The 357049-nt window shown below is 44.2% G+C and carries 344 protein-coding genes, 7 pseudogenes, 1 riboswitch and 3 other annotated features; of the genes and pseudogenes, 65 read left to right on the forward strand and 286 right to left on the reverse strand.

The window, feature by feature from the left end; all coding sequences use genetic code 11:
• Nucleotides 1–138 precede the first annotated feature (138 nt).
• The 8 genes from FJU10_RS02460 to FJU10_RS02500 form a co-directional block, all read right to left on the reverse strand.
• Nucleotides 139–813: an HAD family hydrolase gene (locus FJU10_RS02460; RefSeq protein WP_140965090.1), complete on the reverse strand. Its 675-nt coding sequence runs from the start codon at nucleotides 811–813 to the stop codon at nucleotides 139–141.
• Between the two features lie 46 nt (nucleotides 814–859).
• Nucleotides 860–1660: a pyrroline-5-carboxylate reductase gene (gene proC / locus FJU10_RS02465; RefSeq protein ID WP_140965091.1), complete on the reverse strand. Its 801-nt coding sequence runs from the start codon at nucleotides 1658–1660 to the stop codon at nucleotides 860–862.
• A gap of 61 nt (nucleotides 1661–1721) precedes the next feature.
• A complete protein-coding gene (locus tag FJU10_RS02470) occupies nucleotides 1722–2423 on the reverse strand; it encodes a GntR family transcriptional regulator (RefSeq protein ID WP_005232219.1) in 702 nt (233 codons plus the stop codon).
• Between the two features lie 41 nt (nucleotides 2424–2464).
• Nucleotides 2465–4837: an FtsK/SpoIIIE family DNA translocase gene (locus tag FJU10_RS02475; protein WP_140965092.1), complete on the reverse strand. Its 2373-nt coding sequence runs from the start codon at nucleotides 4835–4837 to the stop codon at nucleotides 2465–2467.
• A gap of 231 nt (nucleotides 4838–5068) precedes the next feature.
• Nucleotides 5069–5872, reverse strand: a complete 804-nt coding sequence (locus FJU10_RS02480) for an amino acid ABC transporter substrate-binding protein (RefSeq protein ID WP_140965093.1) — start codon at nucleotides 5870–5872, stop codon at nucleotides 5069–5071.
• 13 nt (nucleotides 5873–5885) lie between these two features.
• Nucleotides 5886–6518 (reverse strand): amino acid ABC transporter ATP-binding protein, encoded by a 633-nt coding sequence (locus tag FJU10_RS02485; protein ID WP_140965094.1) that lies wholly within the window; start codon nucleotides 6516–6518, stop codon nucleotides 5886–5888.
• Between the two features lie 12 nt (nucleotides 6519–6530).
• Complete coding sequence (locus tag FJU10_RS02490) at nucleotides 6531–7175, reverse strand: amino acid ABC transporter permease (protein ID WP_010748717.1); 645 nt, start codon at nucleotides 7173–7175, stop codon at nucleotides 6531–6533.
• 306 nt (nucleotides 7176–7481) lie between these two features.
• Nucleotides 7482–7716, reverse strand: a binding site (T-box leader).
• Nucleotides 7717–7842: 126 nt separating this feature from the next.
• Nucleotides 7843–8997: a cobalamin-independent methionine synthase II family protein gene (locus FJU10_RS02500; protein WP_189372220.1), complete on the reverse strand. Its 1155-nt coding sequence runs from the start codon at nucleotides 8995–8997 to the stop codon at nucleotides 7843–7845.
• Between the two features lie 126 nt (nucleotides 8998–9123).
• On the opposite strand from FJU10_RS02500, the gene FJU10_RS02505 reads away from it, so the two are divergent.
• Nucleotides 9124–10044: a LysR family transcriptional regulator gene (locus FJU10_RS02505; protein WP_005227268.1), complete on the forward strand. Its 921-nt coding sequence runs from the start codon at nucleotides 9124–9126 to the stop codon at nucleotides 10042–10044.
• Between the two features lie 128 nt (nucleotides 10045–10172).
• Here FJU10_RS02505 and FJU10_RS02510 read toward each other — a convergent pair whose 3' ends face one another.
• The 5 genes from FJU10_RS02510 to FJU10_RS02530 form a co-directional block, all read right to left on the reverse strand.
• A complete protein-coding gene (locus tag FJU10_RS02510) occupies nucleotides 10173–12539 on the reverse strand; it encodes a phosphoketolase (protein WP_008376128.1) in 2367 nt (788 codons plus the stop codon).
• A 196-nt stretch (nucleotides 12540–12735) separates the two neighbouring features.
• Nucleotides 12736–14160, reverse strand: coding sequence for an L-arabinose isomerase (araA, locus tag FJU10_RS02515; RefSeq protein ID WP_034878099.1), 1425 nt, complete (start codon nucleotides 14158–14160; stop codon nucleotides 12736–12738).
• 19 nt (nucleotides 14161–14179) lie between these two features.
• Nucleotides 14180–14875 (reverse strand): L-ribulose-5-phosphate 4-epimerase, encoded by a 696-nt coding sequence (locus tag FJU10_RS02520; RefSeq protein ID WP_140965096.1) that lies wholly within the window; start codon nucleotides 14873–14875, stop codon nucleotides 14180–14182.
• Nucleotides 14876–14894: 19 nt separating this feature from the next.
• Nucleotides 14895–16490 (reverse strand): xylulokinase, encoded by a 1596-nt coding sequence (locus tag FJU10_RS02525; RefSeq protein ID WP_086299039.1) that lies wholly within the window; start codon nucleotides 16488–16490, stop codon nucleotides 14895–14897.
• A 4-nt stretch (nucleotides 16491–16494) separates the two neighbouring features.
• The gene (locus FJU10_RS02530; protein ID WP_005232233.1) at nucleotides 16495–17601 is read right to left on the reverse strand and encodes a GntR family transcriptional regulator; all 1107 of its coding nucleotides are present in this window, start codon (nucleotides 17599–17601) and stop codon (nucleotides 16495–16497) included.
• Nucleotides 17602–17766: 165 nt separating this feature from the next.
• On the opposite strand from FJU10_RS02530, the gene FJU10_RS02535 reads away from it, so the two are divergent.
• The 3 genes from FJU10_RS02535 (at nucleotide 17767) to FJU10_RS02545 (ending at nucleotide 20857) form a co-directional block, all read left to right on the forward strand.
• Entirely contained in the window at nucleotides 17767–18606 is an 840-nt protein-coding gene (locus tag FJU10_RS02535) for an SHOCT domain-containing protein (protein ID WP_061053689.1), read from the forward strand.
• Nucleotides 18607–18935: 329 nt separating this feature from the next.
• Nucleotides 18936–19640, forward strand: coding sequence for a helix-turn-helix domain-containing protein (locus FJU10_RS02540; protein ID WP_223272959.1), 705 nt, complete (start codon nucleotides 18936–18938; stop codon nucleotides 19638–19640).
• Nucleotides 19641–19747: 107 nt separating this feature from the next.
• Nucleotides 19748–20857: an ABC transporter ATP-binding protein gene (locus FJU10_RS02545; RefSeq protein WP_008376142.1), complete on the forward strand. Its 1110-nt coding sequence runs from the start codon at nucleotides 19748–19750 to the stop codon at nucleotides 20855–20857.
• 129 nt (nucleotides 20858–20986) lie between these two features.
• Here FJU10_RS02545 and FJU10_RS02550 read toward each other — a convergent pair whose 3' ends face one another.
• The 5 genes from FJU10_RS02550 to chvE all read right to left on the reverse strand — a co-directional run bounded on the left by FJU10_RS02550 (nucleotide 20987) and on the right by chvE (nucleotide 27048).
• Complete coding sequence (locus FJU10_RS02550; RefSeq protein ID WP_223272960.1) at nucleotides 20987–22444, reverse strand: alpha-L-fucosidase; 1458 nt, start codon at nucleotides 22442–22444, stop codon at nucleotides 20987–20989.
• Between the two features lie 281 nt (nucleotides 22445–22725).
• Nucleotides 22726–23061: a PTS sugar transporter subunit IIB gene (locus FJU10_RS02555; RefSeq protein WP_140965097.1), complete on the reverse strand. Its 336-nt coding sequence runs from the start codon at nucleotides 23059–23061 to the stop codon at nucleotides 22726–22728.
• Between the two features lie 12 nt (nucleotides 23062–23073).
• Entirely contained in the window at nucleotides 23074–24270 is a 1197-nt protein-coding gene (gene mmsB, locus FJU10_RS02560) for a multiple monosaccharide ABC transporter permease (protein WP_140965098.1), read from the reverse strand.
• A 1-nt stretch (nucleotide 24271) separates the two neighbouring features.
• Entirely contained in the window at nucleotides 24272–25801 is a 1530-nt protein-coding gene (gene mmsA, locus FJU10_RS02565; protein WP_140965099.1) for a multiple monosaccharide ABC transporter ATP-binding protein, read from the reverse strand.
• 146 nt (nucleotides 25802–25947) lie between these two features.
• Nucleotides 25948–27048, reverse strand: coding sequence for a multiple monosaccharide ABC transporter substrate-binding protein (chvE, locus tag FJU10_RS02570; protein ID WP_140965100.1), 1101 nt, complete (start codon nucleotides 27046–27048; stop codon nucleotides 25948–25950).
• 231 nt (nucleotides 27049–27279) lie between these two features.
• Here chvE and FJU10_RS02575 point away from each other — a divergent pair.
• The 3 genes and pseudogenes from FJU10_RS02575 (at nucleotide 27280) to FJU10_RS02585 (ending at nucleotide 31273) form a co-directional block, all read left to right on the forward strand.
• Nucleotides 27280–28283 (forward strand): annotated as a pseudogene (locus FJU10_RS02575) (ABC transporter substrate-binding protein).
• Between the two features lie 10 nt (nucleotides 28284–28293).
• Nucleotides 28294–29742, forward strand: a complete 1449-nt coding sequence (locus tag FJU10_RS02580; RefSeq protein WP_140965101.1) for a sensor histidine kinase — start codon at nucleotides 28294–28296, stop codon at nucleotides 29740–29742.
• Nucleotides 29720–31273, forward strand: coding sequence for a response regulator (locus FJU10_RS02585; protein ID WP_140965102.1), 1554 nt, complete (start codon nucleotides 29720–29722; stop codon nucleotides 31271–31273). The genes FJU10_RS02580 and FJU10_RS02585 overlap by 23 nt, the downstream gene beginning before the upstream one ends.
• An 80-nt stretch (nucleotides 31274–31353) precedes the next feature.
• On the opposite strand, the gene FJU10_RS02590 is transcribed toward FJU10_RS02585, so the two are convergent.
• On the reverse strand, nucleotides 31354–33426 hold the full coding sequence (locus FJU10_RS02590; RefSeq protein WP_140965103.1) for a DNA topoisomerase III: 2073 nt from the start codon (nucleotides 33424–33426) through the stop codon (nucleotides 31354–31356).
• Entirely contained in the window at nucleotides 33359–33736 is a 378-nt protein-coding gene (locus tag FJU10_RS02595; RefSeq protein ID WP_005227251.1) for a DUF1033 family protein, read from the reverse strand. The genes FJU10_RS02590 and FJU10_RS02595 overlap by 68 nt, the downstream gene beginning before the upstream one ends.
• Before the next feature lie 312 nt (nucleotides 33737–34048).
• On the opposite strand from FJU10_RS02595, the gene FJU10_RS02600 reads away from it, so the two are divergent.
• The gene (locus FJU10_RS02600) at nucleotides 34049–34909 is read left to right on the forward strand and encodes an AAA family ATPase (protein WP_140965104.1); all 861 of its coding nucleotides are present in this window, start codon (nucleotides 34049–34051) and stop codon (nucleotides 34907–34909) included.
• A complete protein-coding gene (locus FJU10_RS18970) occupies nucleotides 34906–35178 on the forward strand; it encodes a hypothetical protein (protein WP_189372222.1) in 273 nt (90 codons plus the stop codon). Before FJU10_RS02600 ends, FJU10_RS18970 begins: the two co-directional genes overlap by 4 nt.
• Before the next feature lie 227 nt (nucleotides 35179–35405).
• On the opposite strand, the gene FJU10_RS02610 is transcribed toward FJU10_RS18970, so the two are convergent.
• The 5 genes from FJU10_RS02610 to FJU10_RS02630 are packed head-to-tail and all read right to left on the reverse strand — an operon-like array spanning nucleotide 35406 to nucleotide 38665.
• On the reverse strand, nucleotides 35406–36158 hold the full coding sequence (locus FJU10_RS02610) for a class II aldolase/adducin family protein (protein ID WP_010748701.1): 753 nt from the start codon (nucleotides 36156–36158) through the stop codon (nucleotides 35406–35408).
• Nucleotides 36159–36175: 17 nt separating this feature from the next.
• Nucleotides 36176–36427: a hypothetical protein gene (locus tag FJU10_RS02615; protein WP_008376154.1), complete on the reverse strand. Its 252-nt coding sequence runs from the start codon at nucleotides 36425–36427 to the stop codon at nucleotides 36176–36178.
• Between the two features lie 28 nt (nucleotides 36428–36455).
• On the reverse strand, nucleotides 36456–37847 hold the full coding sequence (locus FJU10_RS02620) for a PTS galactitol transporter subunit IIC (protein ID WP_140965105.1): 1392 nt from the start codon (nucleotides 37845–37847) through the stop codon (nucleotides 36456–36458).
• 36 nt (nucleotides 37848–37883) lie between these two features.
• Nucleotides 37884–38183 carry a PTS sugar transporter subunit IIB gene (locus tag FJU10_RS02625; RefSeq protein WP_005227245.1) on the reverse strand — a complete coding sequence of 100 codons (300 nt, stop codon included), beginning with the start codon at nucleotides 38181–38183 and terminating at the stop codon, nucleotides 37884–37886.
• 20 nt (nucleotides 38184–38203) lie between these two features.
• Nucleotides 38204–38665 (reverse strand): PTS sugar transporter subunit IIA, encoded by a 462-nt coding sequence (locus FJU10_RS02630; protein ID WP_140965106.1) that lies wholly within the window; start codon nucleotides 38663–38665, stop codon nucleotides 38204–38206.
• A 281-nt stretch (nucleotides 38666–38946) separates the two neighbouring features.
• Between FJU10_RS02630 and FJU10_RS02635 the strand changes: the two genes are divergently transcribed.
• Entirely contained in the window at nucleotides 38947–39708 is a 762-nt protein-coding gene (locus FJU10_RS02635; protein ID WP_008376158.1) for a DeoR/GlpR family DNA-binding transcription regulator, read from the forward strand.
• Nucleotides 39705–40661: a 1-phosphofructokinase family hexose kinase gene (locus FJU10_RS02640; RefSeq protein ID WP_140965107.1), complete on the forward strand. Its 957-nt coding sequence runs from the start codon at nucleotides 39705–39707 to the stop codon at nucleotides 40659–40661. The genes FJU10_RS02635 and FJU10_RS02640 overlap by 4 nt, the downstream gene beginning before the upstream one ends.
• A gap of 122 nt (nucleotides 40662–40783) precedes the next feature.
• Here FJU10_RS02640 and mnmA read toward each other — a convergent pair whose 3' ends face one another.
• Nucleotides 40784–41902 (reverse strand): tRNA 2-thiouridine(34) synthase MnmA, encoded by a 1119-nt coding sequence (gene mnmA, locus FJU10_RS02645; RefSeq protein WP_077453943.1) that lies wholly within the window; start codon nucleotides 41900–41902, stop codon nucleotides 40784–40786.
• Nucleotides 41903–42270: 368 nt separating this feature from the next.
• Between mnmA and FJU10_RS02650 the strand changes: the two genes are divergently transcribed.
• Nucleotides 42271–42984, forward strand: a complete 714-nt coding sequence (locus FJU10_RS02650) for a C39 family peptidase (RefSeq protein WP_140965108.1) — start codon at nucleotides 42271–42273, stop codon at nucleotides 42982–42984.
• Nucleotides 42985–43070: 86 nt separating this feature from the next.
• On the opposite strand, the gene FJU10_RS02655 is transcribed toward FJU10_RS02650, so the two are convergent.
• The 25 genes from FJU10_RS02655 to FJU10_RS02780 form a co-directional block, all read right to left on the reverse strand.
• Nucleotides 43071–43589 (reverse strand): Asp23/Gls24 family envelope stress response protein, encoded by a 519-nt coding sequence (locus FJU10_RS02655; protein ID WP_005232258.1) that lies wholly within the window; start codon nucleotides 43587–43589, stop codon nucleotides 43071–43073.
• A 56-nt stretch (nucleotides 43590–43645) separates the two neighbouring features.
• Nucleotides 43646–43840, reverse strand: a complete 195-nt coding sequence (locus tag FJU10_RS02660) for a DUF2273 domain-containing protein (RefSeq protein ID WP_005232259.1) — start codon at nucleotides 43838–43840, stop codon at nucleotides 43646–43648.
• Between the two features lie 11 nt (nucleotides 43841–43851).
• Nucleotides 43852–44415: an alkaline shock response membrane anchor protein AmaP gene (gene amaP / locus FJU10_RS02665; RefSeq protein ID WP_005232260.1), complete on the reverse strand. Its 564-nt coding sequence runs from the start codon at nucleotides 44413–44415 to the stop codon at nucleotides 43852–43854.
• 205 nt (nucleotides 44416–44620) lie between these two features.
• Entirely contained in the window at nucleotides 44621–45226 is a 606-nt protein-coding gene (locus FJU10_RS02675; protein ID WP_081118289.1) for a metallophosphoesterase, read from the reverse strand.
• Between the two features lie 41 nt (nucleotides 45227–45267).
• The gene (locus FJU10_RS02680; protein WP_081118288.1) at nucleotides 45268–46113 is read right to left on the reverse strand and encodes an aldo/keto reductase; all 846 of its coding nucleotides are present in this window, start codon (nucleotides 46111–46113) and stop codon (nucleotides 45268–45270) included.
• Nucleotides 46114–46290: 177 nt separating this feature from the next.
• The gene (locus FJU10_RS02685; RefSeq protein ID WP_005232263.1) at nucleotides 46291–46632 is read right to left on the reverse strand and encodes a DUF1831 domain-containing protein; all 342 of its coding nucleotides are present in this window, start codon (nucleotides 46630–46632) and stop codon (nucleotides 46291–46293) included.
• A 68-nt stretch (nucleotides 46633–46700) separates the two neighbouring features.
• Entirely contained in the window at nucleotides 46701–47840 is a 1140-nt protein-coding gene (locus tag FJU10_RS02690; RefSeq protein ID WP_140965109.1) for a cysteine desulfurase family protein, read from the reverse strand.
• Nucleotides 47841–48039: 199 nt separating this feature from the next.
• The gene (gene manA / locus FJU10_RS02695; protein WP_189372230.1) at nucleotides 48040–48993 is read right to left on the reverse strand and encodes a mannose-6-phosphate isomerase, class I; all 954 of its coding nucleotides are present in this window, start codon (nucleotides 48991–48993) and stop codon (nucleotides 48040–48042) included.
• Between the two features lie 45 nt (nucleotides 48994–49038).
• Nucleotides 49039–50055: a serine hydrolase domain-containing protein gene (locus FJU10_RS02700; RefSeq protein ID WP_140965111.1), complete on the reverse strand. Its 1017-nt coding sequence runs from the start codon at nucleotides 50053–50055 to the stop codon at nucleotides 49039–49041.
• Between the two features lie 119 nt (nucleotides 50056–50174).
• Complete coding sequence (locus FJU10_RS02705) at nucleotides 50175–50876, reverse strand: YesL family protein (RefSeq protein WP_140965112.1); 702 nt, start codon at nucleotides 50874–50876, stop codon at nucleotides 50175–50177.
• 37 nt (nucleotides 50877–50913) lie between these two features.
• A complete protein-coding gene (locus FJU10_RS02710; protein ID WP_096742161.1) occupies nucleotides 50914–52545 on the reverse strand; it encodes an extracellular solute-binding protein in 1632 nt (543 codons plus the stop codon).
• Nucleotides 52546–52607: 62 nt separating this feature from the next.
• Nucleotides 52608–53501 (reverse strand): carbohydrate ABC transporter permease, encoded by an 894-nt coding sequence (locus FJU10_RS02715; protein WP_140965113.1) that lies wholly within the window; start codon nucleotides 53499–53501, stop codon nucleotides 52608–52610.
• A 22-nt stretch (nucleotides 53502–53523) separates the two neighbouring features.
• Nucleotides 53524–54438 (reverse strand): ABC transporter permease, encoded by a 915-nt coding sequence (locus FJU10_RS02720; protein ID WP_005232278.1) that lies wholly within the window; start codon nucleotides 54436–54438, stop codon nucleotides 53524–53526.
• A gap of 412 nt (nucleotides 54439–54850) precedes the next feature.
• A complete protein-coding gene (locus tag FJU10_RS02725) occupies nucleotides 54851–55672 on the reverse strand; it encodes a VOC family protein (protein WP_008376185.1) in 822 nt (273 codons plus the stop codon).
• A gap of 175 nt (nucleotides 55673–55847) precedes the next feature.
• Nucleotides 55848–56609, reverse strand: a complete 762-nt coding sequence (gene argB / locus FJU10_RS02730; protein ID WP_005232286.1) for an acetylglutamate kinase — start codon at nucleotides 56607–56609, stop codon at nucleotides 55848–55850.
• Nucleotides 56610–56644: 35 nt separating this feature from the next.
• A complete protein-coding gene (gene argJ / locus FJU10_RS02735) occupies nucleotides 56645–57835 on the reverse strand; it encodes a bifunctional glutamate N-acetyltransferase/amino-acid acetyltransferase ArgJ (RefSeq protein WP_034878112.1) in 1191 nt (396 codons plus the stop codon).
• 78 nt (nucleotides 57836–57913) lie between these two features.
• Nucleotides 57914–58936: an N-acetyl-gamma-glutamyl-phosphate reductase gene (gene argC / locus FJU10_RS02740; RefSeq protein ID WP_101698788.1), complete on the reverse strand. Its 1023-nt coding sequence runs from the start codon at nucleotides 58934–58936 to the stop codon at nucleotides 57914–57916.
• Nucleotides 58937–59082: 146 nt separating this feature from the next.
• Nucleotides 59083–60228: an acetylornithine transaminase gene (locus FJU10_RS02745; protein WP_140965114.1), complete on the reverse strand. Its 1146-nt coding sequence runs from the start codon at nucleotides 60226–60228 to the stop codon at nucleotides 59083–59085.
• Nucleotides 60229–60431: 203 nt separating this feature from the next.
• Nucleotides 60432–62312: an ABC transporter ATP-binding protein gene (locus FJU10_RS02750; protein ID WP_061053672.1), complete on the reverse strand. Its 1881-nt coding sequence runs from the start codon at nucleotides 62310–62312 to the stop codon at nucleotides 60432–60434.
• Nucleotides 62309–64036 carry an ABC transporter ATP-binding protein gene (locus FJU10_RS02755; protein WP_140965115.1) on the reverse strand — a complete coding sequence of 576 codons (1728 nt, stop codon included), beginning with the start codon at nucleotides 64034–64036 and terminating at the stop codon, nucleotides 62309–62311. Before FJU10_RS02755 ends, FJU10_RS02750 begins: the two co-directional genes overlap by 4 nt.
• Nucleotides 64029–64697: a TetR/AcrR family transcriptional regulator gene (locus FJU10_RS02760; protein ID WP_077453958.1), complete on the reverse strand. Its 669-nt coding sequence runs from the start codon at nucleotides 64695–64697 to the stop codon at nucleotides 64029–64031. Before FJU10_RS02760 ends, FJU10_RS02755 begins: the two co-directional genes overlap by 8 nt.
• A gap of 265 nt (nucleotides 64698–64962) precedes the next feature.
• On the reverse strand, nucleotides 64963–65994 hold the full coding sequence (locus FJU10_RS02765) for an LPXTG cell wall anchor domain-containing protein (RefSeq protein WP_081118274.1): 1032 nt from the start codon (nucleotides 65992–65994) through the stop codon (nucleotides 64963–64965).
• 128 nt (nucleotides 65995–66122) lie between these two features.
• Entirely contained in the window at nucleotides 66123–68138 is a 2016-nt protein-coding gene (locus FJU10_RS02770) for a glucose PTS transporter subunit IIA (RefSeq protein WP_140965116.1), read from the reverse strand.
• Nucleotides 68138–69046, reverse strand: a complete 909-nt coding sequence (gene murQ / locus FJU10_RS02775) for an N-acetylmuramic acid 6-phosphate etherase (RefSeq protein ID WP_140965117.1) — start codon at nucleotides 69044–69046, stop codon at nucleotides 68138–68140. Before murQ ends, FJU10_RS02770 begins: the two co-directional genes overlap by 1 nt.
• On the reverse strand, nucleotides 69039–70103 hold the full coding sequence (locus FJU10_RS02780) for a DUF871 domain-containing protein (protein WP_189372224.1): 1065 nt from the start codon (nucleotides 70101–70103) through the stop codon (nucleotides 69039–69041). The genes murQ and FJU10_RS02780 overlap by 8 nt, the downstream gene beginning before the upstream one ends.
• A 246-nt stretch (nucleotides 70104–70349) precedes the next feature.
• On the opposite strand from FJU10_RS02780, the gene def reads away from it, so the two are divergent.
• A complete protein-coding gene (gene def, locus FJU10_RS02785) occupies nucleotides 70350–70913 on the forward strand; it encodes a peptide deformylase (protein ID WP_005227211.1) in 564 nt (187 codons plus the stop codon).
• Nucleotides 70914–71006: 93 nt separating this feature from the next.
• On the opposite strand, the gene FJU10_RS02790 is transcribed toward def, so the two are convergent.
• The 7 genes from FJU10_RS02790 to FJU10_RS02820 form a co-directional block, all read right to left on the reverse strand.
• Entirely contained in the window at nucleotides 71007–72215 is a 1209-nt protein-coding gene (locus FJU10_RS02790; RefSeq protein ID WP_081118270.1) for a M20 family metallopeptidase, read from the reverse strand.
• Between the two features lie 59 nt (nucleotides 72216–72274).
• On the reverse strand, nucleotides 72275–73114 hold the full coding sequence (locus FJU10_RS02795; protein ID WP_081118269.1) for a MetQ/NlpA family ABC transporter substrate-binding protein: 840 nt from the start codon (nucleotides 73112–73114) through the stop codon (nucleotides 72275–72277).
• Nucleotides 73115–73166: 52 nt separating this feature from the next.
• Nucleotides 73167–73847, reverse strand: a complete 681-nt coding sequence (locus tag FJU10_RS02800) for a methionine ABC transporter permease (RefSeq protein ID WP_010748680.1) — start codon at nucleotides 73845–73847, stop codon at nucleotides 73167–73169.
• Nucleotides 73848–74924, reverse strand: coding sequence for a methionine ABC transporter ATP-binding protein (locus FJU10_RS02805; RefSeq protein WP_086293864.1), 1077 nt, complete (start codon nucleotides 74922–74924; stop codon nucleotides 73848–73850).
• Between the two features lie 67 nt (nucleotides 74925–74991).
• Nucleotides 74992–75232, reverse strand: a binding site (T-box leader).
• Nucleotides 75233–75281: 49 nt separating this feature from the next.
• Nucleotides 75282–75520 (reverse strand) — a binding site (T-box leader).
• Between the two features lie 119 nt (nucleotides 75521–75639).
• Complete coding sequence (locus FJU10_RS02810) at nucleotides 75640–76164, reverse strand: transcription repressor NadR (protein ID WP_081118267.1); 525 nt, start codon at nucleotides 76162–76164, stop codon at nucleotides 75640–75642.
• On the reverse strand, nucleotides 76161–77009 hold the full coding sequence (locus FJU10_RS02815) for a chorismate mutase (RefSeq protein ID WP_140965119.1): 849 nt from the start codon (nucleotides 77007–77009) through the stop codon (nucleotides 76161–76163). Before FJU10_RS02815 ends, FJU10_RS02810 begins: the two co-directional genes overlap by 4 nt.
• A 13-nt stretch (nucleotides 77010–77022) precedes the next feature.
• Nucleotides 77023–77715, reverse strand: a complete 693-nt coding sequence (locus FJU10_RS02820; protein WP_140965120.1) for an NAD-dependent protein deacylase — start codon at nucleotides 77713–77715, stop codon at nucleotides 77023–77025.
• A gap of 157 nt (nucleotides 77716–77872) precedes the next feature.
• Here FJU10_RS02820 and FJU10_RS02825 point away from each other — a divergent pair, with 157 nt between their 5' ends.
• Nucleotides 77873–78403 (forward strand): response regulator transcription factor, encoded by a 531-nt coding sequence (locus FJU10_RS02825; RefSeq protein WP_140965121.1) that lies wholly within the window; start codon nucleotides 77873–77875, stop codon nucleotides 78401–78403.
• Here the strand turns inward: FJU10_RS02825 and FJU10_RS02830 are convergent.
• Nucleotides 78401–78694: pseudogene (locus FJU10_RS02830) on the reverse strand (ATP-binding cassette domain-containing protein); the annotation flags it as partial. The gene FJU10_RS02825 and the pseudogene FJU10_RS02830 sit on opposite strands and share 3 nt — an antisense overlap.
• A 318-nt stretch (nucleotides 78695–79012) precedes the next feature.
• Between FJU10_RS02830 and FJU10_RS02835 the strand changes: the two are divergent.
• The 6 genes from FJU10_RS02835 (at nucleotide 79013) to FJU10_RS02865 (ending at nucleotide 85988) form a co-directional block, all read left to right on the forward strand.
• The gene (locus FJU10_RS02835; protein ID WP_005227198.1) at nucleotides 79013–79315 is read left to right on the forward strand and encodes a hypothetical protein; all 303 of its coding nucleotides are present in this window, start codon (nucleotides 79013–79015) and stop codon (nucleotides 79313–79315) included.
• Between the two features lie 147 nt (nucleotides 79316–79462).
• Nucleotides 79463–79636: riboswitch (Lysine riboswitch) on the forward strand.
• 115 nt (nucleotides 79637–79751) lie between these two features.
• Nucleotides 79752–81341, forward strand: coding sequence for an ABC transporter permease subunit (locus FJU10_RS02845; protein WP_077453979.1), 1590 nt, complete (start codon nucleotides 79752–79754; stop codon nucleotides 81339–81341).
• 11 nt (nucleotides 81342–81352) lie between these two features.
• Nucleotides 81353–82087 carry an amino acid ABC transporter ATP-binding protein gene (locus tag FJU10_RS02850; RefSeq protein WP_005227196.1) on the forward strand — a complete coding sequence of 245 codons (735 nt, stop codon included), beginning with the start codon at nucleotides 81353–81355 and terminating at the stop codon, nucleotides 82085–82087.
• A 204-nt stretch (nucleotides 82088–82291) separates the two neighbouring features.
• The gene (gene brnQ, locus FJU10_RS02855) at nucleotides 82292–83644 is read left to right on the forward strand and encodes a branched-chain amino acid transport system II carrier protein (protein ID WP_140965122.1); all 1353 of its coding nucleotides are present in this window, start codon (nucleotides 82292–82294) and stop codon (nucleotides 83642–83644) included.
• Nucleotides 83645–83762: 118 nt separating this feature from the next.
• A complete protein-coding gene (locus FJU10_RS02860) occupies nucleotides 83763–85268 on the forward strand; it encodes a helix-turn-helix domain-containing protein (protein WP_140965123.1) in 1506 nt (501 codons plus the stop codon).
• A gap of 360 nt (nucleotides 85269–85628) precedes the next feature.
• Nucleotides 85629–85988 (forward strand): iron chaperone, encoded by a 360-nt coding sequence (locus tag FJU10_RS02865; RefSeq protein ID WP_140965124.1) that lies wholly within the window; start codon nucleotides 85629–85631, stop codon nucleotides 85986–85988.
• A gap of 64 nt (nucleotides 85989–86052) precedes the next feature.
• Here FJU10_RS02865 and FJU10_RS02870 read toward each other — a convergent pair whose 3' ends face one another.
• From FJU10_RS02870 to FJU10_RS02930, 13 genes are all read right to left on the reverse strand, one after another.
• Nucleotides 86053–86406: a hypothetical protein gene (locus tag FJU10_RS02870; RefSeq protein ID WP_077453983.1), complete on the reverse strand. Its 354-nt coding sequence runs from the start codon at nucleotides 86404–86406 to the stop codon at nucleotides 86053–86055.
• A gap of 106 nt (nucleotides 86407–86512) precedes the next feature.
• A complete protein-coding gene (locus FJU10_RS02875; protein WP_140965125.1) occupies nucleotides 86513–86971 on the reverse strand; it encodes a low molecular weight protein-tyrosine-phosphatase in 459 nt (152 codons plus the stop codon).
• Between the two features lie 3 nt (nucleotides 86972–86974).
• Nucleotides 86975–87544, reverse strand: coding sequence for a TetR/AcrR family transcriptional regulator (locus FJU10_RS02880; RefSeq protein ID WP_005227190.1), 570 nt, complete (start codon nucleotides 87542–87544; stop codon nucleotides 86975–86977).
• Nucleotides 87545–87754: 210 nt separating this feature from the next.
• The gene (locus FJU10_RS02885) at nucleotides 87755–89215 is read right to left on the reverse strand and encodes a helix-turn-helix domain-containing protein (RefSeq protein WP_140965126.1); all 1461 of its coding nucleotides are present in this window, start codon (nucleotides 89213–89215) and stop codon (nucleotides 87755–87757) included.
• A complete protein-coding gene (locus tag FJU10_RS02890) occupies nucleotides 89193–89684 on the reverse strand; it encodes a hypothetical protein (protein ID WP_140965127.1) in 492 nt (163 codons plus the stop codon). The genes FJU10_RS02885 and FJU10_RS02890 overlap by 23 nt, the downstream gene beginning before the upstream one ends.
• 43 nt (nucleotides 89685–89727) lie before the next feature.
• On the reverse strand, nucleotides 89728–90522 hold the full coding sequence (locus tag FJU10_RS02895) for a class A sortase (RefSeq protein WP_140965238.1): 795 nt from the start codon (nucleotides 90520–90522) through the stop codon (nucleotides 89728–89730).
• Entirely contained in the window at nucleotides 90512–91594 is a 1083-nt protein-coding gene (locus tag FJU10_RS02900) for a DUF916 and DUF3324 domain-containing protein (protein ID WP_081118261.1), read from the reverse strand. Before FJU10_RS02900 ends, FJU10_RS02895 begins: the two co-directional genes overlap by 11 nt.
• 67 nt (nucleotides 91595–91661) lie before the next feature.
• Nucleotides 91662–92402: a WxL domain-containing protein gene (locus FJU10_RS02905; protein WP_077453989.1), complete on the reverse strand. Its 741-nt coding sequence runs from the start codon at nucleotides 92400–92402 to the stop codon at nucleotides 91662–91664.
• Nucleotides 92403–92413: 11 nt separating this feature from the next.
• Nucleotides 92414–93214, reverse strand: coding sequence for a WxL domain-containing protein (locus FJU10_RS02910; protein WP_096742140.1), 801 nt, complete (start codon nucleotides 93212–93214; stop codon nucleotides 92414–92416).
• A gap of 37 nt (nucleotides 93215–93251) precedes the next feature.
• Nucleotides 93252–93974, reverse strand: a complete 723-nt coding sequence (locus FJU10_RS02915; RefSeq protein WP_223079608.1) for a WxL domain-containing protein — start codon at nucleotides 93972–93974, stop codon at nucleotides 93252–93254.
• Nucleotides 93907–94275, reverse strand: coding sequence for an LPXTG cell wall anchor domain-containing protein (locus FJU10_RS02920; RefSeq protein WP_096742139.1), 369 nt, complete (start codon nucleotides 94273–94275; stop codon nucleotides 93907–93909). Before FJU10_RS02920 ends, FJU10_RS02915 begins: the two co-directional genes overlap by 68 nt.
• 14 nt (nucleotides 94276–94289) lie before the next feature.
• Complete coding sequence (locus FJU10_RS02925; protein WP_223272961.1) at nucleotides 94290–99173, reverse strand: hypothetical protein; 4884 nt, start codon at nucleotides 99171–99173, stop codon at nucleotides 94290–94292.
• Nucleotides 99174–100199: 1026 nt separating this feature from the next.
• Nucleotides 100200–100589, reverse strand: a complete 390-nt coding sequence (locus FJU10_RS02930; protein WP_140965128.1) for a hypothetical protein — start codon at nucleotides 100587–100589, stop codon at nucleotides 100200–100202.
• Nucleotides 100590–101053: 464 nt separating this feature from the next.
• Between FJU10_RS02930 and FJU10_RS02935 the strand changes: the two genes are divergently transcribed.
• Nucleotides 101054–101947: a hypothetical protein gene (locus tag FJU10_RS02935; protein ID WP_140965129.1), complete on the forward strand. Its 894-nt coding sequence runs from the start codon at nucleotides 101054–101056 to the stop codon at nucleotides 101945–101947.
• A gap of 24 nt (nucleotides 101948–101971) precedes the next feature.
• Here FJU10_RS02935 and FJU10_RS02940 read toward each other — a convergent pair whose 3' ends face one another.
• The 24 genes from FJU10_RS02940 to FJU10_RS03050 form a co-directional block, all read right to left on the reverse strand.
• Nucleotides 101972–102229, reverse strand: coding sequence for a hypothetical protein (locus FJU10_RS02940; RefSeq protein WP_008376271.1), 258 nt, complete (start codon nucleotides 102227–102229; stop codon nucleotides 101972–101974).
• Nucleotides 102230–102686: 457 nt separating this feature from the next.
• Complete coding sequence (locus tag FJU10_RS02945) at nucleotides 102687–103646, reverse strand: LacI family DNA-binding transcriptional regulator (protein WP_081118872.1); 960 nt, start codon at nucleotides 103644–103646, stop codon at nucleotides 102687–102689.
• Between the two features lie 13 nt (nucleotides 103647–103659).
• On the reverse strand, nucleotides 103660–106950 hold the full coding sequence (locus FJU10_RS02950; protein ID WP_140965130.1) for a GH36-type glycosyl hydrolase domain-containing protein: 3291 nt from the start codon (nucleotides 106948–106950) through the stop codon (nucleotides 103660–103662).
• A 15-nt stretch (nucleotides 106951–106965) separates the two neighbouring features.
• Nucleotides 106966–109116 (reverse strand): glycoside hydrolase family 3 N-terminal domain-containing protein, encoded by a 2151-nt coding sequence (locus FJU10_RS02955; RefSeq protein WP_140965131.1) that lies wholly within the window; start codon nucleotides 109114–109116, stop codon nucleotides 106966–106968.
• A 6-nt stretch (nucleotides 109117–109122) separates the two neighbouring features.
• Entirely contained in the window at nucleotides 109123–109902 is a 780-nt protein-coding gene (locus FJU10_RS02960) for an endonuclease/exonuclease/phosphatase family protein (protein WP_016611458.1), read from the reverse strand.
• Nucleotides 109899–110813 carry an acetylxylan esterase gene (locus FJU10_RS02965; RefSeq protein WP_140965132.1) on the reverse strand — a complete coding sequence of 305 codons (915 nt, stop codon included), beginning with the start codon at nucleotides 110811–110813 and terminating at the stop codon, nucleotides 109899–109901. The genes FJU10_RS02960 and FJU10_RS02965 overlap by 4 nt, the downstream gene beginning before the upstream one ends.
• Complete coding sequence (locus FJU10_RS02970) at nucleotides 110806–111408, reverse strand: DUF624 domain-containing protein (RefSeq protein ID WP_140965133.1); 603 nt, start codon at nucleotides 111406–111408, stop codon at nucleotides 110806–110808. Before FJU10_RS02970 ends, FJU10_RS02965 begins: the two co-directional genes overlap by 8 nt.
• Before the next feature lie 13 nt (nucleotides 111409–111421).
• Complete coding sequence (locus FJU10_RS18975; RefSeq protein WP_189372226.1) at nucleotides 111422–111565, reverse strand: hypothetical protein; 144 nt, start codon at nucleotides 111563–111565, stop codon at nucleotides 111422–111424.
• A 213-nt stretch (nucleotides 111566–111778) separates the two neighbouring features.
• Nucleotides 111779–113380 (reverse strand): sugar ABC transporter substrate-binding protein, encoded by a 1602-nt coding sequence (locus FJU10_RS02975; protein ID WP_005227174.1) that lies wholly within the window; start codon nucleotides 113378–113380, stop codon nucleotides 111779–111781.
• Between the two features lie 14 nt (nucleotides 113381–113394).
• The gene (locus FJU10_RS02980) at nucleotides 113395–114276 is read right to left on the reverse strand and encodes a carbohydrate ABC transporter permease (RefSeq protein ID WP_005227173.1); all 882 of its coding nucleotides are present in this window, start codon (nucleotides 114274–114276) and stop codon (nucleotides 113395–113397) included.
• A gap of 11 nt (nucleotides 114277–114287) precedes the next feature.
• Nucleotides 114288–115199 (reverse strand): ABC transporter permease, encoded by a 912-nt coding sequence (locus FJU10_RS02985; RefSeq protein ID WP_005232388.1) that lies wholly within the window; start codon nucleotides 115197–115199, stop codon nucleotides 114288–114290.
• Between the two features lie 352 nt (nucleotides 115200–115551).
• The gene (ruvB, locus tag FJU10_RS02990; RefSeq protein WP_005227171.1) at nucleotides 115552–116553 is read right to left on the reverse strand and encodes a Holliday junction branch migration DNA helicase RuvB; all 1002 of its coding nucleotides are present in this window, start codon (nucleotides 116551–116553) and stop codon (nucleotides 115552–115554) included.
• 14 nt (nucleotides 116554–116567) lie between these two features.
• Nucleotides 116568–117158 carry a Holliday junction branch migration protein RuvA gene (gene ruvA, locus FJU10_RS02995; protein ID WP_005232405.1) on the reverse strand — a complete coding sequence of 197 codons (591 nt, stop codon included), beginning with the start codon at nucleotides 117156–117158 and terminating at the stop codon, nucleotides 116568–116570.
• A 181-nt stretch (nucleotides 117159–117339) separates the two neighbouring features.
• Nucleotides 117340–117771, reverse strand: coding sequence for a peptide-methionine (R)-S-oxide reductase MsrB (gene msrB / locus FJU10_RS03000; protein ID WP_008376288.1), 432 nt, complete (start codon nucleotides 117769–117771; stop codon nucleotides 117340–117342).
• Between the two features lie 88 nt (nucleotides 117772–117859).
• Entirely contained in the window at nucleotides 117860–118258 is a 399-nt protein-coding gene (locus FJU10_RS03005) for a GFA family protein (protein WP_086293818.1), read from the reverse strand.
• Between the two features lie 2 nt (nucleotides 118259–118260).
• Nucleotides 118261–118821 carry a Maf family protein gene (locus tag FJU10_RS03010; protein ID WP_077453872.1) on the reverse strand — a complete coding sequence of 187 codons (561 nt, stop codon included), beginning with the start codon at nucleotides 118819–118821 and terminating at the stop codon, nucleotides 118261–118263.
• Nucleotides 118818–120926 carry a DNA mismatch repair endonuclease MutL gene (gene mutL / locus FJU10_RS03015; RefSeq protein WP_096742127.1) on the reverse strand — a complete coding sequence of 703 codons (2109 nt, stop codon included), beginning with the start codon at nucleotides 120924–120926 and terminating at the stop codon, nucleotides 118818–118820. Before mutL ends, FJU10_RS03010 begins: the two co-directional genes overlap by 4 nt.
• 15 nt (nucleotides 120927–120941) lie before the next feature.
• Complete coding sequence (gene mutS, locus FJU10_RS03020) at nucleotides 120942–123494, reverse strand: DNA mismatch repair protein MutS (protein ID WP_077453874.1); 2553 nt, start codon at nucleotides 123492–123494, stop codon at nucleotides 120942–120944.
• Nucleotides 123478–123867, reverse strand: a complete 390-nt coding sequence (locus FJU10_RS03025) for a YlbF family regulator (protein ID WP_010748643.1) — start codon at nucleotides 123865–123867, stop codon at nucleotides 123478–123480. Before FJU10_RS03025 ends, mutS begins: the two co-directional genes overlap by 17 nt.
• A gap of 7 nt (nucleotides 123868–123874) precedes the next feature.
• On the reverse strand, nucleotides 123875–124672 hold the full coding sequence (locus tag FJU10_RS03030) for a TIGR00282 family metallophosphoesterase (protein ID WP_005227163.1): 798 nt from the start codon (nucleotides 124670–124672) through the stop codon (nucleotides 123875–123877).
• A 151-nt stretch (nucleotides 124673–124823) separates the two neighbouring features.
• The gene (gene pepT / locus FJU10_RS03035) at nucleotides 124824–126059 is read right to left on the reverse strand and encodes a peptidase T (RefSeq protein ID WP_140965134.1); all 1236 of its coding nucleotides are present in this window, start codon (nucleotides 126057–126059) and stop codon (nucleotides 124824–124826) included.
• A 37-nt stretch (nucleotides 126060–126096) separates the two neighbouring features.
• The gene (locus FJU10_RS03040) at nucleotides 126097–126519 is read right to left on the reverse strand and encodes a methylglyoxal synthase (protein WP_008376307.1); all 423 of its coding nucleotides are present in this window, start codon (nucleotides 126517–126519) and stop codon (nucleotides 126097–126099) included.
• 118 nt (nucleotides 126520–126637) lie between these two features.
• Nucleotides 126638–127414, reverse strand: a complete 777-nt coding sequence (locus FJU10_RS03045; RefSeq protein ID WP_005227160.1) for a Cof-type HAD-IIB family hydrolase — start codon at nucleotides 127412–127414, stop codon at nucleotides 126638–126640.
• 216 nt (nucleotides 127415–127630) lie between these two features.
• Nucleotides 127631–128428, reverse strand: a complete 798-nt coding sequence (locus FJU10_RS03050; protein ID WP_077453877.1) for a formate/nitrite transporter family protein — start codon at nucleotides 128426–128428, stop codon at nucleotides 127631–127633.
• Between the two features lie 368 nt (nucleotides 128429–128796).
• Here FJU10_RS03050 and rpsD point away from each other — a divergent pair, with 368 nt between their 5' ends.
• A complete protein-coding gene (rpsD, locus tag FJU10_RS03055) occupies nucleotides 128797–129408 on the forward strand; it encodes a 30S ribosomal protein S4 (protein ID WP_005227158.1) in 612 nt (203 codons plus the stop codon).
• Between the two features lie 154 nt (nucleotides 129409–129562).
• Here the strand turns inward: rpsD and spx are convergent.
• From spx to FJU10_RS03075, 4 genes and pseudogenes are all read right to left on the reverse strand, one after another.
• Nucleotides 129563–130011, reverse strand: a pseudogene (gene spx, locus FJU10_RS03060) (transcriptional regulator Spx).
• A 50-nt stretch (nucleotides 130012–130061) separates the two neighbouring features.
• A complete protein-coding gene (locus FJU10_RS03065; RefSeq protein WP_140965135.1) occupies nucleotides 130062–130463 on the reverse strand; it encodes an Asp23/Gls24 family envelope stress response protein in 402 nt (133 codons plus the stop codon).
• A 286-nt stretch (nucleotides 130464–130749) separates the two neighbouring features.
• On the reverse strand, nucleotides 130750–132192 hold the full coding sequence (locus tag FJU10_RS03070) for a peptidoglycan DD-metalloendopeptidase family protein (RefSeq protein WP_140965136.1): 1443 nt from the start codon (nucleotides 132190–132192) through the stop codon (nucleotides 130750–130752).
• 253 nt (nucleotides 132193–132445) lie between these two features.
• The gene (locus FJU10_RS03075) at nucleotides 132446–133807 is read right to left on the reverse strand and encodes a citrate/2-methylcitrate synthase (RefSeq protein WP_140965137.1); all 1362 of its coding nucleotides are present in this window, start codon (nucleotides 133805–133807) and stop codon (nucleotides 132446–132448) included.
• Nucleotides 133808–134041: 234 nt separating this feature from the next.
• Here FJU10_RS03075 and acnA point away from each other — a divergent pair, with 234 nt between their 5' ends.
• The 4 genes from acnA to FJU10_RS03095 all read left to right on the forward strand — a co-directional run bounded on the left by acnA (nucleotide 134042) and on the right by FJU10_RS03095 (nucleotide 139586).
• Nucleotides 134042–136738 carry an aconitate hydratase AcnA gene (gene acnA / locus FJU10_RS03080; RefSeq protein WP_140965138.1) on the forward strand — a complete coding sequence of 899 codons (2697 nt, stop codon included), beginning with the start codon at nucleotides 134042–134044 and terminating at the stop codon, nucleotides 136736–136738.
• On the forward strand, nucleotides 136731–137981 hold the full coding sequence (icd, locus tag FJU10_RS03085; RefSeq protein ID WP_140965139.1) for an NADP-dependent isocitrate dehydrogenase: 1251 nt from the start codon (nucleotides 136731–136733) through the stop codon (nucleotides 137979–137981). The genes acnA and icd overlap by 8 nt, the downstream gene beginning before the upstream one ends.
• A 104-nt stretch (nucleotides 137982–138085) precedes the next feature.
• Nucleotides 138086–138940, forward strand: a complete 855-nt coding sequence (locus FJU10_RS03090; protein WP_140965140.1) for a helix-turn-helix domain-containing protein — start codon at nucleotides 138086–138088, stop codon at nucleotides 138938–138940.
• Between the two features lie 106 nt (nucleotides 138941–139046).
• A complete protein-coding gene (locus FJU10_RS03095) occupies nucleotides 139047–139586 on the forward strand; it encodes a biotin transporter BioY (RefSeq protein WP_140965141.1) in 540 nt (179 codons plus the stop codon).
• Between the two features lie 92 nt (nucleotides 139587–139678).
• Here the strand turns inward: FJU10_RS03095 and FJU10_RS03100 are convergent, their stop codons facing one another.
• The 6 genes from FJU10_RS03100 to FJU10_RS03125 form a co-directional block, all read right to left on the reverse strand.
• The gene (locus tag FJU10_RS03100) at nucleotides 139679–140245 is read right to left on the reverse strand and encodes a nucleotidyltransferase family protein (protein WP_140965142.1); all 567 of its coding nucleotides are present in this window, start codon (nucleotides 140243–140245) and stop codon (nucleotides 139679–139681) included.
• Between the two features lie 30 nt (nucleotides 140246–140275).
• Nucleotides 140276–141025, reverse strand: coding sequence for a 3-oxoacyl-ACP reductase (locus FJU10_RS03105; RefSeq protein WP_140965143.1), 750 nt, complete (start codon nucleotides 141023–141025; stop codon nucleotides 140276–140278).
• Nucleotides 141022–141243 carry a DUF2829 domain-containing protein gene (locus FJU10_RS03110; protein ID WP_005227147.1) on the reverse strand — a complete coding sequence of 74 codons (222 nt, stop codon included), beginning with the start codon at nucleotides 141241–141243 and terminating at the stop codon, nucleotides 141022–141024. The genes FJU10_RS03105 and FJU10_RS03110 overlap by 4 nt, the downstream gene beginning before the upstream one ends.
• 84 nt (nucleotides 141244–141327) lie before the next feature.
• Complete coding sequence (locus FJU10_RS03115) at nucleotides 141328–142221, reverse strand: metallophosphoesterase (protein WP_140965144.1); 894 nt, start codon at nucleotides 142219–142221, stop codon at nucleotides 141328–141330.
• A gap of 1 nt (nucleotide 142222) precedes the next feature.
• Complete coding sequence (locus FJU10_RS03120) at nucleotides 142223–142600, reverse strand: iron-sulfur cluster biosynthesis family protein (protein ID WP_005227145.1); 378 nt, start codon at nucleotides 142598–142600, stop codon at nucleotides 142223–142225.
• 15 nt (nucleotides 142601–142615) lie between these two features.
• On the reverse strand, nucleotides 142616–143185 hold the full coding sequence (locus FJU10_RS03125) for a GNAT family N-acetyltransferase (protein ID WP_140965145.1): 570 nt from the start codon (nucleotides 143183–143185) through the stop codon (nucleotides 142616–142618).
• 107 nt (nucleotides 143186–143292) lie between these two features.
• On the opposite strand from FJU10_RS03125, the gene FJU10_RS03130 reads away from it, so the two are divergent.
• Nucleotides 143293–143745: a YueI family protein gene (locus tag FJU10_RS03130; protein ID WP_086293789.1), complete on the forward strand. Its 453-nt coding sequence runs from the start codon at nucleotides 143293–143295 to the stop codon at nucleotides 143743–143745.
• 14 nt (nucleotides 143746–143759) lie between these two features.
• Nucleotides 143760–144179: a hypothetical protein gene (locus tag FJU10_RS03135; protein WP_005232469.1), complete on the forward strand. Its 420-nt coding sequence runs from the start codon at nucleotides 143760–143762 to the stop codon at nucleotides 144177–144179.
• Between the two features lie 71 nt (nucleotides 144180–144250).
• Here the strand turns inward: FJU10_RS03135 and gshAB are convergent, their stop codons facing one another.
• The gene (gene gshAB / locus FJU10_RS03140; protein WP_140965146.1) at nucleotides 144251–146515 is read right to left on the reverse strand and encodes a bifunctional glutamate--cysteine ligase GshA/glutathione synthetase GshB; all 2265 of its coding nucleotides are present in this window, start codon (nucleotides 146513–146515) and stop codon (nucleotides 144251–144253) included.
• A 246-nt stretch (nucleotides 146516–146761) separates the two neighbouring features.
• On the opposite strand from gshAB, the gene FJU10_RS03150 reads away from it, so the two are divergent.
• A complete protein-coding gene (locus FJU10_RS03150; protein ID WP_077453891.1) occupies nucleotides 146762–147130 on the forward strand; it encodes a BlaI/MecI/CopY family transcriptional regulator in 369 nt (122 codons plus the stop codon).
• 281 nt (nucleotides 147131–147411) lie between these two features.
• Here FJU10_RS03150 and ftsY read toward each other — a convergent pair whose 3' ends face one another.
• The 14 genes from ftsY to FJU10_RS03225 all read right to left on the reverse strand — a co-directional run bounded on the left by ftsY (nucleotide 147412) and on the right by FJU10_RS03225 (nucleotide 165657).
• Complete coding sequence (ftsY, locus tag FJU10_RS03155) at nucleotides 147412–148704, reverse strand: signal recognition particle-docking protein FtsY (RefSeq protein WP_140965147.1); 1293 nt, start codon at nucleotides 148702–148704, stop codon at nucleotides 147412–147414.
• Between the two features lies 1 nt (nucleotide 148705).
• Complete coding sequence (locus FJU10_RS03160) at nucleotides 148706–149524, reverse strand: Cof-type HAD-IIB family hydrolase (RefSeq protein WP_005227138.1); 819 nt, start codon at nucleotides 149522–149524, stop codon at nucleotides 148706–148708.
• Nucleotides 149525–149536: 12 nt separating this feature from the next.
• A complete protein-coding gene (smc, locus tag FJU10_RS03165; RefSeq protein ID WP_140965148.1) occupies nucleotides 149537–153115 on the reverse strand; it encodes a chromosome segregation protein SMC in 3579 nt (1192 codons plus the stop codon).
• A gap of 15 nt (nucleotides 153116–153130) precedes the next feature.
• Nucleotides 153131–153823 (reverse strand): ribonuclease III, encoded by a 693-nt coding sequence (gene rnc / locus FJU10_RS03170; protein WP_005227136.1) that lies wholly within the window; start codon nucleotides 153821–153823, stop codon nucleotides 153131–153133.
• Between the two features lie 213 nt (nucleotides 153824–154036).
• Nucleotides 154037–155824, reverse strand: coding sequence for an oligopeptide ABC transporter substrate-binding protein (locus FJU10_RS03180; protein ID WP_140965149.1), 1788 nt, complete (start codon nucleotides 155822–155824; stop codon nucleotides 154037–154039).
• 16 nt (nucleotides 155825–155840) lie between these two features.
• A complete protein-coding gene (locus tag FJU10_RS03185; protein WP_153883525.1) occupies nucleotides 155841–156710 on the reverse strand; it encodes an ABC transporter permease in 870 nt (289 codons plus the stop codon).
• Nucleotides 156711–156773: 63 nt separating this feature from the next.
• Nucleotides 156774–157730 carry an oligopeptide ABC transporter permease gene (opp4B, locus tag FJU10_RS03190; RefSeq protein WP_086293775.1) on the reverse strand — a complete coding sequence of 319 codons (957 nt, stop codon included), beginning with the start codon at nucleotides 157728–157730 and terminating at the stop codon, nucleotides 156774–156776.
• Entirely contained in the window at nucleotides 157730–158674 is a 945-nt protein-coding gene (locus FJU10_RS03195; protein WP_077453896.1) for an ABC transporter ATP-binding protein, read from the reverse strand. The genes opp4B and FJU10_RS03195 overlap by 1 nt, the downstream gene beginning before the upstream one ends.
• On the reverse strand, nucleotides 158675–159682 hold the full coding sequence (locus FJU10_RS03200; protein WP_060791587.1) for an ABC transporter ATP-binding protein: 1008 nt from the start codon (nucleotides 159680–159682) through the stop codon (nucleotides 158675–158677).
• A gap of 323 nt (nucleotides 159683–160005) precedes the next feature.
• A complete protein-coding gene (gene acpP / locus FJU10_RS03205) occupies nucleotides 160006–160248 on the reverse strand; it encodes an acyl carrier protein (RefSeq protein WP_005227129.1) in 243 nt (80 codons plus the stop codon).
• A gap of 110 nt (nucleotides 160249–160358) precedes the next feature.
• Complete coding sequence (gene plsX / locus FJU10_RS03210) at nucleotides 160359–161378, reverse strand: phosphate acyltransferase PlsX (protein WP_077453897.1); 1020 nt, start codon at nucleotides 161376–161378, stop codon at nucleotides 160359–160361.
• Nucleotides 161379–161423: 45 nt separating this feature from the next.
• Nucleotides 161424–163454, reverse strand: coding sequence for an ATP-dependent DNA helicase RecG (gene recG, locus FJU10_RS03215; RefSeq protein WP_140965150.1), 2031 nt, complete (start codon nucleotides 163452–163454; stop codon nucleotides 161424–161426).
• Between the two features lie 111 nt (nucleotides 163455–163565).
• Nucleotides 163566–165248 (reverse strand): DAK2 domain-containing protein, encoded by a 1683-nt coding sequence (locus FJU10_RS03220; RefSeq protein WP_140965151.1) that lies wholly within the window; start codon nucleotides 165246–165248, stop codon nucleotides 163566–163568.
• Between the two features lie 46 nt (nucleotides 165249–165294).
• Nucleotides 165295–165657, reverse strand: a complete 363-nt coding sequence (locus FJU10_RS03225; protein WP_005227125.1) for an Asp23/Gls24 family envelope stress response protein — start codon at nucleotides 165655–165657, stop codon at nucleotides 165295–165297.
• 266 nt (nucleotides 165658–165923) lie between these two features.
• Here FJU10_RS03225 and rpmB point away from each other — a divergent pair, with 266 nt between their 5' ends.
• The gene (gene rpmB, locus FJU10_RS03230; RefSeq protein WP_003128045.1) at nucleotides 165924–166112 is read left to right on the forward strand and encodes a 50S ribosomal protein L28; all 189 of its coding nucleotides are present in this window, start codon (nucleotides 165924–165926) and stop codon (nucleotides 166110–166112) included.
• Nucleotides 166113–166274: 162 nt separating this feature from the next.
• A complete protein-coding gene (locus tag FJU10_RS03240; protein WP_140965152.1) occupies nucleotides 166275–168923 on the forward strand; it encodes a YfhO family protein in 2649 nt (882 codons plus the stop codon).
• Nucleotides 168924–169124: 201 nt separating this feature from the next.
• On the opposite strand, the gene FJU10_RS03245 is transcribed toward FJU10_RS03240, so the two are convergent.
• A complete protein-coding gene (locus tag FJU10_RS03245; RefSeq protein WP_140965153.1) occupies nucleotides 169125–170111 on the reverse strand; it encodes an Rgg/GadR/MutR family transcriptional regulator in 987 nt (328 codons plus the stop codon).
• 287 nt (nucleotides 170112–170398) lie between these two features.
• On the opposite strand from FJU10_RS03245, the gene FJU10_RS03250 reads away from it, so the two are divergent.
• Complete coding sequence (locus FJU10_RS03250) at nucleotides 170399–171712, forward strand: MFS transporter (RefSeq protein ID WP_140965154.1); 1314 nt, start codon at nucleotides 170399–170401, stop codon at nucleotides 171710–171712.
• A gap of 58 nt (nucleotides 171713–171770) precedes the next feature.
• Here the strand turns inward: FJU10_RS03250 and truA are convergent, their stop codons facing one another.
• The 34 genes and pseudogenes from truA to thiD all read right to left on the reverse strand — a co-directional run bounded on the left by truA (nucleotide 171771) and on the right by thiD (nucleotide 190595).
• Nucleotides 171771–172517, reverse strand: coding sequence for a tRNA pseudouridine(38-40) synthase TruA (truA, locus tag FJU10_RS03255; protein ID WP_140965155.1), 747 nt, complete (start codon nucleotides 172515–172517; stop codon nucleotides 171771–171773).
• A gap of 155 nt (nucleotides 172518–172672) precedes the next feature.
• Nucleotides 172673–173470, reverse strand: a complete 798-nt coding sequence (locus tag FJU10_RS03260; protein WP_086293759.1) for an energy-coupling factor transporter transmembrane component T family protein — start codon at nucleotides 173468–173470, stop codon at nucleotides 172673–172675.
• Nucleotides 173460–174326: an energy-coupling factor ABC transporter ATP-binding protein gene (locus FJU10_RS03265; RefSeq protein WP_005232516.1), complete on the reverse strand. Its 867-nt coding sequence runs from the start codon at nucleotides 174324–174326 to the stop codon at nucleotides 173460–173462. The genes FJU10_RS03260 and FJU10_RS03265 overlap by 11 nt, the downstream gene beginning before the upstream one ends.
• Nucleotides 174302–175138, reverse strand: a complete 837-nt coding sequence (locus tag FJU10_RS03270; RefSeq protein ID WP_005227109.1) for an energy-coupling factor ABC transporter ATP-binding protein — start codon at nucleotides 175136–175138, stop codon at nucleotides 174302–174304. The genes FJU10_RS03265 and FJU10_RS03270 overlap by 25 nt, the downstream gene beginning before the upstream one ends.
• Nucleotides 175139–175409: 271 nt before the next feature.
• The gene (gene rplQ / locus FJU10_RS03275) at nucleotides 175410–175790 is read right to left on the reverse strand and encodes a 50S ribosomal protein L17 (protein ID WP_003128038.1); all 381 of its coding nucleotides are present in this window, start codon (nucleotides 175788–175790) and stop codon (nucleotides 175410–175412) included.
• A 70-nt stretch (nucleotides 175791–175860) separates the two neighbouring features.
• Nucleotides 175861–176799: a DNA-directed RNA polymerase subunit alpha gene (locus FJU10_RS03280; protein WP_008376367.1), complete on the reverse strand. Its 939-nt coding sequence runs from the start codon at nucleotides 176797–176799 to the stop codon at nucleotides 175861–175863.
• A gap of 79 nt (nucleotides 176800–176878) precedes the next feature.
• Nucleotides 176879–177268: a 30S ribosomal protein S11 gene (gene rpsK, locus FJU10_RS03285; RefSeq protein ID WP_005227104.1), complete on the reverse strand. Its 390-nt coding sequence runs from the start codon at nucleotides 177266–177268 to the stop codon at nucleotides 176879–176881.
• A gap of 27 nt (nucleotides 177269–177295) precedes the next feature.
• A complete protein-coding gene (rpsM, locus tag FJU10_RS03290) occupies nucleotides 177296–177661 on the reverse strand; it encodes a 30S ribosomal protein S13 (protein WP_005227102.1) in 366 nt (121 codons plus the stop codon).
• 17 nt (nucleotides 177662–177678) lie between these two features.
• Nucleotides 177679–177795 (reverse strand): 50S ribosomal protein L36, encoded by a 117-nt coding sequence (gene rpmJ / locus FJU10_RS03295; protein ID WP_002288710.1) that lies wholly within the window; start codon nucleotides 177793–177795, stop codon nucleotides 177679–177681.
• 32 nt (nucleotides 177796–177827) lie between these two features.
• Nucleotides 177828–178046, reverse strand: a complete 219-nt coding sequence (gene infA / locus FJU10_RS03300) for a translation initiation factor IF-1 (RefSeq protein WP_002288695.1) — start codon at nucleotides 178044–178046, stop codon at nucleotides 177828–177830.
• 188 nt (nucleotides 178047–178234) lie between these two features.
• Nucleotides 178235–178879 carry an adenylate kinase gene (locus tag FJU10_RS03305; protein ID WP_005227100.1) on the reverse strand — a complete coding sequence of 215 codons (645 nt, stop codon included), beginning with the start codon at nucleotides 178877–178879 and terminating at the stop codon, nucleotides 178235–178237.
• 60 nt (nucleotides 178880–178939) lie between these two features.
• A complete protein-coding gene (gene secY / locus FJU10_RS03310) occupies nucleotides 178940–180235 on the reverse strand; it encodes a preprotein translocase subunit SecY (RefSeq protein ID WP_005227099.1) in 1296 nt (431 codons plus the stop codon).
• The gene (rplO, locus tag FJU10_RS03315; protein WP_003128016.1) at nucleotides 180235–180675 is read right to left on the reverse strand and encodes a 50S ribosomal protein L15; all 441 of its coding nucleotides are present in this window, start codon (nucleotides 180673–180675) and stop codon (nucleotides 180235–180237) included. The genes secY and rplO overlap by 1 nt, the downstream gene beginning before the upstream one ends.
• Before the next feature lie 40 nt (nucleotides 180676–180715).
• Nucleotides 180716–180895 (reverse strand): 50S ribosomal protein L30, encoded by a 180-nt coding sequence (rpmD, locus tag FJU10_RS03320; protein ID WP_003128015.1) that lies wholly within the window; start codon nucleotides 180893–180895, stop codon nucleotides 180716–180718.
• A gap of 13 nt (nucleotides 180896–180908) precedes the next feature.
• Nucleotides 180909–181409, reverse strand: a complete 501-nt coding sequence (rpsE, locus tag FJU10_RS03325; protein WP_003128014.1) for a 30S ribosomal protein S5 — start codon at nucleotides 181407–181409, stop codon at nucleotides 180909–180911.
• Between the two features lie 20 nt (nucleotides 181410–181429).
• A complete protein-coding gene (gene rplR / locus FJU10_RS03330) occupies nucleotides 181430–181786 on the reverse strand; it encodes a 50S ribosomal protein L18 (protein WP_005227097.1) in 357 nt (118 codons plus the stop codon).
• A gap of 57 nt (nucleotides 181787–181843) precedes the next feature.
• Nucleotides 181844–182380 (reverse strand): 50S ribosomal protein L6, encoded by a 537-nt coding sequence (gene rplF, locus FJU10_RS03335; RefSeq protein ID WP_005227095.1) that lies wholly within the window; start codon nucleotides 182378–182380, stop codon nucleotides 181844–181846.
• A 31-nt stretch (nucleotides 182381–182411) separates the two neighbouring features.
• Entirely contained in the window at nucleotides 182412–182810 is a 399-nt protein-coding gene (gene rpsH / locus FJU10_RS03340) for a 30S ribosomal protein S8 (RefSeq protein WP_005227093.1), read from the reverse strand.
• Nucleotides 182811–182842: 32 nt separating this feature from the next.
• Nucleotides 182843–183028 carry a type Z 30S ribosomal protein S14 gene (locus FJU10_RS03345; protein WP_003128010.1) on the reverse strand — a complete coding sequence of 62 codons (186 nt, stop codon included), beginning with the start codon at nucleotides 183026–183028 and terminating at the stop codon, nucleotides 182843–182845.
• A gap of 18 nt (nucleotides 183029–183046) precedes the next feature.
• Nucleotides 183047–183586 (reverse strand): 50S ribosomal protein L5, encoded by a 540-nt coding sequence (gene rplE, locus FJU10_RS03350; RefSeq protein WP_005227088.1) that lies wholly within the window; start codon nucleotides 183584–183586, stop codon nucleotides 183047–183049.
• 27 nt (nucleotides 183587–183613) lie between these two features.
• On the reverse strand, nucleotides 183614–183925 hold the full coding sequence (rplX, locus tag FJU10_RS03355; RefSeq protein ID WP_003128007.1) for a 50S ribosomal protein L24: 312 nt from the start codon (nucleotides 183923–183925) through the stop codon (nucleotides 183614–183616).
• 35 nt (nucleotides 183926–183960) lie between these two features.
• Nucleotides 183961–184329, reverse strand: a complete 369-nt coding sequence (gene rplN, locus FJU10_RS03360) for a 50S ribosomal protein L14 (protein WP_003128006.1) — start codon at nucleotides 184327–184329, stop codon at nucleotides 183961–183963.
• Between the two features lie 60 nt (nucleotides 184330–184389).
• Nucleotides 184390–184656 carry a 30S ribosomal protein S17 gene (rpsQ, locus tag FJU10_RS03365; protein WP_003128005.1) on the reverse strand — a complete coding sequence of 89 codons (267 nt, stop codon included), beginning with the start codon at nucleotides 184654–184656 and terminating at the stop codon, nucleotides 184390–184392.
• A gap of 24 nt (nucleotides 184657–184680) precedes the next feature.
• Nucleotides 184681–184869: a 50S ribosomal protein L29 gene (gene rpmC, locus FJU10_RS03370; RefSeq protein WP_002288664.1), complete on the reverse strand. Its 189-nt coding sequence runs from the start codon at nucleotides 184867–184869 to the stop codon at nucleotides 184681–184683.
• Complete coding sequence (rplP, locus tag FJU10_RS03375) at nucleotides 184859–185293, reverse strand: 50S ribosomal protein L16 (RefSeq protein WP_005226918.1); 435 nt, start codon at nucleotides 185291–185293, stop codon at nucleotides 184859–184861. Before rplP ends, rpmC begins: the two co-directional genes overlap by 11 nt.
• 2 nt (nucleotides 185294–185295) lie before the next feature.
• A complete protein-coding gene (rpsC, locus tag FJU10_RS03380) occupies nucleotides 185296–185952 on the reverse strand; it encodes a 30S ribosomal protein S3 (RefSeq protein WP_005226916.1) in 657 nt (218 codons plus the stop codon).
• 13 nt (nucleotides 185953–185965) lie between these two features.
• Nucleotides 185966–186313: a 50S ribosomal protein L22 gene (rplV, locus tag FJU10_RS03385; RefSeq protein ID WP_003127973.1), complete on the reverse strand. Its 348-nt coding sequence runs from the start codon at nucleotides 186311–186313 to the stop codon at nucleotides 185966–185968.
• A 23-nt stretch (nucleotides 186314–186336) separates the two neighbouring features.
• Nucleotides 186337–186615 (reverse strand): 30S ribosomal protein S19, encoded by a 279-nt coding sequence (gene rpsS, locus FJU10_RS03390; protein WP_005226914.1) that lies wholly within the window; start codon nucleotides 186613–186615, stop codon nucleotides 186337–186339.
• A gap of 42 nt (nucleotides 186616–186657) precedes the next feature.
• Complete coding sequence (rplB, locus tag FJU10_RS03395; RefSeq protein ID WP_005226912.1) at nucleotides 186658–187491, reverse strand: 50S ribosomal protein L2; 834 nt, start codon at nucleotides 187489–187491, stop codon at nucleotides 186658–186660.
• A 39-nt stretch (nucleotides 187492–187530) separates the two neighbouring features.
• Nucleotides 187531–187825, reverse strand: a pseudogene (locus FJU10_RS03400) (50S ribosomal protein L23).
• Nucleotides 187825–188448: a 50S ribosomal protein L4 gene (gene rplD / locus FJU10_RS03405; protein WP_005226910.1), complete on the reverse strand. Its 624-nt coding sequence runs from the start codon at nucleotides 188446–188448 to the stop codon at nucleotides 187825–187827. Before rplD ends, FJU10_RS03400 begins: the two are co-directional and overlap by 1 nt.
• 29 nt (nucleotides 188449–188477) lie before the next feature.
• Complete coding sequence (gene rplC, locus FJU10_RS03410; RefSeq protein WP_003127967.1) at nucleotides 188478–189107, reverse strand: 50S ribosomal protein L3; 630 nt, start codon at nucleotides 189105–189107, stop codon at nucleotides 188478–188480.
• A gap of 22 nt (nucleotides 189108–189129) precedes the next feature.
• On the reverse strand, nucleotides 189130–189438 hold the full coding sequence (rpsJ, locus tag FJU10_RS03415) for a 30S ribosomal protein S10 (RefSeq protein WP_003127966.1): 309 nt from the start codon (nucleotides 189436–189438) through the stop codon (nucleotides 189130–189132).
• Nucleotides 189439–189764: 326 nt separating this feature from the next.
• A complete protein-coding gene (gene thiD, locus FJU10_RS03420) occupies nucleotides 189765–190595 on the reverse strand; it encodes a bifunctional hydroxymethylpyrimidine kinase/phosphomethylpyrimidine kinase (protein WP_140965156.1) in 831 nt (276 codons plus the stop codon).
• 107 nt (nucleotides 190596–190702) lie between these two features.
• Here thiD and FJU10_RS03425 point away from each other — a divergent pair, with 107 nt between their 5' ends.
• A complete protein-coding gene (locus FJU10_RS03425) occupies nucleotides 190703–192148 on the forward strand; it encodes a PLP-dependent aminotransferase family protein (protein WP_140965157.1) in 1446 nt (481 codons plus the stop codon).
• A complete protein-coding gene (locus tag FJU10_RS03430) occupies nucleotides 192132–192857 on the forward strand; it encodes a nitroreductase family protein (RefSeq protein ID WP_140965158.1) in 726 nt (241 codons plus the stop codon). Before FJU10_RS03425 ends, FJU10_RS03430 begins: the two co-directional genes overlap by 17 nt.
• Nucleotides 192858–192990: 133 nt before the next feature.
• On the opposite strand, the pseudogene tuf reads toward FJU10_RS03430, so the two are convergent.
• From tuf to rpsL, 4 genes and pseudogenes are all read right to left on the reverse strand, one after another.
• Nucleotides 192991–194179: pseudogene (tuf, locus tag FJU10_RS03435) on the reverse strand (elongation factor Tu).
• A gap of 148 nt (nucleotides 194180–194327) precedes the next feature.
• Nucleotides 194328–196412, reverse strand: coding sequence for an elongation factor G (gene fusA / locus FJU10_RS03440; RefSeq protein WP_005226900.1), 2085 nt, complete (start codon nucleotides 196410–196412; stop codon nucleotides 194328–194330).
• Nucleotides 196413–196492: 80 nt separating this feature from the next.
• Nucleotides 196493–196963, reverse strand: a complete 471-nt coding sequence (gene rpsG / locus FJU10_RS03445; RefSeq protein WP_003127957.1) for a 30S ribosomal protein S7 — start codon at nucleotides 196961–196963, stop codon at nucleotides 196493–196495.
• A gap of 70 nt (nucleotides 196964–197033) precedes the next feature.
• Nucleotides 197034–197447, reverse strand: coding sequence for a 30S ribosomal protein S12 (rpsL, locus tag FJU10_RS03450; protein ID WP_003127956.1), 414 nt, complete (start codon nucleotides 197445–197447; stop codon nucleotides 197034–197036).
• A 303-nt stretch (nucleotides 197448–197750) separates the two neighbouring features.
• Between rpsL and rpiA the strand changes: the two genes are divergently transcribed.
• The 4 genes from rpiA (at nucleotide 197751) to FJU10_RS03470 (ending at nucleotide 200786) form a co-directional block, all read left to right on the forward strand.
• Nucleotides 197751–198425 (forward strand): ribose-5-phosphate isomerase RpiA, encoded by a 675-nt coding sequence (rpiA, locus tag FJU10_RS03455; RefSeq protein WP_140965159.1) that lies wholly within the window; start codon nucleotides 197751–197753, stop codon nucleotides 198423–198425.
• A gap of 151 nt (nucleotides 198426–198576) precedes the next feature.
• On the forward strand, nucleotides 198577–199158 hold the full coding sequence (locus tag FJU10_RS03460; protein WP_077453912.1) for a recombinase family protein: 582 nt from the start codon (nucleotides 198577–198579) through the stop codon (nucleotides 199156–199158).
• A gap of 192 nt (nucleotides 199159–199350) precedes the next feature.
• Complete coding sequence (gene gpmA / locus FJU10_RS03465) at nucleotides 199351–200037, forward strand: 2,3-diphosphoglycerate-dependent phosphoglycerate mutase (RefSeq protein WP_005226871.1); 687 nt, start codon at nucleotides 199351–199353, stop codon at nucleotides 200035–200037.
• A gap of 101 nt (nucleotides 200038–200138) precedes the next feature.
• Nucleotides 200139–200786: an SGNH/GDSL hydrolase family protein gene (locus tag FJU10_RS03470; RefSeq protein ID WP_077453913.1), complete on the forward strand. Its 648-nt coding sequence runs from the start codon at nucleotides 200139–200141 to the stop codon at nucleotides 200784–200786.
• A 52-nt stretch (nucleotides 200787–200838) separates the two neighbouring features.
• On the opposite strand, the gene FJU10_RS03475 is transcribed toward FJU10_RS03470, so the two are convergent.
• From FJU10_RS03475 to FJU10_RS03535, 13 genes are all read right to left on the reverse strand, one after another.
• On the reverse strand, nucleotides 200839–202026 hold the full coding sequence (locus FJU10_RS03475) for an iron-containing alcohol dehydrogenase (protein WP_140965160.1): 1188 nt from the start codon (nucleotides 202024–202026) through the stop codon (nucleotides 200839–200841).
• A 198-nt stretch (nucleotides 202027–202224) separates the two neighbouring features.
• Nucleotides 202225–202929 carry a purine-nucleoside phosphorylase gene (gene deoD / locus FJU10_RS03480; protein WP_005226852.1) on the reverse strand — a complete coding sequence of 235 codons (705 nt, stop codon included), beginning with the start codon at nucleotides 202927–202929 and terminating at the stop codon, nucleotides 202225–202227.
• Between the two features lie 25 nt (nucleotides 202930–202954).
• On the reverse strand, nucleotides 202955–203773 hold the full coding sequence (locus FJU10_RS03485; RefSeq protein ID WP_008376402.1) for a purine-nucleoside phosphorylase: 819 nt from the start codon (nucleotides 203771–203773) through the stop codon (nucleotides 202955–202957).
• 10 nt (nucleotides 203774–203783) lie between these two features.
• Nucleotides 203784–204950 (reverse strand): phosphopentomutase, encoded by a 1167-nt coding sequence (gene deoB / locus FJU10_RS03490; RefSeq protein ID WP_015508806.1) that lies wholly within the window; start codon nucleotides 204948–204950, stop codon nucleotides 203784–203786.
• A gap of 194 nt (nucleotides 204951–205144) precedes the next feature.
• Nucleotides 205145–206098: an ABC transporter permease gene (locus FJU10_RS03495; RefSeq protein ID WP_005232556.1), complete on the reverse strand. Its 954-nt coding sequence runs from the start codon at nucleotides 206096–206098 to the stop codon at nucleotides 205145–205147.
• The gene (locus FJU10_RS03500) at nucleotides 206098–207249 is read right to left on the reverse strand and encodes an ABC transporter permease (protein ID WP_005226844.1); all 1152 of its coding nucleotides are present in this window, start codon (nucleotides 207247–207249) and stop codon (nucleotides 206098–206100) included. The genes FJU10_RS03495 and FJU10_RS03500 overlap by 1 nt, the downstream gene beginning before the upstream one ends.
• Nucleotides 207242–208783 carry an ABC transporter ATP-binding protein gene (locus FJU10_RS03505; RefSeq protein WP_411268834.1) on the reverse strand — a complete coding sequence of 514 codons (1542 nt, stop codon included), beginning with the start codon at nucleotides 208781–208783 and terminating at the stop codon, nucleotides 207242–207244. The genes FJU10_RS03500 and FJU10_RS03505 overlap by 8 nt, the downstream gene beginning before the upstream one ends.
• Before the next feature lie 206 nt (nucleotides 208784–208989).
• Nucleotides 208990–210108, reverse strand: coding sequence for a BMP family lipoprotein (locus FJU10_RS03510; protein WP_077453918.1), 1119 nt, complete (start codon nucleotides 210106–210108; stop codon nucleotides 208990–208992).
• 64 nt (nucleotides 210109–210172) lie between these two features.
• Nucleotides 210173–210571, reverse strand: coding sequence for a cytidine deaminase (locus FJU10_RS03515; RefSeq protein WP_005226837.1), 399 nt, complete (start codon nucleotides 210569–210571; stop codon nucleotides 210173–210175).
• 54 nt (nucleotides 210572–210625) lie between these two features.
• The gene (deoC, locus tag FJU10_RS03520) at nucleotides 210626–211288 is read right to left on the reverse strand and encodes a deoxyribose-phosphate aldolase (RefSeq protein ID WP_140965162.1); all 663 of its coding nucleotides are present in this window, start codon (nucleotides 211286–211288) and stop codon (nucleotides 210626–210628) included.
• 13 nt (nucleotides 211289–211301) lie between these two features.
• A complete protein-coding gene (locus tag FJU10_RS03525) occupies nucleotides 211302–212603 on the reverse strand; it encodes a pyrimidine-nucleoside phosphorylase (RefSeq protein ID WP_121260287.1) in 1302 nt (433 codons plus the stop codon).
• A 123-nt stretch (nucleotides 212604–212726) separates the two neighbouring features.
• A complete protein-coding gene (locus FJU10_RS03530) occupies nucleotides 212727–213746 on the reverse strand; it encodes a LacI family DNA-binding transcriptional regulator (RefSeq protein ID WP_005226832.1) in 1020 nt (339 codons plus the stop codon).
• Between the two features lie 249 nt (nucleotides 213747–213995).
• Nucleotides 213996–214601 (reverse strand): class I SAM-dependent methyltransferase, encoded by a 606-nt coding sequence (locus tag FJU10_RS03535; protein ID WP_140965163.1) that lies wholly within the window; start codon nucleotides 214599–214601, stop codon nucleotides 213996–213998.
• A gap of 337 nt (nucleotides 214602–214938) precedes the next feature.
• Between FJU10_RS03535 and coaA the strand changes: the two genes are divergently transcribed.
• The 4 genes and pseudogenes from coaA (at nucleotide 214939) to FJU10_RS03565 (ending at nucleotide 219691) form a co-directional block, all read left to right on the forward strand.
• Complete coding sequence (coaA, locus tag FJU10_RS03545) at nucleotides 214939–215862, forward strand: type I pantothenate kinase (protein ID WP_005226828.1); 924 nt, start codon at nucleotides 214939–214941, stop codon at nucleotides 215860–215862.
• Between the two features lie 80 nt (nucleotides 215863–215942).
• A pseudogene (gene guaA, locus FJU10_RS03550) lies at nucleotides 215943–217507 on the forward strand (glutamine-hydrolyzing GMP synthase).
• 334 nt (nucleotides 217508–217841) lie between these two features.
• Nucleotides 217842–218717, forward strand: coding sequence for a glycosyltransferase (locus FJU10_RS03560; protein ID WP_140965164.1), 876 nt, complete (start codon nucleotides 217842–217844; stop codon nucleotides 218715–218717).
• On the forward strand, nucleotides 218714–219691 hold the full coding sequence (locus FJU10_RS03565) for a matrixin family metalloprotease (protein WP_140965165.1): 978 nt from the start codon (nucleotides 218714–218716) through the stop codon (nucleotides 219689–219691). The genes FJU10_RS03560 and FJU10_RS03565 overlap by 4 nt, the downstream gene beginning before the upstream one ends.
• A gap of 325 nt (nucleotides 219692–220016) precedes the next feature.
• Here the strand turns inward: FJU10_RS03565 and FJU10_RS19755 are convergent.
• The 4 genes and pseudogenes from FJU10_RS19755 to FJU10_RS03585 form a co-directional block, all read right to left on the reverse strand.
• Nucleotides 220017–223033: pseudogene (locus tag FJU10_RS19755) on the reverse strand (polysaccharide lyase 8 family protein).
• Between the two features lie 203 nt (nucleotides 223034–223236).
• Nucleotides 223237–224046 carry a PTS system mannose/fructose/sorbose family transporter subunit IID gene (locus tag FJU10_RS03575; RefSeq protein WP_005226799.1) on the reverse strand — a complete coding sequence of 270 codons (810 nt, stop codon included), beginning with the start codon at nucleotides 224044–224046 and terminating at the stop codon, nucleotides 223237–223239.
• A complete protein-coding gene (locus FJU10_RS03580; RefSeq protein ID WP_005226797.1) occupies nucleotides 224030–224818 on the reverse strand; it encodes a PTS mannose/fructose/sorbose/N-acetylgalactosamine transporter subunit IIC in 789 nt (262 codons plus the stop codon). The genes FJU10_RS03575 and FJU10_RS03580 overlap by 17 nt, the downstream gene beginning before the upstream one ends.
• Nucleotides 224819–224958: 140 nt before the next feature.
• Nucleotides 224959–225921: a PTS mannose/fructose/sorbose transporter subunit IIAB gene (locus FJU10_RS03585; protein WP_189372228.1), complete on the reverse strand. Its 963-nt coding sequence runs from the start codon at nucleotides 225919–225921 to the stop codon at nucleotides 224959–224961.
• Nucleotides 225922–226111: 190 nt separating this feature from the next.
• Here FJU10_RS03585 and FJU10_RS03590 point away from each other — a divergent pair, with 190 nt between their 5' ends.
• Nucleotides 226112–226819: a GntR family transcriptional regulator gene (locus FJU10_RS03590; RefSeq protein WP_060791605.1), complete on the forward strand. Its 708-nt coding sequence runs from the start codon at nucleotides 226112–226114 to the stop codon at nucleotides 226817–226819.
• 24 nt (nucleotides 226820–226843) lie between these two features.
• Here the strand turns inward: FJU10_RS03590 and FJU10_RS03595 are convergent, their stop codons facing one another.
• The 4 genes from FJU10_RS03595 to FJU10_RS03610 form a co-directional block, all read right to left on the reverse strand.
• The gene (locus FJU10_RS03595; RefSeq protein ID WP_140965167.1) at nucleotides 226844–228619 is read right to left on the reverse strand and encodes a glycoside hydrolase family 35 protein; all 1776 of its coding nucleotides are present in this window, start codon (nucleotides 228617–228619) and stop codon (nucleotides 226844–226846) included.
• 13 nt (nucleotides 228620–228632) lie between these two features.
• On the reverse strand, nucleotides 228633–229796 hold the full coding sequence (locus tag FJU10_RS03600; protein WP_140965168.1) for a glycoside hydrolase family 88 protein: 1164 nt from the start codon (nucleotides 229794–229796) through the stop codon (nucleotides 228633–228635).
• 150 nt (nucleotides 229797–229946) lie between these two features.
• Nucleotides 229947–230774: a hypothetical protein gene (locus FJU10_RS03605; RefSeq protein WP_140965169.1), complete on the reverse strand. Its 828-nt coding sequence runs from the start codon at nucleotides 230772–230774 to the stop codon at nucleotides 229947–229949.
• Nucleotides 230749–232515, reverse strand: coding sequence for a DUF2264 domain-containing protein (locus FJU10_RS03610; RefSeq protein ID WP_140965170.1), 1767 nt, complete (start codon nucleotides 232513–232515; stop codon nucleotides 230749–230751). The genes FJU10_RS03605 and FJU10_RS03610 overlap by 26 nt, the downstream gene beginning before the upstream one ends.
• Before the next feature lie 455 nt (nucleotides 232516–232970).
• On the opposite strand from FJU10_RS03610, the gene FJU10_RS03615 reads away from it, so the two are divergent.
• Nucleotides 232971–233918 (forward strand): HNH endonuclease, encoded by a 948-nt coding sequence (locus FJU10_RS03615; RefSeq protein ID WP_140965171.1) that lies wholly within the window; start codon nucleotides 232971–232973, stop codon nucleotides 233916–233918.
• 170 nt (nucleotides 233919–234088) lie between these two features.
• Here the strand turns inward: FJU10_RS03615 and FJU10_RS03620 are convergent, their stop codons facing one another.
• The 25 genes from FJU10_RS03620 to FJU10_RS19640 form a co-directional block, all read right to left on the reverse strand.
• A complete protein-coding gene (locus FJU10_RS03620; protein WP_140965172.1) occupies nucleotides 234089–234577 on the reverse strand; it encodes a GNAT family N-acetyltransferase in 489 nt (162 codons plus the stop codon).
• 277 nt (nucleotides 234578–234854) lie between these two features.
• Nucleotides 234855–235850 (reverse strand): tagatose-bisphosphate aldolase, encoded by a 996-nt coding sequence (lacD, locus tag FJU10_RS03625; protein ID WP_317615656.1) that lies wholly within the window; start codon nucleotides 235848–235850, stop codon nucleotides 234855–234857.
• A 179-nt stretch (nucleotides 235851–236029) separates the two neighbouring features.
• Nucleotides 236030–237205 (reverse strand): SIS domain-containing protein, encoded by a 1176-nt coding sequence (locus FJU10_RS03630; RefSeq protein WP_140965174.1) that lies wholly within the window; start codon nucleotides 237203–237205, stop codon nucleotides 236030–236032.
• Nucleotides 237206–237384: 179 nt separating this feature from the next.
• Complete coding sequence (locus FJU10_RS03635) at nucleotides 237385–238119, reverse strand: GntR family transcriptional regulator (protein ID WP_005226773.1); 735 nt, start codon at nucleotides 238117–238119, stop codon at nucleotides 237385–237387.
• Nucleotides 238120–238333: 214 nt separating this feature from the next.
• Nucleotides 238334–239362 carry a PTS system mannose/fructose/sorbose family transporter subunit IID gene (locus FJU10_RS03645; RefSeq protein ID WP_077453025.1) on the reverse strand — a complete coding sequence of 343 codons (1029 nt, stop codon included), beginning with the start codon at nucleotides 239360–239362 and terminating at the stop codon, nucleotides 238334–238336.
• Nucleotides 239352–240158 (reverse strand): PTS mannose/fructose/sorbose/N-acetylgalactosamine transporter subunit IIC, encoded by an 807-nt coding sequence (locus FJU10_RS03650; RefSeq protein ID WP_005226770.1) that lies wholly within the window; start codon nucleotides 240156–240158, stop codon nucleotides 239352–239354. The genes FJU10_RS03645 and FJU10_RS03650 overlap by 11 nt, the downstream gene beginning before the upstream one ends.
• A gap of 26 nt (nucleotides 240159–240184) precedes the next feature.
• The gene (gene agaV / locus FJU10_RS03655) at nucleotides 240185–240667 is read right to left on the reverse strand and encodes a PTS N-acetylgalactosamine transporter subunit IIB (protein ID WP_077453027.1); all 483 of its coding nucleotides are present in this window, start codon (nucleotides 240665–240667) and stop codon (nucleotides 240185–240187) included.
• Nucleotides 240668–240686: 19 nt separating this feature from the next.
• Nucleotides 240687–240962, reverse strand: a complete 276-nt coding sequence (gene yajC / locus FJU10_RS03660) for a preprotein translocase subunit YajC (RefSeq protein WP_086294404.1) — start codon at nucleotides 240960–240962, stop codon at nucleotides 240687–240689.
• A 2-nt stretch (nucleotides 240963–240964) separates the two neighbouring features.
• Nucleotides 240965–241396 carry a PTS sugar transporter subunit IIA gene (locus FJU10_RS03665; protein WP_140965175.1) on the reverse strand — a complete coding sequence of 144 codons (432 nt, stop codon included), beginning with the start codon at nucleotides 241394–241396 and terminating at the stop codon, nucleotides 240965–240967.
• Between the two features lie 457 nt (nucleotides 241397–241853).
• Entirely contained in the window at nucleotides 241854–242606 is a 753-nt protein-coding gene (locus FJU10_RS03670) for a DeoR/GlpR family DNA-binding transcription regulator (RefSeq protein WP_005226765.1), read from the reverse strand.
• A 159-nt stretch (nucleotides 242607–242765) separates the two neighbouring features.
• On the reverse strand, nucleotides 242766–243206 hold the full coding sequence (rpiB, locus tag FJU10_RS03675) for a ribose 5-phosphate isomerase B (RefSeq protein WP_016611535.1): 441 nt from the start codon (nucleotides 243204–243206) through the stop codon (nucleotides 242766–242768).
• Nucleotides 243203–243865, reverse strand: coding sequence for a ribulose-phosphate 3-epimerase (locus FJU10_RS03680; protein WP_140965176.1), 663 nt, complete (start codon nucleotides 243863–243865; stop codon nucleotides 243203–243205). Before FJU10_RS03680 ends, rpiB begins: the two co-directional genes overlap by 4 nt.
• A gap of 27 nt (nucleotides 243866–243892) precedes the next feature.
• Entirely contained in the window at nucleotides 243893–244357 is a 465-nt protein-coding gene (locus FJU10_RS03685; protein WP_140965177.1) for a PTS glucose transporter subunit IIA, read from the reverse strand.
• A gap of 14 nt (nucleotides 244358–244371) precedes the next feature.
• Nucleotides 244372–245745, reverse strand: a complete 1374-nt coding sequence (locus FJU10_RS03690; RefSeq protein WP_140965178.1) for a PTS transporter subunit EIIC — start codon at nucleotides 245743–245745, stop codon at nucleotides 244372–244374.
• Between the two features lie 14 nt (nucleotides 245746–245759).
• Entirely contained in the window at nucleotides 245760–246704 is a 945-nt protein-coding gene (locus FJU10_RS03695) for a sugar phosphate isomerase/epimerase family protein (RefSeq protein ID WP_140965179.1), read from the reverse strand.
• 420 nt (nucleotides 246705–247124) lie between these two features.
• Nucleotides 247125–247721: an alpha/beta hydrolase gene (locus FJU10_RS03700; RefSeq protein WP_140965180.1), complete on the reverse strand. Its 597-nt coding sequence runs from the start codon at nucleotides 247719–247721 to the stop codon at nucleotides 247125–247127.
• A gap of 13 nt (nucleotides 247722–247734) precedes the next feature.
• The gene (locus FJU10_RS03705) at nucleotides 247735–248343 is read right to left on the reverse strand and encodes a flavin reductase family protein (RefSeq protein WP_140965181.1); all 609 of its coding nucleotides are present in this window, start codon (nucleotides 248341–248343) and stop codon (nucleotides 247735–247737) included.
• 15 nt (nucleotides 248344–248358) lie between these two features.
• A complete protein-coding gene (locus FJU10_RS03710) occupies nucleotides 248359–249252 on the reverse strand; it encodes a VOC family protein (protein WP_140965182.1) in 894 nt (297 codons plus the stop codon).
• A 13-nt stretch (nucleotides 249253–249265) separates the two neighbouring features.
• Nucleotides 249266–250228, reverse strand: a complete 963-nt coding sequence (locus FJU10_RS03715) for a ring-cleaving dioxygenase (RefSeq protein WP_140965183.1) — start codon at nucleotides 250226–250228, stop codon at nucleotides 249266–249268.
• Nucleotides 250229–250238: 10 nt separating this feature from the next.
• Nucleotides 250239–250667: a MarR family winged helix-turn-helix transcriptional regulator gene (locus FJU10_RS03720; protein WP_010748593.1), complete on the reverse strand. Its 429-nt coding sequence runs from the start codon at nucleotides 250665–250667 to the stop codon at nucleotides 250239–250241.
• A gap of 227 nt (nucleotides 250668–250894) precedes the next feature.
• Nucleotides 250895–252148, reverse strand: a complete 1254-nt coding sequence (locus FJU10_RS03725) for a hypothetical protein (protein WP_140965184.1) — start codon at nucleotides 252146–252148, stop codon at nucleotides 250895–250897.
• Nucleotides 252141–253382 (reverse strand): neutral/alkaline non-lysosomal ceramidase N-terminal domain-containing protein, encoded by a 1242-nt coding sequence (locus tag FJU10_RS03730; RefSeq protein ID WP_140965185.1) that lies wholly within the window; start codon nucleotides 253380–253382, stop codon nucleotides 252141–252143. Before FJU10_RS03730 ends, FJU10_RS03725 begins: the two co-directional genes overlap by 8 nt.
• Before the next feature lie 57 nt (nucleotides 253383–253439).
• Nucleotides 253440–254720, reverse strand: coding sequence for a PTS sugar transporter subunit IIC (locus FJU10_RS03735; protein WP_123833531.1), 1281 nt, complete (start codon nucleotides 254718–254720; stop codon nucleotides 253440–253442).
• Between the two features lies 1 nt (nucleotide 254721).
• Nucleotides 254722–255246 carry an amidohydrolase family protein gene (locus FJU10_RS19635; protein ID WP_262984547.1) on the reverse strand — a complete coding sequence of 175 codons (525 nt, stop codon included), beginning with the start codon at nucleotides 255244–255246 and terminating at the stop codon, nucleotides 254722–254724.
• 5 nt (nucleotides 255247–255251) lie between these two features.
• Complete coding sequence (locus FJU10_RS19640; RefSeq protein ID WP_262984548.1) at nucleotides 255252–255758, reverse strand: amidohydrolase family protein; 507 nt, start codon at nucleotides 255756–255758, stop codon at nucleotides 255252–255254.
• Nucleotides 255759–255889: 131 nt separating this feature from the next.
• Between FJU10_RS19640 and FJU10_RS03745 the strand changes: the two genes are divergently transcribed.
• The gene (locus tag FJU10_RS03745; protein WP_140965186.1) at nucleotides 255890–256780 is read left to right on the forward strand and encodes a LysR family transcriptional regulator; all 891 of its coding nucleotides are present in this window, start codon (nucleotides 255890–255892) and stop codon (nucleotides 256778–256780) included.
• A gap of 226 nt (nucleotides 256781–257006) precedes the next feature.
• On the opposite strand, the gene FJU10_RS03750 is transcribed toward FJU10_RS03745, so the two are convergent.
• From FJU10_RS03750 to FJU10_RS03770, 4 genes are all read right to left on the reverse strand, one after another.
• Complete coding sequence (locus FJU10_RS03750) at nucleotides 257007–258071, reverse strand: bifunctional transcriptional activator/DNA repair enzyme AdaA (RefSeq protein ID WP_140965187.1); 1065 nt, start codon at nucleotides 258069–258071, stop codon at nucleotides 257007–257009.
• 295 nt (nucleotides 258072–258366) lie between these two features.
• Nucleotides 258367–258879 carry a glycosyl-4,4'-diaponeurosporenoate acyltransferase gene (locus FJU10_RS03760; protein WP_223272962.1) on the reverse strand — a complete coding sequence of 171 codons (513 nt, stop codon included), beginning with the start codon at nucleotides 258877–258879 and terminating at the stop codon, nucleotides 258367–258369.
• 12 nt (nucleotides 258880–258891) lie between these two features.
• Entirely contained in the window at nucleotides 258892–259998 is a 1107-nt protein-coding gene (locus tag FJU10_RS03765; protein WP_140965190.1) for a glycosyltransferase, read from the reverse strand.
• Nucleotides 259999–260009: 11 nt separating this feature from the next.
• Nucleotides 260010–261497 carry a phytoene desaturase family protein gene (locus FJU10_RS03770; protein WP_140965191.1) on the reverse strand — a complete coding sequence of 496 codons (1488 nt, stop codon included), beginning with the start codon at nucleotides 261495–261497 and terminating at the stop codon, nucleotides 260010–260012.
• 310 nt (nucleotides 261498–261807) lie between these two features.
• Here FJU10_RS03770 and FJU10_RS03775 point away from each other — a divergent pair, with 310 nt between their 5' ends.
• The 5 genes from FJU10_RS03775 (at nucleotide 261808) to FJU10_RS03795 (ending at nucleotide 266594) form a co-directional block, all read left to right on the forward strand.
• Nucleotides 261808–263214: an ABC transporter permease gene (locus FJU10_RS03775; RefSeq protein WP_140965192.1), complete on the forward strand. Its 1407-nt coding sequence runs from the start codon at nucleotides 261808–261810 to the stop codon at nucleotides 263212–263214.
• A gap of 82 nt (nucleotides 263215–263296) precedes the next feature.
• Complete coding sequence (locus FJU10_RS03780) at nucleotides 263297–263926, forward strand: ATP-binding cassette domain-containing protein (RefSeq protein ID WP_185938618.1); 630 nt, start codon at nucleotides 263297–263299, stop codon at nucleotides 263924–263926.
• Between the two features lie 19 nt (nucleotides 263927–263945).
• Nucleotides 263946–264614 (forward strand): response regulator transcription factor, encoded by a 669-nt coding sequence (locus tag FJU10_RS03785; RefSeq protein ID WP_140965194.1) that lies wholly within the window; start codon nucleotides 263946–263948, stop codon nucleotides 264612–264614.
• Entirely contained in the window at nucleotides 264595–265920 is a 1326-nt protein-coding gene (locus FJU10_RS03790) for a sensor histidine kinase (RefSeq protein WP_140965195.1), read from the forward strand. The genes FJU10_RS03785 and FJU10_RS03790 overlap by 20 nt, the downstream gene beginning before the upstream one ends.
• 296 nt (nucleotides 265921–266216) lie before the next feature.
• Nucleotides 266217–266594, forward strand: coding sequence for a DUF7006 family protein (locus FJU10_RS03795; RefSeq protein WP_096742070.1), 378 nt, complete (start codon nucleotides 266217–266219; stop codon nucleotides 266592–266594).
• A 234-nt stretch (nucleotides 266595–266828) separates the two neighbouring features.
• On the opposite strand, the gene FJU10_RS03800 is transcribed toward FJU10_RS03795, so the two are convergent.
• Entirely contained in the window at nucleotides 266829–268322 is a 1494-nt protein-coding gene (locus FJU10_RS03800) for a helix-turn-helix domain-containing protein (RefSeq protein WP_140965196.1), read from the reverse strand.
• 452 nt (nucleotides 268323–268774) lie between these two features.
• Between FJU10_RS03800 and FJU10_RS03805 the strand changes: the two genes are divergently transcribed.
• Complete coding sequence (locus tag FJU10_RS03805; protein ID WP_140965197.1) at nucleotides 268775–270262, forward strand: helix-turn-helix domain-containing protein; 1488 nt, start codon at nucleotides 268775–268777, stop codon at nucleotides 270260–270262.
• A gap of 143 nt (nucleotides 270263–270405) precedes the next feature.
• Here the strand turns inward: FJU10_RS03805 and budA are convergent, their stop codons facing one another.
• The 3 genes from budA to FJU10_RS03820 all read right to left on the reverse strand — a co-directional run bounded on the left by budA (nucleotide 270406) and on the right by FJU10_RS03820 (nucleotide 274006).
• Nucleotides 270406–271122, reverse strand: coding sequence for an acetolactate decarboxylase (gene budA, locus FJU10_RS03810; RefSeq protein ID WP_140965198.1), 717 nt, complete (start codon nucleotides 271120–271122; stop codon nucleotides 270406–270408).
• 18 nt (nucleotides 271123–271140) lie between these two features.
• Nucleotides 271141–272793, reverse strand: coding sequence for an acetolactate synthase AlsS (alsS, locus tag FJU10_RS03815; protein WP_086293660.1), 1653 nt, complete (start codon nucleotides 272791–272793; stop codon nucleotides 271141–271143).
• Between the two features lie 253 nt (nucleotides 272794–273046).
• A complete protein-coding gene (locus FJU10_RS03820; protein WP_086293658.1) occupies nucleotides 273047–274006 on the reverse strand; it encodes an alpha/beta hydrolase in 960 nt (319 codons plus the stop codon).
• A 218-nt stretch (nucleotides 274007–274224) separates the two neighbouring features.
• On the opposite strand from FJU10_RS03820, the gene FJU10_RS03825 reads away from it, so the two are divergent.
• Nucleotides 274225–275154 carry a methyl-accepting chemotaxis protein gene (locus tag FJU10_RS03825; protein ID WP_140965199.1) on the forward strand — a complete coding sequence of 310 codons (930 nt, stop codon included), beginning with the start codon at nucleotides 274225–274227 and terminating at the stop codon, nucleotides 275152–275154.
• A gap of 81 nt (nucleotides 275155–275235) precedes the next feature.
• Here the strand turns inward: FJU10_RS03825 and FJU10_RS03830 are convergent, their stop codons facing one another.
• A complete protein-coding gene (locus FJU10_RS03830; protein ID WP_185932298.1) occupies nucleotides 275236–275988 on the reverse strand; it encodes a hypothetical protein in 753 nt (250 codons plus the stop codon).
• A 25-nt stretch (nucleotides 275989–276013) separates the two neighbouring features.
• Nucleotides 276014–277378, reverse strand: a complete 1365-nt coding sequence (locus tag FJU10_RS03835; protein ID WP_140965200.1) for a hypothetical protein — start codon at nucleotides 277376–277378, stop codon at nucleotides 276014–276016.
• A 421-nt stretch (nucleotides 277379–277799) separates the two neighbouring features.
• Between FJU10_RS03835 and FJU10_RS03840 the strand changes: the two genes are divergently transcribed.
• Nucleotides 277800–278936 carry a serine protease gene (locus FJU10_RS03840; protein WP_140965241.1) on the forward strand — a complete coding sequence of 379 codons (1137 nt, stop codon included), beginning with the start codon at nucleotides 277800–277802 and terminating at the stop codon, nucleotides 278934–278936.
• 108 nt (nucleotides 278937–279044) lie between these two features.
• Here the strand turns inward: FJU10_RS03840 and FJU10_RS03845 are convergent, their stop codons facing one another.
• The 9 genes from FJU10_RS03845 to FJU10_RS03885 form a co-directional block, all read right to left on the reverse strand.
• On the reverse strand, nucleotides 279045–279545 hold the full coding sequence (locus tag FJU10_RS03845; RefSeq protein ID WP_140965201.1) for a hypothetical protein: 501 nt from the start codon (nucleotides 279543–279545) through the stop codon (nucleotides 279045–279047).
• A 244-nt stretch (nucleotides 279546–279789) separates the two neighbouring features.
• Complete coding sequence (locus FJU10_RS03850; RefSeq protein ID WP_086293648.1) at nucleotides 279790–280218, reverse strand: DUF1761 domain-containing protein; 429 nt, start codon at nucleotides 280216–280218, stop codon at nucleotides 279790–279792.
• A gap of 107 nt (nucleotides 280219–280325) precedes the next feature.
• Nucleotides 280326–281672: an amino acid permease gene (locus FJU10_RS03855; protein WP_140965202.1), complete on the reverse strand. Its 1347-nt coding sequence runs from the start codon at nucleotides 281670–281672 to the stop codon at nucleotides 280326–280328.
• A gap of 296 nt (nucleotides 281673–281968) precedes the next feature.
• The gene (locus FJU10_RS03860; protein WP_140965242.1) at nucleotides 281969–282337 is read right to left on the reverse strand and encodes a YxeA family protein; all 369 of its coding nucleotides are present in this window, start codon (nucleotides 282335–282337) and stop codon (nucleotides 281969–281971) included.
• 188 nt (nucleotides 282338–282525) lie between these two features.
• A complete protein-coding gene (locus FJU10_RS03865; RefSeq protein WP_140965203.1) occupies nucleotides 282526–283242 on the reverse strand; it encodes a tyrosine-protein phosphatase in 717 nt (238 codons plus the stop codon).
• A 14-nt stretch (nucleotides 283243–283256) separates the two neighbouring features.
• The gene (locus FJU10_RS03870) at nucleotides 283257–284042 is read right to left on the reverse strand and encodes a PhnE/PtxC family ABC transporter permease (RefSeq protein WP_140965204.1); all 786 of its coding nucleotides are present in this window, start codon (nucleotides 284040–284042) and stop codon (nucleotides 283257–283259) included.
• A gap of 15 nt (nucleotides 284043–284057) precedes the next feature.
• A complete protein-coding gene (gene phnE, locus FJU10_RS03875; protein ID WP_140965205.1) occupies nucleotides 284058–284852 on the reverse strand; it encodes a phosphonate ABC transporter, permease protein PhnE in 795 nt (264 codons plus the stop codon).
• Nucleotides 284839–285657 (reverse strand): phosphonate ABC transporter ATP-binding protein, encoded by an 819-nt coding sequence (gene phnC, locus FJU10_RS03880; RefSeq protein WP_140965206.1) that lies wholly within the window; start codon nucleotides 285655–285657, stop codon nucleotides 284839–284841. The genes phnE and phnC overlap by 14 nt, the downstream gene beginning before the upstream one ends.
• A gap of 2 nt (nucleotides 285658–285659) precedes the next feature.
• Nucleotides 285660–286580, reverse strand: a complete 921-nt coding sequence (locus tag FJU10_RS03885) for a phosphate/phosphite/phosphonate ABC transporter substrate-binding protein (protein WP_128488790.1) — start codon at nucleotides 286578–286580, stop codon at nucleotides 285660–285662.
• 142 nt (nucleotides 286581–286722) lie between these two features.
• Between FJU10_RS03885 and FJU10_RS03890 the strand changes: the two genes are divergently transcribed.
• The 7 genes from FJU10_RS03890 to FJU10_RS03920 all read left to right on the forward strand — a co-directional run bounded on the left by FJU10_RS03890 (nucleotide 286723) and on the right by FJU10_RS03920 (nucleotide 293559).
• Nucleotides 286723–287376, forward strand: a complete 654-nt coding sequence (locus FJU10_RS03890) for a GntR family transcriptional regulator (protein WP_140965207.1) — start codon at nucleotides 286723–286725, stop codon at nucleotides 287374–287376.
• Nucleotides 287377–287537: 161 nt separating this feature from the next.
• Nucleotides 287538–288089: a GNAT family N-acetyltransferase gene (locus tag FJU10_RS03895; protein WP_140965208.1), complete on the forward strand. Its 552-nt coding sequence runs from the start codon at nucleotides 287538–287540 to the stop codon at nucleotides 288087–288089.
• Nucleotides 288090–288164: 75 nt separating this feature from the next.
• Complete coding sequence (locus FJU10_RS03900; RefSeq protein WP_140965209.1) at nucleotides 288165–289091, forward strand: ROK family protein; 927 nt, start codon at nucleotides 288165–288167, stop codon at nucleotides 289089–289091.
• Between the two features lie 57 nt (nucleotides 289092–289148).
• Nucleotides 289149–289907, forward strand: coding sequence for a MurR/RpiR family transcriptional regulator (locus FJU10_RS03905; protein WP_081117684.1), 759 nt, complete (start codon nucleotides 289149–289151; stop codon nucleotides 289905–289907).
• 158 nt (nucleotides 289908–290065) lie between these two features.
• Nucleotides 290066–291376 carry a PTS sugar transporter subunit IIC gene (locus tag FJU10_RS03910; RefSeq protein WP_140965210.1) on the forward strand — a complete coding sequence of 437 codons (1311 nt, stop codon included), beginning with the start codon at nucleotides 290066–290068 and terminating at the stop codon, nucleotides 291374–291376.
• Nucleotides 291377–291408: 32 nt separating this feature from the next.
• A complete protein-coding gene (locus FJU10_RS03915) occupies nucleotides 291409–292848 on the forward strand; it encodes a 6-phospho-beta-glucosidase (RefSeq protein WP_140965211.1) in 1440 nt (479 codons plus the stop codon).
• 207 nt (nucleotides 292849–293055) lie between these two features.
• Nucleotides 293056–293559, forward strand: a complete 504-nt coding sequence (locus FJU10_RS03920) for a GNAT family N-acetyltransferase (RefSeq protein ID WP_140965212.1) — start codon at nucleotides 293056–293058, stop codon at nucleotides 293557–293559.
• A gap of 46 nt (nucleotides 293560–293605) precedes the next feature.
• Here FJU10_RS03920 and araD read toward each other — a convergent pair whose 3' ends face one another.
• The 7 genes from araD to ulaG are packed head-to-tail and all read right to left on the reverse strand — an operon-like array spanning nucleotide 293606 to nucleotide 299231.
• Complete coding sequence (araD, locus tag FJU10_RS03925) at nucleotides 293606–294289, reverse strand: L-ribulose-5-phosphate 4-epimerase AraD (protein WP_140965243.1); 684 nt, start codon at nucleotides 294287–294289, stop codon at nucleotides 293606–293608.
• A complete protein-coding gene (locus FJU10_RS03930) occupies nucleotides 294261–295160 on the reverse strand; it encodes an L-ribulose-5-phosphate 3-epimerase (protein ID WP_140965213.1) in 900 nt (299 codons plus the stop codon). The genes araD and FJU10_RS03930 overlap by 29 nt, the downstream gene beginning before the upstream one ends.
• A gap of 6 nt (nucleotides 295161–295166) precedes the next feature.
• Entirely contained in the window at nucleotides 295167–295805 is a 639-nt protein-coding gene (locus FJU10_RS03935) for a 3-keto-L-gulonate-6-phosphate decarboxylase UlaD (protein WP_010748564.1), read from the reverse strand.
• 56 nt (nucleotides 295806–295861) lie between these two features.
• The gene (locus FJU10_RS03940; RefSeq protein ID WP_008376531.1) at nucleotides 295862–296155 is read right to left on the reverse strand and encodes a PTS sugar transporter subunit IIB; all 294 of its coding nucleotides are present in this window, start codon (nucleotides 296153–296155) and stop codon (nucleotides 295862–295864) included.
• A gap of 23 nt (nucleotides 296156–296178) precedes the next feature.
• Nucleotides 296179–297645, reverse strand: coding sequence for a PTS ascorbate transporter subunit IIC (locus FJU10_RS03945; RefSeq protein ID WP_140965214.1), 1467 nt, complete (start codon nucleotides 297643–297645; stop codon nucleotides 296179–296181).
• A complete protein-coding gene (locus FJU10_RS03950) occupies nucleotides 297646–298119 on the reverse strand; it encodes a PTS sugar transporter subunit IIA (RefSeq protein WP_081117734.1) in 474 nt (157 codons plus the stop codon). It abuts the gene before it with no gap.
• A 47-nt stretch (nucleotides 298120–298166) separates the two neighbouring features.
• Nucleotides 298167–299231 (reverse strand): L-ascorbate 6-phosphate lactonase, encoded by a 1065-nt coding sequence (gene ulaG / locus FJU10_RS03955; protein WP_074934297.1) that lies wholly within the window; start codon nucleotides 299229–299231, stop codon nucleotides 298167–298169.
• 329 nt (nucleotides 299232–299560) lie between these two features.
• Here ulaG and FJU10_RS03960 point away from each other — a divergent pair, with 329 nt between their 5' ends.
• The gene (locus FJU10_RS03960) at nucleotides 299561–300328 is read left to right on the forward strand and encodes a DeoR/GlpR family DNA-binding transcription regulator (protein WP_081117676.1); all 768 of its coding nucleotides are present in this window, start codon (nucleotides 299561–299563) and stop codon (nucleotides 300326–300328) included.
• A 165-nt stretch (nucleotides 300329–300493) separates the two neighbouring features.
• On the opposite strand, the gene FJU10_RS03965 is transcribed toward FJU10_RS03960, so the two are convergent.
• Entirely contained in the window at nucleotides 300494–301516 is a 1023-nt protein-coding gene (locus tag FJU10_RS03965) for a YeiH family protein (protein ID WP_060791641.1), read from the reverse strand.
• A gap of 65 nt (nucleotides 301517–301581) precedes the next feature.
• Between FJU10_RS03965 and FJU10_RS03970 the strand changes: the two genes are divergently transcribed.
• Both FJU10_RS03970 and uvrC read left to right on the forward strand, forming a co-directional pair.
• Complete coding sequence (locus FJU10_RS03970) at nucleotides 301582–302433, forward strand: LysR family transcriptional regulator (RefSeq protein ID WP_140965215.1); 852 nt, start codon at nucleotides 301582–301584, stop codon at nucleotides 302431–302433.
• Between the two features lie 233 nt (nucleotides 302434–302666).
• The gene (uvrC, locus tag FJU10_RS03975; protein WP_140965216.1) at nucleotides 302667–304457 is read left to right on the forward strand and encodes an excinuclease ABC subunit UvrC; all 1791 of its coding nucleotides are present in this window, start codon (nucleotides 302667–302669) and stop codon (nucleotides 304455–304457) included.
• Between the two features lie 74 nt (nucleotides 304458–304531).
• On the opposite strand, the gene FJU10_RS03980 is transcribed toward uvrC, so the two are convergent.
• From FJU10_RS03980 to FJU10_RS03990, 3 genes are all read right to left on the reverse strand, one after another.
• Complete coding sequence (locus FJU10_RS03980; protein ID WP_008376546.1) at nucleotides 304532–305272, reverse strand: GntR family transcriptional regulator; 741 nt, start codon at nucleotides 305270–305272, stop codon at nucleotides 304532–304534.
• A 191-nt stretch (nucleotides 305273–305463) separates the two neighbouring features.
• Complete coding sequence (locus FJU10_RS03985; protein ID WP_061053571.1) at nucleotides 305464–306744, reverse strand: PTS sugar transporter subunit IIC; 1281 nt, start codon at nucleotides 306742–306744, stop codon at nucleotides 305464–305466.
• A gap of 246 nt (nucleotides 306745–306990) precedes the next feature.
• Complete coding sequence (locus tag FJU10_RS03990) at nucleotides 306991–308379, reverse strand: glycoside hydrolase family 1 protein (protein ID WP_411268833.1); 1389 nt, start codon at nucleotides 308377–308379, stop codon at nucleotides 306991–306993.
• A 159-nt stretch (nucleotides 308380–308538) separates the two neighbouring features.
• Here FJU10_RS03990 and celB point away from each other — a divergent pair, with 159 nt between their 5' ends.
• Nucleotides 308539–309810, forward strand: coding sequence for a PTS cellobiose transporter subunit IIC (celB, locus tag FJU10_RS03995; protein WP_005226670.1), 1272 nt, complete (start codon nucleotides 308539–308541; stop codon nucleotides 309808–309810).
• 108 nt (nucleotides 309811–309918) lie between these two features.
• Nucleotides 309919–310635, forward strand: a complete 717-nt coding sequence (locus FJU10_RS04000; RefSeq protein ID WP_140965218.1) for a GntR family transcriptional regulator — start codon at nucleotides 309919–309921, stop codon at nucleotides 310633–310635.
• 73 nt (nucleotides 310636–310708) lie between these two features.
• Here the strand turns inward: FJU10_RS04000 and FJU10_RS04005 are convergent, their stop codons facing one another.
• The 50 genes from FJU10_RS04005 to flgB all read right to left on the reverse strand — a co-directional run bounded on the left by FJU10_RS04005 (nucleotide 310709) and on the right by flgB (nucleotide 356543).
• Nucleotides 310709–313171, reverse strand: a complete 2463-nt coding sequence (locus FJU10_RS04005) for a heavy metal translocating P-type ATPase (protein ID WP_140965219.1) — start codon at nucleotides 313169–313171, stop codon at nucleotides 310709–310711.
• A 262-nt stretch (nucleotides 313172–313433) separates the two neighbouring features.
• On the reverse strand, nucleotides 313434–314870 hold the full coding sequence (locus FJU10_RS04010; RefSeq protein WP_140965220.1) for a glycoside hydrolase family 1 protein: 1437 nt from the start codon (nucleotides 314868–314870) through the stop codon (nucleotides 313434–313436).
• Between the two features lie 167 nt (nucleotides 314871–315037).
• Nucleotides 315038–316804 (reverse strand): ABC transporter ATP-binding protein, encoded by a 1767-nt coding sequence (locus FJU10_RS04015; RefSeq protein ID WP_140965221.1) that lies wholly within the window; start codon nucleotides 316802–316804, stop codon nucleotides 315038–315040.
• Nucleotides 316770–318512 carry an ABC transporter ATP-binding protein gene (locus FJU10_RS04020; protein ID WP_140965222.1) on the reverse strand — a complete coding sequence of 581 codons (1743 nt, stop codon included), beginning with the start codon at nucleotides 318510–318512 and terminating at the stop codon, nucleotides 316770–316772. Before FJU10_RS04020 ends, FJU10_RS04015 begins: the two co-directional genes overlap by 35 nt.
• Complete coding sequence (locus tag FJU10_RS04025) at nucleotides 318509–318949, reverse strand: MarR family winged helix-turn-helix transcriptional regulator (RefSeq protein WP_140965223.1); 441 nt, start codon at nucleotides 318947–318949, stop codon at nucleotides 318509–318511. Before FJU10_RS04025 ends, FJU10_RS04020 begins: the two co-directional genes overlap by 4 nt.
• Nucleotides 318950–319115: 166 nt before the next feature.
• Nucleotides 319116–320867 carry a hypothetical protein gene (locus FJU10_RS04030; protein ID WP_140965224.1) on the reverse strand — a complete coding sequence of 584 codons (1752 nt, stop codon included), beginning with the start codon at nucleotides 320865–320867 and terminating at the stop codon, nucleotides 319116–319118.
• Between the two features lie 166 nt (nucleotides 320868–321033).
• Nucleotides 321034–321402, reverse strand: coding sequence for a flagellar export chaperone FliS (gene fliS / locus FJU10_RS04035; protein WP_008376567.1), 369 nt, complete (start codon nucleotides 321400–321402; stop codon nucleotides 321034–321036).
• Nucleotides 321403–321415: 13 nt separating this feature from the next.
• A complete protein-coding gene (locus FJU10_RS04040) occupies nucleotides 321416–321745 on the reverse strand; it encodes a hypothetical protein (RefSeq protein ID WP_081117664.1) in 330 nt (109 codons plus the stop codon).
• Nucleotides 321746–321820: 75 nt separating this feature from the next.
• A complete protein-coding gene (gene fliD / locus FJU10_RS04045) occupies nucleotides 321821–323242 on the reverse strand; it encodes a flagellar filament capping protein FliD (RefSeq protein ID WP_140965225.1) in 1422 nt (473 codons plus the stop codon).
• 4 nt (nucleotides 323243–323246) lie between these two features.
• Nucleotides 323247–323660 carry a flagellar protein FlaG gene (locus tag FJU10_RS04050; protein ID WP_140965226.1) on the reverse strand — a complete coding sequence of 138 codons (414 nt, stop codon included), beginning with the start codon at nucleotides 323658–323660 and terminating at the stop codon, nucleotides 323247–323249.
• Nucleotides 323661–323762: 102 nt separating this feature from the next.
• Nucleotides 323763–324845 carry a flagellin gene (locus FJU10_RS04055; protein ID WP_005226642.1) on the reverse strand — a complete coding sequence of 361 codons (1083 nt, stop codon included), beginning with the start codon at nucleotides 324843–324845 and terminating at the stop codon, nucleotides 323763–323765.
• A gap of 137 nt (nucleotides 324846–324982) precedes the next feature.
• Nucleotides 324983–325903 carry a flagellar hook-associated protein FlgL gene (gene flgL, locus FJU10_RS04060; protein ID WP_016619541.1) on the reverse strand — a complete coding sequence of 307 codons (921 nt, stop codon included), beginning with the start codon at nucleotides 325901–325903 and terminating at the stop codon, nucleotides 324983–324985.
• A gap of 3 nt (nucleotides 325904–325906) precedes the next feature.
• The gene (flgK, locus tag FJU10_RS04065; protein ID WP_016609030.1) at nucleotides 325907–327430 is read right to left on the reverse strand and encodes a flagellar hook-associated protein FlgK; all 1524 of its coding nucleotides are present in this window, start codon (nucleotides 327428–327430) and stop codon (nucleotides 325907–325909) included.
• Nucleotides 327431–327441: 11 nt separating this feature from the next.
• Nucleotides 327442–327798 (reverse strand): hypothetical protein, encoded by a 357-nt coding sequence (locus FJU10_RS04070; protein ID WP_008376582.1) that lies wholly within the window; start codon nucleotides 327796–327798, stop codon nucleotides 327442–327444.
• Nucleotides 327799–328074 (reverse strand): flagellar biosynthesis anti-sigma factor FlgM, encoded by a 276-nt coding sequence (flgM, locus tag FJU10_RS04075; protein WP_005232754.1) that lies wholly within the window; start codon nucleotides 328072–328074, stop codon nucleotides 327799–327801.
• Nucleotides 328075–328169: 95 nt separating this feature from the next.
• Nucleotides 328170–329228: a flagellar motor switch phosphatase FliY gene (gene fliY / locus FJU10_RS04080; RefSeq protein WP_081116145.1), complete on the reverse strand. Its 1059-nt coding sequence runs from the start codon at nucleotides 329226–329228 to the stop codon at nucleotides 328170–328172.
• On the reverse strand, nucleotides 329225–330235 hold the full coding sequence (gene fliM, locus FJU10_RS04085; RefSeq protein ID WP_005232756.1) for a flagellar motor switch protein FliM: 1011 nt from the start codon (nucleotides 330233–330235) through the stop codon (nucleotides 329225–329227). The genes fliY and fliM overlap by 4 nt, the downstream gene beginning before the upstream one ends.
• Entirely contained in the window at nucleotides 330220–330639 is a 420-nt protein-coding gene (locus FJU10_RS04090) for a chemotaxis protein CheW (RefSeq protein ID WP_140965227.1), read from the reverse strand. The genes fliM and FJU10_RS04090 overlap by 16 nt, the downstream gene beginning before the upstream one ends.
• A 19-nt stretch (nucleotides 330640–330658) precedes the next feature.
• Nucleotides 330659–331021 (reverse strand): response regulator, encoded by a 363-nt coding sequence (locus FJU10_RS04095; protein WP_003129084.1) that lies wholly within the window; start codon nucleotides 331019–331021, stop codon nucleotides 330659–330661.
• A 14-nt stretch (nucleotides 331022–331035) separates the two neighbouring features.
• The gene (locus FJU10_RS04100) at nucleotides 331036–331623 is read right to left on the reverse strand and encodes a chemotaxis protein CheC (RefSeq protein WP_005226634.1); all 588 of its coding nucleotides are present in this window, start codon (nucleotides 331621–331623) and stop codon (nucleotides 331036–331038) included.
• Complete coding sequence (locus FJU10_RS04105) at nucleotides 331620–333671, reverse strand: chemotaxis protein CheA (protein WP_140965228.1); 2052 nt, start codon at nucleotides 333669–333671, stop codon at nucleotides 331620–331622. The genes FJU10_RS04100 and FJU10_RS04105 overlap by 4 nt, the downstream gene beginning before the upstream one ends.
• A gap of 21 nt (nucleotides 333672–333692) precedes the next feature.
• The gene (locus tag FJU10_RS04110; RefSeq protein WP_034878173.1) at nucleotides 333693–334466 is read right to left on the reverse strand and encodes a CheR family methyltransferase; all 774 of its coding nucleotides are present in this window, start codon (nucleotides 334464–334466) and stop codon (nucleotides 333693–333695) included.
• Nucleotides 334467–334471: 5 nt separating this feature from the next.
• Nucleotides 334472–335482 (reverse strand): chemotaxis-specific protein-glutamate methyltransferase CheB, encoded by a 1011-nt coding sequence (gene cheB, locus FJU10_RS04115; RefSeq protein ID WP_140965229.1) that lies wholly within the window; start codon nucleotides 335480–335482, stop codon nucleotides 334472–334474.
• A gap of 15 nt (nucleotides 335483–335497) precedes the next feature.
• Complete coding sequence (locus tag FJU10_RS04120; protein WP_005226629.1) at nucleotides 335498–336007, reverse strand: chemotaxis protein CheD; 510 nt, start codon at nucleotides 336005–336007, stop codon at nucleotides 335498–335500.
• Complete coding sequence (locus FJU10_RS04125) at nucleotides 335979–336482, reverse strand: chemotaxis protein CheW (protein ID WP_140965230.1); 504 nt, start codon at nucleotides 336480–336482, stop codon at nucleotides 335979–335981. Before FJU10_RS04125 ends, FJU10_RS04120 begins: the two co-directional genes overlap by 29 nt.
• Before the next feature lie 18 nt (nucleotides 336483–336500).
• Nucleotides 336501–337796 (reverse strand): methyl-accepting chemotaxis protein, encoded by a 1296-nt coding sequence (locus FJU10_RS04130; RefSeq protein ID WP_005226627.1) that lies wholly within the window; start codon nucleotides 337794–337796, stop codon nucleotides 336501–336503.
• Nucleotides 337797–337950: 154 nt separating this feature from the next.
• Nucleotides 337951–338661: a cell division ATP-binding protein FtsE gene (locus FJU10_RS04135; protein WP_005226626.1), complete on the reverse strand. Its 711-nt coding sequence runs from the start codon at nucleotides 338659–338661 to the stop codon at nucleotides 337951–337953.
• Between the two features lie 12 nt (nucleotides 338662–338673).
• Nucleotides 338674–339456 carry a flagellar hook-basal body protein gene (locus FJU10_RS19645; protein ID WP_140965231.1) on the reverse strand — a complete coding sequence of 261 codons (783 nt, stop codon included), beginning with the start codon at nucleotides 339454–339456 and terminating at the stop codon, nucleotides 338674–338676.
• Nucleotides 339457–339466: 10 nt separating this feature from the next.
• Complete coding sequence (locus FJU10_RS04145; protein ID WP_140965232.1) at nucleotides 339467–340168, reverse strand: flagellar hook-basal body protein; 702 nt, start codon at nucleotides 340166–340168, stop codon at nucleotides 339467–339469.
• On the reverse strand, nucleotides 340165–340872 hold the full coding sequence (locus tag FJU10_RS04150; protein ID WP_140965233.1) for a sigma-70 family RNA polymerase sigma factor: 708 nt from the start codon (nucleotides 340870–340872) through the stop codon (nucleotides 340165–340167). Before FJU10_RS04150 ends, FJU10_RS04145 begins: the two co-directional genes overlap by 4 nt.
• Before the next feature lie 30 nt (nucleotides 340873–340902).
• Nucleotides 340903–342978 carry a flagellar biosynthesis protein FlhA gene (flhA, locus tag FJU10_RS04155; RefSeq protein ID WP_140965234.1) on the reverse strand — a complete coding sequence of 692 codons (2076 nt, stop codon included), beginning with the start codon at nucleotides 342976–342978 and terminating at the stop codon, nucleotides 340903–340905.
• A 19-nt stretch (nucleotides 342979–342997) separates the two neighbouring features.
• The gene (locus tag FJU10_RS04160; protein WP_140965235.1) at nucleotides 342998–344065 is read right to left on the reverse strand and encodes a flagellar biosynthesis protein FlhB; all 1068 of its coding nucleotides are present in this window, start codon (nucleotides 344063–344065) and stop codon (nucleotides 342998–343000) included.
• A 30-nt stretch (nucleotides 344066–344095) separates the two neighbouring features.
• Nucleotides 344096–344845 (reverse strand): flagellar biosynthetic protein FliR, encoded by a 750-nt coding sequence (gene fliR, locus FJU10_RS04165; RefSeq protein WP_005232781.1) that lies wholly within the window; start codon nucleotides 344843–344845, stop codon nucleotides 344096–344098.
• A 12-nt stretch (nucleotides 344846–344857) separates the two neighbouring features.
• On the reverse strand, nucleotides 344858–345121 hold the full coding sequence (gene fliQ / locus FJU10_RS04170) for a flagellar biosynthesis protein FliQ (protein ID WP_077453123.1): 264 nt from the start codon (nucleotides 345119–345121) through the stop codon (nucleotides 344858–344860).
• Nucleotides 345122–345146: 25 nt separating this feature from the next.
• On the reverse strand, nucleotides 345147–345911 hold the full coding sequence (gene fliP / locus FJU10_RS04175) for a flagellar type III secretion system pore protein FliP (protein WP_140965236.1): 765 nt from the start codon (nucleotides 345909–345911) through the stop codon (nucleotides 345147–345149).
• Nucleotides 345908–346273, reverse strand: a complete 366-nt coding sequence (locus FJU10_RS04180) for a flagellar biosynthetic protein FliO (protein ID WP_005231716.1) — start codon at nucleotides 346271–346273, stop codon at nucleotides 345908–345910. The genes fliP and FJU10_RS04180 overlap by 4 nt, the downstream gene beginning before the upstream one ends.
• 14 nt (nucleotides 346274–346287) lie before the next feature.
• A complete protein-coding gene (gene fliL, locus FJU10_RS04185; RefSeq protein ID WP_005472968.1) occupies nucleotides 346288–346791 on the reverse strand; it encodes a flagellar basal body-associated protein FliL in 504 nt (167 codons plus the stop codon).
• Between the two features lie 11 nt (nucleotides 346792–346802).
• Nucleotides 346803–347000 (reverse strand): flagellar FlbD family protein, encoded by a 198-nt coding sequence (locus tag FJU10_RS04190; RefSeq protein ID WP_005226609.1) that lies wholly within the window; start codon nucleotides 346998–347000, stop codon nucleotides 346803–346805.
• Nucleotides 347001–347035: 35 nt separating this feature from the next.
• Entirely contained in the window at nucleotides 347036–347932 is an 897-nt protein-coding gene (locus FJU10_RS04195; protein ID WP_010748537.1) for a flagellar hook-basal body complex protein, read from the reverse strand.
• Between the two features lie 78 nt (nucleotides 347933–348010).
• Nucleotides 348011–348373, reverse strand: a complete 363-nt coding sequence (locus FJU10_RS04200; RefSeq protein WP_015508733.1) for a flagellar protein — start codon at nucleotides 348371–348373, stop codon at nucleotides 348011–348013.
• On the reverse strand, nucleotides 348370–348801 hold the full coding sequence (locus FJU10_RS04205; protein WP_003129052.1) for a flagellar hook capping FlgD N-terminal domain-containing protein: 432 nt from the start codon (nucleotides 348799–348801) through the stop codon (nucleotides 348370–348372). Before FJU10_RS04205 ends, FJU10_RS04200 begins: the two co-directional genes overlap by 4 nt.
• Nucleotides 348802–348813: 12 nt before the next feature.
• Nucleotides 348814–350151: a flagellar hook-length control protein FliK gene (locus FJU10_RS04210; RefSeq protein WP_140965237.1), complete on the reverse strand. Its 1338-nt coding sequence runs from the start codon at nucleotides 350149–350151 to the stop codon at nucleotides 348814–348816.
• 65 nt (nucleotides 350152–350216) lie between these two features.
• Nucleotides 350217–350636 (reverse strand): flagellar export protein FliJ, encoded by a 420-nt coding sequence (fliJ, locus tag FJU10_RS04215; protein WP_005226592.1) that lies wholly within the window; start codon nucleotides 350634–350636, stop codon nucleotides 350217–350219.
• 22 nt (nucleotides 350637–350658) lie between these two features.
• A complete protein-coding gene (gene fliI / locus FJU10_RS04220; RefSeq protein WP_077453131.1) occupies nucleotides 350659–352011 on the reverse strand; it encodes a flagellar protein export ATPase FliI in 1353 nt (450 codons plus the stop codon).
• Nucleotides 352008–352766, reverse strand: coding sequence for a hypothetical protein (locus FJU10_RS04225; RefSeq protein ID WP_081117649.1), 759 nt, complete (start codon nucleotides 352764–352766; stop codon nucleotides 352008–352010). The genes fliI and FJU10_RS04225 overlap by 4 nt, the downstream gene beginning before the upstream one ends.
• The gene (gene fliG, locus FJU10_RS04230) at nucleotides 352750–353754 is read right to left on the reverse strand and encodes a flagellar motor switch protein FliG (RefSeq protein ID WP_005226586.1); all 1005 of its coding nucleotides are present in this window, start codon (nucleotides 353752–353754) and stop codon (nucleotides 352750–352752) included. Before fliG ends, FJU10_RS04225 begins: the two co-directional genes overlap by 17 nt.
• Nucleotides 353755–353764: 10 nt before the next feature.
• Nucleotides 353765–355387: a flagellar basal-body MS-ring/collar protein FliF gene (fliF, locus tag FJU10_RS04235; RefSeq protein WP_176257033.1), complete on the reverse strand. Its 1623-nt coding sequence runs from the start codon at nucleotides 355385–355387 to the stop codon at nucleotides 353765–353767.
• Between the two features lie 27 nt (nucleotides 355388–355414).
• Entirely contained in the window at nucleotides 355415–355738 is a 324-nt protein-coding gene (fliE, locus tag FJU10_RS04240; RefSeq protein ID WP_081117647.1) for a flagellar hook-basal body complex protein FliE, read from the reverse strand.
• A 7-nt stretch (nucleotides 355739–355745) separates the two neighbouring features.
• A complete protein-coding gene (gene flgC / locus FJU10_RS04245) occupies nucleotides 355746–356162 on the reverse strand; it encodes a flagellar basal body rod protein FlgC (protein ID WP_003129038.1) in 417 nt (138 codons plus the stop codon).
• 21 nt (nucleotides 356163–356183) lie between these two features.
• Nucleotides 356184–356543, reverse strand: coding sequence for a flagellar basal body rod protein FlgB (flgB, locus tag FJU10_RS04250; protein ID WP_017144455.1), 360 nt, complete (start codon nucleotides 356541–356543; stop codon nucleotides 356184–356186).
• Nucleotides 356544–357049: the final 506 nt, after the last annotated feature.

Genomic DNA, 357049 nt, shown 5'->3' on the forward strand with positions numbered 1-357049 from the left:
TTGTTAAACTTTCTTTAACTTTACCATGATGGCGAAAAACAAACCACTCATATCCTTTGAACTGTTTTTTTATCAGGCCTTTCTTATACAAAAAAAGCTTCCTTTTTCTTGCAACGAAAAAGGAAGCTTTTTTAGGTATTATTTCAGTTGATCCTTTGCCAATAACTCATACACATACTTCAATGAGGTAGCTTCGCCATATAACTGAAGTCCGGCCTTCTCTTCTGGGGAATAGACTTGATCAAAGCTTTGATCGGGAATCAGCACAACATCGATCTCCGCACGTGTCGCAGCTGTTGCTCCCACAAGAGAATCTTCCATGACTAATGCTTTTTCTGCTGCGACTTGCGCTTTTTCTAAAGTCAGCAAGTAAGGTGCGGGATCAGGTTTATGGGCGGAGACATCATCGCCAAAGGTCTGATAGTCAAAGGCCTGCAACAAATCGAAATGCGCCAACAATTCAGAGGCTCTTTTTTTCATCGTCGAGGTGGCTAGTGCCGTTTGGAAGCCTTTCTCCCGAGCCAATGCAATGGTTTCTTTCGCATAGGGTTTAGTTTTGAAGGTGCCATCGGTTATTTGCTGGGCAATATAGACTTCCCGTTCTGCTCGTAATTCCTGCACCCGCTGCTGACCACCTACGAGGTCGGCTAATTTAGTGGCAGTCTGTTGCCAACTTTGACCACGCCAACCAAAAATATCAGCGGCTGTAATCGGAAGCTGATACTTTTTAAATAGAGCCAACCACCCATCAAAATAGACTCTTTCGGTATCGACTAACAATCCATCAAAATCAAAAATCAAAAGTTCTTTCATAAACGCTCCTTCGTTTTGCTAAGATTTTTTCCTCACTCACTGGGGATCAAGACATCTCCCGACTTTTGTCAGCAGCTGCTTGCACTGCTTTGATGACAGCCGCACGAAAGCCATTTTCCTCTAATGTTTTGACTGCTTGGATCGTTGTGCCTCCAGGCGAGCTGACACGATCCTTTAAAACACCTGGGTGTTCCTTCGTCTCTAGTACCATCTTCGCTGCGCCTAATACCGCTTGAGCAGCAAATTCATACGCCATCGGCCGCGGCATTCCTTCTGCCACTGCTCCATCTGCTAAAGCTTCGATGAACAAATACGTGTAGGCTGGCGAAGAACCGCTGACACCAATGACTGCATCGATCATGCTTTCTGGTACTTGCTCGGCTTTCCCAAGGCTTTCAAAAAGCTGTTTGACTTCGTTGGCTTCGGCTTCCGTTACTTGGCCGTTGGGGCTGATAGAAGACATGCCTTCGCCAACAAGTGCGGGGGTATTTGGCATGACCCGCACGATTTTGTGCGCATCGATGATTTCTTCCATTTGCGCGATCGTCACGCCCGCGGCAATGGATACTAGTAAATGTTCCTCAGTCAATCCTGCTTTTAAATCAGCAAGCAAGCGGGGAAAGACAAAAGGTTTGACTGCTAAGACGAAGATTTCTGCTTTTTCTGTGACATCCGCTAGCTTTGTTGTCCCAGTGATCCCGGTTTCTTTTTCTAATTGTGCCAAAGTCGGCTCGTAGCGATGATTATAAACCAAGATCTCTGCTGGTTCATACAGCTTTGCTGCAATCAAGCCATTAATGATAGCTTTTGCCATGTTACCGGCTCCTAAAAAGGCGATTTTTCTCATGTATTTCACGCTCCACTTCTGATTTTGGTACCACTTTTTGCTAAAAAAGCCTAATCAATGACTAGGCTTCAAATTCGATCATATACGGATGCAATGCAGTGTTATAGATCCCTTCTGTATATTCTACCACTTCTCCTTGTAGATCATACGAATAACGGGTTCGTTTCAAGGCAGCGACCTCCGGCGTGATCATAAACTTCTGTTGCTCTTCAGTCAACGTCGTTGCCACAAACGCATCTTGAAAGCGATCGATGATCATTCGATGTTCATCCAATAGGCGATACAATGATTTTTCTTCAAAGACCTCGATGGAGGTTCCCTTTAGTTGCTTTGGCAAATGGTACTCATAGTAAATAAAGGGTTGGTGGTCAAAATAGTACATGCGACGTAAACGCATGACTTCTTTGCCCATCAAAGAATACGCAGGGTGTTCAGGCGCAAGTTCGACTAATTCATAGCTGAGGTTTTTCTTTGTGTATTCCTTGCCGGTCTTTTCAAGCAATTGGCTAAACGTCGTGCCTTTTGACAGCTTGTTGTAGGGGCGATTGCTTAAAACCGTCGTCCCACGTCCGCTGCGTTTTTCCACATACTCATCTGCCGCTAACAATTCGATGGCTTTGCGGACAGTGATCTTGCTGACATTGAAGGTAGCTTCCAATTCTGTTTCCGTCGGTAAAAACGAACCAATCGGGTAGCGACCCGACATGATGTCTTCTTTGAGCTTATCGGCAACATCACGGTAAAGAATGTGTTTGCGTTTCATTGCTATCTCGCCTTTCTCTCATTGGATTGGTCTTGTTCTCCTTATTCATCAAAGGTAGGAATGTCTTCTGGTTGCGGCTCGATCAAGACTTTCCGTGGCTTGCTGCCTTCAGAAGGGCCAACGACGCCTTGATCTTCTAATTCATCCACTAACCGAGCCGCTCGGTTATAGCCGATGCGAAAACGTCGCTGCAAGAGAGAAACGCTGGCGGTCTGCATTTCCACCACAAGAGCTTTGGCATCTTCGAATAGCTCATCTTGCGGTTGTCCGCTGCTGCCAGCACTCGTTTCTTCCTCAGTGACCATCATTTTTTCTTCATAATTGGCTTCTTGCTGATCGGTCACGAATTCAACCACTCGTTCGACTTCTTGGTCGGAAATAAAGGCCCCTTGGACCCGAATCGGTTTGTTCTCACCCATCGGCAGATACAGCATGTCGCCGCGTCCCAGCAGTTTTTCGGCCCCGTTCCCATCAATGATGGTCCGCGAATCGACACCGCTGGAAACAGCAAAGGCCATCCGTGATGGAACATTGGCTTTGATGATCCCTGTAATGACATCCACACTTGGTCGTTGCGTTGCCAGGATCATATGGATACCCGCTGCCCGCGCCATTTGTGCCAAACGAATGATGGCATCTTCGACTTCGTTGCTGGCAACCATCATCAAGTCAGCTAACTCATCGACGATCACCACAATGAATGGCAAGATCGGACGATTTTCGCCATCTTCTAAATTCTTATTGATCACTAAATCGTTGTAGCCAGTAATATTTCGGACCCCAGTTGCCGCAAATTTTTCGTAGCGTTCTTCCATTTCTTTGACCACTTTTTGCAACGCTTGCGCCGCTTTGCGGGGATTGGTCACGACAGGTGTCAAGAGATGGGGAATTCCATTGTAAACATTTAATTCAACCATTTTCGGGTCGATCATCATCAATTTGACTTCATGGGGTTTTGCCCGCATCAAAATACTGGTGATGATACCGTTGATGGCTACGGACTTCCCGCTCCCAGTCGATCCGGCAATCAAGAGATGGGGCATTTTCGTTAAGTCTGCCGTTTGGACACGGCCAGAAATATCGCGTCCTAAAGGTACTTCTAATAGTTTATCTGGATGATCTGGTTGGGCTTCGATCACTTCTCGGAATGAAACCATGCTGACTGCACTGTTTGGAACTTCGATCCCAATCAATGATTTCCCTGGGATCGGCGCTTCCATCCGCACATCTTTGGCAGCTAAGGCCAAGGCGATATCGTCGGTCAACCCGACGATTTTGCTGACTTTGACCCCTACTGCTGGTTGAACTTCGAATTTGGTTACTGCTGGTCCTAAGCTGGCTTTGACGACTTTTGCGTCAACACCGAAGCTTTGGAAGGTAGTTTCTAACACACCGATATTTTGTTCGATCTTTTTGTACTCGCTGCTTTGATCCGTTGAAGGGATCGAATCGAGTAATTGCGCTGAAGGCAATTCATAATCACGATTTTCAGCTTCTTCCGAAATCTCAAATTCCAATACTTCACCATCATCATCGAGGATCTCCCCGTCTTCATTGACCTTTTTGCTTGGTCCCGGTTTGTTTCCTGCTGGATGTGGTGCTTGAGCGGCCTCTGGTCCCGCCGCTTGCGGCAATTCCTGGAAGTGATCGATGGGTACAAAGCTCAGCTGCTCTGGTTCAAAATCAGCTGGGGCTTGCATCTGCTGTTCTTTTGCTGATTTTTCGTCTTCTGTCATTGGTCGGACTTGATTCTTTTCTTTGATCTCCGCCATGACTGCTGCTCGCTCGGCTTCTTTTTTGGCTTCTTTCGCCGCTTGTTTCTCTGCTGCTCGTTCCGCTTTGCGGGCTTCTCGTTCGGCTTGCTTTTCTGGAGAGCCTTCTAACAACCGCTGCAGCTTGTCACCAGCTGCTTGCAGGTGCTCGACTAACTCGTGGCTGCTCATTTGGCTGAACAAGAACGCCCCGATCAGCATGAGTAAAACAGCGATAATGTAGCTGCCGATCTGGGAAACAAGAAAATAGGTTGCCCCATAAAGCATGGCGCCAATCATTCCGCCCCCGACATTTTGGGTCACTTGGCTGCGCCGGATATCGCCTAACAGCGTCATCCACGTCGTTTGGAAGATATTGGCTTGTTCTCCCACCACATTACTAAAGATTTGCGCATGGAGGATGATCAGTAAACCAAAATACACCAATACACAGCCAATCACTCGCCGAATACTCTTAAATCGAGCATCGGTCGTTTTGATCGCTAACCAGACACCATAAGCGGCTAGGGCAACACTCAAAAATTGGTACGTGTTTCCGCCAACGATCCGAAACCCGTTGGCAATCAAGGTTCCTAAAAAACCTAAATGGAAAAAGCCAAATATCGAAAACAAGACAAAGAGCAGGCCGACGCCGACCAGCATTAATTTCTCTTGCTGTTTTTGTTGTTTTTTTGTTTTGCGTTTTCTTTGCGCGTTTTTTTTGCGCCATTTCTATCCCTCTTTTCATCTTTCCCTATTATAACGAAAAAAGAAGGCGAACAAAAGTTTTCCTGTGAGAAATTTTGGTTAGGTGCTGGAATTTACGCGAAAATTTCTTAAATGATGAAAAAAACACCAGCCGCTAAGCAGCCAGTGCCTCTTGTTGACTTGTTTTTAGTTTGGTGTGACGTCTTCGCCAAACCACTTTTCAGAGATTTCAGCAAAGGTACCATTGTCTTGCAATTCTTTCAAACCATCATTGATTTTATCTGCCATGGCTTGATCGTCTTTCCGCACACCTACAGCAAAATCTTCTGCTTCAAAAGGACTTTCGATTTCGTTGAAGTCATCGGTTTTGCCTGTTTGAGTCAAATAATATTCTGCGTAGACGCGGTCGATCAAAAGACCGTCGATCCGACCGTTTTCTAGATCGATAAAGGCTTCATTAAAGCTGGCATACAAGGTTGCGTCATTGCCGTCTACGAGATCCTTCAAAACTTCCGGTTGGTTATTGAAGGTCTCATAACCAGAAGAACCTTCTTGGGCACCTAAGACTTTGCCCTCCATATCATCAAAGCTAGTAATGCCGCTTGATTTCGCTGTGACTAAGACTTGTTTATTTTCCATATAAGTATCTGTAAACAATACTTTTTCTTCACGAGCTGAGGTTTTGGTATACCCGTTCCAGATCATATCGATGGTGCCATTGCTTAGTTCGGTTTCTTTCATGGACCAATCGATTGGTTGAAATTTGACTTTGGTTCCTGTTAGATCCAAAATCGCTGTGGCTAAATCCACATCAAACCCAACAATGTTGCCTTGGTCGTCTTTAAAGCCCATCGGTACGAAGGTATCGTCTAGGCCGACGATCACTTCTTCTTTGTCAGCGGCACTGGTTGTGGTGTCATTGCTGCTGCCACACGCCCCTAATAAAAATACACTTGCTGCTGCGATTCCCGTCAATAGTAATTTTTTCATTTTGTTCTCCCCCTTATTCTCCTGCTACTTTTAATAATTGATCGCCGATATTTTCGGCAAAAACCAAATCATGGGTCACCACGATCTGGGTCACTCCTTCTTTTTTCAGATCCAAGATCAGCCGTTCGACTTGCTGTCTCAAGCCTGGATCTAAGGCACTGGTAGGCTCGTCATAGGCCAACACTTTGGGATTCATCGCCATTGCTCGTGCGATAGCCACTCGTTGCCGCTGTCCCCCGGACAATTGGAAGGGATATTGGGCTAATAGGTCACTTAACCCTAGTTTTTCTGCCAACTGTTCGGCTTTTGCTGTATACGCGGCTTTGTCTTGTTTTAGCACCATTTTTGGTGCCAAAGTGATGTTTTCAAAAACCGACAAGTGGGGAAACAATTGGAAGTCTTGGAAGACGACACCGACGACTTGTTCTTGTTCTTTTGTGTCGGTGGGATCAAAGGCTTTGCCATCTAGTAAAAAGCTCCCAGAATCGATCGTTTCTAACCCTGCTAGTGTCCGAAGCAAGGTGGTTTTCCCGCCACCGGAAGGACCGACCACTGCTAAGATACTGCCGTCTTCGATCGTCAAGTCTAGCTGATCGATGACTTTTTTGGCGCCAAATGATTTTGATACTTGTTTTAGTTCTAACATACGTGGTTCCTCCTAACGGTAATAGTCCAGTTTGGTCTCGATTTGTTTTAACAATAACGTGAAGACGCCCGTCATCACCAAGTAGATCAAGCCGACCCCAACTAACGGAAGTAAGGTACTGTCTCGCTCCATGGCGATTTTCCCGATTCGCATCACGTCTGACAAGCCTAAGATGTAAACGAGGGATGTGTCTTTGACAAGATTGATGACTTCATTGCCGACAGATGGCAGGGTGATCTTGACGACTTGTGGGATGATGATTTTTTGGATCGTTTGGATCGGGGACAAACGCAAGACTTTCGCGGCTTCGTACTGTCCGGCTGGAATCGATTGGATCCCCCCACGGAAAATCTCAGCAAAATAAGCAGCGTAATTGATAATAAAGGCGATCAAGGCTGCTTCAAAGCGGTCAAAGACGATCCCTAAGATCGGCAGACCGTAGAATACGAAGATCAACTGTAGCAATAAAGGCGTTCCTCGCATCAACCAAACGTAGACTTGCACGATCAATTTCAAAATACGCAGGCGACTGGCTAAAACAAAGGCCAACAAAATGCCTAAGGGAATGGACCCGATTAAGGTCAGTGCGAACAATTTAACGGTGATTCCAGTTCCTGAAATCAGTTGGGGCATAACATTGACTAAATACTCAAACATGGTGACTTCCTCCTTGATAGGTTTCAATTTCGATTAGCAGCGATACAGCTTAGCGACGGCTTCTCCGACGCTTATGTGGCGCTGTGCGTTGGCTGGTGAGGGGCAACTGGCAAGTTTCATTTTTCTAAAAAAGAAACAAAAAAAGCGCACACTGGCATTTGCCAGAGGACGCTTGATACGTGGTTCCACCTCAATTTGCCTTTCCTTCGCAGGAAAAGGCCTCGTGCAGTCCTTGTGATCCTTCCACTTTCGGTTTTCGGTGAGCCGCAAAAAAAGAGAAAAAAAAACGTCCCCTAGCCATTACAGCTAAAGGACGTTATCAACGCGGTTCCACCTTTGTTTATCAGTGCTTCACAGCAACTGAACTCAGAAAGTCATCAATCAATGACTGCTGCTGTAACGGGCAAACCCGGTCTCTCCTACTTTTCTTTCGGAAAAACGACTCCAAGATGTGTTTCACAACCATGCGTTATCTCTTTGCACCAACCAGAGACTCTCTTCAAACAGCAAGCCTTGCTACTCTTCTTTTCGATGTCTGTTTCATTAAGTTGTGTCTTACTTTACTCGCTCTTAAAGAAAATGTCAAACATTTTTTCTGAAATTTTCGAAACTTTGTCGCATGCACCGATTTCGAGGGGAAGATTCAGGGAAAAGAAGACGCAACTGCTTAACCGAAGTATGCTTCAGCTAAGGCTTGCCCTTGCTTGATTTTTGCCCATTGTTGCTCAGTCGAAAGCTCATTGCCGCAGTCACAAGAGGCAAAGCCACATTGATGAGAAAGATAAAGCCGATCCTTAGGAATGATTTGACTAGCTTTGTCTAATAAGGCGATCACTCGCTCTTCATCGTCTAATGTGGCGGTTTTGCTGGATAATAAGCCTAAGACAACTTCCACTTCTGGACGATCTTTCAGCGCTTCTAAAGCCGAGATATCACCGGCACGGTCATCGTCCCACTCTAGGAAAAAGCGGTCATAATGCTGATCACGCAAGAATTTTTCGGCGATCGCTTTGTAAGTACCGCTGGCTGCCGCGCGGCTTTGGTAATTGCCACGACAATTGTGGGTCCAGACTTTTAATCCTAATTCGTGGGCGTAATCAGCGACTTCGTTGTTGATCGCCACGAATTCATCGGCTAACGCTTCTAAGCCGTCATTGCCTTGGGTGAAGAAGCTCTTGTCATTGTCTTCGGCAAATAATTCCCATAAACAATCATCGAACTGAACGATCTCACCACCGGCTTCTCGGTATTCCTGCAAGAATTCCTTGTAGGCGCTAAGCAGCCCTTCCCGCAAAGCTTCTTTCGTTGGATACACCTGACCTTCACCAACGAGGTCGTTAAAGACAGTCAGCTCGGTAAAGGCGTGGGCAGCCCCCCAGACGGTGATTTTGACTGGCAGGTCGCCAGCTTGGAGTTTGGTTTCTTTAAACAATGTCAAGTAATGATGGTTTTTGCCAGATAATGGTTCTGTGATTCGGATGCCGATGTCTTTACGCGTCTCAAAATGTCCACCGTCCAAATCTTCAAAGGCATATCCATGATCGGAGATATAGCGCTCAACGCCTTTTAATCCCCAGAGAAAATCCAGATGCCACATCGAGCGACCGTGTTCGCCGTCTGTGATGACTGTGATGCCGTGTTCTTTTTGCGCTGTAATGATGTCAGCGATCGCTTTTGCTTCCGTTTCTTGGTAGCCAGGAAACGCATCATAAAACGGGTAGTGGATATCCTCCCGATGCTCGATTTGATTTTTGTAGTCCAATAAATCTTGTGGTCGTAATAATGACCCCACAAGTTGAAATTTGTCTGTTGCCATATCCATTCCTCCTATACAAAGTTTTCAAAATTGTTAGATTTATTCTAGCAAACATCTTATACTATAGATAATACTTATAAACTTATATATTCCATAGGCAATACCTATAACACAAAAAGGAGGTTGCTTCCCATGCGTATCCAGCAGCTTGAATATTTGGAAAAAATCGTAGAGACCGGCTCTTTCAACGAAGCCGCCAAACAGCTTTTCATCAGTCAGCCCTCCCTCTCTCAAGCCATGAAAGAGTTGGAAAAAGAGTATGATCTGCAGCTGTTTTACCGCAGTAAATTAGGGGTGACCTTGACCGATGATGGCCGTTCCTTTCTCAACTATGCTCGAAATGTTTTAGACCAAGTCAATCTCTTGGACGAACGCTTTCGCAAAGACAGCCATCGCAAGCACGTTTTCAGTGTTTCTGCGCAGCACTATGCCTTCGTCGTCCACGCCTTCGTGGAGCTGGTCAAACAGTTAGGGGAAGATGAATTTCAATTCACCTTGCGGGAGACACAAACACAAAATGTATTGGATGATATCCAGACGTTTAAGAGCGAATTAGGGGTCATTTATCTGAATGATTTTAACACGACGGTCCTCACCCGTTTGATCCACGAAAAAGACCTGCAATTCATTCCTTTATTTGAAGCCAAACCCCACGTCTTCATCGGCCGAGAAAATCCACTGACTCAGAAAAAAAGCATCACATTAGCTGATTTGGAACCTTATACCTATTTGTCGTACGAACAAGGGGAAACCAATTCTTTCTATTTTTCTGAAGAGATTTTAAGCACTTTACAACGCAAAAAACACATTCGCATCAGCGATCGTGCCACGATTTTCAATTTGATGGTGGGTCTCAACGGCTATACCATCAGCTCTGGGATCATCAGCAGTGAGCTGAATGATGAAAAAATCGTTGCGATTCCTTTGGAAGTCGATGATGCGATGACCCTAGGTTACCTCAAACACAAGAAAATGGAACTGAGCGAGATGGCTTTGGACTATCTCGCCTTGTTGAAACAGCATATCAAAAATTACGGTTTCGACGTCTTTTAAAAAAACGATCCGCAGACAGTCGGTCGGGCTTCCTTGGTAAGGCGTCCCGACCCTGTTGCGGATCGTTTTGTACTGTTTGGTCTTCTTCTGTTCTTAAATTATCTTTCGCTGATGTTGTGGAGAAAAAATCAACGCAATGGTTTCCATTCCCACTCTTCGACTTCGGCGATATCATAGCCGTTTTCTCGAATAAAGTCATGGTGATACGCAACGGTGTCTGCCATTTTTTTGGCAAAGTCCGTTGCTTTTTCTCCATAGACCCATTCGGCGGCGTCTTTGGCTAAGTGGAAGCGATCCAATTCAGAAAGGATCCGCATATCAAACGGTGTCGTGATGTCGCCATTTTCTCGGTACCCATGAATATGAAGCTGTTGGTTGCGACGGCCAAAGAAGATGTCGCGAATCAGTCCTTCATACCCGTGGAAAGCAAACACGATCGGTTTGTCTTTCGTAAAGTAGGCTTCGAATGCTTCATCGCTCAACCCCCGAGGATCGACTTCTGGACGACGCAATTTCAATAGATCGACCACATTGATGAAGCGGACTTTCAACTCTGGGAAGGCTTCAATCAGCAACGAAACAGCAGCTAAAGCTTCCAAATTTGGTTCCGTCCCGGCAGCTGCGATCACAATGTCCGGTTCTTGTCCTTCATCCGTCGATGCCCAGTCGATGACTTTCAAGCCATCTTTGACAAGCACTTTCGCTTCATCCGCCGAATAAAACTGCGGACGTGGGTGTTTCGAAGAGACCACTAGATTGATCTTTTCTTCAGAAGCGAGCGTTTCTGCCATGACAGCCATCAAGCTATTGGCATCGGCTGGCAAGTAGACCCGCACAAAGTCGGCTTTTTTCTCTGCAATATGGGTCATGATCCCTGGATCTTGGTGGGTGTACCCATTATGGTCTTGTTGGAAGACCGTTGATGAAGCGATCAAATTCAATGAGGGGTACGGGTTGCGCCAGTCAAGATCATGGGCTTTTCGTAACCATTTGAAGTGCTGCGTGATCATAGAATCAACGACTCTTAGGAATGACTCGTAGCTGGCAAAGAAGCCATGACGCCCCGTCAGCACATAGCCTTCCAAGAAGCCTTCTGCTTGATGTTCTGATAATTGTGAATCAATCACACGGCCCACTGAAGACAGCCATTCATCATAATCAGGATGTTTTGGCTCCAACCATTGGCGGTCCGTGACTTCGAACACATGGTTCAACCGATTGGATTTGGCTTCATCTGGGCCAAAAATGCGGAAGTTGTCAGGATTTTCTTTGATGATGTCACGGGCAAATTTCCCAAAGACCATCATATCTTGGGCCGTCGTTTCCCCTGGTGTCTCAATCGCAATGGCATGTGCTTGCCAATCTGGCAAGCGTAGCGGTTGCGGATCGATCCCCCCGTTGGTGATTGGGTTGACAGCCATCCGTTGCTCCCCTTTTGGCGCCAATTCTTGAATCTCAGCGTTGATGCGGCCGTTTTCGTCAAAAAGCTCTTCTGGACGATAAGACTGCAGCCAATCCGTCAAAGCATCCACGTGTTCCATATGTTTCGCATTGACAGGGATCGGCACTTGGTGGGCACGGAAGCCCCCTTCAATCGGCTCGCCATCCCAGACTTTCGGTCCAGTCCACCCTTTTGGTGTGCGAACGATTAAAACAGGCCAATGAGGCATAGCGGCTTCTTCCGCAGAACCTTTGCGGGCTTCTGCTTGGATCGCGTGGATCTGTTCGATGGCTTGATCCATCTTCTGTGCCAATTGCGGATGAACGGCTTCTGGATCGTCCCCTTCTACGAAATAAGGGGTCCAACCCATGCCTTCAAAATATTTCGTGAGATCTTGGTCACTTTTACGAGCCAAAATCGTTGGATTGGCAATCTTGGCGCCATTCAAATGCAAGATAGGCAAAATTGCGCCATCATTGACTGGGTTGATAAAGGTATTTGAAAACCAGCTGCCCGCTAATGGTCCGGTTTCGGCTTCACCATCACCGACCACTACTGCTGCAATGACATCGGGATTGTCTAAAATAGCTCCGGTAGCGTGGGCGATGGAATAGCCTAGCTCGCCGCCTTCATGGATCGAACCTGGCGTTTCAGGTGCCGCATGAGAAGCGATCCCACCTGGGAAAGAGAAGGTTTTGAATAGATGTTTCATCCCTACTTCGTCTTGGGTGGCTTTTGGATAGATCTCGCTGTAGCTGCCGTCTAAATAAGCATTCGCAACCATGACTTGTCCGCCATGGCCTGGTCCTTCGATATAAAACATGTTTAAGTCGTACTTATTGATGACGCGATTGAGATGGGTGTAAATAAAATTTTGTCCTGCGATCGTTCCCCAGTGACCAATTGGATTCACTTTTAAATCTTTTTCTTCGATGGGGCGGCGCAATAAGGGATTGTCTTTCAAATAGATCTGACCAACGGAAAGGTAGTTGGCTGCTCGCCACCAAGCGTTCATTTTCTGATAATACTCTGGTGTATCGTAGGTTGTCTTCATTGTGCTCCTCCTTTTAGTCCATTGTTCCACTCTTACATAAAAGTCTATGCCCCCTATATTTAAAAGTCAATTTTGCTGATTGCTGGTGCTTTCAAGGGTTTGCTTGCCCGCACTTTACAGCCAGAAGGCAAGAAAGCTTAAGAAAAACGCAAAGAAACCGCCGGCATCGCCAACGGTTCCTTTTGTGATTGGGTACTTATTTGATCGTTACGTATTCTAATCCTACAAGTTTCGCCCATGTTTCGATCTGATCAGAATTTAGGACAAGTGAGACAACGGTGTGATGGCCACCGCCTGTTTCGATCCACTGTTTGACGCCATCGTGGAAGTTTGGTTTTGGCGTCCACATTACTCGTGCAACCGGTAGTTTTGGTGCTTCTTCAGTTGGCTCAAAGGCATCGACTTCATTGATCAATAATTTGTAGTGAGTGCCAAAGTCGGCCATCGAAACCACGACACCTTCGCCGCCTTGGCCGTCAAACACGAGCCGGGCTGGGTCTTCACGATCCCCCATCGACAATGGCGAAACCACGATTTTTGGTTTGCTGGCTGCTAATACCGGATCGACTTCCATCATGTGGGATTGCAAGATGGCTTCTTTTCCTGGTGTCAGCTCATAGGTGTAGTCTTCCATAAAGCCAGTCGCTTTATTGTGAGCCATGATTTTCATCAAGCGGTCAATAGCGGCTGTTTTCCAGTCCCCTTCACCGGCAAACCCATAGCCTTCTGCCATCAAGCGTTGTACAGCTAAACCAGGCAACTGCTGCATACCATACAAGTCTTCAAAGTTCGTGGTAAATGCCGTATAGCCGCCTGCTTCAAGGAAGCGGCGCAGACCGATTTCTTGTTTGGCTTGTGCTTTGACATGACGTGCCCACTCTTCTTTGTCGTAATCGCCATAATCGAAATCATACAGCTGGCTGTATTCTTCAAAGAGTGCATCGATTTCTTCGTCAGTCACCGCATCGACAACTTGTACCAAATCGCCGATCCCAAAATAATCAACGGTCCAACCAAATTGGATCTGTGCTTCGACTTTGTCGCCTTCCGTCACCCCAACGTTACGCATGTTGTCGCCAAAACGAGCGACTTTAATTTGGAAGCTTTCATTGTAGCCGACTGCCACGTCCATCCAAGCAGCAATTTCTTTTTGGATGGCTTCATTTTTCCAATAACCGACAACGATTTTATTTTGCTTTTTCAAACGGGCATTGATAAATCCGTATTCTCGGTCACCATGAGCCGCTTGGTTCAAGTTCATAAAGTCCATATCGATGGTTTCCCATGGAATTTGTTCATTGTATTGAGTGGCAAGGTGCAGCAATGGTTTTTGTAATAATTTCGTGCCGCGAATCCACATTTTTGCTGGTGAGAAGGTGTGCATCCAGGTGATCACCCCAGCGACTTCATCCCGATAGTTGACTTCTTTCATGATTTTCGTAATCGTATCGGCAGTAACAGCGAGTTCTTGTAAAACAACTGGATAAGGCAGCTTTGAGCTGTCATTTAAGCTTTTGACCATTTCTTCTGCATGGTCCCGTACTTCTTGTAATGCTTCTTCTCCATATAAGTGCTGTGATCCTACGACGAACCAAAATTCTTTTTTCCCGATTTCTAACATTCTACTTGCTCCTTTTTCGTTATTTTTGCCCGTAATAGGCATTTTCTCCATGTTTGCGTAAATAATGTTTGTCTAAGACCCGCTGCGGCAATTCGGGTGCGTAACTGTTGAGCTGGCGCGTGATAAAATTCATCTTAGCGACTTCTTCTAAGACCACTGCGTTCATCACCGCCGCATCCGCCGTTTTGCCCCAGGTAAACGGTCCATGACCGTGAAGCAAGACACCAGGAATTTCTTCTGGCGTGATGTCGCGTTCCTTAAAGGTTTCGACGATCACCTGTCCTGTTTGTGCTTCATAGCCTTCATCGATCTCGGCTTGCGTCAAAAAGCGGGCACAGGGGACTGCTCCATAAAACGTATCGGCATGGGTCGTGCCCATCGCTGGCAGATCGAGTCCTGCCTGAGCCCAGCTCGTCGCCCAAGTAGAATGGGTATGGACGATCCCACCAATTTCTGGAAATGCTTTGTATAAAACGGCATGCGTCGGCATATCGGAGGAAGGATTTTTTGCTCCTTCCACTACGTTGCCCTCAAAATCACAAACCACCATATCACTGGCTTGCATGGTTTCATAGTCAACACCGCTAGGTTTGATGACAAACAACTGCTGTTGGCGATCCACTGCTGACACATTGCCCCAGGTGTATTTGATCAATCCTTGCTTCGGCAATGCCAAATTGGCTTGAAAGACTTCTTCTTTTAATCCTTCTAACACAAAATTCCCTTCTTTCTTTTTAAATCAACGCATCGATTGCCGCTTGCTCGATCGGCAACCCTGCTTGGTAACGTTGGGTAAAGACGGTAAATCCCTGAATGTCCGCTTCCGTTGGGGCTAACGTCACGCCGTGATCATTTTTAAACACTTGATCTGCTAAAAATGCGGCCAAGGATTGTTCTGGCGTGTGGCGGCGAAGGTATGCTGCTAAAAGGGCGATCCCCCAGGCGCCGCCTTCACCAGCCGTTTCCAGGACCGTAACTGGCGCTTCCATGACAGCTGCCAAGACACGCTGGGCAACTTCTGGCGTCTTGAAGATCCCACCGTGACCAACGATTCGATCAATGGCGACGTCTTCGGCTTCCAGAATCTTCATCCCGATCTTCATCGCACCAAAGGCACTAAACAGATGTAAGCGCATGAAATTTGCTAAAGTAAAAGAACTCTCTGGCGATCGGACGAAAAGCGGCCGTCCTTCAGGGATCTTAGTGATATTTTCACCAGAATAATAGCCATAAGAAAGCATCCCGCCACATTCTGAATCCCCTTTCAATGCTTCGTTGAATAAGGTCGCAAACAATTCTTCCGTGGAAAGTTTCATTCCAGCTGCGTCGGCAAATTCGCGGAAAAGTTTGACCCAGGCATTGATCTCCGAGGTACAGTTATTCGTATGGACCATCCCCACCAAATCACCAGAAGGCGTCGTGACCAAATCGATCTCTGGATACACTTGCGTTAAGGGTTCTTCTAAGACGATCATGGCAAAAGCCGACGTCCCGGCTGAAACATTCCCGCTTCGCTGTGCCACACTATTCGTGGCAACCATGCCAGTGCCCGCATCGCCTTCTGGCGGACATAACGGGATGCCGGCTTGCAAGGTACCGGTTGGGTCGAGTTTTTTTGCGCCTTCTGCCGTCAATGTGCCGGCTGGTTCGCCTGCTGTCAACACTTGTGGCAAAAGGTCTTTGATCTGCCAAGGATACCCCTGACTGCTGATTTGTGCATCAAATTGCTGCAGCATATTCGCATCATAGTTTTTTGTCGTACTGTCGATTGGGAACATCCCAGATGCATCGCCGATTCCGATAACTTTTTCCCCTGTCAGCTGCCAATGCACATAGCCGGCTAAGGTAGTGAAAAAAGCGACCTCTGGTACGTGAGCTTCTTGATTCAAAATCGCTTGATACAAGTGCGCGATACTCCAACGCTGCGGGATGTTGTATTGGAACAATGCCGTCAAAGCTTTTTCTGCTTCTTCCGTGATCGCATTTCGCCATGTCCGAAAAGGGACCAACAGCGTGCCTTGCTGATCAAAGGCCATATAGCCGTGCATCATTGCAGAAAAACCGATACTGCCGATCGTCGTCAAAGGTACCTCGAATTGCTGCTGGATATTGTGCGCCAACTCTTGGTAGCTGGCTTGCAGTCCTTGCCAAATCGCTTCTAGCGAGTAGGTCCAAATCCCTTGCTCCAATTGATTTTCCCATTCAAAGCTGCCGGAAGCGATCGTCTGAAACTGTTCATCGATCAAGACGGCTTTGATCCGTGTCGAGCCTAGCTCGATCCCAAGAGACGTGCGCCCGTCAATAATTGCTTGCCTTACTTGTTGCGTCATCTTCTTACTCTCCTTTTTGGTTATTGACTGAACCGCGAACGATCAGCTCTGGTTCAAAATAAAAGTGTTGTGCTTCTGTTGCCTTCCCTGTAGTGATCCATTGTGCTGCCAATTCCCCCATCGCTTCTTTCGGGTGAGTCAGTGTGGTGATCGTCGGTGTGGACAAGGTGCTAAGGGGCGAGTCATCGTTTCCTACGATCGAAAAATCAGTAGGAACGTTCTTCCCAGCAGCCGTCAATGCTTGAATCAAACGATGCGCGATCTCATCGTTGTAACAAACGATGCCTGTGACTTGATTATCGGCAGCCGTCAAGCGCTGGATCGCTTGTTCAATAACGGCTTCTTTCGTCTCCGTCGTATACGTCAAGACGTCTTCTGCTGCAAACGTCCGCTTGGCTTGGGTCAACGCTTTGACAAACCCTTTCATCCGATATTTCCCTTGTAAGTCATCGATTTTCGTGATCATCATCAACTGCTGATGCTGTTGTTCTAATAGATAATTGGTTGCTAAAAAACCAGAACGTGTATCGTTGACACAAATATGCGGCAAGTCTAGTTCTTCGTAATAGGCATTGATCATGACGAGAGGAATCCCAGCTTCTTGGAGGGCGACATAATAGGCAAGATTCGGGTTGTACTGGCTGCTCTTCGTTGGTTCAACGATCAACCCGTCTACCCCTTGATCCATCATTTGCTGCAAGCACGCTCTTTCTTGCTCATGGTCATTGTTGGTTGAGCCTAAAAGCAGTGAGTAGCCTTGCTCCCGCAATGTCTGCTCCACGCCACGCATGATCGATGGGAAAATATAATCAGACAAATAGGTCATGATGATCCCAATCGTTTTGCGGTTTTTATGATTGACAGTCTCAGGTTTTGAAACGTAGGTACCTGAGCCCCGTTCTTTTCTTAAATAACCTTCATTGACCAAAACAGCGATCGCTTGGCGCACCGTGTGGCGGCTATAATGAAATTCTTCCTGTAAGGTTGCTTCTGAAGGGATCGCATCGCCTTCTTGATAGGTGCCTAAGCGGATCTTTTCTCTTAAGATATCCGCTAGTTGTTCGTACTTATTCGCCATTTTCATCCCATCTTTCAAAAGTTGTCCGTACATCTAAGATACCAAGAAACCGCTTCCTTGTCAATTGCTGCTATACTAATTTTTCTGAAAAAGTAATAGAGAAAAAATTCCAAACGATCATTCACCTAAATTTTACTCATAATAAAAATAAATAAGATTATATTTGTTGTATAATTGAATAAATAGTTAGTTATTTCTATGAAGGAGGCAAACACTTTGACGAGAAATATGAATGAAAATCGTGAGGCGCCAATCATTCTTTATTCAAAAAAATATCGAGAGAATCGCAAACACGAGGCTAGTTGTCGCTGGTTTATTACCAGTAAAGGTGTTTTGATAAACCATACCCATCCAAAAATCCCGGATGAAAAGATTCCCATGGCAAAAATTGCCGATGTGGAATTACATATAGGCAAAGGTCTCTTAGTGGACTACCTCCGACTGCAGGTACCAGGTAATTCTCATCTGCTTTATTTCACCAATCGAATCGATGCCCAAAAAGCCTATGAATTTTTAACGGATCATTTGGCAGCACTTGGCGGACAATCAGCCAAAAGTTACGTGGATGAAGAGGCTGGTAAAATCAAATTACTGTCTTATCATTATCGTGATGCTTGGATCATCGCAGAAGATACCCTCACGATCATCGACTACAAAAAGAAAGAAAAGCAGGTTTTGCAGATTCCCCAGATCACCAGTGTCAGTCTGAAAGAAGTTGCCGAATCTGGTCTTTGGAAAGGCAATGGCTTCTTGGAACTGTATATTGGCGGCGGGGCAATCAGAGAAACCCATTCTCGCAGAAGGACGGAACCAAACCACTCCCTTTGCTTTGCCGAAAAAGACCTGCTGATTGCTCGGATCATACAGCGCTATCTCACTAACTTCCCCCGTAAGCATGCGATACTGCCCCCGCGACCAACTGTAACCCCGACGGAACAGGTCATTGCTGATCTTCGCGAACTGAAAATGTTGGTCGATGAAGGAATTTTGACTGAAGAAGAATTTGCCTTAAAGAAAAAACAACTGTTAGGATTATAGAAGCCATCGCTTCGGGAAAAAAGCAGTCCTCCTGCCATGCAAAGGCAGAGATTTCGGTGAAGGGCTGTGCTTTTTTCTGGGAAAATTTTGAACGGTTTTTTTAGAACATGCTATACTAAATGAAGAATACGTAGAGTATCTCAAAGGAGGTCTTTCTCATTTTTTCTTTTAATGACATCAAAGCGCGTTTCCCCCAGGCAACGCTGCATGACAAAGTATCCACAACGAAGGACATCGAATCCATCGCTTTCGGCAAAAAATATATTTGGCTGCCAACTGACCAATTAAGTGACAGTGAAAAACTGCTGATCCAACTGGGAAACGGCTCTTTGCAACCAGAAATCGATAACCGAAACCATCCATGGTATCCGATTTTATTTGAACATCAGCCCGTTCAAGACCAAACGTGGGTCCGAATGCTGCAAGTTCATTTCACCCGAACCATTGACTCCTTGCAATCCGAATGGCTCGCAGAGATCCAGCAAATGCTCCCTAGCGTGGTGGATCTTTTTTTCCTCACCGAAGACCATGCGGTGATCGTAGAAAAACAAGACGACACTAATTTACCCATCGAAGATCTCGACGGCTTATTCGTGGCTTTGGATATGGATTTCGACTGCTATTCCCAGCTGTTCGTTGGCCCCTTCCATCACCCACGCCACGACTTCACTACCTTATGGACGAGTGAATCTACCCTGTTTAAAAATGAGTTAAAAACGAAAACTACCAGTAAAAGTATGGATCTGCCCAAAGTGGTCTTCGCTCTTTTTCGCAATGGCTTTTCCGAGTATATTTCCTTGTTTCGTACCTTGTATCTAGATTGGTTTGAAGAAGAGACCGAAACGATCATTCAATCACTGTGGCGCAATCAAGGCAATGCGAGTTCCACTGCCAAAGAACTGTTTATGCATCGGAATTCTCTCCTATATAAGATCGATAAGTTTCAAACACTGACACGTTTAAATTTAAAAAATATGGATGATCTGCTGCTTTGCTATTTACTAATCGATCAGTTCACCCATCAGAGCAATTAAACAACCTGCACAAGAAAACGTTTTTTTCTTGTGCAGGTTTCCGTTGCGCATTCGAAGCGTTTTCATTTATGCTATTCATGTAAACTAAATGGAAAGAGGTAATCCCAATGGTAGAAATGGCCTTAAAAAATATCCACAAAAAATATGACAATAATGATGCGTATTCGGTAACTGATTTTAATTTAGATATCGCGGATCGCGAATTTATCGTTTTCGTTGGACCTTCTGGTTGCGGAAAATCAACAACCCTTCGAATGATCGCTGGTTTAGAAGATATTTCTGAAGGCGAATTGAGCATCGGTGGAAAAGTAATGAACGATGTAGCACCAAAAGACCGCGACATCGCGATGGTTTTCCAGAACTACGCATTGTATCCCCATATGACTGTTTTCAACAACATGGCATTTGGTTTGAAATTGCGTAAATACGACAAAGAAGAAATCAAAAAACGCGTAGAAAATGCCGCTGAGATCTTAGGTTTGACAGAATACTTAGATCGTAAACCTGCTGCCCTTTCAGGTGGTCAGCGTCAACGGGTTGCCTTAGGCCGTGCCATCGTTCGTGATGCCAAAGTCTTCTTGATGGATGAGCCGTTGTCAAACTTAGATGCGAAATTGCGGGTTGCCATGCGTGCGGAAATCGCAAAATTACACCAACGTTTAGAAACAACGACGATCTATGTAACCCATGACCAAACAGAAGCGATGACCATGGCTGACCGGATCGTTATCATGAAAGATGGTTTCATTCAACAAATCGGTTCACCAAAAGAAGTCTACAACACACCGAAAAACATTTTCGTTGCCGGCTTTATCGGTTCACCAGCAATGAACTTCTTCAATGTTACGTTGAATAACGGTATGATCTCTGATGGTCAAAGTTTGAATTTACGTATTCCTGAAGGCAAGAATAAGATTCTTGTTGAAAAAGGCTACGAAGGCAAACAATTAGTCTTTGGTATTCGTCCAGAAGATATCCACAGTGAACAAATCGCATTGGAAGCTTCTCCTGAAGCAACTGTACGTGCTGAAGTGGTCGTATCTGAACTATTAGGTGCAGAAACAATGCTTTATACACGTGTAGGTGCGACTGAATTTATCTCGAAAGTTGATGCCCGCGACTTCCACCGTCCAGGTGAAACAGTTGATTTAGCTTTCAACATCAACAAAGCGCATTTCTTCGACAAAGATTCAGAAAATGTCATCACACTTCCTTAATTTGTAGTTACCATGCACTGTTCTCGGATTTGCCCCCTAGGCAGTCGCATTTAACTAATATCCACTTTTATTCCTTATTTGTATCCCTCAAAAACAGACAGTCAGCCGACTGTCTGTTTTTGGGTTACTTTATTCTTCCTGAGGCACATAGCGCGCGGCCATGGTTTGAATGATCGGTGTTTGCCGAACTTGAGTAAAAACTATTTTGACAGCAGACACGCCGACCGCTTCAAAGCTGATGATTTTTTGATAGCCGATCGTCACTATTTCGGTCAGTAACTGTGGTCCTGCTACAGTTTGCAGAAAAATTTTTGCTTTTTCTACCCGTTGCCCATATTGAATCGCTTCCTTCAATACAAGTGAATTGATGACGACCGGTTCTGCAAAATGTAGGGTCAGCCATGGCCGTTTGTCTTCCAAGTCCGGTTTCCAATACTGGCCAAACGCTTGAGATAGTTGGAGCTTATCCATTCTGCTGGACACACTGGTTGAAGAGCTCGCAAACGTGCCGTTCCTTTCAGTCGTCACCTCTTTCAATTGTTTAATCGAGTGACCTAATTGCTGCAATGCCTTTTGATCCGTTGGATGGATCATACCATCCGGCATCGGCGGCACATTAAGTAGAAAAGAACTATTGCCCCCAACGATCTGCTTGTAAAAAGACCAGAGCTCAGCGCCGCTTTTTACGTGTTGGTCTTCTGATGGATGATAAAACCAGCCGGGGCGAATTGATAAGTTGACCTCAGCAGGGTACCAAGCCAATTCAGCAGCTTCTTTAATGCCGTACTTTTTCAGCGCTTGTCGGCTTCCTAAATCCATTTCCATACTGGAGATCGATTGCCGAAACGCTGCGCTATCGGCTTTTTGCGAATGACTCGCTGTTTTTTCAGCATCCTTTAATGCTGCTGGCACCACACTCCATTCTTGAAGTCTGGTTTGCCCCGCTTCGTTTCCTACCCAGCGGACATCCGGTCCGCAAACCGCAATCACCGCATTGGGTTGCAGCTCTCGAATCACTTGATAATACCGTTCCCAATCATAGTTTTGGCGTTTTCCATTGGGCCCTTCACCATTGGCGCCATCTAACCATATTTCGAATATATCACCATAATTGGTTAAAAGTTCTGTCAACTGCGCTGTATAAAAATCATCATAGGCTTGCCCCATTCCATAACAAGCTTCATGCTGATCCCAAGGCGATAAATAAATGCCGAATTTCAGGTCTGCTTGACGGCAAGCATCAGAAAGTTCTTTCACTAAATCACCTTGACCATTGCGCCAGGGCGTTGAAGCGACTGTGAAAGCAGTGTGCTGGCTTGGCCATAAGCAAAAGCCGTCATGGTGTTTGCAGGTCAAAATGATTCCCTGCATACCGCTTTGCTTCATTGTGGAAACCCATTGATGACAGTCTAAATTTTGCGGGTCAAATACCGTTGGCGACTCATTGCCGAGCCCCCATTCACGATTGGTCATCGTATTGAGACCAAAGTGGATAAAGCCATAAAATTCCAACTGCTGCCACTGTAGTTGTCGTTTACTGGGGCGAATCTGGGTAAGGTCTGCTGGTTTGATAATCTGTTCCTCCATTCTATGAGTTGTTTGCTGCTTAAGGAAACAGATACAAGATCGATTCTTGACTATTTCCTTATTGGAAAAGATCCGCCGCCTTTACTGTACTTTTGCCACCTGTCCACTCACTGGCAAACGAAGCACAGGAACTGACCGAAGCAGCATTCAATCGACGGTTCTTCCCTATCAGGTGATCAAACTACTTTACGATAAAAAGAGTAGTGCTTGCTTGGGGGATTCGCAAGGCACTACTCTAAACAACATATTCAAACGCTGAAACACATAGCTCTTTTTTGAGCCTAGCGATCGTTTTGTAAGAGGGTCAGGCTGTCTTCAAGGACAGCTTCGCCATCTAACAGCTCATAATCTGTTTCTTTGATTAATTTATATGGTACCGCTTTGACCATGAGAAAGTCTTTTAATCGATTGACTTCGTACTTCGACTGCGGACCGATCAGCAAGGCATCGACTGTTTGTTGCTGCAGGATCTGTTCAGCAATGATGGCTGGTGCCGAATAGATATGCACAGCTAGCCCTTTTTCATCTGCGGCCCGCTGCATATTTTTTACTAAGAGTCCCGTAGTGATGCCGGCGGTACAAATCAATAAAATCGTCTTTTGTGCTTGGTCCTCCATAAACAGGCCCTCCTACGAAATTTTCTTTTTCTTATTGTAGATATCCAACACGACAGCCAGCAGCAAAATCAACCCTTTGATGGCTTGCTGCCAATCGACACCGACTCCTAAGATCGACATCCCATTGTTTAAGACACCCATCACGAGACCACCAACGATCGCACCCATCACGGTACCAATACCGCCTGAGGTGGAAGCACCGCCGAAATACACTGCGGCCATTGCATCTAATTCCATTGACGTTCCTGCTTGCGGGGTGGCTGCGTTCAACCGAGCGGCTAAAACCAAGCCCGCCAAAGCTGCCATCATCCCCATGTTCACGAAGACCCAGAAGGTGATTTTCTTCGTCTTGATTCCCGAAAGTTCGGCTGCTTTTTTGTTGCCGCCGGTTGCATAGATTTGACGACCAGCGACGGTTTTGTTAGTCAAAAAGCCATAGGCAGCCACGATCACTCCTAAGACGATCAAAATGATCGGATACCCTTGATAAGAGGCAAAGATATAGGTAGCACCGAGAAATACGACCGCAGTAAAGACGGCTTTAAAGGCAAAGGCTGCCATTGATTCCACTTCAAAAAGATTTTTTTTGCGACGCTCACGGGTCCGCCATTGGCCTAAAATCAGGACGCCCGTGATCACTACACCTAAAATCATGGAAAGTAAATGGATCTGACCGCCTGCAATATCTGGCAAATACCCAGTAGAAATTTGTTGGAATGCCTTGGGAAACGGCGCCAAGGATTGACCGCCTAAGACGACTTGGGTCAGTCCTCGAAACATCAGTAAACCAGACAAGGTCACAATAAATGCTGGGATACCGACATACGCGACCCAGAAGCCTTGCCAGGCACCGATCACTGCCCCCATCAGTAAGCAAAGAGGCACTGCCAGCCAAGGACTGATGCCGTTATTGACCATTAAAACGCCTGCAATCGCACCGACAAACGCCATCACGGACCCTACGGATAGATCGACGTGTCCTAACAAGACGACCAAAAGCATACCAGCTGCCAAAACGAGAATATGACTGTTTTGCAACACGAGGTTGGTGATATTCAGCGGCCGCCAAAAAATCCCATCGGTCATGAGCTGAAAGGCCACCAATAATACTGCTAAGATAATGATCATACTGTATTTACTAAAGATTTCCAGTGCCTTTTCTTTCAGCGAATCGCTGCGTTCTTTTTTTAATTTATTGGTTGTTTCCATCTCAAACCCCACTCTCTTCTAATGTCATTAGATTCATCAATCGTTCTTGATCCGCCTCTTCCCGCAGGACCTCGCCAGTGAAGCGTCCTTCGTTCATCGTATAGATTCGGTCACACATGCCTAATAGTTCTGGCAGCTCCGAGGAGATGATGCAAATGGCTTTGCCAGCTGCTGCCATCTCTTCGATGATCGTATAGATTTCGTATTTCGCCCCGACATCGATCCCACGGGTCGGTTCATCTAAAAATAAGATGTCTGGTGTGGTCATCAGCCATTTTGCCAAAACAACTTTTTGCTGATTCCCGCCACTCAAGCTGCCGACGTTTTGATAGATTGAATTGGTTTTGGTCCGCATTTTTTTGCGGAATTCTTCTGCCATCGTGACTTCTTTTTCTTTATCGATGACCCCTTGGCTGCTGATTTTGGCAAGACTAGCAATGGTGGTATTCTCGCGAATATCCATCAGCAGATTCAAGCCCAGCGCTTTTCTGTCTTCCGACACATAGGCTAACCCATTTTTGATGGCGGTTGGCACGTCTTTGACAGAAATCGGTTGGCCGTCTTTATAGACTTCCCCAGAAATCGAACTGCCGTAGGAATGACCGAAGACGCTCATGGCAAACTCAGTCCGTCCCGCACCCATCAAACCGGCGATACCGATGATCTCTCCTTTGCGGATCATCAAGTTCAAATTTTCATTCACCACACGGGTATGGTCGATTGGATGATGGACCGTCCAATTTTTGACTTCAAAAAACGGTTCACCAATAGTGGGGTTCCGCTCTGGGTAGCGATTGGTCAAGTCTCGCCCAACCATGCCGCGAATGATGCGCTCTTCAGAGATTTCGGCCCCGCTCAGCGTCTCGATCGTTTGCCCGTCTCGTAAAATCGTGATCCGATCCGCCACATTGACGATTTCATTCAGCTTGTGGGAGATGATGATGGAAGTGATCCCTTGGTTGCGAAACTCTTTGATCAGCTCTAACAGATTGGCACTTTCTTCTTCATTCAACGCCGCGGTTGGTTCATCTAAAATCAACAATCGGACGGATTTTGAAAATGCTTTGGCAATTTCCACCAGCTGTTGATGCCCGACACCGATTTGTGAAACCAGCGTATTCGGGTCTAATTTCAAGCCGACGATCTTTAAGAGGTTGTCTGTTTTCTTTTCGGTCAGATCCCAATCAATGATGCCGTGTTTGGCTTGTTCATTTCCTAGAAAGATATTTTCTTTGATCGACAGGTAAGGACTTAAGGCTAACTCTTGATGAATAATAACGATTCCTTTGTCCTCACTGTCCCGCAAATCTTTGAACTTGCATAACTCCCCTTCAAAATAGATCTCTCCGTCATAGCTGCCGTAAGGATAGAGTCCGCTTAAGACATTCATCAGCGTGGACTTGCCGGCGCCATTTTCTCCACACAGTGCGTGGATCTCTCCTCGCTCGATCGAGAGGTTGACGTTATCAAGGGCGCGAACCCCTGAAAACTCTTTGACGATGCCTTTCATCATCAAAATATTATCTGCCATGTTCTTTCACCCTTTTCCTTTTTATGTAAAAGTGAAGCGATCCGTTTGTAAGAAAAGCGGAAAGAACGAATACGGGGGATGATTCGTTCTTCCCTGCTGCTTTCGGGGAAACTAGCATCTTTTCTCGCTGGATCTGTACTTCTTGCTTAAATGCCTAGCTCTTCTTCTGTATAGTAATCGGTATCGATCAATTCTTCTTTGTAGTTGTCGCTATCCACAGAAACGGGATTTGACAAATAGGTTGGTACGACTTTGACGCCATTGTCATAGGTTTCCGTATCGTTGACCGGCACTTCCTCGCCATTGGTGATGGCTTCGATCATTTCGATCGTGTTTTTCGCTAACACCCGTGTATCTTTGAAAATCGTTTGGGTTTGTTCACCCGCGATGATTGATTTCACTCCTGCCACCGTCGCATCTTGACCGGTGATCACAGGCAGTGGTTTATCGGAGGAACCATAGCCAACGCCTTTAAGCGATGAAATGATTCCTAGGCTGATTGGATCATAAGGTGAAAGAACAGCATCCAATGTTTGATCCGTATAGTTGGCACTCAACAAGTTGTCCATCCGAGCTTGTGCAGTCGAACCATCCCAACGCAAGGTAGCGATTTGGTTGAAGTTGGTTTGACCAGAAGGAACGACTAGCTGTCCGCTGTCAAAGTATTGTTGGAAGACCGAAAGGACCCCATTATAATTGATCAGTGCATTGTTATCATCTGGAGAGCCGCCGAATAATTCAATATTAAATGGTCCTTCACCGTCTTTGAGACCTAATTTGTCTTCAATATAAGACGCTTGCAGCACGCCGACTCCAAAATTATCAAAGGTGGCATAATAATCGACGTATTCCGAGTTCATCAGTAAACGGTCATAGGCGATGACTGTGATGTCTTCGTTATGGGCTTTTTCCAACACGTCCGTCAGTGCCGACCCATCGATCGAGGCGATCACTAAAGTATCAACGCCTTTGGTGATCATGTTCTCAATTTGTGCCACTTGGTTTTCTACTTTGTCTTCTCCATATTGCAGGTCAGTTTTATAGCCAAGCTTCTCTAATTCCTCTACCATATTGTCGCCATCTGCGATCCATCGTTCTGCCGATTTGGTCGGCATCGCAATCCCAACAAATCCTTTGTCTCCGTCACCGTTTGCCCCGCTATCTGATCCATTCCCACAAGCTGCTAACAATCCACCAACCAATAAGGTGGATGCTAGGACGACCAATTTACCAAAAGAACCTTTCATTGTGATCCCTCCATGTCTTTTTCTTACATATTCAGTATAGCTAGTTAAGGAATCGCTTACATTTAGATTTTTTCGAGGTTTCTTGGATTTCTTAAAAAAAACGGCCCAGTTGCCCCCTTTTCTCTTTGGAATCTTGGATTTTTTAAGATTCCCTTGGTTTTTATTTGATTTGATATTTTGTGTAAAGCGCTTCCGTATTTTTTAGTAGAATAGACTATAGAGGTGAAAAAAATGAGGAATATAAAAATTGGGTTGTTCGTCTGTTTGTTTCTAGCTTGCTTGGCTGGTTGCCAAGCAAACAAAGAAACAACCACTGAAACATCGGAAGAAAGTATTGTGATCGGTTTTTCCCAGTCGGGAACAGAAAGCAGCTGGCGTAAGCGTCACACCGAATCGATCCGCACTGAATTAGAGAAGGAAGGCTATGAAGTGCTCTATCGTAACGGCTATATGAATCAAGAACGTCAGATTCAAGATATCCGCAGTTTTATCGTGTATCAAGTCGATGCCATCGTCTTTACCCCGATTCAGGAAAACAATTGGGAACCGATTTTGGAAGAAGCGGCGCAAGCGGGGATTCCCGTTTTCGTGGTAGATCGTCATGTCAATGTCAGTGACCCCTCTTTATTTTTGACCCATATCGGGCCAAGCTTCAAAGCCGAGGGCAATCGTGCGGGTCTCTACGTCAGCAATTATTATAAAGAACATCAAAATGAAACGATCAATGTTTTAGAATTGACGGGACTGGATGCTACGTCTCCGACGTATTTGCGCTCAGAAGGGTTCCGAGAAACCATCAAGCGTGATTATGCCCACAACAATGTAACGATCCAAGTCAAAGATGAGCTAATGGTGACTTCATTCGCCGCAAAGGCAAAGAAGTCATTGAACAATACATCGCAGAAGGCAAAATGGAGCAGATCGATGTCTTGTTCAGTCACAATGACGAGATGACTCTCGGTGCTCTTGAAGCCCTCGAAAAAACCGATATTGAGCCAGGGAAGGATTTGGTGATCGTATCGATCGATGCCCAAAAAGAAATGATCGATAAATTGAAGCAAGGAGTGGTCAATTGTGTCGTTGAATGCAACCCAGATGCTGGTGTGTTCGTCAAAAATGCCATCTCGCGCTACTTGGCTCGCGGCGCCGATGCCATTCCTCGTGAAATCTATGTCCATGAAACGGTTTTTTCCAGTGACATGGATTTCGATCAGATTCCGCCGAGAAATTATTGAGGGAATGAAGATGAAAACAAAAAGTATCAAGGGCATCTTTCAACAGACGAATAAACTGATGATCCTCGTCGCCTTTATTCCACTCGTAGTAAGCAGTGTCTTTTACTCGCGGCAGATTTTCATTTACCAAAACACCATCAACAATATTGAAGAAGCCAATCAACTATCGGAAAAAGTCGATGCCATTGTCTTGGAAGAAATGTGGGATTTAGTCTTTGGTCAAAAAACCGTCGCACAAGTACAAGAAACCAATGTGATCGATGAACTAAGGAGCGATCTGCAACACATCCAAGAAAATACCAGCACTGCCAAAGAGCTCAATATTTTAGCGGTCGCCTTTCGGACGCTTGATTCTTTAGAAACCTATCAGCAACAGTTGATCGACAATATTCTCCAGGATGAGCCGGTGGAAAAAAACCAATACGTCATGATCCAAGTGGATTCGGTGATCGATTTGCTATCCGATATTTTGCAGCAATTCGTCGGGGTAGAGATCAGCTTAGCCAGCCAAACCAATCACGAACTAGTCCAATCCGTGTTGCTGCTGATCCTTTTTCAAGTCGTGTTGCTTTTGATCATCTTTGCGATCATCAATAAAAACCGGCGCTTTGTTCGAGATAATTTGCAATACCCGCTGGATCGGTTGTTAGACCTTTCCAATGAACTATCCCAAGGACATTTGAGCTACCGAGCAGAACTGCCCGAGACCCCAGAGCTGCGGACTCTGACGAGTAGCTTGAATCGAATGGCAGATGACTTGACTCGGCTCTTGGAAGAAAATGCCTTGAAGCAGTATCACTTAGCCCAAAGTGAGGTGCGGGTCTTACAAGCCCAGATTACCCCACATTTCATCTATAATAGTTTAGATGCGATCGTTTCTTTGATCGAAGCTGCCCGTTACGAGCAAGCAACGGAAATGACCTATGCGCTGTCGGATTTTTTCCGCATCTCACTAAGCAAAGGGCAAGACTGGATTCCGCTGGAAAAAGAATTGCGGCATGTGGACGATTACTTGAAGATTTTACAGATCCGCTATGGCAGGATGCTGTCTTACACCATTGAAGATCAAACCGTCAGTCCAGAACTACAGGTCCTGAAAATGGTCTTGCAGCCCCTTGTTGAAAACGCCGTTTATCATGGCACCAAGTTTGTCCGCCGTGTCGGTATGATTCGAATCACAGTGTCAGAACTGCCCCACCAGATTCAAATGACCATCAGTGACAACGGCGTTGGGATCGACCCTGACCGTTTGCAGGAGATTCGTCGTAACCTTAAGGAAACCACCGACCCCGACTCTGAGAACGGTTATGGCCTTTACAACGTCTATCGCCGCCTCCAGCTGAACTACGGCAGCGAAGCGCAACTGACGATCCACAGTCAATACCAAGAAGGCACCACGATTACTGTCACAGTACCAAAAAGGGAGGAACCCAACCATGTACAAAGTGTTCATAGTTGAAGATGAACATCTGATTCGCGATAGTTTGCGTCACCAAATCATGACTCTTGCCAAACAATACCCGATCGTTTATAGCGATGAAGCCGCCGATGGCGAATTGGCGCTGGCTTCGATCCTTGATCTGCGTCCGGATATTATTATCAGCGATATCAAAATGCCGTTTATGGATGGTTTGGTCTTTGCGAAAGAAGCCAAAAAATTATTGCCGCAAGTTCGCATTATTTTTGTTAGCGGCTTTGATGATTTTGACTATGCAAAAACGGCACTGCAGTTGCAAGCAGATGATTACTTGCTCAAGCCCATCAAAAACGAAGAATTAGAACAAGCCATCAAAACCGTCGTTCAACACTTAGATGAACAACAAACCACTCATCAGCAATTATCCAAAGAAGACGATTTATTCGAAATGGAAATCAAAAAAAATCACTTTCTGAATCACCTCTTTAAACAAAAGATCACGATCTCAGAAGCCTTTTTGCAAGCAGAAGAACTGGGCCGGCGCTTTTCAGGCAAACAGTTTTGTGTGCTGTTAGCAAAAACCCCCTTCAATCAAAGCTTTTCTGACTACACTCGCTTTAGCCAGCAGCTGACCAAAGCCTATGAGCAAGATGATGCCGTCTTGTTCTCCAGTGTGTCCAGTCGCTTCATCAAGTTTTTACTTTTTGACCACGACCGAGAACAAGTTTTAGAAAAAGCCTATCAGATCGCTCAAAGCCTCGTTCATGGTTCTGGGGAAGAAGTAGCAGTGGCGATCGGACCGGTAGCAGATCGCTTCTCAGGCATCCCTCTTTCTTATCAGAAAGCTCGCGACATGCTAAAAACCTATGGCAGCATCCGCAAGGAAAAAATCATCAGCTATGAAGACGACATTCGCGAAGGGGAACTGTCCCCCACCAATCCCTTCAAAACCGACCTTGCTTCACGGCTGGCAAGTGCTGGGAAACAGACGATCCCTGAGCTGATCGCTGAATTGATGGCGCCTCAAGGAACCGTTGAGCGAACGCAAATGTACCGTTTGTTCGTCTTAGTCGAACTGCTAGCATTGTTGAAGAAAAAAGGCAGTCATTCGCTGCCCCAGATCGTTCAGCACGCCCATGACTTAGATTATCTAGCGGCATTGACCCATGAGCCAGAGAACTATCAAACGACTCTGGCAGAACTGTTGCCATTATTGACCAAACAACCCATCAATACTGCAATGGCGAAATATCAAAGCGTCATCAATCAAGCCAAAGCCTTTATCAGTGAGCACTTTTCTGATCCCAATATTTCCTTAAATGTAGTTGCTGAAAAAGTTCATTTGAGTCCAGCACATTTTAGCACCATCTTCTCGCAAGCCACTGATTCTACGTTTATCGAATACTTGACCGAGCAACGGTTGACCTTAGCTAAGGAACTGCTGTTAACGTCCAATCTGCGGCTATCTGAGATCGCCTTTGATGTTGGCTACAATGACCCAAATTATTTTTCCTTTTTGTTCAAAAAGAAAGAAAAAATCTCACCGAAAGAATACCGTCAAAAAAATGCCTAGATGAGTGAATGGATGGATGCAAAAAAGAGCGAGGAACAGCAAAATCGTCCTCACTCTTTTTTATTTTCTACCTCATTCAGTTATTTCTTCTCCATAGCAGCTTTTAAAGCAGCTGCTAATGGGCTTTCTTGCGGTTCTTCTTGATTGATTTTGTTCATCAAGCGGCGTTCTTCGTGTTTCGACAGCTTTTTGCTGCGCTCTTTTTTATGCGCCATTTTTTCGGTGATCCCATCGAATTTACAGCGGAAATAGGCGCCATTTTTGCCCTCAATGATCTCCATCTTTCGGTGACATTGCGGGCAACGTCGGTTCGAAACTTTCGGGTCTTTCCGACGACGGTACTTGCAGGTGCCACTGGAGCAAACATAGATCTTGCCATCACGGGTATTTTTCTCCCGCAATGGTTCGCCACATTCTGGACAACGTTTTTGGGTCAATGAGAAATCTTGATACTTGCTTTCACTTTGCTTGATTTCTTTGACCAGTTGTTTTGTGTCTGCTTCGATTTGTGCGAGGAAGGTTTGGGCAGAATAGGTGCCTTTCGCGATGGCTTCCAGTTCCTTCTCCCATTTTTCCGTCAATTCTGGTGTCACCAAGGATGGATTGACTAAGACTAACAGCTGCTTGCCTTTTGGTGATACTTGCAAGCCGCTTGGGGTCCGCTCCATCAGCTCAGATTTGATCAGCTTTTCAATGATCTCCGCACGGGTTGCCGGCGTACCAAGACTGTGTTTTTCCATTTTGCCTAAAAGAGTTCCTTCATTCAACGGTTTCGGTGGTGTAGTCAACTCTTTCTGGATGGTAAAATCAGGCTTGACGGTACTGCCTTTTTGCCAAGCCACATCACTGGTTTCTTCTTCGGAAGTCGTTTTCCATCCCGCTTCTAACACGGTATTGCGGTTGAACACAAAGGTCTCAGAACCAAAGGTCACGGTCACTTTCTGCTGCTGCTTTTTATGGGGTTTCGCAAAGAGCATCAAGAAACGACTAACGATCATTTGATAGATCCGTTGTTCATCGGTAGTTAATTTTTCATACCGTGCCCGCTGTTCCGTTGGCAACAAGGCATGGTGATCGGTAACTTTTTTATCATTGAAGACAGCTTGCTGCACCACTTGTCCACCATTTTTCAAGTATCCTTTGACTTCTGGGGCAAAATCCGCAACTGCCTGCAGGCGTTCCTTCATGGTTGCCTTCATATCATTGGTCAAATACTTGGAATCCGTCCTTGGATAAGTGACGATCTTGTGGGTTTCATACAAGCTTTGAACAAGCGACAAGGTCTTCTTGGCTGAAAACCCATAACGCTGATTGGCTTCTCGTTGGATCTCGGTCAAATCGTAGGGCAGTGGTGCACTTTCTGTTTTGACCTTTTCTTCGATCGCTGTCACGCGACCATTTTGTTGACTCATCTGTTTGACCAATGCTTCGGCATCGCTGCGTTCTTTTAATTGATAAGGATTTTTTTGCTGCAGGCGAGCCTTGGCATCGCCTACGTTTAGGGTAATCACATGATAGGTTTGCGGACGGAAACTTTCGATCTGCATTTCCTGACTGCGCACCAAAGCTAAGGTAGGGGTTTGGACCCGACCCGCACTAAGATTGTCTTGATATTTGACCGTCAATGCCCGCGTGACATTCAATCCTACCAGCCAGTCGGCTTTTGCCCGCGCAAGGGCGGAGTAGTAAAGATTGTCGTAGTGCTTGGCTGACTGCAATTTTGCAAAACCTTCTTTGATGGCTTTGGGGGTTTGCGAAGAAATCCACAAACGTTTGACTGGTTTGTCAAAACGAACCCACTCCAAAATCCAGCGAGCGACTAGCTCCCCTTCTCTTCCCGCATCAGTAGCGATCACAACTTCCCCGACATCTTTTCTTTGAGCCAATTGTTTGATGGCTTTTAGTTGATGACCGGTTTTTGGCAACGGCTTGATCCCAATGGACTTAGGGATCATCGGTAATGTTTCCATCTGCCATGATGCCCAGTCTTTATTTAGATCTTCAGGCATTTTCAAGCCCAATAAATGACCAAGGGCCCAAGTAACGATCGCCTTGGGTCCTTCGTAATAATTTTTATGTTTTTGCTCACAGCCCAAAACTTTGCTGAGGTCTTTGGCAACGCTTGGCTTTTCCGCTAGAATTAGTTGTTTCATAAAAATCTTTCCTGCTTTCATCGACGACTTGCTGATATTCTTTAAGCAATGCCAGTCCAATATATTGTTGGAGGTAATCGTCGCATTCTTCGCACCAGCGTTCGTCTTCTTCATTCCAAAAAGCCGTCATAAAGTTTGATTTTGCATTTATGTACGAATACTCTTCTCTGATTTCTTGCCATTTTTGTTCATAAAATGACTGCGCCTCGCTGAAAGTTGCAAATGTGAACGCCTCTTGAATATCTGACTGCCATCCCTCAAAAAACCACCACGGTTCATTGTCCCCATACATGACTACTACTTGATACATTCCATTGCTCCTTTCACGATTCCTTCCTCATATTAGTCACTTTTACTTAAACTTGCAAGGAATAAGTTTCAGCATTTAAACATCGCTTAAAGAATTCATTAAACCTTCGTTTTTTTGTACGTTTTATCAGTTGCTTAAGATTACATCATTTCTATGCCCTTATAGTCTAGCACAGAAGTTTCCTGTTGTGAATATAACAGGAAAAGATTAAAAAAATAGCAAACAAGATTTATTTTAACCTCGCAAAAAAATTTTTATCTGTGATGGATATGCTACAATAATGGCAACCACGAAACTGCCAGGAGGTGCCCCATGTATCTCGAACAAATCACTTTTCCCGATCAAGAAACCGAGTTTGATTTTTTCCTTTCTATCCAACGGACTGTCTATGATTCTTACTACCCTTTTCAGATTCTCAGTGCCCGCCGTTTTCAGCAGATCGATTTTGAACCAATCACGATTTTATATGGCGGTAATGGTTCTGGCAAAACCACTGCATTGAACGTGATTGCCGAAAAGATCCACGCGCAGCGCTTTGCTGCGTATAATCGGTCGAATTTTTTCGAGGACTATTTATCCTACTGTACTGCTCGTAGCAACGACGAACCGCAAGAAAAAGTGCTTTTGACCAGCGATGACGTCTTTGACTTCATGCTGGATATTCGAAACTTAAATCAAGGGATCGATCATCGCCGAGAAGAAGTGTTTCAAGAATACTACCAAGCAAAGTATGCGGACTTTCGTTTCACAGGTTTTGACGATTACCATGAATTGAAGAAAATCAATCTCGCACGATCCAACACACAGTCCAAATTCACCCGCAAGCACTTGATCGACAACGTCCGAGAATATTCCAATGGTGAAAGTGCCTTTCGCTTCTTTCAAGAAAAAATTCGTCCCAACAGTCTTTACTTATTAGATGAACCAGAAAATTCCCTTTCTGCTGATCGTCAGTTGGAACTAGTGCAGTTACTGGAAGATTTCGTCCGCTATGAACAGTGCCAATTCATTATTGCTACCCATAGTCCTTTCGTTTTATCTTTAAAGGAAGCCAAAATCTATGATTTGGATCAAACGCCCGTCGATGTGCGGAAGTGGACGCAGTTAGCTAGTGTCCAGCAGTATTACCATTTTTTTCAAGCACATCAAGCCGAATTTGATGATCGATCATGACCAAAGTAAACCATTTTCCGCCAAAGATTTCTTTTGGTGGCTTTTTTCCGTCGCACTCACACAAAGACCAAAATCAAATTGATCAGCGCAATAAAGAAGGCGACACCCCCCGCAATTTTGTCCCACTTGACTTCTGCTTGGTTATACTGATCGGAATGCCCCGCAATCTGAGAGGACAAAAAGTAGAACTTTTTACAACAATCAAATACCCGGCTAAACCAAATAGTACGGCTAAGGCAAGTTGGTTGATTTGGCTTGAAATGACCTGATTCTGATGAAGCATTACCACCCCTACGACACTAACGTCCCTCATTTCATGAGGTTGGATCTTGTACGATTCATGCACCTCCCCCTTTCTTTTAAAAATGCCAATACATCAAAAACATTCATTTTCTGACTAAATTATAGCATATTTTGAATAAAAAAATAAAATCCAAGAACTCGTAAACGAATGTTCTTGGATTTTTATCAATCAAAAAAGATGATTACTTGCTGGCTAATCACCACCAGCAAAAATTTCTTCTTTATTATAAATCGGTGTATGTTTTTTCAAGTCTTCAAGGGTTCCTACTTGTCTCCCTTTGGAGTAAAAACCATCTAACAAGCCTAAAGATTGAAAAATCGTTTGCTTATAGGCAATTTCCGCATTCCATTCCGTGGTATCTAGTATTTGCAAAGCTTTATGGATTGCTTCGATGCCAGATGCTCCTGGCGCACTGATCAGTACCCCATGACTGTTGAGGAGTAACATATTCGGTAAGGCGAGTTGTTCTTTTTTCATATAATCAGAAACTAATTCTGCTAATTCTGGTGAGCAATTAGGTTCAAAGTCTAGTACAGGAATATAGCCAATTTTTTGGGTCGCTTCCGTTAAGTTAGGCATATCCAATCCGGCGGTTGCCCAAAACATCGAGTGAGGAGAATGGGCATGTAAGACTGCTTTTATCGCTGGATTCGTATCATAAACCGCTTCGTGTAAGTTGATTTCTCGTGTCAGCTGACCTACCCCATCAATCACCTTTCTCGTATGAGGCTCAACAACTAAAATCTGGGCTGGTGAGACTTCTCCTAAATAGGCTTCTGACATCATAGTTGGTGTCATAATAATGTATTCTTTTCCAGTTTCATCGGTTGTTTTAAAAGAAAAATTACCGCCTGCAACATTTGTATTCTTCCTGGTAAAAATCAATTTTACGATTCGTGCTAAATCTTCCCGTTCTCTTTCAAAAATCATCCGTCCATCTGACATATTCAAGACCACCTTTTTTATTTTTCAAACGTTTTGTTGCGTAAGATTGTTTGAACAGCTTCTCTTACTTTGGCTGCTTCTTCCTCTTTTTTCTTTTTCCGTTCATCGTATTCTTTAAAAAGTACTGGACTGCCATATTTATACACACAGACTGCTAGACCAATCGCTACGACATTAAATAGGTACTGTTGTGTCACCAAAGCTAAGAGATAGCAGCCAATTGCTAGAAAAAGAAGCAATTGCCATTTTATTTTTTCGCTCTTTCCCATTCCTGTCGCCCTTTCCTTTTTGAAAATATTAGCCATTCGTCGCACGCACTTGCGTCGATTGGGTCCCTTGTTCTTCATATCTTTGACTTGGTACTTTTACCTTGCTCATATATTTATACAACCAGACAAACATTGCGATAAACACAACGGAACCGACGATACCCAAGATATTTCCTTTAAACGCTTCTGCAAATAAAATTCGAAATTCTGGTCCTTCGATCGAAGACCAAGTGATTTGCTGCCCTTTTTGTATTCCTTCTACTGCGCCGGTTCGATCTGCTAAGCCCGTTAAGATCGGCGTCAAATACGTAGCTGCATATAGATAGATTGGCATCGAAATAACCCCCATGATCAGCATACGAACCAAGTTTCCGCCAGTAAGCAATAATCCACCTACTGCGATCGAATAGTTAATGATTCCTGCTAAAGGCAACACAGCATTTCCTGGCAAGATGATGGCATAGCCAATAAAGACAGGTACCAACAAGATAGCAGTGACCCAAATCTCAGAGCGACCAGCTAATACAGGCCAATCTAACCCAATGTAAACTTCCCGATCTTTAAAGCGTTTTTTCATCATTTCCGACATTGCATCAGCAAGTGGTGAAAGGGACTGCATAAACATTTTTGAGATCATTGGGAACAAAGCCATTGCAGTCGCGATTTGAATAGCTAAGTTCAGTGAGCCTGACACGCCATAAGCTGCAGCTAATCCCAAGCCCAAACCAATGAGAAAGCCCATCACCGAATTTTCAGAGAAGATACCGATTTTCTTTTTTAAGGCTTTGGTATCTGCCCGTCGATTAAAGAAAGGAATTTTATCCATAATCACATTGATCGGTAATAAAAGCACTGCTGAAATATTCATCAAGTGGGTCACTGTTACTAAAGGAATACCAGTCAAATCCTCAATGTGGCGTTGGAACATATCCCCCATTTTAAGTTCCAAGATAACCTGTACGATGGCGGTGATAAACCCAGCAAGTAAACTTCCACTGATAAAGTAGACCAGATAGGCAGTCAGCGCTTTGCCCCATACATTCCACATATCGACATTCAACGTCTTGGTCCAGTTCAAAATCAACATGACAAAATTCACACCAAGAACGACAGCAAAGAAAACAAATGCATAGGACCATGACCAGGTGATACTTGCCGCTCCTGTCCACCCTAAATCTAGCGCAGGCAAGTTCAAGCCAGTATTTTTTGCCAATGCTTCGGAAGCTGGACTAACTGCATTTGACATAAAACCAATGACCATCGACATCCCAGTAAAAGCAATACCTAACGTGATTGCAGACATAAAGGCTTTTTTGAATTTCATCCCTGCAACCAAGCCTAGGATTAAAATGATTAGCGGCACAAAAATAGCGGAACCTAAACCTAAGATATAATTGATAATGTCTTGAAATACTTGCATTTTTTTCACTTCTTTCTTTTGATAGGATGTTTTGTACTAGCCAATCAATTCTTTGATTTCTTCATAAATCGTATCCATACCCATACCGGTAAGAAACGGAATCCCAGCAAAAACGTGTACACCTAGCTCAGCGGCTTTTTCCAATACTTCATCATCTGGCTGAGCAACATACACATAAATTCCTGTCGACGGCAATTCATTTTGGATCGACTTGTAATCAACAGCTTCAACGGGGAAATCGATTCCGTCATCTTCAAGCATTCCAGCAATTTTACTTGCGATCGTTTGACTTGTTGCAACGCCACTTCCACATGCTACGATCAATCTTCTTTTCATCTTAAATTCCTCCAAAAATTTTATTTTGTATACTGAGTAACTAGCTGATAAATTCCCTGCACTTCTTGTGTTTCAATGAATGCCTTTACAAATCCTTCATCCATAAATAATGCCATTAACGATTGCAGTAAGCCGACTTGCTCTTTTGGTTCTTTGATCCCTAGAAAAAAGAGATCCTTGACCTGCATTTCTTGACTGTCCCCCATTTGCTTCATCTTCACCTCGTTTTTCAGACGCACGATCGCAATAAAAGGCTTTTCGACATACGCTGGTTCTGAATGAGGCAAGCCAATATTCAAATACTGTGTAATTAGTCCAGTTGGAAAGGCTTGTTCTCTTGCTAGTAATCCTTCTAGATACTGTTCATTCACAAAACCTTGTTGCTGTAATCGTTTGGCTATTTCTTCAAATAGTTCTTTCAACTCCTCTCCTTCCACATCGAGAAAAATTAGCCTTTCATCAAACATGCTCGTATAGCCCACCTATTCTTCCTCCTTGTTCAACTCAAATGATAAATATTGTTAAAGTTTGTTACAATTTGTTTTACAATGTAAATATACAATAGTTGATTTTTCTTGTCAACGCTTTCTTTTGGTATTTTTTTCAAACTAATTCCTTTCACCAATACACGAAACTATCAAACTTTAACAAATATGAACATTTTTCCTTGCTTTTTCCAAAAGTAAATGCTATTAATTAATGTATAAAGAACACCGATAAAAAAGAAACTTAAAAAAATCGTTAATCAACCAGAGGTGAAACTATGTTAAAGAAAGAACGGCAAGAAAAAATTCTAGCGCTAGTGAATCAGCACGATTACTTATCCATTGCAGAAATAGCCAAAACATTAGACGTTTCCGATATGACCATTCGTAGAGATATTACAGAGTTAGCGAATCAATCTTTATTGGTAAAAATCTATGGTGGCGCCCAAAAACTCGAAAAAATCGAACACGAGCTTTCTACTCAAGAAAAAATCGATACGAACGTTGCCGAAAAGAAATTCATCGGAAAAGTAATGAACAGTATCATATCAGACAACGATACTATCTATATCGGTGCGGGAACTACGATGCTCCACGCTTTACCTGAACTAAAAAAAGCAAACTTATTCGTGATCACAAATAGTTTACTTGCTTTTAATTATTTGATTTACAACACAGACTATCGTGTCTTATTGACCGGTGGAGAATTTTCCCGCACGACGGAAGAATTTTATGGGGAAACAGCAGAGAAGAGTTTTGAAAATTTAAATATCGATATCGCTTTTGCTGCTACAAATGGGATCTTTGAAAATAATATCACCACTGCAAATCTTGTTGAAGGTTCGATTCAACGAGTCGCATTCAAACATTCCCGCAAAAAATGCATCGTTGCAGATAGTTCCAAGTTTAATCGCTCTGACGTTTATACCTTCTACTCGCTTTCAGATATCGACTATTTGATCACTGATGATAAACTTTCTGAGACTACTTTTGACTATTATCGTTCCTTTACAGAGATCCTCAAGGAGGAACAAAAATGATTTTAACCATCACAATGAACCCTTCCATGGACTACAACTATCTTGTTCCTTCGCTAAAATTGGATCAAGTAAATCGGGTAGATAACCCACATACATCAATTGGAGGAAAAGGCATCAATGCTGGCAGAGTCATCGCACAATCTGGGGAAGCCGTTTTATTGACAGGTATTTTAGGTGGACCTGTAGGCAAAACGATCCTTGATTCTTTACTAGCTGAAGAACGTTATGTATTGGATTTCCTCACCATCGACGGCAATTCTCGCAATGCGATCACGATCATGCATGACGGTAACACTCATACTGAGCTAGTAGAAAAAGGACTTTATCTGTCGGAGGAAAACGAACAACTTTTTTACCAACACCTTGCAGCAATAATTAAACAACACCCCATCACGGTCGTCTGTATTTCTGGATCAGTAAATTCTGATAATGGACACTTTCACGATCAGTTGCTTCAATTCATCCGTCAATCATTAGGTGAACAAGTCCCGATCCTCATGGATATAGCTGGGGAACAACTAAAAAATTGTTTGACTCAAACGAATGCTCGTCCGAATTTTATTAAACCAAATCAACAGGAATTAGAAGAACTAATGGGTCAAAAATTGCATTCATCGCAAGACATTTTCTCTGTCTTAGAGAGCACTCTTTTCGAAGGGATCGACACCGTCATGGTTTCTCAAGGCGGCGATGGGGCAATCGTTAAACACCAGTCGACTTTTTTTAAGATCGAGATCCCTAAAATCGCCATCGTTAATACGACTGGCTGTGGCGATTCAACCGTTGGTGGTATGGCTGTTGCAATGAATAAACAGTATTCAATGGAACAAGCATTGACCTATTCGATGGCTTGTGGCATGTCTAATGCGCTTTCGAAAACAAACGGTACGATCGATCCTGCACAAGTCGCTACATTTAGCGAACAGATCCACCTTTTCAAGATCAAAGAATAATCGGCTACCTATTTTTGGTTCTCTTGATTACGCAAAACATTCGTTGGTACAAATAAAAAAAGCCCTAGCTAAGTGCAACTGATTGGTTCAGTGTTCTTAGCTAGGACTGATTGTGTTAGTGGTTAAACATATTGTAATTCTTTGGCTTCTTTGTAGGCTGCATCGATCAAACCGCCGCCCAAGCATTCCATGCCGTCATAAAAAACGACTGCTTGTCCAGGAGTGATGGCGCGCACTGGTTCGTCAAAAATCACTTCTGCCCGATCTCCATCTAATAGACGCACCGTTACTGGTACATCTTGTTGACGGTAGCGGAATTTTGCTGTGCATGAAAATTCCGTTCCGCGATCTTGGTCTGTGGTAAAGTGGATTTGGCTTGCTTCCAAGCGATCTGCATACAATGCGGGGTGATGGAATCCTTGCCCCACATACAAAGTGTTGGTTGCTAAGTCTTTTCCAACTACAAACCATGGTTCTTGAGTGGCACCGCCGCCGCCAATGCCTAAGCCTTGACGTTGTCCGATGGTATAGTACATCAAGCCATCGTGTTGTCCTTTGACTTCGCCATCTAATGTAACCATGTTGCCTTTTTTCGCTGGCAAGTAATTACTCAAAAATTGTTTGAAATTCTTTTCTCCGATAAAGCAAACACCAGTGGAATCTTTTTTCTTGGCTGTTGCTAGACCGGCCCGTTCAGCGATCGCTCGTACTTCTGATTTTTCCATACCGCCTAGTGGGAACATGGTTTTGCTCAATTGTTCTTGTGACAATTGGCTTAAGAAATACGTTTGATCTTTGTTGTTATCCACGCCTCGCAACATATGGGTCACGCCGTTTTCATCAACGGTCACTTGCGCATAATGGCCGGTTGCTACATAATCGGCACCAAGATCCATCGCATAATCCAAAAAGGCTTTGAACTTGATTTCCTTGTTACACATGACATCTGGATTAGGTGTCCGTCCGGCACGGTATTCTGCAAGGAAATATTCAAATACACGGTCCCAATATTCTTTTTCGAAATTCACTGAATAATAAGGAATCCCGATTTGCGCAGCCACTTTGGCTACGTCTTTGTAGTCTTCTGTTGCGGTACAAACACCGTTTTCATCGGTATCATCCCAATTTTTCATAAAGATCCCGACAACATCATACCCTTGTTCTTTCAGCAAAAGTGCTGTTACTGACGAGTCTACCCCGCCACTCATTCCAACCACCACCCGGGTGTTTTCGTTAGACATGATTGTTTCACCATCATTTCAATTATAGATTCTGAAATCATCTACGATTTGAAGGTCGCAACTTTTCAGTAATTTGCATTATACAACAAAACACAAAAAACTTCACTGTTTGCTGTCTTTTCTTAAAAATTCCTTTTTTAGAAAAGACATCTGGAGAGAAGTGGCTGTTCGTTATTCCACCCACTCAGCCAAATAGAGGAAGCGCTGCTTTTGTGTCTGTCATCGACAGCTGTCCAAACAGCAAAAACTTACTTTTCAAATGGTGGTTGTCATAAAATCGTATGAAATTCTTCAGGAAATGCAGAAATGCTCTTATTAGAAAAAGACTATACTTCTCTTAGATACTACTTTACGAGGAGGGGCATTTCATGCGATCGCACACAAGGACATCAAAAACTAGGAGAAACGATGGGAAGAAAAAGAAGAGCCTTGCACTGCTGCTTTTTCTCATCGGTGGTGTGTTTGTCATTCATTACGTGATTGATCAGGTCAGGGATGCTACGTTTGATCAGACAGCGCTTGTCTCAAAACAGTTCACTCGCCAAGCCAATCAAGCGATTCAACAAGCGATGGCAGACACGCAGCAACTGCCGTTGATTGTACAAACCGATCAACGCTGGGGTAATAGCCCATATGGATATGGAGAAGAGCAAAATACGTTTGCGGCAAACGGGTGCGCTATTGCTTCTTTAGCCATGATCGATGCTTTTTGGACGGATCATCCGCCGAATCCTGACAAACTATTAAAGTGGGCTGGCGATCAATTTTATCTTCCCAAACAAGGAACCAGTTGGCAAATCTTTCCTCAGTTTGCCGAAGCTTTTGGTTACCAATTTGCCGATTTAGGGGATTCATTTGAGGCTGCCTATGAGAAAATGACACAAGGCATCCCCGTTGTGGTCTCGGTTCAAGCAGGAACCTTTACGACATCCGGACATATCATGGTATTGGCTTTGAACAAAGAAGGAAATATCCAAGTATTCGATCCTAATGATTCCCCCGAAAAAGCCCATTATGAGAAAAGCTATCCTAACGATGTCTTTCAAGCAGAAGGAATCCATTATTGGAGCTTTTGGCTTTGATGTTCTGATCGGCTGAAGCTGCAAAAATACACCTTTTGTGGGACAAAAAAAGACTAGCCGAAGCTAGTCTTTTGCTTATCTTGCTATTATTGAACGCGTGGTTCGTTGTTTTCTTGAATACGCGTCGTTGTCCGGTTGAAGGCACCTTTGGCTTTACGTGTTTGTTTTGACGCAAAGTCGCCAGTTGTTTCTGCCGCACTGCTTACTTTGTCTTGAACTGTTTCAGAGTCTTTTTCGAATTGTTCACGTGTTTTGACATCTGCTACATTCACGTTTACTTCGATGACTTCTAAATTCGTCATTTTGTTGACTTGTGTTGAAACAACCTCTTTGATTTGGTCGTAGATCGTGGTCATGTCGCTGCCATATTCTGCAACGATATCAAGATCGACTGCCACTTGTTTTTTCCCAACTTCAACGTTGATCCCTGAAGTCACATCATCGGTGTTGACTAATTTACCTGCAATATTTGAGAAGAAACCGCCATCGACTGTTAAGAGTCCGTCTACAGATTCTAATGCAATGCCTACGATTTTTTGAATCACTTTATCTTCGTAAGTTAATTCTCCTTTAACACCTGTTGTTGGTTTTGTTTGGTTTTCCATCGTACATTCCTCCTACTATAATCTTGATATAAATTAAACTAATAATGTTACCAAAGTTAACGGCGCGGTCTTTGAAATTGTTCAAAGAATCCGACTTCTTTGAGATAAAATCCCAGATACGTACCTAGTGCCGTAAACAGCACCAGCAGTATGGTTTTCAAAAAGCCGATCGTTAGAAACAGGATCGCTAGGATCAAACCGAAACCTGCAAAGATAAGCGGGATCTTATAGTGGTAGAACCATTCACTCATACCTGTTCCTCCTAAACTACACGCGGTTGGTCATGGGCTGCTGGCGTTTCTTGCGTATCTTTTAAAACAACTTCCGTTTGGATATTGCTTTCGATACCGAAAAGCTGCTGCAGACTGCTGCTGATCTCACCAACCAAAGCTTCTTGTTTTTGCGGGATGGCTGCTGTTTGTTTCATTTCTCCATCGATTTTTACCGCTACTTTATTCTTGACGATTTTGATTTTTACCGATGGCTGATGGATGAAATCTGCTTGTTTCACCCGCTCGAGCACAAAATGCTCTAAGGCCTTCTTCTGAATCACTAAATCGCCTGTCTTATGGGGAATGATCAAGCGGTCTGAGCGTTTTGGATAAAACAAAACGACAAAGAGTGCGATCACTGTAAAAATAGCAAAGCCAACAGATAACCAAAAGAGCAGCATACTCATGGAAGATCCGACCCAAGGATATTCATCCAAAGGAATCAAGTAAACAGGCAATGAAGCCGCTTGCTGATTGGCGATGATCCCAAAATAAAAGACAAGTAAGAGTAAAAGTAATCCGATGATAAAAATCACTTTAGAAATCTTACGCATTGGCAACCTCCTTTACTGCTTTCTACTTAAAGCATACACATTTCTTAAATATCCATCAAATAATAACTCTTGGAATCGATTATTTTTTACATATAAAGTTTATTTTTATCAAAAAAATTTCCTTAATCAAAGCTTGCTGTCAAAGTCATCACAAAAAAAGCAAACCGTCCGACGTTGTCTTGACGCTTGCTTTTCTTGTTATCTGTTAACGAGCTAGCTTGGCAAGTTCTTGTTGTTTGGCATGATACAGCACCGCCAGTTCATTTTCGGAAACTGGTCGACCGAAGGGACGCGGCTGCGGCAGAAACGCCAATTCCGGCGCATCGACTCCTACGTTGAGATTCTCAGCGATTGGTACACTGTGATGATGGATATGCCCATGCAGATTGCGGCTGTTTTTGGTGATCCCCAGCAGCATAGGATAATGGGTCAGTATAAATTGCTGATGAGCAAACTTCAGCAAGACACCGACATCTTCAAACGCATACTTTTGGGCTCCCAAACAACCAGGATCATGCTTGCGCAAGTACGCAAAGAAAGCCCGGGTATCATGATTGCCTTTGATAAAAACGATTTTGCCCTGCAGCTGTGCTAACAGCGCCGCAATTTCTGGAAAGCCCGCTTCGTAATCAGGGTGCATCGCGACATCCCCTAAATGATAGACGACATCTTTATCCGCAACGACCTCATTCCAGCTGGCGATCATCGTTTCATGCATTTGCGTCACTGTCTCAAAGGGGCGTGGGGCAAAGTCATTGTCCCCGAGCAAGGCTGCATGAAAATAGTGGGTATCAGACGTAAAAAATTTCATAGTCGCTCCTTACCTTGGTGCTTTTTCTGTGATCAGCGTCTTTAAATCATCGCTAACGGCTGCTTTTTCGTCGGTGCAGGAAAACGCGCATCGATTGCTGCCAATTCGCTTTTGGAAAAAATGATTTTGGCAGCTTCAATGTTCTGCAGCATATGTAGCGAGTCGCTGGTTTGGGGGATCGCTAAGACGTGGGGTTGTCGAAGGGTCCATGCCAAAAGCAGCTGAAAAATCGTGCAGCCTTTGGCTTCTGCCAGCTCTTTCAACACTTCATCATTTTTGAAGTGATGCCCTAGCCGATCGCCTTGAGCAATGGGTGAGTAGGCAATCACCGGAATCTCAGCCTCTGCCTGCCAAGGCAAAAGATCGTATTCGATCCCCCGGGCACCTAAATTATAGAGTACTTGGTTGGCGGCACATTGATCGCCGTTTTCTAACCGCAACAGCTCCTCCATATCTGCCACGTCAAAATTAGAGACGCCCCATGCACGAATCTTTCCAGAGGCTTTGGCAGCTTCTAGTGCGTCAACTGTTTCTGCTAACGGCACATCTCCTCGCCAGTGGAGCAGATACAGATCAAGATAGTCGGTGCCTAAACGCGCTAAGCTACGGTCTAAAGCTTTCGGCAATTCATCTGCGGAGGCATTCCAGGGATAAACTTTTGAAATCAAATAAAGATTCCCTCGGGTAAAGGGTTGGATCGCCTTGCCAACTAGCGTTTCTGCGTTTCCCTCGCCGTACATTTCTGCGGTATCGATGACAGCCGCTCCAGCTTTGATGCCCGCTTGCAACGCATCGATCTCGGCTTTTTCCTTGGCTGGGTCATCCCCCATATGCCAAGTCCCCATGCCGACGGCTAGCACTGATTGCTTGTTTAAGGTTCGTTTCATCTGGATTCCTTCTTTCTCGTCTCAACGTATCCACTTTCTGAGAACGGCTTAGGTTTGTTTTCTTTAGTATAAAAAGAAACCAGCAAAGATACAAAAGAAGTGTATCAATCCCTTGCCTGTTTGGCGGAGTGACACACTTCTTGCCCTTTGAACGGTATAGCTGCTTTTGACAAAAGCTTACGCTTTGACAAACAACCCGCGGCTGATAAAACCATCCATTAAAAAGTAAAATTTTTCTTGCAGCATTTTGTGCTGTTCATCTTTGAAAATATTGACTGCTTTTAATCCATTGGCTGTCGTGATGGACATCTTGAAGGTTTGCAGATCTTTTGCAACAGTGATTTTTAATTTAAAGCCTTCTTTGCTTTGGGGTGTTGCTTCAAGGCCACGAATCAATTGGAAGTTGCCGCCGTTCGTTTCTGTAAAGCCATTGTCCCGCAACGTATATTTTTTTGCTTCAGGAGCAATGCGGTATTGGGTTGCTGCGCCTAAAACGGTTGCTGTTGTTTCAAATGCCATGTTCTTCACCTCTTTAACATCATTTCTTTCATTATAAATAGTTTTCAGCGAGATTGCTAGCTGTTCTCCTACTTTTTCGTGGCTAAGACAGTTTCTGCTAATAGCTGAGCAAATGCTTCGATTTCCGCCAATGTGTTGCCATAGCCAAAGCTGACTCTGACCGATTCCCGGATAGCTGGATGCTCTTTGCCCACCATCGCTTCGAGCACATGGGAGGGTTCCACATTGCCCGCCGTACAAGCGCTACCTGTGGAGATGGCGGCCCCTTTTAAGTCCAATTTCATCAGCAGCAAGTCACTGCTGACACCTGGGAAACGCAGATTCAAAATATGCGGCAATTTGTGTGCTGGGTCACCATTCAACTGAACATCGACGCCTTGTGCTGCTAAGGTATCCATCAGTACATCGGCAAACGTTTGATATTGTTCTGCCGCTGCTTGCTGCGCTTCGGGGGTATGCAAAGAAGCTGCTTTGGCCATTCCCATGATGGCTGCCAAGTTTTCCGTCCCTGCTCGCCGTTTTTCTTCTTGTTCGCCACCATGGAGTAGCGAAGGTAGCGACAAGCCATCTCGTTTATACAAAAAGCCGATCCCTTTTGGTCCGTTGATTTTGTGAGCCGAAATGCTTAGGAGATCAATGCTGTTTTCATTGATTTCAAGCGGGATCTTGCCATAAGCTTGCACGGCATCGGTATGAAAAACGGCGGGATGCTCCCGTAAAAGGGCCCCAATTTCTGCAATCGGCAACAAATTGCCCGTTTCATTGTTTGCCGTCATTATGGATACTAAAATCGTATCGGGACGTAAGGCAGCCTCAACTTCACTGACGGCCAATTGCCCCTTTTGATCTACGGGCAAATAGGTCACCTCAAAGCCTAAGCCTTCTAAATAGCGCATACTCTCAATGACCGCCGGATGTTCGATCTGGGTCGTAATGATATGTTTGCCTTGTGCTTGTTTGCTAAGGGCTGTACCGATGATTGCTGTATTATCACTTTCGGTACCACCACTATTAAAAATGATCTCATGTTCTTTGACTCCTAGCTGCTGAGCGATCGCTTGACGAGCCAATTCTAATTGGGTGTGGGCGTCTCGACCATAATGATGAATGCTTGATGGATTGCCAAAAAATGTCTGCATCGTTTCACTCATCACTTTGATCACTTCTGGATGCAGCGGTGTCGTTGCTGCATGATCTAAGTAAACCATTCTTTTCACCTATCCTTCATTACTGCCATTATAACAAATCTTCCTCAGACGTCTATCGTGAGTGTCCATACGAAAAAACCTGTCAGTCAAAAGCGGAAAAATCGCCAATGATGACAGGCAGCTGAACGCGTTCAGCCTTACGAAAAATCAGGAACGTGTGCTGTTTTGCTTGTACGAATCACGTCACTTACTGATCGTTTTATTTTTTTCCAGGTTCAGAGGCAATGACAGTCATTTCACCAACCAATTCCCATTTCTTGATCGGGTTTGGCAAAATGCAGCTTGTGCCCATTTTTAGTTCATAGGAATGACCGTCGATCATCAAATGCCCATACCCATCAATCACGGTCATCAAGGTATAATCGGCCTTTTGTGCCAAAGATAATTTTCCACGTACTTCCCATTCATACACATTGAAAAATGGCGTTTCAAGATAGGTAACGACTGCTGATTGTCCTTGTTTGACTTCACGGATCGATAATTCTGGCGTCCGTGCAGGAATCGTCGTCACATCGATTGATTGTTGGATATGCAGCTCCCGTGTTTGTCCTTGATCATCAGTACGATCATAGTCGTACACCCGATAAGTCGTATCCGAGCTTTGTTGGGTTTCTAAGATCATGATCCCTTTCCCAATGGCATGGATCGTTCCACTTGGCACGTAGAAGAAATCGCCTTTTTTCACAGGGACTTTTGTTAACAAATCATCCCAACGACCCGCTTCGATCATTTCCGCAAGTTCTTCTTTGGTTTGTGCGTGGTGGCCATAAATGATTTCCGCATCTGGTTCGGCATCAATAATGTACCAGCATTCCGTTTTCCCTAATTCCCCTTCATGGGCTAGCCCATACGTGTCATCAGGATGGACCTGAACGGATAGATCATCTTCCGCATCTAGAATTTTAATTAATAATGGAAAGACTGGTTCGTCTGAATGTCCAAACAGTTCTTGATGGTCTTGCCAAAGTTCCGCCAATGTTTTGCCTTTAAACGGACCATTTTCAATGACGCTCACCCCATGAGGATGCGCACTGATCGCCCAATCTTCACCGATTTTGTCACTCGGTAAATCAAAACCAAAAACAGAATGCAGGCGACTGCCGCCCCAAATTTTTTCTTGAAAAACAGGTTTCATAAACAATGGTTCCATAATTGTTCCCCTCTCTAGTTGTTCGTGCATATTATAGCATGAATCCGCTTATTCGGCAGATTCTTTTAAGTAACATTGCAGGATTTCGTCACGATGACCCAAGTAGCTTTCTCGATGATCCACTGGATGGACCCGATTCGATAAGAAAATAAACGCTTTTTTGTTAGGGATATCTACTGCGAGAAACGTGCCTGTATAGCCTGTATGAAGTAATTGGTATGGTGCACCCAATAAGTCCCAGCCATAGGTGCGGGGCTTTGTGCTTTCAGGCGTCTGCCTCTGAGCCAGCGCCTGCATCACTTTTTCTGAGAAAAACGGCGCCCCTTGCTGCTGACCATTTGCCAGTAACAGTTGAACGAACAGCGTCAAATCATCCACGGTAGAAAACAACCCGGCGTTGCCGGCATGGTTTCCCAGCACTCGTGCTTTTGGGTCATGGGTGATTCCTCTAAGGATATTGCCGTCTGGCTGCTGCTGGGTAGGCACGATCAATGGCAGCTGTGAAGGAGGAAAAGGCGGAAAGCCGCTGTTCTTCATGCCTAAAGGCGTCAAGACTTCTTCTTGAAAAATCTTGGTCACTGGTTTTTGATACAGCTCCTCCAATAAAAAGCCCAGCAAAATCGTACCAGTATCCGTGTAGTTGACCGTTTGACCGATCGTATCACTGCTTTCAAGCTGCAAATACGCCTTACGCAAGGCAGCAGCACCCAACTGGTCTCGATGAGGAATCCACGTGTTGATGGCTGCCGTATGCGTCAGCAAGTGCTTGATCGTTACCCGATCGTCTTTAAACGCTGGCAACCAACGAGTAATCGGCGCCTCCATCTCGATTTTCCCTTGATCCCAAAGTCTTAGCAGGACGGTGGTTGTACAAATGACTTTCGTCAATGAGGCTAAATCAAACAAATGATCTTTCGTCATAGGTTCGGTTTTAGGAAGAAGTGCTGCCTGTCCGAATACATGGGTCTCTTGGGTTTCCCCGGCGATAAAACGCAGCACCGCTCCTGGGAAAACGGTCGGCATTTTTTCTTGTATGAGCTGTACTGTTTCTGGGTACATTGTCATCGTTCCATACTCGCTCCTTTCAGGCTTGTCTTGCTTCTAACTTTAGCACTTTTCGCCAATGAAAAAAACTACCCATTAAGGATAGTTTTCAGATTTTTTTCTAATCAGTATTACATAGATTACTCATCGGCTGATGCAGCTTTTGCTTGCGCCTTTTGAATAATTCTCAAATAACTGTAACAAGCACATTGGCTGCCTAGTCCCCCTACGATCAATCCAGCGAGTAAGGGATGTATCAAGACAAGCAGTAAAGCGAGTCCACTCAACATTCCTAACAACATCAGCGTCTGGAACGGTGCCCAAAAGATGATGAAAAAGCTTTTGATCAACGCAGTCCGCAAGGGTGCCGCCAAATGCACACTGTCGCAGATAAAATACAGTAACCACAGGAGCAAGATGATACTTAAAAACAAATAGCCGACAGCCAATAAGGGGAGCTGAAAGGAATCGATTTGCCGAAAAGAACCTAACAGCAGCAAAGCGAGACTACCGAAAAAGAGGCCTGCGGCAACACTGCGCCGATAATTTTCCCGATAGAGCCGCCAAAAGGTCCCTCCGATGGCCTGTTGTGTTTCTTGATAGTACAACCAGCGCCGCATGACGCCAAATAAAGCAAAGGTCGCTGGCAAAAGAATGCTAGGAAAACTAATGATCAAACCAATCAAAGAGAAAAGAAACTGACGAGGAGAGCTGGGGAAAATCAGCCCCAAAGCTAGCAATAGAACGGGCAGATTGAACAGTAACCAGTAGCCATTCACAAGCAACATACTAGCTATCGCTTGACTGGCACCATACCAACGATACCATCGTTCATTTCCCATCAGTCCGGCTCCTTTCTCTAATCAGCTGATTTATCCTCTAGCGGGCTAAGTTTTGTAGATTTTGCTGCCATTTCGCAGTTTGATAATCCAGCAATTCTTGATAACCGGCTGCTTGCGCTTGTTCTTCTGCCTCAGCAAAGATCGCTCGCACTTCTTCATCGCTATCAGCAAAGATCGCTGAAGCATTGGCTTCTTCAAAAATATCATTGATCCGTTGCTGAATAATTCCTTCTGGTGAGTCTGGCATCGGGTTGATCGCCGCAAATTCTGTGTCATCTTTTTGCGTGTCCCAAGTAATGGCATGCTGCCATTTCGTTGCCCAGTTCATTTGATCTTCGGGAAGATTTAATTCAAATTTTGTTTTAGTATTGTCTAAAAAGGCGGAGTTGCCGTTCCATTGGAAACTTGATGTTGCTTGCTCGATTTCTGAAACACCGGCAGCATCTTCTGCGTAGGCATCTGTGAACTTTGTATAACCTTCTTCATCGAAGCCATCCCAATACTGCCCTTCTGGTCCAAACATCAGGATCGACTGACCCAATGGCCCTGTTAACCAATCTAAGAAGGCAAAGACTTTTTCTGGGTCTTCTGCATTTCTAGTAATGACACTGACATTCCACCCTAGCATTTCATAGGAACCTGGGAAGATATTGTCAGGATCCAGTCCTGGTTTAGCAATTGGTTCGATATAGAAATACCCCGCATCTGGGTTTTGCTCTTGCAAGATGTAGTGGGCATCGCGGGCATGATTCGATGGACTGGCAGCAGCATAAACTGCTACGCGACCGCTGGTTACTTTTTCTGCCACCATATCTGCATCTTGCGTTAAGGTATCTTGGGTCATTAAGCGCTCACGGTACAATCTTGACGCATATTCAATCGATTCTACGTAGTTTTCATTGGCAAAGATCGAGGTCAAAGCATCGCCTTGAGGGACAGCCCGAATGCGGATATCTGCTGGTGAACGCCCTTCCGCAAAGGCAGAGTACAAGACATTGATCCCTTGTCCGCTGACATCTGTTTCAAATGGAATGACATCAGGAAACTCTGTTTGAACTTCTTTCAAATACTCATAAAGATCATCGGTTGTTTTCAATTCTGGCGCTCCTAAAGCATCATGAATCTCTTTATTGACGACATAACCCGCATTGCCAAAAGGCTCAGAGCTATACCAGTTTGGAAATTGATAAAGCTTACCATCTTCTGAACGCAACATGTTGAGGATTTCTTCGCCGGCCCATTCTTTCAAGTTCGGGTATTTATCCAAGTAATCATCAAACGGTACTAAGGCCCCCGCTTCTCGCAACCGTTCCACATCTGACCCACGATCAAGCCAGATAAAATCAGGCAGATCATCACCGGCGATCATTGTACTTAGCCGCTGTGCCGCATTCCCGCCGCCGTCGATCGCCCGGATATCCACATTGGTCAGCTCTTTGATAGCAGCAGTTGCAGGATCATCTCCCCAGCGATCCATCGTATACCAATCATAATTACCAAACATCGTGATTTCTAGCGGTTCACTACCAAGCTCAAATACTTCCGAGCTGTCACGTTCGCTCGGTGCCGCTGCATCACTTTCTCTTGTTCCGGACTCGTTGCCGCAAGCTGCCAGCAAAAGACTCATTGCGGTCACTGACAGTACTCCTTTTAATAGCCTTGCTTTCATTCTTTTATCCCCTTTCAACTCTTACTGCTCTCCCCTTCTATCAAAAGGGGCCACCTGCTATGCTAATCTTTCAATGAACCAATCAAAACACCTTTTACAAAATACTTTTGAACAAACGGATAAACCATTACGATCGGCAAAGTCGCCACCATCATAATTGCCATTGATAAGGATTTTCCGGTAACACCAGTCATATCTGCCAAACGAGCAGCTGAGCCAGAATCGATTTGACTCATTTGCGAACTCACCGTGTTCGAATTCAAGACTCGCTGCAAAAACGTCTGCAAGGGAATCAGATGATCCGAAGTGATGTAGATACTTGGCATAAACCAATCATTCCAGTGTCCAACTGCGGTAAACAGCGAGAGTGTGGCAATAACTGGACCTGATAGTGGCAAAATGATCCGGAAAAATGTCCCCCAATACCCGCAACCATCAATTTTCGCTGAATCTTCCAACCCTTTCGGTAATTGCTGGAAAAACGTTCGGAAGATGATCATATTCCAAACACTGATCAATCCAGGAATGATCATTACCCAAAAAGAATCCATTAATCCTAGTGAACGTACCACTAAAAAGGTTGGGATCAAGCCGCCACTGAAGAACATCGTGAGGATGAAGAAGATCGTAATGTATTTCCGACCAATCAATTCTCTTTTTGACATCCCATAAGCCGCCATCGCTGTCAGCATGATCGATGAAAACGTCCCGATCACTGTCCGTAAAACACTGATGAAAAAGGCATTCATCAAGCGCTGATCTTGAAAGACGATCTGATAGTTTTCCAACGTAAATTCTCTTGGCCAAAACGTGATCCCACCGGTCACCGTGTCACGTCCAGAATTAAAGGAAATCACCAGTGAATTCCAGAAGGGATAAAATGTCAAGAATGCAAGCGTTATCAAGAAAAGGTAGATAAAAATCATCATCGCTTGGTCGCCCCAATTTTTCTTCATTGTTCATTTCCTCCTCTGCTGATCACCATAAGCTGTGACCCACTTTGCGTGCGAAAAAGTTTGCTCCGCTCAAAAGAGTGACACTAATGACTGCTTTGAACAAACCAACAGCTGTTGCGTATGAATATTGAGAGTTGCTGATCCCTACCCGATACACATAGGTATCAATGACATCCGCCACATTTCTAAGAGCTGGATTGCTCCCCAGTAAAAGCAAATCTTCAAAGCCCGCATTCAATAAGTTGCCGATCTCCAAAATGAGAAAAATCGTAATGATTGGAACGATCGAAGGCAGAGTGATCAAAAAGACTTGCTGAAATTTCGTTGCGCCATCTAGTGATGCTGCTTCGTACAGTTGCGGATCGATCCCAGCAATGGCTGCCATATAGACGATCGAGCCAAAGCCAATCGATTTCCAAAGATTTGTCGTAACGATGATCGTCCAGAAATAGCGAGGGATCGATAAAAAGTTGATTGGTTCATCGATCAGGTTTAAACTCTCCAAAGCAATATTTAAGCTACCGTTATCCATCGATAAAATCGACATCGTAAACCCCGCCACGATCACCCATGATAAAAAGTGTGGGAGATAAGTAATCGTCTGCACCACACGTTTGAATGCAACGTTCTTGACCTCGTTAAGCATCAACGCCAGCAAAATCGGTGCTGGAAAACAAATAGCAATCTTTAGCACACTGATCATAATGGTATTCCGTAAAATTTCCCAAAAACGTGGTTCACTAAAAAAGCGCCGAAAATTATCAAAGCCGATCCATGGACTGCCTGTCATACCTTCAAAAATATTGTACTGTTGAAATGCCATCAAAATCCCGTACATTGGGATATAGCTAAAAATGCCTACCAGTAAGATCGCCGGCAGTACCATCATCTGCAGATCCCACTGAGCAAAATATCGGTGTATCCACTTTTTTTCCATCACATCTACTCCTTGTCTTCCCGTTACTGCTCAACACCATAAGAAACCGCATACATTAATAACAACAAATAACCTCTGCGTCCAGAGCCATCGAATCTCGATTCTTTTTTATTATAAATTAAGAATAACCACAATTCAATATAATGTTTGCGATTTTTGAATCATAATGGCTATTATATTAAGTTTTAAGACAAGCGTTTCAAATATTAAATAACTAAATAAGAAATTCAAAATAGATTGGACCTGTTCTACTAATGCAGATAAACTACCGTTTTTTCAATGATTGGTCTTCGAATCGATGTAACAGGTTTTTGCACTCTTTCGTGCGAAATAAAAACAAAAGTTTCTTTTTTTGACAAAAAAAAAGAAAAAGACAGAGAATAGTCCTCTCTGCTTTTTCTTTCAAAACACTTTATTTTTTAACGATAAACCACCATTCGATACCGATCGCATCGTAGGTCGTCAACAATTGCCGTTTTTTGTCGATGAAAAACTCTTGGTTCTTCTCAGACAAGTGTTTTTCCAATGTATCGATATCTTCTTGACTGATGGAGATTTTCAAGAAGTCTAAGCCAAGCACCTCGTGGCTCGGTAAGTCGATCGTACCACCTTGTGCTTCAGTCAAGCCAACTTGGAAGTCACCATCATTGAGGATAAATTCCTTTGTTTCGGCTTCTTTTGTTTTCAATCCTAAGCTTTCTTCTAAGAAAAGCTGCTCTTTGGCTAAATCACTGACGTTTAAATACAGCTTGCCAAAATGAGCCTCTTTTGATAAGCCAGCCGCTTTTGCAGGTGCCGCTTTGATCAATTCTGCTTCGTCTTTTGGTACCACAGTTCCTGCGGGTGCTGTAAATAAGACTTCGATTTTGTTTCCTTCTGGATCAGCTATCAGGAAGCCTAATTGATTCGCTTCATAACGAGCTTCTTCGAAAGCAATCGCTTTTTGTTGGGCATTGCTCGCGATAGTTGCCGCTTCTTCTAGCGAGGATACGGCTAAAACGATGCGCTGCATCTTTTTGATCTCACCGAAATGGTCGTTGGCACGCGGGCTTTCTTCCAACCATAAAACTTCTCTATCTAATCCTTTTAGACCAAAGATGGCCAACTCATTTTCTTCTCTTTTCAGCTCAAAGCCAAGTACATCGCGATAAAAGGCAATCGCTTGATCGCGGTCTTTTACCCGAATTGCAACAGTCAGCAACTTCGTACTGCTCCCCAATAAGAAATCTGTCATTGTTTCTCCCCCTACTTACATATGTACTCATTGTACTGATAAAACGAAATTCTAGCAAATGAAATCCCTATCTCTTTTATTCTTTTTTTAGAGAAAATAAGAAGAAACGCACAGAAAAGTCAGAATTTTGCATTTTTATGAGTAGAGAGGAGGCGCTTGGGTGTCGCTAATGGCTTCAACTACAGCCAGCTGCTGCTGGACTTGCCGCGAGGATCTGGGTTCCTAAACGATCGATCCGATCGGTGATACAAACGGCAGCTACCCCTGCTTTTAAGGCTTTCTGAGCACTTTTTAGTTTTGGCAGCATGCCGCCCGTGACTACTTCTTCGGTGATCAAGCGGGGGATCTCTTCAAAAGAAACAGCGGATAACCACTTACTTTCTTGCTTGATCCCAGGGACATCCGTCAACAAATACAGTTTTTCGGCTTGTAAGCTGGCTGCGACCTGACAAGCCACTTCATCCGCGTTGATGTTCAACCATTGCCCCTCTGGCGTAATTCCTAGTGGGGCCAAGATCGGGACATGTTTTTTCTCTGTCAAGAGCTGCAAGAAGGCGGCGTTGATTCGCTGAACTTTCCCTACTTGCCCTAATTTCTCCTCATCGATAACTTCTCCTTGGATCAGCTGATCACAGCCAGCATTCAGTCCCACGGCATGGAAGCCAGCTTGCTGGAAAGCAGTCGTAATCAGCGGTTGAACTTGTCCCAAAAGGACCATTCTAGTCACTTCAAGCGTCTGGGGATCGGTCACCCGCAAGCCGTCTTTGATTTTGACTGTCAACGCCATTTTCTCCATCATTTCTGAGATGTAGTGACCACCGCCATGGACGATGACCACTTTTTTGCCCGCAGCTTGCCAATCTGCTATCGTCTCAAAGAATGACGGGGTTAAATTTTCTGAGGCGACACCGCCGATTTTTACTACGATCGTTTCCATCTACTCGCTCCTTTTTGTCTAGTACCTGATTTGTTTCAGGTATGATATAGTGCGTTGATTTTCACATAGTCATACGTCAGATCACAGCCCCAAGCGGTGCCAACACCTGCCCCTTCTTTCAGCTCAACAGCGACTTTGACTTCATTTTCCGCCAACTGTTCTTGCATGATGGTTTCGTCAAAAGCTACCGGCGTCCCTTGGACAAAGACGGGAATGTCGGCTAATGCGATCGATACCGTTGCTGGATCGATGGGTTGCCCACTATAACCCACTGCACATAAGATACGCCCCCAGTTTGGGTCTTTGCCAAAGAGGGCTGTTTTGACCAGCGGCGAACCGACGATGGTTTTGCTGATCATGCGGGCTGCTTCATCGGTCACAGCTCCACTCGTGTGAGCTTCGATCAATTTGCTGGCGCCTTCTCCGTCCTTCGCAATTGCTTTGGCTAAGGCGGTCAGAACTGCTTTAAGCATCCCTTTAAACTCATGATAAGCTGGCGTATCGGCTTCGATCGTTGGATTTTTGGCTAACCCGTTGGCTAAAACTAACACCATATCATTGGTAGATGTATCGCCATCGACCGTGATTTGATTGAAAGTAACGTCGGTTAATTCTTTCAGCAGTGCTTGCAAGAGTGCTGGAGCGATCGCCGCATCTGTCGTAACAAAGGCCAGCATCGTGGCCATATTGGGATGGATCATACCGGACCCTTTGGCACAGCCCGCAACAGTCACCGTTTTGTCAGCGATTGTTGATTGGATGACACTGCTTTTTTCAGTCAGATCCGTCGTCAAAATCGCTCTTTGGAATTGGTGGGCATCCCCTTGCCTGTTTAGTTGCTGAATCCCTGCAGTGATTTTTTCCATCGGTAAGCTCTTGCCAATGATTCCGGTGGAGGCTACCGCAAAGGCTTCGGGACTCGTATGCAGCTGGTCTGCTGCCAATTCTGCCATCTCTTGTGCATCTTTTAAACCTTGCTCCCCGGTACAAGCATTGGCATTGCCCGCATTGACGATCACGCCTTGCAAGGTGCCTGCTTGCATTTTTTCCTTTGTAACGAGAATGGGTGCCGCTTGTACTTGATTGGTGGTAAAGACTGCCGCAGCACTGGCTGGCACTTCAGAGACGATCCAACCAAGATCGACTTTCTCTTTCTTCAGACCGCAATGCAGACCGTCGGCAAAAAAACCTTTTGGGGTTGCGATCGTTCCTTCGATTTCTTTCATTTTCTTTCCTCCTACTGCCACCTTTTTGCGGATTGTCCACTGGCTGACACGAGTATTCTCACGTGTCTGTTGGCTATTTTATGGGTATAACGGAGCTTGCATAAGACCGGTCGTTTCTGGTATCCCTGCCCATCGATTGAAGTTTTGGATTGCTTGGCCAGCAGCCCCTTTGCCTAAATTATCGATCACTGCGACAACGGTCAACACTTGGGTCAGCGGATTGAAACATAGGCCAATGTCACAAAAATTCGTTCCCGTCACTTGCCGTAGCTCGGGCAGCTTTCCTAACGGTTGGACTCGGACAAACGGATGGTCTTGATATGTTTTTACGTACTGCTCATAGATGTCCTCTTGCGAAATCGTGTCTTTGAGAGGCGCATAAAGCGTCATAAAGATCCCTCTTTTGACAGGCAGTAAGCTGGTAGAAAATTGGATCGGCGGCATTGCCTGATCCCATTGTTGAAACTGTTGCATGATCTCGGGAATATGCTGATGCTGATTTGGCTTATACATCGTCATGTTATCCGCAGCGGTTGCAAAGTGACTGCTGTCGGTCAATTTCTTACCAGCACCCGATAAGCCCGACTTGCCATCAAAAATCAACGTGCCGCTGAATAGTTTTTGCTGAACCAACGGCGCAGCCACTAAAATGGCAGCAGTCGCATAACAGCCTGGATTGGCGATCAAATTGCCAGGAGTCGTTGCAAACTCAGGCAGCGAATAGGTCGCGTGTGCCAACAACTCGGCAGGGGCAGCTTCTTGGTGATACCATTTTTGATAGCTATCCCGATCCTTCAATCGCAGATCACCAGAAAGGTCAATCACTGGAAAGTCATTTGCGACAAAAGTCGCTGCGAGTTCTTTGCTGATTCCAGCAGGAGTCGCAAAAAACACGAGTTGATTTTCCTTTTGGATTTTTTCTGCATCAAAAGGTTCGATCAGCTTCTCTGTCAGCCCAACTAGATGAGGATACAAAACTGATGAATTTTCATGCATAGAATGACTATGCAAGGTGCCCACCTCCAATTGGGGATGTTGCTGGATCAAACGAATCAATTCAATTCCGGTATACCCTGTTACACCAACGATTGCTGCCTTCAAACACGTCACTCCTCAAAAGAATTTACTTAAGATTATAAGAAACTCCCATTGCTCTGTCAATGATTATTTATAAAACTATTCAAAATAAATTCACTGTTACTCGGTTTTTATAAGAAAAAATGCCCGAAAAATCTATTTTTATACAATTATGCTAAGATCGCTTGTAAAATCGCCAAGGATGCTTTCGTTTCCTCTTGCGAGATCGTTAAGGGTGGCAGCAAGCGCAAAACCTTGGTTCCCGCCTTTAATGCGAGGAGGCCTTGGTTCCGCAGTTGGGTCAACACGGATTGCAAGCTTTCCGAATCTGCTAATTCGATACCGATCATCAATCCTTTCCCACGAATCGCCTGCACTTTAGATAATCCTTGCAATCCGTCGAAAAACTGCTGCTGGCGCAATTGAACATTGACTTGAATGTCCTCTTCTTGCAACACACTGCATACGGCACTAGCAGCGGCCATCGCTAATTTATTGCCACCAAAGGTCGAACCGTGACTACCGGGTCCAAAAGCCGTTTGCAAATGACTTTTGCCTAGCATTGCACCGACAGGGATCCCGTTACCAAGCCCTTTTGCTACGGTAAAAAGATCAGGTTCAATGCCATATCCTTCAAAAGCAAACAGTGTTCCTGTCCGTCCCATCCCGGTTTGGATCTCATCCACCACCAGCAGTGCTCCCTGCTCCTGACAAAGGGCTGCCACCCCTTGGACCCACGCCACCTCGGCAGGGATCACGCCGCCTTCGCCTTGGATCAATTCTAAAAACACGGCTGCCGTCTGCTCATCTAAAACGGCTTGCAATGCCTCAAGGTCATTAAACGGTACATAAACCATCTCTGGTACCAGCGGACCAAACCCATCGTGAATACTGCTTTGCCCAGTCAAAGACATCGCGCCAAAGGTCCGACCGTGGAAAGATTGTTCAAAACTGATGACTTTGCTACGGCCAGTCGCTTTGCGAGCCAGCTTTAAAGCTGCTTCGTTCGCCTCAGCGCCGCTATTACAAAAATAGGCCAGATACGGCTCGTCTGATACGTTCTTTTGGTTTTGGGTCAGCTTTTGGGCAACTTCTTCTTGTAGTTGGCTGTCATATAAATTCGGCACATGCCAAATCTGCTCTGCTTGGGTCATCAAAGCGGCTTGCACTTTGGGATGTCCATAACCGAGATTGACAACCCCGATACCGCTCGTTAAATCTAAATATTGGTTCCCTTGCGAATCTACGACATAGCTCCCGCTGCCTTGCTGGATATCGATGGGCAAACGGCTGTAATTAGGAAAAAGATGACTCATTGGTTTCACTCCTTGTCTTGGATCATTCGAGATTATGTATTAATATACATTTTCATCTAGATAATTGCAATAAATATTTAAATTAAAGCGATAAAAATTCATAAAAAAAGAAAGCAGTGACAATCACTGCTTTCTTTCAGTCAACCTTTGGCGGTCTGTTTATCATCATTTGGGGAAGAATTTCTTTCATTACAAACAGTGGATCACGCCACTTCTTCTGAAAATTGACTGTTATAAAGGTCTGCATAGAAACCGTTTTGCGCCATCAATTCCTCATGGTTTCCAGTTTCAACAATAGATCCGTGATTCATCACGATGATATTGTCAGCATCACGAATCGTAGAGAGACGGTGAGCAACCACAAAGCTGGTCCGATTTTCTAACAAACGTCCCATTGCTTTCTGGATCAAGATCTCAGTCCGCGTATCGACACTAGAAGTTGCTTCATCCAAAATCAAGACGTCTGGATCCGCTAAGAAGGCGCGGGCGATCGTGATCAGCTGACGTTGACCTTGGGAGATGTTGCTGGCTTCTTCATTCAAGACCGTATCATAGCCTTCTGGCAATTTGCGAACAAAATCATCCACATGGGCAGCCTTCGCCGCAGCAATCACTTGTTCTTTGGTCGCTTTTTCATTTCCATAATGAATGTTGTCATAGATGGAGCCGGTAAACAACCACGTATCTTGCAGCACCATCGAGATATTACTACGCAATTCATCACGAGTCAAGTCTCGGGTATCTCTGCCATCATAACGAATGCTACCGCCAGAAACATCATAAAAACGTTCCAAGAGATTGATCAGCGTGGTTTTCCCAGCGCCGGTTGGTCCTACGATAGCCACCATCTCACCAGCTTTGACATCCAGATTAAAATCGGTCATCAATAATTTGTCTGGGGCATAACCAAATTGAACATGATCGAAACGAACTTTGTATTCACTGTCTTCCACTGGTAAACCAGAAGGCTCATCATTCATTTCTTCTTCATCCAAGACTTCAAAGACCCGTTCGGCAGATGCAACGGTTGATTGGATGGTGTTTAGTAAGCTAGCGATTTGAGTGATTGGTTGAGAGAATTGATTGGTGTATTGCAAGAATGCTTGCACATCCCCTAACGTCATGTTCCCATTCGCCACTTTGATCCCACCAAGGACAGCCACGAAGACATAGCCTAAGTTTTTAATGAAGTTCATCAAGGGCATAATGATCGCTGAAATAAATTGGGCTTTCCAACCAGCGGAATACAGACGGTCATTTTCTTCTTCAAAAACGACTTGATCGGCAGCTTCATGGTTGAAGGTTTTGACTACTGTATGACCGCCGTAAGTTTCTTCGACTTGGTCATTGAGCAATCCTAAACTTTTTTGTTGGGCCGCAAAGAATTTTTGCGATTTTGGTGCGACGATCATCACGACGATCAAGCTTAAAGGAACCGTTGCTAAAGCAATCAAAGTCAGTTGCCAACTGATCGTCAGCATCATCCACAAAACCCCGATAAAGGTCACGACACTCGTAATAAATTGGGTCAAGTTTTGTTGCAGGGTACTTGCGATATTATCCATATCATTGATTGCCCGTGACATGATATCCCCATTTGAGTGAGTATCATAGTAAGAGATCGGCAAGCGGTTCATTTTTTCATCTAAGTCTCGACGCAGCTCATAAACCGTTCGTTGAGAGACACGGGTCATAATAAACTGTTGTAGAAAGTTGAAGACGGCTGAAATCACATACATGCCGATCGCGATCAAAATGATTTGACCAACTTTCTCAAAATCGATAGGAAATTCTGTCACCTGTTGGCCGGCTTGCATCTGCTGTGTACCGATCATGACCCCTTTAAAAATTTCAGTGGTCGCTTCCCCTAAAATTTTCGGTGTTTGGATTTGGAAGATCACGGCTGCGATCGCTAAAACGAAGACGGCAATGATAGCGATGGAGCGTTTCGACATGTACCCGAAAAGCCGTTTGACCGTCCCCCAAAAGTTTTTTGGTTTTGGTCCTTTGGCACCGATGTTACGGCCCGGGCCGCCACCCATTGGTCCGCCACGGTGTTGTGTTGTTGTTTTCTTTTCACTCATGCAAGATCCTCCTCTCTCAATTGTGAAGAAACGATTTCTTGATAGGTTTCATTGTCTGCCATTAATGATTCATGGGTCCCTTTCCCTACGAGTTGTCCTTCATCTAATACTAAGATCGTATCGGCATCCATGACGGTGCTGACCCGTTGGGCAACCACGACCATGATGCTGTCTTGCATGTCGCGTTTCAGCGCTGCTCGTAAGTTTGCATCGGTTTTGAAGTCCAATGCGGAGAAGGAATCATCAAAGACATAGACATCTGCTTGTTTCACTAACGCACGAGCAATCGCTAAACGTTGACGTTGTCCACCAGAGAAGTTGCCGCCGCCTTGTTCTACACGGCTATCTAAGCCATCTGCCAGTTCGGAGACAAAATCTTTGGCTTGGGCGATCTCTAATGCTTGCCAGATTTCTTCGTCTGTCGCATCAGGTTTTCCATATTTCATATTTTCACGAATGGTACCGGAAAACAGTACCGCTTTTTGCGGAACAAAGCCCACGACTTCTCGTAGATTATGCTGGGTGATTTCTGCAATATTGATCCCATTGATTTTGATTGCACCAGACTCCACATCGTACAAACGAGGCAAGAGATTGACTAGTGTCGTTTTCCCTGAGCCCGTCCCACCGATGATGGCAACAAAATCACCAGATTTTGCTTGGAAGTCGATATCTTCCAACGCCAATTTCTCAGCGCCTTGGTAGCGATACGCCACATGGTCAAAAGTCAAGGTTGCTTGATCCCCTTGTAAGCTCAATGTCGCTGGTGTTTTTGGATCGAGAATTTCATCTTCTTCATTTAAGACTTCGTTGATCCGGTCAGCTGATGCTTGGGCTCTTGGCACCATCACGAAGATCATGGACAGCATCATAAAGCTGATCAAAATTTGCATCGCATAAGTCATAAACGCAATCAAGTTTCCGACTTCTAAGGTCATTTCTGCAATATAATGACCGCCAAACCACGTGATGGCAATGTTCGTCCCACTCATGATCAACGTCATCAATGGCATCATCAAGGCCACGATGGTATTTACTTTAATCGCGGTGTGGGTGTAATCTTTGTTGGCTTCATCAAAGCGGTTTGCTTCATAATCCGTTTTGTCAAATGCCCGAATGACCCGGACCCCCGTCAAGCCTTCACGAAAGACTAAGTTCAAACGGTCGGTTTTCTTTTGCATACTTTTGAATAAAGGAACGGCAAAATACATAATACCGCCGACCAATACCAGCATGATAGGAATAACGACTAAAAAGATTCTCGTTAATTGGGCATCTTTTTGATAGGCCAAGAAGCTCGCCCCAATCAGTGTGATCGGTGCATTGATCATCATACGTAAAAACATTTGCGTCACCATTTGAATTTGGTTGACGTCGTTGGTGGTCCGTGTGATCAATGATGCGGTCCCGAATTTATCGAAAGAACGAGAAGAAAAATTCTCAACTTTTTGGTAAATGTCCGAACGTAGTTTTTGTCCTAATTTTTGTGATTCTCTTGTTGCGAAATACGTATTTCCTAAAGCGGCGATGATACTGATCAATGAAAAGCCGATCATGTAAAAGCCGGTTTTCCAAATGTAATCAATGTCGCCTGTCGCCACACCATTGTTGATAATGTTGGAAGTCAATGTCGGTAGATACAAATCAGAAACGACTTGGATCACCATAAACACCACTGCCATGATGATGGAAATGACGGATACGCGTTTTATCAGCTTAATCATAGGTTTCCCCTCTTTCTTTTTTTGCGCCCTCTCTTAACCAGCGGACTTTACTGTTGAAATCAGCGATCGCTTCGGCAGGATCATAGTCTGGATCAAACGCTGATTGGCGATAGGCTTCGGCAATCGTCGAAAAGACGGTATGCATCAGCAGCTGGATCAACATTTTCAACTCATGGTCGTCTTTGACTTTCAATAAATCTTTGTCGATTTCTGACAAAAAGATGGCTTGCTGCTTCTGCCGATCGGCTTTGTGTTCTTGATGCATCTTGTGCTGCATCTCTGGCACGACTTTATGGAAGGAACGATAATCCATACTCATAAATAAATTGCGGTAAAAGTTTGCATTTTTGCCTTTAAAAACCTCGGCGATCATCCGTGAAAAGTACCATTCGAACCCCGCAAATAGATCCCCATTTTCATGTTGGATCGATTTCAGCAGGTCTCGCTGACTATTTTTTTTCAACGTATGGAAATAATAGTAGTAAAGATCTTCTTTGTTTTCGAAGTATTGGTAAAAACTCCCCCGAGGAATTTCGGCATCTTTGATGATGTTGGCGATCGAGGCGTCTTTCAAAGGCAGCCTGGAAAATTCTTTTTTCGCCGCATTTAAAATGCGCTTTTGTTTTTCCGGCGGCAAGTGAAAAAATGTATCTGTCGGCATCACAAGCATCTCCTTTCTAATTAAAATAAATCACAGCTCTCAATATGACACGATGTCATATGACACTGTGTCATTATACACCCTTCACCAGAGAATGCAAGAATTTAAATTTGACTTTTTTATGAAGGAATCGATTCTGGTCTTTTTATAAAAGGCGTTATTTGAAAAGAAATCATAAATGAAATTTCTGAAAACAAAAAACCTTCGTTTCCCTGATGGAAAACGAAGGTTGCTATTTTTTCATTCTGCCTATTATAAATAACGTTCATTTTTTCTTTCGGCGCCATAAAATCAAGAAAACGATCAGCAGCAGGATGATCCCTGCGATCAATAAGGTATAGCTTGGCGCTTCATTGGTTTTAGGTAATGTTTTTTCGCCATCGGCAGTAGCGTTGGCCTCTTTCGAAGAAGTCGTTGTCGCTGTTTCTTGAGCGGTCGTCGATGTTGCGGTCGCTTCTTCAGTCGTACTCGTTTGCGTGCCTGTAGGCAGATACATGGAATCATTTGCCGCTTGAATGATATAAGAGATCCGTCCTGGAACAAAGGCACCTGGATCGACTTGCATCTCTTGTTCCATCTGATTCAAATTGGTTAAAATCGAAATCATCCATTCGTTGGAAACGGCTTGATTCAAATGTAAAAAGACTCCGTCTGCTGGATAGACGACCCGTAAATATTCCTGCAACTGATCCACGACAGGAATCAAGTCAGCAAAACTGGCGTAGCTATTCGCATCAAAAGCCAGTTGTGGCTCAATGGCTTCCCAGGATAACGTCTGATCGACAAACAAGGCACCGATGATTTTTGCCAAGTAAGCAATATCAAAGCCCATCGCATCACTAGAATAACGTAGTGCTAGGCGATTGCCATTGGTCAATTCTTCATCTGTCAACTGGTCCAACTGTTCTTGGGTAAATGCGGTCACACTGCCTTCAGTGATCCCTTGAGTTAAGGCACTACGTAGCGAACTAGGTTCATCAGCTAACGTGTTGATCTCATTGACGTTTTGCGTCCCTGTCTCTGCTTGGATCGAGGCAATAACGGCTTCGGAATCGACTGGCTCTTGATTCTCGTCAGCTGTAGTTTCTGAAGTAGCGGATTGATCCGTTTCTTGGTCTTCCGCTGTACTTTCTTGGGCAGAATTTTGGATCTGCTCACTATCTGTTTGCCCTTCTGATGAAAGCGTCTCGCTAACGGCAACCGGATTGTCACTTCCACTCGTAGCCGTTTCATCTGCATGAACCATCAATGGTGAAAATGCCAGCGTCATTAGTCCGAACCAAATTATTTTTTTCATCGTCATTGCCTCCTCGAATGGGATTTCTCCCTTTGTAACGAAACTGTAACATAAAGACCTCGTTTCCGCAATCAATTTAGTAACTTCTTAAAAAAAACCTCTATCTTTATCAGATAGAGGTTTTACCATTATTTTATCGTTGCCACATGCATGACTGCTTGACCTGCTTTTGTTTCCGCGATCGGTAACAGTTCAACGTTGGCTGCTTGGTCCATATTGGTGATAATCACGAGCATCTCAGTAGCTTTGCCTTTGGCTGTCAACTGCGCCAAATCGACTTGGGCAACTTGGGTGGCTGGTGTCACGGCTTGGCCTTCCTCCACCAGGATCTCAAAAGGTGCTCCTTGCAATTCGACGGTGTCGACCCCCATGTGCAGCAAAATCTCTAGCCCACTGGCAGTCTTGATCCCCAATGCATGTTTCGTTGGAAAAATCGTCGTGATCGTTCCTGCTGCTGGTGCAAAGATCGCCCCATTGTCTGGCAAGACAAAATACCCGTCGCCCATCATTTTTTGCGAAAATACCGGATCACTTGATGCACTGATCGCTTTTGTCGTACCTGTTGCTACTGCGTATAAGGGGGTATCGATCGTTGTTGCTGATGAATTTGCTGCCGTTTCCTTTGCCGCCGTTTCACTCGTTTCTTTTGGTTGCGATTGCACGGAAGTGACGGTTGCAGCTGATTTTGCCTCCTCTGCCTCGCTTTCTTTGACTGCTTCTAAGCGATCTTTCGGAATCCCAAAGAAGTAGGTGGCAACGAAGCCGCCAGCATAGCCTGCTAACAAGCCGAAAATATAGCCCATCCAACGGCCGTTGGCAATCAATGGAATCAAAGCTAACCCTGATGGTCCAATCGCCGTTGCGCCGATATTTGTCAAAGCGCCAATGACCGCACCACCGATCCCACCACCAATACAAGCAGTGATAAATGGTCGACCTAATGGCAATGTCACTCCGTAGATCAATGGTTCGCCGATGCCTAAGATCCCAACTGGCAATGCACCTTTGATCATTTCAGAAAGCTCTTTGTCTTTACGTAGTCGTACCCATAAGGCTAAAGCTGCTCCGACTTGACCGGCACCAGCCATGGCTAAAATCGGTAATAATTGCGTGCTGCCTGTTGCCTCGATCATTTGGATGTGGATCGGGGTCAAAATTTGATGCAAACCAAACATGACCATTGGTAGGAAGGCCGCCCCTAAGACAAACCCAGAAAAAGCACCGCCCACATTCAAGACCCAAGTGATCGAACCGACTAAGCTGTCAGAGATCAGACCGGCCAATGGCATGATCAAGAAAATCTCCGTCAAACCGATAATCAACAAACACAACGTCGGGGTCACGATAATATCGATCGCTTCGGGAATCACTCGATGCAGCACTGCCTCTAATTTCGCCAAAAGCCATACTGCGAAGATCACACCGATGATCCCTCCTTGGTTGGCAGCTAACGCTTCGCCAGTGAACAAGTTTTGGATCGGGGCTTCTGGGTTCATACCTGTCAGCAAGATGATCGAACCGATCACTCCACCAAGGGTTGGATTGGCTTTAAAGACCTGCGCAGCATTGACCCCAGTAAAGATCGCTAAATAGGTGAACATCCCATTTCTGAGGACGTTTAAAATCATGACATAATAATTCCAAGTGTCTCCATCTAATCGGCCAGCCGTGATCATGTTGGTCAGAACGGAGGCGATCCCTGCAATGAGTCCTGCACCAACGAAGGCTGGAATCATTGGAACAAAAATATTTGAAATGTCTTTCAGCAGCGACTTCAATGGCGATGATTTTTGTTTGGCTTTTTGGGCTGCTTTCATCTCTGCCGTTTTTTCTGATAACGCCTCTTTGCCTGATTTTTGCTGCGGGATCTCTTGCCCTAAATCAACACCGGCTTTTGCCACCATTGCGTTAGCTACTTTGTTGACTTTCCCTGGTCCGATAATGACTTGCAGCTGCTCGTCATTGACGACCCCCATCACACCGGGAATCTCTTTTAACCCTTGTTGATCGACCTTGTCGTGGTCGCGGACGGTCATTCGTACGCGAGTCATACAGTGATTGACTGTTTCTACGTTGTCCATTCCGCCGGCTTCTTGAAAAATCTTCTCCGCTAACTCTTCTACCGTCAGTGTTTCTTTTGCCATTACTTTTCTCCTCCTAGCGCCGTTTTGACAAACCCTTGTGCCGTGGCAAGTTTTGCTTGTGCTTCGTCTTTCGTGCTATCCGTCAACAGCATCACGATCGCCAATTTGACATTCTGATCTGCTTCTTCAAATGCCACGGCGGCTGTTTCATAATCAGCTTCAGTTGCCTGCATGATGATCCGTTTTGAGCGTTCCACCAATTTTTCGTTGGTCGCTTTCACGTCGACCATCAAATTATTGTAGACTTTGCCGATCCCTACCATTGATAACGTCGAGATCATATTCAAAATCAATTTTTGGGCCGTCCCAGATTTCAAACGAGTCGAACCCGTCAAAAACTCTGGGCCACAATCGACTTCAATTGGAAAGCTGGCATGCTGAGAGATCTCCGCGTCTTTGTTACAAGCGATCGTAGCTGTTGTGGCACCGAGCTCATTGGCATAGTCAAGGGCCCCAATCACGTATGGGGTTCTGCCACTGGCAGCGATCCCGATCACCATATCATTTGAGTTCAACTTCAGATCGACAAGGTCTTGTTTCCCTAGCGTTAAGGAGTCTTCTGCTCCTTCGACAGCGACCGTCATCGCTTCTTCGCCACCGGCGATCAGACCAACCACCATCTCAGGTGATACCCCAAAGGTTGGGACACATTCGGCCGCATCCAAGACGCCTAATCGACCACTCGTACCAGCGCCAAGATAAATCAAGCGTCCGCCTTTTTTAAAAGCAGCGATAGTTTGTTCAATGACTTTTTCAATACTAGGAATTTCTTTTTCCACTGCATAGGCAACTTTTTGATCTTCTTGGTTCATTTTTTGGCACGCTTCTAAAATCGTCATTTCATCTAAATTGCTCGTTTCGCTATTGCGTCGTTCAGTCGTTAATTTGTCTAAATTGATTTTATTCATTGGAATCATCTCTTTCTAATTTAAATCGCATCCCTGCTTTGATTTGTTGGATCAAAGGCAGATCGGCTGGTATCACCTGAGCGGCGAGGTTGACTTTTGGGTCTGCTGGCAAAGGACGTTTGCACACCTGGATCTCTCCCATATAGCGCAAGTACTCTTGGTTATCGATCGTCACAGCACCCACTGGCCGCTCTTGACTAAGTTCAGGTTTGACTTCTGGAATGGCATTGAAACGGGCATCGGCGCTACGCAAGACATCTCGAGCTTCATCGTAACGATTTTGGTGATTCCCTAGTACGTGTTCAAAGTAAGTCGAACCAAGATCTTTGACCCGCAAAACGATCCGCGCTTCTTGCAGATACGTCGCAAACTGCTGGGCACTTTTTGTAGAAACCATCCCATCACCAATATAAACAGCATCAACTGAGCCGGTAGCCAACAAGTCGATCGCTGCGGCAAACGGCGACCAGTTGCGGTGTCTTTCCAGTGTGGGTAATCCTTGAAATAACGGTCCGCGTTTCTTGGCATCTCCTGGAACAAAGGCTTGGACAAAAAAGCCTTGTGCTTTCAACCAGCGGTTCTTCTCCTGAAACCAGTCAGCATCTAGTCCTGTTTCTGGCCGAGGGTAATAATTGTGCCAAGCTTCCAAACGAGTAAAATCGGCTCCATACGTCTGCAGCTCTCGAATGTCTTTTTCCGTTAATGTACTGGCATTCAAACTGATGGTCATTTCTTTTGAAAAAGCAGCGATTTGTTGATTGTCGATGGCATAGTCCATTCGTAAACCAGTGACACCGATCTCCCTTAGTTCCGCCAGCTTGTCGATGGAAAAGCCCGCTTCTGCTAAGGCGTTTCCAGAAATATCTACCATTAAAGACAGCTGATGGTCTTTTGCGAAACCTCCCAAGTCCGTCAAACGCTGCCGATAAGTACTGCGATCATCTTCTGGTATGTGCATGGAGGTGAAAATCCCTTTAAAGCCTGATGCCATCGCAGTCATCTGCTCAAGTTCTGCTGCCGTCAAGTCTTCGTTCATAAATACAGAAAAGCCGAACATCTCTTTGCCTCCTTGGTGGGTCACTTTCGTGATACCGTTTTCTATAAAAGCATTATAACTGATTCTTTTCTCGTTCGCAACTATATTTCATAATTAAATCTTATATATAGAAATATCGTTTCATTTAATAAGAAAGCTTTACCCTTTAAACTTTCTTATGCCCTTCTTTCTGCACTTGTGGTACACTTTATTAGGAACGAAACTTGCTTTCGTCATTTTTACATAGTAGGAGGAATCACATCATCAATGATTACAATGGATGATATTATTCGCGAAGGCAATCCAACCTTGCGTGAAGTAGCAAAAGAAGTACCTTTTCCTTTAAGCGAAGAAGATATCGCACTGGGAAAAGAAATGATGACCTTTTTAGAAAACAGCCAAGACCCAGTCAAGGCAGAAGAACTTGAATTAAGAGGCGGCGTTGGTCTAGCAGCTCCTCAATTAGATATTTCAAAACGAATCACAGCGGTCCTCGTCCCTAGCAGCGACCCAGAAAAAACTGAACCTGATTTTAAAGATGTTCTATACAATCCCAAAATTTTAAGTCATTCCGTGCAAGAAGCTTGTCTGGGTGAAGGCGAGGGCTGTCTGTCCGTGGACCGTGAAGTGCCCGGCTACGTGGTGCGCCATGCCCGGATCACGATCAGCTATTACGACATTAACGGCAAAAAGAAAAAAGTTCGTTTGAAGAACTATCCTGCGATCGTCGTTCAGCATGAGATCGATCATTTGAACGGGGTCATGTTCTACGATCATATCAATCAGCAAAATCCTTTTTCATTAAAAGAAGGCATTTTAGTCATCGACTAACAAAAAAAGTCTCTACCGACATTTTGCGGCAGAGACTTTTTTTCTTCTATATTATTGAGTATCCTCTGGATATCTTCTTTCACGATTTTGGCATTAATTGCCTTTCGCTAAACTTTCTTGATGATCGGCTTTGATTTTTTCTAATAACGCCGGTTGTTCAAAAAGATCTAACGCGGTCAGGGCTAAAAGTTCAGCCGCGATAGCGATCGACTGCAAGCCTTTTTCACTCTTAGCAGCGGCTTTGAATTCTTCCGAATGCCCCGCAATGTAGTCATCTGAAATCGAAACGGTGGGTTGGATCGTCGGGATCACTTGACTGACATTGCCGACATCAGAAGAACCAAGACTTGCTTTTGCTTCCGTATCGATCTCATCGGCAGGTACGCCCGCTTCTTGGGCATGGGCGAAGAAAATCTCATCAAAACTTGGTGTCACGATCACATCATCGACGGAGTTTTGGAACAAGCCGAATTCATAGGTCGCTCCCGTGGCTAAAGCGGCTCCTTTGACGATGTTTTCGACTTTCTCGTAGACATCATTCAAGGTTGCTCGATTGGCTGCTCGTAAATAAAAACGACCGGCTGCATATTCTGGCACGACATTGGCTGCCACGCCGCCATCGGTGATCACACCATGAATATTGACGTCTTTTGGTAAATGCAGGCGCAACCCATTGATCCCGTTAAAGACTTGCAACAATGCTTCTAACGCGTTGATGCCTTTTTCTGGTGCTGCTGCCGCATGGGAAGCTCGACCATAGAACTTGATATCCACTGGATCATTGGCTAATGACGCTGTCGTTTTGCCATAGCGATGGGCTGGATGGACACAAAGAGCGGCATCGACATCATTGAAGAACCCTTCACGGACAAAACTACCTTTAGCGGAACCATTTTCTCCACCTTCTTCTCCTGGCGTCCCATAGACTCGAATCTCCCCGCCTAGCTCATCGATGAAAGGTTGTAGAGCACTGGCAGCTAAGACGGAATAAGTCCCGAAGAGATTGTGTCCGCAGGCATGACCGATGCCAGGTAACGCATCATACTCGGCTAAAAAGGCAATCGTTGGGCCCGGTTTCCCACTGACATAGCGGGCATCAAAGCCGGTGCGATGGCCTGCCACATCCTTTTTGACAGCAAAGCCTTCTTTTTCTAATTGGGCGATCAGGGCATCGGCTGAGTAAAACTCATAGTTGCTGACTTCTGGGTGATTATGGATATCTAATGCCAAGGCTTGATAAGCGGCTAAACGCTCTTGGATAAATGGTTTAATCGTTGCTTTTGTAATAGTTGCTGTTGTCATAATCAAATCTCTCCTTTTTTATACATGTTTTTTCAATTTTATATCAAATTACGTGGTACTTATTTTGCCCCAAAGGTTTCCCAAGCAGGAACACTTGATCCTTTTGACGTTTCCTCGATAACTTTTTTCGTATCCTCTGTTTGGTAAGCAGCGACCACTTTTTGGTAAACTTCATTGTCTTCATCTTCTTTACGGGCGGCAATGATGTTGACATAAGGACGGGCCGTTTCATCAACAGGCTCTAAAAAGATCGCATCTTCGGTTGGTACAAATCCTGCATCTACCGCCATGCCGCTATTGATGACCGAAACATCGACATCGGAAAGTGCCCGAGCGGTTTGCGCTGCATCAAGTTCTGAAATTTCTAAGTTCAAACGGTTTTCTGTAATATCCGCGACCGTTGGTGTTTGTCCGGCTGCTTCATCCACTTTGATCAATCCAGCTGATTGTAACAAAAGCAATGCCCGACCACCATTGGTCACATCATTAGGGATCGCAACTTTAGCTCCTTCAGCCAAGTCGTTGACATCCGTCACTTTGTCGGAATAAATACCTAATGGCGCATTGACTGTATTGCCGATCGATACGAGATCAGTACCAAATTCTTCATTATAGTTGTCCAAGAAAAATTGGTGTTGGAATGAATTGAGGTCGATGGAACCATCAGCCAAAGCTGCATTGGGTTGGTTGTAATCAGAAAATTGAACATATTCTAAATTGATGCCTTCGTCTTTCAAACGATCTTTGACATCATCCCAGACATCGGTGTCTGCACCAATCACCCCTAATTTCACCGTGACTTCTTCTTGATCATTGGCTGCGGCACTGCCATTGTTTCCGCATCCTGTAATAAATAATAATGCTGCCCCTAAGACGATTGATTGTACGAATTTTTTCATTTTTTCTTCCTCCATAGACTTGCTTGTTTTTTTATTTGTACATAAGTGGTGGTCAGTGTGATACTCGTTTAATGAGTAGGTTGCTGACAAATTGACTGATAAAAACGAATACTAAGATGATCAAGGTCGCCATGATCGTGACATCGGTCTGGAATCGGTTGTACCCGCGGGTGATGGCTAAGTTGCCTAAACCGCCAGCGCCAACAGCTCCTGCCATGGCGGTCAATCCGATCACATTGATCACGGTCAATGCAGAGACCCGAATGATTCCCGCCACGCCTTCTGGTAAATAGACCCGAAAAATAATACCGAAAGGACTGGTGCCCATCGCTTCAGCGGCTTCTACGACACCGGGGTCAACTTCTAGCAAGGCAATCTCGATCTGCCGAGCAAAGAAAGGAATTATCCCAGCAATCAGAGGAACCAATGCTGCTGTTTCACCGATGGTCGTTCCCACAAGAAATCGGGTAAAGGTTCCTAGTAACGTCAATAAGATAATGAAAGGGATCGAGCGCACCACATTGATGACTTTATCGAGAAATTCAAAGAGCGGTCGATTTTCTAAAATCCCATTCGGTCGAGTCACTACCAAAACGATCCCTAACAAGATGCCTAAGATGCCCGCGATCAAAGAGGTCCAAAAAACCATATACAAGGTTTGGATCGTTGCTGTCACAAATTCATCTTGGATCGCAACAACATTGGGAAAATATCTTTCTAATAAGGCAGCCATCTAAAATCCTCCTTTAATTACATTGTTTAATGGTTCTGCATGATTTTCTTTTAAAATATTGGTGTAAACCCCTTGAGACTTCAAATATTCTAAGGCATGTTTACGCTGTTGGTATTCGCCGGATAAGCTAACGACTAAGCTGCCGATCGGCACTTCTTGCAAGATCTCCACGTTGCCGTAAAGAATATTGGTGGTCACTTTGTAGCGGCTGTACAATTGGGCGATCAGTGGTTCATTGGTTTGATCCCCCACATAGGACAGCTCCACCAGCCATTCGTTCGGTGCCAAGGAAGAAAATTTCGAACTGCCAAGGATCGTTTCTAAGGCTTGGTCGATGTGTGTCGCCGTTCGGATGAAATCTTTGGTCAAAGGTTTTTCTGGTTGGCTGAAAATCTGAACGCTTGAGCCTTGCTCGATGACTTCGCCGTCTTCCATCACTGCCACTTTGTTGCAGATTTCTTTGACGACCTGCATTTCATGGGTAATGATCACGATGGTCAAACCGAGAGTCCGATTTAATTTTTTCAACAAAGCCAATATCTGTAAGGTCGTTTTCGGATCAAGGGCGCTAGTTGCCTCATCACACAACAAGATCTCTGGATCATTTGCCAAAGCTCTGGCGATGGCGACCCGCTGTTTTTGTCCTCCAGATAGTTGGCTAGGAAACGCTTGGGCTTTTTCTTCCAATCCAACAAGCGCCAGCAGCTCGGTAACTTTTTGATGACGTTCCTGTTTGGACCGTCCCCCATATTTCAAGGAAAAATCCACGTTATCAAAAACATTGCGACTGTCCATCAAGTTGAAGTGCTGAAAGATCATTCCGATCGTTTTCCGTTTTTCTCGCAGAGCTTTTGCCGAAAGCGTGGTCAGCTCCGTGCCATTGACGACGACGCTGCCGCTGCTTGGTCGCTGCAATAAGTTGATTACACGGACGAGTGTACTTTTCCCGGCGCCTGAGTAACCCACGATGCCGTACACGTCCCCTTTGTCGATCTCGATCGATACGTTTTTGACCGCTTGGATCGCGGGTTTCTTTGGTTGATTGAATGTTACTGATATGTCTTTTAATGAAATCATCGTCTTCCCCCTAGTTCTTGTCTTTTTCAATAAAAAAGGCATCCTCAAACAAGTCACCTGTGACTTGTTTGAGGACGCCTTTTTGCGTGTTACCACCTCAGTTTAAGCTGCACTCGCATACAGCTCCTTTTCGAGTACGATCATACTCTAGCCAGATAACGGTCGCTACCGTCGTCGCCTTGCAAACTACTGCTCGGAACGAATCACTCCTTGGCCATTTTCTAAAAGTCGTTTGATGCTTCTTTTCAGCTACCGAAGCTCTCTGTTGAAAAAACGTGCTTTTGTACTTACCAATTCTTCGTATGTGGTGCTATTTGATTTTTGGTATAAAAAAGTCCTTTTACCAGCGTTTGCTAGTAAAAGGACGAATACTCGTGTTACCACCTTTTGTTTAGAAGGTTTCCCTTCCCTCAACCCAACGTCTAGCCGTGCTAGAGATTGGTGCACTTTGTAACGGTAGTGCGCATCCGTGATTGCCTACTTATCGACAATCAATCCTCCAAGGCCATTTTTCATCGCTTCTGACTTGACTCTTTCCACCAACCAGAGTCTCTCTTTAAAGTATCCGCGGTTACTTTCCTTCTCAACAGATTCATTATTCTTGTTGAGTTGTACTTTACTGGAAAATGAACGTCTTGTCAACAAAAAATCACAATTTTTTCATCAAGTGTTCCCCAAGTCAGCCGATAGCGTCCTTGCCAGAATGGTTTACGCCTCAATTTTGATAGAGCATGCCTTTTTCTGCTAACTGTTGTTTGGCTTTTTCCAGAGCCGCAGGATCGGTGTAGCGCAACGTATGCAAGTGTACCCCGTTGGTTAAATCTGAGAGCAAGCGGGCCTCTGCATGTTTGGTTTTGTTGATGAAATCAGTCACGTCTTGGTCTGTTTGGATCTGCAAATTGCCAGTGATCTCTCCATAGATCTCATGCTCAACGATGACATCGACCACTTCCACGCCACAAGCGACAAAGATTCGCAATTCTTCTTCCGTTTGTTCAGGCCGATGCTGCACCGCGAGCTTACTCACATGTCCCGCCTCATCCAACAGCGCTTGCAAACGATAACCGCGAGCCGTAGCCACGATCGCTTCACCAGCTGCTCGCAATAAGGCAATGTCCCCAACGATGATTTGCCGGCTGACTCCGAGGGATTCTGCCAGTTTGCTGGCACTGATCGCTTTGTCCGCTTGCTTCAATGCCGCTAAAATATTTTCTCGCCGTGTTGCTCCATCCATACTCATTCCTCCAATTGATTCTCTTGATAGGTTTTTGAGTGGTTCATAATTGATTGAAACATAGCCAAAATCGTTTCTTCGTAGGCTCGATTAGATATCGCCTGCCGAATGTTTTCCAGCACTTTCTCTTCACGATTTTCATCTAATACCGGCAGTTGACTGCTTTTCTTCAATTGCACGATTTCGTTGACCGTGCTCATACGTTTTTCCAAAAGATGCGTGAGTTGCCAATCAATGTCATCGATCGCTGCCCGCTGAACAGCCAAAGGATCTTGCTGATTGTTTTCTTCTTCCAAGTCGATCGTCTTGATGACCCGTGCCGGATTTCCCGCCAGCACAACATTGTCTGGGAATGATTTTGTAACGACACTGCCAGCCCCCACCACGACATTGTTGCCTAAGCGGACCCCTGGCAAAATCGTGGCCGCACCACCGATCCATGCGTTATCGCCAATCACGATCGGGGCCCCTAATTCTAAGCCGCTGTTTCGTTTGACCGGATGTAATGGATGCGTCGCCGTAAACAACCGAACATTGGGTGCCAGCATACAGTTGTCGCCAAAGGTAATGGGACAAACATCTAATAGCACACAGTCGTAGTTAGCATAGAAGTTTTTGCCCACAGAAATATTGTAGCCATAATCAAAGCGGACATTCGGTTCGATATAGATTCGTCCAGTCACAGAGCCGAAAGTTTCTTTTAGTAACTGCTCTTTGATTGTTGTATCAGTTTCTTGGTTGATCAGGTTCATTTGTTCACGGGCATACTTTCGATCTGCCACCAATTCTGGATCTGGGGAAAAGTACAATTCGCCAGCAATCATTTTCTCTTTTTCGGTACGTTGTGTCATATCATAAACTCCTTCATTCAATTTTCTGGAAAAACGTTTCGGCTGCTGCGGTCAACATGCCATATTCATTCGGGATCGCCAATGGTTCCTTATTAATGACCAACACCTGCTGGCTGTAATCGACTAACCCTGCAAAAGGATAGACTTGCAGCGAAGTCCCCACGACCATCGTCAGGTCGGCTTGAGCAACGGCTTGAATGGCTCCTTCAATGGTTTCATCCGTAAATCCTTCCCCGTAAAGCACGATCGCTGGCCGAATCTGACCGCCACATCCTGCATGGTGCCAATCCTGCAAATATGCTTGCCAAGGTACCGGATTGCCGCATTTTCGGCAATAACAGTTGTACAAGGAGCCGTGAAAATCGATTCTTTGGTGACTGCCTGCTTTTTCATGCAAGCCATCGATGTTTTGCGAAACGACCCAGACGGTTTTCTTCGCTTGCAGCTCAGCCATTTTTTGATGAATAATATTAGGCTGTGCTTGAGGATGGTAGAGGTGCTTGACGAACTGATAAAATGTTTCCGGTTCGTTTTCTAAACAGTCATGGCTTAACAAATACTCTGGCTGGGCCACTCCTTGATAGACCCCTTTTAAGGAACGGTAATCAGGAATGCCCGATGGGGTCGAAACACCGGCACCCGTCAAAAAGGTCACCGATGATGCGGCGGTGACCGCTGCGATTGCTTGCTCAATAGATACCTTCATCGTTCTAACTTCCTTTATGGCTTTTCTCTTATTCTAACCGAAAAAGAACCGTTTTTGCGAAAAATCAGCCATTTTCTTTTTTAAAAGCAACTAATGCTTTTTCTTGCGGAATTGCTTATAATAGATGCAATAAATGCAAGGAGACTGGGAAAACCAAATGAAAATTTTGATTATCGAAGACAACAATGAGATCAGCGAAATGTTGGCTACTATTTTAGCAGCTGACTATACCGTCCAGCAAGCCTATTCAGGCACGGAAGGTCTGCTGCTTTTTCAGCAAGATGCTTTCGACTTGATTTTGCTAGATCGAATGCTCCCCGGTAAAGATGGGACAGAAGTCTTGCAAGAAATTCGCCAAACCTCCACGATCCCCGTCATTATCTTGACTGCCTTAGATGAACCAGCCGATGTTTCCACCCTTTTGCTGGCGGGTGCCAATGATTACTTGACCAAACCCTTCAATGTCGAAGAATTAAAGGCCCGTATCATTGTTCAGTTGCGCACAAATAAACAAACCCCTCCAGTTGCCAGCAGCCACTCGTATAAAAACATTCAACTGTTGCCTGACTCGTTTCAGCTGCAACGAGAAGAAGCAACGGTTCAGTTAAAGAAAAAGGAGTTTGAGATTTTTTCCCTGCTCTTAACCAACCCCAAAAAAGTGTATACGAAAGCAATGCTCTATGAATAGATTTTGTTTAGCGGTCAATTGGTCGTAAGCGACTGGAGTCTCAATCACGTTGCCAACGCGTTTCAGCATCTGGGTGTATGCTTTGCCGCCTTCGACACCAAACAACTGCAGACTGCCACCAGTGGGTTGGATCAACTGAACGATTGCTTTTAATAAGGTCGTCTTCCCAGCACCATTTCTCCCCACCAATCCATAAATATCTCCTTTCGCGATCGTTAGATCGACATCATGCAGCGCCTGCTGTTTGCCGTAACGTTTGTTTAATCCTTTGATTGTTAGAACATTTTCCATTTTTACTTCCTCCTTGCTTGCTTCTGTGATCATTCTAGCAAGCAGATCTAAATCAGCTATTAACTAATTATTAATTGATTCTTAACTCGTAGTTTTCTGCAAAAAAAACAGTTTATTTCTATTATACACAGCTAAAAATGAACCAATCTAGAAAAATCGTCCCTTTTTCAGCAAACCCACCAATAGCAAATGTAGCAGACGATCTTTTCATTACTGCTTTTGCGCTTTGTTTTTTGCCTCACAAAGAAAGAGATTCCTTCATGACAAGGAACAAAAAACGTGGTAAACTAGTCACGAATCAAAGTGAGGTGAAATACATTGGTAGCAGCTATTATTTATTGGGCAATGATCATTATCAGTTTCGGTTGGTTGGCAGTCAGCTTATATTTCTCTATCTTCTATTTAGCACGTAAAGAAAATGGCAATCTATGGGCATTTGGCTTTTTAAATGTCATCACAGCAATCATTCAAGCCATCGTCCTTGTGGTGTACCGTACCTTAGGACAAGATTGGGGCGTTACACAATACTCAAGCCTCATCTATCTAGCACTTGGCTTATTGCTTGGTTTGACAGTCATCCAAGCTGTTTTAGGCCGTGAACCAAAAGCGAAAGTCGCTTAAGGGTTCCAATAGACACTCGTAAAAACGATCCGCTTTCTCTTTGATAAAAATAGGGAAATGGTCGTTTTTTTGTTAAAAAGAATTGACATTTGGGTGCTTTTCTTCTAAACTCTGAGAAGAATCAAATTAAATACGAGTACCCTTTAACATTTAGGTAGAGGTCGCGAGGTTCATTAATCCTGCTGAGTGAAGCAACACGTTTACAGCAGAGCTAGGGAACATCGCCGAAACAAGATCGGTTTTGCTTGCATCGATTTTGTTGGGCCGCAAATGAACAATTTGCGGACTGTCTTAGCTTGTCTAAGTTGCGCTATGTTTTGTGAAAGGTTTGTCGACGATGACTTGTCAACAGCCGTTTTCCAATCATGGAGTACGGCTGTTTTTTTGCTTTTTCATCCTTACCTGCTTGTCCAACTCGTGAAAGGAAAGAGAAAAAATGAAAAAAAATAATTGGATCTGGGCGGTCTTCGCCCTCTGTCTAACCCTCATTCAGCTGCCCTTAACTGTGCAAGCGGATGACCAAACACCTGCAGAACAATTCCGTGTCGGCATGGAGGCGGGTTATGCGCCATTTAACTGGACGCAAACCACTGACGCCAATGGTGCCGTGCCAATTTCTGGGGAAGAAGGATCGGCATTTGCCGGCGGTTACGATGTCCAGATCGCCAAACGAATCGCTGAAGGCTTAGGCAAGGAATTAGTGATCGTTAAAACCCAATGGGACGGCCTGCCGCCAGCTTTACAAGCGGGGACTATCGATGCCGTGATCGCCGGAATGTCACCAACTGCCGAACGTCGCGAGCAAATCGATTTTACCGATCCTTACTATGAATCAGATTTGGTGGTAGTGGTTCGTAAAGATGGCGAGTACGCAGATGCCAAAAGTCTCGCTGATCTTGCTGGAGCGAAAATCACTGCTCAGCTGAATACTTTCCATTATACCGTCATTGATCAAATCCCTGAGGTCCAAAAAGAACAAGCCATGCGAGACTTCTCCTCCATGCGCGTTGCTTTAGCTTCGGGAATCATTGATGGCTACGTCAGTGAACGACCAGAAGGCGTCACTGCCGTCGGTGCAAATCCTGATTTGAAGATGGTCGAGTTCGATGAAGGGGCCGGTTTTGAAACCAATCCAGAAGACGTCCAAGTAGCAGTTGGGATGCGCAAAGGCGATCCGGATGTGGAAAAAGTCAATGAGATCCTTGCAGGAATCTCTGAAGAAGAACGGGTTTCCCTGATGGATCAAGCAGTCTTGGATCAGCCTGCAGATGCCAGCGGAGAAACAGCGGATCAAGGTCTGATCGCTGATTTCAAAAAAATCATTGATGATTACGGCATGCTCTTTTTGCGAGGTGCTGGCTTGACCTTATTCATCGCGATCCTTTCAACGATCATCGGATTGATCATTGGTCTCTTAGTCGGTATCTTCCGAACATTGCCGCTTTCAGAAAATCCAGTAGGACGTTTCCTCCAACGGATCGTTAATGGCTTACTAACCATCTATATCGAAGTTTTCCGCGGGACCCCAATGATGGTTCAAGCAATGGTTATTTTCTACGGAACCGCTTTGGCTTTTGGCGTCTCAATGAATCGAACGCTGGCAGCCGTGCTGATCGTTTCTATCAATACCGGCGCCTACATGTCTGAGATCGTTCGTGGTGGGATCTTTGCTGTAGATGATGGTCAATTTGAAGCAGCTCAAGCCATCGGTATGACCCATTGGCAAACCATGATCAAAGTCGTGTTGCCGCAAGTGATGCGCAACATTTTACCTGCTACCGGGAATGAGATCATTATCAATATCAAAGATACTGCCGTCTTAAGTGTTATCAGTGTTGCGGACCTCTTTTTCCAAGGTACATCAGCCGCTGGAACGAACTTCCAATACTTCCAAACATTTGCGATCATCGGTGTGATCTACTTAGTCTTGACCATCAGTGCTACCCAGATCTTGCGCTTTGTTGAACGCAAAATGGATGGTCCCAGTGCGTATGTCAAATTAGAAGACATCAACCCGAACGAATAAGGAGGAAGAACATGTCAGCAATCATTGAAATTGACCATTTAAAAAAGAGTTTTGGCGACAACGAAGTCTTAAAAGACATCAGTTTGTCTGTTAATAAAGGAGAAGTTGTCACGATCATCGGTTCTTCTGGTTCAGGAAAATCCACACTTCTTCGCTGCATCAACTTATTAGAAAAACCAACCAGTGGACAAATCATCTACTTAGGTGAAAATGTGCTAGAAAAAGGCTATGACTTGCCGAAATACCGGACACATCTAGGGATGGTTTTCCAATCCTTTAACTTGTTCAACAATATGAATGTATTAGAAAACTGCGTGACTGGACAAGTCACTGTTTTAAAACGCGATCGCAAAGAAGCGGAAGCGACTGCCAAAGAAAATCTGGAGCAAGTCGGTATGGCTCAATATGCCAATGCCAAGCCTTCCCAGCTTTCAGGTGGACAAAAACAACGGGTAGCCATTGCCCGTGCCTTATCGATGAATCCAGATGTCATGTTGTTTGATGAGCCGACTTCTGCGCTAGATCCAGAAATGGTCGGTGAAGTGTTGAAGACCATGAATACCTTAGCTCATACTGGCTTGACGATGGTGATTGTTACCCACGAAATGGGCTTTGCCAAAGAAGTGTCTGATCGGGTCATCTTTATGGATCAAGGCGTCATTGCCGAGCAAGGAACACCAGAAGATATCTTTATTCATCCAAAAGAGCAGCGCACCAAAGAATTCCTTTCCCGTGTGTTGAATTAATTCTCTGTCTTGAAGCACTTAGTGTTCTTCTTCCGAGCTTTTTATCCTTTTTTCAGTAAGCTTGGAAGAATTCAATGCTAAGTGTTTTTTTATTACGGGAAACAGAATCGTCAGAATTTACCAAAAAATAACAAAAAAACATTGCTATTTGTCGGAAAATTTGTTATTTTTTTAAAAACTAAGGAATTATAGGAGCTTTCACTTATGGAAAAAAAGTTACAGTTTAAGGATTATATGTATGTTGGATCAATGCTTTTCGGTCTGTTCTTTGGTGCCGGAAATCTAATCTTCCCCGTTCACATGGGACAAGAAGCTGGTGCGAATGTCGGCTTAGCCAATCTTGGCTTTTTAGTGACCGGAATCGGATTGCCGTTTTTAGGAGTAATCGCCATTGGGGTATCCCAAAGTAGCGGAGTTTTTGAATTAGCTTCTCGGATCAATCGACGCTATGCAATGATATTTACGATTTTGCTTTACTTAGTGATTGGGCCTTTCTTTGCTCTGCCCCGTTTGGCCACTACTTCTTATGAGATCGGGATCGCTCCCCACGTTTCATCAGATATGCAAACTTGGTTATTGGCCTTGTTTTCTGCCCTATTTTTTGGAGCTGCCTGGTGGTTTTCACGCAAACCGAGCAAAATTCTTGATTATGTCGGGAAGTTTTTAAATCCCTTGTTTCTGGTCTTACTAGGTGTTCTGCTATTTTTCGCCTTTTGGCAACCCCTAGGAACGATCAGCGATGCGCCGATCTATCCTAGCTATCAAAACGATGCCTTCTTCACTGGTTTCACCAATGGTTACAATACCCTTGATGCATTGGCATCCTTAGCATTTGGGATCATCATCGTCTCAACGATTCGCAATATGGGGGTTGAGAAACCTACGACAGTCGCAAAAGATACGATTCTTTCTGGTTCTGTCAGTATCGTGTTGATGGGGATCATCTATACCTTACTTTCTTATATGGGAACCAAAAGTTTAGGCCAGTTTCCCATCAGCGAAAACGGTGGGATCGCTTTGGCACAAATCGCCAACCACTACCTTGGCACTATCGGCAGTCTATTATTGGCATTGATCGTCATCTCTGCCTGCTTAAAAACCGCCATCGGTTTGATCACAGCCTTTTCTGAGACCTTTGCTGGGTTGTTTCCAAAACAAAGCTACGGTTTCTTTATCGCATTGACAAGTATCTTACCAGCGATCTTCGCCAACGTTGGCTTGACCAATATCATTGAATTCTCCATTCCAGTCTTGATGTTTATCTATCCACTGGCGATCACCTTGATTTTGTTGGCGATCATCAGTCCATTATTTAACCATCGCGCCAGTGTCTATCGAATGACGACGTATTTCACGTTGATCGCTGCAATCATCGACGGCTTAAATGCAAGTCCCGCACTGATTACCAACAACGCTTTCGTGCAAGGAATCTTATCTTTTGCGTCAGATTATCTGCCCTTCTTCCAAATCGGGATGGGGTGGGTCGTACCAGCGGCGATCGGATTTTTGATCGGTTTGCTATGGTCATGGTTCAAAAAAGATCCTATTTCGGCCTAAATTAGTTAAAAAGACGAAAATAACCTACCTTTTTTTAAAAGGTAGGCTATTTTTTTGATTAAAAAGACTGACAGTTTCGTAAAAAAAAGATACAATAGAGCCACAAAGGAGGATACCTATGTTTTATGAAGAACTTATGATGGACCCGCAAACATTAATTAAATTTAAAATATTCCGGCGTATGCTAACTCTGCAAAATCCTAGCCACCCAATCGCACAATTGGCAAAGGAAATGGAGTTGAGCTACCAACAAGCTTTTATCGAGTTGACTGAGATCGACCAAGATCTAGCTGAGTTGACTCCGGATCATATGTCGATACTCGGTCGTGGCGGTAAATTACAGCCTCAGAATATCGCGGTAACGATCGATGAATACCGCTTCTATTTATTGAATAAAAGCGTTCCGTTCTTATATGTTCTTTACATGCTGAATGAAGACAATCCAACGATCACGGATTTTTGTGCAAAATACGATGTCAGTCGTTCAACGGTGTCTCGCAAATTTGAACATCTAAAAAAACATTTGAAACAATTCCAGCTTCGCTTTACTTACACTGAATCAAACTTAGTAGGCGATGAGCGTCTTGTGCGGCTCTCCTTATTCAACATTATTTGGTTAGGTACCCGTGGCATTGAATGGCCTTTTGCAATCGCGGAAAGCGAAGCAGAAAAAGTAGTGGATCGTTTCACGGAATACTTCCCAATGACTCACTCTTATCTTGGTCGACTAGAGTTGAAGTATTTTGCTGCCCTGATCCTTTTACGAATCAAAAAAGAAAATTTTGCCAAATACGACAAACGGTACAATTTCTTGATGAAAAATAATCCATACTTCGATTTTGAGCGTTTGACGCAAGTCGTTGATCCTGAAGTTTCAATGACGGACAAACAACTGAAAGGTGAATCTGGCTTTATTTATTTGATGGCGCAAATCTTCCCATTCTATTTAAGTCCGGAAGAAGAAGCCTTACAACAAACGATCCATTTCTTCTCAAACAAACAAAATCCGGTCTATCCGCTTGTGGCAGACCTTTTAGCAGAAATGAAAGCAACATTTTTTGCTTCACAACCTGGCCTGTTAGACGAGCCATTAGTTGTGGGGAATTTGATTAATGTGACCTTCGGCAACTATGTTTTTCGTCAGCCATTTCCTAACATCTATCGCTTGCTGACACCATCGATCAATCGCGGATCTGCTGAAGAACAGTTACAACAAAAAATCGACGATTTCTTGACTAGCTACCGTGAAGAATCAGCAGTAGATTATATCAATGATGAAAATCAAGAGCAGATGGCAACGATGTATACTCATGCCCTCTTGCCATTTTATGATCAAATCCGTTACTCGAATCGTCTACGGGTTGGGGTTGCCTTAGAAGATAATTTCTTAGTTGTTCAAGGTTTAAATCAATTCTTGCATGACTTGACCTTCGTGGCAGCAGAGCCTTATGATCTGAATCAGCAAGAAAATTATGATGTTATCGTTAGTTCCAACCAGTTGATGAAAAAGCTTAAACCAGAAAAAATGAGTTATATTTGGGATTATGCGGCAGATGATCGGCAATACATTGATTTGTACCGTACCTTAAAAAATCGTTTTGATGAAAAGAATCTTTCCTTGTAATCAAACCGTTACGGTTTCTTAAGAACTTCCGAAAAGATTTGTCACAGAATATTCATATTTATCTCGTATACTCTATGTATACCAACAAACAACCCTAACTAACACTTTTTCATTTTTAACTCCTTCCCGTCGGCCACCCACCGACGGGTCTTTTTTGGGGTATTTTCTTAGGTAGTAAACTTAAACACTTTCCAATCTTTTCTCCACAAAAAATTCATATTTGGGCAGTATAGTATACATAACCCAACAAACAACCCTAACTAACACTTTTCATTTTTACTCCTTGCCTGTCAGCCACCCACTGACAGGCTCCTTTTTTTCTTACGGAGTTTACCGTATACTAAAGGCAGGAGGTGTCCTATGACAAAAGACATTACGACAGTTGACCAATACATTGCAGCAGCTCCAGCAGAACGACAAGTGATTTTAAAAACTGTCCGCCAAACGATTAAAGCTGTCTTGCCAGAAGCGGTTGAAAAAATCAGTTACCAAATGCCCACCTATCATCAGGGAGAAACTATCGTGCATTTTGCCTGCGCCAAACAGCATCTCGGCTTTTATCCTACGCCTTCTGCGATCACGGCCTTCCAAGAGGCTCTACAACCCTACAAGACTAGTAAAGGGGCGGTCCAGTTCCCTTTTGCACAACCGATCCCTTATGAACTGATCGCTATGATGACTGCTTGGCGACTCGCTGAAGTCAAAAACAAGCACGCTTAATTAGCAATTAAAAAAACCGCTATGTCTAATGACCCAGCGGTTTTTTTGCTATGCATAGGCTTGATTACAAGCCGGGTTTTGTATTCAATGTGCTGACTTTTAGCACATGATTCAGGGGAATAATTCGCAGCTGCTGACGGTCACTTTGTAATTTCAAGACAACTTGTTCTTTTGCTACCGTTTTACCGACGATCCACCCGGTAACGGTTTCAAAACCACCCAATTTCTCTGTCTTTACTTGCAACACCACCAGATGCTTCGCAGCAGCTGCTTCTTGCAGCGTTCGCTGGATCTCTTTCACTTTTTCAGACTGATTCTTCTTGTCAGCATCATCACTGAAAAAGGTATCTAGCAAGGTTGTGGATGTCATCACAATGAGTTTACCCAACTGTTTAATGGGCGATGGTTTCTTTTCCATTGGACATTCCTTTCTGCGCGTTACAGCAGTTTATAAAACCACACATACGTTCGCATTTCATAATCCTATTTTAGCAAATTTTTGATAAAATACAAGCGAACACGTCTTATTTCTCCGAAGAAATACTCTCTAGCCAATAAGGAATTCCTTCTTGTAGCAGTTGGTAGGTCTCTTCAAAATCCACTGTATAATAAGGATCTGGCACTTCCTCAGTCTCTTTGCCGGGAACGACACTCATATACGAACGGATCTTGGCTGTCGTATTGGCTGGTGCCAGCCCATGCAGGTTTTCAACATTGCTCTCATCCATGCCAATGATCCAATCAAATTTTGTAAAATCTGCCTCTGTGATCTGGCGGGAGATAAGACCTTCGCTTGATAAACCCACTTGACGGAGCTTTTTCTGAGTTCCTGGATGAGCTGAGTGTCCGACTTCCCAAGAGCTAGTCGCTGCCGAATCGATCTGCCAATCCAATTTGCGTTTTGCTATTTCTGCTCTATAAATGGCTTCTGCCATGGGGGAACGGCAGATATTACCTAAACAAACAAATAAAACTTTCGTCATCGCTCACTGCTCCTCTTTTTCATAGATTTGGTGGCCAAAAAATTCTACATCCTTCGCCAAACGAAACAATTGCGTTGCAATCTCTAATGGCGTCTCTGGAAAGTCGTTGTGAATCCAATTTTCCAAAATGCCTCCGCAGCCGTAGGAAAAGAACCGGCTATAGAATAGAATGTCTTGTTTCGTCAATTGCTGCTCTTGATCGACCTCCAAGAATAAGCGCTGAAAAAGCGGTTCTGTGATCTGTAAAAAACCGTTCATTAAGATCTCGCGGTCATAAGCCAGTGATTTGCGGTAAAAGGCCGGCGCTTGTTTCATTGCTTTCAGCATGCGTAAGGCGGCCTCTTCCCAATTATCAAGGGAGACATCTTCAGTCGTCAAAAAAATCAGCGCATCTTGCCGATAGATCCATTGGATCAGGGCTTTCTTATCAGGAAAATGATAGTAAAACGTCTGCCGATTGACCTGCGCTTTTTCGGCGATCTCCTGCACGCTGATCTTATTCACTTCTTTGGTCTCACAAAGGGTGATCAATGTCTGGCCAATCACAGCCTTCGTTTGTTTCCCATCCATCATAGGGCACCTCTTTTTCTTCTCTTTCTATCATACCAAATTTTCTAGCAAAAAAAAATCCTATCAAATGTTCCTTTTTCACAACCAATAAGTGATACATTACAAAGATGACCGATTCATGATTGTTCTTTTGGCAATGTGATTCTCTGCAAAAAAAAACGCCTGCCTCCTTGAGAGGACAGACGACGCTTTATTATTAAAACGGCGAGATGCTCATTGTGCCGTTTTGTTTTGAAACTGTTCCCTGCGGATCGCGCTGACTTTTTCTGTGAAATTGGCCCAATCAATAGGTCTAGGAGGGGCCAACCATAAGATATGGTCGATTCCTAAGGCACCATAAAAGGGGAGGTTTGAAAGAATCAAATGCGTTTGATCATCTGGGTAACTCTGGAATTGCACATTCAAATCGAGAATTTTTTCGATATTCTTTTGGATCATCTGATTATAAGAATCACCAAAAGAAAAATCAACGCAGACATACAAGGGAACCAAAATCTCTTTTAAAGGAATCGTAGAAACTAATAAAATCAGGTATCTGAAAAACAAAAATTCCTTGTTGTTCCATAAGATTGGGCGATTGCGGTTTTCTTCTAAATAGTTGCGACAAAAGGCTGCATATTCGGGGTACGTCTCAAGAAAATACGTCACATCCATATATTGGTATTCATAGCGGGAACTAAAGGAAAACGATAAGAGCTGGTAATGGATCGTGGTCGTCTCGGTCTGAAGGAGTGTCAATGTTTCAGCCGTTAATGAGAACTGCTGTTGGACCGATTGAATAAAATCCGTGTTTAATTGCTGAATATAGATTTGTTCTTGATCAATGTAACTGTTATTGTCGATCAACCACCCTTCAACGATCAAAAAGCGTAAAATATCCCGTGCCTCACATTCTAGCACTTCTTGATCTGTGATGGCTAAAATCTCTTGTAACCAGCTTTTCAACTCATCAATAATCACCAAGTGCTTCGGCATGATCAGATCATTTTCTAGTGTATTTTGCATGTAATGCCCTTTATCCATGCGGGACAAAATAATGCCTAAATAGTGTTTCTTGCGAATTCGCATGCGAGCAGACTGTTCGTGATTAAGCCAATTACTCTCATTGAATCGCGCAAAAGACTTTTCTTTTTCGAGGATCTCTTTTGGAAAGGGAGAATGATCCAAATAATATTCCTTCATAAAAAAGAGAAAAATAAATTCTCTGATTTCACTTTCCTCCCCCACCAGCTGAAACTCTTTCGTCACATCAATGTCGTATTCCTTCAAAATCAGTTTAAACTGTTTAAATTCTTTATAGACAGGATTGTGACTCAAATAATGATTGGTGGCAAATTCATATAGCGAAGACAATTGTTCAAAAAAACATTCTTTCAACATGGAAAATTTTAACGCTTGATCCAAATAATAAGTCAATAGCGTATCGGAAGTTGCCAGCCCGGACGCATTGAGTTTAATGACCGTCCCATCGGTCACGATCTCAAATTCCTCATTCAACCCTAGTTCATAAAAATCAAGATTCAATTCTTGAACAGTTTTGTTGATTAGAAATTCCGACATGGTCAATTGATCCATCAAGGTTTCTTTCGTTTCAGAAAGAGCGATGGCGTTTTCCAAATATTGTAACAGGACCAATTTTCGTTTGTCCGCTTTATTCAAAAATGTCACAAACATGCGTTTTCAAGCCTCCATTATTTTTTTGGCCATAAAGAACGTTTCCTGAAAATAAATAGCAGAGACTGGCAAGATACGAAGGGTTATCATCCCCATCGCCATCCGTATTATTTCCTGGGAGTGCTACATCCACTTTTAAACTATCCGATACGAAAACATCTTCTAGCATGACTCGTTGTCCAAAGTGTTTCTGTTTGTCCAAAAAATTACTTTCTGGAGATATGGATTGCTCCTGCTCTTTCTTCGGAACCGTTTCCGGTTCAGGAGCTGGTTGCTCTTCTGGTTCTTTTTTTTCAGCAGGTGGTTCATTCACTTTTTCTGGTACTTCTTCCGGAGGATCTGTCGGAACGATTTCTTCTGAGGGGTCCAGCGGATTATAGATGGTGGCAAAAACGACTTGTTCTGTAACAAGATCAATCAATCCAATAAACATGCAGGCACCAATGACAAAGCCAAATCTGCGTTTCATTTCTTCACCTTCCTTATCATCCGCGCACTTTCTGATGATCTTTCTATGACGCTGAACGTTCCAACAGTTTGTGAACGCTTAGCAGGCATCCACTAATTATAAATAAAATAACAAATAAAAGAAACCAATTTTTTTTAGATTGTTGTTTCCATTGCTTTTCTTGTTTTTCAATCAGCCCATCCGATGATTGTGGCGTACTGCTCGACGATTTTTGCGACTGCTGGGCAGTTGTCTGCTCAACAGGAATCGCTGTCAGCACTAAGCGTTCGTCCGTTCGCGTTGGTGTTGGACAAGTGATCAAGGTCAGCCTTGGCCCTTGGTCATCCGCTAAAACCGACAAGTCTGTTTCCTCCACGATTTTTTTATCGATGATGATATACTGTTGATTTTCCTCGAGATAGCTCACTGACACTTCCATCCCCACCTGTGCTTCTAGCAATTGACCAAATAACAAACTTTGTCTACCGAGATGATGCCCTAAAACGACAAAATTGCTATTTTTTAACAAACGCTGAGGAAACATCACGACACCGCCTTTCAGTAGCTGATGATTGGTTATCCCCACCAATAGCGGCTGCTGGAACTCGATCGCTTCAATTGCAACAAAGCCGTACCCGGTGATCGTTGCTGGCTGTGGCGCTAAGACGTCCTCCAGAGTCGGTATCTGAATGGTTTCTTCTTCTGGAATCGTTGTCGGCAGCTGGGTCGCTATCGTCAATTCGCTTGTGCGTAATTGCCAACTGACGATGCTTTCTTTTAAAAAAGGAAGTGCCAACAAGAGGATACCTGCGATGATCAAGCCATCGATCAAGTATTTCTCAAGGTGCTCACGCTTCATCCGTTTCATTTTTTTTCTTTCGTCGGTACCATAAAAGCAGCAAGAAGGCGAGTAATAACAACAGACCGCCGATCAAGAAGTAAAGCCACGTGTAATCTGTTTCGATCGTCACATCTTTCTGGTTCAGATCACGTGCGACATCGCCAGTCACTGTGAATTCTTTCTCAAAGGTCCACTTATAAAGATAGCTTTCTTCTTCGCCTTCTTCATTTTCAACTTTGTATTGTCCTTCTTCACTTTTCCCACCATAGGCAACGGAAGTCAACACGTAGGTCCCGGCTTCTAAACGTTGTCCTTCTAATGAGATTGGGTACGAGAAGTTGGAATTAGGTGCCATTTGCATCCGGGAAGTATCCGAAGAATACAAAACATCGCTATCGCCTTTTTTCTTCACTTCATTGATCAGGCGTAATGAATTCAAGTACGCTGCTTCAGGATTTTGGAGGGTGACATTGATGGTGTTACGAGAATTGACTTGTCCCGGTCCAACATCTAGTAGTTTCAGATCCGGCGCAACTTCTGCTGTATTTTGACGCAATAAAATCGCAACGACATAGGCATACTCGTTCTTGATGGCTAAGCCTTGGTCTTCTTCACTGTCAGCCGTAGCATTTTCCTCTGTCGTTTCTTTTAAGGTCAAGCCACCTGCGATGACTCCTTCAAAGGATTCCGAAGGCATAGTGATCTTTAAAGGCAAGGTGATCTGGGATTGTTTCGGGATCGTGATTTCTTTCTCCACTTCAATCAAGTCAGCCATATCATAAGGCAATGTTTCATCTGCTTCGATGTCGTTTTCGCCATATTCCACGACTCCATTTAGGTTTGTGGTAGCTGAAGCGATCACTGGTGCGATGACTACCTCTTGATCGGTATCATTACGCAATTGGACTTCCACAGTTTGGACCGTCCCCGGCGCCATTTTCAAGTCAAAATAAGTCTTTTCTTTATCGATTTGGTTCTCTGGAATCACTGGATTGACGGCAAAGTTAAATTCAGAAGCGGTTCCTATAGTTGGTACGAAAAAGAAAATACTCGCGAATAGGAGCGCCAAAAGCTGGTTGATTTTTTTCATGATGGATGTCCCTTCTTTCTATGTATTCTCCTTGAACCTCGAAAGGGTTCAAGGAGAAAGCTGGTACTTATGGGTTGGTTGGTGTGTCTGTTAGTAACCAAGTAAACGTGGTGTTGTATTGGCTGGCATATTTCGTCGTTGAGCCTGGAACTTCCAACTCAATACTATCCATGGCTGCGGCTAAACTATCGCCCCAACTCATTAGATAGGTTCCTGCTCCTTCACCATCTTGGGCACTCATCACTAAGGATTGGGCACCGTTTGGATTCAATGTGATCGTTGTGCTCACATTTGATGGTTTTGGTGACAATGACGGTGTTACCACAGTTCCCTTTGTCAAACGAATTTGCGCAGCAGTCAATTCTTGGTCTTCCGCTGTTTTGAACTGGCCATTTTGGCGAACATTCAATGTCCAACCGCTCTCTGTTCCCCGATTGTCTGTTACTTGGACGAAGTTGGGGCCTTCTTGATTTTCATTTGCTGAATCCACGTATTTTTGGGTTTCCGCATGGTAGACCTCTGTTTTCGAGGTGATTTTTTGTGTGCCAAAGTAAAGGCTTGAAGCAAAATCAATCGATAGCGGTCCGTTGGTTCCCGGATTTGGTCCATCTGGGTCTGTTGGATCAACTGGTTTGATTGGATTTTCTGGATCTGGATCCGTTGGGCTGATTGGATTGGTTGGATCCGTATTTGGTTCAAAGGTGATTTGTCCATTTGAGTTGTATTCTGCACTGTCTGCTGCTTGTGCCAGCACTGGTGCTGCTAGGCTTAAGCCTAATACTGAGAGAAATGCTAGTGTCTTTTTCATATCTATACTCCTTATCCTTCCGTTCCTGGTGTATCTGATAATACCCAAGTTAGTGTAGTCGTGTAGCTAACGGCATCTTTTGGTGTGCTGCCGGGTACAGAAAGTGCGACCGCTTTGGTAACATCTGCTTGTACTTCTTGGCCATCTTTATCTATTTCAGTGACCGTTTCAACGCTTCCCCAAGCATTGACCCATGTTCCAGCCCCCGTTTGATTTGCTGCAGTCATCACCACTGATTCAGCACCTGCTGCATCCAATGTGATCGTTGCTTCCGCCACAGGAGCTGTGACACCCACCGCATTGGATCTAACTGTCGGACTTGTTAGGGTGATGACAGAACCTGTCAATTCTTGATTCAACGTTGACTCATTTTTGAACTGCCCATTTTGTTTCACAGACAACCGCCAACCGGCATTACTACCGCGATTATCTGTAACTTGGACATAATTGGCAGTTTTTAATGTAGAAGCTGTGTCATCGTCATTCAAGTATCCTTGTGCTCGTGCATAATAGACTTCGTTTTTATTTGAGATTTTATTGACACCAAAATCTAAGCTAGAGGCATAATCGATCGATAATGGACCATTCGTTCCAGGGTTTGGTCCATCGGGATCGGTTGGATCCACAGGATTGACCGGATTTTCTGGATCTGGATTTTCTGGATTGACTGGGTTCGTCGGATCAGTATTCGGAATAAAATCAACCGCCCCATTTGATGTGTAAGAAGCAGCTTCAGCTGCTGAAACCTCGGTTGCTGCACTCGCTGCTGCCAATACGGCAAGACTTACAAAGACCCACGCTGTTTTTTTCATTAATATATAACACTCCTTTTATTTTAAAGATCGTTTCTTAATTACTACCGATATTATCTGGGACATTTTTTAAATTCCAAGTCAATGTCGTCCGATACTCTTTGGCCAATTTTACAGAACTACCTGGCACGTTTAATTTTACTGCCGTTGATCCTTCGGTTGCATCGTTCCCAAACTTGTAGATCCAAGTCCCCATTCCTTTTCCAACAGGTGCGTTGACCAATGTGACTTCACTATCTGGTACAAAGGTATGACTTGCCGTAACCGTTGGTGCGTATTGCATATCGGTGACCGAAGTTGTAGCGCCAGATGCGATCGATAATGAAGCGCCTACCAGTTCTTCGTCATCAGCCGTTTTGAATTGTCCATTTTGCACAACGCTCAATGACCAACCTTCTTGTGTTCCTCGTTTATCAGTTACTTGCACATAGTTTGGTCCAGCAGCGCCAGCTGTGAACTCTTGTAGCTGTGCGTAATAATCTTTTGTTTCAGAAGTGATCAGTTGGTTGCCAAATTGAAAACTTGAAGCAAAATCAATCGATAGTGGTCCAGCTGTTCCAGGGTTTGGTCCATCGGGATCGGTTGGATCGACAGGATCAACTGGTTTTTCTGGATCGGTCGGGTCGACTGGATTCGTTGGATTCGGGTCTGCTTCAAAAGTAATTGCCCCATTTGATGTGTATTCAGCGGCATTAACGGCTGTTGGTAACAGTGCAGTGCTCATCAATAGAATGCCTGCCGTCAAGAAAAGTTTTTTCATTTTTTGTTCTCCTTTTGATTAAAATGATTCCTACTGCCAACAAAACGACAAGACCACTGCTTTGATAGCGATTAAAGTGATCTGACCCTGTTGCTGGCAAAATATTGTTGCCTTTTTGATTAACTTGTTTATTCCCTGGTTGTTCTTTTATGGGCTCTTCTGGCTCCTCAACGGGTTCTTCATAGACGCCGAAAAAGGAAGTGACACCATTGCTGTCATAGGCACCTGCTTCGGCTGCTGAAACGAGTTGAGGGAACAATAATAGATAGCCAGTAATAACACCGATCATGATTTTTTTCATTTGTTTTCCTGCCTTTATGGGTTGCCAGGTGCCGAAACCAGCTGCCAGCTCAAGGTTCCTTGATAGTCCCCAACTTTTTGCTGTTCGACTGGAACGGTAAGTTTGATGCCTTCATTTTCACTTTCGCCCCAGTGCTGATTCACGACGTAAGTGCCATTTTCTGTCAATTCCGTTTCCTCGACGATCATTTCCCCACTAGTTATCATCTGTTCTTGACCGTTTTTCACAAAGCGGAAGACATCGGTTAATTGATCTGTTCCATCCGTTAATGGCTGTTGCTCTTTGACCGTCAAGCGCCATGGACTTCGTTCGGATCCTCTGGTATCTTTCACCGCTAGTTCTCCTGTGATCGTTGGCCAATAATCTTGTGTTTCTGTGGCAACTTTTTGCTGCCCAAAATCAAAGGCTGTCGGCACACTGCTTAAAACAAGCTCGCCGGCAACTGCGACGTTGACGACTTTTTCTGCCCGTTGACTGCCTGCTTCATAATGGTAAGCCGTTGACACATTTTTCAACAACTCATCTTCCGTTGCTTGTTGGATCGCGGTAAAAGCTTGCGGATCGACAGTCGGTGATACATTTTCGCGATTATCTGCAAAAATCGTGGTTGCTTGGGTATAGTCTGCCAGAGCTGCTTCATCGGTCAGCGCCGTTGCTTCCGGTAAGGTCAAACGGACATCTTTTGCATAGACGGCAAATTGCCGGTCGTCAGAAATGACACTCTCATTTTTGACCACCACCAAATTAACGGTGGTTTCTGCCTGATTCTGATCGTTTTCACCTACCGAGAAAGTGATCGCTTGTTTGCGATAGACCGCTGTTTCTAACGGTTCTTGAATTGCAGCTAAGACCTCTTCTGTCAGCGTATCTTTAAAGAAAGGACGCCCACTAGCTTCGAGATAAGTCACAGCTTGTTCTTTGGTCAGCGATTGTGCCTCTTGTTCTGTAAGAATCACATTGCGGGCTTGGACTTCCGCCTTATTTGAGTAGCGTACGCTGATATCGTAACTATATTCCCCATCAGGACTCGTCCAATCAACTGGTTCTGAATCTGGTTGTTCCGTCAACTGCTGATCCATGCTATCTAGCTTGCTGGATTTGATTTGACCGGCATATAACCATGAACCGGACGTTTGGGTTTCTGGTGTAAACGTCAATGTTGGCAATTCTGTGACCGTATAAGGAATCAATAAACGCCCTTTTTGCACTTGTGTCCCTGCTTGCTCCGTCCCCCAGGCTTGCAAGGTCAGCGGTGTATTGTTCTCTTTGACTGCCGTTACATTGTGACTAATAGCCCCGATCCCGTTCGCTACTCCCGGTGTTTCAACTTCGTAGTTAATGATCGAACCTGGTATCGCAATACCGTACCCGTTGGCTGCATTGGTGACATCGTTGTCCCCAATGAAGGTTTTCCCAGTCGCTTTTTCGATCCCACTGAAATTGATTGGGGTGATCGCTGCCGCATTAGCAGCAGTTGGATTTATGGTCAACACTTGGTAAGCACTAACCGTACCAAACCACGTTCCTTGACTATTGACTCGAGAGCCTGCATCATTGGTCGTCGTTTTCAGCCACGTTAAATGGTCTTTATCCGTATCTGGTGTTGCGAAATCTGAGAGATTGATTCGCCCCGTTCCCGGTGGTGACTCGATCGTCCCTTGGTCTTCCACCGTTAACTTCGCGCCTGAAATCAAATTCGTTGCGGAAGAAATACCGATACCGGCATTTTTAGAAAGATGGATATCACCAAACTGATGATAGGTCGTTGCGTGATTGGCAGCAGTGGCTGAACGACCATTTTTGATGTCTCCCCCATTGGCCATTAGCTTGATGCCGTTTGTCACGTTCAATTCGGTAAAGTTGACGATCCCCAGACCCGTCACAGCGATCGGATCAGTTTGATAAGAAGCTGTCCCATCGACATTTTCACCAAAGCTCATCTTCACTTGATTACTGCTGTTGGCTACGATCGTGTTCGTAAAGTTATCTGACGCATTTCCGCCTGAGATCCCATTGATACTTTTGGCTCCTTGAACCCGCATCTCGACATCTCTTAAAATTCGATTTGAAGAAATGTTTGAATAATTTGTTGTATACAAGTTACCGATACTTGATCCTTCTGCTTGTATATTAATATTGATTTTACCGCTTCTTGTGTTGGCGGCCGTTGAACCACCATCACCATAGATCGTTGCCCCATTCAGCGCATCTGATCCCGGTTTTGTATATATGTTCAATGTAATCGTATTGGAGCTATCGGTCCCAACGATATTCGTACTGTTAAACGGATTACCGCCTGAGATGTTCGTTCCAGAAGGAAGCTTAAATTCCCCTTCATAGTCCCTTAGGTCGATTGTTAATTGGGCATCCCCTAGCAGCGAACCTGCATTCGTGATTCCTCCAGAAAAAGCACTTGGACCTGTCCGAGGTGTTCCAGAAAAATCTCCGCCGTAAATTCGATTATCAGAATTTCCATTGATCGTGTGTCCTGAAAAATATCCATACGAGGCCCCCATTGAGGCATTGATGATACCATCATGAACAGTCACTGAAACGTTCCCAGTAATTTTGGCATCCCCCCAACCGCCGCCACTGAGAAACCAGTCGACTTGGCCGTAATTTACTTCAGCATGTGAATCACCGAATACACGTTTACCGGTATATCCTGCACCTTCCAACGTATCAACGATCCCGCCATTCAAGATGTTTGCTGTGTTTCCCTCGATGATTCCTGAAAAACCACCACCATAGGTCCAACGAGCGACTACATTGTTTAGGACTGTTTTGGTATCCCCATAAATATAAAGGTTGGTTGCTTGCACACCATTGGTACCGCCTCCGCCTACGATATCAAACGTTCCGACACCATTTGCTCGTGAATTCAAGCTATTTGAATAGGCAATACCATCTTTATAAGATCGTCCCCCATAACTGTAGACGAATCCAGGACCACCGACCGTGCGAGAATCATTTAATACGCCGACCTCGACAGTTGTGCTACCGTCAATAAATCCACCATACCCAGCTGCCCGCGTATAGGATAAGTTGTCTCCTCCATAACTGACACAGCCTTCTAGGATTTTCGTCGTAATATCGCCGTATACTTTAAAGCGAGCAGTGGTTTCAGCATAAGCTCGGCGATCTGCCGGTGTCATCGCGTCATACACACTATCGGATCCAGTTTGCAGACTTGTAACACTCACGTCCATTCCTGCTCCGCCATCGACACGATTGAATGACCCTTGATTGTAGTCACCTGCTTTAATCGTATTTTCAATGCTCCCAGTAATCGTTCCATTGGTTCGATTGGCACCAATAAAATAGGCTGCTCCTGTAGAATAGGCACTAGTGTCTACGTGGTTCGTAATCGCTGTTTGCTCTCGTGCCTGTCCAATATTTCCTTCTCTGGAACCACCATAATAATTCAATCCTGTGCCGGTCCAACCACCAACTCCTGTGACAGTATTGTTGACTGTTCCACCAATGTTCCCGTATTGAACACCGCCATAATAGGTTCCTAAACGGAAATTGGTGTTCGTTGTTTGAAAGACTGTTGCGACATTACCGGTAACATTAGCTGTATTTGAAGTACTGGTTCCGAGACCGCCCCCATAATAATTAGTCAGGGTGCCATTTAGTCGATTGATGGTAACGTTGGTATTCCCATCAATCGTACCGATATTGGCACCTCCTGCAATCGTACTGATGCCACCCACCGTATTATTAACGACAATCTCTGTATTCCCGGTCAACGTACCACCGCTTTGATTCCCACCATAGATGTTCCAAGTTCCTGAACCTGTCGCATTTAGCGTGATCGTCGGGTTTCCAGTAAGGTCGCCATTGTTGCTTCCCCCATAAATAGCAAGGCCATTGCCGGTGGAACCACCGTTCAAGGAAAGACTATGCCCATTCATGTACATTCTCGTACCCGTATAGTTGAGGTTTCGAATCACTACATCAGAACCGAAGTAGATGTCCGTACCAAAAGGAACGGTTCGACTACCCGAAGTCAACGTTGTTGCATCTGTGATGGGATCATCACTATGTCCTGTGATGATCAAGCGACTGATTTTTCCTTGTAGTGCATAAAAAGTCATGTTTGTATTATCGACTGTGTCTGGAATCGTCTTTGAAGTCAGATTTGTTGGCAAAGTCGTTAAAGCTGAGCCAGAGCCGACATACAAAGCAAATTCTTGGCCATTGCCGTTTTGATACATATCAAACAACGCTTGACGAATCCCTTCAGCACTATTGGTATATTCCGCATATGCTAAACCATCTCCAGCTGGACTTGGTACAGCGATCACTTTCGTTTTATCGGCTTCTGCAATGATCTCTTTGATCGATTGTTCTGCTAACGAGATGTTCGCTGCTCTTGCCTTAACAGTCGGTTTAAAAACAGCAGTTAAGGTTTGATTCTCCGTGAAAATCAATTCAGTCAACGCTTGGCTCGTGTAAACTGTCCCGTCTAACGCCCATCCTTCAAAATCAGTATCATCCTCAAAAACTGGTAGTTCACTTTTTTCTATTGCTTCCCCTATGTTTTTGCTGACCTGAATGCTGGTTTCCCCAGTAGCAAATACATGCTCAGTATCTGTCAAAAAAGTCAATTGTACTTCTTCTACGGTTTCAGATGACTCTTCGGTCTCTGACGAAGATGTCTTCGCAGTTGCTTCTGTAGAATCTGTCGAAGCAGGTTCGCTAGATGCTTGCATTTCCGTTCCGTTCGTCTCTTCCAGACTGTCGATCGATGAAATGACAGAGTCAGCAGAAGACGTACTTTGTTCTTCACTTGTTTTTGTAACACTTTCGGCTTGTGCCACTACCATTGCATATGAAAAACACGGACCTGATGTTAGTAGAAAAACAAGTAAAGATGTTAAAAACCGTTTCACTTTATCCCTCCTATCTTAAAAAATTAACGTATCGCGCAGTGCACGCCATGTGTTACAACTCTTAGTTTAGCGATTTGAAGGAAGAGAATTGTAATTCTTTTTTTCTCCCGTTCAAAATTATGATTATAATTATTTTTTCATAATTCCAATTTTAGTAACTTCCACATCTTACAGCTATCTGTTACTCATCGATTGAAAAAATCGCAAATTATCAGGATGAATCATCGATTCTTTTCGAAAAACTGCTTTTCTCCTTCATAAATAATACAAAAAACGAGGGATAAATCAACACCAAAAATTAAATTAAGATGAGAAAAATAAATAAAAAGATAAAATATTTGACAAAATCCCGTGAAGAAAAAAGCTTTTCTATCTCCCAAAAATGATAAGTTAAAAGAACGCTTCCCATCTTCTCTCTGTAGATAATGATAAATGTTATAAATCAAAAAAATGAAATAAAAAACGTTATTTAAAAAAATCAGTACATAATAAAATAACAAAATAAAAAATATTATTTTTTTATAAATCACTGATTTCGATAAAATAATTAAAGTTATTTTGAAATAACGCAAAAAAGAGACTGTGACAAAAGCCCATAAAAGAAAGCCGCAAGAAAGGCTCTATAATTTATGGGACTGATGAATCAGAATTGATTCTTCAGCCCCATTTTCGTTTTAGATATAAAAAACATATCGTTCTCTAATATGATTAAATCAGGACAAAATAAACAAACTAAGAGGACGATAAGTGGTATGAATGATTCTATCAAATATGAATACAAAACAAGGAAAGTAATATTCAAAAAAATCTGAGCTAGAATGAGTTTCATCCTGCTCAGATTTATCTTTTGCATATTAGCCTCTATTGAAAATAGCTATTATTCTCCAATGACTTGTGCGTATACATCGTTGCAAGATGTTGCCTCTCCATTAGCAAATGATACTGAATAGATGATGCCTCGGCTTCATTTGTTGCAGTAAAGTTTGTTGCTCTTATTGTAATTCCATCAAGTTCCTTTTCCATAATCTAATCTGGTGGAATTGACGTATAATTCGCAATAAATAAATCAATTTTTTCACTTAGATCTGATACTTTTGGAGAATCAATTGATGATGTCGTTTCTGATGAATGAGTTTCATTAAGCAAAGAACTGTAAAAAGTTTCTGTTTCACTTGCTATTAGACTTTGTGAGGTTGACTCTTCGGTTTTGTTATACGAATCTTCAAAGGATGTTTTATGTAGTTTTACATTATTCAAAAAACCATCTATAGCCACAAAGTACTCAATTGATTCTTCATCATCATTCAGGAAAAATGTCATATTGTTTTTATACTTAAAGTTTATTAATTCGGGAAAAATATTTTTTAGCTCATCATCAGACACTTCAATATAAAATCCATTTCCAGACTTTTTCACTATGTAAGGAGAACCAGGTGAATTATAATCATCATTCCATAATCGATTATTTTTTTCTTTATCTATTCTAAAAGAAAACTCTCCTCCCCCTCGTTAGCAACACCATACCAATCACCATAGAAGTCTTTAGCTGGATCTACAGATAGAAAATAGCCCCCTACAAATCCAATTATAACCAACAAGATAAACCCTAATATTTTTATACTTTTTTCATAAATACCCTATTATGTTCCTTTTTTAATAATACAGAATAACGAATATTATGCATTGAAAATCAAGTTTGTGCCGCAAAGAACGAAGATTTACTTGCATATTATTGTATTCAACTTTGTTCAATTTTACATCCTTTCCTATATATTACAAAATTGTCAGGATATAAATATAACTTAAAATGTTTTTTATATATTATAGTATGGTATATTAAATTTGTTAGTAAAATAATAATTAAAAAGGAAATTAAAACAATGAAGAAGTTTTTAATTAGTGTAGTGTTTGGTATATCAGTTTTAAGTTTTGGTCAAATAAATGGTTATGCAGATGAGAATGGTTTTGAGATAAATGAAACTAATCAATCATTAATTAATGAGGCAATATCCAATGAAGAGTCCAATAGAGATTATATTGATGGTGTAATTAGAATGTTTGAAGATTCTGATAGTGCTGAAGAGTTCAACGTATCTTTAAATGAGAGTTTAACAGTTTTAAATTCCTATGATGCCGAACAAGATGCATTGTTGGAAGAGTATAAAGCGGACGTTGCCGAATCAGTTGATCCTTTTTATGTTGAACCAAAGTCTAAGATAGGTGCTAGATCATCGGTAACTCCTGCAAATCCAGTTTATGCGGCTGCAATTGCTGCATACAATAAAGGTATATCAATGGTTAAGAAAAAAGGTCACAATCAGACTGCTGCTTATATGAAGCACGCCATTATTTCTGCTGAGAATTACTATTGGAATCCAACATGGAAACCTTCGACATATGTTAATAAAAACGATAGCTGGGCAAAGACTGTAGACGGCGAGGAGTTAATGACCGCTTATTATTCTAGACTTAAAAAAGAAGCATTTTCTACAGGTAAAAAATCTGGTTCTTTCTCAGGAAGTTATACATTTCTAAGCGGCCAACTTCACACAGCATTACGTGGAGTTAGTTACACAGTAACTTATAAGAAACAAGCCAATGGAAATTATTGGACTCAAGTAAAGGTTACGGATATATTTGATTTCAAATGGGAGCTAAATGGTTATGATGGCAACTTCGAGGTGGGATTTGGAAACAATTATTGTTACGCAATGCAAAGAGCAGGATTTATCATTCCTTATAAAATCGAAGTGATCCACGAAGTTTCTAGATAGTATAAAAAGAGATGAGCTTTACGCTTATCTCTTTTTGTTTAAGATATATATAATGGATTTTACTAGTGCACCCAAGAAAAGTATCAGGGCTAATACCTTAAAAACTACACCAAGTTCCCAGTTGATTGATCCTTCTCTTAAAAGCTCCTGTTTTTGGGATTTGCTTAGTCCTTCAACGCTTACAGGAATCCAATTTACACTTAAATAGACACCTATAAGTAGCGAAATCATTGAATATATATATAGGATTCTTATTTTTAAACCTTTTAAAAAGTTAATCATCTTAGCACTCCTTTACAAACTATTATATCAGAAAGCTAGCTTTAAATAATTATCGCTAATATAATTTAATAATTTGTGAGTACTTTTTATAAGAGGTTACTTTTGTCCGACCACTTGGTTATGTTAGCTATTTTAATATTCCTAATTTTATCATAGCCAACCTTATTACCACCAACATATATTTCTAGTTCATCATGCCCCCTAAATATGGCCAACTATATCAGGAAAGTAATTCCCATCTCGATCATGCGCTTCAATTTAGATAGCTACTGATTTGTTCTTGAGTGTTACCTGATTTAAAGTTTCGGCGATCTCATTAACATCCATCTAGAACTTTTGAATTGGTTTACTTCTTTCAATAGTTCTTTCTCTATCAATTGCTTTGGTATGTTCTGTAAGATAAAATCCTCCCCATTTCACCATTCCTTTTTCAACTATTTTTCCTTTATTGGATCGATTAAATAAATGATCCACCATCCACAAAAGTGGTATAAATATGCTCGTCCGCCACTGGTTCCCCTTGGATCGATTGGACGATTTTCTCAGCTGCCACCATGCCCCATCGATGTTTCGAATAGGAGATCGTCGCTAAGCGCGGCTGCACAAAAGCGCCTAATTCCGTATTATCAAACCCGATGATGCGGATCTCTTTTCCGATGCGATAGTCGGTCTCGCGGACATATTTGTAGACTCCGATTGCCATTTCATCATTGAAGGCAAAGATATCAATGGGAAACTGAGGATCATTTGCTAAGAGCTGTTTTGCTGCGCGATAGCCAGAAGGTTCCGTGAAGTCACCAGGAATCACTTCATAAGGAATACCAAAGCGCGTCAATTCTTTCGTACTAGCGTCTAGCCGCTCCCGACTGTCGTAGCCTTTTTCTGGCCCTGCTAAGAGGAAGACTTTTTGGCTTTGTCCAGCGATCAAGCGATCGATCGCCAGCGCCGCCCCTCCTTTATTGTCTAACAAGACTTGATGGATATTTTCATGAGACAAGACACGGTCTAACACGACGATTTGATGTCCTCGTTGGGCGTATTGCTCGATTTCCTTTGCTGGAAACGTCCAATCCAAAATGATGGCACCGTCCACCATCCGCTCAGGAATAAACAAGTGTGATTTCTTGCCGCTGCAGACGATCATTTCATAGCCGAAAAGTTCCAACCCTTTCTTGATGCCATCTAGCAATTCCCCATAAAAACTTCCGGCATAATCGGCGAGATAAACACCGATGATGTTTGTTTGTCTGCGTTTCAGTGTGCGAGCAGCCATGTTCGGAACATAGTTCAATTCGTTTGCGATCGCTTGAATCCGCGCGCGGGTTTCCTCGGTCACTTTTGGACTGCCATTCAATGCATACGAAACGGTGGATATGGAGACACCCGCTTTTTGGGCAATATCTTTGATTCCTACCATGGCTTCTCCTTTCTTAACGATAAATATCGATCGTATTGGTGTGGTTTTCGTTTAGTTTGGCGCAAAGTGCTGCTTTTTTCAGGACAAACGCACCTTGACGGTAGCGATTTTCCGCAAACTCAGTGGATATTTCTTCCCCGTTGATCAATACTTTCGGCGTACTTGCCGAATGATAGACGATTTCGACTGGCCGATCAAAAAGTCGATATGTCAGAGTCAATCCTGCTAACTCCGCTGGCAAGACAGGATCAAGTTCAACATGATCAACAAAGGTACGAATGCCTAGCACATTGCTGATCAACTGATTCATATAGATCCCTGGACCACTAGAATAGATGCGCCAGCCGCCTTTGACGCCGACTGCTGCCTCCTTAAGTTTACCAAAATTTTCTTGGGCTTCAACCCTTGTTTTGAAATCGCCATCAGAACTGCTGAAATACGCATTTGCTTGACGGATCTCCGCGTTTTCGACCCGTTGAGCGATCTGGATTGGATTGATGACCCCAAGCGCTTGCCAAGTCTCTTCTTCGCGACCTAATTTCGCCATCGCTTCGGTAAAGCGGATGTGGGCGTGAACGTACTGCAAACCGATTTCTCGTCCAAAGTTGGCTGCTTGTTCTGCTCGCTTGAAATTGGTGCTGACACCACCCGCATAAGTCGCTGGACGATTCATCAAACGCACCCCATCTGGAAATTGCAAATGCTCCTTGATGATCGCCACATGATGATCGGCTTGTTCGGGAGATAACAGCTCACCGATCATGCTTTGCTGCATCGGCAGCAAGCGGTATTGGATACCGGTTTTCTTGTCAGTCGGATGGACCATCAGTTCCACGTGCTCGCTATCTTCCATATAGACAAATCCTGGCAAAGTGCCATCAGCTAACATGTATTTTTCAAAGTCGTGTTTGATGCCCGCAGACAGTTCTGTTAAATGTTTGGCATACTCTGGGTCAACCGACTGCAACTGGCTGGCTAATTTTTTCAATACTTCGTAGGTCAAGGCAACGGTCCAGCTGCTGGCCATTTGTTTCTTCAACTTACTGTTATTTGGCTGCAAGGTGTCATCCCAATCGCCATCACCATAACAAGACAGGTACGTTCCTTCCAAGAAGTTCGCTTCGATATACGCCACTTCTTTTTTCAAATGATCAAACAACGAAGCTTTGGTCTTGGTTTTCAAGAAGGTTGCGCGATCCGTATAAGGCAGTTCTTTTTCCAAAATCGCGAAATCTTTGGTTTTTTCGAGATAGTCACTAACGACTTTCATTGGCCAGACGATCACATCTCCGTGGCTCTCATCGGCTTTTTGTTTCTCATAGCGATCAAACATAAACCATTGTGGCCAGTTGCCGTCATCTGCAAATTGATTTTCAAACAAATGCTCGATGATGGACGCCACCATCTCAGGACGATTAAGTGCTAAGAAATACTCAGTCGGTCCTTGAGAAACGTCTCGAGTCCCCCAAGCAGCACCACCGTACTGTTCAAGACCATGAGGAGACAAGTAATGAACAAGCATATTGTGGGTGTACCAACGTGCCAAGTGATTGAAGGATGCAACGTCTGCCTGCGAATGTTTCAATTCAAACTGATTCAACAAATCATCGACAAAGGCCGTATAGGCAGTGTCTTCTTGCTGGCGATCTAACGTTTCGGAAACAAAGGGTTCACCAGTCAGTGTGCCTTGGATCACGAAGGAAACCGTCGCCTGTTCTGCAAAGGTCAATACGGTCGTGCTATCGTCGGCTGCCACATTGAAAATCGTTTCATCGGTCAGTTCAAAAGGTTGAGCCGCATGGAGATAATACGTCAATTCTGGATAAGTTTCCGCAATCGGTGAATCCGCTGTTCCTTTGATGGTGAGCAATTGTTGATCTTGCGAAATGGTAGCAGTCGGTACCGCTTCATCGATCCCCATCACAAATTGATTAGTGATGGCCCATGTGTAGGCACGACCTTGTTCACTAGTGATGGTCGTTGCAATCGTGCGTCCATTTGCTTTCGTGAAGGTCGTTACTTGAATGACATCATCGGCTGTTTTGTAGTACCACGTCGCCGAATTCAAGCCCATTTCAAAGGCAGATGGCATCGTTAAAATCCGCCATTGATCGCCGTCTTTCAAATAGATCCGCTGACCGGAACGTTTGAAAAGATTCAATGAGTTGCGGCTATTGCTCAACAATTTGTTCATGTTCGTATTGCCTAATACGATTTGGGAGTTAAACATCCCCGTCATGTAAACGGTCGTGCTCAAAATGGGTTGATCGACGATCAGATCTTGTCCGCTCATCAAAATATGTCCATGGGAGCGTTCCATCTGTGCTTCCTTTTCCTTCAACACGACATGGTGATAGTCAGGGGTAAAAAAGGAATACAGCTGTTCGTCAACGATTTCCACTGCTTCTTGCTGAGCAAATCGCTCATTGATTTCTTCTGTGGTAAATGTCAGCCCTGTGAGCGGTCGACCAAAGCTTTTTCGTGGCTGCGCCGTTGCCTGCAACGAGTCGAAGGACAAGCCTTGATACGTTTCTTTCAACGTTTCAAGTGCAAACTGCGGTTCATTGACTGCCGTCGCTTGATTGGCTTTGACCGCTGCGTAAAAAACGATTTCCGTAGGCGTCTCACTTACCGTCAACCATTGCGTTTGTAGTGCCGTATAGGCAAATTCGTATTGATACACTTCATTGGCTAACGTTTCTTGGCTAAGTGCAGCTGGTTGATTTGTTTCTTTGTAGCTGCGACCGAAAAATTGATAGCCATCCGTCGAGAAGCCTTTTAAGGCTTGGAAGCTGCCTTGTTCCACCAATGGAAATTGACCATTTTGTGGTTGATTTTGACGCGAAGAAAGCACGATGCGATCCTTATCATGGCTAACATGATGGTCGATATATTGCGAAACATAGGCTTCATTGGATTGAACAGCCCCTTTGGCGGCATTGCCAAGATCTTGTCCGTAAACCAGTTCCGCTTCCCCAGAACCACTCAATTGAACCCGCCAGAACCAGCAATCTTGTGCCAATTGGAAATCAACTTGGTAATTGATTGACTGATACGTCCCGGTCCAGGTCAGCTGTTTGTCTGAGTAGGCAAAGGCACTGTCGGCATTTGAACCGATCAAGGGAATAAAGGACAATTCCCCTTCTTCACGCAGTCGTAGATAGATTTGATTCAAACTGCCATCTAGCGCATTTCCGTTCAACTGATTGATCATCACACCGTGACTTTGGATCTCATATAAATCACCGTTTGGTAAAAACGTCACGGTCGTATTTGCGTTATTCATCACTTTTTTTTTCGTCATAGAAACCTTCCTATCTTACCTAACTAATTGCAGGGTTGTTTGTTGGGTGTCTCGGCTGTTCCCACCAATCATGATGTGGAATTTCCCTGGATCACTGCTTGCTTGTTGGTTGCTGTGGACATAGCGCAGCAGTTCTTCCGTGATCTCAAATTGAACGGTTGCTGATTCGCCAGCCTCTAGCCAAATTTTCTTAAAGCCTTTCAGTTCTTTCACTGGGCGAACCACTTCACCGACTAAATCGCGAATGTAGCATTGGACCGTTTCCCAGACCGCTGCTGTTCCTTGGTTCGTAACCGTGATGGAAGCCGTGACCGTTTGATCTTTGGTCATAGTTGGCTGATCCAACGTCACCGCAGAATACGCAACTGGGCTATAACTCAAGCCAAACCCAAATGGATATTTGGCATAATTGGAGACATCCAAATATTTTGAGACATATTTTTCATCCGGTGCACTTTCATAAGGACGACCGGTATTGTCAACGTTGTAATACACAGGGACTTGTCCAACGGTTTCTGGGAATGACATACTCAAGCGGCCGCTTGGATTGTATTCTCCCCATAGGATCTGAGCAAGTGCGTTTCCGCCTTCGGTTCCAGGGAACCAAGCCTCGACGATTGCTTTGGCTGCATCCACACCTTGCAAATCAAGAGGACGACCGTTATAAAGAGTTACGATCAATTGCTCGTTGTATTCTTTCAAGGTTTCAACCAAGGACAATTGCGCTTGCGGCAAGCGAATGTCGCTGCGGCTGGCAGCTTCGCCGCTCATCCATTCCTGCTCCCCTAGTGCTAGGACTACTTTATCCGCTGCCTTCACTAATTCGATCGCTTCTTGGATCGCCGCTTCAGATGGTGCAAAATAATCAAAGGGTTCTTGACCAATCAACAGATCCGCACCCAAGGCTTGAGCACCCTCCACTAAAGTCACTACTTCTTCTTGTTTCCCTTGCCAAGACCAAGCCCCTAATAGATCACGGGAGTGAGCACCTGGGCCTACGATCGCCACTTTTTCGGTTTTCTGCAACGGCAAGACACCTTCATTTTTCAACAACACCATTGATTTCTTTGCAATATCGCTGGCGATCTCTCGGTGTTCTTGAGACAAAACAGTGGCTGCTTCAGCGGCTTCATCAGCGCCGCGGTATGGATTTTCAAATAGCCCCAGCTCATTTTTTAAGGTCAAGATTCTTAGCACCGCTTCATCGACTAAGGCTTCCTCAACGGTGCCTTCTGCGATCAACTCTTTCAAGTTATCGGTGTAGCAAGTCGTCATCATCTCGATATCGACCCCAGCTTTGATGGCTAGTTCAGCGGCATGTTTTTCATCCTCCGCTGCGCCATGAGCGATCACTTCTTTGATTGCTGCCCAGTCAGAGATCACAACGCCTTCAAACCCGAATTCTTCTCGCAAAACATCACGGAAAAGCCAGCGATTGGCCGTGGCTGGAATGCCGTCTACCGTATTAAAGGAGGTCATCACCAGCTTGGCACCAGCATCAAGGGCTGCTTTATAGCCTGGCAAATAACTTTCTCGCAGTTGGCGTTCTGACATATTGACCGTGTTGTAGTCGCGACCGCCGATAGCCGCACCGTAAGCCGCAAAATGTTTGACGCACGCAGCCACGCGGTTGAAATCCGTTCGCAGATCATCCCCTTGATAGCCTTTGACAAAGGCTTCAGCGAAGCGACTGTTCAAGTAAGGATCTTCCCCTGTCGATTCCATGACACGGCCCCATCGTGGGTCTCTTACTAAGTCCACCATCGGTGAAAAGGTCACATGCAAGCCAGAAACAGCTGCTTCTTTGGCAGATACTTCCGCCATCTTCTCCGCTGCTGCCAAATCCCATGAACTGCCTAATCCTAATGGAATCGGGAAAATCGTCCGAAAGCCGTGAATGATATCCGCCATCAATATCGTCGGGATATTCAAGCGGTTATTGGCGATATACTCTTTTTGGACGCGGATCGCTTCTTTCGCACCAGAAACACCTAGCGTTGTTCCCGCATTGTTGATGTTCTCTTGTGTCAGTCCTAAGTCGCCCATTGGGCCGGTTTTCTCTTCTGCTTTATCTGAATAAAAAGCCGCTGCCAGTTGCAGCAACTGATCGATTTTTTCATCTAAGGTCATTTCTGAAAGTAGTTCGGTTAATTTCTGCTGTTCCATTTTTATTCATCCTTTGCTTTCTTCAAATTGGACTTCTGCTTCTAAAGGGAAATGATCGGAGGGAAAACGACGATCACAAGAATCCGTTAGACAGGCGGTTTTGACCACCGTGAAGCCTTTCGTATAGATATAATCAATTTCTTCTAATTCTTGCCATGGTAACGTATAAATAAAATTTTGATAGGAGCCTTTGGGTCCGTGATGCGGCTTTTGCCCATGTTCTTTGGCATTTTGAAAATGCTGCTCTAAATACCGATGCACCCGCTCCGTTGGCTCCGCATTCAAGTCGCCCATTAGTAATACTGGATAACGTTCGATCTGATCTGCCAGTTGCTCAAAGATCACTTTCATCCCTTCAAAACGAGCCATTTCTGAAATATTATCTAAATGGGTCGTGATGACAAGAAACGGCGGATTCTTTTTTTCCTGTAAGACTGCCCAAACACATAAGCGTGAATAGGCAGCTTCTGGATGAATACTGGGTTCAGTCGGTGTCAATGACAACCAAAACGAACCTGAAGCTAATAACTCGAAAGTCTCTTTTTGATAATACAGTCCGATGCCTTCGCCCAAGCCATCACCGTCACGTTCAGCCGTGACGGAAGCATACTGCGCTAGCTTTGCTAAATCTGCAAATTGACTAGGTCGGGCTTCTTGGATCGCCAGAACATCCCAGTCGTAGTAATCGATCAAGGAGCAAACCGCCTCCGATCGATAGTGCCATTGCCATTCTTGGTCATAGTCGGTATCGACTCGTAGATTGTAGGTTGCTACTTTCATCTTCATTCATTTCCTTTGAGTAATTTTGTGATTTGCTGCATTTCACGACGGATTTGTTTCGCTTCGCCGCCGCCATGCCCTTTATTTAAGTAAATACGCAATTCTTTCGGTCCAGGAATCTTTTTATAGGAAACGAAGAAATCTTCCATGGGGCAGATCGGATCAGCACTGCCGACCGATGTATAAACAGGACCAGTTATCTGATGAGCAAAATACTTCAAATCAAAATAACTCATGACTTGATAGATCGTTTCCCGCGTTTCTGGAAATTGTTCGATATACTCTTGAATCACCTGATAACTTCCTGTTTTTTGTTCGATCCGATGGACAAGATTGGAGTGGCTTGGCACATCGGCAAACGTCGCAAAAATCGAGACGTTCGTTAATGCGTTGACCAATAAGGCGATGCCGCCTCCTTGTGAGCCGCCTCTTAAAATAATGCGCTGCGGATCGATTTCCGGTATCTGTTGAAGGACTTCTAGTGTGCGCAAACTATCTGCGACCAATCGCTTCATATAAAAATCTTCTTTTTTCAAGATGCCGCGTCCAAAAGGTGCTTCATGCTGCGTGGTTTCATAAGGAACTTGATCTTGCGTGCGTCCCCCTTGTCCGCGATTGTCGATGACAAGACAGCCGCAGCCGATCAATAACCAATGAGCGAATTGGAACGGTTCTTGCACATGATTCATATAGCCTAAAAAATCAATCACGATTGGACAATCTGCCGCTTGTTCTGGCAGCAGCAGATGCCCATAGATCGTTTCATTACCAAGACTTTGAAAAGAAATCGTAAAACAATCGATCCCTTTCAGCAAAGGTGCTTGTTTGGTTCTTTCAAAGGCTAGCGGAAGGGCGTCAAGTTCTTGTTGGACCGAAGCCCAAAAACAGGATCGATCAGTCGCTGTGGATTCAGTCATTTGTCTCTTCCCCCTTCGCTAATACTTTATTGAAAAACAACACTTGGATAAAGGCTGAGCCTGAGATCCCTAAACAAACAAATAAGAATAGGTTCACTTTGCTGCACAATACAAAAACAATGATTGGGATCACCAGTAAAATGATCGCATTCGCCGTACTGCTAAGAACCGCATACGCCGTTTCTTTCGCTGTTTCTTGCAATGATTGCGTAAACAAGCTGTACAAGAGGACGAACACGAAAAGATACAGCGCAGCCAAGCTGACGAGGATCACAGCTAGAACACCAAAGTAAGGTGTAATCATCATCAAGGAATAGATCAACCCAGCAAAGACTGCCACATACGCAATAACAAGACCTTCTAAGAAGAGCCCACGTTTGAGATTGCTTAAGAATGCTTGCTTATATCGTTGCCAAATCGGGACATCCCGTTCCTTGTACAATTGATCGATCGTCTGATACAGCGCGATCAATGCTGGTCCTGCGAGAATCAGCGTCATTGCTGGAATCATAAAGAGAAAACTAACAATGATCATATCTGCTAGAAAAGCAAAGACCCGATAGTACCATCCTTCATAAGAAAATAGTCGATTCATTATGATCCTCCAATCAAAACTTGCTGATTTGTGCTGTTAGTGCTGCGTAGACCTGTTTCTTGCCTTCTTGTGATTTTGGGTCGTTTCTCAACGTACAGTTTTCTGGGTTGCAGGTCTCACTACGTGAGCCAATCGCAGTGATTCTTTGTACGGTCACTACGCTCCCTGCGGTCGCCTAGTACTTTGAAACATCAGATTTTGCGCAAAGTGTGCGCAAAACCTGTGTTTCTTTGGTTGGTCACTACGCTCCCTGCGGTCGCCTAGTACTTTGAAACATCAGATTTTGCGCAAAGTGCGCGCAAAACCTGTGTTTCAAAGCAAAGGAGAGGAAAGGTCTTTTTTTTTGGCTTCCTTTCCTCTCCTATGGGGGTTATTTTAGTCGTTCGCGGTTTTCGGCCATTTTTTCAGTTTTAATGTCTTTGATTGCATCCCAGTTGTTTGAATCTAAGAAGCTTTCAAAGTCGGTTAGTGTGCTGTCAAATGTTCCTTCATCTTTTGAACGGATCAATGAGATGATCGTGCTGTTGATTTTGGTTTTGATGGCTGTGTTTGAACGTGCTTCAGCAGTTCCGGCATCTGGATCCGTATTTTCGATCACAAAGTGTGGATACAATTTGCCTTCACCCCATTCTTGCATTTGAGTCAACGCATTTTCGGTTTTGACTTTCAGTGCATTGACACGGTCATTGTTAAAGTAGTTGAACCGGCTGATACCATATTTTTTGTTGTAGCCTTCGTTGTCGGTTTGTTCCATTTCTTTGATTTCTGGCAAGTAATCGATTTTGCCTTCATCGTTGTATTCATACGTCACGCCTTCAACACCGAATTTTGTCAAAATTTGTCCTGGTTCATCGATCAAGTACGTGAAGAGTTGGGTTACTTTTGCTGGATCCGCCGCATCTTTTGTGATGTAGTTGATCAACCAGCCAGAGATTCCTGTTTGGTTCAAGGTTGCTTCACGACCAGACGTGCTGGCAGGGCCATCGATTGCGATGTAGCGTGTGTCAGAGTTTTTCATGAATTCAGTGAAGTTCCCACCTTGTCCGCTCGTTCCTGCGACTAAGATCGTTGCATAGTCCCCTTGTTTTACTTTTTCATCATAGGTTGGGCCGTCATCAGTAAAGCTGTCATCACTGATGTTGCCGTCACGATACACTTGATTGAAGGTTTTCAACCATGAGATATATTCTTCATCTAAGTTACGGTCGTAGAAAGCACCATCTTCATCTTCTAATGGAACACCTAAGAAATCTTGCAATTTATCTAAGAATGGTCCTGCTGTTTCGCCGATCGTTGTGAAGCCCATCGGTGTCAAATCAGGGAATTTCTCGCTGATTTCTTTCATGACTTTCACATAGTTTTCTGGAGTCGAAACATCTGGTTTGCCTAATGCTTCATAGACATCTTCACGGATCACAAAGTTGTCATTGACGGGAATATTGCCGCTTTCGTAGTCCGCTGCAGTGTTGGAATAGTTTGGATAGCCATAAGTTTTGCCATCATCTAAAGCAAACCATTTGAAGGTATCTTCGGTCACGACATTCATCAAATACGGATCGTATTGTTCCGCTAAATCGTTTAATGAGTATGCCCAGCTATCAGCTTTTGTGGCTGCTTGACTGGTTTTATCCATCAACGTCACGATATCAGGCATATCACCACTTGAAATCAAGGCATTTAATTTCGAATCATCCCCTGAAATAAATTCAATATCAATGTTCAAATCTTTTTTGATTTGGGCTGTCGTCACATCTTCACCAAATGGCAAAGCTGTCCAGTCTGAATTGATGTACCATGTGATCTTGGTTGGTTCTTCTTTGGTATCGAGTTTCCATGCTGGTGTCTTTTCATCTAACTCATACCGATCTTTGATAGAAAAATCCGAACTGCTGGCATTGTCTGAGCTGCCGCCACATGCCGCTAAGCTGAGTAATGCTGATGCTGCCAATAAACCGCCTACTACTTTTTTCATGTCTATCCCTCTTTCTATTCTTTTACTGCACCGGCCATCATACCGCCGATAAAGTGTTTTTGAAGCAATGGATATATAATTAAAATTGGCACTGTCGTGATGACGATCGTAGCCAACTGAACCCCACGGGTCGTTGCTTGGACGATAAAGTCGGTACTACCGCTTTCAGTCATCGTACTCAAGTTGGATTGGACGATGATTTCATAAATCTTCATTTGCAGCGGATAGAGATACTCTTTTGTGATATACAGTTTTGTCGTCATAAAATCATTCCATTGGCCAACCCCGTTGAACAAGATGATGGTTGCCAATGCCGGTTTCGTTAATGGTAAGAAGATTTTATAGAAGATTTGGAATTCACTTGCACCGTCGATCTTCGCCGATTCTTCGAGTGAAGGCGGAATCTCACGGAAAAAGTTCATTAAAATCACGACATCATAATAGCTGAACAAAGCTGGAATAATGTAGACCCAGAAAGAATCCAGTAATCCTAGCGAGCGAATCAGCAAGTACGTTGGAATCATCCCACCACTGAAGTACATGGTGATGACCCCCATCGTTGTATAGATGTTGCGGCCAACCAAGCGTGATTTACTCAATCCGTAAGCCACGATCGCACAAAACAAGGTATGGGTCGCAGCCCCAAGAACCGTTTTTAACACTGAGATCAAGAAGGCACGAGGGATACTCGCGTCGGAAAAAACTTTCCGATAGTTTTCCCAGGTAAAGCCTTTGGGCCATAACACGAGGCCGTTGCCCGCTAATCCAGAACTAGAAGACACGGAGGAAACCAAGATATTCCAAATCGGTACGATGATCATCAATGAGAATAAAATCAAGATCACGGTATTGAAGAAGTAAAACCATGTGTTTTCTTTTGCTTTTCTTTTGATCATGTTTTTTCCTCCTATAAGATAACTGAATTGCCGTTGTTCAACTTGCGGGTCACTCGATCCGTGATCACCAATAAGATGACGGAAATGACCGCGATCCCCAAGCCGACAGCAGTTGCATAAGAGAAATCACCTTGCGTCAACCCCATTTTATAAACAAAGGAGTTGATGACTTCTGAACGGTTTTGGTTCTGTGAATTCATCAAAACTAATGTTTGATCTAGGTTTGACCCTAAGATACCGCTCACATTCAGAATCAAGTTTAAGGAGATGATCGGTGTCAGTAATGGCAATGTGATCGAGCGAATCTGTCTTAGCTTGCTGGCACCATCGATTCGTGCGGCTTCATAAAACGTTGGATCGATCCGCGACATCCCTGCCAAGTAAAGGATCGTTCCCCAGCCGACTTCTTTCCATAGATCAGAAAGGACCGCGATCCACCAATATTTGCTTGGATCCAATAGATGATTGACCCCTTTGTCCATCAATCCTACAGACATCAGCACTTGGTTGATAAAGCCGTTCGTTGACAGCCAAGAAATCATCATCCCACCTAGCACGATCCATGAGAAAAAATGGGGAATGTATGAAACCGTTTGAATAAATTTCTTCAAGCGGCCATCTTGCATTTCAAAAATCATAATGGCTAACACAATCGGGATCGCAAAACCTAATCCTAATTTCAATAAGCTGATGGCTAACGTATTTCTAACCGCTTCCCAGAAAAAACTGTCATTCATAATGATACGGAAATTCTCTAACCCGACCCATGGTGCTGATGAAATCGTGTCAATCACCGTATAGTTTTTGAAAGCGATTATAATTCCGTAGATCGGAATATAATTAAATACGATCATAAATGCCACGCCGGGAAAAACCATCCAGTGAAGCTGCCGTTGACTATAAAACTTTTGCAGTTTACTCATACACAAAATCTCCTTCTTTCTATCCTCGTAACACTACGTATATCTCCACAATTCGGTGAAACGTTTCTACAAAAAGATTATATCCGCTGCCATTCGAAAATGCAAGCCTTTCCAATTATTTTTTTCAGCTTTTCTTTTTTCACAAATCTTGTTGGGTTCCTCACAAATATAAAAGCTTTTATATCAATGTTTTAAGATGAAATTATTTCCCTAAGAACTTCTAATTAATCAAATTTCACAAATATCGCATTTTCCCAACATCGATTACTCCTCAGAAATTATTAAAAAATAAAAAGAAACGTTTCACCAAATGCACAAAAAAGCAGCAATCATTGCTGATTGCCGCTTCCTTCTATTCGCTTCTTTGCGGATAGCCAAAATGGTCATACGCTAACGGTGTTGCGATCCGCCCACGTGAGGTCCGTTTCAAAAATCCTTTTTGGATCAAAAACGGTTCGTACATATCTTCCACTGTTTCGGTTTCTTCCCCGATATTGACAGCGATCGTACTTAATCCCACCGGGCCGCCTTGATACAATTCGATCATCGTCCGAATCAATTTCTGATCGATATAATCCAAGCCAGCATGATCGACTGCCAAAAGCGCCAATGCCTGATCAGCAACGGTGCGATCGATCAAGCCATCTGCTTGCACTTGCGCATAATCGCGAACTCGTTTAAGCAACCGGTTGGCGATCCGCGGGGTGCCTCGGGACCGACGGGCGATTTCGATCGCCCCTTCTTCCACGATATCCGTTTCAAAGATGGACGCAGTCCGCTGCACGATCTCTTTTAAATCATGGTCTTCATAATATTGCATATGCGAAATGATCCCGAAGCGATCCCGTAGTGGTGCCGAGAGCATCCCCGCCCGCGTCGTTGCGCCGACTAAGGTAAATGGCGGAAGCGGAAAATGAACTGGGTGAGCCGTTGTCCCTTGCCCCACCATGATATCCACATAAAAATCTTCCATTGCCGAATAAAGCATTTCTTCGGCGACACGAGGCAAGCGATGGATCTCATCGATAAACAGAACATCCCCTGGCTGTAGCTCATTCAAGATCGCAATCAAATCCCCTGGTTTTTCGATCGCAGGACCGCTGGTCGTCTTGATTTGCACCTGCATCTCGTTGGCGATCACCATTGCCATCGTCGTTTTCCCTAAGCCTGGCGGACCATATAAGAGGACATGATCCAACGCTTCTTCTCGATTTTTCGCCGCTTGGATATAAATCGAAAGCTCCTGCTTGACTTTGTCTTGTCCGATATATTGGGCAAGGGTTTGCGGACGCAAAGATTTTTCGATGATCTCTTCTTGTTCAGTACTTTCTGGCGAAACAATTCGTTCATCCATCGTCTACTTGCTCCTTACTTTTTCATCATCAATCGGAGAGCTTCCCGCAAGTACTCATCCGTCGATTTTGTCGTATTCGCCGCTAATTGTTTTTCGGCTTTCTTGACTTCTTTTTCGCTATACCCCAATGCTTTCAAGGCTTCCATCGCTTCATCTAAAGCAGTCGTTGCCACGCTTAGAGGAACGATCGCTTCTTCTCCCACCAGTTCAGCCACTTTGCCTTTCAAGTCTAGGATCATTTGCTGCGCCGTCTTTTTACCGACACCTGGGAACTTAGTCAAATAGTTGACGTCCCCATTTTCGACTGCCGTGATCAACCCCGTATGGTCTTCATTGGCCATGATTGCTAACGCACTCTTTGGTCCAATACCTGAGACACTGATCAATTTTAAAAACAACTGCTTGCCTTCGATCGTGGCAAAGCCGTAGAGACTATGGGCATCTTCACGAATCACTTGGTGCAGATAGATTTTTACTTCTTGGTTCAACTTGCCGCTAAATGAATACGGATTGCCAAAAGCGATCTGATAGCCGATGCCATGGGTCTCAACGACGATATACGCCGGAAAGATATCCGTTACTTTTCCTATGATATATTCGTACATGTGCTTTCCTTTCTGTACATACGTTCCCTTTATTGTAGCACAGACGAGAGGGCAAAAAAAGGACTGTGAACGAAGGAAAAGGCTTAGCAGGAAACAAACGGAGGAAAAACCGTTGTTTCAGTCGCATTTTTTCAAACGAGACATGCTGCTGCGTCTTTTTTTCGCACACAGTTCCTAATACTTACTCAACGAGTGATTTGAATTCGCCATAGCCTTTTTCATCCATTTCTGCCAAAGGGATGAACTTCAATGCTGCCGAGTTGATACAATAGCGCAAACCGCCTTTGTCCTGAGGACCGTCTGAAAAAACATGTCCTAAATGAGAGTCAGCTTCTTTGCTGCGGACTTCTACTCGATGCATGCCGTGAGAAAAATCGGCTTTTTCTTGAATATCTTGGCGACTGATCGGCTTCGAAAAGGACGGCCAGCCACAACCAGCGTCATATTTATCAGTAGAAGCAAACAATGGTTCTCCGTTGACGATATCAACATAGATCCCTTTTTCATAAAAATCATCATACTCGCCAGTAAAGGGGCGTTCGGTTGCATTTTCTTGGGTCACCGCATATTCGATCGGCGACAATTTTTCTTTTAATTCTTTTTTATCTGTCATTTTTTCACCTGCTTTTCCTCTAGACTCATCCTGTATGCTCTATCATGCCTTTTTTCTTAGCGAATGTAAAATGACTTGCTCAAATTATTTAAGGGTTTTGCAGCTTTTCCCAACGAGTCGTTGGTTCCGCAAAATGGTAAAACTGCGGTTGGTCTTTTGTATAGATTTCTTCGGTTAAGACAGCTTCTGGCAAGTTGCCAAATAACCCAGCCGCAAAAAAATAGGTGTGTGTTTCTTTGAGGTAAAAGAACAGACTCGAGCCGCATTGACTGCAAAATCCTCGCTGTGCCCACTCAGAAGAATCGTAACGTCGCAGCCACTTCGCTCCTTGAAGAGCCATCTGGTCCTCAGCGCATGGCGCAAGAGCGAACATTGGTCCGCCGTGAAATTTCTGGCAGAGACTACAATGACAAACCGTGATTTCTTTCGCAACTCCCGTCAAGTTGATCGTGACTTTGCCGCAAAGACAACTACCAGAAACATCCATCCTTATTCCTCCTCCGTAAACTCTTGCAACAACTGATAGACCGTAGCGACAGGAAACCCTACGATCGTATAAAAATCGCCGGTTATCGATGAGACAAATACTTTGGCCGCCCCTTGGATCCCATAGGCGCCCGCTTTGTCTTGGTACTCATCTAAGACAAGATACTTGTCGATCTCTTGATCCGTCAAAGGACGAAACACAACTTCCGTCGAAACCACTGCTTGGCGTTGCTGTTTGCCTTTTTGTAAAACGACGGCGGTATGCACCCAATGGGTCCGTCCGCTCATTTTTCGCAACATCGACCGAGCATCTTTACGGTCTACTGGCTTTCCTAAGATTTCTTCATCCACCACGACCGTCGTATCGCTCGCGATCACCAGATCTTCAGGATATGCTTGCGTAATAGCCGCCGCTTTTTCTGCTGCCATCCGTTGGACATAAGGGATCGCCGCTTCGTTCGGTCGGACTGACTCGTCGATATCCGCTGGTATGACCGCAAATTCCGGGACTAACTCCGCTAATAATTCTTTGCGCCGCGGCGACTGTGAAGCCAAAATAATCATTCCATGCCACTCCTTGCTCGATGAGGATCTTGAATTCGTTTGAACATCCGCTCCATGTCGCTGTTGGTGAAATGGATCAGCACCGGGCGTCCATGGGGACAGTTGAAGGGATTCTCGCATTTCGCTAAGTCTTGCAACAAGATTCGCGCTTGTGCTTCATTCAAATAGTGATTGGCTTTGATGGATCGTTTGCAGCTCATCATGATCGCTGTTGCTTCACGAAACTTTTTGACACTGACACTTCCTGTGGTCAATAACATATCGATCATTTCGCGGATGATGGCTTCTTCTTCACCGCTAGGATACCACGTCGGGTGCGCCCGGACGATGAAACTATTGGTCCCAAAAGATTCCAGATGGATCCCGACTTCTGCCAGCTTGTCACTTTGTTCCTGCAATTGCAGTGCATCGCTGTTGGGATAATCCAAAACGATCGGCACTAACAATTCTTGCAGATCATTGGTCACTTCGCCGATTTTTTCGCGGTAATACTCATATTTGATTCGTTCTTGTGCCGCATGCTGGTCGACGATATATAGCCCCGCCTCGCTTTGGGCAAACAAATAGGTCCCATGCATCTGCCCAAAATAATCCAGTTGGGGAAAACGCTCCTTCGCTGGTTCTTCTTCCAGCAACCGTTCGACCGTTTTCAGGTAGTTGCGGTCATCCCCATGCATTTCCGGGTGAAGAGTCGCTTGACTTTGCAGATCTTGCGCCGTAAGCTCTGGCGTCTCATCTGGAAGAAAGGCAGGCGCTTCTGGCAGCGGCGCTTTTGTTTCCGTCTGTTCTTCCACAAATGGTTTTCGGACAGGCTTATTTGGCAACGTCTCTTCCAAACTGCGAAAGGTTTCCTCAGTTTCTTCCAACAAGTTTTCGCTAGATTCCTGTGGCATTTCTGGAAGTTTTCCACCTTCCTCCACAGGCTTTTCCACAGAGTTATCCACAGTCTGTTGATAAGTACTGCCCTGCACCTCAAATTTCCCGGTTTCGCGATTATAAGACAACCCAGAAGTCGAATTTCCTGCTGACTCCAGTTCCAAGCCAAGCTGTTGGGCTTTTGGCTGATCGGCAACTTTTTTCTTAAAACGCAGATTGTCAGCCGCGTTAGGAATCAAATTGATTTCCCGCAGCGCCTCATTGATGGCTTTACTGATTAGTTTGGTCAGTTCTTCTTCTTTTGACAAGCGAACTTCTTGCTTAGTCGGATGAACGTTGACATCGACTAATAAGGGGTCCATTTTGATTTCAAGGACAGCTAATGGAAAACGACCGACCATCAATTTTGACCCGTAACCAGCAACGATCGCTTTATTCAAAGCAAAGTTGCGAATATAACGACCATTGATGATCGTGGATAAATAGTTGCGGCTAGCTCGGGTGACTTCTGGCAGTGACACAAAGCCAGTGACTTTAAAGTCGAGGTCCTCAGTATCGATCGCGATCATTTTTTTGGCGGTTTCCACCCCGTAGATCCCGGCGATGGTTTGTTTTAACTGCCCACTTCCAGTGGTGCTCAACATCTTATTGCCTTCATGAACGAGACGAAAAGCCACTTCTGGATGGCTTAGGGCGATCCGATTGACGATATCGCCGATATTTGCTAGTTCCGTTTGCAGCGTCTTGACATATTTCAAGCGTGCCGGTGTATTGTAAAAGAGGTTTTCCACAGTGATCTTGGTTCCTTGCCGCAAGTTGGCAGGCAAATGCTCTTCAACAGCGCCGCCTTTTAAGCGCACAAAGGAGCCTTGTTGGGCGCCTTTGACTGCCGTTTCAATCGAGAGGATCGAAACCGAAGCGATACTAGGCAAAGCTTCCCCGCGAAACCCGAGGGTACGTATTCGAAACAAGTCATCTCGATTGTGGATTTTACTGGTGGCGTGGCGTTTAAAGGCAGTCAAGACATCCTCTTCTGCAATTCCTTCGCCATTATCGATGACCTGGATTTTACGCAAGCCTGCTTCTTCAATAAAAATATCGATTTGGGTACTGCCGGCATCCACGGCGTTTTCAACTAATTCTTTGACGACAGAAGCTGGTCGCTCAACGACTTCTCCTGCCGCGATTTGGTTCGCCAGACGTTCGGATAACTCTTGGATCTTTCCCATCTGCTGACCTTCTTTCTAAATTCGTTTTTGCAGCTCGTACAATGTATTCAGAGCATCCATCGGGGTCATTTCCAACAGATTCAATTTCTTCAACTGATCGATAACGCCGATTTCTTCCGTAGATACTTCGCTAAACAACGACAACTGCTGACTTTCTTCGACGACTGGTTTTGGCTGTACCGTCGGTTCATGTTCTTCCAGCGCTTTTAAGATCGTGGCTGCGCGCTGTAAGAGTGCACTTGGCAGTCCAGCGATTTTGGCTACATGGATCCCATAGCTTTTATCTGCGGGCCCTTCCATCATCTTATGCAAGAAGACGACTTCGCCTTCTTTTTCAACGGCACCAACATGGACATTGCGCAAGTGTGCCAATTCCTCATCTAAAACCGTCAGCTCATGATAATGGGTAGAGAAAAGTGTTTTGGCATGAACTTCTTTGTGGATATATTCAATGATGGCTTGTGCCAATGCCATCCCATCATAGGTCGCAGTCCCACGCCCTAACTCATCAAACAAAATCAAGCTGTTAGGCGTTGCATGACGCAGCGCTTGGTTGGCTTCCATCATCTCCACCATAAACGTACTTTGACCGGCGATCAGATCATCGCTGGCACCGATGCGAGTAAAGATCCGATCGAAAATCGGCATCTCTGCAGATTGTGCCGGTACGAAGCAGCCGATCTGCGCCATAATGACTAGCAAGGCAAACTGCCGCATGTACGTACTCTTCCCAGACATATTTGGTCCTGTGATCAACAGGATCTCTGTTTCTTCATCCATCACGATACTATTCGGAATGTACTCTTGGTGACCAAGGACTTTTTCCACTACAGGATGACGGCCGTCGATGATCGATACCGCTCGTTTTTTCGCTACTGTCGGCCGCACGTATTGGTAACGTTCCGAAACCGTGGCGAAACTTTGTAAGACATCGACCGCACTGACGGCTTTGGCTAACTTTTGTAGACGGGTGATACTCTTTTTCACTTCTTCACGAACGTCAAGAAACAGGCGGTATTCCAAATCCACCGATTTCTCTTCGGCTTCTAAAATCAAAGTCTCCAGTTTTTTCAACTCGGGTGAAATAAACCGTTCCGCATTGGCTAACGTTTGCTTGCGCTCGTAGCGAGAGGTATCTAAATTCACTAGATTGGCTTTCGTGATCTCAATGTAATAGCCAAAGACGCGGTTGAACCCAACTTTCAAGTTTTTGACCCCCGTCGCTTGGCGTTCGTTGGCTTCTAATTCCGCCAGCCATTGCTTGCCGTTACGCATCGCTGTACGGTATTCATCTAATTGTTGATGGAACCCATCTTTGATGATGTTGCCTTCTGTGATCTGCAACGGGGCATCTTCATCGATCGCCGCATCGATCAGTGCAACCAAATCATCTAGGGGCGTTAATTCCAGCAGCAAGTCATTCCACTCGCCACGGTTGATGCCTTGCAACAATTGCGCGATCAAAGGCACTTGCTCCAAAGAAGATTTCAACTGCAGCAAATCGCGGCCATTGACATTTCCGAAGGCAACCCGTCCGACTAAGCGTTCCATGTCATAGACTTTCGTCAGCGCTTCTTGCAGATCTGCTCGCTCAAAGAAACTGTCTAGTAACGATTGGACCATTTCTTGGCGGGCAGTGATTTTCTTTGGCTGGATCAAGGGACGGTCCAACCATTGCTTTAACAAACGGCCACCCATTGCGGTTTTTGTCTCGTCCAGCAACCACAAAAGAGTCCCTTGTTTTTTGCCAGTTCGAATCGACTGCGTCAATTCTAAGTTGAATTTGGAATAATGATCCATTTTCAATGCATGATCGGGCTGATATTCCACGGCTTGTTGAATATGCGCTAAACTGCGTTTTTGGGTGATCGCCAAATAACTTAGCAACTTCCCTGTGACTACTTTTTCTAACCCTTGGGAGAGAGGTTCTGTTAAAAATTGAAATTCGGCATTTTCTTCCAACGTTTCTTGCTTAGAAAACACGACATTCAAGCGATTGGTCAGTGTTGTTTGCAATGACTCAGGGATCTCGCTGCACAAAACGACTTCTTTCGTTTGGAGAGCGGCTGCCTCATTGACGACAGCTTCTTCATCTTCCAATTGCGCTGCTTTTAATTCACCGGTACTTAGATCGACATAGGCAAAGCCAAAACGCTCCCCTTGTTGCAAAACAGCTGTCAAAAAGTTGTTTTCTTTGGCGGATAGGCCTTTACTGTCCATCACCGTTCCCGGCGTGATCAGTTGAACGACTTCGCGTTTGACCATTCCTTTGGTGGTTTTTGGATCTTCCACTTGCTCACAAATCGCTACTTTGTAGCCTTGCTCGATCAAGGTGTCGATGTAATTGCTGGCGGCGTGGTAAGGCACCCCACACATAGGGATCGGTTCCTCCGCATTTTTGTTGCGGCTGGTTAACGTCAATTCTAAAATTTGTGCTGCCTTGACAGCATCCTCATTAAATAATTCATAGAAATCCCCTAAACGATAGAATAAAAAAGCATCTTGGTACTGAGCCTTGATGCTTAAATACTGTTCCATCATCGGGGTATTTTTAGTTTTTTGAGGCATTGGTTTCATCCTCCTCGATGGCTTTATTCATTTTCTTTTGGATCTCCGTCGTGACATATTGCAGCAATTCATCTGCTTGCAGTAACGCTTGACGATAAGCAACCACTAAAGGATGCTGCTCGTATTCGTTTGTCAATGACGCATAACGCTGCTCGGCAGCTTTTTTTGCTTCAGGCTTCTCATAATGCTCAAATTGAACGATCTCTTTTTGCGCTTGCTTCAGCGCTTCTTCCAGCTCCAATAGCCCTTGGTTTTGCAAGGCTCGTGCTTGGATTTCTTGAAATTCTTGAACGATCGGATGATCAGACAAGAGCCTTTGCAAAGCAGCCAGCTCTTGGGCAACGTGTGGTTCCTTGGCTAATTGCTCTTCCATGCTTCTCCTATTCTGTAAACGGGCGATCTTCACTGATTTGGATCGGACGGATCGATTTTGCTTTACCAGTGGCTTCATCAATCTCAAGCAAGCAAGCCGACAAAATACTGCGGCCTTTTTCAATCACTTCAAATCGTTGCGGCAATGCCGTCAAAAATTTCTCAATGACTGGTTCGCGTTTCATTCCCAATATCCCATCATAAGGACCGGTCATACCGACATCTGACAAATAAGCCGTTCCTTGGGGCAAAATCCGCGCATCATTGGTCTGGACATGGGTATGCGTGCCAACGACTGCCGAAACACGGCCATCCAAATACCAGCCCATCGCTTGTTTTTCGCTGGTGGTTTCCCCATGAAAATCCACAAAGATAAACGGTGTACGTTTGCGGGCAATCGCAACCAGTTCATCCATTTTGCGAAACGGATCATCAAGGTCGACCATGAACGAGCGAGCTTGCATGTTGATCACCGCCAATTCAATGGTGTTGACTTTCACAAATACCATGCCGACGCCCGGTGTTCCTTCTGGAAAATTGGCTGGACGAATCATTTTCTTCGCATCGCCAATAAATTCAAAAATGTCACGGTTGTCCCATGTATGATTGCCTAATGTCACGACATCGACACCATCTTGCAAAAATTTCTTATAGATTTTACCAGTGATCCCACGACCCGCCGCTGCGTTCTCACCGTTCGCGATCGTCACCTGTGGTCGATACACCTTCTTTAATTTTGGAAGGTACTCCGTGATCGTTTCTCTTCCTAATGAACCAACTACATCTCCAATGAATAATACCCGCACACATTTTTCCTCTTCTCTTTTAGCTTCTTTTCTATTATAAGGGTTTTGGTCCAGAAAAAAAAAGGTTCTTTCACTTGCGGTTCTTCCCTGCAGCAAAACAAAAAAACACGCTAGACTCTTTCGCATGGGTCTAGCGTGTCGCTCGATTCTCTTAGGAAACAGTGGTGTCCTCTTGTCCTACATGTTCCACGATCGCCACGATCAAATCACGGGCTTTTTCCATCGCTTCCACAGTAATAAATTCATATTGTCCATGGAAGTTTTCACCACCGACAAATAAGTTCGGTGTTGGAATGCCTTTATAGGTGATTTTCGAGCCATCGGTCCCGCCACGAAACGGCGCTTCGATTGGCGTCACACCAATCGCTTGCATCCCTGCTCGGGCAGCTTCGATACTGCGGGGATCTTTCTTGATCAAATCCCCCATATTGTAATATTGGTCATACAGCGTATAGGTGATACGTTCTTGCCCATAAGCTGTGTTCAATTCGTCAATGATCCCCACGATGTTGGCTTTTCGCTGTTCAAAAAGCGCATGGTCATGATCACGAATGATATAAGAAACTTCTGCTCGACCAATATGTCCCGTCAAATTGTGCAGTAGGTAAAAACCTTCATACCCACGAGTGCGTTCAGGAACTTCCTCTGCTGGTAATGCATCGTCGATTTGATGCGCGATTTTCAAAGCGTTGACCAAACGACCATAGGCAGTCCCAGGATGCACACTCGTACCATCGATTGTTATATCAATACGAGCAGCATTAAAGGTTTCATATTCCATATGCCCCACACGACCACTGTCCATCGTGTAAGCAAATGCCACTGGAAAATCCGCCGCATCAAAGCGATCAGCACCAGTCCCGATCTCTTCATCAGGACCAAAAGCAACCCAGACATCGCCACGTTTATGCGCATCCATCGTTTGTAAGATGCGCAGCGCGTCAATGATCTCTGCGATACCAGCTTTATCATCTGCCCCCAGCAGGGTCGTTCCATCCGTTGTGATCAACGTTTCGCCGATATAGTCTTTGAGGTTCGGAAATTCAGCAGTTGTCATATAAATGGCTTTTTCTTTATTTAAACAAACATCCTTGCCATCGTAATTTTCATGGATCTGTGGCTGAATATTTTCAGCTTCGAAATCTGCCGTATCTACATGGGCAATAAAGCCAATCGCCGTTTTTTCAGGATTACCAGGTAGACGTCCGATCACAAAACTATTCTTTTCGTAGTAAGCAACATCCGCTACCCCCATCTCGATCAACTGATCTTTCAATAAAAGAGCCAACTCAACTTGTCCCGGCGTCGTTGGGATGCTCTGACTCGTCGCGTCCGAGCGAGTATTCATTTTTGCATAGGTCAAAAAATCCTTTAAGATTGCTTTCAATTCTGCACGTCCTTCCTCTTCAATTATTTTGTTCTCCCTATAACGACAGGGGACGATTGTCCGTTTCGTGGATCACTTGTCGAAAATCAGCAAAGCCAGCTGCTAACCCGCGCAGCAAGATTTCTGCCGTTCCCATATTGGTGGCTAAAGGAATCTCGTATACATCCGACAAGCGAATCAATGCCGTTACATCTGGTTCATGGGGTTGTGCGGCTAAAGGATCGCGCAAAAAAATCACCATGTCCAAGTCATCTTGCGAAATCATGGCGCCAATTTGCTGATCTCCTCCCAGCGGTCCTGATTTGTAGCGGTGGACAGGCAACTGGGTTGCTTCTTCAATTCTCTTTCCCGTAGTTCCTGTTGCAAAAAGTTCGTGCTGCGCTAAAATTTCTCGATAGGCAGTCACTAATTTTACCATTACATCCTTTTTTCGATCATGAGCAATCAATGCGATTTTCATTTGCTGCATTCCCCCTTTTTTTCTATTGTACCAATTTATTTTCTTTGCGACCGAGAAAAAACAAAAAAACATAGCACAGATGCCGCAAACCGGCTGTGCTATGTCTAAAGGATTCCTTTTAAATCAGTTGTAATTCTTTTAAGGCTAACCAGATGCCATCTTCATCATTGCTAGCGGTCACCATATCTGCGACTTGTTGGATCTCAGGGACCGCATTGCCCATGGCCACACCGACACCTGCGGCGGTCAGCATCTCACGATCGTTTTGGCCATCACCAAAACAGATCACATCTTCTTGCGCTATCCCTAATTGTTCCGCGACACACAGGATCGTTGCTGCTTTGGAGCCTTCTTTTGGAACGACATCCACACTGTTTTCATGCCAACGCACAAAACGCAGTTTGCTGTATTTCTCGTCAAAGAAATGCTCATACTCTTTTCCGTAAAAAGCCAATGCTTGATAGACTTCTTTTTCTTCGGGAAAATCCATGTCCAACTCAGGAAGTTGGGCACCAAAGGAATGCATCGCTGCTTCCATTTTAGCAATATCCAACGAAGACGCTCGTTTCGCTGTATCCATCCCGACAAATGCCGTGTCAATCCCAAGCTCTTGGGCTTCTGCCACGAAAGCAGCCAATTGCGTTTCATCGAGTAAGTTTTTATATACCTGCTGATGCGAAAGAAAAGCAGCTGCCCCATTACATAAAATGTAATTATCAAAGGACAACGAACGAATAATATCTTGGGCGTGGAAACGACTGCGCCCAGTGGCAACGGTCACGAAATGGCCGGCATCTCGCAGAAGATCAAGGGCTTTTAGCGTACTGTCTAGTGGCTGTTTGTTCGAGTCAAGCAAGGTTCCATCAATATCAAAGGCAAAGAATTTCCGATTCATAAAAGGTTAAGGCTCGCTTTCTATTAAGAAGTAACTAAGATTTTGGTCTTGGTTGCTGTCATTTTTACAAAAAACAGCAAGAAAAACCGTACATACTTATTCTTAACATAAATGACCGCTGATTTCAACGCTCCGTTAAGGGATGATAGCTTCTTTCAAGAGAAATTTCAGAGAAAAGAAAAAAGAAGCATCGCTGCTTCTTTTTATAGGTTCTGATTAGTCGACATAGGTCGATTTTGAGTTGTTCAACCATGCGTAACCCAGCCCCATGACCAAGCCACCGCCGATATAGTTGCCGATAAAGGCAAAGACTAAATTATGGATCACACTGCCGACAGTCATACCTGCCAAGTGTCCGCCTGAAGCCCAGAAAGCTAAAGTAAATGCTGGGAAGTTAGCAATAACGTGTTCAAAGCCTAAGAAAGCAAAGATAAAGATGATGAAAATGATGGCCGCTATTTTTCCGGCGTCATCTTTCATCCGCATACTTACTAACACGGCTGTGTTTACTACGATATTGGCAAACATCGCTTCTACTAAAATTTGGATAGTGGATTTTTCTAATTTCGCAGTGATCGAGGTCAGCATAAAGTTATCTGCTGTCAGTCCTTGGAACGGACCTGTCAGCGCAACGATCGAGCCAAAGATCACGCCGCCGATCAAGTTGAATAAGACGCACGTAAACAAAATTTTCAATGCCAAAGGAATACTTAGACGTTTCCGGTAAACCCCAACAGTCATATATAACATATTCGATGTTCCTAATTCTGCGTTCATATAAAGAATCATGACTAAAGACCAGCTAAACATAAATGCATACAAAATTTTTCCTAACCCGTGAACCATCGATTCACCTTTCATAGCGATCGCAAAAGCAATAGCTGTTCCGAGGGTCAAGAATAAACAAGCCATCATCGCACGTACAGCGTAACGCAAATAACTACTCTTGATCAGATCGATTTTCTTTTCTATGGAAGAATCGATCTTCTCAAATAATGGGGATACTGGATTCATTTTTTCTACTCCTTTTATGAATAATTTCACTTCGTTATCATTTGCACAATACTTTCATATTCTAATGACGAAAAGCTGTTTTGTAAAGAGATATTTGAAAATATAAGTAATTAATGAAAAATTTCAAGATTTGTTTTCATCAAATCCAAAGTCAGCTCCATCTTGACTTTTGCCCCTAGTTTGTCGTATACTATTCCTTGTGTAAAATAATGCAGCAGGAAAATAACAGCTCGTCACCAGTTCGTTGCCCCTCGGGTGCAATTGCGTAACCGCGGCTGCAAAGGTGAAGATTGAAGAACGAACTGCACGAATGTGAGTTTTTCAACGGATTATTTTACTCCAAACTATTTTATTGGAGGAACTAAATTATGTCTCGTTATACAGGACCATCATGGAAAATTTCTCGTCGTTTAGGAATTTCTTTATCAGAAACTGGAAAAGAATTGGCACGTCGCCCTTACGCTCCAGGTCAACACGGACCAAACAGCCGTGGCAAAAAATCAGAATACGGCATGCAATTAACTGAGAAACAAAAATTGCGTCATATGTATGGCATGAACGAACGTCAATTCCGTACATTGTTTATCAAAGCAAGCAAAATCAAAGAAGGTAAACACGGTGTTAACTTCATGATCTTGTTAGAACAACGCTTAGATAACGTTGTTTACCGTCTAGGTTTAGCAACTACTCGTCGTCAAGCACGTCAATTAGTAAACCACGGTCACGTTTTAGTTGATGGCAAACGCGTTGATATCCCTTCATACCACGTTGAAGTTGGACAAGTCATCAGCGTTCGTGAAAAATCACAAAACATCTCAACAATCAAAGAAGCAGTTGAAGCAACAGCTGGCCGCGCGTCATTTGTAAGCTTTGATAGCGAAAAATTAGAAGGTTCATTAACTCGTTTACCTGAGCGTGATGAATTGTCTGCAGAAGTTGACGAAGCACTAGTCGTTGAATTCTACAACCAAAAACTTTAAGATTTCAACCGACACGATTCCTTTTTGGAATCGTGTTTTTTTGTGGAATCAACGGATTTACGGATCCTCTTAAGAAGACCCTTGAAAAAATACTAAAAAAACCGACAATGATACATCGCTGTATTCATTTGCCGGTTTTGTTCCTATTATTTTATTAGATAAAGTTCGCAACAGATTCGCCTTCTTCTTGCTTTTGGCGATAATTAAACATGAGCAGCTCTGTTTGGCGTCGTTTGAAAATGATCTTTCGTAAGTTTCGTGGCACGAATTTACGAATATCTTCTTCATTGTACCCCACTTGGAGCTTGTTCTCATCTAAGATAATTGGTCGTTTCAATAAGTTCGGGTATTTTTCGATCAATGAAAGTAGCTCTTCTAGCTTCAACTCTTCTAAATCAATGTCTAACTTTTGGTACACTTTCGAACGAGTAGATATAATGTCTTCCGTTCCATTTTTCGTTAAAGAAAGAATCTCCATTAGTTCATCACTATTTAATGGATCGCTAAAAATGTTTCTCTCTTTAATGGTAGTTCATTTTCGGTCAACCATGCACGGGCTTTACGACATGACGTACAGCTGGGTGTTGTATATAGTGATATCATTTGTTCATTCTTCCTTTCTCTTTGATGTACTTCGATTTTTTGTCTGGTGCTCAACCTTCGATTTGATCGATCGTTTCCTGTTTGACGATATCGGCGATTCGAATATTGATCTCTTTGACTTTCAAAGAAGTCAAGCGGCTAATTTCTTCTAAGACCACTTCTTGGACTTGTGCAAAGAATTTGGGGATATCTTTGCCGTAAGCCACGATTACTTCCAAATCAACTGCAACCTCTTCTTTGCCAACTTCCACATCAATACCAGAAGCGACTTGCGGCTGTTCTTCAAGGTTTTCGGTCATATCTGAAAGAAATCTGCCATTTACACTAATCAAGCCATCAATTGACTGCAAAGCGACACCAACAATTGTTTCAATGACTTTCTCTTCAAAGGACAGTGGACTTGCTTGCGCTGCTTCATTAGACACATTCGTTGTTTGCTGATCGTCAGTCATTTTTCACACTCCTTGGTTAAATAAGAAAGGATACTAGAGACATCGCAAAGTCGCACATACGACCTTGTCTAAAGTGGACATTCCTCTTGGGAATTTTTTTCCCTACCTTTCTAGCATAAATTCTTTTTGTTTTTTTTACAAAGAAAAACACTTGTTTTCGGAATAAATTTATCATGCGAAATAAAATGAATGCGCTAAAAAAATCTCAAAGCATAATTTTCTTGAAATGATTCGTTTTTCTTGACAAAAAAAAGAAAGCAGCTACACCGCTCTCCTTTTTTCTTTGTTATTTTGACAAGGCATCTAATGGATCAATCAGTTGATGCCGGGCTAAACTAGGTGAAAGACTAACTTCAAAATGCAAGTGAGGACCTGTACTGTTCCCCGTACTTCCCATGGAAGCAATCACTTCGCCTTGTTCCACCGTCTGCCCAACCTCTACTAAATTGCGGTGATTGTGAGCATACAGTGTCGTCAAGCCATTTTGATGTTCGATCGCTACATAATTCCCCCAGGAAGCATGATATTCTGAGCGAATCACCGTTCCTGAAAGACTAGCCATGATCGGGGTTCCTTGAGGTGCTGCAAAGTCGACCCCACGATGGAATCCGCTACCCCGTGGACCAAACATTGATGAGATGACCGGATCACTAACCGGATAAATCATTTTTTCATTACCCGTTGGCAACTCTGCTTTCTCTTTGTCATAACTCGTCAACGCATAAGCTTCGATCAAAGCGTTCAATTTTTCATTGTATTGCGTATCTGATGCATACCGTCCCGTCAAATATTCCGTGGCATCTTCATAGGTTTCGGTTTCTGACTTCCAAGCGCCTTTATAAAAATTCGGATTGTGAGCCAATCCTTCTTTCAACAATTTCGCATAATCTTTTAAAGAAGATTCGATGCTGTCATACTGACGGAAGGTCGAACGGATGGTGTACAAATTGCCGTTTCCATCGTCTTCTTGTGTTGGGAAAGAAACCCCATTTCCTTCATATAGTCCTTTGATCCCAAAAAGATTATAGAACGGCTCCTGACTCAACTGACTTTGCCCACTACCGGATTCTAAGATTGCTTGGGCAATCATCACAGATGCGTAAAGATCTTCTTCTAAGCCGACTTTACGGGCATCCTCACCAATCTCCATAATAAAGTCCCATGTTTCTTTGACTGGGGTGACTTCAAATTTTGACGTGCCACCAGTCTGAGGTGTTGTGATTGTCAATTCAGGTACATTGGGCACTTCCTTGATCTCAGGCGTTGGCTGGCTCGGGTTCGTTTCTGGTTTTGTCGGTTGACTTGGTTCTCCCTCTGGATCTTGTTCCTCCGGTGCTGGTTCCGGAATTGGCGTAGGCTCGGGTTCTGGTGTCGGTTCCGGAGCAGGCTCAGTTGGTTCTGACGGTTCTGGACTTGGCTCTGGTTCCGGTGTTGGTTCCGGACTCGGCTCCGGTTCTGGTGTTGGCTCCGGGCTGGGCTCTGGTTCCGGCGCCGGTGCTGGTTGTGCCGGAACAGCTTCATCATTTTCAGCTGGCGTTCTTGGCACGTCAGACTCTCCGGTCGATGCTTCTGTAGTTGCTCCTCCGTCTTCACTTGACACAGACATCAATGCACTCGTTTGATCAACATTTGATTCACGACTCACAGCAGAAGCCGCAGCAGAAACCGGCAATAGGGTCAACAATTGACTGGAAATGACAGAGATTGCCATCCATTTTTTCATTTTCATTAAATAAGTCATCCTCCTTTGTCACACCTTCTATCATACCTAAAAAGCACCTAATTTTATAATCATTTTTTGCATCTCTGTGTGAAAAAAAGGAAAACACTGATATAGTGACGTTTATAACAATTCTCTTCACCAAATCTAGCATTTTATTCTCTTTTCTTCTATAAAAAATACGCCAAAAACCTGCTTTATTTATGTAAAATGTGCTTTTCCTATGAAAAACAGCAGCGAGCGTCCTCCCTGCTGTTTTGCTCTACCTTGATTCAATATCAATATACTCCCGATCATTTGACACTTCTTTATAGGCGGGGCGCATGATTTTTTGTGCGTTGACCAGCTCTTCGATCCGATGGGCGGACCAACCGACGATCCGTGCAATAGCAAACATTGGTGTATACAGTTCTTCTGGTAGATCCAACATGTTATAAACAAACCCGCTGAAAAAGTCGATATTGGCACTGACTCCTTTGTAGATTTTGCGCTTTTCATTGATGACTTGAGGAGCAATACGTTCCACCATCGTATACAATTGATATTCTTGCCAAGCTTCTGATCCTTTTTCTTGCGCCAGTTTTGCCACATAATTCTTAAAAATCGCCGCACGGGGGTCGTTGTCGCTATATACCGCGTGGCCCATGCCATAAATCAAGCCTTTACGGTCAAACGCCTCTTTATCTAAGACTGCTTCCAAATAGCTGCGGATTGCCTGTTCATCGGTAAGGTCAGCAACGTTGCGCTTCAAATCCCCCATCATTTCCGTCACTTTGATATTGGCGCCACCGTGTTTAGGTCCTTTCAAAGAACCTAGCGCTGCAGCAATCGTTGAATAGGTATCCGTCCCACTGGAGGTAACGACTCGTGTCGTAAAGGTTGAATTATTCCCGCCGCCATGTTCCATATGCAAAACAAGTGCCATATCCAATGTTTGGGCTTCTTGGAAGCTATATTCTTTCGTTGGGCGCAGCATAGTCAAAATCGTTTCAGCTGTACTCAACTCTTCGGTTGGGCGGTGGATATACATACTCTCCCCTTGATTGTAATGATTGTAGGCATGATAGCCGTAGATTGCCAAGAGCGGAAAGACACTGATCAGCATCAGACTTTGTTCCAATACATTTTCAATGCTGATGTCATCTGCTTGTGGATCATAACTTGCCAGTGTCAAGATACTGCGAGACAAACTGTTCATGATATCAGAAGAAGGGGCTTTCATAATGACGTCACGAACAAAATTGGTCGGCAAAGTACGTTTTTCTGCTAATAGGCAATGAAACGCCGCAAGATCTGTTTTATTTGGCAGTTCGCCAAAAAGTAATAAATATGCAACCTCTTCAAAGCCAAAGCGTTTTTCATTGACGAACCCTGCAACTAACTCATTGATGTCAATTCCGCGATAACGCAGTTCGCCACACGCCTCGATCGGTTTTCCGGCAATGATTTTTTCTGGATAAATAGTCGAGATTGTCGTTAACCCAGCTAATACACCAGTTCCATTCAAATCTCTTAGTCCACGCTTAACGTCATATTCTGAATAAAGATTCACATCGATCAAATTGTATTTCTCACATTGCGATGCCAGATATGCCATTTTCTCTTTCTTTTCTAATCTTTCCACGGTGATGTTACCTCCAATCTTTCTCCGAACTAGCTACTTAAATGTTATTTAACCGTATACAAACATCGTTAAAATAACCATCCGATAAAATCGCTGCTTTTTAACAAACTTTCACACATTATAGCATGATGTCGAGAAAATGAAATATTTTTCATAAATTTAATTGATTTTTTAAATTATCAACGTATAATTATTCCTAATAAGTACGATTATCTTCGTAAAAGGAGGATTCTTATGAAGTGGCAAACTCAATTAACCGTCAATGACACGCAATACACGTATATTGACTTAGCGAAAATCACCCAATCTTTAGGAGCTGATTTATCTCGCTTGCCCTACTCCATTCGAGTTTTATTGGAAAGTGTTGCTCGTCATCAAGACGAGGAAATTACAGAGGATTATTTACCATTTTTAGCGAATTGGCAGGCAGAAAGCCCTACTGGCGTCGTGCCATTCAAACCAGAGCGGGTCGTCTTGCAAGACTTTACTGGGGTACCGGCAGTCGTTGATTTGGCTGCCATGCGGGATGCGATGGTCGCTTTAGGCGGTGCCGCAGAAGACATCAATCCTGAGATCCCCGTCACACTCGTCGTCGACCACTCTGTGCAAGTCGATCAAGCCGGTACTCCTGGGGCGATCGCTTTTAATACGGAGCGGGAATTTGAACGCAATGCAGAACGCTATCAATTCTTGAAATGGGCGCAAGGTTCTTTCGACAATTTCGAAGTCGTACCGCCTGAAACAGGGATCATTCATCAAGTCAACATCGAATCGTTGTCTGATGTGATCTTGCAAAAAACACACGAAGATCAACCACTGCTGTTTCCTGATACATTGCAAGGAACCGATTCTCACACCACGATGATCAACGGCTTGGGGGTTCTCGGTTGGGGGGTTGGCGGTATTGAAGCGGAAGCTGCGATTCTTGGCGAACCTTCTTTCTTCCCTACGCCTGAAGTCATCGGGGTGAAATTTATCAACGAGATGCCTGCAGGTACCACCGCCACCGATTTAGCACTAAAAGTAACTGAAGTGCTGCGGATCGAAAAAGTGGTTGGAAAATTTGTCGAATACTTCGGTCCTGGCTATCGTCATTTAAGTTTAGCTGATCGAGCAACGCTAGCAAACATGGCTCCCGAATATGGTGCGACTTGCGGCTTTTGTCCGATCGATCAAGAGACCTTGAACTACTTAGCAACGACCGGTCGCTCCACCAAGCTGATCGAACTCGTTGCCGCTTACGCCAAAGCCAACCATTTCTTTTATGATGAAACGACCGTGCCGACCTATACTAAGACGATCACCATTGATCTAGCAGAAGTTCAGCCGGCATTAGCGGGCCCCAAACGCCCGCAAGATCGGATTTTGCTTCCGGCGGTCCATCATGATTTTGAGCAATCTGTCACGGCAGCCGTTGGTCCTAAGGGCTTTGGTCTTTCGGAGGATGAATGGCAAAAAGAAGCCACCGTTGCTTGGCCAGATGCTGCACCTGACAAATTAGCGACCGGCGATATCGTTTTGGCGGCAATCACTAGCTGTACGAATACTAGCAATCCTTTCGTCATGCTCTCTGCAGGCTTATTGGCCAAAAAGGCCGTTGAAAAAGGTCTGACTGTTCCGCGTACGGTCAAAACCTCCCTTGCACCTGGCTCCCAGATCGTGACCACCTATTTGCAAAACAGTGGTTTATTGCCGTATTTAGAGCAACTCGGCTTTTATTTAGTGGGCTACGGTTGTACTACCTGTATCGGAAATTCCGGTCCTTTAGAAGCGCCGGTCGCTGAAGCAATTGAGGCAGAAAATCTATTGGTAGCATCGGTTCTGTCAGGCAATCGGAATTTTGAAGGAAGAATCCATCCACAGATCAAAGCCAATTATTTGGCTTCACCGCCGTTAGTAGTTGCCTATGCGATTGCTGGCAGCATTCGCAAAGATCTGACAAAAGAACCATTAGCTATCGTCAATGACGAGCCGGTATATTTGTCTGATATTTGGCCTAGCAATGAAGAAGTCAATGCTTACGTTCAAGAATACGTCGGACCAGAAGCATTTCGCGCTGCCTATGAGCATCTTTTTGATGCCAATGAACGCTGGAATGCGATCGAAACCACCACGAGCGCATGTTATGAATGGGAGGAACAATCTACTTACATTGCTCATCCGCCCTACTTTGAAACATTGACCAAAGAATTGCCTAAACCAGATGTCTTAGCCGATCTGAAAGTCTTGGCAAAATTGGGTGATTCCGTCACCACTGACCATATTTCTCCTGCTGGCAGCATCAGTATGGATTCTGCAGCTGGAAAATTTTTACAAGAAAAAGAGGTTCCGTATCGTGAATTCAACTCCTTTGGCTCGCGGCGCGGCAATCATCAGATTATGATGCGGGGAACTTTCGGCAACATCCGTCTGCAAAACCAGCTGGTTCCTGGCAGTACTGGCAGTGTCACGCATTATTTTCCAACTGGGGAAACCTTGTCGATATTTGACGCCGCTATGAATTACCAAAAAGCCGGCCAAAGCTGTATCATTTTAGCTGGTAAAGATTATGGCATGGGTTCTTCTCGCGACTGGGCCGCCAAAGGAACACAATTGTTAGGCGTTAAAGTCGTTTTAGCAGAAAGCTTCGAACGGATCCATCGCAGCAATTTGGTCATGATGGGGATCATTCCTCTTGAATATCTGGCTGGTGAAAGTGCCGCCTCGTTTGATTTGGACGGCAGCGAAGCATTCTCGATCGCTTTGCCAGAAGAGCCAGTAGTCAAGCAGCTGATCGAAGTCACCGCTCAACGGACCGACGGAAAGACTGTTTCCTTTATGACCCGCCTGCGCTTTGATGCCCCTGCAGATATTCGCTATTGGAAGCATCAAGGTATTTTGCCAATGGTCATTCGAAAAAAAGCGGAATTAGGAGGAGCTGCCCATGCCTAACCAAACAACCCATCAAGCAACGACGATCACCATTCCTTACATTGCAGGAGACGGCATTGGTGCCGAGATTTGGCAGGCTGCGCAACCTGTGATTGATGCAGCTGTGAATAAAGCCTATGAAAATCAGCGCCACATCGAATGGCTAGAAGTTTTAGCTGGAGAAGCCGCCTTTGAACAGACGGGGGAATGGCTGCCGCAAGCAACCATCGATACGATCAAAGCCCAGCAATACGCCTTAAAAGGACCGTTGACTACCCCAATTGGCGAAGGCTTTCGCTCCTTGAATGTCACCTTGCGGCAAACGCTAGATCTTTATGCCTGTGTCAGACCTGTTCGCTATTTTACAGGAGTCCCTTCGCCTTTAAAACAGCCAGAAAAAACCGATATGGTGATCTTTCGAGAAAATACTGAAGATGTTTATGCTGGCATCGAATTTGCCAAAGACGACGACGCAACACAGAGTTTGATCCAGACACTGCAAGCAGACTTTGCCGTCAAGGCGATTCGTTTTCCTAAAACTGCCGCTATTGGCATCAAGCCGATCTCTTTAGAAGGCAGTCAGCGCTTGATCGCTGCTGCCATTGAGTATGCGATCGCTCAAAAGCGTCCCACGGTGACACTGGTGCATAAAGGTAATATCATGAAATTTACAGAAGGCGGCTTTAAAAACTGGGGCTATCAGCTTGCAGAGACCACGTATGCCGCCCAGTGTTTTACAATGAATCAATACAACAAAATCAAAGCAGAAAACGGCTCAAAGGCAGCCGAAGCCGCCCTTGCCTCGGCAAAAGCGGCTGGGAAAATCGTTGTTAACGACGTGATCGCCGACAACTTTTTACAGCAGATCCTTTTGTATCCAGAAAAATTCGACGTCATTGCCACTTGTAATTTAAACGGCGACTACATCTCTGATGCACTGGCTGCACAAGTCGGCGGCATCGGGATCGCCCCCGGCGCCAATATCAACTACGATACCGGAGCAGCCATCTTTGAAGCTACCCACGGAACGGCACCGGATATCGCAGGACTTGGCAAAGCCAATCCTTGTTCCCTGTTGCTATCGGCGTGCATGCTATTAGAACATTTGAACTGGCCGGAAGCTGCTGCGATACTGACGCAAGCCATTGAACAAGCCTTGCAAAGTCAGCACGTCACTGCCGACTTCGCACAGTTGATGCCCGAAGCAGTCTGTTTAACGACACAAGCGTTTGGTGAACACCTCCTTCAGCTGATCCATTCGTAAACTCAAGCTGTGATTGAGTCGGCATTCGCCTGCTCAATCACAGCTTGATTGCGTTTCCACCTTCTGAGAAACTATACTTAGAGCATGAAAGGGGGAATTCATTTATGAGTGAATTCAACATGAGAAAAATTGGTCAGCAGATCGCTACCAAACGCAAAGAAAAAAATCTGACCCAAAGCAACTTGGCAGACCAGTTACTCGTCAGCTATCAGGCGGTCAGTAATTGGGAGCGGGGCAACTCACTGCCGGACATTGAAAAATTGCCGCAGCTAGCAGCGATTTTAGACTTATCCATCGATGAGCTGTTAGGGAAGCCAGCAGCTGCGGTTCAACATTATCAAGCAGGAACCGCACAGCCAGAAGAAATCGCCGAACTAGCTCCGCTGATCAAACCGCAAGAATTGTCGGCATTGATTCAAGAAGAGCCGTTTCAAGAAACTTCTTTAGACCTAGACTTATTGCCTAGACTAGCACCTCATTTGACCAGCGCCGACTTACAACACCTGTTAAATGGCGCCGAGAATATCCCAGAAGATGTCATGGAAGAACTCTTGCCGTTTTTGAAAAAGCCCCAAATAGAAGAGCTCCTTACAGGCAACCACTATTCCATGGCTTTTTGGGAAGAGGCGACGCCCTTTTTACCCCCCAGCTTTTTGGCGGGAGAAATCAAAGGCTGGCTTGAAACCCCTGACTTTCGCTTTTCTGAGATTGAAGAACTGCTGCCCTTTTTACCTGCACCGTATCTGGATGAGCTCCTGCTGACCGCCCTGGAACAGCCAAACGTTGTCGCTTCAGAGCGCTTATCTTATGATGAAATCGAAGAACTGCTGCCGTTTCTGACAGAAGCAACGATCTGCCGGCTTGTTCAAGCACTGCCCTTCTCAACAGATGAGTTGGAAGAAATCGCCCCTTTCCTCTCCTCAAAGAACTTACTTGTCCTATTAAAAAAAGGACACTAAAAAAACAAGATTCTTCTTTACTTTTGGTAAACCACCGTTTATAATTTCGTTAACCAAATAAATCGTTTTTCAGGTTAACGAAATTATTATGAGAGAGAAGGATTCGATGAAATTATCATTACGTGAACAAATCCATGCCGCATTATTTGCGATCATTATTGCTGGTCTTTCCCAATTGACGATTCCGTTAGGTTTGATCCCATTGACAGGACAAACCTTTGCGATCGGCCTGGCGGTGACTTTCCTTGGCGCGCGAACAGGAACAATGGCGATCATCATTTACTTGCTGTTAGGATTGATCGGTTTGCCCGTTTTCGCTGGTTTTTCCAGCGGTATCGGTGTTTTGTTAGGACCAACTGGCGGCTATTTAGTCGGCTTCCTCTTTAACGGATTACTTACTGGATTGGTCGTAGAAAAAACGGCGTTTCGCTACACAGGAGCAGTGATCGGCAATATTGTCGGTGCGCTGGCAACTTTGTTGTTTGGTACATTATGGCTGAAATGGAGCACGGGCATGGCATGGCCGGCTGCTTTTAACGGTGGTTTTGTTTTGTTTATTATCCCCGGGATCATCAAAGCCGTTGCCGCAGCTTATCTAGGTATCTTTTTAAGAAACCGCTTGGCGCAACCATTGGCTTTGCGTTAATAAAAAAACACTCGCGTCATATGCAGCGATTCCCATCAGTTAGCTTTTTCGTCTAACTTTTGGAAATCGCCGCATCACGCGAGTGTTCTTTTTTAGTTGTCGATCTCTTCAATCGACAACTGCGGCCAAATTTTCTGCCACTGCTTGATCGCTTGGCGTTGTCGGTAAACCGCAAGGTACTGTTCATTTTGGGCGAAATGCGGTGTTGGCCGCACCCGAAAACTGCAAACATCCTGCCAACCAAAAGGCGCCATCAATTCAAGCTTGCCTTGATTCATTCGTGCCGCCACCGCTGTACAACGCTCTGGAAATTTCGTTAAAGCATCGGAGGTACTTGTATAAGGCGGCTCCTCGGCAAAATTGTGCTGGTGCATCACCGCTTGATTTCGAACCTCCCAAGGAAATTCAGGAAACGAACGGCGCAGTTGCGCTTCGATCGCTGCTGTTTCTTCTACGCTTACAGTCGGATCATAAAACACGACATCAATATCGGTTATTGGCACCTCCGCTATTTTCCCACTGAGAAACCCCCATAAATAATTCCGCAGGTACCCAGCACACAGCCAGCAATCCGACAGCTGCAACGCTTCAATGATCGTAAGCAGTTGTCGACATTCACGATTTTTTGCAAGCAAGTGCTGGATCGCTTGTTCCTTCATTGGCGTCCTCCTCTAATGGGTTCAGGCTAGTTATTTCAAGGTCCAACCACCGTCGATGGGCACGATCGCCCCCTGCAAGTAACTAGCTTGCGGACTGGCAAGAAAAAGGGTCAGTGCTGCAACTTCTTCTGGTTGCGCCCAACGCTTGACTGGCGTCTCTTCTGCCACCCATTGCGCCATTTTCCCGTCACCGGCAAAATCAGCCGCATTCATCGGTGTTTGAATCGCACCTGGCGCGATGCCCTTCACCGAGATCCCTTGATCTGCAACATCCAATGCCAACTGTTTGGTAAACCCGACGATCGCGTGTTTTGCGGTTGTATAGGCGATCCCGCCCCCACCTGCGACCATTCCAGCGATCGATGCCATATTGATGATCGTTCCGCCGCCATTGGCTTGCATCAGCGGCAAAATTTCTTTCGTTAAATAAAACATGCTGGAGACATTGGTTTGAAATATCTCCTCCCACTCCATTGAGGTCGTCTCAGCGATCGTATGATAGCCGTCAAGCTTTCCTGCTGTATTTAACAAGACCGTGATACCGCCAAAGTGCGTCACACAAGCTTGGACCGCTACAAGACAATTTTCTTTCACCGCTAAATCACAACATGTGCCGAAAAAGCGGGGCTGGGCTAAAAGCGTATCAGGAAACGATTGGCAGTCAACACCAAATACTTGGGCGCCTTCTGCAAGAAACGCCTCTGCTTGCGCTTTGCCGATACCTGAAGCAGCACCTGTGACAAACACAATCGTTTTGTCATCGATCCATGCTGCCGTCATTCCACGATTTTCCAATCTTCCGCAAGAATGTCGCAAACAGTCGGTGCGAAACTCGAGAATCCCTCATCTGCTGTTTTGATCAAAAAGTAAGGGGTGACTGGTGCATTGTCGTAGACTTCTCCTTCAACGAATGTCACATAAAGTTCAAAGCCGCCCCAACCTTCGCGAATGATTTTTTTGCCGGCTTTTAATTCTGGTAAGATTTCTTCAAATGTCATGATTTTTCTCCTTTGTGTGTTTCTTTTGTGTTTTAAAATGCGTGGGAATTCAATTACGAAACCAAGCAGGACTCGGTTGCTGCGCTAATACGGCAGCAGCGTGATCGCTTGCGCCAATTCCTCTACAAGATGCGCCGTTTTATAGTCCTCAAATGCCTCATGATGGTTTCGCAGCAGCGTCCGAACTTTCGTTGGCGAATATGCTTCTGCTAAGTGGTTTTCCAAAACGAAGCGTCGGGTCAACTGCCATTCATAATAGTAGCCGAAGGGACGGCAATAGTAGCTGGTTCCCGCAAGCTCTTTTTTCTCAAAGCGTCGATGGGTATGCCCAAAGACGACTGCCCGCACATTGGCGTACCGATCGATCACTGCGCCAAAATCAGGCGACCCCAAAAACGCATTTAGGTGGTTCCAGCGGGCGTACTTGCCGGTCTGCCGCACAATAAACGCTTCTTGAGGCACAAAATGGGTAGAAAGAAGAATTTCTTGGTCTTGCGGCAAATGGGCCAATGTTTCCGCTAAACGCTCATTGATGGCTTGGCTGATCTCCTTATCCGATCCCTTTCGTTGAATCATGCGGTCATACCAAAACAGATTTTTCAGCCGCAAGATCTCAGCTTCACTGGTCAAATCAGAATATTGGTAGTCATACCAGCCATTGATTCCCAACAGCAGTGTTTTTTCTGATAAGCGATACGTCTGAAAATTAAGAAAGGCGGGATCATCGAAAGCCTCGATCTCTTGTTCCGTCAAGTCCACCATTTCATGATTGCCCCAGTGAAAGGTTGTTGGCATCTGTCGACTTTGAAAAAATGCGACCACGTCTAATAGCCGTTGCTTTTTATTCGCCACATCTCCTGCCAGATGCAGATGGGTCACCTGATTTTGCTGCAAATAATCAGCGATCAGCTGCAGATGGGGGGCGAATAATTGGTTGATATCGACGTGCAAGTCGCTAATAACCGCCAGCGTGCCCATATCAGCGGCCTGCCGTCTGCTTTTCGATCCGTAACAATTGAACATCATTTGCTAAGATCCCGCTATTTCCCACCAATTGCAACCGTTGATAGGTCGGTTCCACCTGCATCCGAGTCTGTTCTTCTAAATATACCTGAGCCCCTTGCTTCAACCAAATCGTGCCTAAGGGTGTCGTTAAAGGGGTGTCGTAGATCGCCAATCCTTCTTCTGGATAGCTCTGCGGAACGATGATCAGGCGAAAATGGATGTCCAAACGGCAGGTGATCTCCGTTGCAGGAAACGGACCGACGCCGTCTTCAAAATCCAAATAGAGACGATCATCTGGCTGCACATAAGGGGTTATTTTTTCAATTGCTGCTGGCTCAATGTTCAGTTCCATGACGAGAGCCCTCCTTTACATGATACGTTTTTTCCATTCCTCTAGGGTGATGCCGCGCGTGACTTCATCGATGATTTCTTCACCCGATTTGCGGGCAGCTGGGATCGTTGCTTCCAATTTCATCCCAATTTTCTCCATGACCCGTCCAGACTTGGGATTTCGAGCATCATGTCGAGCAAAAATTCGAATCAATTCGAGTGTTTCAAAACCGAAATGCAGCAGTGCCATTGCCGCTTCTGGCATGATCCCTTGTCCCCAATAATCGCGACTTAATGTATAACCGAGCTCAGCGATCTCTTTTTCTGATTCTACTCGCAAATCGATGGTCCCAATCATTTTGCCTGAGTCTTTTTCTTCGATCGCATATTTTCCTAAGGGTGCAGCAACAAAATACTCGGCGATGCGTAGTTTTGTTTCTTCAACCGACCCATGTCTAGCAAAGACGAAGGTCGTCGTTTCTTCATCATTTGCATAGGCAAACATGTCCGCTGCATCTGCCAAGGAAACAGGACGCAAGAGCAGCCTCGGTGTCTCCAACCGTTGATTTTCTGCTAATAATAACAAATGTCGTTCTTTTGTTGTCATAGGATCCCTACTTTCTATCAAAACTCTCTCACGATCGCCCCCCTCTTTTGCTATTTGCTGGATATGCTATAATAAGCATAAGTAAACGCTTTGAGGAGGATACTTCAATGTCAGACGAATTAGAAAAACGCCTTGATACAGGAATGTATGGGACGCCTCGCGTCAACCCAGATGAACAGCGCAAGTATTTAGGCACGTTTCGTGAACGGTGTTATCTTAGTATGACAGTAACAGAAATGAAGAAGAAGGACAACCAGAAAACGCTCTTGAACGCCTTACCAGATTATCAAGGAGCGCTCGTGTTGCTTAACGGAAAATTGCCAGAATCGATCCAGACCGATTACATCACTTTACTGACTCAACAACAGATGGAATTTCGGATCGTCTCCGATGCACAAGATGCCGGTCCAGACAGTATCGGCTTGCTGATTGCCGGGAAAGAAGCCGTCAATCAAGACGTCATCGATATCGAACAAAAATACCCTGCAGCTACTACGCAATCGGATAAAGAGCACGAACAACCAGAGAAAACGTCATTTTGGAAACGTCTTTTCCATTAAAAGGAGGAACTATCATGGAACAATCAACACCGCCCTACCTTTCATTAAAGAAAGAACTGCTTGATGCTTTGGATTTGCATATCGATTTGTTAAAAACGGCCCCTACGATCGAATCGAGCCATCTGGATGGCGTATTGTTCATGATGCGCAGCTTGGGTTTTATGCTGGATCGCGCTCCGAAAGTACTCCTACTGGAGGATCAGAATGAAATGAACTTTATGATGTTTCAATATTATAGCCTCCTGTCGGAACTGAAGTACAATCTCGTTTTAAACTTTCCCTATGCCTCGATTCAAGGCGTACCGTTATTGACCTTGATCCAACGTTTTCCTACCACGTATGAAAAAGAAATGAAACAATGGTGGGAAGCCCGAACAGGTCTCAAGGTGGAAGAAACAAAACAAACGATTGAGATCGCTGCTTTTGAATCCTAATAAAAAAGACTGCACACTTTCGAAGGGAATCCCCTTCCAGAGTGTGCAGTTCTTTGCTCTCTAGGCTTCCATCAGCTCTCGAAGACTTCAGGGAACAACAGGCGTAAAACAGACATAGTTAAGCGTCGGCCTTTCCCGCTGTATGGATAAACGTGCATATGCATCGCTGGGTTGAAATTGGCTTCAATGATTCCATAAGCCCCCGGTTCATTGGCTGGCTTGGTTTTATCTGGAATAATCAGATCGATTCCACTGATAGATGCTTGTAATGCGGCTACCGCATCGACGGCTACTTGTTTGTAGTCATCGTTGAAGTCATCCGTTACATCGATAGAATCACCGCCAGTACTGATATTCGAGTTTTCTCGCAAATAAACGATCTGCCCCTCTTCTGGCACTGAATCAACTTGATACCCTTGCTCTTTTAACATCAGTTGTTCCAGTTCCCCTAATTGAATCAACTCTAATGGGGTCCGATGATGGGTGCCGCGCAATGGATCGAGATTTTTCTCTGCGACGAGTTCCGCGATCGTACGCTTGCCGTCACCCACGACATTGGCTGGGATACGTAATAAAATCGCATCAACTCGCCCATCGATCACGAAGAACCGATATTCCGTCCCTGATAAAAAGGTCTCAATGAGGATCGAATCATCTTCCGCAAAGGCAATGGCAACCGCCGCTTGATAATCCGCTAAAGAGGCGCCTTCTTTGAAAATCGAGATACCGATCCCATAGTTGGTGGTTTTCGGTTTTACCACAAACCCGCTGTGGGCGATCTGAGGATAAAACGCGATCGCTTCTTCTGCCGAAGCGAATTCAGCACCACCTGGTACATGAAAGCCATTTTCGGCTAAGATTTTTTTGGTGACCGTTTTATTCGCCATGATCAATGGGACGATGTACTGATCCTTACTGGTCATATTGGCATTTTTAACATATTCAACGTGGTCTTTCACGGCTAATTTCAAGAACTGATCCGTTTCATCCAGTACCGTCACTTCGATACCTTTTTGGATCGCATCGAACAAGAGAATCTGGGTCGACAATTCCATTGCTCGAAAACCAGCCAATTGATACGGTTTTTCCCAAGCAGCATGATGATACTTTTGTCCTAGCAATGTTGCTGTCTGCGCTTGGCTGGTTGCTTGACTCGCTGAGAAAAGACGTCCAGCGAAGGTTCTTTCTGGTTCAGCCAGCATCTCAGAAAGCTGATCCAAAAATGGCGGATGCGGCAGCTCAAGGGCTTGGGCAAAGTCCATCATTTCAGCAATCAGTGCTTGCGCTTCTTGCTGATAAGCCGATGGCGCTAAGGGATGCTCTAATGCGACCTGATCATTTTTCTGATTGCCTTCTTCGATCCACGCATCGGCATCGTTACCTTCTTCTTTTGTACTTAAAAACAATAAAAAGAAATGTAAGAACGCGACTTGCTCTTTGGAAATGCCATAGCGGGCAAAGGGATCGATATCGATATTTCTTAACTCAATATAACGGATACCAGCTGAGGCTAGATCTGCGACCCGTTTTCCCCCACGTAAACGCACTGGCGCATAAAATTCTTTTTCTTCTGAAAGCTTTCCTGTCTCCACTAATTTGGCAATATCTGCAAGATAGGTCTCTAACGAAGCATAAGATACCTTGACGTCTTCGTGATTCGTGTAGCCATAACGGCTATTGCGAATACTACGGACTGGTTCTTGCGGTCCGTTTTCTGTCGTAAAATAATTGGCTTCTGAAGCAGGGGTCGCCCCAAAGAAATACGTCAAAAACCAGCGATAATGCAAATAATTGCGAGTTACTTTCAAATAAAGCGCCGTTTTAAAGGCTTGATAGCTTTCATTCGTTTCAGATAAAGCATACAGTTGCTGCAAAAAGTCTTCCGCAAATTCAAAATTGAAATGTATCCCACTGACCATTTGCTTACGGCGACCATACGTTTTGGCCAAATAGCGGCGGTAGAGCACATCTTCAAATTGGTCTAATTTTGCAATGACGATGTCTTCTTCTTTTTCTGGTAAAGCTGGTGGCATGCTCAAAGGCCAGAGCATTTCTTCTGCTGCCATTGAACGATATGCCACATCGTGGATGGCCCCTAAGAAACGGAACAATTCATCCACTGAATCCGCGACCGGCGTGATCAGTTCCAGTTGATTTTCCGCAAAATCCGTTTGGATATAGGGATGGAAGCGACGATTACCTAGCTTTTCAGGATGATTCGTTCCAGCAAAGGTTCCGTCTAATCGTACCCGCTGTGCTTCTCGCTCAATCCCGTAACGCCCTTTCAATAAATAGGGAAAAAGCTCTTTATGTGATAATAATGTTTTTATTTTCATGCGAATGCCCTCTATGTTCTTCTACTAGATTTTTTCTTATAATCTGTTTCTTTCCATCCATTATAGTGAAAAATGGCGAAAAAAGCAGGGATTTGCTCTTCACTTGTAGTATCTCTGAATAAAATTACCAAGAATTTATAAAATACTTGAATAAATTTGATATTTACCTTCAAAATAAAGTATACTGCTTATAGAACAGTAAAATATTATGTCCATATTACTCTTTTTTGAAAGGAAGAATAGTGAATGAAGCCACTTAATCTTACCAAACGTGAACGTCAAATCATGAATATCTTTTGGAATTCAGACAAACCTCTTTCTGCAAATGACATTGCTGTCCAACAGCAAGATCTAAGCAAGAATACCATTCAAGCAGTCGTACGTAAACTAAAAAACCACGACTTATTGAAAGTAGCAGATATCGGCTACAGCGGTACTGTTTTGACTCGGTTGTATTCTCCGAATGTGACCCAAGAAGACTTCTTAGCAGCAGAGTTGTCTGATCAATCGTTATTGAATTTGATTACGAACTTTATCGAAACCAATAAAGATATCGATACGTTGAACAACTTAGAAAAAATGATCATCGAGCGCCAAGGGGAGCTAAAAAAATAATTTTTTGTAGCTGAGCTTTTCATTTTATTCTATCTGATACTTCCCAGACTTTAGAAGAACGAAAAATATTAGCCACTCAAAAAAATCGTTTTGTGCTTTAAGGCAAATTCGTACATCGCTGTATCCGTATTTGACCTAGCTAAACATTGTAACCTTTCCACCCCAGATTGATCGGCAATAGCTGAACGGCAACTCGTTTGCTATTGCCTTCATTTGAAATAAAAGCAACAATAAAGGAGAGCCATGTGCAGGTATTTTACCTGACACAGGGCTCTTCTTTTTTATTCCTTGATCAAGCCTTTGAATAAGCCGACAACAAATTCATTTGGATCAAATGGCTCTAAATCATTGATGCCTTCTCCGAGTCCCACTAATTTGACGGGCAGCCGTAGCTCGTTACGGATCGCCAAGACGATCCCCCCTTTGGCTGTTCCATCAAGTTTCGTTAAGACGAGACCAGAAACATCCGTCGTTTCTTTAAATTGTTTTGCTTGATTCATGGCGTTTTGACCCGTTGTTGCATCCAACACAAGCAGGACTTCATGAGGGGCCGTTGGGTCCACTCGCTGAATGATCCGTTTGATTTTTTCTAATTCGTTCATCAAATTGACTTTGTTTTGCAAACGACCAGCTGTATCTACTAATAAAACGTCAGCATTTTCTCGTTTTGCGCGCTCCATCGCATCAAACACGACCGCTGCTGGATCGCCTCCGGCATTGCCACGAACGACTTCAACACCAGCCCGTTCACCCCAGACCACTAATTGATCGATGGCACCGGCACGGAAAGTATCCGCTGCAGCCAATAAGACTTTCTTGCCTTCGGCTTTGAATTGGTGGGCTAATTTCCCGATACTGGTGGTTTTTCCAACACCGTTCACGCCAACAAATAAAATGACAGTCAACCCCGGTTGCATATTCAATTCGTTGACTTCACCGACACCCGCTTCCCCATATAGGTCAACTAATTTCTCGATGATGACATTTTGGACATCCGCTGTTTTCTTTACATTACGTAGTTTGACTTCTTGTCTCAATGCATCCGCGATCTTCATCGCCGCATCAAAGCCAACATCTGCACCAATCAACGTTTCTTCCACTTCTTCGAAGAAGTCTTCGTCCACCGTACGGAAATTGGCGAACAACTCGTTCATCCGTTGCCCAAAGGTTTTTCGTGATTTCGTCAATCCTTTGGTGTATTTGTCCTGCACACTTTCCGTCTCTGGCGCTGGTTGAAGGATTGGTTCAGAAGCTGGTGCATCCTCTGATGGTGTGTTCTCGGTCACTTCTACTGGAACACTTGGTGCTTCTTCTCCTTTATTCGCTACCGTTGCTTCTTGCTGTGGGGACGCTTCGGCAGTTTCTTGCTCTGCCTTCAAATCACTGGCGTCGGCGGCATCTGTAGGTGCCACTACTTCTGAAGCTTCTCGTTCAGCAGGTGTTTGTGCTGGCTGGCTTTCTTCTGAAGGCTGATTCTCTGGTGAATCAGCATCAACGACTGGTTTGTCGGCTTCTTGCTCTACTTCTTTGGTTTCTCCAATCAGCGCTTTTTTGATTTTGTCAAAAAATCCCATCTTACGCACCTCCTTTTAAGACATATTCTTCAATCACTGCTGCCACACCGTCTTCTTGGTTTGAAACGGTGACAACGTCAGCCGCTTCTTTAATGATTGGCACGGCATTGGCCATCGCTACGCCAATCCCTGCATAGCGAATCATTGGCAAGTCATTTTCTTCATCACCGATCGCCATCACTTCTTCTTGCTTGATCCCTAAATCTTGCGCCAATAGGCTGATGCCATAGGCTTTGGTGATTCCTTTAGGCATAAATTCTAACAGGTTATTCCGGCTTTTGATGATTTCATATTTCTCGCGGATCTCTGAGGAAATCTCAGGGATCTTAGGATCCAAGACTTCCTGATGGTAGGCGATCACCGCTTTATTATAGAGCATCGATTCATCCAGATCAGCTACGGCAAAAGGACGACAATCCAATAAAGGGTTCAACGAGCCATAAATCGATGGATGCGCTGCTGAAGTCGGTAAACTCAAGACGATCTCTTCTGATACCACGTCTAGAGGCAAATTCAAGTCTTCCGCCACTGAAACCAATTCATGGATATCTGCCAGCTGCATCGCTGCTTTTTCAATAATCTCGCCAGTCTCATTTTTTTGAACCAAACCGCCGTTAAAGGTGATGCTATAGTCGCCGGGTTCTTTCAGCGATAATTCTTCTAAGTACGGACGGATCGCCCGTAATGGACGTCCGGTACAAATGACGATTTTTACGCCTTGTGCTTTGGCACGAGCAAGTACCTCTTTGTTGCGAGGAGTCACTTCTTTTTTGTCATTCAATAACGTTCCGTCTAAATCGATCGCAATCAGTTTAATCATATCATTCCTCCTCTATGCTTGATCTGCTGCAAAACTACCGCCTTCACGCACTTCTTCTAAGCGCACGGACACGGTCTTCGACACTCCAGATTCTTGCATGGTTACACCATACAACACATCTGCTGCCTCCATCGTTCCTTTACGGTGAGTTACGACGATAAACTGTGTATCATTTTGGAAAGCACTCAAGTAATGACCGAAACGAGAGACATTGGCTTCATCCAATGCTGCTTCCACTTCGTCAAGCACACAAAACGGTACTGGACGAACTTGAATAATGGAAAACAATAACGCAATCGCAGTCAGTGCCCGTTCGCCCCCTGATAGCAAGCTGAGGTTTTGCAATTTCTTGCCCGGCGGTTGGGCTTCGATCTCGATCCCAGTGTTCAATAAATCTTTCGGATCTGTTAAGACTAATTCCGCATGACCGCCGCCAAACATATTAGGAAATACTTGTTTGAATTGCAGACGGATTGCATCGAAGACTTCACCAAAACGGGTTTTGACTTCTTCATCCATTTCAGACATCGTATCAAACAGCTGTGCTTTAGCCGACAGCAAATCGTCTCGCTGACTCGTTAAGAACAAATGCCGTTGATTGACTTGTTCATATTGTTCGATCGCATTTAAATTGACTGGACCAATTTGCTCGATCGCATGTTTTAGTTCCTGAATGTCGACTTTGGCTTGTTCTGCATCCTCGATTTCAGGGAAATCTTGCGCGGCCTTTTCAAAGGTGAGATTGTATTCTTCTTGTAAATACAACAAACGATTATCCATCACCAATTCTGCGCGATTTTTTTCGATCTCAACTTCGGTTTTTTCTGACAGCTTTTCTTTTTGCGTTAAGTTTTCAGCACTCAGGGCTTCGTCTAATGCGCCGATTTCTTGTTGAACCACTTGCCGTTGTTCACGAATCACCGTCAATTCCGCTGTTACCTGCTGCTTGGTTTTTGTGAATGCTTCAATTCGCTGAAGAATGTTTTCTTCTGAAAACTCATGATCGCTGACGTTACTTGTCAAGGCAGCTAACTGCCGTTCTAAGGAGTGCTGACGCGCTTCGTTTTCTTCCAATGCTTGATTCGTAGCGGCAATTTTTTGCTGCAAATGCGCCACTTGTTCTTTTTGAACGGCGAAAGCTGCCTGCAAGCGCGCACTTTCTTGTGCTAAGGTTTGGCGTTTTTCCTCGATCAAGTCTTCTTCGGCATTCATTTGATGAATATCTTGATCGATTTTCGCCAATTGCGCCGCAATATTCTTTTGCTGTTCTTCCAAACTCGTCTTCTTCTCATCATATTCTTCAAAGAAGGCTTGCACTTCGCGATGTTCAAAATCAAACACTTGCTGCTCTTGCTTCAAGCGGCTCAGGTCATTCTCAAGATTTTGTAAGCGGCTTTGCAGCTCATGCTCCGTCATACGAGCCTGTTCCCCTTGCGTCCGCAATTCTTCTAGTGCTGCTTGTGCTTCTTTGGTCGCTGCTTCAAAATGCTGGACTTGCTTTTCCGTTTTTAAAAGCCGCTCATCCAGTTGCGCCGCTTGTGCCGTCAATTGTTGCAGCTCATTGCTTTGGCTAAACAAACTACCGGCATTTTTCTTCGTTGCGCCACCCGTCATGGAACCGCCAGCATTCATGACATCCCCTTCTAAAGAAACGACCCGATAGCTATAGTTCAATGCCCGTGCTAACGCATTGGCACTTTGCAAGTCTTCGGCAATCAAGATACTGCCTAACAAGTTATCCGTAATGGTTTGGATGTGTTCAGGCGACTGGACCAATTCGCTGGCAACACCGATAAAGCCAGACACTTGCTTAGCTTGATTGCGGGCATAATCTGGCAAATGACGGGCTTTGATGGTCGTCAACGGTAAGAAAGTGGCACGACCGCCGCGATTTTCTTTCAAATACGTGATGGCTGCCCGTGCATCTCGTTCATTTTCAACGACGACATGCTGTGCAGCGGCGCCTAGTGCGGTCTCGATCGCCACGGTATAGTCTTGTGGCACATCGATCAACTCCGCTACTGCGCCAACGATGCCGCTGATCTGTTGTTTGTTTTTCAAAATCAAGCGAACGCCTTGATAAAAACCGCTATAATTTTCTTGAATATCTTGCAGACTGCGCTGTTTCGCACGTACTTGCTGCACTTGACTCATTAACTGATACATTTTCTTTTGTTCTTCATCAAAGCGTTTTTTGTTGGTTTGAGCTTTTTCTTGAAGATGGATATATTGCTTGCGTTGTTCTTCTAAAATCGCCTTAGCCTGCGTTAGCTGTTCTTCCACGATTTGTGCTTCCGTCGTCTTTTCTTTCAACGACGTATTCATTTGCGTCTGCTTGCTCAACGCCGTTTGATTTTTCGCGGCTTCTTGCTGGTATTGACGCTCCAAGTATTTCAATTCGTTTCCGATCGTTGCCTGCTCTTGCATGGCTTCGACATATTGGCTACGCAATTCTTCAATGATTTCTTTTGCTGAACGTTGGTACTTTTCCTGCTCTTGCTGACACGCCAGCATCGCTGCTTCAACTTCCTGCACACTACGATTCTTTTGTGAAAGCAAGCCGATCAGTTCCGTTTTTTCTTCATTTAAAAGTGTGACCCGTTCCGTGACTTCCTCTAAGGTTTCTTGGTATTCCGCGGAGCTTTTTTGCGTATGTTTTGATCGCTCATCCAAGACTTCTTTTTGTCCTTCAGCTTGCTTCAGTCCTTCGGTGACCTCTAAAAGCTGCTGATTCAAACGCTCCAACGTTTCATCAAAAGCAGTACGTTGTTGCCGCAAAGAATGTAGCGACAGTTCCCCTTGATTGATCTTTTCGGAAATCTGCGCCAGTTCTTGGTTAAAGGTACTTAGTTGAGCTTTGGCTGTCTCCCACGCTTCTTTTGCTTTCGTGATCTCTAAGACCGCATAGGCCACATCAACCGTCGTCAATTTTTCTTTTAACGCTAAAAAACGGTTGGCTGCTTCACTTTGGGCTGCCAAAGGCACCAACTGATCTTCTAGTTCATAAATGATATCTTGTAGACGGCTTAAATTGTCTTCCGTTTCAAACAACTTTTGCTCGGCTTTCTTTTTCCGCTGTTTGTATTTCAATACCCCCGCCGCTTCTTCAAAAATCCCACGACGGTCTTCTGGTTTGCTGCTAAAAATTGCTTCTACCTTGCCTTGGGAAATGATCGAAAATGATTCTTTCCCCAACCCAGAGTCCATAAACAACTCTTGGATATCCTTTAAGCGGCAAGCTTGTTTATTTAAGAAAAAGTCGCTTTCGCCGGTTCTTCTCAAGCGGCGAGTCACGCTGATCTCACTGTAATCCATCGGCAAATAATGATCGCTATTGTCTAAAACGATCGTCACTTCCGCTATATTTAGCGCTCTGCGGGTGTCAGAACCTGCAAAAATAACATCAGGCATTTTGCCACCACGTAGATTTTTGGCAGATTGTTCTCCTAAAACCCAACGAATCGCTTCGGTAATATTGCTCTTGCCGCTGCCATTTGGTCCGACGACTGCAGTCACACGATGCTCGAAATCAATGACTGTGCGGTCGGCAAAGGATTTAAAGCCGGCAATCTCTATTCGTTTTAAATACACTCCGCCAGTCCTCTCTTACTGTTCAAGATCTGCCAAGGCATTCGCCGCGGCGTCCTGTTCTGATAATTTCTTCGATTTTCCTTGTCCTTTTCCGATCAAGGTATCATCGCAATAGACTTCCGTCCAAAAAATCCGTTCATGGGCGGGGCCTGCTTCTTTGATCAAACGATAATTGATGGAAACATCGCCGCCACGCTGCAAGACTTCTTGCAAGCGGGTCTTGTGATCCATCTCATGGGAAAAAGCACCTGCTTTTACTTTTGGAAAAACAACTTTCGTCAAAAAGCCGCTGACACTTTCCAGTCCTTGGTCCAAGTATAACGCACCTAAAAAGGCTTCAAATAGATCACAAAGCAAAGAAGGTCGTTTACGACCGCCAGAGTTTTCTTCCCCTTTGCCTAGACGAATGTATTCATCGAATCGGCAATCTTTGGCAAACATGGATAAACTGTCTTCGCGAACGATTGCCGCCCGTAACTTCGTCAGCTTACCTTCGGGCAGATCTGGCAATTCACGATACAAATACCGTGAAACGATCAACTCTAAGACAGCATCGCCCAAAAACTCTAAACGTTCGTTATCTGACAAGTGCAAGTTGCGGTGCTCATTCACATAAGATGAATGCGTAAACGCTTGTTCAAGCAGATCTACATCATGGAACACAATATCAAACTTTTCTTTTAGTTCTTTCGTTAATTGTGTATTCATTTGTCACATTCCTTCATTAGTTTATCGACACTTCCCTATTATACTGGTTTTTGCCGAATTATGAAATGTTTCCTCCAAATTCTTGGAAAGACTGTAATAAAAATTTATCTACTTAATCTTCTCCTGTATAAAAAAGCCTGTTTTCCTCAGATACCCGCAAAAAAACAGAAAAAAAAGACGTCCCAGAAAGGACGTCTTTTCACCGATCATTGATTAACGAGATTCAGCTGTAACTGAAATTGTTGCCCAAGGATTGTAATTCACATCGTAGGCCCATGTGAAGTCTTTGACGCGGTTTGATACAGGTAACACCGCACTACGATAAAGTGTTGGGATAACAAACGCTTCATCTGCCGCATATGCTTGCCATGCATCAAATGCTTCTTTACGTTTTGCTTCGTCAAACGAATCTTTTGAATCGATTGCTTCTAATAGCTTCGTATTTTCTTCTGATTCAAAACGAGTGTAGTTGAACGCAGAGTTAGGTCCATACAAGCCCATTGGTGATGGGTCATAACCAGTATTCCATGCACCTTGATAAACATCAATCTCAGGATCATCATTTTCCAATTTGTCATAGAATGCTTGGAAGTCGATCAAGCGACCTGTGGTGTATTGTACATCAAGTCCAATTTCATTCCATTGTTGGATGTAGTAATCTGCTAATGGTTGTGCTGTTTCGCCACCGGACATTGAAGCAAAGTTGATGGTTAATTTCTCACCATTTTTGTCTTCACGCATGCCATCACCATCAACATCTTTGTAGCCAGCATCATCAAGTAATTGATTTGCTTTGTCGATGTTTAAAGTGTAGCCTTCTACTTCGGTGTTGTGCAATGTGCCGAATACTGGTGGGATCAATGTCGTTGCATTTGTACGCAAGCCATTGTAGAAACGACTTCCGACAGCATCATTATCTAATGCATAGCCCATTGCTTGACGCAATGACTTGTCAGCCATTTTTGAATCAGGATTATACTCTACTTTTCCTTCATCGGCATTCCATTTACCTAATTTGAAACCTAAATAAGTGTAAGCAGTATCTGTTCGGCCTAAGATTTGATAACCGTCAGTATCTTTATAAGTAGGATACGTATCGGTCGGCATTGATAAAGCCATATCATATTGTTTTGCGTTCATCGCTTCAACAATAGATGAAGTTGGAACTGCTTTAAATGATAATTTATCTAGTTTCGGCTTATCTCCATAATAGTATTCATTTGGAACGTATTCTACGGATTCACCAGCTACGATATTTGACATTACATATGGTCCGAAGACGATTGGATTTTTACGAACTTGATCGCTTGATTCCATATCTTTGACTTCGATTCCTTCAAAGGCGTGTTTTGGTAACGCAGAAGCCCAAATACCGCCGCCGGCTTGCAACATACCAGGGTGAACTTCTTTGTATTGGATTTTAACAACTTTGTCACTTTCTTTGGTGATACCAGAAATAGTATCAGCTTTGCCATCATGGTAGTCTTCCATACCAACAATGTTAGTAAAGTTACTATCATAACGAATACCAGTATAATCTTTGTTACCAATTACTTCGTAAGTGAAGATGATATCATCTGCCGTAACATCTTCGCCATCAGACCATTTCAGGTTGTCGCGTAAAGTAATTGTTGCTGTGTTGTTGTCTTCATCTAGCTCAAGGTTTGCAGCTCCGCCGTCAACAATTTTGAAATCAGCGTCATTGACGAATAAACTTTCATTACTTGGCAACATAAATTGTGCATCATAGTTATCTTGATAAAATTCTGTTTGGAACAACCCTTGGAATTGCGTATCCATCACTACTGCAACATCCAAAGTACCACCTTCGATTGCCTCTGCATCATTGCTAACTTCGATTGGGAAGTTGCTTACATCTTCCGTATCGTTTGCTGCATTGCTGCCGCCGCCAGAAGAATCGGTTCCGCCGCCGTTGCTGCCACACGCTGCCAGTGCTAACACTGACAAAAGAGTGACCATACCAAAAATATTTTTCTTCATCCTGTATCCTCCTTGTTTATCCTAGTCGTTGGCGCGCATCCGCTGAACGCTTAAATGCTTGACCAACGTAATTGATACTCAACATCAAGACTAAAATTAGAATTGATGCGGGTAACCAGATCCACTGTCTGTTGACCAGCACATCACCGCTGCTGGCATACCCGATCAGTGTCCCCAAACTTGGAACATTGGTCGGCAGACCAAAACCTAAGAATGTTAGTGTCGTTTCAATACCGATATTCGCTGCAAAGTTCATTGTTAAGTTGGTGATGATCAATGAGCTAAGGTTCGGCATGATTTCGCGGAACATGATGACAAAGTCATTGGTTCCGAGAGTTTTCGATGCACTAACATAGTCGCGACGGCCTTCTGAAAGGGTCTTACTTCGGAAGAGCCTTGCTTTTCCGACCCAGTAAAAGGCACTCATGACCCATATAAAGGTCCAAACGTTATAACGAGGTACGATCGATACGATAACGATAATGATCAGCATGATCGGTAAAATCATAACGAAGTCAACGATACGCATCAAAATATTATCAATGATGCCGCCGTAGTAACCTGAGATGATCCCTAGTCCGACCCCAACGATCGACGTAATGATCGTGATTGAAAAACCAATCAAGATTGAGTTACGCGCACCGATGATCAATTGTCCCCAAACATCACGGCCACCTTCATCCGCCCCTAAAAGGTAGGTGCCGCCGTTTGGCGAAATCGCGCCAGGTACAGCGTATTTATCAAGGATGCTGACACGCATCACTTGTGATTGATCGATAACTGCCGAGCCGATAAACACGAATAATAAAACTGCGACTAACAAAACTAATGAAAAGATCGCCATTTTATCTTTTAAGAATTCGCGAAAAATCATTTTCAATCCCATAGGCGGGATGCTCTCTTGTTTTAGTACTTTTTCTTTCTTTTCAGACACATTTATCCCCTCCTATTACTGGATTCTGATTCTTGGATCGACAATACTCATGATGATATCTGACAGTAGCGTACCGATCAAGGTCGCTAGTCCTAAGATCAATGTTAGTGAAGTGATCACGGCATAGTCCCGTTGGACGATACTATCGATAAACAGTTTTCCGACACCTGGGTAGGCGAAGATTTTCTCAATGACCACAGAACCTGCGATCAATGACGTGATCTCGTAACCCATTTGTGATGCGATCGGCAACGATGCATTCCGGAAAACGTGACGTGAGAAGACTTTATTCGTTGGTACCCCTTTTGAACGGGCGGTACGAACGAAATCCAATGATTTCGAATCAATGACTTCACTTCGCAAGTATTGGATCGTCACTGCTGTTCCTAATAATGCAGAAGTGATCGCCGGTAATAGTAGGTGATACAAACGACTCCAAAACTCAGCCATGCCGCTGACCCCCGGTGCAACGGAACCACCCGTTGGGAACCAAGCCAATCGGTAACCGAAGATGAACAATGCGATCAACGCAAAGATAAACAACGGTACGGCGAAACTGAAGAAGTTGTAAACAACGACGACTTTATCAAGCAATGAATTTTGGTAACGTCCTGCCCACATCCCTAAAGGAATGGCAATCACGTAAGTCAAAATGACCGTCAATAAAGATAACCACAATGTATTGCTGATACGTCCTGCTAATAATGTTGAAACAGGCAATTTATAGATAAAGCTTTGTCCAAAGTCCCCTTTTAAGGCATTTCCGATCCAACGGAAATACTGGGTATACCATGGGTCATTCAAACCAGCGGCTTCACGCATCCGCTCAATAACAGCTGGATCTTGGTTTGGATTGATCAAACCAGTAAATGGATCCCCAGGCATTGCTTGTGCGATCAAGAAAATCAAGATACTCAAAATAATGACTTGCGGGATCATCAACAACAAACGACGTAGAATTGTTTTCCACATTATTCAGCACCCCCGTTTTTCAATGCGACTTGGTGCGACTCGGTGATTTTACGCAAGTCATACACTCTGCCAGATTCGTCGTAGTAATCTTTTTGATGGGTCACATATTCCAACTCGACCTTGCGGCGGTTTTCTTTGTGAGCATCGCGATTTTTTACGTCGATTTGAGGAATCGCTGATAATAAACGTTTTGTATAGATGTGACGCGGGTCTTGGTAGATATCTTCCCGTGTCCCGATCTCAACGAAGCGGCCTTTGTACATGATGGCGATATTGTCACACATGTGTTTTACGACCCCTAAGTCATGAGAGATAAATAAGAAACTTAAGCCAAATTCTTGCTGGATCCGTTTCATAAAGTTCAGTACTTGCGCTTGCACGGATAAGTCAAGAGCTGAAACCGGCTCATCGGCGACGATCAGTTTTGGATTGGATGCTACCGCGCGGGCAACCCCTAACCGCTGACGTTGTCCACCAGAGAACTCGTGAGGATATTTGTATAGGGCATCTTCTGGCATCCCAACGATATCCAACAAACTTTTCACACGTGTTTTCTCTTCTTGATCGCTTAAGCGTTCAAAGTTGCGCAATGGTTCGGCGATAATGTCTACCACGCGTTTTTTAGGATTCAAGCTGGACATTGAATCTTGGAAAATCATTTGGACATCTTTGTTGTAGTTCATTTTTTTGCGGACGGAACGTTTGGTCACGTCTTGCCCATCATAAATGATTTCACCGCTAGTGATTTTTTCTAACCCAACGATAGCTTTCCCAGTTGTGGATTTACCAGAACCAGACTCACCAACCAATCCGTAGGTTTTTCCTTTTTCAATGATGAAGTCCACACCGTCAACGGCATACACATGGTCCGTGACGCGGTTGAAGAATCCGCTGCGAATAGGATAGTGGACTTTCAGATCTTTGATTGTAATTAATTCTGTCATCTACACTTCTCCTTCTTCGTCTCTAAAATGAAAATGCTTGTAGCATGTGCAACGGACCAAATGATCAGGTGCTACTTCATGCAAGACTGGGTTTGCTTCGTGGTCGCTTTCAGGAATCCAAGGAATCCGTGCGGCAAACCGACAACCGGTCCGAGGCATATTTTTCAAGGAAGGAACCACGCCCTCGATCACATGCAGTTCACTGTCTTGTGAGTTTTCTTGAGGGATCGAGTTAAGTAGTGAGCGGGTGTATGGATGTTTCGGATTGGCAAACAACTCTTCGGCTGTTGCGACTTCCACAAACTGTCCCCCGTACATTACGGCTACTCGGTCGGCCATCTCTGCTACGACACCTAAATCGTGGGTGATCAAAATGATCCCCGTTTGCGTTTCTTCTTGCAAATCTTTTAGTAGATCAAGGATCTGTGCTTGGATCGTCACGTCCAACGCGGTCGTTGGTTCATCGGCAATAATGATTGGTGGTTTACAAGCAATCGCGATCGCAATGATGACCCGCTGACGCATCCCACCTGACAATTCATGAGGGTATTGACGTCCTACTCGCGGTGGATTCGGGATCCCAACTTGTTCTAATAATTCTAATGCCCGTGCTTGGCGCTGTTCGGCATTCATATCTGTATGATAAGACAAGCCTTCTTTGATTTGGTCTTCGATCCGCATCAACGGATTCAGCGCAGACAACGGATCTTGGAAAATCATCCCAATATCATTTCCGCGAATTTTGTTGTATAACGTTTCATTTAAGTTTGACAAATTTAAATCTTTATATAAGATTTCTCCAGTGATTTTCGTGTTGTTTGGGTCATGTAGCCCCATGATCGTTGTAGCTAACGTACTTTTTCCGCAACCAGATTCTCCTACGATTGCTAAGATCTCATTACGATCCAGTGTAAAAGAAATACCATCTACTGCGTCATAGTAATCGTCTTTGATACGAAAACCTGTGTGAAGGTTTTGAACATCTAGTAATTGATTATCTCTGGACAATCGAATACCCCTCTCTACTTTCTAAGATGTCTTGCGTTTTAATGTAAAAAAAGAAGGAACATGCATTTCATTTCCAAAAGCTTTCTTAACATTGTATAATATATTCTTAATAATTATATAGAAATGCTAACAATAATGCAAGTCCCAGAAAACTTAAAACACTGAATTTTCAGAAAATTTACATTACGCTTCCAACGCCGATATGTCAGGTTTAACCATCGTTTTTTAGATTGCATTTTTGAAGAAAAGCCGCCCAAATCACGGCGGATCAATTATGAGAAAGAAAGAGCTAAGTCATCTAGGACTTAGCTCTTATGTCTGTCTTAAGCAAGATGGCTTGAAATATAATCAACCGCTCCACCGACTGTTTCGATCTGCTCGGCATCTTCATCAGAAATCTCGGTACCAAATTCATCTTCTAGTTCAAGGACGAATTCCATCACACTGATCGAATCAGCGTTCAAGTCGTCTTTAATGCTCATCGTATCCGTTACGTTCTCTGCGTCAATTTCAAAATGATTGGCGATCACGACCGCAACTTTCTTGAATACTTCATCTCGTGTCAACTGGCTTCACCTCCACGCGTTTGCACAAAACATAGAATGGCTAACAAACATTGTACTGCTTTCTATGCTTTTTGTCTAGATATTTTTGCAATTTCATTACAATGATTGCATTATGATTGCGTTTCGTCTTTTGCAGTCGGCATTTCTTCAAAATGTGCGACCAATTGGGCCACAACATCTGTTGCTAGCATCGTATGGATCTGCTTGATGGTGTACGCTACCGCTTCTGGTCCTGTCGCCCCATGGGTTTTGATGACTGGTGCTTTCAAACCAAACAATACGGCCCCGCCATGTTTCGCATAATCCATCTCATTTTTTACTTTTCGCAACGCATCCTTCAGTAACAACGCCCCTAATTTCCCTTTGGTACCTGAATCAAGAATCGATTGTTTCAACAACGCCATTAAGTTCAAGGCAGTTCCTTCGATCGATTTCAAAACAGCATTTCCAGTAAAGCCATCTGTCACGACGACGTCAGCTGCACCATCCAATAATTCCCGAGCCTCGACATTGCCGATAAAATGGATCGTAGGGTCTTGCGAAAGCAGTTCAAAGGCTTTTTTCGTCAATTCGCTGCCTTTGGTTTCTTCCGTTCCGTTATTTAACAAGCCGACCCTTGGTCGATTGATCCCGCGAACTTTTTGGGCATAAAAGGACCCTAAGACGGCATAGTTTGCCAAATGTTCTGGTTTATTGTCGGCATTAGCGCCTAGATCCAGCATGTCAAAGCCAGCATCTTTGCCGATCACTGGCATTGTGGACATCAATCCGGGACGGTCGATCCCTTTGATCCGACCAACGATGAACAACCCGGCCGCTAATAAAGCACCGGTATTTCCGGCTGAAAAAATCGCATCTGCTTCGCCATTTTTCACTGCTTGTGCCGCTAAGACCATTGAAGCGGTTTTTTTTCGTCTGATTGCTTTAACAGGTTCATCATCACTATTGATTTTTTCATCTGTGTGGATAATAGTGACATTTTTATCATCCGTCATGTATTTTTTGATTTCATTTTCTTTTCCGTAAAGGAGGAATTCAATCTCTGGAAAATCTTTTTTCGCCAGCATGACCCCTTCTACGATCGCTTTTGGGGCGTTGTCTCCGCCCATTGCATCAACAGCAATCCGCATCTCGCTGCCACTCCCTTCATTTTCCCAATCAGTATAGCATATTCTTTAATCAAAAAATTGTTTGTCTGCTTTTTTTGCTGCTAAATAGTTCGCCAACGCCGAAAATTCTGGCAATAGCTGCCAGCCATTTTTTTGCCAAAGCTGGGTAGCTTCGACTTGAGCCACTTCTAAAATGTGGGCATCCGCGACTAAATCGGCAGCCGCAAACTCTGGCAAGCCCGATTGTCGATTGCCGAAGACTTCTCCTGGCCCCCGCAACTGCAAGTCTTTTTCGCTGACTACAAAGCCGTTGGTGGTTTCTGTCATGATCTTCATTCGTTCGACCCCCGTCTCATTTTTCGGGTTTGCGATCAATATACAGTAAGAAGCATCGGCACCGCGCCCTACCCGTCCACGTAATTGGTGGAGCTGGGCTAACCCGAAGCGATCAGCGTCAATGATCAGCATCACTGTCGCATTAGGGACATTGACCCCTACTTCGATGACTGTCGTGGAAACCAAGATCTGCAGTTGATTTTCTTTGAAGGCTTCCATAATAGTGTCTTTTTCTTGATTCTTCATTTTCCCATGCAGCATCCCTACTTGATAGGTTGGGGAAAAATAACTTTGCAGCTGCTCATAAATCTCCGTGGCATTCTTGACATCCAGCATTTCGGATTCTTCGATCAAAGGACAGATGACATACATCTGGTGCCCTTGGGCCAATTCTTTTTGCGCCCACTCTAAGATCGATTCAAACTGCGGCGGTCGGACCCAGCGCGTCTCTACAGGAATCCGTCCTGCCGGCATCTCATCGATCACCGAAACATCCATTTCGCCATAAGCCGTGATCGCTAGCGTACGAGGGATCGGCGTGGCGGTCATAAAGAGTACATCAGGAAGATAGCCTTTTTCCCTTAAGACTTTTCGCTGATTGACCCCAAAACGGTGTTGTTCATCGGTGATGACTAAGCCAAGATGTGCAAAGTCTACCCCTTCTTGAATCAGCGCATGGGTCCCAACGATGATGTCGATCTCCCCAGCTGCTAATTGTTCTAAGATGACCCGCCGTTCTTTTGGTTTGGTCGAGCCTGTCAAAAGAGCGGTGGTCACTTCTAAGGGGTCAAAGAGTTGATTCAAGCTCTCTAGGTGCTGTTGGGCCAAAATCTCAGTCGGCACCATCAGCGCCCCCTGAAAGCCAGCCGTCATCGTAGCATAGAGGGCGATCGCCGCCACGACTGTTTTCCCACTCCCAACATCCCCTTGCAAAAGCCGTTGCATGTGCTGCGGACTTTTCAGGTCATGGCAGATTTCATTGGTCACGCGCTTTTGCGCATTCGTCAATTCAAAGGGCAGTTTACGAGTAAATTCTTTCAAGCGTTGCACATCGTAATCGATCGCCAAGCCGTTTTTCTCGGCTTTTTCGCTTCTCTTCAGTCCTTGGATCTGCATTTGGAACAAAAAGAACTCTTCAAAAATCACCCGACGCTTCGCTTGATGACTCTCTTGGGGATCTTTGGGAAAGTGCATCGCAAACATCGCGGATTTCCGATCCAACAAGCGATATTTTTCGATCAATGACAAAGGCAAGATCTCGGGGATCTGATCACCAAAATCAAGGAATGCCTGTTTGATCAGTTCGATCAACACACTTTGACGCACGGCTTTATTGACATGATAAATTGGGGCAAAGTCCTCGCCACTTTTGCTGCCAAGAATTTTCATCCCCGTCAGACCTTTGCGTTTGGCGTCCCATTTGCCATAGACGGCGATCTCTTCTGAGACCTCTACTTTGTCCTTCAAATAAGGCTGATTGAAAAAGGAGACATTAAAGACATCGTGGTCTTGCATCATGCGAAATTGCAACCGACTTTTCTTGTAGCCAAAGCGATTGACGACCGGTGGGGAAACGACGATCCCCTTGATCGTTACTTTTTCTTGGTCTTGAATCTCCGCTAATTGCCGTTCTTGAATGTCTTCATAACGAAACGGGTAATACTTTAGCAGGTCTTCGATGGTCTCGATTCCTAAACTCGCCAAGTCTTGGGCGCGTTTTTCTCCGACACCCTTTAATACCGTAAGTGGCTGATTCAGCATAGGTACCCTCCTTTTCCAAAGTGATTTTAATTATTGCAGAGAGTCCTGCATTCATAGAAAAAGACGGAGCCAAAAATCATCTACGATTTTTGCCCCCGCCGCCTAATTTGTTTATTCTGCTGAGAAAAGATACGGATAAACCGGCTGATCTCCTTGATGGATCTCTACTTCGATCTCAGGATGCAGTTCAACGATCGCTTCTTCGATTTTCGCTGCTTCTTTGGCTTTGCCTTCTTCACCGATAATGATGGTCACGATCTCAGTATCTTCTGTGATCATTTTTTCTAAGGTAGTCATAGAAGCAGAGAAACGATCAGGAACAGAAACAACGATTTTGCCGTCGACCATTCCTAAGAAGTCGCCTTCTGTGATTTCGATGCCATCGATTGATGTATTACGGATTGCATGAGTCACTGATCCGCTGACAACACTTGCTAAGACATCGGTCATGGCTTGCTGATTTTCAGCTAGTGTGGACTGCTCGTGGAATGCCAGCATCGCTGTCATCCCTTGAGAGATCGTCCGTGTTTCAACAACCGCTACTGGAATCTCGGAAACTTCCGCTGCTTGCTGCGCCGCCATAAAGATATTTTTGTTGTTCGGTAAGACGATCACTTGATCAGCATTGACTTCATTGATGGCCACCAAAATGTCTTCTGTGCTTGGGTTCATCGTTTGGCCACCACTGATGACATAAGAAGCGCCTAGGCTAGTAAACAATTCTTTCAAGCCTTCCCCCGCCGCGATCGCAATGATCGCAAATGGTGTCCGCGGACGTTTTACTGGTGCTGGTTTTGCTTCTTGCTGATCGTGTTCCAAGATCGTTTCATGCTGAAGGCGCATGTTGTCGACTTTGATTTTCACCAATGAACCAAATTTTTGCCCATAATTCATGACTTCGCCGGGATGTTCCGTGTGAACATGGACTTTGATGATCTCATCGTCGTTGACCACTAATAAGGAATCTCCCAACTCGTTTAAGTAATTACGGAATGTTTCATAATCGAATTCACTATCAACGGTCGGACCTTCACCAATTTTCACCATGATTTCTGTACAATAACCAAAAGTGATGTCTTCAGTCGCTAATTGCCCTTGGATACTGCGATGATGTTCCGCATTGACCATTTCATCCATTGCAGCTGGAGATGGTTCAAAAATTTCATCGGCTGGGTATTCCCCGGTCAATGCATTTAAGAAACCTTCATAGATAAACAACAGGCCTTGACCGCCACTATCTACCACACCGACTTCTTTTAAAACCGGTAATAGATCAGGGGTTTTCGCCAATGACCGTTTTGCGCCATGAACCACTGCTTTCATGACTTCGATACAATCATCAGTGGTTTGGGCTTTTTTCTCGCCATATTCAGCGGCGATGCGTGCCACAGTCAGGATGGTTCCTTCCACAGGCTTCATGACTGCTTTATAGGCGGTTTCTACTCCATGAGTAAAGGCTTGAGCCAATTCTGGTGCAGTGAGTGTTTCTACGGTTGGAATTGCTTTAGAAAAACCGCGGAATAATTGAGACAAAATGACGCCGGAATTCCCACGTGCGCCCATCAATAGTCCTTTTGAAAGTGTAGCGGCAAGATCGCCGACGTTTTCTGAAGTCGCATCTGCGACAGCTTTTGCTCCACTGGTCATGGATAGATTCATGTTTGTCCCGGTATCTCCATCTGGAACAGGAAACACATTCAATGAGTTGACAAACTCTGCATTAACTTGTAGACGAGCCGCGCCTGCCTGCACCATTTCTTGAAACTGACTTGCGCTGATATTCGTTACCTTCACTTAGATAGTCCTCCTTAAAATCATCCGCCATGAACGGATCCCTTGCCTAATCTGGCAGTACACGTACGCCTTGAACAAATACATTTACCGAGTTCGCAGATACACCTAGCATCGTTTCTAAGTTGTATTTCACTTTTTCCTGCACGTTGCGGGAAACTTCGGAAATCTTTGTTCCATAGCTGACGATCGTGTATACATCCACTGCAATGCCGTTTTCTTCTTGGCGGACAACGACACCGCGAGAATAATTTTCTTTTCGTAAAATTTCATTGATGTTATCTTTGATTTGTTTCTTGCTAGCCATACCAACAATGCCGAACACATCTGTTGCTGCGCCTCCGACCACTGTTGCAATGACTTCATTGCTGATTTCAATAATACCTGATGAGGTTTGAATTTTTACAGCCATTTTATAGCCTCCTTCAATGGGCATGACCCATCTTTCTTCTTACATATTTTATCATAGCTGTACCGCAAATAAAAGGATGAGACATATGAAAAGGGGCTTTCTGACCAAACGTCTTGCATTTCGACCTTGTTTAATTTACAATGTTTACCGGGAAAAGTCAATGTTTCTTGAAAATTACTCTTGCTTTTTTCACCTTTCTGTGATAAATTCAGATGGTATGAGCTGAAATAGCGCTCCAACATCAAGGCAAAGGAGGAAATAACCACATGGCTAAAGTTTGTTACTTTACTGGACGTAAAACTACAAGTGGAAACAATCGTTCTCACGCAATGAATGCGACAAAACGTACTGTGAAACCTAACTTGCAAAAAGTTCGCGTTATGATTGACGGAAAACCTAAAAAAGTTTGGGTGTCAACTCGTGCTTTGAAATCTGGAAAAGTTGAGCGCGTATAATTAGACCTTTTCGGCCGTTCGTTTTGAACGGCTTTTTTTGTGCCCTTTTTTCTTTGGTGCGCTTTCACTTAGGTTTTCATTAAAGAAAATAGGTCTTTGTTTTTTTAATCGATTCACCTGTGGTAAACTAAGAAAAAATTGATAAAGAACAGGTGACTTCTTGTGACGAAAATAAAAACATTTGCCAAACAACATTGGCCTTATATGCTTGCTAGTTTCTTCTTGCCGTTTCTTATCATGGCAGTGATCTATTTGACCATTGGCATCTACCCTGGCAGCAGCCGCAGTGTCTTAGCCAGTGATGCCTTTTCGCAATTCTCAAACTTTCATGCCAGCTTCCGCAATATGCTCTTAGGCAAGCAAAGTATCTTTTATACGTGGAACGCCTCCTTAGGCTTAAATTATCTGGCATTGATCTCCTATTACTTAGGCGGGATCTTCACTCCCCTGGTCTTGTTATTCCCGAATCAGCTGATGCCAGATGCGCTGTACTTTTTGACCTTGATCAAGATCGGCAGCGCGGGCTTGGCGTTTTGGTTTTATGCCAGCCAAACCTTTAAGATCCAACGTTGGCAACACGTGACCTTAGCCGTCTGTTATGCCTTGATGTCCTTCATCACCGCCCATTCGGAACTGATCATGTGGCTTGATGCCATGATCTATCTGCCACTGGTGATTTTAGGCATTGACCGTTTAGTGAAAAAGAAAAAACCAGTCGTGCTGTTTATCAGCTACTTGCTGTTATTTTTATCCAGTTTTTACATGGGCTTTATGATTGGTCTCTTTTCCGTGATGTATTTCTTGGTCCAATTGGGCCGCAACTGGAAACAAGCTCGCGGGGCGATCATCCCTTACGGCATCACCTCCTTGTTAGCAGGGGGCGCCTCAATGGTGATCATCTTACCTGCCCTGCTGGATTTGCGGTCGAACGGGGAAGAGTTGACGACGATTTCTTCCTTTAAAACCGAAGCCACCGATGTCTTTGACCTTGTAATGAAAAACATGATTGGAGTATACGATACAACAAAATACGGCTCCATTCCCTTCATCTATATCGGCTTATTGCCGTTGCTGTTATGTATTTTATATTTTGTTTCGAAGAAAATCCGCTTGAAGGATAAATTCTTATACGCTGGCATGTTTGCTGTTTTGATTGCCAGTTTTTATATCGTGCCGATGAATCTTTTTTGGCACGGGATGCATGCCCCAAATATGTTCCTTTTCCGTTATGCCTATTTGTTCTCCTTCTTAGTGATCATGCTGGCGGGATACGGGTGGGAGCAGCTGCAGCAAAAAGATCGTGGATTGTTTCTCATTATTGGTCTTTCTACGATCGTGGTGTTTGCCCTTTCCTACGCATTGAAAGGACCTGGAACCTATGAATATGTTTCCGCTACTTCTTTTGCGCTAACGATCGTATTCTTTGTTCTTTACTTGTTATGTATTGGGTTCGGGCAATTAGGGCTTTTAACACAAAAACGAGTGACGATCTTGATGCTGATCTTCGTCTGCGGAGAAATGGCCGTCAATACCAGCGGCATGGTTCGCGGAATTTTGAATGATTGGAACTATGCTTCTCGCAGTTTGTATACAGAACCTTATCCGGACATCAAAAAACTTGTCACTCAAGCCAACGAAGACAACGATACCTTTTTCCGATTAGAAAACCTTGATCCTGTTTCTTCCAACGACAGTATCAATTATGGCTACAGCGGTGTCAGCATGTTTTCTTCGATCCGTAACCGCAATTCTTCAAGCTACCTGGACAAACTGGGCTTTCGGTCCCGCGGTACCAATTTAAATATCCGCTATCCGAATAATACCTTGCTGATGGATGCTTTTACAGGGATCAAATACAATATCTCCAAGCCAAATCTCACCAAATATGGCTTTCAACGAGTCGGGGAATCTGGTGAATACAAGCTTTATGAAAATCAAAATGCGTTACCGCTAGGTTTCTTGGCTGAACCGACCATCGAATCGATTGAACAGCCGCAAAACGACAACTTGACGAGCCAGAAAAATCTTTTCAATGGATTGGCCGATTTAAATTTAGAGTATTTTGCCTTTCAGCCGATCACGGTGATCCATAGTAAAAATACAGATATCACCAATGACGGCATGTATATGAAATTTACCGAGCAAGAAAGCAATGTCGCAAAAGAAGTGACTTGGCAAGTGGAGGTTCCGGCGAACTCGCAAGCGTACTTGAGTCTCTTCCCTGCCAACTTCGGAGAATTGGAAAGCTCATCTGCCACCGTAACAGTCAACGGCCAGCAGCGAGAAACGCAAATCAGTATCATTGGTCAATACTACGACTTAGGGCACTACGAGACCGATACGACGGTTCAATTCACCGTCAGCTTCTACGGAACACCTGAGATCTCATTCCAAAACCCGCAAGTCGTCACCTTGGATACCAACGCCTACCAACAAGCAATTGATGCGATCCAAGATCGAGGGGTCGCTATGACGGTCGGCAAACGCAGTGCCAAAGCCGATATCACGACTGAAAAAGAGCAGCAGCTTGTGACGACCATCCCTTATGACAAGGGCTGGACTGCTACGCTTGATGGCAAAGAAGTCCCAATCACGGCCTTTCAAGACGGCTTTATCAGTGTGACGATCCCAAGTGGTAGCCATCACTTGGAACTGTCCTTCTTGCCGCAAGGCTTTGTTATCGGTGTTTTCTTGTTCTTCGGCTGCATCGCATTGTTTATCTTGTTTGCTTGGTTTTACCAGAAACAAGTAGCCAAAAAGCAAGTCTTGGCCGAACAACGTCAACTCATGGATCAAGCGCCAGAAAACTAATCGAAAAAGAACCAACTCGTCTTTTTGAGGTGATCCCCTTAAGTTAGAGCAAACGCTGACTTATGGGTGTCCCTCAATGATCGGTGAGTTTGGTTCTTTTTTTGTGCTGGGGTTCCGCAGCTGTTCGCTCTAGTGGCCTTAGCCTCCACTATCGAATAGATCCCCTTCGATTCGAGGCCAAATACCTAGCCCTTAGAGCGTTTAGCGAAACATAAGATAACTGTTAGGTTCTTCCGCATTTTTCTTGATGGAGTGCAACGATCGCTCCCATAATTTAACCATTTTGGTTTGTTTCAAGACGCGAAAGATCGAAAGCCCTTGGTCGAATTTCAACAGTCCTTTTTCTTGATCGCCATAAATATACCAATACCATCCTTGATAGCAAAGGAGATGCGTACTGTTTAGCATGTCTCCGCGATCTGCCAATAATTCCTCCGCAATGGTCAACACCTCTTTTGCCCACTCCAGACGGCGAAAATTGACAAACGTCGTAAAACAACTAAAAATCAAATCCATTTGTATTTCTCGCATCAAGGACAAACCTTGTTCTTTTTTGGTCCGTGAAATAGCAACCTGCAGTAAGTGATAGGAGGCTTCGACAGGAAACAAGAATTGAAAATAGCGAAACAGCAAAATCTCATAGACGCCCCAGTTGTCTACTTTCATAAGGTAGGAGATGACGGGTCGGGTTTTGATGCGTAGCTTTTCCATATATTCATCGGGTGAGCGGTCGGGTTTAGAACCTGAGAGATTGATTTCATGTATCTCCTTTGTAATCTCAAGGTACAGAAAAACAAAAGAATGCTGTTTGGAAGCGGCGATCAGTTCGCTGCGCATTTCCTCCAGCCCTTCTTTGCTTCGCTGGGCGTGGGCGTTACTCAAGTAAGCTTCTTTGTTGATCCCTAAGATTCGATCCAGTAAATCCATAAATTCGCTCGTCATATAGCTAGGGAAACTCATCAGGTTGTCGTGACTTTTTACGCCCTTTTGTTGTGCACGTAAATAATAAAACTCCTCCACCGTAACATGGATATTTTCTAATAGGCGTTCCAATCGATGAATACTGATACTTGAAGCACCTTGCTCAAATTTACTGATAAACGAGCGACTGTTTTGTTCATCCGCCACTTGAGCGATCGTATAGCCGCGCTCTTTGCGCAATTGTCGGTACAGTTTTCCTTCTTCCATGACTATCCTCCTAGCGATCAGTCTGCAAACGCCAAACCAAACCCGCTTCACGAATGAAGCTCCGCAATTAAATTTTACTATTTTAGATTCAACCTTATAAAATGTTGAGGAACAAAATCTACGGTACCCTATTTATATGCCACTCTTTTAGCTGTTAGCCACTCGTGACAGTAACCTCTGGTATGCTCCTGGTACATTTAAATTCCACTATAGTGGAATATTTTCTCTTCCTAGTATAAAGCATCCTATACTGATTTTACAACGTAGAACGTGAAAGGATGATTTCGATGAAAGAATATCAACAAAACAAAGGCTATCGTGCCTTAGTCAACGCCGCCTTACTCAGTGGCATCGGCATGAGTTTATTTAATATCGTCTTTGTAGTTTATGCCAGTACATTACCCTTTAATGCCCTTGCTGTTTCCTTAGCCTCCATGGCCCTGCTGGTCCCTGATCTCTTACGAATCCTGACGGGCTATCTAGCCGATCGTACCAAAAACAAAGTGCAATGGATGATCAGCAGTCGACTATTACAAGGAGTACTTTTTGTGGCACTCACTTTTTTGATCCAATTGCCGCCTAGTTTATGGTCTTTCTTCCTTTTGCTAGGCATCAACATTGTATCTGATTGTTTGGGCGCTTATTGTTCTGGGTTGCAGCTGCCCTATGTTCGCCGTCTTGTGCCTGCTGACGCCTTAGACAGTGCCATGGGTTTTCAAATGGCGTGTCAAACCACCGTTCAAATCGTCTTTCAAGGGATCGGTGCTTGGGGGATCGTTTTACTGAATAATAATTTTGCCGCTTTTGGTTTGATCAATGCCGTGACGTTTTTCTTAGCCGCCATCGTGATCTTCTGGAACCGCTCGCTCTTTTATGCGGTGCCAGGGAAAATCAATCAAGCGCCAACACCACTCTTTCAGAATTTCTCGGAAACCTTTAAATTATTGACTGGTACAGCTTTTCTTAAAAAGATGATCCTCTTTGCCTTACTGATCAATACCTTAGCAGCTAGTACGAGCGGTCTACTAAATCTCCAGTTGTTGGATGACCTTGCGCTTTGGTTTGCCACTTATGGTAACACCGTTGCGATGGCAGGTATCGCTACTTCGATCGGTATGGTCGCTGGTGCCTTGTTTGCTGCCGACTGGTTCAAGAATACCGGTCTGGTTCGCTTGATTGCGTATACCTCTTTCGTTTTATGTCTGTTGACCTTGAATTTTCTCTTCCTGCATAACCGTTGGCTCATGATTGCGCTGCTCTTTGCTGAAGGCTACCTGATTGGGAAAATCAATCCCCGCTTTTCGGCACATCTGATTCGTGAGATCGATGAAGAACATCTCGCCATCAGCAGCGGGATCTTTTCCACCATTGTGATGATAGGGGGCCCCGTCGGTCAAATGGTCTTTTTAGGCATCGGCAATCGCTATCACGTTGCTTGGAGCTGGCTGCTTTACTTGCTTTTTGCATTTTTGGTAGCCATCGCCGCCTTAGTCGCTGCCAGTACCTTGGAAAAAACACCCACCACTGCTGCGCCTAAAATCGCGACGGAAAGGACTGAAGATTGGCAAGAAACTACCCCTGTTTTGCCTGAGAAAAAATAAAAACACAAGCTTTCGCTTTCTCTTGTTGGACAAGAGCAGCGAAGCTTGTGTTTTTTCCTTATTCATAGGCAACATGAACCAAATACAATCCTTCTGGATGAGCTGTGGGTCCTGCCGCATTTCGGTCTTTTTGCGCAATGATTGCAGGAATACTGTCAGGTGCGAGGCGTCCATTGCCGATTTTCAGCAATGTGCCCACCATGATCCGAATCATCTTATACAAAAATCCATCGCCGCGAAAGTTAAAAATCAACTCATCTCCAGCGTCATTGACCGCCATGGACGCCTCATGGATCGTCCGTGTTTTGTCATCGACGGAACTGCCCGTCGCACAAAAACTGGTAAAGTCATGGGTGCCTAAAAAATCTGGCAACGCCCGTTGGATTTTTTCCAAATCTAGCGGATACGGATAATAGCTGGCATAATGGCGGCGGAAAGGACTGCGGGGTTTCCCAATGTCTACCCGAAACTGGTAGGTTTTTTCAATGACTAAGTAGCGGGCATGGAAGGTATCGTCAACGATCTCCACCGATTTTACCGCAACATCTTCTGGCGTTTGGGTATCTAAACCAAAGCGCATTTTTTCCAGTGGACGCTTTTGAGGGAAATCGAAGTGGATCACTTGCCCTTGCGCATGGACCCCCGCATCGGTGCGGCCAGAGCCATGAATCTGGATCGGCTGCCCATTGTTCATCTTCGTTAATGTCTTTTCAATCTCTTCTTGAACCGTTCGTCCATTGGGTTGACGCTGAAATCCTTGAAAATTCGTACCATCATAAGCGATCGTCGCTTTATAGCGGACCATTGAATCACCTGTTTCTTTCTATTTTTTCAAAAAAAGGCCTATGAGAAAAGTCTGATCGATCGACAGGCCTTTTCCAACCAGCCGCTGGGATTGCCAGCAGTCTCGTTGCTTCGTTAAGAACCTTTCGTGGGTTGACTTTAATCATAGGTCTTCGTTTATCCTCTTAAGAACACTAACGCTACTGTAAAGAGCGCAAAAACGATGACAACCAATGTGTCCCGTTGATGCCAGTGCAAAATACGATACTTGGTACGCCCTTCGCCGCCTTGATAGCCTCTGGCTTCCATAGCGGTAGCTAGATCTTCCGCACGGTTAAAGCTGCTGACAAATAAAGGAATCAACAAAGGAACGATCGCCTTCATCTTCTGCAACAGTCCCCCTTCGCCGAAATCGACCCCACGGGCACGCTGGGCGTTCATGATTTTTTCTGTTTCATCCATTAAGGTTGGCACAAAGCGCAACGCAATCGACAGCATCAGTGAGATTTCATGGACAGGGAAACGGATCGCTTTTAAAGGACGCAAAATGTATTCGATCGCATCTGAAAGCTCTAATGGAGGCGTCGTTAACGTCAACAAGGTCGACATGAAAATGATCAAAACAAAACGGCAAAAAATAAAAATCCCGTTTTGGACACCAAATTCTGTGATGTTAAAGATCCACCAAGACCAGTAGACGTCGCCGCCGGTAGTAAATAAAATCTGTAACGCCACGGTAAACAAAATCAGCCAAATCAAAGGACGTACGCCGCGAATAAAGAAGCCAAAATCAATTTTTGAAAAGGAGATACAAAAAAGCGTAAAAACCCCCGCTAATAAATAGCTTTGCCAATTATTTGCCAAAAAGATAATCGCGATAAAATAAAAACTAGCAATCAATTTGACCCGTGGATCTAAACGGTGGATCAAGGAGTCCCCGGGAATAAAACGACCGAAAATCAGTTTATTCATCATGGGCAGTCGCCCCCTTTGCTACTAAAACATCTGCCAGTTCATCAGCCGTTAGCGGCAACTGCTCAAATGCCAATCCTCTGGCTTGGAGTTGCTCCGCAAATGCGGTTGCTGTCGGTACCCCTAACTGCTTTTCTTGCAACCAGGCAGTATCTTGAAACACAACGGACGGCGTGCCGGCTTTGACGAGACGGCCCTTTTCTAACACATAGACATAATCAGCATAGTTTGCCACATCATCCATCAAGTGGGTCACTAAAATGATCGTCATGTTCTTTTCCCGATGCAGGCGATCAAACATTTCCATCATCTCTTTGCGTCCTTGTGGATCTAAGCCCGCTGTCGGCTCGTCTAAGACCAAAACTTCTGGTTCCATAGCCAAGACCCCAGCAATCGCTACACGGCGCATTTGGCCCCCTGAAAGGTCAAATGGTGAACGTTCCAGAAAACTCTCATCTAAACCTACCAATTGAATGTATTCTTGGGCTAATCCTTTGGCTGCTTCTTCGGAGACCCCAAAGTTTTTCGGTCCAAAAGCGATATCTCTCGCCACGGTTTCTTCAAATAATTGGGATTCAGGAAATTGAAAAACGATCCCAACTTTTTTACGTAACGGTTTTAGATTTTTGTTGTCTGTCTCGGGTTTGATGACTCGCTCACCGATCGTGACCGTGCCAGTCGTTGGTTTTAATAATGCATTCAAGTGCTGCAGCAACGTAGATTTTCCGCTACCTGTATGACCGACTAAGGCGGTATAAGAGCCTTCTTTGATCTCTAAATCGATATCGAACAAAACCCGTTGTTCAAACGGAGAATGCGGTTGGTAGGTGAATCCTACTTGTTCAAAACGGATGTCCATAGCCAATCCACCATCCCTTCTTCAGTTAAGTACGCTTGCGGTACCGTGACGCCCCGCTGTTTTAGTGCCGCCTTTAATTTTTCAGGAAATGGCAGATCTAAGCCTAGCTCAATCAGTTCTGGACCTGCAGAAAAAATCTCTGCGGGTGTCCCTTCGCGGACGAGCTCTCCTTGACGCATCACCAGCACCCGATTGGCATTGGCTGCTTCATCGATATCATGGGTGATCGAAAGCACGGTCAAATTGTTTTTCTCTTTGATTTTTTTGATCGTTGCGATCACTTCTTCACGGCCTTCTGGATCTAGCATACTAGTGGCTTCATCAAGAATGATGATATCTGGGCGCAATGCAACGACGCCAGCAATGGCTACCCGCTGTTTTTGACCACCAGAAAGACGCGCGGGTTCCCGGGTCGCAAACTCGCTCATCCGTACTTGTTCCAGAGCGTCTTTGACACGAACCAGCATTTCTTCTCGCGGGATTCCTTGATTTTCCAAACCGAAAGCCACATCATCTTCCACCGTCGAACCAACGAATTGATTGTCAGGGTTTTGAAAGACCATACCGACCATTTTTCGAATATTCCAGATATTTTCTTCATTCAAAGGCAATTCGCCGACAGAAACACTGCCTTCTTGTGGCAAGATCAAGCCATTGATGGTTTTTGCTAAAGTTGATTTACCAGAGCCGTTATGGCCGATCAACGCCACCCATTCCCCTTTGTTGATGGAAAAGGATACGTTATTTAACGCGGCACGCTCTTCTTCGCTATAACGCACAGTAATAGCATTCAATTCAATGATTGGCTTCATGATAGACTCCTTCATTTGCGATTAATTCTTTCTAACACTACCAAAAAAGCGCACGTTTTTCAATGATTCACGCACGATTTGTCTCCAGATCTTTTTTTCACTTGCCATCACCTGTCTTGACAGGTAATCGAAAGTAAAAAAAAAGCACTTTATGATGAGTGCGTACACCTCGAAATACATCGAGGTGTAGGCGCTGAGCTAGACTCGGAAAGTTTCTTCCAACATCATAACACTCTTAGTAAACATCTATAAAGTGATGATAAGTGTGATTTTAAACAAGTTCTAGGATAACCATTGGTGCAGCATCTCCGCGTCTTGGTTCTGTTTTCAAGATACGAGTATATCCACCTTGGCGATCTGTGTAACGAGGAGCGATATCATTGAATAATTTTTGTAATGCTGATTCAATAACTACTTCTTCGTTTTCTTCACGTACACTTGCAACTTCATTACGAACGAATGCTGCTGCTTGACGACGTGCATGCAAATCACCACGTTTACCTAAAGTGATCATTTTTTCTGCAGTTGAACGAACTTCTTTCGCACGAGCTTCAGTCGTAACGATACGTTCGTTAATGAATAAATCAGTTGTCAAATCACGCAACATCGCTTTACGTTGGCTAGATGTGCGTCCTAGTTTACGATAACTCACGTGGTTTCCCTCCTTCACTTTCGAATGTTGTATCGGTCAGACGAACCGAACTAACGTAATCGAAAACGGTTTAATCGTCTTTACGTAGTCCTAAACCTAAATCATGTAATTTCACTTTGACCTCTTCAAGAGATTTACGGCCTAAGTTTCTTACTTTGATCATTTCTGGTTCAGATTTGTTTGTCAATTCTTGTACAGTATTGATTCCTGCACGTTTTAGACAGTTGTATGAACGAACAGATAAGTCTAATTCTTCGATCGTCATTTCCAACATTTTTTCTTTTTGTGTTTCTTCTTTTTCAACCATGATTTCAGCGTTTTTCGCTTCATCCGTTAGGTTTACAAAGATGTCTAAATGTTCAGTCATGATCTTCGCAGACAAACTCATTGCTTCCAATGGTTCGATTGAGCCATCAGTCCATATTTCCATCGTTAATTTGTCGAAATCATCCCGACGACCGACACGTGTGTTTTCTACTTGGTAGTTGACACGACGTACTGGTGTATAGATTGAATCGACTGGAAGAACACCGATTGGCATGTCTTCTTTTTTGTTTTCGTCCGCTTGAACGTAGCCGCGGCCAGGTTTCACTGTTAAGCGAGCATGGAACGTAGCACCTTCAGAAACGGTACAGATATACATATCTTTGTTAAGGATTTCTACATCACTATCAACGATGATATCGCCAGCAGTTACTGTAGCAGGTCCTGAAATATCAATTTCAAGGGTCTTTTCTTCATCCCCGTACATTTTCAATGCAAGACCTTTAATATTCAAGATGATTTGAGCAACGTCTTCCCGAACACCCTTAACAGTTGAGAATTCGTGTAAAACTCCATCGATTTGAATATTGGTGATTGCCGCACCAGGTAAAGAAGATAATAAAATACGACGTAGGGAATTTCCTAGTGTAGTTCCGTAGCCTCTTTCAAGAGGTTCCACGATGAACTTGCCATAATCTTTGTCTTCATCAATCTTTGCGATTCTTGGTTTTTCGAATTCAATCATTCTTATCTATTACCCCTTTCAAAACGAAAAGTGTCTTGTTCAATGACGTTTTTGTTACACTCAAAATGAGCAGCACTCATTAAACACGACGGCGTTTTGGAGGGCGGCATCCATTATGAGGGACTGGAGTCACGTCACGGATCGCACTCACTTCCAAACCTGCTGCTTGTAATGAACGAATTGCTGCTTCACGTCCAGAACCAGGTCCTTTAACTGTTACTTCAACAGTTCTTAATCCGTGTTCCATTGCTGCTTTGGTAGCTGTTTCTGCTGCCATTTGAGCGGCAAAAGGAGTAGATTTTTTGCTTCCTTTGAAACCTAATGAACCAGCTGATGACCATGCTAATGCATTACCATGAGTATCAGTGATCATTACGATTGTATTATTGAATGTTGAGTGAATATGTGCAATACCCGCTTCAATATTCTTTTTCACACGGCGTTTACGACTCACTTTTTTTGCTGCCATGAAGTTTTAACCTCCTTCACTTAGGAATTATTTTTTCTTGCCTGCGACTGTTTTAGACGGGCCTTTACGAGTACGTGCATTGTTTTTCGTGTTTTGTCCACGAACTGGCAATCCACGGCGATGACGGATCCCACGGTAAGAACCGATTTCCATCAATCGTTTGATGTTTAAGTTCACTTCACGACGAAGGTCACCTTCAACTTTTAATTTATCAACTTCTGCACGGATAGCATCTGTTTGTTCATTCGTTAAATCACGAACGCGAACTTCTTCAGACACGCCAGCGTCAGCTAAAATTTGTTTTGCAGTCGTGTTACCAATACCATAGATATAAGTAAGTGAAACGACCACACGTTTATCACGAGGAATATCTACTCCTGCAATACGAGCCATATTTGTTACACCTCCGATTATCCTTGACGTTGTTTATGTTTTGGATTTGCTGGGCAAATCACCATAACGCGTCCTTTACGACGAATTACTTTACAATGTTCGCACATTGGTTTTACTGATGGTCTTACTTTCATGATAATACCTCCTGTGGTTTTACGGAGTACAATTATTTAAAGCGATAAGTAATGCGGCCACGGTTCAGATCATACGGGGATAATTCCACCGTCACTTTGTCTCCAGGTAAAATACGAATGTAGTGCATCCGGATCTTACCAGAAACGGTCGCTAGAACTTGGTGTCCGTTTTCCAATTCTACTTTAAACATTGCATTCGGCAAAGTTTCGACGACTGTACCTTCGACTTCAATCATATCTTCTTTTGCCACGCACAGTACCTCCTTGTACTTGTGATTTTCACACGATAAAATGGCGGAAACTCGGTTCCCACCTGATATTCTCAAACTATGCTCCTACTTAATAAAAAGTAGAAGTCGGACTGACATATTCTATCATATCCTGTCAAAGATTTCAAGAGAAAGTTTTAAGCTGCAAGTTGGACTCGGGCAATCTATGATTAGTCAATGATCTTTTGAACATCTTCGAATACAGCGTCGATGTCGCGATCCCCATCAATCGATTGCAATAACCCTTTGTCTTTGTAATAAGTCAAAATTGGTTCACTGCTTTTGATATTGACAGCTAGACGATTTTTGACCGTCTCAGGCTTATCATCTTCACGCTGGTAGAAGTCATGACTTCCACAACGATCACATGTTCCTTCCTCTTTTGGAGGATTGAACAATTTATGATAAGTTGCCCCACAATTGCGGCACATGAAGCGGCCGGCTAAACGTTCTACAAGAACTTCTTCAGGAACATGAATATCAATAACGGCATCAAGTTTTTTGTTAAGGTCAGCTAGCATCTCATCTAACGCTTTTGCTTGATCCAATGTACGAGGAAAACCATCTAATAAGAAACCTTTCTCGGTATCAGGTTCAGCTAAACGTTCTTTAACGATCCCATTTGTAACCTCATCAGGAACTAATGCGCCTTGATCCATGTATGATTTTGCTTTAAGGCCTAGTTCTGTTTCGTTCGCCATCGCAGCCCGAAACATATCGCCTGTTGAAATATGAGGAAGACCGTATTCAGCAACGATACGTTCTGCCTGAGTACCTTTTCCAGCACCAGGTAATCCCATTAAAATGAAGTTCATTCTAATTCCTCCTGTAAGTTTTTGAATAGTGTTGAGGAAATCCTCAACACTTCAATAACTTTAATTGATGAAACCAGTATATTTCCGTTTCAGCATAAGCCCTTCTAACTGCTTGGCAGTATCAAGTGCCACACCGATAATGATCAATAGACTCGTTCCACCTAGTCCGATCGATTGCGGTAAATTCCAAGCCATCTGAGCGATGATTGGAAGTAAAGCAACCAATCCTAAAAAGATCGATCCAACCGTGCTTAATCGCATCAACAAACGCGATACATATTCTTCGGTTCCTTTACCAGGACGCACACTCGGAATGTAACTTCCTTGTTTTTGCAAGTTTTCCGCTAATTTCTCAGGGTTCACTTGAACAAATGCGTAGAAGAAGGTAAACGCAACAATCAAGACAGTGTAGATGATCGCACCCGGTACAGTGTTGTAACTAAAGATCGTTTGCACCACTTCGTACCAAGTTTCTCCTCTATATGAACTACCTAATGCTTGAATGATCGCATTTGGTGTTGTAATAAAAGAACTGGCAAAGATAACTGGGATAACCCCGGCAGCATTTACTTTCAAAGGAAGGTAACTGCTGGTAGGCGCTCCTGCTACCCGTTTTGTATATTGGATCGGAATCTTGCGTTCCGCTTGTTGAACATACGTTACTAAAGTAATGACGATCAACACAGCGATCACAAGCAGCGCCATAAAGATAGCATTCAGCCAGATATCCGATTGATCCACGTTAATGAAGTAATCTTCAATCAATTCTTTGATGCTTGCTGGTAAGCGTGAAATGATCCCTGCAAAGATGATCATTGACACACCGTTTCCGATACCACGCTCGGTGATCTGCTCTCCTAACCAAGTGACTAACATCGTTCCGGCTGTTAAAATCAGACCGATCACGATATAGGTTGCCATATTAGGATTGTTTACAAACCCGAGTTGAGTGTAATAGTTAAATCCAGCCGTTAATGTCATGGATTGGACAAAGCCCAATACCAATGTCAAGTAACGTGTTGCCTGATTTAATTTCTTACGACCCACTTCACCTTGCTTCGACCATTCAACAAATTTAGGAACGATATCCATCTGCAACAACTGAATGACAATTGAGGCAGTGATGTAAGGGGAAACCCCCATCGAGAAAATCGAAAATTGTTGCATGGCGCCACCACTTACCAAGTTCAACATGTTTAAAAATGGTAGATCCGCGATGGTATTTAGGCGACTTGCGTCTACGCCTGGCACAGTAATATGTGTTCCCAGACGAAAGACAAACAAGATTAAGACGGTGAACAATATTCTGGATCTAATATCCTTAACCTTAAAGGCATCCTTCAATAGTCTGATCATTAGATCACCTCGATTGATCCACCAGCAGCAACGATTGCTTCTTCAGCTGCTTTTGAAAATTTAGCTGCTTTCACAGTCAATTTCTTCGTTAATTCTCCGTTAGCTAATACTTTGATTCCAGCTTTTTCGTCTTTGACGATTCCAGCTTCGTGTAAAGCAACAGGTGTTACTTCAGCACCGTCTTCAAAGCGGTTCAAGACATCAAGATTGATGACTGCATATTCTTTGCGGTTCACATTTGTAAAGCCACGTTTTGGTAAACGACGGAACAATGGTGTTTGTCCACCTTCGAATCCTAGACGTACTCCGCCGCCTGAACGAGCTTTTTGACCTTTTTGTCCACGTCCAGCTGTTTTACCGTTACCAGATGAAGTTCCTCGACCGACACGGTTACGTACTTGGCGTGAGCCTTCTGATGGTTTTAATTCATGAAGTTTCATAGGTTTGGCACCTCCTTAATCAAACTAGATCTGCTGATCCTTAGACCTCTTCAACGTCCACTAAGTGAGAAACAGTGTTAACCATGCCTTTGATTGCATCATTAGCAGGTTTTACAACTGTTGAGTTCAACTTTGTAAGACCTAACGCTTTTACAGTATCACGTTGGTTTTGGGGACGTCCGATAATACTGCGTTTTAAAGTAATTTTCAATTCAGCCATTATAGTGTCCTCCTTAACCGATTAATTCTTCTACTGATTTGCCGCGAAGTGCTGCCACTTCTTCAGCGCGTTTTAATTGTTTTAAACCTTCAACTGTTGCGCGAACAACGTTGATTGGTGTGTTAGAACCTAAAGATTTAGATGTGATATCAGCTACCCCAGCTAATTCCAATACGGCACGAACTGGTCCACCAGCAGCTACCCCAGAACCTTCTACAGCAGGTTTCATAAGGATGCGTCCGCCGCCGAATACACCGATAACTTCGTGAGGGATTGTAGAACCAACCATTGGTACTTCCACCAAGTTTTTCTTCGCGTCTTCGATTGCTTTACGGATTGCTTCTGGTACTTCTTGTGCTTTACCAGTACCGAAACCTACGTGTCCGTTTTTGTCACCGACAACAACTAATGCAGCAAAACGTAGACGACGTCCACCTTTAACAACTTTAGTTACACGGTTGATCGCAACAACGCGGTCTTCTAATTCCAAATGTTTTGGATCAATATAAACCATGAATGGTGTTCCTCCTTCTCTTAAAATTCCAGTCCATTTTCGCGAGCTGCTTCAGCTAAAGCTGCTACACGGCCATGGTAAAGGTATCCACCACGGTCAAAGACTACTACTTTAATACCTTTTGCTGCTGCACGTTCTGCGACTAATTTACCGACAGCTTGTGCTTGTTCAGTTTTTGTTGCACCTGAAACTTCTTTGTCTAAGGCAGAGGCACTTGCTAGCGTCACACCCGCTACGTCATCAATTACTTGTGCGTAGATGTTTTTGTTCGAACGGAACACGTTTAAGCGTGGGCACTCAGCAGTACCAGAGATTTTGTTACGTACACGACGATGTCTTTTCTGACGTGTCTTGTTTTTATCTGGTTTTGTAATCACAATTTGTCACCTCTTTTAATTTTGCTAGCCTAAGCTGCTAGTCGTAAAGAATTACGACTATTTACCAGTTTTACCTTCTTTACGGCGTACAAATTCGCCAACATAACGAATTCCTTTGCCTTTGTAAGGTTCTGGAGGACGAACGCCACGGATATTGGCAGCCAATTCGCCAACGACTTCTTTATCTGATCCTTTAACGATCACAGAAGTGTTTGAAGGAACTTCGATTTCGATTCCAGCTGGCGCTTCGATTTCAACTGGATGAGAGTAACCAACGTTCAATACAAGTTTTTTTCCTTGTAATTGAGCACGGTACCCAACCCCGATTAATTCTAACGCTTTTTGGAAACCTTCAGAAACACCAACAACCATGTTGTTGAAGTTTGCACGGGTAGTTCCGTGGATAGTTTTCATTTCTTTACTATCATTTGGACGAGTGAATGTTACTTCGTTTCCTTCGATATTCATTGTGATATCAGAAGAGAAAGTACGTGTTAATTCACCTTTAGGTCCTTTAACTGTAATGTCGTTTCCGTTTTGCTTGATTTCAACACCAGCAGGAAGAACGACGATCTTATTACCGATACGACTCACTTAGAGGCACCTCCTTGTGGAATATTTTAAATTACCATACATAAGCGACTACTTCGCCGCCAACATTTTTTGCTCTAGCTTCTTTGTCAGTGATTACACCGTCAGAAGTTGAGATAATCGCGATTCCTAGACCATTCAATACTTTTGGTACTTCGTCAGCTTTGACATAAGCACGCAAGCCTGGTTTAGAGATACGTTTTAAGTTTGTGATAACACGTTCACCGTTTTTACCGTATTTAAGAAATACGCGGATCACGCCTTGTTTGTCATCTTCAATGTATTCAACATCGCGGACGAAACCTTCACGTTTCAAGATTTCAGCGATATCACGTTTGATTTTTGAAGCAGGTACTTCTAGGCTTTCGTGTTTAACCATGTTTGCGTTACGCACGCGCGTTAGAAAATCTGCAATTGGATCTGTCATGACCATGGGATAATTTACCTCCTTTATGCGAGTATAGTTTACCAGCTAGCTTTCTTCACGCCGGGAATTTGTCCTTTATAGGCAAGTTCGCGGAAGCAAATACGGCAAAGATGAAATTTACGATAAACTGAATGTGGACGTCCGCAACGTTCACAACGAGTGTATTCTTGCGTTGAGAATTTAGCAGGGCGTTTGTTTTTAGCAATCATTGATTTTTTAGCCACGTAGTTCGCCTCCTTTTTTTATTTTTGGAATGGCATGCCTAATTGTGTCAACAATTCACGAGATTCTTCATCTGTGTTTGCTGTTGTTACAATCACGATATCCATACCACGTACTTTGTCGATCAAATCATAATCTACTTCAGGGAAAATCAATTGTTCTTTGATACCTAAAGTGTAGTTTCCGCGTCCGTCGAACGCTTTTTTGCTCACACCGTGGAAGTCACGGACACGTGGCAATGACACACTTACTAGTTTATCTAAGAATTCATACATTCTTTCGCCGCGTAGTGTTACTTTCGCACCGATTGGCATTCCTTCACGTAAACGGAATCCTGCGATAGATTTTTTCGCTTTTGTGATCAATGGTTTTTGACCTGAGATCAATTGTAATTCTTCAACAGCTTTGTCTAAGTTTTTAGCATTAGAAACAGCGTCACCGACACCCATGTTGATAACGATTTTATCAACTTTTGGTGCTTCCATGATTGAGCTGTAGTTAAATTTGTCCATTAATGATGGGACAACTTCTTTTGAATATTTTTCTTTAAGGCGGTTCATCTGTTAGCCCCTCCTTCCTTCATCAGATTATTTATCAAGAACTTCTCCGGTTTTCTTAGAAACGCGGACTTTTTTGCCGTCAACTTCTTTGTAACCGACACGCGTAGCTTCACCGTTCGATGGATCAACCACCATCACGTTAGAAACATGAATTGGTGCTTCCATTTCAACGATTCCGCCTTGAGGAGCAGTTTGAGAAGGTTTTTGGTGTTTTTTGACAACATTGACACCTTCAACAACGACTTTGTCTTTTTTAGGAAACGCTGCTAGCACAACGCCTTCTTTGTTTTTGTCTTTACCAGTGATAACTTTAACTTTATCGCCTTTTTTAACAAACATGTTTGTTTCGCACCTCCTTTAGATAAGAATCACTATTACAATACTTCTGGTGCTAGGGAAACGATCTTCATAAAGTTGCCTTCACGCAATTCGCGGGCAACTGGGCCAAAGATACGAGTTCCACGAGGGCTCTTATCGTCACGGATAATAACCGCAGCATTTTCATCGAATTTGATGTATGAACCGTCTGTACGACGAGCTCCTGATTTAGTACGAACGATAACGGCTTTAACGACGTCACCTTTTTTGACAACCCCACCTGGCGTTGCTTGTTTAACCGTAGCAACAATCACGTCACCAATATTGGCAGTTTTACGACCAGATCCGCCAAGGACTTTGATCGTTAGAATTTCACGGGCACCTGAGTTGTCCGCCACTCTTAATCGGCTTTCTGCTTGGATCACGATGTGTATCCTCCTTTCAGATTTTGCAATTCACAATCTATATAGGAAAATCTCGTGTGATTAGATAATCACTGCCTTTTCAACAATCTCTACTAGACGGAAACGTTTCGTAGCTGATAATGGACGAGTTTCCATAATTTTCACGATATCGCCAACTTTTGCTTCGTTGTTTTCATCGTGTGCTTTGTATTTCTTAGAATAGTTCAGACGTTTGCCGTAGATAGGGTGGTTTTTCTTTGTTTCAACGACAACAGTGATAGTTTTATCCATTTTGTCTGATACCACGCGACCTTGGTAAACTTTGCGTTGATTTCTTTCTTCAGTCATACGCTAAATGGCCTCCTTCCACTATTACTTAGCTTGTTCACGCAATACTGTTTTAATGCGTGCAATCGATTTACGTACTTCTTTGATACGTGCAGTGTTTTCTAATTGACCTGTTGCTAATTGGAATCTAAGATTGAACAATTCTTCTTTCAATTGTTTTTCTTGATCTAGCATTTCGGCAGTGGTTAATTCTCTGATTTCTTTAACCTTCATTCGATTCACCACCCATTTCCTCACGTTTTACGATCTTCGTTTTCACTGGTAATTTGTGAGAAGCAAGACGTAGCGCTTCGCGCGCAACTTCTTCAGGTACACCGGCAATTTCAAACATGATTTTACCACGTTTAACTGGTGATACCCATCCTTCAGGAGCCCCTTTACCAGAACCCATACGTACCCCGATAGCTTTGGCAGTATAAGATTTGTGAGGGAAAATTTTGATCCATACTTTCCCGCCACGTTTCATATAACGAGTCATTGCGATACGGGCAGCTTCGATTTGACGGTTTGTGATCCAGTGTGATTCAACAGCTTGTAAGCCGTATTCACCGAATGCTACTTCTTTTCCGCCTTTCGCTTCGCCACGCATTTTTCCGCGGAACTCACGACGGTGTTTTACACGTTTAGGTACTAACATGTTTATTTCCCTCCTTTCTCAGTGTTCTTTTTAGTTGGAAGAACTTCTCCACGATAAATCCACACTTTAACTCCTAGTTTTCCGTATGTTGTATCTGCTTCTTCCCATGCGTAATCAATGTCCGCACGTAATGTATGAAGTGGAACGGTTCCTTCTGAGTAACCTTCTGAACGCGCGATATCCGCACCATTTAGACGGCCAGAAACTTGTGTTTTGATTCCTTTAGCGCCAGAACGCATTGTGCGTTGGATCGCTTGTTTTTGCGCACGACGGAAAGCAACACGGTTTTCTAATTGACGTGCGATTCCTTCGCCTACTAATTTAGCATCTAAATCTGGTTTTTTGATTTCAACGATGTTGATGTGAACTCGTTTGCCAGTTAGGCTATTTAATTCTTTTCTTAGGTTTTCGACTTCAGATCCGCCTTTACCGATAACCATACCTGGTTTAGCTGTGTGGATTGAAATATTCACGCGGTTTGCTGCACGCTCGATCTCAACTGTAGACACAGCGGCATCAGCAAGTTTAGATGCGATAAATTTACGGATTTTCAAATCTTCATGTAGAAATTCAGCATACTCTTTTTCAGCATACCATTTAGCATCCCAGTCACGGATGATGCCTACACGCATTCCAATTGGATGTACTTTTTGACCCACTGATTGTCCCTCCTTATTTTTCTGATACGACTACAGTAATATGACTTGTACGTTTGTTGATCGGTGAAGCTGAACCTTTCGCACGTGGACGGAAACGTTTCATCGTTGGTCCTTCGTTTACGAATGCTTCAGAAACAATCAAGTTTTCAACATCTAAGTCAAAATTATTTTCTGCATTGGCAATAGCTGACATCAAGACTTTCTCGATGATTCCAGCTGCTTTATTTGGTGTGAACTTTAAGATCGCGATTGCTTCAGCAACGCTTTTCCCTCTGATTAAGTCAATAACTAGACGAGATTTACGAGGAGAAACGCGGACTGTTTTAGCAGTTGCTTTCGCTGATGTGATTTGTTCTGCCATTTTTGGATATCCTCCCCTCAAAATTAGCGTCTTGTTTTCTTATCATCGGCAGCATGTCCGCGATAAGTTCTTGTTGGTGCAAATTCACCTAATTTGTGTCCTACCATGTCTTCTTGGATGTAAACTGGTACATGTTTCCGTCCATCATACACAGCAATTGTAAATCCGATAAAATTAGGGAAAATTGTAGAACGACGTGACCAAGTTTTGATCACTTTTTTCTTTTCAGCGCCTTCTTGTGCTTCGACCTTTTTCATCAAATGGTCATCGACAAAAGGTCCTTTTTTCAAACTACGACCCATGGTGTACCTCCTCTCAAAATGTGCGACACACGGTCAAGTATATTACTTAGTTTTACGACGACGAACGATAAGTTTGTCTGATTTTGCTTTTTTGTTACGTGTTTTGTAACCAAGTGCAGGTTGTCCCCAAGGAGAAACTGGTGCTTTACGTCCGATTGGTGCTTTACCTTCACCACCACCGTGTGGGTGATCATTAGGGTTCATTACGCTACCACGTACAGTTGGGCGTTTGCGCATCCAACGAGAACGACCGGCTTTACCGATGTTGATCAATTCGTGTTGTTCATTACCAACAGAACCGATTGTTGCACGACATGATGCTAAGATCATCCGTACTTCACCAGAGTTCAAGCGAATCAATACGTATTTGCCTTCTTTACCAAGTACTTGAGCACTTGTTCCAGCTGAACGAATCAATTGTCCACCTTTACCAGGTTTCATTTCGATGTTGTGGATAACAGTACCGACTGGAATGTTTTCTAGTGGTAATGCATTCCCTACTTTAATATCTGCATCTGGACCAGAAACGACAGTCATGCCAACTTCTAATCCTTTAGGTGCTAAGATGTATGCTTTTACTCCATCCTCGTAATGTACTAACGCGATGTTAGCAGAACGGTTTGGATCATATTCAATCGTTTTAACCGTAGCAACGACGTTGTCTTTGTTACGTTTGAAATCGATCAAACGGTATTGACGTTTGTGACCGCCACCTTGATGACGAACCGTGATACGTCCGTTGTTGTTACGACCAGCATTGTTTTTCAAAGGAGCTAACAATGTTTTTTCTGGTGTTGAAGTTGTGATTTCAGCGAAATCAGAACTTGTCATATTACGACGGCCGTTCGTGGTAGGTTTGTACTTTTTAATCGCCACGTCTTTTTCCCTCCCATGTAAAGTTTATGCGTGAGTTGCTTATTCAGCAGCTTCGAAAATTTGGATTTCTTTAGAATCTTCAGTTAAAGTCACAACAGCTTTGCGACGTTTTTTTTGTATATCCTGCATATTTACCCATGCGTTTGAATTTCGGACGAACGTTGATGATGTTCACGTTTGCCACTTTCACTCCGTCAAAGGCAGCTTCTACAGCTTGTTTTACTAAAGTTTTGTTAGCTTTTGTGTCCACTTCAAAAGTGTATTTCTTGTCATCCATGGCAAGCATTGATTTTTCAGTGATCACTGGGCGTTTAATAACGTCTAGTAAGTTCATTATGCAAGCACCTCCTCGATCTGAGTAAGAGCAGTTTGTGTCACTAACATTTTGTCGTTAGAAACGATGTCTAAAACACTAATGTTATCAGCAGTAACTACAGAAACTTTTGGCAAGTTGCGCGCAGATAAAGCGGCAAAGTCGTTTTCAGATTCTAAAACTACCAATACTTTAGAGTCAATTGTCAAGTTAGCTAAAACTTGTTTGAATTCTTTTGTTTTTGGAGCATCAAAGCTTAATCCTTCTACTGCTACCAAGTTATTTGAAGCAACTTTTTCTGACAATACAGATTTCATTGCTAAGCGACGAACTTTTTTAGGAAGTTTGTAGCTGTATGAACGTGGTGTTGGTCCGAAGACTACGCCACCTCCACGCCATTGTGGTGAACGGATTGAACCTTGACGGGCACGTCCAGTTCCTTTTTGGCGCCATGGTTTACGGCCACCGCCACGAACGGCACTGCGGTTTTTCACAGCGTGTGTTCCTTGTCTTAATGAAGCGCGTTGCATGATGATTGCATCATAGACAACTGATTCATTTGGTTCGATTCCGAAGATTTCTTCGTTCAATGTAATTTCGCCATTTTGGCTTCCATCTTGTTTGAATAATGCTACATTCGGCATTCCTTAGTTCCTCCTTTCTTCCTATCTACTTATTTAGCTTTCACAGCTGATTTGATTGTAATCAATGATTTTTTCGCGCCAGGTACATTACCTTTGATCAAGATAACGTTGCGTTCTGCGTCTACGCGTACGATTTCCAAGTTTTGGATCGTGATGCGATTTCCGCCCATACGTCCAGCAAGACGTTTGTTTTTGAATACACGGTTAGGTGCAACTGGACCCATTGATCCAGGACGACGGTGGTAACGAGAACCGTGAGCCATTGGTCCGCGGCTTTGTCCGTGACGTTTGATAACGCCTTGGAATCCTTTACCTTTCGAAGTGCCGGTTACATCGATGATGTCTCCTGCTTCAAAAATATCAACTTTGATTTCTGATCCTACTTCTAAGCCCTCTAGCTCTACATTCTTGAATTCGCGAATGAAGCGCTTAGGAGCCGTGTTTGCTTTTGCAACATGACCTTTCGCAGGTTTGTTAGACAAAACTTCACGCATATCTTGGTAGCCGACTTGAATTGCTTCGTAGCCGTCATTTTCGATTGTTTTCACTTGTAGCACTACGTTTGGTGTAGCTTCTACTACAGTTACTGGAATCAATTCGCCAGATTCAGTGAAGATTTGAGTCATTCCCACTTTTTTCCCTAAGATTCCTTTGGTCATGATTACACCTCCATCTTAATTATTATAGTTTGATTTCGATATTAACACCGCTTGGCAAGTCTAGCTTCATTAAAGCATCAACAGTTTTTGGTGTTGGATTCACAATGTCGATTAGACGTTTGTGTGTACGCATTTCGAATTGTTCGCGTGAATCTTTGTATTTGTGCGTCGCACGGATGATCGTGTATAAGCTGCGTTCAGTTGGTAATGGAATTGGACCAGATACGCCAGCTCCAGTTCTCTTTGCAGTTTCTACGATTTTATCCGCTGATTGATCTAAAATACGATGTTCATACGCTTTTAAACGGATACGAATTTTTTGTTTTGCCATTGTTTTCCCTCCTTCGCCTATTTTGAAAAGTAGACATAGCTCCACGAAAATTTTCCGTCACGCTCGTCCATGGCAAAGCGTCCGGGCGTGTCGCAACCTCTCGTTTCGTAGCCGGCAGAAAATTTCTTTGCTGCCAGTGTGACTTACGTATTTACGTAAACAGCACCTTTATGATTATATTACGGATAAACATTGATTGCAAGCTTTTTTTATGGAAAAACCGGGATTCTTTTGCATTTCTTTCAGAAAATTTTCTTTTAGTTTCGAAATAAAAAAAAGAAGCGTTGACCGCTTCTTCATTTCCTATTTATATAGAAGAAAACCTGCTATTGCGGCGCTTCCTCATTCATACGGCTTTGGGCGTGAGTATAGGCACCATGCCACACATGGCCCACATAAGGATTGATGACCACTCCTTCTTTGATTGCCGCTGTGACAAAGGCTTTCGCTAAGCGAACACTTTCCACGACGGGTTTGCCTTTTGCAAGACCGGCAGCGATTGCCGCTGAAAAGGTGCAGCCTGCCCCATGATTGAAATCAGTAGCGATTTTTTCACTTTCCAACAGGAGGAAGGATTCTCCATCATAAACAAGGTCGATGGCTTTTGCTCCTGGCAATCGATGACCGCCTTTGATCACGACGTATTTAGCACCTAATTGATGGATTTTTTCAGCAGCTTGCTTCATGGCTTCCACACTCGTCAAGTCCCCCAAACCTGAAAGAATCCCCGCTTCTACTAAATTAGGGGTGACAACATCTGCTAAAGGCAACAAATGCGTGATGATGGCATCGACACTTTTCGGCTGTAAGATTTCTGCGGTCCCTTTACAAGCAATGACGGGATCGATCACCACATTTTTGACTTGCTGCTGTTGGATCATCTTCGCTGCCTGTACAATATTGTCTTCATTGCCTAACATCCCCGTTTTAAGGGCATCCATCGGATCACCTGCAAAGGCGGAGATCAATTGTTTTTCGACAAGCGCTGGTTCCATTGCTGTTACTTCATGGCTCCAACCCGCTTGTGGATCCATCGTGACGATCGAAGCAATCGTGGCAAAACCAAAGACACCATACTCCTGAAACGTTTTTAAATCTGCTTCGATCCCGGCACCACCGGTTGAATCAGACCCGGCAATTGATATGACTTTTTCCATCTTCTTCATCTCCTTGTGCTTTTTGCTAAGTATAGTCAATCTTCCCCTTGACGAAAAGAGCCATTTGGCTTATTTTTAAACCATCCAATTGAAAAAGGTGGTGCAGGATGGCTTCATCAAGTATTGACAAACAAAAGAAACAACCGATTTACCAGCAGATCGTGACCCATTTTATTGAAGAGATCCAAGCAGGAACCTATGGGCCTGGGGATCGTTTACCACCAGAGCGCAGCCTTGCTCAGACTTTTGACGTCAACCGTTCCACCGTCGTCAAAGCGTTAGATGAATTGAAAAGCTTAGGATGGATTGAACGAAAACAAGGCAGTGGTTCTCGTGTGTTAGAAGGTCGCTGGGGGAACCGCCAAACCCCACTTTCTTATTTACGCTCGTCTTTAAGCAGCCCTTACTTGCAGCAAGACCCTTACCTTCAACAAATCCAACATTTACGTGCTGAAAAAGATGTGCTGGATCTGTATACAGGTGATCTACCTGCCGATCTGATCCCCGACTTCACGTTTCCTGCCTTTACATGGGAAGAGATTCGCAAAGAAAGCACCAAAATTTTGCCAACTGGTTACGAGCCTCTGCAAGAAATCTTATTGCAGCACCTTGCGGATTCCTTCAATTTGCCCACTAGCGGTCAAAAACTAGTAATTACTGCCGGTTCGACACAAGGAATTACGTTACTAATGCAAGTGCTGCTGCAAGCGGGGGACTGTATCGCGACAGAGGATCCCTCTTTCTTGTTCTCTCTCCCCTTGTTTTCCACGATGAATGTCCAGTTGATTGGGATCAAACAAGATAGCGAAGGGATGCGACCCGCCGCGTTGGAGAAAGTGCTGAAGGAAAAGAAGATCAAATTCGTCTATCTGAACCCCACCTTCCAAAACCCAACGGGCCATACTATGAGTGAGCATCGGCGCCAAGCGATCATCCGCCTTTGCCAGACCTACCAAGTACCGATCATTGAGGATGATGTTTTTAGCGAGTTGGCTTTTGAGGAAGTACCGCCCAAGCTAAAATCCATGGCTCCCGAAACCGTCATTTATTTAGGCTCGCTTTCAAAATTACTTGGGTCATCAATCAAAATCGGCTGGCTTTTGGTGCCAGAAGCGTTAGCCGACCAATTTGCCCAAGCGAAAAAACGGATGGCGATCGATACCACGATCTTCCCGCAAGTCCTTGCCAATATCGCCCTACGCTCCTCTGATTACCACCAGCAGCAGCGGACACTGCTTACAGAAATGGCCCAGCACCAGCAAGACCTACATCAACTCTTGCTGGCATTTCAGGAGGATTGGCAATGGCAGTCGACGAAAGGCGGTCTTTACCTGTGGTTGACTTGGCGTCACCGCACATTGACTCGCAAAGATTGGTCGCTCTTTTTGGCGAACGATTGCTTAGTAGCACCTGCTTTTCTTTTCAGTAACGATACGAATGGCTTGCGTTTGAACTATACCCGCTTAGCCAAAGATGATTTACCACGATTTCAAGAACGATTCACAAAAATCACCCAACAGTTAAAGGAGCAAACCTATGAACGAAACCATTGAGCTTTTGCACAACCACCGCACTTACCGACAATTTGACCCTGACTATCGCTTGAGCCAAGAGCAAGTAACCGCGATTTTGACTGCCGCTCGTCAAGCACCAAGCTGGATGAATGGGCAAGCCTATTCGATCCTGGTGATCGACGACCCGCAGATCCGCCAACAAATGGTCGAATGGAATCCCGGCAATCCTCATATCGCAGCAAGTTCGCTCTTTCTGCTGTTTCTCGCAGATTTAAACCGAACCAAAAAAGTTGCTGACAAAAAACAGACCCCCTATCCAATCGATGAGGGCTATCAGCCATTATTGATCGCCACCACTGATGCCAGCATCGCTTTGCAATCCGGTGCGATCGCTGCTGAATCACTGGGCTTAGGCACCGTCATTTCCGGTAGCGTCCGCAAAGACAGCGCCAAAATCGCTGAATTGTTGCACTTACCGGAATACGTCTATCCTGTGGCTGGCTTGAGCATCGGTAAACCAATCGTAGAAATGAAGGTCAAACCTCGCTTGCCAGAAGAAGCGGTCATTCATTACAACCACTACCAGGACTATTCTTATGATGCGGTCGAAGCCTACGATCAAACGATGACTGCTTTTGGAGAAGCCCGTGAGACCAAACCATGGTCAGAAAAGTTTGCTGGGTTTTACAGCAATCGCCCTGACCAAGGATTTGACGCCTTCTTGAAGAAGCAAAAACTAATAAAATAAAAAGCACCGCTCTCTTTAGCTTCGATGAACCTTAACGGATTCATCAACGCTAGTGAGAGCGGCTTTTTTTCTACAAGAGTCGAAAAAAAAAAAGAGCAAAAGCGCGTACGCTTTTGCTCTTCGATCAATCAAATTAAGCTTGGATTGAAGTTACAACGCCTGAACCAACAGTACGTCCGCCTTCACGAATTGAGAAACGAGTTCCGTCTTCGATAGCGATTGGGTGGATCAATTCAACGTCGATTGTTACGTTATCACCAGGCATAACCATTTCAGTTCCTTCTGGTAATTCAACAACACCAGTTACGTCAGTTGTACGGAAGTAGAACTGAGGACGGTAGTTAGTGAAGAATGGCGTGTGACGTCCACCTTCTTCTTTTGTTAAAACGTAAACTTCAGCTTTAAATTTTGTATGAGGTGTGATTGTACCAGCTTTAGCTAATACTTGTCCACGTTGGATGTCTTCACGAGCAACCCCACGTAGCAATGCACCAATGTTATCCCCTGCTTCAGCATAGTCTAACAATTTACGGAACATTTCAACACCAGTTACAGTTGTTTTAGCAGTTTCTTCAGCAATACCAACGATTTCAACTTCGTCACCAACGCGAACTTGTCCACGTTCAACACGGCCTGTAGCAACAGTACCACGTCCAGTGATTGAGAATACGTCTTCGACTGGCATCATGAATGGTTTGTCAGTGTCACGTTCTGGAGTTGGAACGTATTCGTCAACTGCAGCCATTAATTCCATGATTTTTTCTTCGTATGAAGCATCGCCTTCAAGAGCTTTCAAAGCAGAACCAGCGATTACAGGAACATCGTCGCCTGGGAAGTCATATTCTGACAATAAGTCACGAACTTCCATTTCAACTAATTCTAGTAATTCTTCGTCATCAACCATATCCATTTTGTTTAAGAAAACAACGATGTATGGTACACCAACGTTACGTGATAACAAGATGTGTTCACGTGTTTGAGGCATAGGACCATCAGCAGCAGATACTACTAAGATCGCGCCGTCCATTTGAGCAGCACCAGTGATCATGTTTTTAACGTAGTCCGCGTGTCCTGGGCAGTCAACGTGAGCATAGTGACGTGCTTCAGTTTCGTACTCAACGTGAGCAGTTGAGATAGTGATTCCGCGTTCGCGTTCTTCTGGAGCGCCATCGATTTGGTCGTAAGCTGAAGCTTGAGCCAAACCTTTTTTTAGATAATACAGTTGTGATAGCAGCTGTAAGTGTAGTTTTACCATGGTCAACGTGTCCGATCGTACCAATGTTTACGTGGGGTTTAGAACGGTCAAATTTTTCTTTTGCCATTTTAAAATGTTCCTCCTAAAAATGCAGTTTATTTTTTATATTTGATAGGTAGGGAGCCGCAGCTCCCCATCCCTTATCATCGATAATATTGTACACGAAACTCAGAAAAAAATATAGCTTTTTACTTAATTTCCTATACTTCCATCAATTATTCAGCTTTGCCGCCGTTTTTCTTGATGATTTCTTCTTGAACAGATTTAGGTACATCTTCATAGTGATCAAATGTCATCATGAACGTACCGCGACCTTGCGTTGATGAACGAAGTGTTGTTGCGTAACCAAACATTTCAGCTAATGGCACGATTGCGTTCACGATTTGTGAGTTACCGTGTGCTTCCATTCCTTCTACGCGTCCACGACGAGCAGTTACGTGACCCATAACATCACCTAAGTAATCTTCTGGTACAGTGATAACTACTTTCATCATTGGTTCAAGAATTACTGGGTTTGCTTTCTTCGCTGCAGCACGTAAAGCCATAGAAGCTGCAACACGGAAGGCAGTTTCACTTGAATCGACATCATGGTATGAACCATCATAAAGTTTTGCTTTGATGTCTACTAATGGGTAACCAGCTAAGACACCGTTCGCCATTGAGTCTTCAAGTCCTTTTTCAACTGCTGGGATGTATTCACGAGGAACCACACCACCGACAATCGCGTTTTCGAATTCGAAGCCTTTACCTTCTTCGTTTGGTGTAAATTCGACCCATACGTGACCGTATTGACCTTTACCACCAGACTGACGTACAAATTTACCTTCCGCTTGTGTTGCTGCACGGAATGTTTCACGATAAGAAACTTGAGGCGCACCTACGTTTGCTTCAACTTTAAATTCGCGACGCATACGGTCAACTAAGACGTCCAAGTGAAGTTCTCCCATACCAGCGATAACAGTTTCGCCTGTTTCAGCGTTTGTTTCCACACGGAATGATGGATCTTCTTCAGCAAGTTTTTGTAAAGCAACCCCCATTTTATCTTGGTCAGCTTTTGATTTAGGCTCAACAGCGACTTCGATAACTGGTTCTGGGAATTCGATTGATTCAAGGATTACTGGTGATTTTTCATCACATAGTGTATCCCCAGTTGTTGTGTCTTTCAAACCAACAGCAGCGGCGATATCGCCTGAGTATACTGTTTGGATTTCAGCACGAGTGTTGGCGTGCATTTGTAGGATACGACCGATACGTTCGCGTTTGCCTTTTGAAGCATTCAATACGTATGATCCAGAGTTCAAGATACCTGAATACACACGGAAGAATGTCAAACGACCTACGAATGGGTCAGTCATTACTTTAAATGCTAATGAAGCAAATGGTGCTTCATCGTCAGCCGGACGATCAGTTTCTTCGTCTGTTTTAGGATTGATCCCTTTAATCGCAGGAACATCAAGTGGTGAAGGCAAGTAGTCGATGACTGCATCCAACATCAATTGAACCCCTTTGTTTTTAAAGGCAGATCCACAAAGAACAGGGAAAAAGTCAACAGTCAATGTTGCTTGACGAATACCAGCTTTCAATTCTTCTTCAGTGATTTCTTCACCTTCCAAGAATTTCATCATTAGTTCTTCATCAGTATCAGCAACAGCTTCGATTAATTTTTCGCGCCATTCTTCAGCTAATTCTACGTATTCTTCAGGAATTTCAGTCTCTTGGATTTCAGTTCCTAAGTCATTTGTGTAGATTTCAGCTTTCATTTTTACTAAGTCGATAATACCAGTAAAGTCATCTTCCGCACCAATTGGTAATTGGATTGGGTGAGCATTTGCTTGTAAACGATCATGTAAAGTTGATACAGAGTATAAGAAGTCTGCACCGATTTTGTCCATTTTGTTACAGAATACAACACGTGGTACGCGGTAGTCTGTCGCTTGACGCCAAACTGTTTCTGTTTGAGGTTCTACACCTGATTGTGAGTCCAACACAGTTACAGCACCATCAAGTACACGCAATGAACGTTGCACTTCGATTGTGAAGTCCACGTGTCCTGGTGTGTCGATGATATTTACGCGGTTTTCTTTCCATTGCGCAGTTGTCGCAGCAGAAGTGATTGTGATCCCACGTTCTTGTTCTTGTTCCATCCAGTCCATTTGAGAAGCACCTTCATGTGTTTCACCAATTTTATGGATTTTACCTGTGTAATAAAGGATACGTTCAGTTGTCGTTGTTTTACCAGCGTCAACGTGGGCCATGATCCCGATATTACGAGTTTTTTCTAGCGAAAATTCTCTTGCCATTCTAGGTTGTTCCCCTCTCATTCTTACTTAACTTAAGCTAAGGTTGTCTCAGTACCTTCCAATAAAAAGCAGTGAGGATCTTACCAACGATAGTGAGCAAATGCGCGGTTGGCTTCCGCCATTTTGTGTGTGTCTTCGCGTTTTTTCACAGAAGCACCAGTGTTGTTTGCTGCATCCATGATTTCTTTTGCAAGACGTTCTTCCATTGTGTGTTCGCCACGCAAACGAGCGTAGTTTACCACCCAACGAAGACCTAGAGTTGTACGACGTTCAGGACGTACTTCTACTGGTACTTGGTAGTTAGAACCACCGACACGGCGAGCTTTAACTTCCAATACAGGCATAATGTTTTTCATTGCTTGTTCGAAAACTTCCAATGGATCATTTCCTGTAGATTCTTTGATAATGCCAAAAGCATTGTAGATAATATTTGCAGCAACACCGCGTTTACCATCAACCATTACACGGTTGATCAAACGAGTTACTAATTTTGAGTTATAAATAGGATCTGGTAAAACATCACGTTTTGCAACAGGACCTTTACGAGGCATCCGTAACTCCTCCTTCCGAGATATCAGTTCTGATTTAAATAAGATTCATTTGATCTGTTTGTCTTAAAGATTAAGCTTTAGGACGTTTTGTACCATATTTAGAACGAGATTGTTTACGATCGTTAACACCGGCAGTATCCAATGCACCACGAACGATATGGTAACGTACCCCTGGTAAGTCTTTTACACGTCCACCACGTAACAAGACCACGCTGTGTTCTTGTAAGTTGTGTCCGATACCTGGAATATAAGCTGTCACTTCAATCAAGTTTGACAAACGAACACGCGCATATTTACGTAGAGCTGAGTTCGGTTTTTTCGGTGTCATAGTTCCCACACGAGTAGCTACCCCACGCTTTTGAGGTGAGTTAACATTCGTTTGAGCTTTCTTGAAACTGTTATATCCTTTGTTCAATGCTGGTGAATTTGATTTTTCAACCTTGGATTTACGAGGTTTACGTACTAATTGATTAATTGTAGGCATCCCTAGTTGTCCTCCTTCCTTGATTCGCTTTATAGTCCCACACATCCAGGTGGTTCTTTTTTTGCGATAAAAAATAATGCATTCTCTGCATTCATATCAACTATGCTTTGATAGACAGTCAGCACGTCTCCAACGAGAGACCTGTAGATAAAGCACCTTTGATAGAATATCATGCTTATTCTTACCTGTCAAGTATCCTCCCGAGCTTTTTTCAAAAGAAATCTGTTACGAAAAAATCCGCAATTTTTACACTTCTTCCTATATAATAGAAACAAAGCATCTATTAAAAAAGGCGGGAAGAAAATGAACCTAAAAGAAATGGTCGGCATTGAAGCGGCTGGTTATGTAAAAAACGGCATGGTGGTTGGTTTGGGCACTGGCTCAACAGCCTACTACATGATTGAAGAACTGGGTCGACGTGTAAAAGAAGAGGGTCTATCGATCACTGGTGTCCCCACTTCTTGGGCATCGAAAAGACAAGCAGAGGGGCTAGGCATCCCGATTCGCACCATTGATGAAGTGGATGCTGTGGATCTTACAATCGACGGTGCAGATGAGATCAGCCAGGATTACCATGGGATCAAAGGGGGCGGTGCGGCTCTTTTGTTTGAAAAAATCGTGGCGTCTAACTCCAAGAAAGTCTTGTGGATCGTCGATGAATCCAAAATGGTCGAGACACTTGGTGCCTTTCCCCTTCCAGTGGAAGTGATTCCTTATGGTAGTCAACAACTGCTACGTCTTTTCGATAAGAAAAACTATCGTCCAAAACTACGTTTAAATGAAGAAGGCGAACCATTGAAAACAGATTGTGGCAATTACATCATCGATCTCCATCTAGAAACCATCACAGCACCTAACGAATTGGCACAAGAATTAGATGCTACGGTCGGCGTGGTGGAACACGGTTTGTTTTTGGATATGGTTCACACCATCATCATTGGTCTACCTACAGGACCAAGTACAAAGCAGGTCCGCTAAGAATAACAAAAAGAAGAAGCCTCGCCGCTTCTTCTTTTTTTGTTATTTATCTTCAATCATACTTGTTTTTATGCTTTTTTGTGCAAATTACCCTATCATTTAAGAAGTAATTATGATACATTCAATAAAAAGGGAAAGGTAGGAGGGTTTTATGAAAATCATAGGTTATGCTCGCTCAACGATTACCGATAACTCCACAAGTGAACAAATAAACAAACTTAAGGAATTCGGTTGTAATGACTATTTCCACGAAACCTATAGCTTGGAAGAAAGTGAAGAAAATCATTCATTGGAGTCAGTGGTGGCCCAGATGCAGCCCGGCGACACTTTAGTTGTTACGGAACTGCATCGTTTAGGAAAAACGACCAGACAGCTGACCGAGCTTACTGATCTATTAAAGCAGCGAGAACTACATTTGGTTTCGTTAGCAGAAAACATCGACACGCGTGAACCGATGGGTGAAGTATACTTCAATTTGATGGAAGGACTTGCGATCATGGAACGCTCATTGATCAAAGAGCGCACGCTAGTCGGCTTAAACAAAGCCCGCAAAAAAGGCAAAATTGGCGGTCGTCCGAAGATCGATCCGAAGACGATCAAGAAAATCCGTCATTTGTACTACGAGAAAAAAGAAACGATTCAATATATTTCTGAGAAATGCGGTGTTTCTGTAGGTACCTGCTACAAATACATAAAATTATCCGAAGAAGAATGGCGCAAGTTACGTTCATAGTTGTCGACTCTCCTAGAACAGCATAAAACAAAAGCGGTCCGTTTTTTAAAGATCCTCATTTGTTTTTCCTTAAGAATGGCGTTTTCCCCAGCTTTTCCTCCAAAACCATGGAAATTCTTTGAGAAAGAGTGTACAATAAATACGGAATTGAAAATTTCAGAAAAATATCGAATATCTAAAGGAGAGTTTTACATGCCAAAATTAGTATTTTCTCGTCATGGACTAAGCGAATGGAACAAATTAAACCAGTTTACCGGTTGGGCTGATGTTGATCTAGCGCCAGAAGGTGTCGAAGAAGCAATCGAAGGCGGACGTAAAATCAAAGAAGCAGGCATCGAATTTGACGTTGCTTACACATCTGTTTTAACTCGTGCCATCAAAACTTGTAATTACATTTTAGAATATTCTGATCAACTTTGGGTACCAACGATCAAATCATGGCGCTTAAACGAACGTCATTACGGTAAATTACAAGGTTTAAATAAAAAAGAAACTGCTGAAAAATACGGTGACGAACAAGTACACATCTGGCGTCGTTCTTACGATGTTTTACCTCCATTGATGGAAGCTTCAGATGAAGGTTCTGCTGCAAACGACCGTCGTTATGCAATGCTTGACCCTCGCGACGTACCTGGTGGCGAAAACTTAAAAGTTACTTTGGAACGTGCATTGCCTTTCTGGCAAGATGAAATTGCCCCCGCATTAAAAGACGACAAAACTGTCTTAGTTGCGGCTCACGGAAACTCTCTACGCGCATTAGCAAAACATATCGAAGGTATTTCTGACGAAGATATCATGGATCTTGAGATCCCAACTGGTCAACCACTTGTTTATGAATTGAACGATGATTTGACTGTTGCGAAAAAATACTACTTATAAGCCTCGCTTATCGCTGCCCTTTTTAAAAAAAGGGCAGTTTTTTTATTGGCATTTCCTCCCCCCTCTCTTATAATTGAGGGCGTACTCGAAAGGAGCTTATTATGAAACTAGTCAAAAATGATACCGTTTTATTTTTAGGTGACAGCATCACAGATTGCGATCGTGATCGCCAAGATCCCCACGATTTAGGACATGGGTTTGCCCGTCTCGTTGCCGATCAGCTGGCAGAAACATTCCCCACTGCAGGATTTACCTTTTATAATCGGGGGATCGGCGGCAACAAAGCTGCCGATGTCTTAGCCCGTCTCCAAGAAGATTGCCTCCAATTAGCGCCTGACGTTCTGGTCTTTATGATTGGGATCAACGACACGTGGCACAATGCCGGTGGTCCCGATTTTGGTTCAGAAGAGGCCGCAACATCCTTTGAGGCAACCTACCGTCAAATTCTGGAACAAGTGACCCAACAGGGGATCACACGGATTTTCTTACTGGAACCTTTTGTTTTGCCATATCCTGAAGATCGCCAAACCTGGCGCATCGATCTTGATCCGAAAATCCAAATCGTTCGTCGCTTAGCTGCCGCCTTTCATTGTCAGCTGCTGCCGCTGGATGGCTTGTTTGCCGAAGCAGCCGTTGCTAGCTCCCCACAGGCTCTGACAGGCGATGACGGTGTGCACCCCACTCCTGCTGGACACGCCTTGATTGCAGATCAGCTAATGACCCGTTTGGCTTTTTCTTCTGAAGGGTAAATAAACAGACCGCTCCGCGACAACCAAGTCGCAGGAACGGTCTGTTTAATGATTAAAGATAGGTTGAAGGAGTCAAGGAATCTTGGTAGATTGCGATCACGTCTTCTTCTTGTAGCGGTACATAGGCATTTGTTGCAATAGAGCTGAATTGAACTGCTTGAGCCGCCATTTCAGCAAAATGAGTGTCATCGGCGATCCCCACTTCTGGCAAAGTCATCGGAATATCGCAAGAAGCAAAAAAGTCATACAGTTTTTGAATCCCCATTCGGGCAGCTAATTCTGGCACTGCTTCTTGGACACCAAAGACTTCTCTGGCAAAACGCGCAAATTTCGGCGCCGTTTCTTCATTCAATACATGAAGCATCCAGCGTGGGGTCAGGATCGCTAAGCCTACGCCATGGGTAATGTCATAAAACGCACTCAACTCATGCTCCATCGCATGACAAGACCATGCACCACCCTTGCCGCTTCCAGTCAAACCATTTAAGGCTAAGGTGCTCGCCCACATCAAATTCGCCCGTGCGTCATAGTCCGAGGGATTCTTTAATGCGATGGGCAGATTTTTAATGACTGCTTTTAGCAATCCTTCTGCTACACCGTCTTGGACATCTGTTCCTTCTGTTTTACTGAAATAATTTTCAATCAGATGGCTCATGATATCCGCTGAACCGGCAGCCGTTTGATAACGACTGACACTAAAGGTCGTTGTTGGATCTAAAAAGGATACTTTCGGTAAAAATTCGGGTCCGTGAACGCCAAGTTTTTGTTTCGTTTCTAGATTAGAGATCACTGCGCCGCGATTCATTTCACTGCCGGTAGCCGCAAGGGTCAAGATCGTTACTAATGGAATCGCTGGTCCTTGATAGCTTCTGGAAAGTACTAAGTCCCAAGGCTCTTGCTCACTGCAAGCCGCCCCAGCAATCACTTTGCTGCAATCAATTACAGAACCGCCGCCAACAGCTAAAATGACGTCGATCTTTTCTGAACGACAAAGAGCGGCTCCTTGACGAACGGTTTCGATTCGTGGATTTGGATCGACACCAGTCAATTCAGTGACTTGATTGCCGTTGGCAGTCAATTGCGCCATGACTGCATCGTACAAGCCGTTTTTCTTGATACTGCCGCCACCATAGACTAGCAAGACGTTTTTTCCAAATGTATTCAGTACTTCTGGCAATTCGTTCAGACGGTCTTTCCCAAAACGAATGTCCGTCGTTACATGAAACGTAAAATTATTCATTGTCTCGTCTCCTTTTTACACCTTTTCTTTTCATTAAACCATTTTCTGGCAAAAGTGCAACGCTTCTTCGTGGCTTTTTGCCAACAAAAAAAGATAACACATTCTCGGTTGCATGCAAACCAATACGATTTGGCTGCTTGCTCTATCCAAAGCAAGCAGCCTTCGCATCGTTCATGCACCGATCCTGTGGTATCTTTTTTACGCGATCGCTGTTTCTAAGCCAACTTTGATCATGTCGTTAAATGTCGTTTGTCTTTCTTCTGGCGTTGTTTCTTCTCCAGTGATGATGTGGTCGCTGACGGTACAGATCGCTAAGGTTTGAACGTGGAATTTCGCCCCTAAATAGTATAAGGCTGCGGCTTCCATCTCAACACCCATCACTCCAAGGTCTGCCAACTGCAACGTTTCCGTCATGTCATCTTTGTAGAAGGTATCTTCAGATAAGATGTTGCCGACGTGGGTCGTAAATCCTGATTCGATCGCTGTATCATAGGCTTTACGCAACAGTGCAAAGTCAGCGATTGGTGGGAAATGGAAACTTTGGAAGTTTTTTGCCACCATCGATGAACTTGTTGCTGCCGCTTGGGCAATCACAAGATCACGCACGTGGACATCTTTTGAGATGGCACCACACGTACCGACCCGAATCAATTTCTTCACGCCGTAAGAGTTGATCAATTCATGGGCATAGATGCTCGCTGAAGGCATGCCCATGCCGGTTCCTTGGACAGAGACCCGCTCGCCCTTATAAACGCCTGTATAGCCCAGCATCCCCCGAACATTGTTGTAACAGATCGGGTCTTCTAAAAATGTTTCAGCAATATATTTTGCCCGCAGTGGATCACCTGGTAACAAGATTTTGTCTGCGATCTCGCCTGCTTTTGCTTCGATATGAACGCTCATTCGTTTTTCTCCTTTGGTCTGCTTTTTATAGTACTGCTAACGTTTCTTTGATCAACGCTTTAAATTCTGCCTTGACCCGTTCCGTCGTTTCCACGACTTCTTCGTGATTCAAGCTCGCTTGCATACCAGCAGCCAAGTTTGTGATACAAGAAACACCTAAGACTTTCAAGCCGCTGTGAACAGCAACGATCACTTCTGGGACAGTCGACATACCGACAGCATCGGCACCGATCGTCCGAGCAAAGCGGATCTCTGCTGGCGTTTCATACGTAGGACCTGAGAAGCCCATATAAACGCCTTCTTTTAAGTGCAATCCTTTTGATGCACCAACTTTTTGTGCCGCTTCCCGATAAGGCAAATGGTAGGCTTGGCTCATATCTGGGAAACGTGGACCCATTTCTTCTTCGTTTTCACCAATCAGTGGGTTGTCCCCCATAAAGTTGATTTGATCGGTGATCAACATCAAGTCTCCAGGCTGGAAGCTTTCGTTCACACCGCCACAGGCATTGGTCACGACTAAAGAATGAGCTTTCAATGCCGCCATCACACGGACGGGGTAAGTGACCGTCTGCATCGAATGGCCTTCATAATAATGGAATCGCCCTTGCATCGCTAAGACTTTTTTCCCAGCTAATGTTCCATAGACCAATTGTCCGGCATGACCGACCACTGTCGAAACAGGAAAATGCGGGATATCGTTGTAAGGCAACACGATTGGGTTTTCGATCTCATCGGCTAATTCCCCTAAGCCAGAACCTAAAATCAAGCCAAATTCCACTTCACCGACGCCGCTTCCTTTGATAAATGCCGTTGTTTCTTGTAATTTCTCATGTAACGTTGTCATTTCATCACCTCTAGTTTAAATGTTGTAAAAAGCTAGTTCCGTTTTCTGTAGCTGAAACACCAAAGTTTTCAGCGATCGTTGCGGAAATATCCGCATAGTAGCCTTGTGGCAATTTTCCTTGGCCTTGGAATTTCTTGCTGTAGGCTAATAATGGCACATATTCTCTCGTGTGATCCGTTCCCGTAAAGGTTGGGTCATTGCCGTGGTCAGCTGTGATCAATAACAGATCCTCATCTCCCATTGCTTCTAAGAGTTCTGGAATACGCAAATCAAAATCTTCAATGGCGTGGGCATACCCTACGACATCGCGACGGTGACCATAAAGCGCATCGAAGTCAACCAAGTTCGTAAAGCTTAGACCCGTAAAGTCTTGTTTCATCACTTTCAGTAATTGATCCACACCGTCCATATTACTCTTCGTCCGTACAGAATCGGTGATTCCTTGCCCGTTGAAGATATCATTGATTTTCCCAACGGCGATCACGTCTTTTCCAGCTTCTTTCAATGAATCTAACACTGTATGGCCAAATGGATCGAGTGCGTAGTCATGACGATTGCTCGTACGAGTAAAGTTTCCAGGCTCACCGACATAAGGACGCGCGATGATGCGGCCGATCATATACGGCTCATCTTTCGTGATATCCCGAACGTACTGACAAATACGATACAATTCTTCTAATGGAATGATTTCCTCATGAGCGGCGATCTGCAACACTGGGTCAGCCGAAGTGTAAACAATCAGATCCCCGGTCTTCATTTGATGTTCGCCAAAGTCATCAATGACTGCTGTCCCAGAATACGGCGCATTGCAGACGATTTTGCGTCCAGAGAACGCTTCGATCTGTTGCAATAATTCATCGGGAAACCCATCTGGAAATACGCGGAAAGGCTTTTGGATATTCAAGCCCATGATCTCCCAGTGCCCCGTCATCGTATCTTTCCCAACAGAAACTTCTTCCAATTTGGTTGCATACCCATCATGGTCAGCTACCGCCTTTACGCCTTCTAAAGGACGAATCGTACCTAGGCCTAATTGTTCCAAGTGAGGGATCGTTAAGCCTGCTTCTTTTGCAATATGGCCTAATGTATCTGAACCGACATCACCAAAAGCTGCCGCATCAGGTGCTTCACCAATTCCGACTGAATCCATCACGATCAAGTGTACACGTTTAAACATTCTATTCCCTACTTTCTTTATTTTATGCTTTTACAAGCGGATCTACTACCTCTATCATACTAAACTTAAGCAAAAATTGCGCTGGGTTGCTTTGGAAATTTCCTGACGCTTCCCTTTCACCCAGAGGATAGAAAAAGGGCAGGACACAGCAACACATTCATGTCCCATAGCCCCACCCTTTCATACTGAAAAAATTATTTAGATTTAATGTAGTTCTTCCCATTAGCTTTCGGACCAGCAGCTTTTCCAAGGAAAAGAACGAGCACGATGATCGTCAAGGCATAAGGCGCAGCTTGTAAGTAAACCGCTGGAATGGAAGAGATGATTGGCAATTGGCCACCTACGATACTGATGTTTTGCGCGAAACCGAAGAAAATCGCTGCGCCCATCGCACCAAGTGGATTCCATTTACCAAAGATCATCGCAGCCATCGAGATAAACCCTTGACCGGCGATCGTTGTCACGGCAAAGCGACCCGCGATCGATTGAGCAAACAAGGCACCGCCCATCCCGCCAAGGAATCCAGAGATCAAGACGCCTGAGTAGCGCATCACGTAAACATTGATCCCTAAGGTATCCGCTGCTTGTGGATGCTCCCCGACAGAACGAAGACGCAACCCAAAGCGTGTTTTGAAAATCACGAACCACGCGATCACTGAGATCAAAATAGCGAAGTACGCCGGTAAGAATGTTTGATTAAAGAAAATCGGGCCAATGATAGGAATATCTTTAAGGATCGGGAAATTGAAATACCCCAATGTCCGTTGGATGTTATCCGTTTGCCCTTTGTTGTAGATCGCTTTGACTAAGAACACGGCCAAAGCTGGTGCCATCAAGTTCATCACCGTACCACTGATGATGTGGTCTGCACGGAAATTGATGGTTGCCACCGCATGCAGCAAGGAGAAAACCACACCGACAAGTCCGCCGACGAGCATCCCTAACCACGGTGTCCACGCACCGAATTGTGACGCAAATTCAATATTGAAAACAATCGAGCTAAAAGCACCCATAACCATGATTCCTTCAAGACCCACGTTAACGATCCCGCTTCGCTCTGAGAACACGCCACCTAGCGCCGTCAAAATCAGAGGAGACGCATAAATCAATGTTTGAGTGACGATCGAAGAAATTAAACTAATATCCATTAGATGGTTCCTCCTTCCTGATCTTGATCGTTTGGTTGGGCTTCAATCTCCTGTACGACCAGCGCTTCTTTTTTGCCGTCAAAGATTTTTGCCAACAAGAAACGAATCACAAAACTGATCGCTACGAAGAAAATAATAATTGCGATATTAACATCAACTAATTCAGATGGAATACCTGCAAACTGCATGCCTTGTCCACCTAATTTCAAAATACTGAACAAGAGGGCTGAAAGCAAGATTCCGATCGATGAGCCGCTTCCTAACAAGGATACAGCCATACCGTCAAACCCGATGCTTAATGATGACCCTTGAACGAAGAAGTTTTCAAACGTTCCTAGTCCTTGAACAACTCCACCTAATCCGGCAAGTGTCCCAGAGATGATCATGGAGATAATGATCGTCCGTTTGCTGCTCATCCCAGCATATTCAGAAGCGCTTGGGTTCAAGCCCACCGCGCGGATCTCATAACCAAGAGTGGTTTTTTTCATCAAGAACCAAACCAAAACTAAGAAGATCAAGGCTAAGAAGATCCCTAAGTTCAAGCGAGAGTTACTCGTGATGCTTGCTAGAAACGGCGTCTGCATGGAGGCATTTTCCCCCACCATTTTCGTGACCCCTTTTGTCGTGATCATGGATTCACTCATCACATTATTGACTAAATGGTTCCCCGTATAAAGCAAGATATAGTTCATCATGATCGTCACGATGACTTCACTTGTTCCAAAGAATGCCCGTAGGAAACCAGGAATCGCAGCTGCGATCGCCCCGCATAAAGCCCCTACGATCACGGCTAATGGCAAGACCACCAACCGAGGCGCATCTGGCATCGCCAGTGCGACCCAGATACTGGCAACCCAACCTGCTAGCGCTTGACCAGAAAGACCGATATTGAAGAATCCGGCTGAGTTTGCAACGGCAAACCCCAGAGCGGTAAAGATCAATGGTCCTGCTGTAACAAAAATCTCACCAATGTTGCGGGCATTTAACCCACCTGTTTGTCCGTTGATAAAAACGGTCCGAAACATTTGTGTATACCCTGTGATCGGGCTGTAGCCGAAGGCCGCCATGATGATCCCGCCAAGGACGAATCCCAACAAGACAGCGATGATCGGCACTAATATATTGCGGATCTTTTCTTTGCGGTTATTCAACCGAACCACCTACTTCCTCCATTTGCAGCTCTCGTCTTGCTTCCTCCAAGGAGTACCCTGCCATCAACAAGCCAAGCTCTTTCTCTGATGTTTCTTTCGGATCAACGACCCCAACGATCTCACCAGCATGAATAACAGCAATGCGGTCTGATACATTCAAAATTTCATCTAATTCAAAGCTGACTAACAACACCGCTTTGAACTTATCCCGTTGTTCGATCAAGCGTTTGTGGATAAATTCGATCGCTCCAACATCCAACCCACGGGTCGGATTGGCAACGATCAATAGATCAGGATCGCGGCTGATTTCTCGTGCGATGATCGCTTTTTGTTGATTCCCGCCGGACAATGCCCGTGCTGGTACGATCTCGTTGACTGTTCGTACGTCAAATTCTTGAATCAAGTCACGAGCAAACTCGTTGATCTCTCCGTAATCCAAGACACCTGCATTACTCAAAGGTTTTTTGTAATAGGTTTGCAAGGCGATGTTTTCTGATAACATCATATCCAAGACAAGTCCGTATTTATGGCGGTCTTCTGGCACATGACCAACGCCGGCTTCGGTGACTTTCCGAGGCTTGAAGTTGGTGATGTCATCACCATTCAGCAAGACCTTGCCGCTTTCGACTTTCCGTAAACCAGTGATGGCTTGTAACAGCTCTGATTGCCCATTGCCATCGATACCAGCAATCCCCAATACTTCACCTGCACGTACTTCTAAGCTTAAGTTTTTGACTGCTTCTAAGCCGCGGTTTTCTTTTACGACTAAGTTTTCAACAGAAAGCACGACTTCTTTTGGTGACGCCTCTTTCTTCGGTGTCTTGAAGGACACAGAACGACCAACCATCATATCGGCCAACTGTTGTGAGCTGACGTCTTTGACATTGACAGTGCCGATCCCTTGCCCCCGACGGATAACTGTACAACGGTCTGCCACCGCTTTGATCTCATCCAGTTTGTGGGTGATCAAGATGATCGATTTCCCTTCACGCACCAATCCGCGCATGATCTCGATCAGCTCTTCGATTTCTTGCGGTGTCAAAACTGCCGTTGGTTCATCAAAAATCAGTACATCTGCGCCGCGGTAAAGAGTCTTCAAGATCTCTACCCGTTGTTCCATCCCAACAGAGATGTCACGCACATAAGCATCCGGATCAACCGATAAACCATATTGTTCAGAAACTTTTTTGATTTCTTTGCGGGCTTTCTTGCGATCTAACACACCGAGATGATGTGGTTCGCTCCCCAAAATGATATTTTCTGTTACAGTAAAGGCGTCTACCAGCATGAAATGCTGATGCACCATACCGATCCCCAATTTGTTTGCTGCGGTCGGACTCGTAATATTCACTTTTTCACCATTCATCCAGATCTCACCAGTTGTTGGTTCCAATAATCCTGACAGCATATTCATTAAGGTCGACTTGCCCGCTCCATTTTCACCAAGCAATGCGTGGATTTCTCCTGGCCTTACTTGCAAGTTGACATCGTCATTGGCTTTGAACGTTCCAAACTCTTTGGTGATATGACGCATTTCTACAACATATTTTTCCTCAGCCAAATTACTCACATCCTTACTTTCTAATTCGCTTATACAAACCATTCGTCATGTCAAAAAAATAATTGCTATTGCTTAGGATGATTACTATCCTCATGAAAACCCGTAGCTTTCATCAACATAGTAATCCAATGACGATCATCTTGCCCTAAGCTAGGGCAAGATAACCGAAAAGCATAACTTTATTTTTCAGGTGTTTCTGGTACTTCTACTTTGCCGTCGATTACGTCTTGTTTCGCTGTTTCGATCGCTGCTTTGGCATCATCTGAAAGGAACCCTTCAGTAATGTCTACACCGCCATCTTTCAAGCCGTAAACAATGTGTTCGCCGCCAGGGAAGTTGTCTTCTAACGCACGAGTTGAGATATCTTGTACCGCTGCGCCAACACCTTTCAATGTTGAAGCCAATGTGAAGTTATCTTCTTTGCCGTCAGCAGTTGTGAAATTCCCTTCGTCTTGTTGATCGCTATCTACACCGATGACCCAAACTTTTTTGTCTTCTAGGTCTGCTTCGTTCAATTGTTCGTTGATTGCTTTTGCTTCTTGGAAGACACCTGCACCAGTACCGCCAGATGCGTGGAAGATTACGTCAATGCCGCTTTGGTACATTGAAGCTGCCAATGCTTTCCCTTTTGCAGGATCACCAAATGATGCTGCATATTGAGGATCAACTGTGATTTCTTTGCCTAATTTTTCAGCTGCGTCTTGAACGCCCTTCATGAAACCAGCTTCGAAACGGTCGATAACGACGCCTTCTTCACCACCGATGAAGCCGACTTTGTTTGTTTTGGTTGTATAAGCTGCAGCAAAACCAGCTAAGTAAGCTGCTTCATTGTCTTTAAATGTTGCTGAAACGACGTTGTCTTTGCCTTCGATCACATCATCGATGATCCCGAATTGTGTATCAGGGTTTTGGTCAGCAGCTGCTGAGATTGCGTCTTTCAATAGGTAACCAACACCAAACACTGTTTTGAAACCATTTTGCACGGCACCATTTACGTTTGTTGTGTATTCTGATGCTTCGTTTGATTGCACGTAGTCATATCCACCAGCACCGCGAGCGATCCCGTGTTCTTCTCCCCATGCTTCTAAGCCTTCCCACGCGGATTGGTTGAATGAACGGTCATCCACCCCGCCGATATCGGTAACGATTGCGACACTATGCGCTGCATCAGTCGTACCGTCTGCAGAACCTCCGCCAGTTGAATCAGTTGAACCTGAATTTCCTCCGCCACAAGCACCAAGTAAAGTCAACCCAGCTACTGCAACAATACCTAAACTAAATAATTTTGCTTTTTTCATTGCTGTAAAGCCCCCTAAAAATATAGTTTTTTTTCAACAGCCGCATCGACTGAATGAACATGGTTTATAAATCTTTGTTCGTGAAGTAATAAGGCAATAGGCCTTCTACCGTGGTTTCTTTGATGACACCATCATCGCCGACTAAGGTCACCGGCATATCTGGCGCACAAAATTCCACCATGACCTGGCGGCAAGCACCGCAAGGAGAGATCGGTTCTGGCGTATGACCCGCCACAACCAAATGTTGAAACTCTTTTTCGCCTTCAGAAACGGCTTTGAAAAAAGCGGTTCGTTCTGCGCAATTTGTTAAGCCATATGAGGCATTTTCAATGTTGATTCCTTGATATATCGTACCATTTTTGGCAACGAGACAAGCACCGACCGGAAACTTAGAGTACGGCACATACGCTTTATCTAAGGCGGAAACGGCGGTGTCGATCCACTCTTTTTTCGCTATTGTCATTGTCTTCCCCGCTCTTATTTTTATTTTTTGCTACTTTACTTAATAATGCTAAGCTTAGTAGCCAGCACCTGTTGAGCCAGTCACGATGGCAACACTTGCGCTTGTTCCTAAGCGGTTTGCGCCCGCTTCGACCATAGCTGCAGCTTCTGCTTCGTTGTGGATACCACCGGAAGCTTTGACACCCATTTCTGGTCCTACTGTTTCACGCATCAAGCGAACATCTTCAACGACTGCCCCACCAGTTGAAAAGCCAGTTGAGGTTTTCAAGAAATCTGCACCGGCTGCTTTGGCTAATTCACAGGCTTTGACGATTTCTTCGTTGTCTAATAACGCTGTTTCAATGATTACTTTGACAAGCGCTTTGTCTTTGGCCGCTTCAACGACTGCTTCGATGTCTGCTTGAACTTTTTTGTATTGTTTTGATTTCAAGGCACCTACGTTGATTACCATATCGACTTCATCTGCGCCGTTTTTGATCGCATCTGTTGTTTCATAAGCTTTGACCTCAGATGTGTTTGCCCCTAAAGGAAAACCGATCACGGTACAAACAGCCGTTGGTTCGCCTTGTAATTTTTCTGCTGCTAATGAAACCCACGTTGGATTGATGCAGACAGAATAGAAGTGATAGGTTTTTGCCTCTTCGATGATTCGTAAAACATCTTCCTCCGTTGCGTCTGCTTTCAAAATCGTGTGGTCGATCATGCGATTCAATTCCATTTTTATTCGCTCCTTATTCTGTAATAATGTCATGGATCAATGGCGGTTCTGCGCCATCTTCCCCAATTTCAATATTTTGGTCGATCAATGCTTTGACATCCTCGATTGCTTCGGTATTGCTATAGATCGTCAATAGCGATTCTCCTTCAGTTACGGATTCGCCAACTTTCTTATGCAATTTGATGCCCACGGCATGGTCGATGTCTTCGTCTTTGGTCTTACGACCTGCCCCTAACATCATCGCCGCGATCCCTAGCTCATTGGCAACTAATTTCGTCACCACGCCGCTAGTTTTCGCTGGGACTTCCACTTCATATTTCGCTGTCAAAATCTTGCTCGGGTCATCGATCACTGTAGCGTCTCCGCCTTGGTCTGTGATCATCTGTCTGAATTTTTCTAACGCTTTGCCTGAATGCAAGGCTTCTTCCAACAGTTGGCGTGCTTCTTCCAATGAATCGGCTTTTTTCGCTAAAACGACCATTTGGCTGCCCAGTGCATAGCACATTTCTTCCAAGTCTTTCGGTCCTTTTCCTTGCAGTGTCTCAATAGCTTCCACCACTTCCAAACTGTTGCCGATCGCTTCCCCTAAAGGTTGTGACATATCAGAAATGACTGCCATCGTTTGACGATTTGCCAATTTTCCGATGCGGACCATCGTTTGGGCTAAGCGTTTGGCATCCTCCAAGTTTTTCATAAAGGCGCCATCGCCTGTGGTTACATCTAACACGATCGCATCGGCACCTGCCGCGATTTTTTTACTCATGATCGAGCTGGCGATCAATGGGATCGAACTAACCGTTGCCGTCACATCTCGTAAGGCATACAGTTTTTTGTCTGCAGGAGCTAAATCTCCTGATTGACCGATCACGGCCACTTTGCTTTCATTGACTAATCGGATAAAGTCGGCTTCAGAAAGCTCGATTTTAAATCCAGGGATCGCTTCAAGCTTGTCTAACGTCCCACCGGTATAGCCTAAGCCGCGGCCAGACATTTTCGCAACCGGTACACCAACACTAGCTACTAATGGCGCTAAGATCAATGTGGTCGTATCACCAACACCGCCAGTCGAATGCTTATCGACTTTGATTCCTTCAATTGAGGATAGATCGATCACTTCACCAGAATTTGCCATTGCTAGCGTTAAGTTCGTGATCTCTTCATCTGTCATATCTACATAAAAAATAGCCATCAACAAGGCACTCATTTGATAATCTGGAATACTTCCTTCAGTATACGCAGTTACAATGTAGTCAATTTCTTCCTTCGTCAATGACTTGCCGTCACGTTTCTTTTCAATTAAATCCACCATTCGCATCGAAATGACCCTCGCTTCCTTTAACATTATACAATAATTTTTCGTAGGGTAAACCACTTTAGTAAAACAGTTTACTAAATATCGCAAAACTATGAAAACACTTACAAGAAGAAATATACCGCATTATTTCTCGCTTGTCAATGTCTTCACGCTCTCACGAATAATTAATTTTGTATCAAAAATCTTATTTGGAATTCGCCGTGTCGGAAACTCAATGGCGTCCACTAAAAACTTAGCTGCGGTAAAACCGATTTCAAAGGTCGGCTGCATGACCGTGGTAAGCGGTGGTGTGATGTATTCCGATAATTTCAAGGCATCAAAGCCGATCACCGAGTAGTCTTCTGGTACTTTTTTACCCGCCTCATAAATCGCTTGATAACAGCCGATCGCCATGGCGTCGTTGCCGCAGAAAAACGCTGTGATCTCTTTGTACTTCAATAATTCCTTCGTTGCTTCGTACCCGCCGGTAACCGTTAATTCAGCATTCTCTACATATCGGCCTTTAAAAGGGATCTGATGATCTTTTAAGGCATGGCGATAGCCATTGAACCGTTCCTCTAATTGATAGTAGCCGGTGATTTCTTTGAGCATCGCAATGTTGCGGTGACCATTCTTGATCAAATAGCTGACGGCTTGGTAGGCGCCTTCGTATTCTTTCACGATCAAACGACCATTGTCCCGCTGATTGATCCCACGATCGACTAAAATAATTGGTCGGTCATCAAAGAACCCGCTCTTCAAGGAATAATCCTCTGGCAGCAAATGCGGCGTCGCTAATAAGATGCCATCTACCGAACGATGAGACAGTTCATTCAAATATTGAACCTCTTTTTCTTGGCTGTGGCGCGAATTGCATAACACTAGCATGTAACCTAGTGGATTGAAATAACTTTCCGCCCCTTCAATGACTTTAGAGAAAAAGAAATCCGTCACATCAGGCACGATCATTCCGATCGTTTTTGAATGGCGGTTGATAAGATTCGAAGCAAAAAAATCCGGCTTATAGTGATATTTATTTACGATATCTAAGACCCGCTTTCGGGTTTCTTCACTAAAACGGCTGCCTTTATTGTTTAGGATCTGCGACACGGTCGTGACAGAGACACCAGCCATTTCAGCAATCTGTTTAATCGTCAATTTCATCTGCTTCTCTCCTCTCTTGCCTAAAGTGTAGCAAATTTTTTTCAAAAAAAATAGCACACTTTCAACAAGTGTGCGACTTTCTTTTTCGTTGATCAAAAATAGCCCGATGATACAGACAGCTCTTTTAGCGGAGCTGTGATCGCTTGAAAGGCTGCTGGCAACAGGCTTTTCGAGAAACCAACCGCCCAGTTGCTGCTAACCAGCACTTGCCTTGGCGATGCCTTTGATCTGTTGAGAATCAAAGAGCAGCTACGCTTCTTTTACGCTTTGAATGATGTAATAGCCTTTGTCTTTTTTGATGATTTCGGCATTGCCAAAGGTCTCTTGCATTTTCTTTTGAGCACTCGGCGCTCCTTGTTTCTTTTGGATCACGATCGTTAAGGTTCCCCCTGCTTTTAGCAGCGGAAACGCCCCTGTCAAAATCTCATGGACGACTTCTTTTCCTGCCCGAATCGGTGGATTGCTGAGGATCGCCGCATAAGCAGGTTGATTTAATTGGGCATAGATATTGGATTGATGTATATCTACCTGTTCAATGCCGTTACGCTGGGCATTGCCTTTTGCCAAATCCACTGCCCGCTGATTGATATCGATCATCTCGACAGGCCGCTGACTTGCATAAGCCAACGCTAAACCAACAGGACCATAGCCACACCCAACGTCTAGCAGACTTCCTTCTGGCAGCTCCGCCCACTCAAACGCATCGATTAGCACCCGCGAGCCGTAGTCCACCGTGTCTCGGGAAAACACCCCGCTATCTGTCACAAAATGAAAGTTCTTTCCTCTTAATTCAAACGACCACTGTTCAAAATCATGGGCCGTATCAGGATTTTCTGTATAGTAATGATTACTCATGTTTATGCTCCTTTCTTCTATTTCCTCTTCGCTTGTTTTTTCTACTGGCTTCTACTGGTTTTTTCCTTGTTTCTTCTATTCGAACGAGTGAACGTAGTGAAAACACCAGTAAAAAAGCCGTGCAAGATTTGCCTGCTGCTTCTTTCTAATCATACCGAAAAACAGCCAGAAGTAAACGCCCAGCAAAAAAAACAACGAAAAAACAGTTTTTTGTTGTTTCTGCAAAGGAAATCATGTCTTTTTTCCAAGTTACGCAGGTTTCTATGGTAAAATACTTTCGAACAGTGGCCTATCGCTTCTAATAGAAACCGATGATGCCGCAAAAAAGGAGCCTACTATGCAAGAAACCATGAATTTTTATCAAATTCCTCGTGAGCAATGGCAAGGGTTTTATACGAACGGCATGATGCCTTTCACTCAAGAAGAATTGGATAATATCAAAAGTTTGAACGACCGGATCTCGGTCCAAGATGTGGAAGATGTTTACGTGCCTTTGTGCCATCTGATCCATCTTTATATGAAAGAGTTTGAATCATTGACCCTCAGCAAGGGACTCTTTTTACACCGCTACGTCAAAATGCCGCCTTTTATCATTGGCATCGCTGGAAGTGTCGCCGTCGGCAAAAGCACCACCGCACGACTCGTGCAAAATTTGTTGGCCCGTTTGTTTCCCCGTAGAACCGTCCAACTGATCACCACTGACGGCTTTTTGTACCCGAACGAAGTCTTGGAAGAACGTGGCAGCTTGAATCGCAAAGGATTTCCAGAAAGTTATGACATGGAAGCCTTGATCAACTTTTTGAATGCAGTCAAATCAGGAGAACCAGACATTCAGATCCCCGTCTACTCCCATGAAGTCTACAATATTATTCCTGATACGTATGAAACGATCAGTCAACCAGATATCTTGATCGTGGAAGGCATCAATACCCTGCAGCTGCCTGCCAACCAACAAATCTATATCAGTGACTTTTTTGATTTTTCAATTTTCGTGGATGCCCAACCAGCACTGATCGAAAAATGGTATTTGGAACGATTTGAATCATTACTAGACACTGCCTTTCAAGATCCCAGCAATTATTATTACCAATATGCGATTGGGGATCGCAAGGAAGCGATTAAAATGGCAAAAGAAGTATGGAAAAATGTGAATTTAAAGAATTTACACGAGTATATCTTGCCTACACGCAGCAGAGCCGATATAATTCTTCATAAAACAAAGCACCATTTGATCGATGAAGTGTTCTTGCGCAAGTATTGACCGCTTCATTTTTATCATTATGCTGTTGAAAAGGCCCAGCCTTTTTTCAATAAAAACTAAAAGAATTGAGGTAATTTATTGTGACAAACGTTGACACTTTGCCAAACGTCGAAAAAATTATCGTACTTGATTACGGTAGTCAGTATAACCAGCTGATTACACGCCGTATTCGTGAGTTCGGTGTTTTCTCAGAATTATTGAGCCACCGCATTACCGCTGAAGAAGTAAAAGCGATGAATCCAAAAGGGATCATCTTATCTGGCGGACCAAACAGCGTCTACGACGAGAACTCTTTCGGCATCGACGAGAAAATTTTTGATTTAGGCATCCCAGTTTTAGGGATCTGTTACGGCATGCAGTTGATTACTTATAAATTAGGCGGAACAGTTGAACCAGCCAAAAACCGTGAATACGGCAAAGCAGAATTGGAAGTCACTTCTGATGCAGCGGCCCTTTTCCAAAACACGCCCGCAACCCAAACCGTGTGGATGAGCCACGGGGATTTGGTCACTCAAGCACCTGCAGGCTTTGACGTTGTGGCGACGAGCAAAGATTGCCCGATTGCTTCTATCCAAGATGCCGAGCGCAAAATGTACGGTATCCAATTCCACGCAGAAGTTCGCCATTCAGAATACGGCAACGACTTATTGCGTCACTTTGCTATTGACGTTTGTCAATGTACAGGTGATTGGACAATGGACAACTTCATCGATATGGAAATCGCAAAATCCGCGAACAAGTGGGCGACAAAAAAGTCTTGCTTGGTCTTTCCGGCGGGGTCGATTCTTCTGTCGTTGGTGTTCTTTTACAAAAAGCGATTGGCGATCAACTGACTTGTATTTTTGTTGACCACGGCCTCTTGCGTAAAGGCGAAGCCGAGCAAGTAATGGAAAGCTTAGGCGGCAAATTCGGCTTGAACATCATCAAAGTTGATGCCAAAGAACGTTTCCTATCAAAACTTGCTGGGGTTTCTGATCCTGAAGAAAAACGCAAGATCATCGGGAATGAATTCGTGTACGTCTTCGATGATGAAGCAACCAAACTAGCTGGCGAAGAAGGCGTTTCTTTCCTTGCCCAAGGAACCCTTTATACCGACGTCATCGAATCAGGAACCGAAACTGCTCAAACCATCAAATCACACCACAATGTGGGTGGTTTACCTGAAGACATGCAATTCAAATTGATCGAACCATTGAACACCTTGTTCAAAGACGAAGTCCGTGAATTAGGGACTCAACTTGGCATGCCAGACAGCATCGTATGGCGCCAACCATTCCCTGGACCAGGTCTAGGCATTCGTGTCCTTGGCGAATTGACAGAAGAAAAACTAACGATCGTCCGCGACTCGGACGCAATCTTGCGGGAAGAAATCGCAAATGCCGGCTTAGACCGCGACATTTGGCAATACTTTACCGTCTTACCAGGCATCCGCTCCGTCGGTGTCATGGGTGATGGCCGGACCTACGATTATACCGTCGGCATCCGTGCAGTCACTTCAATCGATGGCATGACCGCTGACTTTGCCCGCATCCCATGGGAAGTCCTACAAAAAATCAGCGTCCGCATCGTCAACGAAGTCGCACACGTCAACCGGATCGTGTACGATATTACGAGCAAACCACCTGCTACTGTGGAGTGGGAATAAAGTAGCAACCTCACTTGGTTGCGAAATGTTGATTTAACAGTTTTTAGTTCACTTGGAATGGATAACAATGACCTGTTTTACCTAGATTCACCACCAAAATCCCGTCAGAGAAATCTGACGGGATTTTTGATTTAGGCTTAATCTGACAACCCTTTTGGGAAAATACGATAAGAAATTGTTGATTCTCGTTAACTATGTTAATCCCAATAGTGGGACTAACTCTCATATTGGAAATCAGATACGATAAAATAAGCTTAAATGCTTTTATTGCCTAAGTTTCTATAGAAGGTTTTTATTAAAAAATAAAAAACACAAAAAAGGGTGGACCTGAACTATGAAGAAGAAAGCTGTCGTTTATTGTGTTACGGGGTCACATATTCAATTAGCTGCAGTATCCATTGCGTCAGTAGTAAATACTTATGAAGGGAATGAACCTTTAGATATATTAGTAGTTGTAAATGAACTAGGGAACGAAGAAATACTGAAATTGAAAAGTATTTCTAGATTATATGGAGAAAAAAATGTAATTATTACTATTTGGTATCCACCTAAAATAATAAACGAAATAAAGAATTATAGTAATTCGCGTTTTCCTGAAGTCACTCTGTGGAGATTATTTCTACCTTCATATTTTAGCAATTATGATTACATTCTCTATTTAGATAATGACACTATTGTATACGATGACGTATCCAATTTCTTTGATTTGATCCCTGATCAAAAATCAATTGCTGCAGTTAGAGACTTCTACTTCTCAGTTATAAGTGATACAGAGGACAGCTTTAAATATTTTGGCGTAAAAACTATGAAGAATTACTTCAATTCTGGAGTTATTTTATTTAATGTAGTTGTGTTCAATGAACAGATACGACCAGAAGCCATAGTACGTATGATAAATAAGAATGAATACTTGTATTTAGATCAAACCATTTTAAACATTCTTTGTGAGAGAAGTGTTGAGTTGTTGCCTTATGAATACAATTACCAGAAAGATGATCATTGGTTATTTGATTGGGCAAAAAATGTGAATCCACTCAAATTTTTGAAAATTGAAAAAGCTAGAAAAAATATAAAGATTCGACATTTCGTTGAATTTGAAAAAAATTCGATGCCCTGGGAGCATCTTTCCATACAAGATAGATGGGAAAAAGATTTTTGGAATTATCTGTATGAAATCAAGTCAACAAGTTTAAGGAGTGGAAAACAATGAAAAAAATTTTTTCAAGAATTCGTTCGTTATTTTTAATTGCATTAATTTACTCTATAGGAACAATTTCTGTAGATGCAAAGTCAGCCGACATAGCGAAGACGCCTATTGTTGATTATTACTATCCTGGAATATTGTATGGTACAGCTACTTGTGTTAACGAATACGGTACCATCATTTACGACTCAAACTCACTAGGAGAAACCTACCAAGAGGCTGTCAATGAAGCTGCGCAATCATGGAATCAGTCGATTGGGAGATCGGTAATTGTCGAAAAATCAAGTGTAAATGCAGCAGATAACCAAGTTGATTTAGTTTTGCAATCAACGGATGGCGATTCCTATGCAGATATGGGGTACTCCGGATTTGGTTGGGGGAATAGTACGAACAGAATATTTTTGAATAAAGCTGCTTTAAATGACGCATCATCTGGAAAAGGAACCTCCGGCTACGTACAGCTGGTTTCAACTATCCGACATGAAATGGGGCATATTTTAGGTCTCCGACATGACAATGGATCAGTGATGGCTGATTTATATGATGCCCAGGTTAGCAACAATCAAGAGATGCTGGATGCAGCGCAAAAAACGGCGGACTCAATTTCTAAGGGGATACTTCCTGCTGTCCCATTATTCAACAAATATGCGATACTAAATATCCTTAATAATAGGGATAAAATCTATTATTTGAATAATCATCGTTCTAATCAAATTGCCTCAATCTTTTTAGATTCTCCTGCTGGAAAAATTTCTGGTGTTACTTTCATCGATCAAACAGTTGAAATAACAGGTAACTATAATTTGTATAAACTGTCTCTGTCCCCAAGAGATCCATATGTGGGAACAATTTCGAGTAATAATCTTATGAATAGAACTGTTTCAGTTACTGAAGATATAGTTTCTATTTATGGTCAACACTATTATCTTTTTGAAATGGATGGAGAAGAGTATATTGTTAATCGCCGCGCCTTCGGATAAATTCGCTACCAATTCTTACTTGAAAAGTTGCCACTGCAATCTTGGAAAAGTGTGTTTGCAATCTTAGATACATTCTTTCGTGGCAAACATACGCCTGTTAAGTAAGAAGAAAATTAGCAAACGTTTCATGCCAATCCGCAAGTTTTCAGCCTTTTCTGTGAGGATTTTTTGGACAAAATCTCGGCATTGAAAAGTAATTAAAGGAATTAATAGCCAAAGAAAAAACCTATGGTTAGCCTTTCATCGTTTCATTTTCTAGCTGACAAAAAACAGCTAGTGATTGATCCCTAGCTGCTGATGATGAGACAAATAACATTGAAACACCTTACTCGACTACAATCACTTTATTTCCACCGTCTTGCTCCGCAAAGTTTACCGTAAATAGATCCGTCGAAGCATCATAACTGATTCCATCACTTTGAGAGACGATTTTTTGGTAGTCTTTTGGCAATTTTAAGGTCATGGTCGTCGTTGTTTGAGTTGGATCAGAAAAGGCATAGATGGTTTTGCCTTCTCTACTTGTTCTAATCAATGAAAGAGGTTTGTTAGTAGTAATATCGGCGACACTACCTCCATCATTCTGCCAAAAATTGATACCTAAATAGTCAGTTTGATCAAGTTTTACTGCTTGAACTTCCGAGGTATTGGCTAAAATCTCTAGCGGTTTTTCTTGGGCATAGGCAGTCAGTTCTGTTTCATTGATGCCTGGCAACATGACATACGCATAATGATCCTCCACGGGATTTTTGCCATGATTGATCAAGAATTTCCGATATTCTCCAGTATAAACCGCATTACTTGGAAATGCCTCATTGATTTCTGTATAGCTGCCTGTTCGTGTCTCGCTTACCACGTTTACTGTCGTTTCTTCTGGAAAATAGTATCCGATATTGGCCTGGGAATGATCGGAGTCTAACAACAACCACTGCTTGCTGCTTGTTTCATTTGTCTGATCAATGCTTCCTTTATCAGAAAGGATTTGATAAGTATACGCATCGTTTAGTAAGCGATTATCCACGACCGTCTCAATAGAAGCTGTCGTATCACCAGTGATTCCCGCACCTAAAGCGACAATCTGCCCATCAATGATAAACCACGATTTTTTTGCCCGCACGTTCATAGGTAAAACGTTCCCGTTATTTTTTGTACCCGTTTTGTTTAATGCCATTCCCACCGCAGCTGCACCATCATAAGCCACACCGCCTACCCACTTTTCTGGAGACGTTACCGTTGTAAAAGCAGAATTTTCATCCGCTAATTGTACGGTATCCACGGTTGTTCCTGGCAAGCGATATGGATCGACGGTCGGCCAATAGCTAGAATTGAATTGAACTTGATCATCATTATAGAGGTAGAGCATCCCGTCTGCTGTATGCCACCCACGCTTGTTTTCCTTGTTGCCAGCTTCAAAGGAAGAAATACGACTGGAATATAGCCCTAACCCCAACATATAATCAGTTGTTCGTTGAACAAAGCGATCCATTGAAGCGTACAGTTTTGTTCCCGTAAAAGGTAATGCATCCCCTGTAATCGATGGGTCTGCCAAGAGATTCACCGTCATTTGTAAATCATTGAAGTCTCTTGCATTCGTCAAATAATAGTCTGGATTTTCTTTGAGCCAATATTTGGCAGCTTCACGGAATCTTTGCTGGTATTGAGTTGGTGCGAATTGAGATACGATCAGCAAATTATAAACTGTTGATGAACCATAACCGACTTTGTTTTTGGCTGGAGCTCTTGAAATCGAACGACCATTAACCAACGGCAGCATTTCTCCTTGATAGATCAACGGCAAGAATGCTTGATCAACATTTTAACAAACGTTTGTATGAGATCAGCGTCCATCTCAAAACTTGATCCTTGCGTGATAGCTAGAATTTGTCCCACACCCTTGATTAGTACATTTCCATAAGAACCAGTATAAGGGATCGTATTATGCTGAATAAAGGAGCCATCTTTATAAAAACCATCGCCTTTTGTGACTAACTGAAATACTTCTTCGATACTTGCTGAAGCTTGTGTGATTTTCCCAGCGTCCCTTTGCAAAATGCCCAAGCCTAATACAGTAAGCGCGAGATCTGTACGATTAGCACCCGAAGTCACAAAATTTGGAATAAAAGCAAGCTCAGTAAAACTGCCTTGTGTCTTCGTATACAATTGCTTGAAGGGATCTGGTACATAACTGCTGATAATGGCAGTGTATTGCTGTAATTTCTCGGACGGTAACTCAGCGCCTAAAATCATTAAAGTACTGATCAGTTTTTGCGGGACACCGATTTGCCAATCCCACCAGTTTCCATGGTACTTTTTCCCATCGTACCCTTTTCGAGTGACCATGAAATCTATCCCGTCAATAATCGTCGTCGCCACTGCTTTATCTTGATACAAAGAACTACCTTTCGTTCCATAGGCTAAAGCCATTTTCTGTAATTTTGTAAATTGAGTCGTTACATCCGCTGAAGCAGTATTCCCTTGTTCGAGGGGCCATAGGCTCGTTCGATCAGATGCTTTATTTATGGTTTGATATAACGCCTCAGCTTCTAAGGTGACCATCTGCACGTAATCAGCCATAGTCGGATTATTTGGATCATAGTGATCAGAAACCAGTTGATTTTGCCATTTTTCTTGCAGTTGCATAAATTCTGCTGTGTGATCTTCCACGGGCAAGCTGCCGATAGGACCGCTACGCATCGATAATACCTTCAGCTTAGATAAATTACCAAACAAACGGATACCCACATACCCGGACCAGTCCCCATCAATTGCCGTACCATTGGGATAGTTTACCTTTTGATTCTCATAAAATAGCTGATCATTTAAAAAGGCACGAAAACTCGAGCCCTCATACTGAAGCAAGAGTTTATATTTTTGTCCCGCAATCAAAGTAGGTCCAGAAATAGCTGTCAGCCATTTTCCACCTGGTTGACCAAGTTGCCACTGCCCATCACGATTATAAGCAAACGATTGCCACTGATCTGTCTTTTGTTCTTCTGCGCGAAAGACCACCCCAATGTTCGCTTGGTCTTCATATAAAAAAGTAGTTTCAAAATCCCCTGAAGACCGCTTGGGAGCATCTTTGTTGAGCGTTACTGATTCCAGATTGGTGCCTTGTTTCGTATTACTGATCATTAAACCAGTAGCATTTTGTGCTACTTCGGCTTTCCCGACTAAATCTTGCCAAGACCCTTTCTGGTTAGAAAAATCCGAGTGATAGATCGATTCTGCTTCCGGCAATTCGGGTATTTGTTCCTCAGCATTTCCAGAAAGACGAGAGGCGCCAACTACCGAATACAACAACAAGAAACACCCCATGATCAGCAGATATTTTTTCCCTTTTTCCATCCTTTACTCCTCCTATTTTGCCGCGCAAAAGATAGCGCTATCATTTTGTGGAATGGGAAAAGAGTGAAGAAATTCATTTCCGCACTCTTTTCCATTGATTTCAGCTATTCTTAAAAGAAAACAGGTTGACTACCCTAACTACTTATACGATTTACAAAACAATCACAGCAGCTGCCCATTTCCTTTTACACCATGATTCTTTCTTAACCCAAAATACCAAACGCACTCAAAACGATCGACAAGATCAAGATGATCCAAATCACTCGAGTGGAATTTAGTTTCTTTTGGCCTAACATCCAGTAGGTCAGCAAGACGAGCAAGATAGGTACAAGGGATGGCAAGATGGCATCCAACGTGTCTTGGATCACTAATTCGACGCCGTCTTTTTTATAGACAAAAGGAACGGTCGCTTTAACGACAGAGGGAATCAAAGCACCAATCACTGTGACCCCTAAAACGGTTGCGGCATTGGTGAAGGCAGATAATTTGTCTTTCAAGGTCGTCACTAATTTGACCCCTTGTTTGTAACCTAGGGGAAGCAACGCTGCCCGACCGAAAAGTAACGCGATGTTGGCGATGATCCAGATGACACAGCCAACGACGGAACCATTTTGCGCCAATGTGCCGGCAACAGAGCCAAAGATCGTTCCCCAAATCACGTGGAACAAGGAGTCACCGACACCGGCTAAGGAACCCATCAAGGCCGTTTTCAAGGCGATGATCGTTTCTTTGGCTTTGTGTCCGTCTTGTTCTTCGATAGCGACATCGATCCCCATGATCAAGTTCCCAAAGATCGCATTGGTATTGAAAAATTGATTGTGGGTCCGCAGCATATCTTGCAGCTGAGTTTCATCGTGGCCATAGAATTTTTTCAAGACGGGCAGGATGCCGTAAAGGTAGCCTGAACTCATCATTCGCTCATAGTTCCAGTTTAATTGGCTTGCCAAAATATAGCGCCAGCTAATGGTATTCAACTCTTTTTTTGTCAGTTTTTGATCACTCATCGCCATCATATCCTCCTTCAAAATCTCCGGCAGCTGCCGTTGCAACCGTGCCTTTTTCGCTATCACGTTTAAAGACTAACATTGCTGCTACGAGCCCAATGATGGAAACGCCGAGCATTGGCACTTGCAGGTACGCAGCTAAAAAGAAGCCTAATAACAAATAAGGAATATAGTGCTTGGTTGGCAAGTAGCGTAATAAGATCGCTACCCCGACGACTGGCAAGACGCCACCAGCGGTTTTTAGTCCAGTCATCAGCCATTCTGGCGTGTTATCGGTAATCGTCGTAACGACTGCATCTCCAGCTAAAAGCATCAATAAAATCGGAATCGCCCGTGACAATCCCCATAAGAAAGAACCCGATAAAACTAACCGTGGGATTCGCTTGACTTGCATGTTGTCGATAGCTCTATCGATCCGGTGTAGCAGAAATACGTTACAAAAACGAGCCACGACATCCAGTTGCAGCATCAGCAAGGACACTGGAACTGCTAAGCCGATGCCATATTCCGCGCCGTTTCCTGAGATCACGGCAAACGCTGTTCCCAGTACTGCGCCGGTAAAATAATCCGGGACGGATGCACCACCAAATGCGGCGATCCCCAAACGCATCAACTGTAAGGTCCCACCGACCATCAAACCGGTCTTTAAGTCCCCCATGATCATTCCAGAAATCATTCCGGCGATCGCTGGTTGGGTCAACGTATTGGAAATAAGTGAATCATTAATAGCAATAAAAGCATAAACAGTAATAAGAATGATTTGATACGCTGCTAAATGCATGAATTTTCCTCCTAATTGTATGAACGAGTCTTAACTGGCTAGTTATCGATCGTTATGTCGCCTCAGATAAATTGTGAAAAACACTCGTTTTTTGACAAATCTTCCGCTACATATTCTCCTCGATCGAAGCGCTGCCTGGTTTATCCTCGTAATTTCTTCATAAAGTCGATCGATGGTTCATTGGGTACAAGCTGTGCCGTGACGGTGATGCCTTTTGCGGCGATCGCTTCAAAAATCGGCTCTTCTTCTGGCAGCACTTGAATGCTTTTGGTCACTTCTCGTGCGCCTTCTTTGTAGCTCATGTTGCCGACGTTGATCGCTTTGATTGGTCCATCTGCTTCAATATAACGCAAAACATCTTGGGGATTTTTGAAAAGTAAAAACAACCGTTGCTTTCCATAACGACCGGCGCGAATATTTTTGGCTGCCGTTGCCACTGGAAGGACGGAAAGTCGCATCGAAGTTGGCGCTGCCATTCGTAAAGAAGATTTTTGTAATGGGTCTGCGGCGGCTTCATCATTGGCTACAATGATCCGTTGCGTGTTTAAACTGGTGGACCAGATACCGGCGACTTGTCCATGGATCAAGCGCTCATCGATCCGACTATTGACGATATTTTCTTGCCCAGCATACGCACTGTAATCCCCTAATTCCTCTTGCTTTTCTTCTAAAATTTCTTGTTCTGCTTGGTTCATCCCTGCTTTGACATCAACGATATTTTCTTTGGCTAAGCAAAGCAGCTCTTTGATCGTCGCTCGTTGATTGACGACTGCCTCTATCACTACGGACAATGTCATTCCAGCTAAGATTGCCACTTCGTCATCCTCTAAATAATTCTTGACTGCAACGTTGCACGGGGTTCCTCCTAATAGATCCGCAATAATCAATGTTGGACCGTTAAGGGCTTTCATTTTTTCGTTCAATTCTTTCTCAAATTGCAGATTGTCACTATCTGGTCGTAATGAAACGGTGTGAACGTTTGCTTGCTGGCCTACGATCATCTCCAGACTGCTTTTGACCCCTTCTGCCATGCCGCCATGACTGATCAATACAATGTTTTCCACTAATTTCCCTCCTACTCCGCAGGTCGCCCCACTTAACATGTTATGTTTCTTGTAAGCATACTATACCACATGGCAAGCTATTCGTAAACCTAATATCTTAACATATTGAATTTTATTTTTCAGGCCTATACAGACTGGAAAACAACGAATTTTCTACACTAATTAAGTGGCAGGAAAGGATTTAACATGTTATGCTTGATGTATTCATATGGAATGGAGGGAAACCACTGTGTTGCCAAAGTATGAGCAGATCAAGCAAGATCTTTTACAAGAAATCAAAGACCATAAATTCATTCCTGGGGATAAGTTTTATTCAGAGGCGGATATCAAGCGAATGTATTCTGTTAGTTCGATCACGGCAGTCAAAGCGTTGAATGAATTGACGAGTGCTGGCTATCTGTATCGCATCCAAGGCAAAGGGACCTTTGTTTCAAAAGCAAAAGTATCTCAGAGTGTGAAGTTTTCCGACATCGAGCTGCATTCACTAGACCAAGAAAAGGTCAAGGTCCTTGCGGTGGAAGAAGGAAATGACCCCGAGATTTTGAAAGAATTAGGCTTGGCTGCCAGTGCTTCCTACTACCGAATCAAACGGGTCCGCTATTTTGGCGATGTTCCTTTCTTGGTTCACATCACTCATTTGCCGAAGAAGCTGATGAAAGAACCGATCGCCAAAAACCTCAACCGGTATGCCAGTGTTTATGAGCGGGTCCGAAAAGACTTTGCGATCGACCTTTTCTCATTAGCTTCTGTTGAAACCAACGAAATCGTCTTTCCTGATGACGCTGAATTGTTGAACTTATTGCAACTGAGCTTCCGAGAGCCTGCGGTCAAACAAGTCAAGCACTCCTATTTAGCAGATGGAAGTGTCGCTGAATACATCGTCAGCTACAAGCATTGGAAATATTTCAAAACAAAAATAGAAGTAGAGCCCGCGTAAATTTGGGTCTCTACTTCTATTTTTTTATTCCACGACAGGTTGATCACAGAAAACGAGTTCCTTGATCTCCACGCCATCGGTTTCAAATACCACGACTTCGTTGCTGCCTTTTTTCAAAAATTCTTTCGGACAGTATAAGGAATGCACGGGGCCACGTTGCCAATAGCGACCAAGATTGGTGCCGTTGACGATAACGACGCCTTTGCCATACCCACGGCAATCGATGAACGTATCTCCTACCTCTGTCAGCGTGAAGGTCGTTTGATAAAAGGTGGGGTGTGTCGGATTTTTTCCTGCTTGATAATCGATGGCTTGTAGCTGCTCTGCGGAAAGCGTCAATGGGTAATGACGATAGCCTTGGTGGAAATGAATGTCTTGCATGATGCCCCCACGGATGCCTTTGGCTTGCGTAGGTCCATTCAATTTAAACCCGTAATTCACGCGCCCTAAGTTTTCCACTAAGACATCTAGCTCGATGGTTTCTTTATCTGGTGCTCCTTGGATCAACAGCTCCTCGCCTAGCGTCTCTTGGTATTGGATCGCCTGTAATTGGCCGTCGGTAAAAATATGCAGCCGATCGCTAGCTTCTACCACTTTTAATTTGTTTTCTCGATGATAGTTTTTTAACTGAACCGAATAGAGCAAATAGCCATAGCCTGTGCTGGCAGCTTCCATTGTTAGAGGATACATGCTTTCTTGCGGTATCATCAGCTGGTCTTTGATGGCCAGTAACGAGACACTGTTTTCGATGGGAAAGGTTCCTAATGCCGCTAATTGCTTGGTCCGTGGTTTGGCTTGCCACACTTCGGGACAGGCTTCTTTTATGGCTTTTTGTACCTGATAGTATTTGTCGGTAGGTTCTCCTGCTTCTGTCAGTAAAGCATCGTAATCATAGCTGGACACTTGTGGTAGATCCAGCGCCCCCCGAGCGGAACAGCCATTGTAAAAACCAAAGTTCGTGCCTCCATGGAACATGTAAAGATTCAAGGAACCGACTGCTAACATCTCTTTGACTTCATTGGCTAAGTCTTGACCGTCTCGCTTGATGATCGGCTCCCCCCAGCGGTTGAACCAGCCATCCCAATATTCCATGCACATGATGGGCCAGTTTTTGCCATGTTTTGCCATAAACTCTTTCATCACAGCCGCATTTTCCTTGGAACGACTGCCGAAATTGCCTGTGACAAAGACGTCGTCTTCAATCAATGTCCCAGCGTCCAAGACTTCTTCCCATGCCCCATCTGAGGTAAACAAGGGTACATCGATGCCGCATTCTTCCATCAACTCTTTGGTTTGGCGCAAATACGCTTTTTCCATTCCATAAGAGCCGTACTCATTTTCCACCTGCATCATGATCAGTGGCCCCCCATGGGTGATCTGCAACGGCACAAGCTTTGGCAGCAAGACCTGGAAATAGTTGCGCACCTTTGCCATGAAGCGTGGGTCGGTTGAGCGCAACCGCATCGGTTCGTTTAACAGCCAAGCTGGCAGCCCGCCAAATTCCCATTCAGCACAAATGTAGACGGAAGGCCGCAAAATGACCATCAAGCCTAGCGCTTGGGCTTGCTTTACAAAAGCACAGATGTCTTTCATCCCCTCAAAGTCGTAGACTCCTTCACGAGGTTCGTGGAGATTCCAAGGAATGTAGGTCTCTACTGTGTTGGCTCCCAGTGCCTTTAGATTGTAGAGGCTATCTGTCCATTGCGCCGGTGTCATGCGGAAATAGTGGATCGCTCCGCTGATCAATTTGATTGGTTTTCCATCTAACAAAAAATCTTCTTTTATCTCAAACGTTCGCATGTCGTCTTCCCCTTTACCAGTATCTTTGCCAATCAGGCAATGCCAATCGGATCAATCCTTCTAAATAGAAATAGTCTCCCCAAAGATTGGGTTCATCGATGCCTTTGCCTTCCGCATGAGCATACACACCATGCAGCAATAAGCCTTCATTTTCTGGCACTTGGCTCGCTGCATACTGCTCGCCTAATTGGTAAAGCATTCCTTTAGCGATTTTTTTAGCATCGGGATATGCCCCCATTTTCTCTGCTTCCAACAAGCCACAAGCCGCAATCGCTAAAGCAGAGCTGTCTTTTTCAGCAGGATGTTGGTCGTTAAAATCAAAGTCCCAATACGGTACCAAATCTGCTGGCAAATGAGCCAAAAACACCTCCACGATCTGCGGATAATTTTCTGGAAAAGGCTGACTATGCAGGTAGCTTTCATTCAAAGGAAGCCCTAAAATCGCCCAGCTCTGCCCTCGTGCCCAAATCGATTGGTCGCTGTTTCCTTGATGCGTCGCACCGTGACTTGGCTGCCCCGTCTCAGGATCGAAATAATACGTATGAAAGGTGGTGGCGTCATTCTTAATGACGGTCTTTCGGACTGTCTGATAATGCTTACTCGCGGCCTCTGCGTAACGAGGCTCTCCCGACAATTGAGTTGCTGCAAATAAAAGCGGCAAGTTCAGTAGCGAATCAATAATCAAGCGGTATTCTTGTGGGTCGCCATAAGTGCCCCATGCTTGAATAAATTCCCCCTTTTCTTGAAACCGTGCCAGCAAAACATCTGCTGCTTGAATGACTTCTTGCTTGCAGTGTTCATCGCCAGTGATCTTGTAGCCCGCACCGGCAGATAAGCTATATAAAAATCCAATATCATGATGATCTAATACAAAATGGTCGTCTAAGCGCGTTTGAAAACTGTCGATATTTTCCATAGCTCGAGTCAAAAAGTTCTTTTCTTTGGTCCACTCATAGGCGAGCCACAACATTCCGGTCCAAAAGCCATTGGTCCAATCATCGTTGCCTTTCAGCCGATATTTGCCATTGGTGGCACAGGCTGAAGGAAAATGTGCGCCAAAGCGCTGACTATTTTTTTCGATCTGTTGGATGCACGCGGTGATTTTATCCGCTAGCCACACATCGGTCACTTTTTCTCCTAACAGGATCAAGCGTTGTTTGTTCTCTTGCAGACGCATGTTTACCCTCTCCTTAACTTGTTAACATGTTAACTGAAATCATTATAACGTAAACGCACAAAAAAAGCGACCTTCCTTCCTTGATTCCTAAAAAAAAGAGCATGACAACTGCCCACAAATGCAGACCTGTCATACTCTCGTCCTCTTTTTTTAACAATTCCAACCAAATACTTCGATTTGTGTAAGAGCTGGGAAGGGGGAATCATCCTCTGCTTTTTGCAGCTCTTTATAGGTCAGCTTAGTCGTTTCTTTTTTTGGAAAACGAACTTCTTGAAAAGACGCCGTATTTGTCGTTTCCACCACCAGCTCTTCTCCATCAGCAAAGACCAAGGTCCCTTTGGTCCAGTAGCTATCATGGGGATAATCTGCCCGTAATAGAAAACGAACCCTATCGATCAAGACGAGACGACCAAACTCAATGGTCAATGCAGCATCGGCTTGCTGATTGATGCCCCAAGAAGCAAACGGATACGAACCATGGGATCGGTTGCCATATTTTCCATCAATCGCATTCTTGGCAAAAAAGACGGAATCATCTCGCGTTTCCACATTCGCTGAAGCATGAGGATACGCCCCTGTCGCTAACTTTTGATCATGGGCATTGAAGGATAAATTTTGATAATTCGTGATCTCAAATTCATGGGCTTTACGCACCATCAGGTGATGGCGCTGCGAGGCAAAGGCCGTTTCCACCGAGGACTTTCGATGAGATTCCGTCCAAGGGAGCTGATATTCCCAAGTGGATTGGGAAAGATAGATCAGTGATGGTGCTAAGGTTTCATCAAGCTGAAGGACATAATACGGATTTTCCCCTGTCACCTCAATAACAATCTTATCTCCTTCCTCATAGGGATAGTTTTTAATGGCTAATACGGCCAAATCATCACCAGAAACTTGAAATGGCGCGGGTTCTTTTTCATGGTCGATGCGACCGACGATCACCTGGTCCTGCTTATTTTTTATTGCTAGCGTAATCATTTGGATCGATCCTTTCTTTTTCTACGATACCACCGACTAAACAAATCAAACGGTGCTTCCCTGGAGGAATATGTTGTGCTAAGTATGGAAAACTGGTTCTTGGAAAAAAGACGGAGGTATTGGCTTCTGGCTGAATAATACTGGCTTGTTGATAGCCTTCGATGTTGATGATTTGAGAACAAAAGCCCTCTTCACTGACTCGACTCCAGGTCGGTCCTGTTTGGGCTTGAGGCAACCGTCCAGTTAGCGGTACACTAAATCCGCCCTCACGAAAGTCCAACGAAATCGTCGTCGTCAACTCGTGCACGCGCACATGCCACTGACCAAATGGATAAATCTCAGTTTCAATCACTACCTCCTCAAAGGGCGCCCATTGGTAAAAGACGCCTTTTTCCGTCACTCGATAATCCCTGACTGTGCCCTTCGTGCGAAAATAGCTGCCATCTCGAGCAATAGCTAATGTGCTATCGAAGGCGCCTTCGGCATACGTGACGCCGGCTTTCGGCACACTGAAGCCAAATTTGCTCGAATAGACGAATTTGCTGTATTTTTCTTGAGCATGGGCTTGCTGTTCTAGCATCAAACCTGCAGGATACCCCAGCAAATGATGGCTTTTTTCATTGTGCACCAGCAACATATTGCCTTTTTCCATCCGTTTTTGCGGCTCTCTTTTGATTGGCTCAGGTTCGGCCGTCCAAAAAGGATGCGTTTCTGCGACCGCTAAAAGCAAAAAGGTCTTCAGCCCCCAATAAGGCGAGCCTGGTGCATTGTACCCTTCTGCCATCACATGATTTTCATAGTGGTACCCTATGGACAAGCGACCATCGAAAGTGAAAATCTCCTGCGCCATCCAATTGCGCAAGTGTTTCGCCAGTAGTCCTCGCACCTGTCCCCATGGGATCGCTTCGACGTCTGCGAAAACCAGCGCCGAGAAAAACGCCCCTTGCGCAAACCGATAAGTCAGGCTGCGGCCATAGGGCAAGGCTTCGCCGTCTTCATCAAAATAATAGACGAAGTCTTGCGCAAATAGCGTGGCTCGCTCTTTAAAACGCTGTGCCCATTCTGGGTCTTCGTCTTGCATAAATGTAGCGTAAATCAAGCCATAATAATGAAACGCAAAAGGAATGTAGTAGTCTCGTTGCGTGGTTTTTCCATCTACATACCAACCATCGCCAATGTACATGGAATCGATCAATGCCAACTCCTGGGACAATGCTTCTTTTGCCAACGGTTCCCCACAGTGAAACAGGGCAACGCGTATCAACACTTTGAAGAATGTCCAGTTGTTCTTAGGAATCTTGCACTCAAGTGCTTGGGATAGCCAAGCCACTAGCTTTCGCTGGTTCTTCTGCGGCAACGCTGTCCAGAAAGCGTCCTTTTGCAACAATAGGGTCAATGACAATGCGGCTGCTTCCACGATGTATTGATCATAATCCGTGATCCTTCCCCAGTAAAACGCGTGTTCAGGATCTGTCCCTGCTATCACTTTTTCCACATAAGCTGCTCGTAACGGATCATCTGAGCAAATCCTCCAATAAGGCGCCAGCCCCCACAAAGGACGCACAAGCGCTTCCATCTCAGCCCGTGTTCGGTCATACACGGCCCCACTGCTACCTAGATTCAATCCTGGATAGTCATCTGTCAAGATCGCTTCTCGCAAAGGAGCGATCATGTCTTCCAATGCCCGCTGATAATCCAGACGCGTCAAAAATGGATTCTCTTTGATTGCCATTTGCTTCATACGCCATCTCCTTCTGTCAATTTACAGAACAGAATAGCAAGCCACGGCTTTTTTATCAAGCGATCTTCTGCTGGCAATACTGCTGAAAAATGAGAAAAGATTTTTGGGGATTTTTGACTTAACCTGTTAACAAAAAAAGCGGAATTGAAGCTATGGGAAAGCGATTGGAGAAATGGTGAAAGTTAACTTAGATAAAATGAGGAATTTATTATAAATCAACATTGATTTCGTGACTTTTTTTCATAAAAAATTTCCCTGAAATTATACTATAGATATCCATCACATGATAAACATTTCTTACATTTTTTCAGTTCAAATATTTCTAAGTATTGATAATATACTAAAGACAAAAAACTTTGATTCAAATAGACATGACGAAAGAAGAATGATTGTCTATAATAAAATAGAATTCGTTATTTGAATAAATACCCATAGTAGCAGAAAGGAGTGCGCAGATGGCCGTATATATTGAATTGTCTAATCCCATCCATGGAGGAGAAGGTTGGGAGCTAGGAGAGGTTTTATGGAGTCCCGTTGCTTCATCATGGAACACAATTATGAGGAAACCCAAAGAGGGGGATATGATTTTACATTCTATCAAAGACAAAAAACGAAATGTCAATCATAGATTATGGGGATGTTCTCAAGTTGCTGGTTCCTATAAAATCTTATCAAGTCCGCCACCGATCCCAGCTAATTGGGATGGATATGACGAATACTATCAAATCCCCTTAAAGTACTACACAGAATTTCAGGACAAAGTTTTTTTACAGGAAGTTATCGATCAGAACAAAGACGCATTAAAAGCGATAGCGCCTCAAAAATCTTTTTATACGGAAACAGGTGTGCGAATGCAACCCGCACAGAAATACTTGGCGCCTGTTAGTAATGAGCTATTAGAAATCTTAACTCCTTATATAAAAAAAACGGTCTACTATAACGAAAACAAGCAGAGATCAGAAAATATTGTACGTGAAGGTGATTCAGAAGAACTTCTTAGTGTGGGAAGTGGTGGGCAGGTTGCCCGGATTCAAACAACTATCGATAGGATTGTTAGGGACACGTCTCTTGTTAAAAAAATGAAGCAAAAATACAATAATCAATGCCAAATTTGCGGTAAATCCATTTCATTGTCCAAACAAAAATATTACTCCGAAGGACATCATTTAAAAAAACTTGGGGGTATTCATCAAGGGCCAGATATTGAGAGTAACATTATTATACTTTGTCCCAACCACCATGTTGAATTTGATTATGGGGCAATTGCAATAGACGTTCACTCACAAAAAATTATTCATACAGACCCGCACAATCCTTTTCATAATAAGGAATTAGCATATAAAAGAGGAGATTTAAATAAAGAATTTTTAACATACCATTTAAAAAATATATTTATAGGATAAGCCCCATAAATGGAGTGTTTAAAATAGGATTTTATTCCTTTGCTGAAAATCTAAATTCTTTTTTATAATTCAATTTAGTTAAGTATCTTTGATATAACGTTTAATAATTCTCTTTAGGGTAACTATTGGACGTTATTTACTTTTATCCTAGCTGCTTCTATTTTAGGTATCTATTTCATCTTTTTCTCAAAGCAGACCACACTTACCTCCTGATCACTGACTGTTGTCACGGCTTTTCGTGTCTCTTTAAATCCTTGACTCTCCCAGAAAGATCTACCGGCTGTATTTTCTTCAATAACAGCGAGAGATACGAGAGAAATCCCTTTTAAGCGCCAGTCTTGTTCTACTTGCTGATAAATAGCTTGCCCGTGCCCCTTACGTCTTTCGCCAACCAGCAGCAAGCCAATATACGCAGTGCCCTCTTGCGGATAATCAACAAGATAATCCATAACAGCAATTGGTTTTTGATCATAATAAATGATAGAAAATACCTTTTGCTCTTGAACCACGGATGGCGGTAGAACAGTCATGTCTCGCATGAGTTGTTCAATGGAAGGTGTCTCTTTCGTTAAAGCAAAATAGGCCTGGTTTTTCTGATAAATGCTATAGGCAGCTTGTTGGTTTTCTGACGTGACGGAATGAAACGTATACTCGTTCATGAATGCTCCTTTATTGTAGGTTTATTGAACCTTATTTCGACCAAAAGTGAAGCAGGTGGATTTGATGGCTTTTACTGCTAGTTTATCCTATTCAATTCCCCTTGTAAATTACTCTCGAAACCTCTCCCTATTTACGTTTCATTCATACGATGATAAGCGAACTTGTCAAGGTAGAAAAAGACACCCTAAAGCCTTAAGTCAGAAGCCTACCACTTCTTCTCAAAAGCCCTTAAGATGTCTGATCATTGGCCATTTCTCTTGTCAAACAGCGAAAAAACTATTCTTCGACCGTGACTTTGTCCCACCAAGAAGTGGCGGTCTTTTGGATCACTTCATTCAAGTCTTCGATGTGCTGTTTTCCGGTACTTGCTAGCCATTCTTTGGCTGCTTCTGTTCCTTGTTTTACAAAGGGTTCAACGCCATCTTTCCACGTTGCCCGGCCGCACAAGACGCCATTGAAGGTGGAACCGGCTTCTTTGGCAAAAACCAGTGTTTCTTGGAATAAGCTGGCTGATACGCCTGCACTGAGAAAAATAAACGGCAGATGCGTCGCATCGCTTTGCGCTTTGAAATACGCGGCAGCTTCTTCCTTGGTATGCACAGCTTCTTCCTTGGCAAAACCTGCCACATAATTCATGTTGACTGGTACTTCCACTTTTAAAACATCAACTTTGTACTGTGGTTTCGAAAATTCCTTCATCAATCCGATGACTTTTTCTGGTTTGCGTTGCGCATATGCTTTTGAGTCGACTTCAGGCAACTTAGCATCATAGGAAAGAACTTCTAAAAAGAAGGGCAGATCAGCGGCTTGGCATTCGCTGCCGAGTCGTTCCACAAAGACGTGTTTCAACTGATTGATCTGGGTAGCTTCATCTACATCATAGTAAAGCAAAAATTTGATGGCATCGGCGCCAGCTGCTTTTAATCGCTCAACCGACCATTCCCCTAATAAATCAGGCAAACGTCCCGGCGTAGTCGCATCATAGCCGGTTTTTTCATACGCCAGCAAAAGCCCCGCCTCTGGATCACGGCTTTGCGCAGCTGCCAACCCATATTCTGGATCTAGTAAAATAGAAGATGCGTAAGGGGTCAATTCTTGTGAGACTAGCTTTTTAAACTGGCTGATTTTTTCTGCATCAGCCTCCACGCCAAGTGCTGCCATCATTTTTTTCAAGGCTCCTCGTTGGTCGATCGCTAAAGCTGCGATCACTCCTTCTTTCGTTGACAGGCGATCCATCGCTGCTTTTTTGGCTTTCGCTACGGTTGCTTTCATTAAAATTCCTCCTTTTTTGTCCATGCCAAAGAATCAACCGCTTTCACTTTTTTCAGCGTTGGCGAAACGGTTGTCAGCACGTATAAAAATGTCTATTGATGAAGCCGTTCGACTGATTGACCACCGCACGTATCGACTTCGTACACGAAAAGATACGTGCTCGTGGTGGGCTTTCTCAGTCATCGTTCGTTGTTATACGGATGAATCGTCACGCCTTTGACCACCCGATTGACGGTACGCGTTGGCGAAGGAGTATCCGGTGTATTACCGACTTTGATCGATGCCAACAGTGCGATCGTTTGCGCAAAAACAATGTCTGCTAAGGCAAGATAACCGTCTGGCAATAATGTGTCATCTGGAAAGAAAAAGTTTGTTCCTGAAAAATTCACAGCTGCCGGCTGTCCGATGGCGGTCACTGCGGCGGCGATGCCGTCACTTTTTAACTCTTCCAACATATCAAGATCATACTGCCGCGTGTAGGGCGTATTGCTGACAAAAACAAAGACGAGGGTTTGATCATCTACGAATGATTTCGGTCCATGACGGAAGCCCATCGAAGAATCGAACACGGTGGCGATTTTTCCCGCAGTCAGTTCCAATACTTTTAGCTGTGCTTCCCTGGTCAACCCCGACAACGTGCCTGACCCAAGGTAAACGATCCGCTTAAAGGAACGGTCCGTCAGTACTTGTAGTTCTGTTTCTCTGTCGATCACTTCTTGCCCCAATCGGCTAAGGGTTTCAACATAATGCCCCTTTTCTGTCAGAGGCGTCTGGTCAAAAATCAGCAGTGCCGAAAGAGCCATGCAAGAAAAACTGCCCGTCATCGCAAATCCGGCATCATTTGACCTCTCAGGCATCAATAACAGATAACTCGCTTCATCAGCGGCAGCTTGTTGTGCCAAAGATCCGTCGGCTGCACAAGTGATCGTCAAATGATAGCTGTCGGCAACGAATTGATCGACGATTTTGACCGCTGCTAAACTTTCTGGTGAATTGCCACTTCTAGCAAAAGAAACGAGCAGTGTTGGCTCATCCGCAAATAAAACTTGTTCTGGAGCAGCGACAATATCCGTCGTAGCAATACTTTCAAAAAGATAATCCGCCGTTGCACCGGTCTTATTCAAATAAGGAACGATCGTATCTCCGACATATTGCGACGTCCCCGCTCCCGTGAAGACCACCCGGATTCGTTTGTCCGTCTTTTGCTTGATGGTACGTAAGAAAGCCGCGATCGCCTCTTGCTTTTCTTGATAGATCGTCAAGGTTTCTTGCCAAAGTTCTGGCTGTTGTTTGATTTCTCTTGTTGTAATTTCCGCACCTAATTCTGCTAATTCCTTTGTTGACAGTTGAAACATCTTTTTTCCTCCTAGCTACTGTTTTTCCAGTATGTATTCCCAGTGTCGGTACGAGGAGCACTTGTCTTGGATGAAGGCTTAGCGATCACCCAAAGGGCAAACTTCCTCGGCCTCACTGGTTTTGAATACACGCCTTTTCTTTGCTCGAGTGGATCATTTCAGACTGTCTAGGAAATGCGCTACTCGTCGTTACGCAAGTGGCGGACTTTGTATCTAAATTGGTCTGCTCGAGCAACACTCAAGGTGTATTCGATCACTTCATTTTCAATATTGAACGTGCTGCGTACCAGGTTCAACACCGGCGCACCTTCGTGGATTTTTAGCAATGCCGCATCTTTTGCACTGGCAATACTGGCAAAAAATTCTTCGTCCGCGAGGCGGATCACTTGATGAAAGTCTTCATGAAATATATCGTACAATGGTTTTTGCTCGATCATCTCACTCGTTAAATGCATGAAGCGTTTGACAGGCAGATAAGAACGCTCGATCATCATCGGTTGGCCATCAGCAAGACGCAATCGTTTTAACTTGTAGATCGGCTCGCCGATGGAAACTTGCAACTGAGTGGCAAAATATTTTGTCGCTTCCATTTTTTTGAATGCCAATACTCTAGTTTCTGGTTGTTTCCCTAGTGCTTTCATCTGTTCGGTAAAACTATACGAACCTGATAAATTGGTTGCCTGCTTGCGGATATCTGAGACAAAGGTGCCCTTGCCATGTTGGCGATAAATATAGCCTAATTTTTCTAATTCCTGTAGTGCCAAGCGAACGGTGGTCCGACTTAATCCGTAGCGCTTTGACAGTTCTCTTTCTGAGGGAAGCATCGTGTCTGCTTCCATTTCATTTTCGATTTTTTCAATCAGTAAATTTAACAATTGATCGTATAATGGTTGTCGATTTTTATTGATATTCATAAGCCCCTCCAAACTGGTTACTACCACATAACGAGTGTACTATTTCCCGATAGGCGTGTCAAACAATCGTCTACAGGGGCTCTGTTTCCTGAATTTGCGTCTTTTCACGCAGGAAAATGAACCAATTGCCAGTACGAGCTAAGCTGAAAAGTCAGCTGTTGCTTGCTTAGCAAAACTCCTCCTGCGTGTTGCGCCGTTTCTTCTGCTAGCTTGCTTATTGCGGCCAAATGGATGGATACAGACCAAAGCCAGAACCGATCAAGCCGATCACTAGCAGCAAAGCGATACATTTCAACGGCGTCCAGCCGCGTTTTGATAAGAAGAAATACAGCATCAGTGTGATGGTCAATGGAATCACTTGCGGCAAGATCCCATCGAGGATTTTTTGAATATCGATCGTCACGGGCACTTCGTTAACTTTGTTAAACGTCAATTCATATTTGCCGTTAGCCAGTTCGTTGACCGCTGCATTTTCTTGCAGTGTGTCGGTCAATTGACCATTCTCATCCGTGGTATACAGCATATCTCCATAAGCGGCAATGGCTGCTTGATCATCCACGATCGTCGTCGCTTGCGTCACTTCATTGGTAGTGCCGTTAGGGATCTGAATATCCAAAGACGTCGCTCCATACACGCAGGTCAAGGAGCCAACAACAAAAATCCCTAAAATACTCGCTGCTCGGGTGAACTCTTTGGCATTTTCCGTTAAGATCCCAATCGCATCTGTCCCTAAACGATAAGACCAGTGCATCAAGAAGAACCGTAAGCCGAATTGGGCCGCATTGAATACCAGTAAGAAAATAAACGGTGCAGCGATGTTGCCGTTGATCGCCATATTTGCTGTGATACCAGCTGTTATCGGTACCAGAGTGAACCAGAATAACGCGTCACCAATCCCGCCTAGCGGACCCATCGCGGCGACTCGCACTGCCCGAATCATGGGAATATCGGCTTTGTTTTGTTCCATCGATAGAATGATCCCCATCACAAAGTTCACGAGGAATGGATGAGTATTGAAAAACTCTAGGTTATGGCTCATTGAAGCAGCCAAGTCCTTTTCATTTTTGTGGATTTTTTTCAATCCCGGTAAAATACTGAATAACCAGCCTCCTGCTTGCATTCGCTCATAGTTGAAAGAGGCTTGTAGAAATAAGGAACGCCAAACCATATTGTTCAAGGTCTTTTTATCCAGTTGTTCTGCGGGCGCTTGTTCGCTATAAGAATCGGGAATATTATATGCCATCTTCGTCGCCTCCGAAATCATAGGTATTGGCTGCTGCTACTTTAAATTTGGACTGGATTTGATAATCCCAAAAGGCTAATGCAAAACCGATAAAGGCTAGAATGATCAAGGCTGGTCCTTGCAAAGAAGGTGCCGCCATTACGATCGTGGCTAAACCAAACCCCATAAAGAAGAAGCCCCACATTTCTTTGGAAACCATCACTTTTAGTAAAATCGCAAAACCGACATACCGCATCATGCCCCCAGCTGCGCCGAGCCCACCCATCAACCATTGAGGGATCGCTGCGACCGCCTGATTCCCGAAGGCAGCACCGCCGATAAAGAATAAGACCACGATCAAGCCAAAGATCGTTCCAAGACCCGCCATCGCTAAATAATTGATTCGATCAATGCCCTTCGTATTGGCATCATGGGCGTAGCTGTCGGCTTTTGACATTACTGGTGACATTAGTGAGAAGATAATCGTCACCCCATATTGCCCCAGCAAAGAAAACGGAATCGCCGTAGCAACCGCTACTGTCGGTTCTAGCTGCAGCGTGATCGCTAAGATTGCTGCCATAATTCCGCCAATCACCGCATTTGGCGGTTGCGCGCCGCCCACCGGCATATTGCCGATCGTCATTAACTGATACGTTCCACCAACGATCAAGCCGGTTTGAAGATCTCCAAGAATAAGTCCGATAACCATCCCGGTAACAATGGGTTGGTACAATGATTCTAAAAAACTAAATTGATCGATTGCGGCAATGAATGTAACTATGAAGACTAAAATGATTTGAAAAATCGTGTAATCCATTTTCTTTCTCCTTCCTTACCTCTGCATTACTGAAACAATTTCTTTTCATCTTCAACAGGTGTCGTTGGAACCCGCTGAATCACTAATTGCACCCCCATTTCCTTCAGTTTTTTAAAGGCATTGACATCTGCTTCATCGACGGCAACTGTTGTAGCAACCTGTCTCTTCCCTTCTGACATATGCATATTCCCAATGTTCAGTTTCTTGATTGGCACCCCACCTTCAGCTAATTTCAACGCATCTTGCGGATTTTCAACCACCATGAAAATCTTTTGTTTTGGCGATGCTTTATGAATGATCTCGATGGTTTTTTGAAGCGAGAAATACCTCGTTTGGACGCCAGCTGGCGCCGCCATATCCATCAACCCTTGTCTGACTTTGTCTTTGGCGACCTTATCGTTTGCCACTAAAATTAGATTTGCTCCCAACGTACCGTTCCATTGGGTGGCAACTTGCCCATGAATCAATCGATTGTCGATTCGCGTCAATAAAATATTTGGTTCTCCCATAAATATGTCCTCCTTCTATTTACTGCATGATTTCTGCAACCGCACTACGTTCTACTTCGATCACCGTTCCCGATTTCACCCTTAGATCGACCGTCTCTTTCCCCAGTGTTTGAATCTCCCCAATAATGCCGCCGTACAATTTGATTTTCTGTCCCTTTTTCAAAGACTGCTGCAATTCAGCGAAATAGCCCTTCTGCCTTTTCAGATTTTTCCCATTCAGGAAAGACGAGACCCCCAAAAAGAGGGAGAGAAAAACAAGCACCACGATTGAGGCTGCTAAGATCATTTCCCACATGTTTAAATTCCTTCTTCCTCATTGATTTCCTCATGGCCTTTGATCTTTCCGTGAAAAATACCGCTCTTGCCAATCTCTGCCAGTTCTTGGCAAAAAACCTCTGGATCGGCTGCCGTATATCTAGTCAACGAACCTTCCACTAGCATCAGTAGATTGATGCCGCCGATGACCTCGACTTGCGGGTCCTCATTGGTAGCGGTCATCGCAACATTAAAAGGGGTCCCGCCCACAAGGTCTGCACAAATCACGACCCCATCACAGGTTTCCTTTAATTGATCGATTGCTCCTTGCAATTCTTTTTCAAAGTCAGCTAACGGATTTTCCTCTAAAAACGGCACTGCTAGAAGTTGTTCTTGGGGTCCTGCAATCATCGCAAGCGCATTTTCCATCCCTTGCGCAAATCCTCCATGACCTATTAAAACCAAACCAAGCATCTTATGTCCTCCCCTTACTCTCAACTGGTAGTAACCACATATCCAATATAAACGCTTTCATTTTGTCTGTCAACAAATTTTTTGTTTTTATATAAAAATGTCTTTGTTATCTTTAAATACGCAAAAGAGCGCCAAAACAATGATTATCAAACAAAAAACTAACTGCAAAAAGTATTGAAATCCATCAACAGAATGTGTACAACGTTATTTTAAACAAATAAACACATTCGTTTTCGATTTCTGGTATCTAAAGAACCACAAATCACTCACTATTCACCGATACAACAATCAACGTTGTTAAATAAAGGAACTATCAATAAATTTGCTTCCTTACTAAAAAAACCAGCTAGGTATAATCCCTAACTGGTTTTGATCATCACCAAACTCATTTTCCATTATGCGTTTTATTAAATTGTATTTCCAACATTGCCAATACCACTCAGATGCCATCCTGTTTTTAGTTCGGATAGATGATTTGCGTCAGTTCTCCAATCTTATCGTTATAAGCATCAGAAATAATGACAACGTCTTCTGTACTAAAAGCTTTTACCGCGGCGACTTGTCCATATTTCGAACTGTCACACAATAAATAGGCGGTTTTGGCATTATTTAGAATTTCACGCTTTTTGTTCGCCTCTACCAAGTTGGGCGTGCTTACACCTTTTTCAGCATCAATACCATTAGCACCTAAAAAAGCCGTTTGAAAGTTAAACGTTTGTAAATTTGCATCCGTCAATGGACCATTCAAGGATGAAATAACGGGATTGTATCGGCCACCAAGAAGTAAAATCTCGGCAGGAGTTTCTTGTTGAATTGTAAAGACACTCGTATTGGTAGTAATAATCGTGATTTTTTTATTAATGATTTTATGCAGTAACGCTGTACAAGTCGAACCAGAATCTAGGTAGATCACATCACCATCGTGAACCAACTCAGCAGCCAAAGTAGCGATCGCTTCTTTCTCTTGGGAATACAAAGCAGCCTTAGCTGCAATCGGCATTTCGGAAGCCGTTGAACAAATCTTCACTGCGCCACCAGCCAACAATTCAACTCTTCCTGATTTTTCTAATTCTTTTAAATCCCGTCTCAATGTTGAGATAGAAACAGTAGGCAAAATGCTTTGCAATTGCTCTATTTTTAACAGTTCATCTTGAGCCAAAGCTTCTAAAATTTTTTCTTGTCTTTCATATGGAATCATAGCAACCTCCATTAATTGGCCAACTTCACTTTTTTTCAAATTATACCATACTTTTTCTCTCGGTATGAGCAAGGACTTTCATTGTTCGTCAATTTGATCTCGATTATGGGATAAATTTCTCGTTAACAAAAAAAGACGAGGATTCGCTAATGCGAATCCTCTAACCTTTGATCATTCTACTTCTAACTGACCAATCATTGCTACCCGTTTTTGGTGACGACCACCTTCAAACTCAGCAGCCAGCCATTCCTTAGTAATCATTTTCGCTAGTTCGACGCCCACGACGCGCGAACCAAACGCCAAAACGTTGGTATTGTTATGCTCTTTTGAGAGCTTAGCACTATAGGGTTCGCTGCACACCACGGCTCGGATGCCCTTGATTTTGTTGGCAGCAATTGAGATACCAACGCCTGTGCCACAAATCAAGATTCCCAAATCACACTTTTGGGTTACCACCGCTTCTGCAACAGTCGCCGCATAATTGGGATAGTCAACGCGTTTATCACTTTCTGTCCCAAAATCCTGTACCGTGTGCCCTAACGACTCCAAATAGGTGATGATATCAGTTTTTAATTCAAACCCAACATGATCACAACCGATTGCTAGTTTCATGCTTGATCCTCCTCTTTATATATTGAGATCAGTTCTTGATACGATTCTTCTTTTCCAAAAAGAGCGGAGGTCCCTAAAACAAACCCATCAACACCTAAGGCGCTTAAGCGAGTCATTACGGCAGGCGAAATCGCTCCATCTGCCATTAATTGGTAGAAATAACGCTCCTTAACTGCAGCAAGCTGCTTTATTTTTCCTTCCACATGTGTCAAATACGCTTGACCTGAAAAACCGGGATCAACAGTCATTACCATCACGTAATCGATCAATGGCAGCAGTTCTTCAATCATTGCTACACTTGTTCCAGGATTGATGGCGATTCCGGCTTGTTTTCCCTTTTGCTTGATTTTGTTGATAGTTCTTGTAGGATGGCGATCTGTTTCCGGATGAAAATAAATGATATCTACACCCATATCCGCAAATTTCTCTACATACGATCCCGGATCTTCAATCATCAAGTGGACATCAACTAAGGTTTCTGACCATTTGCAAATAGCTTCGATATCTTGAAGTCCCATACCAAAATTTGGAACAAATCGTCCGTCCATAACATCAAGATGAAAAATATCGATTTTCGCCGCTTGTAAAGCGGCAACCTCGTCCTTTAGCATTGAAAAATCAGCACACATCATAGATGGACACAAGATTTTTTTCTTCAAAACACTACCTCCTGTCAGCAAATGCTCTCACTCATTAATAACGCCAATCGCTTGTCCACAACGCCCTTGCTTCTCTGTAATCACTAAGGTTCGCTGTGCGGAATTAGTGAAAACAACGATTACATCCGTTTCTTTGTCCTGTGATGCCAGAAACGGAAAATCAACGTTTGCCAGCACACTCTCGGCAGTAACTTTGTCACCTTCAGAAACTTTGGTATCGAACCCTGCGCCATTTAGCTCCACAGTATCGATCCCAATATGGACTAGAACTTCTAAGCCATTTTTGGCTTTTAACGAAATCGCATGTTTTGTAGGAAACACAGAGACCACTGTTCCTTCAATCGGTGCTGTAACAAGATCATCTGTTGGTACCACAGCAAACCCATCGCCTAATAGTTTGGTTGAAAACATCTCGTCCTTCACTTGTTCAATACTTTTCACCACGCCCTTAGCTGGTGCATAAATAACATTTTTCTTCTTAAATAGACCCATATTTCCCCTGCTTTCTACGCCAATGTCTCGTCTCGATTGGTAAATACAAATGCTAAGATTGCTGAAACCACCATTGAAATCAGTAAGCCGATCATCGCTTGTATGAAATTCGAGGAAGTTGAGCCTACAAAGGCGGGAAAAGTGGTGACACTACCAAAGACAAAGGCATTCGTTACAACTTGCATCAACCCTAAATAGGCACCACCCACAGCACCACCAATAATTTGCGCTAAGAAAAGTTTTTTATTTTTTACAAGTAAGCCGAACAAAGTAGCTTCGATAATCGCTGATAATGCGATCGTGACTAAGCCAGTTAAAGCAAAGCTTCGCAGTTTTTTATCTTTCGCTTTAAAGTAAACGCCAATCGTTGTACCTATAACGGCGAAGTTGCATGCAAAAGTAAAAGGAACGATGTAATCAAAGCCATAGGTCGAAACGTTATTGATCATGATTGGATTGACTGCCCAGTGGATGCCCAAACTTACGAGAACACTCCAACCACCACCAACTAAGATTCCAGTTAGCACACTACTGCGCTCGATCAACCAATTCACCACATTAGCAACTGCTTCGCCACTATAGACCCCGATTGGTCCAATAACGATCACTGTCAATGGAACCATAATCGCTAGTGAGACTAACGGAACGACCACTAATTTTAAAGTCTCCGGTATGTGTTTGTCTAAGAATTTGTAGAGATATGAAAAAGCCCAAATCGAAAGGATGATTGGTACGACAGTCGAATTGTAGTTCATCAAGACGACTGGAATCCCAAAGAACTCCGTCGTTGCACCGTTGCCTGCTCCTCCCATCAATGCAATAAAATCAGGATTGATTAACGCAGCCCCGATCAATGCCGAGATATAAGGACTGGCACCAAACCGCCGCGCTGAAGTAAACGCTAACAATACGGGCAAGAAATAAAATACACTCATAGAAGCAACAAATAAAATCGAATAAGTGACGCTGTCTTCACTGATCAACCCGAGCTGAACAAACAAAATCAGCAGTCCTCTTAAAATCCCTGAGCCCGCCAAAACTGGGAGTAGTGGCGCAAAAATAGCAGATACGGCAGAAAAAATATTGCTGATAATACTGCCAGAAGCTTGTTCTTCCGTGGTAGGGCTACCAGAACTTTCGTTACCTTTAACTAACGGCTCAAACTCATCATAGAGCTTTCCAACTTCTGTCCCAATCAAAAGCTGGTACTGGCCCGCCTTATTAATGACATTGATCACTCCGTCGATATTCTCGACGGCTTGATCGTCCGCTTTTGCGGTGTCATGTAACGTTAGACGCAACCGGGTGGCACAATGTGTCATATTGCGAACATTTTCCGCTCCGCCTATTTTTTCTAAAATATTTTTTGCCATCACTTTGTAATCCATCTTCCCCACTCCTTTTATTTTGATTGATTTGTTGGTGACAAAAATTCAAGCAGCAACTGATTGGCTGCGACTGCATCGTTTTGATCGATCACAGCTTGAATCGCAGCCAAGCCTACGTTATCGATCATTTGATCCATTTGTTTGATCATTTTCATGTTTTGTTCGCACTCTTTTGAGGCATGCTCAATTACAGGGAACGTATCAAAATAAATCACACCGTCATATTTATGCTTTTTGACATAATACAAGAATTCTAATGTTTTGAAGGGTGTTGCTGAACCGATCATCAATCCATCGTCGTTTAACCCATACCCATCATTCAGATGAACCCCGTATAATAACCCTTTTCCAGCGAACAGATCCGCAGCAAAAGCAGGGTTTTCGTGTTTCATTAGCATGTGGCAATAATCAAGGGTCACACCTACATTTTTACGGTTGATCTCATTAAGCATCATTCCAGTGACACCCATACTATCAATGAACGCATAGGCTCTTGGTTGAAATGGTTTATACTCGATACTGATTTTCAAATCTGGTGCGTAGTCAGCAATTTCAATAAAGGCAGCCCGAATCTGATTCCAAACCTTTTGGTAATTGATTTGAAAACTATAGTCAAAGCCATCAAACCCGAGCCAAATGGTTACGACTTCTCCACCTGCTGCACGACAATAATCAACAGCTTCTTTGCATAACGTTAAGGCATGCTGCGCAACCTGTGGGTCAGCATTGCCTAATTCCCCGTTGATAAACTCTTCTCTGAATCGCAATGCAACACCATTCAATTTCAAATCAGCTTGTCCCAATCTCTCTTTCATTTCAGAGGCAGTCGTCCCACCGACGTGCTCCGGATAATTTAAATCTACGTAATCAAGCCCCAATTCTTTGAATGCGCCAAATACATTGTCTAAATCATTTTCGTAAATTGATAAAAATGAATTGATTCTCGTTGCTAATTTCATCTTCATTCTCCTTAGCCATTTATTATAGACTCAGAATAGCACAAAATTTTTCCATTAACAACCACTTTATTTCATATTATTTCAAATTAATTCATTAAGAAGCATTGTCTCTATTAGAAGAAATACTTCAAAAAATTGATTTTTAAGTATTTATTTTGTTAAAACTCCATTTTGGAACCATTTGAAATAAATTGATTTTTTATGGATAATTTTAAAAAAGTTGTCTTGATTCACTGATTATGCTGATTTGACTCTATTCGTTTCAGAAAAAGGATCATTTGGTAAATTCTTAGTGGGCTGTTATTGAACTAGGCTCCCCTAGTAATGTATCCCCTCTCACTCTTTCGAATTGTTTTCACGTGAAACAAAAAAAACCTAACCAACCAGCAGGATCACTGATTGATTAGGAAATAGACTTCTTTATTGTTCGGTCAACCACGTGCGCGAGTGTTCAACTTCTTCATACGTTAACTGATGACTCGGGGTCCAAACGGTTGAAAGGACTGCGCCCCGCGAGGTAAAGATCTCTTGGACGTAAGCACTGTCAGCTAGGGAAACGATCGGGTCGTTTCTGCCAAAACTCAGAAACACATGAGTGTCAGGCAAGGAATTCGTCGGTACATTCTCGACTGGATACATGGCGTGGTAGAGGATCGCTTTTTTGAAGTGGTCACTATCATTTAGTAATAAGCGAATGGCAATGTTGGCGCCATTGGAATAACCCACCAGTACCACTTGCGCTAACGAAAAGTTGTATTCTTTGGCGGCTTGCCGAATGAACTCGGCTAATTCGTCGCCGCGAAGTGCTAAGTCGGCTTCATCATACACCCCTTCAGCTAGGCGTTTGAAGTAACGGGGCATGCCGTTTTCTAAGACATTGCCGCGAATACCTAATAGTGACGCTTGGGGATCAAGGGCTTTGCCTACTTCTAGCAGCGACTGTTCGTCGCCACCGGTGCCGTGGAGCAGTACCAAAACTGGTGCGTCAGCTGCTCCTTGTTGGTAGATTGCTTTCATCGAAGTTCCTCCTTTAACTTGGTCGTTTGATATCGAAAATCTCCCCAATCGTTGCGTAAGAATTTCCCGCTAGCCGGCTGACTGCTTGTAAGGCACGGGGATCGATCTTGCCATCTTGATAGACATCCTCTGCAATCTGGTAGCCGACGACTTCCAACAATAAGAGATCGGCAGTGGTCTGCTGGTCTTTTTTGATGGGTACGTGCTGATGCAGAATCGTTTCTAGGCGTACACTGGCTTCGTTCAAGCCAGGAACGGCAATTGTTTTCGATGTCGTTGTCGTAAATCCAGAAACCGTCAACTCGCTTTGGTCTGCGGGCAATAATGCCGCAGTTTTATTGGCCTCTTGGACATTTGTTTGATCCAAAATATGCACGACGGCTTCTTTCGTCGCCAACAGATTGTGGGCGGTGTCTTTCAGTTCCCCTTCTTTGCGCTGGATAGCCAACGAGAGGATCACGGGTTCTGAGCTGACGATGTTAAAAAAACTGAATGGGGCGATGTTGACGATACCATCGGCTGATTGCGTACTGACCACTGCCACTGGCCGTGGAATGATGGAGCCAATCAGTAGTTTATAATTTTCTCGTTGGGTCAAATCCTTGGGATCTAAATAGTGCATACAGCGTCTCCTTTTCTAAACCGATAAATCTGGCAAGCGATCCTCGATCTCTGCACGGCGGCTTTCAAATTGGGCTGGCAGCATCAACTGCTCTCCCAGCGTTTCTAATGGTTCATCAACTAAAAAACCTGGGGTTTCTGTTGCGATCTCAAAGACGATGTTGCCCCGCTCTTGGAAATAGACGACTTTGAAATAGTTGCGGTCTTTGATTTCAGTGACGCCGTATCTTTGATCGTACAAGTACTCTTGCCACTCTTTTTGCACTGCTTCCGTTGGCACAGACCACGCGATGTGATGGACGGTGCCGACACCCCAGCGCCCTGCTGGCATTGCTTCATGGGGCACGACGATCTCATGAGCGAGGGTGCCTGCGGTATGAAGATGGGTGCTTTTCTCTGTTTTGTTAAAAATGTTCAGACCTAGATCATCTGCCAGCGTTTGAATGGTCGCTTCTGGTTGTGCCGAAAGCAAGACGGCCCCATGAAAGCCTACAATCGCTGGTGTTTCCGCCGATTCTTCGGCTTCGACTAACGCCAAAGACAGGTCATGCTGATCATGAAGTTCTAACGTTGGCCGATCAAACAATGTACTTTCTTGGACAGTTACTTGATGTTTCGCCAGATGTTCTTGCCAATAGGCACTGCTGTCTTTTGGAATGCGAAACGCGATCGTGCCGACTTGTCCGCTTCCTACTCGCCCAGGATGGGCCTTTGCCCAAGGGAAGAAGGTGATGATGGTCCCATTTTCTAACGCTTGATTGCTGTAATAAAGATGATACGTGTAGGGATCATCAAAATTGACGGTTTGTTTGACGAGGCGCAACCCCAACACGTCACGGTAAAAGGCAACGTTCGTTTGCGGATCGCCTACGATAGCTGAAATATGGTGGATCTGTTGAATGGGTTGCATACTATGTGCCTCCTTAGGCGCGTTTTGTATTGAAGGGTTTGATGACTCCTTCGATGTATTCACGGCGATTTTCTAAAAATGGTGCCAATGATAAGGATTCACCCAATGTTTCGTATGGCTCATCCCCCATGAACCCTGGTTCATCTGTTGCTAGTTCAAAAAGAATATGGCCGATGCGCACATACAACGACTCAAAATAGTAGCGATCGACATAGCCGGAGTTGGCCAATCCCAAGTTATCAAAGACTTCTTGCCAGACTGCTAACGAGTCGTGGTGGGCTAAACGAAAAGCGACATGATGCACTTCGCCGTCCCCTTGTTGTGCTTGCGGGCTCGTGGTATCTTCCACTAAAACGATTTGGGCGCCATTGCCGCCTTCACCGACTTCTAGCAAATAGCGATTGTCTACTTGATCAATGGTTTTGAAATCAAAGACGGATTCCAGTAGTCCTTTGAAATCTGCCAAATAAGAAACAGACATTTCAACAGGACCTAAGCCGTAAATCGCAAATTCAGTAGGAACGGGTCCTTTTTTCCAAGGGATACCAGCTTTCACGCCAGTATTGTGTTCATCAGAGATCAGTTGATAGGCTTGCGTATCAAAATCCCAAAAGCGCAACACTTTTTTCCCAAATTCGGTGGTGATTGCCTCGTGTTTTACCTCAAATTCATCAAAGCGTGCGGCATAATAATCAAGAGCAGCGTCACTGGGCACTCGAAAACTGGTGCGGGTGATTGAATTGGTTCCTTTGCTACCACGAGCGGTATTGGGAAAATCAAAGAACGTCATGGTCGTTCCCGGTGTCCCTAAATCATCCGCAAAGTAAGTATGGTACGTATAGATGTCATCTTGATTGACGGTTTTTTTCACTAAACGCATCCCTAACACATCTGTAAAGAAATGGTAATTCCGTTCCACATCATTTGTCATAGCCGTCACATGGTGTACCCCTAATAATTGGTCTTGCTTTCTCATTTTCTTTTCCTCATTTCTGATCGTAAGTTATTTTTCGTAAAATTGTTTTTAATTGTTGCAATTCTTCACTGCTGAGTTCGGAAAAACTCGCCGCAATCTTTTGTGCATGACTGGGAAAAATTTTCTCCATCAACGCCCTGCCTGCTTCCGTAATACTGACGTATGTTACCCGTTGATCTTCTTGGCTAGGTTCCCGTTGCACGCAGCCTTTTTTGACTAATTGATCGACCACGTAGGTTGTGGAGCTGCTGGCGATCAAGATTTTTTCCTTGATGGCTTGCGTCGTATGGGTGCCTTTATGGTAAAGCAATTCCAGTACGGAAAACTCTGTGATATTTAAGCCATAACAACGGACATCTTTTTTTGCCACTTGTTCCAAACGACTCGCTGTACGCAGCAAACCAATGTACGCTTTGAGCGCTTCTTCTTGATGCGCCATTTTCCTCACCTCTTTATTTCGAATTCGAGATAATCATAACTTACTTTTTGTAAGTTGTAAAAGGATATGCTTTGGTTATCCCCCCCTATGAACAAGAAATTCATTCTGCAACCTTGCAAACTGCTTGACTGCTCAAAAAAAAACGGCCACTCCTTGATTAGGAGTAGACCGTCGTTTTATAGGGAATATAGATGATGTATCATATAGTTAATGGCGATTTTGATTTTTTAGTTTATTTGCTTATCAACAGAAAGATTACTCTCTTTTAAAAATCTGCGTACTTCTTCCAAAAATTGTTTACTGCTACCTCTACCTAACTGAGTGTTCATTGCCGTATAGGTGACTCGTTCAAAATCTTTTTCTTCAGGGAGGTATTTTATCGCTCCGTTTACCATCGATGCAATAAAGACTGTTTGAACATTTACAAGCTCACGCAGCTTCTCTCCAAACAAGCTATTCACCTCGGGTTGAATACCTAGTAAAACTATCGAACCCAATGATACGCCAGCTATTGTCAGCTCTTGTTGTCTTCCTGTTTTAGAAAAATCGAAGTGCTTTGTCGGTTTAAGTTCTTTTGTGGGAATCGGCATTACTTTTTCTTCCAAGAAAACTTTTTTTTCGTAAATAGAAATTGCCTTTATAGGAAGAAATATTGGATTGGGTTTTACTAATGAGCTGCAAATTTCTTCATAGAGTCTATCCCCTTGTGTTTCAACTAATTTAAAACCCGCTTCATGCAGATCGTTTCGCTTCAGACATTCTTCAGAAACAATATCCTCACAAGATTTTTCTAGGGGCCGCTGATCTCCAGCAGCACCCAAAATAAAAATTGCTGTCTGAGTCACTGTTTCCTCTAATTTTCGACAAGTATAACCGATAAGATCTGAACTGACAGCCTTACCTCCTTGCTCCAAATAGGAATCCGCCATTACGGAAGGAGGCAAATCACCATTGAAAAGAACACAAAGAAGATGATCGGTTTTTATCTCATAAATTTTCAATATTCGTATGTCATGATTCGAATATTCTAGATCGTTTCTACCTAACCACCAGCCAAAAGGAGTTTCGATATTGCGGGAACAGTTCAGGCTCGTCGTAACAGAATCCGTACTAATTGCAAGCTTTGTAACTCTTTCTAATGCTCTAGAAACACTCAATTGTACAGCTTCTTTTACTTTTTTGATAAAGATAGGATATGACTTATCAAGATGAGGTGCCGAAAAAGTGTGCGTGACTGTAATCCATATATTCTCTATTGGAATATTAAATTCTTTAGAAACGCTTGCTTTCAAGTCATAAACCATCGATTCAGTCAACGAGGTAAGATCAAGTGAAAGAAGCAAAAATTCTGTTTTTGCTTGTAAAAAAAGAGCTCGGATATAAAGTGGATCATGTTGGCAAACAAACTCTTTGATTGGAAAATCTTGTGTTCGTAGTTTAATTTGTGCCTTCCCAACTCCGCCATGCAAAGACTCATTCATTGCCTTGCTCCTCTAATAGTTGACTGTTAAGTAACAACGCACTTTGGATCATCTTTATAATAATTTTTTCTGGCTCACCTAACGGTACTGGATTACCAATTGTTTCAAATGACAGACCATACTCTTCTTTGGGTAAAAAATAGTAATGAAACCCATTGGTATATCCAGCCACGATTCCTAAGCAGCCGTGAGTAGCACTTGCTTTTTTTAGCTGAATGCCAAAAGCCGAACCTAACTCACCAGGAAAACTATATATTTGGAGCTCTCCTAAATGATAGACACCGAATTCAAGTTGCTGGTAAAAATGATCCACCTGTAAAATCTCTTGGCATTTATTGATTAACCCAGGATTTTTGAGCGGCGAATCACTGTCTAAAAAGTGTTGTACTTCTTGATGAGTATCTACCATATCATTATAAATCGTATGACTAAGAGTCTGATAAGCAATTCGATCAATGGATAAAGGATGAACTTGCCTGATCTGACTGATCCGATCAGCCAAAGCTTCTGCAACTCGTTCTAATTCTGTAAAATCATCCCCTTGTCGTTGATGCCGATTGCTGGAATCCGCGGCTGCTCCAATTAGCATCAATGGATAAATTCCCCACTCTTTTTCCAAGCGACTACAAATATTTCCTGCTAATTCACTAGTTAATAAATTATTTTTAGCACTTAATACAGTCGAATGAACCGCTATGTTTACGATAACACCGGCGGCTTTTCCCTCCGAATTATTAAATGTAATAACTGTCACTTCGTTATCTGCTAGCGCTCCTGGATGATTACGATTTCCATAAAAACCCACAATAATATCACTGCCATATGCCGCTGTTGCTGGTTGCAGAGACTCAAAACATTGCTGACATACTAGAAGCAACTGATTCATAACAAACTCATAATAATCAGGTTCAAAAATACCTGAGTGCCAGTGCTTATGGTAACTCATAATTGATGAATGATTATGAGTAGCACTCATCATAATCAGATCACGATCAATGCCGTATGCTTTTGAAAGTCGTGATTTTGCCTCCGCCACCATCTCGTCCTCAAGCTCCAAAAAATCAAGAGAGACTAGAAAAATCTTCTTATCGTCTGCTTCAATCAATAATCCATTACAAAAAATGTCATCATGAATCCCTTCTGCTGGAGAATTACGGAAAGGAGTCTTATAACCAATTAAATAAAACTCCTTATTATACGGGCTTAAACAGACACGCCCACGTCCAACTTTCATAGACTTCCCTCTCTTCAACTATAATTTTGACAAACGAATGTCTGTCTTTTACCCTATTTAAGCAGACGCAGTAACTTCTTTTGCCTCTAATTCTTTTTCTTTTTGAAGCAATTGATTGTCATAAACTTTAGCAAATGGATACAAAATCGCAATATTAATGAGAACTAGTACAATTTGAAGGATACCAATCTGCCAATTTCCTTGTAGAATCCCCCACAGACCACGAGGAACTTGTTGAGGTACTTGGACGCCAGTTAAAGCAGGAACAATTCCAACAACCATCGTAAAATATTGAATGCAGGCATTGAACAAGGGAATAATTACTGCAACTGGCAAAAACAATGTCACATTTAAAACAGTTGGTATCCCATAATTCACTGGCTCAGCAATGTTGAAAATAGCCGCTGGTAAAGCAATTTTTGAGACAGCCTTCAATTGCTTAGATTTGGCAAATAGTAAGAACGTCAAGGTTACTGCCAGTGCAGGCCCACCAATCGCAGTCATAAAGGCACTACCTACAAATGTCGTCACTTGTTCCCCGGCAGCAATCTGCTCTAATCGTTGAGCGTCTAATCCTAACCAAATCGGTAGCATAATAGCGCCAACAACGTTAAATCCATGAATCCCAAACCACCAAAGGATTTGAATCAGTACATAAGCAATCAAAAATGCACCAAATGAGCCACCCAATCCCAATAAAGGTCTTTGTAATGCCGTATAAATCAAACTATGGACATCTCCAAAAGAAGTACGGCTAAATACAAAAGCAACGATCAACATAATGAATGAAATCAAGATGGCAGGAATAAGGCTAGAGAAGCTTTTTTCAACAAACGGCGGCACCCCATCAGGCATACGTATAATCCAATTTTTCCGAACAATAAATCGATAAAGTCGAGTGACAGAAATAGCCACTAATATTGCTACAAACAAGCCTCGACTGCCTAAGTTAGTAAAATCATAAGATAAAGCACCTTCTGTTTCAGTCAATGGCGTCAAAATGAAGAAAGAAACCATCGAAAGAACGCCCACCGAAACGCCATCTAGTTTTTCGCTTTGTGCATAACTGTATGCAATAAAGAATGTCGTATAAATTGAAATAATAGCAAAAGTGATATTATAAGGAATCATCAACGTACTTTGAATGTTTATTTCTTGCAGAAACGCTTTATAGGATTCAATCGGAAAGTTCGCCAATAGAAAAAACAGAGATCCTAAAATTGTCAGCGGTGTGACCCGAGCTAGTCCTGCAGCTACGGCACTCAAATCTTTTTGACTAGATATTTTTCCAGATAATGGTTGTAAATATTTTTCTAGTAGTTCCGTAAACTTTTTCATGTTATTTTCCTCCAGTTAGATTTAGTTTGTACAAGCTGTTTGCAGTTTCAAATAGCAACTCTTTTTTCTCTTTTTCTGTGATCTCCAACCCACCAATAAAAGAAACACCTTCTGTAAACCAGCTGCTCTTGACGGGGTAAGAAGAACCATAAATAATTTTGTCCGCACCAATTTCTTTGACAGCAGCCTCAAGCTGTATTTTCCCCCAAGGTTGAGCATGAGACATTTCTAAAAAGATGTGTCTGCGGAAACGATTCTTAAACTGAGTCGCTCGATCATCAAAACGGCCATTGCCACTATCTTGAGGAAACAATGCATTTAAATAATTGCTGATCTGCCCCCCCATCATTGAATGAATAAATGTTAATTCAGGCAATTCCTCGAACATCCCGCTGAATATTTCTCTACCAATTGCAGTCAGCTGATCAATATTGCGGCCTAGCGTTCGTCTTAAATTGTCATATTGATAGATTGACTGGTAGTCCACTGGAACCGGAGTATGGTGGACATAAACTGGAATTTTCATCTCATTTATTTTTTAAAAAAAGGCCTGAACTGTTGATCGTCTAAATAATAGTTCCCATAATGTGCAGATAGCTGAATACCGGTTAGTCCTAGCTCTACAATTGCTCGTTCCAACTCAAAAATTGTTTCCTCATCGGCATAGGGAGGAACCACTGCCAATCCTCTTAGTTTTCCATGACTTTGTTTGATATGGTCCGCCATTTCATCATTAATTAATTTACATAATTCTAACGGAAGCCACTCTTGGCATCCAGGTAATTTTAGCAGTCCGACATCAATTCCATGGTGACTCATATCAGATAATTGCTGCTCTAGTTTATAATCAGTATCGGTGTAGTTTAAGCTTGGATAGCCCATCGGTCGTTCAACGATCATACTCGTTCTTTCAGCTTGTTCTTCTACGTGAATGCTCGTTCCGAATTTTTGGGGTATAGAGCGAAGAAATTCATTTCGGATCTTTTTATCTGAAAAAATTTTTTGCGGAAGCCAGTACATATTTGCATCAATAATCATTTCTTTACCTGCTTTCTCATTTTATGTAACCGCTTATCTACTTGTTATTATGAAGATTTTGCTATTGACAAGCAATTCCATTTAGGCTACTTTTATGACGAAACGGAATAAATAAAAGGAGTCCCTCATTGATGGATACCCAAATAATTCGTGATTTTATCACATTAACTAAATACAAAAACTATAGTCTTGCCGCAGAAGAATGCTACATATCTCAATCTACTTTATCCAAACGAATAAAACGCTTGGAACACCAGCTAGGTGTACCACTTTTTGAACGTACAACCAAAAGTGTTGAATTAAGTGAATACGGAGAAGTTTTTAAACCATACGCAGAAAAAATGCTTTCCCTAGAAAATGAGTGCCTCCAAGAACTTCATTCGATGTTACCAAAAAACCAAAATACTTTAATCATTGGTGCCATTCCGTCTTTAGCAAAATATCATCTAACAGATTTAATTACTAAGTTCATATTGCAGTCAAAAGTTGACGTGCATGTTATCACCGACCCCTCTGAAAAACTTGAGCTTTCGCTAAAAGAAGGTCGCTGTGATGCAGCATTTATTCGCGATGTGTATGATCCTACTCAAATCTTTAATAAACAACAGATTACAACAGATCAATTGATGGCGGTCGTACCGAATAGTCATAGATATGCTAATAAAGCACAGATAACCATTAAGGAGCTTCAAAACGAACGCTTTGTCTTACTTCCGGAAGGGTCACGACCATATAATACTGTCATTGACCTATGTGCAGAAAATAACTTCTCTCCTAAAATCGTTTTTACAGATTCAAAGATATCAAACATTATTGATTTTGTTTCAAACGGCTTGGGAATTTCTTTATTGATGAATAAAAATATTACCGAAGGCTATAAAGAAACCGTCACTGTTATTCCACTTTCTCCTGCCATCTCTCAGTCAGTCGATCTTTGTATGGTAAAAAGCCAAGAGAAAAGCTTAGCACAACAAAAACTGCTTTCTTTTGTAAAAAAATCGGATTTTACTAATAGATCGTAAGCACTCGCAATGTTAGGACTTAATAAAACATAGTATATCGGTGTCCTCATGCAGCGTTGATAAAGCAAATTCACCTTATCTAGTACTATTAAAAAAGCCAGAAAAAAAGCAGAACTCATGAAAGATTCCATAAGTTCCGCTAAATATATATTTTACTGAAGAGGATTCGATCCATTCCATGTACTGATCGATGAAGCACTGATTCCCACACATAGTTATCTCTTTTTCAAATCTTTACAGTCGGCTGGGCCTGCTTTTCCAAAGCCAGCAACCACTTTTTGCGTTCGACACCGCCGCCATAGCCGCCGATGCTGCCATCACTATTGATGACACGGTGGCATGGAACGATCAACGCCAATTGATTTTTTCCGTTGGCGTTGGCAACAGCTCGGGTGGCTTTTTCATTGCCGATTCGCTGTGCCAATTGTTTGTAAGAGTATGTTTCTCCAATCTTCATCGCCAACAGCTGCTGCCAGACGGCTTTCTGAAAATCAGAGCCGATCAATGCGATGGGTACCGTGAAGGCAGTTCGATTCCCTGCAAAATATTCCGTCAATTCTTGCTTGAGTTGCTGGATGATTGCTGTTTGCTGGGGAATAATCACTGCATTCAAGCGGCTTCTCAAAACAGCAATCTCCGTTTCTAGCCCTCTGCGATCCACGAATTCTAACAAGTAAAGCTGCTGCTGGTCGCTGATTGCCAGCATCGATCCCAGCTTAGTCTCAAGCCAAGCAGAAGAAAGAATCGTTTTTTCGCGGCTGTTGGAAGGCAATTCCCCCATAATCCGGGAAAACGCATCTCGAAAGCCGTTGCCAGAATCGAAGCCGGCTTCTAATTGTGCTTGGATCAGCGGTTCTCCTTCACGAATCTGCTTAAACGCTAACCCTAAACGGCGTGCACGGGAATATTCGATAAAGGTCATGCCAAAATATTTTTTAAATTGTCGACGCGCGGTATTGGGATGGATCGCTAGCGCTTCAAAATCTTTGTCGGTCCACTTTTTCTCCGGGTTGCTCTCCACCGCTTCCACAAGGCTTTTCACGTCAGGGGATAAGTGGCTAGGTGAGCTGAGCGGGCGACATCGTTTGCAGGGACGATACGCCGCCAGCAACGCTTCTTGTGCTGTCTGAAAAAACTCGCAGTTTTTCTTGAGCGGTTTTTTCGCTGGACAGGTAGGACGGCAAAAGACGCCGGTGGTTTTTACCCCAACGTAAAAAATCCCTTCATATTGGGAATTTTTTTCAATCAGCATGTCGTAATAGTGGTCCCGTTGTCGGCTATCTTCAATCATCTTGCGCATCCCTCCTTCTTTTCTACACTTACAAAAATACTTTGTGCTTGTACAAACATATGACCAACCATTGCAACAGCCTGCATTGGCAGTTCGAAAATTTGCCCACATCCTTCTGATGACATACGATCACCCTTTCCTCTGAATGACCTTAGTGTACAAAGAATGGTCTTGGCACATCCCATAAAAATTAACACCAATTTTTTAAAAAGGATCGAAGGTAGTTATCCTCCGATCCTTTTGATTTCCAGTTTGCCTATTTTTCAGCGAATCTTAAAGCGGCACCTACAGGAACCTAGACCGTCGCCTTCTGCTTGACTTGCAGGGCACTTTTTTTCCGCAAGACTCGCTCCAAACGGGGGCGATTGTAGCGTTGGATCATAATGAACGGGCAGTTGGCCAATAACGCATAGACGATCATCACCCAGCCCGCCCACGTAGGATTCCAGAGGAAAAAGAACGGTGCTGGAACCATCAGCAGCCAATGGGTCAGCTCTGCTCGGCGTGTCTCGATGACGAATTTGTCCAGATAGTCCTTTTGTTGCTGAGCCAAGCGAGATTTGTCAAAGCCTTTTTTGGCAATCACAGTGCCGTCGGGCAATTTGTCTTTCCACTGACGAATACGAAATACCTCCGCCCAGATTCTACCGCCTTTTTCAAAGGCAAAAGAACGGAACCAGTTGGCATGACGTTCAAAAAAAGCATCACTGACTTTGCGCAAGCCAAAGGAGATGCCTAGATGAAACAGCAGCCAAGCCAAGCTGTCTGTAATGAGCAAGAGCAGTGGGGATAAGGTGATCAACGGCATGTGCATCGCCTCCTATAAATTGATTTTTCGTCCTTTCCAGGTCACGGATTTCAACAAATGGGTTTGGATCCATGACCAACCAAATAAGCCTAGGAAAAAAAGAAAGTAACATGAAAAAAAAAGCAGCAAGACTCGGTTGAAGTTGCCGACACGGCGGGCAAAGCACACGGTTTGTCCAAAATAAGCAGCATAAAAAAGCAGTCCTAGCCAAAGCGGTTCCATCAGAAACGGTGCCGCCAGTACCCCAATGCCGCCGCTGATCCACAAGATGACCCCTGCCATAATCAAAGGGTGAGTGAATTGCGAAGCAGTGGCAAAGTCCTTCGTCCAGCCTTGAACAAGTTGACGAACACCAGCTGGATACATCCGAAAGGCCAACAGGTCTTTTCCACCATACAAGGCGATCGGCAAGCGTTTTTTCTTAAAACGTCTCGCTAGTGCTAGATCATCTAAGATTCCTTGTGGCATGTCCTGATGCCCATTGGCTTGAAGGTACGCTGTTTTGCTGCACAAGATACACGGACCAAAGGCGCCGCCGGCTGAGAGTTTTTCGCCTACGATAGAAAAGCGGTTCAACCCGACAGGTAAGATGACATTAAAGACGGCAGATAGTTGTTCATACAGGCGCTTCGTTTGATGATAGGGCTGCACCGAGAGCAGGCCTTGTCCCGATCGCTCCTCATACGCAGCGAAAAGGCGCTCTAAGCCATCTTCTGCTAGAAAGAAGGTATCGGCATCCAAAAATAATAGATACTTGCCCACCGCTTGTGAGGCGCCTAACCAGCAAGCCGCCGCTTTCCCAGCAGAATCAGCAGCGGTTTGCAAGACCGTCACACCGAAGCCCTTGGCACAGGCGATCGTCTCGTCTTCCGATCCGTCATCAACCACCAAAATCTCCACAGGATGGAGGGTTTGCTGCTGCAAGGATGCCAACAATTGCGGCAAATTTTCTGCTTCATTGCGGGCGGGGATGATGATCGACAATTCTGCCCTCTCCTTCAAGTCTTTGGATGCGGCTGTCTCCTTGCGGGTGGGTATCGTCGGCAGGCGGAAAAAAATCAGCCAGCCTGCCAGCCAAGCAGCGCAAATACCAGCGAGCAGCAGATACACAGTCATCATCCTTTCTTGTCTTAGTGTTCTCTTTTGGTGATCATCTCACTGACTTGCTGTCCACTGAGGGTCACCATCGGCATGCCGGCACCGGGATTGACCGTACCGCCAACGAAGTATAGATTGTCGTAGCGTTCGCTGTGTTTCGGGTGTTTAAAGCCATGATTTTTCTTGCGATTAGAGACCGTGCCGTAGATGGCGCCGCGATGTGACAAATAATTCTTTTGGATGTCTTCAGGTGTCCAGCGGTCTTCATACACGATGTGCTTGCGTAGATCCGTTAAGCCCATGTTTTCCAGCTTGATCAAGATCCGTTCACGAAAGGCATCGTATTCCGCTTCCGTAAAGGGTTTATCCTGCAAATAAGGGATATGAGGCAAGATTTTGATGTTTTCATGCCCTGCCACTGTTTGCGAAGGATCGGTTTTGTTGGCATTGACCAAGTAGATCGTTGGGTCTTCCGGCAGCTGATGCTGATGGAAATTTTGATCAAAGTTTTCTTTTGAGGCATTGGAAAAGAAAAAGTTGTGGTGCGCCAGTTGCGGATAGGAGGTTTTGACCCCTAAGTGCAAGACGAAACCAGAACTTGCTGGTTCAAATTTTTCTTCCAGTTTTTGAGTAAAGGTCGGCGCTTCTTCTAACAGCTCTTCATAAGCCGGGATTACTTCCATGTTGGAAACAAAATAGTCGGCTTCGATCAACGTACCATCATCCAAACGAGCGGCACGGATTTGTTCCTGTTCAACGATCAATTTTTCCACTTTGTGTCCCGTGTGGAAGGTCACACCGATCTCTTTTGCTAAGCGAACGATGCCTTCGGCTAAACGATGCATCCCACCTGGCACGTACCAGACACCTTGGGCATGCTGCATGTAGATCATCATGTTCAAGACGGCTGGGGCGTCATAAGGAGACGAGCCGACATACTTGATAAAATAGCTCAGCATATCTTGCAGCTGCGGATTGCTGACACGTTTTTGAATGGCATCATGCATCGAAGAGAAATAATCAAAGCCTTTCAGCGCTTTGATCACGCCGTGATACTTCAAGATTTCTTTCGTGGTATCTAAGCCTTTCTCGAAATAGCCTTTTTCCGTGATTGCATAAATCTTTTGCGCATAGTCCAAAAAGTCTTGGTACTCGACCATGTCTTTTTCCGACAAGTGCGGGTTTTCCTTTGCCATGCGGGCAAGATCGCCATAGAGATCGATCTTGGTGCCGTCAGGAAAAAAGGAGCGCCATTCCAATGGCAATCGGCGAATCGCAACATAATCCGCCATATCGCGATTGCTGCCAGTAAATAATTTTTCGAAAATCTGCGGCATCGTCAAAATCGAAGGACCTAAGTCAAAGCCGAAGCCGTTTGTTTCCAGTCGGTTCAACTTGCCGCCTAAATGGTGATTTTTTTCATATAATGATACATCAAAGCCATTTTGGGCTAATGAGACCGCCGCTGATAGACCACCAAGTCCGCCGCCGATCACTACAACTGTTTTTTTCTCTTTCATTGAATTGCTCCTCGTTTGCTTTAATGAACGTCCCTATTTAGCCAAACCTTCTCGTCAACACAGACGGTTGTGTCTCACTGCAACTGCGTGTCTTGACACTGTTTTGGTATTGGCGACTTAAATCAAAGGATCGTTTTTCTAGATAATTCTATAGTATCACACCTTTGAAAAAATGACGGAGATGAGCCTAGCGCCCATGGGATGACAGGAAAGCCTTCAAGCGTTCGCCAACTTCACACGAAACACATATTGACCACATATTCGGCTAACCTTCTTCCTGTATACTTTCGCATATCAAAGGAGGAATTTTATGAACTTTTTTACTCGTATCATCAAAAGTATCACCAGTCTCAAAAAACGGACCGCAATCATTGGCGGGTTGTTTCTGGTCGTCTCAACGTTTTTGATCACGGCGAGGCTGACCCAATACGAACTGCAAAAAGTATTGGAAAATGTCCAAAAAGACTTGAATTCAATAGTAACCATCGAGCTGGATTATGAGAAGATCCTTCAGTCCATGTATTCCGGTGATCTGCAATCTGGTACCGATGTGTTGAATGAAGAATTGCTGGAGAAAATTGAAAAATCCAGTTATGTCGAAGATTTTTCCGTCAGCGCTGCGACCCAGCTATTCACCCAGTATGCTGACCGGACACCAAAACATGAAGACAAGGTGCCGGGAGGTATAATCGAACCTTCCAATGAAATCGAAATTTATGACAGCAACGATCCTGAATTAGCAAAATACAATCTGCAGATCATTGAGGGCGATCTTACTACCAATAACAAAGAGACTTATCCAATCATGGTCTCGAAAAAGTATGCGGAAAAACACAAACTAAGCATTGGTGACCCTTTAACGTTGGATTTCAATTCGGGTTTCGATGAAGAACAAGAAGCTTTGAAAAAAAGCGGGGTTATCACTGGTATTTATGAGTTAGCTGCCAATAGTCCTCGCCCCCACAAAGATAATGAAGAGCGGTTATTTTTTTCGACACGAAGGGTTCTCAAAGAAGTCAAAGAACTGCAATTTGGTGAAAACACTCCTTTGATGGCGGGTTATGACAAAATCAAAGTCAGCTTGAAAGATCCGATGGATACACAAAAGTTCTTGAATGAATTAGATGCTGAAAACAGTAAATACCAGCAGGTCGCATTCAAAAGCTCCTACGAGCAATACAAAACGATCCAATCAATGATTACAGATTTTTCTTCGATCTTGAACTTCATTCAGCTTTTCTTGATCCTTTTTGCCTTGATCGTCATCGGGTTGATTATGATGCTCTCGTTACGAGAGCGTAAATACGAAGTCGGCTTGTTACTGTCATTGGGAGAAACAAAAATCAACATCCTTTTGCAGATGTTCTTAGAAGTCGCAATCGTTTTGGTCGTCAGCTTCGGTATCAGTTTCGCCTTATCCACCACAGTGATCGCACCTCAAGCAAGTGCAGTCGTCAATGAACAAATGCAAGCTTCTATGGGGGAACTTAGTGACAATAGCAGCTTGAGCATGCCGCGAGGAGACAATTATGTGGAAGATGAAAGCACCAAACTCAACACCGAGGTCTCTATCCAGCAAACTGATTTCAAAGAGTCGCTCATTTTTTCTTCAGTCATCTTTTCATTATTGGCAGTCATCACTTGTGTCACAACGATCCTGCCAACTATGAAGATCATTAAGAGAAGTCCCAAAGAGATCTTGTCCAATAACGAATAAGCAAAATGTTAAAAAAAGTTAAAAATACCAATTTTTTTAAAGAACATTCACATATTTGATGAATACTAAAGGAGAAGATCAAATGCTCAAAATTACAGATATCAGTTACTCATACAAAGATGAGACTATTTTGCAAAATGTCAGTCAAGTGTTTGACGCTGGCAAGATCCACACGATTATTGGTCAATCTGGTGTCGGAAAAAGCACTTTTTTGTCTTTGATTTCCGGTCTTGAATTTTTGCAAAGCGGTTCAATCGAGTTCAAAGGCCAGTCAATGACGAATTTAGTCTCCTATCGCCGGCAAATCAGTTACATTTTCCAGTCCCTCAACTTGATCCCTTATTTGTCACCGTTGGAAAACATCACGATCGCCACAAATATCCACAAAGTTAAAAACCCTCAGTCTCCCAGCAGCTATTTAAACAAAGTAGGGATTTGTGGCGACATACAGCACAAAAAATGTCACCAGTTGTCTGGGGGACAACAGCAGCGGGTGGCAATCGCCCGAGCTCTCGCCTTAGATTCTGATCTGATCATCGCCGATGAGCCGACTGGCAGCTTGGATCTGGCAAACAGTGAAAATGTCATGACGATCTTTAAAGACTTGCGGGATGCAGGCAAGTGTATCATCATCGTCAGCCATGACTTAACTTTTAAAGAAATCTCAGACTATGTATATACGATCAAAAACGGACGATTGACCCTTCTTTAGTAATAGAAAGGAGTAATCCATGGCCACAGAAATTCTTCTTATTGAAGATACCGATGAAATCAGAAGAGGCATCCAGTTGAGTTTACAAAAAGAAGGCTATCAAGTCACAGCCTTTGATGAAGCGGAAGCTGCTTTGAACGCCCTAGAGACAAAAACTTTCGCTTTGATTTTACTCGATTTGATGTTACCTAAAATGAGCGGAGAAACGTTTTTAAATGAGTTAGGCGAAAACAACCCGATCCCGGTGATCGTGATCAGCGCATTGAACGATGAATTCACTCAGATCAACCTTTACAACAAGCGGATCGATGATTATGTAATCAAACCTTTTTCTACCAACATCCTCGCTTTAAAAATCGATGCGATTTTGCGCAGAGTCGGTCACAAAGAAAATGCGGCGGTCACGTATAACGACTTGACATTGGAGATCAATAACTATCAAGTTCACAGGCAAGGCCAGCCGATCGAATTGACTTCAAAAGAATTTGAGCTCTTGCAAATGATGCTCTTAAGTCAAGGAAAAGTCTTTTCCCGTGAAGAATTTTTAGACACAATTTGGGGCTATGACTCCTTTGTCGACTCTAGGGCGATCGATGTTCACATTAAAAACCTCCGTAGCAAATTAGGCAAAGACATCATCCAAACTGTTAAAGGGATCGGGTACCGAATTGAAAAAGAAACGAATTAAATGGAAAACGACTCGCATCATCTGCTTCTTTACATTGACAATGTCATTCGTGACTTTTGTGAGCGTGATAGGTTTTTTCTTACTAAATATCGGTCCTCGGATCGAAATGAAACAACAAGCGGTCTTTGACACTGTAGTCCGGGAAATTTTTGATATTGTCAATGACGATGAACTTTCTTTCCAACGTTTGGACAGTTATCGAATCGATGGCTATACCATAATCATTTTTGATGCCCAGCAAAATACCATCTATCCCATCCAGCAACCCATCACCGCGAAAAAAGGTGAGCTGATCCATCTCACCAACGGGTATCAATCGACGTTTGACACTAATGGCTACAAAGTTTACGTTAGTTACCCTGTCCAAATCAGTGCCGTCGATGTAAAAGAGATCATTTGGCTAGCAACACCTTTTGTTTTGCTGCTAGTTAGCCTATTGACCTTGGCTGGAAGCGGCTTGTATACCTACTTATATCGAAACGAAAAGAGCAAACTGGCGTCTGTCTTCCACATGATGGAAAAAAATATTCCGTATGAGGAGATTCATGACGTAAATACCATGATCAAATTGCATGATTATCTAGTGATCGAAACTCAAGTAACTGCCCTATATCAACAACTCCAATGTGCCCAGCGGGCCGCCTTGGAACAAGTTCAGCAGATCAAACAGCTGGAGTTAGAGAAAAAAACATTGCTAGAAGGATTCACCCATGAGATGAAAACACCGATCATGGCAAGCCAACTGCTATTAGCGAATGTCAGAGATGACTCTTTATCTGAAGAACAGCAAGAGTCCCTTCTAGCCACAGAAAATGAATTGAAAAAGCTGCAGCAGTTGATCAAAGAAATCCTGTTCGTTTTTCACAACCAACAGGCCCATGACGACCAACCACTTTCTGTGCGGGAAATGATCGATCACTTGATCGAAGAATATGAAGTTTTATGGAGTGATAAAGGTTTGCGGATCGAAATTGATCAACAACAAGAGCTGACGTTTTTCTACCACCCGAAATTGGCAAAGAAAATTTTCTCAAACCTTTTGAGCAATGCGATTTTTCATTCCCCACCCAACAGCGTCGTCACGATCATTCTTACTAACAAACAATTAACGATCAAAAACCCTATCAAAAAAACTGGGCCGCTGAAACACTCAGATTTGGCCAAACCCTTCTTCTCTTATGGAGAAGAGGCTGGTACAGGTTTAGGTCTGTATATCGTCAAAACAATGCTAAAACACTCGCACTATGGTTTTACATTTGATTGTCAAAAAGATTTCACCGTATCCATATATAAAAAACAGGACTAAGCCGCTATACTCGTCCTCTTTTATTTTTTATAACAAAAGATATCGTATATTCTTGACTTTATTGACTGATTCATCAACGAAAAAAAGTTCTTCGTATGGATGCGAAAAAACGCGTTTGAGACTCCATGAGAAATCAAGTACATTGGATGTAACGAAAGTCCTCGTTGATACTGCGACTGCAAAACGCTCCTGTAAATACGAGTGCCTCCTGTCAGATACCCAGTTGCCGCAAATGCTTTCGATGATCGAATCAAATAGGTTTCACTACAAGTCAACTATAATGAAGGAGTATCGATATGAACTTAAAAACGATTCAATCAGCTGAAGAATATTTAAACTTTTTCGATGAAGAATTTATTCATTCTAGCTGTTCTAGCGAAGACCCTAAGATCTTTAACTTTTATTTATCCTTGCGCCAACGTTTTCTAAACATCTACAACGACTCCGATAATAGTTTTTTCAAAAAGATGTCGTTGTTGCTGGACATTGATGCTCAGTTGCAGATCTTAAAAGAGCTGTACAACTTAAAAAAAAGTGCTTTAAACGAATACACGCAAGAAGAGATCATTCAGCTGACTGTCAAAGACAAAACCTGTTTTTATCGGGAATTGACCGGAATTCAACTGAATCAAAAAGCTCCTTGGAGCTTGATTTATTTAAGCGAAGCACAGTAAATAGCTAAACTGGTTCTCCCTAACTCATTTGTTTTAAAAGGCTTGTACTCACTATCATTGACACTTCCCCATCCCCAAAATCGATGTTTTTTGTGTAAAAACAAGCCTTTAAAACCAAAGCCCAATTCCTTGACTGCTAGATAGTTTGAAGGAACTGGGCTTTGCTTATGCTATTCGTATAGAATTGGAAAAGACCTTTTCTAGCGACTCTTCATAATTGTAGGTGAAGAGAAATTAGAAGAGGTCTTTTAGCGCGAACTGTCGCGTGACATCCGGGTTGATTCTTTCCAATAGTCGATTCCAATCAGAGGAAGAAGGAATCGTTTTGAAGACAATGCATTCGATGGTATCGCGAAAAGCGGACGCATGCTCTGCATAGTTCGTAACTATCAGGTCGATCTGATTTTGCTTCAAATAGTGGGGGGTGACTTCGCCAGAATCCGGATAAAATACTCGGTGAGAGCAGCTGAAATACCGATTGGACCACCCTTCAATGTACTGAACGATATGGTGATTGCCCTCGAAAATAAAGGCAATGTTTTTTCGGGGAAACCAATAGCGCTCACGAACAGACTCGATATAAATAACTAAATTCGCGCAAAAATCCGGCAAATATTGAGGAGAATACAACTCTTGATAAAAAGGATTGTTCTCTAAGAATCGTTGATAAAAAGCAAATTCTTTCGGAAATGTTTTACGAATAAAAGTATTGACGTCCCAAATATTGCGATTCGCTGAAGTCGATAAGCATTCCCTCAATTTAGCAGTAGTAAAAAAAGATTCAATCAAAATCAAATCATTTTTTGGGTTTGGACTGGTGACATTCAAGAGTTGATAAAAACTGTTGGTCAATTCGCGAATTTTTGGCCAGTGATTATACGAGAGACAGAATTTTTGCTCTACGATGACATTTTGCAATTTCCTTTTTGTGATAATAATCACAAATAAAAAGACCAACTCATCGTGAGGAAACTGAAACTCAAAATACTTGTCTATCACTTCATTGATCCGTTGAAAGTGCATCAGTTGGATACTATGTCTCAAAGCATGGTATAACTCTTCTTTTACCTGAATCCTTTGCCCTTGTAAAAATCGCTCGATCGAAATATGCAGCAGATAACTGTATTGAGAAAATGAGGCGGTATGATAGCTATTTTTTTCAAACATCCCACTGATTTCAGTGACTGCCTGTTGAACCGCTACCGTCGGAAAAACCGTGTGAGGGGTAATGTCTGTCTCGTAGAAAAAAGTACAGAAGAAATTCCGAATATCTGCTTCCTCGCCTACGATATTCACAGGATCCAGTGTTAAGGTCAAATCAAAATGAGTAAGCTGTTGATGGATACGCCGCAAATATTTCGACAAGGTGCTTTTAGATAGAAAAAGACAGTCGGTCCACTCATCAATAGATTTCAACTCACCCATAAAAATATTTTCCAGCATAAGAAACAAGGGCTCATTCGCTAGCAGGGATGCTTTTTTCTTTTCATATCTTGGGTAGTTGTTCAATTCAAATAAATACCCTTGATTCGTCGAAGAAATTTGCAATAAGCCAGCAAAGTACTCATTGATTCCGCCAATATCTTTTCCAATCGTTCTTGTAGTACTTTCTGTGACTTCTGCCAAGCTACTCGCACTGCAGATCTCACTTTTTTCAAAGGCATTGAGAATTTGGAACCATCTAGCCGTTGATTTATTTGTGACAAAACTTAACTGGAAATTCTTCAAAAATAAGCTCCTTACTGAAAAACATCGTTTTTACTGATTTGCGCAAGAAGGCGCCTAGGAGATGTCATTATACCGGGTTTTCTTTCAGCTAAAAAATTTGTTTTTTCATAGACGGGTGAAAAAAGTTGCTTTCCCCCATTCTGTTGTACAACAATAATTGTAACTATTGATTAAAATAGTGCAAGGAATTTGCGTTTATTTAAGAAAAATAGTAAATTTCAGGATGGTTCTTTGATTTGACAGTCAAAACTCTTTCAGTTGATACATATCTGACAACAAAGGAGGCAACTTTTGGCTATCATGGAAATTGCATGAAAGCTCCGTTTTAGCGTCAGATTGCTTCCAAGAGTTGCTTTGCGTTATTCTTGCTAAAAGGCCATCGATGACCGACACAAACCAAAGGATTGCACACCTTTTTTATAAATGGCTATTTTATATGATGGGAGACTACTATGAAAACATTTCAATTAAAATTCATGAAAAATCGTTCTCTTGTTCGTTGGTTACAATTATTAGATGAATTTGAAAAAAATCCCACTTGTACTCTTAACGACTTGGCTAAAATAACCAAAAGTAGTACGCGGACGGTTATCTCAGATATCGCTAGTATTCGGAAATATTTTAGTGACTCAATCGAAATCCATGCGGCTAAAGTCGGGTATTTCTTCGAAGAGCTTGATCACGAATCTTATCGCAGAAAAAAACAAGCCATGGTCAAGGATGAACCAATTTTTTTGATTTTCGAAAGTATCATTTTTAATGAGGTCCAATCATTGATGGATTGGAGCCTTTCACTCAACCTTTCTGAGCAGTCATTGCTTAGTTATTTTAAAAAAATCGAAATTTACTTACATCCTTTTAACCTTCGTCTTAAGACTAATCCAGTGACATTTGCAGGATCTGAAATTGATATCCGTAAATTTTTTTGTCTTTTTTACTATGAGTCTGACATCAACATCAACACGATATTTCCTTCAATCAATGTACAAGAAGCAATCAAGGAGATCACTGCTCTTCTGCAAGCAAAACAAATGCAGTCTTCTTCCTTCTCCTATTTTGCCTATGTTCTTTACATCAGCATCGAGCGCAGCAAACGAGGTCTTTTGGCAAAACCATCTTCTGAGCTCTATGAACTGATCAAGAAAAATAATTTGTTATCACAATATCAAGAGTTGCAAAAAATCATGCAACGACATTTTAATTATGAACTTCCTAAGGCAGAAGCTGTTTATATTTTCACCTGTATTATTTGCCGTCGTAAAATCAATAGTCCTTCTTGCGAAGAATTTTGTCGAACATATAACTATTGGCCTGAAATTAAACAGATCGTCAGCGATTTTTATGCAGAAAACCAAGGCAACAGTCTCGATGAACGAAAAGACTTCCTTTGGCTTGAGTCTTTTTTCATCGTAGTAAAGTTACGAGAACTGCTCTCTTTGACTATGAACATAAACATTGATGATTTAAATCAATTTGTCAAAGAGAAGTTCGCAAAAGAGTATCAAAAAAATTATGATTTCCTCTTTACACACACCTTAGTGAAAAAGCTCTATTCTCGAAAATACTTAAATGACTTTTGTGCCAGTCTCACTATGTACATGGAATCCATCAAGGAAGCAAACTGGGGCTCCCCACGGACGATTGCCGTGATTTTTGAAGGCAATGAATATGTCTGCGAGTATGCTGAAAATATTATTCGTCGCTACCTAGGTGCCTATCATACGATGTACTATCCTGATTCGAATGAACTGTCACACGAATATTTGAAGGAAAAAAATATTGAGCTTTTGATTACTAATTACTCTGAATATGCTACAGAGTATTTATTGGACGTCGAAAGCATCTTGCTAAAACCGATCCCCGATGCCTCCGACTGGAATCGATTATTGAATAAAATCAACACACGAATATTACGCTTAGTCGTATTAGATAACAATTGATTTGCGATTTCTGAATCAAAGGAGATCTCAAGGGAACACGGGTAGCTTGTCATGCTACAAAAAACCGTCCATAACAAAAAGCAAGCTAGAATGCGATTCTAGCTTGCTTTTTATCGTTTGTCTATTAAGAAATCTACCGTTGCTTATTCCGCTGATTCAATATCTTTGGCGATTTTTGCAACATCGATCTCCCGCTGCAAGTAATCTTGATTATCAATAGGAAAATGCTGACGAAATTCAGCTAGTTCCATCAATTCGACTTCGCCTGCCGCCACTTCAAAGTCCAAGACATGACCAGCAAATGTGCGGTCATCACTAATAAAATGCAGGTGGAAACCGGCGGCCGCAGCACCGTGGAACAACAACGGGGTAAAGAACCCGACGATCGTACCACTGATATCTTCTGCTTGAAATTCCGGCTGATGCTGGATGATCTCAATGAATTTTGGGTACGGTTTTTCTTGCTTTGGGGCAACGCGGACGTGCATCTTGGCAAATACCCCATGGATTTTGACAGCGGAAAACAAATTCGGACTGACTTCTGTCAGGACGTGATTTTTCACTTCTTCATCGGTCATCTCTTGGCTGACCTGTAGGTGCTTCGCCGCAGAAAAATCAACGACTGCCGCAAAAGGGGTTCCTTCATTTCCTTGGAGCACTTGCACCTTGCCCGATTCGTCTACATGGTAGATTTCACCATCTAAAATAATTACTTCCCCATTGGAACCAGCCAACGTACCGATCCCAAAATTACCATATTCAAGCATTTTGCCGATTTGCTCCGTGCCATCCATTAAATCCTGCATCAACCCACCTAGGGTACCATGCTGATATAAATAACTTTTGTTTTTCACTTTCATCTTGCTGCTCCTTTGGTCTTAATAAAATTGATCAGGTAGGATCGTTTTGCCCAGATCGGCATTATCTGAATAATCCACAGGGATGTCAATGATCACTGGACCATCCGTGGCAAAGCCTTCTTCGATGGCTGCCATCAATTCTTGTTTAGTGGTTGCCCGCAAACCTTTGGCACCAAATGCTTCGGCATATTTTACGAAATCAACTGGTCCAAAATCAACCCCAGAAGCACGATCATATTTCATTTCTTCTTGGAATTTCACCATATTGTAGGTACCGTCATTCCAAATCAAGTGAATGATGTTTTGTTTCAAACGGACGGCTGTTTCTAACTCTTGGGCAGAAAACAAGAAGCCACCATCGCCAGATACAGAGATCACTTGAGTATTTGGTCGCACGAGCGCTGCAGCGATCGCCCATGGCAAAGCGACTCCTAAGGTCTGCATGCCATTACTAAAGAGCAGGTGTCGTGGCTCATAGCTGCGGAAATGACGGGCCATCCAAATGTAGTGGCTGCCGACATCCACCGTCACCGTCATGTCATCGGTCACTTCTTGTTGCAAAGCATCGATGATTTCTAGGGGATGTAAGGTATTGTTGCTGCCTTCGACATCCGCTGGTTTTTCATTGAGTTTGGTTTGCAGCGTCGTTAAATAGTTGCGAGCGTCTTCGCTCAAGTGATACTGATCGATGGCTTTTGATAGCTGTTCAATAATTTTCGCGATACTGCCCATCAGTTCAACTTCGGGCTGCATAAATGGATCGATCTCCATCGGTACTTCATCGATGACGATCACGCGGGCATCTTTTTCCGCATTCCAGTTGCGAGCTTCGTATTCGATCGGGTCGTACCCCACAGCGATCACTAAGTCGCTGCGTTTCAACAGCATATCACCGGGCTGATTGCGGAACAAGCCGACGCGGCCAAAGAAATGCTCTTCTAATTCACGAGAAATGATCCCAGCGCCTTGGAAGGTCTCTACGACAGGCAACCCAGTTTTTGCAACTAAATGACGAATCGCTTGTGTTTCTTTGACGCCTGAAGCCCGCATCCCTAAGAGTAAGACGGGCAGTTTGGCTTCTTTGATCCGATCGACGAGTGCCTGGATATCTTCTGCATCGGCACTGCCTAATTTAGGCGAAGATAGTGGTTTGATCGCTGCCCCTTGGACAGTTCCGTCTGTCACATCTTGAGGAATGGATAAAAAGCTCGCCCCTTTTTTCGCTGTTTTTGCGATGCGAAAAGCGTTGGCAATACTTTCAGAAAGGGTTTCAGGATCTTGGACTTCACTGCTGAATTTCGTGATCGGCGCAAACAACGCCGCATTATTCATGCTTTGGTGGGTCAATTTTGAAAGGTCAGAACGCTTCACTTGGCCTGCTAGTGCCAAGACGGGATCGCCTTCGGCAGTTGCCGTGACCAACCCAGTCGCTAAATTACTGGCTCCTGGTCCACTTGTTGCAATGACGACTCCTGGCTCTCCTGTCAGGCGACCGATTGCCTGTGCCATAAATGCCGCGTTTTGTTCATGTCGTGCCAAAACCAACTCTGGTCCCCGTTCACTCAACACGTCAAAGACGCCATCGATTTTTGCACCAGGAATCCCAAAGATATAAGGCACCCGATGATTTTCTAAACTTTCAACAATGATTTCTGATCCTTTTGCACTCACTGTATTACCTCTTTTCAAAAACTGTATTAATCACAATACATATAATAGCACTTTTTATTTATTTATCAACGAAAAACACTTATTAATATCTGTACTATAAAAATGCGGTTTTTTAGAGAGCGTTTGCATTTGCTTCAGACTGCAGGTGTATGTCTTTCCATTTTTCCGACAAAAAAAGGAGTGGATCGCTCCACTCCATACATCCTTTTCTGTATCAGAACACCGCTTAAAAAGAAGTTCTTTCGTCGGTTTCTTATTCTGCGGGGACATTTTTTTCCGTCAACCAACCGACAGCCAGTATCATGGCAGCTCGTGCGGCTTGGGTCTGATCCATCGCATTGACCATCACAAAATCATGGATGATCCCTTGCATCCGTGCTTGGGTGACTTCCACGCCAGCTGCTCGTAAATGCTGCGCATAGGCTTCCCCTTCATCCCGCAAGACATCTGCTTCGCCTGTAATGATCAACGCTGGCGGCAGATCGGCTAACTCCTCTTTGGTCGCGCGTAGAGGAGAAGCGGTAATTTGATTCCGCTGTGTTTCATCCGTCGTGTATTGATCCCAGAACCATTGCATCCCTTCTTTGGTCAGAAAATAATTTTCACCGAATGCTTCATACGAAGGCGTATCAAAGCGGGCATCTGTCACAGGATAGAACAATAATTGTTGTGCGATCGGAATGCCACCACGGGCTTTCGTTAACAAGGTCATAACGGTCGCCATGTTCCCACCTACGGAATCGCCAGCCACGGTCAAACGGCTAAGGTCTAAGCCTTTGACATCGACAAATCCCGGTAATTGCTGCAAGACCGCATAATTTTGTTCGATCGCCGTTGGGTATTTTGCTTCTGGTGAACGACTATATTCAGGAAAAATGACGATCGAGTTGGTTCGTACCGCCAATTCACGGATCAATTTATCATGAGTCGCGGCACTGCCGAAGACCCAACCCGCGCCATGGAGATAATAAATGACAGGGAGAATCGCATGATTTCCTTCAGGACGAACAAAACGAACATTGATGGTCCCCCATTCGCCTGTATCAACGGTCTGATCTTCTATCTCAACCGCCAATTTATTGACGGGTGACTCTTGGACTTGTTCCAATAATGCGCGCCCTTCTTCTGGCGGTAATTCATAGATCCGTGGGTGCGGTGCATTTGCCTCACTAAATTCAACGGCTGCTTTTTCCAACGAAATTCTATCTGTCATACGATTCTCTCCTTTTGTTTGAAATCGTTCGTGTTGACCTTAAGGGTACCACCAAGTCATTCTGATGCAAAGAATCTTGCTTTCTTCTGTTTCCAAGCATTTTGTTCGACAAAAAAGGTGGTTTTTGCACTCTTAACTGCCTTACCTTCATGACCGATAACTGTAAGACACTCGCTGTGTAAACTTCCCAAAAAACTGAAAGGCGTAGGTAAGTACGTATGAAATTCACATTAGATGAAACACAAAATAACCGTCTGCTCGCTGCTATTTTTCAAGAACTCGCTGTCATAGTCTTTGATCCGCAAAAAGAAGTTGTTTTCGCCAATGCCAACATGACTGATATCCTAGGGTACAGCCAAGAAGAAATCATTGGCTTACCGCATCGGACCTTTTGTTTTGACCATTATGCTGTCAGTACGGATTACCAAGCTTTCTGGAATCAACTGCTTTACTCAAAGCAACGGTTTCAAGACAAAATCATTCGGAAAAACAAACAAGGAGAAAAACTGATTTTAGAAGGGATCTACTTCCCTGTCCTCGATGAGCAGCAAGAAGTCGTCAATGTCGTCAAAATCGCTTTTGACATTACCCAAAGAGAACAAGCCTTAGCGGTCACTATCAAAAAAGTGCAAGAAAGTGCTGCCTCCCTGACACGACTTTCTGCCAACGGGCACCAGCAAGTCGATCATTTGTCAGAGAACTTGGCGCAAGTCAAACGGCTGTCTGATCAAAATCAAGCAACGACCCATGCCTTAGAAATGGATAGCCAACAGGTGACAGCGGTGCTGCATGACATCGACCGCATTGCACAACAAACCAAACTGCTATCCTTCAACGCTTCCATCGAAACAGCACACATCGGCGAACAGGCAGCTGGCTTTCGGGTAGTTGCCGATGAAATGCAAAAATTAGCCGAACAGACCAAGCAGTTGACCCAAACCATTGCCACAACCATGCAAGCCATCAATCGACAAGCCTTAGTCGTGTTAGATAGTGCCGATTCGACGACCATGAAAATCAGTGATTCGCAAAAAAGTCTCGCTGCCGTTTTGCATTCTTACGACACGTTGCGAACGACGGCCAGTCTTTTAAACGATGAAGCCGAGTATTTAACAGAGACCAACGATGCTGAGTTGGAAACCACATGAAGTGAAAGAGCGCCGCTGTTTGCGACGCTCTTTTTTTGACCAATAATTTGATCCCTTATTTGATTTTATTGATACTTAGTACTAGCCAGCCTCCATCTCTTGCAACAACTGCTGTAATTCTTGCAAAAATGATTGGGTCGCAAAGCCCAATGCTTGGAGAGGAATGCGGTATTCCTGTTGAATCACCAAAAAGCTACTAAACATTTTATGCTGGATCTCAAAGGCAAGGTTCGTCCAAACACTCCAGGAAAAACTGGCTATTCGTTTTTCTTTCTTTTCGTACGTGCACAAATACACTCGTTCGACGCCAAAAAGCAGCCCCGCGTTCGCTTTTTTGCCCGTCATCTTTGCCGTTAGCAGTGCCAGAGGTGTCTCCGTTTCAGGCACTTGAAAACTAGCAAGGACTTGGCTTTGCCATTGCCGTGGCAGCACTTGTCTTTCTCCAGAGAAATAGAACAAAAAATTTTGTTTTTGAAAAAAGGCAGTCAAACGGTTTTGTCGCTGGTTGTGCTGATGGATGGGCGCCCTTTGAATCGGAGACGTCTGGTTTCTTGACGTTGGTTTTGGCTGCTCCCGTCCAACGAAAACGTCGGCTGATGGTGCGTTTTCCCTACGAGCAGCAGATGGCAGACTGATTTTCTTCAAGAGAGCCGCCAGCTGGGTTAGCGTAAGCTGTTTGTCCGTCAGGGAACTGGACTGGGCAATTTTGGCGTGGTCAAAGGGCAATTTGATGACCATTTTGCCGCGGCAATACAGACAGATTGCCGTACCAACACCCCAGTTTACTTCTAGTTCCCCTAAACAATGGGGACATTGAATGGGAATGATATCCATAGGATCATCCTTTCGTTTCGATGCATCAATCAGAGCTATTCGTTGTAAAAATACGGATCGTATTCCAGCTGACAAACGCCAGCAGCACTAGAAGCGATAAGCCATAAAAACCGAAATACCAAATCAGGAATGCTAAAAAAAGGATCAAGGCGAATTCATACGCCATATTTTCGAGACTGCTGTAAAATACTGTTTTCCGGACGAGTTTCTTCCTGCGCGCTTCAAAAGCTTTCTTCACGGCAGCCGTTGATGCATCCGGCTGACTCAATGCTTGAGAAAGTTCCGCTTTGAATCTGCCGTATTCTGAGAAAAACTTGACCTCTGGTACGAGCAAGAAATACCAAGTCGCAAGACAAGCAATCAGCAAGATGACCGCTGAAGCGAGCAGACTAAAGGCAACAGCCGGTAATAAAAACCCATCAAATAGAAGATTCGAAGTAATTCCAGAAAAAAATCCCACAAAAAAGAAGGTATAGCAGAACCGCCAAAGAACACTGCTGGTCCTAGAAAAACTTTTCTTGACTTGCACCAGCTGTTCACATTCAGGAAGCTGGGTTGGAAAGAGCCGTTCAGCATCGGTACCATCAGCCACGAAAGAATAGGTTTGGTTTCCGTACTTGAATTCGCCGAGATAATAAGGAAAATACAGTTTTTCCGTCTCGCAATGCTTAGGAAAAAGAGTTAGTTGAAGCTCGCTTGGGGTTTCTGTTCCAATCAAATAGTCTCTCGCTCCCGCTTCAAAGGCTTCCAATAAATGGGGATCAGCGAGTGCCGTTTCTCTAGAAATATCAAAAGGTAGCACTTGGATGTCTTGGTTATGTGCCGAAAACTGCTGCATCTCTGTGCAATAAGCGGCTCCTTTTTTAATATGCAGCGGCAGTTTGCCATTGATACTGTAGTCAACCTCTTTTTGGGCATCCGTCGGAAACACTTCACTGAAAACCGTGGTGTTGCCACTGCTATGTAAATGAATACTGGCACTGATACGCCCCTGTCCCCTCTGCTGTTCCTGATGCACATAAGCCCCTCTTACTTGGGCTTCATAGTCGATCTGAAAATAATACAGGGGGATAAATACACGTTTCAGCTGAACTAATTCGAGCTCAAAAAAGACACTTTCCGAAATGGTGTCCTGCCAAGCCAGCTGCTTTTTCAAGGCCTGGAGACACCCCTCTTCGTCATAGGCAAAGGGATAGAAGCCTTCTTTGACTGATCCTTGAATGTGCGCTAAATCTTTGAGTGTGGCCTCTGGTTTCTTTTGTTCCGTTTTTTGAAGTTCCGGTTTGATCAGCAACTCGTTCAAACAATACTGACAGACAGCTTTTCCTGAGTCCCAATCAACTTCTAGACGTCCCAAACAGCTGGGACATTGAATTTGGGTGATTTTCATTTTTACTCCTTTTTTTGAATACATATTTTCTTGTTGATACCCTAGTTGATTTTTTAGAGGGGAGAACCGTCTATTTTTATGGCGGCTTTTGGGGGAAGATACCACAGGAACCTGCTGATTTACAGATGTTTGCTCGTTTCATTATGTATGATCTTAACGTCTTTTTTCAGTGATGAAGCAAAAAAACGTACTGAAACTAAGTGCCCTTTCGAAAAAGACAATACAGATAAAACAGCCATTTACATATCATATTATAACAAAAAATAAAGGAAATCTATTTATTATTGATAAAAATATATATTGATTTGCGATTGCTCCTCCCTTCTACTCTTATCAGCATTGATTACCGGTTATGAATGGCTTATAAGTTAGGAAAAATGTTATAATTAAAATATTCACAAGAAAGGAAATGAAGAAAGTTATGGGGATGTTTATTTTTGTTATTGGTTTTTTGACAATGGTTGTAAGCGGAATCTTTTTTGTTCTTAGTTTGATCAAGAAAAAGCCGCTTCGCAACAAGATCGTTATTTTTATGGGTGGTTTTCTCTTATTGATTGGCGGAGCACTAATGACTCCAGCAGCAACACCGGAGCTTCACGTAGATGAAGCAGAACTGGTTACCAACGAACAAGGCGAAGCGGCGATTACGGGTCAAACCAACCCAGAAGCGCAACTGACGATCAACGGGGTGGAGGTTTCGCTGGCGGACGAAACATTTTCTTACACCGTGCAACTTGAAGATGAAGAGGAACAGGAATTTACTCTCCAAGCCTCAATGGGTGGAAGCACCAAAGAAGAAGTCGTCACCGTCAAACCTTCTCGCGCATTTCTAGCGAGTTTGCAAGCTGAAAGACAAGAACAAGCAGCACTGGAAAAAGCTGAGACGGCACTGGCTCTTGCCGAATCCCAGCCAAACCAAAAGAATTACGACGAAGCCGTGACGCTGATTCATGCTTTAAGTAAAACCTACGAAGATCTCGCTACTCGGCTAGCTGTAGTTGAAGAACACCTTGCCATCGGCAAAGCCCTCGATACCGCTGAAGCTTCTCTTGAACGCAGGGATTTCGATCAGGCAAAAGAATTGGTCGCACAAGCGATTTTGAACAAGGAAACGTTTGAAGGTCGGTTATCCACTGTAGAAACTAAGATTTCTGAGAAAGAAGCAGAAGCACTCGTTGCAGAAGCTGTCCAAGCGGTGGAAGCGGCAGAGGCGGAGCCGACAAAAGATACCCTTGCTCGTGCAGAAGATGCTGTCGCTCGTCTCAAGACCCCCGATGAGGAATTAGCTACTCGAACAAAAACAGTGGCGCAAACAATCGCTGCCAACGAACAAGCAGCCGCTCAAGCCAAGGCGGAGGAAGAACGGCAGGCAGCCGCCGCTGTGCCAGAACAAAGTCAGCCAGCCGCTGCTAGCAATCAAGCCCAAACGTCGGTCCTCGTTACACCAACAGGTTCGAAATATCATACGAGAAAATGCGGCAACGGTACCTACACGCCTGCCACTTTAGCAGAAGCGCAAAGTCGCGGACTTACTCCTTGCGCAAAATGTTTTCCGTAATAGTCACTAATATTTTGCAACGAAAAAAACAAACCTCATTTTTGCCTAAGGTTTGTCCACAGTCTGAAGCGGTTGTCTCGTCGGAGACAGCCGCTTTTTTATCACTTGCTATTTCTCATCGTAAGAAAACTCGTACTCGTTTTGTTCGTCATCGCTCAGACGCTTGTCATTGTTGTCCGCCATTTTGAATACTTTCTCAAAATCATTACCAGTCATGCGCACTTCCTTTTTCTCTTGATCAATGATTACTTGGGCATTTGTCACTTCAAAGGTGTGCATAGTGCCGATGTCTGCCGCAGTCAGTGCTTTGCTTTTGGGAAACTCTGCTTGCAGATGTTCATTGATCTGCGCTAACTGTTCTTCTTGTTCCTCCGCGATATCCGCAGGTGATTGATTCGGATTGGTAAAAAAAGTCAGCGTTTTATTGACAGTGATCTTTCCATCTTCAAATAGATACAAAGCATATTGTTGATGACTGTTGCTATTGGTCAATACTTGATTCGCAGCTGCAGAGTCAACCCCTGAGCGGCTGCAGCTTGCCAAAAAAAATAACGCCGCTAAACAAACGGTAGCAAATATTCCTCTACCTAACTTGCTTTTCGTTTTCATTTTTCCCCTCCTCGTTGTCCCTAAGTTTCCTTCTTTCATGATTTTTCGCAAACCCGTGGGTTTGTGTTTCCTGTCAAATTGAGTTATTTTCAGTATAGCATAAACAATTTGCTTTTATAGCTTTTTTTTATAATGAAATTAATTTCACGCGCAAAAAAAACCAACCTTGTCGAGACAAGATCGGCTTTCTTTAGGATTGATTCGTTGAGATCTTTGAACGTTCTCGCTGGGATATGATCGCTGCCTATTGTCCAATTAGTCCGACAACAAGTCCTAAAACGATCACTCCTAGAAACCCATTCACAAGGTGCAACCCGACTAATTTGCGGGACTGTCCCGAGTAAACAGCCATCACGAAGGTGGCGACCCCATAAACCCCTAACCACAATAAGCAAGCGACTTGCAAGGAGGTCATCAGCCAACCATCATGATCGAATGTGGCAAACCAATAGACGACTTGATAGGTCGCTGCCGATAAGAGAATCCCACCAACGATCGTTCCGCCAAAGGTAAAGAGCATGTCTCCGGTCGTCATCTGCTGACCGTTCATCTTCTCTGCCATTCCTGATTCCTTCGCCCAAAACTTGCCCCACTTATGCATCGGATTGTAAAGCAGACTTTCCACCACGACCCAGCTGAGGGTACCGAAAATCAATGTCCAAAAATTAACCATTATCGTTTTCTCCTACACTTTATTTTATCGTCACATTCCTGAGAACCAAAAAAACAACCAAACGCGGGGTTCCTTCCCCATCAGTTTATGCCTTAAGAGAGGTTTCTTCAACTTTTTCCACTAGTGTCCCCTATTTTTCGATGGTTCCAATAAAAACTAAGAAAAATGATCGTATACAGCAATGCGGTGAAACCTGTAACCGCTAATGGGTTAGTGATCAAGATACCGGCAAACAGCAAAAGCAACGCAAGGATCGCCCCACCCAAAAAAATCGTATAGCCCATTTTCTGCTGCTTGCGTACCAAAACAAACGCCGCCACACTGATCAACAACCAAATCAGTAATACAGTATACGACAGGGAGCCTGCCAGATAATTGAAGAGTTTGTCGCCTAAGAAGTAAGAAAGAACGACCCCAAGATATAAGGTGCCGCTACAAAACATGATCGCTCGTTGGGGCACACTGTTTTTATTCAGCATCGTGAAGCGGCTTTTTTTCTGGCCATTGTTGCTTAACCGGAAAAACAACGTTCTTGAAGAAGCATAGACCCCAGAATTGATGGAGGAAAACAAAGCCAAAATGATCACTAAATTAACGATGTCGGAAGCAAAAGGCACATGGATTTTTTGAAACACCATTACAAAGGGACTGACATTTGGATCTGCTAATTGATTCCACGGATAAATGATCAGTAAAAGAAACAAGGGAATGATGTAAAAAGCGGCAATCCGAGTCATTACTCCTTTGATTGCTTGAGGGATCGCTTTTTTGGGATTTTCTGCTTCACTGATCGTGATGGCTACTAACTCAGAACCGCCGTACGAATAGATTACGACCAATAACGAATTGATAAATCCTTTGAGACCATGAGGGGCAAAACCGCCATAGTCTGTCATTTGTCTCATCGTCGGTAAAAAGCCCAGATCTAAAACTTGCGTGGCAACCAGATAGAGACCCACCAAGATCAGCGCGATCACCACACTGATTTTGGCCCACGAAAGCCAATATTCCGTTTCCGCAAACAAGCGAACCGAAAACAAATTGATGATAGTCGTGAGTAGTGCCAAAATCAAAACAAAGATCCAAGCTGGAATATTGGGAAACCACAACTGCAAAAAGCTTGCGGCGGCAACTGCTTCGGCGATGATGTTGATCATCCACATCGACCAGTAGATCCAATCAATGAAATCAGCTGTATGCACGCCGAGATACGGCTGGACTAAGCCCGAAAGGCCATGTTGTTTTTGGTCAGATAAGACCAATTGACCCAGCCCTGTCATAACGACAAATAAAATCAGCCCGCAAAAAACAAACGCCAGCAAGACCGCAGGCCCCGCTAACTGGATCGCTTCACCACTGCCTTTGAATAGGCCGGCACCGATTGCACCACCTAACGCCAACATAGTGATGTGTCTGGTTTTCATCTGTTTTTTTAATTGATTTTTTTCTGTCATAAGCTCCTCCTCGAAAACCGTTGATCCTTCATACATGGTGGTTCTCCCACCGCAATTATTTTTAATTATATGAATGATTTTTTTTAACTACCTCATAGAGAATACCAGACGTTTCTTCTATTGCAACTAAGAATTGAAAAAATTATCTATTTTTTCTGAAAATTCTATCTTCCTCTAATCTTTTTCACCTAAATCAAATATTGGCGAGCTTTTCTTTAGGCGAAGGCACTAAAAAAAGCCATCTCCCGACTTGTGGGAAATGACTTTCTGTCCGTTTTTTAAAGCAGGCTCTATGATCAATGGGTCGTAAGCAACTCGTCTTTGATAGCGTCAGGGAGATCCTGCTCAGTCACCTCTTGATACGACTCCACATGTTTACCTTTTGCATCAAGCTCTAGGTAGGCATTTTCTTTTAATTTTTGTGGTGCCCAAAACGTGATTTTTATTTTTTGTCCATCTTCATTGATTCCTTCTTGCGTATATTCATAGGCGTCGTGTTCTTGCGGCACGCCGTATTCGTCTGATGTTTTGACATAAACCTTTTTCTCCGGTACGAAAGGATTGAAACGATCCACCAGCTGAACCAGTTCGCTGGAATCATCTTTCGTAAAATAAGACCATGTAACCAATGTGACGGTCCCGATCGTTAACACGAGCAGGATCATACTAATTGCTTTTTTCAAGTGATTGTCCTCCGTTTTTTCTATCTACCTTCAGTATAAAAAAACAAGCGATAAATATAATCAAACTTAAGACGTATTTTTCCGTCGGTCATTGTGACTAAGACAAAAAGGGACCACTTTTTCAAAAGAAGCGGTGGTCCCTCACTTAGATGTTCCGTTTGTTCGTGTCCTTAAACCGTCACTGCCACATCGATCAGCTTGCTTTGCAAATGAACGAGGGTCTCTTGCGCGACACCAATCGTCCGTAAATAACGATACGCATCGGTATAGGTTTCTTCAAGATGCGTTAAGACGGGCAACAGATACTCCGGTGCTGACAGCCACATCTCATTCGTGATCGTTTGGACTTGCTGAGCTACCAGCGGGTTAGCAGCTAAATAGGTGTGCGTCGTTTGATAGTTGGCAATGATATCGGCTTTTGCTACATCTGCCAGTTGAAGCAGCAGCATAGCGATCACACCCGTCCGATCTTTGCCCGCCGCACAATGAAATAACACACAACCTTCGGCAGCCGCCATCGTTTCCATGATCTGCTTGATTTGCTCTTTGCGGTCTTCAATCATCTGGATATACAGCTCCGCCATATTGAAAATCAGCGGCTGCTCCAGTTGGGTCACATCCCCCATCGTTTCTGAAATCAAGGAGATCGGCCAGTTCTCCACACCGTCGATCACAGGTGTTGGCTCCTTTTCGATCTCTAAGGTCGTCCGTAGATCAATGATGGTCGTCAGCTGATACCTTTGTAAAAAAGCGATATCTTCTGGATGTAGATTGGCTAGGCTGTCGCTTCTTAAGAAACGCTTCCAGGCAGTTGCTCCGTCTTTTGCGGCATAACCGCCTAAATCTCTTGTATTATAGGTTCCTTTTAATGGCAATCGTGTGTACATTCTTGATCGTCTCCTTATCTCATTCGTTTTTTGAATTGTCCGATCCCTAATTCGACACTGATCATCGTGAAAAAGATCAGCAAAATCAGCATCGAAATTTCACCATAGTTGTATTGACCGATCGCCCGCGTCAAGAGCATGCCGATTCCGCCGGCGCCTACCATTCCGAGTGAGATCGATTCAGCGATGTTGCCTTCTAGACGAATCGACGTCCAGGCTAGAAAGCGGCTGCTCAAGTTAGGCAGCAGGCCTTCTGTGATCATTTGCAGCCAGCCGGCACCGGTGGCTTGCATCGTTTCAATGATTGCCGCGTCTTGTTCTTCGATCGAACTGATAAAGGATTTTGTTAAATACCCCACCGTCGGGAAAACCAGTCCTAAAACCCCCGAGGTATTCCCAAATCCTAAACTAGCCACCACGATCAAGATCCACACAAGGGCTGGAACGGCCCGTACTACCGCTACACTCCCTTTGATAAGCATTGAAAGGAAAAGATGCGGTGTGGTGTTGGCTGCTCCAAGAAAGCTTAATACCAGTGCAATGAGCCACCCGATGAATAAACCGCAGATCGCCATACACAAGGAAACAAACAATTGGCCCAACGCTGGAATGATTTTTGAAAAGTCGAGGGTCATAAATTTTGCTAAAATCGTCCCAGCATCTTGCCAACGGCTTAAAAAGCGCGCGACCTCCAAGTCCAGCAAAGCCACACTTGTGATCAGCAATAAGACGAGGCCACAAATCGTGCCTAAAGTCAGCAGTCGTTCTTTTTTCGTAGATAATGCAATTTTTGTTGTCATCGCTTCCTCCTTCAATTAGGCAATTCGTTTTCTAAGCTGATTGACTGCAAATTCAGTCAATAGCACCAGCAAAACTAAAAGAATAATTAGGGCAAACGCTTCGCGGTATTTAAATAAACGAATATTGGTCTGAATCATGATCCCCATTCCTCCTGCCCCTACCATTCCTAAAATGGAAGACGCACGAATATTGATTTCGAAAGAAAACAAGGTCCAATTGATCCAAGAAGGAATAAATTCAGGAATCAATCCATGAAAAAGAATCTGCCAATAAGAGGCGCCTGCTGCTCGCAGCGCTTCTAATTTACTGCTGCCGATCTCATCGATCGAATCCGCATAAGAACGAGCCAGAAAACCTAAGGTCGCAACGGTCAATGCCAATAGCCCCACCATATTCCCAATGCCGAAAATATAAACGAACAGCGATGCCCAAACCAGTACTGGGATATTTCTCAGAAAAGAGATCACCATGCGGACGATCGTCCGCACTAGCGGATACGGATTCGTCTGCTCTGACATCAGCAACCCGCAGACAAAAGCCAAAAAAGCCGAGAGATAGGTGCCAACGATCGCAAACAAGACGGTCTCTGCCACCAAAGGCAAGTAACTACGGATATTTGCAAAATTTGCTGGGAAAAAGTTTTGCACAAAAAATCCCACAAATGCTGGAAGTGACCGAAAGGCTTCCACCACATTGATTTGCAAATAGGCAAACGACAATAGGACAGCTACTACTACCAACAAGCCGTTCAAGACTCGTCCTTTGTTTGACTCAACCCTCAACGGAATCACGAATCTAGGCTTCTCCATAGGTCAACTGCTCCTTTCCTACGGGAATCGTTGCTTGCGTTAACCTCTGCTGTTCTTCTTTTCCTTGATAGATATGTGCGATCATCGCTTCTGTCAATTCTTGGGGCTTTCCGTCAAAGACGATCTTCCCTTCTTTGACACCGATGATCCGAGTGGCATATGCCCTGGCAAAATCAACTTGATGCAAATTGACGATGCAGGTGATCTGGCGTTCTTGGGTGATCTCTTGCAACTGTTTCATGACGACTTTCGCAGCGTTAGGGTCTAAAGAAGCGATCGGTTCATCCGCCAAGATCAGCTTCGGCTGCTGCATGATGGCGCGGCATATACCAACTCGTTGCATCTGTCCTCCAGACAACGCATTGGCTCGCTGGTACATCTGCTCTTGTAGACCGACTTTTTCTAATAGTTGGACCGCCTCTTGTTTGTCTTTTTCAGGATACAGCCCGAAAGCCGTTTTGCGAAAAGGAATTTTCCCTAAGCGCCCATGCAGGACATTCTTAAGCACATTGGTACGGCCAATCAGATTGTAATGTTGAAAAATCATGCCGATTTCTGAACGAATCTGTCGCAGCTGCTTTTTCTTCGCACGGGTGATGTCCGTCCCCGCAAAGATCACTTGCCCCTCAGAAGGTTCGATCATGCGGTTGATTGAGCGGATAAAGGTCGATTTCCCAGCACCCGATGGACCGATCACGACGATAAATTCCCCTTCTGCCACCGTCAGATCAATTTGCGACAACGCGTATTTTTTTCCATCATAGGTTTTACTCAACTGCTTGATTTCTAATAAGTTATTCGCCATGACTATTCCTCCTCTAAGTTAAGGATCTCGACCATTTCTTGTACCACTTCATAATCTTCATCTTTTGCTTCGGTAAAACGAACCTCTTTGCTGCCATAGAAGGTCTCAAAATACTCTTCGTTTTCATAGGTAAGGTAAAAGTCTTTCAATGCCGTTTTGGTTTCTGCTGGCAAATCGGAGCGAACGACGAAGAGGGCATTCGGGATCGTCTCTGTTTCTCCAATCACTCGGATATCGTCTTCTTGGATCATCCCAGCATCTACTAGTGAGGTGATGACTTGTCCAGCCACTGCTGCGGCATCGTAATCTCCTTTGGCTACCCCCATCAAACTGGAATCGTGCTTGCCTGAATAGGCGACAGTATCAAAAAAGTAGCCGGGATTTTCTAATTGATTCGGATCTAATGACAACTCTTTGACTAATTTCGCCTTGGGGTACATATAGCCAGAAGAAGAAGCAGGATCAACAAAGGCAAAGCTTTTTCCTTTTAAATCAGCCAATGACTGCGTCGTGGTATCGTCTTTTCCAACAACGAAAAGCGTTTTGTATTCTTCTTGGCCCATTGAAGTCGTTGTCACTAGTGGTTCTGCACCTGCGATTTTTTTTGCTTGATAATAACTCATTGGACTAACTAATAAGACATCCAGCTTCCCTGCTTTCAACGCCTCGATCCCGACCGAGTAGTCAGCACCTTCTAATTCTTCCACTTCAATTCCTAACGCCTCTGACATGTCTGAACGGAACTGCTCATTTTTCTGACCAGAGTCTGGATTTGTTTCATCTTGTATTTGAACGATCGTCAGTTTATCAACTGACTGTCCATCTTTAGCATCCGCCGATGCTGCTGATTTCCCGCAGCCTGCCAGCATGCCTAGTGCAAAAATGTGAATGAGACCAACCAAAGCCCACTGTTTTTTATTCATAATAAAAAATCCTCACTTTTCGTTTTGTTTAGTAGTATACTACTAACAATATGTAGTATACTTTGATTGAAACAAAGGCGTCATCAAGAACGGGTAAAAACTACGTAAAGGTCTTGTAAACCCACAAATGGAGGAAACGACGTTGGAAGAAACCATCGAAACCATTGTCTATAAAAAAATAAAAAGTGAGATCCTCACAGGAAATATCAAAGTCGGCGAAGCATTTTCGGAAGCTTCTTTGTCCAAATCGACCGGCTATAGCCGCAGTCCGATCCGCTCTGCTTTAAAACAGCTGGAACACGAAAAATTGGTCACTTATAAGAAAAACCGCGGGGTCGTTTTGCGGGAAGCTTCAATCAAAGAACTGGCCGATATCACGCAAATCTGTGTCAATTGGCTGATTTTAACTACTGAGCAGGTTGCTGCTGGCTTGGGGAGTTTTGCGATGGACGACATTCAACAGCTGCTGAATGAGGCCAAAAAATACCGACAGCAGATGGATTACGTCAATTATATGAACAAGATGCCGGAAGTCTACATGGCGATCATGGCGGCCAGCCCCAACGATCTGCTGGTCAGCACCTACCAATGGTTGAGCAGCCGTGTCATTAGTGCCTCAATCTATAAAAAAATGGCGAATCCTAAAAATTCGCCTAAAAAAACACTGTCGACGGTTCAATTTTTCCAAGCTTATATCGACTATCTCCAAGCAGAAGATTATAGCCAAGCCATTCGTTGCTTAAAAGACTACCAGCAATATGCCAATCATCAGATTCTTTATTATGGGTATTTGTAAAATCGAAACGCCTATACCTTAACGATATCGATTGAAATCTGCTTTGAAATTGCTAACAAGTACATGGGAGTGTTCCCCTAGTAGCGAAACATTGACATATACACTGCTCACAACCGCATCAAACCAAACAACTGCTTTTATAAAAGATAACGAGGTGCCCCATGCTAGAAATCAAACTGATCGATCAAGAACACCAAGCTGACATTCGCTTGAAAAACGAACCCTTCTCCTTATGGGGGAAAATGCTGCGGACTTATAATGAGGGCAAATGGCAGTACACAATCTGTAAATTTGCACCTGAAGACATTCAGACGATGCGTTTCCCAGATGAAAATTATTGCTATGATGAAATGAGCCGAAACAGTCTGTTTATCGGTGCTTATGATGATGGAAAATGCATCGGCTTAGCAATCGTTCAAGACGCTTTTTTCAAGTATCTGTACCTCTATGACTTAAAAGTCAACACAGACTACCGCCAGCAAGGAGTCGGTCAACTGCTGATCCAACAGTCACTGAAAGCGGCCCTTGCCAAGGGCTATCGCGGCATCTACACGCAAGCGCAGGACAACAATCCTTCTGCCTGTCTGTTCTACTTGCGGGCAGGCTTTCGCATCGGAGGCCTGGATACGGAGGTATACAAAGGCACCAATCAGGAAGGCAAAAGTGACATTTTGTTTTATTTGGATGCAGCGGAAACGGCAGGCAAAAAATAGCTGAAAAAAGAAAAAAATTCCTCCTGCCAGATGGTACACTTAAGGCAACAATGTTTTAGAAGGTGAGGAAGAAGAATGTACGTAGGATTTGATATTGGCGGAACAAGTATTAAATATGGGGTTTTAGATGAAACCGGAGTGATCCTTGAAAAATCAGCGATCCCCACAAGTTATGAGCCAGCGCAGTTTTATCAGGATCTACTCACGATCATCGAAGATGCCCAGAGCCGCCACACGATTGATGGCATTGGGATCAGTGCCCCAGGGATCGTTCAAAAAGACGGGTTTATGTTAACGGCGGGCGCTATCAAATCGTTGTATGGTGAAAATTTTAAAGCAGTCTTGGAAGCGCGTACAGGATTGCCTGTGGCGGTGGAAAATGATGCCAATGCAGCAGCGATTGCTGAAAAATGGATCGGCAATGCGCAAGAGGCTGCCAACTATTTGTGTCTTGTCCTAGGCACTGGTGTAGGCGGTGGGATCGTGATCAATAACCAAGTCTACCGAGGTGCTCATGGCATGGCTGGTGAATTTGGCTGGATGGTGATTGATCAGCTACCAGAAGAAGGCAATATCGAGGAAAGTTCCATCAATAAAAAAACTGCCGTCGTGGGCGGCTTGATTCGCCTCTACAATTTAGCTGGCGCAGCAGTTCCTGGCTTTGAACCCACCCAAGACGCCAAAGAAATTTTTGACCGCGCGCAGCAAGGCGAAGCGTTGGCGCTGAAGCTGACGGACCAATTTCTATCGGATTTGTCTGTAGGGCTGATCAATTTGATTAGCTGTTTTGACCCAGAATTGGTGTTGATCGGCGGCGGCATCAGTGCCAATCCTTATTTCTGGGAACGCCTGCAGGCTCGCTTGACGATCACGGAAACACGGCATGAAGCGATCAATTATTTGCGCGGACAAACCATCGCACCTGTTCGTCCAGCGAAGCTAAAAAACGATGCTGGCTTGATCGGCGCAGTCTATCAGATCCACCAACAGCTGCACCGTTAAAAGTTCGGATATGCTATACTGGTGTAAATTGATTATCTAGGACAGCGAGGAACCAGCATGGCGCTTTTTGAACAATTAAACTTGAACAAGCTCTCTGCGGTAGAACAAGAAATCTACCGTTTTATCGTCAATCACTTAGAAAAGATCCCATATATGCGTGTGCGCGACATTGCCGATGATGCTCATGTCTCTTCGACTTCGGTCTTTCGTTTTATTCAAAAAGTCGGCTTTCAGTCGTTTCCAGAATTTCGCTTCTATATCAAAAATCATTTAGAAAAAGCCCATTTTGACGCGCATCCTGAACACTTAGGTTTAGAAGCGCGCATCAAAGGCTTGAATATGCAGATCTTCCACCCTGATGCGGAATACCAAATACGAAAACTTGCCGAAGCGATGCGGGATGCCGATTTGATCTTATTTATGGGGATGGGGGCATCCGGTGCGATCGCGCAATACGTTGCCCGCAAGCTAGCCAGTCTCGGTTACTTTAGTATCAGCATTGATGAGCTGACCTACCCAATCAAAAGCTTTTTGCGAAAAGATCAAAAAAATGTTTTGGTTTTTCTGAGTGTCTCTGGTGAAACCAAAGAACTGATCGAAGTCATTACTGGCTTAGAGAATCAGGCAATCGTGCAAAAATATTGCATTACCCCCAATCGGGAAAGTACGTTGGCACGCCTGTGCGATTATTCGATCGAGTATGCAATCAAAGAGGAACGCAAAGACATCTTTCTTGATTTGACTAGTCAATTGCCTTCAGTAGCGATTTTAGAAACACTGATCGGCTATTTGCAAGATTATCGTTCCAACCCTTGATGGTTCAGTTTACTGAACCATCTTTTTTGTAACACTGTGTTCCGGATGCGGAATTTTTTTCATTTCTTGAGAGATATGTACGGAATCCGTATCCGCTTACTTTCAGCCGCTTTCATTCGCTATAATGATGGCATCAATTAATGAAAGGTGTTATTATTATGCAAAAATTCAATGACCTGTTAGACCGCTCGTTGGTACCAATCGCAACAAAGTTGAACAATCAACGCCACGTAGCAGCGATCCGGGATGCGTTCATGCTGATTTTCCCACTGACCATCGCTTCTTCTCTCGTTATTTTGGTCAACAATATTTTATTTTCCAATGAAAGTTTCATCGTGCAATTATTTCAACTGAATCGGCTTTTCCCTAATCTGGAAAGTGCTCAGCAAGTCCTAGCTTCCGTGGCGAACGGGACCATCAACATCATGAGTTTATTCATTGCGTTTCTTGTTGCTCAGCTTTTAGCCAAGCATTTCCAAGCAGATGCTACGCTAGTTGGTTTGACAAGTGTCGCTGCCTTTATGATCTTGTACCCGACCTCCTTTGCAGTAGATGATGTCAATGTGATCTCTACACAATATTTAGGCGCCCAAGGGTTGTTCGTAGCTATGATCGTGGCTTGTTTGGTCGGTGAATTCTTACCGAAGCTTTTCAAGGTCAAACGATTGCAGATCAAAATGCCTGAAATGGTACCACCAGCTGTTTCCCGTTCCTTTTCTGGCATGATTCCGATCGTGATCATCGTGGCAGTCACTGCTTTGATCAATTTCTTAGTTTTAATGATTGCACCGGAAGGCATCAATGAACTGATTTACAATGGGATCCAAAGTCCATTGCGGGATCTGGGGGGCAATGTCGTCGGTGTCTTGATCTTGGCGTTCTTGCAAACTACGTTGTTTGCGATCGGGATCCATGGACCAAATACTTTGAATGCGGTTCGTTCAGCGATTTTTACCGAACAGGACCTAGCTAACCTAGATTTTATCAACCAGGGCGGCTCCTTGTGGGATGTTCCTTACAAAGAAACTTGGGGCGTTTTAAATGATATGTTCGCAAATATGGGCGGTACTGGTATGACATTAGGCTTGATCATTGCGATTTTTATCGCCTCAAAACGTCCCGAACAACGTGAGATCGCTAAAATGTCCTTAGTTCCAGGAATTTTCCAAATCAATGAACCGATGATCTTCGGTCTGCCGATCGTCTTGAATCCAATCATGATCATTCCGTTTATTTTAACGCCAATGGTCAATATTTTGGTGGGTTATTTTGTCACCGTTATCTGGCCGATCATACCGACCCCAGCGATTGGGGTACCATGGACGACCCCCGGAATCATTAATCTCTTTTTAGGAACTGGAGGAAATGCGATCGCTGCGGTTGTCGGTGTCGTTTGTCTTGCGATTTCGGTCTTGATCTATTTGCCATTCGTGATCGCCTCTAACCGTTCCCAAAAAGTAGAATTATAAGCAAACGAATGAGTCGAGGAGGAATGAAATTTATGTCCGCAAAAATGCCAAAAGATTTTTTATGGGGCGGCGCGATCGCTGCCCATCAAGCGGAAGGCGCTTGGAATGTTGCTGGTCGTGGAATGAGTACCGCCGATGTCATGACTGCCGGCGGCAACGGTATTCCCCGTAAAATCACCAAAGGCGTCATTGAAGGGGAATATTACCCGAACCATGAAGCCATTGACTTTTATCACCGCTACAAAGAAGATATCCAGTTATTCAAAGAACTGGGCTTGAAATGTCTACGGACATCGATTTCTTGGAGCCGGATCTATCCAACTGGAACAGAAGAAGAACCAAATGAAGCCGGTCTCCAATACTATGATGATCTTTTCGACGAATTGCAGGCAAATGGCATCGAACCCGTGATCACTTTGTCCCACTTTGAAATGCCCTACGCCCTCTATGAAGAATTTGGTGGGTTTGCTAACAAAGAAGTGATTCCCCTCTTTGTCAAATTCGCTAAGACTGTTTTTCAACGGTATCGTGACAAAGTGACGTATTGGATGACTTTCAATGAGATCAATAATCAAGCAGATGGGCAAGAGCCGCTGCACGTTTGGACCAATTCTGCCATGATCATCGAGGATGACAGTCAAAAAGAAGCACTCGTCTTTCAAGCGGGCGTCAATGAGTTGATTGCCAGTGCGGCAGCCGTGATCGAAGGCAAAAAAATCAATCCAGAGTTTCAGATTGGCTGTATGATGGCCTATGTCCCGGTCTACCCCTACTCTTGTGCGCCAGCTGATTTGATGGCATCCGTCAAAGCCAATGAACGGCGCTATTTTTACAGCGACGTCCACGTACGAGGCAAGATCCCAACCTATGTGCAAAAATATTGGGCAAAAAAAGGCATCACGATTGAGATCACGCCCGAGGAACAAGCGCTATTAAAAGCGGGAACCGTTGATTATATTGGGTTCAGCTATTACATGTCAGGAACGATCTCAACCCTTGATGAAGTGGCTGGCACACCAACTGAGGATATCCCGGGAGCAAAAATCGTGAGGAATCCTTATATCAGTGCTTCTGATTGGGGCTGGCCTATCGATCCAGTCGGGTTGCGCTATGTGTTAAATACGATCTATCAACGCTATGACTTGCCGCTATTTATCGTAGAAAATGGCTTTGGTGCTTACGATCAATTAACTGATGAGCAGCAAGTCCATGATGACTATCGCATCACTTACCTGAAAGAGCACATCGAACAGATGGAAAAAGCGGTGGTTGAAGATGGTGTACCGCTATTAGGTTATACGCCTTGGGGGATCATTGATATCGTCAGCTTCGGCAGTGGCGAAATGGAGAAACGCTATGGCATGATCTATGTCGACAAAGACAATACTGGCAAAGGAACCTTGAATCGTTTGAAAAAAGATTCCTTTGCGTGGTACCAACAAGTGATCGCCTCTAATGGTGAAACGCTCTAATTACTGCTTCCATGACTGACGTACAAAAACCGCCCCCTCGTTGCGCCATACTCCGTTTCACATTAGGAGCCTGGCAACGAGGGGGCGGTTTTCTTATTAAAGAGGGGCGCCATCGCGAGGATGGCTTTTCTTATCATCACTAAACACTACCTCGATGCTGTGGTACACTATAGCTATTCATTTACTTTTACGTTAAGGAGGAACTGAATGAAGCCGATATTTCGTCCGATCCAATCTCAAGATGATGCGCCCTTAGTCGCTATCATTCGCAAAAGCTTGACCGACCACCAGTTGGCGGTTCCAGGAACTGCCTATTTTGATCCCGAGTTAGACCACTTAAGTGAATTTTATGCAGCAGATCCTGCTAGCCGCCATTATTTTGTCGTCACCGATGAATCAGGGACCCTTTTAGGTGGCGGTGGTCTTGCCGCTTATGATTCAGAAGGGCAAATCGCCGAGCTGCAAAAATTTTATCTCAGTGATGCTGCCAAAGGGCAGCGTCTCAGCTATCCTCTGCTGGCGAAAATCGAGGCCAAAGCTTTTGAACTAGGCTATCGGCAACTCTATTTAGAATCCCATCATTCTTTAGAAGCAGCCTTGCATGTCTATCAAAAAGCCGGCTATCGCGCATTGCCCCAGCCACTATTGGCGGCACAGCATACCACGATGGATCGCTTTTATGTGAAAACACTCGTTGAAGAAAACGAATAGAACAGCAGCCATTCCTTGATCGCTAGGAATGGCTGCTTTTACGTTATCATTGTCCATAATAAGCATGTTCGCCATGCTTGCGGAAATAATGTTTATCCAGCAAATAATCAGCGATCGGTGTTCGATCCAAGGTCAAAGCTTCGGTACCTAATGCCATTTGTGCAACCTCTTCTAAAACAATACTAGTGCTGACCGCTTGTTCCGCAGATTGCCCCCAAGTAAAAGGACCGTGTCCCGCTGTGAGGACAGCTGGGCATGCAAGCGGATCTAATCCCCGCTTTTCAAACGTCTCGACAATGACTTTGCCGGTTTCTTTTTCATAGTCTGCCGTTACCTCAGAGGCCCGTAACGGTCGTGTACAAGGGACACTACCATAAAAAGTATCCGCATGCGTCGTTCCATATGCAGGAATGTCTCGCTGTGCTTGCGCCCATTTTACCGCATTTGTCGAATGCGTATGAACGATCGCTTTGACGCCTTCGAAGTGCTTATACAATAGCGCATGGGTTTTGATATCCGAGGAAGGCTTCAACGTCTTCGCCTCTTTCGGTGTTCCCGCTAAGTCGCAAACCACCATTGAATCAACCGTCATCGTCTGATAATCAACACCGCTGGGTTTAATGACGATGATCCCTAAATCTCGATCAATCTCACTGACATTTCCCCAAGTCAGCTTTACTAGCCCTTCCTCAGGCAGTCTCTTATTGGCTTGATAAACTCGCTCTTTCATCAATTGAAGCTGATTGATCAAGGTATCCGACCTCCTTTAGTTTTGGTAATAAAAATGCTTTGGCTTGTTCGATCTCCCCAATCGGGTCAGCGCTCGTCTCACTCCACATCTCGATGACAAAAGAACCGTTATAATTTAACCGCTTCAGCGTGCGTAAGCAGCCATCAAAATCAACACACCCAGTACCAAACGGTACTTCTTTAAACTTTCCTTGAAACTTATCTGAAACCGCCAATGTATCTTTCAAATGAATCTGGGTTATCTCGCAAATACCTTTTTCTAATTCATAACCGACATCATTTTCTGGCCAGGCAGACAGGTTCCCGACATCTGGATAGACTTGTAGATAGGGCGAAGGGATCTGCTCCTTGATCCGTAAATACTTTGAGATAGAATTTAGAAACGGATCATCCATGATCTCTAGTGACAAAACGACTCCCTTTTCAGATGCCCTAGCGACGGCTTCTTTTAGATTGGCAATGAACCATTCTCGGCTACAAAGACTTTTTTCCTCATAGTACACATCGTATCCGGCTAATTGGATGCAGCGAATACCCAAATCTGAAGCCAGGTCGATGGCTTTTTCCATCAGATGCATCGCGTGCTTGCGCTTTTTTTCATTGATCGAACCGAAGGGAAACCGCCGATGTCCACTGAGACATAAAGACAAGATTTTGATCCCCGAGGCATAGATTGCCTCGACGATCTCTTTACGCTGTGCTTGGTTCCACTCTAGGCGTGCCAAGCGCTCATCGGATTCATCGATGGACATTTCAATGAAGTCGAAACCTCGGTCTTTGACAAACTGCAATCGTTCCGACCAAGAGAGAGCTTTGGGTGTTGCTTTTTCATATAGACCAATCAAACTCATGGAAAACTACCCCCAAATCCGTAAAATCTCTTGTTTGAAATCAACTGCTGCTTGTTGCGGATCGTCAGCGGCAGTGATGCCTCTTCCTGTGATAAAGGTATACACATCAATGCCAGCAAACAGAGCCAACGTCTCGACGCTCAATCCTCCCGTGACTGACACTCGAAACCCCATATCGATCAATTTACGGACTTTCGTTAAATCTTTTTCTCCCCATGTTTCACCAGCTAACAGTGCGTCACGACTTTGATGATAGATAGCTTGTGAGATGCCGGCATCTAGCCACTGCTGTGCTTGCTGGTAGGTCCAGTCACCATATAATTCTACTTGGATCTCAGCAATTTCTTTTGCCGCTGCCTTCATTGTTGGGATCGTTGCTGCACAAATCACGGTCATATAATCCGCGCCAGCTTGCTGGCAGTTTTTGGCGACCGTCCCACCGGCATCGGCACATTTTGTGTCTGCTACGATCAACTTTTCCGGATACATTGCTCGGAAGCAGCGTAGGACCTGTGCTCCTTCTTGCAACAATAAAATAGTCCCTGCTTCAATAATATCCACCACATCGCCAACTTTTTTGATATCAGCCAGTGCACCAGCTAAATCGGAGTGATCGCAAGCGATCTGCAGTTTTGGTATACTCATGAAATTCCCCTCTCTTTTGTTCGATCATCTTTTTGTTCTTGTCACATCCTGATGCACTACTCCTTCGAAAGCCCCGCTTCTCTGACCCGCTCAATAATTTCTTTGGGGGACATCACATTTCTGACCCCGATCACTGTTACGCCCTTTTCTTTGGCTTTATCGAACATATTGACAAAGTTCATTGGCGTAAAGACCACATCGTAATTCTTGGCGGTGCTTTTGCCTTCAGAAATCGCGCAATGATGAATAGAGGTGATCGTAATCCCTTCTGACTTCAAAGCTTTTTCGACACTCCGCATCATCATCAAACTTGTTCCTGATCCATTTGCACAAGATACCAATACTCTCATCTTCTTTTCCTCCTAAGAATTCATTATTTTTGTTTTTCTACATACGCATCATAATCATCTACGATCAAGAAATACCCTTCTGGATCTCTGCGGTACTGCAACTGTGGAATCACTAATAAGATCACCACTACAAGAACCACACCAATGATGCCTAAGAATTTCATCAATACTGTAAAGAATGGCCAGACGGTCGCCCAGTCGAACATCCCAAGATAGCCGCCATATTGAGATAATCCTACCCAAGTAGCGATCAAGGCCGAACCACCGATCTGAATAATGCCTGATAAGAATGGGAAAAGACAAGCCGCCTTGATGCCCCCACGGTTGTTGGCAAAAACAGCGATCGCAGCATTATCAAAGAACAGTGGGATAAACCCGGCAATCACGATCGTTGGTGAACGGAACAAAATCAGTAAAGCGATCATTAAGAATTGTCCTAGTGCACCGAATAAAAAGCCCACCGTCACAGCATTTGGTGAACCAAAGGCAAAGGTTGCGGCGATATCGATCCCCGGAACAGCACCTGGTAAAATCGTATTCGAAATTCCTTGGAATGACTCGGTCAATTCGGAAACGAAGGTGCGAACACCTAATTGAAGAATTGCTAAATAGACGGCAAACATTAGTGAAGTTTGTAAAATATAAAATAAGAAACTTTGTCCTTCTACCATAAATCCTGCTGTTATTAAATAATCTTGTCCAAGCGTTACTAAAATGATACCGAAGAAAAAGAGCATCAAAATCGAAGTCGATACCATGTTTTCATTAAAGACCGATAAAAAACCCGGTAGTTCGACATCTTCTAATTTCCGGTTGGATTTGTTCTTTTTAAACCGTTCCGCAAGTCGTGCAAAGAAGTAAACACCAAACATCTGTTGATGAGCAATCGCAAAACCAGCACCTTCCGTCAAATCTTGACAGATGCCAACGGTCAAATTGGACCCAACCGCCCAATAGCAGCCTAAGATCAAGCCCATGACAAGTAAGACTTCGATTCGACCCAAGTCTGGGAAACAGAATAGCAGCAGCCAAAAGGCCGTTGCGGCTTGCTGTACTTGCACATTTCCAGTAATGAAGACGGCCCGCAGCTTCGTATATTTTTTGAAGCGAACGAGTAAGATATTAAAAACAAAGGCAATCAATAATAAGAGCATCGTGTCACCAAAGGTGCGTCCAAATCGTTCTTCAATGCCGGCGGTGATCGCATTTTGACCAAAATACGGGTCAGTGACCATCGCATCTAATTCAAAACGCTCCTTAAGCCCCACCAGGATCGGACGGAAATTATTGACCAATCCACCAGAGCCAATCGTCAAAATCAAGTAACCAACGGTGGCTTTTAAGAAACCTGCAATACATTCAACAAACGGCCGTTTCAATAGTAAGTAACCAATCAGTACAATAAAACCGATCAAAAAAGCTGGCTGCATCAAAATATTCTGAGCAAAGTAATCCCAGCATCTCAATAAGAAATCTCCTACCATTTCCATCTAATCCCTGCTTTCTTTTTGGTCATATTTCTCCATCACCGCTTCAAAATCTGCCATCGTTTTTACACCTAGTAAATCTTCCACCAGCCCATCTTCCATCAGCATCTCGGATAAACTAGCGATATTGTTCATATGTGCTTCAGCGTTTTTGGCAGCGAGCATAAAGAACAACTGCGCCTCTTTGTCGGGGTCATCATCTTGAAATGAAACGGGGGCTGGAAAAATCGTCAATCCGATCCCCGTTCCTAAGACGCCTTTGCTTTCTGCTGAAGAATGGGGCATGGCTACTTTGGGAATGATCACAATATAAGGACCGTATTGATGAACATCCCGAATGACATCTTCAATGTACTGATCCGTGATCAACGCCTTTTGCTTTAATCCTTCGCCACTCGCCCAGATAGCGGCTTCCCAATCTTCGGGCTGTTCATGATTGATCGCAACCAACTCATTTTCATAAAAATAACGCAGCATTACCTTTGCTCCTTTCAAATTTGGCTTTTGCAGCATCCCCCCTTCTTTTATAAAAAAGAAGGGAATGGCGTATCATTATCGACCGAAAATACATCTTTGAAACCTCGATAGAAATTAAATTCAAGATCATCTTTATTCGTTGGGTAGGTAAATTTGCCGCCAACTTGCCAAATGTACGGTTTAAACTCATAGTTCAAACGATCTTTTTTAAACTTCCAAATCTCAGTGATCTCCTTTGGATCAGCCATAAAATTGGACCAGATATCATAGTGTACAGGTATCACTACTTTGGCATTGAGGGATTCTGCCATCCGCAACATATCGACTGAAGTAACCTTGTCGGTGATGCCCCGCGGGTTTTCGCCATATGCACCTAAGCAAACATCGATCTTGTACTGATTTCCATGCTTGGCAAATACATTCGAATAATGAGAATCTCCAGCGTGATAAATCGCCCCACCGGAAGTCTCAAACAAGTAATTGACTGCGATACGATCCATGTCCTGTGGCATTTTTCCTTTCAAGCTAGTATCCGGATCTTCACAAGTAATCAGAGCGGTTCGATCGAATGCTTCTAAAGCGACGATTTTCACCTGCCCAATGGTCACTTCATCCCCTGGTTTGACCACGATGGTTTTTTCTTCTGGTATTCCCCATTTCAACCAAGTTGCAACGACTTCATGGGGACCGACGAATTTTGCTTCTGGACAATTTTGATGGACTGCAGCTGCGGTATTGATGTCTAAATGATCGGAATGAATATGGGTCACCACTAACGCATCCACTCCTTTGATTTCAAATGGATCGATCACAAAGGGCTGCGTCCGTAAGTTAGGCTGCATTTCCTGTACACCACTCATCCGCATCATTTGATGGCCTTTTTTCATTTGCCCATTACCATGGCTACGCTTGCCAGTGCCGCACCAAAGGTCGCATAAAATGTTGGTTCCTTCCGCACTCTTTAACCAAATACCCGTACAGCCTAGCCACCACATGGAAACTGTGCCTTCTTTCACAAGTTCACTTTCGATCTCCTCGTTTAAATAGGTTCCCCATTCTGGAAACGTATTTAACAGCCAACTCTCTTTCGAAACATCATTTACGTGTACCATATTTGTTCCTCCCTTGCTTATTTACACCTTGATTCTAACATATAGAAAAACGCTTTCAATCAAGTTTTATGTTAATTTATCTTATTATATGTTAATTTACCGAGAAATAAATGTGATTATTTAATATATATGGTAATGTTTCTGTGATATGTTAAAATGAGTTCGAAAGCAGAAACGATAAAAAAATGGCAGTTTCTAAACGACAGCTGTGCGATTTTCCCGCGAATTCGTGAGAAAGAGACACGTGATTTTGCTGCACAGGATAATTGCAAGCTAGACAAATGATAGAAGACAATAATAGAAAAAAGCGCATGTGAGGAGGAAGTATCGTGAAACGTTCCAATGAAGAAGTGAGGCAAAGAAGAAAACAATTGATCGATTTGATAAAAGCATCTGGTCTTTCTGATGTGAGGACCCTCAGTCATCAGTTGGGAGTATCAGAGATGACGATCCGCAGAGACTGTACTGTCCTCAGTGAGATGGGTCAGATCAAACAAACCCACGGAAAAATCGAATACTGTGAAGCTTATGAAGATGAAGCGCATCCCACCGACTCGATCGAGTACATCAAAGATCGACTGGCCAAAGAAGCGGCTCGCCAAGTAAAAGATGGCGATACCCTTTTCGTCAATACGAGTACCAGTGCGGCTCAAACGTTGCGCCATCTCACAGACAAACGAATCAGTTTGCTGACGAACAACACGAGTGTGATCCAAATGGAACACCATCCAAAATCAACGATTGTTTTAAGTGGCGGCGAAATACGTTACCCTAAAGCGGCATTGTCAGGAGACATCGCCGTGGAGTCATTTTCTCACGTTCGTTCTGATGTTACGATCATTGGCTGTAGTGGGTTAGATTTACAGACCGGCATTTCCACTTCAGTGATCCACGAAGCCAAAGTCAATGCGAAAATCATCGAAAATTCTGGCAAGTTGATCGTTATCGCGGATTATCGCAAAATCGGTAAGCAATCCAATTTTACGATTGGCGCAATTGCGGCTATCGATCTGCTGATCACCGATCATTATTCTGATCCCAAAGTCATCGATTTGATTGAGCAACAAGGTGTTCAAGTCATCCAAGTACCCGTCTAACCTTCTTTGCCGCTAAAAAAAGCCCGACAGTTGATCTGAAAAGTCACGCCTTGCTGCCTCTTCCAACAGAAACAGCAAAGCGTGCCCTTCGATCAACCGTCGTGGCTTTTTTCGTTAAACAATCGTGCGCTTCAAACGTGCTTTATGGGTCGTGCCTCTTGTGAATTAGAGCCGCAGCAACCAAATCAATGCAACAGCACCAACGGTTTGGACAGCACCAACGGAAAGACCATAGAATAAAAAGCGCGGGCCTTCTTTTAAAAACTTGCGGAAATCCAAGCGCAAACCAATGGCTGCCAACGCCGTCGTTTCAAACCACGTACTGATAAAATGAGCGCCCTCATTCAACCAGCTAGGCAGCGGCAAGAAGCTGTTCAAGATACAGATGGTCAAGAAGCCCAACACATACCAAGGGATCGGCAGCCGCAGCTTGCCTTTGGCTTTGGTTTTGGTGGGGGTCTTTGTCGTCATTCGTTCAAAAACAATGACGACGACTGCCAACATGATGATGCGCGCGATTTTAAAGAGCATCGCGTATTTGACGGTGTCGGCATCAATCAAACTAGCCCCCGCCACGACTTGTCCGACGGATTGCAGCGTGCCACCAAGTAAGGCGCTTTTTTGCAACAGATCATCGCCGTATAAGGCCAAGCCTAAAAACGGCAGCGTCAGCATCATCACTGTTCCTAAAAGATTGACCAAGGTGATGATCTGCCCTTTTTCTTCATCATCGGCATCAATGGCTGGTGCGATCGCCGCAATCGCAGAGGACCCGCAGACAGCGTTGCCGCCTGCCATCATCAGGCTCATCTTTTGATTAAAGCCCATTTTTTTCCCTATCAAATAAGCAGCGGTAATGACCAAACTCATCATCAGCAAAATAAAGAGAAAGCCCCGAAGGCCCATTTCACTGATGGTCTGGAAAGTGACGGTAAAGCCCAGCAAAACCACCGAATATTCCAAGAGCCGACTTTCCGCAACCTTCGTCCCGACTTGATAGCGTTCTTGCTTGAACAATGTATTTCCTAAAATGATTCCTAATAAAATTGCAAGGGTTGCTCCCCCTAATTTTGGCACAGCCAAAGCCATGATTCGGGCGATGACGGCTACCGAAAAGGACAGGAACAAACCGGGAAGTATCAAAGCTGTTTGTCGTTGCTTCATTGCTTTCATCCTTTCATATAACATCCATTATACACAGATTGACCGATCAGTAGGATTTATTGGTATAATAGTTATGATTGAATTTTCTAATGGAAGGGATTGCAATGCTAAAATTACTGGAGACCTTTAAGATGGTCTATGAAACGAAAAATTTTTCGAAAGCTGCCGAACTGCTGTTTATTTCGCAGCCCACGGTTTCTGCTCAAATCAAGCAGTTGGAACAAGACCTGGATACACCGCTTTTTTTACGCAATGGTCGCAAAAACGTGATCGCCACGCCCCAAGCAGAGTACCTTTACGAAAAGGCACTGAATTTATTGGATGAGTGGTCGACAATCGCCAGCGAGATCCATACCAACACACAGCATCAAAGTCACTGTGCCCTAGGCATCTCTCATACCTATGCGATGGCGTTGATGCCTGACTTGATGATTGCTTTATACAACGCCTTTCCCACGGTGCGTTTTCGGGTATCGATGATGAACTCCGCTGAAGTCTTAACAGCGCTTGAACAACATCAACTAGATTTAGGGATCATTGAAAAACCCTTATCTGCACCAAGTATTTTGCGTTTCCCGATTTTGAAAGATCAGCTCGTCTTAGCCGGTGATCCCCAAGCCGGTCCTTGGCTCGTCCGTGAAGCGAGTTCTGGTGTCTACTATTACACTAAACGCTATCTGGAGGAACAGAATATTCAAGGACCGATCATTGAGATCGCCAGCAATGAATTGATCGTCGCTTTGCTGAAACAAGGCTTTGGCTGTTCGATCCTTTCCAAACGAGCCGCCCACGGCATTGGCTATCAACTGCTGGATAAAAACTTTGAGCGCCAATTTTACCTCATCCAGCGCAAAGTAGTCACAGAACCAGCCATCGAGGGATTGCGAACCTTCATTCAGGAGTGGTCGCAAAACGATCCCTCACAGGTGGCAAGCGTATAAAAACAAACTGATTTTTTTGGGGGAACCACCGCCTCGTGGGATTTCTTAACCTTTTCTTACGATTACGCTTCCTCGCTGCCGATCTGGTCCGTTTGATTGTTTCTTAAGAAATTTGTGCTAAAATGAAGAGTACTGGCTATGGGCTCTAATGTTCCCCTTTTTGAGGAGAGCTTAGACCACCCTTTGACTACTTTTGCAGTTCGTGAAGCAAACCAGTAAGAAAGGATCTTGAAATGAACGAACAAATCAAGAACAAATTAGCGCTGCTTCCTGATCAACCTGGTTGTTATTTAATGAAAGATAAAAATAACAAAATCATCTATGTTGGGAAAGCCAAAATTTTAAAAAATCGTGTCCGTTCGTATTTTACCGGCAGTCACGATACGAAAACCGAACGGCTCGTTCAAGAAATCAATGATTTTGAGTACGTCGTTACCGAATCAAATACGGAAGCCTTGCTGCTGGAAATCAATTTGATTCAAAAAAATAAACCAAAATACAATATCATGTTAAAGGACGACAAGTCGTATCCTTTTATTAAAGTGACTAAAGAGCGCTATCCGCGTCTGATCATCACTCGTAAAGTTTTAAAAGACGGGGCTTTATATTTTGGCCCTTATCCTGATGCACGAGCAGCCAACGAAACCAAACGGGTGCTGGATCGCCTCTTTCCTTTGCGAAAATGCGGTCCTTCTCAAAAGCGGCCTTGTCTTTATTATCATTTGGGTCAATGTGTCTGTCCTTATGTCAACAATGTAGACCCTAAGGATTATCAGAAGATCGTGGATCAAGTCAAACACTTTTTCCATGGCGGTCATGTCGATATTTTGAAAGATCTGAAAGATAAGATGGGCGAAGCCATTGAAACGTTAGAGTTTGAGCGAGCGGCTGAGCTGCGGGATCAGATCCAAGCGATCGATACCGTCATGACGCGACAAAAAATGACCCTGACCGATCTAATGGACCGTGATGTCTTTGGCTACAGTGTCGACAAAGGCTGGATGTGTGTCCAAGTCTTCTTTATCCGTCAAGGAAAGCTGATCGAACGAGAAGTCTCTTTGTTTCCTTTCTACAATGAAGCGGATGAGGATTTCTTGACCTTCGTCGGCCAGTTTTACCAAAAGAATGAACACTTCATTCCCAAAGAAGTCTTTGTTCCGCAAAATGTCGATGCTGCCCCATTAGAAGCGCTGCTGGAAACCAAAGTCCTGCAGCCCCAACGAGGCGACAAAAAGAAATTAGTCGATTTGGCCAATAAAAATGCCCGCATCGCCTTGGCACAAAAATTTGCGTTGATCGAGCGTACTGAAGAACGGACGATCGGTGCAGTGGATCGTCTAGGCGAAGCCATGGGGATCGCGACACCTTATCGGATCGAAGCCTTCGATAACTCCCACATCATGGGGACCGATCCGGTTTCTGCAATGGTGGTTTTTGTCGACGGTAAGCCGTTTAAAGATGATTATCGGAAATATAAGATTCGTACTGCACAAGGCGGCGACGATTATGGCTCTATGCAAGAAGTCATCTATCGCCGATACTCTCGTGTCCTAAAAGAAAACCTGCCTTTTCCTGATCTGATCATCATCGATGGTGGGAAAGCCCAAGTCGGTGCCGCCCAAGAAGTGCTGCATAACCAGCTAGGTTTAGATATTCCTGTTGCCGGTTTAGTGAAGAACAACAAACACAAAACCAGCGAGTTGATTTTCGGGGAATTTTTAGATCCGATCCAGCTGGAACGCAATTCTGTGGAATTCTTTTTGCTGCAACGGATCCAAGATGAGGTCCATCGTTTTGCGATCACCTTCCATCGCCAACTGCGCAGCAAAAACAGCTTTTCTTCCAAACTGGATGAAATTCCTGGCTTAGGACCAAAACGCAAGCAACAGCTGATGAAAACCTTCAAGTCGTTAAAAAACATCCAAGCAGCTTCCGTGGAAGAGATCCAGCAAGCTGGCATCCCCAAAGCCGTTGCGGAAACTATCTTAGCCAAACTAGGTGATCAAAACCAACCCACTTCTTAAGTCAAAACAAAAACGCTCCATAGCCAACAGTAGCTATGAAGCGTTTTTTCGTTGAAGAAGCATTTTGTAAGCCGTTACTTTTTGCGGTGCTGTAACAGATCAGGCTTCATGTCTAACATGGAATAGCCACGAACATCATACCGATTGCGGCTGCAGGAATAGTCCACTGGACGTCCCGATTCTAAATAGATGATCTGTTCTAATTCCAATACTGGATCATCTGCTTGGCACGCTAAATAGGTTTGATCGTATTCATCACTTTTGGCAGCCTGAAAGGTCCGATAAGCACCAGCAAATTTGTAGCCTAAATCTTGCAGTAGATAGTCATAGACGGATTCTTCCAAGATCTCTTTCGTCAAACCGCTGACCAGATCCAACGGCATATAGGAATGCTCGAGTATGTATGGATTGCCTTCTAAGATCCGCAAACGGATCACATGATAGATTGGTTGTTCGGCAGTGATCTGAAGCATCTCTTGAATTCTTGTTGTAGGAAAACAGACTTCAAAGGTGATGACTTGGCTAGTCAACGTCCGTTTTTCTTGTTTCATCTGATAGCTCAGGCCTTTGTATTCTGTCACCGATGAGGTATCTTTTCCCCAAAAGGAATGATTCAAAACTTTGGTCCCTAAGCCGCGCTTTGTCAGCAGCAAGCCTTCCATAATCAGGATATTCACCGCATTTTTAATCGTCATTCGGCTGACGCCAAACTCTTCCACTAACTCTGTTTGATAAGGTAAAAGACTGTCTTTCGGATAAGTTCCATCCTTGATTCTTTTACGCAGAACATCTGCGATCTCCATATATTTGGGCATTTTGCCACCTCCAAAACGTGTGTTGTATTGTATTGATTGAAAAACGAGAAAAGAACCGGCCAAACGAAAAGAGTGTCATCACACCACTGCACCTTCCAATGAAGCAGTGTGATAAGGGGTATTGCACTCTGATCGCGGCCGGATAAGGTCTATTACGTTTGGCGCTTGTTTCTAATCGACTCGATCAGACATTACGCATTTTTTAAACGGCGTGTTTCTTGAATTTGCGCCATTTTCACGAACGGCAAGTAGATAACGACCGACAAGATCAAGTTAACAGCTGCCAAGATTCCGCCAGCAATACTTTGTGTCGACAAAATACCGCCGATGATTGGTGGCGTCGTCCATGGTGCGATGACGGTACTTGCAGGAACTAAGCCAGTTGCGGTTGCAAAATAAGCAGTCGTTACTAAAACAAGTGGGGTCAACACATATGGGATGAACAAGATTGGGTTCAAGACAACTGGTAACCCAAACATCACTGGTTCATTGATCATGAACACACCTGGTGCAACGGATAGTTTTGCGACAGTCATATACGCTTTATGATGACGAGCAACTAAAAAGATCGCAATCAAAAGACCTAGTGTCGCACCTGTTCCGCCGATGTTCACGAAAGAATCAAAGAATGGTTTGTTCACGATATAAGGCAAATCTGTTCCTGCTTCTAATGCTCGTGCATTTGCTTCGATCGCTGGCACATTGATCGTTTGCATGAACGGGTCGATGATGTTGGCACCATGCAAACCAAAGAACCATAAGAATGCAGAGATAAAACCTAATAGCAAAGCAGCTGGGTAAGAGTTTGCCAAGCCCATGAATGGTTGTTGCACCAATTCATAGAAGGACAATACGATACTTGTCACACCAAATGCTTGGAAAATTGCTGTAAACAAAGCAAAGATCGATACGGTGATCATTGCTGGGAATAATGCAGCAAATGAACGTGAGACTGCTGGTGGTACGCCATCAGGCATGTTGATGACTAAGCGTGGGTTGCCAGCTAGACGACGGAAGATCTCAGTAGAAATGATCGATACGATTAATGCTAAAAATAATCCTTGAGAACCAAGTCCGGCAGCTGTTAACAAACCATCTGGGCCTGTCGCCATTGCACCTAATGCGAAGAAACTTGCAACTGAGATCGCCCCAGCACCTAATGCGTCTTGATTGTAGCTTTTAGCTAAATTATACGCTACTGTGAAAGCGATTAACAGACCAAGTATTGAAAAAGTACCTGCTGACAAGTTGTTCCCAAAGGCTTGCCATGTCCCTTCACCAAAAATGCCATTCATAAAATCAATATAGGCAGGAATTGGTAAGTTGTTGATCAATACCCCAAAAGAGCCTAAGATCATCAACGGCATCGTTACGATAAATCCGTCACGAATGGCCACTAGATGTCTTTGAGAGCCTATTTTAGAAGCGATCGGAATAAAGTGCTTCTCCATAAATCCAATAAATTTATCCATTGTTTTTTCTCCTTTCAAACCCTAAACAAAATAATGAAACCGATTTCTACTAAAGAATACCACGAGAACGTTTCCATGTCTAGTCTTTTCTTTATCAAAACTGTGCTTTTGTTTAACCCAGCTTATCATTTGCAAAAACAGGTGGTTTTTTAATAGAGAATTCCCTTCGGAACAAGACAGAAAAATCCGCGATTTTACACAAAAAAAGCAATGCTGATCCCTACAGCATTGCTTTTTTCATTGTTATTAAAAGCCGTTATTATCTGAAACTTCTTTAAACCAACGACCTGATTTTTTCACTGTTCGTTTAGCATCATTTGCTAAGTCAACGGAGATAAATCCGTAACGGTTCTTGTAAGCATTGGTCCATGACCAGTTGTCCATGCAAGTCCACATATGGTAGCCAACACAATTGGTTCCTTCTTGGATCGCTTGGTGGACATACTTCAAGTGGTCAGAGACAAACTCGATGCGGTAATCATCTTCGATCACGCCATCAGCATTGACGAAACGTTCTTCTCCTTCGACACCCATGCCATTTTCAGAAATGTAGCACTTGATATTGCCATAGTTTTCTCGCGTGTTTGTCAAAATATCATAGATCCCTTTTTCATAGATTTCCCATCCACGATACGGGTTCATTTTCTTGTTCGGCATATCATAGTTATCAAAGTAATCATCTGGCATTGGACTTTTCGCTTGATCGATCGGTGATTCTTTCTTCATGATACGACGAGGTTGGTAATAATTGATCCCCAACAAGTCGATCGTATTTTCGCGAATCGTTTGTAAATCATCGGCTTCCATCGCTGGTACCATATCCAATTCCTTGACGATGGTCACTAGTTCTTCTGGAAACGTCCCTTTGACCGCTGGGTCTAAGAAAGAACGATTAAAGAAGGCATCCGCGATTTGCGCTGCTTTGACATCCTCTGGATCGTTCTCATCTCTTGGGTAGCTTGGCGTCAAGTTCAAGATGATGCCGATCTCCCCATCAAGGTTCATCTCATGATAGACTTTGATGGCTTTGGCACTCGCCAACGTTTCGTGGAACCCAACTTGGACTGCATGTTTCATGTTGATCTCATTCGGATAATGGAATTGGTAAAGATAGCCGCCTTCAACAGGGACGATTGGTTCATTATGAGTGAACCATTTCTTGACACGATCACCAAATAACGTAAAGCAGGTTTGCGCAAACGCGACATAGGCATCCACGGTCTCTCGGTTCAACCAGCCGCCTTTTTCTTGCAGCGCCATTGGCATATCGAAGTGGTATAAATTCATGAAAGGTTCGATCCCGTTGGCAATCAGCTCATCAATGTAGGCATTGTAAAAATCAACGGCTTTTTGATTGACTTCTCCTTTGCCTTGCGGGAAGAGACGACTCCATTGGATCGACGTCCGAAACGTCGTATGGCCGGTTTCTTTCATGAGTTGAATATCTTCTTGATAGCGTGTGTAGACTTGCGAGGTTTTTTCAGGACCTACCCCATTGAAAAATTTCTCTGGTTCTTGCTGATACCAGTAATCCCAGATGCTTGCCCCTTTGCCATCACCTTCAAATACACCTTCTGTTTGTGGGCCACTAGCGGCTGACCCCCACCAAAAGCCTGCTGGAAATTGATAATCCATCTTCATTCACTCCTCATTTTTTCTTTGCTGCCCTAATCATAAAGGAAGCAGTTACAAAAATCAATCTTTTTTAAAATAAATGTATAGACATTTAAAATAAAACATGATACATTATCAATGTAATCGATTGCAAAAAGAAATTTAAGGAGTGAACTAATAATGAATGGTTTTATGGACAAGTTATCTGAAAAGATTTTGCCCTTGGCGAATGCCTTAGGACAAAATCGCTACCTGACCGTCTTGCGGGACGCGTTTATGCTTTCGTTCCCAATCACTATGTTTGGATCGATCGTGGTCGTTTTAAACAACCTGCCCTTCTTCAGTGATGCCACTAAAGGAACATTAGGAACGCTGTTTGGCAATGGGCAAAATGCAACAATGAGTATCATGACTGTTTTCGTTACTTTCGGTATCGGCTATTATTTATCAAAATCATATGATGTGGAAGGGATTTTTGGCGGCGCCGTTTCGTTTGCCAGCTTTTTGATCTTAACTCCTTTCTTTATGACTACTGAATCTGGCGAAACGATCTCCGGCGTGCTGTCTCTTGATCGTCTTGGCGCAAAAGGGATGTTTATCGGGATGATCGCAGCATTTTTAGCAGCTGAAATCTATTGCCGCATCACAAAACGCGGCTGGCAGATCAAAATGCCTGATGGGGTGCCACCAGCAGTTTCTAAATCTTTTGCCGCTTTGATTCCAGCAATTATCACCTTAACGGTATTTTTAGTGATCAATGCCATCATGACGGGTGTCTTCAATGCCAACTTGCATGACTTGGTTTATGAATTGATCCAAAAACCATTGACTGGACTAGGCAGCAGCTTGCCAGCAACTCTATTGGCTTTGTTCTTTGTCCAATTCCTTTGGTTCTTCGGTCTACATGGTCAAATCATCGTCAACTCTGTGATGGACCCGATTTGGAATACATTGATGTTAGACAACTTAGAAGCGTATCAAAATGGGGATGCACTGCCGCATATCGTCACAAAACCATTTATGGAAACATTCACCGTTGGATTAGGCGGTTCTGGTATGACGTTAGCCGTTGTTATCTTGATGGCTTTTGTATTGAAGAAAAAACAATACCGCGATGTGGGTCGTTTGGCTTTAGCACCAGGGATCTTTAACGTTAACGAACCAGCAATCTTCGGTATGCCGATCGTCTTGAATGCGACGATCCTGATTCCTTGGGTCGTGGCACCTCTTGTGGTAACGACCTTCAACTACTTAGTGATGGCGGCTGGACTTGTTCCTGCACCAACTGGTGTTTCTGTTCCTTGGACCGTTCCAGTGGTCTTCAGTGGTGTCTTAGCAACCAACTCTTGGTTAGGTGGTTTGCTGCAAGTCATTGACGTGGTGATCGTCGGCTTGATCTGGTATCCATTCTTACGTGTTTTAGATCGTCAAGCAGAACCATCGATCGATTAAGCGCAACGGCTGGCTGAATTTTTTCAGTCAGCCGTTCTTTTTATAAAAAAACCAAGGTTTGATTGTCGAAACCGCTTTTTTCAGCTATACTTCTTGCGAGGTGATCAGATGCCAAAATACCAAGAAATTGCCAATATTTTACGCACACGTATCAAAAACAACACGTATCCGCCTGACAGCTTACTACCGAACCAAACTGATTTGGTCGAGGAATTCGGAGTCAGCCGGATGACCATCAAAAAAGCCATCGGTATTTTAGCCATGGAAGGACTGGTTTATTCTCAGCGGGGCGCTGGAACAAAAATATTGAACCACCCATTCTTAAAAAAAGACACCACTGCTTTAACGGTCTATGAAGGCTTGTCAACGGAAATGGGCAAAGCTGGCCGCAAGCTAGTCAGTCAAGTCATCGATTTTCAAGTCGAATTTCCTGACCAAACGATCCAAGAAAAGTTGATGTTGACGGAAGAACAGCCGATCTATAGTATTGTCCGCTTGCGGATTCTTGAAGACCAGCCGTTTATTTTAGAATATACCTATATGCCGGTCCATTTGGTGCCCAATTTAACTCGTGGCCATTTAGAAAGTTCTATCTACCGTTATGTCAAAGAGGAACTAGGGGTCCAGTTTGCTGGCGCCTACCGCACCATCGTCGCTGATAAAAGTACCGCGTACGATCAACAGTATTTGGACTGTAAAGCCGATGATCCGGTCTTAGAGATCGAACAGATCGTCTATCAGAAAAATGGCTCACCTATCGAATTTTCCCGTAGTCGCAACCGTTATGACGTGCGGGCCTACTCTTATTTAGATGTCCAGCACTAAAAAGACCTACCCACGATTTTCTTCCATCAGAAACCGTGGGCAGGTCTTTTTGTTGGTGCATTCGTTGCTTCGTTTACTTTTTCGCTGAGGGTTGGAATCGTTTCAGCCGCAAGGCATTTAATAAAACGGATACCGAGCTGAAGCTCATGGCCGCCCCAGCGATCATTGGATTGAGCAAGGGGCCCCCGAAAAGATGCAGCACACCCATTGCGACAGGGATGCCTAAGACGTTATAAGCAAAAGCCCAGAAAAGATTTTCTTTGATGTTTTTGATGGTTGCCCGACTTAACTCGATCGCTGATGGGACGTCCATCAGATCGCTGCGCATCAGTACGATGTCTGCCGATTCGATGGCGACATCGGTACCAGAGCCGATCGCGATCCCTACATCGGCTTGGGCTAACGCGGGCGCATCATTGATCCCGTCACCTACCATCGCAACCTTTTGGCCTTTGGCTTGCAGGCCAGCTACTTTGGCGGCTTTATCTTCTGGCAAGACGTCACTGATCACTTCATCGATACCGACTTGTTTGGCGATGGCTTGGGCCGTTCGGGCATTGTCCCCCGTGATCATTGCTACGTACAAGCCCATTTGATGCAACCGTTCAATAGCTTTTCGACTGCTTTCTTTGATAGTATCTGCCACAGCGATGATCCCGATCGCTTCGCCGTCTTTGGCAACATACATCGGTGTTTTCCCTTCGTGAGCCAATTGTTGGGCTTGCTCGATCAGGCCATCGAGGGCAACGTTTTGTTTTTCCAGCCATTTCTGGTTGCCTAATAGGACTGGACTGCCAGCAATCGTGCCTTGTATCCCATGCCCTGGGATCGCTTCAAACCCGTCAACTTCTTGCAGGGAGAGCGCCTGCGTGCGGGCTTCGATCACAATGGCTTCGCCTAATGGATGTTCTGAGCCTTTTTCAACAGAAGCCGCCAGTTGCAGCAATTCCGTCGGCGTGTGGTTGCCGGCAGGCAGGAGATCGGTTACGACTGGTTTGCCTTCTGTGATCGTGCCGGTTTTATCAAAGACGATCGTCGTCACGTTTCTAGCTGTTTCTAACGCATCGCCGCTTTTGATCAAGACGCCATTTTCTGCCCCTTTTCCCGCACCCACCATGATGGCGGTCGGTGTCGCTAATCCTAAGGCACACGGACAAGCAATCACTAATACAGAGATCGTAATGGTCAATGAGAAGATCCAGGTTTCTTGTCCTAAGAAAAACCAAGCAAGTCCTGCAAAAACCGCCAAGACCATCACGATCGGGACAAACACACCCGAAACTTTGTCAGCCATGCGGGCAATCGGCGCTTTGGATCCTTGGGCATTTTCTACTAACTGAATGATTTGCGCTAATGTTGAATCTTCTCCCACATTGGTGGCTTCGTATTGAAACGAGCCGTTTTTGTTGATACTGGCGCCGATCACCCGATCACCGACTTGTTTTTCGATAGGTAAGCTTTCTCCGGTGATCATTGATTCATCGATGGCAGAGCGTCCTTGGGTAACGATCCCATCCACAGGAATCTTTTCACCAGGTCGTACGACTAAGATATCGCCGGCTGCGACTTCTTCAATACCCACTTCGACTTCTTCGGCTTGATGCCCGCTGCCGCGAAGCACACGGGCTTTTTTCGGTGCGAGATCCAACAACTTCTTGATGGCTTCGGAGGTTTTGCCCTTCGAGACCGACTCAAGGTATTTTCCTAAGGTAACTAATGCCAAAATAACGGCGGCCGTTTCATAGTACAAGTGCATCGCATAGTGGGTCGTGCCCAGGTAGACCATCACGGTCCCATAAATACTATAAAAGAAGGCAGCACTGGTTCCCAATGCGACGAGGGAATCCATGTTGGGATGGCCTTTCCAAAGCGCTTTGAAACCAGCAATGTAAAAGGCGCGACCGAGGACCATCACCGGTAAGACCAAAAGCAATTGAGTGGTAACGAAATTGACTGGATAGGCCATCGGATCTAAAAAGCCAGGGATCGGCAAACCGATCATTTCCCCCATCGTCAAATAGAACAAGGGGATCGTAAAGAGCGCCGAAAGCCAAAACCGTTGCCATAAAGCACGAATCTCTGCCTGTTTTGAATCCACCTTGTCGGCAGAAGCGGTCGGCAGCTGTGCATCATAGCCCGCCTCTTTCACGGCAGCTGCGATCTTCGCGGCGGTCACTTGATCTTGTTGATAGCTGACCGTCAGGTTTTCTGTTGCCAGATTGACGGAGGCTTGCTCCACACCCGCTAATTTTTGGACAGCTTTTTCTACTGTTTGGGCACAAGACGCACAGGTCATGCCCGAGATGGCAAAGGTCTCTTGTTTTTGAGAGCCGATCAGTTGATAGCCCGTTGCTTTGATGGCCGCAGCGAGTGTTTCTTCGGTGAGCTGCTGCTCATCATAACGAATATGTAATTTTTCAGTAGCCAAATTGACCGCTGCTTGGTCGACCCCCGCCAGCTTGCTGACTGTTTTTTCGACGGTCTGGGAACAAGACGCACAGGTCATCCCTTTTACCCCATAATTCTTTTCGATCATTGTTTCCTTCCTCCTTGCTTGCTAGGCAAACTCATTAACCTTTTATGTTTACAGTTGTAATCTTTTTCTACTTTACAATTATCGTTTACACTTGTCAACGATAATACTCAAAAAAAGGACGTTCTCCTTTGAAGCGGCCCAAAAAGCGAGACTTTTGGTCTACCTTTGGGCGGTCGCTACAGGTGGAACGTACTTTTTTCTAAGAAACGATCACTGCCGTTGCAGGGGTCGTTTCGCTTATTCAGGTATTGGTTTTAGGAGGCTAGCACTCTTGCCCGTTGGTTTTGATCAGCTCTTGGTACCAGTAGAAACTGTCTTTCTTGTAGCGTGCCAAAGATCCTTCTTGCGTTTCATCTTGGTCGACATAGACAAAGCCATAGCGTTTTTGGTAGCCATTCAACCAGCTTAGCAAATCAGTGAAGGACCAGGTGCAATAGCCAAGAACTTCCGTGCCGTCGCTGATCGCTTCTTTGATGGCATGGACATGACCTGCTAAATAATCGATGCGGTATTGGTCATGGATTTGATGATCGTCGGTTAGTTTATCGTATTCACCAAGTCCGTTTTCTGTAATGATCACAGGCACCCGATAACGGCTAGTGATTCGTCGTAAAGCGATTCGCAGCCCTTGAGGATCGATCTCCCAATCCCAATTCGTCCGTTCCACAAATGGATTTTCGGCTTTTTTGAACATTCCTGGTGTCCCGGTTTCTTCGGAGCTGCCTTTTTTCCCAGTGGTGTTCATTTTCCCCGCACCGACACCATCTAATGGATTGTAGGCATTTGTTGCTGTTTGGTAATAGTTGATCCCTAAGAAATCTGGTTTTGCTGAACGCAGCAAGTCCATATCTCCTGGTTCGATCGTTGGCGCGATCCCTTGCTCTTTCAAGTAATTCATTGCAGCAATCGGGTATTCGCCCCATAGATAGACGTCTAACCAATAATGCGCCATCAAGTCTTCCGCGTTTTCAGCTGCCAAAATATTTTTCGGGTCGCTGTTGATTGGGTAGTTTGGTGAGTAGGCGAAACTTGGTCCGATTTTCCCTGGGATTTTCATCTCATGGAACTTGTTGATCACCGAAGCATTCGCCAAGTTAGCGATATGATTGACTTCATACATACGTTTAGGATCGGTCACTCCTGGTGGATGGGCAGCTAAAAGATAGCCTAAAGAAGTAAAGATATTTTGTTCATTCAAGCTGACCCAATAGTGGACTTTGCCGCGAAAGGCTTCAAACAATACGGCCGCATAGTTGGTGAAATCTTCAATGATTTTGCGAGATTCCCAGCCACCGTATTCTTCTTGCAAAGCTCGTGGCAGATCCCAATGGTACAAGGTCACCATCGGTTCGATCCCTGCTTTTATCAGTTCATCGATCAATGCTAAATAAAAGTCTAACCCTGCTTGATTGACTTCTCCTCGTCCTTCTGGAAAAATCCGTGTCCAAGCAATAGAAAAACGATAGGTTTTCAATCCTTGTTCTTTCATCAAGGCAACATCTTCTTTGAAGCGGTGATAATGGTCGACTGCGACATCTCCGTTCGTTGCTTTAAAGGTTTTTCCTGGAATGCGGACAAAATCGTCCCAAACCGAAGCGCCTTTGCCGTCTTCTTGCCATGCGCCTTCTACTTGATAGGCTGCTGATGCTGAACCCCATAAAAAATCATTGGGGAATTCTTTTAGTTGTTTATGATCCAATTGTTTCCCTTCTTTCTGTTTGATGATACCCCTTTCTTAAGTATACCGATAATTGCCTGATTTGTCATAAGAAGATTTTGTACCTATGCCAAGAAAGCCGATGGCACGCAAAAAACATCCTTGCAAGCAGTGGGTCACTCCTTGCAAGGATGCGGACTAGCTATGGATCATGCGTCAAATTGTGCCTGATAAAGTGCGGCATAACGCCCCTCTTTGGCTACTAACTCTTCGTGGGTCCCTTGCTCTACGATATTGCCCTGTTCCACCACGAGGATCGTGTCGGCATGTCGAATCGTGGACAAGCGATGGGCGATCACAAAGGAGGTTTTGCCTTTCATCAATTTGGTCATCGCTGCTTGGATCAGCAGCTCCGTTTGCGTGTCAACATTCGATGTGGCTTCATCAAGAATCAACAGATCGGCATCCAACAGCATCGCTCGTGCAATCGTCAATAGTTGTTTTTGCCCTTGTGAAATACCGGTTCCGTCTTCAGAAATCAAAGTATCATAGCCTTTTGGCAGGCTCATAATAAAGTCATGGATATGGGCGGCTTGTGCAGCAGCTTGGACTTCTGCCATCGTCGCATTCGCCTTGCCGTAGGCCAAATTGTCGAAAATCGTTCCCGTGAACAGCCAGGTGTCTTGCAGCACCATCGCATAGCTTTGCCGTAAGCTGCGGCGTGTCGCTTGGCGGATATTTTTGCCGTCTAAACGAATCGCTCCTTGGTCAGGGTCATAAAACCGCATCAAGAGGTTCACGATGGTGGTTTTCCCCGCTCCGGTCGGTCCGACGATCGCGACCAAGCTGCCAGCTGGTACTTGTAGCGAAAGGTCTTTGATGATGGGCTGCTGTGCTTGATAGCCGAAGGTCACATGGTCAAAGGCGACCTCACCAGACACCTCGTGGTATTCGTAGGCTCCAGGAACATCAGAAACTTCCGGTTCTTCATCCAGCAAACGGAAGATCCGTTCTGCCGCCGCCAATGCTGATTGCAAATCGCTGAAGATGTTGGCTAACTCATTGATTGGTCCTGAGAATTTTCTGGAGTAAAGAACAAAGGAAGAAACGTTCCCGAGTGTCAGATGACCGAACAAAAACAGCAAAGCGCCAAACATACTGATCAAGGACAACGACAGATTGTTGATAAAGTTGATGGAAGGACCAGTCATACTGCCGTAGTACTCAGCATTGTAATAGGCATCCACCGCTTCTTGGTTTTTTTCGTCAAAACGGCTGATGATCGCTTCTTCTTGGTTATACAGCTTGATCGTTTGCTGACCAGAAATAATCTCTTCCACAAAACCGTTCAGTTCGCCTAATTTGCGGGAACGACGGCGAAACAATGGTTGAAATTTGCTCATCAAAAAGCGGGTCAAAAAGATCGAAGCGGGAACCGTTACGACAAAAATCAGCACCAGCAGCGGCGAAATCAAAACCATCATCACAAACGAACCAATGATCGTCACAAGACTGCTGAGGACTTGAATGGCATCGCTGGCCAATGACGTATTGATGGTATCGACGTCATAACTGATGCGGCTGATGATATCCCCAGTGGCGACTCGGTCAAAATACCCCACCGGCAGTTCGGTGATTTTATCAAAAATCGCCTTGCGCATCGCTGCCACCACCCGCTGACTCAAGCGGATCATCATGAGCGAAATCAGATAACTAAGAAGGGAAGACGCAAGATAAAACAGCAGCATCAGCCCACAATAAAAGAAGACTCGGTCAAAAATGACCTTGCCGGGACCCGGTTGAATGGCATCAATGGCGTATCCTGAAAGCAAAGGGCCCACCAAGGCGAAGATGTTGCTGGCCATCATCAATACAGCGGCTGCCAACAGGAGTCCTTTGTACTTGTAGAGATAGCCCCACAAACGCCGGAGTGTTTTCTTGCTATCCTTGGGTTTTTCCGTTTTTTTCTTCGGCATCGTCAGCACCTCCTGTCTGACCTTGATAAATGGCTTGGTAGATCGCATTTTCTGCTAGTAATTCTTGGTGACTGCCAAAGCCGTTCATTTGACCGTTTTCCAGTACCAAAATTTTGTCGGCATGCTGGATCGAGCTGATCCGCTGCGCGATCAAGACCGTCGTCGTCTGTTGAAACTGCTGTCTCAGGACCTTGCGCAACTGAGCGTCGGTTCGATAATCCAGCGCACTGGCAGAATCATCCAAAATCAAAATCTCTGGATCCCCTGCCAATGCCCGCGATAACAAGACCCGCTGCTTTTGACCCCCGCTTAAATTGCTGCCTTTGGCATGCAGTGGATGAGCTAAGCGCTTGGGTAGTTGATTGATAAACTCCTTGGCTTGGGCGCGAGCCGCCGCTTCTTCGATCTGTTCTTTGGAAAACCGCCGACCAAAAGCGATATTTTCTTCGATCGTTTCCGCAAAAAGCACGTCTTTTTGTAAGACGACACCGAATAACTGATGCAGCTCCGTCGGATCGATGGAGCGAATGTCGCGACCAGCGATGCGGATCATGCCCTTCGTTGGGTCATAGAGCCGCAGCAGTAGTTTGACGATCGTTGATTTTCCACTACCAGTCGCACCGATGATCCCTAAGGTTTCTCCCGGCTGCAAGGAAAAATCGATGTCTTTCAGCACCTGGGTACCGTTAGGATAGGTGAAGGAAACTTTTTCAAAAACGATATGCGCCGACTCTTCTTTGACAGGCGCCTCAATGACTTGCATATTTTGCGGCAGGCGCAAGACGGATTGGATCCGATCGGCAGAAGCCAGCCCCTTCGACACGATTACAAAGATGCGCGTGATACTGAGCATGGCATTCAAAATGATCGTAAAATAGGTCAAAAAGGCGATGATGACCCCTGGTTGGGTCAACCCTTGATTGACGCGAAAGGCACTGACAACGATCACCAATGTCAACCCGATATTCAAAAAGAGGTCCATCAGGGGTGGTGTCGCAGCCATCGTTCGATTAGCAGTGGTTTCCGCAGCTACTACGTCTTGATTGACGTGGTCAAAGCGTTTTTTCTCGTAATCTGCTTTGGACAAGGCCTTGATCACCCGAGCCCCAGTCACATTTTCACGGACAGTTCGCACTAACACATCCACTTGCTTTTGCAATGAGGCAAACAAAGGGATCCCCCGTTTGGAGATGGTGACTGCTGCCACTAAAGTGAAGGGCAAGACGCCTACTAAGACCAGTGTCAAAACGGGATCTAATGTAGCAGTGATCATGATTCCCCCTAATAACAGAATCGGGGCACGAATCCCCATCCGTTGGATCATCCCTACCGTTTGATGGATGTTGTAAGTGTCTGTCGTCAAGCGAGACACCAAGGAAGGAATCCCGACTTCTTCGACTTGCGGAATCGACAGATAGGAAACTTTTTCAAATAAATCATGGCGAATACTACCGGTGGTATCGCGAGCAACACTAGAGGCCATCCGATTAGCGATGATATTGGTGACGACTGCGATGATGGAGCAGACCACCATCGCCCCACCCCAAGCAAAAATCGCAGATACCTGCTTCGTGGGAATCACAGAATCGATGATATACGCCAAAATCCAAGGCAATAGCAAGTCCATCAGGGAGCCGAAGAATTTGATGCTGACGCCAAGGGAGATGCGGCCGATATAGGGTTTTAAATATTGAGTCAAAAGATTCATTCCATCGCCTCATCTTTCGCTAAAAGCCGCTGGGAATTTTCTTTGACGATTTCTAGATCGGCGATCAACTGCTGCTGTTGGGCAGCAGAAAAACCTGCTACGACTTGTTCATTCCAGCTTTGAAGCAGCTGTTGGATCTTTGGTTGGACGACAAGTGCTTTTTCGGTTGGATAAACCAGTAATTGTCGTTTGTCGGTGGGACTGCTGGTTCTAGTGACAAATCCTCGTTCTTCTAGGATCGCTAGTTGACGGGCAACATTGCTTTTATTCACAAAAATCTTCTTGGCTAAGGCTTCTTGACTGATCCCCGGTTGACGGCAAATGTTTAAGATATAGGTATGATGCATCCCGCCTAAACCAAATTTTTTCAGTTCTTTTTCCCGATAAAGGGTAGCGAGACGGGCAATATGATTGATTGAGCGGATAATGGCTTCCATGAGCACTCCTGCCTTTCTTAGTTCTTCAAAGTGTCTAATCTATTATAAGGAATAATCGTTGCGTACGCAACGATTGTTGTTTCTCTCGGAAAAAAATAGGTACACTGTTGCTGATCAACAAAAAAAGAACTTCAGCCCTCTCGCTGAAGTTCTTTTTTGATTCATTTTATTCAGATTCTTTCAATAAAGCTTGTACGACCTTACGACGACGATACAGCTGTCTTGTTTTCCAGCTGATAAAGCCGATGAGTAAAGCGAGCCAAGAAATGATCGTCAGCCATAAAGCTCCGTCGAAAAACCAAGGTGCGTCGTAATCAACGACTAAGACATTCTCCCCTGCTTGCTGTTGGACAGAAACGGCACCAATAGCACTCAAAGAGACATCTTTCTCAGTTAGTGGCTGCTGATTGAGGGTCAATTCAGTATATCGGTAATTGATGATCGGTAACGCCTTCCACGCCTCTTGATCACCTTGCCAACGTAAAGTAAGTTTCCCGTTTTCCACGGTTTTTGCCACGGTATCATTTTTTTCAATGATTTCTTCCCCGTACAAATTGTACTTGTTCTTCTTGGTTTCTTGATAGAGGGGCAGATAATCTGGCGTAGAACGTTGATACAGCGCTAATGCTAAGGACTTGTCTTTACTAAAATAGGCTTCCTTCAATTGCGCTTCAGATTCCGCCGACAGATAGGTGTGGTTTCGCAGTGAAACCGCCGCTTCATCGGAGTGCCAGTCCTGCATTTTGACCGTGTTTTGGATCAGGATTTGACCAACACTCAAGACTAAAACGAGGACGAACCAACGCGGATTTGCCAATGGCTTGCCCCGATAATAAGGAACTAGCAGGCACAAACCGACTAAGATCAAAATCGTGGCCGGAACAAAGAACCGAAAAGGAAATTGCAGTAAATTGATCACACCGTTGTCCAGACTGCCTAGCCATTGCCAAGGAATAGCGTTCGATGATAAAACGAAAAAGACTGCTGCAGCTGCCGTCATTAATTTGAAGCCGCCAGATAGACGCGGCCAGACACGGATCGCACCGCAAAAGAACAAAGCACATAAGATGGGCAGCAGATACGGAGTCGTCCACCAATAGCTGCTGGTTCCAGTAATGGTATTGTTCTGCATGTTGCGATTCACAAAAGGCGCGATCAACGTGTTACTCGTATAAAGATCCAACATCCCTAACCAAATATTGGCGGTCAGTAGCAAGAAGATCCCGATCGCTCCTGCTAAGCGCAGCACCAATTGTCGTTTTTCTTCGCCAGAAGTCCCAACAAAAAAGGCGCGTAAGAAAAAGGGTACGTATAAGAACACTAACAAGATGCTTGAAAACACATGGATTTGAAATAAGACCGCCACGGAAACCCCTACCGCAAAAGGCCGTAACCGTTTATGTTCCCCTAGTGCGATCAGTGGGATCAGGCACAGTGGCAGCACAGCCGCCCCCCAAGCAGAAAAGCCCTGCCGCTCAATCCAATACTGGACAGAATAGGTCGCCATAAACAGGACGCTCATCCCCACTGACAGCCAACCATTGACTCGTAATTTCTTTAATAAGCCAAACATCGAAAACCCTGCTAACAAATAGAGCAGCCCGTTGGCGAGCAACTGGTAGGAAAACCACGAAGGACTCAGCAAGACCAGCAGTCCTTGGAAATAAGCAAAAAAGGGCCCATATAATGCATTGACGATACGAGCAGATTGCTGAAACCCGTAGATAGAAAGAAAATATTGAAAATTGCCCTCTTTGATCTGCTGGCTAGTCTCATAAAAACGATTGAAGTGAAAGACCACATCAGAGCCCAAAATCATGCCTTGGCCTAGGATCTGCGGTAATAAAAAAACACCACTCATTGCAATCAGAATCACCACTTGCCAGAAAAGCGGCTTTTGTACTATTTTTTGTTTCAAAAAAAAAACCTCCTTGCACCTTTTCGGTACGCTCATAAAAAGAGTACCAGATAGGGACGAGGAGGGGAAAAAGAAAGCTTAGTGAAAAGGGATACATGGTAAAAATTTAACCAATTACTAAACTTTTCTAGGTTTTAGGTGGTCGTTTCTTTGCTTTTTCTCAAATTTATTGGGTGATCGTTTGCCAGCTTTCCAGTAGTTCGCTTAAAAGCGGGACGACCGTCTCTGCAGGGGCTGCCTCTTTTTGGACATTGGCACTGACCAGCTGATCGTACATATAGCCATACAGCTGATCGAGATCTTCAGCAATAGCGCCGCCTTGCTCACGGTCTAAAGAGACCCGTAATTCCAATAAAATATTCTGCGCCTTGACAAATTGCTGATGGGCTTGGCTCAACTCTTCTTTTTCCAATGCGATCACTGCTAATTTGATATTTTTGATGGCTGCTTGCAACAGCATTTCAATCAGCTTGTTGGGGGAGGCACTCATTACTTGGTTCTGCAGATAGTTGTTTTGCATTTTTTGATAATTCATCTTTTTTTCCTCACTATAAATCAAATTCGACGAAGGCGGCACTGTCTTCTTGCTGCAAATACGTTTTGACAAGATTGTTTTTGCGGTTCAAACGCCCCAATTCTTGTTTGATCTCTTGCTGCTGGGCTTTGACCTGGTCTAAGAATGCTTGATACGCTTGGATCACTTGTTGCGCCAACGCACTGGTTTGTGGACTATGGCTCTGTTCTTCTGCTTGCATGGCTGCTATGACCGCTGCATTGGCTGCCATCAAACGACTGGCTTCCTCGCTGTCGCCGCGCCATTGGGCAAAACCAGTTAAGATCTGATTCAAACGTTCATCTAATGATACGTGTGGCTCCATAGGTTGTTTCCTTTCATGTTGACGAGGGTTTCTTATGCGAATGAAAAAAATGACTGCTTTAATCGGCTATCCTGCCTAGTTTGACGTATTGGCAAACTGATTGCTTAGGTAGCTCAGCTGATTTTCAGCCTCCATCATCACGGAGTCTAATTTGGTGAACATTGTGATGTAACGTTCTTTTTTCATTGCTAAAATATCATCAAACCGTGTGATCTGCTTGTTCAAATCCTTGATGGTACTGTCATAGGTCGCAGATTTGGTGGCAATGATCCCTTTATTGGCTGAAGTATTGACGACATAGCTGTTGGCTAATTCTTTTAGCGCTAATGTATAGCCGGTCTCTTTCGTACTCGCAGTGCCATCAGCTTCTTTGGTTTTCGTACTTGCATAAAAGAAGGACTTCACAGCAGCGGGATCTTCCGCTAAGGCTTCTTTTAACTTTGTCGTATCCAGTCCCAATGTACCATCATTATCGACGGTGGAGATGCCTAGCTTATTAGCGGTCAGCTTTGAGCCGCTGACGGCTGGAATGGTGATCAAATTTCGCAATTGAGTCTGTAGACGGGTCAACGCACTGTCTCCCACCAAGGTCCCCGTCTTGTTGTTTTCACTACTAGGATCTCCCACGGTCAAATTGTCGCCGATAAAACTCATCAAGCTATTGTATTGATCCACTAATCCTTGCACTGCATCAACGACTTTTGAAGTATCATTGGCTAAAGAAAGCGTCACATGCTCCTCGCTTTTTTTCGCTAACGTCAACGTGACACCATCGATAACATCCGTCACACTGTTGCTGTCGCGAGTGATCTTCATGCCGTCTAGCTCAAAAATAGCCGGTTGGCCTTGCGTCGTTGTCGCAGTTGAACCGATCCCTAACCCTTCGGCGGCATTGCCGTCGATCAAGAAATTTTTGTCGCCCATTTTGGTATTCGTTAAAATCAAACGGTTATCCACGATGCTCGCCGCGACGAAGGTCGTCTTGCTTTGGCTATTGATCTTGGCTGCCACATCTTTTAAGCTGTCTTCGGCCGTGATCTCGATCGAAGCGGTGATCGGTTTGCCATCTTCATCGACTTCCGAACTGGTCAATGACAGCTGACCACTGACATTTAGGGCCGTTTTGCTGCTTTGAGCTACTTGACTCCCCGTCACCTTCGTGGCTGTTGCTAGTTGGTTGACTTTTAGATCATAGGTGCCTTCTGGAGCTTCCGTTGTTCCTGCAATTGAAGCGATGCTGCTATTGGTGGTCGTCGCTTTTTTCGTTTGATAAGCATCATCTTTTTGTAATGCATCGACTTTTGACAAAAAGTTAGACAAGCGAGTGCTGATATCACTCCACGCCGTTTTTTGTGCTTTTAGCGACGTGATTTTATTCTCAGCGCGGGTCTTGTTGATCGCATCTGCCGCCAATAATTTTTCAATATCTTCTGAAGTCACGCCAGAATAACTCCCTAGCGTTGTACTGATTCCTGAACTGCTGGTTACACTTGCCATGTTTTCATCCCTTTCGATCGACCGCGATGCCCATGTCATCCCATATTTTTCCAATCACATCTAGCATGTTGGCGGGCGGGATCTCTTTGATCACTTCGTTGGTCTGCATATCCACTAAACGCACCATCGTACGCCCTGTGCGCTCATGTACTTCATAAGCCAATTTCATATCTTTGCCAAGTAGTCGCTGATTCACTTCCGCCACGGAGGCTTCGATCTTGTGCTGATCGGCTACTGAAAAATAGTGGATCGGTGGTTCGGTTGCCACTGTCCGTTCCTTTTTCTCCGCCAGTTTCCCCTCTTGCTGTTGCGGCTGAAGGTTAGCGGTCTCTTGATCTAGGGATTCGATCGGACGTGTTTTAGCGACCGACGCAACGGCTTCGATCGGGTGTATTCCTGACATTGGCTGAATATCCATCAGAGCTTCCTCATTTCTAAACGTTTTTGTGCTGCTATGTAAAACACAAGAACTGCGCTTCCCCTAGGCAGTCCTTGTGTCAGTGGTTCACTTGATCAAAAATTATCCTTGTAACAAGCTCAATACGCTGTTAGGCATTGAGTTTGCTTGTGCCAACATTGAAGTTGCTGCTTGAGAAAGGATGTTGCTCTTCGTAAAGCTCATCATTTCTTGCGCCATATCAACGTCACGGATACGTGAGTTTGCTTCAGATAGGTTTTCTTGTGTTGTACCTAAGTTGTTGATTGTGTGTTCTAGACGGTTTTGCGCCGCACCAAGATCCGCACGTTGTGCAGAAACTGCTTTGATCGCTTCATCGATTTTTGTGATTGGGTTGTTTTCAACGCTGACAGTTGCCGCTGCTGCTTTGCCTTCATCAGAAGCGGTAAATGTTGCTAAAGCATCATCGTATGTTTTTTGAGCTGTTGCTTTTGCTGTATCATCCGCTGCTGTATCGATGGCTGTTTGTAATTCAGCAACTGTTTTACCAGCTGCCGCATCAACTGTGCCGTCCGCTGCATATTTTGTTGTAGCATCTGCTTTGAAGGCAGTCGCTACTGCTTTATCTTTTGCTGCAGCAACAGCTTTAGCATCGCTTGTGTCAATGGCTTGTGTTAAATCTAAGCCTTTTACTTTCAAGGCAGATGAGCTCATGTTGTTGATTGAAACGCTCATTGTTTGGTTTGCGTTGGCACCGATTTGGAAAGTGAATGATTTCGCATCATCGCCTTCACCAGTTAACAAGCTTTTTGTATTGAATTCAGTGGTATTGCTGATACGGTCGATTTCATCAGACAATGCAGTGTATTCTTTGTTGATCGCACTGCGGTCGTCATCACTTAACGTACCGTTTGAACTTTGAACCGCAAGATCACGCATACGACCTAAGATGCTGTGGGTTTCATTTAATGCACCTTCTGCTGTTTGGATCAATGAAATACCATCTTGTGCATTGCTTTTTGCTTGTGACAAACCGCCGATTTGGCCTTTCATTTTTTCAGAAATTGCTAAGCCAGCTGCGTCGTCCCCAGCTTTGTTGATGCGTAAGCCTGAAGATAATTTAGACAAAGAATTGCTTTTAGAAGCATTTGCTGCCGTTAGGCGTGAGTAAGTATTCAATGCTGAAACGTTTGTATTGATTCTCATGTGTAGTTCCTCCTAATTTTTATTCGCTAAGGTTTCCCTCTGCTACTATTTATCGGAAGAAACCGTTCAGGGTTAAGCCTTTTTTCTAAAAAAAAATAAAAAACTTTTGCTCTCAGCAAAGAACAAAAGTTTTTGGGTTAATTTAAATAATCTAGAATGGACATCTGCATGATCTTTGTTCCCATCGCTAGTGTTGAACGGTAGGCAGTCATTTGATTTTGATATTCCATATACTTTTCCGCAATATCGACGTCTTGTTTGTTAGACAGTGTTTCGGTCAAGTTCAGCTTTTCCGTCTCATTTCGATCAGCTGCCGCCTCCAAGCGATTGTAGAGGGTGCCGATCTGCGCCCGTACATTCACCACATTAGTGGCATGCTGGTCATGAGCGGTTAAAAGCTCGCCCCCTAAGGCATCTTTATCATCACTGCGCAACGCAGACAATAAATCATTGAAGTAGGTGCTTAAATTTTGGGGATCCGTAGCGGTGCCCGTCTCGTTCATCAGTCGATCACCGCTGGCTAACAGATCCACCGAGACCCCGTTTGCGATTTCTCGCGGCAAGTCTTCGCTGGTGCCATTGTATTTGATACCGACGATGGCGTCATTTTCTTTGACGATCTCAAAAGGCGCCGTCGTCGTATTCGTTCCGCTAAATAGATAGCGGCCATCAAAGTTGGTGTTTAATGATTCAACGATGCCTTCGATCTCTTGCTCGATCTCTGAACGATTTGCCCCTAATTCCTCACTGCCGGCTGTCGCATTGGCAGAAGATTGAACCAATGAGCGAATCCGCAGCATCGAGGTACTGACGCTTTCTAAAGCAGAATCTTGGGCTTTTGTCCAAGAAATACTGTCTTTGATCGTATTATTGTAGGTTTTGTTTTGATTTAACGACACATTGAGATCCATGATTTTTGAAACCAGCAGCGGATTATCCGAGGACTTGCTGACTTCTTTTAAGCTCGATAGCTGATTCAACGTGGATTGGACTTTGGAGGCGTTGGTTCCTAGATTTCGTAAAAAATCATTGTAGGTGATGGAATTGGAAATACGCATGGTCTACACTCCTGTTCGATTGATCAATGTGTCTAACATTTCAGAAACGACCGATAATATGCGGGCATTGGCCTGAAATCCTTGTTGGAAACGAATCACATCTGACATTTCTTCATTTAATGAAACCCCAGACACCGATTGATTTTTGTATTCTAGTTGATTCAGCAGCGACAATTGGGCACTGACTGTATTGTCGGCTTGCTGTTTTGAGATTCCGTTTTTGGTGACGATGCTGTTAAAGTAGCTGCTGACACTCATGCCGGATGCTGCATTGGCAAACGTCAATGTCTCAGAATCAAAAGAAGCGATCGTCTTTTCTGACAACGGGAAGTCCAATTTGGCACTGCTGAGTTTCGCCATTGCAGCAGCTCTTGAACCATCTCCTGCTGCATTGCTCGTTCCGCCGGTCACCAGACTTGGGTTATCTAACAGTGCTTGGCTGACCCGAATCGTCGTCGCTGTGCCGGTATCATCTTGGCCGATCTCAAATAGTCCGCTTGTGCGAGAAGCGCCGCCGGTAAAGACCATGTTCATGGCTTGCGCGATCGTCGTCGTAAAGTTGTTCAATTCCGTCAAGCGGCTGCCGATTTCACTAGATGATGCTTGCAGGCCACCAATCGCGCCTTCTTTGATCGGCAATTCTGTATAGGCGGTTTCGCCATTGTCGGTGGTTTTCGTCAACAAGACGGTTCCTGCTGGATAAGACCCTGTGATGGTTTCGGCAGGATTCAAGGCGTTGCCGTCTTTGGAAACCAAGGCGCCTGTGTCGCTTTGTCCCACCACCACACTAAGGGTATTGCGTTCCTCCGCACTTAAGATCGTCTGTCCGCTCATGGATACAAACCCACGGCCATACTGATCGGTCTTGGTTTCGATCCCTGCTAGACCCGAGAGATCTTTCAACAGACTGTCTCGACGATCTAAAAGATCATTGGGTGTCTCACCACTCGTCGTCAACCCATAGATCTGTTCATTCAAGGATTGTAGCTGTTTGACCTTCTCATTGAAGTCCAGCGCGGATTTTTCGATGGTATCCAGCGTATCGCTTTGCAGCTGCGTCATTTGTTTGCCCATTTGGTTGATGGTATCGGCAAACGTACTGCTGTTTTCCAGCACGAGGGTCTTAGACGTATCCAGTTCAGGATTGTTGGCTAATGCGGTCCAAGAATCAAACATCGTTGCCAGCTGTTTGGACAGTCCGTTGTCAGAAGGCTCATTCATTAAACTTTCCAGCTGTCCTAATATGTCTGCTTTTTGTTCATAATATGTATAGGTAGAATTGGCATTGCGTACTTGTCCAATGACAAAATCATCGACGATCCGTTCGACACTGCCGACTTTCACCCCCATACCGATGCTGCCGACACCCGCTAAATGATAAGACGCTTCGGCTTGCAAGTTGACTCGTTGTCTTGAGTAGCCGTCTGTATTGGTATTTGCAATGTTGTGGCTGCTGGTTTGCAACGCTGCTTGATTGGCGGTCATGCCCCGGGTTGCGGTGCCTAATGAACCAAATAGTCCTGTCATAGAAGTACTCCTTACATTTTTTGATCGATGATCGCTGTTGAGACAGCTTGTTTTTCTTGGTATTTCGAATACGTATTTGCCGGTGTCTTGATATTTTCTTTGACTGCATCCATCAAAACAGTTTGGAAACTAATGGCTTGCTCCGTCAGCAGGAGATTTTCGGCTTGCTGCACTTGGATCTGGCGGATGAGTTCTTTGATCGCCCCTGAAAGAGTTCCTTCATACGTGGAAAAAACGGGTACGAAGGCGGTTTTTTTCTCGACGAGTTCTGGTAATTTTTCTGCTTGATTTTTGATCAAGCAGGTCTTTTCTTTTTGCAGCAACCGCAAGAACTGCTGTAGCTGACGCTCAAATTCCCGTTCTGTCATCTAGTCGACCTGCTTTTCATCTTGTTGCAGCATTTTATCGGCGATCGTTTCGGCAGATACTTGGTAGGTGCCTTCTTTGATCGCTCGTTTCAATTCTGCCACTCGTTCACTGCGACTGGCTGTTTGATTGGCACTCTTTTGAATGGCTTGAGCTGTTTCGGACAATTGAACATCGACGGTTTTTTCTGTCTGAGCAGCAGTTGGCTTTTCTTGTTTGACCGCTTCGCGTTTGATGGCCTTGTCGCTGTATTCTGCGTAACCTCTTTCGATTTTCATAGGTTCTCCTCCGTTCTCATTCTTCTACCCTCTACTATCGGTCAAATCACAAAAAAGTTAAACCCATATGTTTAACTTTTTGCGATTTCTTCAAATTAATGCAAATTGTGGATGCGTTGTTTTTGCGAAAGAATGTTGGTGATCCGTACGCCGAAGTTTTCATTGATGACCACGACTTCCCCAGTGGCGATCAGTTTGCCGTTCAACAAAATCTCTAGCGGTTCATCCGTCAGTTTTTCCAGCTCGATGACGGACCCCGTATTGAAAGATAAAATGTCCTTAATGGTTTTTTTGCTGCGGCCTAACACGACACTTAGATCCAGTGGCACATCAAGAATCAAGTCCAAATTATCCCCATCGCTCACCCCGCTAGAGGCCAATGTTTGAAACGCAGGCTTGCTGACTTCCACGGGCTTTGATGCAGCCGCTGGTTCTGGCGTAGGTGCAGCAACGGGTGCTGTTGGCTGCGGTGTTGGTGTTTCCCGAGTAACGACAGTCGCTTCATCGGACAGCATCGCACTGGCGATATCGTTGACCACCGGATCCGTAAAGATCTGCATGATTTTGCTTTCGATCAAACCTTCGACGCGCAAAGAAAATGAGATACAGTAAATCTCTTCCTCTGCCTCGATCCCGCTATACTCAATGTTTTCTGGTGTCTCCCATAGTTTGACGATCGGCGGCAAGATATCCACTTTGCGGCTGATCATCGTTGCCATCGAAGTCGAGGCAGTCCCAATCATTTGGTTCATGGCCTCTGCCACAGCACTTAGCTCTAATTCCGTAAATTGAGTGTTGCTGGTTTCACCAGTTCCACCCATCATCAAATCAGCGATCACGATGGCATCTTTGACTTCTAACAGCATCAAATTACTGCCTAAAAGGCCTTCTTTAAATTCAACTGTCGTCGCTACTTTTGGTGCAACGAGGTCGTTTAAGATCTCACCAAATTTGATTTTAGACACCCGGGGAGTCGTGATGCTGACCCGACGATCAAGAATGGAAGACAACGTCGTCGCCGCTTGCGACATGGAGATATTGCCAACTTCGCCGATAATGTCGACTTTGACTTGCTCTTCTAATCCTTGCGGCTGGGTTGGGGCACTTTGATTCAACAATGCATCGATTTCTGCTTGGGATAAACGTTCACTCATAGTTCTTGCTCCTCTTCTAACTTGTCTAATAATTCAATGGCTAAACGGTCCTCTTGCTTCCCAGGTTTTGCTCGGAAGTAAGGTTTTCCATCGATGAAAGTCTCTAATGGTTCAGTAATTTTTTTGTCTAGTTTGATGACATCGCCTTCTTCTAAGTGGAGAAACTCAGAAAGACTCATTTGAGCATGGCCCAGCAGAACTTCTAGATTCAATCCGACCCCATTCAAACTTTTTTGCAACTCGCGGCTATCGTCTTGGTTGACGGGCTGATTGCTATCAAACCAATTGCGGAAACTTAATTTATCAATGATCCCTTCAAAAAAGACATAGGGGATACATAGATTGATGAAATGTTTCACTTCAAAAATTTTGATAGTAAAGGTCACTAATACGACGGGTTCGTTGGGCGACATGTTTTGCATCAATTGCGGATTCGTATCGATTCCATCCAAAACCGAATCCAAGGCAACGATGTCCTTCCAAACATTTTGGTAGACCCGTACAAATTGTGCTACTACTTCTTCCAAGATCGCTGTTTCAATATCAGTAAAACTTTTTTTCTCGCTAAAATCCATTTCGATCGGCTTGTTTTGATAGACATCCAAGCCGCCGCACAACAACTCCACCAACATCATACACAGTTGTGGGTTCATCTCGATCATTTGGATCCCGCTCAAAGGCTGCGAATGAAAGAGCCCCAACAAAGTAAATTTTGGTATCGAATGGATAAATTCGTCATAACTGACTTGTTCGATAGCTGCCAACTGCAAAGAAACATTGGTCCGCAGTTGGGTAGAAAGCATGCTGCTGCTCATCTTCGAGAAATCCTCGAAGATCATGTGCAGGGTATTGACGTATTCTTTCGACAGCTTTGTTGGTCGGCGAAAATCGTAGGCTTTCACTTTGGCTTGTTTGTCTTCTATCTCAATAATTTCTTGATCGATCTCTCCGCTGCTCATCGCATTCAACAATAAATCAATCTCTTGCTGCGTCAATACCTGATCCACACTAATCCCCATTTTTTAAAAATCATGTGATCGATTTGAATCACACTGGCTACTTTTTCACCGATCGGCACGACCCCAACGGCGTGTTCTGTCTCTTGATTGCCTAGTTGGATATCGTCTTCGGTGATATCAAGAACTTCAATTACTTCTTCTACGAGGACCCCTTTGGTCTCCTCTTGCTTCTTCATGATCAATATGTTTTTTTCGTAGGCTGGTTCCATGATGGGAATCAATTTTGCCAAGCGAATCACCGTTACGACAGACCCCCGCAGATTGATCAACCCTTCCACCCACTCTGGTGCTAAGGGCACCTTCGTAAAAGAAGGGGCATCAATGACCTCGTCCACCGAGTCCGCCGAGATCAAATAGTACTGCTGAGCCATTTTGAAAAGAATCATCTGCATGTCGCTATCCTCCTAGGCATTAGGCAAAGGCTTTGTCGATGGCAGTGATTACGCGGTCCGTGTCAAAGGGCTTCACGATAAAGTCCACCGCACCGGCGCGAATCGCATCCATCACCATTCCTTGTTGCCCCATCGCACTGCACATCACGACTTTCGCCTGCGCATCAAACGTGCGGATCATTTTTAATGCCTCTAAACCGTCCACTTCTGGCATCGTGATATCCATAGTCACTAAGTCTGGTGTCGTTGCTTGGTATTTTTCAAAAGCCTCTTGGCCATTTTGGGCTTCCCCCACGACTTCATAGCCGTTTTTTTCTAAAATATCCTTTAATTTCATGCGCATAAATACCGCATCATCCACGATCAATACTTTTTTTGACATTGTATTTGCCCCTTTCAAATTCCTAATGAATCAAATATGTTTTCTAGTACACCGATTTCTGGAATCAAAAATAACGATGCCTCTAATGTTTCTTTGGCGTAGACGAACTCATTACGAATCACCATCACCTGCTCATCATACTGGGCCATCGCCAGATAGATGGAGCTGATCGCTGCGCCAAAGAAATCATAACTGGCGCTTGGTAAAGACGCACTCAGCTGGGTTTCCAACAGTTGCCCGATCGCGATCAAAAAAGAATTGGTGAGGATGTTGGTCAACTCGTTGATGACCGATTGCTTCAACTCTTCTGATGGATCGCTTTCTTGGATCATCAACTGACGCAATTTTGCGGCGGATTCATCCGTTAAGACAAACAAGAAGATCCCTCGAAACGCCCCTTCGATCTGGCTCATCACCACATGAACTTCTTTGTCTTCCGCCATGATCTGCTGATACAGGTCCTCATAAGCTAGAATCTCGACTTCCGGTACCCGCATGTCGATCGGTTGTTGGACGAGCTTTGATAAACTCGTCGCAGCGTGACCACCGCCGATATTGATCAGTTCTTTTAGGCCATCGATCTGCAGCGCTGTATAACTCATAAGCGGTCATCCTTTTTTTCCTGACAGATGGCATGAATGTCTAAGATCAGTGCAATCGAGCCGTTACCCATAATCGTTGCTCCTTGATAGCGATTCAGCTTTTGCAGCAGCGGATCGATTTTCTTGATGACGATTTCTTGCTGGCCGATCAGTTCATCTGCCAAAATGCCGTGAAACTGCTGGTCATTGTTGACGATGATGGCGAATTTTTTCTCAGATGGATCGCCTTCGATCGCTAAGAGTTGATCGGTCCGAACCAAGGGAATCAACTCCTCTTGAAAACGATAGACCTCATCCGAGACCGTCTGGATGATCTCTTCTTCTTTGACCATCACCACGCGTTCGACGAGATTTAATGGGATCGCAAAGGTTTCTGCTCCGACGCGAACCATCAACGCTTGAATGATCGACAGAGTCAATGGCAATTTGATCACAAACTGCGTGCCTTTATTTGGCTGACTCTTCATTTCGATCGTGCCCCCTAGTTGGGTGATCTTCGATTGCACGGCATCCATCCCGACACCGCGCCCAGAAATGTTAGTCACTTCTTGTGCCGTTGAAAAACCAGGATGGAAAATCAGCTGCTGCAACGCTTCATCGGAAAGACCTTCCGTTGCTAAGCCTTTCTTTTCAGCACTTGCTTTGATTACTTGTGGATCAAGGCCTTTGCCATCATCCTCTAAAGTAATGATCACGCGATTGCCTTCTTGGTAGGCCGCCAAGCGAATCGTGCCCTTGCGCGGTTTGCCCAGTTTTTCCCGAACATCGGGTGCTTCGATGCCGTGATCGACAGAATTACGCAATAGATGGACCAGAGGTTCGCTCAACTCAGAAACCACTGTTTTATCTAATTCCGTTTCTTCCCCAAAAATGACAAGTTCCATTTCCTTTTGCAGTTCATTGGATAAGTCCCGAACCATTCGCGGAAAGCGACTAAAGACGACATTGACTTGCTGCATGCGGATCCGCAAGACCAAATCTTGCAGCTCAGAGGTCAATCGTGAAACTTGCTCTAAGGGGTCTTTGACTGCTTCGATGTTTTCCCGCTCACTGACATCTTCTAATTGATTGCGATAGACCACTAATTCGGACACGAGATCTAAGAATGAATCTAAGCGATTCAAGTCGACTCGGATCGATTGATTTTGGGCGGACGCATGATGCGCGGGCGCCGGCGATTTTTCTTTCGTTTCTGTTGTCGCTTGCTGAAGAGCAGAAGTCTCTGACTCTTGGGTCGGCACTGGTTGAAGCAGCTCTTCTGCCTCCTCCAACACAGCAGCTGAAGGATCAAACGGTGCCACCACGAAGGCTTCAATCTCACTATTGCTGGCGATGTTTTGCTCGACATCAGCCAGTGTTTGCTGCGTCAAATACAGCAGTGAAAAATCTGATTCAAAGGTGCCTTCTTCGAGTGTTTGGGCATCTGGTTCTGTATAGAGAACATCCCCTGCTTGACCCAGCTTTTCCATGATCAAGAAGGCACGAGCACCTTTTAACATGGATTGGGCATCTAAGCGAACAGCAATTTGAATGGCTTGATAACCATCTCCAGCCGCTTGCTCGATCACATACAGATCAGAAGGATCGATCTGTTGAAACTGTGGGGTTAATGCGCCCACTGCGGTGGGTTTTTGACTTGCTTCTGTCTCGGTTGGTAGGCCGCCAGAATGTTCTGTTTGGTCAAGTTCGGCCAATAAATCGGCAATTTGAGCTGGCTGCAGGTCACGTTCTTCCCGCAGATCCTCCACAAGTTCTGACAGACGATCTAGACATTTGAAAATCAATGAGATCGATTGCTGGGTCACTTGCAAGGTCCCTGTTTTAAATAACTCAAAAATATTTTCCATTTTATGGGTCAGCTGCGTCATGACGTCATAGCCCATCGTTGCCGCCATCCCTTTAAGGGTATGGGCAGAACGGAAAATATCATTCAGCAAGGCGCTATCTTTTGGATCGTTTTCCAATTGCAAGACATGATCATTCAACTGCGCTAAATGATCGTCTGTTTCTTCAAAGAAAAGGGTACGATAGACACTATTGTCATCCAAATGGGTCCCTCCTTTACAAAATTATACTTTTTGATAGATAAACGAATCGATTTTCTTGAGACCGAATTGTTCCGCAAAATTGATCGTCTCTGTCGCTCCCGTAAACAAAATGCCCCCTGGCACCAATGCATCGCTGAATTTTTGATAGACGGCATCCCGAGCATCACTTTTGAAATAAATCGTCACATTGCGGCAAACGATCACATCAAAAGGCCCATTGTACGGGTCTTTCAAAAGATCGTGTTGCTTAAAATGAACCCGCCGTTTGATTTCTGGTTTGATCTGAAACTGGTTCTTTTCTTTTGCATCAAAAAAACGGGTACGTTCTGCCGCTGAGACATTCCGCAATTCGTGGTCTCGATAGAGTCCTTGCTTGGCTTTTGCCAAAATTTGCGTATCGATATCGGTGGCCAAGACATTGGCTGCGGCAATTTGGTTTTTTTCTAGCAGCATGGCGATCGTATAGGGTTCTGCCCCAATCGAACATGCGGCACTCCAAATTTTTGGCAGCGTAGTTTTCGGGAGAACAATGGTTTTCAAGACGCGTTCAAAGGCGTCAAACAGTTCTTTGTTGCGATAAAATTCCGTTACGTTAATGGTGATATGGGCTAAAAAAGCCGCCCGCACCCCTTCATCGCCTTCGATCAATTGCTGGTATTCCCTCAACGTTTTTGCCCCGCTGTTTTCCATGATCGTAAGGATGCGGCGCTGCATTTGATTTTCTTTGTATGCGGCTAAGGGAATCCCTAATCGGCGATCCACCCACGCATTAAATAAGGCAAATTCTTCTTCCATCTTCTTCACCTGACCATCTGTGCAATTTTTGCTTCAATGCCCTGCAACGGCAGGACTTCATCCACGACTCCTTGTTCAATGGCATACCGCGGCATCCCAAAGACTGTACACGTTTCTTTGTCTTGAACGATCGTATAGCCCCCAGCCGCTTGGATCTGTCGTAAGCCAGCGGTGCCGTCTTTTCCCATCCCCGTCAAAACCACTGCCGCTAGTTGCGGGCCATAGTAGTCAGCAGCTGAGAAAAAAAGATAATCGACGGTTGGCCGCGTCCCATGACGTTTTTCTCGCTGGTCCAGCTGCAAGTGCCCTTGTTTGACCGTCATGTGGTAATCCCCTGGACAAAGATACACTTGATTTTCGATCCGCATGCCATCGACTGCTTCTTGTACTCGGACAGTTGTCTCTGTGTCTAAGCGCTTTGCAAAGGAAGCCGTGAAGCCCGCCGGCATATGCTGAACGATCAAAATGGGACAACGCAAACGCGCAGGCAAACGGCGGATTATCCCCAGCAAGGCACGCGGTCCGCCTGTTGAAGCACCAATGACTAGCGCATCAAGTGATACCGGCAAGCTGTTTTGCGTCAGCTTAGTGGGCTGGGCAATCGTTGGCATCAGGGCTTGAACCGTGCCGGCTTCATGATCCATCGCCAAAATCTTTTGATGAAATTCAGTGATCCATTCTTTTTCGATCATCGATAGACTGACGGGTTTTTCCACAAAATCTCGGGCACCAAGCGCCAAAGCCTCAATCGTGGTTTCTTGATTGGTTAATGAACTAAGCATGATGACGGGAATGGCTGATTGCTGTTTCATCCTCCGCAAGGTCTCTAATCCGTTCATCACTGGCATCTCAACATCCATTACTACCAAATCGATCGCTTCTTTGGTCAGATAGTCCAATGCTTGTTTGCCATTGCGGGCAGCGACGGTCACCTCGATATCAGGCAACTGATTCAATAAATCTGTCACTACTTTCCGCATGAATGCCGAATCATCGACGATCATTACTTTTTTCATGTCCCTGTACTCCTTTTACAAATAAACGATTTCTTGTTTGACTTGCCGAACCATGGTCTTGAAATCCTGAAGATCTACGATCATCGTTCGACCAGCGCTGCCGCCAACATGTTTGGCTACGATCGGAATGTTTAGCCGAGCCAAGACTTCCTCGACGGCTTCAATATTGCGCTGACCAATATTGCTGGCAGCGTTAAGCGTCTGGAACTGAAACATATTGGCGCCGCCAACGATTTTCGCTTGAAAGCGAGGCCGACGGATCTTTTGTTCCAGCTCAGCCACCATCGCTGGCAATGCCAAATCCGCAAACTTCTCGGGCTTGATTTCCCGCTTGTGCAAAAAAGGCTGACTATCTGGCAGCATAATATGACTCAAGCCGCCGATATGACTGGCTTCATCGTAAATGATCGTGCCGATGCAAGAACCTAAACCCACCGTGATCAAACGCGTTGGCGCTTGGGCGATCTTATACTCCGAGATCCCCACATGCAGTTCCTCATTCACGGTCATCATTGTCATCGTCATTGGCGGCTGCCAATTCCTCTGTCTGATAGGCGTCTAACTCCGCCGTCATCTCAGCGGCTTGTTCATAGCTAAAGAGAAACGGCAGCTCCAATGCCAGCACAAGTTCATCGTCTTTTTTCAGAAAGGCTTCGATATAGTTTTGCTTGAGTCCTGATGTATTTAGTTCCGCATTGCTAGGACTTTCAACTAGCGGTAAAATACCGACGATCTCTTCCACGTAAAGGCCGATCGCTTGCTCTTGCCAGTGACACAACAAAACCACATTTTGCCCAGTTTCCGGTGTAAATTCATCAAACAGCTTTTTGCGGATGTCAATGATCGGCACCATCGCCTCTTCAAAAGGCTGGATCCCCAGCACGAAATCTGCCACTTCTGGCAGCTGTGTAAAAGAAGCAGCCTCAATGACTCGTACCACATAGTCGATACGCAAGGCAAAGAGTTGTTGATGACTTTTAAATACAACGTATTGTTCCATTGGCGTCACTGCTCCTTTTTAGAATTTGAAACTATCCACTTGGAATTTAAGGATAGTGGCGATCGTTTCGATCTCTTGCACATTCCGCTCAAAGTCTTCGATGACTAAGTAGAAGTCCTCTAAGTTTGCCGTTACTTCTTGGGTGCCGGCAGAGGTTTCCGAAACAGCAGCCGAAATGTTGCTGACGGAAACTTGAACCATGTCTTTTTTCTCAACGATCCCCGTAATATGGGCTTCCACGGCTTGAATACTTGAAACCAATTTTTCGACAATATCAGAGATCTCATTGGCTGACTCGATCGCTTTGTTGATATTGTTGGTTTGTTTTTCCCCGCTTTCAAAGGAATCCGTCACTGCAGAGACCACTTTTTCCGATTTTTTGCGGATCGTTTCAATGATCGAACGAATGCTTTTCGTTGATTGACTGCTTTGTTCCGCCAAGCTACGGACTTCTTCCGCAACGATGGCAAACCCTCGGCCCGCTTCTCCAGCTCGAGCTGCTTCGATGGATGCATTCAATGCCAGTAAGTTGGTCTGATCAGAAATGTCATTGATCAACTGAACGATCTTACCGATGCTTTGGACATCTTCGTTCATGTCGTTCATGCTTTCTACTAATTCTGCTTGGTTTTGCCGTTCGATCTCCCAGCTTTCAAATACATGGAACATCATTTCTGAATTGTGGACATTGCTGCTTTGGGATTGACCCACATAGCCGTTCATCAATTCGATCTCTTTGTGGATCTCTTCGATACTTAAGGCTAACTCGTCCATATCAAAGGAGGTTTGTTCCGCTTCGGAGGCTTGTGAACTAGTGGCATCTGCGATGGCATTCATCGTCTGACGCACATTTTCAATTGAATTTTTGGCATTTTTTGAGGTTGTCGTTAAGCCGCCTACCATTTTTTCCATTCGGCTGCTTTCTTCGTGCATGCCAACGATCACCGCTTTGAAGGTGTTTAAAACCCCTTGAAAACGATTTTGAACTTGCCCAAAAAGAGAGGTCTGGTCGCTGCTGCCGATCTCATCGATATGCGACAGATCGCCAGAACCGACTGCTTCTAGTTCTGTCAATAACGTATCCATGCCCGAATGGGTCTCTTTTTTTACCAAATAGGTCATTCCTACTAACACTGCGATTTCTAGCAGCAGTACGATCACTGAAAAAATAAAGAAACTTTTTGCTGCTTGTCCGTCTCCGTGGGTGCGGATCACGAAGAAATAGCATCCTAATAATACGATCAGGGTAAATCCTAGCGGAATCAACGCCGCCAAGCGGATTTTTTTGATGATAGCTTGTACCTTCTTCTTCATAACAGTATCCTTTCCTATGCAAAATGATCAGTCGTGCTGTTTATCAAGATTCGCTCTTCACTTGATAATCGTTGGGTCACTCCTTCTTTATCCGATTATGAAAACAATCTTCTAGTTCTTTAATCGGATCTTTTGCTAGAAAAGTTAAGCATCTTCACCAGACATATGTATCTTTTGGATCAGCAAAGCGCGTATAGCCGCCTTGGTATTCATCCCGAACCAAACGACCGTTTTGCAGTTCGACTACCCGATTACGGACCGTATTGACCATCGTGCTGTCGTGGGTCGCCAAGAGGATCGTGGCACCGACTTGATTGATCCGCAAGAGTAGTTTCATGACTTCGACGGCTGATTTGGCATCCAGATTGGCGGTGGGCTCATCGGCGATCAAGACTGCTGGCTCTGTGACGATCGCCCGCGCGATCGCTACTTTTTTGCGCTGTCCCACGGAAAGCTCCTCGGGATAATGATCCTTTTGAGGAAACATGCCCACCAGTTGCAGCGCTTTGGCGGTTTTTTCCTGACGCAGCTTACGGGGAGTGCCTAGTACTTGCAGCGCATAGTCAACGTTTTTGGCAACCGTCAGATAAGGAAGCAAAAGGTCTTCTTGTCCGACGATACCGACTTGTCGTCGAACCATATAGAGATGACGGTCTTTGAGTTGTTCCAACAAGACATTGCCGACTTGGATAGAACCGGCCGAAAGCTCTTCTTCTTTCAAGAGCAATTTGAATAAGGTCGATTTGCCCGCACCACTGGGACCCACCACATAGATAAATTCTCCTTGAGGGATCGCAACAGAAATATCGGCCAATGCCAACGTACCATTGCTGAATTTTTTACTGACCTTGGTTAAGCGAATCATGTTCTTTCTCCTCTAATCTGTAAAACGATTGATCACGGACCACATCTCATCGGCTGTCTGCATGGCTTTCGTATTCAATCCATACGCACGCTGGGTCGTTAACAAGTCTGTCATGGACGTCGCTAGATCCACCGTCGACTGTTCTAACTGTCCTTGCAAGACGCTGCCAAAGGCTGCTGGATTGGTTTGCGAAGTAAGCAACGCTTGATCACCAGCACGGTACAGTTGGTTGCCCACTGGCGTGATGTTTTCTATATTCGTCGGCTGATAAAGGGTCAGCTGTCCCAACACGCGAGTCTGACCATTTTCTTCCGTCGTCAACTGACCGCTGGCATCTATTGCGATTTGCTGCGCATCTGGCCACTGCGCGGTCGGTACGTTTGTGGTCATTGCCACAGGGTACCCTTCACTATTGACTAATTGCTTGTTCTCACTTAAATGAAAATTGCCTGCTCGACTCAGCAGTAATTGACCGGTTTGGTCCCGAACCCCGAAAAAGCCATTGCCTTGGATCGCGAGATCTAATGGCTGAGCAGTGCCCGCCAGATTGCCTTGGGCAAAACTGGTGGTCGTAGTCGCTTTTGCCCCCATTGACGCACCATATTGGGCGGCGTTGCCATTAAATAGCGTTTCTTCTGCACCGATGGCGTTTTCCATCAATGCTTGAAAGTGCGTCGTTTGTGCTTGGTAGCCATTGGTATTGACGTTGGCAATATTGTTGGCTGTCGTGTCTAAGTTTGTCTGCAAATGATTCAACCCAGAACGGCTGATTCCTAATAATCCACTGATATTCATTGACTCATCCTCAAATCTTTCCTAATTCGTTGACCGCTTTTTGCAATGTCTGATTCGTTGAACTCAAGGCTTTCTGATTGGCTTCAAATTCGCGAGAAGTCTGGATCATCGCCACCATTTCATCGGCAACCGCTACATTGGCTTGTTCTAAGGCACCTTGCTGGATCACGGGTGCATTCACCGTGGTTCCTGCTGCGTTGCTAGTCACGTAGTTTTGACCAGCTGTAGTCAATGCTTCTTGGGGGAATGTTTGGATCTGAAAGTTCGCTGGTCCTAAGGCGCTGACTGCTTGTCCATTGGCACCTAAGACAAGATAGCCTTCTTGTGTTACGTATTGATTCTGCTGATTGACGGTAAAGTTGCCATTTCTCGTATACAACCGCTGCCCCGCATTGTTTTGAACGACAAAGTAGCCTTCGGAAAGCAGTGCAAAATCGCTGGCTTGTCCCGTCTGTTTGACGGCGCCTTGATCTTGACTGATGGTACTGCCTGCCAATTGGGTCCCTAAAGACAATCCACCAATGTCACGGCGGGTATCCGCATTGGGCCCGCTTTGGTAATTATGCAATGCCACTTCATCTAGCGCCGACTGGAATAAGGTTTTTGCTTGATATCCTGTTGTATTGACATTAGCAATATTGCCGCTCGTCGTCTCTTGTCGCTTTTGTAATAATGAAATGTTCCGTGATAAGACATCCAATCCTCGAATCATGCCAGTTCCTCCTCAATCAATGTGCGCAATTTGGCAATCGTTTTGCCATGAATTTGTGAAACTCGCGGAATCGAGACTTCTAAGATTTCAGCGATTTCTTTTAACGTCAGTTCTTCGGTATAGTACAAACTTAAAATCAATTGTTCCCGTTCCCCTAATTTTTTGATGCACGCCACCAAGGCGGTGCGTTTTTCTTCAGCGACCAAGGTCTCTTCGATATTTTCGGCAGGATCTCGAACCATATCTTTTAAGGTCATGCCTTCTTCTTGGTAAGCAAACAAGGTATCTTCCAAAGAGACGCTGGCTAAGTAGTGCAGACTCTCATAAATATCCGCTAGTTGACTTTGGTTGATTCCCAGCTGTTTGCAGATCTCGGTGTCGGTCGCTTCTCTTTTGAGGCTTTGCTCCAACTCTTGCCGTGCTTGATAAAACTGATTGACTGCCGCCATTTTGTATCGGGAGATTTTGGCGTGCTTGCGTACTTCATCAATAATTGCCCCTTTGATACGAATCGCTGCATAGCTTTCAAAAGGAACTTTTTTTGAGGGATCGAATTTCCGCAAGGCATCCATCAACCCAATCACCCCAATATTGTAGAGATCGCCTGATTCATAATCGGCGGTTTTGATAGACAGGCGCTGAACCACCCGTTCCACTAGCGGCAAATACTTGATGATCTCCGCTTCTCGATCGACTTCATACATCGGCGATGCCCCTTCCTAAGAAAATTCTGCTTAAATGTCAATACTGCCCACCGTTTCGATCGCAATTTCATTGGGAATCTCATTTAGAGAAAGAACGGCGATATCTGGAAAATTAAAAACGATCATTTTTTTGAATGCTAACCGGATCTTAGGCGATGCTAAAATGACGAAATTGATATTTTGAGCGATCGCTGCATGTTGGATCCCACTGATGGCATCCAACAGCTTGGTCACGGTATCTGGTTTTAAGACCGGGTACGAGCCAGTTGCGGTTTTTTGGATACTTTGAGCGATGATTTCTTCTAGTTTCGGCTGGATCACCGCCACTTGCAGCTCGTGGTTCTCATTGGCATACTTGGCAGCGATCGTCCGTTTCAATGCTTGGCGGACATATTCTGTCAAAACTTCTACGTCTTTCGTGACAACGCCGTAATCGGCTAAGGTTTCTAAGATCGTTGCTAAGTCATTGATGGGAATTTGCTCATCCAATAAATTTTGTAAAACTTTTTGGACCTCGCCGAGCCGCAAAATATCGGGGATCAATTCATCGATCACGACATTGTACTGCTCTTTGATGCCCTCCAATAATTTCTTGACTTCTTGGCGACCTAACAGCTCTGGTGCATGGGCATAGATGATTTCTTTTAAGTGTGTTGCGATCACGGTCAACGGCTCGATAATCGTAAACCCTTGCAGATCCGCCATCTCCTTATCGGATTCATCGATCCACATAGCATCCAGATGAAAGGCTGGTTCTTTTGTTGCGATTCCTTGAAAAGGAAACGGCTCTTCATTCGGGCTGATCACCATGACTTTATTCGGGTAAATATCGCCGCGGCCGACTTCGTTGCCGCGGATCTTGATCACATAATCATTGGCATCCAAGTAGAGGTTGTCGCGAATACGAACGGGACTGACTAAGATCCCTAATTCTCTAGCACTCTGTTTTCGAATCGCCACGATGCGGTTCATCAAGCTGTTGTCGATCGAACGATCCACGATAGGGATCAGACCATAACCGATTTCCACTGAGATTGGTTCCACTTGGAAGGAAGCCACGGAATCGTCTTCTTCCTGTGCTTCTTTTTTGCGTTCCAGTGCCAATTTTTGTTCCCATTGTTTTTGTTCCACTCGCTGCTTTTCTTCTTTTTGCGTCACCAGAAAACTGGCTGCGAAAAGGCCTAAGCCAATCAACACAAAAGGCACAAAAGGAAACCCGGGAACTAAGGCTAAGACGAAGAGAATCGCCCCCACGATCCGAAACAGTTGGGGATTACGCATCACATCTGCCGCAATATCCAAACCAAAGGAACTATCGTTATCGGAACGAGTCACGATCACCCCAGAAGCAATCGAAATCAATAAAGAGGGAATCGAGCTGACCAAGCCATCCCCGATCGCCAGTTTCCCGAATTGGGCGAAGGCTTCCATGACGGTCATTTGTCCGCCCATGGAGAAAATGATCGCCCCACCGACTAAATTGATGACAGTGATCAAAATCCCTGCGATCGCATCCCCTTTGACAAACTTGCTGGCACCATCCATCGAACCAAAGAAATCAGCTTCTCGCTGCAGATCTTTTCGTCGTTTGCGGGCATCCGCTTCCGTGATCAATCCGGCATTTAGGTCGGAATCGATTGCCATTTGCTTGCCGGGCATCGCATCTAATGTGAAGCGAGCAGTTACCTCGGAGACACGCCCTGCACCATTGGTCACGACGACTAGCTGAACCACCATGATGATCACGAACAAAATGATCCCCACGATGTAATTGCTGCCGGCAACGACATTGGCGAAGGCATCGATCACGTGTCCGCCATTTCCTTGGGTCAAGATCAACCGAGTGGAAGATAGGTTCAAACCTAAGCGAAACATCGTTGTGATCAGCAGCAAGGTTGGAAACGTAGTGAATTCCAACACTGATTTGGTAAACAGGGTGATCAGTAAAATGTTGATCGCGATCGTCAAATTGATAATGATCAGAATATCTAATAGTGCACTCGGTAATGGAATAATAATTAGACCAATAATAGCTAGGACGATCACCGAGATTAAGATATCCGCCAGACCAATGCCTTTTTTCGGTTTTGAGGCAGCCTCATTCATTTTTGTTCCTCCTGTTTCCTTAAATCTTGCCGCGTTGGCTTTCTTCTAACTGATAGACCAAAGCGATGATTTCGGCAATGGCTTCATACATTTCAACAGGGATCAGATCCCCGGGTTCTACTTGGCGATAAAGGGCCCGTGCCACTTCACGATTTTCGATCTGTGGAATATTTTCTTTCAGTGCTTCTGCTTTCATCCGCTGCGCCAGCTGATCTGCCCCTTTGGCCAAGACCCGCGGCACCCCTTCACTGCTGGCATCGTAACGAATCGCAATGGCGAAATGGGTCGGATTGGTGATCAAAACCGTCGCTTCTTTGACGTTGGCGATGGCATTTTGGGTCATCGCACGGTATTTCGCTTTGCGCTGTGCTTTGACTTGCGGATCACCTTCCATTTGCTTGAACTCTTCTTTGACTTCCTGCTTGCTCATCATCAAGTTCTTACGATGGCTATAGCGTTGGTAGCCGTAGTCGACTACGGCTAAAATGATCAAAAAAATCGAGATCTGTAAAAACAATTCTTTGGCCCGCAGTAGCATGAACAAAATCGTTTTTTCCAACCCCACTTCACTCAAACCCAGTAAAACAGGGACGGCAGCTAAAAATTGTTGATAGCACAAGTAGACGATCACGCCGAATTTCGCCAATGTTTTGCCTAAATTCATCAACGAGCGCAAACTGAATTGCTGCTTGATCCCGCTGATAGGGTTCAGCTTTTTAAAATCTGGTTTGATGGCCTTGCCGGAAAACAACAGACCGACTTGGGCATAATTCGTGAGAAGCCCGACTCCGAGCGCGACCAAAAAGACGGGCGCACACAACAAAAGCAGCAGCAAGATACTCTGCACCCCTAGTTTCGGCAGATCCGCCAAACTGGTTTGATAATCAGCCAGCTGCGCCAAACTTCGGGAAAAATAAGGCAAAAAAGAAGCGGCGAAAAACTGCCATAAAGACAGGATCAAAAACGAGAAGACCAATAGCGAAACAGCTGCTGCTAATTCCTGGGTCTTAGGGACCTCCCCGCGTTTGCGGGCATCCCGCAGCCGCTTGGCACTGGGTAGTTCGGTTTTGCCATCTTTTTCTGCCATCTTCTCACCTCCTACTGGCTACCTGTTACTTTATTGAAAGGACTCGATAAACTCCTGCAAATAGCGGACCGTATCTGGCAAGTGTTTGCCTAAGTACGAAAGGACATTGGGTAGTAGCAAGAGAAACACCACAAAACTGATGGCAGTTTTCATCGAGAGACTCATCATCAAAATATTGATCTGGGGAATCGACCGAGAAATCACACCTAGCACCAGGTCCACCAACAGCAGCGCAATGATCATTGGTGCCGCAAGATTGACTGCCATCACCATCATTTGGCTGAAAAGTTTGACGATGCCTTCAACCGTCGTGCCTTGGATCACCACAGAGCCTAAGGGCACGATCCGAAAAGACAACAGCAGTGCTGTGATCAGTCGATGATGCAGATCAAGTCCAAAAAACACAGCGATCGTCAGCCAATAGTACGTTTTTCCATACTGGGAAGAGGCGATTTGCAACGTCGGATCATAGGCTTGCGCCATCGAAAAGCCTACTTGAAAGTCGATCAGTTGACCCGCAATTTCCACACCAGTAAAGACCAGCTGACTCAAATAGCCCATCGCCATCCCAAACAGTACTTCCTTGATGACGAAAACCGTCAGCATAAAGAGGGAAAGCTCAGGAATCGCAGGTGCCGTCGGCAGACATAGGACCGTCAACGCCATGCCGATCACGATTTTTGCCAGTGACGGAAAATTTTGCTGTGAGAAGATCGGACAAAGGACGACAAACGCCAATATTCGACAAAAAATCAACACCGTCGCTTGAATCGGCGCCATCAGGTTTCCTCCTTACATTGCCGCAATCATCTTGAAAATCATTTTGGTAAAATTCAACAAGAGATTCAGCATAAAATTCCCCGCCAAGATCAAGGTCAAAAAAATCGCTAATAGTTTCGGCACAAAACTCAACGTTTGTTCTTGGATTTGGGTAGTGGCTTGAAAAACACTGATCACCAATCCAACGAGCATGCCGACCAATAAGGCGGGGCCAGATATCGCTAGAATTCGAAGAAAGGCTTCCCTTAGCACATCAAGTACCATTTCTACTGTCATTTCCTCTTGGCTCCTTTCTTAGCGGCTATTGAAAGCTATTGATCAGCGACTCCACGATCAGATACCAGCCATCCACTAAAACAAATAGTAAGATCTTGAAGGGCAGTGAGATCATGATTGGCGACAGCATCATCATCCCCATCGACATCAAGATACTGGAGACGACCAGATCAATGATCAAAAAGGGAATAAAAATCAAAAAGCCGATACTGAAAGCCGTTCGTAATTCACTGATAATAAACGCCGGTACCATAACGGTCAGAGGAACATCGTCAGAAGAATGATACTTTTCGGTCTCCCCATCAGCTTCCGCAAACAAGGCAATGTCTTTTTCCCGTATCTGTACCATCATAAAGGCCTTGATCCGTTTTTCTGAGCGGTCAAAGGCTTCGGCTTGGCTGATCTCTTGTCGATCAAACGGTTCGATCGCTTGCTGGTAGACGTCGGTATACACAGGTTTCATAATAAAAAATGTCAAGAATAAGGCCAACCCGATCAACACTTGATTGGGCGGGTTTTGCTGCGTACCTAACGAACTGCGCACAAAGGACAAGACCATGATGATACGAGTAAAAGAAGTCATCATGATCAGCAAGACCGGTAAGAGGGAAAGCAGCGTCAGCAACAAGAAAGTATTGATCGTATCACTTGAGCCGTTCCCATTCGACAATAAATTGTTAATGGTGGAACTGACGTCTTCCGTGTCTAAGGCAAACGCCGTCTGCGGAAGCATCAGACTGCTGAAAAGGACCGCAGCCATGATTTTGATATCTCTGCCTTTGCTCTTCATTTTTGCTTGCCTCGTTTTCCAGCAATTTCCGCCTTGGCTTTGTTTAGCCATTCAGAAAAATCTTTGCCAGCTTGCACTTGGGTGCTTTCTAGGCTTTGCTGTAAAAAAGCGGCCGTTTCTTCTGGCGTCAACTCTTTGATGATTTGGTTTTGCTGTTCAGAAAAGCTCATGACATAGCATTTGTCCATGATTTGGACGATCCCGATCGAAGACGATTTGCTGACGGCGATTTTTTGCAAAATACGCAGCTGGTGATTGTGCTGGTTCGTGTAACGATTCAAATATTTCAAACTGATGTTGATCAAATAAAGAATAAGCAGCAAAAACCCAATCATTTTGACCAGCGATAAAAATGTTTCCATCAACATGCCTCTTTCTATTGGATCACTAAATCCGTCACATAAACATCCTTGGCGATTTCTGATCCGTATTCCTGATTAATTGTTTCTTTCAATGCTTTTTTTAAATTCGGTACACTTTCGGCGGAGCTCAAAATACCGCTGGCCTTTTGTTGGCGCAATAAATTTACGACGCTGTCACGAATGACGGCCACATTTTTCGTGGCTTCCGCGCTTTTTTCCTCATCCGCCACTAAAATCGATAAATTGACCTTCATGTATTGCTGCTCTTGGTTGTCTTCTTTGGCCAGATTGACTAAAAATTCATCCAATGCCACGATCGCTTCGTCTGAGGAGATTTTGCTGCTGTCTTTTGCTGTTTCAGCAGCTGCTGTTTTTTCCCCCGTCAAAAAGTGATTCGTCACTAAGGTTCCGCCGATACTGCCGCCGACTACCACGATCAAGAGGATCGGCAGTAAAACAACCATACTCAAGCCTTTTTTCTCTTTTTCTGCTTTTGGTGCTTTTTCTTCTTTTGCCATCTTTCCCACCCTTACGTTTTCACTTGGTTCGAATGGATCACCGTATGATACTCGATCACCCGCTGCGCAACTTCTTGCGCAGCTTCCGTCACCACTAATGTTTTGCCGTCTGTCAGTGTGATCAATGTATCCGGCATTTCTTCGATCCGATAAATCAATGTTGGATTTAAATAGAATGGCTTGCCATTCAATGCTGTCACTAGAATCATGGTCAAACTCCTCTCAATGGTGAAGCGTTACGTTCTTAACGTTTTAGATTCAATAATTCTTGCAGCATTTCATCAGAAGTCGTAATACTTCTTGAATTTGCTTGATAGGCACGGCTCGCAATGATCATTTCGGTAAATTCTGTCGAAAGATCGACATTGGACATTTCCAAGGCACCTGCTTGCAGCGTTCCTGCGCCATTGTTGCCAGGTCCTGCAACGATCGGATTCCCTGAGTTGCTGGTTTGGATATAGTTGTTGCCGCCGACTTTTTCTAAGCCTTCTGGGTTATTGAAGGTTGCGACACCGACTTTTCCCATCACAAAGGTTTGATTGCCGTATTTTGCCAACACTAAGCCATTGGCATCGATCGCCATGGAGTTATAGGTCAAGGTTTCCCCATTGACGGTCAGTGTGCTTGGGATCGACAAGGGAGATACCGCATCTTGTCCGCTCAATGCCGTGTTTTCATCAAAGTTGTCATCATAGACAACTGGTTGACCGCCATTGACTGAACGACCTAAGACTTGCATCCCATCACTATTGGTCAAGGTTCCGTTGCTGTCGCGCACGAATGCGCCATCTCGTGTGTAATAGGTTTCGCCATTTGCTCCTGGTCCTTGTACCATAAAGTAGCCCTGTCCGCTGATATAAAAATCCATGCTGCGACCTGTCGATTGCGGGGCACCGACTGTATTGATAGTATCGATGGAGCCCGTCTGAACCCCTAAACCGATCTGCGTTGCGTTGATCCCGCCTAAGCCGTTGCCTGGCGCAGTTGCGTTAGACATCGTTTGGCTCATCATGTCTTGGAAAAGTACTCGACTTGATTTGAATCCAACCGTATTGACGTTGGCGATATTATTGGAAACCACGTCCATTTTCGTTTGAAGATTTTTCATTCCACTGACACCTGAATATAATGATCGTAACATGCTTGTTTTCCTCCTTATGGTTGGCGTATTTTCCTCTGTCATTCAGAAAATACTTGCAGCCCCTTTTCAGTCCAGCTGCTATTTGATAAATGTGGCGCTGTCAATATTGGTGACGGTGTGAAGCTCGTTCATCCCCATCGCCGTAATGATGGTTCGTGAATGGACATCGGCGATCAAGCCCATATCTTTGTACACGAGCAGTGATTCTTTGCTGCCTTTTTCCGCGAGCTCACTAAGCGCCGTTGAAAGGGATTGATAATCATCGTCTTGTAAGGTCAATTCTCTTGCGGTCAAACGCTTTTGCGCATGATGGGAGACTTTGATGTCGCTTTGTTTTTGTTCAAGCATTGCAGAAAAGGCTTGTTTGTCCACGCCTTTGCGGGGATGTTGATAAGGCTCCCCGGCAACTTTTTGCAGCCCCTGTTGAATCGTCAAACTCATTTTGCTTCGCCGCCAATCTCTTGGATCGCACTCATACTGTATTCTTTGCCATTTACGACGATCGTGGCGTAGCCATTGGCAAAGCGGACCTTTTCGATGGTTCCTGACAATGTTTCTGTGCCGTCCATCAGAGTGACTTGTTTATTGATCAAGCTAAAGGCTTGCTGCTGTTGCTGTAAAATCACCGAGGTCGTCAACGTTTCGCTCAATTCATTCAAGCTCTCTAAGGTCGTAAATTGAACCAGTTGCGAGATATAGTCGGTGCTACCACCACCAGAAGAATCGCTGCCTCCCATCGATGGGTTGCTCATAGATGCGGCTAAGATCTTCAAAAAATCATCCATGGAGATATCTGAAGATTTTTTTGTTTGCGTTAATGCCGATGTATTGGCAATACCGGCCGCAGCTGCTGTAATTTCATCTGCCATAGGTCTCCTCCTTTACACTAAAATACTGATCGTATGATCGATCGGTGCTAATTGCTGCTCTTCTTCAGCCGTATTGCTTTGATGAAATGGCTTTTTGCTTTGTCCTTTTTGAGCCTGTAAAAAACGCTGTTGGCTTAACTGACTGTCACTTGCCATCATACTGCCGGCAAAGGATTGATTTGCCAGCGGACTAGCCTGCTGGACAGAAGCTAACGTAGGTTCTTTGATCGCTAGGATCGGCTGCTCTTGCTTTTGCAAAACTTGCTCTAGCTCATGCTTGATGGACAGCAATAATTCTTTGGCTTGCGGCTGCTGAACGGTCAGTTCTAAGCGGCTGCCTTGGGCATTCGTTTCTAGGGAAAGCTGGATCGTGCCTAATTTTTCGGGAACGAATTGCAGCGTGATTTTTTTCTCGCTTGCCGTGCTGCTCGTTTGGACAAGTTGGGCAGTCGCTTTTGCTAAGGGCAGGACCGCTTGCTCCATACTCGCTTTTGTTGGCGCCGGTCCTTGCTTGGTCAAAAGGGAAGAAACATCAAGCAGTTGCAGTGCTGGTGCCGCCATTTCATTGTCAGTTACTGCTGAAGAAGCAATGGCTTGTGCAGAAACAGCTTCCGCTTTTTTGGCGACTGTTTCATTCGTGCGTTGCAAGGTGCTAGTCGTATCCGTCGCTTGGTTGGTCACTGGCGACACTTGATTTAATGGTCCCGTTTGGCCCAATTGCGCGGTCCCTTCGGTGGACTGTTTCCGCTGTGCTTCTGTCGTCTGCGCAATCGCGGCTTTTGTTACTAAATCGATTTCCTTGAAAGTCGCGATCCCTTTTGCCGTGGACTGCTCTTCGCCTACTAAGTCTTCTGGCAAAGGCGTTTCAAGCGTTGGTGCTGCGGCTTCACTTCTGTCATTTGTCATCAAATCCAGACCTTCAAGCGTAGACTCGGAGGGGTCGATGACTGTGGTGGCTACGTCTATTGGTGCTAAAGTTGCTGTGGCGCTCGTTTGGTTCTGCTCCGTCGTTGCCATTGATGCCTGTGGCGCTTCTTGAACCAAGCCTGCAAAAGGTGCCTGGCTGATCTGGCTCATTCTTGGCGCTTGTGTCGTTGCAGGTTGTCCAGCTGCTGAAGTGATTTCTGGCTCCTGCGGCAGATGTTCCATACTGCTGGCCGTGCCCATTTCTGGTGCGGCGGCGGTTTGCTCCGTCATCCCTGATGTTTCGATAGGGTCTGGCAGGTTGTTTTCGCTCTGTTCCGTCAGCTGTTGCATCAGCAAACTGAAGACTTCTGGTGACGCCTCCATCTTTTTTGATTTGCTACCGACAGGTACAGCGGTTACGGCACTTGTTGTGATCTCTTTCATTGTTCACCTCCTCTCAGCTGATGCTTTGAACCCAAGGTCGTCTCATCACTAAAGCCATTAGTGCTTTAAGAAAATAAGGCGCGATTGCCGAACTCATCCAATTGTTTTTGCTCTTCCAATTGCTGTTCATAGGTGTATTCAGCAAATTGTTTTTCTCGCAGTTTTTCCACGATCTTGCGTTCCTGCTGCGCTTCTACCACCACCGATAAAGACTCTGCCAATTCTTGCTTCACGTGAAACATTTTGTTCTGAACCTCATCGATGGTGGCATTCAAAGCAAGCAAATAGCGTTGTTGCACTTGCATCCGCCCAATGGTCATCTCATTGACATCAAAAAGCTGGGCTTTTTCCTGTGTCAGCGTATTCAGGTGCTGTTCTTGCTGAATCAACAATTGTTGTTTTTGGGCGTACGCTCGTTTGGCTTCTTGCTCAATGGTTTTTCGGTGATCCAATACTTTTTCTAAGGAAAAGTGAAATGCTTGCATAGTTGCTCCTTTATGATCTGTTTTACATGGTCGAACGCTGGCGCTCGATCAGCGCTTCTTCACTGAACAAATGCGCCAATTCAAAAATCGTTTGTTCAAATGGGATCCGCTCATCCACTTTTTGCTGTAAAAACCGTAGGATAGGGTGATGCAACGCGATCGCTTGGTCGGTCAACGCATTGCTGCCGCTTTTGTAGGCACCGATATCGATCAAATCCTTGGCCTCTGCATAAACGGCCATGTTTTCTTTTAGTTCCCCCGCATGTTCATGCTGTTCCTCAGAAACGAGGGTCTTCATCAAACGGCTGAGGCTGTTTTGAATATCGATGGCAGGATAATGATTTTGAGCGGCGATTTTTCGGGACAACAGAATATGACCGTCAAGAATCCCCCGCACCGCATCAGCGATCGGTTCATTCATGTCATCCCCTTCTACCAAGACGGTATAAAAGGCCGTGATCGAGCCTTTGTCAGACATCCCACTGCGTTCTAACAACTTCGGTAAAGCTGTAAACACAGAAGGGGTATAACCTTTGGTCGTCGGTGGTTCACCTGTCGATAGACCGATCTCCCGCTGCGCCATCGCAAAACGGGTCACCGAATCCATCATCAATACGACTTTCTTACCTTGATCGCGGTAATACTCAGCGATCGCTGTTGCCACATGAGCCCCTTTTAATCGTACGAGAGGCGGCATATCGGAAGTAGCACAGACAACGACCGACTTGCGGTAACCTTCTGGGCCTAGATCATTTTCAATAAATTCTTTGACTTCTCGTCCCCGCTCGCCGATCAAGCCGATCACGATGACATCGGCTTCGCAATAACGAGCCAACATCCCCAATAAGGTACTCTTACCGACCCCGCTGCCGGCAAAAATGCCGATCCGTTGGCCAAGGCCGACGGTCAAGAGACCATCGATCGCCCGGACACCTGTCGGCATGATCTCAGCGATTTTTTGACGACGAAAGGGGTCAGGAGAATCTTGACTAACTGGATATTCTGGCGCACTTTCCAGCTCCAGCGCCATATCTAACGGTCGCCCTAGTCCATCTAAGGTGTGCCCTAGCAGCGTATCATCGATTTTTACCGTCAACGATTTGCCAGTTGGCCGCACCAAACAGCCCGGTCCGATGCCTTCTAGCTGATCAAGGGGCATCAGGAGCACGGTTTTTTTCACAAAGCCCACGACTTCGGCTAAGGCTGTATGTGTCTTGTTTTGCAGTGCGACTTCACAGATTTCTCCTATGAAAACCGCCAGCCCTTCGACTTTGATCAACAGACCTACGACTTCGCTGACTTTGCCGTAAGTGGTAAAAAACGGCTGTGCTTGCGCTGTTTTGCGCAGCGCTGTGATCGGTAATTCAAACGTCATTCCTTCACACTGCTTTCTAGAAATTGGCTCAAAAAGCGAGCGATTTCTTTCCTCAGTTCAAAAACCACCAAGGCATTTTCAGATTCGATACAAAAATCATGTTCCGCCAAGCTGTCATCTGCCATGAGTAAATAGCGAAACCCGCTGATCGTCTGCTTTTTGGTTTCCAACAATTCTCGCAACCCTGCAAGATGCTGCTCTTGGCTGCGAACAGTCACAAATTGATCGGGTTGTTCAAATTGCCATAGCACAGACTCCACAAAAGGCAGGAAGCCTGCTTGCTCGTCTGTAAAACGTTGATTGATCAAGGCTTCGGCGATTGCCGTGCCGTAAGCGATCATTTCTTGCTTTTTCTCTGAGCGAAAGGTGTTGATTTCAGACACGGCTTCAGCGACATTGGCTTGGGCTTGTGTCATCAATGCTTGCGCGGCTTCTTTGCTGGCATTGAGTCCTTCTTGATAGCCTTGCTGAAAGCCATCTGCTTGTCCTGCTTGAAAGCCTTCCGTTCTCGCTTCTGCTAGAATTTGAGCTGCTTGCGCTTGTGCATCGGTCAAAATCTGCTGCTTCAAGGCTTCCATTTGCTGCAGATGCCGTTCCTGCTCCAACTGGCGTGCACGTCTAGCCGCTTGCAGTTCTGGATCCAAGCTCGGTTTCTCAATCGGCGCTTTGATGGTCGTATCCGTCAAAATACTGCGCGCAGCTTCAGTCGTTTTGACCGCCTGCTGCTTCAATAAACTGCTATTTGACCACTGCATCTTGGTCGCCCCTTCCGATGTAGATCTCACCGGTTTCATCTAGCCGTCGAATCACAGCCACCACACTTTGTTGGGCTTCTTCTACAGCAGACAAGCGGGTAGGACCCATAAATTGAATTTCTTCTTGCAGATTTTCCACCGCCCGTGATGAGAGGTTGGAGAAAATAAAGTTCTTGATGTCATCGGTCGTGCCTTTAAGCGCTAAGACTAACACATCGTTTTGAACATCTCGTAAGACTTTTTGAACATCCAAGCGATCGAGGGTCACGATATCCTCGAAAGTAAACAAGCTGGATTTCACTTCGTTGGATAGTTCCGGTTGCCGCTTTTCTAAGTCGTTCAAAATGTTCTTTTCGGTGCTGCGGCTGACTGAGTTCAAGATTTCTACCAGTGTGTGCACACCACCGACATTTTCCGTATCGTTCTCAATGTAATTCGAGAATTTGTTCTCGATCACTTTTTCGATCCGTTCGATCACCAAAGGCGACGTACTGGAGATCGTTCCGATCCGTTCAGCGATCTCCACTTGCAAATGATCGGGAAACTGCGACAAGACGCTGGCCGCTTTGTCCGGCTGCATGTAGCACAAAATCAACGCTACCGTTTGTGGATGTTCGCCGATCAACAGATTGGTCAACTGTTGAACATCGGCTTTGCGAGCGATATTAAAGGGCCGTTCCCGCAGCTGAATCTGAGTCAATACGTCAATGACTTCTTTGGCTTTTTGAGGGCCTAATGCTTGGTTCAGCAAATTTTTGGCATAATCGATCCCGCCGTCTAAGACATATTTGCGGGCCGTTGCGGTATGAGAAAATTCCTCCAACACTTGATCCCGCTCTTCGGGACTGACAAAGTCGATGTTGGCGATCTCATAGCTCACTTTTTGTATAAATGATTCTGGCAGCAGCTTCATGATCTTTGCAGAGGTATCTGATCCTAGAGAGATCAGAAGAATCGCTGCTTTTTTTACCCCGTCTATTGTATCCATGGCTGCCCCCTTATTTTTCTTTCATCCAAGCTTTGATCAATTCCGCCGCTACTTCAGGATTGCTTTCGGCATAATTTCTAGCCGTTTGATCCAATGTTGGTTCTCCTGTATGTTCTGCTGTGGCTTCTTGTGTGGATGCTTCTGGCACCGCTGGTTTCGTTTCAGCAGACCGGTTACCGACACCGCCAAAAACGACTTCTTGTGCAACCGGGTTACTCGCTCCGATGCTAGCAGCGGATGGTTGTGCAAAAGTGACCATCTCCTCCGTCACATCGACTTCCAACTCGTCTTCTTTGCGTCGGCGTCGGATCACGCCAACGATCATTAAGATCACCAAGAACAAGGTCAACACGATACCGCCGATGATGGCATACTTGACATAACCTTTGGCAGCTGCAATCTGTTCATTCCCTTGAGGATCAGCGGCTGGATCAACCTCTGCTTGGGCAAAGTCAAACCCTTGGATCGCAATTTGATCGCCACGATCATTGTCATAGCCGACGGCGCTAGCAATCAACTGCTGCAATTCTGCTTGATCCGCTTGCGAAAGGTTCGCATTGATCACGATTGAGCTGGTCATTCGTTCGATCATGCCAGGAGCCGTAATGGTCGTAGTGGTCTCGGTATCCAATTCATTTTCAACGGAGCGACTGTAGGAATTGTTCCCCTCTCCGTCCGTGCCCGTCACATTGGAGACATTGTCATCCACAGTCCCTGTTTGGGCTTCTTGGACGGTCCCTTGCGAACCAGCTGCCTGCACTGTTTCACTCTTGATCTCTGGGTCATCATAAGTGACTTTCTTCCGCTCGATCGAGTCAAAATTCAAGTCTAAATTGATCGACACTTGGAATTTGTCTGCACCATAGATCGGTGTCAGCAACTTCGCTACTTTTTCTTCTAGCGTTTTTTCATAGGAATCTTTGATGGCAATGTATTTATTGTTTAAGCCACTTAATTGACTGGCTTCATCTTCGGTTCTCGTCAACGTATTGCCCGCGCTATCAACGACTTTTACATTTTCAGGCTTCAGCTTTTCCACTGCGCCGGAAGTCAAGGTAACGATCCCTTGCACGGACTCGTCTGAGATTTGCTGATTTTTCAAGGACAACACGATAGAGGCCGTCGGCGCACTTTCCTCCGAAGAAAAGACACTTTCTTCTGGCATCACGAGTAAAACTTTGGCGGATTTGACCGCATCGATCGACTCGATTGCTCGCTGTAGTTCGCCCGTTACTGCCCGCTGATACATGATTTTGCGGTCTTCATCCGTTGTCATCATGTTGGCATCATCAAATAATTCAAAGCCTGTACTGGTATTTGGTAACTTATTGTCCACGGCAAGATTGATGCGGTATTCATCGACTTGGTCCTTATCGATCAAAATAGTCGTCCCATTGTCGGCTAATTTGTAGGCGATCTGCTGTTCATCCAAATCCTTGCTGATCGTTCCCGCATCGGCATCGCTTAGATCCGTAAACAAGATACCGTATTCAATTCGCGTATTTAAATAATAAACAGCTGCTGTGATTCCGAGAACGCTGATAACGGAAAGAACAACGATCATTTTCTTTAAAGAGCTTTGCATTTGCCAACGGTCTTTGAGTTGTTCTGTCCATTCTTTCACTTTATCCATCATTTATTCTTATTCCCTCACCCACTGCTAAAACTGCATATTTTTCACGTCATTGTAAGCTTCTAAACACTTGTTTCGTACTTGAACGGCTGTTTGTAGCGCCAGTTGCGCCTCTGTCATGCGAATCATCACATTGCCTAGATCGCTTTCATCGCCGGTGATCAAATTTACAGTATCTTGATCCATGACCGCCGTTTTTTGATTCAACTGATCGACCGCATGGGTCAAGTAAGAAGAAAACTGATTTTCCTTGGCGCCTGCAACACTGGTCTCGTTTGAAGCAGCCCCCGTGCCTAGTGTCCGCAAAACGTTTTGGTAGTCTGTTAATCCTGTCGTTAAAAGTCCATCCATTTTCTCGTTACCCCTTTGATATTTCTAATGCTTTTTTCAAGATCGTTTTGTTCATTTCTGAAGCAGAAACATTGGCTTCGTACGTTCGAACCGCTTGCAACATTGCCACCATTTCATCGGCAATATCCACATTTGATTGACCGACATATCCCTCGTCGTTGGCAGCGGGATTTGTAGGATCATAGGTCAGCTTTTCTGTCTCATCGGCAGCGATCCCCGTCACTTTGACACCGTATGTAGCCGGTGTACCTTCACGGCTATTTTTTAAATTTTCTGAAAAAAGAATACTCTTTTTTTGATAAGCAGCGGTTGTTTGTGTTTGATTCGTATTTACATTTGCGATATTGCTGGAGATCGTATCTAGTTTTAACCGTTCCAATGCTAGACCGCTCGCGTTGATCGTTAGTCCATTAAACATACCCATTTGTTTTTCCTGCGCTTTCTATCAATTACTCAATACAAGGTTCATCATTTGCAAGCGTCCGTTGACTTGTGCGGTCAATGCACTGTAATATAACCCATTGGCTGCTTGATCCAACATCTCCACTTCAAGATCCACGTTATTGCCGTTGTCTTTGATGCTGGTAGTTGCATTTTCAGTGATTTTCGGTTTTACTTGAGAAACTGACGCTTCGGTTGCAGCGTCGGTCCCTGACGAAGCGAGTGCCTGCTTTAATTCGCTTTCAAACACGATGCGTTTTGCTTTGTACCCATCCGTGTTGACATTGGCGATATTAGACGAAATCAATTCTGCACGTTGGGCAGAAACGTTCATGGCTGTTTTTAATAAATCATAGGTATCCAACAATAATTGCTCCTTCCACCTTCTGTACCAAACGTTTTTTTCACCGATGGAACAGAAACAAATATATTTATTGATTTTTTTGTTATAGATTAAAAAAACAAGAAGACGTGATGTCATTATAGTAGAATTGTTTTTATTTTACAATTTGATTTTTGCAACTTTACGGATATGACATTTAAGTTACAGGTATGTTATGTTATTTGTTAAACACTGTTTCATCGCAATTTCGTTCCCAGTTATAAAAAGTAAACGATCGATATAAAGCGTTTTACAAGCATATCTATACTTTTTGATCAAAATCATTTTTTTGATAAAAAACAAGCATTATTCGAAAAATTGATTAAAACATTTTCATTTGTGTTTGATGGTATGACAAACCCTGAGAAATACTTCACGAAAAAAAACGGTACCATCTATAAATATTCACAAAAATTGCAAGCTGTACCATTTCAAGAATTTGACGAAACTTGTCAAAAAAAGAACAAAAAAAAGAGAAGCTGAAAATT

The sequence above is a fragment of the Enterococcus sp. OL5 genome, from assembly GCF_006491895.1.
GTDB lineage: Bacteria > Bacillota > Bacilli > Lactobacillales > Enterococcaceae > Enterococcus_D > Enterococcus_D innesii.

Excerpts from the sequence above, each read along its gene's own strand:
- FJU10_RS02460 (WP_140965090.1), bottom strand. The coding sequence starts at position 813 with ATGAAAGAACTTTTGATTTTTGATTTTGATGGATTGTTAGTCGATACC.
- proC (WP_140965091.1), bottom strand. The coding sequence starts at position 1,660 with ATGAGAAAAATCGCCTTTTTAGGAGCCGGTAACATGGCAAAAGCTATC.
- FJU10_RS02470 (WP_005232219.1), bottom strand. The coding sequence starts at position 2,423 with ATGAAACGCAAACACATTCTTTACCGTGATGTTGCCGATAAGCTCAAA.
- FJU10_RS02475 (WP_140965092.1), bottom strand. The coding sequence starts at position 4,837 with ATGCTGGTCGGCGTCGGCCTGCTCTTTGTCTTGTTTTCGATATTTGGC.
- FJU10_RS02480 (WP_140965093.1), bottom strand. The coding sequence starts at position 5,872 with ATGAAAAAATTACTATTGACGGGAATCGCAGCAGCAAGTGTATTTTTA.
- FJU10_RS02485 (WP_140965094.1), bottom strand. The coding sequence starts at position 6,518 with ATGTTAGAACTAAAACAAGTATCAAAATCATTTGGCGCCAAAAAAGTC.
- FJU10_RS02490 (WP_010748717.1), bottom strand. The coding sequence starts at position 7,175 with ATGTTTGAGTATTTAGTCAATGTTATGCCCCAACTGATTTCAGGAACT.
- FJU10_RS02500 (WP_189372220.1), bottom strand. The coding sequence starts at position 8,997 with ATGGATATGGCAACAGACAAATTTCAACTTGTGGGGTCATTATTACGA.
- FJU10_RS02505 (WP_005227268.1), top strand. The coding sequence starts at position 9,124 with ATGCGTATCCAGCAGCTTGAATATTTGGAAAAAATCGTAGAGACCGGC.
- FJU10_RS02510 (WP_008376128.1), bottom strand. The coding sequence starts at position 12,539 with ATGAAGACAACCTACGATACACCAGAGTATTATCAGAAAATGAACGCT.
- araA (WP_034878099.1), bottom strand. The coding sequence starts at position 14,160 with ATGTTAGAAATCGGGAAAAAAGAATTTTGGTTCGTCGTAGGATCACAG.
- FJU10_RS02525 (WP_086299039.1), bottom strand. The coding sequence starts at position 16,490 with ATGACGCAACAAGTAAGGCAAGCAATTATTGACGGGCGCACGTCTCTT.
- FJU10_RS02530 (WP_005232233.1), bottom strand. The coding sequence starts at position 17,601 with ATGTACGGACAACTTTTGAAAGATGGGATGAAAATGGCGAATAAGTAC.
- FJU10_RS02535 (WP_061053689.1), top strand. The coding sequence starts at position 17,767 with ATGAAGGAGGCAAACACTTTGACGAGAAATATGAATGAAAATCGTGAG.
- FJU10_RS02545 (WP_008376142.1), top strand. The coding sequence starts at position 19,748 with ATGGTAGAAATGGCCTTAAAAAATATCCACAAAAAATATGACAATAAT.
- FJU10_RS02550 (WP_223272960.1), bottom strand. The coding sequence starts at position 22,444 with ATGGAGGAACAGATTATCAAACCAGCAGACCTTACCCAGATTCGCCCC.
- FJU10_RS02555 (WP_140965097.1), bottom strand. The coding sequence starts at position 23,061 with ATGGAGGACCAAGCACAAAAGACGATTTTATTGATTTGTACCGCCGGC.
- mmsB (WP_140965098.1), bottom strand. The coding sequence starts at position 24,270 with ATGGAAACAACCAATAAATTAAAAAAAGAACGCAGCGATTCGCTGAAA.
- mmsA (WP_140965099.1), bottom strand. The coding sequence starts at position 25,801 with ATGGCAGATAATATTTTGATGATGAAAGGCATCGTCAAAGAGTTTTCA.
- chvE (WP_140965100.1), bottom strand. The coding sequence starts at position 27,048 with ATGAAAGGTTCTTTTGGTAAATTGGTCGTCCTAGCATCCACCTTATTG.
- FJU10_RS02580 (WP_140965101.1), top strand. The coding sequence starts at position 28,294 with ATGAAAACAAAAAGTATCAAGGGCATCTTTCAACAGACGAATAAACTG.
- FJU10_RS02585 (WP_140965102.1), top strand. The coding sequence starts at position 29,720 with ATGTACAAAGTGTTCATAGTTGAAGATGAACATCTGATTCGCGATAGT.
- FJU10_RS02590 (WP_140965103.1), bottom strand. The coding sequence starts at position 33,426 with ATGAAACAACTAATTCTAGCGGAAAAGCCAAGCGTTGCCAAAGACCTC.
- FJU10_RS02595 (WP_005227251.1), bottom strand. The coding sequence starts at position 33,736 with ATGTATCAAGTAGTAGTCATGTATGGGGACAATGAACCGTGGTGGTTT.
- FJU10_RS02600 (WP_140965104.1), top strand. The coding sequence starts at position 34,049 with ATGTATCTCGAACAAATCACTTTTCCCGATCAAGAAACCGAGTTTGAT.
- FJU10_RS18970 (WP_189372222.1), top strand. The coding sequence starts at position 34,906 with ATGACCAAAGTAAACCATTTTCCGCCAAAGATTTCTTTTGGTGGCTTT.
- FJU10_RS02610 (WP_010748701.1), bottom strand. The coding sequence starts at position 36,158 with ATGTCAGATGGACGGATGATTTTTGAAAGAGAACGGGAAGATTTAGCA.
- FJU10_RS02615 (WP_008376154.1), bottom strand. The coding sequence starts at position 36,427 with ATGGGAAAGAGCGAAAAAATAAAATGGCAATTGCTTCTTTTTCTAGCA.
- FJU10_RS02620 (WP_140965105.1), bottom strand. The coding sequence starts at position 37,847 with ATGCAAGTATTTCAAGACATTATCAATTATATCTTAGGTTTAGGTTCC.
- FJU10_RS02625 (WP_005227245.1), bottom strand. The coding sequence starts at position 38,183 with ATGAAAAGAAGATTGATCGTAGCATGTGGAAGTGGCGTTGCAACAAGT.
- FJU10_RS02635 (WP_008376158.1), top strand. The coding sequence starts at position 38,947 with ATGTTAAAGAAAGAACGGCAAGAAAAAATTCTAGCGCTAGTGAATCAG.
- FJU10_RS02640 (WP_140965107.1), top strand. The coding sequence starts at position 39,705 with ATGATTTTAACCATCACAATGAACCCTTCCATGGACTACAACTATCTT.
- mnmA (WP_077453943.1), bottom strand. The coding sequence starts at position 41,902 with ATGTCTAACGAAAACACCCGGGTGGTGGTTGGAATGAGTGGCGGGGTA.
- FJU10_RS02650 (WP_140965108.1), top strand. The coding sequence starts at position 42,271 with ATGCGATCGCACACAAGGACATCAAAAACTAGGAGAAACGATGGGAAG.
- FJU10_RS02655 (WP_005232258.1), bottom strand. The coding sequence starts at position 43,589 with ATGGAAAACCAAACAAAACCAACAACAGGTGTTAAAGGAGAATTAACT.
- FJU10_RS02660 (WP_005232259.1), bottom strand. The coding sequence starts at position 43,840 with ATGAGTGAATGGTTCTACCACTATAAGATCCCGCTTATCTTTGCAGGT.
- amaP (WP_005232260.1), bottom strand. The coding sequence starts at position 44,415 with ATGCGTAAGATTTCTAAAGTGATTTTTATCATCGGATTACTTTTACTC.
- FJU10_RS02675 (WP_081118289.1), bottom strand. The coding sequence starts at position 45,226 with ATGAAATTTTTTACGTCTGATACCCACTATTTTCATGCAGCCTTGCTC.
- FJU10_RS02680 (WP_081118288.1), bottom strand. The coding sequence starts at position 46,113 with ATGAAACGAACCTTAAACAAGCAATCAGTGCTAGCCGTCGGCATGGGG.
- FJU10_RS02685 (WP_005232263.1), bottom strand. The coding sequence starts at position 46,632 with ATGGCATTTGAAACAACAGCAACCGTTTTAGGCGCAGCAACCCAATAC.
- FJU10_RS02690 (WP_140965109.1), bottom strand. The coding sequence starts at position 47,840 with ATGGTTTACTTAGATCATGCAGCAACGACACCGCTGCATCCAGAAGTG.
- FJU10_RS02700 (WP_140965111.1), bottom strand. The coding sequence starts at position 50,055 with ATGACAATGTACCCAGAAACAGTACAGCTCATACAAGAAAAAATGCCG.
- FJU10_RS02705 (WP_140965112.1), bottom strand. The coding sequence starts at position 50,876 with ATGGGAAATGAACGATGGTATCGTTGGTATGGTGCCAGTCAAGCGATA.
- FJU10_RS02710 (WP_096742161.1), bottom strand. The coding sequence starts at position 52,545 with ATGAAAGCAAGGCTATTAAAAGGAGTACTGTCAGTGACCGCAATGAGT.
- FJU10_RS02715 (WP_140965113.1), bottom strand. The coding sequence starts at position 53,501 with ATGAAGAAAAATTGGGGCGACCAAGCGATGATGATTTTTATCTACCTT.
- FJU10_RS02720 (WP_005232278.1), bottom strand. The coding sequence starts at position 54,438 with ATGGAAAAAAAGTGGATACACCGATATTTTGCTCAGTGGGATCTGCAG.
- FJU10_RS02725 (WP_008376185.1), bottom strand. The coding sequence starts at position 55,672 with ATGACAGATTTCTTATTGGGGAGCAGTACGAAGTTGCTGACTGTTGCA.
- argB (WP_005232286.1), bottom strand. The coding sequence starts at position 56,609 with ATGGAAACGATCGTAGTAAAAATCGGCGGTGTCGCCTCAGAAAATTTA.
- argJ (WP_034878112.1), bottom strand. The coding sequence starts at position 57,835 with ATGAAAGAAATCGAAGGAACGATCGCAACCCCAAAAGGTTTTTTTGCC.
- FJU10_RS02745 (WP_140965114.1), bottom strand. The coding sequence starts at position 60,228 with ATGAGTCATCTTTTTCCTAATTACAGCCGTTTGCCCATCGATATCCAG.
- FJU10_RS02750 (WP_061053672.1), bottom strand. The coding sequence starts at position 62,312 with ATGAGTGAAAAGAAAACAACAACACAACACCGTGGCGGACCAATGGGT.
- FJU10_RS02755 (WP_140965115.1), bottom strand. The coding sequence starts at position 64,036 with ATGATTAAGCTGATAAAACGCGTATCCGTCATTTCCATCATCATGGCA.
- FJU10_RS02760 (WP_077453958.1), bottom strand. The coding sequence starts at position 64,697 with ATGCCGACAGATACATTTTTTCACTTGCCGCCGGAAAAACAAAAGCGC.
- FJU10_RS02765 (WP_081118274.1), bottom strand. The coding sequence starts at position 65,994 with ATGAAAAAAATAATTTGGTTCGGACTAATGACGCTGGCATTTTCACCA.
- FJU10_RS02770 (WP_140965116.1), bottom strand. The coding sequence starts at position 68,138 with ATGGCAAAAGAAACACTGACGGTAGAAGAGTTAGCGGAGAAGATTTTT.
- murQ (WP_140965117.1), bottom strand. The coding sequence starts at position 69,046 with ATGAATAAAATCAATTTAGACAAATTAACGACTGAACGACGCAATAGC.
- FJU10_RS02780 (WP_189372224.1), bottom strand. The coding sequence starts at position 70,103 with ATGTTCGGCTTTTCTGTATTTATGAACGAAGACTTGACGGCAGCAGAA.
- def (WP_005227211.1), top strand. The coding sequence starts at position 70,350 with ATGATTACAATGGATGATATTATTCGCGAAGGCAATCCAACCTTGCGT.
- FJU10_RS02790 (WP_081118270.1), bottom strand. The coding sequence starts at position 72,215 with ATGACAACAGCAACTATTACAAAAGCAACGATTAAACCATTTATCCAA.
- FJU10_RS02795 (WP_081118269.1), bottom strand. The coding sequence starts at position 73,114 with ATGAAAAAATTCGTACAATCAATCGTCTTAGGGGCAGCATTATTATTT.
- FJU10_RS02800 (WP_010748680.1), bottom strand. The coding sequence starts at position 73,847 with ATGGCTGCCTTATTAGAAAGATATTTTCCCAATGTTGTTGCGATCCAA.
- FJU10_RS02805 (WP_086293864.1), bottom strand. The coding sequence starts at position 74,924 with ATGATTTCATTAAAAGACATATCAGTAACATTCAATCAACCAAAGAAA.
- FJU10_RS02810 (WP_081118267.1), bottom strand. The coding sequence starts at position 76,164 with ATGAGTATGGATGGAGCAACACGGCGAGAAAATATTTTAGCGGCATTG.
- FJU10_RS02815 (WP_140965119.1), bottom strand. The coding sequence starts at position 77,009 with ATGACACAACGTACCGAAAAAGAGAAAATGATTGCTGGCGAATTGTAC.
- FJU10_RS02820 (WP_140965120.1), bottom strand. The coding sequence starts at position 77,715 with ATGAAGGTATCTATTGAGCAAGCAATCGCAGCGGTCACCGCCGCATCA.
- FJU10_RS02825 (WP_140965121.1), top strand. The coding sequence starts at position 77,873 with ATGAAAATTTTGATTATCGAAGACAACAATGAGATCAGCGAAATGTTG.
- FJU10_RS02845 (WP_077453979.1), top strand. The coding sequence starts at position 79,752 with ATGAAAAAAAATAATTGGATCTGGGCGGTCTTCGCCCTCTGTCTAACC.
- FJU10_RS02850 (WP_005227196.1), top strand. The coding sequence starts at position 81,353 with ATGTCAGCAATCATTGAAATTGACCATTTAAAAAAGAGTTTTGGCGAC.
- brnQ (WP_140965122.1), top strand. The coding sequence starts at position 82,292 with ATGGAAAAAAAGTTACAGTTTAAGGATTATATGTATGTTGGATCAATG.
- FJU10_RS02860 (WP_140965123.1), top strand. The coding sequence starts at position 83,763 with ATGTTTTATGAAGAACTTATGATGGACCCGCAAACATTAATTAAATTT.
- FJU10_RS02865 (WP_140965124.1), top strand. The coding sequence starts at position 85,629 with ATGACAAAAGACATTACGACAGTTGACCAATACATTGCAGCAGCTCCA.
- FJU10_RS02870 (WP_077453983.1), bottom strand. The coding sequence starts at position 86,406 with ATGGAAAAGAAACCATCGCCCATTAAACAGTTGGGTAAACTCATTGTG.
- FJU10_RS02875 (WP_140965125.1), bottom strand. The coding sequence starts at position 86,971 with ATGACGAAAGTTTTATTTGTTTGTTTAGGTAATATCTGCCGTTCCCCC.
- FJU10_RS02880 (WP_005227190.1), bottom strand. The coding sequence starts at position 87,544 with ATGATGGATGGGAAACAAACGAAGGCTGTGATTGGCCAGACATTGATC.
- FJU10_RS02885 (WP_140965126.1), bottom strand. The coding sequence starts at position 89,215 with ATGTTTGTGACATTTTTGAATAAAGCGGACAAACGAAAATTGGTCCTG.
- FJU10_RS02890 (WP_140965127.1), bottom strand. The coding sequence starts at position 89,684 with ATGAAACGCAGATTTGGCTTTGTCATTGGTGCCTGCATGTTTATTGGA.
- FJU10_RS02895 (WP_140965238.1), bottom strand. The coding sequence starts at position 90,522 with ATGAAGCGTGAGCACCTTGAGAAATACTTGATCGATGGCTTGATCATC.
- FJU10_RS02900 (WP_081118261.1), bottom strand. The coding sequence starts at position 91,594 with ATGAAAAAAATCAACCAGCTTTTGGCGCTCCTATTCGCGAGTATTTTC.
- FJU10_RS02905 (WP_077453989.1), bottom strand. The coding sequence starts at position 92,402 with ATGAAAAAGACACTAGCATTTCTCTCAGTATTAGGCTTAAGCCTAGCA.
- FJU10_RS02910 (WP_096742140.1), bottom strand. The coding sequence starts at position 93,214 with ATGAAAAAAACAGCGTGGGTCTTTGTAAGTCTTGCCGTATTGGCAGCA.
- FJU10_RS02915 (WP_223079608.1), bottom strand. The coding sequence starts at position 93,974 with ATGAAAAAACTTTTCTTGACGGCAGGCATTCTATTGATGAGCACTGCA.
- FJU10_RS02920 (WP_096742139.1), bottom strand. The coding sequence starts at position 94,275 with ATGAAAAAAATCATGATCGGTGTTATTACTGGCTATCTATTATTGTTC.
- FJU10_RS02935 (WP_140965129.1), top strand. The coding sequence starts at position 101,054 with ATGAAGAAGTTTTTAATTAGTGTAGTGTTTGGTATATCAGTTTTAAGT.
- FJU10_RS02940 (WP_008376271.1), bottom strand. The coding sequence starts at position 102,229 with ATGATTAACTTTTTAAAAGGTTTAAAAATAAGAATCCTATATATATAT.
- FJU10_RS02945 (WP_081118872.1), bottom strand. The coding sequence starts at position 103,646 with ATGGTAGGAATCAAAGATATTGCCCAAAAAGCGGGTGTCTCCATATCC.
- FJU10_RS02950 (WP_140965130.1), bottom strand. The coding sequence starts at position 106,950 with ATGACGAAAAAAAAAGTGATGAATAACGCAAATACGACCGTGACGTTT.
- FJU10_RS02955 (WP_140965131.1), bottom strand. The coding sequence starts at position 109,116 with ATGGAACAGCAGAAATTAACCGAACTACTTTCAGAAATGACCTTAGAT.
- FJU10_RS02960 (WP_016611458.1), bottom strand. The coding sequence starts at position 109,902 with ATGAAGATGAAAGTAGCAACCTACAATCTACGAGTCGATACCGACTAT.
- FJU10_RS02965 (WP_140965132.1), bottom strand. The coding sequence starts at position 110,813 with ATGACTGAATCCACAGCGACTGATCGATCCTGTTTTTGGGCTTCGGTC.
- FJU10_RS02970 (WP_140965133.1), bottom strand. The coding sequence starts at position 111,408 with ATGAATCGACTATTTTCTTATGAAGGATGGTACTATCGGGTCTTTGCT.
- FJU10_RS02975 (WP_005227174.1), bottom strand. The coding sequence starts at position 113,380 with ATGAAAAAAGTAGTAGGCGGTTTATTGGCAGCATCAGCATTACTCAGC.
- FJU10_RS02980 (WP_005227173.1), bottom strand. The coding sequence starts at position 114,276 with ATGATCAAAAGAAAAGCAAAAGAAAACACATGGTTTTACTTCTTCAAT.
- FJU10_RS02985 (WP_005232388.1), bottom strand. The coding sequence starts at position 115,199 with ATGAGTAAACTGCAAAAGTTTTATAGTCAACGGCAGCTTCACTGGATG.
- ruvB (WP_005227171.1), bottom strand. The coding sequence starts at position 116,553 with ATGGATGAACGAATTGTTTCGCCAGAAAGTACTGAACAAGAAGAGATC.
- ruvA (WP_005232405.1), bottom strand. The coding sequence starts at position 117,158 with ATGTACGAATATATCATAGGAAAAGTAACGGATATCTTTCCGGCGTAT.
- msrB (WP_008376288.1), bottom strand. The coding sequence starts at position 117,771 with ATGACAGATAAAAAAGAATTAAAAGAAAAATTGTCGCCGATCGAATAT.
- FJU10_RS03005 (WP_086293818.1), bottom strand. The coding sequence starts at position 118,258 with ATGGATGTTTCTGGTAGTTGTCTTTGCGGCAAAGTCACGATCAACTTG.
- FJU10_RS03010 (WP_077453872.1), bottom strand. The coding sequence starts at position 118,821 with ATGATTATTTTGGCTTCACAGTCGCCGCGGCGCAAAGAATTATTAGCG.
- mutL (WP_096742127.1), bottom strand. The coding sequence starts at position 120,926 with ATGGGAAAGATCCAAGAGTTATCCGAACGTCTGGCGAACCAAATCGCG.
- mutS (WP_077453874.1), bottom strand. The coding sequence starts at position 123,494 with ATGCCTCAAAAAACTAAAAATACCCCGATGATGGAACAGTATTTAAGC.
- FJU10_RS03025 (WP_010748643.1), bottom strand. The coding sequence starts at position 123,867 with ATGGAAGAGCAATTAGCCAAGGAACCACACGTTGCCCAAGAGCTGGCT.
- FJU10_RS03040 (WP_008376307.1), bottom strand. The coding sequence starts at position 126,519 with ATGAAAATCGCATTGATTGCTCATGATCGAAAAAAGGATGTAATGGTA.
- FJU10_RS03045 (WP_005227160.1), bottom strand. The coding sequence starts at position 127,414 with ATGAATCGGAAATTCTTTGCCTTTGATATTGATGGAACCTTGCTTGAC.
- FJU10_RS03050 (WP_077453877.1), bottom strand. The coding sequence starts at position 128,428 with ATGAATCCAGTATCCCCATTATTTGAGAAGATCGATTCTTCCATAGAA.
- rpsD (WP_005227158.1), top strand. The coding sequence starts at position 128,797 with ATGTCTCGTTATACAGGACCATCATGGAAAATTTCTCGTCGTTTAGGA.
- FJU10_RS03065 (WP_140965135.1), bottom strand. The coding sequence starts at position 130,463 with ATGACTGACGATCAGCAAACAACGAATGTGTCTAATGAAGCAGCGCAA.
- FJU10_RS03070 (WP_140965136.1), bottom strand. The coding sequence starts at position 132,192 with ATGAAAATGAAAAAATGGATGGCAATCTCTGTCATTTCCAGTCAATTG.
- acnA (WP_140965138.1), top strand. The coding sequence starts at position 134,042 with ATGAAGTGGCAAACTCAATTAACCGTCAATGACACGCAATACACGTAT.
- icd (WP_140965139.1), top strand. The coding sequence starts at position 136,731 with ATGCCTAACCAAACAACCCATCAAGCAACGACGATCACCATTCCTTAC.
- FJU10_RS03090 (WP_140965140.1), top strand. The coding sequence starts at position 138,086 with ATGAGTGAATTCAACATGAGAAAAATTGGTCAGCAGATCGCTACCAAA.
- FJU10_RS03095 (WP_140965141.1), top strand. The coding sequence starts at position 139,047 with ATGAAATTATCATTACGTGAACAAATCCATGCCGCATTATTTGCGATC.
- FJU10_RS03100 (WP_140965142.1), bottom strand. The coding sequence starts at position 140,245 with ATGAAGGAACAAGCGATCCAGCACTTGCTTGCAAAAAATCGTGAATGT.
- FJU10_RS03105 (WP_140965143.1), bottom strand. The coding sequence starts at position 141,025 with ATGACGGCAGCATGGATCGATGACAAAACGATTGTGTTTGTCACAGGT.
- FJU10_RS03110 (WP_005227147.1), bottom strand. The coding sequence starts at position 141,243 with ATGACATTTGAAGAAATCTTACCAGAATTAAAAGCCGGCAAAAAAATC.
- FJU10_RS03115 (WP_140965144.1), bottom strand. The coding sequence starts at position 142,221 with ATGGGCACGCTGGCGGTTATTAGCGACTTGCACGTCGATATCAACCAA.
- FJU10_RS03120 (WP_005227145.1), bottom strand. The coding sequence starts at position 142,600 with ATGGAACTGAACATTGAGCCAGCAGCAATTGAAAAAATAACCCCTTAT.
- FJU10_RS03125 (WP_140965145.1), bottom strand. The coding sequence starts at position 143,185 with ATGACAACAAAAGAACGACATTTGTTATTATTAGCAGAAAATCAACGG.
- FJU10_RS03130 (WP_086293789.1), top strand. The coding sequence starts at position 143,293 with ATGTCAGACGAATTAGAAAAACGCCTTGATACAGGAATGTATGGGACG.
- FJU10_RS03135 (WP_005232469.1), top strand. The coding sequence starts at position 143,760 with ATGGAACAATCAACACCGCCCTACCTTTCATTAAAGAAAGAACTGCTT.
- gshAB (WP_140965146.1), bottom strand. The coding sequence starts at position 146,515 with ATGAAAATAAAAACATTATTATCACATAAAGAGCTTTTTCCCTATTTA.
- FJU10_RS03150 (WP_077453891.1), top strand. The coding sequence starts at position 146,762 with ATGAAGCCACTTAATCTTACCAAACGTGAACGTCAAATCATGAATATC.
- ftsY (WP_140965147.1), bottom strand. The coding sequence starts at position 148,704 with ATGGGATTTTTTGACAAAATCAAAAAAGCGCTGATTGGAGAAACCAAA.
- FJU10_RS03160 (WP_005227138.1), bottom strand. The coding sequence starts at position 149,524 with ATGATTAAACTGATTGCGATCGATTTAGACGGAACGTTATTGAATGAC.
- rnc (WP_005227136.1), bottom strand. The coding sequence starts at position 153,823 with ATGAATACACAATTAACGAAAGAACTAAAAGAAAAGTTTGATATTGTG.
- FJU10_RS03180 (WP_140965149.1), bottom strand. The coding sequence starts at position 155,824 with ATGAAGAAAAATATTTTTGGTATGGTCACTCTTTTGTCAGTGTTAGCA.
- FJU10_RS03185 (WP_153883525.1), bottom strand. The coding sequence starts at position 156,710 with ATGGGATTGAAAATGATTTTTCGCGAATTCTTAAAAGATAAAATGGCG.
- opp4B (WP_086293775.1), bottom strand. The coding sequence starts at position 157,730 with ATGTGGAAAACAATTCTACGTCGTTTGTTGTTGATGATCCCGCAAGTC.
- FJU10_RS03195 (WP_077453896.1), bottom strand. The coding sequence starts at position 158,674 with ATGACAGAATTAATTACAATCAAAGATCTGAAAGTCCACTATCCTATT.
- plsX (WP_077453897.1), bottom strand. The coding sequence starts at position 161,378 with ATGCGGATTGCTGTTGATGCAATGGGCGGAGACAACGCCCCAAAAGCG.
- recG (WP_140965150.1), bottom strand. The coding sequence starts at position 163,454 with ATGCTGAATCAGCCACTTACGGTATTAAAGGGTGTCGGAGAAAAACGC.
- FJU10_RS03225 (WP_005227125.1), bottom strand. The coding sequence starts at position 165,657 with ATGGCTGTAAAAATTCAAACCTCATCAGGTATTATTGAAATCAGCAAT.
- rpmB (WP_003128045.1), top strand. The coding sequence starts at position 165,924 with ATGGCTAAAGTTTGTTACTTTACTGGACGTAAAACTACAAGTGGAAAC.
- FJU10_RS03245 (WP_140965153.1), bottom strand. The coding sequence starts at position 170,111 with ATGGAAGAAGGAAAACTGTACCGACAATTGCGCAAAGAGCGCGGCTAT.
- FJU10_RS03250 (WP_140965154.1), top strand. The coding sequence starts at position 170,399 with ATGAAAGAATATCAACAAAACAAAGGCTATCGTGCCTTAGTCAACGCC.
- truA (WP_140965155.1), bottom strand. The coding sequence starts at position 172,517 with ATGGTCCGCTATAAAGCGACGATCGCTTATGATGGTACGAATTTTCAA.
- FJU10_RS03260 (WP_086293759.1), bottom strand. The coding sequence starts at position 173,470 with ATGATGAATAAACTGATTTTCGGTCGTTTTATTCCCGGGGACTCCTTG.
- FJU10_RS03265 (WP_005232516.1), bottom strand. The coding sequence starts at position 174,326 with ATGGACATCCGTTTTGAACAAGTAGGATTCACCTACCAACCGCATTCT.
- FJU10_RS03270 (WP_005227109.1), bottom strand. The coding sequence starts at position 175,138 with ATGAAGCCAATCATTGAATTGAATGCTATTACTGTGCGTTATAGCGAA.
- FJU10_RS03280 (WP_008376367.1), bottom strand. The coding sequence starts at position 176,799 with ATGATTGAATTCGAAAAACCAAGAATCGCAAAGATTGATGAAGACAAA.
- rpsK (WP_005227104.1), bottom strand. The coding sequence starts at position 177,268 with ATGGCAGCAAAAAAAGTGAGTCGTAAACGCCGTGTGAAAAAGAATATT.
- rpsM (WP_005227102.1), bottom strand. The coding sequence starts at position 177,661 with ATGGCTCGTATTGCAGGAGTAGATATTCCTCGTGATAAACGTGTGGTC.
- rpmJ (WP_002288710.1), bottom strand. The coding sequence starts at position 177,795 with ATGAAAGTAAGACCATCAGTAAAACCAATGTGCGAACATTGTAAAGTA.
- FJU10_RS03305 (WP_005227100.1), bottom strand. The coding sequence starts at position 178,879 with ATGAACTTCATTTTAATGGGATTACCTGGTGCTGGAAAAGGTACTCAG.
- secY (WP_005227099.1), bottom strand. The coding sequence starts at position 180,235 with ATGATCAGACTATTGAAGGATGCCTTTAAGGTTAAGGATATTAGATCC.
- rplO (WP_003128016.1), bottom strand. The coding sequence starts at position 180,675 with ATGAAACTTCATGAATTAAAACCATCAGAAGGCTCACGCCAAGTACGT.
- rpmD (WP_003128015.1), bottom strand. The coding sequence starts at position 180,895 with ATGGCTGAATTGAAAATTACTTTAAAACGCAGTATTATCGGACGTCCC.
- rpsE (WP_003128014.1), bottom strand. The coding sequence starts at position 181,409 with ATGGTTTATATTGATCCAAAACATTTGGAATTAGAAGACCGCGTTGTT.
- rpsH (WP_005227093.1), bottom strand. The coding sequence starts at position 182,810 with ATGGTCATGACAGATCCAATTGCAGATTTTCTAACGCGCGTGCGTAAC.
- rplE (WP_005227088.1), bottom strand. The coding sequence starts at position 183,586 with ATGAACCGCCTTAAAGAAAAATATTCAAAAGAAGTTGTCCCATCATTA.
- rplX (WP_003128007.1), bottom strand. The coding sequence starts at position 183,925 with ATGTTTGTTAAAAAAGGCGATAAAGTTAAAGTTATCACTGGTAAAGAC.
- rpsQ (WP_003128005.1), bottom strand. The coding sequence starts at position 184,656 with ATGACTGAAGAAAGAAATCAACGCAAAGTTTACCAAGGTCGCGTGGTA.
- rpmC (WP_002288664.1), bottom strand. The coding sequence starts at position 184,869 with ATGAAGGTTAAAGAAATCAGAGAATTAACCACTGCCGAAATGCTAGAT.
- rplP (WP_005226918.1), bottom strand. The coding sequence starts at position 185,293 with ATGTTAGTACCTAAACGTGTAAAACACCGTCGTGAGTTCCGCGGAAAA.
- rplV (WP_003127973.1), bottom strand. The coding sequence starts at position 186,313 with ATGGCAGAACAAATCACATCAGCGAAAGCAACTGCTAAAACAGTCCGC.
- rpsS (WP_005226914.1), bottom strand. The coding sequence starts at position 186,615 with ATGGGTCGTAGTTTGAAAAAAGGACCTTTTGTCGATGACCATTTGATG.
- rplD (WP_005226910.1), bottom strand. The coding sequence starts at position 188,448 with ATGCCGAATGTAGCATTATTCAAACAAGATGGAAGCCAAAATGGCGAA.
- rplC (WP_003127967.1), bottom strand. The coding sequence starts at position 189,107 with ATGACCAAAGGAATCTTAGGGAAAAAAGTGGGAATGACTCAAATCTTC.
- rpsJ (WP_003127966.1), bottom strand. The coding sequence starts at position 189,438 with ATGGCAAAACAAAAAATTCGTATCCGTTTAAAAGCGTATGAACATCGT.
- thiD (WP_140965156.1), bottom strand. The coding sequence starts at position 190,595 with ATGGAAAAAGTCATATCAATTGCCGGGTCTGATTCAACCGGTGGTGCC.
- FJU10_RS03425 (WP_140965157.1), top strand. The coding sequence starts at position 190,703 with ATGGCTTCATCAAGTATTGACAAACAAAAGAAACAACCGATTTACCAG.
- FJU10_RS03430 (WP_140965158.1), top strand. The coding sequence starts at position 192,132 with ATGAACGAAACCATTGAGCTTTTGCACAACCACCGCACTTACCGACAA.
- fusA (WP_005226900.1), bottom strand. The coding sequence starts at position 196,412 with ATGGCAAGAGAATTTTCGCTAGAAAAAACTCGTAATATCGGGATCATG.
- rpsG (WP_003127957.1), bottom strand. The coding sequence starts at position 196,963 with ATGCCTCGTAAAGGTCCTGTTGCAAAACGTGATGTTTTACCAGATCCT.
- rpsL (WP_003127956.1), bottom strand. The coding sequence starts at position 197,447 with ATGCCTACAATTAATCAATTAGTACGTAAACCTCGTAAATCCAAGGTT.
- rpiA (WP_140965159.1), top strand. The coding sequence starts at position 197,751 with ATGAACCTAAAAGAAATGGTCGGCATTGAAGCGGCTGGTTATGTAAAA.
- FJU10_RS03460 (WP_077453912.1), top strand. The coding sequence starts at position 198,577 with ATGAAAATCATAGGTTATGCTCGCTCAACGATTACCGATAACTCCACA.
- gpmA (WP_005226871.1), top strand. The coding sequence starts at position 199,351 with ATGCCAAAATTAGTATTTTCTCGTCATGGACTAAGCGAATGGAACAAA.
- FJU10_RS03470 (WP_077453913.1), top strand. The coding sequence starts at position 200,139 with ATGAAACTAGTCAAAAATGATACCGTTTTATTTTTAGGTGACAGCATC.
- FJU10_RS03475 (WP_140965160.1), bottom strand. The coding sequence starts at position 202,026 with ATGAATAATTTTACGTTTCATGTAACGACGGACATTCGTTTTGGGAAA.
- deoD (WP_005226852.1), bottom strand. The coding sequence starts at position 202,929 with ATGAGCGTTCATATCGAAGCAAAAGCAGGCGAGATCGCAGACAAAATC.
- FJU10_RS03485 (WP_008376402.1), bottom strand. The coding sequence starts at position 203,773 with ATGACAACGTTACATGAGAAATTACAAGAAACAACGGCATTTATCAAA.
- deoB (WP_015508806.1), bottom strand. The coding sequence starts at position 204,950 with ATGTTTAAACGTGTACACTTGATCGTGATGGATTCAGTCGGAATTGGT.
- FJU10_RS03495 (WP_005232556.1), bottom strand. The coding sequence starts at position 206,098 with ATGGATATTAGTTTAATTTCTTCGATCGTCACTCAAACATTGATTTAT.
- FJU10_RS03505 (WP_411268834.1), bottom strand. The coding sequence starts at position 208,783 with ATGCGTCATATCACCAAAGAGTTTGGAACGTTCAAAGCCAATGACGAT.
- FJU10_RS03510 (WP_077453918.1), bottom strand. The coding sequence starts at position 210,108 with ATGAAAAAAGCAAAATTATTTAGTTTAGGTATTGTTGCAGTAGCTGGG.
- FJU10_RS03515 (WP_005226837.1), bottom strand. The coding sequence starts at position 210,571 with ATGACAATAGCGAAAAAAGAGTGGATCGACACCGCCGTTTCCGCCTTA.
- deoC (WP_140965162.1), bottom strand. The coding sequence starts at position 211,288 with ATGGAATTGAATCGCATGATCGACCACACGATTTTGAAAGCAGACGCA.
- FJU10_RS03525 (WP_121260287.1), bottom strand. The coding sequence starts at position 212,603 with ATGCGAATGGTGGATTTAATTGAAAAGAAACGTGACGGCAAGTCATTG.
- FJU10_RS03530 (WP_005226832.1), bottom strand. The coding sequence starts at position 213,746 with ATGAAATTGACGATTAAACAGATTGCTGAAATGGCTGGTGTCTCTGTC.
- FJU10_RS03535 (WP_140965163.1), bottom strand. The coding sequence starts at position 214,601 with ATGAGTAATCATTACTATACAGAAAATCCTGATACGGCCCATGATTTT.
- coaA (WP_005226828.1), top strand. The coding sequence starts at position 214,939 with ATGCAAGAAACCATGAATTTTTATCAAATTCCTCGTGAGCAATGGCAA.
- FJU10_RS03560 (WP_140965164.1), top strand. The coding sequence starts at position 217,842 with ATGAAGAAGAAAGCTGTCGTTTATTGTGTTACGGGGTCACATATTCAA.
- FJU10_RS03565 (WP_140965165.1), top strand. The coding sequence starts at position 218,714 with ATGAAAAAAATTTTTTCAAGAATTCGTTCGTTATTTTTAATTGCATTA.
- FJU10_RS03575 (WP_005226799.1), bottom strand. The coding sequence starts at position 224,046 with ATGATGGCGATGAGTGATCAAAAACTGACAAAAAAAGAGTTGAATACC.
- FJU10_RS03580 (WP_005226797.1), bottom strand. The coding sequence starts at position 224,818 with ATGCATTTAGCAGCGTATCAAATCATTCTTATTACTGTTTATGCTTTT.
- FJU10_RS03585 (WP_189372228.1), bottom strand. The coding sequence starts at position 225,921 with ATGTTAAGTGGGGCGACCTGCGGAGTAGGAGGGAAATTAGTGGAAAAC.
- FJU10_RS03595 (WP_140965167.1), bottom strand. The coding sequence starts at position 228,619 with ATGCGAACGTTTGAGATAAAAGAAGATTTTTTGTTAGATGGAAAACCA.
- FJU10_RS03600 (WP_140965168.1), bottom strand. The coding sequence starts at position 229,796 with ATGCGTCTGCAAGAGAACAAACAACGCTTGATCCTGTTAGGAGAAAAA.
- FJU10_RS03605 (WP_140965169.1), bottom strand. The coding sequence starts at position 230,774 with ATGATTACGCTAGCAATAAAAAATAAGCAGGACCAGGTGATCGTCGGT.
- FJU10_RS03610 (WP_140965170.1), bottom strand. The coding sequence starts at position 232,515 with ATGAAGCAAATGGCAATCAAAGAGAATCCATTTTTGACGCGTCTGGAT.
- FJU10_RS03615 (WP_140965171.1), top strand. The coding sequence starts at position 232,971 with ATGGCCGTATATATTGAATTGTCTAATCCCATCCATGGAGGAGAAGGT.
- FJU10_RS03620 (WP_140965172.1), bottom strand. The coding sequence starts at position 234,577 with ATGAACGAGTATACGTTTCATTCCGTCACGTCAGAAAACCAACAAGCT.
- lacD (WP_317615656.1), bottom strand. The coding sequence starts at position 235,850 with ATGAAAGCAACCGTAGCGAAAGCCAAAAAAGCAGCGATGGATCGCCTG.
- FJU10_RS03630 (WP_140965174.1), bottom strand. The coding sequence starts at position 237,205 with ATGTTTCAACTGTCAACAAAGGAATTAGCAGAATTAGGTGCGGAAATT.
- FJU10_RS03635 (WP_005226773.1), bottom strand. The coding sequence starts at position 238,119 with ATGAATATCAATAAAAATCGACAACCATTATACGATCAATTGTTAAAT.
- FJU10_RS03645 (WP_077453025.1), bottom strand. The coding sequence starts at position 239,362 with ATGGCATATAATATTCCCGATTCTTATAGCGAACAAGCGCCCGCAGAA.
- FJU10_RS03650 (WP_005226770.1), bottom strand. The coding sequence starts at position 240,158 with ATGGATTACACGATTTTTCAAATCATTTTAGTCTTCATAGTTACATTC.
- agaV (WP_077453027.1), bottom strand. The coding sequence starts at position 240,667 with ATGGGAGAACCAAATATTTTATTGACGCGAATCGACAATCGATTGATT.
- yajC (WP_086294404.1), bottom strand. The coding sequence starts at position 240,962 with ATGTGGGAAATGATCTTAGCAGCCTCAATCGTGGTGCTTGTTTTTCTC.
- FJU10_RS03665 (WP_140965175.1), bottom strand. The coding sequence starts at position 241,396 with ATGCTTGGTTTGGTTTTAATAGGTCATGGAGGATTTGCGCAAGGGATG.
- FJU10_RS03670 (WP_005226765.1), bottom strand. The coding sequence starts at position 242,606 with ATGGAGGTTGCTATGATTCCATATGAAAGACAAGAAAAAATTTTAGAA.
- rpiB (WP_016611535.1), bottom strand. The coding sequence starts at position 243,206 with ATGAAACTAGCAATCGGTTGTGATCATGTTGGGTTTGAATTAAAAACT.
- FJU10_RS03685 (WP_140965177.1), bottom strand. The coding sequence starts at position 244,357 with ATGGGTCTATTTAAGAAGAAAAATGTTATTTATGCACCAGCTAAGGGC.
- FJU10_RS03690 (WP_140965178.1), bottom strand. The coding sequence starts at position 245,745 with ATGGATTACAAAGTGATGGCAAAAAATATTTTAGAAAAAATAGGCGGA.
- FJU10_RS03695 (WP_140965179.1), bottom strand. The coding sequence starts at position 246,704 with ATGAAATTAGCAACGAGAATCAATTCATTTTTATCAATTTACGAAAAT.
- FJU10_RS03700 (WP_140965180.1), bottom strand. The coding sequence starts at position 247,721 with ATGAAAGCAATCTACCAACAAGGAGCAGCTGACGCACCAGTTTTGGTA.
- FJU10_RS03705 (WP_140965181.1), bottom strand. The coding sequence starts at position 248,343 with ATGCACTATTTAGATCCCAAGGATTTGACCCAACGAGAAAATTATAAA.
- FJU10_RS03710 (WP_140965182.1), bottom strand. The coding sequence starts at position 249,252 with ATGCAACCCATTCAACAGATCCACCATATTTCAGCTATCGTAGGCGAT.
- FJU10_RS03715 (WP_140965183.1), bottom strand. The coding sequence starts at position 250,228 with ATGAGAAAGCAAGACCAATTATTAGGGGTACACCATGTGACGGCTATG.
- FJU10_RS03720 (WP_010748593.1), bottom strand. The coding sequence starts at position 250,667 with ATGGCGCATCAAGAAGAAGCGCTCAAAGCGTACATTGGTTTGCTGCGT.
- FJU10_RS03725 (WP_140965184.1), bottom strand. The coding sequence starts at position 252,148 with ATGAATGAGTCTTTGCATGGCGGAGTTGGGAAGGCACAAATTAAACTA.
- FJU10_RS03730 (WP_140965185.1), bottom strand. The coding sequence starts at position 253,382 with ATGAAAGTTGGACGTGGGCGTGTCTGTTTAAGCCCGTATAATAAGGAG.
- FJU10_RS03735 (WP_123833531.1), bottom strand. The coding sequence starts at position 254,720 with ATGAAAAAGTTTACGGAACTACTAGAAAAATATTTACAACCATTATCT.
- FJU10_RS19635 (WP_262984547.1), bottom strand. The coding sequence starts at position 255,246 with ATGAAAATTCCAGTTTATGTCCACCATACTCCGGTTCCAGTGGACTAC.
- FJU10_RS19640 (WP_262984548.1), bottom strand. The coding sequence starts at position 255,758 with ATGATTATTGATGCAAATATGTACTGGCTTCCGCAAAAAATTTTTTCA.
- FJU10_RS03745 (WP_140965186.1), top strand. The coding sequence starts at position 255,890 with ATGGATACCCAAATAATTCGTGATTTTATCACATTAACTAAATACAAA.
- FJU10_RS03750 (WP_140965187.1), bottom strand. The coding sequence starts at position 258,071 with ATGATTGAAGATAGCCGACAACGGGACCACTATTACGACATGCTGATT.
- FJU10_RS03760 (WP_223272962.1), bottom strand. The coding sequence starts at position 258,879 with ATGCCGTTGATCACCTTATCCCCACTGCTCTTGCTCATTACAGACAGC.
- FJU10_RS03765 (WP_140965190.1), bottom strand. The coding sequence starts at position 259,998 with ATGATGACTGTGTATCTGCTGCTCGCTGGTATTTGCGCTGCTTGGCTG.
- FJU10_RS03770 (WP_140965191.1), bottom strand. The coding sequence starts at position 261,497 with ATGAAAGAGAAAAAAACAGTTGTAGTGATCGGCGGCGGACTTGGTGGT.
- FJU10_RS03775 (WP_140965192.1), top strand. The coding sequence starts at position 261,808 with ATGAACTTTTTTACTCGTATCATCAAAAGTATCACCAGTCTCAAAAAA.
- FJU10_RS03780 (WP_185938618.1), top strand. The coding sequence starts at position 263,297 with ATGCTCAAAATTACAGATATCAGTTACTCATACAAAGATGAGACTATT.
- FJU10_RS03785 (WP_140965194.1), top strand. The coding sequence starts at position 263,946 with ATGGCCACAGAAATTCTTCTTATTGAAGATACCGATGAAATCAGAAGA.
- FJU10_RS03795 (WP_096742070.1), top strand. The coding sequence starts at position 266,217 with ATGAACTTAAAAACGATTCAATCAGCTGAAGAATATTTAAACTTTTTC.
- FJU10_RS03805 (WP_140965197.1), top strand. The coding sequence starts at position 268,775 with ATGAAAACATTTCAATTAAAATTCATGAAAAATCGTTCTCTTGTTCGT.
- budA (WP_140965198.1), bottom strand. The coding sequence starts at position 271,122 with ATGAAAGTGAAAAACAAAAGTTATTTATATCAGCATGGTACCCTAGGT.
- FJU10_RS03820 (WP_086293658.1), bottom strand. The coding sequence starts at position 274,006 with ATGACAGATAGAATTTCGTTGGAAAAAGCAGCCGTTGAATTTAGTGAG.
- FJU10_RS03825 (WP_140965199.1), top strand. The coding sequence starts at position 274,225 with ATGAAATTCACATTAGATGAAACACAAAATAACCGTCTGCTCGCTGCT.
- FJU10_RS03830 (WP_185932298.1), bottom strand. The coding sequence starts at position 275,988 with ATGGATATCATTCCCATTCAATGTCCCCATTGTTTAGGGGAACTAGAA.
- FJU10_RS03835 (WP_140965200.1), bottom strand. The coding sequence starts at position 277,378 with ATGAAAATCACCCAAATTCAATGTCCCAGCTGTTTGGGACGTCTAGAA.
- FJU10_RS03840 (WP_140965241.1), top strand. The coding sequence starts at position 277,800 with ATGGGGATGTTTATTTTTGTTATTGGTTTTTTGACAATGGTTGTAAGC.
- FJU10_RS03845 (WP_140965201.1), bottom strand. The coding sequence starts at position 279,545 with ATGAAAACGAAAAGCAAGTTAGGTAGAGGAATATTTGCTACCGTTTGT.
- FJU10_RS03850 (WP_086293648.1), bottom strand. The coding sequence starts at position 280,218 with ATGGTTAATTTTTGGACATTGATTTTCGGTACCCTCAGCTGGGTCGTG.
- FJU10_RS03855 (WP_140965202.1), bottom strand. The coding sequence starts at position 281,672 with ATGACAGAAAAAAATCAATTAAAAAAACAGATGAAAACCAGACACATC.
- FJU10_RS03860 (WP_140965242.1), bottom strand. The coding sequence starts at position 282,337 with ATGATCCTGCTCGTGTTAACGATCGGGACCGTCACATTGGTTACATGG.
- FJU10_RS03865 (WP_140965203.1), bottom strand. The coding sequence starts at position 283,242 with ATGTACACACGATTGCCATTAAAAGGAACCTATAATACAAGAGATTTA.
- FJU10_RS03870 (WP_140965204.1), bottom strand. The coding sequence starts at position 284,042 with ATGACAACAAAAATTGCATTATCTACGAAAAAAGAACGACTGCTGACT.
- phnE (WP_140965205.1), bottom strand. The coding sequence starts at position 284,852 with ATGGAGAAGCCTAGATTCGTGATTCCGTTGAGGGTTGAGTCAAACAAA.
- phnC (WP_140965206.1), bottom strand. The coding sequence starts at position 285,657 with ATGGCGAATAACTTATTAGAAATCAAGCAGTTGAGTAAAACCTATGAT.
- FJU10_RS03885 (WP_128488790.1), bottom strand. The coding sequence starts at position 286,580 with ATGAATAAAAAACAGTGGGCTTTGGTTGGTCTCATTCACATTTTTGCA.
- FJU10_RS03895 (WP_140965208.1), top strand. The coding sequence starts at position 287,538 with ATGCTAGAAATCAAACTGATCGATCAAGAACACCAAGCTGACATTCGC.
- FJU10_RS03900 (WP_140965209.1), top strand. The coding sequence starts at position 288,165 with ATGTACGTAGGATTTGATATTGGCGGAACAAGTATTAAATATGGGGTT.
- FJU10_RS03905 (WP_081117684.1), top strand. The coding sequence starts at position 289,149 with ATGGCGCTTTTTGAACAATTAAACTTGAACAAGCTCTCTGCGGTAGAA.
- FJU10_RS03910 (WP_140965210.1), top strand. The coding sequence starts at position 290,066 with ATGCAAAAATTCAATGACCTGTTAGACCGCTCGTTGGTACCAATCGCA.
- FJU10_RS03915 (WP_140965211.1), top strand. The coding sequence starts at position 291,409 with ATGTCCGCAAAAATGCCAAAAGATTTTTTATGGGGCGGCGCGATCGCT.
- FJU10_RS03920 (WP_140965212.1), top strand. The coding sequence starts at position 293,056 with ATGAAGCCGATATTTCGTCCGATCCAATCTCAAGATGATGCGCCCTTA.
- araD (WP_140965243.1), bottom strand. The coding sequence starts at position 294,289 with ATGAAAGAGCGAGTTTATCAAGCCAATAAGAGACTGCCTGAGGAAGGG.
- FJU10_RS03930 (WP_140965213.1), bottom strand. The coding sequence starts at position 295,160 with ATGAGTTTGATTGGTCTATATGAAAAAGCAACACCCAAAGCTCTCTCT.
- FJU10_RS03935 (WP_010748564.1), bottom strand. The coding sequence starts at position 295,805 with ATGAGTATACCAAAACTGCAGATCGCTTGCGATCACTCCGATTTAGCT.
- FJU10_RS03940 (WP_008376531.1), bottom strand. The coding sequence starts at position 296,155 with ATGAGAGTATTGGTATCTTGTGCAAATGGATCAGGAACAAGTTTGATG.
- FJU10_RS03945 (WP_140965214.1), bottom strand. The coding sequence starts at position 297,645 with ATGGAAATGGTAGGAGATTTCTTATTGAGATGCTGGGATTACTTTGCT.
- FJU10_RS03950 (WP_081117734.1), bottom strand. The coding sequence starts at position 298,119 with ATGCTGCGTTATTTTTATGAAAATGAGTTGGTTGCGATCAATCATGAA.
- ulaG (WP_074934297.1), bottom strand. The coding sequence starts at position 299,231 with ATGGTACACGTAAATGATGTTTCGAAAGAGAGTTGGCTGTTAAATACG.
- FJU10_RS03965 (WP_060791641.1), bottom strand. The coding sequence starts at position 301,516 with ATGTTATATGAAAGGATGAAAGCAATGAAGCAACGACAAACAGCTTTG.
- FJU10_RS03970 (WP_140965215.1), top strand. The coding sequence starts at position 301,582 with ATGGAAGGGATTGCAATGCTAAAATTACTGGAGACCTTTAAGATGGTC.
- uvrC (WP_140965216.1), top strand. The coding sequence starts at position 302,667 with ATGAACGAACAAATCAAGAACAAATTAGCGCTGCTTCCTGATCAACCT.
- FJU10_RS03980 (WP_008376546.1), bottom strand. The coding sequence starts at position 305,272 with ATGCCCAAATATATGGAGATCGCAGATGTTCTGCGTAAAAGAATCAAG.
- FJU10_RS03985 (WP_061053571.1), bottom strand. The coding sequence starts at position 306,744 with ATGGATAAATTTATTGGATTTATGGAGAAGCACTTTATTCCGATCGCT.
- FJU10_RS03990 (WP_411268833.1), bottom strand. The coding sequence starts at position 308,379 with ATGGATTATCAATTTCCAGCAGGCTTTTGGTGGGGGTCAGCCGCTAGT.
- celB (WP_005226670.1), top strand. The coding sequence starts at position 308,539 with ATGAATGGTTTTATGGACAAGTTATCTGAAAAGATTTTGCCCTTGGCG.
- FJU10_RS04000 (WP_140965218.1), top strand. The coding sequence starts at position 309,919 with ATGCCAAAATACCAAGAAATTGCCAATATTTTACGCACACGTATCAAA.
- FJU10_RS04005 (WP_140965219.1), bottom strand. The coding sequence starts at position 313,171 with ATGATCGAAAAGAATTATGGGGTAAAAGGGATGACCTGTGCGTCTTGT.
- FJU10_RS04015 (WP_140965221.1), bottom strand. The coding sequence starts at position 316,804 with ATGCCGAAGAAAAAAACGGAAAAACCCAAGGATAGCAAGAAAACACTC.
- FJU10_RS04020 (WP_140965222.1), bottom strand. The coding sequence starts at position 318,512 with ATGAATCTTTTGACTCAATATTTAAAACCCTATATCGGCCGCATCTCC.
- FJU10_RS04025 (WP_140965223.1), bottom strand. The coding sequence starts at position 318,949 with ATGGAAGCCATTATCCGCTCAATCAATCATATTGCCCGTCTCGCTACC.
- fliS (WP_008376567.1), bottom strand. The coding sequence starts at position 321,402 with ATGAATTATCAAAAAATGCAAAACAACTATCTGCAGAACCAAGTAATG.
- FJU10_RS04040 (WP_081117664.1), bottom strand. The coding sequence starts at position 321,745 with ATGGAGCCACACGTATCATTAGATGAACGTTTGAATCAGATCTTAACT.
- fliD (WP_140965225.1), bottom strand. The coding sequence starts at position 323,242 with ATGGCAAGTGTAACCAGCAGTTCAGGAATCAGTACAACGCTAGGGAGT.
- FJU10_RS04050 (WP_140965226.1), bottom strand. The coding sequence starts at position 323,660 with ATGGATATTCAGCCAATGTCAGGAATACACCCGATCGAAGCCGTTGCG.
- FJU10_RS04055 (WP_005226642.1), bottom strand. The coding sequence starts at position 324,845 with ATGAGAATCAATACAAACGTTTCAGCATTGAATACTTACTCACGCCTA.
- flgL (WP_016619541.1), bottom strand. The coding sequence starts at position 325,903 with ATGCGTATTTCCAATTCCATCACCTACAATGATTTTTTACGAAATCTA.
- flgK (WP_016609030.1), bottom strand. The coding sequence starts at position 327,430 with ATGACAGGACTATTTGGTTCATTAGGCACCGCAACCCGGGGCATGACC.
- FJU10_RS04070 (WP_008376582.1), bottom strand. The coding sequence starts at position 327,798 with ATGACAGAACGGGAATTTGAGCGTCAGCTACAGCAGTTCTTGCGGTTG.
- flgM (WP_005232754.1), bottom strand. The coding sequence starts at position 328,074 with ATGAAAATCGAAAGAGGTTACGCAGAATACAGCGACAAGGCCATCAAA.
- fliY (WP_081116145.1), bottom strand. The coding sequence starts at position 329,228 with ATGAGTGAACGTTTATCCCAAGCAGAAATCGATGCATTGTTGAATCAA.
- FJU10_RS04090 (WP_140965227.1), bottom strand. The coding sequence starts at position 330,639 with ATGCAGATGATTCTTTTCAAAATGGCTCAGCAGTACTATTTGATCTCG.
- FJU10_RS04095 (WP_003129084.1), bottom strand. The coding sequence starts at position 331,021 with ATGTCAAAAAAAGTATTGATCGTGGATGATGCGGTATTTATGCGCATG.
- FJU10_RS04100 (WP_005226634.1), bottom strand. The coding sequence starts at position 331,623 with ATGAGTTATACAGCGCTGCAGATCGATGGCCTAAAAGAACTGATCAAT.
- FJU10_RS04110 (WP_034878173.1), bottom strand. The coding sequence starts at position 334,466 with ATGGAAGAAGAATTTGCCTTATTTAATGCGTGGGTGGATCGCCGATTA.
- cheB (WP_140965229.1), bottom strand. The coding sequence starts at position 335,482 with ATGAAAAAAGTAATGATCGTCGATGATTCGGCATTCATGCGGAAAGTA.
- FJU10_RS04120 (WP_005226629.1), bottom strand. The coding sequence starts at position 336,007 with ATGACGATGACAATGATGACCGTGAATGAGGAACTGCATGTGGGGATC.
- FJU10_RS04125 (WP_140965230.1), bottom strand. The coding sequence starts at position 336,482 with ATGGAACAATACGTTGTATTTAAAAGTCATCAACAACTCTTTGCCTTG.
- FJU10_RS04130 (WP_005226627.1), bottom strand. The coding sequence starts at position 337,796 with ATGAAGAAGAAGGTACAAGCTATCATCAAAAAAATCCGCTTGGCGGCG.
- FJU10_RS04135 (WP_005226626.1), bottom strand. The coding sequence starts at position 338,661 with ATGATTCGCTTAACCAAGGTCAGTAAAAAATTCAGCAATGGTACGTTG.
- FJU10_RS19645 (WP_140965231.1), bottom strand. The coding sequence starts at position 339,456 with ATGAATATCAGTGGATTATTAGGAATCAGCCGTTCTGGGTTGAATCAT.
- FJU10_RS04145 (WP_140965232.1), bottom strand. The coding sequence starts at position 340,168 with ATGATTCGAGGATTGGATGTCTTATCACGGAACATTTCATTATTACAA.
- FJU10_RS04150 (WP_140965233.1), bottom strand. The coding sequence starts at position 340,872 with ATGTATGAAGTCGATCGAGAAGCGGAGATCATCAAGTATTTGCCGCTA.
- flhA (WP_140965234.1), bottom strand. The coding sequence starts at position 342,978 with ATGAATGAGGCTGCCTCAAAACCGAAAAAAGGCATTGGTCTGGCGGAT.
- FJU10_RS04160 (WP_140965235.1), bottom strand. The coding sequence starts at position 344,065 with ATGGCAGAAAAAGATGGCAAAACCGAACTACCCAGTGCCAAGCGGCTG.
- fliR (WP_005232781.1), bottom strand. The coding sequence starts at position 344,845 with ATGGCGCCGATTCAAGCGACGGTGTTGATTTTTTGTCGAATATTGGCG.
- fliQ (WP_077453123.1), bottom strand. The coding sequence starts at position 345,121 with ATGACAGTAGAAATGGTACTTGATGTGCTAAGGGAAGCCTTTCTTCGA.
- fliP (WP_140965236.1), bottom strand. The coding sequence starts at position 345,911 with ATGAAGAGCAAAGGCAGAGATATCAAAATCATGGCTGCGGTCCTTTTC.
- FJU10_RS04180 (WP_005231716.1), bottom strand. The coding sequence starts at position 346,273 with ATGGAAACATTTTTATCGCTGGTCAAAATGATTGGGTTTTTGCTGCTT.
- fliL (WP_005472968.1), bottom strand. The coding sequence starts at position 346,791 with ATGGCAAAAGAAGAAAAAGCACCAAAAGCAGAAAAAGAGAAAAAAGGC.
- FJU10_RS04190 (WP_005226609.1), bottom strand. The coding sequence starts at position 347,000 with ATGATTCTAGTGACAGCATTGAATGGCAAGCCATTCTATTTAAATCCA.
- FJU10_RS04195 (WP_010748537.1), bottom strand. The coding sequence starts at position 347,932 with ATGTTACGATCATTATATTCAGGTGTCAGTGGAATGAAAAATCTTCAA.
- FJU10_RS04200 (WP_015508733.1), bottom strand. The coding sequence starts at position 348,373 with ATGAGTTTGACGATTCAACAGGGGCTGCAAAAAGTTGCCGGGGAGCCT.
- FJU10_RS04205 (WP_003129052.1), bottom strand. The coding sequence starts at position 348,801 with ATGGCAGATGAAATTACAGCAGCTGCGGCCGGTATTGCCAATACATCG.
- FJU10_RS04210 (WP_140965237.1), bottom strand. The coding sequence starts at position 350,151 with ATGAAAGAGATCACAACAAGTGCCGTAACCGCTGTACCTGTCGGTAGC.
- fliJ (WP_005226592.1), bottom strand. The coding sequence starts at position 350,636 with ATGCAAGCATTTCACTTTTCCTTAGAAAAAGTATTGGATCACCGAAAA.
- fliI (WP_077453131.1), bottom strand. The coding sequence starts at position 352,011 with ATGACGTTTGAATTACCGATCACAGCGCTGCGCAAAACAGCGCAAGCA.
- FJU10_RS04225 (WP_081117649.1), bottom strand. The coding sequence starts at position 352,766 with ATGCAGTGGTCAAATAGCAGTTTATTGAAGCAGCAGGCGGTCAAAACG.
- fliG (WP_005226586.1), bottom strand. The coding sequence starts at position 353,754 with ATGGATACAATAGACGGGGTAAAAAAAGCAGCGATTCTTCTGATCTCT.
- fliF (WP_176257033.1), bottom strand. The coding sequence starts at position 355,387 with ATGGATAAAGTGAAAGAATGGACAGAACAACTCAAAGACCGTTGGCAA.
- fliE (WP_081117647.1), bottom strand. The coding sequence starts at position 355,738 with ATGGATGGACTTTTAACGACAGGATTAACAGACTACCAAAACGTTTTG.
- flgC (WP_003129038.1), bottom strand. The coding sequence starts at position 356,162 with ATGGGTATGTTTAATGGACTAACGATCAACGCGAGCGGTCTAGCATTG.